Raw genomic sequence first — 461373 nt, forward strand, 5'->3', positions numbered from 1 at the left:
GGATTGCGCATGCACTTGCACAAATGCATACCCATGGGAGGGGGCCTGGGCGGCGGAAGCAGCGATGGCGCCCATGCCCTCAAGCTGTTGGATGCGCTCCTCGGCTTGGGCTGCAGCCCAGACGAGCTGCACGCCCTGGCTACGGGATTGGGCAGCGATTGCCCCTTCTTCCTGCAGCGGGGGGCCTGCTTGGCCACCGGCCGGGGCGAGGTGCTCATGCCCATTCCGCTCGACCTTTCGGGATGGTGGCTCGTGCTGGTGAATCCCGGGATCCATGTACCGACTTCGGAGGTCTATCGGCACACGGCTCCCACAGGCCGCACGCTGGACCTGGTGGCTGCGCTGCAGCAGCACCCGGCTGAGGAGTGGCGGCAGGTGGCACCGAACGTGATGGAGGACCATGTATTCAGAACATGGCCCGCCATCCATGCCCTGCGCGATGCGCTGCTCGATGCCGGCGCGGCACACGCGGCCATGAGCGGTTCAGGTGCTTCCGTATTCGGGCTCTTCCGATCGGAGCCGCCCATCCTCAGCTGGCCTCAAGGCCACGTGCAGTGGGTGCTCAGGCTAGGGAAGGAGGCCGCCTAGCAGCTCGCCCAGCTCAATGTGGTCGTTGGGCTTGGCCACGATTCGGCCCGTCCGATCGACCAGGATGAGCCATGGCGTCGCTTTCACGCCGAAGGCTTTCGCGGCCGGCGAGCCCCAAGCGGCCAGTTCGGTGTAGCAGGGGAAGGGGAGGGCCATCTCCATGATGTTCCGCCGGAACTCGGCCTCATCATCATCCAAGGCGATGCCGACCACGCCGAAGCCTTTCTCCGCGTACCCGTTATGCAATGCACTCAGGCCGGGCATCTCGGCATGGCAGTGGTCGCAGGTGCTCGAATAGAAGAACAGGGCGGTGTAGGCATTCGCCTGCACCAGTTGCGCGAGGCGATCGGTCCTTCCGGTGATGGGGGAGGGCAGGGCCACATCCGGAGCCATGGCACCGATGGAGGCCTTCAATTGCACGGCCACGTCCGCGAGGAGCGCGGCATCGGGCGCCACCAGCGAAAGGGGGCCCATGACGTAATGGTCCACCACATGCTGAAGGACTTCTTCGGGACCGTAGGCGCTGAAGATGGCGATGAGCTGAGTGCGCGTGAACGACCAGCAGGCGGTGTCTGGGCTTGACCAGTGCAAGAGTGAATCGCAGGCAACGCGCAGCATGCCGGGAGAAGCCGGTGTGGTGCTCTGGAGCAGGGCCATGATGGCCTTGGGATAGAGGGAGCTGCGCAGCAACGACGGATCGGACCACCGCATGGCGTTACGGACGGCTGCAGGACCTGCCTGCATCGCGGACATCAGCCGCTGATCGAGCGCGGCGACCTGGGCGAAATAGGACGCGGTATCCTGCGCCATTAGCCGCGCCAGGAATTCCTGCTGCCGCTGCTTGAGGGTGCGCTCTTCCTGTGACAAGCGGTTCAAGCCCGCAGTATCGCGAGGATCCATGCCTGCACGTTGGTCAGTTACGGCCCGCAGGCGCCGCTGCGCCTCCCGGCTCGCCCACTTGTACTCCCAAAGGCGCTGATTCTCGGTGGATCCGCTGACTGTGATGTGCTCCTGCAGCGGCCGCCCGGAGAAGTCGAGCCGGATGCGCGCATCACCGGGGGCGCCAAGGATCAGGTCGACCTGGTCGTTCGCGAAGCCGAGCCTGTAGTAGCCGAGGGGGAATGCGCGCGGTGCGAAGCGGAATGCGCCGGAACCGGAGATCCGCGCGGAATCCAAGGGGAAATGGTCCGTTCCGCGTGTGCCGTAGATCGTGATCCATTCCCCGACGGAAGCCGGGCCGAGCGAACCGAGGATCTCTTGAGCACGAGCGGTACCGCCTGCCGATAGCAGGGCAGCGGTCAACAGGAACCGGAGGCATTTGGGCATGCGAGCGGGTATCGGAGCTGGGCGAAGGTCGTGCCAGGTGGAAAAAAAAGAACCCCGCCCATTGCTGGGCGGGGTTCAGATCGGCGACGACATACTCTCCCGGGCTTGTGGCCCAGTACCATCTGCGCTGGTGAGCTTAACTTCTCTGTTCGGAATGGGAAGAGGTGGACCTCACCGCTAAAGTCACCTGAAATCGTCAATGCGATTTGACAGGTCGTTGGACAAGACCAGAACAGCCGAGGATCGTTCCACGAGCGATCTGCGTGATCGAAAGCTTACGGGTAATTAGTACCACTCGGCTTTGCCATTGCTGACTTTACACCTGTGGCCTATCAACGTGGTAATCTTCCACGACCCTTAGAAGAAGTCTCATCTTGAGGTGGGCTTCGTGCTTAGATGCTTTCAGCGCTTATCCCGTCCGAACATAGCTACCCAGCGGTGCCCCTGGCGGGACAACTGGTACACTAGCGGTTCGTCCACCACGGTCCTCTCGTACTAATGGTAGCTCCCCTCAAACTTCTAACGCCCGCAACAGATAGGGACCGAACTGTCTCACGACGTTCTGAACCCAGTTCACGTGCCACTTTAATCGGCGAACAGCCGAACCCTTGGGACCTTCTCCAGCCCCAGGATGTGACGAACCGACATCGAGGTGCCAAACCATTCCGTCGATATGAGCTCTTGGGAATGATCAGCCTGTTATCCCCGGCGTACCTTTTATCCTATGAGCGATGGCCCTTCCATATGGAACCACCGGATCACTTTGCCCGACTTTCGTCCCTGTTCGACTTGTCGGTCTCACAGTCAAGCTCCCTTTTGCCAATGCACTCAACGCACGGTTACCAAGCGTGCTGAGGGAACCTTTGGAAGCCTCCGATACTCTTTTGGAGGCGACCACCCCAGTCAAACTACCCACCACACACTGTTTCCGTGTTTCGCACGGATTAGACATCAGATGAACGAAGGGTGGTATTTCAACGTCGACTCCACGATGCCTAGCGACACCGCTTCAAAGTCTCCCACCTATCCTACACATCGGGCAGCCGATGTCAATGTGAAGCTATAGTAAAGGTGCACGGGGTCTTTCCGTCCCGTTGCGGGTAAGCGGCATCTTCACCGCTACTACAATTTCACCGAGCTCGTGGCCGAGACAGTGCTCAGATCGTTACACCATTCGTGCAGGTCGGAACTTACCCGACAAGGAATTTCGCTACCTTAGGACCGTTATAGTTACGGCCGCCGTTTACTGGGGCTTCGATTCAAAGCTTCACCTTGCGGCTGACCTCTCCTCTTAACCTTCCAGCACCGGGCAGGTGTCAGGCCCTATACGTCATCTTTCGATTTTGCAGAGCCATGTGTTTTTGTTAAACAGTCGCCTGAGCCATTTCATTGAAACCCACCGAAGCGGGTACCGCTTATCCCGAAGTTACGCGGTCAATTTGCCTAGTTCCTTAGCCACGGATCACTCGAGCGCCTCAGGATATTCTCCTTGACTACCTGTGTCGGTTTGCGGTACGGGCGGCTTGCATCTGAAGCTTAGGGGGTTTTCTCGGAAGTCTGCTTAGGGTCTCTATCCGCTTGCCCGAGGGCTCGCGGTACTGTTGGGCTTCAGCAGGAACGGCGGATTTGCCTACCATCCCTATACCTACACCTTTCAACGCACTATTCCGTCAGTGCGCGGACCTTTCACTCCTTCGTCACCCCATCGCAATGCAAGTCGGTTCCGGAATATTGACCGGATGCCCATCAGCTTCGCCGTTCGGCTACGCCTTAGGTCCCGACTAACCCTGATCCGATTAACGTTGATCAGGAAACCTTAGTCTATCGGCGGGCAGGTTTTTCACCTGCCTTATCGTTACTTATGCCTACATTTTCTTTTCCGGACGCTCCAGCATGCCTTACGACACACCTTCGACGCAGACCGGAATGCTCTCCTACCGCCCCAATGGGGCCCACAGCTTCGGTGACACACTTGATGCCCGATCATTATCCACGCCGGACCGCTCGACTAGTGAGCTGTTACGCACTCTTTAAATGAATGGCTGCTTCCAAGCCAACATCCTAGCTGTCAATGCAGTCCGACCTCGTTAGATCAACTTAGCGTGTACTTGGGGACCTTAGCCGATGGTCTGGGTTATTTCCCTTTCGCGCACGGACCTTAGCACCCGCGCGCTCACTCCCGGATATTGATGTCGTGGCATTCGGAGTTTGTCCGGGTTTGGTAGGCGGTGAAGCCCCCTAGCCCGATCAGTAGCTCTACCTCCACGACAGTACGTCCGAGGCTGCACCTAAATGCATTTCGGAGAGTACGAGCTATCTCCCAGTTTGATAAGCCTTTCACCCCTAACCACAGCTCATCCGAAGACTTTTCAACGTCTACCAGTTCGGACCTCCATCCCGTGTTACCGGGACTTCATCCTGGCCATGGTTAGATCACTCAGGTTTCGCGTCTGCCGCCACTGACTAAGCGCCCTGTTAAGACTTGCTTTCGCTTCGGCTGCGGGGCTGAACCCCTTAACCTTGCCAGTGACGAGCAACTCGTAGGCTCATTATGCAAAAGGCACGCCGTCACCCCGAAGGGCTCCGACCGCTTGTAGGCGTACGGTTTCAGGGACTATTTCACTCCGCTGTTCGCGGTGCTTTTCACCTTTCCTTCGCAGTACTGGTTCGCTATCGGTCTCTCAGTAGTATTTAGCCTTGCCAGATGGTTCTGGCGGATTCAGACAGGATCTCACGTGTCCCGCCTTACTCAGGATACCACTAGGTACAGCATGCATTTCGTGTACGGGACTATCACCCCCTATGGTCCAACTTTCCAGATGGGTTCCACTACACATGCTGAGTCCACGTCGTGGTCCTACAACCCCGGCCGCGCCGAAACGCTTCCGGTTTGGGCTGTCCCCTCTTCGCTCGCCACTACTGGGGGGATCACTACTTGTTTTCTTTTCCTCCAGGTACTTAGATGTTTCAGTTCCCTGGGTTGGCACCCTTCGCAGGGTATCCCGGCTTCACCGGGATGGGTTGCCCCATTCGGAAATCCACGGATCACAGGATATTATGCTCCTCCCCGTGGCTTATCGCAGCCTATCGCGTCCTTCGTCGCCTCTGAGAGCCAAGGCATCCACCGTACGCCCTTAGTAACTTTTCGATCTCTCACGATCGTATTGCTCGGTGGACCGATCTCTCGGTCTGTTTTGGTCTGTCCAACAACATGTCAAAGAACGGTGCCCTTGGGAGGGCTGCCCCGCACAGGCCGTTGGAAGACGGCGAAGGCGGGGCCCAGTGGAGAATATCGGAGTCGAACCGATGACCTCCTGCTTGCAAAGCAGGCGCTCTAGCCAGCTGAGCTAATTCCCCGTTCCCTGTCCCATGGTAGTCCTGAGCAGATTTGAACTGCTGACCTCTACATTATCAGTGTAGCGCTCTAACCAACTGAGCTACAGGACTATGGAGAAGGTAACGGTGTACCGTTCAAAATATCATCCATCTGAGACAGCAGGTATCGAAGGCGCTGTTTCCAACGCCAGCAGAGACCTGTCCAACTTACTCTAAAAAGGAGATGTTCCAGCCGCACCTTCCGGTACGGCTACCTTGTTACGACTTAGCCCCAGTCACCGGTTTTGCCCTAGGCAGCTCCTTGCGGTCACCGACTTCAGGCACCCCCGGCTTCCATGGCTTGACGGGCGGTGTGTACAAGGCCCGGGAACGTATTCACCGCATCATGGCTGATATGCGATTACTAGCGATTCCAGCTTCACGGAGTCGGGTTGCAGACTCCGATCCGAACTGAGACGAGTTTTGAAGATCCGCATCCGGTCGCCCGGTAGCTTCCCTCTGTACTCGCCATTGTAGCACGTGTGTAGCCCAGGACGTAAGGGCCGTGATGACTTGACGTCGTCCCCACCTTCCTCACCGTTTACACGGGCAGTTTCTCTAGAGTCCCCGGCATTACCCGCTGGCAACTAGAGATGGGGGTTGCGCTCGTTATGGGACTTAACCCGACACCTCACGGCACGAGCTGACGACAGCCATGCAGCACCTCGCACGCCGTCCGAAGAAGAGGACGTTTCCGCCCCTGTCGTCGTGCGTTCGAGCCCTGGTAAGGTTCCTCGCGTATCATCGAATTAAACCACATGCTCCACCGCTTGTGCGGGCCCCCGTCAATTCCTTTGAGTTTCAGCCTTGCGGCCGTACTCCCCAGGTGGATCACTTAACGCTTTCGCTAGGTGACTGACCGTATATCGCCAATCACGAGTGATCATCGTTTACGGCGTGGACTACCAGGGTATCTAATCCTGTTCGATCCCCACGCTTTCGTGCCTCAGCGTCAGTATCGCCTTAGTGAGCTGCCTTCGCAATTGGTGTTCTGTGCCATATCTAAGCATTTCACCGCTACACGGCACATTCCGCCCACTTCAAGCGCACTCAAGAACGCCAGTATCAATGGCAAGTCTACAGTTGAGCTGCAGGATTTCACCACTGACTTAACGCTCCGCCTACGCACCCTTTAAACCCAATGAATCCGGATAACGCTTGCACCCTTCGTATTACCGCGGCTGCTGGCACGAAGTTAGCCGGTGCTTATTCCTCCGGTACCGTCAACCCAGGACACGTCCTGGGGTTTCTTCCCGGATAAAAGCAGTTTACAACGCGTAGCGCCTTCTTCCTGCACGCGGCATGGCTGCGTCAGAGTTGCCTCCATTGCGCAATATTCCTCACTGCTGCCTCCCGTAGGAGTCTGGTCCGTGTCTCAGTACCAGTGTGGGGGATAACCCTCTCAGGCCCCCTAACGATCGTCGCCTTGGTGAGCCGTTACCTCACCAACTAGCTAATCGTGCGCATGGTCATCCTTTACCGCCGGAGCTTTCAAAGCAGAACGATGCCGTCCCGCTTGTTATGGGGCATTAATCCTCCTTTCGGAGGGCTATTCCCCAGTAAAGGGCAGATTCCATACGTGTTACGCACCCGTGCGCCGGTCGCCACCCATGTATTGCTACATCGTGCTGCCCCTCGACTTGCATGTGTTAAGCCTGCCGCTAGCGTTCATCCTGAGCCAGGATCAAACTCTCCATTGTAAATGTTCGTTCGATCTGGTTCGTTGACGAGGTCTCTCATGTTAATCTGTCGATCACAAGGACACCTGCTGTTCTCAGAATGGACAATATGTCAAAGAACTCTATGGGTCTGGGCCTTAGCCCTTTACCAGTCTTGTTCCAGCGCCGTGGCGCCTCCCTTTCGTGGACATTTCCGCGATCGGGGCTGCAAATGTAGTGGGGCTTTTCATTCCGGCAAGCATTGTGGAAAAACTTTTTCCACCCTGACCGTCAAACGGTCCACTTGCCCCACCATCACCCGCATCAAAGAACGTCTCTCGGAAAGCGGCTGCAAATGTAAAGGGAACTTCATCAGTTGCAACACCAGGCCTTGAAAATTTCCTCCGCCGCCTCTCAGGGCGAACTCAGTGAGACGGGCAAGACCTTGCCGTTGAACGACTTATACCCCTGCCGGACGAACCACGCCACGAAGCGCCCCATCTCCATGGCGGAAACAGGGGCCTGGTATCCGGGAAAGGCCGCACGCAGCATGCCGGTGTCTACGGCGCCCAGGGCCAATGCGTTGCTCCGTATGCCCCGGTCCTTGAATTCCTCGGCCAGGCATTGCGCCATGCATGCCAGCGCCGCTTTGCTCGCGCTGTAGGCCACGAGCCCCGGGAACTTGGCGCTATCCTGGAACCCGCCCATGCTGCTGATGTGCAGAACGTGCCCGGGTGGGTCACCGGCAAGGCGGTCGGCCAGGGCCTGCGTCAGCAGCAGTGGGACGGCCGCATTGATGTCGAATACCTCCAGAATGCGGGCACGCTGGTGCGCGCCCATTGCCGTGCGGTCGAGCACCCCGGCATTATGGATCAGCCCGGTGAGGCGTCCCGGGCCGATGGCCGACGCAATGCGCTCGATGGCATCCGGGGAGGAGAGGTCAGCGTCTATCGGCCGCAGGCGATCGGATCCATGCCTGTGCACCGCATCGCTGAGCCGATGACCGGCATCGCGGGCGACCGCGATGACCCGGACCGCTTCGTCTTCGAGCAGCGCGTTGACCGTGGCGAGGCCGATGCCGCCGCCGGCACCGGTGATCAGGATGGTCTCATGCTGCATGGCGGTAGATTAGCCGGCGGCCTGCGCGGCCAGCCAAAGAAAGGAATATGCCCTTGGACCCATCGATGAGCGGACTCCACGCGAACGGATTGAACGACTGGCTCTCGGCGGTGGCCATCGCAGCCGGGGGCTGGGTGCTCGGGCAGGTGGTGTACCGGGTTGCGGGACGCGTCCTGGGGCGGATGGCGCGCCGAACGGCCACCGGCCTGGATGATGCGCTCGTGGAGGGGCTGCGCGCTCCGGTGGTGGTGCTCATCACCGTGCTGGGCGTCGTGGCCGCATTCCAGCGCCTCACCTTCTCAGAGCGTGCCGCGCTCTGGATGGACAGGGTCTTCCATGTGGCAGTCGCGCTCTCGGTCACCTGGATCGCCGCGCGCGCACTGGATGCCTTGGTCCGCGAGTTCCTGCTCTCGCGCGAGCGGTCAGGGGACGGCGCTGGCAGCGCGCGGCTGCTGCCATCGGTGCGCACCGCGCTCCGTGTGCTGGTCTGGGGCCTGGGAACGGTGGTGGCCCTGAACAACGCCGGTTATGACGTCGGCGCGCTCCTGGCCGGAATCGGTATCGGCGGCCTGGCCTTGGCGCTGGCGGCGCAGGAGACGGTGGCCAACATCTTCGGCGGCATCACGATCTATGCGGACAAGCCCTTCGAGGTGGGCGACCGCGTGCGGGTGGACGCCTATGACGGGATCGTGGAGCAGGTGGGCATCCGCAGCACCCGCATCCGCTCGCTCGAAGGGCCGATCGTGGTGATCCCGAACAAGAAGTTCACGGAGAGCATCGTGGAGAACGTGACCCAGGAGCCCGCGCGCAGGGTGCGGCACGAACTGGGTCTGGTCTATGAGACCTCGCCCGACCGCATGCAGCGCGCACTGGAAGTGCTGCGTGAGGTGGTCATGGCGAACCAGCAGGTCCTGGAGGAGGAGCATCTGGTCTGCTTCAATGCCTTCAAGGAGTATTCCCTGAACATCCTCTTCATCTATTACGTCCGCAAGGGCGCGGACATCTTCGAGACCCAATCGCGGGTGCACCTGGAGGTGCTGCGCCGGTTCAACGACGAGCGCCTCTCCTTCGCTTATCCAACGGCCGTTGAGCTGGCTGGCGAGTACAAGCCGTAACGGCGGCGGGGAGCCCGTTCGGGCTCGTGGCAACGGCTATCGTCCTTCGCGTTTCCTGCGGCGCCGTGCCTCGCGTTCTGCCTCGCGGGCCTCTTCCTGTTCGATTTTCTCCTTGCGGCGGCGCAGCACTTCCGGGTCGAGCACATCGCCCACATTCCGCATCTGCCGCAGCACCCATTGCTGCCGGCCCTGGACGTAACCGGATGGCGCCCCGCAGCTGAAGCGCCTCGGCGCCGGCAGGGTGGCGGTGATGAGGGCGGCCTGCGCGGGGCTCAGCTTGGCGGCGGAGCGACCGAAGCAGCGTTGAGCCGCCGCTTCCGCGCCGAATGTGCCCTTGCCCGTCTCGGCCACGTTCAGGTACACCTCCAGGATCCGCTCCTTGGTCCAGAGTGCCTCGATCAGCACGGTGAACCATGCCTCGAGCGCCTTGCGCAGCCTGGTGCGGCCGGGCCAGAGGAAGACATTCTTCGCCGTTTGCTGGCTGATCGTGCTGGCTCCCTTCAATCCCCGCCCCCGTTTGCTCTTCCGTTCATCGTCGAAGAGGGCCTGGAGGAACTCGATGAGGGAGAAGCCCGGTTCCTTCATTCCCAGTGCGCGCTTGATCTGCTCGGTGGAGAAGCCGTAGTGCGTCATGAAGCGCTGATCCTCACTGCTGATCACTGCCAGGGGCATGGCCCTGGCCATTTCCTCGAGCGCGCGGTCGGTGCGCTGGATGCCGCCCAGCTCGCGCGCCTGGGCCGCCATCACCCAGGTGACCGGCGGGTTCACCAGCCCCATCAGGCCGACCCAGGAGGCGGTGATGACGACGAACCAGAGGACGGCAGCGGCGAGGAGGGCCATCGCCGAGCGGAAGCGCTTGATCACGGCCCGAGTGGGTTGAGGCGGGGCGAAAGTAGGAGGGCCGGCCCAACGGACCAGCCCTCCAGCAAGGCCGCATCGACGCCTACCCCTCGTGCTTGCGGCCGTAGAACTGGTAGTACGCCATTTGGGAGAGGCCGCCGCACACGGCCACGCCGATGAAGTAGGGCAGGGGATTGTCGTCCTCGGGGCCGAGGAGGGCGGCGGCCGCCACCCAGCCCAGCAGGAGGCCCAGGCCGATGCCCAGCAGGAGCAGGCCGTTCTTCATTGCCCGGCGGCCATCGGGGGCGGGCTTGGCCATGTGCGGATCCATGCCCCGCTCGATCATGGCCATGCGCTCGCGGTTTCGGGTGCTGAACACGAGGTAGACGATGCCGAAGGCCGTGAGGAATGGGATGATGATGCCGAAGAGGGGGATGAGGTCTTCCATGGTCGGTTGCTGGTTTTCGTGGATCGGGATGGAGCGCCCGTTTCCCGGTGCGCACTCATCTGACGCGCCTCCCGGAAGGCCGGTTACGATCCGGTCGCCGAACGCTGGCCTGCCGCCGGTGAGCGGCAGTGGCCGTTCATCCCAAGCCCGCTCCCGGTTCGGTGAAGAGGGAGTGACTTTGTAACCGATGGGGCCATCCGGTTCGTCCCATCGGCGCCGGTGGAGCACGCCAACCTCATCACACGCATCCTGGAAGGCGATTCCCGCGCCTACGGGGAGATCGTGCGCCTGTACCAGCACATGGTGCATTCCGTGTGCATGCGGGTGCTTCGCAATGCGGAGGATGCTGAGGAAGCCACCCAGGATGCCTTCGTGAAGGCCTACCAGAACCTGGACGGATTCGGCGGGTCGGCCAAGTTCAGCACCTGGCTGTTCAGCATCGCCTACCGCACCGCCATCAGTCACGGCCGGCGGCGACGGACGGACGGCGGTTCGCTCGAGGACCTGGCGCATCACCCTCCCGCAGCAGCAAATCCGGCTGATGCGCGCCATATGCTGCGCGAACAGCTGGACCGTGCCTTGGCGCTGCTTCCGGCCGATGATGCCTCGATACTGAGCTTCTACTACCTTGAGGAACTCAGCGTGGAGGAGATCGTAACCATCACCGGGCTGGGGGCGTCGAATGTGAAAGTGCGGTTGCACCGGGCCCGGAAGAAGCTTTCCGAGGCATTGGAAAAGCACCTTGGCCCCGAAGCGCAGACGTTACTTTTGAACGATGCCTGAACTGAGCGACAAGCAACTGAGGAAGCTGTTCCACGCAGCTGGGCACTCCAGCCCTGGAATTGACCTCACGGCACGGATCCTGGCGCGGGCCGCAGTGACGCCCATCGCCCGCCGGGTGAAGGAGCAACCGCTCATCGGGCGGTGGGGTTGGGCCGGCATCGCGGGATTGGTGGCGGCCCTGCTCATCGTGGCGCGATTCGCTACGGCTGGAGGCCAAGCCGCAGAACCCGCTGTGCCATCCGGATTCACGGCTTACCTCCAGCATCTGCAGCTGCCGGCAGGCCAATGGCCGCTGTGGGCCATCGGCTGTTCGGCCTGTGCGCTGCTCCTGGTGCTGTTGGACCGCGCCTTGCAGCGCCGCGCAGCATAGGGTCGGCTCAGAGCAGCGCCTTCGCGGCATTGAGGGCGGCCTCGTAGTCGGGCTCAGCACCCAGCTCGGGCGTCACCTCGCAGTAGCGCACGATACCCTCCTTGTCGATCACGAAGGTGACGCGGCCGAGCACACCGGCCATGGGCCCCTCTGCGATGCGCGTGCCCCAGGCATCCGCATCGCGGTGCCGGAAATCGCTGCCGGTCTCCACGTTGGCGATCCCTTCAGCAGCGCAGAAGCGGTTGAGCGCGAAGGGGAGGTCGGCAGAGACGGAGAGCACCTTGGCGCCGAGGCCGGTGGCCTTCTGGTTGAAGGTGCGCGTCTCGGTGGCGCAGACCCCGGTATCGACGCTCGGGAACATCAGCAGCACAACAACATGGCCCTTGTGGTCGGCGAGGCTGGCTTCGGTGCGGTCGTTCTTCACATAGCGGAGGGCGGGGGCGGAGGCTCCGATGGTCGGCAGTTGGCCGCTGAATCTGGGTTGGGGCATTGGGGAAGATGAGGGTTCGTTGAAATCCGTTCGTTGGTGGGCGGCGGGTCGGGCACCTGCTCAGGCGCCCTTCCGGGTGAGCCATGAAACGCTGACGCCTTGCGCTAAACCCCTGATCGCGGCCTATGGTTCGCGCATGATCCGGGGAATGGCCTCCTCGTAGGTGCGGATGGCATCGGCCACGGCACCGAAAGAGCTGCCATCGACCATGAGCTTGCCCTGGGTCACGTGGCCGAGCAGCATGCTGGGCACACGGCTCTGCGCCATGAGGTCGAGGAAGGCATCCTCGTGCTCCTGCGGCACGGTCACCACGGCGCGGCCCTGCGCCTCGCCGAAGAGGAAGGCATCCTCCCTGACCACGCTGTCGGTGACGATGTCGAAGCCGAGGCTGCGCGGCATGGCCATCTCGGCGAGGGTCACCCACAGGCCGCCGTCGCTCACGTCGTGGGCGGCGTTGATCAGGCCCTTGCGGATGAGCATGAGCAGCATGGTGTGCAGGCGCTTCTCCTCGTCGATGCTGAAGTAGGGCGCCGGCGAGCGCTCGATGCCGTGGATGCGGACGAGGTACTCGCTGCTGGCGATGTCGTCCACCACCTTCCCGAGCAGGAAGATGAGGTCGCCCTTGGCCTTGAAGTCGAGGCTCATGCGCTTGTTGACATCGGGCACGATGCCGACCATGCCGATGGTGGGCGTGGGGAAGACGGGGATGTTGCTCTTCTCCGTCACCGTATGGTTGTAGAAGCTCACATTGCCTCCGGTGACGGGCGTATCGAGCGCGCGGCAGGCATCGCCCATGCCCTTGATGGCCTGCGCGAACTGCCAGTACACCTCGGGGTCGTAGGGATTGCCGAAGTTGAGGCAGTTGGTGACGCCGCAGGGCTCACCGCCGGTGCAGGCGATGTTGCGCGCGGCCTCGCTCACGGCGATCATGGCGCCGGTGCAGGGGTCGGCGTGCACGTAGCGGCCGTTGCAATCAACCGTGACGGCGAGGCCCTTGCCGGTCTCGCGCACCAGCACCAGGCCCGCATCGCTGGGGGCGTTGGTGCTCATGTTGTTGGTGCGCACCATGGTGTCGTACTGCTCGCTCACCCAGCGCTTGCTGGCGATGTTGGGGCTGGCCAGGAGCGCAAAGGCCACCGACTTCAGGTCAGCGGGCTCATCCACGTCCTCGATCCTGAACTTCCTGTTCTCCGCGATGTAGGCCGGCTCCTTCTGCTCGCGGGTGTACACCGGAGCGCCGCCGCCCAGCACCAGGCTCTCGGCGGGCACTTCGGCGATGAGCTCGCCGTGCATGTAGTAGCGCAGGGTGCCGCCCTCGGTCACGGTGCCGATCTCCACGCAGTTCAGGTCCCACTTGTCGAAGATGGCCTTCACCTCGGCCTCCCGGCCCTTCTTCACCACCACCAGCATGCGCTCCTGGCTCTCGCTGAGGAGGATTTCCCACGCGCGCATGCCTTCCTGCCGGGTGGGCACGCGGTCCAGGTGGATGTCCATGCCCGCCTCGCCCTTGGCGCTCATCTCACTGGTGCTGCAGGTGATGCCCGCCGCGCCCATGTCCTGCATGCCGATGATGGCATCGGTCTGCGCCAGTTCGAGCGAGGCTTCGAGCAGCAGCTTCTCCATGAAGGGGTCGCCCACCTGCACGGCCGGCAGGTCGTCCATGCTGGTCTCGGTGATGTCCTTGCTGGCGAAGCTGGCGCCATGGATGCCGTCCTTGCCTGTGCTGCTGCCCACGATGAACACGGGGTTGCCTGCGCCGTGGCTGGTGGCGCTGATCACGCGGTCGGTGCGGACGATGCCCACGCTCATGGCGTTCACCAGCGGGTTGGTGGTGTAGCAGGGGTCGAAGTAGACCTCGCCGCCGAGCACGGGCACGCCGAAGGCATTGCCGTAGTCGCCGATGCCCTTCACCACGCCGCGCATGTGCCAGCGGCTGCGGCTTTCCTTGCTGATGTCGCCGAAGCGCAGGCTGTTGAGCTGCGCGATGGGCCGGGCGCCCATGGTAAAAATGTCGCGGTTGATGCCGCCCACGCCGGTGGCCGCACCTTGGTAGGGCTCGATGGCGCTGGGGTGGTTGTGGCTCTCGATCTTGAAGGCGCAGGCCCAGCCGTCGCCGATGTCCACCAGGCCGGCATTCTCCTGGCCCGCCTCGGCCAGCAGCTTCGGTCCGCTGCGGGGCAGGGTCTTGAGCTGCTTGATGGAATTCTTGTAGGAGCAGTGCTCGCTCCACATGGCACTGTAGATGCTCAGCTCGGTGAAGTTGGGCTGCCGGCCCAGGATCGCGGTGATCTTGTCGTACTCCTCGGGCAGGAGGCCGAGCTTCTTCGCCGTGTCGACGCCGGCGGGCGCGGTGTCGGGATTGTGGGTGGTGGTGGCCATCGGGCGGCGAAGTTATTCGCGCCGCCTTGGCGGCAAGGACCGCCGGTCAGGACTTCGGCAGGGCTTCGAGGCGCTGCAGCACCGCCTCCGCCTCGGCGCGCTTCAGGTCGCTGGCCCGGCGGTCGGTGGTGCTCAGGCGGAACGACTCTTCCAGCAGCTTCCGGTACTCGGCCTGCAAGCGCTCGCGCGCGGTCCTCTTCCTGAATGGATTGAACATGCGACGAGAACACCTGAGCGGGCATCCGGTTCGCTGGCCGCATACCAAGGCAAGTGGCGGTCCGTTACTTTGCCGCCCTTCGATGCGCGCGCTCCTGCTGCTTCTTTGCCTTCTGCCGGCACTGGTCTCCTTCGGCCAGGCCACGGGCACGGTGCAGGGCACGGTGCGCGACGAGACCGGTGCGGCGCTGCCGATGGCCACGGTATCGGTACCGGGCACCACCATGGGCACGGTGTGCAATGACCGCGGTGAGTTCCGCTTGGAGCTCCCGGCGGGCCTGCCGCACCGCGTGATGTGGAGCTATTCGGGCACCACGCCCGTCACGGAGGAGGTGGTGGTGAATACGGGCGAGGTGCGCACCATCAACGTGCGGCTGCGCTTCATCACGCTCGCGCCGGTTGATGTGGAGGGCTCCCGGCGGCTCCGGGAGCTGGGCGTGGAGCGCATCGACCCCAAGCTGGCGCGCATCAATCCCAGCCCGCTGGGCGGTGTGGAGGCCCTGCTGGTGGGCCAGCTGGGCGTGGTGAGCCGCAACGAGCTGAGCAGCGGCTACAGCGTGCGGGGCGGCAATTTCGATGAGAACCTGGTCTATGTGAACGACATCGAGGTGTACCGTCCATTCCTTGTGCGGGCCGGTCAGCAGGAGGGGTTGAGCTTCCCGAACCCCGACATGATCGACCGGATCCAGTTCAGCGCGGGCGGCTTCGAGGCGCGCTATGGCGACAAGATGAGCAGCGTGCTCGATATCCGCTACCGCCGCCCGCGGGAGTTCGCCGGCACGGCCATGGCCAGCATCCTGGGCGGCTCCCTGCACATCGAGAATGCCATGCTCGGCCTTCGGCTGCGGCAGACCACCGGGGTGCGCTACCGCACCAACCGCTTCCTGCTCAGCGGGCTCGACACCAAGGGCGAGTACCGCCCCGTGTACACCGATGTGCAGACCTACTGGACCTACGACCTCACCGACCGCCTGGAGCTCGGCTTCCTCGGCCTGTACTCACGCAACCAGTACAATGTGGTGCCCGACGACCGCGAGACGGAGTTCGGGCCCTTCAACCAGGCGCTGCGGTTCACGGTGTACTTCGATGGGCAGGAGCGCACGCAGTTCGAGACCTGGTTCGGTGCGCTCAACCTGAACTACCAGGTGAACAAGGACCTCCTCCTGAAATTCACGGGCAGCACCTACCGCACCTTCGAGAGCGAGCGCTTCACCATCCAGGGGCAGTATCGGCTCGGCGAGCTGGAGCGTGACCTGGGGAGCGACCAATTCGGCGAAGTGGTGCGCGACCTGGGCATCGGCACCTACCTGGACCATGCCCGCAACGACCTGGATGCCACCGTGCACACCCTGGCGCACAAGGGCTATCTGCAGCTGCCGAAGAGCTACCTGCAATGGGGCGTGGATGCCCGCCTGGAGTCGATCAACGACCGGCTGAACGAGTGGTACCTGCTGGATTCGGCGGATTACAGCGTGCCGCTGAACACGGGCGAGGACCTCTTCCTCAACAACAGCTTGCGCGCCAGCCTGAGCATGGAGAGCCTGCGCGCCAGCGGCTACCTGCAGAACACCTGGCGCTGGGACTCGGGCAGCGACCGCTGGTGGACCCTGGTGGCCGGCGTGCGCGCGCAGCACTGGACCTACAACGGGCAGACGGTGGCCAGTCCGCGCGCGCGGCTCACCTGGCATCCCGGCTGGAAGCGGATCATCCGGCCAGATTCGGTCATCGACCGCGACTACAGCTTCTGGCTGGCCGGCGGGCTCTACTACCAGCCGCCCTTCTACCGCGAAGTGCGCCGGCTCGACGGCACGCTGAATCCCGACATCCGCGCGCAGCGCAGCATCCACGCGCTGCTCGGCATGGACCGTTGGTTCGACATCTGGGACCGTCCCTTCAAGTTCACCGCGGAGGCCTACTACAAGCATATGGACGACCTGATCCCCTATGAGGTCGACAACATCCGCATCCGGTACTACGGCACCAACAACGCCAAGGGCTACGCCACGGGGCTCGACGTGAAGCTTGCCGGCCAGTTCATCGAGGGCATCGACAGCTGGATGAGCATCGGCGTGCTGAGCGCGCGCGAGGACCTGAAGGATGACTTCTTCTACTGGCGCTTCAATGCCGCGGGCGACACCATCTACCCGGGCTACACGCGCGACAACGTGGCGGTGGACAGCGCACGGGTGGAGCCCGGCTTCATCCCTCGCCCCACCGACCAGCGGGTGAACGTGGCCATGTTCTTCCAGGATGAGATGCCGCGCTGGCCCAGCTGGAAGGTGCATGTGAACCTGGTCTTCGGCACCGGCCTGCCTTTCGGCCCGCCCAACAGCAACCGGTACGCCGATACGCTCCGCACGAGCCTCTACCGGCGGGTGGACATCGGCTTCAGCAAGCAGTTCCTGGGTGCCGAGGGCCAGAGCCGGCATGGCTGGCGCAAGCACGTGGACGACCTTTGGCTGAGCGCGGAGGTCTTCAACCTGCTCAACATCAACAACGTCGCCAACCATACCTGGATCACCGACGTCACCGGCCGCCAGTACTCCATCCCGGACTTCCTCACCCCGCGCCGCTTCAACCTGAAGCTGATCGCGTGGTTCTGAGCGGGCCGGAGGCCCATCCCGCCCTGCTTGGCGCGTCGCGGACTCATCCGGCCGACCGGCGCACGAAGAACATGGCCAGCTCGCCCTTGCCCTTGGCGCCGATGCGGCCGCGCGGCGAGAATGCAAGGCCCGGTTCGTCCTTCACCACCTGAAGCGTCGCCTCGCTGATGTTCACCTCGTCCACGGCGCCAGCCGACTCCATCCGGGCGGCAGTGTTCACCGTATCGCCCCATACATCGTACTGGAACTTGCTCTCGCCCACGATGCCCGCCACCACGGGGCCGGTGTGGATTCCGGCCCGCATGCGGAAGGCCGGCAGTCCCTGGGCTCGCCGGTCAGCGGCCCGCTGCTGAAGCCACTCCTGCATCTCCAGCGCTGCACGCAAGGTATCGGCGGCGCTGCCCGGGCGCGGGTGGGGCAGGCCGCCGGCGCACATGTAGGCATCGCCGATGGTCTTGATCTTCTCCAGTCCGTGGCGTGCCACCACGGCATCGAAGGCGCGGAAACAGGTGTCGATCTCCGCCACGAGCTCGTTCGGGCTCAGGCGCTCGCCTAGGGCGGTGAAGTCGTGGAAGTCGGTGAAGAGGATGGACACCCCATCCACTTCACGGGCCTGCGCCCGGCCGTGCAACTTGAGTTCGGCGGCGATGGGGGCCGGCAGGATGTTGAGCAGGAGCCTGTCGCTCCGGTCGCGCTCCTGCTTGATGAGGTTGCGCGAGCGCTGGATGTGCCGCAGCCGGCTCCAGAGGCCGCCGGCGATGAGCAGCACGCCGATGGAGCTGAACAGGAAGACGCGCTTCTGGTCGCGCTCGCGTGCCAGGCGCTGCTGGTAGGCGAAGTCTGCCTGTCGCTGCTCGTCCACGCGGCGGAGGCTGTCGGCGAGCCGCGTGCGCTCGAAATCGTAGGTGAGCTCGATCCGCACGATCTCCTTGGCCCGCTTCTCGCCGGAGATGCTGTCGCGCACAGCGATGTAGCGCTTGTGCATCTGCAGCGCCCGATGGGCGTCCCCCAGCGCCTGGTAGGTCTGGTACAGGCAGCTGTAGCACTGCTCCTTGATCGGCAGGTCGCCTGTTTCGTTGGCGAGGGCGAGTGCCTCGCTGCAGGTGGCGATGGCCGACCGCAGGCGCCCGGCATGCAGGCGGACCAGTCCGAGCGAGCTCATGGCGTAGGCGTGGGCATGGCTGCCCCGGTCGTCGGGCTTGAAGAGGGCGAGGCCCCGCTCCAGGTAATGGAGCGCGCTGTCGGTGCGGCCCATCTTGTCGTGACAGACGCCCAGGTTCGTGAAGCACACGGGAATCCACCAATGGTGCCCCTCGGCCCTGCGGATGCTGAGGTGGCGCCTGTGGTAGACCAGCGCACTGTCGGTGCGGCCCATCTCCTCCAGCACGGATCCTATGTTGCCGTAAAGGGTGGCCACCTCCGACCGGATGCCCTGGCGCTGACGGATCATCAGGCTCTTGAGGTAGTAGTAGTGGGCCCGCGGATAGTTCCTGTCGAAATAGTGGATGGAGCCGATGGCGTTGAGGACCGTGGCGATGCCGGAATCATCGCCCAGCGCCTCGTAGATGGGCAGCGCGGCCTGCAGCTCGGTGAGGGAGCTGTTGTAGTCGCCCTTCATCATCCAGATGGTGCTGCGCTTCACAAGCACATCGGCGATCGCAGCGCTGTCCTGCAGCGCCACGGCGATGGCCATGGCTTCCTCCGCCTGGTTCATTGCATCGGCATAGGCGCCATCGGAGAGGGCGGATTCGCAGCTGTCCACGCAAGCCTGCATCCTTGTGCGATCCTGTGCGGACGTGTCCGCGGACCACACGCAGGCCGCCGCGAGGAGGAGTCGGTGCAAACCGCGCAATGAGACCCCGGCTGCCATGAATGAAAGGTAGGATGCAGCGGCTTGCTGGAAACCATGATGTCAGTTAGCTTTCCATGACCAAACCCTACCCCCATGGCCACCGACCCCAAGAAGTACTCCTCCTCATGGCTCTATGGAACGCTCCTGGTCGGAGCGGCCATGGGTGCAGTGATTTACTATTTCGCATTGCCCAAGGAGCCGTGCCCGCCCTGCCCTGTGCCCGCCGTGAAATGGACCTCTTGCTTCGACCTGGAGAATGTCGAGGCCTTGTTGGGGGCTACGGATGGCTGGGGCGCGCGCTTCTACCTGGCCAAGGCCGAAGGCGGCGGCTACGCGGTGCTGGGCGCCCCGATCAAGGAGGAGGGCAGCCACATCCCTGAAGCGGATGGAACCCTCCGCTTCCGCCTGTACAAGGGCATCTCCGGCGAGCGCACCGACATGCTGCTGCTGGACGAGACGGCTGCGGTGGAGGCGGTGAAGGCGGTCGTCCATTCAGGCAGGCCGACCTGGTCGGTGGAGGTGAAGGGGGATGTCCTGCGCGGGCTGCTGTCCATCAGCGGTGCCAATGGCATCGGCTTCCTGGAGCGGCGGTCGACGGACGGGATCTGGACCTTCGAGCTGGCGCCGGTGAGGTTGGCCGGTGGCGCAGCCGAGGTCACAGGATCGCCGGGTGACATCCTCGTGGGCGCCTCGCCGTGCCCGGTGAACTGCCCCCGGCCGCCGGAGTACTACCTGCACCTGCGTTGAGCACCGGCACCAAGGGGATTGCCCGCAGATGGCGCACATGACCGGATTCCTTTTGCGTCCATTCCGCGGGGCGGATCTCCCCGCCCTGGTGCGGCATGCCAACGACCCCACCGTGGCGGCCCACCTCACGGATGCCTTTCCGCACCCGTACACGGAGGAGCACGGCCGCGCCTTCATCGCGGAAGCTTTGACGAGCCCGCCGCTCCGGCGGTGCATCGAGGTGGAAGGCGAATGCGCGGGCGCCATCGGCCTTCATCCGAAGCCAGACCTCTGGCGTCGCAACCTGGAGCTGGGGTATTGGCTTGCGAAGGAGCACCGTGGCAAGGGCATCATGACGGAGGCCATCCGGCAGATGGTGGAGCTGGGCTTCGCCGGATTCCCGGAGGTGACACGCATCTACGCCACGCCCTTCGGCAGCAACACCGCTTCGCAGAAGGCGCTGGAAAAGGCCGGATTCAAGCTGGAGGCGAAGCTGGAAGGCACCTTGGTGAAGAACGGCAGGGTGGAGGATGAGTGGATCTATGCGGTGAGGCGATGAGCGGCCTGCAGAACTGCGGAGGCGCAGCGGAACCGGGAATGGTCTGGTTCGAGCGCATGAGGCGTTTCCTGACAGCCTTTTGGCCCCTGCTTTCCATCGGTAACGCGTGCGCTACCGCGTGGACCGTCGGCCCTGGCCACACCTACACCATGCCGAGCCAGGTCTCCACGCTCGTTGGCGATGGCGATACGGTGAACATCGAGGCGGGCGTGTACCCGAGCGACGTGGCGCGCTGGCAGGCCGACAACCTCGTGCTGCGCGGCGTGGGTGGCTTCGCGCACCTGGAGAGCAATGGACTCAGCTGGGGCGAAAAGGCCATCTGGGTGATCCAGGGCGACAACACCACCGTGGAGTGGATCGAGTTCAGCGAGTGCCAGGTGCCCGATCACAACGGCGCAGGCATCCGGCTCGAAGGACTGAACCTCACGGTGCGCCATTGCTGGTTCCATCACAACGAGAACGGGATCCTCTGCGGTGAGTACCACCCGAGCACGGTGCGCATCGAATACAGTGAGTTCGGCTACCACGGCTACGGCGATGGCTATTCGCACAACCTCTACATCGGCCATGTGGACTCGCTGATCTTCCGCTACAACTACAGCCACCACGCCGATGTGGGCCACGAGCTGAAGAGCCGTGCCTGGGTGAACGTGATCGAGTACAACCGCTTCAGCAACGAGTCCGATGGCACCGCGAGCCGCGAGATCGACCTGCCGAACGGCGGACAGGCCTACCTGATCGGCAACGTGATCCAGCAAGGCCTGCAGAGCCAGAACAGCAACCTGGTCGGCTTCGGCATGGAGGGCACGAGCAATCCGGGTCCGCACGAGCTGTATGCCGTGAACAACACCCTGGTGAACGAGAAGGCGAACGGCAGCTTCTTCCAGGCGCCGGCTAACGCGTTCTTCAAGGCCTACGGCAACATCCTCGCCGGTGGCGGCAGCTTCATGAGCGCATGGCCAACCAGCATCGATACGCTCGGGAACCTGCAGGCCACGAGCATCGCGTCTGTTGGCTTCGCCGATGCAGCGAACTACGACTATCGCATCACCGCTTCATCACCCGCGCATGCCATCGCTTATCCCGCAGGAGTTGCTACGAGTGGTTATCCGCTCGTGGCGTGGTACGAGTACGTGCATCCGGTGAATGGGACGCTGCGTTGCCAGCATGCCACGCTGGATGCCGGCGCCTTCGAGACCTGCACCACGGACCTGAGCGGGTGGGCGCCCGATGGGGGCCTCCTGCTACCGAACCCGGTGTCGGATCATGCGCGGTACATCAGTGGGCGCCCCATTGACCGCTTGGAGGTGCTTGATGCGCATGGACGGATCCTGCGGGCCTGGCCGATCAACGGGAAGCGCGCGGTGGACCTCGACCTCACCGGATACCCGGCAGGCGTGTACGTGCTGCATTCCCTTGGCGCATCCGGTGCAACGAGCCTGCGCTTCGTGAAGCAGTGATGCGGGCGGGATCCGAGCGTTTTGGGTAGATTGGGGCGGATCCAAACCGACCGGCACCCGCCGAACGACCACCATGAGCCACACCATATGGACCGCCGCAGCACTGCTCCTCGCCGCAGGCCTCGCGGTTGAGCACGCCTCCGCCCAGAGCACCTTCGAGATCACCATCCCGGTGCCGGGCCTCACGAATGTGGCCGGTGGCCATCCCCTGCCCGATGGCGGCTTCGTCTTCGGCGGTGAGCTCAACGACGGGGTGGTGGTGGTGCGCACCGACAGCACCGGCGCTGTGCTGTGGACACGCGCGCTGGCCGAAGCCGCGAATGAGGAGGGCCTCTACGACCGAAGCATCGCTGTGAGCGGCGACCGCATCTTCATGGGCGGCTATGCCATGGGACCGGGCACGTCCTCGCGCGATGGCATCCTGCATGTGCTCGACTTCGATGGCAACGTGATCGGCCAGCGGCTCATCGATGTGGCTGGCGGATCGAACGCGGTGCATGGCCTCACGGCGATCCCCGGCGGAGCGCTCATTGCCGGACGCCGTGATGGCGCGGGCAGCTACGACATGCTGCTGCAACAGGTGGACATGAGCGGCAACGTCACCGGCTCCTGGGGCTATGGCAGCACGGGCTGGGACTGGGCCTACGAGGCCATTCAGCTATCCGGCGGCGGCAGGGCATTGGTGGGCTATGGCGACAATGTGGGAGGCACAGCACCCAGCGCCTACCTGGTGAAGACCGATGCGGCGGGGCTGGAGCTCTGGGCCCGCGGCCTCGACGGCGCCAGCGCGGACGAGGCCTATTGCGTGCTGGAGGATGCCGCCACCGGCGACCTCTACATCGGCGGCAACAGCCTGGGCATGGGTGCGCCGGGCATGCGCGGCTTCATCACCAAGTTCAACAGCAGCGGCGATCACCAATGGACGCGCGTGATCAACAATGCCTTTGACGTAATCGGCATCACGGCCTCGGCCGGCCGGCTCATCGCTTTGGCGCGCGCCCAGAACATCCCGCTGGGCCACGGCAATTACGATGCGCTGCTGATCGCCTTCAACCCGGACGGCCAGATCGTGGAGAACCGCCTGTACGGCAGCACGGCAAGCGAGTACCCGGTATCCCTCTCGCGCACAGCCCAGGATGGCTTGCTCGTCACCTCGTTCAAGGGCACGCCGGGCAATGGGGCAATCCATGCCGTGCTCACCGACGGACTCTTCAATGGGGCATGCACGGGCATCAGCGTGCAGGAGGGATGGGGCTCGTACCAGCCTAATGTGTTCCCGCATAGCTCCACGCAGCAGAGCGGGCAGAGCATGAGCTCATGGGTGACGCCCTTCACCCAGCCCGTGGCCCAGCGCGGCTTCGTTTGCTGCACCTTCCCGGTGGATGCGGCATTCACCATGGTGCCCGCCGGCGACCCGCTCACGTGGACCTTCACCAGCACATCGCCCGTTGCGCTCACGCATGAGTGGAACCTTGATGGGACCACGTACACGTCCCCGAGTATCACGCACACCTTCAGCGCGCCCGGCGTGCAGCTCGTCTGCCTGGCCGTGCAGGGCATCTGCGACGACGCCAGCGACTGCGAGGTGCTGAATGTGAGCAGCACCGGGATCAGCGATGTCGGATCGTCCGCCGCGCTGAGCCTGACCCCCAACCCGACGAGCGGATCGCTGCGGATCTCGCTGGAAGGCGAGGAGCGCATCACGCGCGTGCAGGTCTGCGATGCCGTGGGTCGCGTCGTGATGGACCTCGCCGTGAATGCGAGTCGCGCATTCGAGTTGGATGCGGAAAGGCTTCAGCCCGGACCTCACCTGCTCCGGGTGCAGGGCCCGAACGTTCGGTTGGAGCGTCGTTTCGTGAAGCTGTAGCGTCGTGGGCTGAAAGGTGGGGAGTGTGGCCGACCGCGGCAGCACGCTCACCCTGCTCAACTAGCTTCACCCCGTGCGCTTCACACTCCTCTTCCCCATGCTCCTGGCCGGTGCGCTGCACGCCCAGCAGACCACCGTGCTCTTCATCGGCAACAGCTACACCTACGTGAACGACCTGCCCAACACCCTGCGGCAGCTCGCGCTCTCGCTGGGCGATACCGTCACCGTGGCCTCCTCCGCACCCGGTGGCTACACGCTGTTCCAGCACAGCACCTACGCGCCCACGCTCGATGCCATCGCTTCGCAGGACTGGGACTATGTGGTGATGCAGGAGCAGAGCCAGCTCGGCGCGCTGCCCTTCGATGTCACCACGACCGAGCTCGGTGCGATTGCGCTCATTGAGGCGATCAAGGACAACTATGAGTGCACTTGGCCGGTGTTCTACATGACCTGGGGGCGGCAGAGCGGCGACGCGCAGAACTGCGCCAACTTCCCTTTCATGTGCACCTACGATGGCATGCAGCAGGGCCTGCGCACCAACTACATCGCGCTGGCGGAAGGGAACGACAGCTACACCGCGCCGGTGGGCGCCGCCTGGAAAGTGGTGCGCGACACGCAGCCTTCCATCAACCTCTACGATGCCGATGGCAGTCATCCTTCACCAGCGGGCACCTACCTCGCCGCGTGCGTGTTCTATTGCACGCTCTTCGAGGAGAGCTGCGTCGGGGCCACCTTCAATGGGTCCATCGACGCGGCCACGGCGGCCATCCTGCGCGACATCGCCAGCACGGTGGTGCTGGGCGAGCTGCCCACGTGGAACCTGGATTTCGAAGGAAGCACCAGCGCGCTGCTCGATGGCTTCAGCAGCGGATGGAACTGGATCACCTTGATCCACAACGGCGAGGGCGAGCACCTGTGGGTGTGCAGCGATGGGCAGACCTCCACCGAGGCATCTCCCACCTTCACATTCTCCACTTCCGATACCTACATCATCACGCACACCTACACCGATCCCTGCGGCAACACCGATACCGTGACGCTCACCTTCGATGTGGTCGTCGGGGTGGAAGAGCAGGAGCGGGGCATGCGTTGCCAGGTGCTCTCCGCTTCGCCGGGCATGATGGTGGTGCGCGGGGCCGAAGGCGGGGAGAGGCTCACGCTCTTCGATGCACAGGGGCGCTTGCTCCGGAGCGAGCGCATGGAACAAAGCTCAACGCGGATCGCCTGCGCGCCGGGCCTTCACCTCTGGCGCATCGATGATGGGCTAGGAGGGCAGTGGAGCGGGAAGGTGGTGGTGGAGTAAGGCCCCCGCAGCGGCTCACTGCCATCGTTCCATCGCGGCGCTCGTCCGTTTGTCGAGCTCCGCGAAGAGCGCTTCTTCCAAGCCTTCTGTGGCGCCGCGCTCGAACACGCGCGTGAAGCGGCCGTGCTGCAGCAGGTGGATCCGATCGCACAGGGTGACGAGCGGGCCCAGCACATGCGAGGTGATGAGCACCGTGCGGCCGCGCTCCGCCAAGCGCTTGATGATGGCCTCCAGCACGCGCACCGAGGCGAGGTCCAGGCCGTTCATCGGCTCATCGAGCATCACCACGGGGCGGTCCAGGTGCAGCGCGCCGAGGATGGCGAGCTTGCGCCGCATGCCGGTGGAATAGGTGGTGATGAGCGCATCGAGCGGTACTTCGAGCAATTCGTTCAAGCCCGCCATGCCGCTCCGTTCCTTGCCGCCCGCGAAGAGCTCGAGGTACTCGCGGCCGGTGATGCCCGGGTGGAAATAGCTCTCCGCTTCCTGGAAGGCCGTGTTGCGGTGGTCCATGGGTGCGCCCGCGAAGAGCACATGTGCTTCCGCATTGCGGCCGAAGCCGTGGAGCGCGTTGAGCAGCGTGGTCTTGCCCGCGCCGTTGAGGCCGACGATGCCATGCACGCCGGGCGATAGCTCGCAGCGCGCGATGTCGAGCACCGGCTTGTCGCCGTAGGCGCAGCGGAGGTCAGCGAGGGTGATCATGGAAGTAGGCGGTAAGGTTGGCGCGGGCCTTGGGCACTTCGGTGAGGAGCATGAGCAGCGGCACCACGTTGAGCCCGGGCAGGATGGCGAAGAGCGCGGCGATGGACACGTTGGCGCCATTGGCCGACAGGCGCTCGTTGGGCTGGTAATGGGCGTACTTCAGCACCACGGCATAGGCCACCAGCGTGAGCAGGCCCAGCCCGAAGCCCGCGTGCACCCACCACCAGTCAGGCTGGAAGAGCGTGGCTGCGAAGAGCACCGGCAGTTCCAGCACGAGCATGAGGCGCAATGCACCGAACACCTTCGTGCGCAGCAGCGTGCGGGCATCGGGTGCGGTGGCCAGCAGCATGGCGCGCGGTTCGCACTGTTCCTGCGCACCGGCGGCCATCAGGGCCACGATGCCCAGCAGGAAGAGCGGCAGCACCGGCAACCAGCAGAAGGCCAGCGCCGCCAGCCACAGCAGCAGTCCCCACGGGTGTGTACCCTGCACCAGGCCGCACCACTCGAAGAGCCGCGCCGGTATCCAACGCCGGAGCCAGCTACCACGGACACCGGAGGTGCGCACCACGGGCAGCCAGGGCAAAGCGACCGCCGCCAAGAGCACCAGCGCCGAGACCCACGCCCCGGTCAGGCCGAGCACGACCAGCACCGGAAGCACCAGCACACCGTACTCCACGGCCATCGCAAGACGGGCCTGCGGCACATGACGATGCAGGAAGTGCAGGTCGGGCCGCCGCTGGTGCAGGCCCCAGACCGTGAGCAGTGCGCCACCCGCGATGTAGGCCGCATAGGAGGCATCCCGCAGCACGGCGCGGTGCATCAGGCCCAGCGCGAGGACCACGGCCAGCGCGAGCAACACGATGCCGTAGGGCGGGAAGGCCCGGCGCAGCTGCAGCCAGCGGAGGCGGAGGAGAACGGTGGGAGCAGGTGGCGCCCGCATTGAACGCAAGGTGCATCATCCCCCGGGATCGGAAAGAGTGCGTTTACACGACCGGTCGGGTCAAGGGGCGGGAGGTTGTTCACCACGCAAGGGTGTGCCCTGCACTTGCTCCATGGACAAGGCAATGGACGAGATGGACGCTGCCGATGCCGGGCAGCGTCCATCCCCGTCCATTCGGGTCCAGTAAAAAGCCACCGGCCGCTACCTTAGCACACCCACCGATATGATGGGCTGAAGAACATGCAATTAGCGAACTACGCCTGCGGCCAATGGGTCGCCGGCACCGGCCCACAAGCCGAACTCCTCGACGCCTCCACCGGCGAGCTCGTCGCCACCACCTTCTGGAATATTCAAGGCTCAATGATCAACGCTCAATGTTCAAGTGAGTAGCGCCGTTGAGCATTGAGACTTGAACATTGCCCATTGATCATTGAACATTCGACCTTCGCCCCTATGCAACTACACAACTACGCCTGCGGCCAATGGATAGCCGGCACAGGCAACCTGGCTGAACTTGTTGATGCAAGCACCGGTGAACTGGTGGCCACCACCTCCTCCACCGGCCTCGACTTCGCCGCCATGCTCCACTACGCCCGCACCGTGGGCGGACCCAAATTGCGGAAGATGACCTTCCCCGAGCGCGGACGCATGCTCAAGGCCCTGGCCCTCTACCTGATGGAGCGCAAGGACAAGTATTACACCATCAGCTACAAGACCGGCGCCACCAAGGCCGACAGCTGGGTGGACATTGAGGGCGGCATCGGCAACCTGTTCGCCAACGCCAGCCTGCGCCGTACCCTGGGCAACATGCCGTTCTACGTGGACGGCGAGGCCATCCGCACCAGCAAGCAGGGCACCTTCATCGGCCACCACATCATGGTGCCCAAGGAGGGCGTGGCCGTGCACATCAACGCCTTCAACTTCCCCATCTGGGGCATGCTGGAGAAGTGCGCCGTGAACTGGATGGCCGGCGTGCCCGCCGTGGTGAAGCCCGCCACTGTGACCAGCTACCTCACAGAAGCGATGGTGAAGGACATCATCGCCAGCGGCATCCTGCCCGAGGGCGCGCTGCAGCTGATCGTGGGCAGCGCAGGTGACCTGCTGGACCACGTGATGCACCAGGACGTGGTCACCTTCACCGGCAGCGCCAGCACGGGCCGCATGCTGAAACGCCACGACCGCATCATCGACGAGAGCGTGCCCTTCAACATGGAGGCCGACAGCCTCAACGCCATCGTGCTGGGCCCCGACGCCGTGCCCGGCACCGAGGAGTACGACCTCTTCATCAAGGAGGTGGGCCGCGAGATCACCCTCAAGTGCGGGCAGCGCTGCACCGGCGCGCGCCGCATCCTGGTGCCGCAGAACCTCATCGAGGACGTGCAGATCGCCCTGGGCAAGCGCCTGGCCGGCACCGTGATCGGCGACCCGCGCACCGAGGGCGTGCGCATGGGCGCGCTGGCCGGCACCGCGCAACGCGAGGAGGTGAAGCGCGCGCTGGCCGAACTGCTCAAGGCCTCGCAGGTGGTGTACGGCGACCCCGACAGCGTGAACGTCACCGGGGCCGATGTGGCCAAGGGCGCCTTCATGAGCCCCATCCTGCTGCTCAACCCCGATCCCTGGAAGAACCAGCAGAGCCACAACGTGGAGGCCTTCGGTCCGGTGAGCACGTTGATGCCGTACACCGACCTGGACGATGCCGTGGCCCTCACCAAGCTGGGCAAGGGCTCGCTGGTGGCCACCATCGCCACCTACGACGACAAGCTGGCCCAGCAGTTCGTGTGGGGCGCGGCCAGCCACCACGGCCGCATGCTCATCCTCAACCGCGAGATGGCCAAGGAGAACACCGGCCACGGCAGCCCCCTGGCCACGCTGGTACACGGCGGTCCCGGTCGCGCGGGCGGCGGCGAGGAGATGGGCGGCAAGCGCGGCGTGATGCACTACCTGCAGCGCACCGCCATCCAGGGCAGCCCCACCAGCATCACCGCGCTCACCCAGCAGTACCAGCAGGGCGCGAAGTATCATATCAGCGAGAAGCACCCCTTCCGCCTGCACTTCGAGGAGCTGAACATCGGCGACACGCTGATCACCGAGAAGCACCTGGTGACGCTGCAGAACGTGGAGGACTTCGCCGGGCTCAGCGGCGACAAGTTCTACGCCCACATGGACGCCAACAGCCTCGAGGGCACCCCCTTCACCGGCCGCGTGGCGCACGGCTACTTCATCCTCTCGCGGGCGGCCGGCCTCTTCGTGGACCCGCCCAAGGGCCCCGTGCTCCTCAACTACGGCATCGAGGAGTGCCGCTTCCTGAAGCCGGTGTACCCGGGCTCCACCATCCAGGTGAAGTTCACCTGCCGCGAGAAGCTCGACCAGGAGAAGCGGCCGAAGACCGCCGACTCACCCAAGGGCGCGGATGTGGCGCGGGGGATCGTCAAATGGTTGGTCGATGTGGTGGATGAGACAGGCGAGACCGTGGCGCTGGCGACGATCTTGACGATGGTGAAGAAGCTGGATCAGTCGTAGGTGATTACGAGGGCGTGCCCCCTCGCACCCTTCGACTCCGCTCTGCTGCGCTCAGGGCCCTCGGGGTCGCATGCTCCGCTGTAGCCGGCTTGTCAGGGCCAGCACCCACGGCGCTGCGGTGGCTTCCTCCGGTCGCCTCCTCGCTGCTCGTGGCTGCAAGGCCCCTCCGGCGCCGGGCTGCCGCTGCGCCCGCTCACGCGAAATGCTTCACCACACACAAACCGGTGGTGCTCACACCCTTTTGCCCTGCTACTTCACGACGCTGGACATCACCTGTTCTGGCTCTTACCATTCCGCTACGGAATACTCTCTTGTGGATGGTATCCGCTAGGTCAAATTCCGGCCATGCTGCGTCACGTTCTGGCGTAGTTGAGGGGATATCTTGGCTCCATTTGGCGACTTTGAAGGTCCTCGTGCAGGGTCCGGACCAAATCATATCCCATGACCGGCTTCTGATCGCTCGTTTACTAACATTTCGAGATATTTGACAAGCATCACGTGCTGTTATTCAGCAACGCGCGCAGACATTCAACCCTTCAACCTCACCCTTCATCCTAACACGATCCGGCAGGTCAAGCAAGCTTCGCGGCAATGCAGCAAGACACATACACGACTGAACAGAAGCGCAAGTCCATCAGTGGCCTCTGGTTACTTCTGCTCGCCGTTCTTGCCTACCTGTACTTCTTTAGTCAGCCGGAACGCACAAGGCGGCACCAACGAACGAGACTGCAACAGGATGCGGAAGTCTCAAAACCTTTACAAGACCAACAGACTTCCGACGAATCCAGTGAAGAGGATGAGTTCAACGAACGACCTGAAACCGGCGACCTTGATTTCTAATCGTGCATCCATGCAGCACACCTGGTACCTCACCTTTCTCTGCCTGATCTCCATTTCTACATCGGCGTACGGACAAACGGCACCTCCTGCGGTCATCGGCGAACGCTATACCGTGTCTAACCAGGCACTCAATATGCGCTCGGCACCAAGCACACAAGCCACAGTACTTACAAAGCTCACCGCTGGTGACGAGGTTGTCCTCTTAGGAGTAGAAGGTACCTGGTGGCAGGTGACGTATGCTGATATGCAAGGGTATGTCGCATCCCAATATCTAAAGCGTGATGCACTCGCTGGCTGGGAGAGAACATCCTACACAACTGGTGCTACACCAGCATGTGAGAACGTATCCCCCAAGTTCGACTATGGCATGGACAACTACCTACGTGTGGTGGTCGGCAACAACACCGATGTAGTGGTCAAGCTCATGAAGAAAGGGTACTACGACGAGTGCATACGCATCGTCTATGTGCGTGCCGGTGATACCTACGAGATCCGTAATATTCCCGAAGGACGCTACTACCTGAAGATAGCCTACGGTAAGGACTACCGCCAGAAGATCGAAGGCTCACAGTGCCAGGTGCGGTTCGTACGCTCCCCCCTGTATGAAAAGGGCGATGAGATCCTTGACTTCACCCGCAAGTATGTACAAGGCGGTTACCAAGAGCCTTCCTTCGAGCTCTCGCTCAACGTCATCAATACTTACGGCGGCTCGGACTTCAACTCCAATACCATTAGTGAGGCCGAGTTCAACAGGTGACGCTAGTCGTGCCCATGTCACCCTTCACAACCATGCTTATCATCATCACCTAACGAACCGCTTCAGTGAAGTACGTTAACCCACTAGCCCTTCTGAATGTGGCTCCTCATGAGATCGTAAGCTTGGATTCGGCTACGATCAAGAAGCTCCGTAGAAAGCTATTCTCAGAGATCGAGCTTTCTGATGACGGGGCATTTCACCTGGAAGGCGTTGCGTATACAAGGTCCGAATGCGAGAAGGCACTTGACTCCTTGGAGGATCAATCCAATCTCAAGCACCACGCATACCTTCTTCACAATAAGCCACTACTTGATCTCCTGACCACGGGAGACACTTCCATATTCCAAGCCACCCAGCTAGAAAGTGCTTACCTCGACAGCGGGTTCCAGAACTTCATCAGCCCCTTCTTCGCCCCACGCTATGACAAGGCGCTTCTAGATGCATTCAAGATCGACGCTTCGGACAGGTCTGGTGCAGCTTCGCGGACCATGCTGGACAACGTGCTTAAGCTCGGGGTTCTGATAACTTCCTCTCATGAGTCCATTGCATATCGAGGCTTAACCACGGACCTGCAAGGCAGAGTGGAACAAATAGAGAAGTTAAGCAAAGAGATCAATGAAGAAGAATCGAAATATGATGAAGATAATTCAGACGGTATTACCGAACTCATCCAAGACCTTATCCCAGTCAATGCGCTAAACAAGTTGCCGGCTATATTTCAAAGCACTCGCAACAAGATCGCAGCGCAGGCAAATTATGTCGCCCTCGCTGTTTCGAGCACAATTGACCACCCCAAGGTATCTCATGATATTCTCGATCATGCGCTCAAGCTCAGTATCGATAGTGCAAGCAAACCAACATTTGAGCGCAATAGGGAGATTTGGCGCGAAAGGTACATGCGCGAGGTCGAGGAAGAGAAATACAGTGACATCATTCAAGTATGGGTTAATCACGTCAAGAATATAAATGAAATTACCAATAAGGTCAATAATAAATTTGTCAAGCCGAATGAAATTAAAATTGACCTGCCGCTCGATGAGCTCAACAAGCTCGACTCCTTTGCCGATGAGATAAGAGACACAGTAGCAAGACGAGTGCGCGAATTATCCGTTGCTGTGTGGAATACCTACAAGGACCACACCAAGTCAATTCACCTCATTCAGATCGCTTGCTCTATTCGCACGTCCAAAGAAGTCAGCGAACAACTCCTTGAGGACCAAAAGCAACTTGTCAACCTGAGAGAGCAGTCGGTTGAGGTCGCTGGAACACCCATCAAGTCGGCGCCAATGCTCCACTTGGTCAATGGTTGTGGCACAACTCTCTATGGATCCACCCTCTACATCGTCATCTTCGGCATTCCGATCTTCCCGATCGCTCGTTACAACTATGAGTCGTTCGGTAATCAGTATCGCTTCCGCGGCAAACTGAAACTTCACACCTACCAGGTGGTGTGGAGGTACATCATTTTCGCCCTGCTCGCTTACATCCTCCTTAACGCCCTTGGCAACTCTTAGACCCACCATGATCCCTGAACCTGCACGCGTACCCAAACTGTACATCGATATCCTCGACCAGGTCTTCGAGATCGAGAAAAAACTTGCCTCCATTGAACAGAGCAACTCGATCTCGAGGAACATCAACCGGCTCAAAGAGCTCATGGCCGCCATCAACGATGACGCTGGCCTCAGCTATGAAGTGCCGCTTGGGGAAGCCTTCAATGAAACCCGGAACGATGTTGACGCCAGCATCAGCGGCGACTCCGCAGAGAACCTCGTTATCACCGAGGTGATCAAACTGTAAGCTTCCCCTGTTTTCGGGCCGATCATAACTAGAGGCTCCTGGGGCATAGGTTTAGGATCGGATGGGCGCTGGCGGCCGGTAGCCAAGCGCCTTGTGTGGGCGGTGATGGTTGTAATCGGTCATCCACTCATCGGCCTTCTCGCGCACCTCGTCCAAGGTACGGAACACGTAGGCGCTGAGCAGTTCACGACGGATGCTGCCGTTGAGGCGTTCGATGTAGGCGTTCTGGGTGGGCTTGCCTGGCTGGATGTAGGTCAAGGTAATGCCGTGTTCGCGGCACCAGTGGTCGAGCTTGGCGCTGATGAACTCCGGGCCGTTGTCCACGCGGATCATCTTGGGCAGCGGACGCACTGCTTTGATGCGTTCCAGCACGCGTATCACGCGCAGTGCGGGCAGTGAGGTGTCCACCTCGATCGCGAGCACCTCCCTGTTGTAGTCGTCGATCACATTTAGCAAGCGGTAGGTCCGGCCGTCCCAGAGGCTGTCATGCATGAAGTCGATGCTGTAGACCTGGTCCGGACCAGCAGGACGGAACAGCGCCTGCTTCACCCGTGCAGGCAGCCGTTTCTTGGCCCTGCGACGAATGTTGAGGCCCAGACCGGTGTAGACCCGATACACCCGCTTGAAGTTCCACAGGTGACCCATCAAGCGCATCCGATGATGGCTTTGCCACACCCCGATGGCCGGGTGCTTCTGGGTGAGCTGTTCCAAGACCTGGATAATGGGCGTGTCATCCGCTGGGGTCTTGCAGTACTGCGCGGTGCTGCGCGCCAAGCCCACGCTGCCGCAGGCTTGGCGCTCGGAGATGCTGTGCTCCTGTATCATCGCCTGAACGATCTCGCGCTTCTCGTCAGGCGCCCCACTTCTTTTCCACCACCTGCTTCAAGGCATCATGCACCATGCTCAGCTCGGTGTACATGCGCTTCAGGCGGCTGAGCTCCTCCTGCAGGTCACGCAGCTGCTTGACCTGGTTGGGCTCCATGCCGCCATACTTGGCCTTCCATTGGTAGAACGTGGCGTTGCTGATCCCGTGCTCGCGGCACAGGTCGGCCACCTTCGAGCCAGCCTCGTGACGCTTGAGGATGGCGATGACCTGATGCTCGGTGAACTTGCTCTTTCTCATGGCTACGTGTGGTTGAATGTAGCCCCTGGCCGGCCGAAGCGATCCTTGGCCCCGCGGGGCCAAGGATCACTTCACCTCCAGCAATGAATGGCCGAACTTCGGGGAAGCTTACAAAACCGATCATCCGATACCGCAAAGGCGGGATCGCTCTCATCGCCCGCAAAGGCGTGGTCATCGTTCAATCAGCTAAACCTTGAGCTCACATAGGCCATGGACAACACGATCAATTTCGGCATCGATCTGGGCACCACGAACAGTGCCATCGCCAAGTTCGTCAAAGGCGAGGTGGTCATCTTCAACAACCCCTTGGACTACGGCCGAGCCACGCTGCCGTCTGTAGTTTCCTATCGCAAGGACAAGATCATTGTTGGCACACAAGCCAAGCAGTACTTGGAGCGAGACCCCAAGAACGTCGTGGCCGTGTTCAAGCGAAAGATGGGAACAGCCGAATCCTACAAGATAAAGGCGACAGGTGATTCAGTCACCCCCGTTCAGCTCTCTGCAGAGGTGCTGAAGCAGCTGAAAACCTTCGTCAACACGGGTGATCAACTCAATGCTGTGGTTGTGACAATACCCGCATCTTTTGATACGATACAAAGCAATGCGACCAAAGAGGCTGGTCAACTCGCAGGCTTTGACCAGATCGTGCTGCTGCAGGAACCCATTGCGGCCAGCCTTGCCTATGCCAATATGAAAAAGGCGAAGGACATTGAAGATGGACAATGGCTGGTGTATGATCTGGGTGGTGGAACATTTGACGTTGCTCTCGTCAGGATCAAAGAAGGTGAGATGAGGGTTCTGGATCATGAGGGAGACAACTTCCTCGGAGGTGCTGACTTTGACCAGCTCATCGTCGACAAACTGATCATCCCAAAGCTGAATGCACAATACAAATTCGACGACCTCCGTACCGAACTCACTAGCGCATCCGGACGCCTAAATGGCGTCTATCACAAGCTCTGTCATTTGGCCGAGCAGGCCAAGATCAAGCTCTCAGCTGTCCCTTCTGCCGAGATCGAGATAAACGGATTCCAGGATGCATCGGAGGAGGATGTAGATGTGGAGGTAACCATCACCCGTTCCGAGTTCAATGACCTGATCAGGCCGTATATAGACCAAACGCTTGATATGATCAAGACGATCCTGACGCGCAACTCGCTCCGCCCTCATGATGTACAGTACACACTCATGGTCGGCGGATCTACGTACATACCCTTTGTTCGACAACGCACAGAGGAGGTGTTGCAGATACCGATTAACTGCGAGATCGACCCGACGACGGCGGTTGCCATAGGAGCAGCCTATTATGCGGCCACCAAACCCAAGGAGATCACCAAGCCGACCAGCGCTGCGCGCAGGCCGTCGGCATTGTCCATCAAAGCGTCCTATAACAAGGCATCCAAAGAGAAAGACGAACTGTTCGCGGCTCGTGTCACAGGGAACATAGATGGCCTCTTCTACCGCATCGTTCGACAGGACGGTGGCTTCGACTCGGGCCTGAAGAAGTTGACTGAGCGCGTTAGCGAGGATCTTCCTCTTGTCCAAAACGCGTTCAACTACTTCGTGCTTACTGTATATGACGGCCAAAACAACGCTGTCGAAACCGACATGGAGCTCATCGGCATCAACAGCGGTTTTGCCATCAGCGGACAACCGCTGCCTGAAGACATCTGTCTTGAGGTGGATGATCTCGATCATCCTGGAGCGACACGACTCCTTCCCATATTCGAGCGTAATTCCATACTGCCAGCCCGCAAGCCCGTGACGCTACCCCTGACCCGCAATCTCATTAAGGGAAACGAGCAAGACCAAATCTGGATCAATGTCTATGAAGGGCCGCAAACCTCATTGCCGGCTGCAAACAAACCCTTGGGAGTCATTCTGGTTACCGGCAAAATGATCACCCGAGATGTCTCCAAGGGTTCAGACATCGAGATCACGTTCAATATGTCCGAAAGCAGGGACCTTACCGTGGCGGCCTACCTGACCATGTCTGACCAGGAGTTCAAGAACGTTTTCAATCCCAAAGCCAGAGAAACCAATGTGGACCTCCTTCGGGAGCACATCGGTGATCTCGCGGATCAGCTCGACGATGAGCTGGAGACCGCAACCGAAAAGGAGGAGTACGAGACCGCCAGCCATCTTACCAAGCTTAAAAAGCAACTGTCGCAGCTAGTCGAGGAGGCTGACAAACTCAGCGATGATGATGTTACCGACAAGCGCTATCAGCTGGAGGACCAGAAACGGAAGATCGCTCAAGAGCTAGATGTGGCAACCAAGGACAAGCGCATCAACAAGGTCAAGGAGCTTTACATGAAGGTCAAGGACGAGTGCAAAGAGATGCTTGACCAAGCCGGGACCGATCACGAGCGCAACACGTTCAGGAACATCGTCGCTCAGGAGCCATCCTTCCTCAGCAGTAATAATCCCTTGAGAATCCAGGAAAAGTCAGATGAAATGCAGCACATCACCGGACAGATTCGCTGGAGAACGCCGGACTTCCTGTTGGGCATCTTCAAATGGCTCTGTGAGCAGCAGCATCGCATGAATGACCAAACCCAGGCCAAGAGCCTGATCGACGCCGGTCGCTTCGCGGCTGAGTCCAAGAACTGGGATAGGCTCAAGGAGGTCGACTACGGTCTTTTGGAACTGTTGCCAAGGCAGGCCAAGGAACAAGCAGCGAGCAAGATCGGCTTCGGACTATGAGAACCAACGACTTCCAACCGCTGCTGCTCCGCACTGCCGTGACTGCCCTCGCGTGCGACGGGAACATCGACCAGGCAGAAGTGGACGCCGTTAAGCAGATGGCCGAGAATGAGATCTACTTTCTGGGCTACGAGTACCAGCAACCGTTTGATGTTTTTCTCGAAACCATCAAAGCGCGTGGCAGGGCTGCAGTAGAGGAGTACTTGAGCGAATTGAAACAGGCACCGCTGAACAACCGCCAGAAGCTCCTGCTCGTTGAAGTGCTCATTCGCGTCATTGACGCTGACGACCAATGGGCACAGAATGAGAAAGCGTTCCTGCATATGGCTATTGGCCAAATGCAGATACCGCTCGAGGACCTCATTGCAGGGTTCCCAAAGCATGCTGATGTACTTAGTGACGACCACTCGGCCAGCTTTGACGATTCCTTCCATGATGTCCTCAGCGAAAAGTGACTGCTTGCGCATCTACCCGTTGAGGCTTCCCGTTGTGGGGTTCCTCAGTGAGTACATGCCACCTGTCACCCATCTATCCTGCCCGCGCCAAACCTGCTTTGATCGCCAGTTATCAAAGCCTTACTGCCCCGACCGCCCAATGGCCCTCAAGAAATCCGACCTATACGCTTCCCTCTGGAAAAGCTGCAATGAACTGCGTGGCGGTTCGCTCTTATTTCCAGCGCTACATAAGGACAAAATCCCAACCTATACGGGCAATATAAACTACCTGAGAGCTCCTTCCTTCACTGCTTGAACGTGCTCGTTTCGCGTGCAACGCAAGCGATGTTCCCGTTCTCTGGGTTCCTCACAAAGCGCACCGGCTTTCCCGTTGCCATCATGAGCTTCCTAAGGGTTAAAAACCCGATGATATGGCCCATGTCCTCATCGCTAAGCCGATTGCCATATCTGCGGCTAAGGTGCCCCTTCAGATCATCACTTATGTTAGAGTAAATCGCCGCCTTGATGAAGAGGTCTTTGCACTCTTCGAGTGGCATCTTCTGGTTGATCGAATCATAAACGATCTGAGCACCTTCCATGTGGTCTTCTTTCCCATTAGGGAAAATGCTGCTTGCCATCGACGTGGCAAAATCAAGCAGTTCATTCTTGGGTTTGGTCTTCTTGTGATTCGCGTACACGATGCCAATCACAAGCGCTGCCACTGCGAGGATGATTAACCAGAACATTGACCCTTGGTATTGTTAGCCTGTCAAACATATGTGTTTCCCGCATACGCATGCTTGACCCAGCGATTACGCCAAAGTCTCGAGTGAACGCGGTCCATTGACGATAGTTGATCCGGTGTTCCGCGTGAGGGATTGGACCGGAAAGCCCGGAGCCGGTTCCCGGCTCGGAGGCCGGGACCGGTGAGGACTTGAAGGGGAAAGCCCGACGGCGCGCATTTGGCGCCGGCACGCCCAACCCATCCCGATCTCTGCCAACCCATCTGAAGCTACCGATCTTCGGAGGCCAGCTTGCCCCATGCCCCGCCCGCTCTCCCTCTTCCTCTCCTTCCTCCTCCTCCACGCCACGGGCCTGGCCCAACCCCTCCAGGTCGATAGCCTCACGGCCCCCAACGGCGACCTGCACCTGCGGCTGGGGCTGGATGCGCAGGGCGTGCCCACCTACACGGTCATCTTCCCCGGGTCCTGCCTGCTATCGAAGACGTCCACGATGCGCACCTCTGTAAGCTCCCCCTGATCAGGCGCGCGAATTCCTAAAGATCACCACTTCTGTTGATCTGTGGTGATCATCCTGTTGGAATGTGGGGAAGTCCGCGCGTGAGCCTGCGTAGTGGGCAGGGAGTTGTCCACATTTCAACAGGAACTCGCGCGGGGTCAGGTCCAGGAGTGCATCATGGGGCCGCTCGTTGTTGTAGCTCCAGATGAACTCGATGGTCAGCTGGCGAAGCTGTTCGAGGTTCTCGAACAGGTAGGCGTCCAGCACTTCTTCCCGGTAGGTGCGATTGAATCGCTCGATCAGGCCGTTCTGCATGGGACGCCCCTTCTCGATGAACGTAAGTGCGATGCCGTTGCGTTCCGCCCACAATTCCATCTCCTGGGCGATGAACTCAGGGCCATTGTCCACTCGCAGCCGCTCTGGCTTGCCACGCCACTCGATCAACTTGTCCAGTTCACGCGTCACGTACTGGGCGCGGATAGAGGTGTCGATCGTGATGTTCAGTGCCTCGCGGCCGAAGTCGTCAATGACGTTGAACGTGCGCAGCTTGTTGCCGTTCAGCAGCCGGTCGGCCATGAAGTCCATGCTCCAAGTGATGTTCGGGCCGATCGGCAAACACAGTGGCTCTTTCACCCGGTCCGGAACGCGCTTCTTCGTAGGTCGACGCAGGTTGAGCCCTGCTGTGGTGTACAGCCGGTGTAGGCGCTTGTGGTTCACCACACGGCCGTCCTTGCGTACACGAGTGTACACCTTCCAAAAGCCCCAGGTCGGTTTCTTGGTCACCCAGTGGTTCATGTGTTCGATCACGTCGATATCGTCCTTCGGCTTGGGCTCGTAGCGATACACGCTCTGGCTCAAGCATAGCAGCTTGCAGACCCGCCGAACACTGCGCTTGCACTGCGTTACAAGCCAGTGTGCCATCTCACGCTTCTCGGCGAGCCCTAGGGCTTTTTTCCCAGGATCTCCTTGAGGATGTCACGGTCCAGGATCGTGTCGGCCAGCTTGAGCTTCAGCTTGGTATTCTCCTCGCGCAATGCCCGTAGCTCCTTGAGCTCGCTTGCGCCCATGCCACCATACTTGGCCTTCCACTGGTAGAACGTCGGCTGGCTTACTCTGTGCTCCCGGCAGATGTCCGCCACTTTGCGGCCCTGCTCATGCTCGCGCAGCATCCCTACGATCTGCGCTTCCGTCCATTTACTCTTCTTCATTGCTCCAAAGTTCAGGTGGGTTGTGGGTTTCTACTATCCCACGCACCTGATCTTGGGGGAGCTTACACCTCATCCTGGTGTACACGGTAAACGACCTTGTAGTTCCCAGCTATCACGCGGCGATGCCCCAGCCCTTTGTGCTCCAACCAAGGTTCCAGCTGGCCACCGAAGGGGAATTGTTCCAGCAGCTGCGTTACGGCAAGGATGTCCTCCACGATGCGGTCGGCCACCTCGGGTGATGCTTCCGTGCTGTACCACGCGTGGATCTCGTCCACCTGCCGCAGCGCCCACGCCGACCAAACGACCTTCACTGCGCGCGCTTGGCCTTGAAATGGGCCTCCACCTGTTCCTGCGTGTACACACGCCCCGCATCGAAGTCGGCCTCGGCCCGTTCGGCCCTTGCGCTCAGCACCGAACGCCAGAGCAGTTCATCCTGATCGCCGCGCAGGAAGGCCAGCACGCTGCTCAGCACCTGCGTATCGCGCACCTCATCGACCAGGCGCTTCACTTCGGCACGCAGCACGGGAATGGGCTCGGGTTCTTTCAGCACCAGGCCACTGATGTCGGGTTCGTTGTCCGCATAGGCGTTCTCTCCGAAGATCGCGGCAGCAGCGATCATCGCCTCGTCGTCCTCAGCTGACCTGCCGGATGGACCTGTCCGCAGCAATTCAAGCAGGCGCTTCACCCGGGTCAACACCGTGGCATCGTTGGTAGAGACCAACTGTTGCACCAACTCGAGCTTGAGGGCCTGGATGTCCATGGTGTCCCAAAGATAATCCGGCGACATACCGCGATGCGATCGGCAAGTGATCAACTCGTGTTAGTGAACGCGTTCCATTTACGTTAGTTGATCCGGTGGTCCGCGTGAGCGATTGAAGCGGAAAGCCCACAGGCCTGTAATCAGGCCGAGGACTTCGCGGAAAGCGCGACGGCGAGACCCTGAGCGGAGCAAAGCGGAGTCGAAGGGCGAGCCGGCACGCCCAAACCATCACGATCACCTCCATCCCATCTGAGGCTACCGATATTCGGGGGCGATTACCCCGCACCCCGCCTCCCCATGAGCGAGATCCCCTTCCGGAGCCTGGCCACCGCCCCCACCTCCCTGCGGCTCTCGGAGAACTTCGACATCCGCTCCATCGAACAGGTCCTGGGCGGCACCGACCTGGTGCAGGCCCTGCACCGGCACGACCACTACTTTCTGCTGGTGCTCACCAGCGGGGAGGGCGTGCACGAGTGCGACTTCAGGCCGCATGCGCTTGCGCCCCACACCATCTACGCCATGCGGCCGGGCCAGGTGCACCGGCTGGTGCTGAAGGCGGGCAGCACGGGCCACATCCTGCAGTTCAAGGCCGACTTCCTGGCCACGAGCGAGCCCGGCGCGCGGCTGGTGCTGCGCCGGGCCGGCCATCTGGAGGCCTGCCGCACCGATGCCGAGCGCTACGGTGAACTGCGGATGCTGCTGGACCGCATCGCTCGCGCGTACGCCTCCCAACAGGAGGGCCACCTGCACATCGTGCGCGCCTACCTGGGCGCCTTCCTGGCGGACCTGGTGCTGCAGGCGCCCGTGCCCGCGCCGGTGAGCGGCACCAAGGGCTACACGCAGGAACGGCTGGAGGAGCTGCTGGAGCTGATCGAGGCCAACGTGCACCGGGTGAAGGAGGTGGCCGCCTATGCGGAGCGCATGCACCTCTCCACCTACCAGCTGAACGCCATCGCGAAGGCCGGCACGGGCCGCACCTGCTCCGAACTGATCACGGACCAGCTGATCCTGGAGGCGAAGCGCTACCTGCTGGCCACCACCGACCAGGTGACCCAGGTGGCCGACCGCCTGGGCTACGAGGACCCCTCCTACTTCATCCGCTTCTTCAAGAAGCACACGGGGCACACGCCGGAGGGCTTCCGGCAGAATTCGCGGTAAGTACCGATCGATCACGCGTTCGTCCTATCCCCGTGGCAGGGGGGCGGGGTTGCTTTGCCCTCGCAAACCACGCAACCCATGAAAACGAAAATGAAACTGCTGGCCTCCCTGAAGATCTGGGTGGTCATCTACCCCTCCATCACCGGCTTCCTCGCCCTGTTCGGCGAGCCGCTGGGCGCACTGCCCCTGTACCAGCGCACCTTTCTGCTCACCATCTGCCTGGTGCCGTGGATCGTGTTCGCCGGTGTGCCCCTCGTGGACCGCATCCTCCGCGCCTTCTCCACCAAGCCCACGCAGGCCTGAGGGCCCGACCCTGGCATGCACCGAACGGATGCGCCCCATGAACAGACGGCACTTCCTCGCCCTGGGCGCCACGGCCGCCGGTGGCGCGCTGCTGCCGCTGCGGGTGCTGGCGGATCCAACACCTGAACCCATGAACGAGCACCAACATTTCGACGCGATCATCGTGGGCGGCAGCTACGCCGGCCTCGCCGCGGGCATGGCCCTGGGCCGTGCCCTGCGGCGCGTGCTGATCGTGGACAGCGGCCTGCCCTGCAACCGGCAGACACCCTTCTCCCACAACTTCATCACGCAGGATGGCGTGCCCCCGCACCGGATCGCCGCCACGGCACGGGCCCAGGTGGAACGCTACGCCACGGTGGCGTTCAGGCACGGAACGGTCACCGCGGTGTCCCCCACCGCCGATGGCTTCGATGTGCACCTGGAGGACGGTGCCGCGTACCGTGCGAAGAAGCTCGTCTTCGCCACGGGCGTGCGGGATTTGCTGCCGGCCATCCCCGGCTTTGCGGCGTGCTGGGGCATCTCGGTGCTGCACTGCCCCTACTGCCACGGCTACGAGGTGCGCGATGTGGCCACCGGCGTGCTGGGCAACGGCGAGCGGGGCTTCGAGCTCGCGCGCCTGATCAGCAACTGGACCAAGGACCTCACCCTGTTCACGAACGGACCGTCCACGCTGAGCGAGGCCCAAGCGGCCAAGTTGCGCGCGCACCACATCCGCATCGTGGAGTCCGCCATCGCGGAACTGGAGCATACGCAGGGGCAGCTGCAGCGCATCCACTTCGCGGATGGGTCGGCAGCGGCCGTCCACGCCCTATACGCCATGCCGGCCTTCGAGCAGCACTGCACCCTTCCCCAGCAGCTCGGTTGTGCGCTTACCGATGAAGGCTACCTCCAGGTGGACCCGCAGCAACGCACCACCGTGCCCGGCATCTACGCGGCGGGCGACAGCACCACGCGCCTGCGCACCGTGGCCAACGCGGTGGCCAGCGGCACCACGGCTGGCATGATGCTGAACAAGGACCTCGTCACCGCGGAATTCTGAACCACCCACTCGTCATGAACACGAACATCATCACGAAACGGCACGCCGTCCTCACCGGCCTGTTCTTCATCGCCGCCACGGTCACCGCCATCATCGGGTTGCTGCTGTACAAACCCGTGATCGATGCGGCCGATCCGATCGCCGCCGCCCGATCGTATGCCGGTCGCATCGGCTGGGGCGCGTTCTTCGAAGCGTTGCTCGCCTTGGCGAACTGCGTCACGGCCGTGATGATGCTGCCGGTGCTCAGCAGGGTATCGCCGCGCCTGGGACCTGCCTATGCGATGTTCCGCGCGCTGGAGGTGGTGGCCATCGTGGTGGGTGCCGTGAGCATGCTCGCGCTCGGCTCCATCGCCGGGTCGCTGGAGCCGGATGCATCGGGCGCGCTGGTGGTCGGCCGGGCCCTGGTCGCGGTCCACGACTGGACCTTCGTGTTCGGCCCGCACTTCTTCCTGGGGGTGAACACACTGATCTACAGCGTTCTCTTCTTCCGCTCCGGGCTGGTGCCGCGTCCGTTGGCGGTATGGGGCATCACCGGTGCGGCGCTCATCCTCTTCGTGGGCGCGATCGAACTGCTGGGGGTGATCACCCCGTACTCCACCACCACCATGCTGCTGGCGATGCCCATCGCGGTGTATGAGATGGTGCTGGCGGGACGCTTGATCGGGAAGGGGTTCAACGTGGAGGTTGTGGGGTGAGCATTCATCGACCGGGGGTAACGTGCTGCGAAGTACCATTTCCTGGCAGCCGATCGCGACGCTTCCCCCTTCCCGTCCGTCCCAACCTGCTCCGCTTCCATCCCTGCACAGGCGACCTTAGCACCATCATTCCGCCCATGCCCGTCCCCTGCACCCTCCCGGACCACGACACCCTGCGCGCCGCCTATCCCGCCTTCACAGAGCTGAGTTACCTGGACACCTCGTCCATGGGTCTGATGGCCGCGAGCACGGTAGCCGCTGCGCAGCGAGAGCACGAGCGGTTGATGCGTGAAGGGAGCGTGCGTTTCTTCCATTGGATGTACGGCGGGAACACCGAGGTGGCGCGCACCGTAGCGGCGAGCGTCGGCGGAACCGAACAAGGCACGGCGCTGGTACAGAGCTTCACCGTGGGCCTCGCCCAGCTGGCGCCCCTGCTGAAGCATCGCCCCAAGGTGCTATTGGTGGGCCACGACTACCCCACCCTGCACGCGCCCTTCGCGCTACCGGGTTTCCAGCGCGTGGTGATGCAGCCGGAGGCGGACGGAACGATCTCCCTCGACACCCTGCGCGCCGCCCTGGAGCGTGAGCGACCACAGCTGGTGGCCATCAGCGAGGTGCAGTGGCTGACGGGCTTCCGCATCGAACTCACTGCCGTGGCCGAACTGTGCCGCGCGTTCGGGGCGTGGTCGTTGGTGGACATCACGCAGTCGTGGTGCGCGGTGCCGCTGGATGTGCAGGCCGTCGGCATCGACCTCGTGGGCGCCAGCGGCTACAAATGGCCCCTAGCGGGCTTCGGCAACGGCTTCATGCACCTCTCGGAAGCGGTGCGTGCGGAGCTGCAGGAACGCAACGGCGTGGACCCCATCGCGATGCTCAACGCCGGGCACCGCGACCCCGTGGCCGTGACGCGGCTGCAGGATGCGCTGGCACGCATCACGGCCATCGGTCCCGAGCAGATCGTGGCGCATGTGAGCGCCCTGTGCACCTACGCGCTGGACCGCTTCGATGCGGCGGGCATCACGGTGCTGCACGGCCGCCAGCCGGAACAACGGGCGGGCATCCTGGTGCTGCAGGGCGATGAGGCCCGGGTGAAGCGCCTGGAGGAGCAGCGCGTGAAGGTGGCCTACCGCGGCAAGGGCATCCGGGTGGGCATCCACTTCTACAACAACGTGCAGGATATCGACCGGCTGGTGGAGGTGTGGGGGAAGTAGGCTGCGTACATCACGCCCACGAGCGGAGGGGATGGTGGCGAAGCCGGTCCCGCCCCCTGTTGAACCGTCATTCGCCCTGCGTGTACCTTTCCCTGTGATGCGTTCCCTGCTGCTCCCGTTCCTCCTGGTGGCCTGCACCCAGCCCGCTCCGCCGCCGGATGCGTCCGTCCCCGATCCGGTCAACGCGACGGTGGCGGAACCGCTCGTGCAGCAGGAGAAGTTCAGCGCGCAACCCATGCTGTTCGATAGCGCCGCAGCGGCACCCGCGCAAGCACCGGAACCCACCCCGCGGCCCGCGCCCGACGAAGGCTGCGTGGAGCACATCGATGCAACGTCCGCCGGTGTGCGCGTGGTGCAGTATGGGTCGAAGGCTGCGATGCAGGCGCGCGAAGCAGAGCTGGGAGGCATGCTGGCCAGCGCTTGGATGATGGCTGAACAGGCTGCACCGGTGAGCATCGCCGACGACTTCGAGCGGGGCATCACCACGGAGCACCGCCACATGCCGGATACGCTCGACGTGACCCTGGTGTACTTCGCCCGCTGCAGTTCGAAGAGCCCGCATACGGTGCGGCCTTACCGCGTGTGGCGCACGGCGGAGGGCGGGTACGGTTGGCATGAGCGATGAACGGACGGATGCGCGAACAACATTACCTCCTGCGGACCATCCTTGCGGCGCTGGGTTTGGTCCTGGTCACCACCTGTTGGGCCAAAGGGCGCTTCTGGTCCTACACCCTCACCGGTACCGCCTACGACAAGGCCACCAAGGACGTGCTGCGCAACACCGCCTTGATGATCGGCGACCAGCTGGTGACCACCGACAGCCTGGGGCACTATACGGTGACCATCAGTGGCGTCACCTGCGACAGGGGCAGCAACTGGCAGATCAAGCGGTGCAACGAGGATGCCTATGGCCAACTGGTGGTGCGGCGGGTGCTGAGCGAGGCCAGCGTCACCATCAACAGCCATTGGAAGCGCTACGCGTTCTGCGATGGCGGCATCACGCCCTGCCACGAGCAACGGCGGGAACTGTTCGTGCCGTAAGGGGAGGAGTGTCCATCACTCCTTCGTGAAGCGGAGCACATCCCGTTCACCGTCGGTATCCCAAAGCTGAAGCACGTAGAGACCCGGACGCACATCTGCCAGTTCGAGGGATGTGCGCCATTGGTTTCCCGCCTTCAGCAGCACGCCATTGATGGTCATGATGCTCCACTGCGCAATGCGATGCCCGGGCCATACCACGAACAGGTGATCCTGCGCGGGGGATGGATGGGCGAGCGCACCGCCCGAGCAGTTGCGCTCCTGTATCGACGTGCTGATGTCCTGCCCCAGGCGCAGCGTGGAGCCGCCCACCACGTAAACGGCGTTGTCGCTGCCCAAGGCGAAGCCCTGCGAGTTGCTGCTGCCGGCGGTGATGTACCAGGCGCCGGTGCCATCGCTGTTCACCTTGCAGATGCCCATGGCGAACAGCGTTCCGGCGCAGAGGTAGGCGTGGTTGTCGGCGTCGAGCAGCATCTGGGCGTGCAACAGGAAGTTGTTGGGGCCGTCGGCGTCGTTGTTGAGCCAGATCTGGTCGCCGTCGATCGACGCCTTGAGGAAGGCCGCGCCACCGCTGCCATTCAAGGGGAACCCGCTCACCACCGGCGCGCCATCGCTGCCCGCTTCCACGCGGTAGGCGGTGATGGGATAGGTGTACTCCCACAGCAGCGCGCCGGTGGGCGAGAGCTTCTTGATCACGCTGCCGCCTCCGCTGGCGGGTGTTCCGTGCACGCAGTAGGTGTTGCCAAAGGCATCGCCGGCGGCATCGCCCACGGTGAAGCTGGAGACGCCGGGCAGGCTCCACACCGTGTTGCCATCGCGGTCGATGCGCGCATACCCGTTGATGTTGCCGGTGATGCCCCGCGCGCTGATCACCAGCTGGCTGTCGGGCGTGAACTTGATGTTGATGGGCGCGCCGATGCCGACCGCATCGTACCAGTCCCACACGGTGCCGCCATCGGGGTCCAGCTTCTTCACCTTGGTCACCATCCCATTGGGCCCCATGCCCAGGCCGAGCACGTAGATGTGGTTGGCCTTGTCCACCACGCATTTGCGGGTGGAGGAGCCGTCGAAGTCGGTCTCATACACCACGCGCCATACGAGCCCGCCGTCGGGGTCGAACTTCATCACCAGGCTGTTGGCGTTCACCGGGTTGGAGAAGCCGCTGGTGATGGTGCCGGTGACGATGGCGTTGCCCTGCTGGTCGGTGGCCACCCAGGTGGCGCGGTCGGTGCGCGTGGTGCTGGTCTGATCGTACGCTGCGTTCCATAGCAGTTCGCCCGCGCTGTTCCGTTTGGTGAGGGTGATGTCGCCGCCCAGGTTCGCGTCGTAGTTCACCGTGAAGACGTTGTCCTGCTGGTCTAGCGCGATGGCCAGGCCGTTGAGTGGCTGCACCCAATCGACCGTTACCTGGGCGTGCGCCTTCGCCGGGAAGGCGACCAGGGCAAGGGGGATGAAGAAGCGGGTCATGGGCGCTGCTGGTTCGTGCTCAAAGCTGCCCCAAGGTGAGGCGGGCGGGCATGACCGCGATCAGCAATGCCGCCCACGCAGGCGATGCACCGGACGGGGCGGGAAGGGAGGCCGACGGAGCGGCGGCTGGGCGGCGCGCTCAGTACGAGCCTGGCACATCCTCATCCACGCAGAGGATGATGTCCGCCTGGCCGAGGCTCTCCGCGGGCAGCTTCTTCAGTTGCGGCGCGGTGATGGTGGCGATGGTGACCACCTTGAGGTCGGGCCGCGCGCGCTTCAGGTACCAGCCGATGCCCTCGTGGAAGTCGGAATGGTAGGTGCCATTGAAATGCAGGAAGCGCTTGCCCGGGGCGAGTGCTTGCAGGATGAAGTGGGCCATGGTGGCATCCTTCAGGGCCTGGGCCTTCACGATGTTCGGCGTGGCGTGGTCGCCCATCATGGCCAGCATCTTCACGTAGCCGGGCAGATTGGGGTCGAAGGCGATGGGCAGCGGGGCGATGAAGCGGCGCTGCTCGGCGGGTACGGTGTCGAGGGCCTCGAAGCCGCCCTTGCTCACGGCGCGGGCGTAGCGGCGCGGCACGTTGGCCGCCACGAAGGGCAGCTGGCGCTCCTTGGCCAACTCCACCAGCGGCGCGTAGTCGGTGGGGTGGTTCTTCCACAGGCGGGCCAGCGTGTCGAATGCGGCCTGGTCGATCTCGCCCTTCAGGTAGCGGTCCAAGGTGGCCTGGTCATCGGCCTCGATCATCTCGGCGCCGAGCACGAGCCCTCCGCGCGCTGCCAGGTCGCGTGCCACCTCCAGCTGAAGCCAATGCGCGATGGCGTTGTTGTGCAGCTCGCCGAAGAGCACCACATCGGCAGCGGCCACCGTGCGCAGCAGCTGCTTGTGCGACACCTTGCCGCCCCTGGCGTTGAAGAGGGCGTAGGAGGGCAGCAGCTGGGCGGACGCATGGCCACCAGAAAGCAGCGCGACGATGAGAAGGAGCGAGTAGGGGATCGGGATGCGCATCGTCATGCAGCGAAAGAACGGTTTCTGATCGACTATGAAGCTGACCACGGCGCGGCAACGACGATGAATCATTCGCCCAAGGCCACACGCGCCGCCAGTAGTGCGCTTACCAAGGTGATCGGTGTGAAGATCAAGGTCTCGCGCAGGTCGAGCGCCATGAGGTTTCCGATGGTGTTGAGGGCGAAGAGCGCGCACACCACCCATAGGCCCCACTTGCCCACTGCCGGCATTGAACGACCGATAAGGCCCATTCGGACCAGCACGAGCGCAACGAAGACGAGCAGGATCGTGATGCTGACGAGCGCGCCCACCGTGCGTTCCTCCTCGTTCTGCAAGCGCCCGCCCCAGACCATCTCCGTGGGGATGAAGCCAGCGAGCACCACCAGCTGGAACAGGATGGCAGCGGAGAAGAGCATGAGCAGGATGATGGCGGCGGTGCGGAAGGGGATGAGGCTGCGCATGGCGCGAAGATGCGCTCCGAGCCGGGGAGGGTCCCCGTGCCACCAAGGTGTGCGCCATTGCAGCGGGAAGGCATCCGATCGATGCATGGCCGCGGTCGGCTGGAAGCCCCCTGAAGTTCCGAGCCCGCGCCGGTGCAGGCACCGGGCATCATGCCGCGGTGCCCGGCGCATGATCATCGGGGAGGCAGCAGGCCGTGCTTGATCCAAGGAATACGGACAAGCGGTCGCGCAGATTTTCGTATCTTGCGCCGACTGGCGCCATTCGTGCTCTCGGGGCCTTCGGGTCCGGCCGTTCAGGTCAGCGCGGTTCACATCTTACTCACCCTTAAACCCTGACGTATGAACATCTACGTGGGCAGGTTGAACCATGCCATTACCGAACTCCACCTCGAATTGCTCTTCGGCCATTTCGGCGAGGTCGAGCGCGCCAAGGTGGTCACCGATCCGATCACCGGGGAAACGCGTGGCTTCGGCTTCGTGGAGATGAAGGATGCGCGATCCGCCACCAAGGCCATCGACAAGCTGGATGGCGTGAAGCTGGAAGGGACCACCCTGGTGGTGCGTCCCGCTCATCCTGCGCCGCACGACTGATCCGTGACGCGCATCGCGCTGCGGTCAGTAGCGGAGGAAGGGGTCGCCTCCGGGGCGTTGCGGTATGGTTGAAGGCATACCGGCCTGTGCTTGCAGGAAGGCGAGCAATTCATCGAGCAAGGCGGCGTGCAGCTCGCGCTGTTCCTGCAAGGCCTCGCGGTCCGGCAGCGCGAAGCGCCCGGCTCCTGCCAACCGCAGCAGGTAGGCGCTGGTGAAGCTCTCGTGGCCGAAGGGCTGCTTGGGGTCCAGGTAGCGCAGGTCGCCGCGCACGCCGCGGAACATCGGGAAGGGCGGTTCGCCCTCGGTATCGGCCACCAGCAGGATGGGCATCGGGTAGCGGTGCGTGGTGATGGCCTCCAGCACATGCGGCCATTTGTCGCGCACCTCGGCAGTGTCGGTCTTCCATTCCAGGGTGGTCTCCAGGCTGATGAAGGCATCGGCAAGGCCCGGTTCGTGCAGTGTGCACCAGCCCTCCTGCGCGCCCCAGCTGTGGCCGATGCAGAAGACCTTGCCCCCGTTGGCGATCTGTCGCGCGAAGCGCAGCATGGTGCGGATGCTGCTGCGATCGGGCTCCCACGTGAGCGGTGTGCCGTACATGGCGTTCTCCAAGGGCCAGTGGAAGTTGCAGGAGAGGAAGACGAACCCGTTGGCCGCGAAGTGCTCGGCCATCCCCGCGTTCTCGTCGCTTAAGCCTTGGGCGCCGTGGTGGTAGACGATCACAGGCCTGGACCCATGCATGGGCAATTCGGCCTTGATGGCACGGGTGCCCAGCACGAAGAGGCTGTCCTTCGCCTGCTGTTCGGTGAATGGCGTGTAGTCGATGGGGGCATCGCCATCGAATGGGTAGCGCAGGCAGTACTCGATGAAGGCGCTGTCCATGCGGAACAGCAGTTCGTTGTGCACGCGCTGCAGTGATGCCTCCAGCATCCGCTCGCGAAGCTGGGCGTAGGTCAAGCGCACGCCCACCGGCGGGTTGTCCAGCGGGAACCAGGCCTGCACGAAGAGCGGTGCCGGACCATCATAGCCGAATGCCGTGTACCGCAGGCTGTCGTTGAAGAGCAGCGTGTCCGCGAAGCCGATGGGACGGGGAGGCTGCGCATCGACACTGGTGCTCACGAACAAGAGGGCGATGAGCAGGGAAGGTCGCTTCATCGATACAAGGTAGCCAAGCCCATCCGAAGAGCTCCTGCGGCGGATCAAACCCTCCCATACCGTCTGGAGGAACATGCGCACCTTTGGGCTGCCAGCCGCCCCATGCGTTCCATCGCAACCCTCCTGCTGTTCACCGCCGTGCTGGCCGAAGCGCAGGACCCGGTCTTCGTATACCACACACCCCACGCGCAATACATCTTCCCGGAGGAGGCCGATCCCGCCTATGTGCTGTTCAGCGATGCGCCCGTGCATGAGCAGCCTGCCATGGAAGCGCCCGTGGTGCTGAAGGCCGCGGCCGGTGACCTGGTTCAGGTGCTGGAGGCCACCGAGGACACCCTGGTCCTGAACGGGGTGATGAGCCACTGGTACCGCGTGGCCTTCGGCGATGTGGAAGGCTGGACCTGGGGCGGGAACCTGGCGCAGCGCACCTTCGGCAGCCAGGGCGACCCCACCGTGAAGTTCGTGGCCGGCATCGATCACGTGACGCCATCGGACACGGGGCACTACGACTTCAGCTACCGCCTCGTGGCGGTGAAGGATAGACGTGAACTCGACCGCATCGTAGTACGCAGCTTCGCGTGGGGCTTCGAAGAGGTACTCGACCACGGCCACCGCGGATTGCGCAACGTGGATGATGTGATCACGCTCGCGGTGCCCTGCGTGGGCGGCTGCGGCTGCACCACCGGCGAAGTGGTGGTGTTCTGGAGCGGCGGCCGCTTCCACCACGTGGCCGATCTGATGGGCACGCCCGATGGGGAGTTCAGCGAGAACGTGGGGTTCGTCTACCCGTCGGACATGGAGGGCGAGGCCAACACCATTGTGCGTGTGACCAGCACCTACGAAGAACCGGAAGAAGAGGAAGAGGCGGAGGTGCCCACGAACACCATCACCCGCATCCTGCGCAAGGAGTACTTGCACTGGGACGGCACGGCCTTGGTGCCCAGCGGCCGGGCGATGGAGGAGCGACGGTATGCGATGACGCTGGACTGAACCGGATAGCCGTCCGACGGGCGGCAAGGCGGCGGCACGCCCCCTCCCTTTGGACGGTGCCGAGGCCTCCGGCGCAAACGGTACTTTCACCATGCCCAATGGCCGACATCCGAACGCCCGATCAGCGCTTGCGCGTCTTCATCAGCAGCACCATCGAGGAGCTGCGCGAGGAGCGGCGCGCCGTGCGCGAGGCCGTGGAGTCGCTGCGCCTCATCCCCGTCTTCTTCGAGGCCGGTGCGCGTCCTCATCCGCCGCGCGAGCTATATCGCGCCTACCTCGATCAGAGCGACATCTTCGTGGGGATCTACGCGGGCAGCTACGGCTGGGTGGCACCGGAGATGACGGTGAGCGGCCTGGAGGATGAGTACCTGCTCTCCGGCGGGCGCCCGCAGCTCATTTACATCAAGGACGTCCCCGAGCGTGATGCCAGGCTCACCAGGCTGCTGGACAGCATCAGGGGGAGCGGTGCCGTGAGCTATCAGAAGTTCAGCACGCCCGCCCAGTTGACCGAGCAGCTGCGCAACGACCTCGCCCTGCTGCTCAGCGAGCGCTTCGCGGCGAAGCGCACCGTGGTGACGGGGGTCGCGCTGCCCGCCATGCGCAGCGCCACCATCGGCCGCGATGCCGAGCGCGCGGCGCTGCGGGAGCTGCTCCTGCGGCCCGATGTGGGCATGGTGACCCTCACCGGCACGGGCGGCACCGGCAAGAGCCACCTGGCCCTGCGCGTGGCGCATGACGTACAGCCGCTCATGGCGGACGGGGCACGCTTCGTGGCCCTGGCCCCCGTGGCACGGCCGGAACAGGTGGTGCCGGCGATCGCGGCAGCGCTGGGCCTCGTGGACAGCGGTGCGGACCTGCTGGAGCGCATCCGCACGGAGCTGGCCGGCCGGCAATTGCTGTTGCTCATGGACAACTTCGAGCACGTGCTCGATGCTGCACCCGTGGTGGGCGATCTGCTCGACCATGCTCCGCGGCTCAAGGTGCTGGTCACCAGCCGGGCGCCGCTCCACCTCGTGGGCGAGCAGGTCTTCACGCTGGCCCCGCTGGCCGAACCTCCGGAGCAGGAGCGCGATATCGCGCGCCTGATGGCCTGTCCCTCGGTGGAGCTCTTCATCCACCGCGCGCGGGCCCGTGCCGCGCAGCTCCCGCTCGACACGGCCAACCTGCAGGCCGTTGCCGCGCTCTGTCGCCGCCTGGATGGACTTCCGCTGGCCATCGAGCTCGCCGCCGCGCATACCAAGTACCTCACGCCCGTGGCCTTGGAGCAGCGCATGCACCGCACGCTGGACCTGTTGGAACGCGGCCCACGCGACCTGCCCGAACGGCAGCGCACCATGCGGGCCGCCATCGGGTCCAGCCATGAGCTGCTGGTACCCGGCCATCGGACCTTTTTCCGGCGGCTCGCCGTGCTGAGCGAGCGCTGGACCATTGAGCTGGCCGCCGCCGTGACCGATGCCGCCGCACTGGGGCTCGACGCCATGGATGCCCTCGAGCAGTTGGTGGACATGGGCCTGGTGCGCGTGGCGCCGAGCGGCGCGCACGACGCGGACACCGGTCCCCGATTCCAGCTCCTGCACGTGGTGCGTGAATTCGCCCTGGAGGAACTGGGCGCCCATGGCGAACGCGACCAGGCGATGGAGCGCCTGCGGGCCTGGTGCATGGAGCTCGTGAACGAATCCTACGTTCACGCCAGTACGGACAACGTCATCCCGTGGATGGACCGCGTGGAGGAAAGCTATGCGGACCTGCGCATGGTGATCCGCGCCGCCATGGACCGCGGCGATGTGCCCACCGTTTGGACCCTGGTGGCGCACCTCAACACGTTCTGGCTGCTGCGCGGCTACCGCGGCGAAGCGCTGGATTGGCTGCGGAGCACCGGGCTCGATACCCTGGCGAAGGACCCTGACGCTTTCGCGGAGATGCCCGCCATCCTGCGCGGTGGTGTGCTCTTCGCGGCCGGCACCATGTGCTACTATGCGGAGCATCTGGATGTGGGCGTGGCCTATCTGGAGCGGGCGGTGGATTGCTATGCGGAGCCGGGCATCCCGCCCAACCTCATCTTCTTCGCCTGGCTCTTCCTCGGCATGTCGCGCATCGGCGCCAATGACCCGCTGGCCGGTGAGACCATGGAGCAAGCACTGCGCGTGGCCCGGGTCACCGGCGATGGCTTCCTCGTGGGACTGGGGCTCTGCTTCAACCACGAGATCCGCATGCGCGCCGGGCAGACGGAGCTCGCGGCCGCGGACCTCGAGGAGGCGGAGCGCCTTGCGCGCACCCATCCACGGCGCCTGTTGCACAGCAGTCTGCACCTGGCCAAGGGCAACCTGGCCATGCTGATGGGCAACTACGCCGAAGCAGGCCGGGAGTACGCCCTGTGCCTTGATTCGGCCAACAGCCAGCGCATCGCCGGCACGGTGGGCTGGGCCTTGAACGGCGGCGGCTATTGCGCACTGCTGCAAGGGAGGGTGGAGGAGGCCCGGACCCTGTTCCGGGAAGGCATCGAAGCGGCCCGCTTGGGCGGCTACCGTGCGGCCATGATGGCGCACTGGGCCGGCCTCGCCTGGGCGCTGCTGCTGCAGGGCGATGCCGAGCGGGCTGGCCTGCTCTTCGGTGCGGCGGAGGCGCAGCGCAGCTCGATCCGCTACTCACCCTGGCGCGTGACGCAAAGTCTGTTCGAGCGCGTCCGTGCCGAGTTGGAGAAGGCCATGGCGCCCGATGTGCTGGCGCGCAGCATGGCCGAAGGCGCAGCGCTCAGCATGGATGAAGTGCTCGCCCTGGCGTCCTCCTGACCCGGCCTTGCCGACCGGCAGGTGTTCTGGCATCACGCTTCGGTGCGGGGAAGGGCTGCCCGGGATGACGTATGGAAGCGAGCCCGAAGGAGCAGTTTCGAACCTCGATGAGGATCGCGTGTACGGTGCGACATGCGCTCCGTTCTGCTGCTGCTCGCGCTTGCGCCCATCGCACTGGCCGCCCAGCACTGCGGTTACGACTTCGCCGCCATCATCGTGGTGCATCCTCATCGCTTGAACAGCGCGGCGGACGAGCCCTGCCTGCGTATCACCCTGCTCGACACGAACAACCTGCCGGCCATGATCAACGGTCAGGAATGGAACCGGTTCCGGCCGAATGATGGGCGCAGCACCCTGCCCGACCGCACCTGGCAACCGCACTTCGATCGGTACAAGGGCCATGAGTTCCCGTTCGCCGGCGACAACTACGTCCTGGTGGTCCCGGCCCGGCTGGACTATTCGGGATACGCCATCCTGGTGCAGGATGAACGCAATGGAGGCCTGGGTGGACTGCGACGCAGGGTGGTGCCGATCACCAACAACGATGTATACCCGCTGTGTGGCCGATACGATGAGGAGGTCTATCCACCACTGGAAGGAAGACCGACCTTCGCACCGGTGGACATCATGCTTGATCCGCGATGAGAGCCCTGCTCCTTGTGCATTCATGCATGCTGGGGCTCATCCTCCCGGCACAGCCCGATTTCGACCGCAACTACTGCGGCTTCGCGCCCAATGACAGCATCGACATCACCAGCGATGGGATCCCGGACCTGGTGGTGCAGGGCTTCCGCAGCGGCACGGATGATGAGCCGAGCAGCTCAGGCACCTGCTATCTCCATGTGATGAACCTGCCGGGCACCATCCTGTTGAATGCCCGCGATGCGCAAGGCTACTGGCGTGTCAAGCAGTTCGCTAACGGTGATCACGTAGCGGCCATCGACACCGCCGTGCAGGACGATCTGCGCATTCCGACCATCCGCTACACGGACGGTTCCATCCAAGTGGCCTATTGGGGTTATGGGCACCAGTCGTCAATGATGACCGTATCGCCCAACCTCAGGGCCCAGCATTACGTGTTCCGGACGATGGCGAACGGCAAGACCTGGCACGGATCCTTCAGCATTGAGCCACCCGTGCGGATGGACCAGGTGAAGATGCGCGTTGGCGCATTGGTGCCCGCCGATCAACCCTTCGTGGTGCGGTGACCGCGCCGATGCAACCTTGAAGATCCCCATGACCCGATTGCTCCTCTTCCTTGCCGCGCTGGTGCTCCACCATGTGCTCAACGCACAGTTCAATTGGCAGTGGGCGCGGCAGCTCACCGGGCAGATCCAGCCCAGCATGCACGGGCTCGCGGTGGACGCGGCCGGCAACACCGTGGTCTGCGGCGGCTACTACGGCACGCTCACCATCGGCGCCCTGCCGCCGCTCACCAGCGCCGGGCAGAGCGACCTCTTCGTGGCCAAGTTCTCGGCGGATGGCACGCCGCTCTGGGTGCGCGGCGCGGGCGGCGTCAACTTCGATGAGGCCTGGGATGTGACGGTGGACGCGCAGGGACGCATCTCCATCACCGGCTATTTCGAGAGCCCCAGCATCACCATCGGTGCCACCGCGCTGAGCAGGCTGGGCAACATGGACATCCTCGTGGCGCAATACGATGCGAACGGCACAGCGCTCTGGGCGCAGCGCTATGGCTGGACGGCGAGCACCGGACTGGAATGGGGCCGCGGGATCGTGGCCGATGCCAACAACGACCTGTACGTGGCCGGGCAGTACAAGACCGCGCTCCAGGTGACCGGCCTTCCTGAACTGGATGCCTGCAACAACCGGGAACAAGGCTTCCTGATGAAGCTCGATGCCAATGGGAATGGCATCTGGTCCTTGCGTCCGCAGTGCACCAGCGACCAAAGCCTCGGGCAGACCGTGTGCAACGCCCTGGCCCTGGATCCAGCAGGGAACGTCTTCCTGGGCGGTGATTTCAGGGGCGATACCGTCTTCTTCGCCACGGACACCCTGCCCAACTTTATGCCCAGCGGACAGAGCGACGATGCCTTCGTGGTGAAGTACACCCCGGATGGCGAGGAAGCGTGGGTGAAGGCCTGGGCGGGCTTCAACTACGACGAGATCAAGAGCATCGCCACGGACAGCGAGGGGAACGTGATCGTCGCCACCACCCGTGACGGCGGCTACCTGATCGATGGCATCGACCTGCCGATCGCCGGCACGTTGACCACCTACGACATCACCTTGTGGAAAGTGGACCCGCAAGGGACCGCCATGTGGGGCATCCGCGCCGGGAATGGCATCGGGACCCACGAACTGCTTTCCGCGGATGTCGACGCGAACGACCATGTGTGGGCCGGCGGCTACTTCGGGCGGAACATCTTCATCGATACGTTCGAGGTGCCTGATCTTGGAACGGACCTTCCTTATGGCCTGGTCGTGGCGCACTTCGACCCGGAGGGTACGGTGCTCGACGCATACGTGGACCGTGGTGTCGGCCCTCTTCTGGTGAACCGGCTGCGTTGCGGCGAAGCCGGTGAACTGCACCTGGCGGGCGGATACAACGACTCCATCACGTTCGCGCCCTTGGCGCAGCTGAACGGTGATGGCAGCTTCGTGGTGAAGGGCGATGACCTGACGACCAGCATCACTGCTCCGCCGAGCGATCACGCCTGGTCCGCGGCTCCCGTACCTGCCGATCGGTACATCGTGATCACCGCCTCGAACGGCGGGGCGCTTGGAGAGTTGCGTGTACTGGACGCTTTGGGCCGCGAGGTCCTTCGCGCCAGCACACAGGGAAACACCTTCAGCTTGGACTGTTCCACGTGGCCTGCTGGCAGCTATTTGGTGCACAGCGGAAGGCTGCACGAACGCATACTCGTGTTGCACTGATGCGCATTTCCAGCTGTCGTTCAGTGGACCCGTGCAGGTCGGTAGTGCTGCTGCTGGCCGGCCTTTACCTGGGTCTCCACGCGACTGCCCAAGGCGACCGCATCATCCCCGGCCCTCCGCCTGATGAGTACGTGGACGTGACCGGCGATGGGCGCGCTGATCTGCTGATCACCAGCCGCACCATTCAGATCTCCGATCCCGAGCAACCCGGATACCATGGCTTGCATAAGGTGGGTGTGCGTACGCTGAGCGGCACCGCTGTGCTGATGTGGAGCACACCGAGCAACCAGCGCTGGTTCACCCTGGACAGCGCCGCGCGACTCGATACTGCGGAGCTCGCCGCGCGCATCCGCTTCAAGCAACTGAGTTGGACCGACCAGGATAAGCCCACGGAATTCTGGTTGCTGGAGCGCCCGTTCGGACCGGCGATCACAGCGGATCAGGATGGTTGGTACGGAACCGGCGAGCACCCCGGCGTCCGCACGCTGGTCATTCGCAGCGCGAATGATCTCGGCACGAGCATCGCTGCGTTCAACTTCGAATTGCCCTTCCCGTATGGGCGGATCGTGGTCCGTTCCATCGAGGCGGTGCGTGTGCCGAATGGATATGGCGCGGAGGGTGATCACGTGCCACCGAAGCCCAAGGTCGTTCGTGAATACGAGTTCGGGCATGAAGAGAGCGAGCCGCAGGTGATCGTGCCGCCGGGTGTGCCGCCGGATGAACGCGTGAACCTGAACGGCGACGAGGTGGATGACCTGGTGATCACCGGCCGTCGCGAGCGAATTGATGGAACCAACGAGCAGGGCCGCTTCATCCGGGGCATCTCACCGATGCCCGGCACTCAATTGCTCATGTCCCGTGAGCGCTGGGGCGTGCTGGGCTTCTTCCCGCTGCACGAAGGCGAGGTATTGACTCCGGAGCGACTGGCCAGTGGGCTTGGCGCTGGCGTGCTCGCCTGGGCTGATGGTGCGCAGGTGTTCATCCCGGTCGCGCACCATCCGGTCGGCATGTCCGGTCGACCGCAGGGCTGGTCGTTCGAGGCGGATGCCTTCAACGGTGCGCTCGTATTCCGGACCATGGAATACGGCCGACCGACCATCGGTACGCTCGAGATCGTTACGGACGGGAGCGGAGGGCAGTTCGGAGTGCGGCCACAGACCTGGGTGGAGGAAGGGCAGGTGCTGGAGGTGCGCTAGCTCGCATCTTCGCCCCGCGTCGTTCGCCGATGCGTGAACCATGACCGACCAGGAACTCGCCCGCGCGCTGCGCGCCCTGAGCCGCAACGCGCTCATGCTGCAGACGGAGCTGCGCAATGGCCTCGTGGATGAGGGCCTCATCGCCGACATCGAGGCGTGCATGGAGCAGGGCATCTCGCTGGATGCGCGTTGCGCGGCGCTGGTGGGGCTGGTGGATGCCCTGCGCGAGAGCACCTTGACCCCGCGCGCGGAACTGTTGAGCGACACCATTCGTGCGTGCGAGAAGCTGCGCGATGGGATCGAGCGCGTGCTGGGGCGCTTGTGAGGCAGCAGGGTTCAGTGCTCGCCGCATCCGGCGCAGCCGGTGCACGGGCCGCACGCCACGCTGCCGGCCGACTGACCCGCCTGCGCGGACTTCCGCTTCGGTGCCCACACCCAAGCCAGGTAAAGCGCGGCGCCGAGCACGATGGCGATGGTGAGCGCGGTCTGCATCACGGAGTGGTGAGGAATGCGGTGAGCTGGTAGGTGATGAGGCTGGCAAGGTACGCCAGCCCGAAGAGGTAGCCCCCCATGATCCACATCTGCTTCCACGAGCCGGTCTCGCGCTTCACCACCACGAAGGTGCTGAGGCATTGCGGCGCGAACACCATCCACAGCAGCAGCGAGAGCTTGGTGGCCAGCGGCCATTCGCGCGTGATGCGCTCGCGGAGCTGTTCGTCCACCTCGCCCTCATCGCCGTCCATGGCATAGGCGGTGCCCAGCGCGCTCACCACCACTTCACGAGCGGCCATGCCGGGCACCAGCGCGAAGGAGATCTGCTCGTTGAAGCCGATGGGCTTGAAGACGTAGTGCAGCGCGTGACCCAGTTCGCCGGCCAGGCTGCGACCATTCTCGCGCGGTGAGGGAACGGTGTAGAGCGCCCACATCACGATCGTGAGGGCGAGGATGATGGTGCCCACACGGCGCAGGAAGATCATGGCGCGCTCCCACAGGCCGATGACCAGGCTGCGGCCATCGGGCCATTGGTAGGCCGGAAGCTCCATCATCAGCGGGGAGCGTGCCGCGTGCTTGTCGCTGCGCTTGATCACCCAGGCCACCGTCATGGCGGCCACCACGCCGAGCACGTAGAGGCCCACCATCACCAGGGCGGCGGCCATGGCATCGTCGGGGAAGAGGGCAGCGACGAGGAGCGTGTACACGGGGATGCGCGCCGAGCAGGCCATCAGCGGCGCGATGAGGATGGTGGTGAGCCGGTCGCGCCAATGGCTGATGGTGCGCGTGGCCATGATGCCCGGTATGGCGCAGGCGAAGCTGCTCAGCAGGGGGATGAACGAGCGGCCGGACAGCCCGGCAGCGCTCATGGGCTTGTCCAGCAGGAAGGCCGCGCGCGGCAGGTAGCCCGAGGCCTCCAGCGCCAGGATGAAAAGGAAGAGGATGAGGATCTGCGGCAGGAAGACGATCACGCCGCCCACGCCGCCGATGACGCCTTCCACCAGCAGGCCGCGCAAGGGGCCTTCAGGCATGTTGGCTTCCACCAGGCCCGCGATGGCGCCGAAGCCGTCCTCGATCCAGCCGGAGAGCATGTCGCCGCCGGAGAACACCGCCAGGAAGGTGGCGAAGAGCACCAGCGCCAGCACTGCGAAGCCCCACAACGGATGCATCAGGAAGCGGTCGATGCGGATGCTCGGGTCCTGGTCGATGGCCGGCGCGGTGACGGTGCGGTTGAAGATGCCGAGCACATCGCGCTGCGTGGCCAGCACCTGCTCCACGCCGGGCGGCCTCCAATGTGCGGGCGGCGCATCGCGCATCGGCGCATCCAGCAGGGCGCGCAGCTCATCAGCGCCGTGCGCGTGCACGCTCACCGTCTCCACCACGGGGAGATTCAGCTCGCGCGACAGCAGCGCCTTGTCGATCCGGATGCCGAGCTGTTTGGCGCGGTCCATCTTGTTCAGCACCACCAGCAGTGGCAGCCCGAGCTGCCGGGCCTCGAGCACCAGGCGCAGGTGCAGCCGCAGGTTGGTGGCGTCGGCCACGCACACCAGCAGGTCGGGCAGTGCCTCCTGGCTGTGACCGGTGATCACGTCGCGCGTCACGGCCTCGTCGGTGCTGAGCGCGTTCAGGCTGTAGGCGCCGGGCAGATCGAGCACGTGGATGCGTCGTCCGCTGGCCGTGCGCATCACGCCTTCCTTGCGCTCCACGGTGACGCCGGCGTAGTTGGCCACCTTCTGGCGGCTGCCGGTGAGCAGGTTGAAGAGGGCCGTCTTGCCGCAATTGGGGTTGCCCAGCAGGGCGATGCGCCGGGGCAGGGCGGGAGAGGGGCCGCTCATCTAGCTGTTGGCGATGACTTGGATGAAGGCGGCCTCGCGCCGGCGCAGCGCGAACGTGGTATGCCCCAGGCGGATGGCGAGCGGGTCGCGGCCGGGTTTCGCCTCGCGCACCACCTGCACGCGCTCGCCGGGCACGAAGCCCAGTTCAAGCAGGCGCAGCACCAGGTTGCGGTCGGCGGCATCGGCGGGCACGGTGACGCCGGCCACGGTGGCCCACGCCGCTTCGGACAGCTGGTCCAGGCTCACCGTGCGCTCACGCTTCGCTTCCATAGGGGGCGCGAAGGTCCGAACGGAATGGGTGCGGTGGAATACCGCGATCAGGGTATGTGACGTCCCGAAGGGACGAGACATGGATAGCCCACCAATGACCCAGAATGCCGAAGCGTCCCGTAGGGACGCGATATTGGTGAGCAACGCCAGATATTCCGCATATTCGAATGACCCAACGGAGCATGTTCGGCTCATGGCCAATACCTACACCCAGATCCACATCCAAGCCGTTTTCGCTGTGCAGAACCGGGCCAGCTTGATCTCCCCGACCTGGAAGGATGAGCTGTACCGGTACATCACGGGTATCATCCAGAACCATGGCCACAAGCTCCTACAGATCAATGGCATGCCCGATCACGTGCACATCCTCTTCGGCATGCGGCCTACGCAGTCCCTTTCCGAATTGATGCAACATAGTGAAGCAGGATTCCTCGAGATGGATCAACCAGAAGGGCTTTGTTCGAGGCAGGTTCTCCTGGCAGGAGGGCTATGGCGCATTCTCCTATTCCAAAGGTGATGTTCCACGGGTGGTCGATTACATCAAGAACCAGGAAGAGCACCATCGTCATAAGAGCTTCCAGCAAGAATACCTCGAGGTCCTGAGGGAGTTCGAGGTCCAGCACGATGAGCAGTATGTCTTCAAGCCCATCGAATGACACATGCCGTACCTGACGGCACGGAATCCACGGTGCCACCTTCGATCAACCCATAGCTAGTCCCTACGGGACTGCGCACCTCCCATGCCCCGCATCTTCAACACCATCCGCCAGCGCCTGCTGAAGGAGAACCGCTTCACCCGCTACCTGGTCTATGCCGTGGGCGAGATCGTGCTGGTGGTGATCGGCATCCTGATCGCGTTGCAGATCAACAACAACAACGACCTGCGGAAGGCGCGTGCGCGGGAGATCAGGTACCTGGAGAACATCAAGGCCGACCTCGTCGCGAACCAGGAGAAGGCAAGGGACTTCATCGCCGTGCGCGCCGAGTGCATCAGCGCCACCCAGCGCATCATCGCCAAGATCGACGGCGAGCCCATCTCCGACTGGAAGGCCTTCAACAAGGACTGCATCTCCATCTATGGATGGCAGCGTTATTACCCCATCAACTTCACCTTCAAGGAGCTGATGAACTCCGGCAGCCTCGCCCTCCTCTCGAACGACAGCGTGAAGACGGCCCTGCTGAAGCTGGAGCAGCTCTACGAGAAGGTGAAGGCCGAGGAGGACCACTTCCGCTTCGACTCGGAGGAGGTGATCTACAAGCCGGCGTACGAGCTCATCGACCTCGGGCCAACCCTGGAGCTGTACATGGGCAAGGACGTGGTGATGCGCCTGGAGGACTTCGCGCCCTACTTCGCCGACAAGCGCGTGAAGAACGGATTCCTCATGGCGTTCCTGGAGTTCTCCACCATGAACCGCCAATTGGACCAGGTGCTGAAGCTCAGCGATCAGCGCATCGCCATGATCGACCGGGAACTCAGCTGGGAGAGCTGATGCGCTCCTCAAGCGCGCCCTAGCGCCACAATGAATGGGTGGCCGCCTTCCCCGTCGCGTTGTCCACGATCACAACCAATGGCTCCGCAAGCTTACCCTCCTCGCTGGGCCGCGTGCCCACGAAGGCGAATGAACGCTCGCCCGGAAGGATCTGCGTGAGGTGGAAGCGGTCGATCCCGGTGTCGGCGCTCCACAGGATGCGGCCGGCGGTATCCACGCGCGAGACGATGGCGAGGCCCTTCAGCCCCGGCGCGGATGTGTGGATCATCAAGGCGCCATCGGGGTCCGCCAAACGGAGCGCTTCGCTCTTATCGTCCATGCGCAGGAAGGCGGCGTTCAGGTATTCTTCTTCGCCGACCGGGGCCATGCCCAGGATGCGGTGGTACTTGCCATCAACAGGCGCCTCGAGCGCGCCGCGATGGAAGCGGCGCATGCGTTTCCGGTTCTCCTGCGGGACAACCCGGCGCACGAACTTCCTCGGAGCGAACTCGCCCAGAAGCTCCTCTTCCGCATGCAGGCCGAGCCAATGACCATCGGCGACGATGAAGCCGGCGGAAAGGAAGCGGTCGGGATCCGGAGTGATGCGTGCGCCCGGTTGCGGCACGGATGGGTCGCGCACCTCAGCGGGCTGCAGCAGCGCGTGGCGCCGCAGGTCCACACCGCCGATGGAACCCGCCCTGGCCTTGGAGCCGGGGTTGACGTCGAACCACAGGACCTGTCCATCGCTGCCCAGGATTCGTGCCAGCGCGTACTCGTTGGGCGCAAGGCCCTCAGCGATGAGGATCTTCTTGGGCTCGTTGCCATCAAGGGGAATGAGCAGGATGCTGATGCTCGTGGTGGTATTCCCGCCGCGGCCAGTGATCTCGGGCAGGTGCGGGTCGGTGGCCCGGATGAGCGTGGCGATGTGGCTTTCGGTGCGCACGCATTCGCCCAGCTGAACCCCGCTCGCGGGGGCCACGGAGAGGACCTTCTTCCCGAACAACATGACCGCAGCGAAGATGAGCGCCGAAACGCCCATGAATAGCCCGAACTTGAACCGCAGCGAACGGTACCGCCGATACCATGCAGCAGCAGCTTCCTGATTGTCGGTTGAAGACTTCATGCGTCGAACGTCATCGCTTGATGGTGATCCATCCGCCATCCTCGTCGATATCGGCCCGGCAGCCGCCGGCCTTCTGCCGGATCACCTCATCCGCCACGAAGCGCATGATCCCCGCGCGCTGCGCCACCGCCCAAGGATGGCCATGTTGCCATTCCGATGCGCTGCTGATGTGCACGATCACCACGGCATCGCCGCCGGCGAACTCCCACCAGCCCGTGATGCGGCGGCCTTCCGACTCGTAGGTCACGCTTCCGGACCGACCTTCCACGGTGATGGTGACCTTGCCGCTCATGGCGTGCCGAAGATGGCGATCTTCACCCGGATGTCCTGGAAGATCGCCCTTGCCGTCGCCCTGCTCACGGCCATCATCACCGCCGTCGTCACGGCTCCGGTGGCCGACAAGGTGACCCGGTTGCACGGGGTGAGCGATTTCGAGGGCGGGCGGGGCATGGCCATCGCCTTCATGCTCATCCCGGCGGGCTTCATCGGGGGCTTCCTCCTCGGCCTGCTGGGAACCAAGCTGGTCCATGCCACGGAATGGGCGCACTTCTGGAAGGCGGCAGGGCTGTCTGTGCTGCTGGGCCAGGTGGCGCTCTTCGGCGTGTCGGGCCTCAGCCTGCTGTCGATCCCGAGGCCGCCGCTGATTGACGGGCATGCCTTGGTGCTGGAGGTGGAGGTAATGGTGCCCCTGGCGCGGATCACCGAATCTGCGAAGGCCCCCGATGCCATGCGGGTCAGCCTCTATGCCGGGCCGAAGGACAACCATTACGCCGACATCGACCGCTCGCGCTTCCGGGAGGAGGATGGACGGCTGGTGGTGCCGGCCACGGCGCAGCTCAACAGCCGATCCGCAGCGCGGGTCCTCAGCTTCCACATCGAGGAGCACACCTGGCTGGCCTTCGACCTGCCGCTTCCCCCGGAGCCTGCGGTGACGCCGGATTGGAGCCGGCCCGCCGCCCTGCGGGAGGCCCATGCCGACGGGCGTGAACCCGTTTCGAGCGATGTGCTCCTGCGCTACCGCGTGGTCGCCGCAGGGGACCCGGCGCCGTGAAGGGCTGACGCCCGTCCGCTGCCCGGGTGCCGCGCCGGCCTTAGCTTAACCGCGCCTTGCGCGCCGCATCATGGATGAACTGACCGACGCCTGGACGAGGACCGATGCGCACCTGCTGGTGCGTCTGGCGGTGGCTGCGGGCATCGGATTCCTGATCGGCCTGGAGCGGGAGTTCGCCAAGCGCGTGCGCGAGCGGGCTGATGCGGGGCAGGAGCCCACCGCCCAGGAGAAGCAGTTCGCCGGCCTGCGCACCTTCACCCTCATTGCGCTGCTCGGTTTCCTCGCAGCGCTATCCGCTGACTCCCTGGGGGCGTGGTTCTTCGGCCTGTCCCTCGCAGGGTTCATCGGGCTGCTGGTCACTTCGTACCGTGCCAGCATCCGGCGCGGCGATGTGGGCGCCACCTCCGAGGTGACGGCGCTCATCACCTTCCTGCTCGGCGGCCTGGCCTACGAAGGCGAGCTGCTCTTCATCATCATCGTCGCGGTGCTGGTGCTCCTGCTGCTGTCCTTCAAGCTGCCGCTGCACCGCTTCGTCACGCGGCTCAATGAGCAGGAGGTGCGCGCCATCATCGAGTTCGTGGTCATCACCGTGCTCGTGCTCCCGTTCCTGCCGAATGAGGGCTTTGGCCCGCATGGCACCTGGAATCCGAAGGAGATCTGGACCATGGTGGTGCTGGTCTCCGGGATCAGCCTGGTGGGTTACCTGCTGGCCAAGTTCCTCGGCAGCGGAAGGGGCACGCTGATGGCCGGCGTTGTGGGCGGGCTGGTCTCCAGCACGGCCGTGGCGCTGGGCTTCGCCCGCAGGATGCGCGACGGGCAGGGCACGGCCGCGCACCTGGCGCTGGGCATCCTGGCGGCCGCAGCCATCATGTACCCCCGCATGCTGCTGGAGGTCTTCGCGGCGAATCGCGCCCTGCTGGGCACCGTGGCCTTCCCGCTCGTGGTGATTACCCTGGCCGGGCTGGGGTCGGCAGCGGTCCTCCGCCGGACGCGGTCCGATGAGAGCGATGCACCGCCGATGCTCGCCAATCCCCTGAATTTCCGCATCGCTCTGCAGTTCGCGGTGCTCTATGCGGTGGTACGTTGGCTGGTGGTGTGGGCCAACGTGCGCTTCGGCGATGCAGGCACCTATGTTGCGGGCGCGGTGGCCGGCATCACCGATGTGGATGCAGTGACGCTGGGGATGTCGCGCCTGGCGATGGATCCCGTGTGGGAGCAGCAGGCCGTGGTCACCATCCTGCTGGCGGCGCTGGTGAATACGCTGGTAAAGCACTTCATCGTGCTCGTCGTGGGCGGCAGGGCGCTCTGGCGGGCGGTGACGCCCGGCTTCATCGCCATGGAGCTCGCTGCGCTCGGCGGCATCCTCTGGGCGGCTTGGGGCTGACCGCCCGGCGGTCAGTCCTTGGTGAAACGCAACTGCGCCGTCCCCCCGGGGCCGTTGATGCGGGCCACGTAGAGGCCGGGCGTGAGCGCCTGGATGTCGAGGATGCCCTGGTAGCGGGTGCTCAGGGCGATGCGGCCCGTGGCATCGAGCACCTCCAGCAGCGCACCGACGGGGGCGCCTGCGAAGCTGATGCGTTCCTGCGCGGGATTCGGCACCGCGCGCAGCGCGGCGTCCTCCGCCCGGTCGGTGACCGAGGTGGTCAGGCCCTCGTAGATGGTGTGCACGGCGTTGATGGCCGGGGCTTTCAGCACTTCCACCGTGCCATTGGGCCAGCGGATGCTCACCTCCTCCACCTCGGTATCGCTGCCGAGGCCGAAGTGGGCGCCGATGAAGCTCATGTAGCGGAAGCCGTCGCCGCTGCGGATGTCGCGGATCTGGGTGCCCAGCGCACTGGTGATGGTCACCCGGGCGCCGATCGCATCGCGGTTGCTCACCACGCCCACCGGGATGATGCGGATCCAGTTGTTGGCGTTGCCGTTGTTCCGCTGGTAGCCGTTCCCGGTGCAGACATCCAGGAAGCCGTCGCCATCCATGTCGCCCACCGCGTGGTTGCCCGTGGAGGTGTTGCCCGTGGTGAAGGTGCCATCGCCGTTGTTGAGGTGGAGGCCGCCGCCGCCGAGGATGTCCACGTAGCCGTTGTTGTCGAAGTCGTGCGCCGTCCACTCGATGCTGGAGCCGGCGACGAGGTCCATGCCGCTGCCGGCGGTGCCATTGGTGAAGTTGCCGGCGCCATCGTTGAGCATCAGCTTATGGGCGCCTCCGCCGCTCGATCCAATGAGCACGTCCATGTCGCCATCGTTGTCGAAGTCGCCCCAGGCGCTGCTCCAGCTCTGGTGGCCGTCGGCGAGGCCTTGCGCCGGCGCGATGTTGGCGAATCCGCCGCTGCCGTTGTTGAGCATCATCAGGTCGGTGGGGTCGCATCCGCACTTGGCCACGAAGAGGTCCATGGCGCCGTCGTTGTCGATGTCGGTGAAGATGCTGCCGTAGTTGCCGCAGGTGGTGCCGTAGCCGCCTTGCGTGTGCACCAGCTGGCCGGCGCCGTTGTTGATGAAGGCCACATTCGCATCCACATCGTGGCAGACGAAGGCGTCGAGGTGGCCGTCGAGATTGATGTCGACGAAGTTGGTGCGCTGGCTGAAGATGTATTGCGTCGGGCTGAACTGCGTGTAGGCGGAACCATCGGCGTTGGCGGTCATGAAGGTGGCGCCGCTGCCGCCGCCGTAGAGCAGGTCGCGGTGGCCGTTGCTGTCCCAGTCGCCCACGGCGAAGCTCCACGATGCGGTGTTCGCGGCATTGGTGGTGGGGAAGGTGACGGTGGTATAGGCGGCATCCTCGCCCTGGTAGGCCACCTTGAAGCTGGCATAGCCGGGCATCACCGCGTCGTCACGGCCATCGTTGTTCATGTCCACGGCACCTTGGATGCCGCTGGCGTTGGGGATGATGACATTGGTGAAGGTGATGAGCGCAGGTGGGGGCGGGGGAGGCGGCTGCACCAGCGTGAGGTTGAACGCGAAGGGAGCCGTGGAGTACCGGTTGTCGAAGGCGATGGTGTAGGTGGTGCCCGCAGTCACCGCCCAGGTGGCCATGGCCGTGAGGCTTCCACCGCCATCGTCGTCCCAGGCCACGCAGGTGAGGGCATCGCAGGTGCCGGTGTAGACGCTCACGCGCGTGTCGTTGACCGGATAGCCGGGTATGTTGGTCGTGATCCGCACGCTGGTGTCCATGGTGGCGGTGTACCGGAACCACGCGGCGTTGGCGCCATTGGTGCCGCCGCCGCAATAGGTGTTCGGGTCGCCCTGCACCGGGCCCACGTTGGTGACGCCCAAAATGACGGATGGGGCGGTGGCGCAAGTGCCCTGCTGGGCGGCGGTGGGAAGTGCGGCCAGCAGGGCGCTGGCGGCGAAGAATCGCTTCATGGGATGCCGGCACCGGCATGAGGCCGTGCCGAGGGAGTGACGCCAGCAAGGCCGGAAAGGTTGCCAATGGCCCGACGGAGAGATGAACGGCGCGGATGGCGGAGAAGCACAGGTGTCGGCAACGCCCCTCAGTAGGCTGAGAGCCGTTCCACCGACGCCTTCAACCTTCCCTTCGGCAGGAAACCCTGCTCCAGCGGGATGGCGAAGGGCACCGGGGTATCCCAGCTGGCTACGCGGACGATCGGCGCATCCAGGTGCTCGAAGGCATGCTCGGCGATGATGGCCGCCAGCTCACCGCCGAAGCCGGCGGTCAGCGTGTCCTCGTGCAGCAGCAGCACCTTGCCGGTCTTCTTCACGCTGGCCAGGATGGTCTCCACGTCCAGCGGCACTAGGGTGCGCAGGTCGATGATGTCGATGTCGATGCCGGTCTCCCGCTGCACATCGGTGGCCCAATGCACGCCCATGCCGTAGGTGATGATGCTCATCGCCGACCCTTCGCGCACCACGCGGGCCTTGCCGAAGGGGATGCCGTATGGCTGCTCGGGCACCGGTCCGTTGATGCTGCGGTACATGGCCTTGTGCTCGAAGAACATCACCGGGTTGGGGTCCTCGAAGGCCGTCATCAGCAGGCCCTTGGCATCGTAGGGGTTGCTGGGGAACACCACCTTCAGCCCCGGCGTCTTCACGAACCACATCTCGTTGCTCTGGCTGTGGAAGGGGCCCGCGCCCACGCCCGCGCCGCTGGGCATCCGCACCACCACGTCGGCGTGCTGGCCCCAGCGGTAGTGCATCTTCGCCAGGTTGTTGCAGATCTGGGTGATGCCCTCGCTCACGAAGTCGGCGAACTGCATCTCCATCATGGCCTTCATGCCCTTGATGCTCAAGCCCAGCGAAGCTCCGAGGATGGCGCTCTCGCACAGCGGCGTGTTCCGCACCCGCTCTTTGCCGAACTGCTCCACGAAGCCCTCGGTGATCTTGAAGGCCCCGCCGTATTCGGCGATGTCCTGCCCCATCAGCACCAGCCCCGGGTGGCGCTCCATGCTCTGGCGCAGACCTTCCTGGATGGCGTCGATCATGCGTTTCTCGGGGGCGCCGCTTGCGGCGGGTTCTGCTGGCAGCGCAGCAGGTCGACGCGATGCGTCGACGCTACTGGTGCCACGACCTATGTCCGCATACACGTCCGCATGTTCCCGTTCCGCATCGGGCACGGGTTCCGGCTCCTCGAACGCGTGCTTCAGGTCGGCCTCGATGCCGTCTTTCAGGCGGGCGCGGATCGCATCGCGCTGCGCGATGGTGAGCACGCCCGTCTTCAGCAGCCAGGCCTCATAGTTGGCCACGGGGTCCTTCTTGCCCCACTCCTCGAAGAGCTCCTTGGGCACGTACTTGGTGCCGCTCGCCTCCTCATGGCCGCGCATGCGGAAGGTGATGCACTCCACCAGGATGGGCCTGGGGTTCTCGCGCACGCTGTCGGCCAGGCGGGCCAGCGTTTCCTGCACTTCCAGGATGTTGTTGCCCGCGATCTGCACGCCCTCTATGCCGTAGCCCACGGCCTTGTCCACGAAGCTCTTCATACGGAACTGCTCGCTGCTTGGCGTGCTCAGCCCGTAGCCGTTGTTCTCGATGATGAAGAGCACCGGGAGGTCCCATACAGCGGCCACGTTCACGCTCTCGTGGAAGTCGCCCTCGCTGGTGGCGCCATCGCCGGTGAAGACGATGGTGCAGCGGCTCTCCTTCTTCAGCTTGTGGGCCAGCGCAATGCCGTCGGCGATGCCCATCTGGGGGCCCAGGTGGCTGATCATGCCCACCACCTTGTGCTCCTGGCTGCCGAAGTGGAAGCTGCGCTCGCGGCCCTTGCTGTAGCCGGTGGCCTTGCCCTGCCACTGCGCAAAGAGCTTGCGGAAGGGCATGCCGCGCGTGGTGAATACGCCCAGGTTGCGGTGCATGGGCAGGATGTACTCATCATCGCGCAGGGCCATGGTGGCCCCCACGGCGATGGCCTCCTGGCCGATGCCGCTGAACCACTTGCTGATCTTGCCCTGCCGCAGCAGGCTCAGCATCTTCTCCTCGATGATGCGGGGGAAGACGAGCTTCTCGTAGGTCTCGATGAGGAAGGCGTCGCTGCGGGTGCCGCGCTCGAACCGGAGCTGGCGGTCTTCGATGGTGGTCGGGGCCATGGATGGGGGATGCGGGGGCAAAGGTATCCGGAGGCCGAGAGCTTGAGGGGCCGTGGCCAGTAGCAGGGCGCCGGCCGGGCTGTCCGCTGTGGTGGCCTTCGCCGGTGCCGCGGCTGGCGCGCTGCGGGGGCTTCCTCCGGTCGCCTCCTCGCTGCTGCCACCCGCAGGGCCCGGCGTGCGGCCAGCCGCCGCTGCCATCCCTGGCGCATCGCCGGGCGCCGTTACTTCGTCAGCCCGCCGCCATGCCGTCCAGCACCATCGCCATCGTGGCGCCCTGCTTCAACGAGGGCGAGGTGGCCGTGCGCTTCCTCCAGGAGCTGGAGGGGGTGCTGGCCGCGCTGCCGTACGCCTTCGCCGTGGTGATGGTGGACGATGGCAGCACCGACGGCACCGCCGCACGCCTCGGCGCCTACGCCCCGGCCGCCCCCAACGTGCGGCTGCATGCGCTGGCGCTGCCGTGCAACCTGGGCCATCAGGCGGCCATCCACCAGGGACTGCTGTTCGCGGCCGGGCTCCCGGCCGACCGCTTCATCGTCATGGACAGCGATGGCGAGGACGATCCGGCGGCCCTCGCCGAGCTGCTGTCCCTGCAGGATTGCGCCATCGCCTTCGTGGGACGCGGACGGCGCTCCGAGTCCATCGGCTTCCGCCTGGGCTACCTCGGCTATCGGGCGCTCTTCCGCGTGGTGGTGGGGCGCGGCATCAGCTTCGGCAACTACAGCATCATCGACCGCCGCGCGCTCGACGCCGTGCTGCTGCGCTCCTTCACCCATTATGCGGCCTTCCTCAGCCGGCTCAAGCTGCCGCAGCGCGTCATCGTCCGCGACCGCCGCCCGCGCATCGATGGGCGGTCGCGCATGGGCTGGCGCAGCCTCAGCATGCACGCCTTCGGCTCGCTCGTGGAATACAGCGAGGAGGTGCTGGCCTTCATGCTGCGCGCCTTCGTGGCGCTGGCCGTGGTGCTCCTGCTCAGCGTGCTGGCCATCGTGGGCATCAGGCTGTTCACCGGCCTGGCCATCCCCGGCTGGGCCAGCGTGCTCTCCGCATCGCTGTTCAACGGCATGCTCCTCTGCCTGGGCTTCTTCGCCATCGGCCTGCTGCTGGTGAACGCGGCCCGTCGCCGCGAGCCCCTGGGCCGCATCTACACCGTGCTGTCCCGCCCATGACCTATCCGGGGCTCGAACTGGAGCTCTTCCGCCAGGCGCACCACTGGAAGCGCCGCTTCAGCGGCCTGCTGCGGCCCTGCCTGCACGGGCGCGTGCTCGATGCGGGCTGCGGCATCGGTGCCAACGCGCCGTACCTGGTGCATCAAGGCGTCAGCGCATACACCTTCCTCGATCCCGACCGCGCCCTCCTCGATCGCGTGCCCTCCTTCGCGGAGCATCCCGTCCTGGCCCGGGCCCGGCGCATCCAGGGCACCACCGCCGACCTCGCCGGCGAGCGCTTCGATGCCATTCTCTACCTCGATGTGCTCGAGCACATACCCGATGGCCGCGCCGAGCTCCAGCGCGCCTTCGGGCTGCTTGAGCCTGGCGGCCACCTGCTGGTGCTGGTGCCGGCCTTCCCCTTCCTCTACAGCCCCTTCGATGCCGCCATCGGCCATCACCGCCGCTACACCAAGGCCATGCTGCGCGCGGAGCTGCCGCCTGCCGTGGAGGTGAAGCTGCTGCGCTACCTCGATGCCCCGGGCATGCTGCTCTCGCTCGGCAACCGCCTCCTGATGCGCAGCGCCATGCCCACCGCAGCGCAGGTGCGCTTCTGGGACCGCTGCATCGTGCCGCTGGGGCGCTGGGCGGACCCGCTGGTGGGCCACGCCTTCGGGCGGTCGCTGCTGGGCATCTTCCGCAAGCCTTTGCGCTGAGCCGTGCCTCCATGGCCCGGCACCTACATTCGGCGGCCATGCCCGGTGCGCGCCTCCTCCTCGAGCGCTTGATGCTGGCTGCGCTGCTGGCCCTTGCCCTGGGCCACGGCTGGCTGCGGCTGCAGCTGGTGCCCGACCTGCGTGTCGATCTGGGCGGGGCGGAGCTGAATGCCGTGTATGGCATGCAGAAGCTGCTGCTCGGCCGTCCGCTCTACACCGATCCCGAGCAGCCGCCTTTCGAGGTGGTGCAGTACACGCCGCTGTTCCATGCCCTTGCCGCGGCGACGGCGCGGGCGGTGGGCGCGGAGCCGCAGGATACGGTGCTGCTCTTCCGTGTCGGGCGTGCGGTGGCGCTCGTCCTGAACCTCCTCACCGCCGCACTGGTCCTCAGCCTCTGCATCCGCTTGGGCGCCCGGCCCGCCACGGCCCTCGCGGGGGCCTGCATCGCATTCATGGCCTTCACCGAGCACTACTACGGCCGGCCCGATGCGCTGGCCACCCTGCTGGTGGTGGCCCTGGTGCACGCCCTCGCGCGCCCGCAGCGCACGGCCTCGTGGGGCTGGCCGTGGGCCGCCGGCCTGACGCTCGTCGGGGTCGCCGCGGTGCTCGCCAAGCAGACCGCGGCCGTTGCGCTGCTCATGGTGGCAACCGACCGGCTGCTGGCCGGCGATCGCCGGGGCCTGGCGCGGTTCGCCTTCGCGGCCCTGGTCATCGCACTGCTCGCGGCAGGCCTGCTCCTGGCCTGTTGGCCGGTGCATGCACTATGGCAGAACCTGGTGCAGGCCTCGCGCAACGGCATCGACCCCACGCTGTTCATGGAGCTGTTCGACAAGGGCATCTTCAAGTACCACGCGGGCTGGCTGCTGCTCATCGCGGGCGGCGCCGGGCTCGTGCTCCGGCGGCGCCACGGGCCAGGGGCCACCGTCGTTGCAGCAGGGGCCGTTGCCCTGCTGAGCGGCCTGCTCTTCGGATTGAAGCGGGGCAGCGGCCTCAACTACCTGGTGGAGGCCGAGATCCTGGCGGCAGCGGTGGGGCTGGCCTGGCTGCCGGCCTGCGCAGGACGGTGGGGTGCTGCGCTGCGCACCGGGGTGCTCGCCTATGGCCTGCTCTTCGGCGTGCATCGCACACGGCTGCTGCAGGGGCGGTGGGGCGATGAAGCGCTGCGCGCTGCGCACGCGGCAGACTGGCATGCGGACCATGCCATCCTGGGGGCCATGCAAGCCGAAGGCCTCACCCGGAGCGACCGCGTCTTCATCACCTACCGGGGCCACTTGGAGCTCCTGCTCAACGGGCTGGGCCAGCTGCCGCAGAAGGACATCGTGGAATGGAGCCTGTCGCCGCCGTTCGACCTGGGCGCGCTGCAGGCGCTCTTCCGGGACGGTGGCATCCGGTACGTGGTGGCCGACCGCCGATTGCAATCGCTTCCCTTGCTGGGGCAGGAGCATCCCGTGGTGCACCTGTTCGAGGCGGAGGGCCGGCACGTGCATGCCGTGCCGGCGCACTGAGCGTTGCGCATCTTTGGCGCCGTGCGCATCCGGGGACCGCTCACCGTGCTGCTGACGCGCCTGGCGGCCGTGGCGGTCGTCTACACGCTGCTCCGCTTCGCCTTCGTCCTGCTCAACAAGGGGGAGTTCCCGGCGGTGCCCTTTGGCACCTACATCATGGGCATCCGGTTCGACCTCAGCGCCATCGCGTGGGTCAATCTGCCCTGGGTCCTGCTCAGCATGGCAGCGGTGGGTGAGCGCGGACGCTGGGCGCAGCCGAAGCGCTGGCTCTACCTCATCGGCAATGCGGTGGCGCTCTTCTTCGCCTGCACCGACCTCGAGTACTACCGCTTCACCCTCAAGCGCAGCACGGCCGACCTGTTCGGGATCATGGCCGGCGGCGGTGACACGCTGAGCCTCGCCCCCGTCTTCGTGCGCGACTTCTGGTACGTGGTGCTCATCTACATCGCCTGCATCTGGGCCCTGGCCTGGGCATACGGCAGGGCGGCCCGGCTGGCGTCCGGCGATCCCCAGCCTGTCTGGCGGCGCGTGGCCTGGCGCGCGGCCGCCGTGGCGATCATCGCCGTGGCCTCGCGCGGCGGGCTCCAGCTCATCCCGCTCAATGTGATGAATGCCGCCGACCACGCCGAGCCGGAGCACGTGCCGGTGGTGCTGAACACGCCTTTCACCATGCTGATGAGCCTGGGCAAGCCGGTGCTGCCGGAGAGGATCTTCCTGCCGCAGGAGGAGGCCGACCGGCTCTGGCCCGTGGAGCACGCCTACGCGGAGGGTCCCCTGCACGGCATCGCTGCGCGCGCGCTGGCCGGCGACAGCGGCATGGCGCTGCAGCGGCCCAATGTGGTGGTCATCATCCTCGAGAGCTTCTCCTCGGTCTATAGCGGACGCCTCAACGGCGGTGCGGGCTACATGCCCTTCCTCGATTCGCTGATGGGAGAGGGGCTGTGCTTCGCACGGGCTTACGCGAACGGGCGCCGCAGCGTGGACGGCATCCCGGCCATCCTGGCGTCGATGCCCGAGCTCATGGATGAGGCCTTCGTGCATTCGCCCTACGCGCAGTCGAGGTTCACCTCGCTGGCCGGCGTGCTGAAGGAGGAGGGCTATGCCACGAGCTTCTTCCACGGCGGGCGCAACGGCACCATGGGCTTCGATGCCTTCAGCCGCAGCGCAGGCTTCGACCGTTACATCGGGCTCAACGAATACCCCGGACCGGAATCCGACCATGACGGCACCTGGGGCATCCGCGACAAGCCCTTCCTGCGGCACTTCATCGATCGGCTCGGCCGGGAACCCGAGCCCTTCATGGGGACCGTCTTCACGCTGAGCTCGCACCATCCCTATGAGCTGCCCTCCGGGGATGCGCAGCGCTTCGCCGGCGGTACGCATCCCATCCATCCCGCGCTGCGGTATGCGGACGATGCGCTGCGCGGCTTCTTCCGGGAGGCGGCGCGCCAGCCGTGGTTCAGCCGCACGCTCTTCGTGGTCACGGCGGACCACACCGCGGACATCGAGCGCACCGGTCAGCACTACAGCGCTGCGGTGGATTACTGGGTGCCCCTGGTCTACTACATGCCGGGCGCCTTGGAGCCCGCGGTGGTGGACCATGTGACGCAGCAGATCGATGTGATGCCCACGGTGCTCGACCTGCTCGGCCACACCGGCCGCTTCTTCAGCTTCGGGAGCAGCGCGGTGCGGCGCGAGCGGCAGCCGCTGGCCATCGTGCGCGTGATGGGCGGATACATGGCCATGCACGACGGCGGGGTGCTGCATTTCAAGGGCGATCCGCACCGGATGAAGGGCATGGACCTCCGTGACAGCACCGTCGCCACCATGCATGCCGCGGTGCAGCAGTTCAACCGGCGCATGCGCATGAACCAGCTCACCGTGCCATGAAGGTGATGCTCGTGATCAATCCGATGAGCGGCCGGCACCTCGCGCCGCGCGTGCAGGGGCTTGCGGAGGAGCGCGCCCGTTCGCACGGCGCCGAGCTGGAGGTCCGCACCGTCCAGGGCCCGGGCGATGGCACCCGCTTCGCGCAGGAGGCCGTGAGCCGCGGATTCGACCGGGTGATCAGCGCCGGCGGCGACGGCACGCTCAATGCGGTGGCATGCGGCCTGGTGGGCACCCGGGTGCCCGTGGCGGTGATCGGCCTGGGCAGCGGGAACGGATACGTCCGCTCCCTCGAGTTGCCGCGGGATCCGCAGAGGGCGATGGAGCTGGCCCTGACCGGGGAAGCCCGGCCGGTGGACGTGTGCTACCTGAACGACCGGCTGTTCGTCGGCACCGCCGGCATCGGGTTCGATGCCCGGGTGGCGGCAGCGTTCGAGCGCAGCTCGCGCGGCGCCTGGAACTATGCCCGCATCATCCTGCGCGAGGTCTTCAGCGCCCAGCCCATGCGGGTGGTGGTGAAGGCGAACCACGAGACCATCGAGGAGCAGGTCCTCATGCTCGTCTTCGCCAATTCGCGGGAGTTCGGGAACGGTGCGCTCATCTCGCCCGGCTCGCGGGTGGACGATGGCATGGCCGAGCTCCGCCTCGTGCGCAAGCCGCCATTCCCGGCGCTGCTCAAGGCCTTCTTCCAGCTCTATGCGGGCAGCGTGGACCGGAGCCCATACCTCCGATCCATCCCGGCGCGCGAGGCCATGGTGCATCAAGCGGGCGTGCTGGCGCACCTCGATGGCGAGAGCGTGGAGGTGGGGCATGAGTTGCGCTTCAGGCTCGAGCCCAAGCGCCTCTGGGTGGTCCGCTAGCGGCTGGGGGCGAAGCGCTTGGGAATGCAACCGCCGGTACCGGAAGGGCGCACTCCGGTGCCCGCGCTACAGGGATCCGGGTATCTTTCCCGCTCATCCCTCCCCATGAAACGATTCCTCCTCTCGCTGCTGGCGCTCGGAACCGCTGCAACGGCCCTGCGCGCGCAGTCCTCCTGCATGACGGCACAGTCCATCACGCTGGGCACCTACACCGTGGCCCCGCTCACCGGTGCGCCCCCCACCGCGTATTGCGTGGGCGGTGGCTCGCCCAGCTATGGCGCTTGGTTCAGGTTCACCGCCGCCAATGACACCATGCTGCGCCTGAGCACCTATGTGGAGGGCTACCCCACGGTGGATACCCGCTTCCATGTCTACTCGGGGTCCTGCGTCGCCCTCACCTGCGTGGCGGGCGACGATGACACCGGCCCCGGCTACTCCAGCATCGCCAATTTCGAAGTGGAGGCAGGGGTCACCTACACCATCGCCTTCGATAGCTATTGGACGGCCAACGGATTCACCTTCCAGCTCTCCGAGCTGTTCGTGCCGCCCCCGCCGGAGGGCATGGTCACCTTCACGGCCGTATCCATCCCGGGCTCGGGTGCCATCATGGGCGCCGTGGACATGAATGACGATGGCCGCGACGATGCCGTGGCACCAGGGTACACCAGCTTCACCGTGAGCCACCAGCAGCCGGGAGGCGGCTTCACCCCCACCACCTATCCGACCACCGCTGCGGACAACACGGCGTCGTGGAGCTTCGCCGTGGGCGACTGGGACAGCAACGGCCACCGCGATCTGCTCTACGGCGGCGGAAGCGGCGCCACCTTCATGAAGGCGAATGCGGACGGCACGGCCTACACCGAGATCTCCTTCCCGGAGTACATCTTCAGCCAGCGCACCAACTTCGTCGACATCAATCTCGATGGCCACCTCGACGCCTTCGTATGCCACGATGTGGATGCGAACGTGGCCTTCATCAATGACGGCCTCGGTAACCTCACCTTCACCCAGGGCGGCTACGGCACCACCTGCGGCAACTACGGCAGCATCTTCACCGACATCGACAACGACGGTGCCATGGACCTCTTCGTGGCCAAGTGCGGATGCGACCCCAACGACCTGATGATGCTCAACGATGGGGTGGGGGCGTTCACCAATGTGGCGCCGGCGCAGGGCCTGGCCGACGGTCACCAGAGCTGGAGCAGCGCCTGGGGCGACTTCGACAACGACGGCGACATGGACGTGCTGATCGGCGCCAGCAGCAGCGGATACCACAAGCTGATGCTCAACGATGGCGCGGGAGGCTTCTCCAATGCCACGGCCGCCAGCGGCATGGATACCTGGAGCGGCCAGAGCATCGAATGGACGGCGCACGACTTCAACAACGATGGCTGGGTGGACATCCTCGGCGGTGGGGCGCTGCACTACAACAACGGCAACGGAACCTTCAGCCATGATGCCGACGCTCCGGACAACCACGCCATCGGGGACATGAACAACGACGGATTCCTGGACATCTGCACGGGTTCCGGCTACCATCGCAACGGGGGCAACGCCAACAACTGGATCCGCATCAACCCCGTGGGCAGCCTCAGCAACCGCGACGCCATCGGTGCCCGGGTGACCATCACCAGCGCGCTGGGCACCCAGATTCGCGATATCCGTAGCGGAGACGGTTTCCGCTACATGAGCTTCATCGGTGCTCACTTCGGCCTGGGTTCCGACACGCAGGTGGAGGAAGTGAGCATCCGCTGGCCGAATGGCGACGTGGAGGTGATCAAGGGCCCCGCCATCAATACCGTGCATACCATCGTGCAAGGCACCTTCACCAGCGTGCCGGGCCATGAAGAGCCGTCTTTCAGCATCGCCCCGAACCCGGCCACTGAGCAGGTGACGCTCTCCGGCTACGATCCGATGGCTCCGGTGGAGGTGCTGGATGCCACGGGCAAGCTGGTGTGGAGCGGCCGTGTGGCTGCCGGTCGCCTAAGCGTGTCGGCCCTGCCCCAGGGCGCCTACCTCGTGCGCGTGCTCCAGCCGGATGGCATCCGCCAGGCCCGGTTCGTGAAACAGTGATCATTGGATGGAGCATCACCGCATGAAGGCTCATCGCAGGCATATGCACCGCCGGCCGAGGTCCATGGGGGCGATGGCGGCCGCGATGGCCGGCCTTTCGGTCCAGGCCCAGGTCGTCATCAACGAGGTCGACTACGACCAGCTCGGCACCGATGCCGCGGAGTACATCGAGATCCTCAACGTTGGCACCAGCGCCTTCCCGCTCCAGTACCTGCAGGTGGTGATGGTGAATGGGAATGCCGGTGGTGCGGTGGTCTACCGCACCCTGGAGAGCGCTTCCTGGCCCGCACTGGGCCCCGGAGAGTATTTCGTGATCTGCGCCAGCGCGGCGGTTCCCGAATGCGATGCGGTGGTGAGCCCGGCCACCAACCTCATCCAGAACGGCTCGCCCGACGCCATCGCCCTGGTCACCACCCAGCCCGTCCCCATGGTGATCGATGCCCTGAGCTATGGCGGTTCGGTGCCCGGCTACACGGAAGGGACGGGTACTCCGGTGGAGGACTCCAACCTGGTAGGAGGTATCAGCATCGGCCGTTACCCCGATGGGGCGGATTCCGGGGACAATGCGGCGGACTTCGCCCTCATGTGCAGCACCCCCGGCGCGGTGAACCTGGTTGACCCCGACGCCTGCGACCTCAGCACCGGCCTCCCCGAGCGGGTGGCGGCGTCGGCGGCATTCACGGCCGTGCCGGTGGTCGGTGCATCAGGATTCGTGGTCTTCGCGGAGAACCCGGCCGGCGCCGCCTTGGGCATCGAGGTCTTTGACGCACAAGGTGCCCTGCTCGCGACCTACGGCCCCAGTCGCGCCGTGAAGGCGTCCTGGCATGTGGACATCCCGGGCACCCCAGGGCAGGTGCTGCTGGTGCGGCTCACGGGGGGTGATGCCCGCAAAGCCTTGCGGATCGTGGCCCCGTGAGGCCCGGCAGGGGGTGATCAACACCGCTTGGTTCGTGATCCGGTGCGCCGGCCCGGTGCGGGCGAAGGGTGCCTTCGGACCTTGGCGCCATGACAGCGGCGGTGTTCGAGGCGCGGTACAACAGGATTCTGCGCTCACGGGAGCAGGGCTATGAGGAACTGAGCGATTTCCTCGGCCGCAGGAACGACCTTGGGCCCCTGGTCCGGCTCGGCCTGCTGCGGCGCCGCGAGGTGAATGAGGAATTCCAGCGCTACCACGGGTATGTGCCCACTCCGGCCGCCGAGCCCTTCCTGCTCTACATCCCGGAAAAGGAGCTGATCCTCGTGCGCCCCGGACAGAGCGCAGCGCTCTACACGGCCTTGAAGAAGGACCCTGCGCCCAAGGCGCCATTCAAGCCCACTTACGCGGAGCCGACGAAGGAGCAATTCGATGCTTGGCGTCAGCAGCGCGAACAGGCCGGACGCGATGTCTGGCGCTCGCAGCGCGCCGAGAACCTGCACCAGGCGCTGCTCTCGGGTCACATGGAGATGCGTGCCTTCACCAAGCGCACAGGCATCGGTGAGGGCGCCCTCCTGCGCTTGGAGCTCTGCCGTCCGCGCACCGAGCGCGCCCATGAGCGGGCACTCGCGCTGGAGCCCACCAAGGAAGGCGAGCGCTACCTCACGGTCATCGACCCGTGGGAGCTCCTGCTCGTGCGACCGGGCATGGAACTGCCGCTCTTCGAGCGCTGCGATCCCGAGAAGGCGGAATACTGGTGCAACCTGCCCTGAGCGGGCACCTACTGCTTCTTGAACTTCCCGCTCTGCCAGGCCTGGATGAACTGCGCCCAGGCGATGGGGTTGAACAGGTTGATGTTCGGGGTCCCGCCGCTGTAATACAGCCTGGTCTGGTCCAGCGCCATCTGGTAATGGTAGCTCTGGGCCGCATCGGGGGGGAGGTTCTCCATGCGCTGCACCATTTCGGCGGGCGATAGGTTGCGCATCGTCAGCTGGTACTCATCGGCCGGCAGCCGCAGGTTGAGGAAGGCCTCGGCGAACTGCTCGCGCGAGGGCCAGGGCACCACCACCTGCTCCTTCAGCCAGATGGTGTCCCGGGCCATGACATGGATCATGGAGTACTTGTTCTCCGGCAGCTCAGAGGGGATGACGTACTGCGTGCGCGTGAAGCCCAGCGCGCTGAACAGCACCGTATCGCCCTCCTGGGCCACGAAGCTGAAGTAGCCGTACACATCGCTCATCGTGCCGCGGTAGGTGTTCTTCACCAGGATATTGGTGAAGGGCACCGGGCTGAGGCTGTCGGTGACCACCACCCCGCTGAACTGCACCAGCTTGGGCTTGTCGGGCTGGGCCAAGGCCGCCAGGCCGGGCAGCAGCAGAAGGGCCAGGAGTGCGATGCGCATGTGGGAGTCAAAGGTAGTGCCCGCAACGGGCAGGCTCAGAGCCATAGGCAAGCCTCGTACCGGATAGCTTCGCAGGCCATCCCCCCGCCCCATGCGCTTCCCATTCGCCTTGCTGCTCCTCGCACCCCTCGCCCTTCGGGCGCAGATCACCATCGGCCTTTCGGACATGCCCGATGCCGGTGATACCGTGCGCTATTTCAGCACCGTCGCCGCCGGGCTCGATCCGGTGGCCACCGAGGCGGGTTACATCTGGGACTTCAGCATGCTCACCCCGGACCAGGAGGCCGCGGATACCTGCGTGGCGGTGGCTTCCTCGCCGCTCCTGTACCAGTTCTACTTCAATAATCCCTTCCTCTACCCGGAGCACCAGGCCAGCTATGCCGTTCGGGGGCAGGGCTTCAGCTTCCAGGTGCTCACGGTCACCAACGTCTTCGAGTACTTCAAGAAGGACACCGCCGGATTCCGCAATGTGGGCTTTGGCGCCAACGTGAACGGCGCGCCTTCGAGCGTGCGCCGCACCCCCGTGGATTGGGTGCACCGCTTCCCCATGGCCTATGGCGACATGGATACGAGCTACAGCGAATTCGAGCTCACCATCCCCTCGCTCTTCAGCTTCACCCAGCGCCAGTGGCGCTTCAATGAGGTGGATGGCTGGGGCACGCTCTACCTGCCTGCCGACACCTTCGAGGTGCTGCGGGTGAAGTCGGTGCTGCAGCGCAACGATTCCGGCTATGTGGAGCAGTTCGGGCAGGGCTTCGCATTCGATGAGCCGGAAACGGTGGAGTACAAGTGGATCGCGCAGGGCATGGATGAGCCCGTGCTGGTGATCACCACCGTGGCCGGGCAGCCGACGGCGGCCCGGTTCCATTACTCGCCCGAGGAGGTCGTCACCGGCATTTCGGCGCCGGCCGCCGGGGCCCTGCAGGTCTTCCCGAATCCGGCCGAGGGACAGGTGACGGTGCTCGCCCCGGCGTCCCTTGGAGGGACGGTGGAGCTGCTCGATGCCTTGGGGCGCACTGTGCGCCCGCTGGAGCGCCTCCAGGCCGGTGCGCGGCTCACCTTCGCCACCGATGGCCTGGCCCCGGGCACCTATGCCGTGCGCTTCGTGAGCGGGGACGAGAGAACGAGCGTGCGCCTGCTGCTTCGCTAGGCTGCCGGCGGTAAGGGCGGCGGACCGCTCATCACGGAGGCGGGCGCCGGTGGAGCGGTACCCGCGCGATGGGGTATTTTCGCGGCGCCATACCAATCGGCCAACCAAACCATGAGAAAATTCCTCGGCCTCATCATCGCCCTCGGTGCAGTGGGACTCATCGCGCTCTGGGCCATGTCGTACTACAACGGAACCGTCGCAGCCAACGAAGCGGTTGAGAAGGTATGGGGCGATGTGCTGGTGCGCTATCAGGAGCGGGCTGACAAGACCAAGAACCTCCTGGAGATCGTGAAGGGCGCCGCCGATTTCGAGCAGGAGACCCTCACCCAGGTGATCGAGGCGCGGAGCAAGGCCACGGGCATCAACCTCACGGCCGATCAGCTCACCCCGGAGAACCTGGCCGCGTTCGAGGAGGCACAGGCCCAGTTCAGCGGCGCCCTCTCGCGCCTGCTGGTCACCATCGAGCGGTACCCCGACCTGAAGGCGGTGGCCGCTTTCCGCGATTTCCAAGCGCAGTACGAGGGCATGGAGAACCGCATCAGCGTGGAGCGCCGCAAGTTCAACGACGCCGTGCGGGTGTACAACCTGCGCGTGAAGCGGTTCCCCGGCAACCTGCTCGCGGGCTTCTTCGGATTCGCGGAGAAGGGCTACTTCAAGGCCGCCGAAGGAACCGAGAACGCTCCCGACATCTCCTTCCAGTGAGCGGGCTCACGGCAGAGGACTTCCTGACCGATGCGGAGCGGCAGCAGGTCTCCGCCATCATAGCGGAGGCCGAGCGCCGCACGTCCGGCGAGATCCGCGTGCACCTGGAGGACCACATCGAGGAGGATGTCCTGGACCATGCGGCTTTCATCTTCGAGGAGCTCGGCATGCACCGGACGGCCGACCGCAACGGCGTGCTCATCTACATCTGCGTCGCCGACCGCAAGGTGGCGGTGATCGGAGACAAGGGCATCAACGAGCGCGTGCCGCCCGGCTTCTGGACCGATGTGGTGGGGGTGCTGAAGCTCCATTTCGCGGCATCCCGGAATGCCGAGGGGCTCTGCGAGGCCGTGCGCCTGGTGGGGGAGAAGCTGCGCGCCTTCCATCCGCACAGGACCGGAGACCGCGACGAGCTCAGCAACGAGGTGAGCATCGGCAAGCGATGAGGACCCTGGCGGCCATCGGCTTCGCGCTGCTTGCGTTGGGCGTCCATGCGGCGCGGTTCGATTGCAGCCTTGCGCCTCCCGCTGAGGCCCGGCAGGACCGCCTGGTGTGGTCATACACCGACCTGCTCGCCGCCGAGGAGGAGGCGCGCATCAACAGCCGCCTCACGGCCTTTGCGCGCGAGACGAGCAACAGGATCCTGCTGCTCATCGTGGATACCCTATGCGGTACGGAAGCCAGCGACCTCGCCTTTCAGGTGGGGGAGCGCTGGGGCATCGGGCAGAAGGGCTTCGACAACGGCATCGTCTTCCTCATCAAGCCCACCGGCGCCGCCGGCCAGCGCAAGGTCTTCATCGCCACGGGCTACGGCCTCGAAGGGCCGATACCCGATGCCACGTGCAAGCGGATCGTGGAGAACGAGGTGCTGCCGCGCTTCCGCGACGGGCGCTTCGCCGAAGGGATCGAGGCGGCGCTGGATGTGCTCATGCCATTGGCCAAGGGCGAATTCGATCACAAGAGCTATGGCCGCAAGGGCGTGCCGTGGGCGCCGATGCTGCTCATGGCCTTCATCATGCTGCTCATGTTCCTGGCTTGGCGCGGGCGCGTGAAGCGGTATGCCCGCACCAACCGGCTCGATTTCTGGACGGCCATGTGGCTTCTCAGCCAGATGGACCGCCGCCAGGGCGGCGGGCATCACGGCACCACGGGAGGCTTCAGGGGCTTCCGGGGCGGAGGCGGCGGCTTCGGCGGCTTCGGCGGGGGCAGCTTCGGCGGAGGCGGAGCCGGCGGCAGCTGGTGATCAGTGCCTAGAAGTTCGGCTTCAGCATGTACTTGCTGTAGAACGCATTGATGGCCTCCACGGCATCCTCCGGCTTGTCCACCACGCTGAAGAGGTCGAGGTCCTCCGGGTTGATGTAGCCCTGCTTCTCGCCCATGGTGTGCTTGATCCAGTCCAGCAGGCCCTGCCAGTAGCGCTTGCCGACCAGGATGATGGGGAAGCGGCCGATCTTCTGTGTCTGGATGAGGGTGAGCGCCTCGAAGAGCTCATCGAGCGTGCCGAAGCCGCCGGGCAGCACGATGAAGCCCTGGGAGTACTTGGTGAACATCACCTTGCGCACGAAGAAGTAGTCGAAGTGAAGGCTCTTCTCCTTGTCCACGTAGGGGTTCGAGGATTGCTCGAACGGCAGCTCGATGTTGAGGCCCACGCTGGTGCCGCCCCCGCGCTGGGCCCCCTTGTTGGCGGCCTCCATGATGCCCGGTCCGCCGCCGGTGATGACGCCGTAGCCGTTGCCGGTGAGCTGGAAGGCGATCTCCTCCGCCAGCGTGTACTCCGCAGCATCGGGCTTGGTGCGGGCGCTGCCGAAGATGCTCACGCAGGGCCGGATGCGCTGCATGGCCTCGAAGCCCTCCACGAACTCGCTCATGATCTTGAAGATGGCCCAGCTGTCGTTGGCCTTCACCTCGCTCCAGCCCTTGCGCTTGAAGGCGCGCTTGATGCGGCGCTCGCTCTCCTCCTTGGATTTGTGGTCGTGCTTCATCTCGGGATGCGTCTGCCCAGCGAAGCAAGTCACCGCCCGCGTGTCCGTGCGATGCCCCTCCACGGCATTATCAACCGTTGCGCCGGGACAAATGCGCTAGGCGAGTTCCGCCTTGAGGTAGGGCCAGGTGTGGCCGCGCCCCATCAGCACCACTTCCTCGGGCGTCCCCCGGGCCACCACCGTGCCGCCGCCGGCGCCGCCTTCGGGGCCCATGTCGATCACGTGGTCGGCGACCTTGATGATGTCGAGGTTATGCTCGATGACCAGCACGGTGTTGCCTTGGTCAACCAGGCGCTGCAGCACGGCGATGAGCTGCTTCACGTCGTCGAAATGGAGGCCGGTGGTGGGCTCGTCGAGGATGTAGAAGGTGCTGCCGGTGCCCTTGCGGCTCAGCTCGGTGGCCAGCTTGATGCGCTGCGCCTCCCCGCCGCTGAGCGTGGTGCTGCTCTGCCCCAGTTTCACGTAGCCAAGGCCCACCTCGAGCAGGGTGCGCAGCTTCTGGCTGATCTGGGGGATGTCGGCGAAGAGGGCGGCCGCCTCCTCCACCGGCATGTCCAGCACATCGGCGATGCTCTTGCCCTTGAAGCGCACCTCGAGGGTCTCCCGATCGTAGCGCTTGCCGCGGCAGGTTTCGCAGGGCACCGCTACATCGGGCAGGAAGTTCATCTCGATGGTGCGCAGCCCGGCCCCCTTGCAGGTCTCGCAGCGCCCGCCGGCGGTGTTGAAGCTGAAGCGGCCGGCCTTGTAGCCGCGGATCTTGGCGCTGGGCAATTGGGCGAACAGGTCGCGGATGTGGTCGAAGAGCCCGGTGTAGGTGGCCGGATTGCTACGCGGGGTGCGACCGATGGGGCTCTGGTCCACCTCGATCACCTTGTCGATGTGCTCCAGGCCGCGCACGGAGTCGTAGGGCAGCGGCTGCAGGTCGCTGCGGTAGAAGTGCCTGCTGAGGATGGGGTAGAGGGTATCGCCGATGAGGGTGCTCTTGCCGCTCCCGCTCACCCCGGTGACGCAGATGAAGGTGCCCAGCGGGAAGTCCACGTCCACCGCCTTGAGGTTGTTGCCCGAGGCACCGCGCAGCGAGAGCCGCTTGCCGCTGCCCCGGCGGCGCTCGGCCGGCACCTCGATGCGCAGCTCGTTGCGGAGGTAGCGTGCCGTCACGCTGTCGCCGCGCAGGAGCTCCTTGGGGTGGCCCTCGGCCACGATCCGTCCACCGTGCTCGCCCGCGCCGGGGCCGATGTCGATCAGGTGGTCGGCGCTCAGCATCATCTCCTTGTCATGCTCCACCACCAGCACGCTGTTGCCGCCGTCGCGCAGGTTGCGCAGGCTGCCGATGAGCCGCTGGTCATCGCGCTGGTGAAGCCCGATGCTGGGTTCATCGAGGATGTAGAGTACGCCGGTGAGCTGGCTGCCGATCTGCGTGGCCAGGCGGATGCGCTGGGCCTCACCGCCGCTCAGGGACCGCGCGCTGCGGTCGAGGGTGAGGTACTCCAGGCCCACATCGAGCAGGAAGCCGCTCCGTGCGGTGATCTCCTTCACCACCTCGCGCGCGATCAGTGCCTTGGTCCCGCTCAGCCGGTCAGTCAGGCCCGACATGAAGGCGTGCAGCCCGTTGATGGGCAGCTGGGCGAGCTCGGTGATGCTGCGGCCGTCCAGGCGGAAATGCAGGGCGGTCTTCTTCAGCCGGGCGCCGCCGCATTCAGGACAGCTCACCATGTGGGTGAAGCCGGCCGCCCATTTCTGCGCGGTCTTCGGGCCTTCCTCGGCCTGCTCCAGGATGAAGGGGATGATGCCTTCGAACTGCACGGTGCGGTCGCTCAGGCCGATGCTGCTGCTCACGCGCAGCGGCTCGTCCAGGCCGTTGAGCAGCGCCGCCAGCACCGCGTCCTCCATCTCCTCAACGGGCGTGTCCAGGTCGTGTCCGAAGCTCTCCAGCACGGCCTCCACCTGCTTGAACACCCAGTTGCTCTTGTAGCTGCCGAGCGCGACAATGGCGCCCTTGCGGATGCTCTTGCTGCGGTCGGGCACGATCCTGTCCAGCGCCACCTCCGTCACCTGGCCCAGGCCGCTGCACCGGGGGCAGGCACCGTAGGGGCTGTTGAAGCTGAAGAGGTTGGGCTCAGGCTCCTCGTAGGCGATGCCGCTGGTGGGGCACATGAGGTGGCGGCTCAGGAACCGCGGCGCGTGCTGGCCCTTGGCCTCCACCACCATGAGGCTGCCCTTGCCGTACTTCATCGCGGTCTGGATGGTCTCGGCCAGCCGCTTGCCGCTGCCTTCGCTCACCTTGATGCGGTCCACCACCAGCTCGATGTCGTGCACCTTGTAGCGGTCGAGCCGGGGGCGGCCCGTGAGGTCGAGCACCTCGCCATCGGCGCGGGCCCGCAGGAAGCCCTGGCGCAGCAGCTGCTCGAAGAGCTCGCGGTAGTGGCCCTTGCGGCCGCGCACGAGCGGCGCCAGGATGAGCACCTCCTTGCCGGCGTAGGCCTCGGCCACCAGCTCCACGATCTGCTGGTCGGTGTAGCGTACCATGGGCTCGCCGGTGACGTGCGAGTAGGCATCGGCCACGCGCGCATAGAGCAGGCGCAGCAGGTCGTAGATCTCCGTCACCGTGCCCACGGTGCTGCGCGGGTTGCGGCTGATCGTCTTCTGCTCGATGGCGATCACGGGGCTGAGCCCGGTGATCAGGTCCACGTCGGGCCGCTCGATGCCGCCGAGGAACTGGCGGGCATAGGCATTGAAGGTCTCGATGTAGCGCCGCTGCCCCTCGGCGTGGATCGTATCGAAGGCCAGGGAGCTCTTGCCGCTGCCGCTGAGCCCGGTGATCACCACCAGCTTGTCGCGCGGTATGCGCACATCGATGTCCTTCAGGTTGTGCACCCGGGCACCGAGCACCTCGATGTGGTCGTCGGCCGTGCCTTCCTCGCTGGCGGCGGCCTTCAGGGCTTCAGTCTTCAAGGCTCCGCAGGGGCATCATGGAAGCCCTCGCCCGGCAGCAGCAGGGTGTAGGCCCGGCCCTCCTTGTTGGTGAGGCGGGTGTCGCGCAGCCAGGGGTTGAGCAGCTTCACGGTCTTGTAATCGGTGCCGTGCCGGAGGGCGAAGGCCGCGATGTCCTCGATCGGGCCCTTCACCTCGATGGGCCGGGTGGCATAGGGCGGGTAGAGGTCGCGCTTCCGCAGGTGGAATCCGTAGCGCTGCGGCTCGCGGATGATCTCCTTCATGGCGAGGATCCGGAACACGTAGCGGCTCGTCTCCTCCGGCAGCAGGAGGTCGAAGTAGCTCTCCTTCTTCTGGCGGCCCAGCTGCTTGTCCACGCCGCCGGGGCCGAGGTTGTAGGCCGCCGCGGCGAGTGCCCAGCTGCCGTACTTGGCATAGGCCGCCTTCAGGTACTTGCAGGCGGCCACGGTGCTCTTCTCCACGTTGTAACGCTCGTCCACCTCGCCGTTCACCTCCAGCCCGTAGCCCTGGCCGGTCTCCTTCATGAACTGCCAGTATCCGGCCGCGCCGGCGGGCGAGACCACATTGGTGAAGTTGCTCTCCACCAAGGCCAGGTACTTCATGTCGTCCGGCACGCCCTCGCGCTTCAGTACCTCCTCGATGAGGGGGAACCACCGATTGGCCCGCTTGTGCGCCAGGAGGGTGTTGCTCTGCCAGTAGGTGTTCACCAGGAGCTCGCGGTCGAGCCGCTCGCGCACGTCGATGCGGTCCAGCGGCACCGGTTCGCCGCAGAAGGAGAGCTCATTGGGCAGCGTGAGGGAGAAGACCTTGTAGCCGTCGTTGAAGTGGCGCAGGTGGTCCAGGTCGGACTCGGCGCTGCTGGCGGAAAAGGTGAACAGGTGCAGCGCGGCCGAACCGCCGGCCAGCAGGGCCATCCATAGCGCGGTGCGCCAGCCGAGGCGGAGGAGCTTGCGTTTCATGGGCGCGGCTTGGACCGGTGGGTGATGGAGAAAAGCGTGCCGAAGACGGCCAGGCCGTATGCAACGAAGATACCGGTGTGCAGGTTCGTCCAGACCGTGACGAAACGGCACATCACGAAGGTGAGGAAGACGTTCACCAGGCTGATGCCGATGAAGACAAGGGCCACCTGGCCGTCGCTGAGCCCCAGGTAGCCCAGGTGGTGGGTGGTGTGGTCGCGCCCGCCCACGAAGGGGCTGCGGCCGCGCATCACGCGGTTGATGGAGACGGTGGCCGTGTCGGCGATCGGCAGCAGGAACACGGTGAGGGGCGCGATCATCTGCCGGGCGGGCTCCCAGGCGCCGGTGGGCGATTCGCCGTTCCAGAAGAAGCGGATGCCGACGAAGGCGAGCAGCACGCCCAGGAACTGGCTGCCGGTATCGCCCATGAACATGCGGGAGGGGTGCCAGTTGAAGAAGAGGAAGCCGCTGAGGGCGGCCATCACCCCCACCATGAGCACCATGTACACGGGTTCCATGGCATCGCGCACGATGAGCGCCACCACGGCGGCGGCGAGGATGGCGATGGAGACCACCGTGGTGATGGCGTCCATGTTGTCGAGCATGTTGATGGAGTTCATCATGCCCACCACCCAGAGGAGCGTGAGCGCATGGTTGGCCCAGGGAGCCTCGAAGAGGTCGATGGTGGTGCCGGTGGCGATGAGGATGCCGCCGCAGGCGAGCTGCACCAGGAACTTCAGCAGGGGGCGGGTGTTGTACGCATCGTCGGCCAGGCCCATGAGGAAGCCGAGCGAGGTCGCGGCCAGCAGGCCGAGCAGCTCGGGCTTGAGGGTGGCGCCGGCTTCGCCCGGGAAGATGACCCCGTGCAGCGAGAAGCAGGCCAGGAACAGGATGTAGAAGCCGATGCCGCCGAAGGCCGGCTTGTGGCTGCTGCTCCAGCGCACCAGCATCTGGTCCTTCTCCCGGATGCCCAGCGTGCGCGCGAAGCGCATGAACAGCGAGTTCACGAGCAGGCTGAAGACCAAGGCCGCGAAGAAGAGCCCGGAGTAGATCAGGAAGAGCTGCGTTGCGCCGTACATGGGGTCGATGGGCTCCTATCGCCCCCAGGGGCCGTTGAAGGCGAAGCCCTCGCGGTCCTTGGGGCTCACCAAGGGCGCTTCAATGCCCCAATCGATGCCCAGGTCGGGGTCGTCCCACCGGATGGTGCGCTCCGAGGCGGGGTGGTAGAGCGCGGTGCACTTGTAGGCGAAGACGGTGTCGTCCTCGAGCGCCACGAAGCCGTGCGCGAAGCCCGGCGGCACCCACAGCATGGCCGGCGACCTCCCGTCAAGGGGCACCTTCACGTGCCGGCCGTAGGTGGGGCTGCCGGGGCGGATGTCCACGCACACGTCGATCACGGCGCCGCGCACCACGCGCACCAGCTTGCCCTGGGCATGGGGGGCGATCTGGAAGTGGAGGCCGCGCAGCACGCCTCGGCGCGAGGTGCTCTCGTTGTCCTGCACGAAGGCGCGCGGGCCGATCAGCCGGTCCATGGCCGGCTGGCTCCAGGTCTCCATGAAGGAGCCCCGGTCATCGGCGAAGATGCGGGGCCGCATGAGCAGCAGGCCCTGGATGGGGTAGGTCGTGGTCTCCATCATCCCTTGCTGAATAGGCCGCCGAAGAGTCCGCGCTTGCGCTTGGTGCTGCGTTCCTCGTAATAGCCGCCGCTGTAGCCATAGCCATAGCCGTAGCCGTAGCCATAGCCGTAGTTGTAGCCGTACTTGTTCCGGTCGATGTCCACGCCGTTGAGCACGCAGGTGAGCCGCTTGATGCTGTTCTCGTTGATCAGCCGGTCCACGTTCTGCACGAACTGCTTCTTGCTGTAGTCGCTGCGGAAGATGTAGATGGGGTAGTCGGCCAGCTGGATCATGGGGATGCCATCGGTCACCAGGCCCACCGGCGGGTTGTCGAGCAGCACCACGTCATAGCGCTGCTTGAGCTCGGTGAGCACGTCGGTCATCGCCTGGCTGATGATGAGCTCCGAGGGGTTCGGCGGGATGGGGCCGGCCGTGATGTAGTCCAGCGATGCCAGGTTGCTCTTGCGGATGCAGGAGTCGAGCGTGTCCTTGCCGATGAGGATGGTGCTCATGCCGCGGGCGTTGTCCACATCGAAGCCCAGGTGGATCTTGGGCTTGCGCATGTCGAGGTCGAGGATGATGACGCGCTTTCCGCCGTAGGAGATGATCCCGGCCAGGTTCATCGCCACGAAGGTCTTGCCCTCGCCGGAGATGGTGCTGGTGATGGCCACCACCTTGGGCCCGGGGGTGTTGTCCACGAACTGCATGTTGGTGCGGACCGACCGGAAGGCCTCGGCGATGAGCGACTTGGGGTTCTTGTCGATGAGCAGCTGCGAGATGGGGATCTCCTTCTTGTACTTGGGGATCATGCCCAGGATGCCGATGCTCGCATGCGAGAGCTTGGCGATGTCGTGCAGGCTGGTGATGTTGTCGTGCATGATGTAGCGCACGAGCAGGATGAGCATGCAGATGGCGATGCCGGTGACGAGGTAGGAGATGATGACCACCTCGCGGTTCGGGGTCATGGGCACCTGGGCCAGGGCGGCATCCTGGAGGATGCGGTTCTGCGGGACGAAGCCCGCCTTGCTGATGCGGTACTCGATCTCCTTCTCGAGCAGCAGGGTGTAGTACTTCTGGTTGATGTTGAACACGCGCTCCACGCGGGCGTACTCCAGCTCCTTCTCCGGCAGCTTGCGGAAGCGGGAGTCGAGCTCCTCCAGCTGCCCGGCGAGGTCGTCGCGCTGCTCCTCGGCCGCGCGGCGCAGGCGGTGGATGGTCTCCAGCAGCACCTTCTTCTGGATCTCGATGCGCCCGGCGGTGGCGCGCGAAGCGGGGTGCACCGGGGTGGCCTCCGTGGCGATGATCTCGCGGTCCTGCAGCAGGTCCTGCAGCTGGCGCAGCGGGGTGGAGAGCGTGGGCTCGTACTTGGTGCCGAGCAGCAGGGGGATGAGGTCGTGCGCATCGATCTCCTCCACCGGCCGGTCGGTGGCGGCCTCCAGGGCCCGGAGCACCTCGATGTCGAGCGTGAGCCGCACCAGGTCGTCCTCGTAGCGGTCCGACCGCTCCAGCAGCAGCGGGGTCAGGGTCTGCACATCGGCCACGCGGTTCTCGCCACGGAAGCGCTGCAGGGTGAACTCCGAGTCGCGCAGCTCCCCGTAGGCGGTGTCCTTCTGCGTGCGGATGAACTCGATCACGTTGCGCGCGCTGCTGCTCTGGCGCACGAGGTCGTAATCGATGAAGGTGGTGGCCAGGGCCTGCGAGAGGTCGCGCGCGAGCCAGGGGTTCGGGTCGCTGCAGCTCACCTCGATCGTCTTGGCGTTGTAGTCCAGCACCTTCACCAGCACCTGCGCGGCGTACTTGTCCAGCAGCTTGGGCAGCGAGTTGATCTTCAGGTACAGGTTCACCTTCGCATCGGGATCGTGCAGGATGGGATGGTCGCCCAGCTCGAGCCGGCAGGTGAAATGCGGCAGGCGGATCTCGCCGCTGCGGGGGAAGCTCTCCTTGATCACCACCGACCCGATGGTGTAGCTGAAGCCCACGCGGTCGGGCTTGGAGAGGTCCACGAAGACCGGGAGGTCCACTACGGCGCTGTCGGTCACCGTCAGGTCGCGCAGCTTGAAGAAGCTGTGGATGTAGTACTCCTCGGTGAGGATCTGGCCCCGGTTGAAGTAGCTCACCTGCAGGGGGAGCTGCTCCAGGGCCATGCCCAGGAACAGGCGGCTGCGCATGAACTCCAGGTCCACGGCCAGGTTCTGGTCCTCGGTGAAGGTGGCCATCATCAGCACCTGCTTGGCGGTGTTGCTGCCGCCCACCTGGATGATGGCGCGCGACTGGAAGATGGGGGCCGTGTAGCGCAGGTAGAGCGCCGCCGAGGCGCCGGCGAGCAGGAGCACCAGCACCACCCACACCATGCTGCGCTTCAGGATGTAGAGGAACAGCCCGAGCTCGAACTCATTGCTGAAGTTCGTGATCCGCTGCTTGTAGCTCTCGAAGCTTACGTTGCGGTTGCTGATATCCTCGGAGAGCATCCGCGCGTGCGCTTAGTTGCCGAATCCGCGCACCACGCCGATCACGAGCACGATGCTGGTGAGCAGGGTGATGACCGGGGTGAGGTCCTGCAGGACCTCGCGGGCGATCTCGGGGTTGGGCTGCACGTACACCACATCATCGCCCTGCATCACGATGTCCGCGTACTTCAGGCCATCGATATCGGACATGTCGAACTGGTGCACCGTCCGCGAGCCGTCGGGGTGGTGGCGGAAGAGCTTGACGCGGCGGGCATCCCCCCGCCGGGCCACGCCGCCGGCCAGGGCCAGCACCTCCAGCAGGGTGGTGTTGTTGTTCTCCAGGGTGATCACCCGCGCGTCCCCGCCCTCGCCGGGGAAGACCACCACGCGGCGGTTGGTGACCATCAGCTGCACATAGGGCTTGTTGTAGTACTTGGCGTAGTTCTCCTCCAGGTACATCTCGGCCTCGCGGATGGTGTAGCCCGAGAGCTTCACCCGGCCCAGCAGGGGCAGCTTGGCCAGCCCGTCGCTCTCGATGGTGTAGAGGAAGAGGTTGCGGATGGCCATGTTCGCCTCGCGCGTGCCCCCCTCGCTCACCAGGTCGATCATCTTGAAGCCGTCGTTGGCGAATAGCCTGAACTGCAGCACATCGTTGGGCTGGAGCACCAGGAAGCGGTTATGGATGCCGGTGTCCGGAAAGGCCGCGTAGGCGTGGTCCGTCGGGGTCTTGAACATGATGTCGCGGTTGACCGTGCAGCCGGTGAGCAGAAGGCCCGCCAGGATGACAGCCGCCGCGAGGGAGCGGAGCGTGCGAAGCATAAGTGGCCAAATGTAGCGAACGGCCCCGGCGGGCATCAGGCCAGGAGCGATCGGTAGAGCTGTGCGGTGTCCTGCACCAGCCGGGTGTAATGGTAGCGGTCGCGCACATGCGCCCAGCCGCCGCTGCCCATGCGGCTCCGCAGGGCCTCGTCCATCACCAGGTGGGCCAGGTGGCGCGCCATGCCGGCCGCATCGCCGGATTCGCTCAGCAGCGCCGTCTCGCCCGGCCGTACCACGTTCTCGATGCCGCCCACCCGCGTGCTCACCACGGGGCGGTTGCTGGCCTGTGCCTCGATTAGGCTCACCGGGGTGCCCTCGTTGAGGGAGGTGAGCATGACGATGTCCAGCCCGGCGTTCACGATGTCCACCTCCTTGATCCAGCTGGTGAAGGTGACGGTGGCGCGCCCCACCAGGGGCTTCCCGTTCACGCCATGGCCGAAGCCGTGCCCGTTGAAATAGGGGCCCTGAACCTGGCTCAGGCCCAGTTCATTGGCCCGCTGCTGCAGCCGGTCCCGCTCCTCGCCATCGCCCACGATGAAGGCGCGCAGCTTGCGGCCGGTGGCGGCCGAGGCCTTGGCCACCACGTCCAGGAAGAGGCCGTGGTTCTTGATGGGCACCAGGCGGCCGATGATGCCCACCGCGATCTCGTCGTCGGCCACGCCATACACCTTGCGGAAGAGGGCGCGCTTGCGGGCCTGGTCCTCCTGGAACCGGCTGAGGTCGAAGCCCAAGGGGATGACGGCCACCTTGGATGCCGGGCAGATGCGGTGCTCGTTCACCAGTTCATCCTTCTGCCGCTCGCTGATGGCGATGATGCGCGTGGACCGCCGGGCGAGGTAGCGCTCGATGCCCTTGTAGAAGGCCGTCCGCACCGGCCCGAAGTAGCTGTGGAAGACGTGGCCGTGGAAGGTGTGCACGATGGCCTTCACGCCCAGGTCGGCGGCGGCCATGCGGCCCACGGCGCCGGCCTTGGCCGCATGGGTATGCACGATGTCCGGCTTGAACTCGCGGATCAGCTCCTTGATGCGCCGGTAGGCGCCACGGTCGCGCCACGGGGCCACCTCGCGCTGCAACTCGGGCAGGATCAAGGGCTTAACGCCCATGCGTTCCAGGATATGGTGGCTGCCCTCTTCGGTGGCCTCCTGGCTGCCGCCAACCAGCAGCGTCTCGAACTCATCCGGCAGGTACCGCGTGAGGTAGGCCGCGTTGTGGGTGGGGCCTCCGAGGTTGAAGCGGTTGAGGATGCGAAGGACGCGGGGCATGCGGGCGGGGTGGGCGAATGTAGCCGCCGGGCCGCGCTCGGGGGCCTCAGCGGCCGTGGGTTTTCCACCACGAGAGGAAGACGAGCAGGGCATGCACGGTTGCCTGTGCCTGGCCGGGCCGCGCCGAGCGCAGGCGGCGCCGGATCGGTTCCACCGCCTCCCAGCGGAGACCGGCCGATTCCACCAGGTCGCGCGTCAGCAGCCGGTCCTGCCACGGGGCCAGCGGCCCCAGCAGCAGATCGCGCAGCGGCACCTCGAAGCCCTGCTTCCCCCGCTCGAGGACCGAAGCGGGCAAGAGGCCGCCGAAGGCTTCGCGCAGGATGGCCTTGCCCACGCCCGGGCGCAGCTTCAGCTCCGCCGGCAGGGCGAAGGCGAGCTCCACCACCCGGCGGTCCAGGAAGGGGGTCCGCACCTCCAGCGCATGGGCCATGCTGGTGAGGTCCACCTTGTGCAGCATGTCGTTCGGCAGCACCGTGCGCACATCGGCCAGCAGATAGCCGTTCAGGCCGGGCATTTGCGCCATGCCCTGGGTCATGCCCAGGTCGCGGTCATCGAGTTCCATGGGGTGGGCGGCCCGGGGCACCAAGGCGCCCGCATCGCCATCGCTGTCGAACGAGGCCAGGCTCAGCCAGCGCTGCTCGCGGTGCCCCGAGGCGGCGTTGGCGAAGCGCTCCAGCCTGCGGAAGGCATCGGTGATGGGATTGTTGCGCGAGCGCGGCAGCCTGCGCCAGAGCGGTCCCAGCGCGATCACGGCCTTCTCCAGCGGTCCGGGCTTGGCCAGGTGCAGCTCGGCCTGGTGCTTCCGGTAGCCGCCGAACACCTCGTCGGCGCCATCGCCGCTCAGCGCCACGGTGACCTGCTTGCGCGTTTCGCGGCAGAGGATGAAGGAGGGGAGGGCGCTGCTGTCGGCGAAGGGCTCGTCGATGGCCGCGAGCAGGTCCGTGTAGGCCGCGGCGAGGTCGTCGCGCGTGAGCTTGAAGGTGGTGTGCTCCGATCCGATGCGGCGCGCCACCTCCTCGGCGTAGCGGGTCTCGTCGAAGTAGGGGTCGTCGGCATAGCCGATGCTGAAGGTGCGCAGGCCCCGCTGGTGCCGGGCGGCAAGGGCGCTCACGATGCTGCTGTCGAGCCCGCCGCTGAGGAAGGTGCCGATGGGCACATCGCTGATCAAGCGCATGCGCACGGCGTCCTCGAGCAGCTCCCGCAGCTGCGCCACCGGGTCGGGTGGGAGCGGGGTTCGGCGCGCGGCCTCAGGCAGGTCGTACCAGCGCTCGCGTCGCGTGCCGGCGGCGGTTGCGCGCAGGAGCTCCCCCGGTTCCAGTTTCCGCACGCCCTTCAGGATGCTCCAGGGCGCCGGGATGTAGTGGTAGGTGAAGTACTGCTGCAGGCTGTGCCGGTCCGGTTCGCCGCGGGCGCCCAGCGCCTTCAGGGCGCGCAGCTCACTGGCGAAGCGCAGCAGGCCGTCCTGCTCGCTCCACCACAGGGGCTTCACGCCGAAGCGGTCGCGGGCCAGCAGCAGCTCGTCCTTCTCCGCATCGTGGATCGCCAGCGCGAAGAAGCCGTTGAGCTCGTGCAGGAAGGCTTCGCCCTTCACGGCGAAGAGGCGCAGCACCACTTCGGTGTCGGTGCGGCTGCGGAAGGCGTGGCCGGCCGCCTCGAGCTGCGCGCGCAGCTCCTGGAAGTTGAAGACCTCGCCGTTGAAGGCGATGGTGTAACGGCCGCCATCGTCGGTGAAGGGCTGGTGCCCCGCCGCGCTGGTGTCGATGATGCTCAGGCGGCGATGGCCCAGCACGGCGTTCCCCTTGCGGTAGGTGCCTTCATCATCCGGGCCGCGATGCGCCAGGCAGGCCAGCGCTTCGCCGATGCGGTCATCGACCGGGGGCCGGCCGCTGCCGAGGTGGTATGAACCGGCGATGCCGCACACGAGAGGAAGGATGAAAGCGGAAAGCTGAAATCGGCCGCGTTTCAGCTTTCCGCTTTCGTGTTTCAGCTTTACAGATGAATCACCTCGCCGTAGGCCGCTGCGGCCGCCTCCATGATCGCCTCGCTCATGGTGGGGTGCGGGTGCACAGTCTTGATGATCTCGTGGCCCGTGGTCTCCAGCTTGCGGATGCTCACGCATTCGGCGATCATCTCCGTCACGTTCAGGCCCACCATGTGCGCGCCGAGCAGCTCGCCGTACTTGGCATCGAAGATCAGCTTCACGAAGCCGTCCGTGTTGCCCGCCGCCTTGGCCTTGCCGCTGGCGCTGTAAGGGAACTTGCCCACTTTGATGGCCAGGCCCTTCTCCTTGCACTGCTTCTCCGTGTAGCCCACGCTGGCCACTTCGGGGGAGCAGTAGGTGCAGCCGGGGATGTTGTTGTAGTCCAGCTTCTCCGGGTTATGCCCGGCGATCTTCTCCACGCAGATGATGCCCTCGGCGCTGGCCACGTGCGCCAGGGCCTGGCCGGGCGTGCAATCGCCGATGGCGTAGTAGCCGGGCATGTTGGTGGCGTAGAACTCGTCCACCTTGATCTTGCCCTTGTCGGTGACGATGCCCACCTCCTCCAGGCCGATGCCCTCGATGTTGGCCGCGATGCCCACCGCGCTGAGCACGATGTCGCACTCCACGGCCTTCTCGCCGGCGGCGCTCTTGATCGTCACCTTGCAGCCGTTGCCCTTGGTGTCCACTGCGGTCACCTCGCTGCCGGTCATCACCTCGATGCCCTGCTTCTTGAAGCTCCGTTCCAGCTGCTTGCTCACCTCCTCGTCCTCCACCGGGACGATGTTCGGCATGAACTCCACCAGGGTGACCTTGGTGCCGATGGCGTTGTAGAAGTAGGCGAACTCGCTGCCGATGGCACCGCTGCCCACCACCACCATGCTCTTGGGCTGCTCGGGCAGCACCATGGCCTCGCGGTAGCCGATGATCTTCTTGCCGTCCTGCTTCAAGGCGGGCAGTTCGCGGCTGCGGGCGCCGGTGGCGATGATGATGTGCTTGCCCTCCACGGTGCTCTTCTTCCCGTCCGCGGCGGTGACCTCGATCTTCTTGCCCGGCAGCAGCTTGCCGGTGCCCATGATCACCTCGATCTTGTTCTTCTTCATCAGGAAGCCCACGCCCTTGCTGTTGCTGTCGGCCACCTCGCGGCTGCGCTTCACCATGCCGCCGAAGTCGGCCTTGGGCGCGCCCACGGTGATGCCGTAGTCCTTGGCGTGGTTGATGTACTCGAACACGTTGGCGCTCTTCAGCAGGGCCTTGGTGGGGATGCAGCCCCAGTTGAGGCAGATGCCGCCGAGGGCCTCGCGTTCCACGATGGCGGTCTTCAGGCCCAGTTGGCTGGCGCGGATGGCGGCAACATAGCCTCCGGGGCCGCTGCCGAGGACGATGACGTCGTAGCTCATGGTTCGTGTGGGGATGCCGGCTGGTGCCGGGGCGGCGAAGGTAACGGCAAGCCCGGAACGCGCCCCCTCACACGGCCACGCTGTGCTCGCGGAGAGCGTCGTTCAGCGAGGTCTTGCGGTCGGTGCTCTCCTTGCGCTGGCCGATGATCAGGGCGCAGGGCACGCCATAGTCGCCGGCCGGGAACCGCTTGGGCACGGTGCCCGGGATCACCACGCTGCGCGGCGGCACCACGCCCTTCATCTCCACGGGCGCGGGGCCGGTGACATCGATGATGCGGGTGCTGGCCGTGAGCACCACGTTGGCGCCGAGCACGGCCTCCTGGCACACGCGCACCCCCTCCACCACGATGGCGCGGGAACCGATGAAGCAGCCGTCCTCGACGATCACCGGGGCGGCCTGCACGGGCTCCAGCACCCCGCCGATGCCCACCCCGCCGCTCAGGTGCACATGCCTGCCGATCTGCGCGCAGCTGCCCACGGTGGCCCAGGTGTCCACCATGGTGCCCTCGTCCACGTAGGCACCGATGTTCACGTAGCTGGGCATGAGGATGGTGCCCGGCGCCAGGTAGCTGCCGTGGCGGGCGATGGCGTGCGGCACCACGCGCACCCCGAGCTGGGCGTAGCGCTTCTTCAGCGGGATCTTGTCGTGGAACTCGAAGGGCCCCACCTCCAGGGTGTGCATCTGCTTGATGGGGAAGTACATGATCACGGCCTTCTTCACCCAGTCGTTCACGCGCCAGCCGCCCTGGCCGTCGGGCTCCGCCACGCGCAGCGCTCCGCGGTCCAATTCCTCCACCACGCGCTCGATGGCCATCACCACCTCCTGGTCGCGCAGCATGTCGCGGTTCTCCCAGGCCTTTTCGATCAATTCATGCATCCTGCAAAGATGAAGGTCGATCGGCCGCATCCGGCGCTCCCCACGGCGGCGTGAGCGACCTTCGCGCCATGGGACGCGTCATTGCCATCGACTTCGGGCTGAAGCGCACGGGGCTTGCCGTCACGGATCCGCTGCGCATCATCGCCACGGCGCTGGAAACGGTGGAGAGCCGGGCGCTGCTGCACTACCTCAAGGCCTATTGCGACAAGGAGGCCGTGGACGGCTTCGTGCTGGGCCTGCCCACCGGCCTCGATGGCAGCGATACGGATATCACCCCGAACGTCAGGCTGTTGGAGCAGGAGCTGAAGCGGCGCTTCCCGCAATGCTTCGTGGAGCTGGCGGACGAGCGCTTCACCAGCCGCATGGCGCAGCAGACCCTGCTGGCCAGCGGCAAGGGGCGCATGGCCCGGCGCGAGAAGGGGCAGCTGGACCGCATCAGCGCCACCATCCTCCTGCAGGGCTGGCTGGAGCGGCAGGGCCCGGGCTAGCGACCGATGGCGCCGGCCGCCGGTGGCAGCGCCGTGCCTCTGTCCACTGCCCATCTGTCAGTCGCGTGCGAGCGGCATAGCTGTTGACCCAGTGGCCCACCCCTGTTGAAAACGGCCCGCGCATGCCGCGGCGCAGGGGAGGTAACTTTGAACCTTCCACTGTGACCCGATCGTCGATGAACGACCTCCTCCATAGCAGCCCCGACCTTTTCAGCAGCGAAGCGCTCGAGAACGAGACCGAACTCATCCCGCTCATCACGGCCGAGGACGAGGAGCAGATGAACGCGGAGACCACCCCGCCCGAGCTGCCCATCCTGCCCTTGCGCAACACGGTGCTCTTCCCCGGCGTGGTCATCCCCATCACGGTGGGGCGCGACCGCAGCATCCGGCTCATCCAGGACGTGTATCGCGGCAACCGCACCCTGGGCGTGGTGAGCCAGAAGGACAGCCAGATCGAGGAGCCGAGGCCGGAGGACCTGAACAAGGTGGGCACCATCGCGCAGATCATCCGCATGCTGCGCATGCCCGACGGCAGCACGACCGCCATCATCCAGGGCAAGAAGCGCTTCGAAGTGCTGGAGATGGTGAAGGTCGACCCCTACTACACGGCACGCGTGAAGGAGTTCGAGGAGATCCGGCCGGCCAAGGACGACAAGAGCTTCCAGGCGCTGGTGAGCTCGCTCAAGGACCTCTCCCTCGAGATCATCAAGCAGAGCCCGCACATCCCCACCGAGGCGCAGTTCGCCATCAAGAACATCGACTCGCCCTCCTTCCTGGTGAACTTCATCAGCAGCAACATGCAGGCCGAGGTGGCCGAGAAGCAGAAGATGCTGGAGGTGGCCGACCTGCGCGAGCGCGCCTCCATGCTGCTTGCGCACCTCACCAAGGAGCTGCAGATGCTGCAGATGAAGAACGAGATCCAGAGCAAGGTGCGCACCGAGGTGGACCGCCAGCAGCGCGAGTACTTCCTGCACCAGCAGATGAAGACCATCCAGGACGAGCTGGGCGGCAACCCCATCGAGATGGAGCTGGAGGAGATGCGCGCCAAGGCGGCGCGCAAGAAGTGGGGCAAGAAGGTGGGCGAGACCTTCGAGAAGGAGCTCGCCAAGCTGCAGCGCATGAACCCCGCCGGCGCCGAGTTCAGCGTGCAGTACAACTACGTGCAGCTGCTGCTCGAGCTGCCGTGGAACGAATACAGCAAGGACAACTTCGACCTCAAGCATGCCCAGAAGGTGCTGGACCGCGATCACTTCGGGCTGGAGAAGGTGAAGGAGCGCATCATCGAGCACCTCGCCGTGCTGAAGCTCAAGGGCGATATGAAGGCGCCGATCATCTGCCTCTACGGTCCTCCCGGCGTGGGCAAGACCAGCCTGGGCAAGAGCATCGCCGAGGCGCTCGGCCGCAAGTACGTGCGCATGAGCCTGGGCGGCCTGCACGACGAGGCCGAGATCCGCGGCCATCGCAAGACCTACATCGGGGCCATGCCCGGCCGGCTCATCCAGAGCATGAAGAAGGCCGGCACCAGCAACCCCCTCTTCGTGCTCGACGAGATCGACAAGGTGGGGCGCAGCCACCAGGGCGACCCCGCCAGCGCGCTGCTGGAGGTGCTCGACCCCGAGCAGAACAGCCATTTCTACGACAACTACGTGGAGGTGGAATACGACCTGAGCCGCGTGATGTTCGTGGCCACGGCCAACAGCCTCAGCACCATCCACCCGGCGCTGCGCGACCGCATGGAGATCATCGAGGTGAACGGCTACACCGAGGAGGAGAAGGTGGAGATCGCCGTGCGCCACCTGCTGCCCAAGCAGTTCGCCGAGAACGGCATCAAGCCCAAGCAGCTGAAGATGGCCCCCGGGCTGCTCGAGGCCATCATCGAGCAGTACACCGACGAGAGCGGCGTGCGCACCCTGGAGAAGCGCATCGCCAAGCTCGTGCGCTACCGCGCCAAGCAGATCGCCCTCAAGCAGAAGCACAGCGTCACCATCTCCGCGGATGAGCTGCCACGGATCTACGGACCCAGCCATGCCCGCGACAAGTACCAGGGCAACGATGTGGCGGGCGTGGTCACCGGACTGGCCTGGACCCCCACCGGCGGCGACATCCTCTTCATCGAGACCAGCATCACCAAGGGCGAGGGCAAGCTCACCCTCACCGGCAACCTGGGCGACGTGATGAAGGAGAGCGCCGTCATCGCGCTGGAGTACATCAAGGCCCACAGCGACATCATCGGCCTTGAGCCCGAGGTGTTCAAGCGCTGGAACGTGCACGTGCACGTGCCCGAGGGCGCCACGCCCAAGGATGGCCCCAGCGCGGGCATCGCCATGCTCACCAGCATCGCCAGCGCCTTCACCCAGCAGAAAGTGCGCAAGGCCGTGGCCATGACCGGCGAGATCACCCTGCGCGGCCGCGTGCTGCCCGTGGGCGGCATCAAGGAGAAGATCCTCGCCGCCAAGCGCGCCGGCATCAAGGAGATCATCCTCAGCGCCGACAACCGCAAGGACATCGAGGACATCGACGCGCGCTACACCAAGGGCATGCGCTTCACCTACGTCACCGAGATGATCGAGGTGGTGAAGCACGCCCTCCTGAAAGAGAAGGTGGAGAATGCGCTGAAGGTGGCCTGAGGAGCACGGCGCGCATAGTGGCAGGCGTTCAGCATCAACCCAGAGGGCATCGTGGTGGATAAGCGCATCCGCTTTGAGACGAAGGAGGAGTCGAACGCCCGGCGAGAGCGTGCGTTCATGGCGCTCACACCCCATGAGCGCCTGCAGTGGTTCCTCCGGAGCTTCGATGGGCGGCTGCCGGAGGACGCCGCAGCGTCGGATCGGAAGGGCAACTTCGTGATCAGGAAGAGGAGGGATGCGGTTCAGTGATGAGGTGAATGCGTTCCTTCGGGCATCCATTCCGCCCATGCGCACGCCTTTCATCCTGCTGGTTTCATGCTGTGCGGCCATCGCCTCAGCCCAGCCACGCTTCCCAGCCACCACCCACGCCGACCTGCTGCACTTGCAGAAGCTGGCCGCGGCGGAGCCCGATGCGCGTAAGCTGGCGCAGTCGGTGCAAGGGCGCTACCCGGTCGCCCACATCCACGGCAGAGCCATGGTCGGCTTCCTGGCCAAGGCCGATGAAGGCTTCGATGCAGCGCTCGCGGCCAGCGCGCACGTCCGTATAGGCGCGCGCATCGGCGATGTGGTCTCCGTGCGCGTGGATGCCTACCACCTGGATGAAGCACGCTCCATTCCCGGACTGAGCTACATCGAGCTCGCGGGTGTGGCCGAGCCGCACATGGACAAGGTGCGCTGGACCACCCGGGTGGATAGCGTGCACCGCGGCATCAACCTGCCCTTGGCCTACAGCGGCCGCGACGTGCTCATCGGCATCTGCGACTGGGGCTTCGACTACACGCATCCCGACCTGTACGACACGCTGCTCACGCAGACGCGCATCCGCGCGGCGTGGGACCAGTACAAGCAGAGCGGTCCGGCGCCCGCGGGCTTCCCCTACGGCACGGAGTACATCACTCCGGGCGCGCTGCTCGCCGCCGGTTCCGATACGGCCAACATCTACAGCTACCATTACCACGGCACGCACGTGGCGGGCATCGCGGCAGGTAGCGGCGCAGGCACGGCCTACCGGGGCATCGCCTACGAGTCGGAGCTGCTGCTGGCCACCTGGCTCATCGATGCCGCCTCCGTGATCGATTGCTATGCATGGATGAAGCAGATCGCCGATGCGGACCAGAAGCGCTTGGTGATCAACCAGAGCTGGGGCCTGCATTGGATCGGCACGCTCGACGGCAACTCGCTGCTCAGCCAGGCCATCAACGCCCTGGCCGCGCAGGGCGTGGTGTTCGTGAACTCGGCGGGCAACAACGGCGATGTGCAGTTCCATTTCAAGCGGGCCTTCGCCGGCGACACGCTGCGCTCGCGCATCCAGTTCTACAGCTATAGCGCCAATCCCAACATGTGGGGGCAGAGCATCAGCCTGTGGGGCGAGGCCGGCCAGCCCTTCAGCGCGGGCTTCATGGTCACGAGCAACACCAACCAGGTGCTGGCCGAGACGCCGTGGTACGGCACCGCTGACCAGGAGCCCTACCTCGATTCGCTGCTGGTGGTGGGCACCGACACCGTCTTCTTCAACCTCACCGCCGAGGCCGCCCACCCGCAGAACGGAAGGCCGCACCTGCGCCTGCGCGTGAAGAACCGGAGCGCCTACATCAAGGTGGCCCTCAAGGTCACGGCGGCGGCCGGCACCGTGCACGGGTGGAACGTCACCGAGCTCACCACTGGCGTGGGCAACTGGGGCCAGGCCTTCCAGGCCTCCGCCGCGGGGTGGGCCGCCGGCGACAGCCAGTACGGCATCAGCGAGCCGGCCACCACCGAAGGGCTCATCAGCGTGGCGGCCTTCAGCAGCGAGTATCCCTTGAGCAACGGAACGGTGCAGGGCGGCACCATCGCCGGCTTCTCCTCCTACGGCCCCACCTTGGATGAGCGCATGAAGCCCGATATCGCTGCGCCCGGCATGAGCGTGGCCTCGGCCATCAGTTCGTTCACCGACGCGAGCTACAACGCCAATCAGACCATCACCTTCCAGGGGCAGCCCTACGCCTTCGCGCGCCTGAGCGGCACCAGCATGTCGTCGCCCGTGGTGGCGGGCATCGCGGCGCTGCTGCTCCAGGCCGATCCCACGCTGACTCCGGAGGAGGTGAAGGCGCTCCTGAAGTCCACCGCACGCACCGACCAGCACACGGGAACCTTGCCGCCCGGCGGCAGTCCGCGCTGGGGCATGGGCAAAGTGAACGCCTACCGCGCCCTCACCGAGGCCCTGGGCATCGTGTCCGTGCCCACGCTCGGCGGCTGGGGCATCGGCATCTGGCCCAACCCGTCCGCCGATGAGGTGCAGGTGGCGCTGCCGGCCGCTGCAACGCAGGTGCAGTGCCGCATCACCGATGCCACCGGCCGCACCGTGCTGACCGCCGCTGCGCGCGGCAGCGCACAGCTCGTGATCGACGTGGCGCATCTGGCGCCCGGCTGTTACCTCCTTGCCGTGGAAGCCGACGGCCACCGTTCCAGCGCGCGCTTCGTGAAGCGCTGAGGCGCCATCTTCGCGCATCCCGCCAACGGGACGACGCCCATGCATCCGCGCGAGCTGGCCATCGCCGACTACACCTATGCGCTGCCCGAGGACCGCATCGCGCAGCAGCCGCTCCCCGAGCGCGACGCCAGCCGCCTCCTGGTCTATCGCGATGGCGCCATCGCCGATCACGTCTTCCGCGAACTGCCAGGGCTGCTGCCCGCCGGGTCGCTGCTGGTGCTCAACGACACCCGCGTGGTGAACGCCCGCCTGGTGTTCCATCGCGCTTCCGGTGCGCGCATCGAGGTGCTCTGCCTGGCGCCGGCCGGCGGCGGACCGGTGGAGGAGGCCTTCGCCGAGCGAGGCGCCTGCGCATGGTCCTGCTTCGTGGGCAATGCCAAGCGTTGGAAGGCGGGTGAAGCGCTGGTGCTGAAGGGAGACGGATGCACGCTGACCGCCGAGCGCACGGGCGCCGAGGAGGTGGCTTTCCGCTGGGAACCCGCTGGGCTCACCTTCGCCGAGGTGCTCGACCGGCTCGGCCACGTGCCGCTGCCGCCCTACATGAAGCGGGCAGACGCCCCTGCCGACCGTACGCGCTACAACACGGTCTTCGCCAGGAACCAGGGCTCGGTGGCGGCTCCCACGGCCAGCCTCCACTTCACTTCGGCCATGCTGGCCGAACTGGAGGCGCGCGGCATAGACCGCACGGCGCTCACCCTGCATGTGGGGGCGGGCACCTTCCTGCCGGTGAAGAGCGAGCGCATGGCCGGCCATGCCATGCACAGCGAGCAGGTGCGCATCCCGCGTGCGGCGCTGCAGGCCGTGGCAGGCCGCTTGGGCCGCCATCCGGTGGTGGCGGTGGGCACCACGGCGCTGCGCACCCTGGAGAGCGTGTATTGGCACGGCCTGGCGCGGATGCGGGGCGCGGCCGGCCCCGCGATGGACGTGCCTCAGTGGGCGCCCTATGGCGCGGATGCGCTGCCCGCGCCCGCCGCCGTGCTCCAGGCGGTGATCGACGACCTGGACCGTCGCGGCGAGGACCGTCTCGTGGGCCGCACGCAGCTGCTCATCGCGCCGGGCTATCCTTACCGCTTCGCCGACGCCCTGGTCACCAACTTCCACCAGCCGCAGAGCACCTTGCTGCTGCTCGTGGCCGCTTTCGTCGGTCCCGACTGGCGGCGCATCTACCGGCATGCGCTGGAGGGCGGATACCGCTTCCTCAGCTACGGCGACGGCTCGTTGCTGTGGCGCGCTGCGGCTCAGTAAAGCAGGTTGTTCGGGTTGCCGTAGGGCCTGCGCTGCTCGAACTTCATGTCGCGCAGGATGCTGGCCTTCACGTTGATGCGCACCATGAAGCTCTTGCGCAGACCGATGGGGATGATGTTGAAGTTGAACTCCCAGCAGTGGAGGTCCCAGTAGAGGTTGAGCGAGGTGGGGGTCCATTCGCCGGCCACGATGTCGTAGCCGCTGCTACCGCCGAGCTTCCAGTGCTTGAGCACGGTGATGTCGCCGTTGAAGAGCACGCTCTGGCGCTCCTGCTGGGTGTATGCGCCGCCGGCGTAGGCGCGGCTCACGTCGTAGCTGTAGTTCACGCTCAGGCGCCACGGCATGCGGAAGTCCACCTGGGCGCCCTTGCCGGGGTCGCTGTCCTCCACCACCTGGCGGTCGCCGCTGGCGGGTTCGCTGCCCTGCCCATAGCGGCGGCTCTTCAGGTCGAAGCCCACGGCCACGTTGGTGTAGGTCATCCGGGCCAGGGCGCCGCTCACGCTGCGCTCGCTGCGGTCGATGCGGCGCCCCAGGGTGTCCACCGCGTATGGGTCCCAGGTGCTGGTCACGTTCACGTTGAAGGTGTTGAGCAGGGCCGTGCGCGCGGCGATGGCCACGGGCGACCAGCGCACGGAGTCCTGCAGCATATCGTAGCTGGCGTTGATGCCCACGAAGTCGAGCAGCTTGATCTTGCGGTAGCCCTCCTCGCCGGGGGGCTGGCCGAGCGAATCGGCGCGGAGGCCCTTGCTGCGCACCTTGGCTTCCACGTTCTGGATGAGGCCCAGGCTGAGCGCGCCGCTCTCGCCCGCGGCCGGCTCGCCGTAGATGCCGATCTGGTAGGGCGAGTAGCTGGCCAGGGCGCCGTCTGTGCCGAAGGGCCCTTCGATGCGGGTGCTGTTGTCCGGCCGGTAGCTCAGGCCCACGGTGGGCGTAAGGGTGTGCCGGATGGCCTTCAGCACGCCGCGGCGGAAGGTGTACATGCCGTAGAGCTTGCTGGTGAGCGTGGCGCCCGCGCTCCATTCGCCGGCGCGGCGGAAGCCCGCCACCGTATCGCGCACGGTATAGATGGTGTCGCCGGTATTGATGGCCGTCTGGCGCAGGGTTTCCAGGTACCAGCGGTCGGTGAAGCGGAACTCGGGGTTCAGGCTCACGAAGCGGTTCTTGAGGGCGGTGGTGAGGGCGGCGGTATGGCGCATGCCGTTGCGCGCCTCGCGTGCCAGGGTGGGCAGGTTGGCCAGGTAGAGCCGCTCCTCGGTGGTGCTGAGCCGGTTGTCGAGGTTGGCCGTGTAGGTGAGGGCCAGCTGGTCGTACCAGCGGGATGGTGCGCCCACCGGCCGCAGCAGCTGGATGGGAAGGATGCGCTGCAGGTTGAAGGTGACGGCCGGCAGGGTGATGTCGAAGCTGCGGTTGAGCGTGTTCTGCCGGTGCAGCGCGTTCACCGCCAGGGTGTAGGGCTTGCCGGGCCACAGGTGCGTCCAGCTGATGTTGCTCTGGAAGGTGTTGCTGAGGTAGTCGCCGAAGCTGCTGTTGAAGTTGTTGGTGAAATTGCTGCTGGTGCCCAGGTTCACGCTGGCGCTGAACCGGTCGGTGAGGCTGGCCTGGGGCGCCACGGTGTGCGCCCAGTTGACGAAGAAGTTGCGCTGGCGGCTGAAGTCGGGGAATTCGGGGTCGCCGTTGAGCAGGGTGCTGTGGCTCACCTGCAGGCTGCCGGCGTAGCGGTAGCGCGCCTTGTAGCGGGTGAGGCCGCGCAGGGCCCAGCTGCCACGGCTGTAGATGTCGCCGGTGAGCTGCAGGTCCATGCGGTCGCCCAAGGGCTGGTACCAGCCCCCGTTGAGGAGGAAGTAGCCCAGGTTGTCGTTGTTGCCCCAGGTGGGGATGAGCACCCCGCTGCTGCCGCCCTTCTTGTTGGGGAAGAGGCCGAAGGGCACCGCCAGCGGGGCGGGTATCCTGCGGAACTTCATGTAAGCGGGGCCGGCCACGATCTTGTCGTCCGGGATCACCATCATGCGGCTCACCTGGAAATGGTAGTGGGGCTTGGGCCGGTCGCAAGTGGTGAGCATGCCGCGCAGGCTGTGCACCTCGCCGTTGGGGTGGCGCTTGCTGAGCCCGGCGTGCACCCAGGCCTCCTGCTCCTGGGTGCGCACCTCGCGGATGAGGCCCACCTTGGTGCGCAGGTTCACGCGGATGCTGTCGGCATCGATGGTGTGGCCGTCCTGCGTCAGGCGCGGCTTCCCGGCCGTGGCGCCGGTGCTGTCGGGCGCGCCGTAGGCATGGGCCTCCTCGTCGCTGAAGCTGAAGGCGATGCGGTCCGCGCTGAGCTGCGTGCCCCGGTAGCTCACCGTGGCGGCGCCGAAGAGGTACACCGTTTGCGAGGCCAGGTCGTACCGGATGCTGTCGCGCGCCTCGTAGCGCACCTCGGCATCGAGCTTCTGCCCCCACGCCCGCTGGCCCGGGCACATCAACACGGACGTGATGAAAACTGCGGCGATGCGCGACCAGCCCTCCCAGGACCGGCCTCTAGTTTCGCGCCTCAGGGGCCGGATGCGTAGCGGTGCCGTCATTGCCCGTCTATCCTCGCGGAGCAGCGGGCCGAAAAGTACGCATCGCCCTCCGCGCCCCATGGAACGCCGCCTGCGCCCCATCCTGCTCGCCTTAACGATCCTTGTGGCCTGGTGCGGCGCGCAGGGCCAGGGACGCGATCCGCACCACATCCGCACCATCGTGCTCGATGCGGGCCACGGCGGCAAGGATCCCGGCAACCTGGGCACCGGCCGCTACAGGACCACCGAGAAGCACGTGTCGCTGAACGTGGCGCGTCTCGTGGGCCGCTACCTCAATGAGGCCTTCCCCGATGTGAAGGTGGTGTACACGCGCGAGGACGACCGCTTCATCGAGCTCATGGAGCGCACCCAGATCGCCAACCGCGCCAAGGCCGACATCTTCCTCAGCATCCACTGCAATGCCAACGACAGCAAGGACCCGCACGGCTGCGAGACCTACGTGATGGGCCTGCACAAGACCGAGGCCAACATGCGCGTGGCGCAGAAGGAGAACGCCGCCATCCTGCTGGAGGACGGCCACGAGCTGAAGTACGACGGCTACGACCCCAAGGACCCCGAGAGCCAGATCGCGCTGAGCCTGCGCCAGAACGTGCACCTGGACCAGAGCCTGCTGCTGAGCTCCCTCATCCAGAAGCAATTCAAGGATCGCGTGGGACGGGTGGACCGCGGCGTGAAGCAGGCCGGATTCCTGGTGATCAGCTACACCACCATGCCCGCGGTGCTCATCGAACTGGGTTTCCTCACCAATCCAACGGAAGAGGATTTCCTGCAGGGCGAGCAGGGGCAGGACTACATGGCCAGCGCCATCTACCGGGCCATCAAGGAGTACAAGGGCATCGTGGAGGGCGTGCCGGTGGAAGCGGCGCAGGAGGCCCGGCCCGACAGCACGCGCGTGGCGGTGAAGGAACCCGCACCGCAGCCGGTGGCCGGAGGCGTGCGCTTCAAGGTGCAGGTAGCCACCAGCGCCAAGCGCATCGAGCCCAAGCCGAGGAACTTCAGCGGACTGGAGGGCGTGGAGGAGCACAAGGGGCAGGGCCTGTACAAGTACACCGTGGGCGATGAGCCCACCCTGGCGGCGGCCCGCGAGCTGCAGGCGGCGTGCAAGGCGAAGGGCTTCGACGGCGCCTTCATCGTGGCCTTCCGCGATGGGCAGCGGATCGATCTGCAGGAAGCGGTTACTTTGGCCGGTGGGCGATAACGACAGCCGATGAGGATCAAGCGCGAGTACTCGATTGCCGCACTGGCCGTTGCCGGTATCGCGCTGCTCATCTTCGGCCTCAACTACCTCAAGGGCAGGGACCTGCTCCAGCGGCGCAACGTGTTCCATGTGGTGTACCCCGACATCTCGGGCATCACCTCAGCCAGCCCGGTCTTCTTCAACGGCCTCAAGGTGGGCCAGGTGGTGGGCACCAGCATGGAGCCCGATGGCTCGGGCAACATCCGCATCAGCTTCCAGCTCAACGAGGACCGGCTGAAGCTCACCGAGGACAGCCGGGTGGAGATCTACAGCGCCGACCTGTTCTCCAGGGCGCTCCGCGTGGTGAACGGAACCAGCCCTGTACTGGCGGAGCCCGGCGCCACCCTGCGCGGCACGGCCCAGGCGAGCCTCACCGATGCCGTGAGCGCCCAGATCGACCCGCTGAAGGCCCGCGCCGAGAGCATGCTCGCCAATGTGGACTCGGTGCTCAATGCGCTGCAGCAGCTCATGAACGAGAAGGCCGTCGGCGACATCGACAGCAGCTTCACCAGCGTGCGCATGGCCCTGGCCACACTCAGCCAGACGGCGCGCCGGCTCGACCAGCTGGTGGCGCTGGAGAGCGCCACCCTCAGCGCCACCCTGCGCAACATGGAGCGCGTGAGCGCCACCCTCGCGGAGAACTCCGATGAGCTGGACCGCACCTTCGGCAACCTCGACACCCTCACCGCGGAGCTCGCCCACGGCCGCCTGCGCAAGGTGCTCGACGAGCTGGCAGCCACCAGCACCGAGCTGCGGAAGATCACCACCGGCATCAGCAGCGGCGAGGGCACCATGGGCAAGCTCGTCACCAATGACAGCCTCTACGCCAACCTGAACAACGCCAGCCGCGAGCTGGACCTGCTGCTGGAGGACCTGCGGCTGAACCCCAACCGCTACTTCAGCGTTTTCGGGAAGAAGGACCGCTTGCCCAAGCTGAGCGACAGCGATGTGGAGCGCATCAAGGAGGCGATGAAAAAGGACGGGAAGCCATGATGGGGCAGATCCTGTTCGCCCTTCTCCTCATCGCCGCCATCGCGCTCTTCACGCGCAGCATCCGGCGCGTGGTCCGCAACATCCGGCTAGGGAGGCCGGAGCCCATCAACGGCCGAAGGGCCGAGCGCTGGCGCACCATGGCCTTGGTCGCCCTCGGCCAGAGCAAGATGGTGGCCCGCCCCGTGGCAGGGATCATGCACATCCTCATCTACGCGGGCTTCGTCATCATCAACATCGAGGTGCTCGAGATCATCATCGACGGCCTCTTCGGCACCCACCGCATCGGGGCGGTGCTCGGGCCCTTCTACGATTTCCTCATCGGCAGCTTCGAGGTCCTCGCCGTCGGCGTGCTGCTGGCCTGCGTGGTCTTCATCGCACGCCGCGCCGTGCTCCAGCTCCCGCGCTTCCGCAAGCCTGAGATGAAGGGCTGGCCCTCGAAGGACGCCATGATCATCCTGGTGGTGGAGATCGCCCTGATGAGCGCCTTCCTCACCATGAACGCGGCCGACCTTGCGCTGCAGGAGCTGGGCGATGCGCATTACCCGCCGGCCGGCTCCTACCCGGTGAGCGCGGGCTTGGCGGCGGCGTTCGGGCTCACCGGCCTCCAGCCTGCGTCCCTTGCGCTCATCGAGCGCAGCGCCTGGTGGTTCCACATCATCGGCATCCTCGCCTTCCTCAATTACCTGCCCTACAGCAAGCATTTCCACATCGTGCTGGCCTTCCCCAACGTGTGGTACGGCAAGCTGGAGCCCCGCACGCAGGTGGCCAACATGCCGCGCATCACCGGCGAGGTGCGGAGCATGATCGACCCCTCTGTGCCGCCGCCCGAACCGGCTCCGGCGCGCACGGTGGCGGGCGCGGAGATGCCCGAGCGCTTCGGGGCGAAGGACGTCTTCGACCTCAGCTGGAAGAGCCTGATGGACGCCTACAGCTGCACCGAGTGCGGCCGCTGCACCAGCGAATGCCCCGCCAACCTCACCGGCAAGCTCCTCAGCCCGCGCAAGATCATGATGGACACGCGCGACCGCTTGGAGGAGGTGGGGAAGGCGATCGACGCCAAAGGCAAGTGGGAGGACGACGGCAACAGCCTGCACACGCGCATCAGCGAGGAGGAGCTTTGGGCCTGCACCACCTGCAACGCCTGCACCCAGGCCTGTCCGGTGAACATCGATCCGGTGGGCATCATCCTGGAGATGCGCCGCTACAAGGTGATGGAGGAGAGCAGCACGCGCCCCGCCCTCACCGGCATGTTCAACAACGTGGAGAATAACGGCGCGCCTTGGGCCTTCGGGCCTGATAAGCGATTGGATTGGGCGAACGATGTCAATGGTTGAAGCACCTGTAGCGTCGACCCGCAGGGTCGACCATGCGAATTAGGATGGAACAGATACGCATCCCCACCATGGCCGAGTTCGCCGCCACCGGCGAAGTGCCCGAGGTGCTGTTCTGGGTGGGCTGCGCCGGATCGTTCGATGACCGTGCGCGCAAGATCACCAAGGCCTTCGTGCGCATCCTGAACGCCGCCAAGGTGAAGTTCGCCGTGCTGGGGCAGGAGGAGACGTGCACCGGTGACCCGGCTCGTCGCGCCGGCAACGAATTCCTCTTCCAGATGCAGGCGCTGCAGAACGTAACGGTGCTGAACGGCTATGGCGTGAAGCGCATCGTCACCGCCTGCCCGCACTGCTTCAACACGCTGAAGAACGAATACCCCGCGCTGGGCGGCAGCTACGAGGTGCTGCACCACACGCAGTTCATCAACGCGCTGCTGAAGGAGGGGCGCATCAAGGTGGAGGGCGGCGGCTTCCAGGGCAAGCGCATCACCTTCCACGACCCCTGCTACCTGGGGCGCGGCAACGGCGAGTACGAAGCGCCGCGCGAGGTGCTGCTGAAGCTCGATGCCGCCTTGGTGGAGCTGAAGCGCAGCCGGCAGAACGGCCTCTGCTGCGGCGCGGGCGGCGCCCAGATGTTCAAGGAGGCCGAGCCCGGCACGCGCGAGGTGAACATCGAGCGCAGCGAGGAGGCGCTGGGCGCGAAGCCCGACGTCATCGCCGCCGGCTGCCCTTTCTGCAACACGATGCTCACCGACGGCGTGAAGCACTTCAACAAGGAAGGGGAGGTGAAGGTGAAGGACATCGCCGAGTTGATCGCCGAGGCATCGGATCTGTAGAAGGAAGCGTCTAACCAGCAACCAGGAGCACGATGAGCACCGCAGCGCCTTCCCCCATCCGCACCATCGACACCATGCCCGCCCACGCGCGCCTGTGGGTGTACAAGACCGTGCGCGACCTCAGCGCCGCCGAGCAGAAGCTCATCCGCGAGCGCGGTGCCGCCTTCACCAGCGGCTGGGCCGCGCACGGCGCACCGCTCGATGCCTGCGTGGACGTGCTGCGCAACCGCTTCGTCCTCATCGCCGTGGATGAGGAGCAGGCGCACGCCAGCGGCTGCAGCATCGACAAGAGCGTGGGTTTCGTGAAGCAGCTGGAGCACGACCTCAACCTCATGCTCACCGACCGCATGGTGGTGGTGTATGAGCGGGACGGCGCCATCGCCAGCTGTCGCCTGCAGGACCTGCCCGCGCTGCTGAAGGAGGGCGCCATCACGGCCGATACCCTCGTCTTCGACGACCTCGTGTCAACGGTGGGGGAGCTGAGGGAGCGCTTCCGAGTGCCCTTGCGGGCCAGCTGGATGGAGCGCTTCCTGTAGCGGCTCTTCCCAGTCCATTATTGAAAAGTCGGCACGGCGCCAGCCGGCAGGCGGCCGCCGGGTGGCCATCTTCGGCGGAAAGACCCCATGCGTACCGAGGCCGATCGCTGGTTGGGCGCGCTGTTCCACGGCTGGGTGGAGCTGCTCACGCTGCTCGCCCTGCTCGGGGCAGCCCTGTTCCTCATGGGCTGGGCCTGGAACCGCGGCTTCCGCCCGGCCGACCGCGGCCCCTTGCTGAGCGTGCCGCTGCTCCTCGCCGGCTATGCGCTCGTGCTCCTGCTCCGGCATTTCCGCGATGACTCGGTGGCGGCGGCAATCATCGCCGTGGGTCTCCTGGCCGCCGGTGCGCTCAGCCGCAGCCTGCATCCGCGCGGCCTGTGGCTGCCTGCCATGGCGGTGAGCGCCCTGCTCGGCCTGGGGCTCAACCTCAGCGCCACGGCGCTTACTGCGGTGGCGCTGCTCGCGCTCCTCCTCAGCGCACGCTCGCAGCGATGACCGCGCTCCGCACACCGGCCGGCATCCTGCGCGCCGCACTGGCCGCTGCGGTGGTGCTCTCCTTGGCGGGCTTCGCCATCGCGCTCGGCCCATCGCGCGCCCTGCGCATCGCGGGGGCGGCGGCCGCCAGCGTGGTGGTGGACGGATTCGCCGAGCAGCCCGGCCCGCACCGCATACCGGTGCTCGAGCTCGAGGTGCCTCAAGGCGCGCTGGACAGCCTGGCCGCCGACCTGCCCTGGAGCGGCGGCACCAATGTTCCGGCCCTGCTGCGCAACAACGGCGTGGAGCACCGGGTGCGCTTCCGCTACCGTGGCGCGGTCACCCCTTCGCATTTCCTCGGCGGCAAGAAATCCTTCCGGCTGTCCATGAAGCGCAGCAACCCGTGGGCGCCCTACCGCAAGGTGAACGTGATCAATCCCAAGGCGCACAACCTGGTGAACGACCACCTGGCCGCCTGGGTGGCCGGCACCATGGGGGTGCCCGTGCCGCTCAACGAGCTCGTCTTCACCCGGATCAACGGGCAGGACATCGGCGTGATGGAACTCTACGAGCAGGTCGATGGCGCCTTCGAGTCGAACCGCCATCTGGTGCCCCATGAGGTTCCGGTCTACAAGGGCGATTATCCGCCGATCTCGGGCCGTGCGCTGCCCAAGGGCCGCACCCTGTGGGCCGATGCGGACCACTGGGCCTACGAGAGCGATGCCGATAGCACGACGGCCCGCCGCACGCTCGAGCGACTGGTGGCCGCGCTGCGCAAGGACACGCTTCCGGCCGCCACGCACCGCGACTCCCTCGCCGCGCTCATCGACGTGGAGACCTATCTGCGCTTCGAGGCCGCGCGCCTCGTGCTCAACACGGTGCACATCGACCAGTACCACAACCAATGGCTGGTGCTCAATCCCCGCACGGGCCGCTTCTATCCGGTGCTGTGGGATGCCCTGCTCATGTTCGCGCCGCCCGGCGAGCCGCTCTACCATGTGCACGATGCCCTGTCCTGGTGGATCTGCCGCATCCCGGAATGGCGGCTGCAACGCGATCGCTACGCGCACCAGGCCATGGTCCATCTGTACCGTGAAGGCGCCTTCGACAGGCGGCTCGATGCGGTGATGGCGCGGATCCGCCCCTCGGTGCTCGCCGACCGCAACAAGCATGGCAACGTCACACTGCTGCCGGAGGATGTGCACCGCGTGTCGCTCTTGCACGTGATCGGATCCACGGCGGGGCTGCGGAGCACGGCCCAGGGCTACTGGGAGCGCATGCTGGAGCGCATGGAGCGCAGCGGCGTGCAGTTCCAGCGCACGGATTCCGCCCTGCGCATCAGGAGCTCCGCCGAGGCCCCGTTGCGCCTCACGTGGAGCGGCGCGGCGGAGGGCATCACCCTCGATGGGCAGCCCGCCGCTCCCGAACCCTCCGGCGACGGCTGGAGCCTCACCCTGCACCGCACCCTGGTGCCGGACGGCGGGAAGGACCACCCCTTGGCCGATCGACAGCGCTACCACGTGGCTCCGCTCGACGCCACCGTGGCCTTCCCGCAGGGCATTCCAGCCTCGCTCGTGGTCACCAACGCCATTACCGATGAGCCGGTGGAATAAGCAGCGCCCCATCGGCCTCCTCGCGTGGGTGGTGGCCGCCACGGCCGTGGCCGCGGCTCTGGCATCGGCGCTGCTGCTCATGGATCCGCAGCGCTTGGCCGGGCGCTGGCCGCTGGGGATCGCGCCTGCGGAGGTGGATGCGGCGGGCCGGCTGATCGCCTTGCTGAACACCGATTCCCTGCCGGCCAAGCCGGAACGCTACCTCATCGGCAGCCCCGCCGGTGCCTGCCTGATGGACGACCGCAGCCCCGGCTGGGCCACCCATTGGTTCGATGCGGAGGGCTTCGGCGATTCGGTGCGCATCCGCCGCCTCCGGACCGCCGAGGGCGGATTCGTGGTGAAGTTCAGGCGAGCGGAGCCCTTCCGGGCGCAGCGGCACATCGTGCTGATGCCCGTGGACCAGGAAGCGCTGCGCGCGAAGTACCTCGAGATCCTTGCCGATGAGCTGGGCGTGATCACGCCGGAGGTGAGCTATGTGCGGCTCATCGCCTGCGGGCGCGATCAGGGGATCTACCGCAAGGAGGAGCGCATCGATGATGATTTCCTGGAGAAGCGCGGGCTGGCCGGCGCGAGCCTCTTCGCCCAAGGGCACGAGGCAGCGCGCCCCGATCACCTGTACCCGGCCTTCGAGGACGACTCGCTGGCATCGGCAGCCCTCAACGGCACCCTGGAGCTCGCCTATGCCGATGCGCAGCAGGGGCGCAGCGGTGCGCTGCCCATGATCGTGGATGCACGGACCGCAGCGTCGGTGCTGCTGCTCTCGTGGATCGAGGCGGGCGCCTCGGCCTTCGCCCAGGAGCATCTGTGCGCCTATGACTGGTCGAGGGGGCGCATCGTGCCCCTCTACCGCACCGCGCGCGGCGCCCGTGCCGGGTCGGAATCGCCCGGGGGGGAGGTGATGCTGGATTTCCTGACACTCGCCGCCAGGGACCCCGCGGTACGCGAGGCCTTCCAAGCCGCCGCCCAGCGCCTGGAGGAGGAGCATTGGCGGTTGCGGGACCGGTTCGCCGCCATGGACCGCGCATGGCTGCCCATCCTTGCCGAGGGCGAGCACCTGCCGCTGGCCCAGGCGCGCGCCAAGGCCGTTCAGGAAGCGCTGATCGGCGACCGCCTCAGCGCGCGCCGCGCGCTGGAGGCGCTGGACCGTGAGCTGGTGCGGTACGCGGGGGCGCCGGCCTTCGAGCAGCCGGTGCGGGCCGCCCGGTATTGGCCCTCGGCCGACGATGCCGCCATCCTGCAGCGCATCGCGGAGCGCACCAAGGCCTTCATCCGCGGCGACACGCTGGTCTTCCCGCGCGGGCGATACCGGATCGATGCCGACCTCATCGTCCCCTATGGGCGGCCCGTGGTGCTGGAGCAGGGGGCGCGGCTCGAGATCGGGCCGGGCCGGAGCGTGGTGGTGCAGGGGGCGCTCATCGTACGTGGCACCGCGCGCAATCCGGTCTTCATCCGGGCGGCCGACGAGGCGGCGCCCTACGGCTGCTTCGCCGTGCTCGGCGATGGCCGCACGCGCGTGTCCATCAACGGGCTGCAGATGAGCGGAGGCCGGGAGGCGCGCGTGAATGGCGTGCTGTGCACCGGCATGCTGGCCATCCACGGTGCGGCGCGCACGGAGCTCCTCGGCTGCACCATCGGCGGGTCGCAGGGGGAGGACCTCGTGAACATCAAGGGCGGTGAGGTGCTGCTGCGGGACTGCACCTTCGAGGACGGCCTGGCCGACCTGGTGGACCTTGACCGGTGCACGGGCCGCGTGGAGGGATGCCGCTTCCGCAGCGGGCGCAAGGATGCCAACGGCGACGGGCTCGATGTGAGCGGCGCGCGCATCCTTGTGGGGGATTGCACCTTCGAGCGCATGATGGACAAGGGCATCAGCGTGGGCGAGGCCAGCCAATTGCTGGTGCAGGGGTCCGTCTTCACCGGCAACCGCATGGCGCTGGCCGCGAAGGACCTCAGCATCGCCTACGTGATGGGCAACAGGTTCCAGGAGAACGGCATCGTCTTCGGCGCCTACCGCAAGAAGCCCATCTATGGCGGTGCCCGCATCGTGCGGCTGCCCAACGAGTACCAGGCCAATGGCCGCGATACCGAGCAGGACGAGCACTCGGCGGTGGAGGCGTCAGGGACCCTGGATGCGCAGGCCCGACGCATCTTCGGCATGCCCTGATCAGTCCTTGAAGATGCCCTCGCGGCTCGCGGGTCGTTCGGCGCCCCGGTCCTCGGCGCCTTGCATGCGCAGCTCCTCGGGCGGGGCCTGCGCGATGGGGTAGAGCACCGCATCGGGCCGGTCCAGGAAGACCACCGCGCTGATGCGCCCTTCGGTGAGGCGCACGCGGATGCGGCTGCAGTCCGCGCGGTTCACCGCGAACACCTCCTCCACGCCTTCCTTCTCCTCGCGGGTGAAGTACACCGTGCGGGCATTCCCCTCCACGTCGAGGCGGTGCAGCGCATTCCCGGCGAAGTACCCGGTCATCACGGTGCCGGTCACCTGGTCGTAACGGCTGCTGTCCACGCGGGAGAGGAGGAAGGCGTTGCGCAGCACGTACAGGCGGTGCGCCTGGCCGTCCTTCAGCGCGATGCGGATGGTGTCGCCGGTGATCTGGTCGGTGCCGTTCCAGAGCACGGGCCGGTGGTGCATGCGGATGAGGCTGTCGGCATCGCTGTAGAGCAGGGTGTCGCAGGCGCCCTGCAGGTCTGCCTTGAAGAAGCGCACGCCGCGGCGTGCGGTGATGCGGCGGCCGGCGCCATCGGGGGCGGCGAAGAGCGTGTCGCCGTGCACGAAGAGCGTGTCCTGGCCCATGCGCAGCTGCAGCTCGGCGCGCCCGGTCACCAGGGTGCGGTCGTCGAGCCGGTTGTAGCGCCCCTCTTCGCCGAGCACGCGCAGGTCGCCGCTGCTGTCGGTGATGGCCACATGCCCCCAGGCGAGGCCCTGGCCGCTCCGCCGGTCGTAATGCAGGCTGTCGCCCTCCAGCAGCCGGCCCGCGCTGCGCACGGCGGTGCGGCGGGTGAAGCGGGCGCGCTCATTGCGGGTGTCGTAGGTGCCGCCCAGGGTGCTGATCTCGGTGCCGCCCTGGGTGATGGTGGAGGGGCCGAAGAAGGAGGCGATGCCGCTGCCGGTGGCATAATGCATGGTGTCCGAGGCGATGCGGTGGTCGGGATGCTCCAGGAGCACGTTGCCGCCGAAGATGAAGCGCCGCTGATCGCTGAGGTAGGTGCCCACGGCGCTGGTGAGCACGCTGCCATCGCGGCCGTCCACGATGCGGCCCCCGCCGGTGTAGTGGGCGCGCCTGGCGCGCAGGTCGTAATCGAGCGCCGGTGTGCGCAGCTCCATGGTGCGGTCCCGGAGGAGCACATCGCCCTCGAGCCGCGCGATGCGGTCCTTGCCGGTGTAGCGCATGCGGTCGGCCTCGGCGTGGAGGGTGTCGCCCTGGTCCACGGCCACGCGCCCGAAGGCGTCCACCCGCTGGTCGTCGAAGAGGTGCGCGCTGTCGCAGCGCATCACGGCATCGGCATGCTTGAAGCGCACGTTGCCGCGCAGCCGCTGGGCGCCGTTGGCCAGTCGGTCGAAGCTCCACTCGTCGGCGTTGAGGATCTCCACGCGGCCGCCTCCATCGGCCGGCTGCGCCAGCGCCGCGGTACCGGCCAGTGCGGCGGCGAAGAGCGGAAGGAGGCGGTGCATGGCGCGCCCTGGTCCAAGGCGCGTGCCACCGGCTGCGGCAGGGCCTTCCATCAGTTCATGGATACACCGGGCAGCCGGCGCATCTGGCGGTAGTGCCGGCTCAGGCGGTCGAGCAGGCGGCGGATGTGGCCCTCGGCTTCCAGGGTCTCGGCGCCGATGGCCTTCTGCTGCGCGCGCAGCACCATCACCCCGTAGATGGCCGTGAGGCAGCTTTCCACGGGACCCTGCGGATCGCCGCCGGCGTGCTGCTGCACCGCCCGGATCCCCGGTTCCGCCTTGGCGAAGAGCGCGTCGTATTCCGCATCGTTGAGCACTTCGAGCAGTGCCCGGTGGAGGTATTCCAGCTCGTTCACCACCTCCTCCACCTCGCTCAGGTGGCCCACGCGCTGCAGCCCCTGCTCCTTCATGCGTGCCACGATGCCGGCGTACCAGCCGCGCATGCCCGTGCGCAGCGCCTCATCGCCCTCCAGGGGCGCGATGAGCTGCTCCTCCACGCGCTGCATGTCCAGATCGGCCGCGCGCATCAGGTCCTCCACGTGCCACATGCCGATCACGTAGCCGGCGATGTTCTCCTCGCGCCGTTTGGCCAGCGGGTCCATGCGGTCACTTCTTGGCGGCCTTGGCGGCGCGGTAGCGCGCATTGAGGCCGTTGAGCAGGTCCTGCGTGATGTTCAGCCCTTGGTTGCCCACCCAGATCTGCCCGCCGCTCTGCACGCTCAGGATGTAGTCGTAACCGGCCTCGGCGTTGTACACCTTCAGGTAGTCGTCCAGTTCCTTGGCGATCTCCTTCAGCATGTCGGCCTCCAGGCGCGCCAGCCGCTCCTCGCTCTCGGCCTGCATGCCCTGGAGCTTCTCCATCAGCCCCCGCAGCTCGGCCTCGTCGCGCTCCACCTCGGCCTTGGTGCTGTAGGTGTGGTCCTTCGACATGAGCTGCTGGTAGCGCTCGCGGGCCTTGGCCTGCTCGGCCTGCAGCCCGGCCTCCAGCCGCCGCCCCTCGGCGATGTAGCGCGAGTCCTTCTCCTTGATGAGCTCGTAGCCATCGCGCAGGCTGTCCATGTGGAAATAGGCGATGCGCGCTTCGGGCCGCCCGGCGGTATCGGGCCGCGCGGCCGGCAGGGGGGCCTCCAGCCCGGCTTCTGCGGGGACCTCCGCCGGCACTGCGGCAGGGGCGGGTGAGCGCAGCAGGCCCCAGGCCGCCAGGGCAGTGAGTGCGATGTTCCAGACGATGAGCAGCAGACCGGTGTTCTTCGACATGCGGGTGGGATGAAGGCCGCGCGAAGGTAGCGGCCGTGCCCCACCGGCGTTCAGCCCTGCCGCATCCAGCTCAGCGCCCACACCACGAGCAGGGGCACGGGATACTGCAGGGCGTGCAGCACGGCGATGGAAACGGGCCGCAGGGCGGGAGCGGCCTGCGCGCCGAGGTGGCAGGCCAGCGCGAAGGCCGCCAGCGCTGCGAAGGCACCCAGGATGCGCGTGCGGTAGCGGTGGTCGCCGAAGCGCGTCCGTGCCAGGGCCACGGTGAGCGCGGCCGTGAGGGCCACGAAGGCCGCCGCCAGCAGCCACTTCCAAGCGGTGAGGTCGCCGGCATCCAGCCCCTCGGCCCAGCGCCTGAACCGCGAGTGCGCGTAGTTGCGGTCGCGCCGGTTCACCAGGTAGTCCAGCTGGTAGTTGAGGTTCACGAAGAAGAACTCGCGCGCCGCCCCGGCGGCCACCGCCAGCGCCAGCCACAGGGCGCTGAGGGCATCGCGGCGGTTCATGCGGCGCCGGCCTTGCGCCATCCGCTGTAGCGCTTCACCCACACGTACCAGAGGAGGAAGACGGCGCCGTACACCACCACGTAGAAGGTGTAGTCGTGGTTGAAGTTCAGCCACTCATAGCCGAAGGTGACCACGATGCACAGCGCGGCCACGCGGATGGCATTGAGCAGGTGGATGAGCAGGATGCCCGCGGGGATGAACCAGGCCTTGTGGCGCCAGGGCCCGGGAAAGGCGATGATGAAGATGGTGAACACCGCGAAGAGGGGGATGCCGTTGCACGGGTCGCCGATCCAGAGGTGGGTGCCGCCCTGCACGCCGATGTACCGCTCCAGGTCCACGCGCGGCTCGGGCAGCAGCTCGTAGCCCAGGGCGGTGAGCAGCAGGGAGGCCAGGGCCACCAGGCCGTTGATCACGGTGCGGTCGAGCCATCCCCACGGATGGATGACCTGGTGGAAGAGGAGGAGCCAGCCCAAGTAGAGGCCGATGCCGACGACCAGGAAACGGGTCAGCGGGTCATTCCCGAAGCGGGAGCGGGTGCCGGGCGCGGCAACGCCCATGGGCTCAGCGGCGCTTGGCGCTGGAGCGGCGCATCTGGAGGGCCTTGCCGCCGCCATACAGGAGGCCGGCGGCCACGAGGGCGCTCACGCCGCCATCGATGGGGATGCAGGGCGGAGGCCAGCACGGCGGCGGGCCGCCCACGGGCTGGGCCAGGAGGACGCCAGCGAAGGGCGCCAAGGCCAAGGCCATGGTGAGGAGCGTACGGAGTGCCTTCGACATGATCGGGATGCTGCTTTCTCGGAAGTGGCCAAATGTAGAGAAACGCGGCTGACCCCGCCCGGGTAATTATCCACCGATCGGGGTTGGGCCGCTCGCTGGGGGCCGCCCGCTATATTTGCCGACCCTCGGTGGGCGGCTACCGTCCATTCGCCTGCCGCTCAGCGGCTTCGGTCGAGACTCCCTAGATGGCAGCCCCCAAGTCCCAGCAGCGCAACAGCATCGTCGATGCCAAGGACCTGCGCTACCTGCTGCGGATCGCGTCCAAGAACTGGTACTTCGTGGCGGTGGCCCTGGTGCTCTCCGCCGTGCTGGCCTACCTCTACAGCTACAAGCTGCCCGACGTCTATGGCGCCCGCACCCAGATCCTGCTCCGCGACCGCGAGGTGTACGACTACCAGACGCAGGTGTACAAGAGCATCGGCTATGTCGGCATCTACAGCGACATCGTCAACCAGAAGCGCGTGCTCACCTCCTACGACCTGGTGGACCGCACGCTGGACAAGCTCGACTTCGACGTCTCCTACTTCATCGTAGGGCGGTTCAAGACCACCCAGCACTACGGCACGCTGCCCTTCACGGTGCACATGCAGGTGCTGAACCGCAGGCTCTACGACCGCCCCATCGACCTGCACATCCTCGACATCGACCACTACGAGCTGAGCTACGACAAGGGGGGAGAAGTGGTGCGCAAGCGCTTCCGCTTCGACCGCGACGAGCACGACATCGACTACAACATCCGGGTGGAGCGCTCGCCCTACATGACGGCCAAGAACCTGACGCAGCTGGCGCAGACCGACTACCAGTTCGTGCGGCACGACCGCCAGAAGCTGGTGAACCGCCTGGTGAACTCCATCAAGGTGGAGAACCAGGAGTTCACCACCATCCTGGAGGTGACCACCGAGGATGAGGTGGCCGAGCGCGCCAAGCTCTTCCTCGACTCCCTCTCCGCCGAGTACATCCGCTACTCCCTCAAGAGCGAGTTCGACATCAACGAGAACACCCTCACCTACATCGACCGCCAGCTCAGCGAGGTCACCGTGATCCTGGAGCAGCACGAGCAGGAGCTGCTGGCCTACAAGGAGTCGAAGGACGTGCTCGACCTCTCGCGCGAGGAGAACCTCTACTTCAACGAGCTGGTGCAGTACGACAAGCGCCGCCGCGAGCTGGAGCTGGAGGTGCAGGCGCTCGATGCGCTGGAGAAGTACCTCCTCACGAGCCAGGACGAGAGCCTGCTGCCCCCGGCCAGCTTCATCATCAACGACGCCTTCCTGCGCCAGACGCTCTCGGGCCTCTACGACAAGCAGATGCAGCGCAACATGATGCTCTTCTCGGGCACCGTGTCCAACATGGCGATCACCGAGCTGGACAGCGCGCTGCAGCGCGACCGGGGCAACCTGCTCACCTACCTCAAGAACTCGCGCGAGGCCAAGCTGGGCCAGATGGCCGATGTGGGCGCGCAGGTGAGCGACTTCGAGGCCCTGCTGAAGCGCCTGCCGAAGAACCAGCGGGACATCCTCAACATCGAGCGGCGCCTGAACGTGAACGAGAAGATGTACATGTTCCTGCTCGAGAAGCGGTCGAACACCATCATCGCGCGGGCCGGCATCGTGCCGCAGACCAAGGTGATCGAGGCGGCCCGCTCCCTGGGCGTGGTGCGCCCTGACAAGACCAAGATCTTCTACACCTTCATGCTCGGCGGCGTGGTGGTGGCGCTGCTCATCGCCTTCATCCGGGTGATGTTCTACGACCGCATCGAGAACGCCGACCAGCTGAAGGAGCTCACCGCGCTGCCCGTCTACGGCGAGATCATCGCCAGCGAGAAGGCCGAGCAGAACTACGTGGTGGTGGACAGCGACCCCAAGGCCGCCATCACCGAGAGCTTCCGCACCGTGCGCACCAACCTGGAGTACATCCCGTCGCGCGACGACCGCGGCAAGGTGGTGCTGGTGACCAGCTACCGGCCCAACGAGGGCAAGACCTTCTGCTCGGTGAACCTGAGCGCCATCCTCTCCAAGGCCGGCAAGAAGGTGCTGCTGCTCGAGCTCGACCTGCACAAGCCCAAGGTGGCCACCGGCCTGGGCATGAGCAGCCCCACCGGCCTCAGCAATGTGCTGGTGGGCAAGCTGCCCTGGCGCGACGCCGTGCTGACCACCCAGTTCGAGAACTTCTCCGTGATGCTCAGCGGCCCCACGCCGCCCAACGCCTCGGAGCTGGTGCTGAGCAAGCACCTGGAGGCCCTCTTCGAGGAGGCGCGCAGCGAGTACGACTACATCCTGGTGGACACCCCGCCCGTGGGCCTCATCACCGATGCGCTCCTCATGATGCGCTACACGGACGCCACCCTCTTCGTGCTCAACACGCGCTTCGCGAACAAGGACCACGTGAACAATGCGCTGGAGGTGCTGGGCACCAACCCCAACCGCAACACCGGCTTCATCCTCAACGGCGTGCGGATGAAGAAGAGCAAGTACTACTACAACACCAACTACGGCTACGGCTACCGCTACGCCTACGGCTACGGCAGCGGCTACGGTTACGGCTACGGCTACGGCCGCAAGAGCCGGAAGGACAAGGGCACGCCCACCAAGAACGCCGACACGTGAGGGCGGAGGCAGCGAGCGGCGCGCAGCAGCGGGAGGGCTGGGATGTGGTGGTGAGCCCCGATCGTCCCTGGTGGCGCATCGACGTGCGCGAGCTCTGGCAGTACCGCGACCTCCTCCTGCTCCTGGTGCGGCGCGACCTGCTCGCCGTGTACAAGCAGACCCTGCTGGGGCCCGCCTGGCAGATCCTGCAGCCGCTGCTCACCTCCATCATGTTCGCGGTGGTCTTCGGCATCATGGCGCGCATGAGCCTGCCCGGCATCCCGCCGCTGCTCTTCTACATGAGCGCCGTGGTGCCCTGGGGCTTCTTCAACGGCGTGGTCACCCGCACCTCGCAGACCCTGGTGTGGAACGCGGCCCTCATGACCAAGGTGTACTTCCCGCGGCTGGTGGCGCCGCTGGCCACCACCCTCAGCACGGGCTTCAACTTCCTGGTGCAGGTGGCGGCCTTCCTGCTCTTCGCGGTGTTCTACGCCGCCACGGGCCGCTTCGCCTGGGGCATCGGCGCGGAGGCTGTCCTGCTGCCGGTGCTCGTGCTCCTGCTGGTGGTGCTCGCCTTCGGCATCGGGCTGCTGGTGGCGGCGCTCTCCACGCGCTACCGCGACCTCTCCTTCCTCATCGGCTTCGCGATGCAGCTGCTCATGTACATCAGCCCGGTCATCTTCCCCCTCTCGCGGGTGGAGGAGGGTTCCGCGCTGCGGCTCCTGCTCGAGCTCAATCCCATCACCCCGCTCATCGAGGGCTTCCGGGCCGCCTTCTTCGGCCTGCCCATGGAGTGGGGCAGCCTGGCCTACACCGCCGGGGTGGCCGCCGTGGTGCTGGCCATCGGCCTCATGCTCTTCCAGCGCGTGGAGCGCTCCTTCGCCGACGTCGTCTGAGCCATGGAGCGCCTGGTGATACAAGCGGAGGACGTGCGCAAATGCTACCGGCTGGGCGTGATCGGCCGCGATGCGCTGCTGGATGAGGCCGCCGCGCTCTGGGGCCGCTTCCGCGGGCGCGCCGATGTGCGCAAGCAGCTCGACCTGGCCAGCGGCGAGCAGCGCGTGGGCGACTGGTTCTGGAGCCTGCGCGGCGTCTCCTTCGAGCTGCGGCAGGGCGAGGTGCTCGGCATCCTGGGGCGCAACGGCGCCGGCAAGAGCACGCTGCTCAAGCTCCTCTCGCGCATCTCGCTCCCCACCTCGGGCACCATCCGCATGCGCGGCAAGGTGAGCAGCCTGCTGGAGGTGGGCACCGGCTTCCACCCCGAGCTCACGGGCCGCGAGAACATCTTCCTCAACGGGGCCATCCTGGGCATGCGCAAGGCCGAGATCGAGCGCAAGCTCGACCAGATCATCGCCTTCAGCGGCATCGAGCACCACCTCGATTCGCCCATCAAGCGCTACAGCAGCGGCATGAAGGTGCGCCTCGGCTTCAGCGTGGCCGCCCACCTCGACCCCGAGATCCTCATCGTGGACGAGGTGCTCGCCGTGGGCGATGCCGAGTTCCAGCGCAAGTGCCTGGGCAGCATGCGCGAGGTGGCCGACGGCGGCCGCACCATCCTCTTCGTGAGCCACAACATGGTGAGCGTGCAGAGCCTCTGCTCGCGCGTGCTCTGGCTGGAGAAGGGCATGGTGCGCCAGGAGGGGCCCACCGAGGAGGTGGTGCGCGACTACCTCAACACCTACACCCACCAGCACAGCCACCAGGAGTGGGAGCCGGGCCAGGGGCCGGGCACCGACGAGGTGCGGCTGCTCGCCGTGCGCGCCGTGAGCGGCCATGCCGGCGGCGCCTTCACCACCGATGAGCCCGTGCGCGTGGAGATCGAGCTGGAGAACGACGCCATCCGCGATGCCGACCTCGACATCCGGCTGCAGGTGCGCACCGGCAACGACGCCATCGCCTTCAGCAGCGACCTCTCGGCCAGCGCGCCGGCCACGCTCTGGAACCCGGGCCGCTGCAAGGTCGCCTGCATCATCCCGGCGCACCTGCTCAATTCCAACACCTACCGCTTCCACATCGTCTTCTTCCGCCACGGCAAGGTCCTCTTCAAGGCCGAGGACGTCCTCAGCTTCGATGTGCACGAGGGCGCCCGCGAGGGGAGCACCTTCCGCAAGATGCCGGGCGCGGTGCGGCCCAACCTGCAATGGGTGCGATGATCCGGCAGGCGGCCCTGGCCCTGGCGCGGCCCTTGGAGCGCTGCATGCCCCGCATGCTGCCCCGGCTCGTCATCATCGGGGCGCAGAAGGCCGGCACCACCACGCTCTACGACCTGCTGGCGCAGCACCCGCGCATCATCCAGCCGCGGGTGAAGGAGATATCCTTCTTCAGCAACGACGAGGCCTATGCCCGTGGCATGGACCACTACCGCAGCTTCCTGCCGCCGGCGCCACTCTTCGCCCGGGGCTGCATCACCTTCGATGCGTCGCCCATGTACCTCTACCACCCGCAGGCGGCCGAGCGCATCGCGCGGCACCTGCCGGGCGCCCTGTGCCTGGCCCTGCTGCGCAACCCGGTGGAGCGCGCCTACAGCGCCTGGAACATGTACCACCAGTTCAAGGATGACCCGCGCAATGCGCACCGCTACGACCCGCGCAGCTTCGAGGAGGCGGTAGAGGAGGAACTGACGGGAAGGGTGGTTGATCCGGGGCGGGCTTATTTGGACCGTGGCCGCTATGCACCGCAGCTGGAGCGTTACCGCCGGAGTGTGGGTGATGCGAACCTGCTGGTTATGCCCTTTGACCGATTGCGGACCGATCCGCACGGACTCGTGAACACTGTTCTCCGTAGGCTGGGCTTGCCGGAGTTGCCGCCAGACCATCCGGCCTTCGCCACACGCAGCAACGCACGAGCCTATGCGGCACCGCTCGATGCCCGGCTCAAGGAGCGCCTTCAGTCCTACTTCGCCGATGACCTCGAGCGGACGTTCCGCCTCACCGGCATCACCCTTTCCGGGTCATGACGGCGGAGCGTGAACAGATCGACCGGTCGGAACCGGGCAGCACGCCGGTCAGCCGCATCTTCGTCATTGGCAGTCCGCGGAGCGGCACGTCATGGCTGCACCGAATGATTGCCGAGCACCCCCGAGTCGCCTCCATCGAGGGCGAACTAACCGTATTCAGCCGGTACCTCGCACCGGTGATGAAGGCCTATGAGCGTGAGAAGGGACACATGGAGCGGGGTGAATGGAGCCAGGGGATGCCGCTACTCTACTCAGGGCAGGAGTTCGAGGTCGCTATGGCGGGTTTGGTGGCGCGCATCTACGAGCGTCTCCTCAGCCGCCGCCCAGATGCTACGCACGTGCTCGACAAGCACCCGGACTACTGCCATCACCTTCCGCTTATGGAGCGCTTCATGCCCGAAGCCCGCTACGTGCACATCATCCGTGATGGGCGGGAGGTGGCCGTAAGCATGATCAGCGCCAAGCGGCGTCTGGGCTATGGCGCAGGCGAAGTGGAAGGCGCGGCCCGGGAATGGCAGGCTTCCGTGATGAAGGCCAGGGCCTTCGGCGCGGTCATCGGCACGCGCTACCTTGAGGTGCGCTATGAGGAGCTCGTGAGCGATACGGCTGCCGTGCTCAGCAGAGTGTTCAGCCATTTTGGGCTCTTCATCGGCGCCGAGGAAGTGGAGCGCATCGCGGCGGATTACCACATCTCGCGGAAGCAGGTGAGCCGCGGAGACACATCCTTGAATGCACTCCGGACCGAGCAGGGAGCCATTTGGCGCTCGCGGTTGAGCGTAAAGCAGCGGTTCATACTGGACCGCGTGGCCGGTGACCTGCTCTCCACGCTGGGCTATGCGCAGCCTGGGTGGTGGGCCATGAGTATCATGCAGCGGATTGCTTTGCTGCCCTACCCCTTCCTGCTGAAAGTGAAGCGGTCCATAAGGGCGCTGCTGGCCATTTGGGGTTCACCCGCCATCCGTCGCGGCAGCTGATGCTCCGCTCAGATGGCGTTCAGCCGATCGACAATGCGCCGCGCGCGCTCAGTCAGATGCGGGTCCACGGGCATTGCACTTGCACTGAAGGAGGCCGGCCCCGCATAGGGCTTGTTGAGCCCGAGGCGCTGGCAAAGTTGCGCGTATAGCTCTAAGGGGGCTTCGCAGAAGCGCTCGTAGTGCACATCGATCGCATCGGCGGCAGGCAACGACGACAGCCCGGTCCTGACCGCCCGGTTGGTGAGCCACACCTGGGCAACGGCCTGCTCCCAAGGGGGTAGGTCCTTCACGGTCGCGTATTCCGCGGGCTTGTAGGAGTACCAAGCAGTGTCGGTGCCGAAGTACGACACACGGGCCTTGAGCAGCGAGATTGCATTCTCAGGTACCGGTCGTTGGATGAAAAGGAATACGCTGTCGGGGAAGATCGATCGGAGCAGTGGCAGCTGCCAGTTGAGCTCCATGGCCTTGAGCAGCACGGGCTTCGCGAATACTTGCTCCATGGCGGCCACATCGCTTCGCAGCTGGGCCACTTCCGTAGGTCCCGGCTCGGCGAGGAGCCTGTCCTGCGTTTCGCCGAACCGGAAGAAACGCCGCCAGAAGTAGCCGAAGTCGTGCGGTGCATTCGCGCCGCGTGTCCGGCCGAGCTCCGAGGAGAAGGAATCTGACATTGACCGGTCCGGGAAGACCTCGCCACGGTGGTCGAGGTCATGCAGGATCCTGTGAATGAGGGCGCCGACATAGGGGTCGCTGTAGAACCGAGACATTATGTTGGTGGGGTAGGCCACTAGACCGGTGGCCGCGAGCCATTGCATCAGCAGGGTGGAGCCCCCGCGCGCGCATCCCACCACGAAGAGGACCGGTAGCCGCGGACTGGACGGACGGTCCATCAGGTCTCGGGCCTTGGCAAGGTGCTCGTTGAGCTTACGCAGCAGGGCCTCCAGCTCCGGATCGCGCGCATGCCTGCTGGTCCGTTGGAGCGATTCCCAAGGATTCAGGCCAGACGATTCAGTTGCCATGCTCGTTCCCGGATTTGTTCAGGTGAATACCGCTGGTCGATGGGGAAGGCGATGAGCCGTTCCGTTAGGTCCAGGGCCTCGGGGAACCGCTCGATGCCCGGCCGCTGCGGAATCTCCGGCCAGTAGCGTGCGGCGAAGATCCCGGCTTCGTGTATGCGCCGGAGGTCCACTGGCTGGTCGAGCAGCAAGGGATAGTTCAAGGGGCTTGACAGCCCCGCTAGGTCGAGGCGAAGCCGATTCCGTGGACCGAGGACGACATGCGCCGCCCAGAAATTCTCCAGCCGACGGTCTCGTGCCGAGTTATGATCCAGGCGGAGGAGCAACTCATGCGACAGCCTTGAGGCTTGCTCAATCCGCGTCGAGATGTGCTGCTCGTTCCGCCCGTATGACTCACGTACCGAAGGGCCCGAACCCATGGCCCGGAGAATCAGGTGGTCGCCATGGACATCCTGGTTCGGCGCCAATTCCACACGAACGGGCCGTGGCGTGAAGAGGAAGGCTCCGTCTGGCACGCCCCGGAACTTGCGCGCCGAGTTGAAGCCATAGTGCCCTGCAGGCGGAGCCCCCGAGAAATAAGCGTGCGTGGAATCGATGACGGCCCGCGGACCCAATCGGGAGGCCAGTTGATGCACCGCAAGGGTGCGGATGCCGAAGTAGTCCACCAGGATGGTCAGCTCATCACCTGCAGGTCGCGGTTCGCTTATGGGCAGGAATTGCTCGTCGATGCAGTAGTGCACCAACTCGATGCCGCGTTCCTGCATCGGATGCAGCAGCGTGTCGCAGGCGTAGAACGGAACGTGCACGCGCCTCGGTCGCTCCAGGTCCAGGATGAGGGCGAGGCAGGCTCTGCCGCTGCTGAGGAGCAGCGCCTCGGGATAGGGTAGCGGGCCGGGCTCGCCCCAAGGTTCCAGGCCCATGAACCCGCCGAATCCGGCCACTTGGCCCTGTGGTGCACCGCCTGCTTGCCCGGCATTTTCCATGCCCGGCGAAGGTCGGATTATTTCAAGCCCCGAGCGCTTGGTGCCTTGTACTTTCGCCCGCGCTCCATTGGGGCTTCTTGTCTGAAATGCCAGTCACCATTCCTGTCACCAAGGCCTTCCTGCCGCCCTTCCAGGACGTCGTTGGCATGCTTCAAGGCATCTGGGACTCCGGACAGCTCACCAACAACGGCCCTCTCCTCAAGCAGCTGGAAGCCGAGCTCGTGCCGCATCATGGAACGCCCCATGTCCTGCTGGCTTCGAACGGCACCATCACTCTGCAGCTGGCGCTGCGTGCCTTCGGCATCACGGGCGAGGTGATCACCACGCCCTTCTCCTACGTCGCCTCCACCACGGCCATCCTCTGGGAGCGCTGCACTCCCGTGTTCGTGGATATTGAGCCCGACGGATTCAACATCGATGCGGACCTCATCGAGCGGGCCATCACGCCGCGGACGCAGGCCATCCTGGCCACGCACGTGTATGGCCTGCCCTGCAACGTAGAGGCCATTGCGGACATAGCTGCCCGGCATGGCTTGAAGGTGATTTACGATGCGGCGCACGCATTCGGCACCCGCTACCGCGGCCGACCGCTGCTTTCGCAGGGAGACATCAGTTCATGCAGCTTCCACGCCACAAAGATCTTCCATACCGTGGAGGGCGGCTCACTGGCCTGCGCTGATCCTGCGCTCCACAGGAAGCTTGGCCTCATGCGGGCCTTCGGCCACATCAAGGACGAGCATTTCGAGCCGGGCATCAATGCCAAGAACAGCGAACTGCATGCCGCTGTGGGCCTGCTGGTGCTTCGGCACTTCCCGGCCATCCTGGAGCGCCGCCGTGCCCAGTGGCTCCGTTATGCCGCCGGGCTGCGCGGCATGCGCATCGCTCGGGTCCCGGCGGAGACGGAGTACAACCACTCCTACTTCCCGCTGGTGCTCGACTCCGAGCGTGCGATGCATCAGGTGGTGGAGGCCTTGGCCGCCATCGGCGTGGCGCCCCGCCGCTACTTCTATCCGGCGCTCAGCAATTTGCCCTATGTCACCGCAAGGGGAAGCTGCCCGATTGCCGAGAGCCTGGCGCTGCGCGTCATCTGCCTCCCGCTGTATCACGACCTGGGCGATGCCGACATTGATCGGGTCATCGCGGTCGTCAGGGCCAGTGTATAACCCGGCATGCGGCTGAGCCTGCGTCACTCCTCCTTCAGTTCATACTGTTCCAGCATGTCCTGGATCGCCGACGGGGCGTTGAACATCATTACGTCGATGATGGAGAGCCCCGGGATGAACATGGGATTGCGTTGGTCGTAAGCGGGCAGCCGCTGCTCGTGGAAGAGGAGCCGGACACCGGCGTCATGGAAGCGCACCGGGTCGAAGAATGTGCGGCCTCCAGGAGGATTGATATACTCGGCCGCACCGATTTCCTGGCACGTGTAGAGCGACCATTCCATGGGGTGCTTGGGCGTGGGATGACTCAGCCCCATCTCGGAATACACCTCATGCCGGAAGGGAATGTCGAGGTAGGCGCAGGTGCGTTGGAGCGTATGCGTGAGGAAGGGGACCAGCCTGTCGGATGGGGCGGCGAAGCATTCGCGCAGTACCTCGACCACGGTGGTGTAATGGGGCGCCCGCAGCAGCTTGTAGGCATCGAGCTGACGCAAGAAGAGGTCGAACCTGGCGGCATCGGGAGCGAGCACCATGTCCTTGATCAGGGTGTCGCGCTCATGCGCGGCCACGGTGACGCTCACGAATTTCTCACCGCCACCTGCCTTGAGCACACGGTTGCGGTTCATCCAACCCTTGCGGATGTACTGCACTGGGTCGAAGACGATCCAGCGGTCCGAATGCGCAATCAGGCCGAAGTAGCCCAGATAGGGGAAGAAATAGGGCTGCATGATGCCCACCCGCTTGCCCTCGTACACCTCTCGTCCTGTTGCGTCCATGCCTGCTGCTCTTGCGCCGGGAAATGGCGGCGCCGTGCCCGCCAGTCGGCATCCAGGCCGTGAAGATCGCCAGTTCCGTGCCATTCGGCTTGATGCAATCCCACGAGGGCCAGGCGGTGGCCACTTGTCTACTACATGCTATCCTTGCCAGGTGGTTCGTGGTCAGGTCGGCGATTACCATTGATACTGACCGCCATGCCCAAGGTGAAATGCAAGCGCTGCGCACGGTAGTACTCCACATCGGCTGGCCCAAGACGGGCACGACGACGCTGCAGAAACATGTGTTCGCCAACGTGAAAGGGCACCGCTACCTCGGCAAGACGCCGTTCGTCACCGGGGCGAACAAGCATACGTTCCGCCTCGTGCATGCGCTTGCCTATGCCAGTGCCGAGTGCTTTCACGAGGAGGCGGAAGCCCTTCGCTCCGACTTGGCACGCGTGGAGACCGAGCGCTATGGCAATGTGGATGACCGCACCCCAGCGATCATCTCCGAGGAGGGTGTGCTGAGCAGCTTGTTGAAGCCATCGGACCATCAGCATCATGGCTATTCCACCGCATCGCTCAGCCAGATTGCTGACCGCCTGCTGCAGCTCGAGTCACTTTGGAAGGTCCGCTTCGAACTGCTTGTCTCCGAGCGCGATCCGATGGAGATCCTGCATGCCTACTATGCCCAGATGTACCATGTCTTCAGGACCTTCGGAGGACTGAAGAGCTTCCAAGGGTATATAAGGACGGGAACATCGGGCCGGCCGGGCCATGACCTTGGCTTCAGGTATCTCCAAGGCGCGCATGTGCGCGATACGCTCGTACACCAGTTCGGCGCGGCGCGTGTGCATTGTATTCCCATGAATGAATTATTCACCGATGGGCGGGTGCGGCTGAGCGCATGGTATCCGGCCTTCCCCGATGCAGCCATCGGACAGGTGGAGGGGGAGAACAAACGTTCAATCGCGAAGGATGTTAAATTGACCCACCTGCGTCCCGTTTGGATGCCAAAGGCGCGCTTTCGCCTGATTGATTTCCTGCGAGCGGTTCGTGCCATGCACCGGGAGCGCTACGCCGACCATAGCAAGCTGGAGGTGCAGGTGGTAATGACTGATGGGGACCGGGAGGCTTTGAGCAACTTTTTCCGGAGCGGGGCGTGAGCCAGGCGGGCCATGCCGTGTATCCCGGTTGAAGACGCAGCTTTGCTGACATCGTCATGAGCCGACCTGTGGAGCCAGAGAACCCTGAGGGCGCCCCCGCGCCACTCGTCTCCATCTCGGTCACCGCCCATCGCCACGAGGCCTACCTGGCCCAGTGCCTTGAGAGCATCCTTATGCAGGAGTGTCCCTTCGCTTACGAGGTGCTGCTGAGCGAGGACGACAGCGGTGATGGCACACGGGCCATCGCACAGCGCTATGCCGAGGCCAATCCCGATCGTATCCGGCTTTTCCTTCACCGCCGCGATCAGCTCATCCGCATCGATGGCCGTCCCACAGGGCGGCACAGCCTGCTGCACAACCTCAGTCATGCGCGCGGGCGCTACCTCTGCCACATCGACGGTGACGACTACTGGACTGACCGTGACAGGCTGCGCGTGATGGTGGAGAAAATGGAGGCCGAGCCGGACCTAGGCCTGGCCTTTCACAATGCGTGGAACGAGTGGGACGATGGGCGGCGCCAGGTCTACCTGGCCCCGTCAATTGCCAAGCCGCGTTACAGCCGGTCAGACCTTACAGCCGTCAACTTCATCCCCACAGCCGGCGTCATCTGGCGATGGAACGCGCTCCGCGTACTGCCCGACGCCTTCCAACAGGCGCCCTTCGGGGACTGGGTCATCAATATCCATTTCGCCGGGCTGGGCCCCATCGGCTACGTGGACCGCTTCATGGCCGTGCGCCGTGTGCATGAAGGAGGGGCCATGAGCGCGATGGGCACCGTGCGCACCTGCCGCAGCCTGGCGCTTGCTTACGAGGTCATGCGCACCCAAGTGGGCGAAGGCCTTTCGCCCGTGGCACTGGCCCGGTGGACCAAGCAGGTCACCGACGGCTTCGATCTCGCGCTGAAGGCCGGCGATCGCGACCATGCCCGCTGGTTCCTTGCGCATGCCGCCGCCGTGCCGCAGGGCAACATCCCCCGGCGCACGCGCCTGCGCTGGTGGGCGCTGCTGCACTGGCCCCGGCTGATGCGCGCCTATGCGTCCATCAGGCGGCATTGACCGTCCGCAACCGCATCAATCCTTCGACATCCCTGCCAGGTCTTCAGCTAAGATCCTTGTGAGCTTCGCTGTACCGCTGGCTTGAAGGTGATCGCTGTTCCCGAAGTCGATTTCAATGAAGCGTTGATCTTCAGAGAGGTCGTGGTAGCTCACATTCTGAAACGTCCGTGCTAGCTCACGCCCGGTCTTCCTGGCCAACGCTAGTTGCACGGGGTCCATGACATCAAGATATGCCTTGTGGCAGGGAGGAAAGAAGAAATGCACCTGTATCCCGCGGGCTGCAGCTAGCTGAATAATCCGGTCTAGGTAAGCGTGATTGATACGGTAGTGGCCGGATGGTCCAAACGTGTGCCGCGCCGCTGTTTCCTTTCCATGCGCGACAAAATCCAAGCCCGGCTTCGGCCGCCCTGGTGCTCCGCCGTTAACCCGGCACCTGATGTTGTCGCTGCCATAGAGCAGGTGGTCCATAAGCATACGTAGTGAAACCGACTTCCGCGCGTTCAACACCTCGAAACGGTGCTCAAGGCTAGAGGCCTGTTCAGGCATATCCATGTAGATGGCATAGTTCTTCACGCGCCACGGCTCAGGCCCCTCCTCAATGACTGCGCCTATTGAGTAATAGGACAGCGGTAGGACAATCGTACTCAAAGCGGGCAACTCTGCAAGATAGTGCTCCAGGATAGCCAGGTCGCGGCGATGGTCCTGCGACATGTTTGCCGCATTATAGGCAGGTACGCCGAAGCCCAGGGGATCGACCCCATTGAACGCATGAGAGTTGCCAAGTACAAGGATTCGAATTGAGTCGCCATGGTTCAAGAGGCGCTCGTGCGTGTAGCTGTAGTTGTTGGGAATAGCGCGCAGTCCGCATTCAACCATCACGATGATGCCCAGGATGGGAAGAATGAAGGCCATCGTACGAAGCAGGTAGCGTACCATGGCCTAGAACTGGAAATAAATGAACGTGTGATCCCGCCCGGTGTGAATCAGCACGATGCAGACAAGCACGTAGTAAGCCGCCCACCGCCAGCCGGGTGACATGAATCGCTCCAAGCTGGCTAAGCCGTGCTGTTGGTGGCGTTGCATCCATTCTACGGCCAGCATAACCCAGACGAATGGCATGGGACCACTAGTCGTAATGTCTTTAGCCAGTAGGAGGAACTGACCAGGGTTGGCAATCATACGGGTCGGTATCAAAATGATGAACTCCAAAGCCGTAGTCAGGTCGGGCGCCCTGAAAAAAATCCAGGCGAAGTCGACTAGGAGAAATGTCCCAGCCATGCGGAGTGAATCGGCTGGGGATGGCAACCAGCCACGGAGTGCGGTAGTAGTGACGTGTTCGCGATGGGTGCCGCGCAGGAGCAAGGGCAGAAAGAACAGGGCGTGCAATGCTCCCCATACGACGAAGGTCCAGTTGGCGCCGTGCCAGAAGCCGCTAACCAGGAATATAACCAAGGTGTTGCGTACCCGCTGATTGAGATTCCCGCGGCTCCCGCCCAAGGGGATGTACAGGTAGTCCCTGAACCAGGTGCTCAGCGAAATATGCCAACGGCGCCAGAACTCGGCGATGTCCCTGGAGAAGTAGGGGAACGCGAAGTTGCGCATGAGCGAGATGCCAAAGAGCCGTGCAGTGCCAACTGCAATGTCGGAGTAACCGCTGAAATCCCCGTAGATCTGGAAGGCAAAGAGGATGGCGGCGAATGCCAGGTCACTGCCACCTCTGGCCCAAGGGTCGCTGAAAGCCTGGTCAACAAGCGGTGCGCACTGGTCGGCAATGACCACCTTCTTGAAGAAGCCCCACAGGATCTGCCGGGTTCCGTCAACCGCCTGGCTATAATCGAACCTCCGGGTTCGCTGGAACTGTGGCAGCAGCGCTGTGCCACGCTCGATTGGCCCCGCCACTAGCTGGGGGAAGAACATCAAGTAGGCGCCGAAGGCCACGGGGTCGCGCTCGGCACGGAGCTGCCCGCGGTACACATCAATGGTGTAGCTGAGGCTCTGGAAGGTGTAGAAGCTGATGCCGACCGGTAGCACGATGCCCAGCGTGCGCGCCTCGAAGGGTATGCCCAGTAACGTGAAGCCGTCGGCGAAGGCGGTGATGAAGAAGTCATAGTACTTGAAGAAGCCCAGCGAGCCCAAGTTGCCCACCAGACTCAAAGCGAGCCAGGCCTTGCGGCGCGCAGGGCCGGAGCTGGCGCTGATGCGTAGGGCCGCCACATAGTCGAGCGCGCCGCTGAAGAAGACCACGCTGAGGTAGCGCCAATCCCACCAGCCGTAGAAGAAGAGGCTGGCGGCCAGCAGCAGTGCGTTGCCATGGCGATGGTGGATCCGCTCGGCCAGCCAGAAGAGCCCGAACACTAAGGGCAGGAAGAGTGCGAACTCGACGGAGTTGAAGAGCATGGCGCCGTGGCCGCTCAGCGGAGGCGGGGCGAAGAAAGCGCTTCGCCGTCAGATACCCCGGCCTGACCGCATCCCCTGCGTTGCGCACCTTTGCCGCCATGCCCCTGCGCATCGCCCTGGCCACGGCCACGCCGCACCACCGCTGCGAGACCTTCGTGCGCGCCCACCTGGAGGGGCTGCGCGACCCGGTGCTGGTGCTCACGGACGGATCGCTGCCCGCTGCCGATGGCGAGGGCCGTCCCCTGCTGTCCGCCTCGCGCGCCGCGCGCCTCGCGCACCGGGTGAAGGGCCTGATGGGCCCGCAGGACCACAGCGCCCGCCTCCGCGCCCGCATCGTGCAGCTGCTGCGGGAGCGGCGCGTGGAGGTGGTGCTGGCCGAGTACGGCACCACCGCCGCCGAGCTGCTGCCCTGCTGCCAGGCGGCCGGGGTGCCGCTGGTGGCCTATTTCCTCGGCTTCGACGCGTACACGCACGATGTGCTCCGGCGCTACGGAAACTACCGCGCGCTCTTCGGCGGCGCGGCACGGCTGGTGGCGGTGAGCCGCGCCATCCGGGAGCACCTCATCGCGCTGGGCGCCCCGGCGGAGAAGGTGGTGTACAACTCCTGCGGCGCCGATGTGGACCGCTTCACGCCCGCCGATGCGGGGGCGGCGCCGCCGCACTTCCTCGGCGTGGGCCGCTTCGTGGACAAGAAGGCGCCGCACCTGCTGCTGCTGGCCTTCGCCGAGGCCCATCGCCAGCGGCCCGCCGCCCGCCTGACCCTGGTGGGCGACGGCCCGCTCTGGGAGGCCTGCGACCAGCTGGTGCGCGCCCTGGGCCTGCAGCAGGCCGTGGACCTCTGCGGCCCGCGCACCCCCGCCGAGATCGCGGGGCTGCAGCACCGCTCGCGCGCCTTCGTGCAGCACAGCGTGGTCACCTCCGCCAACGACCGCGAAGGCACCCCCGTGGCCATGCTCGAGGCCATGGCCTGCGCCCTGCCCGTGGTGAGCACCCGCCATGGCGACATCGCCGAGGTGGTGGGCACCGAGCGCGGGCTGCTGGGCGAGGAGCGCGACATCGGCGCCATGGCCGCCCACCTGGTGGCGCTCATCGACGATCCCGTGCGCGCCGCGGCCATGGGGCGCGCAGGCCGCGCCTACGTGATGGCCGAGCACCGCCAACAGGACCGCATCGCCGCGCTGCAGGGCATCCTGCAGCAGGCCGCCCATCCCGTGCGCGCATGAATCCCCCGCGCATCGCCATCGCCTCGCCCAGCGCGAATGCCTGGAGCGAGACCTTCATCGCCGCCCACCTGGAGCGCCTGCACGGCGTGGAGCTGGTGCTGGTGGATGGCGAGCTGCCCACCCGCGTGGCAGGCGGCCCCCTGCTCCGCGGCCGCACCGCACCCGGTCGCCTGGCGGACCGCCTCCTGGCCCTGCTGCGCGGCACCGATCCAGAGGGCCTGGTCCGCCACCGCATCGCCCGGCTGCTGCAGCGGCGCGGGATCGAGGTGCTGCTGGCCGAGTACGGCAATTGCGCCCACGCGCTCATCGGTCCCGCCCGCGCGGCCAAGGTGCCGCTGGTGGCCCACTTCCACGGCTTCGACGCGCACCGCATGGACTACGTGGAGCGCCTGGGCCGCTACCGCGAGCTCTTCGCCAGCGCCGCCGCGCTGGTGGTGGTGAGCCGTGCCATGGAGCGCCAGCTGCTGGCCCTGGGGGCGCCGCCGGAGAAGGTGGTGTACAACTGCTACGGCATCGATGTGGGCCGCTTCGCGGCGGGTGCGCCGGAGCAGGCGCCGCCGCATTTCGTGGCCGTGGGCCGCTTCGTGGAGAAGAAGGCCCCGCAGCGTACCATCGCGGCCTTCGCCAGGGCGCTGGCGCAGGTGCCTGCGGCGCGCCTCACCCTGGTGGGGCAGGGGCCGCTGTGGGAGGACTGCGCGCACCAGGTGCAGGAACTCGGCATCGGGCATGCCGTGGACCTCTGCGGGGTGCGCACGCCGGACGAGATCGCCGCCCTCCTGCGCGGCGCGCGCGCCTTCGTGCAGCACAGCGTGCGCGCGGCCAACGGCGATTCGGAGGGCACCCCCCTGGCGGTGCTGGAGGCCATGGCCACGGGCATCCCCGTGATCGCCACGCGCCACACGGGCATCGCCGATGTGGTGGGGGAGGAGCGCGAAGGGCTGCTCTGCGAGGAGCACGACGTGGAGGGCATGGCCCGCAACCTGGTGCGCGTGGCCCTCGATCCCGCCCTGGCCGGGCGCCTGGGCCGCGCGGGACGCGCGAAGGCCGAGCGCGAGCACCGCGTGGAGGACAGCATCGCCCGGCTGCAGGCCATCCTGGAGCGCGCCGCGCGCCGCTGAGGAGGGGCCGCTGCGCCGCGATCTCCCATCTTGGCGCCATGAAGCTCTCCCTTCCGCTGCGCATCCTCATCGGCCTGGCCGCGGGCATCGCCTGGGCCGTGCTCTCCAGCACCATGGGCTGGAGCCGCTATACGCTGGATTGGATCGCGCCCTTCGGCGACATCTTCATCAATCTGCTCAAGCTCATCGCCATCCCGCTGGTGCTCTTCAGCATCATCGGCGGGGTGAGCGGCCTGGGCGATGTGGCCAAGCTGGGCCGCACCGGCCTGCGCATGCTGGCGCTCTACCTGGCCACCACCGTCATGGCCATCAGCGTGGGCCTGCTGGTGGTGAACCTGATCAAGCCGGGCGAATGGTCGAGCGACGACCAGCGGCTGCGCAACCGCATCGCCTACGAGCTGTGGGTGCAGGAGACCCCCACGGTGAGCAAGCCCAAGGACGGCCTCTGCATCAGCTGCGACCCGAAGAACGCCGCGCTGGTGGCCGAGGTGATGGCCGCCCGCCAGGCCTCCCCGCCCGATCCCGCCCTCATGGGCAAGGTGGAGGAGGCCAAGAGCGTGCAGGGCGGTCCGCTCCAGTTCCTGGTGGACATGGTGCCGAGCAACATCTTCCTGAGCTTCAACAACGCGCTGATGCTGCAGGTGATCTTCTTCGCCCTCTTCTTCGGCGTGGTGCTGCTCACCCTGCCGGCGGCCACCGTGGCGCCGGTGGTGGCCCTGGTGCAGGGGCTCAACGAGGTCTTCATGCGCATGGTGGACCTGGTGATGCGCGCCGCGCCCTGGTTCGTCTTCGCCCTCATGGCCGGGGTGGTCTCGCGCATCGCCGGCGACGACCCCGCCGCCGTGCTGCAGCTCTTCAAATCGCTCGCCGGCTACAGCCTCACGGTGGTCCTCGGCCTGGCCCTGGTGGTCTTCGTGATCTACCCTACGGTGATGACCCTGCTCATGCGCCGCAATGTGTTCGGGCGCTTCCTCAAGGCCATCAGCCCCGCCCAGCTCCTGGCCTTCAGCACCAGCAGCAGCGCGGCCACCCTGCCGGCCACCTTGGAGTGCGTGGAGGAGAACATCGGGGTGAGCAAGAGCACCGCCAGCTTCGTGCTCCCCATCGGCGCCACGGTGAACATGGACGGCACCAGCCTCTACCAGGCCGTGGCGGTGGTCTTCCTGGCGCAGTTCCACCTGGTGGACCTGACGCTGGTGCAGCAGTTGGGCATCATCCTCACGGCCACCCTGGCCAGCATCGGCGCGGCCGCGGTGCCCAGCGCCGGCCTCATCACGCTCTTCATCGTGCTCACCGGCCTGGGCCTCGATCCCGCCTGGATCGCCATCATCCTGCCGGTGGACCGCATCCTGGACATGTGCCGCACGGTGGTGAATGTCACCGGCGACGCGGCCTGCTGCAGCATCATCGCCCACAGCCAGGGCGAGCGCCTCTTCAACAAGCCGGCGTGAGCAAGGCCGCTGAGGCCCGGCAGGGGCGGCGGGCGGCGATGGAACCATCTTTGCAGGCAGGCTGGCCCTGACGCCGGCCCCCTCATACCAACGCCTCCTCCGGCCATGAAGAAGTGGACCAAGCGCATCCTGCTCACCGTGGGCATCCTGGTGGTGCTGCTGCTCGCCGCAGCGGTGCTCATCCCCATCCTGTTCAAGGACAAGATCGAGGCCGCCGTGAAGACGGAGGTGAACAAGAACCTGAACGCCACCGTCAACTGGGGCGAATGGGACATCACCCTCCTGCGGAGCTTCCCCGACCTCACCGTGGAGGTGGCCGATGTCTCCGTGGCCAACCAGGCCCCCTTCGAGGGCATCGAGCTCGCGCGCATCGCCTCCTTCGTGGCCACCGTGGATGTGAAGAGCCTCTTCGGCGACCGCATCGATGTGAAGCGCATCGCGCTGGTGAGGCCCCGCATCCACGTGAAGGTGCTGGAGGACGGCCGCGCCAACTGGGACATCGCCAAGGCCGACAGCGCCGCGGTGGAGGAGGCGCCCGCCGACACGGCCGGAGGCGCGTTCAACCTGGCGCTGGAGTCCTTCACCATCGAGGACGGGCGGCTCATCTACGACGATGCCTCGCTCACCTACTACATGGACCTCGCCGGCCTCGACCTCACCGGCCACGGCGATATGACGCAGGACCTCTACGTGCTCAGCACCAAGCTGCATGCGGACACGGCCAACGTGGACTTCGACGGCATCCGCTACCTGCGCAACGTGAAGGCCGACATCGCCGCCGACATCGACATGGACATGCCGAACATGAAGTTCACCTTCAAGGAGAACGAGGCGGCCATCAACCAGCTCGTGCTCGGGTTCGATGGCTGGCTGGCCATGCCGGCGGACGACATCGACATGGACCTCACCTGGAACGCGAAGAAGACCGACTTCGCCACCCTGCTCTCCCTGGTGCCCGCCGCCTTCGCTTCCGACCTCAGCGGCGTGCAGATGAGCGGCAAGGCCGCCTTCAGCGGCCATGTGAAGGGCACCTACAACGACACCAGCATGCCCGGCTTCGGCGTGGTGGTGGATGTGGACCGGGGCCGCTTCAAGTACCCCGACCTCCCGGCCGCCGTGGAGGACATCTACGTGGACCTGAAGGTGAACAGCCCCGGCGGTGCCGACCTCGATGGCATGGTGGTGGACCTGAAGCGCTTCGCGATGCGGATGGCCGGCAATCCCGTGGAGGCCCGCATGCACCTCACCCATCCCATCAGCGATCCCAAGGTGGATGCGGAGCTGAAGGCCGACCTGGACCTGGCCAGCGTGAAGAAGGTGGTGCCCATGGAGGGCAACGACCTGCAGGGCCGTCTTACCGCCGACGTGCGGATGAAGGGCGCCATGAGCGACGTGGAGGCGCAGCGCTACGAGAAGTTCCACGCCGATGGCGAGCTCGTGCTCGCGGGCATGCGCTACGCCTCCGACTCGCTGCCCTTCGCGGTGGGCATCAAGAGCCTGCACTTCGACTTCAACCCGCGATTCCTGGAGCTCGTGGGCTTCGATGGCAGTGTGGGCTCGAGCAACCTGCAGGCCAAGGGCCGCATGGACAACTACCTGCAGTGGTGGCTCAAGGACAGCACCCTCACCGGCAGCTTCAACCTCACGGCCGACCGCTTCAACGTGAACGAGCTGATGGGGAACGGCGCGGGCGCATCCTCCGGAACCGCCGCACCCACGGACACCGTGCCGATGAGCGTGATCGAGGTGCCGGGCAACATCGACTTCCGCATGGGCCTGGCCGTGCAGGAGGTGATCTACGACGACCTGCACCTCACCAACGTGCGCGGCGGCCTCCACGCCCACGAGGGCCGGCTCGACCTGCGCGATGTCTTCTTCAACCTCTTCGGCGGCAGCGTGGGCCTCGCCGGCAGCTACAAGCCCGAAGGGACCACCGGCGCCCGCTACGACCTTGAGTACGACATCAGGAACCTGGATATCCAGCAGACCGTGCAGTACGTGGACATGGTGAAGAAGGTGGCCCCCATCGCCAAGACCTGCAAGGGCGCCTTCACCACCACGCTCACCATGCAGGGACGGCTGGACCAGCACATGGAGCCGGACCTGAACACGCTCACCGGCGGCGGCACCCTGGTGACGCGCAACGTGCAGATCGACGGCCTGCAGCCCTTGGTGGAGCTGGCCAAGGCGCTGAAGGTGAAGGAGCTCGAGAACACGCGCGTGCAGAACGTGGACTTCAGCTTCGAGTTCCTCGACGGCAAGATGGTGGTGAAGCCCTTCGACGTGAAGATCGACCGCATCCAGGCCAACGTGCGCGGCACCACCGCCTTCGTCGACCAAGCCATCGATTACGACCTGAAGGCCAAGGTGCCTACGGAGCTCTTCGGTGCGGCGGCCAACCAGGCCGTGGCCGGGCTGCTCGGCAAGGCCAACGCGGCCATCGGGTCCAGCTTCCAGGCGCCGAAGGAACTCGACATGACCGCGCGGATCACGGGCACCATGGAGAAGCCCATCGTGAAGCCGGTGTTCGCTGGAGGCGGCAGCAGCCTGAAGGAGACGGTGAAGGAGGAGATGAAGGAGGAGCTGAACACGCAGATCGCCCGCGCCAAGGAGGAGGCCATCGCCCGCGCCAAGGCCGAGCGCGACCGGCTCATCGCCGAGGCCCAGGCCCAGGCCGACAAGCTGAAGGCCGATGCCCGCCGCGAGGCCGCCGCCGCCAAGGCGCAGGCATACAAGGCCGCCGACGACGAGCTGGCCAAGATCACCAACCCGCTCGCCAAGCTGGCCGCCAAGGCCGTGGCCGACAAGGCCAAGCAGGAGGCCGACAAGGTGGAGCAGCGTGCCGTGGCCGAGGCCGACAAGAAGGCGGACGCCGTGGTGGATGTCGCCCGCAAGAAAGGCGATGAGCTGGTGAAGAAGGCGGAGGAAACCGATACGACGGTAAAGTGATGCGGAACAGGCGGGGCGTGAAGGGGGCGGCCGGGCTGATGCTGGCGTGGATGCTGCTGGCAGGGACAGCGGCGGTGGCGCAGGATGACGATCCGTGCGCCCCGCCCACGGACAAGAAGATCCTGAAGCTGCTCGATGAGGCCGCCGGTGCCAAGGACCCCGTGCAGCGCCATGCCAAGCTGAAGAGCACCCTGGAGATCGACCCGGAATGCGTGGAGTGCCAGTTCAGGCTGGGGCTCTCGGCCTACCGCATCGCGCGCGAGGGCGGAAAGGGCTTCGCTGCGGCGATCAAGTACCTGGAGGCCGTGCAGGCGAAATGCCCCGCCTACCACAGCGATGTGCCCTACCTGCTGGGCACCATGCACTACGCCGAGGGGCGCTACGCCGAGGCCGCCAAGGCCGTCGAGGCCTTCCGCCGCTTCCCCACCGAGGATGCCGCCCGCGTGAGCAAGGGCTACGACAAGCAGTACCAGGAGACCGAGGCCCTGATGCCCGAGCTGGCGTTCTATGCCGACTTCTACCGCAACATCGGCGAGCTCAACCCGCGCTCGGTGCCCAACGTGAGCACGCCCACGGACGAGTACCTGCCCATGCTCTCGCCCGACAACGAGATGATCTTCTTCACGCGGAAGCGCCAGGTGAAGGCCAAGGGCGACCTGGTGGGGCGCGATGTGGAGGAGCTCATGGAAGCGCGCCGCAAGGGCGTGGAGGCCGACTTCGATGCGGGCCGCGCGCTGCCCGACCCCTTCAACACCGGCGACGGCTATGGCGGGGTCACCATCAGCCTCAACAACAAGGAGATGTTCGTCACCGTGTGCGGCCCCAAGGACAGCCGGGGCTACAGCAACTGCGACATCCACCGCTCGCACTTCAACAGCCGGTTCAACCTCGACGCCGGCGGCCAGGAGTGGGAGTGGGAGGGCCTCGATGCCCTCAGCGATGCCGTGAACGGTACGGGCAGCTGGGAGAGCCAGCCCAGCCTGAGCGGCGACGGGCGCACGCTCTACTTCGCCACGGCGCGCGAGGGCAGCCGGGGCATCGACATCTTCACCAGCACCCGCGATGCGAAGGGCGTGTGGAGCCCCGCGCGGCCCGTGCCCGGCATCTGCACCGAGGGCGACGAGAAGGCGCCCTTCATGCACGCGGACAGCCGCACGCTCTACTTCGCCGCCAAGCCCAACGCCCAGGGCCAGGGGCACCGCAGCATCGGCGGCTACGACATCTTCTTCAGCAAGCTGAACGAGGATGGCAGCTGGACCACGCCGCGCAACATCGGCCATCCCATCAACACCGACCAGGATGAGCACGGGCTCATCGTGAGCGCCGACGGCCGAACCGCCTATTTCGCCAGCGGCCGCTACAAGGGCGCAGGCGGCCTGGACATCCTCAGCTTCCCGCTGCCCACCGACGTGCGGCCCGATGAGATCCTGATCGTGAAGGGCGAGGTGCGCGACGAGAAGGGGCAGGCCGTGCGCGGCGCCACCGTTGAGGTGAAGTACATGGACACCCGCAGGACGGAGGTCATCAAGGCCGACAGCGTGGATGGCCGCTACGCCACCGTGGTGCGCCTGAAGCCCGGCAGCGACGTGGTGCTCACCGTGAAGAAGGAGGGCCATGTCTTCGATTCGCGCAGCTTCGCCATCGAGGATACCGTGCGCCGTGGCGTGGCCAAGGTGGACATGAGCGTGCAGCGGATCGAGGTGAACCGCAGCTACCGCGTCAATGACATCAAGTTCGCCTCCAACAGCGCGGAGATCGCCAGGAGCAGCGAGTACATCCTCGATGAGCTGATCGCCTTCCTCAAGGAGAACCCCACCATCCGGATCCGCATCGAAGGCCATACCGACAATGTGGGCCAGCTGGCCGACAACATGGCCCTGAGCAACGACCGCGCCTTCACCGTGATGGGCTACCTGCAAGGCAAGGGCGTGGCAGCAAGCCGGCTGAGCTTCAAGGGGCTCGGCCCCACGAAGCCGCTGGCGAGCAACGATACCCCCGAGGGCCGGGCGGCCAACCGTCGCACAGAATTCGTCATCCTATCGCGCTGAGGAACCGGCAAAGGCCTCCGCTACCTTTGCAGCCTCCCTTCCGATGCGCAGTTACATCCTGGCCTCCGCCTTGGGCATGGCGGCATATGGCATGGCCCAGGTCAGCCATGGCGGCGAGCCCGCCGAGTGGTCCATGCCCCAATTGCCGCGCGATGCGGTGCCCGTCATCGACCTGGGGCCGCTCACCGAGCAGGAGACAGGGGTGGAGGTGCCCGGATTCCGGTACGGCCACCAGCGCTTCCGCGAGGCGGATGTGCTGGCGCTGGGGGCTTGGGACGCGCTGCCGCAGGGCGGCATGCTCTGCCGGCTGGCGCTGCGGAGCCCGGGTGCCCTCATGCTCAGCGTGCAGTTCGACCGCTGGCAGCTGAACGAGGGGGATGCCGTCTTCCTATACACCGCCGACCGCGACCGCTTCATCGGCAGCTTCGATGCCAGCAACCGGCAGGCGGGTGGCACCATGGCCACCGCAGTGCTGCCCGGTGACGAGGTGGTGATCGAGTACCGTGCCCGCACCATCCACCGCCGGCCCGCCCAGTTGCGCGTGGCGAGCATCACCCACGGCATCGTGGACCTGTTCGGCTTCAATGAAGGCCAGGATGATGCGCTGCGCGACATCAATCCAGGCTTCCAGAGCTCCCCCTGCCAGATCAACATCAACTGCCCGGAGGCGGCGGGCTGGCAGGATCAGAAGCGCTCCGTGGCCCTCTTCCTTCGGCCCGACGGCGGCGGATGCACGGGCAACCTGATGAACAACACCCAGGTGCCCCGGAAGCCCTACTTCCAGATGGCCCTGCACTGCTATCAGCCCACCACCAGCGACTGGGTCTTCTACTTCAACTACGAGGCCCCGGCGTGCTTGGGAACGGAGGGGCCCTCGGACCAGACCTTGACCGGGGCCACGCTGCGTGCCGGCGATTACTACCGCGACATGATGCTGCTGGAGCTGAGCAGCGACCCGCCCCCTTCATACAACGTGTTCTACGCCGGCTGGGACCGCAGCGGGGCCACCCCGCAGAGCAGCGTGGTGATCCAGCATCCCATGTACGATGTGAAGAAGATCGCCTTCAACAACGACCCGAGCACGAGCTTCACCGACGCCATCGGCGTGCAGTGCTGGCGCGGCAACTGGGACCAGGGACTGGTGCAGGCGGTTTCGAGCGGATCGCCGCTATTCGACCAGAACAAGCGTTTCGTGGGCCACATGTACGACGGTGCCCAGGTGTGCTCCACCGCCACCACCATCCCCACCGACTTCGCCAAGTTCGGGCCCATGTGGGATGGCCCATCCCCTTCGGAACGCATGCGCGATTGGCTCAATCCCGCCAACAACCTCACGGTGATGGATGGTGCCTATGCCACCGCACCCGCCGTTGCGGTTCGGCCGCGCACCTATCTGGAAGGGCCCTTCAACAGCGGAACTGGCCAGATGTCGGCCACGCTGCGGGCCGGCGGGCTGGTGCCCCTGACCGAGCCCTACACGGCTGCGGGCTATCCGCACATGGCCGGCGGCGGACAGGAAAGCACCACCGGTGCGGTCCTGAGCGTCACCGGTGCCAACGCGGTGGTGGATTGGGTGGTGGTGGAGCTGCGTAGCGCGGCCAACCCGGCGGTGGTGGTGGCCACGAGAAGCGCGCTGCTGCAGGCGGATGGCGACATCGTTTCCGCAGCCGATGGCAGCTCCGCGGTCACCCTCACTGCGGCGGCCGGCAACTACCACGTGGCCGTCCGTCACCGGAACCACCTGGGGGTGATGACGGCCTCAGCCGTCGCTCTCGCGGCAGCGCCCCTTGCGCTCGACCTGAGCAACGGCACGGTGCCGCTCTACGGCGGAGCCGCGGCCACCAAGACCATCGCCGGGCGCAATGTGCTGCTCATGGGCGACGTGGACGGCAACAGCGTGCTCCGGTACACGGGCCAGGGCAACGACCGCGACCCCATCCTTCTCCGCGTGGGCGGCGGCACGCCCAATGCCACCGCCAATGGCTACTTCCCGGAGGACGTCAATCTGGACGGCGTGGTGCGCTATACCGGCGAGGGCAACGACCGCGACCCCATCCTGGTGAACATCGGCGGCAGCGTGCCTACCGCCACGCGCGCGGCCCAGCTGCCCTGAATCAGCGCTCGATGAGCTTGCTGCGCATCATGCGCAGGTTCAGCATCTCCACCGCCACGCTGAAGCCCATGGCGAAGTAGATATAGTTCTTGTTGATGTGCTCGCCCATCCCTTCGATGAGCAGCGCCACGCCGATCATCACGAGGAAGGAGAGGGCCAGCACCTTCACCGTGGCGTGCTTCTCCACGAAGGCGCTGATCGCGCCCGCCGCAAGCATCATCACCGCCACGGCGATCACCACGGCCAGCACCATGATGATGATCTCGTTGCTCATGCCCACGGCCGTGATCACCGAGTCGAGCGAGAACACGAGGTCGATGAGGATGATCTGCGCCACCACCGAGAGCAGGCCCTTGTGCCGCTTGGCCGCCTTGCGCTGCTCATCGAGCCCGGTGACCTTGGCGCGGATCTCCACGGTGGCCTTGTAGAGGAGGAAGAGGCCGCCGGCGAGCAGCACCAGGTCGCGGCCGCTGAAGTGCCGGCCCAGGAGGTGCAGGAAGGGCTCGTCGAGGCTCATCACCCAGCTGAGGGATAGCAGCAGCAGGATGCGCGTGATCATGGCCAGCGCGAGCCCCAGCTGGCGCGCCTTGCGCTGGTCGGTGGCGTTGCTGAGGCTGTTGCTGATGATGGAGATGAAGATGATGTTGTCGATGCCCAGGACGATCTCGAGCGCCGTGAGGGTGAGCAGGGCGATGAGCCCATTGAGGGTGAGGAGGACGGAGGGGTCGAGGTGGCTCAGTTCGAGCATGGTACTGGGGATTGATTCGGTTCAGGGGGCGGTGTCCGCGGGAAGGGCGATCACGATGGTCTCGTTGCGGTTGATCGGGTTGAGCCAGTGGACCACGCGGTCCACCAGCCCGGGTTCGCAGCGACGGACTTCCTGCAGCGGGCCGAAGGCGGTTTCGGCCCGCTGCAGGCGGGCGGTCAGGTCCTCCAGTCCGAAGAAGAGCACGGCATTGGGCCGCGTGGGGCCGGTGTGGCGCGCCATTTCAGCCGCGAGGTCGGCGCCGGGGTCCGTCCATGGCACCACCGTGGCGTCCCAGCGCCCCCAGTAATAGAGCGGCGGCAGCGGGGCCTCGCCTTCGGCGCTGTCCTCCATCACGATGCCGCGCACCTGCGGGTACTGGCGCAGCGCATACAGGGCCTCCACCCGGCTGCGCTTGCTGTAGGCCGTGGTGAGCACGGGGAGCAGCAGCAGGTTGAGTGCCCAGAAGAAGGCCATGCCCCCGCGCCACAGCGCAGTCCGCGCCTGCCACCATGCCGACCCGGCGCGCCATTGCTCCCAGGAGACATAGCCCAGCACGAGGAAGAGCGGCACGATGGGCAGCAGGAAGCGCTCCTGCTTGTTCGGGAACCAGGAGTGGATGGCGAGGAAGGCCAGCACGGCCAGCCAGAGGTGCAGCGGCGCCGTGCGGCGGAAGAAGCCGAAGAGCACGGCCAGGCTGAGCGGCGGCAGCAGCATGCCGGCGAGCAGGAGCAGGTAGTTGTACCACGGCTGCACGCCATAGGTGGTGGGATTGGCCAGGTTGTAGGCCACGTACTCCGTGATCTCCGCGAAGGGCCTGCCCCACAGCACCAGGTCGATGCCGCCCTGCAGCACCGCCAGCGGAAGAAGCAGCCCCAGCGCGTACACCACGGCACCGCGCAGGTCGCGCTGCAGCAGGAAGGCCAGCCCCGCGCCGGCCGCGAAGAAGATGACCTGGAAGCGCACGTTGATGGCCAGCCCGATCCACAGGCCGGCGATCAGCGGATCGCGCACGGCGGACCGACCAGCGCCGCGGATCAGCGACCACGCACCGAGCAGGAGGAAGGGGATGCAGGCCACCTCCACCAGGTTTCGCACGGAGAGGAAGGGCATCCAGCAGAAGAGCGCCAGCAGCAGTCCCGTGCGCCAGGCGATGGAGGCATCGCTCAACCGCAGGGCGATGCGGTAGCCTGCGCGCACCGCCACCAGGCTCCACAGCGCATGCAGCAGGCGCACCACCGCCATCTGCGCCTTGGGGTCCACCAGGCCGATGGCCTTGAGGCCGGAGAACAGGAGGTAGTGCAGCCCCACGTAGAAGAAGCTGTGCCCGCTGGGCCGCGCATCGGGCCCCTGGTTCCAAGGCAACCAGGTGCTGTAGCCGGGCGCATCCACCCAGCTGCCCGCCGCCTCGATGATGAGGAAGTGGTCGTCCTGCGCGAAGTAGCCGCCGCTGAAGAAGGCCGCCACGAGACGGGGCGCCAGCGCAATCAGGGTCAGGGCCGCCAAGGGTCGTTCCTGGGCGCGCATGAGCAACCGGTGGAGCACGGCCGCGAAGCTAAGCGGCGGCCCCGCAGCGGTACCTTGCCCGCCGCTCCGCATGCCCGCCGTCAACCGCGCCTTCGCCCCCCTTGCCATCGCCGTGATGGCGGCCTTCCTGCTGCCCGGGCTGGCGCAGGATGGCATGTTCATGGACGGCATGCTCTACGCCGTGGTGGCGCATAACGAGGCGCTCGGCTTCGGCACCTTCTGGGAGCCGCGCTTCAGCCAGCTCGGGGTGGCCGGCCTCAGCGCCTTCCACGAGCACCCGCCGCTCGGGTTCGGCTTGCAGGCGCTCTGGTTCATGGCCTTCGGCTCGGCCTTCTGGGTGGAGCGCCTCTACCAGCTGGGGGCTGCGGTGCTGATGGCCTGGCTGCTCGTGCTGACCTACCGTGCATTGCTGCCCGCGGCACGTGAGGCACGCCGCTACTGGTGGTGGCCGCTGCTGCTCTGGGTGGTGGTGCCGGTGATCCACTGGTCCTACCACAACAACATGCTGGAGACCACCATGGGCCTCTTCACCACGGCCGCTGTGCTGGCAGTCGTCCGCGCGCACGGTGGCCGTTGGTGGGCACGGCACGCCTGGGCCGGCGCGCTGGTCTTCCTCGCCTCCATGACCAAGGGGTTGCCCGGGCTGTTCCCCTTGGCGGCGCCGGTGCTCATGGCGCTGCCCTTGCGCCGCCGCCTGCCGGAAGCGCTGGGCGCTTCGGTGCTGATGACTGCGGTGGTGGCCTTCCTGTACAGCGCGCTGATGCTGCTCCCCGAGGCGCGGGAGAGCCTCATGACCTACGTGGAGAAGCGCCTGCTGCACCGCATCGCGGTGAAGCCCACCGTCGACAGCCGCTTCGCCACGCTCGAGATGCTGTTCACCACCATGCTCGCCCCGCTGGCGCTGGCGCTGGCGGTGCGGTTCGGCGGAAGGAAGGCGGCTGAGCGCGATGCGGCGGAGATGCGCGGTGCCCTTGGGATGGCGCTCATCGGGCTTTCCGGCGTGGCGCCCCTCATGCTCACCCTGGTGCAGAAGTCCTTCTACATGGGTGCGGCGCTGCCGCTGCTCAGCGTGGCGCTGGCGGCGTTCGCCGCACCCTCCCTCGAGCGCCTCATGTCCCGCGCGCTGGAGCGGCCCCGCCTCATCGCCGGGGTGCGCATCGCCGGCTGGTCGCTCACGGCCGGTGCGGTGGTCGCGGCCGCCCTGCTCTTCGGCCGCCCGGCGCGCGATGCCGACATGCTCGCGGACGTGGCGCTGGTCGGCGCCCTGGTGCCGCGCGGGGCGCTCATCGGGGCCGAGGAGCCGCTCTGGGAGGAGTGGAACCTGCAGGGCTACCTCATGCGGCGGCATTCCATCTCCATCGACTGCCGCACGCCCGGCCGCGCCTGGTACCTCGGCCGGGCGGGATCACGCCCGCCGCAGCACGAGCGCTACCAGCCTGTGCCGCTGCCCTTCCGCGGCTATGCGCTGTGGAAACAGGTGCTTCCGCTGGAGGGGGGTGCGGTGGCCGCCCGATGACCCCGACCTTTGCCCCATGCGCGTAGGCATCGTCTGTTACCCCACCTTCGGCGGAAGCGGCGTCGTGGCCACGGAGCTGGGCATGGCCCTCGCCGGCAAGGGCCACATCGTCCACTTCATCACTTACGACCGCCCCGTGCGGCTGCGCGACCATCCGAACGTCCACTACCACGAGGTGCGCGTGAGCGACTATCCCTTGTTCGACTACCAGCCCTACGAGCTGGTGCTGACGAGCAAGCTGGTGGACGTGGCCAAGTACGAGGGCCTCGACCTGCTGCATGTGCATTATGCCATCCCGCACGCCAGCGCCGCGTGGATGGCCCAGCGCATCCTGGCCTCGCAGGGCATCTTCGTGCCCTTCATCACCACGCTCCACGGCACCGACATCACGCTGGTGGGGCGCGACCCCAGCTTCGAGCCGGTGATCACTTTCAGCATGGAGCGGAGCAACGCGGTCACCGCGGTGAGCGAGAGCCTGAAGCGCGATACCTATGAGCATTTCCCCTTGAAGCATGCGCACGAGGGCGGGCCGGGCATCCGGGTCATCCCCAACTTCGTCTGCCTCGATCAGTACCGCCACGCGCCCGACGAGGCCGTCCGCGCACGGTATGCACCGAATGGCGAGAAGCTGCTCGTGCACGTCTCCAACTTCCGGCCGGTGAAGCGCGTGGATGACGTGGTGGCCATGTACAAGCGCCTGCGCAGCGAGCTTCCCGTGCGACTCCTCCTCATCGGCGACGGGCCGGAGCGCCAGCGCATCGAGAACGCCTGCCGCCACGATGGCGGGTGCGACCAGGTGGTCTTCCTCGGCAAGATGACGCGGCCCGAGGAGGTGATGGCGAGCTGCGACCTCTTCGTGCTGCCCAGCGAGAGCGAGAGCTTCGGCCTTGCCGCGCTGGAGGCCATGGCCTGCGGCATCCCCGTGGTGAGCAGCGATACCGGCGGCCTCCCCGAGGTGAACGTGCACGGCGTGAGCGGCATGCTGAACCGCGTGGGCGATACCGACGCCATGGCACGGCATGCGCTGGCCATCCTGGGCGATCCCGGCGCGCACGCGCGCTTCCGCCAGGGAGCGCTGGAGCAGGCGGCGCGGTTCGACCTGCACAAGGTGCTGCCGCAGTACGAGGCGCTGTACGAGGAGGTGGTGAGCGAGGTGCGGGCATGATCGAGCGGATCAGCGACCGGGTGAGCGTGGACCGCAGCGCGGGGCGAACCAGCGTGGTCATCGATGCCCGCGCAACCCCGGCGAAACGTGCGCTGATCACGGCCTGGACCATCGCGTGGGTGGCCTGCGGCGTAGCGGTGCTCGTGGAGCGTGCGCAGCTCGCGCCCGGCGACCCGCTGCGGCAGTACCTGCTCGCCTTCATCGCCTTCTGGGCCTACTTCCTGGTGATGATCGGCAAGGCGCTCCTCTGGCGCTGGAGGGGGCTGGAGCTCTGGCGCGTGAAGGATGGCCGCTTCACCATCAAGGACAGCATCCTCGGCTACGGCCGTGCCCACGACTATTTCGTCGAGAACATCCAGGCGCTCGGCCTCATCAAGGAGGACCGCGCTTCTTGGAAGTGGCAGTGGAACAACAGCCTGTGGGTGGTGGGCGGTGAGCGCTTGGGCTTCGAGCACCTCGGCCGCAAGGTGGTCTTCGGCAAAGGGCTGGGCGATGAGGAGGCCAGGCGCCTCGCGGCGGTGCTCAAGGATGCGCTGAAGGAGGCGCGCAGGCTGAGCGCGCCCAAGGGCTGAACGCTCAGCTGCAGGGCTCGATGCGGAAGGCGTTGCCGCGGATGCGGCGCGTCGCCACGCCGTCGATCACGCTCTCCAGCACCATGGCCTGCGCGGCCGGCGTGGACATCACCTCGTCCATGCGCTGCACAGCCCCGGCCGGCACGCCGAGGGCGATGAGGCGCAGCAGCAGATCGGCCCGGTCGCGCCCGGCGATGGCGGCCCCCAGCGCTCCGGCCAGTGCGGCGCGATGCCGCACGCGACCGGTGTTGGTGCGGAACCGCTCATCCGCGGGCAATGCGGGCAGCGCCAGTTCGCCGCAGAGCGCCGCGAATTGCGCATCGCTGCCCACCGCAAGGATCAGCCGGCCGCCATCGGCGCACCGGAAGATTTCCCCGTAGGGTGCGATGTTCGGATGGAGTGTGCCCAGCGGCCTGGCGATCGCGCCGGCCATCAGGTTGTTGCTGGCCTGGTTGATGAGGCCGGCGAGTGCCGCATCCTCCAGCGAGACTTCCACATAAGCGCCCTTGCCTGTCCGCGCCCGCTGCCAGAGCGCCAGGAGCAGGCCCTCCTTCAGCTGGTGCCCGGCGAGCACGTCGATGAGGGCGATGGGGAGCTTGGCGAGATGCTCCTCGTCGGTGCCGGTCATGCTCACGTACCCGGTCTCCGCCTGCAGCACCACATCGAAGGCGGGCCGGTGGGGCTGGTCGGCGAAGCCCTTGATATGCCCGTGCAGGAGCTGCGGATTCAAGCGCCGCAGCCGCTCGCGTGTGAGCCCGAGCTTCTCGGCATCCGCAGCCAGGTGGTTGGTGATGAGCACGTCCGCCCGGGCCAGCAGTCCATCGAATGCGGCGCGGTCCTCGGTGTCCTTCAGGTCGAGGAAGCGGTGCTCCTTGCCCCAGTTCACGCTGCTGAAGTAGGCGCTCACCGGCGCATCCGACGGTTCCGAGGGCAGCTTCCACTGCCGGGTCACATCGCCGCCGCTCCGCTTGTTCTCCACCTTCACCACCCGTGCACCGAGCTCCGCGAAGAAGAGCCCCACCGAGGGTCCGGCGAGTACGGAGGCGGTCTCTATGACCACGAGGTCCTTCAGCGGCTGGTCCATGCGCTTGCGTTAAGGGCGGTCAAAGATGCCGTGTTCACCGCTGGGCGCGCCTGCGCCCCATCAGCTTGATCCGGCGGCGGCCCGATGGGCGCTGCGCAGATTCCTGCACCCGGCCCGCTGCGCGGCCCTAGGGGCTTTCCCATGCACCGGCCCGCTCGAACTCCGTTCGGTGCGGCCGGTGCATGAAAAAGCCCCACCGCTTCGCGGTGAGGCTTGATCATCAAGTGCCCAGGACTGGACTCGAACCAGCACAGCCTTTCGGCCACTACCCCCTCAAAGTAGCGTGTCTACCAATTTCACCACCTGGGCAGGGGGCGCAAATATAGCCGGATGATCCACCGGCCACAGCGTGGAGCGTGCCGCCGTCCGGCCCGCGCTGCGCTTCGCTCACAAAGAACGAAGCCTCTCGGTGAGAGAGGCTTTCGTGACCCCGCCGGGGCTCGAACCCGGGACCCCAACATTAAAAGTGTTGTGCTCTACCAACTGAGCTACAGGGTCTTCCGACGCTTTCACCCCGAAGGGTCCCTGCGTCAAGGGCCGCAAAAGTAGAGATCCTTCCGAGAGCGGCAAGCGCTGTTCATTTCTCCTTCTTCTCCAGGATGGGGTGCCGCTCGAACGGCAGGCTCCGGTCGAAGAGGTAGCGGAAGGTGGCCAGCGTGCGGTAGTTCACCGCGTCGAGGTTCTCGCACACCTTGATCATGCGCGGATTGAAGTCGCCGATCCAGGTGAGGATGGTGTCGCGGTAGAGGTTCCTGTGCACGATGTTCTTCTCCGCGAAGACGATGAGGGCGCCCTCCAGCCCCTTGCCCTGCCAGGGCTTGGCCACGCCGAAGACGATGCCTGTCATGGTCTTCACCGTGCCGCGCCATTTGTGCCAGAGGAACTTGAGCTTGCCCAGCCAGTTGAGGTCGCCGTTCACATGGCGGAAGATCTCGTTCAGCTCCGGGAGGCTGATGTACATGGCGATCGGCCGGTCCTTGTGCCGGATGAAGATGAGCAGGCGCGGGTCCATCACCGGCTTCATGGCCTTCACGATCTTCAGGGCCGTGGCGGCTTCCATGGGCTTGTGGTTCTCGTGGTCCACCCATGCATCGTTGTACACCGTGCAGAAGTCCGAGGCGATCTGCTCCACCGTGCGCCCTGTGCTGTCGTGGATGCGGATCTCGGGGTCGTTGGCGAGCTGGTTGTACTTGCGGTGGAAGATGGGCTGGGCGGGCACCTTCACCGAGCGCTTGAAGAAGAGCTGATTGAACCAGACCTGGAAGCCGTATGCCTCCAGCAGGCCCCGGTAGTACGGCGGATTGTAGTTGGTGCCGTAGATCGGCGGGTCCGTGAAGTTCTCGATGAGCAGGCCCCAGAACATGTTGCGGTCGCCGAAGTTGATGGGGCCGTCCATGGCCTGCATCCCCCGGGCGTGGAGCCAGTCCCGGGCCGCATCGAAGAGGAGGTTGGCCGCACGCTGGTCGTTGATGCACTCGAAGAAGCCGACGCCCCCCGTGGGCTGCTTCTCGGACCACGCCGTGCGCGGATTGATGAAGGCGGCGATGCGCCCGATGGCCCGTCCTCCATCGTCGTAGAGCACCCAGCGGACGGCCTCGCCCGCCTTCCCGGTCGCAGGGTCGGGCTTGAACAGCTTGTTGCGTGCGGGGTCGAAGACCTTCTCGATGTCCTGCTTCAGGTGCGGGATCCAGTTGGCGTCTCCGGCGTAGATGGACCAGGGGAGGCGCATCCAGTCGCGCAGCACCCGTTTGCTGTTGGCTTCCTCGAGCTTCATGGCGGTAGCGCGAAGGTGCGACGTTCCCGTGGTTCCTTTGCAGCAGCCGCCGGTTCCGGCGCTCCCCGCTCCCCATGCGCGTCTACCTCATCGGCTTCATGTGCAGCGGCAAGAGCACTGTGGGGCGTGCCCTGGCAGCGCTGCTCGGCCTTCCCTTCACGGATCTCGACCGCGTGGCCGAGCAGCGCGTGGGCCCCTTGCTGCCCTTCGTGCAGCGCGAGGGCGAGGAGGCCTTCCGCCGGGTGGAGGCCGAGGTGCTGGCGGAGCTGATCGATTCCGGTGCGGGCGTGATCGCCTGCGGCGGCGGGACCCCTGTGCAGGGCGACAACATGAATCGCCTGTTGGCGGCCGGCGCGGTGGTGTGGATCGATGTGCCGCTCGACGTGCTGATGCCACGGATCGAACGGGCCGGCGGGGACCGCCCGCTGCTCTTCGGGCTGCGGGGGGCGGCCCTGCGGCACCGCGTGGAGGCCCTGCTGCAGGAGCGGCTGCCCGTCTATCGCCGCGCGCATGTCACCGTGGAGGGGAGCGGGTCGCCGGCGGCCGTGGCCGCCCGCATCGCCGCGGCGCTGCGCGGTCAGCTCAGGTAGACGGCGTCCTTGCGGCCCAGTTCCACGCTGATGTGCTCCTGGAGGGTGGTGCTGAGCGTCAGCCCCACGATGTCCGCACGGATGGGGTAGGCCCGGTGCCTGCGGTCGACCAGCACCACCGTGGTGAGGCGCTTCAGCGGAGCCTGCACCAGGTAGCTGGCGGCATGCATCAGCGTGCGCCCGCTCATGAGCACATCGTCCACCAGCACCACCAGGCGGTCGCGGAGCGACATGGGGTCGATGCTGAGCTGCACGGGGCGCTCGAGCGGAAGGTCCTTGTCGAGCTTCAGCTCCACCAGGTCGATGCGCAGGTCGGAGACCTCTTCCAGCAACCGCGCCAGCCGCTTGGCCAGGATGGCGCCGCGCGGCGCAATCCCCACCAGCACCAAGGCCCCCGCTTCGTGGTGCTCTTCGTGCAATTGGTGCGCGATGCGGCGGAGCTTGCGCTGCACCTGCTCGTGCTCCAGGATCACCGTGCGTTCGCTCATCGGGCGGCAAGTTAGCGGCCGGGCCTCAGGGCTGCGCCACGCGCCCTGCGCGCCAGCTGCCATCGGTGCAGCGGGCACGCCACAGCAGGCCGCCGCCTCCACGCAGCACAGTGAGTCCGGCGCGCAGGGAGCGGCGTTCGATGAGCCGCCCGCCCGCATCGAGCAGTTCGAAGAAGGGCACCGGTTCCTGTGCTGCGGCGATCAGGCGGCCTTCGCCATCGAAGCGGATGAGCAGCGGCGCGGTGCTGGTTGCGCTGCCGATACCGCTTGGGAATTCGATCGTGAATGCTGCCGTATCGGCGCGTCCGCAGCCATCGGTCGCCACCAGGGCGCCTTCGAAGGGCCCTGCTCCCGAATAGGTGTGGCAGGGACTCTCCTCGGTGTTCGTTGCGCCATCGCCGAAGTGCCACTCCAGGACTGCGCCGGGCGTGCCGTTGTTCCCGAAGCAGGCCTCGTTGCCGCCCAGCAGCATCCAATCCGGTGCGGCGGAAGGATCGTTCACGCCGATGTTCCACGCAGCCGCTTCGTCCAGCACCGCCTCGCTCGCCCTGGTGCGCACCTCCAAGGCCTGGCCGGGAGCGAGCGTCGCCGGCGCCCAGTCCGCTGCGGTGCACGGCCGGCGGAAGATGGTGCTTGCCAGCGTCGCCGCGGCGATGTACGTGCCGAGGGCATTGGGATGGCTGCCGTCGGTGTAGAGCGCTGATCCGGGGAATTCGGCGCGCCAGCTCGACCACACGGCGCCTACCGGAGCGCACCACGCATCGTTGCCGGTGGCCATCTGCAGGTAGCGTTCGTGCAGGAGCTGTTGCATGCCCTCGTAAGTGCACACCGGCGGCCAGGAGGGGCAGTTCTGCGCATCGCCGTTCTCCCGGCCCCAGGTCATCAGGAAGACCGCCTCGGTGCACGGATTGGCCTGCCGGGCCTGCTGCACCAGTTGGGCGGCGTAGGGAAAGCACTGCGCCTCCACCTGCGCCAGGGGGAAGGCCGGCAGCTGGCTTTGTTCCTGCAGCACCACGTAGTCCCAGTCGCCCTGCGCCAGCAGCTGCTGGGTGTAGGCCAGCTGGGTGTGCTGGCTGAAGGTGTAGCCGCCCGGTGCCGACATGCCCGTTACCACGTCCTCGCCCATGGCCGTGGCCAGTGAATCGAGCATGCCCGGCAGGTCGTTGCTGTAGGTGTAGCTGTTGCCGATGAAGAGCACGCGCACCGGCTGGGCCTTTGCCGACGCGAGGAGCGTGATGAGCGCGGTGAGGAGGAGGGGGCGCATGGCAGGTTCAATGGAGGGCCGGCGCTTTGCGGAGGCCGGTGGGGCGGGCCGTGACGGTGCTGAGGTGGAGCTGATGGCCCACGTACTTGATGATGCGGTCGAGCAGCGCGCTAAAGGGGGGCGAGAGCCGCTTGAAGCGGATGCACGACTTCCCGTGGTCGTAGGGCAGGAGGTCGAGCTTGAAGGGGTCGAGGAGGTCGTAGGGCAGCACGTGCAGCACCATGAAGTGCTTCTTCGAGGCCAGGGCGAAGACGGGACGGCCCTCGATGCGATAGGTGGGCATGCCGTAGGAGAAGTCCTCCTCCGCAGCGGGCCACACGTGCCGGATGTGGCTGCGCAGGGTGCCCAAGGCCTCGCGGCGCTCATCGGTGAGCGACTCGAAGAAGGCCTGGATCTCGGGCGATGCGGTCCGCATGGGCGGTGGAGCCGGAAGCTGAAGGTCGGAAAAAAGGCGATCGGCGGCTCAGCGCAGCGCCGCCACATCGCCCAGTGGGAGTTCGCGGCCGTCGGCCAGCCGCATCCAATCGGCTCCGCCGCGCACGAAGAGGTCGGCGATGATGCCCTCCAGGGCGGTCCCGTCGCGCAGCGCGAGCCGGACCGTGCGGCGCCGTGTAGCCGCCTCCTCGAGCCGGTCGTGCAGGGCGCAATCCACCGGCGCCGCCTTCACGGCGCACAGCCAGAGCTCGCGGCCGGCGCGCGGGGCGATGGAGTTGCGGCAGGGATCCATGCGCACCTCGGGGAACCGCTTGCGGAAGAGCGGCAGGTAGTCGTCGCGGAAGCCGCCGAAGGGCGGCCGGTCGTCGTTGAGCGCATCGTGGAAGAGCACGCCCACGAGCTTGCCGCCGGGCTTCAGCAGCCGGTGCATCTGCTCCACGTAACGGCCGCGCAGCGCCGGGTCGAGCGCGCAGAAGAAGGTCTGTTCCAGGATGAGGTCGTACTGCCCTTCGTGCGCGAAGAAGTCGCCGGTGATCAGGTGCTGCGCCGGGAAGTCGGGGCAGCGCTGCAGCAGGTCCTTGAACGGCGCATCGGTGAGGTCGATGACGAAGACATGCGTGAAGCCGAGCCGGTGCGCGTACTCCGCTTCATAGGCGCGGCCACCGCCGGGGATGAGGATCCGCAGCGCTTTGTCGGTGAGCTGGTCCAGGTATTCCTTGAGCGGGGTGGAGGGCGCCCCCAGGTCCCAGCCGGTCTCCTGCGCATGGTAGCGCTCCTCCCAGAATCCGCGGTCCAGCCGGTCCTTGCTCATCGCTTGATCAGTCGCACCACGTTCTCCACATGGTAGGTGTGCGGGAACATGTCCACCGGCTGCACATGGTCGATCCGGTACCGGTCCTGCAGGATGGCGAGGTCGCGGGCCTGCGTAGCGGGGTTGCAGCTCACGTAGACGATGCGCTGCGGCGCCAGCTCCAGCAGGTGGCGCACCACGGGCTCATCCATGCCGGCGCGCGGCGGGTCGGTCACCACCACATCCGGCCGGCCGTGCTGCGCCACGAAGGCGGCATCCATCGTCTTCTTCATGTCGCCGCTGGTGAAGCTCACGTTGGTGATGCCGTTGAGGCCGGCGTTCAGGCGGGCATCGGCCACGCTCTCGGGCACCAGCTCCACGCCGGCCACATGGCGCGCCCGGGCGGCGAGGAAGAGCGTGATGCTGCCCGCGCCGCAGTACAGGTCGTACACGTTCTCCTCGCCGGTGAGCCCGGCAAGGTCGCGCGTGAGGCGGTACATGGCGATGGTCTGCTCCGGGTTGGTCTGGAAGAAGGTCTTCGGTCCGATGCGGAAGCGCAGGGGCCTGCCGCCGAGCCCGTCGGGCAGTTCCTCCACGATGTGGTCGCGGCCGTGGTGGACGTGTATGGCGAGGTCGTAGATGGTGTCGTTCCGCTTCGTGTTCACCGTCCATAGTACGCTGGTGAGCTGCGGAAAGGCCTGCACCAGGGCATCGAACAGGCGGGTGCGGGCCTCGGCATCCTCATGGCCCAGGGCAAGCAGCACCATGCACTCGCCCGTGGTGGCGGTGCGGATGAGGAGGTTGCGCAGGAAGCCCTCGTGCGCCCGGACGTCGTAGAAGCTGAGGCCCTCGCGCCGCGCATGCTCGCGCACGAGGTTGCGGATGGCGTTGCTCGGGTCGGGCTGCAGGTGGCATTCGCCGATGTCGAGCACGCGGTCGAACCGCTGCGGGATGTGGAAGCCCAGCGCGTTGCGGTCGGTGATGGCGCCTTGGGCGGACAGCTCCTCGCGCGTGAACCAGCGGCTGTTGCTGAAGGTGAACTCGAGCTTGTTGCGGTAGTGGGTGAGCCGGGGCGATGGCAGGATCGGCGTCACCGGCGGCAGCGCCAGCCCGCCGATCCGCTCCAGGTTGTCCACCACCTGCTGCTGCTTGTATTCGAGCTGCTTGGGGTAGCTGAGGTCCTGCCATTTGCAGCCGCCGCAGGTGCCGAAGTGGCGGCAGAAGGCGGGCACGCGGTCGGGCGAGGGGGACGTGATGCGCTGCGCCACCGCCTCGGCGTAATTCTTCTTCTTCACCGTCACCCGCAGGTCCGCCACGTCGCCGGGCACGGCGCCGGTGACGAAGACCACCAGGCCATCCATCCGCGCCAAGGCCTTGCCGTTGGCGCCGGCACCGGTGATGGGCACCTGTTCCCAGATGAGGCTCTCCTTCGGCTTGCTGCGGCGCATGGTGGGTGGGCGGGCGGCAAAGATGGGCGCTGCGGGGCCTCGGGCCCGGCGGCCGCACCCCCGGCCGCGTATTTTCGCGGCCGCATGATCCTCCCCATCCGCGCCTACGGCGACCCTGTGCTGAAGAAAGTGGCGCAGGACATCGAGCCCGGCCACCCCGGCCTCGAGCAGCTCATCGCCGACATGTTCGAGACCATGTATGCGGCCAGCGGCGTGGGCCTTGCCGCCCCGCAGGTGGGCCATAGCATCCGCCTCTTCGTGGTGGATGCCTCGCCCTTCGCCGAGGATGAGGATGGCAAGCCCACCGAGGAGGCGCACCTGAAGGACTTCAAGAAGGTCTTCATCAACCCCTACATCGTGGAGGAGGAGGGGGAGGAGTGGCCCTTCGAGGAAGGCTGCCTCAGCATCCCCGGCATCCGCGAGGAGGTGAAGCGCCAGCCGCGCATCGTGCTGCAGTACCAGGACGAGCGCTTCGTGGAGCACGAGGAGGCCTTCGAGGGCTTCGCCGCGCGCGTGATCCAGCACGAGCACGACCACCTGGACGGGGTGCTCTTCACCGACCACCTGCCGCCGCTCCGCCGCAGGATGCTGCAAGGGCGGCTCCGCGACATCTCGCGCGGCAAGACGGATGTGAAATACACCATGCGCTTCACCCCAGCGAAATGACCATGTCCATCAAGCACATCTTCCTGTTCGCCCTGCCCCTCGCGCTGATCGCCTGCGGCGGCGAGGACAAGCCCGTGGCCGATGAGCCGCGCATGATCGAGGCCCGCACGCGCATCCGTGCCAAGGAGGATTCGCTCTTCGAGAACCGCGCATTCGACCGCCGCACCGCCCAAGGCATGGTGGACGTGTACAAGGCCTACGCCGCCGCCTATCCGGTGGACAGCATGGCGCCTGAGTACCTGTTCCGGGCGGCGGGCACCCTGAAGAGCATGGGCGATGCCGAGCAGGCGATCAAGCTCTACGACCGCATCAGTGAGCAATACCCCGGATGGCGCCGGCGCGTGGACGTGCTGTACATGAAGGCCCTCACGCTCGACGACGACCTCGACCGCGACGGCGAGGCGAAGACCATCTACCAGCAGGTGATGTACGAGTACCCGGAGCATCCCTTCGCGCGCGATGCGAAGGCGATGATCGAGAACCTCGGGCTCTCCGACGAGGAGCTCATCGAGAAGTTCAAGCGGATGAACGAGGCGCAGGAAGCCGCAACGCCCGCCCAGTAGGGCCCTATCCGGCGACCGCCGCGAAGGCGGGCGCGAGCCGAAGCTGCCCCCGTGCGGCGATGCCCACCGGCCGGCCGGTGAAGCGCTGCCCGATGAAAGGGGTGTTGTGCGAGCGGCTGGGCAGGTCGTCCTCCGTGCAGGTCCAATCGGCCTCGGGATCGAAGAGGGTGAGCTCGGCCGCCGCGCCTTCGGCGATGTGCACGGCGGGCAGGCCGAGCACCGCGCGGGGCCCGTTGGCGAACCGCTCGATGATGCGGCGCAGGGAGGTGCTGCCCTTGAGGGCGGTGTTCGCTGTGGCGAAGGCGGTCTCCAGGCCGATGATGCCGAAGGCGGCAGCCCCCAGCTCCACCACCTTGTGCTCGCGGTCCTCCGGCCGGTGGTCGCTCACGATGGCATCGATGGTGCCGTCCTTCACCCCCTGCCGCAGCGCCTCGATGTGGCCGCTGTCGCGCAGCGGGGGCAGCACCTTGTAGCAGCTCTCGAACCCGCGCAGGCAGCCGTCATCGAGCAGCAGGTGGGCGGCCGCCACGGAGGCCGTCAGTTTCAGCTTGCGGGCCTTGGCCGCGCGCACCAGCTCCACGGCGCCCGCAGTGCTCACGGTGGCGGCGTGCAGGTGGCCGCCGGCATACTCGAGCAGGGCGATGTCGCGCGCCAGCTGGATGGCCTCGGCCTCGGCCGGAATGCCGCGCAGTCCGAGGCGGGCGCTCATCGCACCCTCGTGCATCACGCCGGTGCCGAGGTCGGGGTCGTTGGGGAAGACCATCAGCGCGGGCGGCGTGCCGGGCAGCCCGGCCGTGTACTGCAGGGCGAGCGCCATGAGCCGCGCATTGCGGAGGGGGCGCTGATCATCGGTGAAGGCCGCCGCACCCGCCATGCGCATATCATGCAGCTCGGCCAGCTGCTTGCCCTCGCCGCCCTTGGTGAGGGTGCCCAGCGGAAGCAGCCGCACGGCATGCCCTTCCGCCCGGCGCAGGAGATAATCGATGCCGGCGCGGCCGTCGGCCACGGGCTTGGTGGTGGGCAGCACGCAGACGGCAGTGAACCCTCCGGCAGCGGCGGCATCGAGGCCGTTGCTGATGCCTTGCTTCCACTCCTCGCCCGGATCGCGGAAATGCGCGCGCAGGTCCACCCAACCGGGGCTCACGTGCAGGCCGGGCATCCTGATCTCGCGGGCATCGCCCTTGGGGAGGCGGCTGCCGATGCGCGCCACGGCGCCGTCGCGCAGCAGGAGGTCCGCTTCGCTGTCGTGGTGCGGACCGCCCGGGTCCACCACCTTCACGTTGCGCAGGATCAGCTCGGTCATCGGGTCGCTCGCAATAGGAAGGCCTCGGCCACCAGGAAGAGCAGGGCCAGGGCGATGAACCACTTCCAGAGCTTCCGGCCGCTGCCCGCCTCGGCCAAACGTAGCGAAAGATCGCCGCCGCCGGCCTCGATCACGGTGAAGGTGGTGAGCCCGCGCTGTCCCAGCTCGGCGCGCAAGGCTTCGGCCGTCAGGCTGCGCAGGTCGCTCTCCAGCCGCGAATGGTTGAGGGCGAAGGCCGCTACGGTGTCCTGCCCGGCCACCAGCGCGTAATGCCCGGGCGGGAGGTCCTCGTCGTGCAGCACCAGCGCGGTGGAGGCCATGGTCCTGCGCACCTCGGGCATCACCTCCAGGCCCTGCGGCCCCATCAAGCGCGGCGGGCGCTCGGCGCCCAGCTCAAGGCCATCGGCGGGCAGCGTGGCCTCGGCGCCCAGCACGGCGTAGGGCCGCTCCATGGGGCGGGCCAGCTCGGCCATGCGCAGCAGCGAGGTGGCGAAGAGGGCATGCCGCACCAGGTTGCCCGATTCCTCGGCGAGCGGCGCCGCCCAGAGGTACACGCTGCCGCGCCCCGCAGCGGTGCGCGAGAGGAAGGGCAGCCCGTCCTGCGTGCGCAGCAGGACGTCGCTGCCGGCAGCGGGGCGGATTCCCCAGCGCTCGCGCGCGGAGGGAAGGTCCACGTTGCGCGGCATGGTCTGGAAGACCTCGCGGTAGAAGGGCAGTTCCAGGTCGATGCGGTCCACCCGGGCCGACCCGGTGTCGAGGCGGGCGGGGGCGGCGGCGCCCACCGTGCCGAAGAATGCGGCATAGCGAGCGGGGTCGCCGCCCCGGGGCGGGAAGACCGCCACGCTGCCCCCGCTCTCCGCGAAGGCGGCAAGGGCCTGCGCCGTGCCGCTGGGCAGTTCGGGCAGCCCGCTCAGCACCACCAGGTCCTGCTGCTCCAGCTCGGCGAGGTCCAGCTGGCGGAAATCGCGCAGGGCCACGGCATGCGCGCTGTCCTGCGCGAAGACGGCCTGGATGGCGCGATCGCCCGGTGCATCGCCGCCGCTGAGCACGAGCACGCGCAGCCGGTCGATGGTGCGGAAGGCGAACCAGAGCCGGTCGTCGAAGGTCACCGGCTGGTCGGTGATGGCCAGCTCGCCCCAGTGCAGCCCGGCCTGATCGTTGCGGAAGCGGAGCACCGTGTCGACGGAGGCGGATGGCCCGGCGCTGAAGGCCGCCAGGCCGCGCTGCTCGCCGTCGATGACCAGCCGCACCGGCACGTTCACCAGCTCCTGATCGCCGTGGTTGGTGATGCGCACGTGCAGCTCCTCGCGCTGCCCCAGCCGGCGCACCGGCGTGCCGAACCAGGCCGAATCGATGCTGAGGTTCGCGGTGGCGGTGGGGGTGAGGGGGATGATCACCGTGGGCGCCGTGCTGTCGTTGGTCCACGCATCGAGGTCGGCGATGGTGCGCTGCAGGTCCGTGAGCAGGTAGGCGCGCTTCACCGGCGCATCGCTCGTGGCGAGGGCCTCGCGCTGGCGGGCGAGCGCCTTGGAGAGCGGGCGCGTGAAGGGCACCGCATCGGCTTGGGCGGCGGCCTGCAGGGCCTCCTCGCGCGGCAGCAATTGCTGCTGGCGGCCCTCGAAGCGCCCGGTGAGCACCTGGAAGCGATCGGTGGGGGCCTGGCCCATCACCACGTCCTGCGCGCCCTTGCGGGCCTGGTCCAGCAGGCGCCCCCCGGCGTTCTGGCCGTCCATGCTGAAGCTGTCGTCGATGTAGATCGATACCGCGCGTGCCCCGGCCTGCGCCGCGCCATCGGCGCCGGGGATGTATGGCTGCGCGAAGGCGAGCACCAGGCTGGCGAGCGCCAGGCAGCGGGCGGCGAGCACCAGCCAGTGCTGCACCTTGCGGCGGGCGCGCGTCTGCCGCGACACCTCGGCGAGGAGGCGCACGTGGGGGAAGTCGATCCGCTTGAAGCGCCGGAGCTGGAAGAGGTGGATGAGCACCGGCAGGGCCAGGACGCCGAGCGCCCACAGGAAGGCCGGGTGCAGGAAGGACATCGGCGCGAAGGTACAGGCCGCGTGGCGAAGCCTCGGGGCTCAACGGCGCGTGCCGAACTCGATGCGCACGGCATCGTTCTCGCGCAGGCCCAGCAGGCGTGCGGCGCCGCCCCCGCCGCCGCCGCCGCCCTCCACGCCCTTGTTCACGGCGATCTCCAGGTGGCCGCTCGCATTGAAGAAGGCGAGCGAAACCCCGTTGGGCACGTCGCTGTAGGTGGCGTGGATGCGCGTCAGGTCGTCATCCGAATGCCCGAAGTGGATGCGGAAGGGGCGCCCGCCGTGCAGCTCCTCGAAGAGCGACCGCTGCACATTGGTCATCACGTTCCCGTACCGGTCCACATGCACCACGCGGCCCACGATGGCATCGGGGGTCACCGAGGGCTTCAGGTTGTGCAGCTCGCGCAGCGCCTTCAGGGGCCGGCCGATGGTCTCAGGGGTGCCGCCCCGCGCCAAGTGGGCCGCGGCCTTGGTGAACACGCTCCGGGTGGGGAAGGCCGCGTGGTCGTCATCGAGCTTCATGGTGATCTCGAAGGCCGCTTCCGGCATGCCCTCGAACATCAGCGGCAGGATGCCGTTGTCCGCGCCGATGAAGTAATGGCCCTGGTGCCGCGCCACCACGTGCGCCGTGAAGCGGTCCGCCTCCGGATTCACGCCGAGGATGTGGATGCTGCCCGCCGGGAAGGCCGGGAACGCGTTGCGCGCCACATAGGCCGCCATCGCCGTGTGGAAGGGCGTGATCTCGTGGGTGATGTCCACGATGGTGGCCTCCGGGGCCTGCTGCAGCAGCGCGCCCTTCACCACGGCCACATAATGGTCGCGCGTGCCCAGGTCGGTGGTGAGGGTGATGATGGCCATCGGGCGGCTGGTTCCGGTCGGCTACCTTCGGGCGGTCAAAACTAGAGGGAGGGGAGCACCTTCTCCCGAAAGATCTCAACACCCCGCATCCGTCCTTGAGCGAGCAGCTGATCACCATCACCGGCGTCGACCCCGTGGACATCCTCGGGGCCAACGACGCCAACCTGCGGATCATCCGCGGCCTCTTCCCCAAGCTCAACCTCGTGGCGCGCGGCGACACCGTGAAGGTGAGCGGCGCACCGGACGACATCGCCCTCTTCGAGGAGCGCTTCAACGAACTGGTGGCGCACGTGGCGCGCTACAACGAGCTGCCCCGCAAGGTGCTCGACGACATCATGGGCGGCGGCGAGGCCCCGCGCAGCGCCGATCTGGACGATGATGTGCTCGTCTACGGCAACGCCGGCCTCCGCGTGAAGGCCCGCACGCCCAACCAGCAGCGCCTGGTGGAGGCCATCCGCGAGAGCGACATGGTCTTCGCCATCGGCCCGGCCGGCACCGGCAAGACCTACACCGCCGTGGCCCTCGCCGTGAAGGCCCTGAAGGAGCGTCAGGTGAGGCGCATCATCCTCACCCGTCCCGCCGTGGAGGCAGGCGAGAACCTCGGTTTCCTGCCCGGCGACCTGCGCGAGAAGCTCGATCCCTACCTGCAGCCGCTCTACGATGCGCTCAAGGACATGATCCCCGCCTCGCGACTCGCCGACCACCTGGAGGAGGGCGTCATCCAGATCGCCCCGCTGGCCTTCATGCGCGGCCGCACGCTCGACCACGCCTTCGTGATCCTCGACGAGGCCCAGAACGCCACGCTCCCGCAGATCAAGATGTTCCTCACCCGCATGGGGCGCAACGCCAAGTTCGTCATCACCGGCGATGTCACCCAGGTGGACCTGCCCGGCCATCAGCCGAGCGGCCTCATGCCGGCCGTGGAGATGCTCCGGGCCGTGCAGGGCATCACCGTGGTGGAGCTGAACGAGAAGGACGTGATCCGCCACGAGCTCGTGACGCGCGTGCTCGGCGCGTTCAAGGAACTGGAGCAGAAGACCGACAAGAAGGACCGCGCCCAATGACCACCACGACCTCGGGGACGTTGATGCGCTCCGACCTCCGGCATCCCCTCATCACCAACGTCTACCGCGGCAAGGTGCGCGATGTGTACACCCTGTCCGATGGCCGCATCATCCTGGTGGCCAGCGACCGCATCAGCGCCTTCGATGTGGTGCTGCCGCGCGGCATCCCATTCAAGGGCCAGGTGCTCAGCCAGCTCAGCTGGCACATGCTCCAGGCCACCCGCCACGTGGCGCCCAACTGGGCCGAGGCCTCGCCCGACCCCAACGTGGTCATCGGGGCCGCCTGCAGCACGGTGAAGGTGGAGATGGTGGTACGCGGCTACCTCGCCGGCCACGCCTGGCGCACCTACCAGAGCGGCATCCGCACCCTTTGCGGCGCAACCTTGCCCGAAGGGATGAAGGAGAACGACCGCTTCCCCACGCCCATCATCACCCCCAGCACCAAGGCCGATGTGGGGCACGATGAGGACATCACCCCCGCCGAGATCCTGGCGCGCGGCCTCTGCACACCGCAGGAGTGGGACACCATGCAGCGCTACGCCCTGGCGCTCTTCGCCGAGGGCAGCCGCATCGCCGCCGAGCGCGGCCTGCTGCTGGTGGACACCAAGTACGAGTTCGGCCGCACCCCCGATGGGCGCATCCTGCTCATCGACGAGGTGCACACGCCCGACAGCTCCCGTTACTTCTACGCCGACGGCTATGCCGAGCGCCAGGCCCGCGGCGAACGCCAGAAGCAGCTCAGCAAAGAGTTCGTGCGCGAATGGCTCATTGCCGGCGGCTTCATGGGCAAGGAAGGCCAGCAGGTGCCGCCCATGGACGATGCCTTCGTGCACAGCGTCACCGAACGCTACGTGGAGCTCTTCGAACGCATCACCGGCCAGGCTTTCCACCCCGCACCCACCGAGGCCATCAATGCCCGGGTGCAACGGGCAGTGGGGGAGTACTTGGGATAGGACTGGGCGCGTGTTCCCTAGATGCGGTGGTCATTCAATGTTGACCGCTGTTGCGCGGATGTCCTTGCGAGGCTCTGCGAAGCAATCCGCGTAATGGCGGTCAACGTTTTGCGGCTTGGCGTAGTGGCGGATTTTTAGCACAAAAGTTAAATCGAAGAACTGCACTTGAACCTACCACAAAACTGTCATACGAAGCACTGAACCCGCCATTACGCCAAACCGCTGTTAGTGGCTGTTTTTCACTACTCATATTGAAAAGGTTCGTTTCCTTCTGCCATTTTTCGTACATTTTCAAGTACTTGTTTCATGTATCTCTTGTAAAAAACATTAGCAAAAAGCCATTGAAAAGGAATAAGTAAAACGCCTTTTCCGTGAATTGTATAGTCATAGTTAATTTTTATCTTTTTAGGTTCAATTTCAGTTGTTGTCCACTCAAAAGTAAACTTCCAAATATTCAACATCCAAGACTTGAAGTTTCCTACTTCTACCTTCCAGTATTTATTTTCAATTCGCTCAATTACCTCGTCTGTGGAAACTTCTCCGCCTTTAAAAGTTAGTGATTTTGCAGCATATATGTTTTTAATTGAACCAACCTTTCCCCAACTCTCGTCATTCGTTGTCTTTGTCACTGCTGGCATAAGTCCATAGCCAGTGTGAACTTTAGTTACATCGCCCAAAATAGGTGCTTTAAAAGCTCGTTCAAGAGAGCAATTGTAGATTGTTGTTGTGTGAATTTTAAAGTCCATAAGTCATGTTTGTAATTGTTGTGTTTTATCCCTTGGTTATTTTAATCTTCACTTGTCAAGTGTCGTTCGAAAATAGCCACTAACGGACAAGTGTATGGGCCGTGGCTCTGCATGGCCCATACACGTAGTTGTACGCAGGCGTTCTTTGTATTTTGGCTGTTAGGCGATGGGTGGACGATTCATCATTAGCCCGATGAACGTGGACCGAAGCGGTAGCCGCCGCGTGGCAAAAGGTCTGGTCCGCATAATGCAGGGACGAAATTCCCGGTTAGCCCTGCAACACCGGCACTGTTGGCATGTGTCGGAGCGGAAGAGGGTACACCCATCGCCGACAGTCTTTTCGCTTGCGTACAACGTTGGGTAGACGAAGATCTTCGTTTATCGCCGGAAGTATCGGCTGGGTCGGATCTTCGTGCTATTGGTCAATTGTGGAGGGTTTTGCGAAGATTTTGACAGCAATGTCGTCAGGGGGTGTCTAGATTGTCCATGGGGTTCACGATGCCTTGGAGGTAGCGTGTGCTCACGTGCGTATAGATCTCGGTCGTCTTGCTGCTGGCATGGCCCAACAGGGCCTGAATATAGCGCAGGTCTGTGCCTTGCTCCAACAAGTGTGTGGCGAAGCTGTGGCGCAGGGTGTGCATGGTGGCAGGCTTGCGTATACCAGCCCTCTCCAAGGCGGCCTCAAGGACCTTCTGCAAGCTTCGGGCGCTGTATGCTCCGCCTCCCTGGCCCTCAAAGAGCAGTTCGCGGGGCTGGGTGTGCGCCACGTAGCGCTTCAGTAGCTCGGCAGTGCTGCGCCCCAACAGGGTCGTTCGGTCCTTGTTGCCTTTCGCGCCACGTATCCTGATCAACCCGCGATCGTACAGAAGGTCATTCGGTTGAAGTGCCAATACTTCACTTACACGAAGGCCACCGGAGTAGGCCAGGGCAAGCATGGCTTGGTGCTTCAGGTTCGTAGGAGCTTTCAGTACAGCGGCGATCTCGGCCTTGCTCAGCACCAAGGGCAGCTTGGTCTCCTTCCGTGGTCTTTCGATGAACGTCACCCGCCGCGCATCGCCCAACACGTTCATGTAGTAGTACCTGACGGCGTTCACGGCCTGGTTCAGGGTGCTGTTGCTCACCTTGCGCACTGTGGCCAGGTGGTGTTGGAAAGCCTCGATGTCCTCCGTGCGGATGTCGTTCGGATGCTTTTGGGGAAAGTGCTGGAAGAGCTGCCGGGTTGCGCTGAGGTACACCTGAATGCTCCGCGGGCTGTACCGGGCGATCTCCAGCTTGCGGCGCATGGCGGCAAGGGCCGTCTCCTGTATGCCGTTCAGGATGGGCTTCTCGGCGACGACCCGTTGTGGCTTGGGTGATGCTGGAACATGCTTGGTCTGGCGTTCAGGCCCTAAGCGCGCATGTGCCGGTGACGAATGCGGGACAGCAGTGCCTGCGTCCGCTTTCTTCCGCAGGCCGTTCATGTCCACCCAGGCCTTGCCCTTGAACGCGGCGAAGATGGCCTGCAGGTGTTCCGGAGCGTTCGGTGTCCACCAACAGCGATGGGACGCGCTCCATTTGGCACCGGCCTGCCTGGCGGCACTAACGAGTTCAGCATCGTAAGCGAAGTGCAAGGCGATGCAGCGCTGGGCCTTGTGTACCAAGTACTCCAGCTTCACAGCCCGTTCGCGCTCGACGTCTTTTCTGTCCATGGCGGCTGGTACAAGTTAGCGTGCAAATGTGCGCTCGCGGTGTGCCTGCTCGCCTGCGCACCCGCATCCGGGCTGTGCGCAGGGGAGGACGTTTTGGACCGTGGTCCCCAAGCCTCTCCGTGGTCCTACTTCCCCAATGCCCGCAGCACGGCCGCCAGTTCCTCCGGTCGCTGCGTACCGATGAGCAGGCTGCGCCGCTCACCAAGGTCCAGTTCCAGGGCTTGGTCGCCATTGGTGGTGTAGCCTTCCATCCGCCCGCCGAAGGAGCGCCGCAGGCCCCAGCCGCCGAAGTCGATCAAGGGGCGGTAGCGGCGCACGCGGCAGCCCTGCACCTGCGCCCACGGGATGTGCCGGCCCGTTCGCTGCCAGGGTGCAAAGCGCACATGCACACCCGTGGCATCCACCCGGGTGATGAGCTGCGTGCGGAGGAAGAGCAGGGTGAATACACCCACCGACAGCCACACCGCGAGCAGCACACCGTCGGGCATGGAGGTATCACCCACCGGCTCATCCTGGCCCAGCTGCCGCCACACCGCGAAGGCGAAGAGCCCGTTGATGCCCACGAACAGCAGCCGCAGCCACCATTGGTCGAAGCGTTGGGTCTCGTGGAACATGGGTCGTTCCAAGTTAGCATGACTTGTGTCGTTACGGGCTCACCAGGTGGACGCCCACCTGTGCATAGGGCGCACCGCCCAGGCTGTTGAGCATGGCGAAGGGCTGGTCGCCGAAGAGACCGCGGAAGAACTCGTTCCCCCCGGGCAGCGCATCGGCGTTGAAGCTCCAGTCGTGGCGGTAGCCGGCCTGCAGGCTCAGCCACACGAAGCCCTTCAGCTGGCGCTGGTACTCGGCCCGCAGGCGCAGCTCGCCCCGGCGCACCTCGAAGCTGTTGGCGTCGGTGCTGAGCCCCTGGATGCGGTAGCTCTGGCCTTCCAGCTCGTACCCGGTGAGCAGCAGGCTGCGCGGACTGAAGGTGCGGCGGTAGTGCGCCCGCGCGGGGAAGAGGATCTCCGTGCCCCACTTGCGGTTCGCTGCCGTGTAGTTGTACATCACCACGGGGATGTAGTTCATGGCGCCCACGCGGTAGGTTCGGCTGAGGCCCACAGCCCACTGCAGCCGGTCGTGCGGACGCCTTCCCCAGAGTGCGGCAATGCTTCCACGCAGGTACTCCAGGCTCTGCGGGTCGTCCAGGAAATAGTCGCCGCTGAGGTCGGCACTGGCCTGCACGATCACGAAGCCGGTCTCGCTGAGCGGCTTGAAGAGGGTGGTGCCCAGCCCGGTGGTGCGCAGGCCGCGGTCGCCCAAGGTGCGCAGCAGGCCGGCGGAGGCCTCGGTGCTGAAGGAGGGCGACACGTTGTAGCGCACGTCCCAATAGTTGGCCTGCATCTGCCACACGATGCTGTTGCGCGACACCACCGGGATGCTGGCCTGCACGCGGAGGCCTCCGGTGTAAGTGGCGTGCGCCTCCTCTGCCAGTGGGGCATCGGCCCCCTCGGGCCAGGAGCCCAGGGGCGAGCTCTGCATGGTGTAGGCTCCCTGCGCATCCCAGAGCACCGAGATGAAGCGCTGCGGGCTCAGGTCGAGCACCTTGGGATGGGCGTAGCGCCTGGCCTTCTCGTCCGCGAAGCCGAGGTCGTCGTACTGGCTGTAGTCCTCCTCGTCGGTGGCGGGGATGGTGTCAGGCTGCGCCCGAAGGGCGGCCGGGAGCAGCAGGGCGAGGACCAGGAGCGCGCGGGCCACCATGGATCACTTGGCCTGGAGCCGCTTCCAGACGTCGGTACGGCCCAGTGCCTTCACGCCGATGAAGCCGCGGATGTCGAGGGTGTTGGCGTCCTTCAGGGTGATCACGCAGCTGTAGGTGCTGCCGTTCTCCGGATCGTAGATGGTGCCCTCGGACCATTCGTCGTTGCCGCCATAGGTGAAGTCCTTCAATAGGCGGTAGCCACGGAGGGGCACGGTGCGCAAGGCCTCGTCCGGGTTGTTCTTGTCCACCTTGGGTGCATTGGTGGCCGGGTCGTTGGGCTCGCGCAGCCACACGATCTTGCCGTAGTACTTGCCGCCGATCTTCTCGATTTTCACACGGGCCTTGCCGTTGCTGGGCTCCCACACACCGATGAGGCGGTCGCCGGGCTCGGGTGGTGCCTGGGCCAGCACGGCGGAAAGCGGGAGGAGCAGCAGGGCGAGGGAAAGGAGGAGGGTTCTCATGGTGCAACGGTGAGTTCGAGGGTGAAGGTGCCGATCACGTGCCGATCAGCATCCTGGTCGGCGTCGAGGTCCAGGTCGGCGACCACGGTGATGGCCTGTGAGCGGAGCAGGTCGTCCAGCTTGCGCTGGCCGGCCGCCACGGTGAGCTGCACCACGGCGGAGTCGACCGGCAGGGGATTGCGGACGGCCACCTGCTGCATGCCCTGTTCTCCGCCCACCCATTGCACGCTCACGCTGCGGATGCCGCGGAGGCCGGTGGAGTCGGCGCCTTCGAGGCGGGCGCTCACCAGCCGTGCTTCGCGGAGCTGGCCGGTGCTGTAGCCGCGCTCGGCGAGGAAGGCCTCCAGGCCGGTGGCCCAGGTGCCCTGGGCGGTGTTGCTCCCTTCGAACAAGGGCCCGGCGGCCACGAGGGAGACGGGGCCACTCTCCATGGTTAGGCGCTCAGGGGCGCCGCACGATGCGAGCCCGAGCAGCAGGATGGCGGCGGAAGGGAGGAGGCGCATGGGGGAAGCGGGTCTGGTTGAAAGACGCTCCAGAAGGCCGGGAGGTTCGGTCCGCTCAGGCGGCGCCGAGCCGTTCCTCGAGCAGCGCCGCCAGGTCCTTGAGCATGGCGCCCTTGTAAGGGTCGGGCTCGGCGGCAATAGCCTTGCGCACGCGCGCCAGGCCCAGCCGCGCCGCCTTCTCGGGCCACAGCTCCTGGTTCTCGATCACGGTGAGGCACTCGAAGCACTCCTCGGCGCTGCCCTCCACGGCGATGGCGATGAAGCGCTCCAAGTGATCGCGAGCATCGAGCCCGGCGCTCCAAAAGGCCGAGAGCACGGTGCGGCGCACCGTACGGAACCGGTCGTCGTCGAGCGCGGCGATGAGGGTGGGCACCGCATCGGCGGCCTTCACCTGGTGCAGCAGGGCGGTGATGCGCTGCTGCACGGCAGGCGAGGGATGGGCGGCCAGGGCCCCCAGCAGGTGGGGGATGGCCCGCGCATCGCCCTGCTCCCCGATGCGGGTGAGGGCCGTGAGTGCGGCGGCGTCGTCGTCGCTCAGCAGCGCCGCGAACGCGAGGTCAAGGCGCTGCTGCTTGGTGGTCCGTTCCGTCATGCCGCGAAGCTACCGGTTGCGCGCTGCCAGCGCCGACCAGGCATAAAGCGCGGCTACCGCCAGCAGCGGAACGCTCACCACGAGGATCCATTGGACGTGCTCGCGCGCCCACCAGCCGTAGGCCACGCTGAGCGCGAGGAATGCGAGGGCTCCCCGCCAGGGCCGCCGCCACGCGATGGCCACCACCAGGAGGCAGGCCAATGCGGGCAGCAGGTGCATGAAGAGGTCCAGCGGGCGCGGGCCGGAAGCATCGGCATCGAAGGCGAAGAGGGCCAGGAAGGCCGCGAAGAGCACGCCTCCCGCGCGTGCGGCCCACCGGGGCCAGGCATTGTCTGCTGCCGAATCGGTCATGCGCTCGGGTCAGCGCTGCGAGGTGGCGCTGCGGTCGCGCTTCATGGAGAGGAAGCTGCGGCGCCCCGGACTGCGCTTGAACTTGTACGACACCTCGAAGTTGAGGAAGCTGATCGTGTCGAGCAGCCCGGGATTGCCGCGTCGGCTCGTGTAGATGCTCTGCTCCCCATTGGTGCCATAGCCGGTGGGGTCGCTGATGTAGCGGGCCAAGGCCTGCTTGTTGGGGTCGCCGGCATAGGCCGCGTCGATCTCGGCATAAGTGGCATAGCGGTCGCTCACATCATCGATGTGGTCGTCCATGAACATGACGTAGCTGAACTCGAGCCCCACGCTCACCTCCTTGGTGACCATGTAGCGCACGCCGGCCCCGATGGGGATGGCCACGTGCCAGGGGGAGAGGCGGTAGCGGCGGCCGGGCTCGCCGGCACCGATGCCGCCCTCGGTCTGCCAGGCGTACAGGTCGGTCTCGTAGCGGCCGTCGCGTTCCACGGCATTGGCGTTGGGGTTGTCGGCATAGGCGGCATCCCGCACGGTGCCGTCGTCCCAGAAGTGGTAGCGGTTAAGGGTGTCGGCCTCGCCGCGGAAGAGGTCGGCCTTGGGACGTCCGTAATAGACGCCCACCCCGATGTGGAAGTACATGAAGAAGCGTTGCTCGAAGAGCGGCTGGAAGGGCTGGCGGTAGGCATTGAGCACCAGGTGGCCCGAGGCGCCCACCAGGTCGTTGCGGAAGCCGAGGCCTCGCTTGCGGTTCTTGAGTTCGCTGAAGTCCATGCCGGGGATGGGCGCGCGCTCGTCATAGCCCACGCGGAACCAGCTGAGCCGGGCCTCGGTGGTGAGCGAGCGGGTGACGTACCGCTTCTTGTTGTTGAGGAAGTCGCGGAAGGTGACCATTACGCCCGGCCGCGCGCTGTTCCACTGCACCTGGCCGTCATAGTTGCCGAGGTCGCCGTAGTAGTGGGTGACCCCTTGGGCGATGCCCACCTCGAGGTGGCGCTGCGCTGCGGCGGTGAAGGACAGCCCGCACAGCAGCAATGCGGAGAGGAGCGAACGGTTCATGGGCAGCGGACCGGACCGAAAGGTATACCCGGAAGACGCGATCCCGACCGGCGGTTGCTTTCATCCGCGCTCGCCGAAGATGGCGGTGCCGATGCGCACCAGGCTGCTGCCGGAAGCGATGGCCAGGTCGGCATCGCCGCTCATGCCCATGCTCAGCACGGTGAAGCCCTCGGCCAGCTCGCCAAGGCCAGCCCGGGCCTCGCCGTGCAGGGCGGCCAGACCCTCGAATTCGCGGCGCACCTGGGCCCGGTCGTCGGTGTTGGTGGCCATCCCCATCATGCCTCGCGGCCTGACGTTGGGCCAGCGCTGCCGGTCCCACCCGCGGAGCAGCCCGAGCGCCTCGTGCGGGGCGAGCCCATGCTTGGTCTCCTCCTGCGCGATGTGCACCTGGAGAAGGGCATCCACTGTGCGCCCGGCCGCAGCGGCGCGCTTCTGGACCTCGTCGAGCAGGGGGGCGCCGTCCACGCCATGGATGAGGTGGACGAAGCCGATGATATGCTTGACATTGCTGCGCTGCAGGTGCCCGATGAAGTGCCAGCGGATGTCGGCGGGGAGCAGCGGCTGCTTGGCCCTCAGCTCCTGCACGTAGTTCTCGCCGAAGTCACGGTGCCCCAGGTCGTATAGAGCGCGTATCTCCTCTGCCGACCGTGTCTTGCTCACGGCCACCAGGGTGACCTGCGGCGGCAGGGAGGCCTTGGCCTTCGCGTACCGTTCCGCCAGGGTGCTGCTCATGCGGTCATTCGCCTTGGCCGCCGAAGGCATAGCGCACCAGATTGGCGCCCATGCGCAGGGCCTTGGTGCGGGTCTCCTCACTGTCGCCATGCACATCGGCGTCCTCCCACCCATCGCCGAGGTCGCATTCGTGGTCGTAGAAGAGCACGAGCCGGCCCTCCCAGAGCAGGCCGTAGCCCCGGGGCGGCTTGCCGTCGTGCTCGTGGACTTTGGGCAGGCCCTGGGCGAAGTCGAACTTCTGGTGGTAGACCGGATGCGCGAAGGGCAGCTCCATCAGCTCGAGCTCCGGGAAGACGCGCTTGAGCATCGGACGCAGGTAGGGGTCCATGCCGTAGTTGTCGCTCACGTGCAGGAAGCCGCCGCCGATGAGGTAGTTGCGGAGGTTCTCCGCTTCCTGCGGGCTGAAGGCCACGTTGCCATGGCCGGTCATGTGCACGAAGGGGAAATTGAAGAGCTCCGGACTGCCCACCTCCACCGTGGGCACATCGGTGCTGATGCCCATGCCGAGCTGGGCATTGCAGAAGCGCACCAGGTTGGGCACGGCGGAGGGGTTGGCGTACCAGTCGCCGCCGCCGCCGTACTTGAGCACGGCCAGCTGGTAGGTGCCCTGGGCGGTCGCCGCAGCGGAGGCGAGAAGGCCGAGAAGGAGTCCCGGGAGGAGGCGCGGCATGGGAGGCGAAGTTACCGTTGCTGTGAGAGGCTCATCCATGTGCAGGCGGCGAGCGCGGCGGTCTCCGTGCGGAGCCGGGCGGCGCCCAGCGATACGCCTTCGGCCCCTGCGCGGCGCAGGAGCCCGGCTTCGGCCTCGGTGAAGTCGCCCTCCGGGCCGACAGCCAGCAGGGCATCGTCAGCGGTGCGGTAGGCGGCCATCAGCGGGCGCAGCCCCGGCTGGCACCAGCCGAAGTAGCGCTGTGCAGGGGCGTCGGCCAGCAGGGCCTCGAGGTGCATCAACGGGGCGATCTCCGGCAGCCAGGCGCGCTGGCTCTGCTTCATGGCGGCCACGGCCACGCGCAGGAGCCGGTCGTGCCTCAGGGTGCTGCGCTCGGTGCGCTCCGTGCGGAGGGGGATGATGCGGTCCACACCCACCTCCACGGCCTTCTCCACGAACCATTCGAAGCGCTCCATCTGCTTGGTGGGCGCCACGGCGAGATGGATGCGGGCCGCGCGCTCGGGGGGGAGCAGCCGGCGCTCCAGCACCCGCACCGTCACGGAGCGCTTCGCAAGGCCGATGAGCTCGCCCAAGGCCTTGGTGCCGCAGCCGTCGAGCAGGCCCACCTGGTCGCCTGCCCGCAGGCGAAGGACAGCGAGCGCATGATGCCCCTCCTCCGGGGGCAGCTCCACCGCATCGGCGGCCAGGTCGGGGCAATGGAAGAGGTGCATCAGGCGGGGGATAGCCGTTGCATGCCGCGCAGTGCGGCGGCCAGCGTGAGCGCGTACAGGAAGGCGCCCATCACGGGGGAGAAACCAGCTGCTGCGGGCCATCCGGCAGGCGCAAAGGTGCGGCTGAGCACCAGCGGCAGGATGGACTCGACCAAGGGATCCGCCACCGTGGTGGGGAGCGCGTAGCCGGTGGTGAGCCGCGCCGCCGCCGCGCAGGCCAGGCCTGCCAGGGAAAGCGCGATGGCGATGCGGGCCATGCGCTGGTCCGCTGCGATGCCGGGCAGCCCGCGGTAGAGGAGCAGCGCCGGCACGGCGGTGAGGTAGCGCGGCCCGTAGGTCCAGCCGCCCCACCAGGTGCCGTGGGTGAAGAAGGCCAGCATCAGCACCGCCGCGGGCAGGAGGAAGGGGTCGGCGAGCAGCCCGCCCGACCGGATGCGGGCGCGCCGGCCCCAGGCCCATAGCAGCACCGCCACCATGGCCGGGGCGTACACGAGCAGGCCGCGGTACGGGCTGATGGTGAGGCCGAGGAAGGCGCGCGGCTGCCACGTGCCGAAACCGTAGGCCTCGCGCATGATGCCATAGTTGACCGCATGCGCACTGGGGAAGGTGAGGGGCGATCCGGTGACGGCGAGGTTGTGCCCGGCGGTGATGAGCGCTCCCGGCAGCAGCCCCAGGGCGAAGCCCACAAGGCCCTTGCGCCCCAGGGCGACCTGGGCGATCCACACCGCGAGCGGGAAGAGCATGGAGGCGTCGCAGGCCACGGCGAGGCCGGCCCAGAGCCCGGCACGCGTCCGGCGGGCCTCAGTGAGGTCGATGGCGGCGAGCAGGGCGAAGAGGGCTGCGGGCAGGTGGTTGTAGAAGGTGCCGCTGTACACGAAGAGGAAGGAGCCGAGGAAGGGCAGCGCGGCGAGGAGCGCCGGGTGCGGCACCCGGCAGCGCAGCAGCCGTCGGTGCACGAGCAGCACGAGCAGGGCGAAGGGCACGCTGCCGAACAGCAGCCCCCCGAGCACGAGCACGCGGTCATCGACGGGGTCGGCGCAGGGCTCAACCAGGCCCGTCGCGCGGAGCGCCTTCCAGATCAGCGCCACGGCCAGGGTCGGCAACGGCGCCTTGTCGCTGTAGTACCGGCCATCGGTGACGGCCTTGTCGCCGGTGAGGGCGTGGTGCTCGGTGATCTCCAGTGCGCCGGTCTCCACCAGCGCGCGCACGGCAAGGGCGCGGCTCACGGTATTGTCGTTGCGCCCGGTATCGAGCTGCCAGGCCCCGAGGCCGAGCACCAGCAGGAACAGGAGTGCTTGGGCGCGTGCAGCGGATGGCATGGTGGGGGCTGTGCGGTGGTCGCGCGGCCGCGTCACTCCTTGCGCTTGAAGTCGAGCTTGTAGAAGTGGAAGTCGGGGCTGTGCAGGTCCACCTTGAAGCCGGTCACCTTGTGGTCCGCGTCAAAGTTGAAGGTGATGTAGCCGGGTTCCAGGAAGGGGTCGGCATGCTCCCACCTCCAGGTATCATGGTGCCAGTGAACGAGCTTGCCAGCGAGAAGCTCCTTGGCGGGCCGGAAGGATAGCAGGGGACTGCCCAGGTCGTCGACGATGGTGGCCTCGCCGTAGATCTTGTCCGAGTAGGTGCCGGCGATGCTGGCCAGCGGTGCCGTAGGCTTGGTCTTCGGGATGCGGGCGGCCAGGCGATCGGCGCGGCGCTTGGCCTCCTCCTCCTGGTTGGCCTTCACGCGCGGCAGCATCTGCGCTACGGGGTCGGCCTTGCCATCGCCGAGGTAGAGGTCGAGCACCTTGCTGGTGATGGCGAACACGCTGTAGGTCTCGCCGTTGCCAAGGCAGATCACGGCCAGGTCCTTCTCGGGCACCACGGCGTGGTTGAGGATGAAGCCCGGCATGCCGCCGCTGTGCGTGATCACCTTGCTGCCCTTGTTGTACTCCACGAACCAGCCGAGAGCGGCCCCGTCGCGCCGCCCGCCCATGGTCAGGTGCGTGCCGGTGAGGGTGCGGAAGGTGGCGGGCGTGATGAAGGCCTTGTCGCCCACCTTGCCCTCGTCGGCCCACATGGCGTCCCACTTGGCGAGATCGCTCACGGTGCTCAGCACGCCGCAGGCGCCATCGGCCCCCTGCAGGGCCTGGTAGGGCATGCTCCGCTGGGGCTGCTTGGGGTCCTGCCCCTTGCGCACATGGGGCATGGCCACATCCGTCATGGCGGCCAGGTCGGCGGTCTCCACGCGACTGCGCTCCATGCCCAACGGGATGAGGATGCGCTCGGTGATGAAGCGGTCCCAGCTCATGCCGCTCACGCGCTCGATCACGCGCGCGGCGGCGATGTACATGAGATTGCTGTAGCCGAACTCGGTGCGGAAGCCATGGGTGAAGGGCTCGGCGCTGTGGCGGGCGAGGATCTCGTCCTGGGTGTAGCGGGTGCCGTACCAGAGCAGGTCGCCATCGAAGGTGCTCCATCCGGCGCGGTGGCACAGCAGGTCGGCCACGGTCATGTGCTCGGTCACGTAGGCATCGGGCGTGCTGAACTCGGGCAGGTGCTTGCGCACGGGATCGTCGAAGGCGAGCCTGCCCTCGTCCGCCAGCAGGCCGATGGCGCAGGCGGTGAAGGCCTTGCTGATGCTGGCGCAGTAGAACACGCTGTTGGCCGTCACGGGCTCGGGCTTGGCGAGGTCGAGCTTGCCGTAGCCCTTGGCGAACACCAGCTGGCCGTCCTTCACGATGCCCACGGCCAGCCCGGGCTGCTCGAACCGGGCGACGGCATCGGCGATGTAGGCGTCGAGGCCGGCAAGGTCGGGCTGCTGGGCGTGCGCCGTGGCGGCCGCCAGCAGGGCCGCCGAGAACAGGAGCTTCTTCATCATCCGGCAAGTCTAACCATCGCCCGGCGAAGCGGCCCTGCGGGCGCCGCCGCTCCTCCGGGGGCTGCGCCGTTCGTGTAAGCATGCCGGGATGACCGGTTGGCTCCGGTACTTTCGGGCCCTGCGCGCATTGCATCGCTGATGATCGAGCTGAACGGGATCCGCAAGGCCTACCGCACGGGGGCCAATGTGCTTCAGGTGCTCAAGGGCATCGACCTGCGGATCGGCGCCGGCGAGCTGGTGAGCATCATGGGCAGCTCGGGCTCGGGCAAGAGCACGCTGCTCAACATCATCGGCATCCTCGACAGCTACGACAGCGGCGAGTACCTGCTCGATGGCATGCTCATGAAGGGGCAGACGGAGACGGAGAACGCCATGCTCCGGAGCCGCTACATCGGCTATGTGTTCCAGAGCTTCAACCTCATCGGGTTCAAGAACGCGGTGGAGAACGTGGCGCTGCCGCTCTACTACCAGGGGGTGAGCCGCCGCAAGCGCCACGAGCAGGCCCTGGCCATGCTGGACCGTGTGGGGCTGAAGGAGTGGGCGCACCACCTGCCGAACGAGATGAGCGGGGGGCAGAAGCAGCGCGTGGCCATTGCGCGGGCGCTCATCGCCGACCCCAAGGTGGTGCTGGCCGACGAGCCCACGGGCGCCCTGGATACGCGCACGAGCGCCGAGGTCATGCAGCTGCTCACCGAGGTGAACCGCGACCTCGGCAAGACGGTGCTCATCGTGACCCATGAGCGCGATGTGGCGGCGGCCACGCAGCGGGTGATCTACCTGCGCGACGGCGTGATCGAGAACGCCCACCTCGACCCGAAGAGCCTGACCACCGCCATGGACGGGGTGCGGGTGGTGGAAAAACCGGCCGGCGATGTTCGATAGGGAGCGCTGGTCGGAGGTGCTGGAGAGCATCGGCAAGAACAAGCTGAGGGCGCTGCTCACGGGCTTCGCGGTGTTCTGGGGCATCTTCATGCTCATCATCCTGCTGGGCGCCGGCGCCGGGTTGCGCAACGGATTCAGCTACAACTTCCGCAACACGGCCACCAACAGCATCCGCATCATGGGCAACGAGACCAGCAAGCCCTGGCAGGGCCTGCCGCCCAATCGCCGGATCGACCTGGAGGAGGCCGACATCGATGCCCTGCGGCATGCCATCCCCGGCATCCAGCACATCAGCGGCCAGTACCGGGTATGGCGCGGCAACAGCACGCTGCGCTACGGCATGAACACCGGCAGCTACGGCATCCGCGGCATCCAGCCCGAGCACCGGCATCTGCAGCACCAGACCATCCTGAGGGGCCGGTTCATCAACGAGGTGGACGAGGCGCAGGACCGCAAGGTCATCGTGATCGCCGAGGATTGCCGGCAGGAGCTGTTCAAGGGCGAGGACCCGCTGCACCAATGGGTCAGCGTCAACGGCATCCCCTTCGAGGTGGTGGGCCTCTATGCCTTCGAGGCCGGCGGCATGGAGCGGGGCCAGCGCAGCCCCGTGTTCATACCGCTCGGCGCCGCGCAGAAGGTCTTCAACGCGAAAGGGCTGGTGGACGACATCACCTTCAGCTTCGCCGATGCCAGCATCGCGGGGGCCAGGCAGGCGGAGCAACGCGCCGTGCACACCCTGGCCCGCCGGCACAGCTTCGACCCCACCGACGAGCGCGCGCTCTGGGTGAACAACAACGTGGAGAACGTCGGCACCATCGGGCGCATCTTCGATGGCATCACCGCATTCCTCTGGTTCGTGGGCATCGGCTCGCTCATCGCCGGCATCGTGGGCGTGAGCAACATCATGCTCATCATCGTGAAGGAGCGCACCCGCGAGATCGGCATCCGCAAGGCGCTGGGCGCCACGCCGGCGAACGTGGTGGGACAGGTGCTGATGGAGGCCCTGGTCATCACCGGGCTGGCCGGCTGGCTGGGGCTGGTGCTCGGGGTCTTCCTCATGGAGGGCGTGGCCTCCGTGGTGCCGGGCAGCGAGTTCTTCCGCGACCCCACCATCCGCATCAATGTGGCGCTCTGGGCGCTCTTCGCGCTCATGGTGGCCGGCGCCCTGGCAGGTTTCATCCCGGCGCGCCGCGCCGCCGCCATCCGTCCCATCGAAGCCCTTCGCCACGAATAGGCCATGTTCGACACCGACCGCTGGGGCGAGATCTGGAACACGCTGAGCCGCAACAAGCTCCGCAGCTTCCTCACCATGTTCGGCGTGGGCTGGGGCATCTTCATGCTGGTGGTGATGCTGGGCATGGGCAACGGCCTGAAGAACGCCGTGCTGGGCGGCTTCGAGGGCTTCGCCACCAACAGCGCCTTCCTGTGGACCATGCCCACCACCAAGCCGTACGCGGGGTTCCAGAAGGGCCGCCGCTTCAATTTCGACAACGAGGATGCCGGCATCATCCGGCGGAACGTGCCGGGCATCGAGGTCTGCTCGCCGCAGCTGCAGCTGGGCGGCTGGCAGGGCGGCAACAACGTGAGCTATGGCAGCAGGATAGGGGCGTTCAGCATCTACGGCTGCGAGCCCGAGGTGATCCAGGTGGAGGCCATCCGCCTGCCCAGGGGCCGTTTCCTCAACAAGGCCGACCTGCTGCAGGAGCGGAAGGTGGCCGTCATCGGGATGGAGGTCGTGGAGCAGCTGTTCGGGCAGGAGGATCCGATCGGCAAGCACATCAAGGTGAGCGGCGTCTACTTCCAGGTCGTGGGCGTGAGCAAGCGGAAGAGCAGCGCCGAGATGGGCGACAATCCCGACGCCAAGATCTACGTGCCCTTCACCACCTACCAGAAGGCCTTCAACAGCCTCAACGAGGTGCACTGGTTCACCATCGTGGCCAAGCCGGGCGTGGAGGTGGCGGAGGTGGAGCGCCAGGTCCGGCAGCTCATGGCCCGCAAGCACCGCGTGGACCCCACCGACGAGAGCGCCTTCGGCAGCTGGAACATGCAGGAGTTCTACCAGATGATGAACGGCCTCTTCATCGGCATCGGCGGCCTCAGCTGGTTCGTGGGCATCTGCACGCTGCTCGCGGGCGTGATCGGCATCGGCAACATCATGCTGGTGAGCATCCAGGAGCGCACCAAGGAGATCGGCATCCGGCGCAGCATCGGGGCCACGCCCCGCGCCATCACCGGGCAGATCGTGCAGGAGGCGCTCACCCTCACCTTCATCGCCGGCTACCTCGGCCTGCTGGCCGGCGTGGGCGTGCTGGAGGCCGTGCGGAGCGCCGCGGGAGAGGCCGATTTCTTCAAGAACCCGGGGGTCGACCTCTCCGTGGCGCTCGTGGCCTTCGCCGTGCTCATCATCAGCGGGCTGCTCGCCGGCCTCATGCCTGCGCGGCGGGCGCTCGCCATCAAGGCCGTCGACGCATTAAGAGCCGAGTAGGAGGGGCAGCGCCGCCCAGCAACAGAACACCGAACATGAAAACGACCCTCAAGTACATCCTCTTCATCGGACTGGGCGCCCTGTTCATCTGGACGCTCTACTTCCTCTACCGGAAGAGCGCCAGCAAGCCGGACGAGTTCGCGGTGGAGACGCTCAAGCGCACCGATGTGGTGAAGAAGACGGTGGCCAACGGCAAGATCGTGCCTCGCAAGGAGATCCTCATCAAGCCCGTGGTCAGCGGCATCATCCGCGAGCTCTACGTGGAGGCCGGCGAGCAGGTGAGCAAGGACCAGCCCCTGGCGAAGATCCAGATCGTGCCTGACATGCTCAGCCTCAGCAATGCCGAGAACCGCGTGCGAACGGCGGAGATCAACGTGCAGAACGCGCAGATGAACTTCGACCGCAACAAGCCGCTGCTCGACAAGGGGGTGATCAGCGCCGCCGAGATGCAGGGCTTCGATGTGGCGCTCAGGAACGCCCGTCAGGAGCTCGCCGCCTCGCAGGAGGCCCTCCAGGTGGTGCGAGATGGCATCAGCCGCAGCAGCGCCGGGAACACCATCGTGCGCAGCACCATCGACGGCATGGTGCTCGACGTGCCCGTGAAGGAGGGCAACAGCGTGATCGAGCGCAACAACTTCAATGAGGGCACCACCATCGCCGCCATCGCGGACATGGCGGACCTCATCTTCCAGGGCAAGGTGGATGAGAGCGAGGTGGGCAAGGTGGAGCTGGGCATGCCGGTGGTGCTCACCGTGGGCGCCATCGACAACGCGAAGTGGGACGCCGACCTGGAGTACATCGCCCCCAAGGGCGTGGAGGAGAACGGCGCCATCCAGTTCGAGATCCGCGCCGCCGTGAAGCTGAAGGATGGCCAGTCGCTGCGCAGCGGCTACAGCGCCAATGCCGACATCGTGCTGGAGCGCCGCGACAGCGTGTACACCGTGCCCGAGAGCATCGTGGAGTTCAACGCCAAGGGCGACAGCGCCTTCGTGCAGCTCAAGGACGGCGAGAGCTGGAAGAAGACCTACATCCGCACGGGCCTGAGCGACGGCATCAACCTGGAGGTGCTCGAAGGCATCCCGGCCGATGCCAAGCTGCGCGGCGCCAAGGTGGAGGAGAAGAAGAAGGAGGTGAGCATGGACTAGGGCAGCAGGTCGCCCAGGGCGCTGCCCAGCTCGGTGTGCTTGAACGCGAAGCCCAATCGCAAGGCTCGGCCCGGCACCACGCGCCTGCTCTTCAGGATGAGCTCCGTCTCCGTGCCGATGATGCGCGCGCCGATGCGCAGCATCCATTCCGGTGCGGGAAGCGCGATCCAGGGCCTGATGCGCGCGCGCATGGCCTTCAGCAGATCGAAATCCGGGATGGGGTTGGGCGCCGCCAGGTTGAGGATGCCCTCGGCCTTCGGCTCCTCGATGAGCCAATGGAAGAAGCGGGCGACATCGGTCTCGTGCACCCAGCTCACGAACTGCCTGCCGCTGCCATGCCGCCCGCCCAGCCCCCAGCGCACCAGCTGTGCATAGCGCGGGAAGGCGCCGCCTTTGTTGCTGAAGACGATGGCGCAGCGCACCGCCACCTGGCGCACGCCGGGGCGCGCATGCCTGAAGAACTCGTTCTCCCAAGCCTTCACCACCTGCGGGCTGAAGTCATTGCCGAGCTCGCCCGTGTCCTCGTCCATCGGCCGGTTCTCCGCGTGGCGGTAGACGGTGGCGCTGCTGAGGTTGACCCACAGCGGAGGAGGGGACCCGACAGCCAGCATGGCCTCGCCCAGCGCATGCGTCGATTCCAGTCGGCTGTTGAGGATGGCGGCGCGGTTCCCCGGCGTGTATCGGCAATCCACGCTTCGGCCCGCCAGGTTGATGAGCGCATCTGCTCCATCGAGCTCACGCCACCACGTACCGCGTGAGCGCCCATCCCATTCCGCCATCCGCGCTTTGGGGTGCTGCTGGAGTTCCGGCCTGCGGGTGAGCACGACCACCTCATGGCCGAACCGCGCAAAGTGCTCCTGTAGGATCTGCCCGATGGTGCCTGTGCCTCCGGCGAGGATGATTCTGCTCATGGCTTGTCATGCCGGGCTGTCATCCCGGCCATGAGCCGGGACGGCATCGCGTTAGTGCACGGGCTGCGGGATGACTGGAACGGGATTGATGGTGATCCCGTTCTGCCGCGCCTTCCGCCGCCCGCGGAAGAAGAGGAAGAGGTTGATGAAGAGCATCACGCCCAGGTAGATGGCGAAGCCGCCCACCTTGCCGGCCAGCGTCTCCACCACTTCCTGCATGGTGTCGTAGGCGTTCTCGCCCCAATAGCCGTCCACCTCCATGATGCGCAGCGCGAAGCCGATGTTGATAAGGTAGAAGCCTACCTCGAAGAGGCGGTTGGTGGCATCGGCGATGTCGGCCTTGCCCTTGAAGATGTCGAGCATGAAGACCCGGCCATTGCGGAAGAGCGTGCGGGCCACGTACAGCGTGAGGCCGAAGACGATGGGCAGGTAGATCAGGTAGGTGAGGACGAAGGTGTTGGTCATGGCTTGGGGTGTTTGTTGGGGCGCGTCATGTCGCGCGCTTACCGGTTGCTTTGTGTTGCTTGAACCGGCTCCATATCAGGAGCACGGCGATGTTCTGGTAGTGGAGCGCGGCGAGGGCGAGCACGATGATGGCCATGCGCCGCGCCAGGGTGGCGAGCAATTGCTCGATGCCCGTGATGGGCTCCCAGCCGGCCATCACCAGGGCGATGTAGCCCAGGTTCACCGTGTAGCAGCCTGCGAGCAGGATGCTGTTCACGGCATCCACGAATGCGGCGTCGCCATCGAAGAGCCGCAGCATCCAGGGCCGGCCGTGCCGATGGCAGGTCTGCGCCACGCCCACCGCCAGCACCAGCATGGCCGGGAAGAAGAGCGCGTAGGCGAGGAGGTTGAGGCTCATGGCATCAGGCCTTGCGGGCGGTGATCAGGAGGTAGCGGAACAGGTCGCGTTGCGTGCCGAGCAGGATGCCCAGCAGGCAGCTCTTGAGGTGCGCTTGCTCCAAGGCGTTCAAACGCGTGCCTTGGAGGCGGCGCTCCATCCAGCCTTGCACCATCAGGAAGGGCCCGTGCGCGGCGCAAGGCGCCACCTTCCAGCTGAGGTCGCGCACGCGGATGTCCACGAAGCCGTTCGCAGCGAGCGCTCCGATGAAGGCCTCGCGCTGCGGGAAGCAGGGGAGGGCCCAGCCTTCCTCCACGGTGCGCACCATGCGCGCCCGGTTGCCCATCGGTGGCCTGAGGAGGAAGCCATCCACCAGTGCGAGGCGGCCACCGGGCTTGATGATGCGCGCGATCTCCTCAATCGCATCGGCCTTCGATGCGCCTGTTCCATAGCACAGGCTCTCCAAGGCATAGACGCCATCGATGCTGCGGTCGGCCAGGCCGGTTCGCCTGAAGTCAGCATGCCGCATGCTCACCCGGTGATCGATCCCGGCTGCGAGCGCTTCGATGCCGCCCTCAATGGCCTGTTCTTCAACAATGGTGACCGCCTCCACGCGCGCGGCGAATTCTCGTGCCGCCAGGCGCGCGGCCGCGCCATAGCCGCAGCCGAGGTCCGCGAGCCGATCGCCCGGCCGCGTGCGCAGTTCACGGACGACCTGCCGGACCATCTCGTCGAGCATCACCCTGCGGTTGAAGGGGCTCATGGGCCAGCGCCAGTAGCCGAAGTGCAGATGGCCCTGCGGGCTCCAGCGCTTGTACAGGTCCGCGCTCGCATGGAAGTGCGCTTGCACACCGGGGTCGGTGCGTAGCCGTGCGGGTTGCTGCAGCAGGGCTTCCATGGCTCAGTGGTTTGGAGTTTCAGGAACTAATGAAACATTATGCCGAAAAAAAGGGCGGTCATTTGAGCAGGGTGGTGGCGGCCTTCACGAACCACTGCACATCGCGGCGGGTACTGTGCTCCAGCAGGGTGTCGAGGCGCTTGGTGAGGTCGTGCAGGTCGTGGGTCATCTGGCGGAAGCTCTTCGCCTCGGGCGTTCCGCCGGGGATGTCCTCGAGTTCATCGAGCAGGCGGATGAGCGGTTCCAGCTCCCGCTTCTTGCGCTCGCGGGTGATGTGCGTGGCCACCTTCCAGACGTCCTTCTCGGCCTCGAAGTACTCCCGGCGCTCGCCTGGCTTGAGCACCCGGCGCACCAGGCTCCAATCGATCAGCGCCCGCAGGTTCATGTTGGCGTTGCCGCGGCTGATGTTGAGCTGCTCCATCACGTCCTCGGTGCTCAATGGCTCGTGGCTGATGAGCAGCAGCGCATGCACCTGCGCCATGCTCCGGTTGATGCCCCAAGCGCTTCCGAAGGCCCCCCAGGCCTCGATGAACCGGTCCTTCGCTTCCCGGATGCTCATCGCGTTCATGGGGGCGAAGGTATAGCGCCTTTTGTCATACTTTCAAATATTATTGAAATATGATTCAGCTGGTGCAACGGGCGCCGCTGGATAAGGGCTTGCCCCGCTGGATCAGATGACATGGTGCAAGGCCCCGTGAAGCGGCACTTTTCGGGCTGATGAGAAGCCCCCTGCCCGCCGAGCGCACCCTGCGCGCGTCCTGGATCGCCGCGCTCCTGGCCCTTGGGGCGCATGTGGCCGCCCAGGACATCCAGCAGGTGAACCTGAAGAAGCCCGTCACCCTCAGCGGCAACCTCAGCTTCTCCATGGAGAGCTACTCGGTGAACGGCATCCCGCCGCGCCGTCAGCCCTTCACATGGACCTTAAGCGGCGCGCCCACGCTCACCGTGCTGGGCGTGCAGATGCCCTTCCAGCTCCTGCTGGGCAACTTCGAGAACCGCTTCTACCAGCCCTTCAACCAGTACGGGATCAGCCCGCGATACAAATGGATCACGGTGCATGCGGGCTACCGCAACATCAACTTCCAGCCATACACCTTGGCGGGCTTCCGCATGCTGGGCGGCGGTGTGGAGATCAATACCGCCTACAAGAACGAGCCGGGCAGCACGGGCCTGCGATTCGGCTTCATGTACGGAAGGCTGAACCGCAGCACGGCACTGGACAGCGCGCAATTCGCCAACCCGCTCGCCTTCCGGCCCCTGCCGAGCTACACCCGGATGGCCTATGCCGTGAAGCTCGGGTTGGGCAACGACCAGGGCTACTTCGACGTGAGCTACCTGCATGGCTGGGACGTGGAGGAGTCGCTCCGCTCGGGCCTGCGCGACAGCATCGCGCCGCAGCGCAACACCGCCTTCGGCTTCTCCTGGAAGAAAGACCTCTACCGCAAGGACAAGCGCCGCCTGTTCTGGAAGACCGACATGGGGGTGAGCGCCTACACGCTGGACACCCGCCAGCCCGAACAGGTGGTGAACACCGATATGGGCATCGTGCGCGATGCCGCCCGCAATTGGATCGACGCGCGCATCAGCACGCAATACCTGAGCGCGGGGGAGACCAGCCTCAACTACGTGGGCAAGGGCGGCGGCATCGGCCTGGCCTATAAGCGCGTGGACCCCGAGTACCGCAGCATGGGCGCCTATTTCTTCCAGAACGACATCGAGCAGTACACGGTGACGCCCAGCCTGCGGCTCGACAGCGGGCGCGTGAGCATCAACACCAGCTTCGGCATGCAGCGCGACAACCTCGCGCGGCAGCGCCTGGTGACCAGCGAGCGGCTCATCGGCAACGTGAACCTGAACTGGAACCCCACGCGCACCTTCGGCGTGAACGCGGGGTGGAGCAACTTCGGGGTGACGCAGAACCCCACGCGGGTGTCGCCGGACGCCGAGCTCTTCAAGCAGGTGAGCAACAGCTGGACGCTCGTCCCCTACTTCAACAAGGTGGGCGAGAAGATCGTGCGCACCATCCAGTTCGTGGGGGTGTACCAGCGGCTCAACAGTCCGGTGAGCACGATCAACGCACCGGCCGACCAGCACACCCTGGTGGGCGCCTTCGTGTACAGCCGTACCTGGGTGGCACGGGGTATCACCACGACCGGTTCGCTCAATTACAACAACACTGTGCTTCCACAGGGCGATGTAGGCTCCATGGGAGGCGGGCTCGGCCTCGGATTTCCCATGCTGAAGCGCAAACTGCAGGTGGGCGTGAACGGTATGTACAACCGCAACCACTTCAACGGCGAGGAGAACGGGTTCACGGTGAGCGGTGTGGCGGACCTGGGCATCGCCGTGCATAAGAAGGGGCGCCTCTCCCTGCAGGGCATCCTGATGCGCAACGAAGCTGCTGACGAGACCGTGTTCCGGTCCTTCGAGGAGGTCATCACGCGGGTCACTTACGGTCTGAATTTCTGAGCCATGAGCCACGAAATGCAAGGTGCAAGGGTGAAGGCGTGCAAGTGTGCGAGGTTTCGATCGCCCTTGTACCCGCTCACCCTCGCGTTATTCCTACTCCTCCCCGCGCTCCTTCGCGCTCAAGAGGTCATCGTCACGCTCAACATCATCCCGCCCTATTCGGCCTATGTGTACGACTACGCCGATCTCACCGGACAGGCGGTGATCACCCTCACCAATACAACCACGGAGGTGAAGCAGATACGCTTGGAAGGCAGCCTGACCAACACCACGGCCGGTCTGTTTGTCCGTACCGAACCCGGACACCAAGGTCCCTCGCCCATCACTCTGCCGGCGGGTGGCTCGGTGGTGCTGAGCACACAACCGGGTGTGATGGACTTCCTGGCGCCTGAATATGTGACGACCAACGCCGACCAAAGCGTACAGCAGGCCATCGTGCAGACGGGTCAGCTGCCGGAGGGAATGTACACCCTGTGCGTGGAGGCCTATGCCTTCAACGGCACCCAGCTGCTGAGCCAGCCCGGCGGCGGGTGCTTCACGTTCGGGCTCTACTATGCACAGCCGCCCATCATCACCCAGCCGATGCATGGCACCGAGATCAACGCCTACATGACCAACCCGGTCTTCACGTGGACACCTCCGCTGGGCAACCTGGCCGGTGCGATGATCCAGTACGATCTCCTTGTGACGCCTGTATTTGCGGGCCAGAACCCGAACGATGCCATCATCGCAGCGCGCACCTATACGCGCGCTCAGCCTGTACTGCTCAAGGAAGGGCTGATGACCAATGTCTACGTCAGGCAGGTGCAGGACCTTGCCTTTGAACAGGGCAAGCAATACGCCATGCAGGTCACTGCGCGGGATGTGAACGGACAGGTGGCCGTTGCCAACCTCGGGCGCAGCGAGATCAGCGTGTTCACGGTGGGCACGGTGGATACGCCGGTGATCCCCTACGGCGGCACCGCACCATCGGGCACGGGCCCCATCATCGACCCGGGCATCTCGCCGGCCTTCCTCAGCAACACCCTGACCGGCAAGCTGCACTACTTCTGGCCGATGCCGAGCAACCACAGCGCTACCTCGAGCACAGGTTCGGGTGGCACGCTCAATACCGGCGCGATCGGCCAGACGGGGAGTGGAAGCGTGCAGAACGCCTTGCTCAACGAGGGCAACCGGACGGGCTACTCCGGCTTCACACAAAGTCCGTTGGCCGGGGTGACGGTGCAGCTGGTGCAGGCCATCCAGTTCCAGAGCGCACCCAGCACCACGGCGCTCGCGGCGCCGCTCCTTCCCGGGAACATCCTCATGACCCATACCGGGCAGTTCCACATCCTGAACCAACCCACCATGAGCGCCCCCACGCTGGCCACCGCCACCACCGATGCGCAGGGCAACTTCGTCTTCAACGTGCCGCATGTGCAGCAGCTCGACTTCGGTTGGAAGCAGGGCACGGTCACGCTCACCGGCGACTTCACCGGCAACCTGGAGGGCAATTACACCGGCACCTTCCGCCGGGTGCTGATGGTGCGCGTGGGCAACCCGGCCCGCACCTACTACGCACAGCCCGTGCAGTTCAACAGCAGCCTGCCCGCCAACGGCGACCTCGGGACCTTCTATGCGCAGGTGAAGAGCATGGACGTGAAGGTGCTCGTGGCGGACCGCTACGACTTCCAGGTGAAAAAGGCCGGCGTGGAGGTGCTGCTGCTGCGGAAGGTCGGAAGCAAGCCCACGTTGGTGCCGGCGGACGAGGCCTCGCGCGGCAGTGCGGCGCCCGATCCCACGATCACGGTGCAGGGCCAGGACTACGTGATCCTGGCGCGTGATACCGCCGACACGCAGGGTATGGCCGAGTTCCGCGACCTGGTGCGCTTCGACTGCTCGCCGGCGGGCACCAACCTCTACTACACCTGGGTGCGCTACGTGGACGAGTTCAGCACGCAGTACAGCTTCGAGAGCTTCCCGAAACCGGTGCACTACGCCTACCAGAATGATTGGACCAGCGGCTGCTTCGTGCCCACCGCCGATGAGTTCAAGGAGAGCTGCATGCGCTGTGAGCTCGCCAACCGCGATGGCTTCGGTACTTCCTCCCGCGCCCATCCCCGGGCTTACAAGGGGCAGGACCAATGGCTCTTCCACATCCAGCGCGTGGTGGACCGCAATCCGGCCGTCACCGCCACCGTGCGCAACAGCGCGGCCGGCACCCAGGCCGACCTTGCACTGGCCGAGCCCGGGGCCACCTGGAAGCTCTGGCGGATCAACAAGGCGGGCATGGAGCTCCTGCGCAACGGCAACGTGAACTGGGGCGCGATGCTGGAGACCAACCAGCCCGATGGGTTCCAGATGGCCGCGAACGCACTGCTGGCGCAGGGCCGCATGGTGATGCATGCGTCCGGTGTCACCGGCAATGATGGCCGCATCCATCGCAAGGAACTATTGGTGCAGAAAGAAGGCACCGTGCCTGTAGGCTTTTACTACGTGCTCGATGTCCAGAAGCCAGGCTTCAACCGGGTGATCAAGGTGGTGAACCGGCTTGCCCTGACCGGTGGCGGATCGATCAGCTCTGGCTCCATGATGCAGGTAAGCCCGGGCATCCTGGGGCAGATCGGCCAGAACACACAGCCCATGCCTTCCGCTGGAAGTTCGGGAGGTGGAACCAGTGGAACGAACAACGGTGAGCCCAACAGCGGGGATGTCGGTATGCTACGGAAAGGCTACCAGTACTCGGCCGGGGAGATCTTCATCTCGCCCAAGGGCAAGGTGAAGGTGGTGCTGCAGAACGAGGCCGGACAGACCCTTTCAGCCAGCGCGCACTACCGTGACCCGGCCACGGGGCAGGAAGGCGTGATGGTGGCCTCCACCTTGAACTTCGTCACCATGAAGCGGGAGGTGGCGCTGGATGTGCCCACGGGCAATGGCCTTCAAGTGGTCATCATCCCCAATGACCTGGAGCTCTACGACCGCGACACCATCACCGTGAACGTGCCCACCACGGGCATCCTCACCACCACGGCCACGGTGCCGTACAAGCTGCACCGGATCCATTTCATCGTGCGCGAGGAGCCGACCAGCACCCAGGCCACGCTGCCCGGCCAGGACCCCGAGAGCGTGGGCACACCGCTGGCCAACGCCCGTGTGGTGCTCATCAACGCCTCGCCCGTGATGTACCCCGCCATCAAGCACCCGGCGACCAACCCGGGCGGCACGGCGGCCTCGGTACCCGGCCAGCCCTTGGAGCGCACCACCGACAGCCAGGGCCGTGTGGACTTCGCGTTCCGCGCCTCGGGGCAGGACTTCACCTTCCGCGTGTACGCCCCGCAGGGTGGCAACCAGGTGACGCGTGAGCTCCAGGTAACCTCCACCGCCGGCAAGCACTGGCAGGTGAGGAACGTGCAGCTGAAGCGCGGGCGCACCGTGCGCGGAACCGTCACCATTGACAGCGCGGCCGTGGCCAATGCGCGCGTGCGCTACACGCATGGCACCCTGATCGCCGAGGTGCAGACCAACGCGCAGGGCCAGTACGTGATGAGCAACGTGCCACTGGAACAGCTGGAGTTCACCGCTTCGAAGCCCGGCTACCTCGGCATGGAGTACAACGAGGCGACCGGTCAGAGCAATACGCTGGGCACCATTGCCACGACCACGCTCACCAACTACAATGGCCAGGTGGCCGAGACGGTGATCGACTTCCAACTCCGCGTTTACGGCGGGATGGACTTCAGCCAGCTCCTGGGCTTCCCGTTGGAAGTGACGGCCTTCGCCGAAGAGGCCGCTGGTCGTGCGCGCATCAACGGCTGGGTCACGGTGCCCGACAGCGCGAACAGTGTGTTCCGCATGACGCAGGCCAGCGCCAGTGGCAACGACCTGCGCAGTGTCCGCTTCCTCAACACGGTGGTGGAGCCCGATGCGATGAACGCCTATACGGTGAATGGCGAGACCATCAGTCCCACGAAGCCGGTGACCCTGCCCATGCCGCTGGCGGTGAACGAGGTGGCCGTCGGGATGTATCCGCAACAGAGCGATGAGCCCTACGTGTACCACGCCACGTTGCGCGACAGCCAACAGGGCATCGTGTTGGACCGTCCGGCGGGGAGCGATGCGCGCGGCGCAGTGAACGGTGGGGTGGAGGTGTCGCTGGCCTCCTTCCAAGTGAGCAACTTCAGCATGCCCACCGGGCAGGGTCTGGCCTTGCAGGCGCCGGATGGCGGCATGCGGCTGCCGGTCTTCGCCAGCAACGCGCAGAGCTGGTACCCCGCCACGCAGGGCTACAACGTGAGCGCCGCCAACGGCCAGCCGCTGGGTTACACGCTCTTCGGGTTCCAGGCCACGAACATCACGTCCGGCTCCTTCCTGAGCCGCGACTCGCTGGTGTTGGACACGCGCATCCACACGGCCTTGGAGCATATCCCTGCGCCTGACAACGACCTCGACCTCCCGGTGGGCGGCATCGTGTTCCGCAACCGGGAGCTGCAGCCCTTCAACCGTGTGAAGAGCTTCACCATCCCGTTGGGCCAGTTCAGCCTGCAGGGCAGCGAGCTGAGCCTGGGCAATGGTGGCTTCCGCTTCTCCGGAACGCTGATGGCCGGCGGCATGGAACTGGAGGTGACCGACGGCACCTTGGAGCCCACGCGCTTCCTCTTGGGCGAGATGCAGGCGAACAACATGAAGCTGATGGGCACCATCCCGGTGAACGCCACACGCCCGGTGGAGTTCGGCTACGATGCCGTGCGCCCGCAGCCCGCCTGGTACGTGGTGGTCACCAGCCGTGACCACAACGTGGCCGGGGCCACCATCAGCGGCGAGCACCTCGATGGCATCCCGGACGCCCGCGACATCCCGATCACCTCCATCTGGCTCTTCAGCGATGGCGCGCAGGAAGTGGCGTTGCGCAGCGGCATCCCCGAGTATCCGCTCTACGACATCGCCGGCTTCAACCTGCAGAGCATGGTCATCCAGTCGAACCTGCTGCGGCTCTCCGGTGAACTGAACCTCGGCATCCCCGGCCTGCCCACCTTCACCTCGGCCCTGCTCTACGACAAGCTGCCCAATGGCCTCAGCGCCTTCCGCCTGCAGGACTTCAGCATGCCGCCGGTGAACGTGAACGGCGTGCAGCTCGCCTTCAACAAGGGTGCGCAACGGGGCAGCTTCGGCGTGGCCGGCAACCAGAACAGCCTCACGTTCGCGCAGGGCCAGCTCACCATCAAGGGCGTGATCAGCGACCAGGACCCCAACGTGTTCAAGAACCTCGCCTACACGCTGGTGAAGAACAACCAGCAGACGAAGCTCACCGTGGATCGCGATCCGCAGCAGAGCGTGCGACTGGGCGGCGACAACCCCGGCAGCCGCATCCTGATGACCGACGTGGAAGGGGAGATGACCGTGGTGAGCGGCAGCAATGGGCCGGAGTGGAACACCTTCTACATCAAGGGCAACATGCCCGAGGACATGGGCTTCGAGGCGCAGAACGGGCAGCCGCAGCGCATGCGCTTCGAGGTGCGCGGCGACCTGGCGGTGGAGGACCAGCAGATCAAGCTGAAGGACATCGAGACGCCCTTCGGCAACATCAACATGGTGTACGACATGCAGCACCACCGCCTCAGTGGCCAGCTGAACGTGGCGCATGGCGTGAGCAATGGCCCGAGCATGAGCGGCACGGCGGCCATCGTGATCGACAAGGAGGGCTTTTACTTCATGAGCGGGTTGAACGTGACCCTGTCCGACCCGCAGATCACGGGCATGGCGTTCATCCTATTGGGTGATTATGCCCAGCGCACACCGCAGATGGACGCGCTTCTGATGCAGTACAGCCTGCATGTGCAGAAGAAGATGGAGCGCGAGGTGGCAGGCTTCCTGATCCCCGTGGTGCAGCAGATGCTGGCGCAGGACCCGGTGGCGGGCGTGTCCATGGCGCAGGGCCTGTACCCCAGCGGCAACCTGCTGCCGCCCACGTACCTCGGCCTCTTCGGCAGCGGCCGCTTCAACGGCTTCTACTTCAACGCCGGTGCGCAGATCCCGCTGCCGGTGATCCCCAACTTCTCGATCGATTGCGAACCGGTGGCGACCCTGGAGATGGGCTGCGATGGTGGCATCGATGTGCGCTTCGGGGCCAACTTCGGCAGCGGCACCTTTGGCGTGGGCTTCGACACCTATGTGGACCTCTACATGGCGGGTGGTGCTAGTGCAGGCATCATCTGCGCCTACGGCCGCATCGGGCTCTACCTCACCGTGGGATTGGACGGCGTGTTCCAGACCAACGGCAACTACGTCATCACGGGCAACGGCGCCGTGCAGCTGGCCGGCAATGTGACCGTGGGCGGCGGCATGTGCTCGGTGCCCTGCAACGACGTCACCTGTCTGCACTTCAATGTGGGCGGCACCATCGACCTCGGCATGCAGGCCAACATCAGCAACAGCGGCTCCGACTTCCGCTTCACCATGGGCAGCAATGGCACCAACAGCCAGCGCAACGACCCGCCGCCGCAGGAGAATTGATCCATATTGATGCCTGTCAACATGCGCTCCGCATTCATTCTACTGGCCTCCTCGCTGACGCTGTCCTCCCTTGCTCAGCGTCCCAACCCCGAGCTCGTCCAGGTCGGCCCGAAGGGCGTGTTCGTCTTCACCGGTCCATTGCTGGCGCGCGAAGGCGGACCCGTCACCGGCATCCTCATCGAGCGGAGGACCGGGGAACAGGGCGAGTTCAAGCGTGTGGCGGAGCTGAAGCCGGCGTCCTCGGCGAAGGACATCCAGAAGGGCATCGAGAAGGCCGCGGATGTGCTGCCCTATCCGATCGTGGTGGGCGACCACCCCGCCGATAGCATCTGGGCGCGCGTCCAACGGCACGGAACACGCGAACAGCTCGGATCCGCGAGCAACAACGTGGCGGTGCTGCTGGCCGTGCATGCGGTGTGGCACGATGCCGATGTCAAGCCCGGCACGCTCTATCAGTACCGGGTGACCACGCCGGGCAACGGCAACCAGTTCCTGTCCACGCTGGTGAACCCCGCGTCGAAGCACCAGGTTGAACGCCTGATGGCCTTCAACAGCAGCTACTACGAGCACCAACGCGAGCTGAACACCTGGTGGTCCGTCGTGGGCGACCATCGTCCGGCCGTGCTGGAGCTGCACCGCAGTGTGGACGAAGAGCCCTTCGCCGTCGTGAAGCCCAGGGTCCGCATCGATCGGATGGGCAGCGACACCGTGCTCTACCAGTTCGCGGACACCACCGCGCCGCGCCACCGCGTGTTCCGCTACGTGGCCAAGGGCTGGGACCTGTTCGGCAACGCCATGCCCGTAAGCGATACGCTCTATGCCGCCAGCCTGGATGTCACCCAGATGCCCATGCCCTATGACCTTCATGCACAAGGTGACAGCACGGGAAGGCGGGTCCATGTGCGCTGGAAGCTGAACAACGCACCCGTGGTGAAGCAGATCACCCTGCAGCGCAGCACCAACAGCGAAACGGGCTTCGAGACCGTGGCCGAACTGAGCGGCGACCAAGTGGGCTACGTGGACGAGGACATCCGACCGGCCACCTCGTACTTCTACCGCTTCGTGCTGGAGTACAAGGCCACACACGTGCCCATGCGCGGGGTGAGCTTCGCCGCCGTGGCCTACGACAAGCGTCCTCCGCAGCCCGCCCGGGAGCTCGGCGCCGTGGCTACCGAAGAGGGCGTGGTGCTCACCTGGATGCATCCCGAGCGCGATGTGCTGGGCTTCCACCTGTACCGCGCCGAGGACCAGGGACCCTTCATGCTGACCTCACCGCGCATCCCCGCCCATCCCGAAGGCGGCTACACCTACCTGGACGCGACCCGCAGCCTGCGCGGCGATCGCACCTACCACTACGCGTTGCGCACAGTGAGCACCAGTCACCTGGAGAGCATCTTCGGCGATACGGCCAGTGTCATGCCCCTCACCAACCGACCGGTGCCGGTTCCCCCGCGCGACCTCACCGCACGCGTGGACGTGGAGCAGGCCATCGTGAGCTGGGAGGACCTCGGCAGCGCGCCGCTGTTCCACGCCTACGAGGTGGTACGCACCCGCCCCGGCAACCGCGTGGACACCCTAGTGCGCAACACCAATTTCCTCATCGACACCTTGGATGCGGGCGGCAGATCCACCACCTACCGGGTGATCACGCTCAATGCCTTGGGCATGTCCAGTGCGCCCTCACCCAGCGTTGCCGCCCAGGCCCGCGTGGCACCGCCGGCCGCGCCAAACGGTCTCGTGGCGCGCACCACGGGTGGCAAGGTGGAACTGCACTGGCAGGCCCCGCCCAGCGAGCCCATCGCGCGTTACGATGTGTACCGCTACACGCGCGGCAACGAACCGGTGAAGGCAGGCAGCATCACGGCCGGCAAGCCCCTGAAGTTGGAGGACGCGAACGGCACGCCGGGCCAGCTCAACTTCTACTTCGTGCGCAGCGTGGCCGCCAATGGGGCCGAGAGCGGGCCGAGCCGGGAGGTGGGGGTGGGGTTGTAGCCCCACTTGTTCAGGATGGACCCCAATGGACGGGGATGGACGCTGAACTCAGGCAGCGTCCATCCCCGTCCGTTTTCAGTCCATTGCTCAGCCCAACAAAGAAGCGCGGCCCATGCGAGCCGCGCTTTACTCGTTCGGTCTGTGGGCCTTACTCCTTCACGAAGCGCAGCACCGTGGGCATTGCACCTTGGCTGCTGCGTAGGGTGTACACCCCAGGCCTCAGGTCCTGCACGTCCACGGTGAGCCGGTCCGTTGCCACGCGCTCTTCCCGCACCAGCCGCCCATCCGCAGCGTGGATCCGTACTTCACCCAAGGCGACGCCTTGGGTGCTTGCGATCGTGATGAGGTCCTTCGTAGGGTTGGGAGCGAGCTCAAGGGTGCTGGTGCCATTCTCCTGCATGCCGGTGATCCCGTTGGGGAGGTTCAGCACCACACTGGCGGCGGCTCCATACAGGCCAACGGTCATGACCGGGGTCAGGATGTTCCCTTCGTTGAACCAATCATAAGTGTTGTAGCAATCGGTGAACCACTGCCCGTCATTCTCGTAGGTCTCGCAACGGCGGGTGCGGATGAGCACCACATTGGACAGCGTGCCGAGGGAAGTAACGAAGCTGCCGTTGGCCAAGATCCGCCGTTCGTAGTCCACAAGATCGAGGCCGCACTCCGTCAGCGCCGGTGCAACGGTGGTGTTCAGCACACCGGGATAGGTCATTTGCAAAGTGGGGCAGGCATCGAAGATCTCGGTGTTGTCCCCATCGTCATATCCGTATGCAATGAGGTCCAATTGCCCTGCACTGTTGTTGTAGAAGCTCAGGTAGGTGATCTCCCCTTCGATCTCCTCCACGAGGATGCTGGCCTCCGGAACACTGAACGCATACGAACTTGTTGCAACGTCGGAGAAGAACACGTCCAGAAGCCCATCCGACTGAAAGTCGAGTCCGGATAGGTTCCAGGTGAGCCCGCTACCAATGGTGTCCAAGAGGCTCCATGGTACATCCTCAGCGAAGTAGCTGTTCGATTGTAGACTGCCGAAGGGAGGCACGGCGTTGGCCTGGGTGATCGTCTGCGCGCTGCTTGTTCCGCAGAGCAGGAAGGTCACGGTCGAAAGGGTAAGGATGCGCATCGTGTTCTGGTGTTTATCGGTTCAGTGCTTCACGAAACGCAAGGCGCTTTGTCCGATGCGGTTTATGGTGATCACCGTGTAGAGGCCGGATGGCCAGGACTGTACATCGATCTCTGAACGGTCGGTTGCGATAGGCCCGTGTCGGTGGATCACACGTCCGTCCGCAGCATATACGGTCACCTCGCCCAATGCGGCACCATTGCGACTTTGCAGGCTGATCCGGTCCGCAGCAGGATTGGGGAATAGGCTCAGGTTGCTGCGCTCCAATTCCGCCACACTGGTGAAGTCGCCCATGCGACCCCAGCGGTCAAGCCTTGCGGCATAGATCGCGTTGTTCTGGAAGTTGAACCACACGGCCATCACCCCGCCGTCACCATCGGACACCATGCTGAAGTCGGTGCCGTTGCTGGGGCCCAAGGCAGGCGTGCAGAAGCGCGTGGTGTCGCTCCAGAGGTTGGTGCCGGTGCTGGTCACGCGGCCCACGCGGAAGCCGGCGGTGCCACCGAGGAGGTTCGCGCTGGTGAACATGGTCACGATATGGCTGTTGTCCTCCGCAGCGATGGCACGCGGGAAGCCGTTCAGGTTGCCGTTGCACTGCATGGCCAGCACGCCATCGGCCGCCAGCAGCGGGTTCCCATCGGCATCAAAGCGCTGCATGAAGACCTGCCGGCCATTGCCGGCGGAGCTCCGGTTGTCCGCCCAGAACACGGTGGTCTCCGTGTCGCTCTGCACCACGAAGGGGTTCTCCTGCACATCGGCCTGCAGGCATACCGGGATCGGCGCGGTGGTGTTGAACAGTACACCGGCGGTGTCGTAGATGGCCATGCGCAGGTCGTAGCTATTGCCCCAGATGGAATTCACGCGTGACGTGGGCGCCACGGCGGTGGTCCATTCATAGGCCAGTCCACCACTATTGGCGCTTACCAACAGGTTCGTGAACCAGAGCTGATTGCCCAGGCTGTCCACCCGCATGGCGTACAAGGGTGCACCGGCACCGTTGCCCCAGCGTTCCTCCAGGAGCAGCCCCCCCGCAAGGTCGTGGCGCATGGTCCACGGTCCGGTCACGATGGAGTTGTTCAAGCTGGCCACCTCCACGCCTTGCTCGGGCATCACATTGGTGCCATCGTTCAGGATCCGGGCGATATGCACGTAATCCGCGGCACCGATGGGGTTCGTCCCCCAGCCCACAAAGACGCCATTGAGCACAGGCACCACCCGCGGGAAGTAGTTGCCCCCCGAGGTACCGCCGCCAGGCAAGGGTCCCGGATAGGCGAGCAATGTGGGTTCGGCCCATGCTGGAGCGGCCTCCCCATCGTAGGCCATGGCCCGCACCGTATCCGCACCAGTGGAACCAGCCCCGCTGATGTATGCCAGGAAGAGCTTGTTGTCGCTCATGCGGGTCACCCCGATCATGTTGATGCTGCGGCCCGGTACTTCCTGGATCAGACGGCCGTTTGGCTCCCACAACAGGTTGCCCTGTGCATCCAACCGCTGGCCGAACACGGCGTAGCCGTCGCTGGCCAGGCGGTTGTCGCGCCACAGCACGTACCAGCCGCCGGTACCATCGGCCACCAGGCGCATGTCCTTCTGGTCGCTGGCAGCGTTGCAGATCACCAGCGGATCGTTGGGGTCCGTGGGCCACTGAGCGTGGGCGGAAAGGAGAAGGAGGGAGGCGGTGAGGGTGTAAAGTGCGCGCATGTGTTTCATCCCGCCGGAGCGGGAGCGGATGGTTTTCACCACCAAGTTGCATGCGTACCGGGCCCTGTTCCCAAGGCATCCTATCCGGTGGTGGCGCAGGTGATCCAGCGGCGAGGCTACGCCGCCCACATCCGCTTCAGCTCGGGCCAGCGACGTCGGCTCACCTCCAGCTTCTCGCCGTCCTTCAGCTCAGCATGGCCGTCATGGAGGCGGACGATGGTGTCCTTCCGCACAAGGGCGCTTCGGTTGATCCGCAAGAACCCGAACGGCGTGAGCATCTCCTCGAACTCCTTCAGCGTGCGGGCCAGCAGGAAGCGGCGGTCGTGCACCAGGTGCACCCACGTGTAGTTGCGGTCGGCCATGCAGCGCTCCACCTCCGTGGGGGCCACGAAGAAGGTGCGGTCGCCGTGGGGGATGGTGAGCTTGAAGGCCTGGGTCTCCTTTTGGGCGATGTTCTCCAGGAACTGCTCCTGCACCCGGGCGCGGTCCATCTTGGCACCATGCCGCTCCCGGTAGCGCTCCAGTGCGAAGGCCAGCTCATCGGGCTGGGCGGGCTTGGGCAGGTAGTCCAGCGCGCTGAAGCGGATGGCCTGGATGGCGTAGCGCTGGAAGCCGGTGACGAAGATGACCTCGAAGTCCCAGCGCTTCAGCTCGCGCAGCAGGTCGAATCCGCTGCCTCCAGGCATCTCCACGTCCAGGAACACCAGCGATGGCCTCAGCTCGGCGATGAGGCGTTGCGCTTCGCTGATGTTCGATGCCTCGCCCACCACCTCCACCTCGGGGTGCGCGTCGGTGAGCAAGCTGCGGAGGTAGCCCCGCGCCTCGGTCTCATCGTCCACGATCAGCGTGCGGATCACGGTGGAAAGTTCGTGAAATGCAGCTTCCCGTAGCAACTGTAGCGTCGACCCACTGGGTCGACATTACAGTGCGTTCAAGCGATCGGCATCTGCGACGGTCACCCTTCCAATTCAATCACCACCTCCGTCCCGGCCGGGTGGCCCGCTGTGTCCTTCAGGTCGTTAATGGTGAAGCGCCCCTTCTGCTGCAGGCGGTGGGTGAGGAGTTGCAGGCGTTCGTTGGTGAGCTCGGTGCCAAGGGAGCGCTGACCGTCCGCCCGCCCGCCCGCTTGCCGCCCAACGCCATTATCCCGAACCGTGCAGCGCAGACCCTTGTCCGTGGCCGTGAAGCGGATGCTGAGCTGGCGTGGCCCTTCCTTCTCCGCCAGGCCATGCCACAAGGCGTTCTCCACGAAGGGCTGTACCAGCAGCGCGGGCAGTTCGGCCTCTTCGTCAAGCAGCGCACGGTCGGCGTCCACTTCGCACTGAAGTCCCGGCAGGCGTAGCGATTCCAGCTTCACGTATAGCCTGAGGAAGGCCATCTCCTCCTCCACGGTGATGCGGTCGTTCACGGAGTGCTCCAGCACCATGCGCATGAGCTTGCTGAGGCCTTGCAGATAGGCCAGCGCCTCCACGCTGCGGCCCTCCTTCACCATGGCGATGGCGCTGTTCTGGCAGTTGTGGATGAAGTGTGGGTTGAGCTGGCTGCGCAGCACCTTCAGCTCCAGCAGGTCGTTCATGTGCTGCACCTGGTCGCGCTGGGCCTGCAGTTCGGCGTTGAACCGCTCCACATCCCGCGTATGCCTGCCGCGTAGCCGGTAGTTGCGGTAGAGCAGGCCCAGCAGGGAGATCAGCAGCGCTGAGGCGCCGGCCGCTGCCATCCAGCGCACTTTCAGCCGCTCCTCGTTCAGGCGGCGCACCTCGTTCTCGGTCTTCAGGAGCGCGTTCTCCCGCTCGGCTTGTTCTGTCTCGAAGGTGGCGCGCAGGCGCATGAGCTCGCGCTGGGCCTCCGCGCCGTGGAGGCTGTCCTTAAGCGCCATGTGGCGCTGGTAGTGGGCGAGGGCTTCCTCGCTCCGGCCCTGCTTCACGGCCAGCTCGGCCAGGCTCAGGTGCAGGTCCATCACCAGTTCGGTGCTGCGGGTGCGGTTGGCGAGGTCCAAGCAGGCGTCGTAGCTCGCCCGCGCCTCGGCGTATTTGCGCATGCCGCTGTAGGCCATGCCGATGCGCTGAAGGATGTAGGCCTTGTCGGCCGGGCTGTCCAGGGTGTCATAATGGGCCAAGGCACGCTGGTAGTAGGGCAGGGCCCTCTTCGGATCGCCTTCAAGGAATAGGTCGCCGCTGTTCTCCAGCACCATGCCGGCACCATAGTGGTCCTTGGTGCTGCGGAAGAGCTGGTCGGCGCGGGCGTAGAGCGCCTGGGCCTTGGCCGGGTCGCCTTCGCTGCGCCAGGTGTTGCCCATGGCCAGCAGGCAGTTGGCCTGTTTGCTGGAGCGCCCGAGCCGTTCCTCCAGCTCCAAGGAGGCCTCCATGAAGGACCGCGCGCGGTCATACTCCTTCATCTTGCTGTACGTGGTCCCGATGGAGTAGAGCAGGATGGCGTTGCTGGCCGTGTCCTTTGCGGCTTCCGATTCCTTGAGGGCTGCCTGGAACCGCTGAAGCGCCCCCACGCGGTCGCCCTGCTTGTCGGCCAGCCAGCCCATGTTGGAAAGGGTCACAGAGGTGAAGGCGGGGTTCCCGATCCTCCGGAAGCGCGTCAGCGCCTCCTGGAAGTGGGCCTCCGCCTCCTTGAAGCGCCCTTGCTGCGTCTCCAGCCAGCCCAGGTTGTTATGCGCATCGGCGATGGCGCGTGGCTGGCCGATGCGCGAGGCGAGCGCAAGGGCCCGTTCCCCATAGCTGCGGGCGCTGTCCGGCTGGGATTGGATCAGGTTGAAGCAGAGGCGGGCGAGGGCGTCGGCGCGCGCCGTGTCATGAGCGGCCGCGGCGAGTTCGGCGCGGAGAGACGGCACCAAGGAGGCGTCCTGGGCGGTTGCGGCCGAGCAGGCGGCGAACAGGACGGCCGACAGGAGGTGACGCATGGCGCTGGAAGCGAAAAAGGCCATCCGAAGATGGCCTTTCCTGCGGACCGGACGGGACTCGAACCCGCGACCTCCGCCGTGACAGGGCGGCATTCTAACCAGCTGAACTACCGGTCCGTTCAGCTTCGTTTTCCGACGAAGCGGGTGCAAATGTAGGTGCCGGATCCGAACCTGCAAGCGCCTCAATGCAGCTTGGCCCGTTTCGTCAGGAATTCCAGCAGCAGCGGCTCGAATCCGGCGTTGACGTCGGCCTCGACCAGGTCGATCCGGTACTGGCCGCACTTGAGCTTGAGGCGGTGCCAGCGTTCGGCCATGGCCGAGCGGTAGGCTTCCCTGACCTCGGCCGGGTGGGCCTTCACCTGTTCGCCCGTCTCCAGGTCCACGAAGGTGTAGGGACGGTCCTCCAGGTCAAGCTCCAATTCGCGGCGGCGGTCCACGATGTGGAAGAGGATGATGTCGTGCTTGTTGAAGCGCAGGTGCTGGAGCGCATCGAACACCTCCGCCTCACGGTCGGTATCGTCGAGCATGTCGCTCAGGATCACCACCAGGCTGCGGCGATGGGCGCGCTGGGCGATGTCGTGCAGGGCCTCCACGAGGTGCGTCCGCTGTCCGGCGGTGGGCGCCTCCTCCGTCAGGAGCCCTTCCAGCAGCATCATCAGGTGCCTCAGGTGGGCGGAGTTGCTGCGCGCCCGCTCCGTCACCCGCATGCGGTCGCTGAACACGCTGAGTCCCACCGCATCGCGCTGCTTCCGCAGCAGTTGGATGAAGGCCGCGGCGGCGTGCACGGCGAATTCCGCTTTGTTGAACTCCTGTGCGTCGGCCCGTGCCGGGAAGTACATGGAGGAGGACGCATCGAGCACCAGTTCGCAGCGCAGGTTGGTTTCCTCCTCGTAGCGCTTCACGAAGAGCTTGTCCGTTCGGGCGAACAGCTTCCAATCGATGTGGCGCGTGCTCTCGCCGCTGTTGTAGGCGCGGTGCTCGGCGAACTCCACGCTGAAACCGTGGAAGGGGCTCTTGTGCAGGCCGGCCAGGAAGCCCTCCACCACTTGGCGGGCCTTGAATTCGAGGGGGGAGATGGCCTGGAGCCGGGATTGTTCGATGGGCATAGCGGGAGGTCAGGCTGGAGGTGCGGTACCGAAGCGGTCAATCGTTCTCGGGAACATCCCCTGGAAGGTTGAAGAGTCCCCAATCATCGTAGCGCCGGTCGGAATCCTTGAATGCGGCCACCCATTCCACGAACAGGGGCCTGAATTCCTCCACGGCCTCGCGCAGGAGGTCGAAGTAGCGGTCCTCATGATAGCCGGCGATCTCGAGCCCGCGCAGGGCCGCCAGCATCTCACGGCAAGCCCGCCGGATCAGGCAGGCATTCTCCATTTGCAGGTCGTACAGGTTCATTCCATGCGCCCCGGCGATCTTGGCCCCGATGAGGTAGGCGTTGGCCACGATGTCCTTCTTGCTTTCCTCCAGCATATGGTCCTCGAAACCCTGTCGTTCCCGGTTGCCGCCGCTTGCCTTGTCCGGTGCGCTTTCGACGATCGCGGTGGCCAGTTTCCTTATCTCCTCCGCCTTCTTGAAGAGCGGGGAGCTGCGGTAGTTGTCTCCTCTGTCCATTCGGGGCCTTCGATCCAGTACTGCAACGTTATGCACCGGATACGCTTCCGCCATGCACTGGGGGCGCTCGACCCGCGAATAGAACACCCCGCAGGACCTTGCAGTCCTGCGGGGTGCGACTGGGTCAATCGGACGCTCAGGCCAGCTGCCCGTCGAGCTTCTGGGCGAGCTGCGGCTTGGGCACGGCGCCCACGCTGCGGTCCACCACCTCGCCGTTCTTGAAGAACAGGATGGTGGGGATGCTGCGGATGCCGTACTTCATGCTGATGCCGGGGTTGTGGTCCACATTCAGCTTTCCCACCACCGCCTTGCCGTCGTATTCCTTGCCAAGTTCCTCCACGACGGGGCCCACCATGCGGCAAGGGCCGCACCATTCGGCCCAGAAGTCCACCATCACGGGCTTGTCGCTCTTCAGGACGAGTTCCTCAAAGTTGCTGTCGGTCAGTTCGAGTGCCATTGTTCTTGGTTGCGCTCGCGCGCGTTGGTTGCATGGATTCGGTCGCTGCCCTTGCGCATCGCGCTTGGGCCGGGCGCAAAAGTACCCCCGCTCCGCGATTTCCTTGCCAAGGAAACAAACCTGCCGATGTGTCAGTTGAGTTGGTAGGATACCTCGGAGAGCCCGTCGAGCGACCGCACCAGCTGGTCGCTGAGCGCCACGCTCAAGCCCTTGCTAGGCAGGTCAACCGCCATGTTCTCGGCTTTGCTCACCAGTTGGACCACCACCTTGCACTTGCCCGGGTGACCCTTCATCAGCGTTCCAAGGTCGCGGGCAAGCTCATCGGAGGCCCGATCAGCATCGATCCTTAGGGTTAGCCTGCTGAGGTGCTTCTCGCGCACATCGCTGAGCAGCTCCATGCTGGTGATCTTGAACTCCATCTGCCCCTCGTCGCGGCCCCAGGTGCGTGCGCTGGCCCGGCCCCGCACGAAGAGGAGCGTGCCGGCCTGCAGGTAGAGCTTGAAGCGCATGTAATCCTCGCTGAAGAGCATGAAGTCGTGGCTGCCGTGGTGGTCCTCCAGGCTGAAGCTGCCGAAAGGCTTCCCGCTCTTGGCGATCCGGTGCTCGGCCTTGGTGACGATGCCCGCGAAGGTGACGTCGCGGCCCTCCAAGGCCTTGAGGTCCTGGAGCTGCGCCAGGTTGTGGTGGCAGAGGTGCTTGATCTCCAGGCGGTGGTCGTCCAGCGGGTGGCCGCTCAGGTAGAAGCCGATCACCTCCTTCTCGTAGTGCAGCTTCTCCAGCGCGCTCCAGCCGTCGATCTGGGGGATGGGCGGCTCGGGGATGCCGGCGTTGGTGTCGGCCACCATGTCGAACATGCTCACCTGGTTGCTGTCCGCGCCGTCCTGGTGCTGCTGGCCGTAGCGGGAGAGCGTCTCGATCCAGGTGGGCTTGCCTTCGCCCGCGCTGTGGAAGAAGACGGCGCGCTGCACGTTGAGGCCGTCGAAGGCGCCGGCATAAGCCAGGCTCTCCAGCGCCTTGCGGTTGGCGGCGCGCAGGTCTATGCGGCGGACCAGGTCGAACACGGTGGAGTAGGGGCCGTTGGCCTCGCGCTCGCTCACGATGGCGGCCACGGCGTTCTCGCCCACGCCCTTCACCGCGCCGAGACCGAAGCGGATCTCGCCCTTCCTGTTCACCGAGAAGGCCAGGCGGCTCTCGTTCACATCGGGGCCCAGCACCTTGATGCCCATGCGCCGGCACTCCTCCATGAAGAAGGTGACCTTGTCGATGCTGCTCTGGTTGTGCGTGAGCACGCTGGCCATGTACTCGGCCGGGTAGTTGGCCTTGAGCCATGCGGTCTGGTAGGCCACGAAGGCGTAGCACGTGCTGTGCGACTTGTTGAAGGCGTATTGGGCGAAGGCCTCCCAGTCGGTCCAGATCTTCTCGCACACCTTGGCGTCGAAGCCGCGCTCGGCGGTGCCGGACATGAACTTGCCCTTCATCTTGTCCAGCGTGGCGCGGTCCTTCTTGCCCATGGCCTTGCGCAACACGTCCGCATCGCCTTTGCTGAAGCCGCCGAGCTTCTGCGCCAGCAGCATCACCTGCTCCTGGTACACGGTGATGCCGTAGGTCTCGTGCAGGAACTCCTCCATCTCGGGGAGGTCGTACACGATCTTCTCCAGCCCGTGCTTGCGCTTGATGAAATTGGGGATGTATTCCAGCGGGCCGGGCCGGTACAGCGCGTTCATGGCGATGAGGTCGCCGAACTGGTCGGCCTTCAGCTCGCGGAGGTACTTCTGCATGCCGGCGCTCTCGAACTGGAAGGTGCCGTTGGTCTCGGCGCGCTGGTAGAGGGCGTAGGTCTTCGGGTCGTCCAGCGGGATGCCGTCGATGTCGATCCGGATGCCGTGGTTCTGGTCGATCATCCGCAGCGCATCGCGGATGATGGTGAGGGTCTTCAGTCCCAGGAAGTCCATCTTGATCACGCCGGCGTCCTCCACCACCTTGCCGTCGTACTGGGTCACCAGCATGGGCGAGTCCTTGGTGGTGCACACGGGCAGGATCTCCTTCAGGTCCTTGGGGGCGATGATGATGCCGGCCGCATGGATGCCCACGCCGCGCACGCTGCCCTCGAGCTTCTCGGCCTCGCGCAGCACGTCGGCGGTGAGTTCGCCGCCCTCGAGGATTTCGCGCAGCTGCTTCACGTTGGCCAGGTCATCGGCGCCCAGGCCCTCTTTCTCCTTCAGGCTCTTCTCGCCCTCCAAGGGCGCCCGCAGCACGCGGCCCAACTCGATGCCGGGCTTCTCGGGCACCAGCTTGCTGAGTCGGTCGGCCTCGTTGAGCGGCAGGTCGAGCACGCGTGCCACATCGCGGATGCTCAGTTTGGCGGCCATGCTGCCGTAGGTGACGATCTGCGCCACCTGGTCCTTGCCGTACTTGTCAACCACGTAGTCGATTACGCGCTGGCGCCCTTCGTCGTCGAAGTCGGTGTCGATATCGGGCATGCTCTTGCGGTCCGGGTTCAGGAAGCGCTCGAACAGCAGGTCGTACTTGATGGGGTCGATGTTGGTGATGCCGATGCAATAGGCCACCGCGCTGCCCGCCGCGCTCCCACGCCCGGGGCCGATCAGCACGCCCATGTTCCGCCCCGCGTTGATGAAGTCCTGCACGATGAGGAAGTAGCCCGCGAAGCCCATCGTCTTGATGGTGAAGAGCTCGAAGTCGAGGCGCTCCTTGATCTTCGGGTCCAGGCTGTCGATGCCCCCCGTAAGCCCGCGCTCAGGTGAATGGTCAGTGGTGACTGGCGAATGGGAGGGCCCACCATTCGCCAGTGACCATTCGCCATTCACCTTCTCCCCACCCAGCCAACGTTTGATCGCCCCCTCATACGTCAGATGCCGCAAGTACTCATCCTGGTCGGCGAAGCCGGCGGGGATCTGGTAGTTGGGCAGCAGGATGTCCTGCTTCAGCTTCAGGGTCTCCACCTTGTCCACGATCAGCTGCGTGTTGTCCAGCGCCTCGGGCAGGTCGCTGAAGACACGCGCCATCTCATCCTTGGTCTTGAAGAAGAACTCGTCGTTGGCGAAGGCGAAGCGGGTGCCCTTGGGCTTGCTTTCCTCGTCGTCGAAGTCCTTGGCGCTCGGGGTGCTCTGCTTCTCGCCGGTGTTGATGCACAGCAGGATGTCGTGCGCGTTGGCATCGTCGCGCTCCACATAATGGCTGTCGTTGCTGGCGATGATGGGCACCTTGTACTTGGCGGCCCATTTCACCAGCACGGCGTTCACCTGGTCCTGCTCGGGGATGCCGTGGCGCTGCAGCTCGATGTAATAGTCCTCGCCGAAGAGGTCGAGCCACCATTTGAATTCCTGCTCGCCGGCCTCCTCGCCCTTGCGCAGGATGGTGCGCGGCACGCTGGCGGCCAGGCAGCAGGTGGTGGCGACGAGGCCCTTGTGGTACTGCTGCACCAGTTCCTTGTCGATGCGCGGGTACTTGCTGTAGTAGCCCTCGATGAAGCCCAGGGAGCACAGCTTGCTCAGGTTGCGGTAGCCTTCGGCGTTCTTGGCCAGCAGCAGCTGGTGGTAGCGGCGGTCCTTCTCCTCGCGGGTGAAGGTCTTGCGGTGCCGGTCCTCCACCAGGTAGAACTCGCAGCCCACGATGGGCTTCACCTTCAGGCTGCCGTCCTCGTTCTTGTGCTTGCCGGCCTCGGCCACGAACTTGAAGGCGCCGAACATGTTGCCATGGTCGGTGATGGCCACGGCGGGCTGCCCATCGGCGATGGCCTTCTTGTACAGGTTGGGGATGGCGGCGGCGCCGTCGAGGAGGCTGAACTGGGTGTGGACGTGGAGGTGCGAGAACTGCATGGCTGAACGGGCCCGAAAGTACCCGCCGGAAAGGGGTTGGTCGGGCAACAGTTTTCCACAGTTCCCACGATCGCGAGGCGCTGGGCGATGCGCCTGGCGCTCAGTGCTTGAGCCGCCCCAGGACCCGCCGAGGTCGTCGTCGGGTCGTCGGTCCGGTGATGGTTCCTCCTCGCCTCGGGCCATTGCATGAAGCGCAGCGCCTTCACCTGCAGCCGCCCGCTGTCCTTGCCGGAAGGGGTTCCCTCATGTTGATGCAGCAGGCGATAGAAGTCGATTGAATCGCGCAGCGTTGTCGATCCGCTCGCCCATGTTGAGGAAGTCGCGGAGGTCGGGCTTGAGCGTGATCAGGCGTAGCGCTCAGATGCGCGCCTGATAGGTGTACAGCTCGTAGTAGCGGCCCTCCTTCGCGATGAGCTCGGCGTGCGTGCCGCGTTCAGCGATGCGACCCTGCTCGATCACCAGGATCTCCGTGGCCTGCCGGATGGTGCTCAGGCGGTGCGCGATCACGAAGGTGGTGCGGTCCTTCACCAGCTCGTTCAGGCTCTTCTGGATCAGCGCCTCGCTCTCGGTGTCCAGGTTGCTGGTGGCCTCGTCAAGGATGAGGATCTTCGGGTCGGCCAGCATGGCCCGCGCGATGGCCACACGCTGTCGCTGGCCGCCGCTCAGCTTCACGCCGCGCTCACCGATCACCGTATCCAATCCCAGTTCCATGCGGTCGGTGAACTCGTTCACGTAGGCGCCCTTCACGGCCTTCATCAACTGCTCCTTGGTGGCGTCCGGGCGGGGGAAGAGGATGTTCTCGCGGATCGTGCCTTCGAAGAGGAAGTCGTCCTGCAGCACCACGCCCAGGTGCCTGCGGTAGCTGCTCAGGCGCACCTTGCTCAGGTCGTGGCCATCGATGGTGACGGTGCCGGCGGTGGGGGTGAGGTAGGTGGCCACCAAGCCCGCGATGGTGCTCTTGCCGCTGCCGCTCGTGCCCACCAGCGCGATCACGGAGCCCTTTGTGGCGGTGAAGTCGATGCCGTGCAGCACCTCCTTGCCTTCCGCGTAGGCGAAGCGCACATCGTGGAAGGCGATGTCGCCCTTCACCTCGCCCAGCACGATGGGCCGTTCCTCCGCGATGTCCTCGGGCTGCATGTTCATGATCTCCTCGGTGCGGTCCAGTCCGGCGAAGGCCTCGGTGAGCTGGCTGCCGATGTTGCTCATCTGCACGATGGGCGCGATCATGAAGCCCAGCAGCACGGTGAACTGCACGAACTCGCCGCTGGTGAGCTCACCGCCCACCATCTGGTAGGCCCCGATGCCCATGATGCCCGCGCTGGCCAGGCCGAGCAGCAGGGTGCTCATGCTGCTGATGAAGGAGGTGGCGGTGAGGCTGGTCTTCACGTTGTCGAAGAGACGCTGCACGCCCTGTTCGAAGGTGCGGTTCTCCTGCTCCTCGGCACCGAAGCCCTTGATCACGCGCACGCCGTTCAGCGATTCCGTCAACCGGCCGGTCACCTCCGCGTTGATGACGCCGCGGGTTCGGAAGATGGGCCGGATGCGACCGAAGGCCTTCATGGCCACGAAGGCGAAGATGCCCACCGGCACCAAGGTGAAGAAGGTCATCCACGGGCTGATGTAGATGAGCCACACCAGCGAGATCAGCGCGGTGAGCGTGCCGCCGATCAGCTGTACCAGGCCAGTGCCCACCAGGTTGCGCACGCCCTCCACATCGCTCATGATGCGGCTCACAAGCGCGCCGCTCTTCGTGTTGTCGAAGAAGCTCGTGGGCAGTGCGAGGATCTTGCGCTGCACCTGCGTGCGCAGTTGGCTGATGAGGAGCTGTGCCTCTACGCTCAGCAGTTGGGTCAGGGCATAGCTCGTCACGCTCTGCACCACCAGCGCGCCTACTACGGCGCCCAGCAGCACCCACAGCATCTGCAGGTCGCCCTGTCCCACCACATCGTCCAGCAGGTACTTGGTGCTTCCCGGCAGCACCATGCCCGCCACACGGCTCACCACGATCAGCAGCAGGCCCAGGAGCATGTGCTTGCGGCGCGGCCAGATGTACTGCCAGAATGCCGTGCGCCACGTCACCTTGCGCTCCGCCTTGGGCAATGCGCCGGCCTTCGCGCGGATCTTGGCCTTGGGGCCAGTGGTTGTGCGCTCGGCACGGGACGTGGGCAGTTTCGTGGAGGTCGGGAGCATGGGTGGGGCCGCTGTTGCCCAATACCGGGCCGTTCCAGGCTGCGCGACGGATCGTCAGGACAACGCCAGGTTGGCGACCTTCGCGCCCGCCTGTCCGCACCAGCGCAACCGGCCCACGCCATGAAGATGCGCATCAACAAGCTGCTCGACCGGGCCCTGATCCCCGGCAACGGCGGCGAACTGCTGTTCTACCAGCGCGGCGATGAGTACAGCATCGAGGTGGTCGGCATCCGGGGCGAGCTGATGTCCACGGCCATGCACGGCTCGGAGGACGCCCTGGCGGAGCTCGCGTTGAAGCGCCTGAAAGCCCCGCAGGAAGCACACGTGGTGATCGGTGGCTTGGGCATGGGCTTCACGCTGGCGGCCGTGCTGCGCATCGTGGGCCCCAAGGGCAAGGTGATCGTGGCGGAGCTGGTGCCCGAGGTGATCACCTGGAACCAGGGACCGATGGGCGAGCGCTCCGGCAACCCGCTGAAGGACCCGCGCACCATCGTACATCAGGGCGATGTGCTGGAACTGATCCGCGCCGGCAATGGGAGCTACGATGCCATCCTGCTCGACACGGACAATGGACCGGAGGGCTTGACCCAGCCGAGGAACAACCGGCTCTACTCGCATCGCGGTCTCCAGTCCGCTTACAACGTGCTTCGCCCCGGCGGTGTCTTGGCCGTGTGGTCCACCGACCAGCATGATCCCTTCACACGCCGCCTGGAACTGGCCGGTTTCCGGGTGAAGGAGGAGAAGGTCTTCGCGCACCGGAACAAGGGCACGAAGCACCACCTGTGGTTCGCCACGCGGCCGTAAGGGTCAGTGCTTGAACCGCACGAAAAGCCGGCCGAAGTTGTCGCGGTCCTTGTCGATGCGGTGGTAGGTCTTATTCACCTCGGGTAGCTGCAGGAAGCGCAGCACCTTCTTCTTCAACTGCCCGCTGCCCTTGCCCGGGATGATCTCCAGCATGTCGATGCGGCGGTCGATGCAGAAGTCCATCGCCTCGCGCAAGGCCTCGTCTATCTGCGATCCCTTGTTGTAGATGTCGTGGAGGTCGATCTTGTGCTTGCTCATGACCGTGCGAAGTAGCTCTGGTACCACTCCTTCTCCCAATGGTCGCGCTCATCGGTGAGCGTGCGCGTGCCGTCAAGCAGGTCGCGGAGCATGCGCAGGGAGCGGTCGTCACGCTGCGAGATCACCGGGATGCCCGTACGGATCAAGGCCGCAGCCGCCACCCCCGGACCCCGCTGGTACACCTTGTCCGCCGCGAAGCGCGAGCCGAGGTAGGTCACCGTGCTTCCGCAGGCGCCGCTCATGTCCATCAGGATCGCCACGTCCACGCGCTCACGCAGGGCCCGGTCGCGCATCTCGTAGGCGGCCTTCACCATGCCTTCGGTCCAGTCGGTGCCGTCCTCCGCCAGCGAGCGGGCCTTGCCGTCCAGCACATCGAAGCCGTTGCCGCCATGGCTATCGGGTGTCATGCGCGGCGTGCCGAAGGAGAAGTCCTCGGGGCAGAACTTCACCAGCCGCACCTCGGGGCGTAGCAGCCAGGAGCGCAGGGGTGTGTGGTCGCCGTTGGTGCTGCCGTCCACGCCGCAGTGGATACCGCCCAGGCACGCGCTCATCATCACCACCAAGGGCTGCTCGGCCGTGGGGCGCGGGCGTTGGAAAAAGGCGGGGTCGGGAAGGTGTTGCGGTCGGTGCATCGGTCATCCGTTCCAAGCGGAAGGCCCCTCACGCGGTCACTTCGTCGGCAGCGGGCTGCCCACGGGCACGGCGCAATCGTGCCCGGGTTCCCCGTGCGGCGGATTGATGCCCGGAGGGGTGTTGCCCGCCGCGGCCGCAGGTTGAGCGCTCATTTGCGGCATGGTGATCTGCTGCGTGGTCGACATCTGGTCCATCGGCCCCGACGAAGGTGGTGTGCCCGAGAGCGAGGCGCCCACGGGGATCTCGCAGCGGTGACCGGGTTCGCCGTGGGGCGGGTTCGGGTCGGAAACCGTGCCTGCGCTGGCCGCTTGCGCGTCCGACGGTGCTGGTGTAATGGCGGTGGTCGGTGTGGCAGGGGGCGCGGTCGTGGCCGGAGTGGTGGTGTTCACAGCTTCCTCCTGCTGATCGGAGCAGGCGGTGAGCGTGACGAGGAGCGAAAGTCCGAGAAGGTGGATGGGTTTCATGGCGGGGCCTCGCCGGGTTCAGGTGAAGCTGCCGGAGAGCGTTACAAGGTAGGCAACATCCACGCGGGGTATTTGCATCGCTCCGTTTCCATGCAGGCTCTTGTGCTGGGCATTGGCTCCAAGCGAAGGTGCGTGCTTCCTGGGTGCTGACTGGAACTGCGCGTTGCACGACGCCTACAAGCGCAGGTGCATTGAAGGTCGCAGGGAACAGCGCGCGACTGCTTGGCATCAGATCCGTACTTGGTGCATCCTCCCGATCATCTCCACCTGCTTCCCTTCCACCTCCGCCTTCTTCGCAAAGGTCTTCCACTTCTTCACGCCCGCCTTCACCTCGTCAATGATCGCAGCGGCCTTCTTGATGTTCATCGCCTTGGCCACTGCTAGCAGGTCGTCGCGGGTGATGTCCGTGCGCTTGCCGTTCACGCTCATCTGGTGTTGCCGCAGCCACAGGCTTTCCGGGTGGTAGGCATAGGTCATGTCGTAGGCCGGTGCCAGGTGCCAGTCGCCCTGCGGGTCCATCAGGAAGCTGATGTTCTTCGTGTGGTCGTCGCAGTTCACGGCCACCACGTTGAAGCACATCCGGCGGAAGAGCTCCACGGCGGCGGGGTAGGGCAGGCCCAGCACGCGCATCACCTGGAAGGCCTGCTCGTAGCTGTGCACCAGCGGCTGGTTGTAGTCCATGTGCGCGATGCCGCAGAGCGTGGCCATGTGCAGCTTGTGCACCGTGCCTTCCGCATCACGCACACGGTCGAAACGCTGGGTGAGGAAGTGAGCTCTACCATGTTCCTCCATTAGGCGGCAGGGCATCATCTCCACGCCGCAGGCCCGCGCCATCAGGTGGTAGGCGTATTCGATGCGCCCGTAACCCTTGGGGTCACCGAGCTTTTCGTTCGTGACCCCGTCGAACTTGATCAGGCAGTAGGTGAAACCCGGCAGCCCGTCGATCTGGCCGCTCCGCACCTCGCCGGTATCCGCGTTGAAGGCCACGATCGCCTTGGCACGCGCGCCGCCGGCCGAGGTGCCCACCCGCAGGATGTCCAGCAGGGCTTCCGCTCGGTCCTTCTTCTTGTGGTTCGTGCGGAAGGCCGCGCGCTCGTACAGCACGCTGTTCGCCACGCGCACCAGATCCTCCACCTGCAGGGCCTCGCTGCTGGCCTCCCACTCGTTGTGGGCCGGCTCGAACTCCAGCGCGCCCATGCCGCGTCGACCGGTGTAGCACAGGCGTTCCACGGGGTTGGCGCTACCGGGCGTGCGCTGCTGGGTGGCCAGCCACGCGTTCAGGATCTGCTCCCCGAAGCGGTCGGGCAGGCTGTCGGCCAGCAGGCCCGGCAGTCCGCGGAAGGTCTCGTCGCGCACATCGCCGAAGCTGAAGACCTCGTCACCGCCGCGCGCCTTGGCCAGCGGCATCATGATCGGCGCCACGTCCAGCCCGCGGCGCGTAAAGGCCCGGTCGTATTGGAAGGTGGCCCGTTGCTGCTGATCGTCCCACACCACCAGGCCCACCACCTGGCCCCAGAGGAGCACGCGGGCATGCGTTACCATGTGCTCTTCGGTTTGGGCGGCCCCACATCGGGCTTCTTGCGGCTGGCGCGCTTGCGCTGCTTTTTCAGGTACTTCTCCTGTGCCTCCACCAGCATGTAGGGCGTTGGCTGCGGCTCCTGGTGGAAGGCGTCGAGCAGCTCCAGCCGCCCGATGGCGCGCAGCACCTGCACCACCGTGAGCAACGTGGCGGCGCGGCCGGCCTCCAGCTTCACCACGGTGGTGCGGTCCAAGCCGGCGCGGGTGGCCACCTCGGCCTGGCTCAGGTTGCGTTCCAGCCGCATGCGCCGCAGCTCCGCGCCCAGCCGCTCCACCGCCTGGGTGTCGCTCAGGGCCTGCCAGTTGATGTTGCTCGTAGCCATCGTAAAGGTGGGTTCAGTTCTTTAACGCAGCTTTTCCGCCACAAGTATACGCATTCCCTTCGGTTCTGTTGCATCCAAACGATGCCCAAGAGCATCATATGGACAACAAGATGCTAACAGTGATGTCTACGAGCAACACAATGGATCAGATGATCAGAAGATGGAATGCGGGGGCGGGGAATTATCTGATCGTCTGATCCTCTCATTGTCTGATCGGTTTTTGGGCGTGCCCCCGCCTTCGCCGTCAGGTCCGAGGATCTGTTGTTTCCGATGACTTTGGCCTAGCTCGCCGCAGCCCGACCGAAGGAAGGGCGAAGGCGAGGTCGGGTGCTTCGCTATAGCCCGACTTGTCCTGGCCTGCGGTCGCGGGGCTGCGGTGGCTTCCTGCGGTCGCCTCCTCGCTCCACGCGCCCGCAAGGCAACGCCTGCGCGGGGCTGCCGCTGCGCCCCCTCACGCGGAATGATTAAGCATATCCCAGCATGAGCCTAGGTATATGGCACTTATGAACCACAGTAACCCTTGGCTGATTCTACCATGGGAATCCCGAGGAGAATCGACTAAGGGTAGGGCAATGCGCGAATATCATTGAATGCGTTCTGTCGGTTGTAAGTTGATGTATTTGGAATGCTCTGTGTGAAATTGTTGCTAAACTGTACATGGAAGGTCAAGGCTGACAAGACTCCTATCCGACCTGCCTGCTTATGTAAGCTTCCCCTGTTTTCGGGCCGATCATAACTAGAGGCTCCTGGGGCATAGGTTTAGGATCGGATGGGCGCTGGCGGCCGGTAGCCAAGCGCCTTGTGTGGGCGGTGATGGTTGTAATCGGTCATCCACTCATCGGCCTTCTCGCGCACCTCGTCCAAGGTACGGAACACGTAGGCGCTGAGCAGTTCACGACGGATGCTGCCGTTGAGGCGTTCGATGTAGGCGTTCTGGGTGGGCTTGCCTGGCTGGATGTAGGTCAAGGTAATGCCGTGTTCGCGGCACCAGTGGTCGAGCTTGGCGCTGATGAACTCCGGGCCGTTGTCCACGCGGATCATCTTGGGCAGCGGACGCACTGCTTTGATGCGTTCCAGCACGCGTATCACGCGCAGTGCGGGCAGTGAGGTGTCCACCTCGATCGCGAGCACCTCCCTGTTGTAGTCGTCGATCACATTTAGCAAGCGGTAGGTCCGGCCGTCCCAGAGGCTGTCATGCATGAAGTCGATGCTGTAGACCTGGTCCGGACCAGCAGGACGGAACAGCGCCTGCTTCACCCGTGCAGGCAGCCGTTTCTTGGCCCTGCGACGAATGTTGAGGCCCAGACCGGTGTAGACCCGATACACCCGCTTGAAGTTCCACAGGTGACCCATCAAGCGCATCCGATGATGGCTTTGCCACACCCCGATGGCCGGGTGCTTCTGGGTGAGCTGTTCCAAGACCTGGATAATGGGCGTGTCATCCGCTGGGGTCTTGCAGTACTGCGCGGTGCTGCGCGCCAAGCCCACGCTGCCGCAGGCTTGGCGCTCGGAGATGCTGTGCTCCTGTATCATCGCCTGAACGATCTCGCGCTTCTCGTCAGGCGCCCCACTTCTTTTCCACCACCTGCTTCAAGGCATCATGCACCATGCTCAGCTCGGTGTACATGCGCTTCAGGCGGCTGAGCTCCTCCTGCAGGTCACGCAGCTGCTTGACCTGGTTGGGCTCCATGCCGCCATACTTGGCCTTCCATTGGTAGAACGTGGCGTTGCTGATCCCGTGCTCGCGGCACAGGTCGGCCACCTTCGAGCCAGCCTCGTGACGCTTGAGGATGGCGATGACCTGATGCTCGGTGAACTTGCTCTTTCTCATGGCTACGTGTGGTTGAATGTAGCCCCTGGCCGGCCGAAGCGATCCTTGGCCCCGCGGGGCCAAGGATCACTTCACCTCCAGCAATGAATGGCCGAACTTCGGGGAAGCTTACACTGCCTTCTGAAGCTCATTGTGCTTTCCTAGAGATAGCTCCAGCTTGCGACCGCCTGGCAAGGTCACGGGTATACGTTCAATCTCACGCTTCCGAAGCAGTGCCTCGGCTAAACTCGGGCGGTTCTGGTTAAAGGCCGCCAATTTCTTCGGCCAAGCTGGAGTTCCATAAGAGCGAATCAGTTCAGCGAAGTCTGGAGCGAGTGCATAACCGCGGGTAGGGTCATTGGTGGCCCGGCCGGGGTTATCACCACTATTTAGGATGAGTCCAGCGACAACGGCCAGCTTCAAATCCTTCCGACGCACATCGTCATAGGAGCCGGAGGAAATGTTCTCCTCGAAGTGTTTGTTCACGAACGGGATCACGTCACGCGTCTTCAGATGCCGACCTTCCTTGGCGCTCATGGCCTCGCTCCATTTCTTTGTGACACCCGCAACGGCCATCATGCACGCGGCCATGCGTTCGCGTCTTCGCAAAGGTTCACCTTCGACCGGAATGCCAACGGAAGCCAGAATATCCAAGGCCTCGTTCAGTACTTTTCTCACTGCACGGCTCTTCGCGCTCTCCGGCAAATAGTCCTTCATCAGAACAAAGAAAGTTCACGGTTGGGCTTCACCTTGCTCCGCTTGATGGCCTTGGCATCACCGGCCGGAAGAGCGTAGCATGCTTTCACCGCTTGGGCGATATGGTATGCGAGCATCGGTGGCACGGCATTTCCGATCTGGTTGAACTGCTGCGTTTCGTTGCCTTTGAACTCGAAGTGGTCCGGGAAGCTCTGAAGGCGGGCAGCTTCGCGAACAATGACGCGACGACGACGACCGTCGGGCAAACGCACACGGTGCATGTCGCCGGTGGCGCCTGCGAGATTGCGACACGTCAAGGTGCGGGCCGGACGATCGGCGTAGAGGTCGCGCGGGTTGATGCAGTGCGATGCCTTCTCATACTTGGCCACGTAAGCGTCCATTGTGGCATTGAGGAACTTGCTCTCGGGTGGCGTGGTATGCATCAGGTCTCCGATGGCCTCGCCGACAGTGATCTTGTGCTTTTCCTTGGCTGGGAAGGTGAACGATGAGCGATGCCCCACGACGAAGAGCCGCTCACGGTTCTGCGGCACGCCGTGGTTGACGGCGTTGAGCAGCTTGTAGTCCACGAGGTAGCCCAGCTTGGCGAACTCCTCCAAGATCAGCTCGAAGTACCACTTGTTGCTGTAGAGTAGCCCGCGCACGTTCTCGAACATGAACACTTTCGGCTGCAATCGCTTTACCGCATCGATGAAAATGGGAAAGCCGTCACGGGCGTCTTCCATGCCGCGTTGATGACCACCCACGCTGAATGGCTGACAAGGTGGGCCACCAATGATTATATCTGCTTGTGGAAAATCGAACCCCACCTCCAACTTCACTGCATGACATTCACTGCCCAAGTTGTGGCGGTAGCTCATCGCAGCCGGGCCATTCATCTCAAAGCCAATGGTCTTGAAGCCAGCGGCCTCGAAACCCAAGGCCAAGCCGCCGCAGCCTGCGAACAAGTCTAGGACCACCGCCTTTTCAGTGTGGCGTGGTATCAGTGTCGTGTTGATCTCTTCAATGTACCCCATCTCACGTTGCCGATTTCCTTGGCACTTGGCGAGGTGACAAAGTAACACCTTTGGCCATACGTCTAATTTGAAACCAAGTGTTCTGCGTGAGGGACATGAGCGGAAAGCCCGGAGCCGGTAATCCGGCGAGGACTTGGAGCGGTTGGCCCGACCCGGCTGCTCCCGAGCGAAGGCTCTGCGAAGCGAAGGGATGAGCCGGGGCACGCCCAAACAACATCAGCGAAGAAGGACCTTCATCGCTTCCTCAACGCCTCAATGATCCCCTTCGCCGCCACCGGGATCTTCGTCCCCGGCCCGTACACATCGAAACACCCGGCCTGTTTCAGGAAGTCGAAGTCGTTCGGCGGGATCACGCCACCAGCCACCACCAGGATGTCGGGGCGCTTATACACCTCGCGCAAGGTTCCTATCACCTCGGGCACGAGCGTCTTGTGGCCGCCGGCGAGGCTGCTGATGCCCAGCACGTGCACGTCGTTCTCGATGGCCTGCTTCGCCACCTCCTGCGGGGTCTGGAACAGCGGACCGATGTCCACGTCGAAGCCGATGTCGGCGAAGCTGGTGGCGATCACTTTGGCGCCGCGGTCGTGCCCGTCCTGGCCCATCTTGGCCACGAGGATGCGCGGGCGGCGGCCTTCGGCCTTCGCGAATTCATCGGCGAGGCGCATGGCCTCCTTCATCTCGGGGTCCTGCATGCTTTCGGCTGAGTAAACACCGCTGATGCTGCGGATCACCGCGCTGTAGCGGCCGTAGGCTTTTTCGAGAGCGTCGGAGATCTCTCCGAGCGTTGCCCTGTGGCGGGCGGCGATGACGGCTAGCTCTAGAAGGTTGTCTTGGTGAATGGTATTTGGCGACTGGTGACTGGGGCGCTCACCATTCGCCAATGACCATTCGCCATTCGCCTTTGCGGCCTGCGTCAGTGCGCTAAGTGCTTCGGCAACGGCGACCTCGTTCCGTGCCGCCTTCATCGCATTGAGCCGTGCGATCTGCTGCTCCCGCACCTTCGCGTTGTCCACCTCCAGCAGTTCGATGGTGGTCTCTTCCTCCACCGGGAACGCGTTCACGCCGATGATCCTGTCCTTGCCGGTGTCGATGCGGGCCTGGCGTTTCGCGGCGGCTTCCTCGATGCGCATCTTGGGCAGGCCGGTCTCGATGGCCTTGCTCATGCCGCCGAGCTCCTCCACCTCCTTGATGCGCGCCCACGCCTTGTGCACCAGCTCGTGCGTGAGGCATTCCACGTAGTAGCTGCCGCCGAGCGGGTCGATCCACTTCGTGATGCCGCTGTTCTTCTGCAGGTAGAGCTGTGTGTCGCGGGCGATCTTGGCGCTGAAGTCGGTGGGCAGGGCGATGGCCTCGTCCAGCGAGTTGGTGTGCAGGCTTTGCGTGCCGCCGAGCACGGCCGCGAGCGCTTCCACTGTGGTACGCGCCACGTTATTGAACGGGTCCTGCGCAGTGAGGCTCCAGCCGCTGGTCTGGCAGTGCGTGCGCAGCGCGAGGCTCTTGGGGCTGGAGGCGCCGATCTCCTTCAGCAGCTTGGCCCACAGCAGACGGCCCGCGCGCATCTTGGCCACTTCCATGAAGAGGTCCATGCCGATCCCCCAAAAAAAGCTGAGGCGGTTGGCGAATTCGTCCACCTGCATGCCGGCGGCCATGCCCGTGCGCACGTACTCGATGCCATCCGCGAGCGTGTAGGCGAGCTCCAGGTCCGCCGGCGCACCGGCCTCGTGCATGTGGTAGCCGCTGATGCTGATGCTGTTGAACTTGGGCATCTTCTTCGCGCAATAGCTGAAGATGTCGCCTACGATGCGCATGCTGGGCCCCGGCGGGTAGATGTAGGTGTTGCGCACCATGAACTCCTTCAGGATGTCGTTCTGGATGGTGCCCTGCAACTGTTCGGGTGGTACGCCCTGTTCCTCCGCCGCCACGATGAAGAAGGCCATGATGGGCAGCACGGCGCCGTTCATGGTCATGCTCACGCTCATCTTGTCCAGCGGGATGCTGTCGAAGAGGACCTTCATGTCCTCCACGCTGCTGATGGCCACGCCGGCCTTGCCCACGTCGCCCTTCACCCGGGGGTGGTCGCTGTCGTAGCCGCGGTGGGTGGCCAGGTCGAAGGCGACGCTGAGGCCCATCTGCCCGGCGGCGAGGTTGCGGCGGTAGAAGGCGTTGCTCTCCTCGGCCGTGCTGAAGCCCGCGTACTGCCGGATGGTCCAGGGGCGGATGGCGTACATGCTGCCGTAGGGTCCGCGGAGGTAGGGCGGGATGCCGGCGGCGTAGTGCAGGTGCTCCAGCTGCTCGGTGTCGACGGGCGTGTAGAAGGACTTGAGTGGGATCTCTTCTCTGTTCGGAATGCCGGCCACGGGCTGCGGGCCATGGGCTTCGGGCTGGTCGGCGGACTGGCCCGAGGCCCGGAGCCCGAGGCCCGAAGCCATCTGGTGAAGCAATGTTGTCGTTAATGTCTCCACCGTGTAGCTCCCGCCAATGGGATCGGCCACCCGCCCAAGGAAGCTCTCATCGCGCAGCAGGTTGTGGATGTTGCGGACGATGCGGCGCGCCAAGGCATCGCCTTCGGGCAGGGCAGGAGTGGGGATGGTGAGCCCATCGCAGCCGCCGGTGATCGCGGACACGGCCTGCAGCGTGGCGCGGATCAGGTTCGTGTAAGGCGGGGTGTCAGTCCGAGCGGAGTCGAGGACGACCACCGCCTGGATCCATGTCGTGTGCGAGCAGTCGTGCTCCGGCTTGAATTCATCCACCACGGCGGCCCAGGCCTCGCGGAAGGCACGCAGGCGGGCTACTTCCAGGAACAGGTCGTCGCTGAGGTGCAGGCGGAACTGGAGGCGGGCGCAGGCGTCATCGATGGTGTAGCCTTGTTCCAGCAGGCGCTGCAGCAGCATCCGGCCTTGCTCAAGGGCTTCCTGCGTGTTCCGCGAAGCGCCATCGCTCACGCTGAAGAGCCGGATGCGCGGGTGCTTGGCGGTGCGGTCCTTCAGGTCGCGCACGTCGGCATCGTGCGGCAGACCCAGGCAAAGGCTGAGGTCGGTGGGCGCCACCTGTTGTTCAGCGGCGCGCTTCAGCAGCAGCCCCAGCGTGCCGTGCTCGCCATCCACCTGCAGGTCGATGCCCGCGAGCAGTACATCATCCAATACCGGCGTCAGGTCCGTCAGGCGGCCGTACACCTCCACGGCATCCGCGCCGCCCATCAGGGCCTCCAGGAGCTTGTCGTTTGCATCGGCATCGATCGCGTCCACGCCCACGGTGGCGCGCCAGGGGTTGCCGTCCCGCTTCACGCCACGGCGCCGGCTTTCTTCAGCACCAGCTTCCCCGGCCATGTGGAAGGGTGGCACTTGGGCGCCCTCCACCTCCACGAACAGCGTGGACAGTTCCTTGTCCTTGAGTTCCTTCTTGATCACGGCCTCCCATTGCTCGCGCGTGGCGGGGGGGAAGGCGGAGAAGAGTCGTTCAGTGGCCATCGGCGCGAAGATCGCAGTCGGAGTGATGCCGTGATCCGGGCCGATACCCATCTTTGATTCATGTTCCCATCGCGCTACTGGCCGGTTTCAGCGGTGCTGGCCCTGCTTGCCGGGGACGCCGGCGCGCAGGATTCCGCAGCGGTGCGGTTCTCCGGCTATGCCGAGGTGTACTATGCCTATGACTTCGCCCAGCCCGGCAGCGGCGAGCGACCTTCCTTCCTCTACAACCACAAGCGGCACAATGAGGTGAATGCGAACCTGCTGCTGCTGCGCGCGGAGCTGAAGCGGGATGCCTTCCGCGGTGCGGTGGGGCTGATGGGCGGCACCTATGCTCAGTACAACTTGTCCAGCGAGCCGGACATGTTGCGCAACGTGTACGAGGCGCAGGTCGGTGCGCGGCTCTCCGCCAGGGGCGATGTCTGGGTGGATGCGGGCATCTTCCCCTCGCACATCGGCTTCGAGAGCGCGATCGGCATGGATTGCCCGAATCTGACCCGCAGCCTGGTGGCGGAGAACACGCCCTACTACGAGGCCGGGGCCCGATTGAGCGCAAGGCCCTCGAAGCGCTTGGAGGTGGCCGGCCTGCTGCTCAACGGCTGGCAGCGCATCCAACGGGAACCAGGCAATCAGCGGCCCGCTTTCGGCACGCAGGTGCGCTATGATGATGGTGCGGGGCTCGTCCTGAACTGGAGCACCTTCGTGGGCAGCATGGGTCCCGATTCCATCGGGGAGCGCCGTTGGTACAGCAATCTCTACGCGCAACTGGAAGGCGACGCCTCGCTCATCGTGATCGGATTCGATGCCGGTGTGCAGGAGAACCGCGGATGGCGCGCCATCCGTGGTGAGTATGCGTCTTGTATGAGCGCGGTGGGCGCCTTCCGGCAGCGGGTCAAGGGGCGCTGGTGGGTGAATGGCCGTGCCGAGGTGTTCCTCGATGACTACTGGCTCAACCTGCCGCTCGGCATGGATGCGCTGCTTGGTGCCAGCGCCGGGGTGGATTGCCGCATCAGCGAGCAGGCCTGGTGGCGCGCCGAATACCGGTTGCTGCGCGCGCCGGATGGGGGGTTCGTTGATGCGCAAGGCGCGCCGTCGGCCACGAACATGGTGCTCACCACCGCGCTTTGCCTGCGGCTGTGAGCAAGGGAGGCCGACGGTCGTGGTCGCAGCATGACTTTACTCACGATCTCATGAGACCGCCTTCCTGTACATTCGCTGCGTGAAAGCCCTCGGCCACTGGTTCCTGATCGCCTTCATGGCGCTGAATCTCACGTGGGGCCACGATTGGGTGCATCTACCGCAGTTCTGGAGCCACTATCAGGAGCATCAGGCCGCGGAGGGCGATATCGCTCTCCTGGATTTCATCGTGCTCCACTACGCCGACCGGGATCATGCCGAGAGCGACGGTTCGCACAACGAACTGCCATTCCAGCATCATAAGGACCATGGCGGCGTTGACCATGCCTTCTTTGCGCCGATGATGAAGGGCCACACGCTGCACTTGCCAACGACCATGGCGGGTGCGATGGCCCGCGTGGACGAGCCGCTCGAAGGTCATCGTCCTGCTCGGTTGCAGCCCCCAAGGGCTTGATGACGGCGCGGCCTTCGCCCGCCACTCCCTGCTGAAGCGCGGCTGCGGTCCCGCGCTGCGATGCCGGTGCATCCTTTTCCTGTCCGCTCCCATCAACCAATCCCACCGCCATGATCGAACGGATCATCCGGTACTCCATCCAGCACAAGCTGGTCATAGGCCTCGGCACCTTGGTACTGATCGCCTTGGGCATCCGCGCCATCACCCGCCTGCCGGTGGATGCCGTGCCCGACATCACCAACAACCAGGTGCAGGTGATCACCATCGCGCCCACGCTGGCCACCCTGGAGGTGGAGCAGTTCGTGAGCTACCCCATCGAACAGGCGCTGGGCAACCTTCCCGAGGTGCACGAGCTGCGCAGCATCTCGCGCTTCGGGGTGAGCCAGGTGACCATCGTGTTCGATGACCGCTTCGACACCTACCTGGCGCGGCAACTCGTGAACGAGCGACTGCAACTGGTGCGCAACGACCTGCCGCCCGGTGTGGATCAGCCCTACTTGGCGCCGCTGAGCACCGGTCTGGGCGAGGTGTACCAGTACGTGATCCATCCGAAGCCCGGCTACGAAGGGAGGTACGATGCCATGCAGCTGCGCGAGGTGCAGGACTGGATCATCGCCCGGCAGTTGATGGGCACGCCCGGCGTGGCCGAGATCAACAGCTTCGGCGGCTACCTGAAGCAGTTCGAGGTGGCGGTGGATCCCGTGCGCCTGCAGGGCATGGGGCTCGGCATCGGCGATATCCTGCAGGCCTTGGAGCGCAACAACGCGAACACCGGCGGGGCCTACATCGAGCGCGGCAGCAGCGCCTACTACATCCGAGGTGTGGGCATCGCCAAAGGGTTGGATGACATCGGCCGCATCGTGGTGGCCACACCGGAGGAAGGTGCGCCCGTGCGCATCAGCGATGTGGCCACACCACGGCTGGGCCATGCACCGCGCTACGGCGCCATGACCCGCAACGGGGTGGGCGAGGTGGTGGGCGGCATCGTGATGATGCTGAAAGGCCAGAACGCCAACGATGTGGTGGCCGCCGTGAAGGCACGCCTTGCGAGCATCGAGAAGAACCTGCCCGAAGGCCTGATGATCGATCCCTTCCTGGACCGCACCGCGCTGGTGGGCCGGGCCATCGGCACGGTGGAGAAGAACCTGCTGGAAGGTGCGCTCATCGTGATCCTGGTGCTCGTGCTGTTCCTGGGACAGCTGCGCGCGGGGCTCATCGTGGCCTCGGTGATCCCGCTGGCCATGCTCTTCGCATTGATCCTGATGGACCTCACAGGTGTCACCGGCAACCTCATGAGCCTGGGCGCGATCGACTTCGGCCTCATCGTGGACGGTGCCGTGATCATCGTGGAGGCCGTGCTCCACCGCCTGCACCACGGACGTGAGCACGCCGTGCTGAGCAGGAAGGAAATGGACGGTGAGGTCTCCACCGCCGCCAGCCGCATGATGAACGCGGCCACCTTCGGGCAGTTCATCATCCTCATCGTCTACATCCCCATCCTGTCGCTCAGCGGCGTGGAGGGCAAGATGTTCGGTCCCATGGCACAGACGGTGGCCTACGCCATCCTGGGCGCCATCATCCTCAGCCTCACCTATGTGCCGGTGATGAGCGCCCTGTTCATCAAGCGGCGCACCGGCGTGGAGAAGCCCAGTTTCAGTGACCGCATGATGGCCGCCGTGGAAGCGGGCTACAAACCCACATTGGAGCGTGTGCTGAGCCACCGGTGGCCCGTGGTGATCACGGCATTGGTCCTGCTTGCCGCGAGCGTATTCGGTTTCCTGCGCATGGGCGGCGAGTTCATCCCCCAACTGGAGGAGGGCGACTTCGCCTACCACAGCATCCTTCCCCAAGGCAGTTCGCTCAGTGCCAGTGTGGCGAACAACAAGCTGGTTGAAAGGAAGCTGATGCAGTTCCCCGAGGTGAAGATGGTGGTGGGCAAGACCGGCACCGCCGAAGTGCCCACCGACCTCATGAGCCCGGAACAGACCGACATGCTCATCATGCTGAAAGACAAGGACGAGTGGACCACCACGCAGGATTACTGGACGCTTGCCGACAGCATGCTGAAGGCGCTGCAGACCATTCCCGGCGTGCTCTTCGAGATCAACCAGCCCATCCAGATGCGCTTCAACGAATTGATGACCGGGGTGCGGCAGGACATCGCCATCAAGGTCTTCGGCCCGGATCTGGACAGCCTGCTTCAATACGCCGAGCGGATCGCGGCCATCGTACAGCAGGTGCCAGGCGCTGGCCCGCCGCAGGTGGAGCGCGTGGCCGGTCTGCCGCAGATCACGGTGCGCTACGACCGCGATCGCATGGCCATGCTCGGCGCCGACATCGACGAACTGAACGGCACGGTGCGCGCAGCCTTCGCGGGTGAACCAGCCGGCAGCATCTACGAGAACGAGCGCCGCTTCGACCTGGTGGTGCGCGCCGACACCGGTGCGCGCCGTAGCCTGGAGGATGTGGCCCGCCTGTTCGTGCGCGGTTCGTCGGGGCAACTGATGCCGCTGGAGCAGCTGGCGCAGGTGGGCTACGAGGACGCCCCGGCGCAGATCACGCACGAGAACGCCCAGCGCCGCATCTACGTGGGCGTGAACGCACGCGGCCGCGACGTGGAGAGCTTGGTGGCCGATATCGAGCAGCGCGTGAACGCCCAGGTGAAGCTGCCTGCGGGCTACTACATCACCTTCGGTGGGCAGTACCAGAACCTGGTGGAGGCCAAGGCACGCTTGGCCATCGCGGTGCCGCTGGCGCTGCTGCTCATCCTCGGGCTGCTGTACTTCACCTTCCGCTCCCTGCCCGATGCGCTGCTCATCTTCTCCGCCGTGCCGCTGAGCGCCATCGGCGGCGTGGCCGCGCTGTACCTGCGCGATATGCCCTTCAGCATCAGCGCGGGCGTGGGCTTCATCGCGCTCTTCGGCGTGGCGGTGCTCAACGGCATGGTACTCATCAGCACCTTCCAGCAACTGGCCAGGGAAGGCGTGGACGATGTGGTGGAGCGCGTGCGCAAGGGCACGGTGATGCGCCTGCGCCCCGTGCTGATGACCGCCAGCGTGGCTTCGCTGGGCTTCCTGCCCATGGCCCTGAGCGGCAGCGCGGGCGCCGAGGTGCAGCGCCCGCTGGCCACCGTGGTGATCGGCGGGCTGGTGAGCGCCACGCTCCTCACGCTGGTGGTGCTGCCCGTGCTCTACGTGCTCTTCATCAAGGCCCGGCCGTTAAAGGCACCAGCTGCATTGGTGCTCCTGGCCCTGCTGGTCCCGGGCCTGTCGCACGCTCAGCAGTCACCGACCATCCCGCTGGACAGCGCCCTGGCCATGGCCTTCCGCAACAATGGCGTGCTGCGGGCCGCCGAGCTGGCGGTGGAGCAGGCCGAAGTAGCGAAGGGCAGCGCATGGAACATCGACAAGACGGGCTTCTTCGTGGAGAACGAGGATGTGTCGCCCGCCACGCCTGACGGCATCTTCAAGATGGGCCTTGCCCAACGGATCGAGTTCCCCACGGTGTATGCCGCGCGCAACCAGGCCGCCAAGGCACGCATTGGACTGGCCGATGCGGACCTGGCGCTGGCCGCCCGCGACCTGGAGCGCGACGTGCGCCTGGCCTGGAACGCGCTGTCGCAGGCGGTGGAGGAGGCCTCCGTGCTGCGCTCCCTGGACAGCCTGGTGGGTGAGCTGGGCCGCGTAGCCGAGCTGCGCCACGCCACCGGTGAGGTGCCCTTGGTGGAGAAGGCCTCGGCCCTTGCGCGGAGGCAGCAGGTGGCCGTGCAGCGCGAGCGCGCCGAACGCGCTGTGGCCATCGCGCAGCTGGAACTGAAGCGCCTGTTGCGCACCGATGACCCACTGCTGCCCGCATCACCCCACCCGGTGGAAGCATCCCTGCCGGATGCCACCATCACCGCGCACCCCCTGCTCGATCGCGCCGAAGGCGAGGTCCTGCTGGCCCATCAGCTGAAGCGCGTGGAAGGCAATCGGGCGCTGCCCGATATGCAGGGCCGGTGGTTCAATCAGCGCATCTACGGGGTGAGCGACGAGTTCCGCGGCTACAGCCTCACCATCGGGCTGCCCATCGCCTTCTGGGACCAGCGCGGGCGCATCAAGGGCGCCTCGTTGCAGGAGCGCATCGCGCGTGAGCAGGCCGACCAGCAGCGTGCCGACCTCAGCGCCGCCTACGGGTCCGTGCTGACCCGGGCCCAACAGGCGCGCGAGGCCTGGCAGGCCTACGAAGGCCCGTTGGCCGAACAGGCCGCCGTGATCGAACGCGGCGCCGCCACCGCCTACAAGGCCGGCGAGATCGGCTATGTGGAGCTCACCGCCCTCATCACCCAGAGCACCGACCTGCGTCTCGGACGCATCCAGTCCCGCGCCTCCTACGCCGAGGCCCTCATCCAACTCGACCACTTCACCGGGACGCTGTTCCCCTTCACCGCACAGCCATGAAGCGCATCGCATTCATCTTTTCCCTTCTCGCACTGGCCGCATGCTCCACGCCCGCGCCGGAGGCGGCCACTGCCGAACACGCGCACGACCATGCGCATGCCGATGAAGTGGTGCTGGACAGCGCCCAGCAGGCCACCCTCGGCATCACCACCATACGGCCGGAGCGCCGCAGCATGGAGGGCACGGTGAAGCTCACCGGGCGTGTCACCACCTCGCCCGTGAGCAAGGCCCAGCTCACCAGCCCCATCGGCGCCAAGGTGGTGGCCGTGCTGGTGGACGAAGGCGCGCACGTGCGCAAGGGCCAACCCTTGGTGGCCCTCAGCGACATGGCTTTCATCAAGATGCAGGAGGAGTATGTGGCCGTGAGCGCCCAGGCCGAGCGCGCCGATGCCGAACTGCGCCGCCAGCGCACCCTGCTGGCCGGGGAGGCCACCGCGCAGAAGCAGCTGGAGCAGGCGGAGGCGGACTTCAAGGTGATGCAGGCCCGCAGGGAGTCGCTTGGGCACCAGCTCACCACGCTGGGCGTGGACCTGAAGAAGCTGATCGCCTCTGGCTTGGAGGACCGCTTCACCCTGCGCAGCCCCATCGATGGCCGCGTGAACGGCATCCGCATCTTCCTCGATGCTCGCGTGGAGCCCACCACCGTGTTGCTGGAGGTGATCGACCTGCACCACTTCCACGTGCACCTCAACGCCTACGAACGCGACCTGGCGCTGCTGACGGAAGGGGTGCTCTTCGACTTCCAGGTGCTGAACATGCCGGGCAAGCGGTTCAAGGGCGAACTCTTCAGCATCGGTCGCACCTTCGATGCCGATGGCCGCAGCATCCCCGTGCATGCGCACGTGGAGGAGGGCAGCGAGCAGCTCATCGAGGGCATGAGCGTGGTGGCCTTCGTGCCCACGGGCGCCGCCGAGCAGCTGGTGGTGCCCGATGCGGCCCTGCAGCGCAGCGGCGACAAGGGATTTCTCTTCCTGCTGATGGAGAGGGAGCCAGGCCGCACTGTCTTCCAGCGCATCGAGGTGGTGCCCGGCGTGAGCCGCGATGGGTACGCGGCGGTCTCGCCGTTGGAACCCTTGCCGCAGCATGCGGAATTCGCGGCTGACAAGGTGTACTACCTGTGGAGCATGCTGGAGAATGAGGGCGGGCATGAGCATTGATCGGGTGCCCTAGCCATCTTCGCTTCCTTTAATCAGCAAACGCACAGGGGGCATGCCGGATTGGATTGCCGAGCAAGAGGGGGCCATCATCCTCTCCGTGCATGCGCAGCCGGGCGCCAAGCGCACCGAGGTGGCCGGCGTGCACGGCGATGCCTTGAGGATCCGTCTCGCCGCGCCGCCCGTGGATGGCCAGGCCAACGAGGCGCTCATCACCTTCCTGGCCGGGGCCTTCGGGGTGCCCAAGCGGCAGGTGGATTTGCTCAGCGGGCACGCGAGCCGGAGCAAACGGGTGCGGGTGAATGGCGCCACCAAGCGCCCCGATCGACAGTGGTGACGAGCAGGCGCTGAAGCCTTCAGGATGCAGCGGTCCCGGTGGACCGCCTGGAGCGTGCGGCCAGCAACAGCGCGACTCCTGCGGGCATGAGCGCTGAGGCGATGGCCAAGTGCCAGTAGTGGCCGGGCATCATTCCCCAGCCGGCCCAGAACAGGGTGCCCTGCGCGAAGAGCAGCAGTTCGCTGCCGATGATGCCCGCAACCAGCAGGAAGAGACCGGCCCGCACCATCGGCCGGTCCGTCGTCCACCACCCATAGGTGATTGCATAGGCCAGCAGCAGCGTGGTCATTGTACCCAGCGTGTTCATGTGGATGAAGCCCATGACGTAGTGGCGGATGGTGAAGGCCATGACGGCGACGGCAGGCACCGCCACGGCGGCTTGCACCAGCACCTTCATCGCCATGCTCACCAAGGCCACGCCGATCAGGATCCGCGCCCACGGCGGGAAACGCTCGTAAGCCTGTGACCGCAGGCGCTGGAGCATGCGCAGGGTGCGCACCGCCGCCCATGCCTGGAGCGCCACGGCGACCGATACCGTGGCGAAGACCCCGGGGTGCGGCTCGCTCCAGGCGATTGCGAGCGCATAGGTGAGCACGGCCGAGACGACCCACAGCAGGATGGTCAGTGCATCGAGGCGAAGGGAGAAGCCTGTGCGCTCGGCCCAACGAGCGCCGATGGCCATGGCGGCGAACCAGAACCAGCCGTTGAACTGGAAGTGGAGGAAGAACTGCACGGACCAGTAGTAGATCTCCTTGCCCTGCAGGCCCAGCGCGATGATGGGCCCGATTGTTAGGATGCCCAAGGTGGAGAGGCCGAACATGGCCATGGCGATGCGCGCGAGCAGCCGGCTGCCGGCCGCGGGCCACTCCGCCGAAGCGTGCCAGATGTGCCTGAGGAGGGCGAAGGCCAGCACCAAGTGCACTGTGCTGGCGGTGATGGACACCGCGCCATAGCCTTGGAGCGGGAAGCTGATGAGCATGGCCGCCACCGCCGCCTGCAGGCCCGTCAGCAGCCAGCGCACGCCGCGCGAGAGGCCGCCGCGGCCGCCATCGTGCAGGAGCACCACCGCCACGCCGATGAAAAGCCAGCCGAGCAGTGCCGTGTGCGAATGGCCATGCAGCCAGGGCCTGAACCGGATGAACGGCAGTTCCGTGATGTACACCACGCGGAGCAGGGCGCCGATGATGCCTGCCGCGAGCAGGTTGAGAAGAGCGATGCGGAACCAGCGACTCATGCCTTGATGCGTTCGCGAAGATGGTTGATTGCGCGCTGCAACGTAGCTTCGGCAGCCTGACCAAGGTCCTGACGCTCGTCATAAACCAGACAAACGCATCCGTGGATATTTGGCCCCCGAAAGGGCTCCTACTAACAAACACACCATGAAGACGAACCTGATCGCTGGCGGCCTGCTGATGGCTGTCATTTCCCTGCTCTCCGCCTGCGGTGGCGGTGCCGATAATGCCAATGCCGGCCCTCCGGGCGCAGCCGGATCCCCTCCGGGCGCAGCGGCCCCGGGAAAGAGCGAGGCGGGGCTGTTCACCGCTGCGGACATCACCTTGGGTGATATCGACCAGGGCATGGTGGAGAAGGGCCGCTCCACATACGATGTGAAGTGCCAGGCCTGCCACAGCACAGGTCCGAACCGCGTGGTCGGGCCGGGCTGGAAGGGCATCACCGAGCGCCGCCAGCCGGAGTGGATCATGAACATGATCCTGAACATCGATGCGATGCTCGAGAGCGATCCGGAGGCCCAGAAGGCCTTGGAGGAGTGCCTCGTCCGCATGCCCAACCAAGGCCTTTCCAAGGAGGAAGGCCGCGAGGTGCTCGAATTCATGCGCACGCTCTGAGACCTGAACCCGCCCCCATCACCAACATACCATCCATGAAACGTCCACTTTCCATGACAGCGGCCCTGCTCGGCGCAGCCGGGGTCGCCTTCCTGGCCATCAATACCATGCCGGGTTGCAAGCCCAACACCACCAAGACCATGGTCACCGGCGATGCCGCGAGCAAGGTCTATGTGAAGCCCGGAACCCACGACGAGTTCTACAACTTCGTCAGCGGCGGCTTCAGCGGGCAACTGGCCGTGTACGGCCTGCCCAGCGGCCGCCTGTTCCGCGAGATCCCTGTGTTCAGCGTGGATCCCGAGAGCGGCTATGGCTACAGCGAGGAGACCAAGGGCATGCTGATGACCAGCTACGGCTTCATCCCTTGGGATGACAGCCACCACCCCGAGCTCTCGCAGAGCAACGGCGTTCCCGATGGCAAATGGTGCTTCATCAACGGCAACAACACGCCGCGCATCGCCTTGGTGGACCTCGGGACCTTCCGTACGAAGAGCATCATCGAGATCCCGAACAGCGCGGGCAACCACAGCTCACCATTCACCACGGGCAACAGCGAGTACGTGGTGGCCGGCACCCGCTTCAGCGTGCCCATGGGCGACGATGCTTCCCGCGATGTGTCCATCAAGACCTACAAGGAGAACTTCAAGGGCAACGTGAGCTTCATCCACCCCGATCCCGAGTCGGGCAGGATGAGCATCGCCTTCCAGATCGCCACCCCGGGCGTGAACTTCGACCTGAGCCACGCCGGCAAAGGCCCCAGCGAAGGCTGGTTCTTCTTCAGCTGCTACAACACCGAGCAGGCCTACAGCCTGTTGGAGGTGAACGCCAGCCAGCGCGACAAGGACTTCATCATGGCCGTGAACTGGAAGCTGGCCGAGCAACTGGCCAAGGACGGCAAGGGCAAGCGCGTGCCCGGCAAGCACTACAGCAATTGGTGGAACGAGGAAACGCACAGCGCCGAGACGACGGTTTACGAGGACGTCCTGCAACTGGACCCCAAGGACCACCCCGGCCTGCTCTACTTCATGCCCTGCCCCAAGAGCCCGCACGGCTGTGACGTGGACCCCACGGGCAAGTACATCGTGGGCAGCGGCAAGCTGGCCGCGCTCATCCCCGTGTTCAGCTTCGAGAAGATCCAGCAGGCCATCGCCGCCAATGATGTGGAAGGCGACTTCGGCGGCATCCCGGTGCTGAAGTACGAGAGCGTGCTGCATGGCGAGGTGAAGAAGCCCGGTCTCGGGCCCCTGCACACCGAGTTCGACGCGAACGGGAATGCCTACACCAGCTTCTTCGTGAGCAGCGAGATCGTGAAGTGGAACGTGGAGAAACTGGAGGTGGTGGACCGCGTACCCACCTACTACAGCATCGGCCACCTGTGCGTGCCAGGCGGCGACAGCAAGCAGCCCTGGGGCAAGTATGTGATCGCCTACAACAAGATCACCAAGGACCGCTACCTGCCCACCGGCCCGGAGCTGACGCAGAGCGCCCAGCTGTACAGCATCGAGGGCGACAAGATGGAGCTGCTGCTGGACTTCCCCACCACGGGTGAGCCCCACTACGCACAGGCCATCCCAGCCGAGCTGGTGAAGCCGCGCGAGGTGAAGTTCTTCAAGATCGAGGAGAACAAGCACCCCTTCGTGGCCAAGGGCGAGAAGGAGACCCGCGTGGAGCGCCGCGGCAAGGAGGTGCACGTGTGGATGACCACCATCCGCTCGCACTTCGCCCCCGACAACATCGAAGGCGTGAAGCTCGGCGACGAGGTGTACTTCCACGTGACGAACCTGGAGCAGGATTGGGACGTGCCGCATGGCTTCGCCATCAAGGGTGCCGCCAATGCCGAATTGCTGATCATGCCGGGTGAGACCCAGACGCTGAAGTGGATCCCGACGCGCGTGGGCGTGTGGCCGATGTACTGCACGGACTTCTGCTCGGCCCTCCACCAGGAGATGCAGGGCTATGTGCGCGTATCGCCCGCCAACAGCAACGTGCCCCTGGAGGCCTACACGCTGAGCGTGGACGCCGAACTTTGAACCAACCCGGACGTTCCTCCGGTGAACAGCGGCACGGCCCCGGCATCGCGCCGGGGCCGTGCCGCTGAAGGAGGGCGCCCATGGAAGACAACCGCATCATGAGACCCATATCCAGAGTGATGATCGCGCTTTCGGCCCTGGCGCTGCTGGCGCTGCTGTTCGTGCCCATCTGGCGCATAGACCTGGCGGCCCCGCAATACCCCGAGGGGCTGTACATGCAGATCTGGGCCGATCATTTCTCCGGCGATACCGAGAAGATCAACGGCCTCAACCACTACATCGGCATGGCCCACATCAAGGACGAGATGTTCACCGAGTTCAGGATCCTGCCCAAGGTGATCATGGTGCTCGCTGCACTGGGCATCGTTGCCGCGGCCTGGGGCCGGCGCATCCTGCTCGTGGGCGGCCTGGTCACGCTGTCCCTCTTCGGCGCATGGGCGCTCTGGCGGATGTGGGATTGGGGCTACAAGTACGGGCATGAGCTCGACCCCAAGGCCGCGATCAAGGTGGAGGGCATGGCCTATCAGCCCCCGCTCATCGGGCACAAGCAGCTGCTGAACTTCGACGCATGGTCCACCCCTGATATCGGCGGATGGATCCTTTTCGGGGTGATGGCGCTGCTGGCCGGGGTCTATTTCCTGGAGGTGCGCGATCTCCGCAGCAAGCTGAAGGCGCGCGCCAAAGCATCCCCTGCATCATGAGGCTGCGGTCGGGTTCGCTTTCCTTGCTCCTGCTGCTGCTGACCTTTTGGTCATGCGGCCAGCAGCCTCCGCGCATCGATTTCGGGAAGGCCGAATGCGCCCATTGCCGGATGAATGTCGTGGACGATAAGTTCGGTGCGGCCATCATCACGATGAAGGGCCGGCAATACGTCTTCGATGACATCGCGTGCATGGTGCATTTCGTGGCCAAGGGCACAGTGGCCGAGGACCAGGTGGCCGGCTGGTACGTCTGCGACCATGCTCATCCGGGTGCGCTGATCGATGCCACCACGGCGCGCTACCTGCACGGGCCGTCTTTCCGCAGCCCCATGCGGGGTGATGTGGCGGCTTTCGCAACCGATGGCGACCGGGACAGGGCCGCCGCCGGACAGGATGCACACCCCTTGGACTGGGCCGGTGCCCGTGCGCTGCTGGAAGAGTGATGCGGAAGCTGCTGTTGCTCCTGGCGGTACTGGCCCTTTCGGTGCCCTTGAAAGCGCGCACCTGGCTGCATCGCGGAGGCGGCAGCCCCACGCTGAAAAGCCTGCTGGCCGGCGCATCGCCCGGTGACACCATCATCATCGATGGCACCGTGGCGGAAGGCGCCCTGGTCATCGACAAGCGACTGGTATTGCTGGGCCGTGCCGGTGCGGTGATCGATGGCCTGAGCGAGAACGATGCCCTTCTGGTGAAGGCCGACAGCGTGGAAGTGCGCGGGCTCATCTTCCGCAACCCTCGGCGCAGCAACCTCGACGACATGGCCGCGCTCAAGGTGACCAACTGCACGGGCGCCCGCATCATGGACAACCGGTTCGATCATTGCTTCTTCGCCATCTACCTCAGCGGCGCGAAGGGCGCCCTGGTGGAGGGCAACATCGTACTGGGCCGCCCCGGCGAGGAGGAGTCCATGGCCAACGGCATCCACCTGTGGAAGTGCAGCGGGGCCACCATCCGCAACAACCGCGTGGAGCACCACCGTGACGGCATCTACTTCGAGTTCGTCACCGGCTCCACGATCGAGCGCAACACCACGCGCCACAACCTCCGCTATGGGCTGCACTTCATGTTCAGCAATAACGATGCATACACGGACAACCACTTCGAGAGCAACGGCGCCGGGGTGGCGGTGATGTTCAGCAAGGAGATCGTGATGAAGCGCAACCGCTTCCTGGCCAATCGGGGCGCCAGCGCCTACGGGCTGCTGCTGAAGGAGATCAACGACGGGGAGATCGAGGGCAATCTCTTCACCGACAACACCACGGGCATCATGGTGGACGGCTGCAACCGTCTGCAGGTGCGCTCCAACCTCTTCCTCACCAACGGCTGGGCGCTGCGGTTGTTCGCCAATGCGACCGCCTGCCATTTCACCGGGAACTCATTCGCCGGCAACACCTTCGACATGAGCACCAACGGGTCGATCATGCTGAATACGCTCGAGGGCAACTACTGGGACCGCTACACCGGTTACGACCTGGACCGTGATGGGACGGGCGATGTGCCTCACCGGCCGCTGGGCTTCTTCGCCCTGCTCGTGGAGCGGCAGCCCTACGCCATGGTGTTCTCGCGGAGCCTCTTCGTATCGCTCCTTGACCGGGCGGAGCGCCTGCTGCCGTCCCTCACCCCCGAGGCCATGAAGGATGACCGCCCCTTGATGCGGCCGCCCACGCCCCTTCTTTCCGGCGATGCCCGTGCTGGCCGCGGGGCCCCAGTTCCTATCCTTGCCGGTCATGGGTGAAGAGCGCATCACCTGCTCCGGCATCGGCAAGCGCTATGGCCGCCTTTGGGCCCTGCGCAACGTGGACCTCTCCTTCCAGGCCGGCGAGGTGGTCATGCTCATCGGCCCCAACGCCAGCGGCAAGACCACGCTGATCAAATGCCTGCTCGGCCTGGTGCACCCCACCGAGGGGCGGCTCACCGTGGAAGGCACCGTGATCGACGCGCGAGGCCGTTCGCCGCATCCGGCGTACAGGAGCAGCATCGGGTACATGCCGCAGATCTCGCAGTTCCCGCCTTCCCTCACCATTGAGCAGCTGTTCGCGATGATGGCCGATGTTCGCGGATTGGCCCCGGAGCGGCTGGACGACCGGCTCATCGCCGAGTTGGGGCTCGATGCGCAGCTGGACAAGCGGCTTTCCGCCCTGAGCGGCGGAACACGCCAGAAGGTGAGCGCCGTGCTGGCCTTCCGGGCCCGCCCATCCATCCTGGTGATGGATGAGCCGACCGCCGGCCTCGACCCTGTGAGCGCGGCCAGGGTGCTGAAGGAAGCCGGTGCGCTCCGCGATCGCGGAGGCACCGTGCTCATCACTTCGCACCTCATGGAGGAGGTGGAGGCCCTGGCCGACCGGGTGGCCTATCTCGAGGATGGGCGCCTGCGCTTCCTGCTCCCTGTGCAGGCCATCCTGCAACGCACGGGAGCGCAACGGCTGTCGCAGGGCCTGCCTAGGCTGCTGGAAGAAATGAACACCGGGCGGCTCGCCCAAGTGAATCCCTGACCGGCGATGGGCAAGGTCTACAAGTACACATTGATCGACCTGGCGCGGAACCGGTTCGTAATGGGCTATGCACTGCTGCTGCTCGCCCTTTCACAGGGGCTCTTCGTCCTGGAGGACGATCCCATGAAGGCCATGCTGAGCCTGGTGCAGGTGGTGCTCGTGCTCGTTCCGCTCATCGCCCTGATCTTCACGGTGGTCTACCTCTACGACATCCAGGAGTTCACGCAGCTGCTCGCGGTGCAGCCCATCGGCCGCAAGGCCATCCTGGCCGGCCAGCTGATGGCCTTGGCCACGGCATTGCTGCTGGCGCAGGGCTTCGGACTGGGGCTCCCCTTGCTGGTGAATGCGCCCGGGCCGTCGGCCGTGGTCCTTTCGCTGGCGGGCTCGGCGCTTGTGCTCGTCTTCGCCGCGCTGGGAGCGCTCATCGCCCTCAGGCAGCGCGAGAAGGCCCGGGGGGTGGGCCTGGCGCTTGTCCTCTGGCTCGGATTCGTGCTGGTCTACGATGCGGTGCTGATGTGGCTGATGTTCGTCACCAGCGAATACCCCATCGAGCCCTTCGTCGTTCCGCTCGCAGCGCTCAATCCCGTCGATCTGGCGCGCATCATGGTGATGCTGGAGATCGACCTGGCGGCGATGATGGGCTACAGCGGCGCCGTGTACAAGAGCTTCTTCGGCAGCGCCGCAGGCATGGCCATGGCTGCGGCCATCCTGTCCCTATGGGTGGTCCTCCCCGCATGGGGCGGTTTCCGCGTATTCGGGAAGAAGGACCTCTAGGGCATGCCCCATACCTGGCTGCTCATACTGCATCTGCTCGGGGCCTCCATCTGGGTGGGCGGGCACCTGGTGCTGCTGCTCACGGTGCTTCCCGGGGCCTTGAAGGCGAGGGATGCGGAGCGCATCCTGGCCTTCGAGCGGGGTAGGAGCGGATCGGCATCCCGGCGCTGATCGTTCAGGCGGTTACCGGGCTTATGCTTGCGCACCATTACGTGCCTGGAATCATCAATGCCTTCACGTTCAGCGACCGGGTCCAGGCCATCGTGGCCGCGAAGATCCTCCTGCTCTCGGCCACCGCGCTTGTCGGGACCCATGCCCGGCTGCGGGTCATCCCGCGCCTCACTCCGGACCGCCTGCGCGGCCATGCGGTGCATATCTCCCTGGTCACCGCCCTGGCCGTGGCCTTGCTGGTCCACGGCTCCTTGGTCCGGGCCTGAGCGAGCATTTTTCCTCGTAGGCTGATATGAGTCATGAAACGGATAGAAGGGTCCCTTGATATTCGTGGCATCAGACAGTCACCAAACCCGAACCCATGAAACCGAAGACCTACCGAATTCCCTTGCACCTGATGGGGTTGCTCCTGTTCGCCGCGTGCGGAGCTCCCGCCGAGGAGGCCGCTGCGCCTGTTGAGTCCGGAGCCCCAGCTGCGGGCCAGAGCGCTGTCGTAGACGAGACCAGCAAGCCTACTGTTGTCGGGGTGGCGGTTAAGTCACCCGACCATAAGACGCTGGTGGCGGCGGTGCAGCATGTCAAGTACGAGGATGTGCTCTCCAATGCAGGGCCTTTCACCGTGTATGCGCCTACGGATGCTGCCTTCAATGCGCTGCCTGCCGGTACGCTGGATGAGCTGCTGAAGCCCGAGAACAAGGAGAAGCTGCAGGACATCCTGGAGTATCATGTTGCCTTGGGTGTGTTCTCCCCCGAGAGGATGACCAACGGCCGCAAGCTGAACATGGCCAACCTCAAGGACACGAAGTTCTCCGTGGCGGAGGATGGCAGCGTGATGATCAACGACGCCAAGGTGCTGGGCACCGCGGAAGCGGCCAATGGGCTTGTCGTTGTCATCGACAAGGTGCTCCTGCCACCGCAGTGAGCGGATCGCAAACGCCGTTCCCGTGAGTGGTATCCCGGAGCGGTGAAAGTCGGCGAAGGCGCCCCACGGGGCGCCTTCGCTGGTTCGGTGCGGTTCGCCGGGAGACCGTAGTTTTCAACACCCCGGTTCTTGCACCATGCGCATGTGCGCGTGCATGCCGCATCTAACTTGGCAGTGCCGGGCCGGAGCCCCGTCCTGCGCGGCGTATCCGCCATTCCTGACCGGATGGCCGCAACCGCTGGGGCTTCGCGCGCACGTTGAAAACCCTGTTGATGGATGAGATGGTGAATATGACATGAATCATGATCGTGGGTCGGGGCCGCCGGGAGTTTTGCCGGCCTTCAACCTTCCGATCATGCAGACCATCACCGCCCCGCAGCGCCTAGCCATGACAGAGCAGCCGATAGCCCCGTTGAGCAAGGAGGAGGTCCAGGAGCGGGCGCTCGCCTATTTCCAGGGCGATGACCTGGCGGCCAGCACATGGGCCAACAAGTACGCGCTCCGCGACCCGGAGGGCCGGTTCCTGGAGGCCACGCCGGCGGATATGCACCGACGCATGGCCAGGGAGTTCGCGCGCATCGAAGCCGCCTACGGAGCGGTTCCAGCCGCCAAGCGCGGCCTGCTCTCCGCCTATGGGCAGCGGCGCCACCGGCTCGATGAGGACCGCATCTTCCGCCTCTTCGATGGATTCGGCGACGTGGTCCCCCAAGGCAGCGTCATGGCCTCCTTGGGCGACCCCTACCGGCTGGCCTCACTCAGCAACTGCGTCGTAGTCCCATCGCCGCTCGACAGCTACGGGGGGATCTTCCGCAACGACCAGCAGCTGGCGCAGCTCTTCAAGCGGCGCTGCGGCGTCGGGTTCGACCTGAGCACCCTGCGCCCCGAGGGCGCCGTGGTGAGCAACGCGGCCCGCACGAGCACGGGCGCGGTGAGCTTCATGGAGCGCTTCAGCAACACCACCCGGGAAGTGGCGCAGAAGGGCAGGAGAGGGGCGCTCATGCTCACCATGGACATCGCGCATCCGGATGTGGAGCGCTTCATCACCATCAAGCAGGACCTCAGCAAGGTGACCGGCGCGAACATCAGCGTGCGGGTCAGCGATGAGTTCCTCCGGGCGGTCGAGGCCGATGGGGAGTTCGCGCTGCGGTGGCCGATCGATGCAGCTGTGCCGTCGGTCACCCGCACGGTGAAGGCGCGCGACCTGTGGGCCACGCTCATCCAATGCGCGCACCGCACGGCTGAGCCCGGAATCATCCTCTGGGACCGCCAGCACCGGTACTCCACCAGTTCAGTGTATCCGGGGTTCCGCAATGAGAGCACGAATCCGTGCAGCGAGATCGCCATGCAGGGCGGCGACAGCTGCCGGCTCATGGCCATCAACCTCTACAGCTTCGTCAACGACCCCTTCACGGTGCGCGCCTGGTTCGACCACGAGCGCTTCGCCGCAGTCGCCTACGAGGCGCAGCGGCTGATGGATGACCTGGTGGACCTGGAGCTGGAGGCCGTGGACCGCATCCTGGCCAAAGTGGAGAGCGACCCCGAGCCCGATGATGTGAAGCGCGTAGAGCGCGAGACCTGGCAGCTGCTGCGGGAGACAGGGCGCAAGGGGCGTCGGACCGGGCTTGGCTTCACGGGGCTGGCCGATGCATTGGCGGCGCTCAACCTGAAGTACGACAGCGACGCGGCCATCGAGGCCGCGGAGGACATCATGCGTACCAAATGCCGCGCGGAGTTCGACAGCAGCATCGATATGGCCATCGAGCGGGGCGCCTTCGAGGGCTTCGATCCCGCCATCGAGCGCACCTCGGAGTTCGTCGGCATGCTGGAGCGTGAACTGCCGGAGGTGCATGACCGCATGATGCGGCACGGCAGGCGGAACATCAGCCTGAGCACGGTGGCGCCCACGGGCACGCTGAGCCTGCTCACGCGCACCAGCAGCGGGATCGAGCCGGTGTACATGCTGGGCTATACGCGGCGCCGCAAGGTGGTGCCGGGCGATCCCAAGGCCAAGGTGAGCTTCACCGATGCGCTCGGGGACCAGTGGGAGGAGTTCACGGTGCACCACCCTCGGCTGCTGGACTGGATGAAGGCGACCGGAAGGACCGATGGAAAGGAGAGCCCTTACGCCGGAGCCACGGCGAACGACATCGACTGGCACAGGCGCGTGAGGATGCAGGCCGTGGTGCAGAAGTACACCACGCATTCCATCAGCAGCACCATCAACCTGCCTTCAACGGCGACGGTGGAGGAGGTGGGCGGCATCTACCTGGAGGCCTGGCATCAAGGATTGAAGGGCATCACGGTGTACAGGGATGGCAGCCGGAGCGGTGTCCTCGTCTCCACCGATGAGAAGAAGGACGAGGCGCACCAGCCGGTGAAGCGCCCCGAGCGCCTCGAGGCCGATGTGCTGCGCTTCCATAACGAGACCGAGCCGTGGATCGCCGTGGTGGGGCTCCTTGACGGCAAGCCCTACGAGATATTCACGGGCAAGGCGAATGGCGGGTTCGAGCTGCCCAAATGGGTGAGCCGCGGATGGGTGGTGAAACGCCGCGACCCCAAGCGCGACAAGAGCATCTACGACTTGGAGTACGCCGATGCGGACGATTACAGGGTCACGGTGCAGGGCTTGAGCCGGACCTTCAATCCGGAGTTCTGGAACTACGCCATCCTCATCAGCGGCATGCTGCGGCAGGGGATGCCGTTGCCCCAGGTGGTGGACGTGGTGGCCAATCTCCATCTCTATGATGCCACGCTGAACACCTGGAAGAACGGGGTGGTGAGGGCGCTGCAGCGCTACATCCCCGATGGCACGCAGGCAAAGGGGCGGACCTGTCCGGATTGCGGCGACACGGAGGGGCTCTACTACGAGGAGGGCTGCCTGAAGTGCCGGAGCTGCGGGAGCACGAAGTGCGGATAGCCTGATATCGGTCATCATATACGGATGGGAAAGTCCGATATTTGCGGTCATCACCGCCATGTGGAAGCGTCATGTCCTCATCGGTCTGCTCGTCGCCTATGGCGCCGGGTCATGGTTCGCCTACCAGGGCAGCGGGCGGAGCGACATCGCTGGCGCGGAGGTCCGGTCCGGGATGCGGGTGTGGCAGGAGAGCAACTGCGTGGGCTGCCACCAGCTCTACGGGCTCGGTGGATACATGGGCCCGGACCTTACCAATGCGCACGGCGACCAAGGCCCCGAGCGCATACGGACCTTCGTCCGCTACGGCACCGGGCGAATGCCGGCGCATGACCTCGATGACCGTGAGCTGGATGACCTGGTCGCCTTCCTGGCCTGGGTGGACCGGTCGGGCCGCAGCCGCGTCCCGGCTGAGGCGGTGCATTGGACGGGCACCTATATCCTGGAGCCGCGATGACGGGCGTTGTCCGCTGGCATGTCACGCTCGCCCTGGCGATGCTCCTTGTGGCGCTCGTGCTCGGGGTGGTGGCCGCGCTCGCTTACCTGTCGCCTGAGGCGGCTGCTGTGCTGCCGTTCCAGCAATTACGGCCGATGCATGTGTCAGCGGCGCTGTTCTGGATCATCACCGGTGCGTCAGCCGTGGTGATGCGCTTCAAGGACGATGCTTTCGGAGCTGCGCGGTCCACGGCACTGCACACGGCCTTCCTGGTCGTCTGGTCGGTGTCGCTCGTGCTGGTCTTCGGCTCCTACGGCGCCATGCGCTTCGGCGGGCGCGAGTACTGGGAGTTCCCGCCGGTGATCGCTCTCCCGCTCCTGGGGGCCTGGCTGTTGCTGCTCCTGGACTACATGCGGAGCTGGTACCGACGTGATTCCGATCCGCCGCTCTACGTATGGATGTGGACCACGGGAGTGGTGTTCTTCCTAATCACCTTCGTGGAGCAGAATCTCTGGCAGATCCCCTGGTTCAGGGAGAATTACATGCGTGAGCTCATCGTGCAATGGAAGTCCAACGGCGCCATGGTGGGCGCCTGGAACCAGATGATCTACGGCACGGCGCTCTACCTGATGGTGCGCATCAGCGGGGATGAGGGCCTGGCGCGTGGCCCGCGGGCCTTCGCCTTCTGGTTCCTCGGTCTCTCGAACCTCATGTTCAACTGGGGCCATCATCTCTACAACGCGCCCACGGCCTCGTGGATACGACACCTGGCCTATGGGATCAGCATGGCGGAATGGGTCCTGCTCATCGGCATCGTGCGGGGGTTCCGCGCCAAGCTGGCCGAGCGCGGCCGCTTTGGGCACCGGGTCGCCTATCGCTTCCTGTTCGCGGCGGAGGTGTGGGTGTTCCTCAACCTCTTCCTCGCGCTCCTCATGTCGATTCCCGCGATCAACCGCTACACGCACGGCACGCACATCACTGTGGCGCATGCCATGGGAGCGACCATCGGCATCAATACCATGATCCTGCTGGGCGCGCTGGCCCACCTGCTGCATGCCGGCGTCAGAGGGGTTGGGGAGCGATGGATCGACCTCGGACGCCGGTTGGCCATGGGCAGCCTGCTCATCTTCTGGCTGGCGCTGCTCGCGACAGGGGCCATCAAGGGCTGGCGATCCACGGCGTTGGGCATCACCGATCACCAAGCGCTGATGCAGCCGCTGCAGCCGCTGCTCATTGCCTTCGCCGTGGCGGGTGTGGGCGTGATGACCGGCTTGGGTGCCGTGGCCGTGGCCTTGCTCCGCGCGGCCTGGTCGCCACGCCTCCTCCAGAGCGCTCAGCATGAACCCCTCGTGCAGGGGGCGGCCCGCACAGGGGAATCAAGGCCATGACAATGGAAGCCACTGCCGTTCCCGCAAGGGTCGCCGCTGAGCCCGACAGGGCCCTCAGTGCAGAGATCATCAGGCTGAAGCGCGAGCGCAACGCGGTGATCCTTGCGCACTACTACCAGACCCCGGAGATCCAGGAGCTCGCGGATTTCGTCGGCGATAGCCTTTCGCTGGCGCAGGCTGCCGACCGCGCTCGCGCCGAGGTCATCCTGTTCTGCGGCGTCCACTTCATGGCCGAGACGGCCAAGATCCTCAATCCTGGGCGGACGGTCCTGGTCCCTGACCTCGCCGCAGGATGCTCCCTGGCCGATGGCGCCCCTGCAGAGGCCTTCGCGCAGTTCCTTGACAGTCACCCCGATCATCTGGTGGTGAGCTACATCAATTGCAGCGCAGCCGTGAAGGCGATGAGCGACATCATCTGCACCAGCAGCAACGCGGTGCGCGTGGTGAACAGCCTGCCGGCGGACCGCCCTGTCATCTTCGCGCCGGACAAGCACCTGGGCGCCTATGTGCAGCGCATCACCGGCAGGCGCATGCTGCTCTGGGACGGAAGCTGCGAGGTGCACGAGGCCATCAGCGCCGACAAGCTGAGGCTGCTGATGGGAAAGCACCCTGAGGCCAAGCTCATCGCTCACCCGGAGTGCCCGCATGACATCCTCGCCGAGGCGGATCACGTGGGTTCGACCGCCTCGATGCTCGACTTCGTGCGGCGAGACGGGGGGCACGCCTACATCGTGGCCACGGAGGCGGGCATCCTTCATGGCATGCGAAAGACTGTGCCAGGCAAGTTGCTGATACCGGCACCGGTCTTCGCGGAGAACACCTGCGCCTGCAGCGAATGCCCCTACATGAAGCTGAATACGGTGCGGAAGATGCGCGATGCGCTGCTCGGATTGCGTCCGGAGGTGATATTGCCGGAAGCCGTCAGGGTCGGAGCTGAGCGGGCCTTGCGCCGGATGCTCGCGCTGGGATGAGACCGAGGGAGGTGATCGTGGTGGGGGGCGGGATCGCAGGCATGGCTTGCGCGGCCCGACTGGCACTGACGGCCGGGCATGGCGGTATGTCCATCGTGATGCTCACCAAGGCACCGGTCCAGGGTAGCAGCTCCTACGCCGCTCAAGGGGGGGTGGCGGCCGTGATGGACGGGGGGGACAGCTTCGAGCGGCATATCGGGGATACCCTCCGGGTGGGTGAGGGGCGGAATGACCGGAGGATCGTGGAGCTCGTGGTTCGCCAGGCGCCGGCGGTGATCAGGGAATTGCTCGCCCAAGGGGCGCGCTTCGATGCCGATGCCGATGGCCACCTGCTTCTGGCGCGGGAGGGTGGGCACAGCGCTGCCCGCGTGGTGCATCATCTCGACCGCACCGGTGAGGAGATCGTAAGGGTGCTGCGCCGTCAAGTGCGCGATGAGCCTTCAGTCACGTTGATGGAAGGGCAGCGCGTGGTCGACCTCCTGGTGAGGGAGGGCGACGAGAGGCGGTGCATCGGTGTGCGCGCCATCGACCTGGCCACGGGCGACATGCACGACCGGTTCGCTGATGCGGTGGTGCTGGCCACCGGAGGGATCGGACAGGTCTTCATGCACACAACCAATCCGCCGGATGCAACGGGTGATGGCATCGCGATGGCGGTGCGCGCCGGCGTCCCGGTGCGCGACATGGCCTTCGTCCAGTTCCACCCCACTGCGCTGCACACCGGTGCGCAGGGTCAGGTGCCGCTCATCAGCGAAGCGGTGCGGGGTGCGGGCGCACGCCTGCTGCGCCACGATGGCCGGCCGCTGATGGATGGCGTGCATCCATCTGGCGACCTTGCGCCGCGCAATGTGGTGGCCCGCGCGATACAGGAGGAGATGAGGCGATCGGGATTGCCGTATGCACTGCTCGATGCCGGTCCCATCGGCACCGCCCGCTTCATGCGGGAGTTCCCTGCCATCGACCGCGATTGCCGACGGATCGGCCTGGTGCCCGGGCGCGATCCGCTTCCGGTGATGCCGGCAGCGCATTACCTCTGCGGCGGCATCGCCACCGACGACAGCGGGCGTACCGCCCTGAGCGGGCTCTACGCACTGGGGGAATGCGCTGGCACCGGACTGCATGGTGCGGATCGCCTGGCGTCGAATTCGCTGCTCGAAGCGCTCGTGATGCCGCGCCGCGCCGCCGATGCCATCCGTGAAGCACCGCATTGCGAGGGAGGCTCGCTGCCACGGCGCCAATGGCCATCGAAGCTGTCGAGGTCGGCGCCAACGGGCGCACTGCGCGCCATTTCCGCGCTGCGTCATGCCATGTCCATGCATGCCGGCACGTTGCGCGATCCCGAGGGGCTGGCGATGGCCATGCGGATGGTGGCCAGGTGCGAGCGTGCCTTGGGGCCGATGTGGGTGCGCCGACGCTGGTCGCTGGAGCTCATCAATCTGCGGGATTTGGCCGCAGTGGCTCGAGCGGTGCTCGAAGGAGCCCTGGCAGAGCCTGTCAGCGCAGGCACCCATCACCTGGTGGACCGGAAGCCCGTTGAGCTGTGATGGCACGGGGAGAGCCGGCCATTGCGGGGCATGGTGCGGTTACAGTGCCCGCCGGTGCGGGGCGATCCTCATCAGGAATGATCGCAGGAATATGATGCGAATCAGTTCCGGTGATGAAGCTCCCCAGGAACTTCGCGTGATGCGCAGCCCAGAAACCGCGGCCGTGCGCGGCCCCCACACCTTCCACATCCCCGTCATGGGGCTGGGCTATACCATCGACACCCCGTTGAAGGTGGCCCATCTCGGCATCTCATCCGTGGTGTCCATCATCGAGGACGAGCTCATCGAACGGATGCGTGCGCACCACGCGGCCTTGAACGACGAGCCCTGCGAGGCCATCCCCAAACCTTCCCCCGACCACCGCGCGCGGCGCATCACGGCCTACCTCGACCTGTTGCAGCGTCTGGTGGAGCGCAACACGGCGCGGGTGCGGGCCACGCCGCTGGCACCCGGCGCGGAGAGCGGCTTGTACTTCGAGCTTTTGCCACCGGGCTCACCCTTGCAGGAAAGGTACCAGCAGGTAATGGCCATGGCGCCGGGCCCCGAGCGCGAGATGGCAGAGGAGGCCTTGCGGGCGCGCATCACGCCGGGCGCCATCGATGTGAACATCATGGCCAAGATCGATCCCACGAACTACGGTCCGGATGGCGTGCCCCTGCCCGATGCGTTCTGCGATGCCATGGCCGCCTTCCGCGGGTTCGCCAACAGCACGCTCAGCTCCGCCGTGGTGCTCAGCGCGGGCTACAACCCCAGGCTCTACAACTACATCGCGCAGTTCGCCGACTTCCTGCCCGATGCGGAAGGGAAGCTGCGCAAGAAGGTCATCCTCAAGGTGAGCGACCTGCGTTCGGCCCAGGTGCAGGGGCGTTTGCTGGCGAAGAAGGGCGTTTGGGTGTCCGAGTTCCGGATCGAATCGGGCCTCAACTGCGGCGGGCATGCCTTCGCGACGGACGGCCTGCTGATGGGGCCGATCCTGCAGGACTTCGCCGAGCACAGGAGCGCGCTGGCCCGGGAGCTCTACACCACCTGCAACGAGGTGCTGGCGGGGCAGGGCAGGGCGGTGTTCCAGGAACTGCCTGCGCAGCGCATCACCGCACAGGGCGGCATCGGCACGGCGGCGGAGGACCGCTTCCTGCTGGAGCACTACGGTGTGGACGGCACCGGGTGGGGCAGTCCCTTCCTGCTGGTGCCCGAGGCCACCAACGTGGACGAGGCCACCCTGCATCAGCTCACCCACGCACGCCCCGAGGACTTCTTCCTCAGCAACGCCTCGCCGCTGGGCGTGCCCTTCCACAACTTCAGGCCGAGCAGCTCGGAGCAGCAGCGGCTGGCCCGCATCGCCAAGGGACGGCCGGGCAGCCCGTGCTACAAGGAGTTCCTCAGCAGCAACACCGAGTTCACCGAGCGGCCCATCTGCACCGCCTCGCGCCAGTACCAGCACCTGAAGCTGCAGCAGTTGCGCGCCACCCTCACCGATCCCGTTGCGCTGGCCCGCGAAGAGGCGGCCGTCATGGACAAGGACTGCCTGTGCGAAGGGCTGGGGGCCGGTGCGCTGCTGAAGGCCGGGCTTTCGCCCGCGCACAAGCTGGAGGCCGTGGCCATCTGTCCGGGACCCAACACCGCCTACTTCAGCCAGGTGGTGTCCCTGCGCACCATGGTGGACCACATCTATGGGCGCACCGATCTGCTGGCGGAGGTGGAACGGCCCCACATGTTCATCAAGGAACTGGGGCTCTACGTGGATCACTACAAGCGCGAACTGGAGCGCTGCGCCAGTGAGATGAACGCGAAGCAACGCCGCCGCCTCACCACCTTCCGGGACAACCTGTTGGAGGGCATGCGGCACTATGGCGCGTTGGTGCAGAGCGCCTTCGCCGATGCGGCCCAGGATGCGGAACGCTTCCGCGCGGCCTTGGAGCAGCAGGCCGACGAGGTGCGTGCGCTGCTCCTTCCCGATGCCCAGCCCGTGGCCTGACAACGACCGAACACCTGCGAACCCCATGCACAAGACATCCTGGGCCGAGCCCTTCAAGATCAAGATGGTCGAACCGCTGTTCATGACCACGCGTGAGCAGCGCGTGAAGGCCATTGAGGAAGCGGGCTACAACACCTTCCTGCTGCCCTCCGAGCTGGTCTACATCGACCTGCTCACGGACAGCGGCACCAGCGCCATGAGCGACCGCCAATGGGCAGGGCTCATGCTCGGCGATGAGGCCTATGCCGGCAGCCGCAACTACTACCACCTGGAGGAGGCGGTGAAGAAGTTCTACGGCTACAAATACCTCGTGCCCACCCACCAGGGACGCGGCGCCGAGAACATCCTCTCGCAGATCCTGATCAAGCCCGGCGACATCGTGCCCGGCAACATGTACTTCACCACCACCAAGCTCCACCAGGAGCTGGCGGGCGGCACCTTCGTGGACATCATCGTGGACGAGGCGCACGATCCGCGGAGCACCTTCCCCTTCAAGGGCAACGTGGACCTCGCCAAGCTGCAGCGCGTCATCGACGAGCACGGCGCGAAAAAGATCCCCTACGTCTCCATCGCCACCACGGTGAACATGGCCGGCGGGCAACCCATCTCCCTGGCCAACCTGAAGGCCCTGCGGGAGCTGACCGCGAAGCACGGCATCCGCATCATCCACGACATGACGCGCGTGGCCGAGAACGCGTACATGATCAAGCTGCTGGAGCCGGGACAGGCCGATCGCAGCGTGGCGGAGATCGTGCGGGAGATCTGCGCGCTCACCGACGGCGCCACCATGAGCGCCAAGAAGGACGCGCTGGTGAACATCGGCGGCTTCATGGCCACCAATGAGTGGGATGTGTTCGAGGAGGCGCGGAATAGGGTGGTGATCTACGAAGGACTGCACACCTACGGCGGGCTGGCCGGACGGGACATGGAGGCCATGGCCATCGGCATTGCCGAAAGCGTGCAGGACGACCACATCCGCGCGCGGGTGGGGCAGGTGTTCTACCTCGGGCAGAAGCTCATCGACATGGGCATCCCCATCGTACGGCCCGTGGGCACGCACGGCATCTTCCTGGATGCAAAGGCCTTCCTGCCGCACCTGCAGCAGACCGCCTTCCCCGCGCAGGCACTGGCCGCCGAGCTATACATCGACAGTGGGGTGCGCGCCATGGAGCGCGGCATCGTGAGCGCCGGCCGCGACAAGACCACCGGCGATCACTGCTACCCCGAGCTGGAGCTGGTGCGCCTCACCATCCCGCGTCGCGTGTACACGCAGGCCCACATGGACGTGGTGGCCGAGAGCGTGCAACGCGTGTATGAGCGCCGCGACCGCATCACCGGCCTGCGGATGACCTACGAGCCGAAGTACCTGCGCTTCTTCCAAGCGCGGTTCGAGCCGCTGGGGGCGTAGCGGCGGCCTCTCAGTCGCAGTTCTCCATCTCCAGGATGAAATAGCCCTGGCGGCGGATGTCGGCCTCCCATTGGGGGGGCAGTGCACGCACGTGGCAGAAGCGGCACTCCTTCGACGTGAGCGACTGTCCGCCCTGTCCCTTGCTTTCCAGGTACGCCCGTCCGTAGCCGTGGATCACGGCCGTGTCGCGCTGGCTACTGGGTGCGATGATGTCGAAGTGCATCACCCGGCCGTCCTTGCGGGTGACATAGGTGTCCCATACGGCCACTTCGGCCGTTCTCGCGTTGTCGTTCATGTTCGTGCGTTGTTGGGCATGCAGGCCGCTCCACAAAAGAAGGCCGGTCAGGAGGAGGGTCGTGCGCATCGGGATGTTGTCGGTGCGGGTCAAAGGTAAGGAAGCCTAACTATATTTGTCCCCGGGAGGACGTTCCCGCCCGATCACATCAACCCCTAACCCCAACAACATGGAAAAGGCAGTCTTCTACCATGCCGGTTGCCCGGTATGCATCAACGCGGAGGATCGGATCACCGAACTGGTGGACCGCAGCAGGTTCGAGGTGGAGCACGTTCATCTGGGCCAGGACCGCGGCCGCATTGCCGAGGCCGAGGCCGCCGGCGTGAAGAGCGTGCCCGCCCTGGTCATCGGCAGCGATGTGCTGCACATCAACCACGGCGCGAGCATGGCCGAGGTGAAGGGCTGAGGAGGCCCGGTTGAACAGCAGGGGACCCGGCCGTGCGTGCCGGGTCCCTTTGTTCACGATACCTTTCGACCATGGCCCGGAAACACGCCGCTGATGAAGCGCTGGATGCGCACCTGGCCCGGTTGCTGGAGCGCATCGGGGAGGTGGCGCGTGCCCTGCGTTGGCAGCAGGCCACGGGCGCCGGGCTCAGCCCCCTGCAGATCCGCATCCTGGGTTTCGTGTCCGACCACCCCGGTGAGCCCGTGGGCGTGGCGCGTTTGGCGGAAGAGCTGCAGGTGACACGGCCCACGGTGAGCGACAGTGTGGCGCTCCTGGTGGAACGCGGCCTGCTGCTGCGGAAGCCCGATCCGCACGATGGCCGCAGCCATGCGCTGCGGCTCACGGCGGCCGGGAGGCGCTGGCTGCCTGCGGGTGGGCCCTTCACCGAGGCGCTGGCCACCCTGCCCCTGCATGAACGCGAGACCCTGTTGCTGGCCTTGATGCGCCTGCTGGCGTCGCTGCTTGAAAGTGGTGATGTGCAGGTGCAACGCATGTGCTGGACCTGCGCACACTACCGCGGCGATCGCAAGGGCCGGCACCACTGCCAGTTGTTGGGAACGGACCTGGCCGTGGCCGAGCTGCGCACCGATTGCCCGGAGCACGAGGCGGCGGCCTGATCGCCGCGCGCCACGTTCACCCAGCCGGCGTGCCAGGCTTTACCTACGGGCCGGCCGGGCCACCAGCACGATCACGGACGCCGATCGGACCATCCGCCGCCCAGGGCCTTGTACAGGTCCACCAAGGCGAAGCGCTGCCGCTTCTGCACCTCCACCAGTTCCAGGTTCGCGGAAAGGGCGTTCTGTTGGGCCAGCAACACCTCGATGTAGCCGGCCTTCGCATTGCGGTAAAGCTCGCGCGATACGTCCACCGAGGCTTGCAGCACGTCGTTCCGTTGACGACGCAGGTCACCTGCCTCGCGCAATTTGCCCAGGTTGCTCAGCTCGTTCATCACCTCCACATGGCCGGTGATGATGCGTTGCTGGTAGGCGGACACGGCGGCGAGCTGCTGGGCGCTGGCCTCGCGGAAGCGTGCCTTGAGGGCGTTGCGGTTCAGCAGTGGGGTGAACAGGCCCCCCACCAAATGATAGGCAATGGATGAGGGGCTCTCGAACAGCAATGTCGGGTCGAAGGCCTGGTAGCCATAGCCCGCCGTGATGTTGAGGTTGGGCAGGAAGCCGGCACGCGCGGCCTTCAGGTCGAAGCGTGCGGCCATCAACTCCAGTTCGGCGGCGCGGATGTCGGGCCGGTTGCGCAGCAGTTGGGCGGGCAGGCCCACGGCGGGATCGGCGGGCAGCGGGCCGGCCAGGCCGGCGGCGTTGCGCTGCACGGGTTGCGGAAAACGGCCGAGCAGCAGGTTGATGAGGTTCTCGGTGGCCACGATGCGCTGTTCGATCTCCTTCTGCAGCGCCTTGGTGCCCAGGAGCTGTGCCTCGAACTGCTGCACGGCCAGCTCGTTCGCGCGTCCGGCGTCCTTCTGCCGCTCGATCACGTTCAGCGCCTCCTCCTGGCGCACCACCGTTTCGCGGAGGATGGCCAGTTCGTTGTCCAGCGCCACCAGTTCGTAGTAGGCCACCGCCACGTCGGCCACCACGTTGGTCATCACCAGGTGGGCGCCCTCCTGGCTGGCGAGCATGCGCGAAACGGCCGCTTTGCGCTGGTTGCGCAGGCGTCCCCAGATGTCCACCTCCCAGGTGGCCTGCAGGGCGATGTAGAGGTCGGGCAGGTCGATGGGCACGATCTTGCCGGGCACGATCTCGGTGACGATGTTGCCGGCCCCGTCCATGGTGTAGAGGCCGAAGCGGCGCATGGCGGCCGTGGTGTTGAGGCCCACGGTGGGGAGCTGCGCACCGCGCGCGGCACGGGCCCCGGCGCGGGCCATCTCCACGCGCTGCAGCGCCATCTGCAGGTCGAGGTTGCGGGCCAGCGCGGTGTCGATCAGCTGCACCAGCAGCGGGTCGTTGAAGTAGGTGCGCCAGTCGGTGGTGCCGGCGTTGGCCGTGTCAGCGGTGGTGCCGGCAAAGGACGCGGGCTGCGCCTGCTGCGGGGCCTTCAGCGGATCATCCAGGGAGGCACAACCGGTGAAGAGGGCGGCACCGAGGGCCAGGGCGGGAAGGTGGATGCGGGCCATGGTGCTCAAAGCGTTTCGGTGAAGGCGATCTCGTCCTTGCGGCCGGTGCGTTTCAGGCGGTCGGACAGGGTGGCGAACACCACGTAGAGCCCGGGCACCACGATCACGCCGAAGATGGTGCCGAAGAGCATGCCCCCTGCGGCCGCGGAGCCGATGGTGTTGTTGCCGATCTTGCCCGCGCCGCTGGCCATCATCAGGGGGATCAGGCCCGCGATGAAGGCGAAACTGGTCATCAGGATGGGGCGGAGGCGGTCGTTGGCGGCCTCCACGGCGGCATCGAACGCGCTGGCGCCGGCGCGGTGGCGCAGGGTGGCGAACTCGATGATGAGGATGGCGTTCTTGCCCAGGATGCCGATCAGCATCACCATGGCGATCTGCGCGTAGATGTTGTTCTCCAGCCCCATGATGAGCAGGAAGAAGAGCGCGCCGAAGATGCCCACGGGCAGCGACAGCAGCACCGGCAGCGGCAGCAGGAAGCTCTCGTACTGCGCGGCCAGCAGCAGGTACACGAAGAGCAGGCTGATGGCGAAGATGATGATGGCCTGGTTGCCCGCGTTGGCCTGGTCGCGGGAGGAGCCGGCCCAGTCGTAGCCGTAGCCGCGGGGCAGCACCTCCGCCGTCACCTCGCGGATCGCCTGGATCGCATCGCCGCTGCTGTAGCCCGGAGCGGGCTGGCCGTTCACCATGGCCGAGGGGTACATGTTGTAGCGCGTGATCTGCTCGGGACCGTACACCTTCTCGATGCGCAGGAAGGTGCTGTAGGGCACCAGTTCGCCCTTGTCGTTCCTCAGGTAGAGCTTCAGGATGTCATCGGGTTCGGCGCGGTACTCCGGATCGGCCTGCACCATTACGCGGTACATCTGCGCGAAGCGGATGAAGTTGGTGGCGTATTCGCTGCCGATCATCGTCTGCAGGGTGCTCATCGCGTTCTCCACGGTGATGCCCTTCTCGGCGGCCAGGTCCATGTCCAGGTGCAGCAGGTACTGCGGGAAGCTGGCGTTGAACGTGGTGAAGGCGTTGTTGATCTCGGGCCGCTGGTTCAGCGCGCGCACCAGGTCATTGGCCACCTGCTGCAGCGCGTTGAGGTCGTCGCTTCCGGTCTGGTCGAGCAGGCGCAGTTCGAAGCCGCTGGAGTTGCCATAGCCGGGCACGGGCGGCGGGGTGAAGAACTCGATCTCGCCGTCCTTGATGTGCTTGGTGCGTTCGATCAGCTCGGCGATCACCTCCTGGTCGCTTTGTGCGCGGTCCTCCCAGTTCTTCAGGCTGATCAGGTTCATGCCATAGGTGGCGCCGGTGCCTTCGCTGAGCAGGCTGTAGCCGGCCAGGCTGCTCACGTTGTCCACAGCGTCCAGGCTGTCGGCCACCTGCTGGATCTCGTCGGCCACGCGTTCGGTGCGGTCGATGGTGGCGCCGTTCGGTGCGTTGATGTTGGCGTAGATGGTGCCCTGGTCCTCGTTGGGGATGAAACCCGTGGGCACGAGCGAGCCGGTGAGGCCGGCCGCCACGGAGAAGCCGATCAGCAGGCCCCAGGTCACCGTGCGCCGGTTGGCGATGGCCCCCACCAGGGTCTTGTACCGGGCGCCGAGGCCGTCGTACCAGGTGTTGAAGCCGGTGAAGAAGCGGCCCAGACGGCCGGGGCGAGGAGCGTGGTGGTCCACCTTCTTCAGGAAGGAGGCGCACAGCGCCGGTGTGAGGGTGAGCGCCGTGATGCCGCTGAGCACGATGGAGATGGCCATGGTGAGGCTGAACTCGCGGTAGAAGATGCCGGAGGGGCCTTCCATGAAGGATACCGGGATGAACACGGCGGACATCACCAGGGTGATGGCGATGATGGCCCCGCTGATCTCCTTCATCGCGGCTTCCGTGGCCTCCCGCGGACCGAGTCCCGACCGCTCCATCTTGGCGTGCACGGCCTCGATCACCACGATGGCGTTGTCCACCACGATGCCGATGGCCAGCACCAGGGCGAACAGCGTGATCAGGTTCAGCGAGAAGCCGAGCAGGTCCATGAAGAAGAAGGTGCCCACCAGCGACACCGGGATGGCGATGATCGGGATGAGCGTACTGCGCAGGTCCTGCAGGAAGATGTAGACCACGAGCGCCACCAGGATGAAGGCCTCGAGCAGGGTCCAGAGCACGCTGCTGATCGAGGCGTCCAGGAACTGGCTCACGTCGTAGCTGAAGGTGTAGGTCATGCCCGGCGGGAACGACGTGGCCTGGATGCGCGCCATGGTGGCCTTGATGTCGTCGATCACCTCCTTGGCGTTGGTGCCGGGGCGCTGCTTCAGCATGATGGCGGCGGAGGGCCGTCCGTTCTCCTTGCTCAGCACGTTGTAGTCCTGCGAGTCGAACTCCACGTCGGCGATGTCCTTCAGGCGCACGAGCTCGCCCTCGTCGGTGGCGCGCACCACGATGTTGGCATACTCCTCCGGGGTGTTGAACTTGCCCGTGTAGCGCAGTACGTACTGCAGGGTGCGCGCCCGTTTGCCGGAGCTCTCACCGATCTTGCCGGGCGCGGCCTCCACGTTCTGCTGGCGCAGACGGTTCACCACGTCCTGCGCATCGATGTCATAGAAGCGCATGCGGTCGGGCTTCAGCCACACGCGCATGGCATATTCGCGCACGCCGAGGATGTCGGCGAAGCCCACGCCCTCGATCCGCTTGATCTCCTTGAGGACGTTGATATCCGCGAAATTGTAGAGGAACTTCTCGTCGTGCGTGGGGTCGGTGCTCAGCACGTTGATGTAGAGCAGCATGCTGTTCTGCACCTTCTCCACCACCACACCGCTCTTGGTCACCTCCTCGGGCAGTTCGTCCAGGGTGGTGCTCACCCGGTTCTGCACGTTCACGGCGGCGAGGTCGGGGTCGATGCCGGGCTTGAAGATGATCTGGATGATGCTCTCGCCGTCGTTGCCGCTCACGCTGTTCATGTACTGCATGCCCGGCACGCCGTTGATGGCGCGCTCCAGCGTGGTCACCACGGCCTTCACGCTGGTCTCGGCGTTGGCCCCGGTGTAGTTGGTGGTCACGTTCACCTCGGGCGGTGCGATGTCGGGGAACTGCGTGATGGGCAGCTGCTGCAGGCCGATGAGTCCCAGCACCACGATGATGACCGAGACGACGATGGAAAGGACGGGTCGGTGGATGAAGCGGGCGAACATGGCGGCGCGGTCAGTGGTTGCCGATCTTGTTCAACACCTCCTCCCGGCCCACCGGTGCGGGCACGATGCGGTCATCGTGCCGCAGCCGTTGCACGCCCTCGAACACGATGCGTTCATCGGGCTTCAGGCCGCTCTGCACCACGTAGAGGTCGGGCAGGCGGAATGAAGCGGTGATGCTGCGCTGCTCCACGGTGCTGTCCGGCCGCACCACCATCACGTACAGTTTGTCCTGCACCTCGAAGGTGGAGCGCTGCGGCACCATCAGCGCATCCTTCAGCGGACGGCGCACCACGATGTTGGCGTTGGCGCCGTGCTTCAGCATGCCGTCCGGATTGGGGAAGCGCGCACGGATGGCGATGTTGCCGGTCGCGCGGTCGAACTCGCTCTCGGCCACCTCGATGCGGCCCTGGTGTTCATAGGTCTCGCCGCTGGTCAGCAGCAGGGTCACCCGGCGCAGGGTGGTGTCGCGGAACAGGTTGCGCAGCTGCAGGTAATCCAGCTCCGACAAGTGGAAGTAGGCGAACATCTCGCTGTTGTCGGTGATGGTGGTGAGCACATCGGCCTCCTGCACGATGCTGCCGGTCTTGAACGGGATGCGGTTGATCTTGCCGCGGTAAGGGGCCTTGATGAGCGAATAGGACAGGTTCAGCGCGGCGTGGTCGCGTGCGGAGGCGGCCTCCTCCACCCGGGCGCGCAGGGCGTCCACGCGGGCACGGGTCAGGTCCAGTTCGGCCTGTGAGGAGATGTTCTGCTGCACCAGGGCGGCGGTGTTGCGGAGCTCCACCTCGGCGGCGGCGAGCTCGGCCTGCACCACTTTCAGCGCGGCGTTGGCGCGTTGCAGTTCCAGGCCGCGGTCCGCGCTGCTCACGTCGAAGAGCGGTTGTCCGGCGTTCACCAGCTGTCCTTCATCCACGTGGATCCGTTCGATGTAGCCCCCGATGTGGCTGCGCACCTCCACGAACTGCACGCTGTGGACCTCGGCAACGTAGTCCTTCGCGATCGCGGTGTCGCCCACCAGGGGTGCGGTCACGGGGAAGCGGTCCGGTGCGGGCGGCGGTGCTGACGGGGAGCAGCCTGACGTGGCCCGCACCACAGCGAAGAGGATGCCGGGCAGGATGGATGATGGAAGGAAGCGTGAGTTCAAGATGTGGGGAAGGAATGATGTGGAGGAGGGAGCATTGCTGCCGTGGCAGCAACGCTCCCTCCAACTGGTCTGTTCGATGATGCGGTCCTCCGTGGATGTTACTCCCTCAAGGCTTCCACATCGCAGCGGGAGTTGTCAACCTTCTCGAGCGTGATGGTCTGGTCGCCCAGGGGCAGCTTCCACACGATGGTGGCGCCTTGGCGGTAGCCGATCAGTGCAGAGCCGAGGACGGACAACACCGAGAGCTTGTTCTGCTTGAGGTCGGCATCGGCGTGCATCACCAGTTGCAGGCCGTTCTTGCGGCCGGCGGGCATGCCCACGTCCACGATGCTGCATACGCGCACCACATCATGGGGCATGTCCTCTTCCTTGCGCACGTCGGCGGTGTCCAGTTCCTTGTACAGCCGGTCAAGGCTGTTGCGTACCTGGATGTCGGGTGCGGTGTGGCCGATGATCCAGGAGCGCATCAGGTCGCGCTCCTTCTCGGAAACGATCAGGCGGGGGTTCTCCATGGTCAGATGCGTTTGAGTTCGTCGATGATGGCCTTCACGCTCTCCTTGGCATCGCCGAAGAGCACGCGGCAATTGGGTCGTTCGAAGAGGAGGTTGCGTTCGCCGGAATAGCCTTTGGCCATGCCGCGCTTGAACACCACCACCTGCTTGGCCTTGTAGGCGCGGATGATCGGCATTCCGTGGATGCTGGAATCCGGATCGGACTCGGCGGCGGGGTTCACCACGTCGTTGGCGCCGATCACGAGCACCACATCGTAACGGTCCATATGATCGTTGACCTCCTCCATGCCGTGGATGCTGGCGTAGGGCACGTTGGCCTCTGCGAGCAGCACGTTCATGTGGCCGGGCATGCGGCCCGCCACCGGGTGGATGATGTAGTGCACACCCGCGCCCATGCGCTGCAGCAGGCCCTGCATCTCGTAGACGGCCTGCTGGGCCTGGCTTACGGCCATGCCATAGCCGGGCACGATGGCGATGTGCTTGCTGAAGGCGAGCATGGAGGCGGTTTCCACGGCGGTCACCGGCCGCACCTGCTCCTCGCTTTCCGCTGCGCCACCGCGGGCGCTCTTGATGGAGCCGGCCAGCACGCTCCGCAGGGTGCGGTTCATGGCCTTGCTCATCTGTGCGGTGAGAATCAGGCCTGTGGCGCCCACCAGGATGCCGCCGATGAGCATCACCGGGTCCTTGAAGATGAGGCCGGCCAGCAGGGTGGCCACCCCGGTGAGCGCGTTGAGCAGGGCGATGAGCACCGGCATGTCGGCACCGCCGATGGGAAGGGTGAACAGGATGCCGTAGACCAAGGAGGCAACGGCCACCAGCATCAGCAACAGGGCGAGGGACCCGGAGGCATCGGGCAGCACCCAAAGCAGCGCCAGTGCCAGCAGCATGCCCAGCAGCAGCAGGCGCGCACCAAGCCTATGGAGGCGGTTCCCGCGTGGAAGCTTGCGGCCGTCCAGCTTCAGGTAGGCCACCATGCTGCCGGTGAAGGCCAGCCCGCCGAGGGCCACACCGAGCATGAGAACGGTGGAGCCGAAGCGGTTCGCGGGCAGGATGCCCATGGCAAGCACTTGGTTCACACCCAGCAGCACGGCGCTGAGGCCCCCCAGCGCGTTGAAGATGGATACCAGCTGGGGCATCGATGTCATCGGCACGCGGTAGCTCCACACACGGCCAATCACCGTTGCGGCCACAAGCAGCAGCACCAGCAGGACCAGATGTGCGCCCACGGTTTCAGGACGGTAGCAGGCCCATGTAATGGCCGCCAAGGCCAACAACGCACTTGCGGCGGCCAGCAGGTTGCCGGTACGCGCACGCGAAGGCTCGCCCATGAGCTTCAGGCCCTGGACCAGGCCCAGGGTGGCAAGGAGGTATAGGATGCCCACGGTCAGTGCTCGGTATTACGCTTGCTCGTGGCGCGGAACATGTCCAGCATGCGATGGGTGACGAAGAAGCCGCCGGCCATGTTCACCGCACCAAGCAGGATGGCCAGCGATGAGAGCACCACCACCAGGATCTCTCCCGGCCCGGCGGCGAGCAGCTGGGTGATGCCTCCGAAGAGGATGATGCCGCTGATGGCGTTGGAGCCGGACATGAGCGGGGTGTGCAGCACCGCGGGCACGTTGCGGATCACCTCGAAGCCCAGCAGCAGGCTCAAGGCGAGCACGAACACGCCGTCGATGTCGGTGAGTTGGTAGTGAAGCTCGTTCATGGGTTCAGGCGGTTGCGGCCAGGGCCAGGTAGCGTTCGTTCACCACTTCGCCATCCTCCACCACGCGGGTGGCCTTGAGGATCTCGTCGGCCGGGTTGCCCGCGTTCTTCAGCAGGTGCTCGATGAAGGTGGTGTAGTTGTTGGAGAGCAGGAAGGAAGTGGAATGTGCGCAGCCGCATTCGATGGCGGTGGGGCCCATGATGGTCACCTCGTCGGCCATCACGGTGGCATCGGGCTCGGTGAGGGCGCAGTTGCCACCGGTGGCAGCGGCAAGGTCCACCACCACGGCGCCAGGCTTCATGGCGCGCACCATGTCCTCGGTGATCAGCAGGGGCGCCCTTCGGCCGGGGATGCGCGCGGTGGTGATGATTACATCCGCCTGGGCGGCCTCCTCGTGGATCACCTTGCGGATACGCTCCAGGTGCTCGGGGGTCTGCTCCACGGCATAGCCGCCCGCCTTGCGGTCCTCCACGGCACCCTCCACCTCGATGAAGGTGGCGCCAAGGCTCTCCACCTCGGTACGCGACGCGGAACGCACGTCATAGGCACGCACGATGGCGCCCAGACGGCGCGCGGTGGCGATGGCCTGCAGGCCCGACACACCGGCCCCCATGATGAGGAAGCGTGCCGGACGCAAGGTGCCACCCGCGCTGGTGATCATCGGCACGGTGGCCAGGGAGCGCTCGGCGGCGAGCAGCACGGCCTGGTAGCCGCTGATGGAGGCCACTGACGAGAGCACGTCCATGGCCTGCGCCAGGGTGGTACGTGGGATGAGGTCGACGCTGTGGAGCGTGATGCCCGGCCTGCGGTAGTGTTCCACCACGGCACGGTCGTTCAGCACGTTGAGGAAGCCGATGAAGGTCTTCGGCTTGCCGATGTCCTCGCCGCGATAATGGTTGTCGTGGCCGAGGATCACATCACAGTTGCGAAGAATGTCGTCGCGGTGACCCACCAAGGTGGCGCCTGCTTCCTCATAGGCCTCATCGGAGAAGCCCGCCGCCCTGCCGGCGCCGCGCTGCACGGTCACACGGAAATGACCCGCAAGGCGCTTCACGCCTGCAGGGGCGAGCGCCACCAGCCGGCGGCGCTCGCTTTCCTTCAGTACACCCAGGTGCTGCATGCTACGGGAAGATGCCGCGTTCCTTGTAGGTCTTCTCCAATCGTCGCAGGGCCACGATGTAGGCGCTGTCGCGCCAGTTCACCTCGAACTCCTCGGCGGTGGTGACCACCTTGTCGAAGGCGGTGTCGATCTTGTCCTGGATCATCTCCAGCACCTGGTCGATCTTCCAGATCTCGCTGCGCTTGTTCTGGAGCCACTCGTAGTAGCTGCCGATCACGCCGCCGCTGTTGCAGAGGATGTCCGGGATGATGTCCACGCCGTTGGCGCGCAGGATGGCTTCGCCTTCGGTGTCCGTGGGCCCGTTGGCGCCTTCGGCCACCACGTTGGCCTTGATGCTTCCGGCGTTGGCCGCGGTGATCTGGTTGCCCAGGGCAGCGGGCACCACGATGTCGCAGGGCAGTCCGAAGAATTCCTCGGGTGCCATAGTGCCGGCCTTGGCGTAGCCTGAGATGCTGCGGTTGTTGGCCTCCACGTGTCGGTTCAGGTCCTCGGGGTCGATGCCGTTCACGTTGTGGATGGTGGCACTGGCGTCCTGTACGGCGATGAGCACGGCACCTTCCTCAGCCAGGAAGTGCGAGGTCCAATAGCCTACGTTGCCGAAGCCCTGCACGATGTAGCGCATGCCCTTCAGGGGCTTGCCGGTGCGCTTGGACCATGACTTGAGGGTGGCCACCACGCCGAATCCGGTGGCGCGGTCACGGCCTTCCAGTCCGCCGGCGCCCAGGGGCTTGCCGGTCACCACGTGCAGGTTGGCGAAGCGCGTGGCGGGCGACTTGGTGCTGGAGTAGGTGTCCGCGATCCAGGCCATGATCTGCGGGTTGGTGTTCACATCGGGCGCCGGGATGTCCAGGTCGGGCCCGATGTTGTCGCCCAGCGCATAGGTGAAGCGGCGGGTGATGCGCTCCAGCTCGCCCTGCGAGTAGAGCTTGGGATTGATCTCCACGCCGCCCTTGCCGCCGCCATAGGGCAGTCCGGCGAGCGCGGTCTTCCAGGTCATCCAGATGGCCAGGGCGCGGGCGGAGTCGATGTCCACGGTCTGGTGGTAGCGCAGGCCGCCCTTGTAGGGCCCGAGCGCGTTGTTGTGCTGCACGCGGTAGCCGGTGAAGACCTCGATGGAGCCGTCGTCCAGCTTCACGGGGAAGTGGACCACGATCTCGCTGTTGGTCTTGGCCAGGATCTTCCGCACGCCGGGGTCCAGGCCCATGATGTCGGCCGCACGTTCGAACTGGTCCATGACCACCTTGTACATGCCTTGCCGTTGCTCGGCTTTCTTTTCCATCGTCGGAGTATGCATGGTGCCTTGTTGGTTCGGTGTTCTATTGGTAGTGTTCGCAGTGCAGGATGATGCGGTCCGCCGAGCGGAGCGCGCAATGGTCGCGGTGGTCGCAGGTGGCGCAGAGACCGGCCCCGGTTTCGAGGGGCATATTCGGGCGTGTCGGCCGTTGTGCCTGGGCGGTCACCGTTGGCAATTCATGCAGCTCGCAGTGGAATACCGGGCCGGTGGCCTGCCGCTCGTAGGCGCAGGCACCCTTGTGCAGGCAATTCACGCAAAGCGAAAGGGATGGTCGGTGATTGGTCGGTGGCATGGTTGCGGCTTGCGAACCGCCGTTGCCAAGGCCTGTGCCAATCGGACCGGGTGGACCTGCATCCTTGCAGGCCGGGAGGTGTGATCCATTGGATTGCAGCGCCTTACAGATGGTTCAGCGGAGGTGCCGAGCCCGACACGGGGCAACGGGGGGCAATCCGCACCGGGGCGGTTCGCCCCGGCCGGGGCGGATTGCCCCTAGCCTCTTCGCTTCACCCAGGTGGCCTTGCAATCGATGACCGTGATTCCAGAGGACCGGGCACTCCAGCATGCACAGGATGCGCTGGTGCCCCATCCTCGGCCTGGCTCACCCGTGCGCTCGGCGTTGTGGCCTGTGGTACGTGCATCCTCCAGTGGGGCGAGCCGGCCGTCCTTGCCCGCGCACCATCTTTCGGAATCACCAGCCGGTGCCCCATGAGCCCCGGCTTGCATGGCTGGAAGAGGCACTCGCGGTTCACGTTGTGTTCCGCCAATGTGGCCGCCCCGGTGGTGAACCTCTCGTGGATCTGTGCCTGATGCGGCAGGTCATTCGGCCCACTGCCATCGGTCTGCAACGAGCAGGGTGCCCGCAAGCCGGCCTGCCGCTTACGTCTCGGCCAGCAACCCGTGCAACCGGTCGATCCGTTCCAGCTGCTCCTCCGTGGCCACGGCCTGGATGCGGGGGAAGAGCACGCGCTCCTCGAAACGGATGTGCGCTTCCAGCTCATCCTCGATCCGGGAGAGGTCGCGCAACGGGTCGTCCGATGAAAGGAAGAGGCGCGTGAGCCTGCGGTGCTCGCTGATGGCGCGCTTCACCAGGGGGTCGCCCGCGCCCAGTACCGGGAACACGGCCTCCTCCTCGATGGCGAAGTGGGGCAGGAGATGGCGGTGGTAGAACGCCACGCTGCTCTGCATCTGCGCGACGGGGTCGCGCGCTTCGGCCAGGGCACGCCGGATCTGCCAGCAGAAGAGGAGCCCCTCATGGTGCTCCCGGCTCACCGGCCGCAGCAGGGCGTGCCGTTCAAGCGGTGGCATGGCGCAGTTCCTTCTCCAGCGCCTTGGCGCGCGGGAAGAGGATGTTGTTCTCCAGGTGGATGTGGCGGTGCAGGTCCTCCTCGAACTCGCGCAGCATGGCGTAGGCCGTGCCATAGGTCGTGCAGCCGTCGGGCGGGTTGGTGTAGTTGCCGCTCAGTTCGGCGATGCGGCGGAAGCGCTCACCCTCGGCGTCGTGCTCGTGCTCCATCATGGTGATGGGGTTCTCCACGGTGCCGAAATGCGGGGTGGGGGCGGGCAGGTCGTGCAGCCGGGCCTTCTCCAGTTGGTTGATGAAGGGGAAGAGGACCAGCTCCTCCTTCTTCATATGGGCGGCCATGGCCTGGGCGCAGGCGTGGAATTCCTCGCGGATGGCGAAGAGCTCCGGGTGGCGGTCCCCATGCACGGTGCAGAGCTTGTTGAGGAATTGCATCAGGGTGGTGGAGCGGGACTCCACGTAGCGGTGATGCACGCGCTCGATGTGCTCGATCAAGCGGCTCAGGGGCCATTGCTTCACATCGTCCGCCGTGCCGCCATCGCGTTCAATGGCCTGGCGGATCTCGGCCTCCAAGGTGTCCGGTTCAATGGCCTTGGCCCGGCATACCTCGGCAATGGTGCGGCCACCCTTGCAGCAGAAGTCGATGCCATGGGCGTTGAAGACGGCGGCGGTGCGGTAGTCATCGGCCACGATGGAGCCGACGGTCCGGTCGAGGGTGAAGGGGATCGACATGGTGTTCAGGTGCTTTCAGGTGTGACGCAAAGAAAAGGACAATAATGTCCGTAAATGAATGACCTGTGTCATCCTTGCACGGTGGTGACACGGACCAGCCGGGTGCCGAGGATGACCAGTGCGGCCACCTTCACCACCTCGCCGACCACGTAGAGGAGATGCAGGTGCGACGGGCCCGGCAGGTGACCATGGATGGCGAGCAGTGCACGTTCATCGAGCGCCGGCAGCAGCCAGAGGCTTTGGATGAAGAGGATGAGCACGGGCAGCACGATGAGCCCGCGGGGAGGCCAGGCCACCCTGCGCCACAGCAGGTCGGCGAGCACGGCCACGGCCAGCGCCCATTCCACCCGGTTCAAGGCCTGGAACACGAGCCGCCCGATGCCCAGACCGATCGGCAGGGTGACGCCGTAGGCGCGGAACTTCAGCCAGGCCTCCATGAAGCTGATGGCGCACACGAAGCCCACCCACACGAAGGCGCAGATGAGCGCGATGGGGTGGTGCAGCCGGTAGTTCACTGGATGAAGTCCTGCGGACGCGTCCGGTACCGCTCGATGCGCTCCTGGAACATGTCCGCCATGCGGTCGGCGTTGCGGTGGGCCAGTTGTGCCACGGGACCTTCGAAGAGCTCGTCCACCGTGGCATGGAAGAGTTGCAGCCACCGCCCGAAATGCGCCGCACCGATCGGCATGTCCAGGTGGGGCCGCAACGGGGTGCCCGTGTACGATCCCTCGTTGATCAGTACGGTGCCCCAAAAGCGGTGCATCTTCTCCAGGTGCTCGGGCCAGCGGTCGCCGATGATGCCGTTGAAGATGGCCCCGAGCAGGTCGTCGTTGCGGACCTTGCCATAGAAGGTGTCCACCAACAGCACGATGTGATCGTGGTGCCGGATGTCAGCGCGCGGTGCGGGTGTCATGCTGCGGGCGGCACGTGCCAGTATTGGATGAAGTAGAACAGGGCGAAGCCGAGGAAGGTGATGAGCAGGGCCCACACCCAGGCGGGGATGCCCTTGGGCGTTTCCGAGCCGGTGACCAGGAACCGATCGGCGCGCTCGCTGCCATAGGCGTTGATGGTGATGGGCATGCGGCCGTCCACCACGTCGCCATCATCGAGGCCCACCACGGCGATGTCCGGACCATTGCGAACCTCGAAGGGCACATGGCGCACCCCTTCCACGCCGCTGGTGGAGCGCGCCACCACACGCAGGATATGCGGTCCGTCGGGTAGTCGGGTGGTGTCCAGCACGAACTTCACCGGCGGCTCGAACTCGGCGAAAGGCTCCCGGTCATCATCGATGTAGAGGCGGACAAGGCGTTCAGGTTCCATGGGGAATGGATGGGTCGTGGAGGATGATGCGCTTGATGTGCCCGTCATGCCCTTCCCCCGGCCTCAGCAGCATGCGCAGGGCGAGGACCAGGGTGATGGTCACGATGCCCCCAGCGCCCCACACGATGACCAGGTCCCACTGGCTCTGGGGGCCCGTGCCATGGGTGATGCCGCGCAGCGGGGCGGGTTGGTTCTTCTGGCACACATCGCAGGCCCACACGGCCACGCCGGTGGCGGAGAACAGGAATGTGAGGAGCGCGCGCATCAGGGCATCAGGGTGGTGGCCGGTGCCACCGTGGAGCGCACGGCGCGGACGGCATCGGTGGTAGTGGCGGGCGCCTCGTTGCCGAAGGCACTGCGCAGGTAGTTGGCGATGGCCGCGACCTCCGCGTCCGACAATCGCTCGGCCTGCGCGGGCATCACGCCGTACTCCGCCCGCGCATCATAGCCACCGAGGATGATCGAGAGCATCAGGGTGGGATCGGGGTCGTTCACCACCGGGCTGCCGGCCAGGGGAGGGAAGGCACCCGCCAGACCCTTGCCTTCCGCGCCATGGCAGGCGGAGCAGGTCTGCACGAAGAGGTCGGCGCCGTTGGGTAGGTCGCCGGCGCTTGGCTTTGCTTCCGCCTCGCTGCGCGCCCCTGGCGAGGGCAGGAAGACCGGATCAGCACCGCCGGGCAGGGGCGCTTGCTTCAGGGTGAGCAGGTAGGCCACCAGGTCCTGTGCGCGCTGGGAGGCCACCAGCACCTTGTTGCTGTCGCGCAGGCGTTCCTTGGGCACCGGCACCACCACCGCATCCTCCGCGGGCGTGTCGGTCTCCTCGAAGAGCCAGGGGTAGCGCGGCATGATGGAACCCTTCACCACCATGCGCGGATCATAGAGGTGCAGTAAGTGCCATTGCGCACCGGGCTGTCGCCGGCCAGTGTTGGTGAGGTCCGGACCGGTGCGCTCACTGCCCAGCAGGGAGGGCGATTGCCGCCACACGTCCAGGCGCTGCTTGCTGTAGTGGTAGTCGCTGGGGATGCTCGGCCGCTCGCCCCACATGCGGTCCATCTCAATGTTGCGCACCTGTTGCGTGTGGCAGGCGGCGCAGCCTTCGGCCACGTATACTTCCAGCCCACGTCGTTCGCTCGCCGTCATCGGCGGCAGGTCCGGCAGGGGCGCGTTGTTCAGGGCCAGTTCGTTGGCGGGGATCACGGCCACGCCCATGCTCAGCAGCACGAACACCACGAGCGCGACATTGACCAGGTTCTGGTGGTCCTTGTGGAAGTTGAGCATGGCGTCAGGCGATGGTGGGAGTGGGGGTCGCTGAGGTTGCCGTGTTCGCCGCGGGTCGGCGTACCATGGTGATGAAGTTCCAGGCGAAGAGCAGATGCGAGACGAACATCAGGGAACCACCGATGGCGCGCCAGATCCAGTAGGGCCGTGAGCCGATCACCCCATCGATGAAGGGGCGGCCCTCCAGCCATTGCAGCCCTTTGAAGGTGCCGCCGGCCATCATGCTGATCATGTAGGCGAAGAGGCCGATGAAGGCCAGCCAGAAGTGGGCGCCCACCAGCAGCTGCGCCGGTTCGCGCCCCGTGAGCCGCGGCACGATGGCGTACATGCAGGCCCACAGCGCGAAGGTGATGATGCCGTACATGGTCATGTGCGAGTGCGCCACGTTGAAGTCCGTGAAGTGCCAGAGGTGGTTGGTGAAGCGGAAGGCCTGGAAGCTGCCCTGCGTGCTGCCCACGAAGTAGAAGACCACGGCCACCAGGAAGAAGGGCAGCACGTAGCTGCGGCCGATCGCAGACCAGCTGCCGCGCATGGTCATCAGGAAGTTGGTGGTGCCCGCCACCACGGGGATGAACATGCCCGCGCTGAACACGATGGCCACCGTCTGCAGCCACCACGGCAGCGGCGCGAACACGAAGTGGTGCGTGCCGATGAGGGTGTAGAAGAGCATCTGCGTCCAGAAGGCCAGCACGCCGAGGGAGTAGGAGTAGATGGGCCTGTTGAACGCCGAGGGCAGGTAGTAGTAGAGCAGGCCGAGGGTGAAGGTCATGAACCACATGCCCACGCCCTGGTGCATGTAGTAGCCCTGGATCACGGTCTCGCCCAGGCCGTCCTGGTACCAGGGCAGGTAGCCGATGGTCACCAGTACGAGAGTCCAGACGAGCGCGGCCAGCATGTACCAGTTGCTGATGTAGATCTCGCCGATGGTGCGGCGCTTCACCGTGCCATAGAAGTTGCGGAAGGTGAGGAAGAGCCCCCAGGCGAAGGGCAGCACGGCCGGCCAGATGTACTCGCGGTACTCGCCGCCGCCGTTGTTGATGCCGGCCATCAGGAAGAGGTTGCCGGAGAGGATGCCCAGGTTCATCCAACCCAGCGCGCGCCAGCCGCGGCGCAGGCTGGGGATGGCTGCGGCCGAGGTGCGCGCCACCACGAAGTAGCCCAGCCCGATCATGGCCAGCGAGGCCCAACCCCAGAACACGGTGTTGGTGTGCACCGGTCGCAGGCGGCCGAACGACAGCCAGGACTGCTGGTCCATGTCGGGCCACACGAACTTCATGCCCACGTACTGGCCGATCAGGGTGCCGATCACCAGCCAGCTCACCGCACAGCCCAGGTACCACACGATCATCCGGCGCAGGCCGGGCTGCACCTCCAGCACCATTTCCTGGGACTTCTTCTCATCCACCAAGGGGTTGTCGGGTTCGTTGCTGTAGGTGCTCACCAGGCCGCGCTCGCCGAGCCGGGCCATCGCGCCGTCCCCGGCACCCTTGCGGCGAAGTGAACGCAGCAACCGGTCCACCTTCGCGCTCACCACCAGGGCGGCCACCAGAAGTACGATGCCCAGAAGCACCAGGGTGCCCACCACCCCCGGGCTGGAGAGCCAGCCAGCGGTGCCGCTTTGTGCAAGGAGCGGCGTGGGGGCGATCATGGCCATGCCCACCGCCAGCGGGGTGGCCTTGGACCGGAGCGGGAACGTGCGATGATGCATGACGGCAGCTATGGTTCGGGAAGGGAGGCTTGAGGGTTAGAACTGGACAAAAGTATCCATAAAATAGAATAACAGATAAAATGGTCGATAATTAGACTGTGCTCGGATTCCGGCGCTACCGCGGGGAGGCCGGCTCAGCGCTTCAGGATGATCTTCTCAAGGGGTACGCCGTCCACTACGTCGTGCAGGGTGGTGCCCTCCAGCATGCGGCGCAGGTCGGCCCGCACCTTGGCGAACTGGTCGTGCAGCGGGCAGGGCTTGCGGGCGTCGCAGGCGTCGAGGCCCAGGCCGCAGCCCTTGTAGACGGAGTCGCCGTCGATGAGGTCCACGATGCGGCTGATGCGGATCTTCTTCGCCTGTTCGGGGGTGATGAGGAAACCGCCGTTGGGTCCGCGCTGCGAATCGATCAGCCCGCCTTCCACCAGCTTGCGCAGCACCTTGGCGGTGAAGGCCTCGGGCGAGCCGGTGCGCTCGGCCACTTCATGCAGACCCAGCCGCTCGCCGGTGCGACCGCAGGAGGCGATGCACATGGAGGCACGGATGCCGTATTCACAGGCCTTGGAGAACATGGGTCGACCGTTCGGCGCGTGAAAGTACATGGCCGCACAGTCCGCCAAATGTGAGCGGCGTCAGTTCCATGATCATGCCACCGTTGCTATGGCACTGGTGGCAGTTGATTATACATCTCCCATGCAGGGTGATGGTCGTCATGCGAGGTCCCGATGGCAACGGACAGTTTTGTCCACTTCGGCCCGACAATCAGGCCCTGCAACCTCATGAAGCACCGCACCATCATCGAACCCTTCCGCATCAAGAGCGTGGAACCCATCGGCCTCAGCACGGAGGCGGAACGCGTGGAGTATCTCAAGGAGGCCCACTACAATCCGTTCCTGCTCCGGTCGCGTGATGTGATCATCGACCTGATGACCGACAGCGGCACCAGCGCCATGAGCGCGCACCAATGGGCGGGCATGATGGAGGGCGACGAGGCCTACGCCGGTTCGCGCAGCTGGGAGCGCATGCTCGCCGAGGTGCAGGACCTCACCGGCATGGAGCATGTGCTGCCCACCCACCAGGGCCGCGCCGCCGAACGCATCCTCTACGGCCATTTGGGCGGTCCGGGCAAGGTCTTCATCAGCAACACCCACTTCGACACCACCCGCGCCAACATCGAGTTCACCGGTGCCACCGCCATCGACATCCCCATTGCCGAAGGCCGCGACCCTGCTCTCATGCATCCCTTCAAGGGGAACATGGACGTGGCCGAGCTGGACCATCTGCTCAAGGAGCACAAGGGCAACGTGGGCGCCGTCATCCTCACCGTCACCAACAACAGCGGCGGCGGACAACCGGTGAGCCTGGCCAATGCCGAGGGCGTGGCCGCCATCTGCAAACGCCACGGGGTACCCTTCCTGCTCGATTGCTGCCGCATCGCGGAGAATAGCTGGTTCATCAAGGACCGCGAGGAGGGCATGGAGGGCTTGTCCTACCGCCAGATCGCGCAACGGCTGTTCGCCCTGGCCGATGGGGCCATCATGAGCGCCAAGAAGGATGCGCTGGTGAACATGGGCGGCTTCCTCTCCGTGCGTGATGCAGCGCTGGCCGAGGCCTGCATCAACCTGCTCATCATCACCGAGGGCTTCACCACCTACGGCGGCCTCAGCGGGCGTGACATGGAGGCCATCGCCATCGGCCTGCAGGAGGTCTTCGATCCCCACTACCTGGACTACCGCATCAAGAGCACCACCTTCGTGGGCCGCAAGCTGCATGAACTGGGCGTTCCGCTGATGCGTCCCATCGGGGGCCATGCGGTGTACATCGATGCCAAGGCGCTCTATCCGCACATCCCGCCGGACCAGTACCCCGGGCAGGCGCTGGTGTGCGAGCTCTACCGGCTGGGCGGCATCCGCAGCGTGGAGATCGGCTCGGTCATGTTCGGCACCTACCTGCCCGATGGCTCGCTGAAGCCCTCACCCATGGAGCTGGTGCGCCTGGCCATCCCGCGCCGCGTGTACACCCAGAGCCACATGGAGTACGTGGCCGAGACCTTCGAGGAGATCATGCGCACGCGCGAGCAGGTGCGCGGCTACCGCATCATCAAGGAGCCGCGTTTCCTACGGCACTTCACGGCGCATTTCGAGGAGATATAGCGCGCCTTGGTCCCCTTCGGGTCACAGCTCGCCTTTCTCGCCATTCACCCAGCGCTGCATCATCACACGTTCGGCAGGCGACTGCTCGAAGGGAATGGCTCCTGCGATAACGTTGAGCACACGGTCTCAAAGGTTCGCCTGCTTGCCGGCTTCCTCCTTGATGGCCTGCATGGCTTCGAGGTAGTCGCGCTCGTAGCGTTCGGCCTCGGCGATGGAGTACTTGTGGGGGATGTATTTGAGGATGGTGGCGGTGAGCTCGTCCGCCTTTGCGGCACCCAGCTCGGCGAGGAGATGCGCTTTGAAGTAAGCGGCAGTGCAGATGCCGCGGATCGCCTCCAGATCAGCTGCCATCACCTGCCACAGGGTATGCCAATCGCCTTGTTCGGCACTGTCAGCGGCGCCAAGGGGGAGCGAGGCCATGTCCCTGAAGTGTGTGGAGACCAGTTGGAGCTGTTCCTGCATCAACGGCCAGTTCACCTCGGGTGAAGCGCCGTCCATGAGGAGATCCGCAGCATTCTTCAACAGGTCCATGACCTGCTGCTGTGGAAGGCGGAGCAGCTGGAGCTGTGCGTCGAACGCCGCGCGGAAGGCGGCATCCCCATGGAGCGCGGCGAGTTCTTCCGCCTGCTTCAGTTTCCCGGCCATGCGTTCCCGGGCCTGGTCGATCATGGCCCGATCGCTTCGGATGGCATCGGACAGGTGGCGGAATTTGATCGCGGCGCGCAGGGTGGGGTTCGTCGTAGTGGTGGACATGGTCTTGAGGTGTTGTTGTTCGATGATCGATCGTTGTTCAGGGGGCGGCTGCCGACCTGTTCGATGAGGCGATGCGCCAGCCTGCCACGGTGTTCTTCGCTCCTTCCAGCAGGTGGTACATCACCGGAACCAGGTACACGGTGAGCAGCATGCTGCTGGTGAGGCCGCCGATGATGACCCAGGCCAGGCCGTTCTTCCATTCGCTGCCGGTGCCGGTGGCCAGTGCGATGGGCAGCATTCCGAAGACCATGGCGATGGTGGTCATGAGGATGGGGCGCAGGCGGGTGCGGCCGGCCTCCACCAGCGCTTCCACGTAGTGCATGCCCTCGGCCTTCAGCTGGTTGGTACGGTCCACGATGAGGATGGCGTTCTTGGCCACCAGGCCCAGCAGCATGATGAGCCCCAGCAGCGTGAACAGGCTGAGCGAAGACAGGCTGAGATTGAGCGCGAGGAAGGCACCGATGACGGCCACGGGGATGCTGAAGAGCACCACGAAAGGGTAGAGGAAGCTGTCATAGAGGGCCACCATCACTAGGTAGACGAGGATGAAGGAGATGAGCAGTGCGCCGCCCAGTGCGCCGAAGCTGTCGTTCTGCCGCTTCACATCGCTGCCCCAGGTGAGGCGCACCTCTTCGGGCAAGGGATTGTTGCCCAGGTAGGCCACCACATCATCGGCCACGCTGCCCGAACCTCGACCCAGGGCATCGGCGGTGAGGGTCACGGCGCTCATGCGGTCCAGGCGCTCCACCATGGCAGGCGGTTCGTGACGTTCCACGGTGGCGAACTGCGCCAGCCGCACGGGCATACCGGCCGCGTTCACGAAGAGGAGGCGCTCCATGTCCTGCGCATCGCGCCGTTGAATGTCGTCCACGCGAACGCGGATGGGGTACTCAGTGCCATCCTGGAAGAGGCGCGCATCATCGTTGCCGGCGAGGGCATTGCGCAGGGTGGCGCCCACGGCAGCGGTGCCAAGGCCTAGCTGCGCCATGCGGTCGCGGTCCAGGTGTACCTGCAGCTCAGGAGCGCCGCTTTCGATGCTCAGGCGCACGTTGTTGGCGCCGGGTATGCCAGCGAGGGTGTCCTTCAGGATGTGGGCCGTGCGCATCACCAGGTCCCTGTTAGCGCCGCTCAGGGTGATCTCCACCGGGGCGCTGCGCGGCACCAGGCCGATGGTGGCCATCGTGATGTCCACACCAGGGAAGTGCTGAAGCAGATCTTCGCGAAGCATCATCATGGTGGCTTCGGTACTGCGGCCGTCGCGCTGGGCCTTAGGCACCAGGTCGATGGTGAGCTCACTGCGGTATTCGGCACCCACGCCCATGCTGCCGATGCCGGTGCTGGGGCCACCTACGTTGCTGAAGACATTGGCCACCTCGGGCCGTTGCAACATATGCTCCTCCAGCGCGCGGCTGCGCAGGTTGTTCTCCTGCAAAGGCACTTGTTTGTCGTATTCCAAGGTGAGGCGGAAGATGCCTTGGTCGCCGGTGGCGATGAGCTCCTTGGTCATGATGCCTTGCTTGATGATGGCTCCCATGGCCGCGAATAGTAGCAGCACGATGCCAAGGAAGGCGGCCCGGTGCGTCAACACCCAGCGGAGCTGACGGGCATACCATTCGTTCAGTTGGTCCAGGCCATGCTCGAAGCGGAGCAGGGCGCGGGCCCAACTGGTGGTGGGCTTCAGGTCCTCGCGCTGGCCCATGCGCGAGGCCAGCCATGGAGTGAGCGTGAAACTGACGAAGAGGCTCATAAGGGTGGAGACCACCACCACCACGCTGAACTGCTTGAGCAGGTCGGCCACGAAGACCTGCACGAAGATGATGGGGAGAAAGACCACCACATCCACGAGGGTGATGGACAAGGCCGAGAAGCCGATCTCCGCGCGGCCGATGAGTGCGGCCTGGCGCTTATCCAGACCCTTGTCCAGGTAGCGCTGGATGTTCTCCAGGATCACGATGCTGTCATCCACCAGGATGCCGATGATGAGCGACATGGCCAGCAGCGTCATCAGATTGAGTGTGTAGCCGAAGAGGCCCATGGCCACGAATGCGCTCACGAGCGAGGCCGGGATGGCCACCAGTACGATGAGCGAGTTGCGCAGGCTGCGCAGGAACAGGAGCATGACGATGCTGACGAGCACGATGGCCAGGCCCAGGTCGAAGAGCACGGCGTTCACCGCCTCCATGGTGGTGTCGGTGCTGTCCGATGCGATGATGAAGCGCGTGCCGAAGGCGGCTTCCTCGGCTTCGATGCGAGCCAGTTCCGCGCGCACGGCGGCGCTCACGTCCACCGCGTTCGCATCGCCCTGTTTCTTGATGAGCAGGCCGATGCCTTCACGACCGTTGTAGCGGCTCACCGAAGTGGGGTCGGCCACGCCATCCACCACCATGGCCACGTCCTTCACGCGCACCACGGACCCCGGGGCGGGCATGGATATCACCACTTCCTCCACATCCTGCACAGTGTGCAGCTTGCCAGCGAGCTTCACGGTGAGCTGTCCATCCGTGGTGCGCACAGCACCTGCCGGCACTTCCCGCCCGGCGCGAAGAATGGCCTCGCTCACCTGCGGCAGAGCCACCTTGTGCAACAACAGGCGTTCCTGGTCAACCTTTACTTGCACCTCGCGCTGTTCACCGCCCAACAGGGTGATCTCCGCCACGCCCTTCAGTTGCTGGATACGGGGCAGCAGCTGGTCCACCAGGTGCTGGTGGAATTCCGGGGCAGACCTGTCGCTGAGCACACTGAGGCTCATGATGGGCAGGTCGTTCGGGGAGACCTTCGACATCACCGGTGGCTGAAGGCCTTCGGGGAGGTCTTTCCGGATATTGTCGATGCGGCGTTGGGCATCCTGCATGGCCAGGTCCAGGTCGGCGCCGTACTTGAAGTTGACAATGACTATGGAGGCGTTGGCCAGGGATCGGCTGCTGATGAAGTCCACCCGTTCCAAGGCGCTCAGAGCATCCTCCACCGGCCGGGTCACGCTGTTGGCCACTTCCTCGGGCGCGGCCCCCGGGTACATGGTGCGGATGGTGATCACCGGCTGGCTGAAGTCGGGCATCATTTCCACGCCCAGGCCCTTGTAGGCCACGATGCCGCCGAGGAAGAGCACACCAAAGAGGACGATGATGAGCGACGGGCGCTCGATGGCGATGCGGGTAAGGTTCATGGCCTTGCGGGATGCGCGTTGTTCATCGGTAGGTCACACGGGCGCCATCGTGCAGGCTCACGGCACCGCTGGTCACAACGAGGTCGCCTGCCGTAAGCCCCCGCTGCACGATCATCCTTCCATCGCCGGCGGTGGCCACCGCAATGGGCATGCGGCGGGCCACACTGTCGCGCACCACATACACCTCCGGTTCGATGGCGGAGCCCAAAAGAGCACGGGCCGGAATGGTAACCTGATCAACTGTTGTGGAGTTGGGCAGTATCACCGTTGTGGACATCCCGGCCACGATGCGGGTGTCGGCCGACAGTGCGATGCGCACGGGGAAACGGTTCGCCACATCGCCTCGCCGGCCGATGCTGTGTACCGTACCGGTGAATGGTGTGGACCGATCACCCATGGTCACCTGCACGGTCTGTCCATGCTGGAACTGGGCGACATCCTTCTCGTTGACGTGGAGCAGCACCTCCAACTCGCGCGGGTCACTGAGCGTGGCCACGGGCATGGACGGCGCCACCACCGAACCCTCCTGCACCAACAGTTGGGTCACCTCGCCATCGAAGGGCGCGCGGATGGTGGTGCGTTGGAGCTGCTCGGTAACGTTTGCCAGTTGGATGCGCGCACTGTGCAGGGCCTGTTCGGTCTTCTCCAGCTGAACTCCTTGCACCGCATCAGCGGCGGTGAGCACGCGATAGCGCGCTAGGTCCTTTTCAAGCGCCGCCACCTGGACCAGTGCCGCTTCCTGCTGTAGGCGCAGGAATTCACCGTCGAGCTGTGCGAGCAGGTCGCCCTTGCGCACCTGCTGACCCTCGCGGACGGCAACGTGTAGCACGCGACCTGGCACCTCGGCCATTACGCGTCCTTCGCGCACCGGCACAATGGTGCCGCCATATCGCGGCCCTTGCCCACCTCTCCCTGCCAGCACGGCTTCAACAGTTACATGCACGGGGGCGTGCTTGTCGTGCCGGTACACGCGTTCGATCACCGTCCGCTTGTTCAGGGCCAGTTTCACCACGGTGAGCGCCAGCAAGGCGATCAATCCGATCCAGAGCATCCAGCGTTTCATGGGCGTTCGTTCAGCAGCGTGCCGTTGAGGCGCGCCAGTTCCAGTTGGGCCTTGCGCAGTTGCACCAAGGCATCGATGTACAGCTGTTGGCCTTCACGCACGGCCTGGTCGGCCAGCAGCAGGTCGGTGAGCGTTGCCACCCCTTCCGCATGTTGCAGCAGGGTGCTGCGGCGGATGCGGTCAGCCAGTGTGAGCTGCGCTTCCGCATCAGCGAGCGTACGGAAGGCAAGGGCCTCGTCACGCGCGGCGCGTCGTTGTTCCAAGCCTTCACGGTCGGCCACCGCATCGCGCAGCAGACCGGCGCGTTCCAACTCCAGTTCCTTCTGTGCCACCTTGCGGGTGATCACCGTGCCATTGAAGAGAGGCACTTGCAGGGTGGCTCCGAAGTAGCTTACGGGATAGAAGTCGTAGCGACCCTCGCTGCCGATGGGGCCGAAGCCGGTGTTGCCCAGCAAACCATAGCCTTGGAGGGAAGGCAGGCGCGATCGTTTCAACAGGCGGATCTCCGCATGACGGAGCAGCATGGTCTGTTCGGCGAGGCGCAGTCCGGCGGTGGGTCTTGGTGTTGCCGGTGCAGGGTTCGCGGACGGTGAAGCAGGTTCTGTGGCCAACGGCGCATCGGCGGGGAGGCCCGTCATCAGGCGCATGAGGTCGAGCACCTGTTCCTGTTGGGCCCCCACGCGTTCAAGCTGGGTGCGCAATTGGTCGCGTTGCAGTCGTAGCCGATCTACATCGGTGCCCCGCGCCAGCAGTTGCGCGTGGAGCAGTTCCACGTTCCGGAGCATGGCCTCGGTGCTCTGCAGGTTGCTGTCCAGGAACGTGCGGCGTGCCTGGAGCACCTGGGCATTGTAGTACGCATTGCTCACATCCAGCACCACCTCTTCGCGGCCGCGTTCGCGTTGGATGCCAGCCAGGCGTTCCGCCTCGCGCGCCACATGGATGCTCTCCCAGCTACCTACATCCACCAAAGGCAACTGGGCCTGCACGTTCATGGAAATGTTGTCCGGTGTGCCGAACTGGATCTCGCGGTACACGCCTTCGGGACCACCGAAGAAGGAAGAGGGAAGCAGTTGATAGGGCAACTGCGCATAGTGCCGCATATCCGCCAGCGCCCGCACCTTGGGCAACAGGCCGGCGCGTTGCTCGTCCACCCGCGCCCCGGCCATGCGTTGGTCGATCTCCGCAGCGCGCACACGTTGGTCGTTGACCAGCGCCTGGTCGATGCACGCCTGCAGCGACAGCACGGAGGTGGGTTGCTGTGCAGTGGCAACGAGTGACCAGGCTAACATCGCCGCGCCCAGGAAGGGCCGTATGGAGCTGACCAGGCGCATCATTCAAAGTAGTTGCCGTACGCTGCCAAGTGCTCGCCCAAGGCGTTGCGTTGTACGTCGGTGGCCTCAAACTCGCGCAGCTGGTGGTGGATGGGTAGTAAGTAGTTGTGCAACTGGTTGTGCGCTTCGCCGGTCATGGTGCAACGCTCGGAAATGAGCCCGAACTCCTCCTCCAGTGCGGCCTTCAGCGCCTTGGGGTCACCGGTCGATGGATCGTAGGCAGCGAGTATGCCCACCATGTTGGCAATGCCCGCGGTGGTCTCCGGATTGGCTTGCCAGCGCAGGCCGTTGTTGAGGGTAACGGGGGGCAGTGCGTCGTGGTCCGTAGCCGGGGTGCTGTCCGCTGGGCTGGTCGTGTGGTCGGCGTGTGCAGCGGCCTCGTGGGTGTGTTCACCACAGCTGCCATAGAACGCGGCGGTCGCCAGGAGGAGGAGGGGAAGTAAGATGCGGTTCATGCGTGGAAGCGTTCAGCAGGTTGTTCAGTGTGGCACAAGGCCCGGCGCGCCAGGAGGTGGAAGGCCCACGTGAGCAGCGTCCGGAACGTGAGCGCTCCAATGGTGGCCGTGCGGTATGCACCGCCTTCCGTGACATGCAAGGCGAGAATCAAGGCGCCCACGAGCAGCACGCCCACAGCAGCGGCCAGCAGCGGGGCCGACCAGCGTCGCTTCATCAGCAGGCCTGCACCGGCAGGTAGGTACAGAAGGGACGCGAACAGGTTGGCGATCACCACCGCAGGCACATAAGGCGACTCGCGTTCGCGGATACCGAAGAGGTCCAGCAGCACGGAGGCGCTCAGGAAGAGTGTGAGCGCGCCGAACGCGATGACCACTAGGCCGAGGGCGATGCGTGTAAGCTTACTGATTCCCATGGCGGCTCAGCACGTGATGAGGTTCAGGGTGGCAACGATGAGGGACATGCCTTTCCGGCGCACATCGAAGGAGCGGCCGCTCATGCGCCATTGCAGCATGTGCAGGCGGAAGGTGCCCATGAGGATGTGACCGAGCGTTTCGGCCGTGTGGTCCGAGGTGAAGACACCCGATCGTTGCCCGTCCTTGATGGCGTTGAGCAGGTGGCGGCGCTTTACCACCATGATGCGCTCGATGCCGGTATCGATGCCGTGTGAGGCTTCCAGCATCCCCGTGGCGAAAATGGCCATCAGGTATTGCGGGTTCTTCTGGAAGTAGGTGAACTGGCTGTCGAACATGGCCCGGACGCGCTCCACCGGGTCCGCATGCTCGTCGGCCAAATGCCCAAGCCGCTCATCGATGTTCTCAGCAAGGTGGTTCAACATGGTCACCAGGATCTCCTCCTTGCTCTTGAAGTGCCGGTAGAGCGCCGCTTCGGTAAAGTGCATGCGTTCAGCCAGGCGCTTGGTGGTGAGCGCTGCGAAACCATCTTCGGTCACCAGTTGTCCGGCGGCTTCGATGATCTCCAGTTGGCGCGGCTTAATGTCCATGGTGTGGCTTGAGGTGGAAGAAGGCTGTGCCGAGCAGGAAGACCGAAGCGGTCATGGCCAGCGCGCCGATGAGGACGAACACGGGAGGTGCACCCAGATAAACTTCAGCGAGGATGCCGAGGGGCATCAGGAGGCCGATGAGCCCCAGCCAGGACGTGAGCGCGGACCATCGCAGCCGTTCGCCGAAGTGGAGCAGCAGGTAGCCCATCACCACATTGAGGAAGGCGAAGAGGTTGCCATGCACATGGGCCAGGCGTGCCTCGAAGTGCTTGCCCACACTGTAGCTGTCCACCCACGCCTGCTTGTCGGGGGCGAAGTCGCGCAGGTAGATGAGCAGGAAGCCGTAGAGCATGAAGGCCCCCATGGTGAGGAAGCCGATGGCGATGTTCCGTTGTCCGTTCATGATCGTGATCTGTTTGAACGGCACAAAGTAAGTGAACATTAACATACCTGTACGGTGACATTGGCCACCTCGGCGGATCGGCCTGATGCCCACTGCCTGGACTACCGCAACCACAGCACCACTTGGCAGGGCGAGCAGTTGCTTCCATGGGGGTACCGCCATTTCGCTCCGCAGCGGGCCATGCGGTGTACATCGATGCCAAGTCCCTCTATCCGCACATCCCGCCGCAGCAGTATCCCGGCCAGGCGCTCGTGTGCGAGCTCTACCGCCTGGGCGGCATCCGCAGCGTGGAGATCGGCTCTGTCATGTTCGGCACCTATCTCCCCGATGGTTCACTGAAGCCCTCGCCCATGGAACTGGTGCGCCTGGCCATCCCGCGCCGCGTGTACACCCAAAGCCACATGGAATACGTGGCCGAGACCTTCGAGGAGATCATGCGCACCCGCGGGCAGGTGAGGGGCTACCGCATCATCAGGGAGCCGCGTTTCCTCAGGCACTTCACCGCGCATTTCGAGCGCATCGAGCAGGCCTGAGCCCTGAGCTGCCGGTAGCCGCATGCAGCCGTGTTCGATTCCGTCATGGAGGGATTTTCGGGTAACCTCCGAGGCACGCCTAGGACTCATGATATCGGTGCTCACGCTGATGTCCGGTGCCGGAAGGCACGGACGCCGCGCTTTACAGTGGCGGGTGCGGCGAGGCCGTTGGGCTGGAGACCGTGCGGTGGCATCGGATCAATGCATGAGCGCGAGCGGATCCGTGCGGGCTGGGATGCGGATCGGTCGTGATCGGCACCGAGGGGGACTGAGGGGGGCACCGGCGTGAAGGAGAGAGCCCCGGGCGATTGCCCAGGGCTCCAGATCGAGGGGGCGGGCCGGTCATCGGCACCGGCCCAGCGCTTCCCAGGACGCCCCCCTCTTTCCTTCCAGGATCATTGTCGGCCGCTTGCCCGTCATGCCGGCAGGAGCCCCGGGTTGCAGCGTGCGTTGTCCAAGCGGTCAAGTCGGATTACCACTTCACCCTTCGGCAGCTGCCAGGCGATCCGAGCGCCTTGGCGGTAGCCGATGCGTGCGGAGCCCATCACGGAGAGCACCGACAGCTTGTTCCGCCTCAGGTCGGCATGCATCACCAGCTGCAGGCCATGGCGGCGGTCCACAGGGGTATCTGCATTCACCACACTCCGGATCCGCACGACATCGGACGGCATGTTAGGGGAAGATGCCACGTTCCTTGTAGGTCTTCTCCAGTCGTCGCAGGGCCACGATGTAGGCGCTGTCGCGCCAGTTCACTTCGAACTCCTCGGCGGTGGTGACCACCTTGTCGAAGGCGGTGTCGATCTTCTCCTGGATCATCTCCAGCACCTGGTCGATCTTCCAGATCTCGCTGCGCTTGTTCTGGAGCCACTCGTAGTAGCTGCCGATCACGCCGCCGCTGTTGCAGAGGATGTCGGGGATGATGTCCACGCCGTTGGCGCGCAGGATGGCCTCGCCCTCGGTGTCCGTGGGCCCGTTGGCGCCTTCGGCCACCACGTTGGCCTTGATGCTTCCGGCGTTGGCCGCGGTGATCTGGTTGCCGAGCGCGGCGGGCACCACGATGTCGCAGGGCAGGCCGAAGAACTCTCCGGGTGCCATGGTGCCGGCCTTGGCGTAACCGGCGATGCTGCGGTTGTTGGCCTCCACGTGTCGGTTCAGGTCCTCGGGGTCGATGCCGTTCACGTTGTGGATGGTGGCACTGGCGTCCTGTACGGCGATGAGCACGGCACCTTCCTCAGCCAGGAAGTGCGAGGTCCAATAGCCTACGTTGCCGAAGCCCTGCACGATGTAGCGCATGCCCTTCAGGGGCTTGCCGGTGCGCTTGGACCATGACTTGAGGGTGGCCACCACGCCGAATCCGGTGGCGCGGTCACGGCCTTCCAGTCCGCCGGCGCCCAGGGGCTTGCCGGTCACCACGTGCAGGTTGGCGAAGCGCGTGGCGGGCGACTTGGTGCTGGAGTAGGTGTCCGCGATCCAGGCCATGATCTGCGGGTTGGTGTTCACATCGGGCGCCGGGATGTCCAGGTCGGGCCCGATGTTGTCGCCCAGCGCATAGGTGAAGCGGCGGGTGATGCGCTCCAGCTCGCCCTGCGAGTAGAGCTTGGGATTGATCTCCACGCCGCCCTTGCCGCCGCCATAGGGCAGTCCGGCGAGCGCGGTCTTCCAGGTCATCCAGATGGCCAGGGCGCGGGCGGAGTCGATGTCCACGGTCTGGTGGTAGCGCAGGCCGCCCTTGTAGGGCCCGAGCGCGTTGTTGTGCTGCACGCGGTAGCCGGTGAAGACCTCGATGGAGCCGTCGTCCAGCTTCACGGGGAAGTGGACCACGATCTCGCTGTTGGTCTTGGCCAGGATCTTCCGCACGCCGGGGTCCAGGCCCATGATGTCGGCCGCACGTTCGAACTGGTCCATGACCACCTTGTACATGCCTTGCCGTTGCTCGGCTTTCTTTTCCATCGTCGGGGATTGCATTGGTGTGCTTGTGGGTTACTCGAAGTGATCGCATTGCAGCACGAGGCGCTCCCTGCTGCGCAGGCTGCAGTGGGCGCGGTGGTCGCAGGTGGTGCACAGGCCGTAGGGAGCTGATGCGGTCCGCGCAATACGGACATGGCCTGTGACCGTGTTGACGGCCGCGCCCATCGCTTCATGGGCCTCGCAGTGCAGCATGGGCCGAATGGCTTGATGCTCGAACTGGCATCCGCCCCGGTATCGGCAATTCATGCAGAGGGAGACGGCGGTGCGTACCTGGGCCATGGGAATCGCTTCCACAGCAACCACGCCAATGGCTGTGCCATGCACTCCATCGCGCGGTCTCTGAATGGGGAGGGTGCCGCATCAGCTGCTGGCTATGAACGCATTAAGGCGACTATGCAAGGGCGGTCGGCTCGGTTTCCGTCGCTGGCCATGTTGCGCGGCGCCGGTTCAGGACTCCCCGCCCGGGGTGATATGCCCCGGCTCTTTCAGTTTCTCCCGCAGCGTCTTGCGATCGATTCCGAGCACGGCGGCGGCTTTCGTCTTGTTGTTGCCGGTGGCTTCCAGCACGCGTTGGATGTGCCGGCGCTCCATTTCCGCCAGGGTGACAAGCGGTCCCGCATCGGTTCCGCGTGGCGGCTCCATCTTCAGGTGGGGCGGAAGGTCGTCCATCTCCACAGAGCCGCCCTTCAGGATCACAAGGCGGTGCACGAGGTTCTCCAGTTCGCGCACATTGCCGGGCCACGGGTAGGCGATCAGGGCATCCATGATGCGCGCGGGGATGCGCAGCGGCCGCTGGCCCTGCTCCTTGCTGAACCGGGCATTGAAATGGTCCACGAGGAGCGGGATGTCCTCCACGCGCTCGCGGAGGGGCGGTATGTGGATGTTGATCAGGTTGATGCGGTAATACAGGTCCTCTCGGAAGGTGCCTTGCCGGATCATGGCCTGGAGGTCGGTGTTGGCGGCGGAGATCAGGCGCACCTCCACGCGCTGCGGCTTGGTGGAGCCCAGCATGGTGACCTCCTTCTCCTGGATGGCGCGCAGCATTTTGGCCTGCACGGCAGGGGTGGCGTTCCCGATCTCGTCGAGGAAGAGCGTGCCGCCATCGGCCGCCTGGAAGAAGCCAACACGATTGGTGGCGGCCCCGGTGAAGGCACCCTTCACATGACCGAAGAGCTCGCTCTCCAGCAGCTGGTCCGGGATCGCCCCGCAGTTGACGGCGATGAAGGGCGCGGAGGCGAACGTGCTGTTGTAATGGATGGCGCGCGCCACCATCTCCTTGCCCGTGCCGCTCTCGCCGGTCACCAGCACCGTGGCCCTGTTGTTCTTGGTGCGCTCGATGATGCGGTAGACCTCCTGCATGGCCGGGGAGCGGCCGATGATGCCGTGGAACGATGAGCGCCCATCCGGGTCCGCCGCACGGCCCTCCGGTGGGGTAATGCTGCTGAGGACCCGGTTCACCGCCTCCCGCAGCTCTTCCTGCGTAAAGGGCTTCACGAGGTACTCCACCGCACCGAGCTTCATCACCTGCACCGCATCCTCGAGCTTGGGGTAGCCCGTGATCACCAGCACCGGGATGGCGGGGAAGTGCTGCGAGAGGTAGCGTACCAGCTGGATGCCGCTCACCTCGGGCATGTTCAGGTCGGTGATCACCAGGTCCACCGGGCTGTGCTCGAGCACCTCGATGGCATCCACCACGGTATTCGCGGTGAAGGGCGTCAGCCCCAGTGCGTTCATGCTCCTGCGCAGCAGCTCCAGCATGTCACGGGCATCGTCCACCAGCAGGACGGAAGGGGAAGGGGCGCTCATGCGGCTGGCAGTGTGATGGTGAAGCAGGCGCCCTGCCCCGGCGTGCTCTCCGCGGTGATGGTGCCGCCGTGCCCCGTTACGATGCCATGGGCCACGGATAGCCCCAGCCCGGTGCCCTCGCCGGTGGGCTTGGTGGTGAAGAAAGGCTGGAACACCTTTCGCAGGTCCTGCGGCGCTATCCCATGGCCGGTGTCGCACACGCGCAGCCTCACCAGACCATCATGGCCTTCGCTGGTCAGGGTGAGCGTTCCCCCGGAACGCATGGCGGCCACGGCATTCAGCACCAGATTGGTGAGGACCTGCTCGAACTGGACTCGGTCCAGCCGCACGGGAGGCAGCGTGCGGTCCAGCCGCAGCACGAGCTGCACGCGGGCCTCATCCACCTGCCGCTTCAGCAGGCGCAGCACGCCTTCGGCCACCTCATTGAGGTCCTGCGTTCGGAACTGGCTGGGCATCTCGCAGCTGAAGTACATCAGGCGCTTCACCACTTCACGCCCGATGAGGGCCGAGTCGATGATGCGCTGCAGGTCCTCGCGTCGCGTGGCGTCCTTCTCGTTCGCCATGAGGAGCTCGGCATAGCCCAATACATTGCCCAGCGGCGTATTGAGCTCGTGCGCGATGCCAGCAGTGATCTCCCCCAGCACCGAGAGCCGGTCGCTCTGGAGCATGCGTGCCTCGAATAGCCGCTGCCGTTCCCGCTTCTCGTGGCGGTCGACGATGGTGGCGGCCTCGGCGGCGAGCTTCTCCAGCAGCTGCTCCTCCTCCGGTAGGAAGGCGTCCTGGGCATCGGTGGTCATCGCCGGATACCCCACCATAAGGCTGCCGCGCGTATCGCCGTCGATCAGGATCGGCGCTGTCCGGTGCGGTCCGCCCGCAGCGGGCTGGCCGTAGGAGCGGTCATCGAGCACCAGGTCGACCAGGAGTGCATCCGGCCATTGCCATCCCTGCGGGATGGTGCGCACGAACGCCGTCAGCATCGGCTCCAGGCCCATGTCCTGCGCCTGCGCGATCCGTGCCACGGCGTAGAGGCATTGCAGTTCCTTGATCCGCTCGCGCAGCTTCTCCGAGGTATCCCCGGTCTGCGGCTCTGGCTGCGATGCTCGATGCGGCATGCGGGCAAAGGTAGACCGGCCTTTGGGGCGGCGGCTCCGTGGAGGCCATCAGCCCCGCATCGCTTTCTCCAGCTCACGGCCGCGGCGGATGATGATCTCCTTGCCGGAGAGCGCGATGAGGCCCTGCTTCTCGAAATGCCCCAGGGTGCGGATCACCGATTCGTAGGTGGTGTCGGCCATGCTCGCGATATCGCGCCGGGGAAGGGTGAAGGCCAGCTTCCGCGGATCCTTGGTATCGCTGCCGAAGGTGGATCTGCAGAGCAGGATGACCTTCGCTACGCGCTGCGCGACATCCATTGTCATCAGGTCCCTGAGGTGCTGGTCGAGCACGCGCAGCTCTGCTGCGAAGTAGAGCAGGAAGTGGTAGCAGAACAGGTTGTTGGCCTTCAGTGTGCTCAGGAACAGGGGCATCGGGATCACATTCACCCGGGTCGGGCTCAGGGCGATGGCGCTTGCCGTGTAGACCGGGTCATCGCCGATGCCGCGATGTCCCAATGCCTCACCGTCGCCGGCCAGTCGGATGATGCGTTCCAGGCTCTTGCCTTGGCGCGCAACCACCTTCACGCGCCCGCGGTGGATCATGTACATGCGGTCCGCCACCTGCCCGTCCATGAAGACGGGCTGGCCGCGATCCACGTCCAGCTGCGTGTTCTGGGCCCGCAGCAGGCCCTTCCACTCCGGCGAGCAATAGCGCTCGATGAGCTGGCTGAGGTGGACAAGGTGTCCGTTGGGCTCGGCGGGCATGGGGGCTAAGCTAGCGGCCGATCCGTCATCGCGCGGACCGTTGGAGCCGCCTCAGAACGGGCTGCCGAGTTCCGGGTCATTCACGAAGGCCTCGTCCGTCAAGGCATGGAGGAAGGCCACCAGGTCCGCCTTCTGCTGCGGCGTCAGGGCCAGGGTGGTGCCGGTTCCGGGCTTGGTCATGATGGGGTCGAGGCTGGCAGAATGCTGCACGCCGCTGTTGTAGAACTCCACCACTTCCTCGAGCGTGGCGAAGCGGCCATCGTGCATGTAGGGCGCCGTGAGCGCCACGTTGCGCAGCGTGGGGGTCTTGAAGGCGCCCATGTCCATGGGGTTGCCGGTGACGGCGTACCGCCCGGTGTTGAAGCCGGTGAAATCCGCCGATAGCCCGATGTTGTGGAAGGCATTGTCCGTCATGAGCGGGGTGGCATGGCAGTGGAAGCAGTCTCCGACCTCCGTGAGGAAGATCATGGCGCCATGCTGCTCCGCCAGGGTCAGGGTGGCCTCGCCCATGAGGTAGCGGTCGAATTTGCTGCGGGTGGAGGTCATTCGTCGGAACCATTGCGCCAGGGCCATCGCCACATGCTCCCGGTCGATTTCGCAGGTGCCGAAGGCCTCCTGGAACAGCCTGGGATACTCGGAATGCCCATGCAGCACGGAGACGTCCACCTGGAAGAAGTCGTTCACCTCGAAGCGCATGACATCCTCCAGCGATCCGGCCACCTTGCCGTTCCAGAGGAAGTTGGTGCTCCAGGCAAGGTTCACGTGCGGGAGCACATTGGTGGAGGCGGTCGGCACCGTGAACGACCGGCTCTGGTCATGGCAGCTGGCGCATGCGAAGCCTTGGAACGGGCCGTTCCGCGAGAGCAGCGTATCGTAGTAGAGCCGGCGGCCGAGCTCCACCCCCTCCCTGGTGAGCGGATTGCCCGGCGCTGGAACGGGCTGCGGGAAGTAGGAGGGGTAGCTCAGCTCCATCGGCGTGGCGGTGGCTGCGCACAGGTCAGGGTTGTCCGCCGCATCCCTGCGGCAGGAGACGGCCAGTAGTCCCATGGCGAGCAGCAGGATGATGCCGGTTCTCATGCCGGCTGGTGGCTGATGGTGAAGGCGTTCGCGCAGTTGTCCTTCAGCAGGCCCATGAGCATCATGCTGCCCATGGAATAGCTGCCGCTGGGCAGGTCGTACGTGTGCGGGTCACGGAACACCTCATTGAGGTTGAAGCGCAGGGTGAGCGTACCGGCCTGCCCATGAAGTGCGAAGGATTGGGGCATGTCGCAGACAGGAAGGTTCTCGTTCCTGCCGATGTGCATGGCGTAGCCCGTGGGAGTGGTGCCATTGAGGAAGTGTCCCTCGAACTTCATGAAGTGATAGCCGCCCCCCATCATGTCCGGCCATGCCATGTTCACATTGGACATGGTGTTCGGCAGCGCTCCGGTGACGTTGAGCGAAGCCGGCAGCCCCAGCAGCAGCGTGGCGCCGGTGTACTCGCCGGCAGGCAGCGTGCCCAGTTCGAACCGGTTGCTCATGGTGCCATTGATGTAGAAGGGACCGGGGATCACATGGTCAGGGGTGCCGCAGCAATCGGCCCCACGGAGGATGATCTCGCTCACGTAGTACTCGAGCCGGGTCACCGAGAAGGCGTGCCCGGCCTCATTGACATAGCTGATGGTGTCGAAAGCGAGCTGGGCTCCATCCACATGGTGCTCAAGCACCAGTGCCGTGCTCGTGCTCGGCGGCAGGGGGGGGGCGGCCGGTGAGGCGGACTCCTCCTTCCTGCAGGAGGGGAGGACAAGGGCAGCGGCAAGGAGGGCGAGATGCTGGCGCATAGGGGACTGTTTGGTGGTGCAAAGGGAATCCACGGAATCGCCAAAAAGTATGATGTAAATCATTAAAAAGGGACATGCGAATCCTAAATTAGCGCCCGGTCGGGGTCGGATGGTCGGCCGCGAACCGGTAACAAAGCTGCCATGAAAAGATTGCTACGCGCCTCGCTGCCGTTGGTGCTGCTCGTGCTTCGCATGCCGGAGACCCAGGCCCAATGCACCACCACCAATGCCACCTCGTGCCAGTGCCCCCCCGGCCAAGGGACGGCTTGCGACCTGCTCCCGGACATGACCACCTCGTGGTACGCAGCGCTCAACTACCTGAGCGGGCCCAACGAGGAGGCTGGGCGCATCTACGTCACCAGTTCCACGCCGAACATCGGCTATGGTCCTTTGGAGGTGCGCGGGGTGGACCTCAGCGGCAACCGGCGCTTCGTGTGCGGCATCGACACGTTCGTGGTGCAGGATCCCACGGCTTCGCAGCAATTCGCCTGCCCGAATGGCGGCACGGCCAAGCAGCTCACCACGCAGCGCATCTTCCGCAAGGAGGGCGCAGTGATGACCTCCAGTGAGCGGGTGATGCCGCAAGGCATGACCTATCACCCCACGCACGGGCACACGCACTACGACCAGTGGGGCATCTTCAGCCTGCGCATGCAGGAGGCGGGCGTGGCCGATCCGCGCCAATGGCCCATCGTGGGCCAAGGGTACAAGCTCGGCTTCTGCCTCATGGACTATCACAGCTGCAATGTCAGCGCAGCCAATCACCACTGCAAGGACGACAACACGGTGTACAATGCGGGCACCACGCTCTACGGTCCGAGTTTCCCGAACCTGGGGCTGGGCGGTTCCTATGGCTGCAGCATGATCCGGCAGGGCATCTCCTCCGGCTACACGGATATCTACAGCGAGTACCTCGATGGCATGTGGGTCGATATCCCTTCCGGTACCTGCAACGGCGCTTATTGGATCGTGCTGGAGGCCGACCCGCTCGATGTGGTGGAGGAGGCGGACGAGACGAACAACTGGACCGCCGTCCCCTATACGCTCACCCAGCAGCCCGCCTCCTCCGCAGTCGCGAGGATCCTCTGCGATGAGCAGGCCTTCGTGTGCGCCGGCGAGCAGGTAAGGCTTCGCGCCACGCCTGGCACATCCTACCAGTGGTCCACCGGCGCCACGAGCAGCAGCATCATGGCCGGCCCGGGCACCTACACCGTAACCGTGACGAGCTATTGCGGCACCGTCACATCAGCACCCTTCACCGTTGCCGCCTTGCCGCAGCCCACCGCTCCGGCAACGGAGGGTGTCATCATCTGCGAGGGGGAGCAGGCCTTGCTGAGCGCCACCGGTGGCGACCTCCTGTGGTACGACCAGCTCGGCAATCCGGTGGGGAGCGGGCCTGAGTTCATGACTCCGCCCCTTTACGCGGATGCCACGTACATGGTGGCCGATCGCATGGCCACCCAAGGCACCGCCATCTATGGCGGCAAGCCGAACAACAGCGGCAGCGGTGATTTCCATGCTGGCGGTCAGGCCCTGCGTTTCAATGCCCTGGCTTCATTCAGGCTCGCATCGGTGAAGGTCTACGCCAGCACCGATGCCTACCGTACGATCGAGCTGGTGGACGCCATCGGGGTGCTGCGCGCCTCGCGCTCGGTGCATCTGCCGGTCGGCGAATCGCGCGTGGACCTCGATTGGGACATTGTTCCGGGCAACAACTACCTGATCAACGTGAGCGGCACCACGGGCCTGTGGCGCAGCACTGGCGGGGTGAGCTATCCCTATGCGGTGGGCACAGTGGCCAGCATCACAGGTTCCACGGGCGGCGCATCCGTGTATCCCTACTTCTATGACTGGGAGGTGGAGGTAGGTGGCGGGAGCTGCCAGAGCCCGATGACGCCCGTTCAGGTAACGGTAGAGGTCTGCTCCGGGGTGCAGGAAGCGCTGGCGCTGCGTGGATTCGAGGTCTTTCCGAACCCCAACGATGGACGCTTCAGCCTCACGGTGCACCTGCTCGAATCCGCAGCCTTGGAGATCGAGCTGTTCGATATGATGGGCCGTTTGGTCCATGGGGAGCGCTTGCAGGCGCCCGCCGGCCAGGTGGTGCGCGAGCTGGACATGGGGCACCTACGGTCCGGGGTGTACATGCTCAAGCTCCGCATCGCCGGCCGGGTCTTCCTGCGGCGTTTAGCCATCGACTGATTCGCGAGCCATGGCGATCAAGGGCAGGACTCCCTATGCCAGATGGCGTGTCGCCGCGCTCGTGGGGGTGCACCTGCTCTTCATCGCGCACTTCGTCCATTGGAAGCTCAAGGGGCGCACCTTGGCCCCGCTCGAGTTCAACGAGGTGCTCTACACCATCCACCAGGGCATCGTCACAGCAGGTTTCATCCTGATGGCGCTGGTGATGGCGGGGACGCTCCTCTTCGGCCGATTCTTCTGCTCATGGGGCTGCCATATCCTGGCTTTGCAGGACGCTGCCGGCTGGATCCTGGATAAGCTCCGGATCAAGCGCCAGCCCATCCGTTCGCGCACGCTGATTTGGGTGCCGCTGGGGGTGATGTTCTACCTCTTCATCTGGCCGCAGCTCCTCCAGGCCTGGCACGGTGTGGAGCAGCAGGCGGTGCATGTGGTGGAGGCGGGCGGGTCGCGGTGGTCGTCCTTCACCACCGACGATCTCTGGCGCAACCTGCCGCCACCCGGCGTGGCCGTGTTCACCTTCTTCGTCTGCGGCTTCGTCATCGTATACCTGCTCGGAAGCCGGGGCTTCTGCTTCCAGGCCTGTCCCTACGGGGCGCTCTTCGGGCTCGCCGACCAGCTGGCTCCCGGCCGCATCGTGCTTACCAAGGATTGCAGCCAATGCGGGCTTTGCACCAAGGCCTGCTCTTCCGATATCCTGGTTCACCGCGAGCTCGCGCTTCACGGCATGGTCACCAATCCCCGATGCCTCAAGGACCTCGACTGCGTATCGGCCTGCCCTGAGCAAGCCGTGCGCTACGGATTCCGCATGCCGCCGCTCTTCCGGAAGGGGCACCCCATGGGGGCCTACGGCGGGCGCTTCAGCAACACCTTGGGCGAAGATGTCTTCCTGGCGGTGGCATTCATCGCGGCCATGCCCGTGTACCGCGGACTGTACGATGCGGTGCCCTTCCTGCTCGCCGTTGCCCTCTCGCTCTGCACGGCGTGGCTGCTTGTGCTGGGCTGGCGGCTGGTGCGCCGCGGCGCCGTGCAGTTCCGCGGCATCACCTTGAAGATGGACCGCAGGCTGAGGCCGGCAGGGCGCTTCGTTGCAGCCGCGGTGGTGCTGGCGGCCTTCTTCCTCGGACATAGCGCATGGGTCCAGTTCCATACGCTGCAAGGGAAGCGCCTCTTCGTCCGCGCAGGGGGTCGAGCGGCCGGTGAAGCAGAGCTACAGCGGGCCATCGTCCACTATGAGACCGCCTTGCGTATCGGACTGGTGGCGCCCATCGATCGCCGCTTCGAGCTGGCATCGCTGCTTCAGCAGCGCGGTGATGCGCGCCGCTCAGCGGAGCTGCTTGCGGCCATCCTGCGCGAAGACCCTGGCCATGCCGAAGCGCGATTCCGGTTGGGTGAGCTCCTGATGGCCGGTGGAGACCGCGATGCGGCCTTGCGCCTCTGGGCGGAGAACCTGAGCCGCGGCACCGACCATTCCGGCACGCGGAGCCGACCGATGCTGGCGCGCTCGGCCATGGCCCTGGGCGCCGCCCTTGAGGGGATGAACGATTCCGAGGGTGCACGGAGCGCCTTTGCAAGGGGCCTTGAGCGGGTTCCCGGCGACCCGGAGCTGCTCATCGCGTCCGGGGCGCTTGCGCATCGGACCGGACGCATCGATGAAGCCATCCGCTGGTTCGAGGATGCGTTGAGGAACGGTGGTCAGGAGGACATGCTGCGCAACAACCTAGGCGCCCTCTATCTGCAGCAGGGGCGTCACGATCGCGCCCAGCCGCACCTCGAGCGACTCATCGCCCTGCGTCCATCGGACGCGCGGCCCCGCTATATCCTGGGTGTGCTCCACGCCAGGTCCGGCCGAACGCGGAACGCCGAGGAGCAGCTCCTGGCCGCCGCACGGCTCGCCCCTGGTGATGCGCGCATCCAGCAGGCGCTCGCAATGCTGAATCAGCCCGCCAATACCATGCAGCCATGATCCGCACGCTCATCGCATTCGGCGCGCTCATCGCACTGGCTATCGGGCAGCCGGGCGAGCCATGGAAGGCACCACCGGAGGCCGACCGGCTGAAGGACCCGATGGCGGCGAGCCCCAAGGCCGCTGCGCAGGGCGGCAAGGTCTTCCAATCGCTCTGTTGGACCTGTCATGGGGCGGAAGGCCGCGGCGATGGCCCGAATGCGGCCTTGCTCACCGTGAGGCCTGCAGATCTCGGCTCCGCCGCGGTGCAGGAACAGAGCAACGGGGCGTTGTATTGGAAGATCACCCATGGCCGGGGAGAGATGGCTTCCTACGAACAAGTGCTCAGCCGCGAGGACCGCTGGGCCTTGGCGCATTACATCCGGACCCTCGCGCACCCATGACGGCCATGAAGCATCGGTTCTGTGTCGCCGCCTTGGCGGTGAGTGGCGCCTTGATGCTGAGCGCCCAGGAAGGCACCGGCCGCGAGTACATTACCGGCACCTTTGCCGGCACGCAGGTGGTGAACGCGCACAGTGTCGAGGTGGTGCCGCGCAAGCGCTCCTTCGGATTCATGATCCAGCATCGCTTCGGGGCCGTGGGGCCCGATGAGCAGGCGTGGAAGCAGTTCGCCGGGCTTGACCTGCCTGCCAACATCCGCTTCTCCTTCCAGTACTCGCCTTTCAACGACACCCAGTTGGAGATCGGCAGGTCCAAGAACGGCAAGGTGTGGGACCTGGGTGCGAAGGTGCGCGTGCTCAAGCAGACGGTGGAGGGGGAGATGCCCGTTTCATTGACCGTGCTCGGGAATGCATCCCTGATGAGCGAAGACTTCCCGACCGTAGGTGAGCGCGACTTCTTCGGTGACGGCATCACGCCGTTCGCTTACCGATTCGAGCATCGTCTCGCCTACAACGCACAGGTGATCGTAGCCAGGCGCTTCTCGCCCTGGTTCTCCCTGCAGGTGGCCCCGGTGGCCATCTACCGCAACCTCGTACCGGTGGGCGGGTCCAACCTCACCCTTGCGGTATCCGGGGCGGCGCGCATCAAGGTGACCACGAAGGGCTCCATCCTTGTGGAAGCGGCTCCGATCATAGAAGGCCGGCAGGCCATGGAGCACCGCGAACCGGTCGCCATCGCCTACGAAGTGGCCACGCTCGGGCACGTGTTCCAGGTGGTGCTCGCCAGCAGCCAGGAGATCATCGAGCATCGCGTGTACACGACGTCGGCATCGCGCTACGACGAGGGCTACCTGCACCTGGGATTCAATATCGCACGCACGCTCTTCGTGAAGCCCAAGGCACCCAAGCACTGAACGATGGACTGCCGCGCCCTCGCCCTCGCCCTTTCTGTCCTGCTCGTGGCATGCGCCAAGGACGAAGGCCCGCTCCATGTGCCCAGGCACGCAGCGCCGGACGACCCCGTCGACACGGCCTACTTTGGCGCCGAGGTGCTTCCCATCCTTACGGCGCGCTGCTGGACCTGTCATCCGCCCATGGGTGGCATGGATCTCTCAGCCAGCGAGGCCTATGCCAATCTGGTGGGTGTGGAGAGCAGCAATCATGCGCCAGCGCTGCGCGTCGTGCCGGGTGATCCCGAGGCCAGCGTACTCTGGAACAAGATCAACTTCACCGAGGTTTACGGCTTGGGCATGCCCCCGGATGGCACCGTGCTCAGCCCTGCGGAGGTCGCCACGATCACGGATTGGATCGAGCAGGGAGCGCTCGACAACTGAGGCGAGGGTGGGCTGGCTGGCAGCCATCGATTGCCGGTGCTGTTGCGCAGTATCCGACTGCATCTGCCAAGGGGGGCAACAAGTGAATGTGGCGGGGAGGGCTAACCCGCATGCTTTAGGCTTGGCGATGATCATAGCATCGCTGGCGCTGCCGTCGGGCGGGTTCACGTCTCCCAAGCCCAAGCCGGGATGCGCCGGAAGTGCTCGCTCTCGGCCTCTTATCGGCGCAGTTGTGATGCATCCGCTCTATGAGCGATCCTGCGTCCCGTGACCCGGTTCGCGAAGGGGAGCGCTTCTGCCGGATCACGCCATGCGTCAGCCTTGCACCAGCTGTGCGAGCCCCTTGGCGTCAAGGATGCGGAGCTCTCGCCCAACGGACTTGACCAATTGCCGTTTCTGGAGCGCGGAGAGCGCCCGGATGGTGCTCTCGTAGGTGGTTCCGGCATAGTCCGCAAGGTCCTGTCGGCTCGGCGTATAGGCCAGGAGGCTGCGGTCATGCCTGTCATACCCGAAGCAGCGAAGGGTGGCGAGGATGGCTTTCGCCACGCGCTGCAGGGCGCTCAGGTGGAGCATGGCCTTGGTCTGCTCCTCGCTTCGGCGGAGCTCTTCGGCGAAGAAGAGCATGAAATGGTAGCTGAAATCGGGGTTGGCCCTCGCGGCGCTGAGGAAGGCCTGCATGGGGATGCGATCCACGGTGGTCGGCACCAGTGCCGTTCCGGTGACGGTATAGGTGAAGTCGCCTCCCATGCCCCGGTGGCCCACCACCTGGCCATCGCGCGCGAATCGCAGGATGCGCGAGGAGCCCGGCGCGAAGGCGCTATGCACCTTCACCTTGCCCTTCCGGACGATGTACAGGTCATCGGCCTGCTGATGCTCTTTGAAGATCAGGGCCCCGGCGCCCACGGAAACCGTGTTGCACTGCTGCCGCAGGAGCTCCTGCCATTCAGGGCTGCAATGCTTGCGGATGAGTGCAGCCAGCGTATCCGGCAGAGGAATCGGTTTCATGCCGGCGAATGTACCGGCGTCATCTTCACCTCGGAGCCGCACATCCCGGCCTCCGGTCCACGATGCTCCAGGGGGTGCGGCGCGGGATGGCCGGGGCTCACTGCTTGATCACCCTGGCTCGGCTGCGGTGCTTGGCGCCCACCAGTTCCATCCAGAGCATGCCTGCGGGCATCGCTGACAGGTCGACCATCCCCTCCATGGCCCATGATCCTGGCTGCGTCAGCAGAACCCGGCCCGTGGCATCGCGCACGATGATGCGCTCCACCGGATGATCGGCCCGGTAGTGCACTGCGCCCAAGGTGGGCATAGGAGCCACCATGGCTCTGGGCAGATGGTCCGCATCGAGGCCCATGGAAGGGTCGACGACGATGAACTGCAGCATCATCATGTTGTCCTCGTGAAGCAGGTTGTGGCAGTGGTACATGAACGGCCAGCCCTCGGTCGCCTCACCGAACCGCATGATGAGCTTCACGTCCTCGAAGCGGTCTACGAGCACCACATCCTTCGGTCCGCGATCCCATGGGGCTGGCGGCTGTCCGTTGCGCTCCAGGATGAAGAAGGAGACGCCGTGGATGTGCATGGGGTGGGCCATGTTCGAATTGTTCACGATGTGCCACACCTCGGTGCTCCCGAGCTGCATGGTGTCATTGACCACATCGAGGTCGAACATCAACCCGTTGATCATGAACATGCCCATGCCCACCATGCCCATGCCGGTGAGCGTCTTGGTGCGTGTGCGGATGCTTGTCGCCTCATCCGGGACCGGATGCGCCACGAGGGTGGCGGGTACGACGGTGACCGGATCAGGGGTTGGTGCGGTGACGCGGATGCGCAGAACCGGGAAGGCCACGCCGTTGAGGATGCTGCTCTCCCAAACCATGTTCCCCGATCCGGGAACGGTGCTGGGGAGCTCGTTCCCGTAGCTCATCAGCAACAGACTGTCGCCTTCCAGCCCGGTGAGGTCGAGGAGCACCTCCGCGCGTTCGCCGTTGCTCAGCCAGAGCCGGTCCGTGACCTCCGGTGCTGGCAGCAGCCCGCCATCCCCGGCGATGACCTGGAAGGGCCGGCCATCATCGAACCCCAGCGCATAGATGCGCGCGTTGGAGCCATTCAGGAGACGCAGCCTTACCACTTGCGCCGGGCATTCGAGATAGGCATTCGGGGTGCCGTTCACCAGCACCGAATCGCCGAAGGGATAGAAGGCGAAGTCGCCATTGGCGAGGAACTTCCGGTCCTGGATCACTACGGGGAAGTCATCCACGCCATAAGCGCGGGGCAGCGCCAGCTGCGCCTCTTCCTCGTCGCGTACGATGATGAAGCCGGCCACGCCGAAGTTGGCCTGCTCGGCCGTGAGCTCATGCGGGTGGGGGTGGTACCAGTAGGTGGCCGCCGGATTCTTCACGGGGAACTCGGCCATCCAGCTCTCGCCAGGCGCGATGATCCGCTGAGGCCCGCCATCCATCTCCCCCGGCACATGCATGCCATGCCAATGCATGCTGGTGACCTGTGCGAGCTGGTTGTGTATTGCGATGCGCGCCGTGTCGCCCTGCTGCAGGATCAGGGTTGGGCCGAGGTACTCCGCGCTGGCCCCGTAGGTGGAGGTGGTGATTCCCGGGTAGAACTGGTGCGCATGCTCATCCACCACGAGATGGAACGTGTCGAGCATGAGCACTGGCGGAACAGCCATGGGTTGCATGCCTTGGCCAAGGACCAGGGCAGGGAAGAGGAGGCAGGCGATGGCGAGCTGGCGCATGGGAAGGCGATGATCCCGCGAAGCAAACCCGGGCGCGCACAGGGCGGACTGACGGGCGTCAGCGCAGGCGAAGCGGCTTCCGGGGGTCGAAGCCCTCCGTCAGGTCCTGGATGCTCGTCCCTTCGAGCATCCGCTGAAGGTCCTCGCGCACGGCGATGAAGCGGTCGTGCAGCGGGCATGGGTTCCGGTTCGAGCACTCCTTCAACCCCAGTGCACAGCCTTTGTACACCGAATCGTCGTCGATCGCCTTCACGATGTCGCTGAGCTTCACCTTGCGCGCGAGCGCCGGGCCGAGCTCATATCCTCCGCCAGGGCCCTTCAGGGAATGGAGCAGGCGGGCACGCGCCAGCTTCTGCAGGATCTTGGCTGCGAAGGCAGGCGGGGTGCCCGTGCCCTTGGCCACATCCTGCACCGTCAAGCGGCCCCCGTCCGCGCTGCCGGCGGCGATGAGCACCATGGCGCGGAAGGCATATTCGCAGGCTTTGCTGAACACGGCGGCGAAAGTAGAGGGCGGCGGCCATGCCCGGCTGCCGTTCGTCACAGCTCCCTTGATGCGCATCAGCCATGGCTTCCGGCAGAGGCTTTACATTCACGCCCCATTACCCCAGTCATGCGCATCACCAAGAACTCCGTCGTCTCCTTTCATTACACCCTCAACGACAGCGAAGGCAAGCTGCTGGATACCAGCGCTGGCCGTGACGCATTCGCGTACCTGCATGGCGGCGGCATGATCGTGCCCGGCTTGGAGGAGCAGCTGGAGGGCAAGGCGAAGGGTGACTCCATGCGGGTGGAAGTGGAGCCGGCCAAAGGCTATGGCGAGGTGGACCCCCAGTTGGTCCAGCGTGTGCCGCTCGATCGTTTCGGCGGCCAGCCCGTGGAGGAGGGCATGCAGTTCCAGACCCCGGACAACCGTGTATGGAGCGTGCTGGAGGTCAAGGATGACCAGGTGGTGCTCAATGGCAATCACCCGCTGGCCGGCGTCACGCTGCATTTCAGCGTGGAGGTCACCGATGTGCGCGAGGCCACGGCGGATGAGATCAGCCATGGCCATGTGCACGGGCCGGGCGGTCATCAACACTGAGGCCGATGCGGGCCGAGCTGCTCCTAGGCTGGGCATGCTGCACGGCGGGGGGCTCCGCTGCCCAAGTGCCGTTCGCGCATAACGACAGCATCTTTCTCCTGCGGACCTTCCGCGAAGGCTACCACGCCGTATTCATCGCGCAGCCGCAGGACTCCGTCTGGGCGCATAGGACCGCTGGCCCTGTGGGTGACGTGACCCGCCATGCATACGTCCGATCGCAGGTGCGCATGCTCGATGAGCTGGGTATCCGGCCGTTAGCTGGTGCGGCGGGCAGCGGGCGATGGACCGATTGGGTCCCGGTGCAGCGCCTGAATGGCGCCTACTGCCTCTACGCGCCCAGTGATTGGAGCAATCACCGGCGGGCCCAGGTGCACGGAACATGGTTGGTTACCAGCGAGATGGATGGTCCGATGGTGCATGCCATCACGGGGGCGTCCGTCCCAGCGGATACAGCGCGCATCCTCGCGCACTACCGGTGCGTCTCGCTGGTGAGCCATGCCATGGACCCCGGTGATCCCGTGCGGGACCTGCTCATCCACCGCCTGGAGGATGGCGCCGGCGTGTGCCTCTGGGAGTTCCGTGACAGCACCGGCGACAGCACCTACGCGTTGATGGCACCGATGCATGCGGCTCGGGCCTTGCCGGTGGTGGTGAACCACTCGCCCTCGCGCAAGGCGCCGGAATTCCCGTTCGAGGAGCCGGGTCCGCATCTGCTCCGGCGCTGAGCCGGATCGGCCGCCTGCGTTTCTTCGTGGCGCGGCATGCTCTTCAATTCGTTCGCATTCGGGGTCTTCCTGCCCGCGGCATTCGCCCTCTACTGGTGGGTGTTCCGCGGCATCCGCGCGCAGAATGCCTTCATCCTGGCGGCGAGCTGGCTGTTCTATGCATGGTGGGATTGGCGCTTCCTGGGGCTGCTCATCGTGAGCACCGCGGCCGACTACGGCATCGGGTTGCGGATCGGGGCCACCGATGACAACCGGCGCCGGAGGTGGTGGTTATGGGCCAGCATCGCCATCAACATCGGGCTGCTCGGCTGCTTCAAGTACCTCGGGTTCTTCGTGAATAGCGCAGCGGAGCTGCTCCGCGCGCTCGGGTTCGAGCCGCACCTGCCCGTCCTCCGCATCGTGCTGCCCGTGGGCATCAGTTTCTACACGTTCCAGACCCTGAGCTATACCATCGATATCCACCGCAGGCAACTGGCTCCTACGCGCGACTTCATCGCCTTCGCGGGATTCGTCTCCTTCTTCCCGCAGTTGGTGGCCGGGCCCATCGAGCGGGCGCGCGACCTCCTGCCCCAGTTCCATCGGCCACGGGCCTTCGACCGGGCGGATGCCGCGGATGGCCTTCGGCAGATGCTCTGGGGCTTCTTCAAGAAGATCGCCGTGGCCGATCAGCTCGGTGCCATGGCCGATGTGGTCTTCACCCTCGATCCGCGCACGGCCAGCGGGGTCACCCTCTTCTTCGGCGCGCTGGCCTTCTCCTTCCAGATCTACGCCGATTTCAGCGGCTACAGCGACATCGCCATCGGGTGCGCAAGGCTCTTCGGCTTCCGGCTCAGCCGCAACTTCGCCTATCCCTATTTCAGCAGGAGCATCGGCGAGTTCTGGCGGCGGTGGCACATCAGCCTGAGCAGCTGGCTGCGCGACTATGTGTACCTGCCGCTCGGCGGATGGCGCGGGAAGGCGGGCCGGTTGCGCAACATCCTCATCACATTCGGCACCAGCGGCCTCTGGCATGGCGCCGCGTGGACCTTCGTCGGCTGGGGGCTGCTGCACGGGCTCTATTACCTGCCGGAGGTGCTCGCCGGCCGGCGTGAGCGACCCTCCGAGGCGCCCACCTGGAGGGATCTTCCCCGCATGGTGCCGGTCTTCGGCCTGGTGATGGCCGCCTGGGTCCTGTTCCGGGCGCAATCCATCGAGCTTGCCGGCTCGCACCTCTACCGCATTTTCGCCAATGCGCGGCTCAGGCCTTACGATATCGTCCCATGGATCACCGCAGGCGTGTGGTGGCTGGTGGCGCTCATGCTGGCGGCGGAGTGGCGCTCGCGGCGTGATGCGCATGCGCTGGAGCGGATGCCCCGCACCATGGCGGTGCGCTGGCTGATCTACGTCGTCCTCATCCTGGTGATACTGCTCCGCATGGAGCTCTATGCTGAACATGCCTTCATCTACTTCCGCTTCTGAGGCGCTGCGGTTCGCCATCCGGGCATCGGCCTGCGCGGGCCTGATCGCTCTGCTCGCAGCAGCCGCCATGCAGTGGGGGCCGCCTGCGGCCCCCTCGAATTACATGCGCGCCACCGTGCTGAAGAACAACCGGCTGCTGCGCGCCGGCTCCCCCAAGGTGATCCTCATCGGCGGCAGCAACCTCGCCTTCGGTGTGGATAGTGATCGGCTCGGTGAGGCGCTCTGCCGACCGGTGGTCAACATGGGACTTACCGCCGTGCTTGGCTTCCGTTTCATTGTCGAGGAGGCCGATCAGGCCATCGGTGAGGGCGACCTCGTCATCGTGGCCGTGGAGCAGAGCTCCTACGAATGCGCCGATCCCGACCTCGATGCGCTCGCCACGGTGCTCGACTACCGCCGGGAGTCCTTCGCGCTGATTCCTCCCGCACGGCGGCCGCGCCTCTGGCTGAGCCTAGGCGTGCTGCACCTGCAGTCGCTTGCCGAGCACGCCTGGCACTGGGTCGCAATGGGCGGCCCCCCGCACTACGCTGACCGCCGCTGGCTGCCCAATGGCGATCTGGTGACCGATTACCTCACCGCCATCATGCCGGCCGATGCTCCGGCACCGCAGGAGTATGCATCGCTCGAGATCGATCCGCAGTTCTGGGTCATCGCCGCCGATCTGGAGCGCCGGGCTGCACGAAAGGGCGCTGCGGTGGTGTACTCCTTCGCGCCTTTGGCGGAACGCGCTTACCATCCCGATGACATGGAGCGCCTCACCCGGGAGCTGGCGGTGCACGGCCACCGCGTGGTGGGCCGCGCCGCCGACCACGTCTATGCCGATTCCTTGTTCTTCGACAGCTGGCACCACCTGCGCGCCCCGGGTCGGCGATTGCGAACGGAGCGCCTGATAGAGGAGGTCTGCACCGCCCGGCCGGGCGAATGCTGCGACCTTAGCCGGCCACGGGAGTGAGGCGAGCGGGGGCGATGGGCCGTGTGATCACTCCTTCTCCGGCACGAGCACGAAGATGTCCTCGTTGTCGCGCTTCATCAGGTAGCGCTCGCGGGCGAACTTCTCCAGAAGCTCATCGTCGTTGGCGATCTCGGCCAGCTGCTCCTTGGTGCGCGCGATCTCCTGGGCGTACCATTCGCTCTGCTCCGCCATCCGGCCCAGTTCGCGGTGGTTCTTCCAGGTGGTCCACAGGTCGTTGTCCGAGAACACCGATATCCAGGCCGCCAGCACCAGCACGGCCAAGCCGTACCGATTGCGCAGGCGCTTGGGGATGCGGTTGAGCAGGCGGTTCACGGTGCGAAGGAAGGCCCTCCTTCACGGGTAACGCCGCAGGGGGGCGGCCCCGTATTCCACGATCGATCGTGAAGGGCCCTGAGCGACAGCCGGTTGTTCATAGCGCAACGGCGTTGGCGCAACCGGAGGCCCGGCATTGGGTTTCCTTCGCTGGCCCACGGCCGGCTCCGCATGTCCCCCTCGCTCGTCCTCAGCGTCATCCTGGCCTACTTCGGGCTGCTGTACCTCATCTCGGTGGTCACCTCGCGCGGCGCGGGGAACAGCGCGTTCTTCCTCGGAGAGCGGCGGTCGCCCTGGTACGTGGTGGCCTTCGGTATGATCGGGGCGTCCCTCAGCGGGGTCACCTTCATCAGCGTGCCGGGCATGGTGGGGCAGAACCAGTTCAGCTATCTCCAGATGGTGCTGGGCTACCTGCCCGGCTATGCAGTGATCGCCTTCGTGCTGATGCCGTTGTACTATCGCCTCGGGCTCACCAGCATCTACGGCTACCTGGGGCAGCGGTTCGGACGGAGCAGCTACCTCACCGGTGCATGGTTCTTCCTGCTCAGCCGCAGCGTGGGCTCGGCCGCCCGCCTTTACCTGGTGGCCGAGGTGCTGCAGTACCTGCTGTTCGACGCCTGGGGCGTGCCATTCCTGGCCACGGTGGTCATCACCATCGCGCTCATCTGGCTCTACACGCATCGCGGCGGCATGCGTACCATCATCTGGACGGACACGCTGCAGACCGCATTCATGCTGCTGGCGGTGGGCCTTACCGTGGTGCTGCTGGGCGAGCGCATGGGCTGGGGCATCGGGGAGACCATCGCCCAGGTCAAGGCCAGCCCGCTCAGCCGTGTGTTCTTCTTCGATGACCCGAAACCCGGCACCTACTTCTGGAAGCAGTTCCTCGGCGGCATGTTCATCGCCATCGCCATGACCGGGCTCGACCAGGACATGATGCAGAAGAACCTCAGCTGTCGGAGCATCGGCGAGGCGCAAAAGAACATGGTGAGCTTCAGCCTGGTGCTCGTCGGCGTCAACCTCGTGTTCCTCGCGCTCGGCGCACTGCTGTTCCTCTACGTGGAGCGCACCGGTATCGCGCTGCCACCGAAGGCCGACCAGCTCTACCCCATGCTCGCCGTGCAGGGAGGGCTGCCCATCCTGGTGGGCCTGCTCTTCCTCCTCGGCCTCATCGCTGCGGCCTATTCCAGCGCGGACAGCGCCCTAACGGCGCTCACCACCAGCGTCTGCGTGGATGTGCTGGGCATCGACCGCAGGCCCGAGGGCGAGCGGGAGCCGCTGCGCAAGCGCGTGCACGTGCTCATGAGCGTCCTCATGGTGGTGCTCATCCTCCTCTTCAAGGCGCTCAACGATGATAGCATCATCAAGACCGTGTTCAAGGTCGCTGGCTACACCTATGGGCCGTTGCTGGGGCTCTTCGCTTATGGCATGCTCATCAGCGGGGCTGTTCGCGACCGCTGGGTGCCGCTGGTGGCCCTGCTCTCGCCGGTGATCACCTACCTGATCGACCGGTACTCAACGGTCCTGTTCGCTGGCTACTCCTTCGGGTTCGAGCTGCTGCTGCTGAACGGAGCGCTCACCTTCGCCGGGCTGCTGCTGCTGCGCGTGTCCGGCGCCGCTGCAGCGCCTTCCCGCAGCTGAGGCCGGCGGCCCTTTCGCGCCCGCCACCCAACCGCAGCGCCGCGATGCCCGTGTATGGGATTGGCAGCGGATGTCCCGCTGCGGTAAAACCCCGATCATCATGCGGATCTCACGGAAAGTGTTGCTCGTGCTCGGCGCCTTCCTCCTGGTGGTGTCGTGCAGGAAAGAGGAGGAAACCGCCGGCGTTCCGGCAGCAGTGCCTGCAGCGAGCGCCAACCCGCTGCACGCCTATTTCAACAAGCGCGTGGCGGCGGCGCGCCAGAACTTCAATGTGAATGCCTCCGTTGGCGGTACCATCACGGGCAACGACGGTTGCCGGGTCACCTTCGCGCCGCAGGCCTTCCGCACGGCAGCGGGTGCGATGGTCAACGGCACGGTGCAGGTCGAGCTGGTGGAGGTGCTCGACTACCGCACCATGATCCGGCTCAACAAGCAGACGGTGGGCAGGATGGGGAACGAGCGCCGCATGCTGGGCAGCGGCGGAGAGCTGCGCGTGATCGCCCGGCAGTACGGCGTGGAGGTCGATATCGCGCGCAATGCGGCCACGGTGAGCGTGCCCACCGGTCAGCCCGATTCCCGGATGCAGGTCTTCTACGGTGACGAGGCGGCCGATGGCTCCGTGGAGTGGGAGTTCACGGAGGATACGCTCGTCGTTCCCGATACGGCCGATTGGGATTCCGCTTGGGGCGACTGGTTCTACTACACCTTCCAGGCCGATTCGCTCGGATGGCTCAACTGCGACTACTTCCCGCAAGCGTCATTGAGCGCGGTCTCCATCGCCGCGCCGGCAGGCTTCACGCAGGCGAACACCCTGTTCTGGGTGGCCATCCCCGCGATGAACGGGGTGATGAGCTGCTGGTACACCGGCACGGTGTTCCAGTCCGCCATGGCGCCGATCGGCATGCCCGCCGTGATGATCGGCCTGCACCAGGATGCGGATGGGAACCACCAGAGCAGCTTCACCGACATCACCATCGCTCCGGGTGCCACGGTGACACCGGTGTTCACGCCCACCACGCTCTCCCAGTTCGAGAGCGACATCAACGGAATCTGAGCGCGTCCTCCTGCGCATCGGGCCCTCCGGACGGACCGGGGGGCTCGACCGTTGGGGGCGGTCAATCCTGCCGTTGCCAGTTCCTTTCGATCACCTCCAGGAGCTCGGCGTGGATGGCGCTGTTGCTGGCCACGATCTCCTCATCGAACACGGGGTCCTTGCTGGGGCGGAACCCGCTTACGCGTCCGCCCGCCTCGCGCACCAGCAGCACACCGGCGGCCACGTCCCAGCTGTTCAGCCCGTACTCGTAGAAGGCCTCGAAGCGGCCGCAGGCCACATAGGCCAGGTCTGCGGCGGCGCTGCCGAGCCTGCGGATGCCGCGCGTGCGGTGCATCAGCTCGCGGAGCAGGTCCAGGTATTCGCTCTCGTAGCCGAAGTCGTCGTAGGGGAAGCCGGTGGCGAGCAGGCTGTCCTGCAGGGTGGTGCGCTCGCTCACGCGGATGGGCAGCCCGTTGAGGTAGGCCCCGCCGCCGCGCCAGGCCGTGAAGCGCTCGTCGCGCGTCACCTCATGCACCACGCCCAATAAGGGCTCGGTGCCGTCGAGCAGGGCGATGCTGATGCAGTAGCACGGCACCCCGTGCACGAAGTTGGTGGTGCCATCGAGCGGGTCGATGACCCAGTTGAGGCGCTCCCGCTGCTCCCCGCTGCCCTCCTCGGCGATGAAGCCTGCCTCGGGCAGCAGTTTCTCCAGGCCCTCCACCAGCCGGTCCTCGCTCACATGGTCAACATGCGTGACCAGGTTGTTCGCGCTCTTGGCGCTGACGCGGGCATCGGTGAGCTTGCCCGCCTCGCTGCGGATGAAGGAGGCGACATCCACGCTGATCGCGGTGACCTGTTCGGTGAGCTTGCGGAGGTCCATAGGGGATGGGTTGAATGCGTTCATGCGGCGGTGCCACGGGGCTTCCTGCGGATCCAGAGCAATCCGCCGAGTCCGGCCAGCATCAGCAGCGTGGCGATGATCTCCGCCTGCGTGATGGTCCCGAGCACGTGCACGTTCACACGGATCTTCTCGATGAAGAAGCGCTCGAGGCCGTTCAGGAAGAGGAAGAGGAAGAAGATGCTACCGGCCGGCTTCAGGCGCTTGCGCAGGGCCCAGAGCCCGGCGAAGAAGAGCAGGCAGACGATGGTCTCATAGAGCGGGGTGGGGAAGACGGTCTCCGGCAGCACGGTGCAGTACCCCTCGAAGCAGGGCCTGCCGTCGGTGAGGGGGATGCCTACGCCGTTCACGTTGTTCGGATAGTCGTACTGCCACAGCCATTTGGGGCCCGGGCCGAGGAAGTTGGTGTTCACGATGCCCCAGTCGCCATCGCCGCTCACCTGGCAGCCGATGCGCCCAACCGCATAGGCCAGCATCACCCCCGGCGCTGCCGCATCGGCGCCGTGCCAGATGGGTATGCCGTTCCTCTTGAAGTAGCGCATCACCATGGCGCCCGCCACGATGAGGCCGCCGTACATGGTGAGCCCGGTGATGACATCGCCGCCCGAGGGAGCCGTGATGAATGCGATGAATTCGCCCGGGTTCTCGAGCCAGTGGAACAGCTTGGCGCCGATCAGGCCCCAGATGGCTGCCGTGATGGTGATGTTGCCGGCGTGCTCGTGCGGCAGCACCTTCACCTGCTCGGTGCGAGGCTCCTCCAGCCGTGCCTTCTGCCGCTCGCGCCAGCGCAGCCAAACGAGCAGCGCGGCCACGGCGAGCCCGGCGATCACGTCTCCCTGCGCACTGAGCAGGAAGGCCGGCGGATCCGCCAGCGCTTCGTCGCTGCGGGTGATCAGGAAGAACCCCTTCCAGCCCAGCACGAAGCCCAGGATCCCCTGGCCGATGAGCTCGCCCGCTGTCGCCGGCTGGCCGATGGTCTGGGTGCGCACCGTGGCCCGCATCAGCCCCAGGCCCTCCATGCGCCGCAGCTCCCGGCCCAGCGTCCAGCTCGCCAGTATGAAAGCGAGGGCCACGAAGAATCCGAAGCTGTTGAGCATCCGGAGGATGCCGATGTCCAGCCCGAGCAGGTCGTGGACGGCGTGGTAGAGGGTCGGGTACATGGGTTCAGTCTGCTGGTGCCAGTCGGGGGTGGGCGGATGATTCGGCCCTCGATGCATCGAAGACGCCCTCCATGTGCCCTTCGCCATTGATGCGGATCAGATGCACCGGCACGACGCGATTGATGAGCGCGGCGTCGAAGAGTAGGTCCACGCGCAGGTAGTTGTCGGTATAGCCCAGCATGCGCCCTTCGACCTCCTCCGCCTCCAGGAGGACGGGCCGCGTGGTGCCCAAGTGGCGCTCGTAGTGCGCACGCTGGAGCTTGGCGCTCAGGATGCGCAGCTGCTTGGTCCGTTCCCGGCGTGCTTCCATGGGAACGATGTCCTCCATGCGCACGGCTGTGGTGTTGGCGCGCTCGCTGTAGGTGAAGACGTGCAGGTAGTCGACTGGGATGGAGCGGAGGAAGGCGTGCGTCCGCCGGAATTCCTCCTCGGTCTCGCCCGGTGTCCCGGTGATGACATCCGCCCCGATGCAGGCCTGCGGCATCAATGCCATGATGCGTGCGACCCGGTCGGCGTAGAGGGCCGTATCGTAGCGCCGCCGCATGCGCTCGAGGATGGCATCGCTGCCGCTCTGGAGGGGCATGTGGAAGTGCGGCACGAAGCGACGGCTGCGCGATACGGCATCGATGATCCCATCGTGGCAGAGGTTGGGCTCGATGCTGCTGATCCGGTAGCGGGCGATGCCATCCACCGCGTCGAGCGCGGCGATCAGGCCCAGCAGGTCCTCTCCATGCCCCCGTCCGAAATCCCCCGTATTCACGCCGGTGAGCACGATCTCCTTCACGCCAGAGGCGGCGATCCGCTCGGCGATGGCCACTGTTTCGGCGATGGTGCCGCTCCGGCTGCGCCCGCGGGCCAGCGGTATGGTGCAGAAGGAGCAGAAGTAGTCGCAGCCGTCCTGCACCTTCAGGAAGGTCCGCGTTCGGTCACTCGCGTTGTAGGCCGGAACGAAACGCCTCGCTTCCTTGATGGCGCCGAAGATGGCCTGTCCCCGGGCCTGCTTGCCGCCCGTGGACTCGATATGGGCGGCCAGGTCGAACTTCTCGTTCGCGCCCAGCACGAGGTCCACGCCAGGGATGTCCGCGATCTCCCCGGGCTTCAGCTGCGCATAGCAGCCCACCACGGCCACGAAGGCCTCGGGATTGATCCGCTGGAAGCGGCGCACCCATTGCCGGCACTCCTTGTCGGCGTTCTCCGTCACGCTGCAGGTATTCAGCACGAAGACGTCCGGACGCTCCTCCGGCCGCACCCGCGCATAGCCGGCTTCCTCCAGCGACCGGGCCAGCGTGCTGGTCTCGCTGAAATTGAGCTTGCAGCCCAAGGTGTGGAAGGCGACGGTGCGTGGTGCGCTCATGGGCCCGGGCGCTCATGCGGACATGCGAGGCATGGCGGAGCGGCGGCGAAGGTACCGGAGCGGAGCCATGCCGCCCACGGGTGCGGTCCGGCGTCCGCGGGGCGCGCCAGCGGCATGCACGGCGCGCCGATCCGGGGCCTATCGGGCAACCAATCGGAACGGCTCCGTCATAGGGTTGCTTACCCGGAACCCATGGACCGACTCAGGAAGCTCGACCGCACCGGCCTCATCCGTGCCAGCATGCTCATCTTCTCGCTGCTGGCGCTGGTGTCCTTTGCGCTGGCCCGGGTGGCAGAGTGAGCCCGGACCGCGTCGTTTCGCAGCAGCCGCTTATTTTCGAAGCATGCCGGCCGTCGAGAAGGTATGCCTGGAGTGCGGCGAGAAGATCGTCGGCCGCACCGACAAGCGGTTCTGCAGCGATGCCTGCAGGAACCTCTATCACTATCATGCGAACAACGCTCCGATCAATTATGTGCGCAACGTGGTGAATGCGCTGAAGCGCAACCGCCGGATCCTGTCGGAGCTGAACAACGGCCCTGAGGGCAAGACCAAGGTGCATCGGGACAAGCTGATCGAGAAGGGCTACAGCTTCATGTACCACACCAACACGCACCGCACAAAGGCCGGCAATACGTACGTCTTCTGCTTCGAGCACGGCTTCCTGGAGCTCGGCGAGAACTGGTTCATGCTCGTGAGGCGCGACGAGTACCTCGAGCGTTCCGGCGACCAGCGGCGCGATGATGCCGCCGCCGGCTAGGTGAGGGCTTGCGTCGCCGATCCCGTGCGGCTCACGTCGATGGCCGCCCGGTCGGTACAGGCCCAGATGCGGTCCGTGCCCCCGGGGGCGATGATGTGCAGTCCGGTGCCCGTCCCGAAGGCCGGCAGCAGCGCCTGCTCGCGCCCGAACCAGAAGCACGGCAGGCGCAACCGCTGGCGGCCGGTGCCTTGCAGCGCGATGCCCGGATGAAGGTGTCCGCTGATGCAATAGCCCGAGGAGATCCGCGCCGGTTGGTGGCGCAGTACGAAGGGGCCTTCCTCCACGCTTTCATCGCAAACCTCCACGCCCGCTTCGGCGTAGCGCCGGTCCGCGAGGATGTCATGGTTCCCGGGAACGAGATGGATCGGGACCGATCGCTGCCTCGACCATCGTGCGAACCGCTCCCAAGCCGCGTTCGCGCTGCTGTGGAAGAGGTCGCCGATCACCACGATGCGCTTCGGCCGCAGCGCATCGATTACCGCATCAAGCCGTTGCAGCGTGCGCGCATCATCGCCCTCCGGCAGCGGCAGCCCCCCTTTGCGCAGATGGGCCGCCATTCCGAGGTGCAGGTCGCTTAGCATCAGCCAGCCCATGCGTGGCCAATGCAGCGCCCGCAGCGGGTGCATCACCAGACGTTCGCCGGCCACCTGTACTTCGGCGGTGAGCATGACGCGAATCTAGATGCTCCCACCGAGCCGCAGGGCGGGGGATAGGCCGTATGCGATGGGCCGCCCTTTCGATGTGCAGTCCATCGCAGGCGGAGTTGACCTGTGCTGCTGGCCGCTGGTCGCGCCCGGTTCCGGATGCAGTTCGGTGCGTCGCGCCCGCACGGTGGAATCCGCGCCTGAAGCATCTATTTTGCACGCATGCTCGGGGCCCTCCTCGGATTCACCGGATGCGCCCTGGCCATCGCCTTCAGCGGCACCCGCCTGGCCCGCCTCGGCGACCGCCTCGCCGAGATCACCGGCCTGGGCCGCGCTTGGCTTGGCCTCGTGCTCATGGCCACCGTCACTTCCCTGCCCGAGCTCTTCGTGGGCATCAGCTCCGCAGGCATCCACGGCAACGCCGACCTGGCCGTGGGCGATGTGCTCGGCAGCTGCGTCTTCAACCTGCTCATCCTGTCGGTGCTCGATGCTTTCCACCGCGGCCCCGGCCTTCTCCGCAAGGTTGAGCCCAAGCAGGTACTTAGCGCTGCGCTGGGAATCGTGCTGTTGGCACTTGTGGGCTTCGGGCTCTTCCTGCCCGACCAGTACGTGGTGATGGGCTGGGTGGGCGCCCTCAGCATCGTCTTCGTCGGTGTATACCTCTTGGCCATGCGGATGGTGTACCAGCACTTGGGAAAGGATCCCGCCGAGGATGGTCAACAAGCGCCTGACCGCTCCGGCCTTCGCCGCGTGGTGCAATGGTACATTGTGCATGCCGCCGTGGTCATCGCAGCCGCGCTCTTCCTGCCTGGCTTCGCAGAGACGATCACCGAGGAGACCGGGCTCAAGGCCTCCTTCGTGGGCACGCTGCTGCTGGCCACCTCTACGTCCCTGCCCGAGTTCGCCGTGAGCATCGCAGCCTTGCGCATCGGTGCAGTGGATATGGCTGTATCCAACCTGCTCGGCAGCAACCTGTTCAATATCGTCATTCTCGCCATCGATGACCTGGTGTACAGCGGCGGCTTCCTGCTGAAGGATGCCTCGGAAGCGCACCTGCTGTCGGTGCTCAGCACCATCATCATGAGCGCCATTGTCATCGTGGGGCTCACCTTCCGCACCGCGCCCAAGCGCTTCCTGCTCGCGTGGGACACCTTCCTGATCCTCGTGGTGTATGTCGTGAACCTCATCCTGCTGTACCGCATCGCCTGAGCCATGAAGTGGCACCTGCTGCATATCGGTGAACTGCGACAGGCCTTGGGCGCGGGCGAGCCGGGCTTGAGCGAGGCCCAGGCTGCTGATCGCCTGCTGGAGCATGGCCCTAACGAGCTGGAGGGCAAGCGCAAGCGCACGGTGCTCGGCCTGTTCCTCGCCCAGTTCAAGGACCTGATGATCCTGGTGCTGCTCACGGCCGCGGTCGTCGCAGGTGCGGTGGGCGACATCACCGATACCATCATCATCCTGGCCATCGTGCTGGTGAACGCGGTGATCGGTGTGGTGCAGGAGTTCCGCGCGGAGAAGGCGCTGGAGGCCCTGCGGCGCATGGCGGCCCCGCAGGTCACGGTTCGTCGCGGCGGGCAGATGCGCACAGTGCCCGCGCGTGAATTGGTCCCCGGCGATGTGGTGCTGCTCGAGGCCGGACAAGTGGTGCCCGCCGACCTGCGCTTCACCGCGTGCCACGGCCTGCGCATGCAGGAGGCCGCGCTCACCGGTGAGTCGCTCGATACCGTGAAGCAGCCAGGCGAACTGGAAGGGGAGGACCTCCCGCTCGGCGATCGCAGCAACATGGGCTTCAAGGGCACCGTGGTGGCCAAGGGCCGCGGCGAGGGGATCGTCGTGGCCACTGGCATGCGCACCGAGATGGGCCGCATCGCCAAGCTGCTCGATCAAGGCACCACCGCGACGCCGCTGCAGAAGCGCATGGCCGCCTTCGGCAAGGTGGTGGCCGTGGCCGTGCTCGCCATCTGCGCGGTGCTCTTCACCGTGGGCTGGCTGCGTGGTGGCGATCCCGTGACGCTGCTGCTCACCTCGATCTCGCTGGCCGTGGCCGCCATCCCCGAGGCCCTGCCCGCGCTGATGTCCGCGTCGCTGGCCCTCTCCGCCGCCCGCATGGTGAAGCAGCAGGCGCTTGTGCGCCGCCTTGCCGCGGTGGAGACGCTCGGCTCCGTCACCGTGATCTGCACGGACAAGACCGGCACGCTCACCCGCAACCGCATGCGTGTGGAGGAGCTCGTGGTGCTGGACGAGGCGCAGCGGCCGCGCCTGCTCCAGGCCATGACGCTGAGCAACGACGTGATGGCCGGGCCCTATGGTCCGGTGGGTGAGGGCACGGAGCTCGCGCTCTTCGAGCATGCCGAGGCCAGTGGTGTGCTCAAGGCTGAAGTCGAACGTCAGCTGCCGCGCGTGGCCGAAGTGCCCTTCGATGCCGTGCGCAAGTGCATGAGCACCATCCACCGCCTGCCCGATGGCCGCCACCTGCTCTTCATCAAGGGCGCGCTGGAGGCCTTGTGGGAACGGGTGCCCTCACCTGATCCCCGGTGGCGCGCCGAGGCGGATCGCCTCGCCGCCGAGGGGCTCCGTGTGATGGCCCTGGGCTGGCGCGAACTGCTGCCGGGGCCCTTGCCCGAAGACCCGCACCCGCTGGAACGAGAGATCACGTTGCTCGGTCTCGCGGGCATCCAGGACCCGCCGCGCGACGAGGTGCCGCAGGCCATCGCCGCGTGTCAGGCCGCCGGCATCCGCATCGTGATGATCACCGGCGACCACCCCGTCACCGCGCGCACCATCGCCCGGCGGATCGGCCTGCTGAGCCCGGTGGAAGCGGATGACCCGCGCAGCGTGATCACCGGCGCCGAGCTTGCACGGCTTGATGCGAAGGCCTTGCGCGAACGGGTGGACCACCTGCGTGTCATCGCGCGTGTTTCGCCGGAGCAGAAGCTCGACATCGTGGCCGCCTTGCAGGAGCACGGGCACTTCGTGGCCATGACCGGCGATGGCGTGAACGACGCGCCGGCCCTGAAGCGCGCAGACATCGGCGTGGCCATGGGCATCACCGGCACCGACGTGTCGCGCGAGGCGGCCGACATGGTGCTGCTCGACGACAACTTCGCCACGCTGGCCCATGCCGTGCGCGAAGGGCGCCGGGTCTTCGACAACATCCGGAAGTTCATCCAGTACATCCTCACGGCCAATGCCGGTGAGATCTGGGCGATCGCGCTCGCGCCGATGATCGGACTGCCCATTCCGCTGCTGCCGGTGCACATCCTGTGGATCAACCTCGTGACAGACGGATTGCCCGGCCTCTTCCTATCGCTGGAGCCGGCCGAGCGCGATCTCATGAAGCGGAGTCCGCGTCACCCGAAGGAGAGCATCTTCTCCAACGGCCTGGGCACGCACATCCTATGGGTGGGCCTGCTGATGGGCGGGGTCACGCTTGGCGCGCAGGCCTGGGCCATCCGCACCGGACATGAACATTGGCAGACCATCGCCTTCAATGTGCTTTGCCTGAGCCAGATGGGCCATGTGTGGGCCATCCGCTCGCAACGCTCGTTCTTCCGCACCAACTTCTTCTCCAACCCCGCGCTGCTCGGGGCTGTGGCGCTCACCTTCGGCCTTCAGGCACTGGTCACCTTCGTGCCGCTGTACCAAGGCATCTTCCACACCCAGGCGCTCACATGGGAGGAGTTTTTCGTGGTCACCGCGCTCTCGTCGGTGGTCTTCATTGGGGTGGAGGTGGAGAAGCTGTTCGTCAGGCGGCACTAGCGCGTGACCACCACACGCCGGGCGCTCACCGGGGCGCCATCCCGATCCACGCGCAGCACGTAGGCGCCCGTGGGCAGGTCGAAGGCCAGATCAACGCGATCGGAGGAGGAACGTTCGGCAGACACCACCCGCCCCATGGCATCCAGCAGCAACAGGTCCTCGCCGCCTTGGAGGCCTCTGTAAGCTTCCCCGAAGTTCGGCCATTCATTGCTGGAGGTGAAGTGATCCTTGGCCCCGCGGGGCCAAGGATCGCTTCGGCCGGCCAGGGGCTACATTCAACCACACGTAGCCATGAGAAAGAGCAAGTTCACCGAGCATCAGGTCATCGCCATCCTCAAGCGTCACGAGGCTGGCTCGAAGGTGGCCGACCTGTGCCGCGAGCACGGGATCAGCAACGCCACGTTCTACCAATGGAAGGCCAAGTATGGCGGCATGGAGCCCAACCAGGTCAAGCAGCTGCGTGACCTGCAGGAGGAGCTCAGCCGCCTGAAGCGCATGTACACCGAGCTGAGCATGGTGCATGATGCCTTGAAGCAGGTGGTGGAAAAGAAGTGGGGCGCCTGACGAGAAGCGCGAGATCGTTCAGGCGATGATACAGGAGCACAGCATCTCCGAGCGCCAAGCCTGCGGCAGCGTGGGCTTGGCGCGCAGCACCGCGCAGTACTGCAAGACCCCAGCGGATGACACGCCCATTATCCAGGTCTTGGAACAGCTCACCCAGAAGCACCCGGCCATCGGGGTGTGGCAAAGCCATCATCGGATGCGCTTGATGGGTCACCTGTGGAACTTCAAGCGGGTGTATCGGGTCTACACCGGTCTGGGCCTCAACATTCGTCGCAGGGCCAAGAAACGGCTGCCTGCACGGGTGAAGCAGGCGCTGTTCCGTCCTGCTGGTCCGGACCAGGTCTACAGCATCGACTTCATGCATGACAGCCTCTGGGACGGCCGGACCTACCGCTTGCTAAATGTGATCGACGACTACAACAGGGAGGTGCTCGCGATCGAGGTGGACACCTCACTGCCCGCACTGCGCGTGATACGCGTGCTGGAACGCATCAAAGCAGTGCGTCCGCTGCCCAAGATGATCCGCGTGGACAACGGCCCGGAGTTCATCAGCGCCAAGCTCGACCACTGGTGCCGCGAACACGGCATTACCTTGACCTACATCCAGCCAGGCAAGCCCACCCAGAACGCCTACATCGAACGCCTCAACGGCAGCATCCGTCGTGAACTGCTCAGCGCCTACGTGTTCCGTACCTTGGACGAGGTGCGCGAGAAGGCCGATGAGTGGATGACCGATTACAACCATCACCGCCCACACAAGGCGCTTGGCTACCGGCCGCCAGCGCCCATCCGATCCTAAACCTATGCCCCAGGAGCCTCTAGTTATGATCGGCCCGAAAACAGGGGAAGCTTACAGTAGCTTTGGCTGGTACCCCGTAGATTTCAAAAATCTTGTCAGACATCAAGCAGTTGCTTTTTGGTGCTCCACGAAACCACCTTCTGAGAAACCTTTCTTCTCTCGTATCCGCTTTCGGCGGCAGCCTTGATGTCTGCTTCAATAAGACTTGAGTCACGGGGAAGTACATCCTCGACTGAATCTGGCTTAAGACCCAGTAACTCAAGTATGTGCTCACCAATTGCTTTTCCAAGGAATGGTGGGACCGCGTTTCCAACCATTCGATTGCCATGCCACTTCACAGGGTGGAAGAGGAACCAATCGGGGAATGTCTGGATCCGCGCACATTCACGCGTGGTCAACACACGGTTTTGATACGGATGCAGCGGTCTTGGCGCGGACCAAGAGCCACGATCTTTTGTTGTGCCTGCCCGGATGGTTGTTGAAATATCACTTGGGTCGAGTCGGCGAATCCCACAAACGGGATCAGCTTGTCCGAAACCTAACTTGCTAAGGCGTGCTGTTAGGTCAGGTCCGTGTTGGGTCCGACGCAAGTTCGTGCATATCCGGTGATCCCATTGTGGTTGTATGCTTGTGAAGGAGTTCAGTTCACGAGTGCCGCGCATCCATTCTTGGAACAATGATTCTGGTGCGCGGTCGTATGCTACTCGGTCGCCACTAATCAGCTCTTCAAAAAGGTCAACCTCAGGAATATCTGAAATCGCCTCCCATGAGGTAGGTGTCCGATGCAAGAACAGGTTTGCCCCTTCGGTTGGTCGATAGTGTGTGGGAGATGGAAGTGTCGGAGTTATTCCTAATCCCTTCTCTATGCCGAGAATGAACACACGCTGTCTCATCTGCGGCACTCCAAAATGCCATGCCTTCAACGTTTCAGGACCGATGACTTGATAGCGCTTTTCAAGTTGTTTCAGTGCTCGGCCAAGCATTGGTGAGTCAGAGGTCTTCAGTCCCGGGACATTCTCCATTAGGAAGACCGGGGGCATGAAGTCCAAGACCACACGAGCAAACTCAGCGACAAGATGATTCAGCGGATCGTCTTGCCGCCTCTTACCGGCAAGAGAGAATCCTTGGCAAGGCGGACCGCCCGCTACCAGAAGCACATCCTGCTTACGCAAGCCAAGCGACTGAAGACGCTGAGGATTGAAGTTGTATACATCTCCAGCCGTTTCACCAAAGAGTACGTTGGTGCTTGGGAAGTTGTACTGAGCATATCGACCGGCGGTCTCTTCAATCTCAACGTCAACGCCAACTTGAATGCCAGCCATCTTTAGCCCTAAGCTGAGGCCACCAACACCACTAAAGAGGTCGATTGCGAATGGCTTGGAGTTGCTGTTACTCCGTCTTGTCTTCGACTGATTCATGTACGCTGTTCCTGAGATTCTGGGCTTTGGTCGACCGTTGGTTGACGGGAAGATTGGCACCCCAATGAGCCCAAGGTAACCATCAGCAGCGAGTGTATTTCTTCGGGCCGGGTTCTGTTGTAATTCATTCGAGCGAGGGCCTGTGTTGGGCGTATTTTTCGCCGCTGACCCCTAACTGATCATTGCCGCATTGCGTAAATTTCTGGACTTGGGTGGAGGTGCCTATTGCGTATATCGTTCCTATTCGGGTGATAGTGCGCAATGACAACTTCACAGGTCCAGGTCATCTAGCGGGCTGCGGATCCTGCCAAGGGCTTTGGTGCTTACGTGGGTGTAGATCTCCGTGGTCTTGCTGGAACTGTGTCCCAACAGGGCCTGAATATAGCGCAGGTCGGTGCCCTTCTCCAAGAGGTGGGTCGCGAAGCTGTGGCGCAGGGTATGAACGGTGGCCGGTTTGGTGATGCCGGCCTTCTCCCGGGCGCGATGAAAGATGACCTGCACGCTGCGAGGGGAGTACGGGCCGCCATCGGGGCCTTCGAACAGGTATCGCTTCGGCTTGTAGGTGGTCAGGTATTCCTCCAAGGAGGACAAGGCCTTACGGCTGAGCAGCGTGATCCGGTCCTTGCTACCCTTGCCACTGCGCACGATCAGTTGGCCGCGCTCCACGGCCAGGTCCTGTCGCTCCAGACCGATAAGCTCACTGAGCCGCAGCCCACCGGAGTAGATGAGCATGAGGATGCTCCGGTGCTTCAGATTCTCCACATTGCGCAATAGGGCGGCCACCTCCTCCTCGCTCAGGACCATGGGCAGTTTCTTCTCATGGCGTGGCCGCTCCATGAACGTCACCCGCCGCGCATCGCCCACCACGTTCATATAGTAGTAGCGGATGGCGTTCACCGCCTGGTTCAGGGTGCTGTTGCTCACCTTGCGCACGGTGGCCAGGTGGTGCTGGAAGGCCTCGATGTCCTCCGTGCGGATGTCGTTCGGGTGCTTCCGCGGGAAGTGCTGGAACAACTGCTTGGTGGCGCTGAGATACACCTGGATGCTGCGCGGGCTGTACCGGGCCACCTCCAGTTTCCGGCGCATGTCGGCCAGGGCCTGCGCTTGTAGGGACGTCAGCGCCGGTGCGTCCGCCTTGGGCTCGCGTGGCGCCTTCGGGGACGGATCAACGGGCTTCGAGGCGCTGTTCCGCATTCCCTTGGTGCGCTCGCGGCTTGGTGCAGGCGCATCCGCTTGCTTCCGCAGGCCGTTCATGTCCACCCAGGCCAGCCCTTTGAAGGCATCGAAGATGACCTTGAGGTGCTCGGGGCTGTTGGGCATCCACCAGCAGCGGTGCGTACTGCTCCACTTGGCGCCGGCCTTGCGGGCCGCAGCGATCAACCCTGCATCGTAGGGGAAGTGCAGCGCGATGCACCGCTGGTCCTTGTGCACCAGGTGCGCCAGGGTCACCGATCCCGGGCTGTCGGCGGCTTTCTTGTCCATGGGGCACGGTCAAGATAAGGAGCCGGTCGTACGATCGAGGCGCACCTCCCGGCCGACCGCTAACCCTGCTGAACGGATGGGTGTGCCGGGTCCCGTTCATGAGATTCCTAAAGTGTAACTTTAAATAGCTCATAAATGATCGCGGGCTCACATGCGCTCCAGCCACTGCCCCAGCTCCATCGCTTTCACGCCATGGGCAAGGCTTTCCGGCGTTCGGCGGTCGCCCTTCCGGTGCAGGATGAAGCAGCGTGCGGGACGGGCCAGCTTGCGCTTTTCCTCGAAGGCCTTGGTGAGCTGTGCCAATGCGGAGGCCATGCCGGGCACCGGTGTGCGCGAGGCCTTGCACTCGATCATGTCCACCCCGCCGTTGGGCGTGGGCACCAGGAAGTCCACCTCCAGCCCCTGCTGGTCGCGGAAGTGGTAGAGTTCGCGCCGGCCCCCGCTGTTCACCTGCCGCTTGATGAGCTCGGCGGCCACGAAGCCCTCCCAAATCGCGCCCAGGAAGGGCGAGCGCTCCAGCTCGGCCGCCGTGGTGATGCCCAGCAGGTGGCAGGCCAGCCCGCTGTCGGCGTAGTACACCTTGGGCGACTTGATGAGGCGCTTGCCCAGGTTCTCGTAGAAGGGCGGCACGATGAGCAGCTGCTGGGTGGTCTCCAGCACGCCCAGCCACTGGTTGATGGTGGGCACGCTCACGCCCAACGGAGCGGCGAGCTCGGTGCGGTTGAGCACCTGCCCGTGCCGGGTGGCCAGCAGGGCCATGAAGCGCCGGAAGGTGGCCAGGTCGCGCACGTTGGTCACGGCGCGCACGTCGCGCTCCAGGTAGGTCTGCACGTAGCTGCTGAACCACAGCCCCGCGCCCTTGGGCCGCGCCACGGCCTCGGGGTAGCCGCCGTGCAGCAGGCCCACGCGTGGCGATTCCGTGATGGACAGAGGGTACAGCTGCAGCACGGCCGCACGCCCCGCCATCGATTCTGTGACACCACCCATCAGCGCGGCCTCCTGCGAGCCAGTGAGGAACCACTGCCCCGTGCGCCGTGGGTTCCGGTCGATGCGCGAGCGCACGTAGGAGAAGAGCTCGGGCACGTTCTGCACCTCGTCGAGGATCGCGGGCAGCTTCATCTCATCGAGGAAGCCCTGCGGGTCGGCGCGCATGCGGGCGATCACGTCGGGGTCCTCCAGCAGGGTGTACGAGGCCTTGGGGAAGAGCTTCCGCAGCAGCACGGTCTTGCCCGCGCGGCGCGGCCCCGTGAGCACCACGGCGGGAAAGGAGCGGGAGGCCTTCAGCAGGACCTTCCCAAGGTCGCGGTCGGTGTAGCGCATGTTTGAGAATCCTAAAGTACAACTTTAGAAATCTCAAAACAAGCAATGAGGCTCCGAGGAGCGTTCACACCTTCTCCAACCGCTCCGTCATCTTGCGTATCCGGTCCTCCAGCTGCTCGCTGGTGAGCTTTTCGCGCAGGCGGTCCACCAGGATGGGGAAGGCGAAGGGCGTGAAGCGGCCGGGATCCTTCAGCACGATGCGCTGGCGCTGGATGCGTTCCAGGGCTTCGCGCATGCGCGGCAGCTCCATCTGCACGTCGAAGGCTTCGTCATAGGCTTGCCGCAGCAGCAGGTGGTCGGGCTCGTGCTCGCGGAACACGTCGAAGAAGAGGCCGCTGTTGGCGCGCATGTGCCGCTCCTTCAGCGGACGACCGGGCATGCCCTTGAACACCAACCCCGCAATGCTGGCGATGTCGCGGAACTTCCGCCGGGCCATCTCGGTGGCGTTCAGGCTGCGCTGCAGGTCGCTCAGCAGGTCCTGCGGACTGAACAGGTCGTTGTCCAGCGCCTCCTCGATGGGGATGGGCTGGTCGCTGAGCAGCTCGAAGCCGTAGTCGTTCATGGCGATGCTGAAGGTGATGGGCTTCAGCAAACTCATGCGGAAGGCGAGGAGCGAGCCCATGGCCTCGTGCACCAGCCGCCCCTCGAAGGGGTAGATCACCACGTGGTGCCCTTCGCGGCTCTCGAAGCGTTCGATGAGCAGCTCATCCTCGGTGGGTACGATGCTCGTTTCGCGCTGGCGATCCAGGATGGGCTGCACGGCGGCCATCTCCGTGTTGCATCCTGGATCGGTGAGCTGCGCGCGCAGCACCTTGGCCATGTAGCTGCTCAGGGGCATGCGACCGCCCTGCCAGCTGGGGATCTTGCCCTTCTGCTCGCGGCTTTTGCGCACCTGCGCCACCAGTCCTTGCACACGCACGAACTCCAGGCTGCGTCCCGCGAACCAGAACACATCGCCGGGCTTCAGCTGGTTGATGAACCATTCCTCCACCGTGCCGATGCGGCCACCGCCGATCAGCTTCACCGCGTAGCTCTCGCTGCCCACGATGGTGCCGATGCTGAGCTTGTGGCGCAGCGCGATGCGGCGGTCGTGCACGCGGATCATCCCGTCGGCATCCACCACGGCCTTGCGGAACTCCTCGTAGGCCGTGAGGCTCTTGCCGCCCGTGGTGATGAAGGTGAGCAGCCAGTCCCATTCCTCCGGGGTGATGTCCTGGAAGCACCACGTGGAGCGCACTTCCTCGTAGAGCATGGCAGGGGCGAAGCCGTCGCTCACGGCCAGCGTCACCAGGTATTGCGCAAGCACATCGAAGCAACGGAACAGTGGCTGTCGCGCCTCGATGCTGCCTTCCTCGGCGGCTTGGCGCAGGGCGGAGGCCTCCACCAGCTCCAGTGCGTGGGTGGGCAGGAACCAGATGCGGCTCACGGCATCTGGACGGTGGCCGCTGCGCCCTGCGCGTTGCACGAAGCGCGCCACGCCCTTCGGACCGCCCACCTGCACCACGGTCTCCACCGGACGGAAATCCACGCCCAGGTCGAGGCTGCTGGTGCACACCACGGCCTTCAGACGGCCTTCGTCCAGCGCCTTCTCCACCCACTCGCGCACGTCGCGGTCCAGGCTGCCGTGGTGCAGGGCGATGGTGCCCGCCAGCTCCGGCGCGATGTCCAGCAGGTGGAGGTACCAGATCTCGCTCTGTGCGCGGGTATTGGTGAAGATCAGCGTGCTGGTGCTCTGCTCGATGATCGGCAGCAGGCGGTGCGCCAGCTTCAGGCCCAGGTGCCCGGCCCATGGGTAACGCTCCACCTCCTCGGGGATGATGCTGCGGACCTCGATTGGTTTGCGGATGGTGGATCGGACGAGGACGGGGATGGGTCGATCCGCACCGGTAGGTCGACCCGGTGGGGCGACACTACGGGTGCGATCTACGATGTCGGTGCCATGCAGCACCGCCATCGCCTCCTCCAGGTTCCCGATCGTGGCGCTGATGCCCCAGATGCCCAGCTGCGGCCGCAGGGCCTTCAGCCGGCTCAGGGCCAGCTCCACCTGCACGCCGCGCTTGCTGCCCAGCAGCTCGTGCCACTCGTCGGCGATGAACCAGTCCAGGTGCTTGAAGAGGTTCGCATAGCCCTTGGTGGCCAGCAGCACGTGCAGGCTTTCGGGCGTGGTAACGAGCAGCTGGGGCAGGGCTTTCTTCTGCGCCGCGCGCTCCTTGGTGCTGGTGTCGCCCGTGCGCACGCCCACTTTCCAGTCCAGGCCCACGCCGTCGCACATCCGCTGGGCGCTCTCCGCGATCTCGCCGGCCAGCGCGCGCAGGGGCGTGATCCAGATGGCCTTCAGGCCTTGCGCCTTGGAAGGTTGCAGCAACGCGTGGTTCACCACACCGCCCCACACGGCGTAGGTCTTACCCGTACCGGTGGGCGCGTTCAGCAGGCCGCTGCGGCCCTCGGCCATGTGCGACCACACTTCGCGCTGGAAGGGCTGCGCGGTCCAGCCTTGGGAGGCGAACCATTGGTCCAATGCGGGGTGTGCGCTCATGATGGGTATTTGGGCGCGCCCCTCGTTCCTCGGGTCGGGCTGTCCGCTGCAAGTCCGCACTCGTTCACCCCGGCCCCTGAGCCGGGGCTCCTCGTTTGCGGGCTTTCCGCTACCATCCCTCGCGCGGGCACGGTGCCTGACCCATGCTCACGGCCAGCAGGGATCATACGCCCTGTCCGGTCGACCCAGTGGGTCGACGCTACGGGTGCTGCGATGATGATCCGTGATGTCATCTGATCATTCCTTTCAGGTCATCCAGCGTGTTCGCCTCCTCCGCCTTCTTATCCCGGCGCCAACGGGCGATCCGTGGAAAGCGCACGGCCACGCCGCTCTTATGGCGCGTGCTGGGGCTGATGCCCTCGAAGGCGACCTCGAACACCAGCTCAGGCTTCACCTGCCGCACCGGACCGAAGCGCTCCAGCGTGTTCTTCTTCACGAAGGCGTCCACCTCCAGCATCTCCGCATCGGTGAGGCCGCTGTAGGCCTTGGCGAAGGTGACCAGCTCACCGTTGTGCCAGAGCCCGAAGGTGTGGTCGGTGTACAGATCGGCGCGGCGGCCGTGGCCCTGCATGCTGAAGGTGAGCACGGCGTCGACGCTCAGCGGGTCCACCTTCCATTTCCACCAATCGCCGCGGCGGCGACCTACTTCGTAGGTGCTACTGAGCCGCTTCAGCATCAGGCCCTCGATGCTGGCGGTGCGCGCATGCTCGCGGTGCGCCACGATCTCCTCCCACGAAGCGAAGGGCAGCGTGGCCGAGAGGGTAAGCATCGGCTGGCCCGCATTGGACACGATGTCCTCCAACAGCGCGCGCCGTTCGCTCAGCGGCCGTTGGCGGATGTCCTCGCCCAAGTGCTCCATCAGGTCGTAGGCCATGAAGATCACGGGCACATCGGCCAGCAGCTTCTTCCCCACGCTCTTTCGCCCAATGCGCTTTTGCAGTTCGGCGAAGGGGAGGGGCGCACCATCCTTCCAGGCCAGGATCTCCCCGTCCAGCACAGTGCCATGAGGCAAGCCCTTTCGCAGCGCCTCGAGCTCGGGGTACTTGTCGGTGACCAGTTCCTCCCCGCGGCTCCACACGTAGTGCTGCCCGCCGCGCACGATGAGCTGCCCACGGATGCCGTCCCACTTGTGCTCGGCCTGCCAGTCGCGCGGGTCGCCAAGGGGCATCAGGTCCTCGAGTCCGGCACCCGCGGCCGTTCCCTCGGGACCCTCGATGCCGTAGGCCAGGTAGAAGGGGTAGGGGCGACTGTGGTCGTCACCTTCGTTCGCGCCGAGCACCAAGTCGTGGAAAGTGGTGGTATGCGGACTCCAGTCGCCCATGAGCCGATGCGCCAGCACATCCTCGCCCACGCCGGTGGCTTTGCTCAGGCCCTTCACCATCACCTTCTGGCTCACCCCGATCCGGAAGCCTCCGGTGATGATCTTGTTGAAGACGAAGAGCTCCATGCCCTCAAGTCCAGCCCACGCGGCCTTCACGCGCGCGGCCTTCTCCTGCTCGGACAAGTCCTTCAGTTCTTCCACGTACCGCACCCATTCCGCCAGGGGCTTCACCATGCGCTCTTCCAGCTTCGCGATGTGCGTTACGGTCTCCGCGAAGTCGCCCACCACGTGGTAGCTGGCCTCGAAGAGCCAGTCCGGGATGCCGCTGACCTCCGCGGCCCATTGGCGCAGTTGCGTGCTCGTCACCGGGCGTTTCGGGCGCCGCCCGCTCAGCAACGCGATCACCCAGAGCTTATCGGCATCGTCCGCTTCGCGGAAATACGTAGCCAGGGCCTCCACCTTGGTGTTGGTGCTGGTTGTTGAATCCAGCGCATCGAACAATTCAGCTTCCCTGTTCATGGCGCGGGCGTTTCGGGTCTACCCGGTGGGTCGACACTACGTGTGCCGTCCTGTACGTCGGCACCCGCTTCTCCTGCGAACTCTGTCGACTCTGCGGTCGCATAATATCCAACGCTCCGCAGGTACTGGCTGAACAGATCCGTGTACCCGTGGGTAGCGATTACGCGCTCGGCGCCGCTCTCCTTCACGGCCAGTAAAAGCGCGTCCCAGTCGGCATGGTCACTTAGCACGAAGCCCTTGTCGATGTTGCCGCGGCGCCGCCAACCGCGCAATTGCATCCAGCCGCTCGCCATTGCGCTGCGGTACGGCTTCATGCGGCTCATCCACGGCGTATCCAAGGCAGAACCCGGTGTGATCACCAGCGCGTTGCGGAAGCGCTCTTTCGGGGTGTCCTTGGTGATATGCTCCCACGGCGGCAGTTCAAGCCCGCAGTCCTGAAGCACGGTGTTCATGTTGGCCACGGCCCCGTGCACCAGGATCGGGCCGATGCTCCGGTCCACGCCGGTCATCACGCGCTGTGCCTTGCCCAGGCTGTAGGCGCTGATCACCGAACAGACACCGTTCGCCGCATTGCTGCGCCACCAGCCATTGATCTCAGCGAACACCTCTGAAGGCTCCTTCCACCGATAGATGGGCAATCCGAAGGTGCATTCGGTGATGAGCGTGTGGCAGCGCACCGGCTCGAAGGGGTCGCTGATCCCGTCGGTGTGGCGCTTGTGATCGCCGGTGGCCACCCATACCTCACCCTTGTATTCCACCCGCACCTGCATGCTGCCGGGGATGTGACCGGCCGGGTGCAGCGAGAACCTCACCCCCTTGATGGTGACGCTTTGGTCGTGCACCAGGGTGTCGATGTGCAGGTCCTCGCCCAGCCGCGAATGCATGAGCGCCTTGGTGATGGGGGAGGACAGGTAGTGCTTGCTGCCGCGCCGGGCATGGTCGCTGTGTGCGTGGGTGATGATGGCACGGTCTACCGGCCGCCAGGGGTCGATGTACACGTCCGCCACCGGACAGTGAATCCCTCGGTCCGTGAATGACAGCAAAGTCGTCAGTGGCACGCGCTCAAGCTAGCGCAGTTGCCGTGGAACACCGCAAGCGAACCGGTGTTCGATGCAGGGATGATGCCGGAACTAGCTGGCGGCCCAGATCATGAGCACAATCATGCCCAGGACCATCAGGGCCACCAGGACCGGACCGCCGATCTCGTTCTGCTCGGCCTCCTCGGGGAAGTGGCCTTCGAAGTGGTTGTCGCTCATGGAGGGGGTCCTATGTGAACCGGACCGGCGCCAAATATAGAAGCGCTCGCGAAGGCGTTCTGCGGCGATCGGCTCCGGACCGCTCAGTTGAGGCTGAATGTGGGCTGTCGCAGGACCATTCGGGCGATGACAGAGCTCTCGTTCCGGCGCATGCGGCTGATCAGCGCATGCACCTGCTCGTCCAACTCGCGGTCGCTCAGCTTCGCCAGGTCTTTGTAAACCGGGAGGCTGCTCCGGCTCTTGAGGATCAACGCTATCTTATAGGAGCGTGACATGGTTCCGATGATAAGACGGTTGCCGAGCGGCTGGGGATGCCTGTCTGATGCCGGCGGTTGTGCCGCATTCGAGGAAAGGCGGCATTCAAGGGCTGAGCGGCGTGTCCAAGGCCGTGAACGCGCCGATGCCTTCGGGGATAGCGCTCACCCTGCAGCTGGACCACCGGATGCCTGGGCGATACCCCTCCCCGCGGCGCCATGAGGTCCGCCAAGCCCATGCATGCCCCGCTTGGCCGGTCGGGGTGTGTGGGTTGGCCGAAGGCGGCCATGCCAGAAGGGGGGGAGGCCTCATGCGCAAGCCCTTGACGCTGCTGCGCATCGTCGGGCTTTTCCATCCCCTTACGCGCTCAAGCTCCGCTCGGTCACGCATGAAAAAGCCCCAGCGACTTCGTCGCCAGGGCTTGGTCTGGTCGGGGTGAGTGGATTCGAACCACCGGCCTCTACGTCCCGAACGTAGCGCTCTAACCGGGCTGAGCTACACCCCGTAGCTGCAAGGGGCGGCAAATATAGACGGACGCGCCGATCAGGCCTCGAAGGTGTAGCCGATGCCCTTCACCGTGCGGATCCGGTCGTCGCCGATCTTCTCGCGCAGCTTCCGGATGTGCACATCGATGGTGCGGTCGCCGACGAAGAGCTCATTGCCCCAGATCTGCCCATAGATCTCATCCCGCTTGAAGACCTTGCCCGGCTTGCTCATGAGCAGCACGAGCAGTTCGAATTCCTTCTTGGGCAGATGCATCTCCTGGCCACCGACCTGCACGGTCACCTTCTCCAGGTCCACTCGAACGCCGTTGGCCTCCAGCACCTGCTCCTCTGGCCGGTCGGCACCTGTACGCTTCAGCAGAGCCTTCACCTTGCTCACGAACACCTTGGGGCGCACCGGCTTGGTGATGAAGTCATCCGCACCGGCCTCGAAGCCCGCGATCTGCGAATAGTCCTCCCCCCGGGCCGTGAGGAAGGTGATCACGGTGTTCTTGAACTCGGGCTGCTGCCGGAGCTGGTTGCACACTTCCACGCCATCCATGCCCGGCATCATGATGTCCAGCACGATCAGGTCGGGGCGCTCCGCCTTGGCCACCTTCAGGGCCTCGCGGCCATTGCTGGCCGAGGACACGGCGTACCCTTCGCGCTCCAGATTGTACTTGAGCAGCTCGATGATATCGGGCTCATCGTCCACCAGGAGGACCTTCTGTGTCGTCGTTGAGGCCATGGTTCCAAGCATCACGGGGACAAAGGTCCCTCCCCGCTGCCCTCGCGGGCGTTAACCCGTCTTCAAATGTAGGTTAAGGTCGCAGCACGATCAGGCTGCGTGGGATGACTGTCGCCATGCTAATTTCGCCCCGCGCTGAAAGGCGCCTCTTTGCGGGAGTAGCTCAGTTGGTAGAGCATCAGCTTCCCAAGCTGAGGGTCGCGGGTTCGAATCCCGTTTCCCGCTCAATGGCCTCGCCCCTCCGGACGAGGCCATCCTGTTTTCGGCCCCCCTTGAACACCGCGCCGTTGATCCGGGGGCTCCCCGACGGGGTCTGCGCGTGTGGATCGGGTGCTAGGTTCGGCCCGCCATGGCCAAGCGTACCCGGGAGCAGGATGTCGTGCGCGTGTGCGAGCTCTTCGCCGGTGTAGGCGGATTCCGGCTCGGCCTGGAGCGGGCATCGGGCGCCCATGGCCGCTACAGGGTGGTGTTCAGCAATCAGCACGAGCCGGGCAGGCGCCGGCAATGGGCATCGGAGGTCTACACAGCACGGTTCGGCGGCGACCATCATTCGAGTGCCGATATCGCCAAGGTGCCCACCGCCGATATACCCGACCATGACCTGCTGGTGGGCGGGTTCCCCTGCCAGGACTACTCGGTGGCCAGTACGCTGCGCAATGCCAAGGGGCTCGTGGGGAAGAAAGGCGTGCTGTGGTGGCAGATCCATCGCATCCTCAAGGAGAAGGAGCGCAAGCCGGCGCATCTGCTTCTGGAGAATGTGGACCGGCTGCTGGGATCGCCGGCGAACCAGCGCGGACGTGACTTCGCGGTGATGCTGCGCTCGCTTGATGAACTCGGCTATGCCGTGGAATGGCGCGTGGTGAATGCCGCCGATTACGGCATGCCGCAGCGGCGCAAACGGGTCTTCATCGTGGGCCACCTCCGCGGGACGCAGAGCCACCAGGCGCTTCGGGCCGCCACGCCGGGGGGCTGGATGACCGAGAGCGGCCCCTTGGCGAAGGCCTTTCCGTGTGAACCGGCGGGTGAGGGCGTCTCCGCCTTTCCGATCTCCGGTACGCTGGAGGAGCTCTCACGCGGCTTCGGTGGCAAGGGAGCGCGCTCGCCGTTCAAGGGCTGTGGCATCATGGCGGACGGCTGGGTGTTCACCGCCGCGGTGGAGCCCATCGCCGAGGAGCCGGCCACGCTGGGCGCAGTGCTCCAGCCGGAGGAGGAGGTTCCCGCCGCCTTCCGCATACCGACCAGGGAACTGGCGCAGTGGCGCTATCTGAAAGGGGCCAAGCGTGAGCAGCGCGCCACGGCAGGCGGCCATCGGTATGCCTATGCGGAAGGCGCCATGGCATTCCCGGACCCTCTGGACAAGCCTTCGCGGACCATCATCACCGGCGAGGGAGGACGTTCGCCATCGCGGTTCAAGCACGTGGTGAAGGTGAAGGGGCGCTACCGGCGCCTCACCCCCGTGGAGTTGGAACGGCTCAATATGTTCCCGGATGGCCACACGGCGGGGGTGAGCGATGCGTGGCGCGCGTTCTTCATGGGCAATGCGCTGGTGGTGGGCGTCGTGGAGCGCATCGGGAAGGCGCTATTGGCGTTCCGGTAGCGGCAGAACCGGCCGGGGGCTCCGCGTGTTCAGGAGAGGAACCCGCTGCGGTGCCAACTTCGCAGCCCAGCATGAAGCCTCTCCTCGCAGCCCTGCTCTCTCCCTGCTTGATGTCCTGTGCGCCTTCCGCCATGGACCCCACCTTTGCCGACATGGAACCCTTCCCCGCTCAATCCACCGATACCATCACCCTCGGAGCAGGCTGTTTCTGGTGCGTAGAGGCTGTCTTCGCTGAGCTGAAAGGAGTGCTCTCGGTGACATCGGGCTATATGGGCGGCACCGTGAAGAACCCGAGCTACAAGGAGGTCTGCACCGGCCGCACCGGGCATGCCGAGGTCGCACGGATCGTTTTCGACCCTTCCGTGGTGAGCCTCGACGAGATCCTGGAGGTATTCTGGCAGACGCATGATCCCACCACGCTCAACAGGCAGGGAGCCGATGTGGGCACGCAGTACCGCTCGGCCATCTTCTGGCATAGCGAGGCCCAGCGGGACCTTGCGGAGTCGTACAAGCGGAAGCTCGACGCGAGCGGCGCCTTCCCCGCGCCGATCGTCACCGAGGTCACGAAGGCATCAGTGTTCTACGAGGCGGAGGATTACCACCAGGATTACTATGCCCAGAACTCCGGCCAAGGGTACTGCCAGATGGTGATCCGGCCCAAGCTGGAGAAGTTCCGCAAGGTGTTCGCCGAAAAGCTGAAGCGCTGATCCGTGACCCCGGTCACCCCCCGTGCGGGGCTGCACGGCTAGCTTTGCATCATGGCTGAACGGAGCAAGGCATACAGCATCTTCAGGTACAAATGCCCGCATTGCCACGAAGGGGATTTCTATGTGGATGCGAATCCGTACCACCTCTCCACGGTAGGGGATGTGCTGGAGAAATGCCCGGCATGCGACCGGAAATACACGCCTGAGCCGGGGTTCTATTATGGCGGCATGTATGTGGCGTACGCACTGGCGGTTGCCTTGGGCACCTCCGTCTATGTGGCGACCATTGTCCTGTGGCCGGGTGCGCCGGTTGCCGTAAGGGCGGCGCTGGTCGTAGGAGGGCTGGTAGCGCTGGCTCCTTGGCTCTATGCGATCAGCAAGACGCTCTGGGCGAACCTCTTCATGCACTACAAGGGCACCGCACCCACGGAGAAGGAGCTTCGGCAGGCCGCGCAGCGTGCCAACGCGACCCAAGGCTCCGCTACTGCGGCGTCTCGATGATCTCACCGCCCGCTCCGGGGTCGATGTAGTCGTTGATCAGGAAGACCACTTGGTCAGGCACTTTGTCGGAGTGCGCCCCGACGTCGCTGTACTCGCTCACCTCGCCCACCAGGTCCATGATGCGGTCGGAGGGCAGGCGCTCGCTGAGGGGAGGCCCCATTTCGGTCTGGCGGTTCTGCCATTCCACCATTACCAGATACCGCGGGTACTTCATCCCATCGCGCATGCGCTTGAAGAAGTCGCGCTTGTCGTGGATGCCCACGAAGCGATGGACGATGAGGGCCATGTCGGCCTCCGCGTTGCGGATGCCGGGGTCACCCACAGGCACCACCCGCACCTGCAGGCGGTCGTCACCCAGGCTGCGGCGCTTCTTCTCCGCCTCGATCCGTTCTGCTTGGCCGGCATCGTTGACGACGGCGATGACGTTGGCACCGGCCTCGATGAGCTTGAAGGTGAAGTAGCCGTCGTCCGCGAAGAGGTCGGCCACGGTCATGTGGGCGATGTTGCCCATCAGGCCCAGGATCACCTCCGGCTTCTGCCAGCGGTCGCGTTCTGAAGCCGCAGAGGCGGTTGCGGCGCCGCCCCCGGTCCCGGCTCCGGGGTCCGCCTGTGCGGGTTGTTCGGGTCCAGGACCGCCGCAGGAAAGCAGGATCAGGGCGGGCAGGGCGTTGAGAAGGTGGCGCATGCGCATCGGCTTGGGCCGCCAAAATACCATGGTGCGCGGCTTGGGGCCGCAACCCCTTGCTGCGGCTACCTTCGCCGCGCAACCCGTTCCCAGGCCATGCCCGGTATCGACTCGGAGCTCCAAAGCCGCTTCTCCAGCGAACAGCAGAAGGCGATGCTCAACGTGCTCTTCACGGCCAACTGGCTGAGGGCCATGCAGGTGGCGGTGTTCAAGCCCTTCGGACTAAGTCCGCAGCAGTACAATATCCTCCGGATACTGCGGGGGGCGATGGCATCCTCTTCCTCGGCTGACTCCGACGGCGGGCGCATGAAGATGCAGGCCGTGAAGGAGCGCATGATCGATCGGGCGCCCAATGCCACGCGGCTCACCGACAAGCTCATCGCCAAGGGGCTGGTCATCCGGGAACGGTGCGATGTGGACCGCCGCGTCGTGTACGTGCGGATCAGCCCTAAGGGGCTTGAACTCCTCAAGCGACTGGACGAGGTGAACCGCACGAAGCTGGATCCCGTCCTCGAAGGGCTCGGCACCGAGGATGCGCACCGGATCAACCGGATCCTCGACGGCTGGCGCGGCTGAGCCCGCCCCTCAACGCTTGCGCTCGGCCTGAAGCGTGCGCTCCCACAGGAGTTCGCCTGCCTGGTCGAACACCCGCATGGTGAGCTGCCGTTCCTTCCGCGGGCCGGTAAAGGTGAGCGTGGCGAAGTTCCGCCGCTCCACCAGCGTGCCCTCCACGCGGTTCGCATTGGGCGTCTTGGCGGTATAGGTGCCGGAGGTGAGCGGCGATACGGTGAGGTCGTGCACCACCCGCCCATCGGCGAGGGACAAGGCGCTCAGCTCGGTGAAGTGCCGGTCGCCCGTGAGGAACACGACCCCGGTGATTCCCTCTTCCTCGATCCGGCGCAGCAACTCGCCGCGTTCTCCGGTGATGGTGGCGTAGTTCTCGTATTCAGCGGCAGTGCTCAGCACCTGGCTGCCCACGGCAACGAGCTTGAAGGGCGCATCGCTGTACTTGAGGGCGCGGATGAGCCAGTCGAGCTGGGCGGCGCCGAGCAGGGCGGGCGCACCGGTCTTGGCATCGGCCGGCACGCGATACGTGCGGTCGTCGAGCAGGAAGAAATCAGCATCCCCGTGGCTGAAGGCCGTGATGGCCCCTGTAACGCCTGGTACGCCGCAGGTGGGGTTGGGCCAGAAGAGGTCGAACAGCTCCAGCGCCAGGGGGGCGTTCACCCAGCTGCCATCGCCGTCGTTGGGCCCGAAGTCATGGTCATCCCAGATGGCGTAGTGGTGCGTTGAGCGCAGCAGCCGCTGCAGTTCGGGCAGCGACCGGGTGTGGGTGTAGCGGTGCAGGTAGCCCGTGCGCGACCCCCAGTCCGGCTCGCGCAGGTAGATGTTGTCGCCGAGCCACAGCATCAGGTCAGGCTGCTTGCTGGCGATGGCGTTGAAGATGCCGTAGCCGTCCCCATAGGCCCGGCCGGGGCGGTCGTACGCGGGCTCGTTGACGTAGGCGCAACTGCCCAGCGCCACGGAGAAGGAGGGCGGGTCCGTGCGATGCTTCCAGAGGGACTGCGTGCGGAAGGTGAGGGGCTGGCCCACATCCACGGGCCGGCCGTTCACCACGGGCCGGTACCCATAGGTGGTGCCGGGCACCACCTGATCCATGACGAAGTCCATGGCGTGCGCCAGGCGGGCCTCCGAATCCTGGACGGGTGTGCGGAGGATGCTGTCGGGCCGGTCGATGGCCCAGTACTCCAGCCGCGCCGAGCACGGGCCGAGGCATTGCATCCAGATGGTGGCCTCCAGGAAGTCGCTGTGGCCGGGCATGGGGCCATTGACCAGTGGCTGGCACACCGCCAGTGAAGGCATCAGCAGAAGGGTAAGGTGCAGTCGGCGCATGGGATGGGAGAGGCGGGCAAGTTACCCCCGCCCCATCCGATCGGCGCGCGCCTCAGCCTTTGCGGAACCAGCGGAGGATGCCGGGCCGCTTCGGCTCTTCCGCCTTCTTCGGAGCGGTGCGCTTGTCGTCCTCATCGAATAGCTCGCGCGTGAGCTTGGCATAATCGGGCTTGGCAGCGTTCTGCTGGTGCTGAGGCTGTCCCTGGTCGGGCCGGGGGCGCTCCTCACGGCGCGGCCGGTCCTGCTGCGGGCGTGCCGCGCGCTGCGGCTTCTCCGCGCGCTGCTGGGGGCGGGCGCCGTGCTGCTCACGCGGTTTCCCCTCGGCGGCTGGCCGGTTCCGTTGCGCCGGGCGCTGCTCCCGTTGCGGGCTGCGCTCCTGCGGGCGGCCATCGCGCTGGGTCCGCTGCTGGCTATTGCGCGGTTGCTGGCCCTGCCGCTGCTGCTGGCCGCGCCTTTGGCCGCGCGGGTGTCGCGGCTCCCTCACCTCGGGCTCGGCCTTCTTGGGTCCGCCGGTCATCACATACGGGTGGTCGGAAACCACGGGAATCTCCCGGCGGATGAGCTTCTGGATGTCACGCAGGTACTCCTTCTCCTCATGGTCGCAGAAGGAGAGCGCCTTGCCGCTGGCGCCAGCACGACCCGTGCGGCCGATGCGGTGCACGTAGGTCTCGGGGATGTTCGGGATGTCGAAGTTGATCACGTGCGTGAGGCCGTCGATGTCGATGCCGCGTGCGGCGATGTCGGTGGCGACCAGCGCGCGGATCTTGCCTTCCTTGAAGTTCTTCAGCGCGTTCTGGCGGGCCGTCTGGCTCTTGTTGCCGTGGATCGCCTCGGCTCCGATGCCGGCCTGGGTGAGCACCTTGGCCACCTTGTTGGCGCCGTGCTTGGTGCGGGTGAAGATGAGGGCCTCGCGGATGGCATCGCCCTGCAGCAGGTGCAGCAGCAGCTTATTCTTGTCCGTGCGATCCACGAAGAACATGTGCTGGTCGATGGTATCTGCCGTGCTGCTCACCGGCGCCACTTCCACCTTCACCGGCTCGGTGAGGATGCTGTTGGCCAGCTTGGCGATCTCGGGCGGCATGGTGGCGCTGAAGAAGAGCGTCTGGCGCTTCTGGGGCAGCTTGGCGATCACCTTCTTCACGTCGTGGATGAAGCCCATGTCGAGCATGCGGTCGGCCTCGTCCAGCACAAAGACGTCTAGGTCGTTCAGATGCACGTAGCCCTGGCCCATGAGATCGAGCAGGCGGCCCGGGGTGGCAATCACGGTGTCCACGCCGCGTTGCAGCGCGTCGGTCTGCGGCTTCTGGCCCACACCGCCGAAGATCACGGTGTGCCGCTGTTTCAGGTGGCGACCGTAGGCAGCGAAGCTCTCGCCGATCTGGATGGCCAGCTCGCGGGTGGGGGTGAGGATGAGCACCTTGATGGGGCGCTTGCCGCCCTGTGCGCCGATGCCGCGCTCATGCAGTTCCTGCAGGATGGGGATGGCGAAGGCGGCTGTTTTACCGGTGCCGGTCTGTGCGCAACCCAGCAGGTCGCGTCCCTTGATCAGGTGCGGGATCGCCTGCGACTGGATGGGGGTGGGATGTGTGTAGCCTTCTTCCTGAAGCGCTTTGAGGATGGGCTCGATCAGCCCGAGGTCGTTGAACGTGGTACGTTCCATGGTATGCGTGCACCGTGCACCGGTGCGGTGTGTGTGGATGCACCCAAGCCATTGACCTTGGAGCACACCCGTTCAGGTGTTGTTCTGGAGCCCCTCAACTGGTCCGGCGTGCAATGATCCGCTGGGGATGGCGCCTGGACAGGACAACCGCGCTGGATGCGCGGGAGAAGCTGGGCGCTCGGGGCAAGTTCCGGTCCTTCCGGAACGGCGGCAAAGCTAGGGCGGACCCGGCCACGCTCGGCTTTTTTCTTTCAATCCCCTGAGGAAGAGGCGATTGATCCATCTGCAGGGCCTTCGTTCAGCTGGATTCGGCTGCGCCGTGACGGGATTGACCGCTGCATTCCGTGTTTCCGTCGAGGTACCACGCGCAATGGTCGGATGCGATTCCGCCTTCATCGAAACCTATCGGCTTCCCCTCCCGTTCCAAGGCCGCCCCAAACGCTACGGGCATTGATCATGGAACGCACGCTTACCTACCCGAAAGGCTCGATTCAGGCTCCGGAAACCCATTGCCGGCCCACGCATCGGCGGCTGCGGCCGCTCCTAGTGGGCCTGGCCTTCCTGCTGGCTGCAGCCGGAGCACAGGCGCAGGACGTCGTGGATAGGTTCAACCGGGCCAATAGCAACACCGTTGGCGGAGGGTGGACCGAGACGGAGACCGGCGCGGCCGGGGCTTCCATCAACGGCAACCGGCTGAGGCTGCAGCGAACGGGTTCGGGCAACAACCGCCAGTACGTAACGCAGACCACGCCGGGCAGCTACAGCACCACGCTCAACCAGAACAACTGCACCCTCACCTGGGCCTTCAGCTTCCGGCAGAGTGAAAGCGAGGGTGAACTGAGCGGCTTCGATCCCGGGGAGGACGGCATGGCCGTGGTGCTCGCGGGGTCCAATGCCAACCTCACCTTGGGCCAGGGCTATGCCGTGGTGCTCGGTGAAGGCGATGATTCGGACGCCCTTCGCCTGGTGCGCTACAACGGCGGCCTGGATCTCGATAACAACCTCGCCACCATCATCCAGGCCGGCAACTTCGATAACGACTACCTTGATGTGCGCGTGACCTATGTGCCGTCGACCAACACGTGGAGCCTCTTCTACCGCGACAACGGCAATACGCAGTTCGGTGACCCGCTCACAGCCGCCACCTCGGCCGGTTCCGCGGTAGACGCCACCTACACCGGCACAAGCCTGCCCGTGATCGGCTGCCTCTGGAACCATGACGGCGATTTCGGGGAGAGCGCCGTTTTTGACGATTTCCACGTGCCGGGCGGCTCCCCTACGGTGCCATCGATTACACCGCCCAGTGCGAGCATCTGCAATGGAGGTAACGTGGACCTGACGGCTTCGGCCTCGAGCACCAGCACCGCGCGCGTCACCTTTACCAGCACGGGGGGGCCAAGCACCGTGGGAGCGAGTGGCGCCAACGACGGCAGTGTCTACCCCTGGGCCGTGAGCGTGAGCGGCTTGCCGGCCAGCGGCGTAACCGTGGAAAGCGTGACCCTGAACGGTGTGACGCATACCTACCCTGACGACCTGGACATCCTGCTGCAATCCGCCACGGGCACGAACGTGATCCTAATGAGCGATGTCGGCGGAGGAACGAATATCACCGGGGTGAACGTGGTGCTCATGGACGGCGAGCCGGCGCTGCCCGATGCGTCGTCCATCGCTTCCGGTGTATACGCGCCGACCAATATCGGCACCCCTGACACGTGGCCGAGCGCACCGGGCCCTGGCTCGTTCAACCAGTCCAACCCTACACTCTCGCTGTTCACCGGCAATTTCAATGGCACGTGGAACCTGCTGATCCGCGATGATGCCAACGGCGACGGCGGCTCCGTGGGCAGCTGGAGCATCACCTTCACCTACACGCCGCAAGCCACGTTCACGTGGAGCCCGGCCACCGGACTCAGCGGGACCAGCGGAGCCACAGTCACGGCTTCTCCCACCAGCACGCAGACCTACACGGTGACCGCGGCTCACGCGGCCAACGGCTGCACGAGCTCGAACACGGTGGAGGTGACGGTGACGCAACAGCCCACCGTGGCCAATGCCGGCGCCGACATGGATGCTTGCCTGCACGAAAGCACTGCGACGATGGCCGCCAACACGCCCACATCCGGTTCCGGCGCATGGACGCAGGTGAGCGGTCCGGTGTCCGCCAGCTTCGCCGATGCGGCGTCCCCTTCCACGGCCATCAGCGGGCTCACCGCCCCCGGGGCCTACGTGTTCCGTTGGACCATCACCAACGCACCGTGTACGGAGAGCTTCGATGAGGTGACGGTGAACGTGGCGATCTGCACCTACTACAGCCGTTCATCGGGCGCTGTCACGGATGCGATCTGGAGCCTCACCCCCAGCGGTGCGGCAGGTCCGGCCACCTTCTCTTCCATCACGGGCATGGTGGTGCAGGCCGGCCACACGGTGAATGCCGCGGCCGATGCCGATGTGCATGACCTCACCGTGGCGAACGGCGGCACACTCATCCTCAACGGCGGCGCCACGCTCACCGTGAACGGTGCAGCGGCGACCTTCAACGGAACGCTCACTGCGCAGGACAACAGCGAGCTGGCATTCGCCGGCAGCGGCGCCAAGACACTCACGCTGGCATCCTCCACGAGCTTCTGGGACCTGACGGTGGATGCGCCCGATGGACTGGACGTGAATGGCACCGTGGAGATGCGCGGCACCCTGCTGCTGGAGGATGGCGCCTTCGATTGCACGGGCAATCCGGTGATCATGCGCAGCACCGCCTCTTACACCGGTCGCCTGGGGCCCGTGGGCGGCACAGCGAGCTATACCGGACACATGCGCATGGAGCGGTACATCCCCGCAGGGGCCACGAACTGGCGCCTGCTCGGCAGCCCCATCCAGAGCCGCCGTGTGAACCACTGGATCGACGATTTCTACACCGCCGGCTTCCCCGGTTCGCACTTCCCCGGCTTCACGCAGAACGGCAACCCCTGGCCCAGCATCCGCTGGTACGATGAGACCAACACGGGTGCCAGCGTCAACAACGGAATGACCGGCGTGAGCAGCAACACGCAGCTCCTCACTCCCGGGCAGGGCTTCGCAGCCTGGTGCGGCGACAACCTGATCAGCACAGCGGCCTTCACCATCGACCTCGAGAATCAGTCGCCGGTGATCGCGAGCACGCCCATCACGCTGCCGATGACCTACACCAATACGGGCAACCCGGCCGTGGATGGCTGGAACCTGGTGGCCAACCCGTTGCCCAGCCCCATCGCCTTCGACCAGATCGCCCGCGGCGCCGATGTCGCTGACTACGTCACCTTCTTCAACCCGGCAGCGGGCAACATGGCCACGTGGGACATCGACCTGAACGCCGGCACCAACGGCGGCACCAACACCATCCAGAGCATGCAGGGCTTCTACCTCAAGGCCGAGGGCCCCGCCGTAACCACCACGGTGGAGGAGGCCGACAAGGTGGCCGATAACGCCGGCGGCTTCTTCGGCGGCAGCGAGGAGACCCCCGCCTTGGTCCGCTTGCGCATCACCAGCGGCATCAACAGCTTCAGCGACGAAACGCTGCTGCTCTTCACGCAAGGCACGCATGAAATGGATGCGCAGGATGTGCCCAAGTACGTCTTCGGTCACCCGCAGGCCCCCCAGGTGGCCACATTGACCTCCACCGGCACCCCGCTCGCCATCAACGCCTTCGGCCCCTTCAGCAGCGCTGTCGAGGTTCCCGTGGCGGTGCAGGCCGGGGCGGCGGGCACATACACCATCACCGTTACCGGGGTGGAGACCGTGGGCCTGAGCTGCCTGCGCCTGCACGATCTGGTCACCGGAACCACCATCCCCCTCGCCGAGGGCAGCACCTACACGCTCGAGCTACCGGCCGGTGAGGCCATGTCCACCCCGCGCCTGCTGCTCATGGCCACGGCTCCGCTGGAGGTGGCTGCCACCGATGCGGCCTGCCATGGCCAGTCCTCCGGCTCGGCCCAGGTAGTGATCGCCGATGGCGCCGCCGATGTGATCTGGTACAATGACCAGGGCCAGCCCATCGCCACGCAGACCGCCGTCACCGGTACCGTGGCCTTGGAGGGCCTGGCCATGGGCGACTATGAGCTCACCGTGAATGGTTACCAAGGCTGCAGCGAACTCCGTACGGCCTTCCGCATCGAGCAGCCCGAAGCCCTTGCGGTGCAGACCGAAGGCATCGCGGCCAGCTGCCCCGGCGCTAGCGACGGCTTCGCCGAGGCCTTCGCCATGGGCGGCACGGCACCCTATGCCTACCTGTGGAGCAATGGCAGCACGGACGCTTCCATGCCGGCCGGCCCTGGCCTCTACACCGTGCAAGTGACCGATGCGGCGGGCTGCTCTACGCCTGTGGAACAGGTGGTGGTGGGCGCAGGCGAGGCCCCGGTGGCCATTGCGATGGCCGATGCCGAGGTGGTGCCCGTGGGCGCTCCGGTGGCCTTCGTCAGCGCCGGCACCGATGCCACCAGCCATGCCTGGGATTTCGGTGACGGCAGCACCAGCACCGAGGAAGCCCCCGTGCACAGCTTCGCCGCCCCCGGCACCTATGCTGTAACCCTCACCGTGAGCAACGGCACCTGCTCCAGCACGGCGGTCGTCACCGTCACCGTGGAGCTCAGTACAGGCATCAGCGGCCCCGATTCGGCCGCCGACCGCCTCAGCGCCTGGTTCGACGGTGACCGCATCGTGGTGGAGCACGGGTTCACCGACGCTTACCCGCTGCAACTGGAGGTGATCAACGAGGCTGGCCAGACCTGGATGCAGCACCGCGTGGCCGGACCCGCCGGTCGCATGACCCTGCCCGGCAACGACCTGGCCAGCGGTGTGTGGTTCATCCGCGTCAGCAGCGACGAGGTGCGCCGGACCATCCCGCTGGTGATCGTGCGCTGACCCCGATCCGAAACTGAGCGGCGGCCCCCATCCGATTCCGGATGGGGGCCGCCGCCTTTTCATGGCCTCCCTGGGATAGTGCCCCAGTTATCAACAGGGCGATGTGCGCAGTGTGGTCGAACGGTTACCTTGGCGCGCCTGAAATGAATCCCCCCGCCGGCTGCCCTGCCGGTACCAAAACCCGTGATATGAGGAAGCCCATTACGCTCAGGAAGACACTAGCGGTATTGACCGGCATACTGTTCGTTTCGTCAGCGTCTCAGGCACAGATTGTAGCATGGGAATGCAATGGCTTGAATGGAAACGAGGCCACGGTGAATGCCACCACGCTGAATGCGAACCTGAACACCTCCACGCTGTCGCGCGGGTCTGGCATCAATGGAAGCTCGCTGGCGGATGCATTCAGTGCAACCGCGTGGGATAATGCCACCCTCGCGGGTGCGATTACCAACTCTGAGTACCTGCAGTTCACCATCGGTGCCCAAGCGGGCTATCAGGTCTCCTTGTCCACGCTTGACGCGAACTTCCGCCGTTCCAGTACGGGTCCCAATGCATTCCAATGGCAATACAGCCTGGATGGCTTCAGCACGGCGGGAACGAACATCGGAGCCGCTATCAGCTATACCACGAACCCCACCAACGGCAATGCCCAGGCCCAGATCGATCTGACAGGCATCAGTGCCTTGCAGAACGTCGCCTCCGGGACCACCATAACGATTCGGCTTTACGGCTGGGGCGCATCTGCAGGGACCGGCACCTTCGCTATAGGACGGCTCACGGGCAATGACCTCGCTATTGGTGGAACCGTGACGCCCGCAGCCACGAACACATCCGTCTTCTTCGGCGGTTCCAACCTTACGGTGAACGAGGGTGATGGCACCGCCAACCTCACGGTGAGCATTGCCGATTTCAGCACCACCAATGCCACTAGCGTGGATGTGGTGCTAAGCTCCGGCAATGCCGCACGGGTGAACGGCTTCAGCAGCCAGACCGTGAACTGGGCCGCGAACGATGGATCCAGCAAGACCGTGACCCTGACTTTGACGGATGACCTGCTCTGCAACGGCACCGATGCGCTCACGTTCGGCCTGGCCAACCTCAGCGGAGGTCAAGGGGTCCCTTTCGTGGGTACTCCGAGCAGCCGCACGGTAACTGTGAACGATAATGAGTCGCTCGTGGATCCCGTGGCCACCGCAGCCACGTCCATCACCACCAGCGGCTTCGATGCGAATTGGGACGACATCGGGGCAACCACCTACTTCCTGGACATCAGCCGCTACAGCGATTTCCTGGACCCCACACCGGTGACCGTGGCCGCTTGGGACTTCCCCAATAACCCGGACAACAACGTGGCCGATGGCGGCATCGGCGCCAACAGCGCAGCCACCCTCACCACCGTGGGGGGCACGGGCAGTATCACGTACGTGCCCATTGCCTCCAGTGCCACCAGCGCCGCCACCGGCTCCGGCTGGAACTCGGGCAGCGGCGCCAAGTATTGGGTGGCCGAGATCAGCACCGCGGGCCATTTCAACCTGACGCTCTCCAGCGCGCAGCGCTCCTCGAACACCGGGCCGCGCGACTGGCAGGTGGAGTACCGCATCGGCACTGGCGGTGCCTGGACGCTGGTACCTGGCTCGAGCGTGACCGTGCAGAACAACTGGACCAGCGGTGTGCTCACCAACGTGGCCTTGCCGGGCGCGTGCAGCGATCAGCCGCAACTGTTCCTGCGCTGGATCATGACGAGCAACACGGACACGCAGGGCAATACGGTGGCGGCGGGCGGCACCAGCGCGATCGACAACATCGCCATCGCCGGGCGGCCGGAGAGCTACGTGGCCGGTTATGAGGGCTTCAACGCGGGAAGCGCGACATCCGAGAGCGTCACGGGTCTCAGCCCAGTGACGACATACCACTACCGCATCCGCGCGACCGGTGGATGCGCCTCAGCCAACCTGAGCAACCAGATCAGCGTAACCACCTCCGCTGTCCCGGTCTACTACAGCCGCTCCACCGGCAGCGTGAACGATCCCATCTGGAGCGATACCCCCACCGGCGCCGCAGGCCCGGCGGTGTGGACCAACGCCAGCGAGATGGTGGTGCAGAGCGGAGATGCGGTGACCGTGGATGCCAATACCACCATCAAGTCGCTCACCGTGCAGAGCGGCGCCACCCTGAACATCGATGCCAACCGCTTCCTGAAGGCCACCACGGGCGCGAACGCCATCCAAGGCACGCTGAACGCGGCGGACAACAGCGAGTTCCAGGTCACCGAGGGCTCCAGCGCCACCTTGGCGCTCGGCGGCACGGCCAGCTTCTGGGATTTCCGTGCGGGCATGACCGGCGGCGTAACGGTCACCGGCACCATGGAGATCCGCGGCACGCTGCAGATCGACGATGGCGACTTCGATTGCACCGGCGCAACCGTGACGCTGCGCAGCACCGCCACCTCCACCGGCCGCCTGGGCGAGATGAGCGCAGGCGCCAGCTACACCGGCAACCTCAATATCGAGCGGTACATCCCCGCTGGGGCCACGAATTGGCGCCTGCTGGGCAGCCCCATCCAGAACCGCCGGGTGAACCACTTCATCGATGACTTCTACACCGCCGGCTTCCCCGGGTCGCACTTCCCCGGCTTCACGGTGAACGGGAACCCCTGGCCCAGCATCCGGTGGTACGACGAGACCGATACCGGAGCAGGCCAGAACGATGGACTTCAGGGCGTGAGCAGCAACACGCAGCTGCTGACCCCCGGCCAGGGCTTCGCGGCCTGGTGCGGCGACAACCTGCAGACCACCGCGGCCTTCGTGATCGACCTGGGCAACAACGCGCCCGTGGTGGCCACCACGCCGGTGAGCCTGCCGGTGAGTTGGACCGACACCGGATCGCCTGCCGTGGATGGCTGGAACCTGGTGGCCAATCCGCTGCCCAGCCCCATCGCCTTCGACCAGATCGCGCGGGGCGCCGATGTGGCGGACTACGTAACCTACTACGACCCCGCCTCGGGCAACACAGCCGTTTGGGACATCGACCTAGCGCAGGGCACGAATGGTGGCACGAACACCATCCAGAGCATGCAGGGCTTCTTCCTGAAGGCCAATGGACCAGCGGTGGCCACCACGGTGAGCGAGAGTGCCAAGGTGGCTTCGAACGATGGCGGCTTTTTCGGCGGCAGCGGTGGCAGCGCCGCTCCGGGCCTGCGACTGCGCATCAGCAGCGGCATGAATGCCTACTTCGACGAGGCCTTGGTGGTTTTCCACCAGGGCAGCCCGGGATTGGATGCCGACGATGCGGAGAAGTTCGTTTTCGCCGACCCCACGGCCCCGCAGATCGCCACGCTGACTGCGGATGACCGCGCACTGGCCATCAATGCCCATGGTGGCATGGAGGCGGGCTTCAGCATCCCCGTGAGCGTGGATGCCGGCGTGTCGGGCACCTATGTCATTTCGCTGCAGCAACTGAGCGACCTGGGGCTGACCTGCATCACCTTGGAGGACCTGGCGACCGGCACGGTGACGCCCCTACCGCACGGCGCACAGTATGCCTTCGAGATGGAGGCCACCGATCCGAACACACAGGCTCGCTTCATCCTGCATGCCACGGCACCGCTGCCCCTCTACGTGGAGGATGCCCTCTGCGGAGCCGATCCCAACGGCCAGGCCACCGTGGTTGTGAACGGCGGGCCCGTGGATGTCACTTGGACGGATGACCTCGGCAATGCCCTGCTGACGCAGACGGGCGTGGAGGGCGTGGCGGCCTTCACCGGCCTCGATGCCGGCGGCTACCGGGTGCGCGTGACGGGCGGCGCCTGCGGGGAGCTGGAGCAGACCTTCGCCATCAATGCACCCTTCGTGCTGGAGGGCATCGGCGACGCCTATCCCGCCTCATGCAGTGATGCGGCCGATGGCAGTGTGGACCTGATGATCCTTGGCGGGGTGGCGCCCTACGATGTGCTGTGGTCCGACGGCTCCGCCGATCCGCTCCTCATCGCAGCGCCCGGCAGCTACACGGTGACGGTTACCGATGCCAATGCCTGCTCCTGGACCGCTGCGTATATCATCGCCAGCGCCGGTCCCGACCCGGCATTCACCATGGAGAGCGCCACGGTCACGGTCGGAACGCCGGTGCAGTTCACGAGCACGCTGGCCGAGGGCAGCCACTACTGGTCGTTCGGCGACGGCGCTAGCAGCGATGAGGCATCGCCGGTGCATGCCTGGAGCCTGCCCGGGACCTACACGGTGACGCATGCCGTGGAGAATGGCGGCTGCCTGGAGTCAACCAGCACCGAGGTGACCGTGGAACTGAGCACCGGAGTGGCGGGCCGCACCACGGCGGAGGCGCGCGCCTGGCATGATGGCGCCCATGTGGTGGTGGTGCATGCCTTCGCCGGAGGCGAGGCCGTTCGCATCGAATTGATCGATGCCACCGGCCGCGTGGCTTTGCAGCGCAGCGTGGCTGCACAGACCGGTCGCGTGCTGATGGATGCTGCCGCTCTTGCGCCTGGCGTGTGGTTCGTGCGTCTGCAGCAAGGCAGCGAACAGGCCACCTTGCGCGTACCGGTGGTGCGCTGATCGCTGGCGAATGCCATGGCGAGGCCCCTCCCGCAAGGAGGGGCCTCGTCGTTGAAGGCCCCGGCTTACATTCGACCCGCCTCCCCCCATGGAACACCTGCTGGAGACCGCCATCCGCCTTGCGGCCAAGGTGCACAAGGGCCAGACCGATCGGTTCGGCAAGCCGTACATCCTGCATGTGATGCGCGTGATGATGCGCGGGCACGACTTCGATGAGCAGGTGCTGGGTGCGCTGCATGACGTGCTGGAGCGCTCTGACCTGACATTGGCCGACATCGAGCGCAAGGGCTTCTCGCCGCGCGTGCTCAAGGCGCTGCAGCACATCACGCGCGTGCCGGACGAGACCTACGAGCAGTACATCGACCGCGTGGTGGAGGACAACCTCGCCATTCGCGTGAAGCTCCACGACCTGGCCGACAAGATGGACCTGCTGCACGTGGAGCAGCTCGACCCCAGCGACCTGAAGCGGTACAACAAGCAGCTGGCGGCCTATCACCGGATGAAGAAGCTGGTGGAGCAGGCCAAGGCGCGCATGAGCTTGCCCGTGGAGGGCCGGCGTGCCGGTTAGGGCGCCCGGCAGCGTGCCAAGGGTGTCCGTCGAACGATCCCGCCCCGGGCGGAGGCACTCGCTAATTTGGGCGGTGACGCCCCATCCATCGCACATGAAACGACTCCTCCTCCAGCTGCTCCTGCTCGTCCCCCTGCTCCTCGGTGCCCAGGACCGCGTGCGCCATGTGGCCGCCCGTGTGGAGGAGGATCGCGCCGCCGGCTTGCGGTTCACGCCCGTGCGCCTGCTGGAGGCGGTACCCGCATCGCCGGCCACCGATGACCGCTGGCGCAGCGCCCTGCGCGCTGCAACCGTGCTGCGCTATGATGCCGAGGCTGCGGCCAGGCTGATGGCCCGGCCCGAGGAGCGCATCGCGATGGAACTGCCCGGGCCGGCTGGCATGGAGGTGCTCGAGCTGTTCCGCGTGGACATCCTGGCGCCGGGTTTCTCGGTGCGCGAATCGGCCACGCATGGCCAGGCCGATGTGCCCACGGGCCTCCATTACCGCGGTGCGGTGCGCGGCGTCCCCGGAACGCTGGCGGCCATCAGCATCTATGGCAATGAGCTGATGGGCGTGATCGGCGATCCCGGCGACGACCGCGTGTTGGGCCGCTTCGCGGATGGGAAGGACGCGCTGCACGTGCTCTATCGCGAAAGCGATCTGCGCGGCACCTCCGGCCACGTGTGCGCGGCGGCGCCGCCAGATCGCGGGTACACGCGCGATGAGCTGCGCAGCCCCGGCACTGCCAAGTCAACGCGGTGCGTGAGCATCTACTGGGAGACGGCCTACGATCTCTACCAGAACAAGGGCAGCGTGGCCAATGTCACCGCCTACGCCACCGGCCTCTTCAACCAGATGGCCACGCTCTACGACAACGATGGCGTGGATGTGCTGCTCAGCGAGCTCTATGTGTGGAACACGGCGAGCCCCTACGATGCCGCCTCCAGCAGCGGCCGCCTGAATCAGTTCGGCACGGTGCGGACGAGCTTCAATGGCAACCTGGCCCACCTGATCGACCTGGGCGGCTATGGCGGCGTCGCCTGGCTGAACACCCTTTGCAGCAGCACCAACCTGCGGATGGCCTACAGCGGCATCAACACCAGCTACCAGAATGTGCCCACCTACAGCTGGAGCGTGGAGGTGGTGACGCACGAGACGGGCCACAACCTCGGCAGCCGGCACACCCATGCCTGCGCCTGGAACGGCGACAATACGGCTATCGACGGCTGCGGCCCGGCCGCCGGCTATTCGGAAGGGAGCTGCCCGCAGGGGCCCCTGCCGGCCAGCAGCGTGGGCGGAACCATCATGAGCTACTGCCACCTCACCAGCAGCACCATCAAGTTCGCTAATGGCTTCGGCCCGCAGCCTGCGGCGCTCATCCTCAACCGGGTGAACAGCGCCACCTGCCTGGCTGTGTGCGGCACCACCTGCAATCCGCCCACCGTGAGCGTCACCGGCATCACCCCGACCGCGGCGACGCTGAGCTGGGCCAATGTGGGCGCAACGAGCTACACCCTGCGCTGGAGGGCCGTCGGCGCCGGAACGTGGACCACGGTCACCGGCCTCACCGGCACCACCTATGGACTCAGCGGCCTCACGCCCGGCACCGCCTATGAATTCCAGGTGATGAGCGTGTGCAACGCTTCCTCCTCCGCGTACAGCCCGCTGCAGGCCTTCTCCACGCCGGTGCCCTGCCCCGATGCGCTGGAGCCGAACAACAGCACCGGGGCGGCCGCCGTGGTGACGCTGCCGGCCTCCGTCAACGCGCTGGTGGCCAGCACGAGCGATGCGGACTACTACCGGTTCACGCTGGCGGCGACATCGACCATCAGCATCTCGCTCTCCGGCCTGGCGGGCGACTACGATGTGCGCCTGCTCAGCAGCGGCGGCGCGCAGCTGGCCATCTCGCAGAACGGCGGCACTGCCAACGAGAGCATCAGCTATGCCAACGCGGCGGCAGGCACCTACTACGTGCACGTGTTCGGCTACGGTGGTGCCTTCAGCGAAGTGCAGTGCTACCTCCTGTACATCGGGGCGATTCAGGCCTGCCAGATGCCGCAGGGACTGGGCTCAAGCGCCATCACTTGGAACAGCGCCCAGATCGCATGGGCGACGGTGCAGGGCGCCAGCGGCTACGACCTGCGCTGGAAGCCTTCGAGCAGCGGCACCTGGACCACCGTGGCCGGCCTGCTGACGAACAGCCATCCGCTCGCCGGCCTGAGCCCGCTCACGTCCTACGATGTCCAGGTGCGCACGCTCTGCGCGCCGGGCGGCAGCCAAGGGAGCGCTTCGGAATGGACCGCCACGCATGTTTTCATCACGCTGCAGGCGCCGTGCGAAGCGGTGCCGCGGTCCGTTGTGGCTGCCCGCGCCTTCCTCGAGGGGCCGTACCGGACCGCCACGGGCCTGATGACCGACAGCCTGCGCAAGCTGAGCCTGATCCCGCTTACGGAGCCGTACACCGCCATGGGCCATGCCGTCGCCGGTCCCACGGCCATGAGCGCCGGACTCCTGGCCACGACAGGGGCGAACGCGATCGTCGACTGGGTGCTCGTGGAGCTCCGGGCCAACGCTTCGCCCTACGGCGTGGTGGAGGCACGGGCGGGCCTGCTGCAGCGCGATGGCGACATCACCGCCCCCGATGGCGTTTCGCCGCTCGGCTTCTGCGCCGATGCCGGCAGCTACCGCGTGGCCATCCGCCACCGCAACCACCTGGGCGCGATGACGGCGGCCGGCGTGGCGCTGAACGGCACAGCCGCAACGGTCGACCTGACGCTTGCCTCCACTGCTGCCTGGGGGACCGGCGCCCGCAAGGCCATGGGCAGCGTGATGGCCCTCTGGGCGGGCAATGCGGATCCCGATGCCACGCTTCGGTACACGGGCGAGGACAACGACCGCGACCCGATCCTGAGCGCCATCGGCGGCAGCCTGCCCACGAATACGGTGACGGCCTATCACGCCGCCGATGTGAACATGGATGGCACGGTGAAGTATACCGGCGAGGGCAACGACCGTGACCCCATTCTCACCAATGTGGGCGGTAGCGTGCCCACCAGCACCCTGGTCGAGCAGCTGCCCTAGCGCGCCACAACCGCCCGTCAACGAACCGGCGGACCGCCGCATGCGCCACGCCGTGCGCCGCAGCCGCTGCTACCTTGCGCGCCCTTCGTCGCACCCATGAAGCACCTCACGCCCATCGCCGCCGCTGGCATCGCACTGCTGGCCTCCTGTACGCCGACCGCCGAACCCGAACGCACCGATATGCTCGCGAACAACCCGCTCCTGCAGCGCAGCACGCTGCCTTTCCAGGCTCCGCACTTCGACCGCATCCGCGATGAGCACTTCCGACCGGCCATCGAGGAGGGGATGAAGCGCCACTTGGCCGAGATCGAGGCCATCGCCAACGACCCGGCCGCACCCACCTTCGAGAACACCATCGTGGCCCTGGAGAAGGCGGGCCAGGACCTGAACCGCGCCACTGCGGTGTTCTACAACCTGACAGGCAGCGCCACCAACGATACCCTGCAGGCGGTGAAGGCTGAGCTGGCGCCGAAGCTGGCCGCCCACAGCGATGCCATCACCCTCAACGAGAAGCTCTTCGTCCGCATCAAGGCCCTCTACGATCAGCCGGCCACCGGTGTGGAGGCACAGGACGCCCGCCTGCTGGAGCGCTACTACATCCGGTTCGTCCGCAGCGGTGCACTCCTCGATGCACGCGGCAAGGAGCAGCTGCGCAAGCTCAATGAGGAGGAGGCCAACCTCGTCGCCAGATTCGAGGATAACATCCTGAAGGAGCGGGCCGTCCTGGCCATGGTGGTGAAGGATGGGGGCGAATTGGAAGGCATGAGCCCAGAGGGCATCGAAGCCGCCGCTGCCGCCGCCAAGGCCAAGGGCCACGAGGGTCAATGGCTCATCGACCTGCGCAACACCACCACCCAGCCTGCGCTGGCCGAGCTGCGGAGCCGCGATCTGCGCAGGGCCATCATGAAGCGCTCCATCAGCCGCAACAGCCGGGGCGAGGCCTACGACAACAAGGCCATCATCGCGCGGCTGGCCCAGCTTCGGGCCCAGAAAGCAAAGCTCCTGGGCTTCGCCACCTGGGCGCACTACGTGATGGACGACCAGATGGCCAAGAACCCTGACCAGGCCATGAAGCTGCTGGGTAGCATGGCGCCGGCCGCCGCCGCCAACGCCCGCAAGGAGGCCGCCAAGCTTCAATCCTTGGTGGATAAGCAGGGCGGGGGATTCCAGGTGGAGGCCTTCGACTGGGATTTCTATGCCGAGCAGGTGCGCAAGGCTGAGTTCGACCTGGACGAAGCGGCCGTGAAGCCCTACCTCGAATTCGAGAGCGTGCTGCAGAACGGCGTCTTCTTCGCCGCCAACCGGCTCTTCGGTCTGCGTTTCGAGGAGCGCAAGGACCTGCCCGTGTACCACCCCGACGTGCGCGTCTTCAACATCATCGATACCACCGGCGAGACCATCGGCCTCTTCTATGGCGACTATTTCGCCCGCGACAACAAGAACGGCGGCGCATGGATGAGCAGCTTCGTGGACCAGAGCACCCTGCTGGGCCAACAGCCTGTGATCACGCAGAACTGCAACTACGTGAAGCCTGCGGCCGGCCAGCCCTGCCTGCTGAGCTGGGATGATGTGACCACGCTCTTCCATGAGTTCGGCCATGCGCTGCACGGCATGCTGAGCGCGCAGAAGTACCCGAAGTTCAGCGGCACTGCCACCGCCACCGACTTCGTGGAGTTCCCGAGCCAGGTGAATGAGAACTGGGCGATGGTGCCCGAGGTGCTCCGCAGCTTCGCCAAGCACTGGAAGACGGGCGAGGTGATGCCCGATGCCCTGGCGGACAAGCTGCGCAAGGCCAAGACCTTCAACCAGGGCTATGCCACCACCGAGTACCTGGCCGCCGCGCTGCTCGACCTGGAGTGGCACAGCCTGCCCGCCGATGCGCCACTGGTAGAGGACGTGCTCGCCTTCGAGCAGGCGGCCCTGAAGAAGTACGGGCTCGATCTGCCGCAGGTGCCGCCGCGCTACCGCAGCTGCTACTTCAGCCATGCCTGGACGGGGTATGCGGCCAACTACTACGCCTACATCTGGAGCGAGGTGATGGATGCCGATGCCTACGCTTGGTTCACCGAGAACGGAGGCATGACCCGCGCCAACGGCGACCGGTTCCGCCGCACCGTGCTCAGCCAGGGCGGCAGCAAGCCTGAAGCAGAGCTCTACCGCGACCTCACCGGCCGCGACCCCAGCGTGGAGCCGCTCCTCGTGAAGCGCGGGTTGAAGTGATCAGGCTGCCTTCCGTGGGCCGAGCGAAAGCCGACGGCAATGGTCCATGCGGTCCGGGATTCCTTTCCTGCATGTCCAGAGGGGCAGAGTAAACGCCTCAGCGGCAGGTGGAAGCCGAGGGTCCCCGGGGGGGCAGGTTGCTGCTTTGCAGGCTTTACCGGCAGGGAGGACCCGGCCCCGCCGTGTTGATAATCCCGATCGATCGTGGATAACGGGGGGCGTCTTCCGCGGCATCCCGCGCCCCTAGCGGCCCTAACTTCGTCCCATTGCATGGAACCCGCGCCAATGCTGAGGTTCCGCCCTTTGAGATGAGCGAGACGAACTACGGGGAGGAGCATATCCGGTCGCTGGACTGGAAGGAGCACATCCGCCTGCGGCCGGGCATGTACATCGGCAAGCTCGGCGATGGCAGCAGCTACGATGACGGCATCTACATCCTGCTGAAGGAGGTGCTGGACAACTGCATCGACGAGTACGTGATGGGCCATGGCAAGAAGGTGGACATCGCCATCGAGGGCGGCCGGGTGACCGTGCGGGACTACGGGCGGGGCGTGCCGCTGGGCAAGGTGATCGACGTGGTGAGCAAGATCAACACCGGCGCCAAGTACGACAGCAAGGCCTTCAAGAAGAGCGTGGGCCTGAACGGGGTAGGCACCAAGGCCGTGAACGCCCTCAGCACCTACTTCCGCATCGAGAGCATCCGCGACGGCGAGATGAAGCGCGCGGAGTTCGATCGTGGCGTGCTGCGCAAGGACGAGAAGCTGGTGAAGAGCGACGAGCCCAACGGCACGCGGGTGGTCTTCGAGCCCGACCCTGAGATGTTCCGCCACTACCAGTTCCGCGAGCAGCACATCGAGCGCTTGCTCTGGAACTACTGCTACCTGAACACGGGCCTTGCCATCACCTGCAACGGCACCCGCTACCAGAGCAAGAACGGCCTGCTCGACCTGCTCACCGAGAAGATGGACGGCGAGCCGCTCTATCCCATCATCCACCTCAAGGGCGACGATATCGAGGTGGCCCTGACCCATGCCAACCACTACGGCGAGGAGTACTACAGCTTCGTCAACGGCCAGCACACCACGCAGGGCGGCACCCACCAGGGCGCCTTCCGCGAGGCGGTGGCCAAGACCATCAAGGACTTCTTCAAGAAGGAGTGGGAGGCCGGCGACGTGCGCACGGGCATCGTGGCGGCGGTGAGCGTGAAGGTGATCGAGCCGGTGTTCGAGAGCCAGACCAAGACCAAGCTCGGCAGCCTGGAGATTGAGCCCGGCGGCCAGAGCATGCGCAGCTTCGTGGGCGACTTCATCGGCCGCGAGCTGGACAACTACCTGCACAAGCACCCCGAGGTGGCCGAAGTGCTCCAGGGCCGCATCCTCCAGAACGAGCGCGAGCGCAAGGAGCTCAGCGGCATCCGCAAGCTGGCTCGCGAGCGCGCCAAGAAGGCCAGCCTGCACAACCGCAAGCTGCGCGACTGCCGCGTCCACCTCACCGACGCCAAGAAGGACGACCCGCGGAAGCAGCTCACCACGCTCTTCATCACCGAGGGCGATAGCGCCAGCGGCAGCATCACCAAGAGCCGCGATGTGGAGACGCAGGCCGTCTTCAGCCTCAAGGGCAAGCCCCTCAACTGCTACGGCCTCACCAAGAAGGTGGTGTACGAGAACGAGGAGTTCAACCTCATCCAGGCCGCGCTCGACATCGAGGACGGCATGGACGGGCTGCGCTACAACCGCATCGTCATCGCCACCGATGCCGACGTGGACGGCATGCACATCCGCCTGCTGCTGATGACTTTCTTCCTGCAGTTCTTCCCCGACCTGGTGAAGAACGACCACCTCTACATCCTGCAGACGCCGCTCTTCCGCGTGCGGAACAAGAAGGAGACCGTGTATTGCTACAGCGATGAGGAGCGCCAGCGCGCCATCCTAAGGCTTGGCAAGGGCGCAGAGATCACCCGGTTCAAGGGCCTGGGCGAGATCAGCCCCGACGAGTTCAAGCACTTCATCGGCGAGGACATGCGCCTGGAGCCGGTGATGATCACCAGGGACGCCAGCGTGCATGAGCTGCTGGAGTTCTACATGGGCAAGAACACCCCCAGCCGCCAGGATTTCATCATCGGCAACCTGAAGGTGGAGAAGGACCTGGTGGAGCAGCAGGGAATCGACCCCGTGAAGGTGATCGCACGCAAACTGGAGGAAGTGGAGGAGGAGGCATGAGGAGGGGGGCGCGCATAGCCGGTGCCTTCATGCGGGCAAGCGCTCATGTCCTCACGCGCGCAGCGGATGCAAGGGCTGTTCGCCGGGTCTTCTCCGCCGCAATCGTGCTCGCCTGGGTACATGGCCCAATGGGCGCAACGGTAGCCGCCCAGTCCACCGGCACCCTGCGCATCCTGTGCGAGCCCGCAGGCAGCTGCGAGTACCTGCTCGACGGCCGGCACCGGAAGAAGGACCGCGAACTGAGCCTGATGGAGGGGCCGCACCGCTTCGTCTTCTGGGCACCCGAACGGCGCGTGCTCGACACCACGCTGATGGTGATGCCGAATGCGCTGCGCGAGGCCCGCATCCAGCTGCGCTATTCCGAGGAGTTCATCGCCTACAACCGCAAGCTGCGGCGCTTCCAGCGCGATGACCGATGGCTCCGCTACGGCACGCCGGTGCTCGCGGCCGGGGCCGGCGCATGGTTCGGCGTTAGCCTCTGGCGCACGGTGGATGCCCAACGGGCCGTGGACGACCTGGCCGAGGCCTACCGCACCAGCGCCAGCCCTGCCGGCATCGCAGAGCTCAAGCGAACGGACATCCCCGAGGCCAACCGCGAGCTGCGGCAGGCCCGCACCATGGCCTTTGTCAGCGGCGGCGCGCTGGCGCTCTCCGGCGCGGCCCTCTGGTACGTGCGAAGCGTGCGCTCCAAGCGCCAGCCTCCCGTCTTCGAGGACAAGGAACGGGCCCGGTTCGAGGGCCTCGCTTGGATGCCCGCCCATGAGGGCCATGGCGCTTGGATGGCCTCGCTCACCCTGCCCCTGCGATGAGGAGCCTGCTCGCCCTTCTGCTGCCCGCGCTGCTGCTCCTGGCCTGCGGCAAGGGTGAACTGGATCCCGGCACCCTGAAGGACAACCCCTTCGACCCGGACTACGCCGGACCGCCGGTCTTCCTGCTCGACACCACTTACGCCCGCTCCGTGAGCACCCCCTCCGGGCCGGTGCAGCAGCAGGTGATCGCCTTCCGCGTGCGCAGCGAGCTCTTCCTGAGCCCTGTGCGGTTTTCGGTGCGCGTGGAGGACACGGCCTACGGGCTCACCGAGGTGATCGATCCCGATCCCGTCGGGAGCAGCCATTTCAACTACGTGCGGCTGGGCTGGCAAGTGGGCGTGCCCGTATGCCTGCGCCTCAGCCTCTTCAATGACCAGAGCGCCGCGCGCGCCGAGGAGATCTGCGCCACACTGCAATGAGCGACGAGACCAACGAGACCCCGATGCCCGAAGGCCAGGGCGATGCGCATGGCCATGTGCCGGCCGGAGGCCATGCCGGCGGCTTCAGCATCAGCGGCATGTACAAGGACTGGTTCCTGGACTATGCCAGCTACGTGATCCTGGAGCGCGCGGTGCCTGCGCTGTACGACGGCCTGAAGCCCGTGCAGCGCCGCATCCTGCACGCTATGGACGATCTGGATGACGGCCGCTACAACAAGGTGGCCAACATCATCGGGCACACCATGCAGTACCACCCGCACGGCGATGCCAGCATCGGCGATGCGCTGGTGCAGCTGGGCCAGAAGGACCTGCTCATCGACTGCCAGGGCAACTGGGGCAACACGCTCACCGGCGATAGCGCCGCGGCGCCCCGCTACATCGAGGCACGGCTCAGCAAGTTCGCCAAGGAGGTGGTATTCAACCCGAAGACCACCGAATGGCAGCTGAGCTACGATGGCCGCAACCGCGAGCCGGTCTTCCTGCCGGTGAAGTTCCCGCTGCTGCTGGCGCAGGGCGCCGAGGGCATCGCCGTGGGCCTCAGCTGCAAGGTGCTGCCCCACAACTTCAACGAACTCATCGACGCCAGCATCGCCGTGCTCCGCAAGCGCTCCTTCGAGCTGGTGCCCGACTTCCCCACGGGCGGCCTGGCCGACGTGAGCAACTACAACGAGGGCGAGCGCGGGGGGCGCGTGCGCTGCCGGGCCCGTATCCGCAAGGAGGACAGCAAGACGCTCGTGATCTCCGAGATTCCCTTCGGAACCACTACCACATCGCTCATCGAGAGCATCATCAAGGCCAACGACAAGGGCAAGATCAAGGTGCGGCACATCGAGGACAACACCGCCGAGCATGCCGAGATCGTCATCCACCTCGCCGCGGGGGTGAGCCCCGACACCACCATCGATGCGCTCTTCGCCTTCACCGACTGCGAGGTGAGCATTGCGCCCAATGCGGTGGTGATCGAGAACGACAAGCCCCGCTTCGTGGGCGTGAAGGAGCTGCTCCGCATCAGCACCGAGAACACCCTGCGCCTGCTGGAGCTGGAGCTGCGGATCCGGAAGGGCGAGCTGGAGGAGCAGTGGCACTTCGCCTCGCTCGAGCGGATCTTCATCGAGAGGAAGGTCTACCGGAGGATCGAGGAGGCCGAGACCTGGGAGCAGGTACTCAGCTTCATCGACAAGGGCCTGAAGCCCCACATCCAGGAGCTGAAGCGGCCCGTGACGCAGGACGACATCATCCGCCTCACCGAGATCAAGATCAAGCGCATCTCGAAGTTCGACAGCTTCAAGGCCGATGAGCACATCCGGCAGCTGGCCGAGCAGATCGACGAGGTGCAGGGGAAGCTGGACCACCTGGTGGACCATGCCGTGGACTGGTTCAAGGAGCTGAAGAAGAAGTACGGCGCCGGCCGCGAGCGCCGGACCGAGCTGCGCACCTTCGACACCATCGTGGCAGCCAAGGTGGCCGTGGCCAACAGGAAGCTCTACGTGGACCGCAAGGAAGGCTTCATGGGCTGGAGCCTGAAGGATGCCGAACTGGTGGGCGAATGCTCCGAGATCGACGACATCATCGTGTTCCGCATCAACGGCGGCATGGTGGTGACCAAGGTGGCCGATAAGAAGTTCGTGGGCAAGGGCATCCTGCACATCGGCGTCTTCAAGAAGAACGATGAGCGCACCATCTACCACATGATCTACCAGGATGGCATGAAGGGGCCGTACTACATGAAGCGCTTCGCCGTCACCGGCGTCACGCGCGACAAGGAGTACGACCTCACCGGCGGTGCACCGGGTAGCACGGTGGAGTACTTCACCGCCAACCCCGATGGCGCCAGCGAGGTGGTGAGCGTGGTGCTGCGCCCGCGCCCCAACCTGCGCAAGACGAAGTTCGACATCGACTTCGCGCAGATGGGCGTGAAAGGGCGCGGCAGCAAGGGCAACCTGCTCACGCGCTACGCCGTGCAGAAGATCACGCAGAAGGAGCGCGGCGGCAGCACGCTGGGCGCCATCCCCATCTGGTTCGATGAGACGGTGCGCCGCCTCAACGACACCGGCCATGGCCGCTACCTGGGCCGTTTCGCGGGCGAGGACCGCATCCTCTGCATCACCAAGGGCGGCAGCTACCAGCTCTTCCCCTTCGCGCTCAGCACGCACTTCCCCGACGACGCCCTCACGGTGGTGAAGTGGAACCCCAAGGACGTGCTCACGGCCGTCTATTGGGAGGGGGAGAAGCAGCAGTACCATGTGAAGCGCTTCCTCATCGAGCCGGCGCGCGATGCCGTATCCTTCATCACTGAGCACCCGGAGAGCCGATTGGCGCTGCACAGCCTGCTGCCCGAGCCCGCCCTCCACGTGGCATACGACAAGCGCAGCACCAGCCGGCCCGACGAGGATGTGGAGCTGTCCGGCTTCATCGGCGTGAAGGGCGTGAAGGCGCTGGGCAATCGCCTCACCCCGCACAAGGTGAAGGAGCTCACCCTCACCACGCCCGTGTTCATCCCCATGACACCCGAGCTGGAGGAGACCCAGGGCATGCTCATCTCCGATGAGGAGATCGGCAACCTGGAGGCGCCCGAAGAGGAGGGGCTGGAGGAGAGCCCTGTGAAGCAGTTCAAGCGCCAGCAGGCTGCCGAGGAGCAGGAGCGCTCACCGGACGACCCCATGGCCGGCTACAAGCCCGGCAAGCAGATCACGCTGGGGCTCGATTGAGCGCCCTCACTCGCGCAGCAGCCAGACAGTGGGCCCCGCGCCATCGGGGCCGTTGAGCTGGGCCAGGTAGAGCCCCGGCGCCCAAGGGCCGAGGTCGATTTCGGCATACCGGCTGCCCTTGGGAATGCGATCGCTGCGGAGGGTGCGGCCTGCGGCATCGTGCAGGGTGAGCTGCCAGCCGGCAGCGGCAGGGGCCGGCCAGCTGAGGCGCACGCCTGCGGCGGTGGGGTTGGGCCAAGCCTGCAGTTCCGCTGCTGAAAGGCCATCCAGGCCGGTGGTTCCGTCGATGTCGAAGCCGAAGTCCTGCCAGGTGGTGCTGGTGGTGGAACCCGTGGGCGATAGCGGGTCGGGCGAGACCAGCTTGCGGCCGCTGTTGGTGGTGCCGTAGGTGCCGAAGGCGCTCTGCGCGCTCGTCTCGAATTGGATGTCGACGATCAGCGTGCGGCTCGGGTTGTAGGTGAAGGGCGTTTGCAGCGAGAACCAGAACCATTCGCCTGTGGTGCCTGGCGCAATGGTGAAGGCGGAAGCGCTGTACACCGTATCGAGGTCGGTGAAGTAGGTGTTGCCATTGGGGAAGCCGGTCTGGTCCGTGAGCCCCAGCCGCACCATGAAATTGCCAAGGGTGTTGCCTGAAGCGATGCTCGTGGTACCGTAGCGGAAGTAGAGGTGGGTGATGGGCCCGCCCGTGGCGCCGGTGAGGTCGCCCGGCAGGTAGAGCATCTGCGTGTGGCGCGCATAGGCGGTGCTGCCGAACAGGAAAGTGCTGTTGCTGGTGCCGCAGCATTTCTGCGCCTGCTGTGCGTGGGTGGCGACCGTGCCCGCCAGGAGCAGGGCGACGGCGAGGAGCGTGGCTTGGGCCATGGCCTTTCGTTTCGTCGAATGTAGGCAGCGAACGGCTGTGCACCCCGCTCAGCGGAGGCCTTCCCAGGCCTTCCGCTCCGCTTGCAGCAGGGCGGCGTAATCGGCGGCGGTGAGGGGGCTGGCCGGGCCGGGGTCCATTTCCAGCCGTCCGGCAGGGATTTCATCCTGCACCAGGGGCGCGCTCAGCACCCGGTCCTGCACCACCAGGGCCACCCGCTGCCCGATGGCGTTGAAGGTGCCGGCCCGCAGCCGCGTTGCACCCACGGCATCCATGCCCAGGTGCAGCACCGGCCGGCCAGTCATGGATTCGCCCACGGCGATGCGCGCGAAATGCTCCACGGTGACGATGGCGCTGGGGTCGATGTGGAGCCGTTCGCCCTCCACGGTGCGCGCCACGCCGAAACCGCTGTCCACCACGAAGTAGAGCCCGCTGGCCAGCGCGCCCTCGGCCACCGGTCGGCTGCGGTTGGGAACCACCGTGCGTTCGGCCTCGGCCAGCAGCGCTGGGTCGATGGGCGGCGGAGCTCCTGTGCAGCACAGCAGCGCCAGTGCAGCCAGGAGGGGGAGGAGGCGGCTGGTCATCGGCGAGGGGCAGCAACGGTTCGTCGGTGCATGTGCGGAAACGCTGCCTTCATGCAAGCTACCGAGCGGACGGATCGACACGTCGGGAATGCCTGGTCGGCGTCCGTTGGAATGCGGTGCCGTAACCATCGAGGCTGGGCTGATGCGCGGGGGGGCCAGCGACGCTGGTTCGGCGGCAGGGGCTCGGCACATCGCTCCTTGGGGTTGGTCAGGGACGCTGGCGGTTCTGTGGGTAGCAGAAAGCAGTGGCAGCCCTTATTGACTGGGAGAGCTCGCCGGCCGGGTCCCCCGCCGGCCGCGAGGAGCCATGCTACTCGTTGGTCATCCTCACGCACTTCTCCACCACATCCTCCACGCTCGGCTTGCTGAAGTAGTCGCCATCGCTGCCGTAGGCGGGGCGGTGGGCCTTGGCAGTGAGGGTGCTTGGCGTGGCATCGAGCCAGCGGTAGCCGTCTTGCTCTTCCAGGATCTGCTGCAGCAGGTAGGCGCTGGCGCCGCCCGGCACGTCCTCGTCCACTACCAGCAGGCGGTTGGTCTTCTTCAGGCTCTCCACGGTGCGGTGCGCGCGGTCGAAGGGGAGGAGGGTGCGCGCATCGATGAGCTCCACGCTGATGCCCATGCCCTCGAGCGTTTCGCAGGCCTTCGCGCAGATGTTGAAGGTGGAGCCATAGCTCACGAGGGTGAGGTCATTGCCCTCGCGCACCACCTCCACCTGGCCGATGGGCACGGTGAAAGCGCCGAGGTTGCTGGGTAGGCGCTCCTTGCTGCGGTAGCCGTTGAGGCATTCGATCACCAGCGCGGGGTCATCGCTTAGCAGCAAGGTGTTGTACATGCCCGAGGCCTGCTGCATGTTGCGCGGCACGCACACCACCACGCCGCGCACGCTGTTGATGATCATGCCCATGGGGCTGCCGCTGTGCCATACGCCTTCCAAACGGTGGCCGCGCGTGCGCACGATCAACGGGCATTTCTGGCCGCCCTTGGTGCGCCAGAGCACGGTAGCCAGGTCGTCGCTCATGCCCTGCAGGCAGTAAAGCAGGTAATCGAGGTATTGGATCTCGGCCACAGGGCGCAGGCCGCGCAGCGCCATGCCGATGCCCTGGCCCAGGATGGTGGCCTCGCGGATGCCGGTATCGCTCACGCGCAGCTCGCCGAACTGCACCTGCATCCCTTCCATGCCCTGGTTCACGTCGCCGATCTTGCCGGTGTCTTCGCCGAAGGTGAGCAGCAGCGGCTCCCGTTCGAAGAGCGCCTTGAAATTGTCGCGGATGATGATGCGGCCATCGACCATCTCGTCGGTGGCGTACTCCACGGGTATCTCGCGCACGTTGAGGCAGCTCCTGGCGCTCTGGCTGTAGAGGTGCGAGCCGTAGCGCTCGGCATTGAGGGTCCGGGCGCTGTCGACCCAGGCCTTCAGCGCGGATGCCTGTCCGCCGGCAGCCAGCAGCGCGCGCCGCGCCGCGCTCAGCACTTCCTTGCGCCCCGGCGCCATTTCCGCTTTCAGCTCCGCCGCGATCGCCGCGCACCCTTCGGCCCCCGAGCCCTCGATCAAGCCGACGACCTCGTCGCGCTCCGCCTTGATCTCGCCCTGGAACGCGGCCCAAGCAGCCTTCTGGCCGGCGCGCGCATCGGCCTTGGCCTTGGCCTCCAGGGCATCCAGTTCCTCGGCGGTGGCAATCACCTCCCCACCGGGACGGGCGCTGAGGATCCACTCGCGGAACTTCACGTTGCAGTCGTAAACCTTGTACCACTCCAGCAGCTCTGCGCTCTTGTAGCGCTCGTGGCTGCCGCTGGTGCTGTGGCCCTGGGGCTGCGTCACCTCTTCCACGTGGATGAGCACCGGCACATGCTCATCGCGGCACAGGGCGATCGCCTTCTCGTAGGTGCGGTTCAGGGATACGTAGTCCCAGCCCTTGGTCCTGAAGATCTCGATGCCATTGGTGCCCGGCTCGCGCTGGAAGCCCTGCAGCAGGGCGCTGATGCTGCCCTTGGTGGTCTGGTAGGCCTTGCTCACGCTGATGCCCCAGCCATCGTCCCAAACGCTCATGGCCAGCGGCACCTGCAGCACGCCGGCTGCGTTCATGGTCTCCCAGAAGTGGCCCTCGCTGGTGCTGGCATCGCCGATGGTGCCGAAGGCCACCTCGTTGCCCATGTGGGTGAGGTGGGTGTGCCCGTGCAGTGCTGGGCTGTGGCGGAACACCTTGCTAGCCTGCGCGAGGCCGAGCAGGCGCGGCATCTGGCCGGCGGTGGGGGAAATGTCGGGCGATGAGTTGGGCTGGGCCATCAGGTCCTTCCATTCGCCGTTGGCATCGAGGCTGCGCGTGGCGAAGTGGCCATTCATGCTGCGGCCGGCGCTGCTGGGGTCTGCGTCCGCATCGGCATGGGCATAGAGCTGGGCGAACCATTGCTGCACGGTGAGCTGGCCGATGGCGAACATGAAGGTCATGTCACGGTAGTAGCCGCTGCGCCAATCGCCGTCGCGGAACTGCTTGGCCATGGCCACCTGCGCCAGCTCCTTGCCATCGCCGAAGATGCCGAACTTGGCCTTGCCGCCCAGTACTTCCTTGCGGCCGATGAGGCTGGCCTCGCGGCTGATGACGCACAGTTCGTAGTCGCGCAGCACCTCGGCGCGGAGCTCGTCCAGGGAGAGGGTCTCTTCAGCTGTTTTCGTACGGGCCATGGTGATTCGTAGGGTACCGCGCGAAGGTAGGGCCAGGGGCCGGAAGGGCCGAACGCGCGGGCGCCGCACGGGAGCGGGCACGGCGCCACCGGTGCAGCGCTCATCGGTGGTCGAACGGTTGACCGCCGTCAATCGCAAGGCTGATGCCGGTTAGCCCGCACCGTGTCACGCCCCGGTACCCTTGCACCGATACCCGATACCACGCGCACATGCACCGCTCTTTCACGCTGTTCCTGCTCATGTGGGCCACCGTCGGCATGGCCCAGAACCCGCTTGCCGGAAGCCGATGGGGCGCCTACATGACCGGCCCGGGAGGCGGCTACGTCATGGTGGATTTCGACTTCCACGCGGATACCGTGTTCATGATTTCCGCTATCTCCAACGTCAGCCTGTCCTTCGCGCGTTACCAAGTGGATGACGACCTCGTCACGTTCAGCGCGATCCCCAATTTCCCTTGCGTGAACGACGCGGACACGTTCAGCTTCACGATCGTAGCGGACTCGCTTGACTTCGTGCCGCACAGCGTCAGCTGCCAGTCGAATAGCGCAACCTGGTCGCCATACCTCTTTATCCGCGTCACCGGTGTGGGTATGGACGAGGGTGCATGGGCGATGCCGCTGACCGTGTGGCCCAATCCGGCCGGTGATGTCCTCCATGTCCGTTGCCCTGAAGGCCTGGCTCCGGGAACGGTGATCACCATCATCAGCAGCATGGGGGGCGAGGTGGCCCGGCACACCGTTCAGCAGGATGTCATTGCTCTTCCGTTGAGCCACCTGGCACCGGGGCTCTACCATGTCAGGGCTGCTGGTGCGGCAGGCCATTATCGGCAGCAGGTGATGGTGGCGCGGTGAGCGCACCCGTAGCGGTCCGGTGAGGCGGGCATCCGCAACGGGTGCAGTGCTGGTCGGGAAGGTGCTTCGGTTACCGTGTGATGGCCGGCTCGAAAGGGGGAGGGGCTTGCGGTTGCGCGAACCGGAGGAGGCGCTCCACGTTGTCTATGCCCAGCGATTCCCGGATGCGCCGGTTCCAGGCCAGCAGGTGGATGGAATCCTGAAGGCCATAGCGGAGCAGCCGCTCCTGCTCCTGGCGCATGCGCCGCGTATGCTCGGCGTGTATTTCCCGGGCACGGGCGAGCGTCATGCCGGGCACCTGCAGCCTGAGTTCCATGGCGCGCCGCTCCGCTTCGGCCAGATCGAAGAAGAGGTTGGTCAGCACGGCCGAGGCTGGGGACCAGGGCGTTGAATGCCACGATTCCCTCCCGGAGAAGACCGCGAATGACCGGTGCCTGAGGGCTCCTCCTGCGGTGTCGAGGTCCAGGTAGAGATGCGTGCGGAGGTGCACTGCGGGCTTGCGGCCTGATCCTGGCACCACCACGCGCGGCGACCCGGAGATGTGCAGGCTGTCTATCCGTGCGCCGTCCGACCATATGCGGTAGGGCGGCCTCAAATCGTACTGCTGCTGCCCGATCCCGGCGAACCAGTTGTTGCGGGCCACCTCGTGCTGCTGGATGAAGGCCTCGTCGCTTTCCAGACGTTCAGCAGGGACCGGCAGTTCCTGGCGCTGCCAAAAGGCCGTGTCCACGGGCAGCCAGGCCATGCTGGGATACTCCTCAAGGCCCGTCCTCCAAGGGAAGAGGACAGGCACGAAGCCTTCCCCGGTCTCGAAGGCATGGAGCACGGCGCGTGTGGTGAAACGGTCGGAGATTCCTGGACCGGTGTAGCGCATGGAATAGTCCAGCTCGATGAGTTGGGGCATGGCGGGCGTATCCAGGCTCCAGGTCTGGCGGTACCGGAGGCTCACCGAATCGATGCGGCCGTCCTTGAAGAGGGGCACGAACGGATGCCGCCTGCAGTTTCGGCAGTGAAGCTCAAGCGCATGAACGGCATCGCCCACCGGGTCGAGCCAGAGGTCGAGCCGGAGACCGTTGCCATCGATGGGTTCGGCGCGCAGGTGGTCGCCGTCGTCGGGTCCTGCGCTCGCGGCCACCATGCGCACGGTGTAATGCTGGCGCAGCTGGCGGCCGCTGGTGAAGCTGAGCGGTGAGACGGGCAAGCGGCCGTTTCCGCCGAATGGGTCGAGCAGGAGCAGCGCGCCGGCGGTGTTGAAGTTGATGAAGTGGCGGTCCTCCTTGGGCGCGATGCCGATGCGCCCCTGCTTGATGGCCAGCGAGCGGAGACCGCCGCCACGGTATTGGGCGGTGTAGCAGGCCTGAAGCCGCTCCACGGGCTCGCCGTCGCTGTGGGTCTGCAGGTTGTAGTAGGCCTTGGCCTTGGCCTCAGGCGCGCGCCTTAGCCGGCCAGCCGCCCTTGCCACCCGCTTGTAGAGGTCGGCTTCCGGCCTCACCTCCAGCGCGGCCAGTTCCACGGGGCTGCGGGTGAGCGCGATGCTGGCGCCATGGAGCGCGGCGCTGAACGGCAGCCGAACGGTGCGGTAGCCCACGTAGGAGATGCGCAGGCTGTCACGGCCGGTGCGGAGGGCCAGCGCGAAGGCGCCGTCGGCATTGGTGATGGTGCCGCTGCCCGTGCCGATGATGGCCACGGTGGCGTGCATGAGGGGGGCGCCCGTAGAGGCGTCCACCACGCGGGCGGCGATGCGCTCCTGGGCGCCGGCCAGCAGGGGCCAGGCGGCAATCGGCAGCAGCAGCAGGCGCAGCATGCGCTGAAGGTAGGGCCGTGCTTCGGGCGCCCGCCTCATCTTCGTGGCCGTGCCCGCTGCCCCTTCCCGCCTCAAGGTCGTTCTCGCCTTCACAGCCATCTACCTCATCTGGGGCAGCACCTATTACGGCATCAAGGAGGCGCTCACGGGCTTCCCGCCCTTCATGCTCGGCGGCCTGCGCTTCGCGCTGGCCAGCGCCATCATGTTCGGCATGGCCAGGGTCCAAGGCCTGGCGGTGATCCCTGAGAGCGGCCTGTGGAAGGCGCTGGTGGTGGGCTTCCTGCTGCTCTTCGTCGGCAACGGCGCGGTGGTGTGGGCGCAGCAGACGGTGCCCAGCAGCGTTGCGGCCATCGCCATCGCCGTGGCGCCGCTCTCGTTCACGCTCATCGACAGGCCGCAGTGGGGCGTCAACTTCCGCAGCCCGGCCACGCTCGTGGGCATCGCGGCCGGCATCGCGGGCGTGTGGCTGCTCTTCCGCGAGCGGCTCGGCGCGCAGGTCACGGAGGCGGGCTTCGAGGCCGAGGCCACGGCCATCGCGGTGCTGGCGCTGGGCATCCTCGCGTGGCCGGCCGGCTCGGTGTGGAGCAAGTACAACCCGGTGCGGCTCTCGAACACGGCCAACAGCGCGTGGCAGATGCTCACCGGCGCAGCATGCTTCCTGGCCGTGAGCGCGGCGCGCGGCGAATGGGAGGGCTTCTCCTTCGCCGCGGTGCCCCTGAACGCGTGGATAGCCGAGGCCTACCTGGTGGTGTTCGGCAGCATCATCGGCTTCAGTGCCTACGTGTGGCTGCTGAGCGTAAGGCCAGCCACGCAGGTGAGCACCTATGCCTACGTGAACCCGGTTGTGGCGGTGCTGCTCGGCGTGTCGCTCGGCGACGAGCGGCTCGGGGCGAGCGAGATCATCGGCCTCGGCGTGATCCTCGCCGGCGTGCTGCTGATCAACTGGGCGCGCCGGCGGGGCCAGCGCTGAGCGTTCAGCGGCTGGCCATCTGCTCGAGCTTGGCCTTGTTTCGGATGGCGATGTCGCGCCCGTGCGTCTCGATGAGGCCGTCCTCCTTGAGCTCGGTGAGGCAGCGGATGAGCGATTCCGTGGCGGTGCCCACCACGGTGGCGAGGTCCTCGCGGCTGATGCGCAGGCCCAGGCCCTGGTCCTGGCGGTCGGCGTAGCGCGCCTGGATGCGGAGCAGCGCCTGGGCCACGCGCTGGCGCACGCTCGCATAGGCGAGCTGCAGCAGGTGCTGCTCCTTCTCCTTCACGTCGCGCGCCAGCATCTTGATGAAGCGGATGCTCACGTCGCGGTTGCGGAAGAGCAGGGCCAGCAGGTCCTCGCGCGGCACCAGCGCAACCTCGCAGGGCTCCAGGGTCTCGGCAGCCTCGAGGGCATGCCCGCCCTCGAGCAGGCCCATGTAGCCCACGAAGTCGCCCGGGCCATGGAGACCGGTGACGAACTCCTTCCCGTCATTGTTGATCTTGAAGGTGCGCACCTTGCCGGAGATGAGGTAGGGGATGTAGCGGAGCTCGTCGCCCTCGTGGAAGAGCATCTCCTTCACGGGGAGCTTGCGGGTCTTGCGGTCGCGGCTCAGGTCCTGCAGCGCCTCCATGCCGCGGGCCTGCTCCATGAAGGAGTTGAGGCCCGCCAGGCCATTGTCGAATCCCTTGCGGAAGAGCTCGCTGCGCTTCAGCCGCCCTTCGATGGCGTTGAGCAGCTCGCTCTCCTCGAAGGGCTTGGTGAGGTAATCGTCCGCGCCCAGCTCCATGCCCTTGCGCACGTCGCCGCGCTCGGCCTTCGCGCTGAGGAAGATGAAGGGGAGCTCGGCGGTGGCCGGGTCCTTGCCCAGCAGGTGCAGCACGCTGTAGCCGTCGAGCTCAGGCATCATGATGTCGCAGAGCACCAGATCGGGCTTCTCCTTGCGGGCCAGCTCCACGCCGCGTCGGCCGTTCTCGGCCTTCACCACGCGGTAGTTGGCCAGTTCGAGGATCTCGGCCGTGTTGTCGCGCATATCGGGATCGTCTTCGATCAGGAGGATGGTTCTCATGGGAGTGAGGGTGCGTCGGGGTTCTTGACAGGTGCGTTGGCGATGCGCTGGGGCAGCTCGGCGGAGAAGATCGTCTCGCCCGGCCGGCTGGTGAAGGCGATGGTGCCGCCCATCAGGTCGAGGTAGCGCTTAACGATGTTGAGGCCCAGGCCCGTGCCTTGGATGGTCATCACGTTGCTGCCGCGGAAGAAGCGGTCGAAGAGGTGCTGCTGATCCTCGGCCGGGATGCCCATGCCGTGGTCGGTGACGGTGAGGCGGAGCCGGCCTTCCCCGATGGCGGAATGCAGCCGGATGGCGGTGTGCTCGGGACTGTACTTCACGGCATTGCTCACCAGGTTGGTGATGATGTGCCCGAGCATCTGCGGGTCGGTGAGCACCATGCGGTCGTCGCCGGCATGGTCGTAGTCGATGGATTGGCCGGTCTTGGCCAGGCCGCGCAGCTCCTCGATCTGCTCGATGCACTGGTGCACGATGTCGATCTCGGCGGGCTGCACCTGCACGATGCCCTGCTCGATGCGCTCGAGGGAGAGGAACTCGTTGAGCATGGCGGTGAGCTCGCGCACCTTGCCGCGGATGCGCTTCACGTGCTTGCCCACGCGCTCGTCCTCGCCCGCGTAGCGCCCGATGAGGTCCACGCTGCCCATGATGGTGCTGAGCGGCGTGCGGAACTCGTGGCTGGCCATGGCCACGAAGCGGCTCTTGAGCGCGTGCAGCTCGCGCTCCTTGTCCAGCGCGCGGCGCAGCCCGCCCTCGGCTTCGCGCAGCTCGGCGGTGCGCTGCTCCACGCGGTCCTCCAGCTCCTGGTTGGCGCGCACCAGCTGGTCCTCGGCCATGCGTCGCAGGGTGATGTCGGTGACCAGGGCCATCACGTAGCGCTTGCCGCCGACGTCGAAGTGGTTCAGGCTCACCTCCACGGGGAACACGCTGCCATCCTGCCGGCGGCCCTTGAGCTCCAGGCCGCGGCCCATGGCGCGCTGCACGGGCTTCCTGTTGTAGGCCTCGCGGTGCGCATGGTGGCGGGTCCGCATGGCCTCGGGCAGCAGGTCCTCGATGGAGGCGCCGATCAGGCCCTCGGGCCCGTAGCCGAACATGCGGCCCAGGCTGGGGTTCTGCATGATGATGCGGCCTGAGGCATCCACCACCACCAGCCCTTCAGCTGCGGTCATGAACAGCAGCTCGCAGACGCGGTTGGCGTCTGAGTCGGCGAAGAGGCCGTCGGCGCTGCGCAGCATGCCGGCAAGATAGGTGGGGTGACCGCCCGGTGCACTCATCGCGGCGGACCGGCGGGTCCGACGCTCACGATGCCCGTGCGCTCGTCGTAGACGCGCCACTTGCTCATGGGCCGCGCATACAGGTTGAGCGTTACGGCGCGGCCCGGGCCGGGATTGATGAAGCGATGGATGGAGTTGCCGTTGGTCAGCGAATCGTCCGCGCCGGGCCGCAGGTGCTTCTCCTGCAGCAGGCGCAGGCCGCCCTCGCTGATGGGTGCGTAGCGCTCCTCCACCACCTCGCCCATCACCGGATGGATCCAGGCGGTCTGGCTGTCGTAGTCGTGGATGCTGGTGCGCTGGCCCGGCTCGTAGCAGATCACCAGCAGCTCGAAGTACTCGTTGCGGTGGATGCAGGTGCGCGTATAATGCCTGCTGTTCCAGCGGAAGTAGGGCTCCAGGTCGCGCGTGGGCACCTCGTAGCGCTCCAGGATGGCACCATAGGCCGAAGGGTCGCGCTGGCGCAGGAGCTCCCGCACCAGTTCATTGATCGATTCGATGGGCTTCGGTGACATGACCGCCACGCGCGGATGACGCGGCTCGGCGAAACTATTGGGGCGGTCAGCGGCCGTGCCTGACGTATGTCAGTCGTCAGCGGGTGTCATTAGCTTGCGGCCATGTTCAAGACCGAGGAACTCGCCCGTGCCGTGGAGCGGGAGGGCGTGCGCCGCAAGCTGGCAGCGGGGGAGGTGCTCATGACGGTGGGCGAGCCCATCACGCATATCCCCATCGTGCTCTCCGGCAGCCTGCGGATACTGGCGCAGAACGCCAGCGGCCAGGAGCGCTTCCTCTACCACATCATGCCGGGGGAGTCGTGCGCCATGAGCCTCACCTGCTGCATCGGCCACCAGCCGAGCCCCGTGGTGGCGGTGGTGGAGGAGGATGCCGAGCTGCTGATGATCCCCGCACGGTTCATGGAGGAGTGGATGGCCTACCCGGAATGGCGCCGCTTCGTTAGCGATACGCAGAACCAGCGGTTCAATGAGCTCCTGGAGACGATCGAGGTGGTGGCCTTCTCGCGGCTCGATGAGCAACTGTGGAAGTACCTGGTGAAACGCGTGCAGGCCACGGGCGAGCACGTGATCCGGGCCACGCACCAGGAGGTGGCGCAGGAACTGAACTCCCCCCGCGAGGTGATCACCCGCCTGCTGCATCAATTGGCGGCCAAGGGCCGCGTGAAGCTCTCCCGTGGCGCCATCACGGTGGTGAGCACGGCGGCCTGACCCGGCCGGTTCAGTGGCATTCCGCCGCTGCCGCACCCACGGGCGGTGCTGCAGGGCTGAGGTAAGGGATGCCCAGGTCGAGGCCGCGGAGCACGAGCAGCAGCGCCACTGCGCCCACCAGCACAGGCGCGGCGCGGCGCAGCCCCAGGCGGAAGCCCGGCCCCACCAGCCCGCTTCCCATGCGCAGCCCCACGAGCAGCGGCCAGGTGCCCAGGCCGAAGAGGAGCATGTAGGCAGCAGCTTCCCACCAGCTGCCCATCGCGGTGGCGCCGATGGCCGCGGCGTAGACGAGGCCGCAGGGGAGCAGGCCGTTCAGGAGGCCCGTGATCAGGAGCGCTTCCGGTGCGGTGCGGCGCAGGTTGCGCGCCAGCGCCGATTTCAGGCGGCCCACCGCAAGGGTGGCGCGCCCGGTGGGGTACCAGCGCTCCAGCGCACCCGGCAAAGCCACCGAGAGGAGCAGCACGCCACCCGCGGCGATGGATGCGGCCTGTTGAAGCCCTGCCAAGCGCAAGCCGTGGCCGAACGCACCGGCTGCCACGCCGATGAGCGCGTAGGTGGCGAGCCGGCCGGCATTGAGCAGCAGCGTGCTGGCTAGCCGTGCGCGCCAGCCGTTCCCAGGGCTCGGCACGGCCAGCGCGATGGGTCCGCACATGCCCACGCAGTGCGCACTGCCGGCCAGGCCGAGCAGCAGGGCCGTGCCCACCAGCGGATTCATTGGGCCACCAGCTTGTCCGAGCTGTGGTACCGCACGCCGTCGGCCTGCCAATCCAGCGAGGCATCGTAGCGGCCCGGCAGCAGGTCGAGGGCCTCGGAGGTGAAGTGACCGGTGGAGTCGGCCCGCACCTCCAGGCTCCGGTCGCCGCGGGCATCGTTGGGCCGCATCAGCTGCAGGCTGCCGGTGATGCCCTTGGCGGCGAGTTCCTGCGGGAACCGGACCTGGATCCGGTCATCTGCGATGGTGAAGGCCACCGGTGCCGAGAGTGCGCTGCTGCGGGCCTGCGCATCGATCCGGTCCTGGTACTTGAGTTCCTGCGCGTAATAATCGTCGGTCACCAGCGATTCCACATGGCTCGAGGCCTTCCAGAGGAACCAGGCCATCAGCGCCACGAAGGCGGCTAGGCTCAGGGCGAGGGCTTTTCCCCAGTTCATGTGCCGGGCGGTTTGATCGGTCCTACAAAGGAAGTGGTCACCTCCTCGATCAGGCGGTCGCCGCTGAATACACCGACGGTCACCCGGGTCTTCATGCCGTCCAGCTGGTCCTTGGGAAGGATGATGAACACCTCGCCGCTGGCCAGCTCTCCGGGCTCAAGGACGATGGGCTTGCCGATGAGCATCACCTCCCCGGTGCGGTCCATCACCTCGAAGCGGATGGGCAGCTCGTTGGGGGTCTTGTTCACCGTCTTCAGCGCGTAGAGGTTGCTTATGCGTCCGTCGGGCCGCTCCTGGAAGAGCAGGCCTGGCGTGCGCAGCAGGGTGGTCTCCGTATCGCTGCGCCCCGCGATCATGGCGCCCAGCACCACGACCAGTGCGAGGAGCACGCCGGTATAGGCCTTCAGCCGCAGGTTGTAGGTGAAGGGTTTCTTGTGGGCGATCTCGTCCTCGCTCGCATAGCGCACCAGGCCGCGCGGCAGGCCCACGCTGTCCATGATGTGATCGCAGGCGTCGATGCAGGCCGTGCAGTTGATGCACTCCAGCTGGGTGCCGTTCCGGATGTCGATGCCTGTGGGGCACACGTGCACGCAGGCCTTGCAGTCGATGCAGTCGCCCTTGCCCACGACGGCGCGGTCTTCCCCTTTGCGCCAGCTGCCGCGCTGCTCGCCGCGCACGTGGTCGTAGGCGATCACGATGCTCTTGCGGTCGAGCAGCACGCCCTGCAGGCGGCCGTAGGGGCACACTGTGGTGCAGGCTTGCTCGCGGAAGAAGGCGAAGTTGCCGTAGAACGCACCGGAGAAGCCGAGCATGGCCGCGAGTCCGCCGAGGTGCTGCGTGGGCGGGTCGGTGATGATGCGCACGAGCTCCGCGCTCCCCACGATGTACGCGAGGAAGGTATTGCCGATGACGAAGCTGATGCCGAAGAACAGCGCATGCTTCACCGTCTTCCGCCAGGCCTTGTCGAAGCTCCAAGGCGCCTTGTTCAGGGTCTGCTGGTGCTTCCAATCGCCCTCGATCCAGTATTCGATGCGGCGGAACACGTGCTCCATGAAGACCGTCTGCGGGCAGATCCATCCGCAGAAGATGCGCCCGAAGGCCACCGTGAACAGCGCCACGAAGACGATGGTGGCGATGAAGCCGATCACGAAGATCAGGAAGTCCTGCGGCCAGAAGACCTGGCCGAGGAGCACGAACTTCCGATCCAGGATATTGATCATGAGCAGCGGCTCGCCGCCGATGCGGATCCAAGGACCGGCGAAGAGCAGCGCGAGCAGAGCGTAGGCCAGCCATTGGCGGCGGCTGGTGAACCGCCCGCTCGGCTTCTTCGGGTACACCCAGATGCGCTTGCCGCGCTTGTCCACGGTGCTGATGGCATCGCGGAAGCTTTCATCGCCGGCTTTCCGGCCTGCGGCATCGCGCCGGATATGGGCGGGTTGCTGGCTCATCTCAAAGGCCCGCCACGCGCACGGTATCCGCCGGGGCGGCTGCCGTGCTGTCAGCGGGCGCGGCGCCCTCTTCCTTCCAGAGATCGCCCTGCGGTGCCTTCTGGGTGGCCGGTCCGGTGCCCTTCAGGCTGAGGATATAGCTGGCGAGCGCCTGGATCTCCGTGGGCTTCAGCTGGCTCTTCCAGCTGATCATGCCTTTCTCGGGCACGCCGTATTTGATGGTCCTGAAGATCTCCTTCACCCCGCCGCCGTGTATCCAGTAGGCATCGGTGAGGTTGGGGCCCACGGAGGTCTCCGACCCTGCGGCATCGGCGCCATGGCAGGCCGCGCAGTACTGGGTGAACGAGGCCTTGGCTCCCGCCAGCGCGGTGGCATCCGCTGTCACGGTCACTGTATTCTCGTCTACGGCGGCAGCGGTGGTGGCCATGTAGGCCGCGATGTCGGCCTTGGCCTGGTCCATCGCCTCCGTGTACTCCTCGTGCTGGAGGGGCCATGACTTCACCACATGCATGTTCACCAGGTAGAGCACGCTCCAGGCGATGGTGCCGTAGAAGAGCCACACCCACCAAGGGGGCAGCACATTGTCGAGCTCGCGGATGCCGTCGTAGTCGTGGTGCAGGAGCAGGTCCTGCTCCTTCTCGGCACTGGGCCGTCGCGTGAGGGCATTCATCACGCGCTGCATCACGGTGGGACCCTGGGGCACGGGCGCCGCCTCGCCGCGTGCTTCCTCGAACACGCCGGTGATGGCGCGCATGGTGCCGCGCAGCAGGTTGATCTGCACCATCAGCACGATGAAGAGGAAGAGGTTCACCACCAGCAGGAGGTAGAAGAGCTCCTGGTGGCTCATGGTGGTGACCGGAGCCGTGTAGGCTTGTGCCTGGGCGCTGCCGGAGAGCAGCAGGAACAGCGGCAACAGCACCGCCGGGCCGCGGCGCTCCGTGAGCTTCCGCATCCATCCTGCGCTGCCCATCATGGACCGCAGGATGCCGCTCATGGCCAGGATGAGGACCACCTGCACCACGGCCAGGCCCAGCATCACGTAGTTCACGGTACCGCTCGCGCGGATCAGGGGCTCGCTCGCCGCGGCCGGGGCGGCATCCTGGGCGATGGCGCTGAGGGTGGTCAGTGAGAGCGCGGCCAGGGCCAGCAAACGGCCCGTTGGAATTCGGTCAGTGCGCATGGCGGGTGGTGGCATTGGTGTCGTCTTCGGCGAGCGGGAGCGCGGAGAAGCGGTCGGCTTCGCGGCGTCCCATGGCCCAGGTGCGGACCAGCACGACGATGAACATGATGAAGAAGATGAGGAAGGCGGCCACGGGGAACAGGTCGATCCCGTCGATGGTGGCCATGTGGTGCTTGATGAACTTGAGCATGGCGCTTCGGATCAGCGGGTGGCGGCCGTTTCCTTCACCTTGATGTCAGTCCCCAGGCGCTGCAGGTAGGCGATGAGGGCGATGATCTCCTTGTCGGCCTGCGCCTCGATGCCGTCCTTCTTCAGCCCGGCCACGATGACGGCGCTCTGCTCGCTCAGGTGGGCGTTGGCCCGCTCGGCGAAGCCCGGGCCGTAGGGCTCCTCGTCATAGGGTACGCCCATGGTCCGCATCGCCTCGATCTTGGCCCGCGTGGTGGTTGTGTCCAGCGCGTGCTCGTAGAGGTGGTGGTAGGGCGGCATCAGGGAGCCGGGGCTCATGCTGGTGGGGTCGTACATGTGGTAGTAGTGCCAGCTGTGCGGGTATTTGCCGCCTTGGCGGAGCAGATCGGGCCCGGTGCGCTTGCTGCCCCATTGGAAGGGGTGGTCGTAGATGAACTCACCGGCCTTGGCGTACTCGCCATAGCGCTCGGTCTCTGAGCGGAACGGACGGATCATCTGGCTGTGGCAGGTGTAGCAGCCCTCGCGCACGTAGATGTCGCGCCCGTGCAGCTCCAGGGGCGTATAGGGCTTCACGCTGGCGATGGTGGGGATGTTGCTCTTCACCAGGAAGGTGGGCACCATCTCGAAGATGCCGCCGATGGCCACCAGCACGAGGCTCAGGACCAGCATCTGGAAGGGGCGGCGCTCGATCCAGCGGTGCCAGTGGCCGCCCGCCTCCTCTGGGGCGTTCTTCTCCAAGGCGGGCGCCTCGGCGTCCTCGTTGGCGATGAGCCGGCCGGCCTTCACGGTCTTCACCACGTTGTAGACCATGATGAAGGCGCCGGTCAGGTAAAGCAGGCCGCCCAAGGCCCGCAGCCAGTAGGCGTACTTGATCTGCAGCAGGGTGTCGAGGAAATTCTTGTACACCAGGAAGCCGTCGGGGGTGAACTGCTTCCACATCAGGCTCTGGAAGAAGCCGGCGAAGTAGAGGGGGATGGCGTAGAAGACGATGCCGAGCGTGCCGATCCAGAAGTGGGCGTTGGCCAGCTTCACCGAGTACAGCTTGGTGCCGTACATGCGGGGCACCAGCCAGTACACGAGCGCGAACGTGAGGAAGCCGTTCCAGCCGATGCCGCCGATGTGCACGTGCGCGATGATCCAATCCGTGAAGTGCGCGATGCCATTCAGGAACTTGGTGCTCAGGAGCGGACCTTCCAGCGTGCTCATGCCATAGGCGGTGATGGCCACCACCATGAACTTGAGCACGGGGTCCTCCCGCACGCGGTCCCAGGCGCCCCGCAGCGTGAGCAGTCCGTTGAGCATGCCGCCCCAGCTCGGCGCGATGAGCATGATGCTGAACACGGTGCCCAGGCTCTGCGCCCAGTCGGGCAGCGCGCTGTAGATCAGGTGGTGCGGGCCGGCCCAGATGTAGAGGAAGATGAGCGCCCAGAAGTGGATGATCGAGAGCTTGTAGCTGTAAACCGGCCGGTTGGCGGCCTTGGGCAGGAAGTAGTACATGAGGCCCAGGAAGGGCGTGGTGAGGAAGAAGGCCACCGCGTTGTGCCCGTACCACCACTGCACCAGCGCATCCTGCACGCCGGCGTACCAGCTGTAGCTCTTGGTGAGCGAGATGGGCAGTTCGATGCTGTTGACGATGTGCAGCATGGCCACGGTCACCCAGGTGGCGATGTAGAACCAGATGGCCACGTAGAGGTGACGCTCACGGCGCTTCACGATCGTGCCGAACATGTTCACCCCGAAGACCACCCAGATCAGCGTGATGAGGATGTCGATGGGCCACTCCAGCTCGGCGTATTCCTTGCCGGTGGTCATGCCCAGCGGCAGGGTCACCGCGGCGAGCACGATGATGAGCTGCCATCCCCAGAAGTGGATGGCGCTGAGCGCATCGCTGAACATGCGCGCCTTCAGCAGGCGCTGCAGGCTGTAGTAGGCACCGGCGAAGATGGCGTTGCCCACGAAGGCGAAGATGACCGCGTTGGTGTGGAGGGGGCGCAGGCGTCCGAACTTGGTCCACTCCAGTTCACCCAGCCAGGTGAAGGGGCGTACGATCCAATAGTACCAGGCATCCGGCGGCGTGTTCTGCGCCACCATCTGCGTGGCGATGATGAGCCCCACGAGCATCCCCACGATGCCCCAGAGGATGGTGACGAAGAGGAAGTTCTTGACGATGCGGTTGTCGTACTGGAAGCGCTCGGTCATCGGTCGGTGGTTTCGTTGGTGGAGGGAGCCTCGGCGGCGCGCGGTGCCGGGGCATGGTCGTTCAGCATGCGCACGGCCGGTGAGCGGTCATCATCGAACTGGCCGCTCCGCACCGCACGGACGAAGAGGCCAAGGAAAACCAGGGCCACTACCGTGCTCGCAGCGATAAGGAGGAAGATGACGCTCATCAGGGAATCGTAATCTCGGGGCGAAAGTGACTGTCACCCGTTCGTCACGGCATGAGGTTGGTCATAGCGGAGCATGACTTGCGTCAGTCCGGCGCGTTGCGAGCATCACTGCCACCGTCACGAAGCCCACTACGCTGACCGAGCTCAGGGGCATGAGGATGGCGGCGATCAAGGGCGTCATGAGGCCGGCCACGGCGAAGGAGACCCCTGTGACGTTGTAGCATAAGGAGATGAAGAGGCTGGCGATCACGATGCGGCGCGCCTTCCGTGTGAGGGCCAGGAAGCCGGGTAGCCGGTGCAGGGCGCCGGCGTCCATGATGGCATCGCTGGCCGGTGTCAGGGCCGCACTGGTCTCCGTCACCGTGATGCCGACATCGCTCTGGGCCAGCGCCCCCGCATCGTTGAGGCCATCGCCCACCATCAGCACCCGATGGCCTCCCGCCTGCTCGGCCTGCACGGCTGCGCTCTTGTCCGCCGGGGAGCACCGCGTGCGCACCGGGGCGCCCGCGAAGGTCTCCGACAGCCCGCTGTCCAGCTGCGCATCGCCCGTCACCAGGCCCACGCGCATGCTGCGACGCAGTTCGGCCACGGCCTCGGCCATGCCGCCGCGCGCGCGCTTCCGGATGGTGAAGTGGCCCCGGTGGATGCCGCCCAGGGCAATATGCACGTGGGCTTCGCCATTGGTGCGCTGCGCCTCCTCGCCGCCGCAGAAGCCTGACGCCCCGATGCGTGCCGGCATGCCATCGACCACCCCCGCGATACCCTGGCCGGCGGTCTCGGCCGCGTCGGTCACCGTGGCGGCGGTGGCGCCCGCTTCACCCCGGGCAAGCTCTTCGGCCACCACCGCGCTCAGCGGGTGGGTGCTGTTGCGGGCCAGGGCGCGCAACAGGCTGCGTTCCTTCCGTGAGAGCCGGTCGCCGTGCCAATGCACCTCGTGCGCCTCGCGCGCGGTGAGCGTGCCGGTCTTGTCGAAGAGCACCGTGTCGATGCCCGAGAGCCGCTCCACCACCTCCGCATCGCGGAGGAACAGCCCGCGCTTGCCCAGCAGCCGCACGGTGTGGCCGTAGGCGAATGGCATGCTCAGCGCCAAGGCACATGGACAGGCTACGATGAGGACAGCAGTGACGACGGGCCAGATCTGGGCCGGGTCCTTGCCCCACCAGAAGAGCCCCGCACCCAGCGCGATGAACAGTACGGCGATGGTGAAGCGCCGGGCCACCTGGTCGATTAGGCGCGGCATGGCCGGCCGCTCGCCGCCGGCCGCTTGTTCGGCCCACAGGCGCTTCAGCCGCGAATCCGCGAAGCCGCGCAGCACCTCCAATTCGATGAGCGCCCCGCGCTGGCGCCCGCCGGCCTTGATGGTGTCGCCGGCCTGCTTGCGCACCGGCAGGGGCTCGCCCGTGATGAAGCTGTTGTCGATGTGGGCTTCGGCGCTGAGCAGCACCGCATCCACGGGCACCAGCTCCTGGTCGCGCACCACGATGCGGTCGCCGGGGCGCAGATCGCTCACGCGCACGGGCTCCTCCGCATCACCCTGCTTCCGCAGCACGATCAGCGGCAGGAAGTCCTCCAGCGCCCGGTCGAATCGGAGGGCACGGTACGTATGGGCCTGGTACCACTTGCCGATGAGCAGGAAGAAGAGCAGGCCGGCCAGGGAATCGAAGTAGCCCGGGCCCGTGCCGCCGATCACATCGGCTAGGCTGCGGAGCCAAAGCGCTGCGATGCCGAGCGCGATGGGCTGGTCGATGTTCACCTGCCTGCTGCGGATGCCGGCCCAGGCGGACCGGAAGTAATCGGTGCTCAGGAAGAAGACGACCGGCACCGAGAACAGCGCGGAAAGCCACTGGAAGCCCGTGCGCAGGCCCGCTTCGCCATCGGCTCCCAGGTATTCCGGGAAGCTGAACAGCATGGTGTTCCCGAAGATGAAGCCGGCCACGCCCAAGCGGACGTAGAGCATGCGCGGCACCTGGGCGCCGGCATCGCGCTTTCCGCCGGCGGTGATCTGCGGGCCGTACCCGATCCGCCGCAGCAGCTTCACCAGCGCCGGAAGGGGCAGCCGGGTCTCACGGAAAGTGATGGAGAGCTCCTTGTCGGTGAAGGAAACCCGCGATCGGATCACCGCAGACTCGATGCGGTGCAGGTTCTCCAGCAACCAGATGCAGGAGCTGCAGTGCATCTGCGGGATGTGGAAGCGGACGCGCGTGATGCCGTCCTCGCTGAATTCCACAACGCGTTCGCGCACCTCCGGCAGGTCGAAGAGCTCGAGCCGCTGCTCATCGGCGCTCGCGCGCTGCTTCACGCCGGGTTGCTGTGAAAGGTCGTAGTAATCGCACAGCCCGCTCTCCTGCAGCAGGTCGTACACCACCTCGCAGCCATGGCAGCAGAAATCCTTCCCATCGTGCACCCGGTGCTCCTCGGCGCAGGCATCGCCGCAGTGGTAGCAGGTGACCTTCGTCAGCGTTTCGCGTTCCACGCTGCAAAGAGCGGGCATCCGAAGGCCTTAGGCCCTGACGGATGTCAGGCTCGCGTGCGCGGTGCGGGACGTCTATCCTGCCGGGTCGCCGTGGCAGGCTTGGGACGTGCGTCGTTGCCGTTGCAAGAGGCGGTAGGATGACCAGGAAGCCCCTTGCGACCGGACTGCATGCGCATGCAGCCTGCTCCCGAATGCCTGGACGGGCTGTGAGGCGGGGCGGCGCGCATCATCGCTCGTTTCGCGCATGCCGTCCGCCGCACGCTCACATCGGGTTGCGGAAAGCCAGCACCGCGAAGGCCACCAGCAGGGTGTAGAGGCCGATCACGAGTGCATTGGGCGGGGTTCGACGGATGAAGGACATCATGGCAAGAGGGCTTTACACTCGGAAGACGGCGGCGTGATGGGGCAGGTTGCTCCCGTGCGCAGGGCATTTGGCTTTGTTGTGAAACCGTGCAGCCATCGGTCGATGCCGCATCGGCAACGGCATGCGCGCGTCAAGGCCGTTCATGCCCCGCACCGCAGGGTAAGGGCCGGCTGATAGCTTTGCCTTCCATAACACCAGCAGCGCATGGCACGCACCGGAATCACCCTCCTGTTCATCGGAGCCTCGGCCCTTTTGGGCACCGCTTGCGTCTCCAAGAAGAAGTACCTCGCCATCAAGGGCAGCAACGAGACGCTCCACAACAAGCTTGATGAGTGCAACCGCGCGCTCGACGGCTGCCGCGGCCAAGCGGCGGTACTGGAGGCGAGATTGGCCGAAGTGGAGAACAAGAACCAGCACCTGAAGGACCAGGTGGCCCAGCTCAATGGCACCAACGCGGCGCTGCTGAACAGCGTCAACCAGATGGCCACCCTCTCGCAGAAAGAAGCCGCCAACCTGGAGCGCTCGCTCGAGCAGATCCGCGAGCAGGACCTGCGGATCCGCACCCTGCAGGAGGCGCTCACCAAGAAGGACTCCGTGACGCTGGCGCTGGTGGTGAGCCTCAAGAGTTCGCTCGGCAACCTCAACGACACGGACGTGGTGGTGAACGTGGAGAAGAGCGTGGTCTTCATCTCCCTCAGCGACAAGATGCTCTTCCGCAGCGGAAGCACGGAGCTCTCCCCCCGCGCCCGCGAGGTGCTCGCCAAGGTGGCCACGGTGCTCAACGACAAGCCGGAGATGGAGGTGCTCGTGGAGGGCCATACGGACAACGTGCCCATCAGCCGTGATTGCTTCCGTGACAACTGGGACCTCAGCGCTTCACGCGCGGTCACCATCACCCGCGTGCTCCAGCGCGACTACAATGTGGATCCGGCCCGTATCACCGCGGCAGGTCGCAGCGAGTATGTCCCGCTCGCTGCCAACGATACCGCTGAAGGCCGGTCGGCCAACCGCCGCATCCGCATCGTCATCCTGCCGAAGCTCGATCAGTTCTATGGCATGATCGAGGATGGCTTGAAGAAGGCGAGCCTGGAGTAGGGGCGGATTGCGCAACGCATCGAAGGGCTCCGCACAGGGGCCCTTCGTGCTTCGCCGGGGCGCGCGCACCTTTGCAACCATGCCGGCATTCGTCACCGTAGCCGAGTTCTCCTGGGCCACCGACCTGGCGGTGGCCAAGAGCCGGCTTGAGGATGAGGGGTTCGACTGCCGCCTGCAGGACGAGCACACCGTTCAGGTGCACAACCTCTATGCGCAGGCGGTGGGCGGCATCAAGCTGCAGGTGCCGCCGCACCAGGCGGAGGCGGCCCGGGCGCGACTGCTGGAGTGGGGCTTCATCAGGCCCGGGGCACCGGAGGGCGACGCCTTCTGGCAGGCCTTCGACCGCCGCACGCGCGTATGGCCGGTCATCGGGCGCATCGAGCTGCCGATGGCCCGGCTGCTGGCGCTCGTGGCCCTTGTGCTGACGCTGCTGCTGGGCGCGATCGCTTGGGCCACGCGCGCGTCCGTTGCAGAGCGCTTGGTATCGGCCGGCTGGTGCATCGATGAGGTGATGCACGAGGGGTTGGCGCTGCAGCCGGCCTCTACCAATGCATGGCTGCAATGGGGGTCGTGCCGCGAGGCCCTGCGGTTCGAGCCCAACGGCACCGTGCTGCTGCCCGGCTTCGACGGGCCGCAGCTGGAGGCTGAATGGCACATCGAGGGCGGCCGGCTATGGCTCGTGGCGGACAGCCTGAATCCGGTGTATGTCGAGCCCTTCTCGGTGGAGGTGGACGGGCGGCAGCTCTTCCTGGTGTCCCGGGGTGCGCGGATCCGTTGCTCGCGGATGGGAATCACAGGGTGAGCGCTCTGCATGGGCCGAGGTGCCCCCGTTGCGGATCGCCGGAGGCGAGCCGCAACGGTCATTCACGACGGGCCTTGGCATTTGGCATCGTGCTCCTCGGATTCCCGCTCCTTTCGCCGAGACGCCGGCGGCACTGCTTTCCTTGCGGCCGCGATTTCATCGACCGACAGGGAAGCGCGGCCGCCAAGCCCGACTGATCGCCGGCCGGTTACCTTGCACCGGCCATGCCCATGCTGCGCCTGCTCGGCCTGCTCTGGTGCGCCGCCGGGGTGGCGGCAGCAGCCCAGCCCATCCGCCGCGGGCCTTACCTGCAGGCGCCTTCGCACAATGCCGTCACCATCCTGTGGCGCACCGCCATGGCCGGCACCACGCGCCTCTGGCTGGGGCCGCATCCCGACTCACTGACGCTTCATACCGGCCAGGGCAGCATCGTGAGCAACGAGCACCGCGTGCGCTTGACCGGTTTGCAACCCGCCACCACCTACTACTATGCGGTCGGCAACCATCAGGGCATGCTTGCCGGTGGTGATGCCGCCCATCGGTTCCGCACCTTCCCGCCCGCGGGCAGCACGGATACGGTTCGCGTGTGGGCGCTGGGGGATTTCGGCAAGGGCAACCCGCAGCAAGTGGCCGTAAAGCAGGCATTCGAGGCCCATCCGGACGCACGCCGCACCGATGCCTGGATATGGCTCGGCGACAACGTCTACAACGAAGGATTGCTGAGCGAGTACGATGAGAAGGTCTTCGCGCTGGAAGGCTTCAGCGACATCTTCTCCTGGCTGCCTTTCTTCCCTGCCCCCGGCAACCATGACTACGTGGAGGTCTGGCGACGCAGCGCGCTGCTGGGCATTCCCTATTCCAACATCCCGCTCGATGACCACGAGGGGCCCTACTACGACCTCTTCGAGATGCCGGGGCAGGGGGAGTGCGGCGGCTTCCCTTCAGGCCATGAGCTCTTCTATTCATTCGACCTCGGCGATGCCCATTTCATCTCGCTCAACTCCGAGGTCTACGACCTCCTGGGGACCTCCGACGGCATAGATGCCATGGTGGAATGGCTGCAGCAGGACCTTGCCGCCAATTCTCGGCGGTTCACCATCGCCTACCTCCATCAGCCGCCTTATTCAAAGGGCTCGCATGATTCGGACAATTGGGCGGAGCGCGTGATGATCGCCATGCGCGAGCGCGTGATCCCGGTGCTGGAGGCTTTCGACGTGGACCTCGTGCTCGGCGGCCACAGCCATGTGTACGAGCGCAGCCACCTCATCCATGGCCACTATGGGCCATCGTCCACCTTCGACCCGGGCGCCATGCTGCGCGATGGATCAGGAGGGCATCCCCTGTCACCATACGTGAAGGATACCCTGGCCGGAACACCCGATGGCACCGTTTACGTGGTGTGCGGAAACGGCGGTGCCAGCGAAGGCGGATCGCCGCTCGATCATCCCGTTATGGCTGCTGCCGATGGCGGCTCCGGGGTCTGCGGATCCTTCCTCATCGAGTTGGTCGGCGACCGGCTCACCGGGACCTACCTCAAGGGCGATGGCTCCGTGGGCGACCGGTTCGCGCTGCGCAAAGGTCAGCCTGCGGTGGCCATGGGCGAAGCGGGCCCGAAGGGGGTGGTGGGCGCTTATCCGAATCCCGCCAAGGATGTCCTGCACGTCACTTATACAGGTGCGGGACCACCGGTGCAGTACCGACTACTGGATGAGACGGGACGCACGGTGCGGAGCGGCAGGGTCACGGCTCCGCGCATCACCATTGACATCCTCGACCTGGCCCCCGGCGCCTATGAACTGATGGTGGAGGAATCCACCCATCGCGAAGTGCGGCGGATCGTGGTGGAGCGATGAGGCGGGGGAGGAGTTCGTTCCGCTGAACGAGGCCATGTCCATTGCGCCGTCCCACTTCGATGCCGTCCGTGCGAGTTCACGGCTCCGCCTCGATCAGATGGAATCGGTAGGTCCATTGATGCCGGGGAGCCTTGGGTGCCAGGCGGTTCATGGGCCCGATCGGCTCCACCAGCCAAGGCACCGGCGCCCGCCACCGCCAGAGCCACTCCCCGCCGAAATGATAGACATCGTGGTCTTCGGTGCGCGACCAGAGCGCGAGCAAGCGGTTCTCGAAGAGGATCCGTTCCGCAGCTTCAAGGTCGAGACCGGCCTTGTGCAGGGTGAGCCTTGCGTAATGCCCGCGCCTCACCACCGTGCTCGCATCCACCACTGTGAAGGAGGACCGGAGTTGGTGAAGGGTGGTGTCCCATTCCGCCTGCACGGTGCGCAGGTCGAGTTCATCGGTGATGGATTCGGTTGACGTGAATATCGTCATCATGATGATCGTAAAGTAGTCATTCTCGCCGAAGGCCGATTCGGTGCTGTTTCGTGGTTTCACCATCGGGCTGTGGAAAGCCAGGCAGCGCTTCGGCCACCTTCCGCCATGCGTTGGCGGATCGCACTCCGGGGGGCGGCTTCGAAGGACCATGATCATGCCGAGGGACCGATGAGGCTTAGGGTCCGGTGCAGGATCCGGCGGCATGCCCTGGAAGCCTTCAGGCCCTGCATCGGCAAATCGGATCCGAGTGCGCAGGCATGATACCGTAGAATGGGCCTTGGGACATGGGAAGGCCAGGGCAGCGGACCTTGGACTTGCTCCTTGTGCCTACCTTCACTTCGTGCGCACAGCCGATCGATCGGGACTTCGTTTCGCCTTTGCCGTCGCTTTGGCCTTCGCCATGGCATGCGTACAGGCCCAGCACGCTGATTGTTCCGTCTTCGGTGCGGTCATGGATGCCGTCACGCGCGAACCCTTGCGCGGGAGCACCGTGGAGGCGCTCGACCTGAAGTGGGGCCGCCGGTTGGAGGCTGCCGCCGGAGACAGCGGCCGCTATGCGCTGGATCTCGGTCGCAACGGGGAATGGGAGGTCACCTACGCGGCGCCGGGCTATGCATCCAAGCGCCTGCGGATACTGCTGGTCGGCATCCCGCCGGAGGACTGGGCCGGTGGCTTCGGGATGCATGTGGACATGACGATGCTGCCCGAAGCGGCGGGCGTCGATTACGCGCTCTTCGATGAGCCCTTCGGCATCGCGCGCTACAACGCCGATTCCGCGCGCCTCGAATGGGATATGGCGCATACCGAGCGGATGCGCGAACGGCAGCGGCAGCGGCTGGAAGCGATAATGCCTACCGCTCGATGACCCTGAATTCGACGCGGCGGTTGATGGCGCGGTTGGCTTCGCCATCGTTGGGAGCCAGCGGCCGGCTCTCGCCGTAGCCCTTCCAGCTCAGCCGCTCCTTCTCCACCTTCTTCTTGAGCAGGTAGTCGACCACGGCCTTGGCGCGGGCATCGCTCAGCTTCAGGTTGTAGTCGTCGCTGCCCTGGTCGTCCGTGTGCCCTTCGATCTCTACGCGCAGGAAGGGGAAGTCGGTCATCAGGTCCACCAGCTTGTCCAGCTCCTTCTCGTAGCCGGGCAGGAGCTCGGCCCTGTCGAAGGCGAACTGCACGTTGTCAAGTCGCACGCGCGTGCCCACGGCCGGCTCCACTTGGTGGATGTCGACCTGCGTGCTGCTGACGTGGTCGGGCACCACGGGGCGCGGCGGGGGCGGCACGCTGGGCTTGGGCTTCGGGGTAAGCGCGGTGCCTGGCGGGGCAACACGCACGCTCACGTCATCGATGAAGTAGTAGCCGCCGCGCTCACCATTGGGCTGTCGCTCGTGCAGCGTGGCCTCGTCGCCGTAGAAGTTGCCGATGAGCACGAAGCGCTCGGCACCCGTGGCCTCGAATACGCCGCGCACCTTATGCCAGCCGCCCTTCACCAGCTTCTCCTCGTTCACCTGCGGGGTCATGTACAGCGGAAGGCAGTCCCTCGTGCTCACCGGGGCATCGGCCAGGAGGATGCCGATGTTGTTGCTGGCCTCGTTGCTCTTCACGGCGCGCAGGGCCCAGCACTCGGCGATGTAGCGCACGCCGGCCTGCAGCGGCTCCTTCAGCTCGGCCTGCACGTACTCGTGCCAATAGGTAGGCGTGTTGCCCTTGCCGTAGATCTTCACGCCCACCATGCCGGTGCCGGCATGCGGCCCCTGCTTCCCTTCGCTGTGCTTGCGCGGATGGGCCCAGCACTCGGGGTCGAGGGTGGTGCTGAAATGGTCGGGCGTGGTCTGCGTGGGGGAGCTCCAGCCCACCACGTTGGCGGCGAACTTCGACGGGTCGGTGGTCCACACGCAGCTGGTGCGCACCACTTCTTCGAATCCGGGATTGGGCACCAGGTTGGGCATGGTGTCATGCGCCACCGTGCGCTCGAAGAGGTTCTGGGCATGCAACGGAGCGGCGGCGAGTGCCAGCGCCGCCAAAGAGCTGGAACGGAGCATGCTTCAAAGCTATCCTGGGCAGAGGGGGAGAGGGGCATCGGCCTTCCCGGTTAATGAACGGTGCTGTGTGGACGGGGCATCCAGTGGGCGGCTGTCACGTCTCTGGAGTGTCCGGTCATCATCTCCTACCTTCATTCCATGCCTGTACAACGCCTGCGATTCGCCGCACTGCTCGTTACCATCAGTGCGGTCGCCCCGGCGTCTGCGCTGACCGTGGTCCTCCTCAACCTGGCGCATGAGACCTGCGGGGGAGGCAACGGGTCGATCGAGGTTTACGCCATCGGGGGCACACCTCCCTATGCCTACGAATGGAGCAATGGCGCCACTACTGCGGTGGCCACCGGCCTCAGTTCTGGCACATACACCGTCACGGTCACGGATGCGTCCATGGAGCAGGCCACGGGGAATTGGACCATCGGCAATGCGACTGCACTAAGCATACAGAGTGCGGCGCAGGACGGCCACGGCAATTGCCCAGGGCAGTGCTGGGGCCAGGTGCGCATCATCGAAGCCGGCATCAACGGCACCCCGCCCTACACCTATGAGCCGATCGGCGGCTTCTACGGCGGCATCGACGCTTACGGCCATCCGTTCTTCTACTTCCCCAACGCCTGCTCCGGCGGTTCAGAGGTGCAGATCCAGGTGACCGATGCCAACGGCTGCATGGGTGTGGGCACAGCAATCGTGGTCGAGCCCCAGGTCGGTGAGGGGCCCATGGTCGTGCAATCCGTCCAGCCTGTCTGCGCGGGAAGTGCGGTCGGCACGGCAACCATCACCAATATCTACAATGGCATCAGCTGGTGGACAGCGCCGAATCTGATCCTGCACAACGCACAGGGCGAGGTGGTGCAGATCGACTACTACGCCGGGAATACCTCCGTTTTCGGAGGTCTGCTGCCCGGGCATTACTACGTATCGCGCGACTGGAACCCCGATGTCCAGTATACGGCCTACCTCTGCAACAATCTGGATACGGTGGGCTTCGACATCGTCGACCTCGGCCCGGACTGCGGCGCGGTGCAGGGCCGCTTGTTCCTGGACCACGACCAGGACTGCGCCATCGACACCGGCGAGCCGGGAGTGCCCTACCGCGTGCTGGAGATCCTGCCCGGCCCCCTTTATACGATCACCGACGCCCAAGGCCTTTACCAGAGGGCCCTGCCCAATGGCAACTACACCTTGGGGGTGAGCGGGACCGATCTCTATCCCCTATGCCCAGCGGTGCAGCCCGCGCCGTTCGCCATCAGCTTCGGCAATGCAACCCTGGATCTGGCGGATAGCAGCTTGATCGGCCTGGACCTGGAGGTGATGGCCTTCAGCGGACCGGCGCGGCCGGGCTTCACCCATACGGTGTGGGGAACCGTGCGCAACCTAGGCGGCCAGCAGAGCGGTGCGATCACGCTCACGGTGCAATTCGATGCCCAGATGAGCTTCAGCGGTGCTTGGCCGGCTCCGACTTCGGTGGCCGGCAGTCTCGTCACGTGGGATCTGCCCTTGCTCGGCGCCTTCGCGGAGCATGCATTCAGCCTCCAGCTGCAGGTGCCACCCGATGTGGGGCTGCTCGGCTTGCCCTTCTCCCATCAGGTGGAGGCCGTGCAGGCGCTGACCGAGGCGGAATCGTCGAACAACACTGCCTCCGTGGCGGGCGTATTCCAAGGGGCCTACGATCCCAATGACAAGACCGCATTCACCAGCAGCGGCTGGAGCGGGTCCCTCTTCTACCTCGGGGTGGACGAATGGGTCGACTACCGCATCCGCTTCCAGAACACCGGAACGGACACCGCCTTCACGGTGGTGGTGACGGATACCATCCCGGCAGCGCTCGACCTGACCACCTTCCACCAGGGAGTGGCATCGCACCCGTTCTCTGTCTCGATGAAGCCCGGGCGCGTGCTGGAATGGCGCTTCGCGGACATCCTATTGCCCGATAGCGGCACCAATGAGGCGGCCAGCCACGGGCTGGTCACGTTCCGCATCCGGCCGACCCTCCCGCTCGCGCCGGGCACCGAATGGGTGAATCGGGCCGATATCCTCTTCGACTTCAACCCACCGATCCGCACCAACGATGCCGTGCTCCTCGCAGAGTCGAGCACGGCCGTAGGCGATGCGGGAGGGGAGGTGCTGCATGCCTTTCCCAACCCGACGGATGAGGTCCTGTTCCTGGCCCGCCCCGTGGACTGCCAAGGAGGCACCGTCCGCATCCTCGGAGCCGATGGGCGATGGGTGGCGGAGCAGCCTTTCCGCGAGGCCATCGGGGTGGCGGACCTGGTGCCGGGCGCTTACACCGTGGTACTGCTCGGCCAGGATGGGGGCATCCATCGGGCCCGTTTCGTGAAGCGGTAGCCGCCCGGTCACCCTCTCGGACATTCCGATCTTAGCGCCGCGGGCAACGCGGAATGTGGCGGCCGCGTCATCCGCCTCCATGTTCGCCAAGCGCATCAAGCGGACCATCCTGGAGGTCCTCCGCGGTGGGGAGGACCTCGACTTCACCGCCATGGGCGTGAAGCGGGCCATTGCGCTGCTCAGCGTACCCATGGTGCTGGAGATGGCCGGCGAAGCGCTCTTCGCCCTGGTCGATGTGTTCTTCGTGAGCCGCGTGAGCATGGATGCCGTGGCCACCGTGGGCCTTACCGAGAGCGTGATGACCATCATCTACTCGCTCGCCTGGGGCATGGGCATGGGCATTACCGCGGTGGTGGCGCGCCGCACCGGCGAGAAGGATGCGGGGGGGGCATCGCGCGCAGCGTTGCAGGGCGTGATCCTCGCCACCGCCATTGGATTGGCCATCGCCGTGCCGGGCATGCTGTTCGCTTCCAACATCCTACGCCTCATGGGCGCCGATGCAGCGGTGGTCCGCACGGGGAGCGGCTATACCGCGATCCTGTTCGGCAGCAACGTGGTCATCCTGCTGCTCTTCAGCATCAACGCGATCTTCCGCGGAGCCGGCAACGCGCTCATGGCCCTGTGGTCGCTCTGGCTGGCCAACATCGTCAATTGCATCCTCGACCCGCTGCTGATCTTCGGCATCGGGCCTTTGCCCGAGATGGGGCTCACGGGCGCCGCGGTGGCGACTTCCATCGGGCGCGGCTGCGGGGTGCTGCTCCAGCTCTGGTACCTCTTCAGGCCGGCCGGCCGCGTGTCGCTGCGGGGCGTGCCGCTACGGGTCAACCTGGGCGTAATGGCGAACATCATCAAGGTTTCCTTCTGGGGCACCGTGCAGTTTCTCATCCCCAGCGGCAGCTGGATGTTCCTTGTCCGCATCGTATCGAGCTTCGGCAGCCCGGCCGTGGCGGGTTACACCATCGCGGTGCGGATGATCATCTTCAGCCTGCTGCCCGCGTGGGGCATGGCCAACGCCGCCAGCACGCTTGTGGGGCAGAACCTGGGTGCGCGCCAGCCCGAACGGGCAGCGCGCAGCGCCTGGCTCTGCGGCCATTACAATATGGCCTTCATGGTGTCGGTGGCGGTGTTCTTCTGGATCGCAGCGCCCTGGCTGATCGCATTCTTCACCACGGATGCCGCTGTTGCATCGTTCGGCATCGATGCGCTGCGGATCATCTGCCTGGGCTACTTCTTCTATGGCTACGGCATGGTGCTGGCCCAGGCCTTCAATGGTGCGGGCGATACGCTGACGCCCACCTGGATGAACGTGATCTGCTTCTGGGTGCTGGAGATCCCGCTGGCCTGGTTCCTCGCGCGGTACCTGGGTTGGGGGCCGAATGGCGTATTCGCCTCCGTGGCCATCAGCGAAAGCGCATTGGCCCTTCTGAGCGGCTACCTGTTCAGGATGGGCCGCTGGAAGCTGGTGAAGGTGTGATCCGTCCGTGCTTCGCCGACGCATGGAGCTGCATCCCAGCAGGCATCGGCTGCCTTTGCGTCGGGTGCCACGGGTGCACGGCCTGCTGCGGTCACCGGGCCTCGAATCCCTTCGGCCGACCGGCCTTGTACCACTTCAGGAGCGTGTCGATCATGTGCTCCATCTTGCGGTCATCGGCCCAAGTGGCCCGGAACACGAGGCGGCCGTCCTTGTCGATGAGGTAGGCTCCGTTGGGCGCCCGGCCATAGGCGTTGAATACGGCGTCATCGAGCCCATCGATGAGTACGGGGATCGTGCCCAGCTGCGCGAACTCCTTGGCATAGGCCGCCTTCTCTGTCTCGCTCTTGGGCTGCGGATAGAGGCGGAAGCGCTTGCGGTCGGCCGGGTGCAGCTCCGGGCCATAGATCACGAAGAGGTCCACATCGGGTTCCTTCGCATATTTCTTCGCGAGCTTGCTCCAGCGCTCGATCTGCATGCGCGCGGGCGGATTGCTGATGCTGCCGAACATGAAGGCCCGTATACGGCCATCGCGGCCGCGCAGGTGGTAGCGCGCATCCTCCTGCGCCACGGGCAGCGTGAAGTCGTGCGTGCGCGGATCCATTCCGTGTCCCTCGCTGTAGGCCCGCAGCTCGCGGATGGTCTGGCGCATCACCTTGTCCCAGTTCATCCGCCAGATGCTCACCTGCTTGCGCATGGCCTTGATCTCGGCCTTGGTGTATGCGTTGAGGTAGTAGTCGAGGTCATCATGGAACACCAGGGCGCTATCGGTGGCGTACCATGACGGGTCCCAATTGTTGAGTTGGGCGTTCGCTGACACCGGCAGCAGGAGGAGGAGAAGGAGCAGGGCGCGCATGGGCTCGGCCAAAAGTAGGGGCACCGCTGTGATGGAGGTCACTGGAAAGGGGCTTGGCATGCGCGAACTTTGCGCCATGAAGCGATGGATGTGGTATGCGGTGTTCCTCACCGTGGGCGCAGGGGCCGGTTGGGCGTATTGGAACTGGTACGGCTGCATCGATGGCTGCGCGATCACCGGCCGGTGGTGGACGAGTTCGGCTTACGGCGCCATCATGGGCTACCTGCTCGTGGGCATGGTGCTGCCCCAGCGCCGCGCTTCGCAGGGACCCGGCGACGCCAAGCCTTGACCCTGCCCTGGGCCACGGGTGGTGTGGCCGCACCGGTCGAGCGGCAGCTGGCAGGCCTGCTTCTCAGGCTGGTTTGGTCGGATTCCGGGAACCCGGCTTGCTTGGCCCCGAATGGCCTTGCCCAGTAATGGGCAGATTGATGCCAGTCATCGCGCAAAGGCGGTTCGGTCGGGTACCTTCAGTGCGTGAAGTATTGACACCTGATCGATGTCCGGTTCATCAGCTTCACCTTCTTACCGAGGAATGGGGAGGACCCGCGGGAGTGAAGCCGGTCACCGATCCAAACCGATCGAGGCCATGAAAACGCAGAAGTTGTTATCGATAGCCGCAGCGTTGGCGTTCCATTTCCCTGCGGCCGTTGCATCTGTTCCAGGCAACTTGCATCTGGACGGCTTGGTCATCGTGCGGGGCGACCGCAACGCACCCGCACGCGTGGTTATCACGAGCATGAGCTCGACGAGCATCGTGATGGAAGGGATATCCGGGCGGTTCGAACTCGAGCTTGCGCTCGAGGGCACATACGTCATCAGCTTCGAGCGGGTGGATATGGTGACCAAGCTGGTCTGCTTCGACACCCATGTGCCCGCCGGCCAAGCTGATCGAGCCTTTGAATTCCCTTTCCAGGTCACCTTGTTCCATTCGGGCTGGAACGGCGTCACCGCATATGCGGGTCCCGTCGGGCATGTCCACTACGATGAGGGCAAGGCGGATTTCGTGCATCGCACGGATTATAAGGCCGTACCGGGTTCCAAGGAAGAGCGTGCGTGGGCCGAGCTCGTCGCGAAGCAGGGCAGCGATGCGCCCCGCCCAACCTCATTGACGCCGATGGCAGCGGCCGAGCTGAAGTGGGAGCGACACGGGAAGCGTGGAGGCCTATGGGTGGGGAAGGCCATTGATGAGGATGGCAGGCTCCTGGCCCAGGGGCAGTTCATCGATCCGGGACTCACCGAGATGCACGGCGATTTCGTGCACTACTACACCAATGGCCGGGTGGAGAGCAGAGGCCGGTTCGAGCACGGCCGCAAGACGGGTGTCTGGGAGCGGTTCGATGCGGGCGGGAAACCGCTGGCGGAGCGGATCTACGATCACGGTGCATGGGACCGGACCACGGGAACGCAAGCCGGAACGGCGGAGTCCTCCGATGACGGTGATTCCATGATGCGCAGCGCCGGGCATGCAGCGATGGCATCCCCTTCGAACATTGAGATGCCGACGGCTCCCATGCCCCGCATTGCGTCTCAGCCCACGAACGGTGCCGCGCCGTCGGTGCGCCGTGCGGCGGAGACCGAGGAAGGATCCGGTTCACGAGCCGCCGATGCGATGGGGGGCATCGTGCCAACCGGCCGCCTGGTCAGAGGCGGCCGCATCACCGGGGTTGAGTCCCCCATGCCGTCGACGGAAGGACGGGGTCGATGGGAAGAGCTCCACATCGATCGCTTGCGCGTGATCACCGTGGTGCGGCTGGTCGAGCCGAGCGGGCACGTCAGTGAGTACCGCCGTGTCGCGGACCGCCATGGCTCGGTGGTCTACTTCAAGGATGGTCTCAATATCCCGGAAGGCGCCTATCATGCCGCCACAGGGCGGTGAAGGCGCATCAGCCAAGAAAGGCCACCTCCACCCATTCCTCGGGAGAGAGACGGAGCTCGCGCAACCTCAATTCCACGGTCCAGGAGGTGACGGGGGCATCTTCCCTCAGTTCCACGGGCCTGTAGGGCCACCGTGTGATGTTGAGGAAGACCGGCTCGGGCCAGCTGTCATTGTAAAGCAGCGCGAAGCGAAGGGCTTGATGGTCGACCACCAGCTTCCGGCCGTCCGGCCCGTTCGCGATGGTGGTGACCACCAAGGCGGTGCGGTAGAGGCGCTGCTGCCAGTCGGTGCCGGGGGTACGGAAGAGCGCCTGGCGGAATTCGAGGCGCGGCATGCTGGCGCCCGCGAATCGGGCCACGGGCTGCGCGGCAGTGAGGCGGACGTGTTGAAGCGCCATCTCCTCAGAACTGCCAGCGCAGCTGCACCTTCAGATCGCTGCGCACGTTGCCGCTGACCTCTTGAAGCCCGCTGCTCACGGAGCGTTGGTCCTGGTAGATCCAGGCGCCGTAGCGCACCCAGAGGTCCACGCCCCGAAGCGGATTCAGGCGGGCCATGGCGTACCAGCGGATGCCGCGGCCGTAATAGGCCGGTATGCTGAAGACACCGATGAGCTCGTTCTCGTAGGCGTAGATGCGCGCGTCATAGCTCTCCGTCTCGAACAGCGCGAACCGGGCGCTCATCTCCACGGGGCTCCTCAGGGGGCGATGAACGATGTCCTGATAGAGCAGGAAGCCATGCTGCAGGGGGAGCTTCCCGCGCTGGAAATCCACGGTCTCCACGCGGGTGCGGAGGCTCACGGCGTCGCTCACCTTATAGGCGGCATTCACCCGGTAGTTCGTCTGCTCCATGCGCACCAGGGGGTCGATGCCGCCGACGTCCTCGCCCGTGTTGCGGGCGCGGTCCTGGCGCCGCACGCGCGCGTACACCTCCACCTTCTTGCTCGGCCGCCAGTTCACCTGCGTCATCCAATCGTACCCGCTGCTCGGCGCGTCGGTGAGGAAGCGGAGCCAAGGGAAGCGGAACTGGTCGAAATAGGCGTTCATCTGCCATTGCCGGTTGGGGCGCACCTCGATGCCGGCATAGAGCCCGCGCTCATTCCAAGGGTTGGTGCCTTCGGCGAAGGCCACGCTGTAGAGTCCATGATAGTCGCGCCCGTAGTCGCGGAGCAGCAGGCTCAGGCTCACCCGGCGGTCCACGGCCATCAGCAGGCCGGTGTTCATCGCGGTTCCGCCGTTGGCGCTTCGCGCGGCCTCGCCGAACCAGGTGAGGTTGCGCCACAGCACGTTCCAATCGAGCCCCATGGTGGTGTTGCTCCTGCCCTGGAACTCGAATTGATTGTAGGGGCGGGTGTTGCGCGTCAGCGTGGCATCGAAGTCGACGCGGGCCGCGGTGGCGCCGATGCTCCATCCGGGGCGCTTCAGCCGCAGGTGGCCGCCGATGATGCGCTCCCCGATCGCGTCCTTCTTGGCGATCTCGTTCTGCGTGCGATGGAAGCCATCCTCCTGGAAACTGCTGAACACCACCTCGTCGATGCGGGTGTCCAGCGTATCCTGGCCTGACGGCAGGGAGGTGACATTGCCGTCGATGCGCTTCGAGGAGAAGAAACCGGTGAGCTCGAGCCCCTTCAGCACCTCCACGGTGGCCGCCCCGCCGCGCATGAAGAGGTTCTCGTTCACGCTGGGATATGGCGCCAGGCCTACGGCATTGCGCTTCACGTTGAGCGAGAAGCTGCTCTTGGCGGCGAAGGCCAGGCCGTTCCAGAAGGTGAGCCCCTGCCCGAACTGCGCGCTGTAGTCGCCGATGGCCACGGCCTTCACCCGGCCCAGGTCGCGCACGAAGAGGTGCGCGCTCTGGAAGTCGAACCCGTTGGCCTGCGATCCCCGGAAGAGCTCTTCGCCCTCATCCTTCTCCACGGTGAAGCCGAGGCTGATGTTCTGCCGGTAGCGGAAGCGGTAGCGCCCATAGACGCGGTAGGGGCTGCCGAGGTAGACCCTGCTGTTGGCGCGGAGCGAGTCGCGCACGCCGGGGGCCTCGAAGTCCGGCAAGGCGCCGCCGTCGGGGTCGGTGTAGCCGAGGCCGAAGGGGTTGGCGCGGTCCATGAAGCCGCGGCGCGACTCCAGGTTCATCGTGCTGCGGAGGGTGACCTCGTGCCCGCCCTGCTTCAGGATCTCCTTCAGCGAGGCGCGGGCGCCGGCCTGCCGCTCGCGCACGGTGATGAAGGGCCGCACGAGGCTGATGGTGTTCACGTCCCAGCCATCGATGGCCTGCAGCTCGTATAGGCTAAGCAGCGGCCCGTTGCGCCGGATGTGCTGGAACAGGGCGCTCACCTGCACATCGTTCAGGAGCATGAGCGAGGTGAGCTCCTCGGCATCGGTGCGGTTGAGGTTGATCGGGTCGTTGTACCGGTCGAGCAGCACCTGGAACAGGTTGGTGAGGTCCACGTCGTTGTCCCCGCCGAGCTGCTCCACGGCCGCTTCGATGCGCTGCTCGATCACATCGCGCGGAACACCGTCCACCTGGCCGGCGGCGAGCTGCGCCAGCGCCATGGCGAACGCCGTATGGGCCAGGCGCCTCACTTGAACCGGTAGTTCAGGTTCACCATCGGGGTGGGCCCGAGCTGTGCCCGCGCCACGAAGGACATGTCGATCTCCAGCTGCTTGAGCCGGAGGCCGAAGCCGAAGTGGCCGTTCACCGGCCCCGTGCTGACGCCCGTGCGCAGGAAGAACGCCTTGGTTGGAGCGTATTCCAAGCCGAAGCGGAAGCGCTCGGGCCGGTCGATGTCCTTCTCCGCCTCAGCGGTGAGGGTGAGGCGCTTGTTGGGCATCCAGCCGAAGCCGGCGCGCAGGATGGTGGGCACCCGCTCATCGAGCGGGACCATGCTCTCGGTGCGCGCTCCGAGCCCGGTGCGCGTGGGATTGTACAGGTGCGCCCCGATCCACAGCTCCTCCGTCAGCCTGGCCTGCATGCCCAGTTCGGCGGTGAAGGCGCCTGTGCTGCCGTAGTTGCCGCCCAGCCGTACATCCAGGTAGTTGAGCTGGACCGCGGCGCGGAACCCGTCGCCGAAGCGCATCGCATAGGCGAGGCTCGCGCGGTTCTCGGTGTAGAGGTCGTACCCGAAGCGGTCGGCGGCGATGCCGAATGCGCCCCGGCCCACGGGCAGCGCAGCTGCGATGCCCTGATTGCTCAGTTCCTCGCTCAGGAAGTGGGGCTGGTAGAAGATGCCCGCCGTGGCGGCCTCCATGCCGGCCAACCCGGATGGATTGAGGCGCACGCTCCAGAGGTCGGCGAGCGTGAGGCCGCTGCCGCCCATGCCGGCGAAGCGCGCGCCGACGGGAAGGGGGTCGCCGCCCGCAAAGGCAGCGAGCCCGGCGTGTACGAGGAGAAAGGCGGTGATCGAACGGCGCATCGCGCCGAATGTAGGGTGCGGCGGGCAAGCTCCTGCCGGGCCGCCCTCGCCGCGTTGCCTACCTTCGCCGCGCCCGCTGCGCGGCTCATCCAGCGCCGGAAGCGGATCCATGGCACGCGTGAAGCTCCACGACAAGGAATTCGAGCCGTTCATCAGCGAGGCGGAGCTTGGCGCCGCCATCGGCCGGCTCGCCGGCGAGCTGCAGGGCAAGTACGACGGCAAGCGCCCGCTGTTCGTGGGCATCCTCAACGGCTCGTTCTTCTTCGCCGCTGAGTTGCTCAAGCGCCTGCCCATCGAGTGCGAGATCACCTTCGTGAAGGTGGCGAGCTACCACGGCACCAGCAGCAGCGGCCGCGTCACGGACCTCATCGGATTCAATGAGCATGTGGAGGGCCGCCATGTGGTGGTGCTGGAGGACATCGTGGACACCGGGAACACCATCGTGCATATCATGCAGAAGCTGCGCGAGCGGCACCCCGCCAGCGTCAGCGTGGCCACACTGCTCCTGAAGCCGGACGCGTACACCAAGGACATACCCATCGAGCACGTTGCGCTCCGCATCCCGAACGATTTCGTGGTGGGCAGCGGCCTCGACCACGATGGGCTGGGCCGCAACCTGCCCGGTATCTACAAGATCGTGCAATCCTGAGCCATGCGGGCTCCCAATCCATCATCATGAGCAAGCTGAACATCGTCCTTTTCGGCCCTCCGGGGGCGGGAAAGGGCACGCAGAGCGAATTCCTCATCCAGCGTTACGGCCTTGTCCACCTGAGCACCGGTGACCTGCTGCGGGCCGAGATCAAGGCGGAGAGCGAGCTCGGCCTCCAGGCCAAGGAGCTGATGGACCGGGGCGAGCTCGTAGCCGATGCCATCGTCATCGGCATGATCCGGAACAAGATGGAGGCCAACCTCGGGGCCAAGGGCTTCATCTTCGACGGGTTCCCGCGGACCAAAGCCCAGGCGGAGGCCCTCGATGCGATGCTCTCGGCCAAGAACGAGCCCATCACCGCCATGCTGGCGCTGCACGTACCGGAGGAGGAGCTGGTGAAACGCCTGCTCGGGCGCGGCGCCACCAGCGGCCGCGCCGATGACAAGGATGAAGCGGTGATCCGCAACCGCATCCGCGAGTACGAAAGCAAGACAGCGCCGCTGAAGGACTACTACACCGCGCAGGGCAAGTTCAAGGCCATCGAGGGCGTCGGTACCATTGCGGAGATCACGGATCGGCTGATCGCCGCAGTGGGATGAACCTATGAACGCGAGGCCGGGCGCATCCTGCACCCGGCCTCGCCCCGCCTGCGCACACGACCATGAACTTCATCGACCACATCCGCATCGAATGCCGCTCAGGGAAGGGCGGCGCTGGCAGCGCGCACCTCCGGCGCGAGAAGTACATGCCCAAGGGCGGCCCCGATGGCGGTGATGGCGGCAGGGGGGGCGATGTGATCCTGCGTGGGAACAAGCAGCTCTGGACGCTGCTGCACCTGCGCTACACCAAGCACGTGATCGCCGGCGATGGCGAGGTGGGCAGCAGCAACCAATGCAGCGGGAAGAGCGGAAAGGATGTGGTCGTGGAGGTGCCGCTGGGCACCGTGGCCAAGGACGATGGAACGGATGAGGTCCTGTTCGACATCACCGAGCACGGCCAGGAGGTGGTGCTGCTGAAAGGCGGCCGCGGCGGACTGGGCAACCAGCACTTCCACAGCAGCACCTTCCAGACGCCGCGCTTCGCGCAGCCCGGTGAGCCTGGCCAGCAGCGGTGGTTCAAGCTGGAGCTGAAGGTGCTGGCCGATGTAGGCCTCGTGGGCTTCCCCAACGCGGGCAAGAGCACCCTGCTCAGCGTGGTCACCGCCGCCAAGCCCAAGATCGCCGACTATGCCTTCACGACGCTCACGCCCAACCTGGGCATCGTGCCCTACCGCGACCACCGGAGCTTCGTGATGGCCGACATCCCGGGCATCATCGAGGGGGCGCACGAGGGCAAGGGCCTAGGCCTGCGCTTCCTGCGGCACATCGAGCGCAACAGCGTGCTGCTCTTCATGATCCCCGCCGACAGCGCCGATATACGGCACGACTACCAGGTGCTGGTCAACGAGCTGAAGGAATACTCGCCCGAGCTGCTCGACAAGGACCGTTTGCTCGCCATCACCAAGTGCGATATGCTCGACGAGGTGATGATGGCCCAGCTGCGCAAGGAACTGCCCAAGGGCGTTGATGCCGTGCTCATCAGCAGCGTGGCGCGCATCGGCCTGGATGAACTGAAGGACAAGCTGTGGAAGCTCCTGCACAGGCCCGTGGAGCAGCGCCCGCAATTCCCCGAGTGGAGGGCATGAGCCTCTGGGAGCGCCTCGATGCGATCGACCGCGAGGCCTTCCTGGCGATCAACGGCCCGCATGCGCATGCGCTTGACGTGGTCATGGAGGCCGCCAGCGAGATGGTGCTCTGGTTCCCGCTCTATGGCTTCTTCCTCTGGCTCATCATCAAGCGCCACGGCGATAAGGCGCTGCTCTGGTCGCTGCCGCTCATCGCCCTCATGATCCTGTGCAGCGACAAAGGCTCGGTGATGCTCTTCAAGGAGACCGTGCAGCGGCTGCGGCCCTGCCATGAGCCATCGCTCTCCGGCCTGGTGCATCTGGTGTACAAGGACTGCGGCGGCCGATTCGGCTTCGTGTCCTCGCACGCCAGCAACCACTTCGCCATCGCGCTGTTCATGATCGGCGTGCTGGGCGCCAAGCCGCGCTGGGTCCTCGGCGCCCTGCTCGGCTGGGCCATGCTCATCGCGTACAGCCGGGTCTACCTGGGCGTGCATTATCCCGGCGATGTGCTGGTGGGCGGTCTCTACGGGGCGATGATCGGTTCATTCGCGGCGCTCATCTTTCGGCGCTTCATCGCGAAGCCACGACCTTCGGTAGCATGAACACCTGGATCGCGATCTTCCTCGGCGGCGGCATCGGCAGCGTGGCGCGCTTCGGCATCACGCGCGCCGTGCTGGCGGTCGGCATCAAGGGCGCGTTCCCTTGGGCCACGCTCCTCGCCAACGTGCTGGCTACAGGCCTCCTGGCCTGGCTGGTGCTGCGCATGCCCCATCAGTTCGATGGCCGCGATGCCCTCAAGGCCTTCCTCGCCGTGGGCTTCTGCGGCGGCTTCAGCACCTTCAGCACATTCAGCTATGAGAACTTCCTGCTGCTGCGCGAAGGGCAGACGGCGATGGCGGCGGTCAACATCATCGTCAGCGTGGCGGCATGCCTGGCCGTGTTCCATTTCGTCGCTCGCAATGCCTAATTCACCGCATCCCATGCACAGGTCATTGTCGGGCCGCCCCGGAGGGTCGGCACGAAGGCTGCCCATGGCGGCGATCATCGCGATCGCTACGTGCCTGGCGCAGGATGGGCTGCACGCCCAGGCTCCCGCCTACCAGCAGCCGCCCAAGCTGGTGGTGGGCATCGTGGTGGACCAGATGCGCACCGACTATATCTACCGCTACTGGGACAACTTCGGGGAAGGAGGGTTCAGGCGCTTGGCGACGGGCGGTGCCTTCCTGCGCGATGCCCACTTCGACTACATCCCCACGGAGACGGGGCCCGGGCATGCCAGCGTGTACACCGGCACCGTTCCGGGGCGCCATGGCATCGTGGCCAATGACCGCTTCGTACGCAGCACAGGCACCACGGACTATTGCGCATCCGCCGCCGATACCGTCCGCGGCGTTGGGATGGATGACGCCATTGGCCGTCGTTCACCGCGCAATCTCTTCGCCACCACCATTGCGGATGAGATCGAGCGCCGCTTCGATGGCAGGAGCCGTACCATCGGCATCGCCTTCAAGGACCGGGGCGCCATCCTGCCCATCGGCCGCACCGGCGATGCAGCCTACTGGTTCGCTGGAGGCACTGACGGCGCCTTCGGAACGAGCACGTGGTACATGCGCGAGCTGCCTGATTGGGTACAGCGCTTCAATGGGGAGCGGTTGGCGAGCGCCTACCTGGGGCGCACGTGGGACCTGCTGCTGCCGCGCGATCGCTACCATGCGCCGCTGCCCGACGACAACCCCTACGAGATACCGCTCAGCGGCGCAGCTTCGCCCACGCTGCCGCTCGATCTGCAGGCGCTCCACAAGGCCAGCGGCTCCACCGGCATCCTGGCCTACACGCCGTGGGGCAACACCCTTACCACCGACTTCGCCCTGGCCGCCATCGAAGGCGAGCAGCTCGGTGCCGATGCGGTGACCGACCTGCTGGCCTTGAGCTACAGCAGCCCCGACATCCTTGGCCACCGGATGGGGCCGCGCGCCCTTGAGGTGGAGGACATGTACCTGCGCCTCGACCAGGATATCGCCCGTCTTCTTGACGAGCTCGACCGCCGCGTCGGCAAGGGCGCATACACCGTGTTCCTCACGGCCGACCATGCCGGCGTGGACGTGCCGGCCTACCTCCAGTCACTCAAGGGCAGTGCGGGTTACCCCGATGTGGCGGCCTTGGAGCGCGACCTCAATGCGGAACTCGTGCGGCGCTTCGGCCCCGGGAAATGGGTGCGCCGCATGATCAATGAGCAGGTGTTCCTGAATGATTCGCTCATCAGCGCACGGAAGCTCGATGCCGAGCGCGTGCAGCGTGCAGCGGCCGATCACCTGCTCCGCGATCCGCTGATCGCCGAGGCCCTCACGGCCGCCGATCTGGCGCGCTTCAGCTACCCCGACGGCATCCGGCGCCTCCTTCAGCGGGGCTTCATGCCGCAGCGAAGCGGCGATGTGCTCTATGCCTATCGGCCAGGCTTCTTCGAGCCCTATGGGTCCGCGCCATCGAAGGGCACCACCCATGGCAGCGGCTGGAATTACGATACGCATGCGCCCATCATCCTTTATGGACAGGGCATCCGGCCGGGCAACGTGCTGCGGCGCACCTCCATCACGGACATCGTGCCCACCATCAGCATGATCGTCGGGATGACCCTGCCCGATGCATGCAGCGGAACCGTCATACCCGAGGCGCTGATCCGCTAGTCCAGGGAGCCGTTCGAGGCAGCTTGGTCCACCAGCCATGGCGCCGGCAGGGCGGCTAGCTCCTTTAGCATCTGGAACCAGCCGTAGTAGTTGGCCCACCAGCTCCAGCGACGGCACCACCGGTCATCCAGTGCGATCACACCCGCGCCGGGCCGATGCCCCCTGGCGATGCGGTGCATCCTCCAGGTTCGACGGGCATGCACGGCCAGCGTGGCCACATCGTAGGCGCCGATGCCGGCCGAGTCGGCGAATGCGGTGAGGTCGCGTGCGCAGCTGTAGGTGCGGCTGCGCTCGACGTGCCAGGTGGGCACGGCCGTGATGCGCGCGCCGGGGATGCCGGATTCCACCAGGCGCTCCCGGCCTTGATGGGCGAAGCTCGGCGTGCCCGGTGATTCAGTGCCGTCGGCATGTCGGATGCGCGTCTCATGCCGCAGCATATGCACGTTCACGCCATTCAAGCGGAGCCCGGAGATGAAGGCCACGGGCGCCTCCTGCGGCTCCGAGGTGTCCATGCCCGCGATGAGCAGCAGCAGCGTGTCGTTCCTGAGCTCGATCCGGTGGCGGCTGCTGCCGACGCCGATGGCCGCCGCGGTCTGCTGCCGGTCCGTGTGCATCCGTACCCATGCGCGCGGTAGGCCCGCCAGGCTCATCTCCACGGTGCCGCTAACCGGTGCAGCGAAGCGAACGGCTGCGGTGTCTCCCTGACGCAGGTAGTACGCGAAGGGGCGTGCCGTGCCCGTGGTGAGGATGCGGTCGTAGCCGCCGCGCTGGAAGGTGAGGGCGGCCTCCTCGATGCCCTGGTGGTGCATCCAGCCTTCCACCACCAGCACATTGCCGCCGCTCGGCCGTGTAATGGCGAACCACGGGTGCGCGAAGAGCAGCACGGCCCACCAGGCCAGCAACGCGGCGATGAGCAGCCGGAGGAAGCGGCGCTTGGAACGTCCGGCACTCATGCGTCGCCGTCCTCCAGCGCCTCCTTCAGCGCAAGCAATTCTGAGCGCGCCTTGCGATCGCCGGCCACGATGCACTGCAGCGCACCGGCATCACAGGCAGCGATGGCCTCGTTCCGACGGTCCTGTTCGGCCAGCAGCACAGCCAGTTGGTAATAGCTCGGGACATGGTCCGGGCGTTCCAGGAGCAGCGCCTCTAGGTCACTGGTGGCCTGCAGGATATCCCCGTTGCGCTTCAGCTCGAGCGCGATGGCGTACCGCAGGAAGGGGTCGCCGGGCTCCTCGGCCAGCAGGGCGCGCAATTGCTGAAGCCGCTCGGCGCTCATGGCTCGAAGGGCTGCACGGCCCGGTTATCCTTGAAATCGGCGGCGGATCCATTGCGGACGATCGGCCCTTGGTCCATTTCGGCGATGCGGTCCGCCATGTGGTGGGCGTCCCCGCGGTCGTGGGTGACGATGTTGGCTGCGGTGCTGTGTGCGCGCAGGATGCGGAGCACCTCATCGCGCACCTGCTGCCGGGTGTGCGCATCGAGGTCGCTGATGGGCTCGTCCATCAGGAGGACCTGGGGGCGTACCGCCTGCGAGCGGGCGATGGCCACGCGCTGTTGCTGTCCGCCACTGAGCTGGTGCGGATAGCGGTCCTCCAGGCCGTCGAGCCCCACGTTGCGCAGCTCTTCCAGACCTTGGAATACCATGCCCACCGGCCTGCACTCAGGCACCACATGGCGCCGATCATCGTTCAGCACGGTCCCGAAAAGGACGATGCTCCCACCGCTGGGCCGCCCCAGGCCGGCCACCTGCCGGAGCAGGGTCGTCTTGCCGCAACCGCTGGGGCCTATCACCACGAGCACTTCGTTCACGGCCAGATCCATCGTGACCCCGCTCAGCACGGCGCGACCACCGTGCGCGAATGGGAGGTTGCGGAGCTGGAGCAGCGGATTAGCCATGTGGTCCGGTCGCGAAGCTAGGATGGGCGGCAGCCGTGCCTATGGCCTCCGGCCGGTCAAGCGATCCAATGCAAGCCCTAGCAGCAATCCGCACAGCACGATGAGGAGCGCCGGGAGGGAGGCTTCGCGCAGCTGCTCGATGCGGGCCAACTTGTAGGCGCGCGTGCTCAACGTATGGAAGCGAAGGGCCGCAGGATCAGCGTGAGCAAGAGCTCCTGAATGAAATCGATGGCCACCAGCATGGTGGCCGCGATCAGCGCCGGGCGGAAGAGCGGAAGGTTGATGCGGCGGAAGATGCGCAGGGGAGAGGCGCCCAGCAGCTGGGCGGATTCGTCAAGGGCCTTGGGCTGGTGCTCCAGACCCGCCCGCAAGGGCTGGTTGCCCACGGCCAGGAATCGCGCAGCCAGCGCATGGATGAGCAGCCCCAGGCTGCCGATGAGCGGGAAGGGCAGGCAGTCGCTCCGATCGATCGCCCCGACCGCGGCCATGGCGCCCACGGCGATGACGGCACCCGGTATGGCGTAGCCCAGGTTGGCAAGCCGGATGGCCCAAAGGCCGCTCTGCCCGTGGCGTTCCCTGAACGTGAAGGCCACAGCGGCGGCCAAGGTGACGGCGGCGGCCAAAGCAGCCACGAGCAATGTATTGCTGAAGGCGGGCCCCATCTCCTGCCAGTCAGTGAGCGAACTGGCCTGCGCCACATCCACGAGGATCTTGGCTAGCGGGAGGCCTGCGCCCAACGCCAGGACCATCGCGCACCAACCGACGGCGATTGCGGCCCTGTGCCCCGTTGGCAGGATGGGCGTTGTTGGCACCTGATCCGTGCTCCGCCCCGCCCAGCGACGCGACCGCCGATCGACCCACAGCAGCGCGTCCACTAGAAGTATGAGCACCGAGCCGAGCCGGAGGGCGCTGTCGAGGTCGTAGAGCCCGCCCCAGCTCCGGAAGACCGCCGTGGTAAGCGTGCGCTCGCCGAAATACCGGACCGCACCATAGTCATTGAGGGTCTCGATGGCCACGAGCAGCGCTCCGGCAGCGATGGCGGGCCAGGCCAGCAGCAGGGCTACCCGGGTGAATCGGCGCAGCGGTCCGGCACCGAGGCTCCGCGCTGCATCGAGCTGGGCGGTCATGCCCAAGGTGAATGCGGCGCGCGCAGGCAGGTAGATGTATTGGGAGAGGACAGCGGCCAGCACCAGGCAGAGGCCCGGCAGGTGGAGGAGATCGGGATTCATCCCCAGGCTCGCGTCCAGCCAAGCGGAAAGGCTGTTCGTCGGGCCGAGCAGCATAGGTGAATGCGCTGATGCAGGTGGGCAGCGCCAGCGGGAGGAGAAGCACCCAATGGAAGAGGCGTTGGCCGGGGGAGTCGTGCACGCTACCAGCCATGCAGACGGCACGGCAAGCAGCAGGGCGGGAATCAAGGTGCCTGCCAGCAGCAGCAGGGTGCCCTTGGCATGCTGCGGCAACAGCACCGTGGCGGCATGCTGCCACTCCGGCGCGTCGGTGTGCGGCGGTGAGGTGACCATTACCCCGATGGGAAGCGCCAGAACAAGCGCCACCCCGGTGATGGCGCTGACCAGTGCACTGTTATGATGGGCACCGCGGCGGTCCTTCACCAGGATTACCTCCAGCCCGCAGCGTCGAAGACCTTGATCGCGTCGGGATTCAGGCGCGCCAAAGCCTCCGGATTCAGCGAATCCGGGGTGAAGGAGCCGAAGGCCTCCAGTTCGGGAGCGAGCCGCACGCCGGGCTTCACCGGGTATTCCTTGTTGCCCTCGGCGAAGAGATGCTGGGCCTCATCACCGCTGAGGTACTCCAGCAGTGCCAAGGCCTCCGGTTTGTGCGGGGCATGCCTGGCCACTCCTGCTCCGCTAACGTTCACATGCGTGCCGTGCGTGCCGATGGTCGGGAAGGCCACGGCGATGGCGGCCTTCGCCTTCTGTTTCTCCGGCTCACCGCTTGCCATGAGCTTGCCCACGTAATAGCTGTTCACGATGGCCACGGTGCCTAGGCCTTCGCCCAGCGCCAGCAGCTTGTCGGTGTCATTGCCCTTGGGCGCACGCGCCATGTTGGCCACGATGCCATCGGCCCACGCCTTGGCGGCCAGCAGGCTCTGGTTGTAGACGTTCTCCGACGTGCGCACCAGGATTTCCCCCTTCCACTCGGGCTTGGCTAGATCGGCCCAGGTGATGATGGCTCCGGGCCTGACCTTCTTCCTGTCGTAGGCCACCATCCGCGCGCGCATCGTGAGACCGTGCCAATGGCCATCGGGATCGCGCAGAGGAGCGGGGATGTTGGCGTTTAGGATGGCGCTTTGCGCGGCTTGCAGCAGACCGCGCTGCTTGGCTACGCCCAAGCGACCGGCATAGGCGGTGATGAAGACATCGCAGGGGCTCTTAGGCCCCTCCTGTTCGAGCCGGGCCAGCAGCTCATCGTCACCGGCCTGGATTACGTTCACAGTGATGCCCGCAGTCTCCGTGAAGCGGCTGAAGAGCGTCTTGTCGGTGTCGTAGTGCCGATGGGTATAGCCATTCACCCGGCGTGGCGCCGCGCCCGGCGATTCCGGCGCCGGTTCCAGGGAGCCGCAGGCGAGTGATGCACGGGGAACAGGCCAAGGGATTTGCGCATGCGCATCGAATCGTGCGGCGATGGTACCGGCTGCATGCCGGCATGTGATTGCCCGGGTGGCGGTTTTCGGCAGTGGCGGCGGGAACCATGAGCCTGCGGCGACGTAGAACGCGCGATGCTCCATCGGTTGCACCCCTTCACCGCGCTCGGTGCCCTGCTGCTGCCCCTTGCTGCGATCCCGGCGTGGCTGGGTCAACCGGTTGCGGCGGCTGGTCTGTTGGTGCTGGCGCACGGCTTCGTACTGCTCGAGTTCAAGAAGTACACGAGCGAGCATCAATTCGCCATGATCCTGGCCACGGCGCTGGCCCTCGGCATCCTCCTGGACCTGCGGCACTCCGAGTGGCCGCTGCTGACGATGTCACTGCTGCTGGCATCCATGGCTGCCGTGGCCCGGCAGGCCTTCATGCAACGCTTCACCTATGTCAATCTGCTCTGGCTTGATACCGGAATGGCCTTGGCCGCGCTTGCGCTCTGGCTGGCCGTTCTCCAAGACCGGCCGTTCGCCTGGGACCTTTGGCTGGCCCCCATCCTGCCCATCGGCTTCGCCTTGGGCCTCACGGTGAGCTATGTGCAGGACGCGCACCGGATGCGCCAGCGGACGCGCTTCGGGTACCGCGTCCAGCCCGGCATGCCCGCCATCGACTTCGAATTGCCCGACCAAACCGGCGAAACCGTCCGCCTATCGGACTTCCGGGGCCGGCACCCGGTGCTGCTCATCTTCGTGCGCGGCGACTGGTGCCCGGGTTGCCACATGATGCTGCGGACCTACGAGCGCAGCCGGCAGCGGTTCCTGGATAAGGGCGTGCACGTGGTGGCTGTGGGCCCCGATGACCTGGAGGTGAACCGTGACATGGTGCAGCGCATCGGCGTCAGCTACCGCATGCTCAGCGACGACGAACAGGCTGTGAGCGCGAGGTACGGTGTGGTGTACAGCAACCCGGTCATTGAACTGGGGGTGGACTACGCGGAAGGCATTCCCCTCCCGGCTTCATTCCTGATCGATCGAGAAGGCATCGTGCGCTATGTATCGCGCCCCGATCGGGTGGGGGAATTCCTCGACCCGGAGCTCATCTTCGGAGTGCTCGAGCAGCTTACCCCGAGCACCAGCCCTGCATGGACCTGAGCGTGGGATTGGCGCTTGGGGCCCTGCCCATGGCCATGCTGGGCGCGGCGGTGGCCTTGGCGCACGCCTACAACCGGCTGCGCGAGCGGCACGAGGGCGCGGAGCGTGACCGTGAGAGCTACCTGCAGGTGCTGGAGGGCAGCAACGATGCGCTGTTCGTGATCGACTTCGTGAATGGGCGCATCCATCAGGCCAACGCCCGGGCGGCCCAGCTGCTCGGCCACCCCGTGGAGCGCCTCACCCGCCTCACCATCTTCGACCTGCACCCGCAGGAACTCATCCGCCGCAGCGCGGAGCGCATCGCAGAGGCATGGGAGAACAAGGGGTCGGTGTATGCGGACATCCCCTTGGTGGCGGCTGATGGCGAACGCATCCACGTGGAATGCAGCACGCGGGTCACCTCCCACAATGGCAAACCGGCCATCATCCTCTTCGCACGCGACATCCGTGGGCGGCGGGCCTTGGAGGCCCGTGTGGCGGAGCAGCAGGCCATGGTGACCCGCCAGAACGAGGAACTGCTCGCGAGCATCCGCTATGCCCGCCGCATCCAGCGGGCGGTGCTGCCCGAGGCGGACGGGCTTCAGGCCCTTTGCCCCGAGAGCTTCATCCTCTTCCGGCCACGCGACCTGGTGAGCGGCGACCTTTTCTGGTTCGCCGAGGTTGATGGGCGCAAGGTGGTGGCCGCTGCGGATTGCACGGGCCATGGTGTGCCCGGGGCCCTGCTCAGCCTAATCGGCGCAGCCCTGTTCCAGGAGATTGTGCGCGACCGCCGCACGGTGGAGCCCGCGGCCATCCTCGATGCCCTTCGCGAAGGATTCATGCAGGTGCTCAACCGCAATGAAGGGGCCAGCCATCGCGATGGCATGAACGTGAGCGTGGCGGCGCTGGATGCCGGCCATGCCACCCTGCGCTTCGCCGGCGCCTATCATCCCCTGTACCTGCTGCGTGACGGTGCCATCACCGAGCTGAAGGGCGACCGCATGCCGATCGGCATCCATGAGGGGGAGGTAGCGCCCTTCACGCAGCAGGAGGTGGCCTTGCTGCCCGGGGATCGCATCTACCTGTTCTCCGATGGCATCACCGATCAGTTCGGCGGTGCCGCCGGGAAGAAGCTGCGCGGCGCGGGATTCAGGCAATGGCTCCTGGATACGGCGAGCCTGTCCATGGAGGAGCAGCATCAGGCCCTCAGCGACCGCTTCCGCATCTGGAAGGGCGAAGAGGAGCAGGTGGATGATGTGCTGCTGATCGGAATCCAGGCCTGATCAGCGCCCCAGGTCGTCATCCGCGCCCGATTCGAGGATGAACTCCGATAGCGCCAACCGGTCCAGCCGCCGCTTCAGCAACGACGTGTCGATCAGGGTCTCCTTGCGCACGGTGTAGAGCAGCAGGCGCTCGTCCCCGAAGAACTGCCGCGTGAGGCCAGGCTCGATGGGGTTGAGATAGGCGCCCCACCGGCCTCCCACGAAGAGCACGCCGGCAGCGCCCTGGGATTCATGCGCCTCACGCCTCCAGCTCCTGCGGTCATAGCCCGCGCCATAGGTCGGAGGGAAGTCCGGGTCGAGCGCCTCGCAGGCGTAGCAGATCAGGTGGGCCTCGAAGTGCCAGGCATGATCGTCACGGATGCCCGGCCAACGGATGGGCACCACGAGCCGCGCATCCGATGTTTGAGCGGCGCGCTTCACCCGCGCGCAGAGGTCGCGCACCTCAGTGATCGGTTCCTCGCGCACCCACGCGCAGCCCTGATGCTCCAGCTCCTGATGAACGGTCGCTTCCAAGCCGATGAGCCGCACGGTGCCGACGGCGAGCAGCAGCCCGGGAAGGCCGATCATCGCCCAGCGCGGCGGCTTGATGCGGCGGAGCAGCAGTGCAGCGGCCCCAGCCAGGATCAGGGGCAGGCCGAGCATCATCCGCGACTGCGGGAAGAACACGCTGGCGCAGCCCTCGTGCACCTTGGGCAGGCCAAGGGCGAGAAGAAGGACGATCAATGACATGAGTACGGCCGCACCGGGCTTCCGATCGCCTCTGACGATCAGGGCCGCGCCAATAGCGGCTGGCAAGGCGAAGGCCAACCAGCCCAGGCCATCGAATGGGTGCATGTGCATCACATGCGCGTTGATCCCGGTGATGCCCTCGCGCAGCAGGTCAACGGAGAAGGTCATGTCGCTGGGCAGCAGCGGATGCACCACGGTGCCGGGCCGGGCCGCGTACCATGCTTGCGCGGCCCGGTGCGTCGCATAGCCGATCGCCAGGCTCGACGCGCCAGCCACCCATAGCGAGAGATCACGGGCCTTGGACAGCACCAGCCAAAGCGCGATGGCGGCCACCACGGGCAGCGCATTGGGGTTGCACAGGAGCGCCAGCATGAGCGTGAAACCGATGAGGAAGTGCCGCAGCCATGCATTCCGTGCGTGGAGCATCCACGGGATGAGGGCCAGCAGGGCCAGCCCGTGCACCCAGCCCCGCGGCATGGCGGTAATGAGGCCCCAGTGCACCGGCAGCAGCAGGGGCATGGCTGCGAGTATCACCGCCGCTGTCACGGCGTTCTGCCGCCGGGCCCACCACGCCCATGACCAGAACGGGAGCAGGGTCAGCAGCGAGGTGACGATGGGCAGCGCGATCCAAGGCGCTGCTCCCAAGCGCACGAACGGCGCGGCCAGCAGCGCTTCGAGCATGGGATTGTAGTTCTGGCCGTATAGGTAGGGCTCCCTGAAGATGCCCTGTCCGTAGTCCCTGGCCACCTGCTGGATGAGCGCGTCATCGATACCGATGTGGGTGAAGGCGAAGCGGTGAAGCAGCCAGATTCGCTGCAAGACAGCCAGGCTGATGATGATCCAGAGCACCAGCCTGCCGCCTGAGCGCATGTCCTTGACACTCATTGCGCTGGGAGGGGGCCGAGGTCCCGGCCTAGGCGATCCAGGATTTCGCTGAGCGGCATCCCATTGCCGCGCAGGAGCAGCGCCCGTCTTCCCCGGATCGTTGCGGGAAATGCACCCGGAAGCGACCGCATGCCTTCATCCCAGATCGAATCGTCGCAGCCCAGGAGCAGGATGGTTGGGAATACGGCGTTCCGCGAAGCGGACCGCAAGTGGTATCGGCGATCATGCCCGACGAACAGGGTGTTAGGCACATGGGGATTGAGCAGCGGTGCGGCATAGGAAAGCACGGCGGAGCGCTTCTCCGGATCGTTGGAGAAGGCAACGACCAGGTCGATGCCTTCGCTGGCCGATATTTCGGCGATGGCATCCGCATCTGCCTGAAGCGCGGCAATGGTTGCCGTGGCAATGGGCAATTCCAAAGGTTCTCCGAACTGTTGCGCGATCACGGCCTCGAGGTTGAGCGCCTTCCACCCCACGAGGAGAGGGGCGATGATGAGCAGCGCCCTCGAGATGGTAACGGCACTGGGCGGCCCCCAAGGCACCTGCGCGGCAGCCCAACCCATGATCAAGGGCATGGCCAGGAACATCCGGGAAAGGGGGTAGACTACGTGGTCATGGCCGTCCATGGTCTTGGGGAAGGCGAAGGACAGCGCAACCACTGAAGTGCTGGCAGCCAGGGCGATGGAGACACCCGGTCTGCGCAGCCGAAGGAATAAGGGAACCGCTGCGACCAGCAACCAGATCACCGCCTCCCCATTCGGCCACCATAGCGGACAGAGCCAGGCGAAGTGCCTGTCGAGTTGGCCAAGCGCTTCGGGGATGAACTCAGCCGGGTGGAATGTCAGTCGCCAGTCGTCGATCCGGTGCACCACGCGTTCCGGATGGGCGGCATAGAAATGGTAGCCCGCCCAGGCAGCCAGCAATGCCGGGAGTGCGCCACCGAGGATGCAGAACACACCTTTGAGCCCCCCGCGGTTCGTCCAGATGTGCCAAACAATGAACGTGGCTGCAAGGGGCAGGGCATTCGGATTGACGGCGACGGCGGCAGCGGCGAGGAATCCGAGAAGTCCGTCGCGCATCTCGGCCCGACGGATGCTAAGCACCCACGGGAGCAGCGCCAGTAGCGCCAAGCCATTGACGAAGCCGCGGGTCATGGTGGTCATGAGCCCCCATTCTATGGGCAGCAGTGCCGGACAGGCCGCGAGCAGTGCGCCGGCGGTCCATCGTCCGCGATGCGCCTCCCAAGCCGCCCAGGAGAGGAAGGGGGCGAGCGCCAGGATGGACGTGGCCACGGGCATTGCGGCCTGTATGGGAGCGCCGAGCCAGAGCAACGGAACGGCGACGAGCGATTCGAGTGCGGGGTTGTAGTTCTGGCCATACAGGAAAGGCTCTCGGAAAATGCCGTTTGCCATGTCCGATGCGGCGGTCCAGAAGACCACATCGTCCGCGCCCGTGTACCGCAGGCCGAACCCGATCAGCACCATCAACCGGTCAATCAGGGTGGCACCCACTGCCGCTGCGAACGCCCCCTTGCTCCAGGCGTCTGTTTCGGAGCGGAGCGCTTTCATTGCACAGGGCGAGGTACGATCAACGATGTCATGCCGAAGGTCTCATCGGGCCCCATCCAATTCCACCCGCCATCCCGCCGCAGCCAGGTCAACTGGCGCTTGGCGTAATTGCGCGTGTGCTGCTTGATCAGCGCGATGGCCGATTCGAGGGTGAGCGTGCCGTCGAAATACTGGAAGAGCTCACGGTATCCCACGGTCTGCAGCGCATTGAGTGCGCGATGCGGCAGGAGGGAGCGCGCCTCCTCCACCAGGCCCTCGGCCATCATACGATCCACCCGGGCATCGATTCGGCGATAGAGTTCCTCTCGGGGCACGTCCATGGCGATGCGGACCAGGCGCATGTCGGTGCGGTCTCCGGCGCCGGAGCGCTGCGCACTGAAGGGCTTTCCGGTGAGCAGGCACACCTCCAGCGCACGGATCACGCGGTGCGGGTTGCTGCGGTCGATGCGTGCGGCGGTGACCGGGTCGAGGCGCTCGAGCTCTTTCAGCAGGTCGGGCATTCCGCCGGAATCGGTGCGCCGTATCAGGCGCTCCCGGAGCCGCGTATCGCTCAGGGGCAATGGGTCAAGCCCCTTCACCAGCGCATCGATGTACAGCCCGCTGCCGCCCACGAGCACGGCCACGCCATGCCTCTCTAGCAATTCCTGCAGCACCGGTTCCGCCTCGCGCGCGAACCTGCCGGCGCTCCACGTATCCTCCAGCTCCAGATGCCCGAGGAAATGGTGCTTCACCCCGCCGAGCTCCGGCTCCAAGGGGCGCGCCGTACCGATGCGCATGGCCCGGTAGAACTGCCGGGAGTCCGCGCTGATCACCTCCGTGCCGAAGTGCCGGGCCAGCGCAATGCCGGCATCCGTCTTCCCCGAGGCCGTGGGACCGCCAACGATGAGGAGTGTGCGCATGGTCTCGCAGGGCGATTGCCGGTAGCCCGGCGTCCGTCGCTCCGCGGCCTCGAGGTGGGCGATGAGCGCGGGCGCGGGTTCAAGTAACGCAACGCCTACCGGAAATCCTCGCTCGATTCATCGAAGGCCTCGCCGCCCTCCTCGCCGCCTTCGTCTCCGAAGGGGTCATCCTCTTCGCCTTCCTCGTACCCGTGCTCCTCATCGTCCAGCGCATAGGGGTCCTCATCCAGGATGCCGGCGGTGAGCTCATCCTCCTTGCTGTGCTCATCCGGCGCATCATTCATGCTCAGCACCACCCGCGGGTAGGTCACCCCGGGCTCGGGGTCGCCCGCGCCGATGAGCTCCACCATGAAGAGCCACATATGGAGGAAGTCGTAGGCATAGATGAAGCGCTGATTCGCGCTCCGGATGTGGTCGCTGATCAGCACCTCGTGCATGAGCGCCGGCACAGAGCCTTCTTCGGCGAATCCCATGTCGGCAAGGGGAACCTCTGCGCCCTTGTCCCAATTCTCGTCGCTCACATAGAAGGCCGCCATCTCCTGGCCGATGAATCCGAAGGCGTCCTTGATCGCGGTGTGGAGATCGAGGAAGGTCTGCTCGCTCCCGATCTCGATGTCGCGGAAGGCCTCGCTGGGGTGGTCGATCAGTACGCGGAAACGGTAGATTCTCACTGGGGTGCTTGAAGGTTGCAGGTTGTGCCGGAGGCAGGTTGAGGGTTGGGCACGGTTCCTCCGGACCTGACGGCGAATCTACACGGAGAGGGCAACCTTCAAGCCCCAACCCCATCAACCGGCTTCACCCCCAGCTTCCTTCCGGTCTCCAGCATCAGCGCCCACGCCTGCTCGCGGTCATTCTGGATCACGCCGTCCAGGATCGCGTCCTTGATCACGGTCTTGATGTCGCCGATGAGCTTGCACGGCGGGATGTTGAAGGCGCGCATGATGTCCTCGCCGGTGATGGGCGGCTGGAAGTTGCGCACGCGGTCCTTCGCCTCCACGTCCTTCAGCTTCTGCATCACCAGTTCGTAGTTCCGCAGGTAGCGGTCCTTCTTCTTCTCGTTCTTGCTGGTGATGTCGGCACGGCAGAGGATCATGAGCGCGTCGATGTCGTCGCCGGCATCGAAGAGCAGGCGGCGGATGGCGCTGTCGGTGACCTCCTCCTTGGTGAGCGCGATCGGCCGCAGGTGCAGGGCCACGAGCTTCTGCACGAACTTCATCTGCTCGTCAAGCGGCAGCTTCAGGCGGCGGAAGATCCTGGGAACCATGCGCGCGCCCTTGTCCTCGTGGCCGTGGAAGGTCCAGCCGACCCCCGGCACGAAGCGCTTCGTCGAGGGCTTGGCGATGTCGTGCAGCACGGCCGCCCATCGCAGCCAAAGGTCATTGCTCTGCTGGGCCACGTTGTCGAGCACCTGCAGCGTATGGTAGAAGTTGTCCTTGTGGCCGATGCCGAACCGCTCCTCCGCCCCGGCCAGATCCAGGAACTCGGGGAAGAACTCGGCCATCAGCCCGCTCTCACGGAGCAGGACGAAGCCTACGCTGGGCTTGGCCGCGAGGATGATCTTGTTCAGCTCCGCATGGATCCGCTCGGCGCTGATGATCTCCAATCGCTTTGCGTTTCGTTGGATGGCCTCGAAGGTGACCGGATCGATCGTGAAGCCGAGTTGCGTGGCGAACCGCACGGCGCGCAGCATGCGCAGGGGGTCGTCGCTGAAGGTGATGTCCGGGTCGAGCGGGGTCCGGAGCAGGCCTTGGTCCAGGTGCAGGATGCCGCCGAAGGGGTCCACCAGCGCGCCCGTGCTCCCCGCATTCAGCGAGATGGCCAGGGCGTTGATCGTGAAGTCGCGGCGCTCCTGATCATCCTTGATGGTGCCCGGCTCCACCTCGGGCTTGCGGCTGTTGCGGTTGTAGCTCTCCTTGCGCGCCCCCACGAACTCCACCTGCAGCTCACCGAGCATGAACATGGCTGTGCCGTAATTCCTGAAGACATGCACGGCTCCCGCGTCCAGCCGCTTCGCCACGGCTTCCGCGAAGGCGATGCCATCGCCCTCCACCACGAAGTCGATGTCCTTGCACGGCCGCCCGATCAAGCGGTCCCGCACGTAGCCGCCGATGGCGAAAGCCGGTATTCCCTGCTGCGCGGCTTCAGCGGCCACCGCGGCGAATAGCGGCTCGTCGGCAACGCCATCGAGGCGCGCAGGATCAACGGTGTATCGGTGCCCGGTCGGCATTGGGCCGCGAAAGTAGCGGGCCGATGCCTGGGTCAGGGCGAGTTCACAAGCACTTGAACTGATCGAAGGGCTCCAGGCAGTCGTTGCAATTCCACAGCGCCTTGCAGGCCGTGCTGCCGAAGGCGGAGAGCATCACGGTGTTCGTGGAGCCGCATTGCGGACAGGCCACCACGGGTTGTTCGCCCTTCAGCGCGCGGATGTCGGCGGTCTTCTCGGGCGGCGCGATGCCGTATTCCTTCAGCTTGCGCTTGCCGGTCTCGGTGATCCAGTCCGTGGTCCAGGCAGGGGAGAGGCTCGTCCTCACCTCCACGGAAGGCACGCCCGCCTCCAGCAGTTCCTTCTTGATGTCGGCCGCCATCACATCCATGGCCGGGCAGCCGGTGTAGGTGGGCGTGATGGTGACGATGGCCTTCCCGTCGGGCTCCACCTCCACCTGCCGCACCACGCCCAGCTCCAGCACGTTGATGGCCGGGATCTCCGGGTCCTTCACGTAGTCGAGGAGCTCGAGGATGCGGTCCTTGGTGATCATGGGTCTTCGTAGTTCACCGCAAAGACGCAAAGGCCGCCAAGGCTATCCAGAGGAAGGCAACGTGCTTCCTTCGCGCTCTTGGCGTCTTGGCGGTGCGCATTCCTACCACTCCGCCCCCGGGTACGCGCGCTGCAGGTATTGCATCTCGGCCAGGATGTAGCCGAGGTGTTCGCTGTGCTTGCCTTGGCGGCCGCCCGTGGCCATGAAGCCGTCGGCGGGGCGCTTCAGCGTGGCCACACCCAGCACCTTATCCACGGTGGCATCGAAGGCGGCCTTGATCTTCGCGAGATCGGGCGCGATGCCGGCCTTCAGCAGTTGCTGGTGGATCTCATCCATCACGAAGAGGTCGCCGGTGTAGGTCCACAGGTTGTCGAGCGCCTCCTGGGCGCGGCGGTGGCTCTCCTCAGTGCCGTCGCCGAAGCGGATCAGCCAGTCGCTGCTGTGCTTCACGTGGTACTGGGCCTCCTTCACGGCCTTGGCGGCAATGGCGGCCAACTGGGCATCGGCGCTCTTGGTGAGGGCCTCGGCCAGCGGCAGGTGGTAGGCATCGAACAGGAAGCTCCGCACGATGGTGTGCGCGTAGTCGCCGTTGGGCTGCTCCACGAGCTTGGTGTTCACGAATTGCCGCTCGTTCCGCAGGTAGGCGAGGTCGTCTTCGTCGCGACCCTTGCCCTCCACCTGGCCGGCGTAGGTGTACAGGTTGCGCGCCTCGCCGATGTGGTCCAGCGCCCGGTTGGTGAGGGCGATGTCCTCCTCCAGGATGGGCCCGTGCCCGCACCACTCGCTCAGGCGGTGACTGAGGATGAGGAGGTCGTCCGCGAGGCGGAGCGTATACGTGAACAGTGCCTGGCTCATGGTGAATGGGACTTGGCGAATGGCGAATGGGGAATGCGCATAAGCACCATTCACCATCTCCCATTCGCCATTCACTAAATGTATTTCGCCCCCTCGGGCATGGTGTAGAAGGTGGGGTGCCGGTAGGTCTTGTCGTCGGCGGGGTCGAACAGCATCGCTGCATCATCGGGCTGGCTGCTGCTGATGGCGCCGGCGGGCACCACCCAGATGCTCTGGCCTTCCTGGCGGCGGGTGTACACGTCGCGGGCGTTCTCGATGGCCATCTGTGCGTCGGCGGCGTGCAGGCTGCCCACATGCTTGTGCTCCAGGCCGCGCTTGCTCTGGATGAAGATCTCCCAGAGGGGCCAGTTGTTCGGGTTGTCGGTCATGGGGTCCGGTGGTATCAAATGGTAGGTCGACCCGGTGGGTCGACGCTACAGGTACTTCGATCAGGCGGCTTGCTTCTTCTTGGCCTTCTTGGCGGCATGGGCCAGCGCGGCCTCGCGCACCCAGGCGCCGTTGTCATGGGCCTTGTTGCGGGCGGCCAGGCGTTCCTTGTTGCAGGGACCGTTGCCGGCCACCACGTTGTTGAATTCCGTCCAGTCGATCTCGCCGAAGTCGTAATGCTGGGTGGCCTCGTTCCACTTCAGCTTCGGGTCGGGGATAGTGAGGCCGATCACTTCGGCCTGCTGCACGGTGCGGTCGATGAAGGTCTGGCGCAGCTCATCGTTGCTCTGGCGCTTGATCTTCCACTTCATGCTCTCGGCGCTGTGCGGGCTGTTGGCGTCCGTGGGGCCGAACATCATCAGGCTGGGCCACCACCACCGGTTCAGGGCGTCCTGCGCCATCTCCTTCTGCTCGGGCGTGCCCTTGGCCAGCACGGCCATGATCTCGTAGCCCTGGCGCTGGTGGAAGCTCTCCTCCTTGCAGATGCGCACCATGGCCCGGGCGTAGGGACCGTAGCTGGTGCGGCACAGCATCACCTGGTTCATGATGGCCGCGCCGTCCACCAGCCAGCCGATGGCGCCGATGTCGGCCCAGGTGAGGGTGGGGTAGTTGAAGATGCTGCTGTACTTGGCCTTGCCGCTCAGCAGGTCGTCGATGGTCTGCTCGCGGGAGACGCCCAGGGTCTCGCAGGCGCTGTACAGGTAGAGACCATGGCCAGCCTCGTCCTGCACCTTGGCGAGCAGGATGGCCTTGCGGCGCAGGTTGGGGGCCCGGGTAATCCAGTTGCCCTCCGGCAGCATGCCCACCACCTCGCTGTGCGCGTGCTGGCTGATCTGGCGGATGAGGGTCTTTCGGTATTTCTCGGGCATCCAGTCCTTCGGCTCGATCTTCTGTTCGGCGTCGATCTTGGCTTGGAACAGCTCTTCCAGGTTCTTAACGTCCGTCATGGCTGCATACTTGGCGGCCAAGATAGGACCCTGGCCTTGGTAGGTATTGAGTTGCGTCAGTTTCCGAACAGAGGCCCGACCGCCCTTGTTCGGAACGCGTACGGCACTGCGGCAGGCGTCTATTTTTGCCGCCCTTCCGCCAGCGCGGGTCATCATCACAGCCACGAAGCAGCAGCCCTCCCATGTCCCGATTCCACACCCTTGAGGTGTCCGCCGTGCATCATGAGACGCCCGAGAGCATCGTCATCGATTTCGCTGTTCCAGAGGCATCCCGTTCGGACTTCGCGTTCCAGCATGGCCAGTACCTCACGCTCCGCCTGACGGTGGATGGCGAGGAGCTCCGGCGCTCCTACAGCATCTGCAGCTGTCCGTTGGATGCGGGCGGGCTGAGCATCGCTGTGAAGAAGGTGCCCCATGGCCGCGCCAGCACGCAGCTCGTGGACAAGCTGAAGCCGGGCATGCGAATCGAGGCGATGCCCCCGATGGGGGGCTTCACCACGCCGCTCGACCCCTCGAAGGCGCGCCACTTCGTCCTGTTCGCTGCGGGCAGCGGGATCACGCCGATCATGAGCATCCTGGAGACCGTGCTGAGGACCGAGCCGCGGAGCCGGGTGACGCTTTTCTACGGCAACCGCTCGGAGGACGCCATCATCTTCAAGCGCAAGCTGGGTGAGATGGCCGCGGCGCACCCCGACCGTCTCCATGTCCATCACATCATCAGCCAGGGCCGTGGTGCAGATGCGCTTCACCAGGGCCGCATCACCGGTGAGCGCGCATCCGCCCTGATGGATGCTTTTGCCTCCGATGAGCTGGGCAAGGAGTACTTCGTCTGCGGGCCTGAGCAGATGATCGCTGCCGTGCGCGAGGTGCTGGAAGGGAGGGGCGTCGACCGCAGGAGCATCCATTTCGAGCTGTTCACCACGCCGGTGGCGGCACCTGTCGAGAAAAAGGCGGCTGCTGCGGGTGAGGCCTCGTTCACCGGCGTGGCCGATGTCAAGGTGATCCTCGATGGCCGGGAGCATGAGCTGAAGGTGCCCGCCCGGGGCGATGCCGTGCTGGATGCCGCGCTCGATGCGGGGCTCGATGTGCCGTTCGCCTGCAAGGGCGCGGTCTGCTGCACCTGCAAGGCACGGGTGCTCGAGGGCCGGGTGGAGATGGAGATGAATTACGCGCTGACGGACGACGAGGTGGCCGATGGCTACGTGCTCACCTGTCAGACCCACCCACGCTCGCAGCGCGTGGTGATCGACTACGACCAGCACTAGCGGACGTGCCGCCGGAACGGAACAAGGCGGGCCTGCAGGCCCGCCTTCCTGTTCCTCCTGCCTTGCTCGGTTGGTTCCGTGAGGCGGAGGAGGGCTTCCGGTTCAGAACGTGGCGCTGGCGATGCCCGCCAGGCGGGTCTGGATGTGGCTGAGGTAGTGCTCGCTGTGGTAGAATCCGCCCATTTCCGCATCGTAGCGGATGATGGCACTGGGAAAGTCCGTGTAGAAGGGGTCCACGCCCTGTGCGTTGGGGCGCTGGAGGTTCACGAAGCACTCGTAGTCGGGGTAGCTCACAAGGTCCTTGGGCAGGGTGGTGTCGATGTAGAGCATCTTCTCCTGGAAGCCGGGCTTGATGATGCGCACCGTATAGAACTGGTCGATGTCCAGCTCCAGCTCGAATCGGCCGCGCTTGTCGACCCCCAGCTTGCCCATCTCCTCGTTGTCGCGGTAGAGGATCATGTCGAAGCCATCCTTTACCTGCACGCCTTCCACCATCACGTGACCGTGCACGGGAACATACCAGCCTTCGGCCTGGTCGCGGCGGTCAACGAGCTTGCCCTTGGTCGGCGTGCTCTGGGCGATGGCCGAGCCGGTGAGCAGCAAGGCGGCTAGCAGCGTGAGGGCGGAAGGGGAATGGCGTGCGGTGCGCATGGCTCGCTTGGTTTTGCGCCTGATACGCTGCCGATCATTGCGGGGTTACGCTCAGGCCACCTGCCCGAACGGCATCGCAGCCGGCCTGGCGCCGGCCGTGGGGATGCGGATGTGGATGGTGGTGCCCTGGCCCACCGCGCTCTCCGCCCAGGCCTCGCCGCCATGCTTGGCCACGATGCGGTGCACGATGGCGAGGCCCACGCCGGTACCCTCGAACTGATCGGCCTTGTGCAGTCGCTTGAAGGCGCCGAAGGCCTGGTCCTTGTGCTTGGCATCGAAGCCCACGCCGTTGTCCCTCACCCAGAGGTGGTCGTGGTCGCCTTCACGGGCATGGCCCACGGTGATCGCTGGCCCGTCCACGGTACGCGTGAATTTGAGGGCGTTGGAGAGCAGGTTGTGCAGGACGACCTTCAGCATGGGCGCATCGGCGTGCACCAGTGCTTCAGGGCCGATATCGACCCGGATCTGCCCCAGCCGCTCCGGCGGCGCGATCTCGGATGCCGCTTCGCGCACGATGTCGGCAACCGCCACCTCGCGCCGCTCGATCTCGCGGGTATTGGTCTGGGAGAACCGGAGCAGGTCGTCCACGAGCTGGATCATCTGGCGCGCGCCGCGCTCGATGCGCTCGGCGTAGGGCAGGCATTCGGCCAGGGCCTCATCCTGCTCGGCCGTCGTGCGCAGCAACTCGCTCAGCGCGGCGATGTTCTTCAGGGGCGAGCGCAGGTCGTGCGCCACGGAGTAGGAGAACGAGCCCAGGTCCTCCAGGGCCTCCAGGAGCTGTGCAGTCCGCACGGCCACCCGCTTGTCCAGGTCGGCATTGAGCTTCTGCAGGCGCTTCTCCTCCTGCCGGCGGTCGGTCACATCCTTGATGATCGCCTGGAAGACGTTCCGGTGGCCGCGCTGGGCGCCCAGGTAGGTGGCCGTCATCAGGCAGTCGATCACCGCGCCTTGGGGCGTGCGCAAGGTGAGGTCCACATTCACGAAGTCCTTGCCGGAGCGGTGGCAGCGAAGCCGTTGCACGAGCGCAGGGGCGTCCTGAAGATATCCCGTGAAGCGGTTCCTCAGCAGTTCCTCCCGGTCCGTTCCCAGCAGCCGGGCGCAGGCGGCATTCGCCTCGAGCACCTGGCCGCGCTGGTCCACGATCACGATCGGGTCGGCGGTGGTCTCGAACACCTGGGCGTAGCGGTCCAGCAGCACCTCCTTTTCCTGCCTGAGCTGGTGTATCTCGTAGGCCTGGCGGATCCGCAGCTTCAGGTCGTTCTCGTCCCAGGGCTTGGTGGCGTATGCGTAGATGCCCCCTTCGTTCACGGCCCGCACCACGGCCTCCAGGTCGGAATAGCCGGTGAGCAGCATGCGCATGGCCTCCGGGTGCCGCGCCCGGGCGATGGCGAGGAATTCGCTGCCGCTCATGCCTGGCATGCGCTGATCGGAGATGATCACGTGCACCGTCTCCCGGGCCAGCAGGTCGAGCGCCTCCTGGCCCGACCCGGCGAGCAGGACGTCCATGTCCCTGCGGAATGCGGCTTTGAAGGACTTCAGGTTGTTCTCCTCGTCATCGACGAAGAGCACGCGGATGCGATCGTTGGCCATGGATCAGGCGCGTTGCTGGGCCGGGCGGCTCTGGCGCACCGGCAGGGTGATGGTGAATTCGGTGCCCACGCCGGGCTGGCTGACCACATCGATGGTGCCCCCGTGGTCGCAGATGATGCCGTATACGATGGCGAGCCCCAGCCCTGTCCCTTCGCCCACGGGCTTGGTGGTGAAGAAGGGGTCGAAGATCCGGGCCTTCACCTCTTCGGTCATTCCAACTCCGGTGTCCGTGATGCGCACCAGTACGCGGTCCTCGTGCGTCATCGTGCGGGCCTCCACCACCCGTTCACGCCCATCCGCGCGGGCCATCGTCGCCTGCGCCGCATTGGAGAGGATGTTCATGAAGACCTGGTTCACCTTGCCAGGGAAGCACTCCACCTTGGGGATCTCCCCCAGATCGAGCCTGAGCTCAATCCGGTCGCGGTATTGGGGGGCCAGCACCGTCAGGGTGCTGCGCAATCCCTCGTTCAGGTCGGCGGGCTTCAGGTCGTCCTCGTCCAGGCGGGAGAAGTTCCGCAGCCCGCGTACGATCTCGGCGGTTCGACGTGCGCCCTCGGCCATGGAGCCGATGATGTCATCCAGCTCATCGATGGTCTCGCCGATGCCCAGGGCCTCCTCCTCGGCCTTCACCCGTTCCAGCTCCGCGGCGGCGCGATGCGGGTCCACGGTGCGGTAGGCCCGGATCACGTTCACCACATCCGCGATGTTCCGGCGCAGCGGCGCGATGTTGCTCGTGATGAAGTTCACGGGGTTGTTGATCTCGTGGGCGATGCCCGCGGTGAGCTGACCCAGGGAGGCCATCTTCTCGCTGCTCACCAGCTGCACCTGTGTCCGCTTGAGGTGCTCATTGCTCTCCTCCAAGGCGGCCGTGCGCTGCTTCACCTTCTCCTCCAGCACCATGTTCTGCTCGCGGATGAGCCGCTCGTTCTCCTGGGCCATGGCCAGCGATTCGGCCTGCGAGCGCTCCTTGTCGCGCCGCAGGATGTTGATGCGGTCGGCTAGACCGAAGGAGAGGAGGACGCCTTCAAGTACGGACCCCACAGGCATTGAATAGCCGGTCAGTTGGTTGTATGGCAGGAAGTTCAGGTCGCGCAGGATGTAGGCGATGACACCGAGCAGGAAGAAGGACCAGGCGAACAGGAAGAACCCGGCATGGCGGGACCGCTTCCGGATACCCGATACCGCGATAATGATGAGGAAAAGCGGATAGGTGCCCGAAAGCACTTGTGCCACGTGGTAGGCGGCCAGGTCGGCATTGCCAATGGTCAGCCCGATGCATCCCGCAATCGCCGCGAGGAACGCCTTCATCACTACATCCTGCCTTGGCAGGAGTTCGACCGTGCCGATGAATTTGCGGACGAAGAGCCCGGCGAAGAACATCGAGCAGAGCGTGAAGAGTACGGAGGCCTTCGTGGCGAACCAGGTGAACCCGGGCCAGATAAGCTCCTGTCCGGCGCCCTGGAGGGTGAGCTGTGCGAAGCAAAGGCAGATGATGTAGAGTACATAGTACAAGTAGCTCCTGTCGCGGATGGATACGAACAGGAACAGATTGTAGAGGGCCATGACCATCATGATCCCGAAATAGCCGCCGATGATCAGGTTCTTCTTGTTCTTCGCAAGCAGGTGATCCACGCGGGTCGTGGCGATGAGCGGAAGCTGCATCTGCTTTGTGCTCTCCACTTCGAGCAGGAGGTCGGCCTGCCTGCCCGGCGGAAGATTCACGACGAAAGCCATGTCGTTTCCGATGGCCTCGGTCTCCGCCAAGGGGACGGCCTGCCCCAACTTGGCAATGATGCGCGGCCCGCTTGCGGTTAGCTCGTAGGCTGTCAACCGGTCGATTTCCGGGTAGGGAACGGAGATAACGAGCTCCTCGGCCCTCGATTCATTAATGATGCTGAACTTGACCCACCGCGCATGCGGCTGCAGGCCGAGATTGGGTACTGCGGCAAGCGATTCAGCATATCCATTGAAGGCGGCGGCCTCTGAGGCATCCTTGAATTTCAGGTGCGATGGCAGAATGGCCAGGTACTCGCCCAATGGCCGGGTGGAGACCTTGCCGTTGAAGACATAGGCATCCTGTGCTGCCATCCCGTAAATGGGCAACAGGAACAGGAGAAGCGCAGACCGCAAGCAGGGGGCCCTGAACATGGCCCCTTCTACGGGCCCTCTAGGGGACAGGTTCGTGCCCCGTCACGCCCGGATCTGCTGGTAGTGCCGGAGGATATCTGCATAAATCCCCTGATGCGCACCATTGTCCGGCAGCCGCAGCCGCCAGCGCACGCCAAAGGGGACACCGGCCGGGGCCTCAATGCTATCCTGGTCCGGTCTGCAGCGCAGGCTGATGATCCGGGCACGGTAGCGTTCGGGTGCCGTTTCCAGGAGGATCGCATCGGGAATGGCCATGGCGAACGACTTGATGCGCGGGATGGGGTAGCTGATGGCGCCGCCATCACCGAAATCCTCCATGATCTGGAACCCCACCTTCAAGGCATGGCGGAGCGTGTAGTGTGCTACAAAGCAGAACAGCACGTCCAAGCCTGCTTGGTTGGCCACCGAGACGGCCGCCATGCTCAGCACCAAGGGCAGGCCCTTCCCTGCGAACCGATGCGCGTTCCACAAGCCGCATACCTCCGCGCCTGAATCGCCCTGGTACTTCTGCAGGAGCACGGTGAACTGTTGAGCATGGGTGCCCATAGAGGATTCCATGGGTAGGGGAGTGCTGGGCCCGCCTTTCTGGACACGGATGCCGCCCACATAGCCGAGTTCGTCGTGCTCGGCGAGAATCACGATGCAATCCTCCGATTGCATCCAGTCTTCATTCGGTTTGACCACCTCGGAGACCCCGAATTCCTCTAGGATCGCGCGGTGCTCTTCGGCATACCTGGCACAGAGGTCCGGCCGGTCTTTTGCCTTGAATGCGGTGATGGTGATCGTATTGTTCTCCATGGTCAAGCACTGATCAGCGACTCCTTGGTTTCGAACAACTCCTCCAGGGGTTTCCGAAGGCTTCTGCGCGTTGGGCTTCCCGCGCGGCCGAGGCGCACCATGAAGATCGGTTCGCCCCAATTCAGTCCAGCGATGTCGATGAGTTCACTGAGGATGGCCTCCGCCTCCCGGTGCTCATGCCCAGACAGTATGCCCTGCTCATCCCACCGGCCATGGATTCCCATGAAGATGGGAGCACCGACCGGATGTGCCAGAATGCCCTCGACGGTGGCTTGGAGCCAGAAGCGCTCGAGCGCCCTGCCAGCCTCGAATGCACTGCCGATTCCGAGGTCTTCAGCGCTAAGAACAGCCAATGCAGCGGATGCCCGAACGCCCTTCGCAGTGAGCTTCTCAATGGCCCTTCCTGTACCCCAGGATCGGAGGAGCTTCATGGCCCCAGGATCGGATGCGACCCGCAAGCCAACCCGGTCAGATAGGGAGAGTTCAAGCGTGTCGATGTCGATGCCATCCGCCGTGCGCTCCGCTTCCTCCTGGGTCCAGCGCATCTCTTTCACGAACATGTCATGGTGGCAGGTGGTATTCAGCGCGCGGATGCGCTCTGCCCTGCCGCATAGGGCGGCGATGCGGTCAATGGTCTTCCGGTCGCGGATGATGCGAAGTGAAACGCGGCTGTGGTTCTGCAGCACGGAGGCCAGCGCTTCGGCCTCGCTATCGGTCAGTTCTTGAGCTTGGGAGTCCTTCCGATTGGTGCAGCGCAACGGGATGGCCTGAGCCAGTCGCCGTTCACGCTTGTCCACCGTCTCTGCGGGAGATCGTTCCCGTAGCTCCACCGTGGCCACAAGGTCATCCGGACGCGACTCGTGGCGCAGGATGTCCAAATGCAGCCCGGACTGGGTTGCCGACAGCGCGATGTTCTCGATGCAGGCGCCCAAGGCGAGGTAGGCGTACCGCCAACCGGGGTCCAGTGCACTTTGGGCGCGCTGGCGGTCCAGGAATACCAGCAGCCTGCCTCCGGTGTGCACGAATCGCCACGGTTGGCAGTTACCGCCCGATGGGGCAAGGCTCCCCGCGAGCGACAGCTGGCGCGCCTCCTCGATCGTCATCGGGACCCTGGCCGCATCGGCGCTTCCTGGGACGATCGTATGATTCCCACCAGCGGATGAAGCATGGGGAGGCATCAAATCCTGGAGGTGGCTGGCCTTGTCCTTGGCATGGTCGGCTTCGGCCAATCCCGTGGGTTTCACAGCCGCATCCGGGTCAAGCCACCACCGGCCGCTCGGAACTTCCTCGCCCAAGAGGATGCGGCGGCTCATCTGCGCGCCTGTGCCTCCGCCGTAGGCGACTGCGCTCGCCAGCTGTGGCCAGCTGGTTACGGTGCTTTCAATCTCCAGCATGCTGGCCTTCATCCGCGGGCTCAGGTTCTCCAAGCCGATCAGGGGGATAACGAAAGGCAGCTTCTCTTCGGCCGTGGTCGCCCGCATCGCCAGCGTCACGTCTAGATGCTCCATGGTTCCATGCAGGAGCGGCCGTTCGGGCTCCAGGTCGAACCGCTCGATGTCAAGCAGCCCTCGATCGCTGGTGTCCATTACCACGGGGATGCCCAATGCCCGGGCCTTTTGGCGCGCGAGGATCTTGATTCCCACGCTGTCGCACTCCTCCACCAGGAGATCGAGCTTGCCACCGCCGGTCAGGAAGGCGTCGAGGTTGTCCGCCGTGATTCCCTCCGTGAATAGGACCACCCTCAGGTAGGGGTCGAGCTCGGCAATTTCCCGGGCGGTGTTGACGGCCTTGGGACTGCCCAGTTCGTGAACGCCTGCGCGGATCCTGTTCAGGTTGCTCAGGTCGAGCGTATCGAAGTCAGCCAGCCGGATCTCCCCGAAGCTCCGTTCCATGGCCATGGTGAGGCTCACGCTCTGGCCCACGCTCAATCCGATCACGCCCACCCGCTTGGTGGCCAGCACCTCCTGCTCCTCGCGGGTGATCTTGTTCCGGTTGCGGTCGGTGCGGACGCGCACGAATTCCTCCTCATCCAGCAGGTGCACCAGGCGGTTCGACCAAGGGTAGTAGACCCATGCGCCATAGTCCGCCGCTGAAACACCCCCCAGATGAGCCTTGGCGGCTGCGTCGAGATCGGCCGCGGTGAGCCGTGCGGCCGGGTGCATCACGCGGACCAGTTCGCGCACCTGCTCCTGGAGCCGGTCGTGCACGACCGGCCGCGACCGCTCCAGCAAGGCCTCCAGGGCCTGCCGGTCATCGGCCAGGGCAGGCCGCAGGATCACAGGGCGGTAAGCGTCCGCCTCAGCCGCTGAAGCGCGCTGCAGCGCTTCGTGCCAGGTGCTCATGGTCAGTCAAAGGGTTGTCCAAGGTGTCCGAGTGGGGGCGAATCTAGTCAACGACAGGTTATTAACAAGTTTTCAACAGTCTTGGGGTAACATCCTCCGCACATTGGCCGTAGCAGGCGTGCTCAATCACGCCCTCATGAATGCCGTGGCCCGTATTCCCGACCCGCAGGAACTCCCGGTTGTCCTCTTCGTCGATGACGATGCCGGCAATCGCCAGGCTTTCCAAGCGGCTTTCCGGCACCGCATGCGCGTGCTGCTTGCCGCCGACCTGCAGGAGGTATGGGCCCATCTTTCAGCCAACCGCGTGCACGTGGTCATTGCAGACCAGCGCATGCCCGGCATGAATGGCAGCGAGCTCCTCACGCTGGTGAAGGAGCGCTTCCCCCAGGTGCGCCGCATGCTGGTTACCGCCTATGCGGATCTGGAGGCCATCATCGATGCGGTGAACAACGGGGGGGTGACCAAGTACTTCGCCAAGCCATGGGTGCAGGATCAGCTGGTGCGCGCCGTGGATGATGCCTACCAGGAGATCCGTGCCGAGGAGGAGCAGGCCGCCTATACGAACCGCTTGGTGGAGGCCAACAAGCAATTGGAGTTCGCGCTCCGGCAGCGGCTGCTCTCCTGATCGCAAGGCTCCCCAGAAGTCAGCGATCCTATCTTCGGCCGCTGATGGAGCCGCTCACGCTACTCGGACCCAAGGCCCTCGGGCTGACGATCCAGCGGCTCTGCCACCAGCTCATCGAGGACCATGGCGACCTGCAGGGCGTGGCGCTCATCGGCCTGCAGCCGCGCGGGGTGCTGCTCGCGCGCCGGCTGCGCAGGGAGCTCAAGGCCATCCTCGGCGTCGAGCGGCTGGCCTACGGCGAGCTGGACATCACCTTCCACCGCGATGACTTCAGGCACCGCTCCAGCCCGCCGATGCCCAGCGCCACGGCAATCGATTTCGACCTGGAGGGCCGCACCGTGGTGCTGGTCGACGATGTGCTGTACACAGGAAGGAGCATCCGCGCCGGGCTTGATGCGCTGCTGGCCTTCGGCCGTCCGGCCAGCGTGCACCTGCTGGTGCTCATCGATCGCCGCTTCAGCCGCGAGCTGCCCATCCAGCCCGACTACGCAGGCAAATGGGTGGACAGCATCGGTGAGCAGCGAGTGACCGTCGAGTGGAGGGAGTCGGATGGCCAGGACCGCGTGCTCCTCCACACCGCCGGCGACCGCCGCGATACCGGCATGGTCGCCAAGGGCTCAACCGCCGACCAATGAGACAGCGCTCCTTCGATTCCGCAACACCGCCCAGCGAGCAGCTGAGCGTGGAGCACCTGCTCGGGATCAAGGAGCTGACGCCGGAGGACATCGAGCTCATCTTCCGCACGGCCGACGGGTTCAAGGAGGTGCTCGGCAGGCCGATCAAGAAGGTGCCCTCCCTTCGCGACCTCACCATCGCCAACCTCTTCTTCGAAAGCAGCACCCGCACCCGCGTGAGCTTCGAGCTGGCCGAGAAGCGGCTCAGCGCCGATGTGGTCAACTTCAGCTCCAGCGGGAGCAGCGTGAGCAAGGGCGAGACCCTCATCGACACGGTGAACAACATCCTGGCGATGAAGGTGGACATGGTGGTGATGCGTCACCCGGACCCTGGCGCAGCCCTGTTCCTGAGCAGGCATGTGCGTGCGCGCATCGTCAACGCTGGCGATGGCACGCATGAGCATCCGACGCAGGGCCTGCTCGATGCCTACAGCATCCGCGAGCGGCTCGGCCGCGTGAAGGGCGCGCGCATCGCCATCGTCGGGGACATCCTGCACTCGCGCGTGGCCCTCAGCAACATCTTCTGCCTGCAGAAGCTCGGAGCGGAGGTGATGCTCTGCGGCCCACGGACCCTCATGCCCAAGGGCATCGCGGCGCTCGGCGTGAAGGTGGAGGCCGACCTCGACACGGCCCTGCGTTGGTGCGACGCGGTGAACATGCTCCGCATCCAGCTCGAGCGCCAGGGCGGCGACGGACTGGCCAACTTCCCGAGCCTCAGGGAGTACGCCATGCTCTATGGCCTTGACCTTGCACGGTACAAGCGCATCGGGAAGGAGGTGGTGGTCATGCACCCGGGCCCCATCAACCGGGGCGTCGAGCTGACCAGCGAGGTGGCGGATCATGCCAACAGCATCATCCTCGACCAGGTGGAGAACGGCGTTGCCATACGCATGGCCGTGCTCTACCTGCTGGCCGCGCGAATCCCACGGGCCGGTGTTTGAAACTGGCGGGCAGAGCCCGGGCTTCCAAGGTCGGAGACCCTGATTATCTTTGACCGGAAGCCATACCCATGAATTTCACCATCGAGGACAAAGGGCGGTACACGCTCGTCACCAGCAATGCCGACAAGCTCGATACCAGTTGCGCGCCCGAATTGAAGAGCGAGCTCGTTTACCTCAACAAGACGGGCGTGCGCAATGTGATCATCGACCTGGCGGCCACCCGCTATTGCGATTCCTCCGGATTGAGCGCCCTGCTCGTCGCCAATCGCCTGTGCAAGAGCGTGGGCGGAAGCTTGGTGGTCTGCGGATTGCAGGAGCCGGTGATGAAGCTCGTCCAGATCTCCCAGTTGGAGAGCGTGCTCTCCATCACACCCACAGCGGCCGAGGCGGTCGACCTCCTGTACATGGAGGAGATCGAGAAGGACGTGAAGAAGGACCAATAACCCAACGCCGCATGATCCGCAACGCTCTACTCTTCCTTGCGCTCGCCGCCAGTGCATCAGTGCTGGCGCAGCCCTGCACCCCCAACCCGCTGTATGCCGACAGCGTTTTCGGCGTATGGCCGGATACCCTTGAGAATTTTGCGCCGGCCACCTTGGGCCAGCCCTATAGCCAGGACCTCAACCTGATCGTTCCCCTGAACGCCCAGGACATCGATCCCACATTCCCGGCCGTGCAGATCGATTCGGTGGTGTTCGTGGGCGTCACCGGCCTGCCGGATGGACTGTCGGTCGCTTGTGCCTCCCAGACCCCGGCGCCCTGCACCTACCTGCCATCGGTGCTCGGCTGCGGCCTCATCTCCGGCACGCCGACCGTGGCTGATACATTCCCGCTCACCTTGGATGTGACGGGCTATTTCACCCTCTTCGGATCGGCGGTGCCTTACCCGCTCAGCTTTACCGGCTATCGCATCATCGTCACGGAGGATTTCTCAGGGACCGAGGAGCTGGCGGCACTGGGCCTGGCGGGCGTACGCAACGTCCCCAATCCGGTGCAGGGCCGCACGCACATCGAGTTCCAGCTGAATCGCTCCAGCGAGGTGCGCGTGCGCGTCTTCAACCTGCTCGGCGATGAGCTCTGGAGTTTCAGGTCCTTGGCTAAGGCTGGCCTGAACCGTGTACCCTTCGAAGCCGGCGCCATGCCCGAAGGCGTGTACCTCTACAAGGTGGAAACGGGGCGCGAGGCATTCACGGGACGAATGATGGTGAGCCGGTGAGCCGATCCCTTCAGTGAATATCCGGAAGGCCCCGCGAGGGGCCTTCCGCCTTCCATGGGCCATCGACGGTTCGAATTGATCACGCTTGGCACCGGTGCTGCACTGCCGGCGCGCGGCAGGCATCCGTCGGCTCAGCTGCTCATCGTGCATGAAGAGCCCTACCTCATCGATTGCGGCGAGGGCACCCAGGAGCGCCTGCGGTCCATCGGCGCCAATTTCATGCGCATCGGCCATGTCTTCATCAGCCACCTGCACGGCGATCATTACCTGGGCCTCATGGGGCTCATCAGCTCCATGCACCTGATGGGGCGAACCGCGCGATTGCACGTGCACGGCCCAGCGGAGCTCCGCGGCATCATCGATGTCCAGCTGCGGGCATCGCAGACCTACCTGCGCTACCCCTTGGAGTTCCATGCCATTGAACCCCTTTCGGGCGCCGTGGCCTGGCAAGATGCCCGCGTGAAGGTGTCGCTGCTGGCTTTGCGGCATCGGATTCCCTGCACGGGCTTCGTCTTCGAGGAGACGCCCGCGCTCCGCTCCCTGCGGCCGGAAGCCCTCCGGTCTGTTCCGACCTTCATGCGTGCGCGCGTGAAGGCCGGCGAGGACCTGCAGCTGCCGGATGGCACCGTGCTGCCGAATTCAGCGCTGACCCATGCCCCGCCGCCGCCGAGGCGCTATGCCTATTGCTCCGATACCGCCTTCGCCCCGGAGCTCTTGCCCTTCATCCACGGCGTTGACCTGCTCTACCACGAGGCCACGTTCACCAGCCAGATGGCCAGGCGCGCGCGGGAGACCATGCACTCCACGGCCGCAGAGGCTGCGCGCATGGCCCTCGATGCCGGAGCCGGGCGCCTGCTGCTCGGCCATTTCAGCTCGCGCTACAAGAGCGCCGCTGAGCTCCTGGCCGAGGCCCTGCCCATATTCCCCAACACCGAGCTGAGCGAGGAGGGGCGGGGCTATCCGGTGATCGAACGATCGGCCGTGTAGAACATGTGCGCGGTCGAGGGGCTTGTGCCCCTATTTTCGCGGTCTATCTGGAATCGGTCTAAATAATGGCGTCCATCAAGCTCCTCTTGGCCGATCATGGCGAGTTGGCCCTGCTGGCCCTGCGCGCGGTCTTCGAAGCCGTGCCCGGTGTGGAGGTCGCGGGCAGCGCGCGGGACGGTATCTCACTTCAGGCGCTGCTGGTCCGGCATCGCCCGGACGTGGTGCTGATCGACCATACCTCGGACGGCTTCGCGGCCCGGGATATCCGGGAGGGCCTCAAGCGCGCGCCCCGCGCACGGTTCGTGGCCATCTCGCACGCGCCCTCCTCCTTGGCGATCATGAATGCCGTGAGGGCCGGGGCCACCAGCTACGTGAAGAAGGACTGCGACCTCAAGGAGATCATCGACGCCGTCTCCACTGCGGCGAAGGGGCAGCGGTTCTTCTGCGGCAAGGTGCTGGAGACCCTGCGCCGCGCAGGCCATGATGCGGCCCGCTTCGCCGAGGAGCCGCTCTCGTGCGCTCCGGTCATCCTCAGCGACCGGGAATGCGAGATCATCGGGCTCATTGCAGAGGGCAACTCCTATACACGCATCGCCGAACGCCTTCACCTCAGTGCGCATACGATCACCACGCACCGCAGGAACATCATGCAGAAGCTGGGCGTGAACAGCACGGCTGCCATCGTGCTCTATGCGGTGCGCAACGGGTTGGCCAGCCCGAACCACTTCCTCTTCAACGCCGGTCGCTAGCCGGCAAGGCCGATCTTCGCTCCATGGCACGGCTGATCGCGGAGATCGGGGGCAGTTCCTCGCGCTGGGCTGTCCTCCTGGATGGCCGGGACCCGTTGGTGCTCCCAAGGCCGGGCGATGCCATGCCGGGATTCAATCCGCTGAGCGGTGATGCCGAGGCCTTCGCGCAAGGTATCGTCGCCCGGTTCCAGGCTGCGGCGCCCGGGGCGCTCTCAGCAGCGGTGGTGGAAGCCTATGGTGCCGGCTGCGGCAGCGCTGAGCGGGCGGCGGTCATGGAAAGCGCGCTCCGGCAGATCTGGCCATCCGCGGCGATCACCGTGCGCACCGACCTGGAGGGGGCCGCGCGGGGGCTCATGGGCGCAGCGCAAGGCCTGGTCGTCATCCTGGGCACCGGCGCCAATGTGGGCTGGTACGACGGTGCCGCGGTGCATCAGATGGTGCCCTCGCTGGGGTACATCCTCGGTGATGAGGGCAGCGGTGCAGACATTGGCCGCACGCTCCTCCAGGATGCCTTCTACAGGCGCATGCCGGAAGAGGTGCGGGTGGCGCTCTTCGGCCACGGCGGTCCCGACCTGGGGACGGTGCTCCATGAGGTGTACCGCTCCCCCTTCCCGTCAAAGGCCTTGGCGGCCCATGCCGGCCGGCTTTCGGGGATGACTGAGGTGCCCTACGTCCGAGAGCTCATCACGGCCCGCTTCCAAGCGTTCATCGAGGCCTTCAAGCCATTCCATCCGCTGGAGCAGCGCGAGCGCGTGCATGCCACCGGTTCCGTGGCGTGGGGGTTCCGCGACATCCTCGCCAACTGCCTGCTCGATCACGGCATGGAACTCGTGGCTGTGGAGCGCGACCCGCTCAATGGGCTGGTCCGCTGGCATCGGCAATCGCCGGGGCAGCACCGGCAAGGGCCTCGGTGAGCCTTTGGAAGGCCCGGCGGTTCACCGGGCTGCCCACGGTGCGCAGCACGCGCTCGCGCTCCACACGCGTCAGGTGCCAGCTCAGGGAGATGCGCTCTTCGGCACCGTGCCACAGCTGCACATCGATCACCTCCAGCGGTGCACCGCCCTCCGGATCGTGCAGGCGGAGCATGAGGTCATAGTCCTGGTCCTGCATCCTCACGAAGTTGTCGTACACGCTGCCGATGGGGTCGAGCACGCGCCCCAGCAGGGATGAGCTGCTTGGGTGGACCTCCAGTTCCTTCTGCGTGTCACGTAGCTGCAGCACCACCACGCCGCTGGTGTGCTCGGCGATCCAGTCGCGGAAGGCATGCAGGAACGCCAAAGTGGTCCGGTACCCGTAGTTATCGCGGGCACCGGCATCCATCACCCGCATGGCCGGTGCGCTGGGCAGTGTCGTCACGGGCGTGATGTACGGGAAGCTCGCGCTCATCCGGAGCATGCTCGTGAGGCGCAGGCTGTCCGGATCGTGGTCGGCGAACAGGCGGCGGAATTCGATGGATTCAGCCTGGCTGTTCACGACCAGGTCCGCATCGGGCCGGATTGAGGTGAGGTGTGCCGCCGGCAGTGCAGAGATCACCAGCCGCCGGCCATCATTGATGCTGACCGGCGCAGCCACGAGCAACGGCACCCGGGCCTCGCGCTCGGGCTGAGCCATCCGCCCGAGCCGGATGTCGAGCAGCCCCCGCGTGTTGGCGCTGAGCCGGCGCTCGAAGGCCGTGGCGCGGTCGAGCGTATAGCGGCGGTGCCCATCCTGAATCGTGCGGTAGCGGATGAACATATCGTTGGTTGCGAAGCTGAACGCCACCGGATTCAGCATGTCTGTGGACACTTCGCGCACCAAGGCCGGATCGAAGCGCTGATCGGTGCCATTGGCGCGGTCAGCGAAGTACAGCTGGCGGTAGTAGGCGGCGCCGATTAGCCCGCCCGAAGATCCCGTGATGAGCGCAGCGCGCTCCATGAGGTCGCCTCCGAGCATGCTGTCAGCGGCCTGCAGGCATCGGAAGCTCCAGAGCATGCTGCGCAGGCCCCCGCCGCTCGTATTGACGATAACCAGCTTCGGTTTGCCGCTGGCATCGGCATGGCGGCGGTTGTTCGCCAGCCACTGGTCCAGTGTGGCGCGCATCGCCTGCGCATCGGCCTGGGCGGCCAGCGTGTCGTTGGCCATGCGCGTGATGCCGGCCTGGTCGTAGGCGGTCGGCGGGGCATCATAGTCGAGCCCGTAGGCGTGCGTGTCGTAGAGGAAGCGATCCGTGCGATGGCTGAGCAGGTGCAGGGTGAGAATGGCGAGCAGTATCAGGGTGCCTGTCCATCCCTGCAGCCAGCTGAAGAGAGCGCTGATGAGCATGAGGGCCATGGTGAGCAGAAGGAAGGCGATGGCGCCGGCGGGCAGGGCGAAGAAGGGCACATCGCTGAAAGCGCCCAACAGGATGAAGGTGAGCACCACCACCACCTCGAAGATGGACCCGTTGATGTGGTTCTGCCACAGCACGTCCCGCAGCAGGTCCTGGTCGTAGTGCGCGCTGCTGCGTGCCAGCATGACCCGCAGCCGGGGGGTGAGGTAGGTCTCCACCCGCCACTTCTCGCTGCGCTGCTGCCGCTTCAACCAGCGCATGGCCCGGCGGCGCTCGCTGGGCCTCTGCGGCGGGGCATCATGGTGGGGACCGAGGATGTCCATCAAGGGCTCTTCGGGCCGATACTCCTCCGGCGCCTTGCCGAGCAGCTTCACGATGTCGGTGTTGGTGCGGGTGAAGTAGACCAGCGCAATCCCCAGGAAGAGCCCCATGCCCGAGAGCAGGCCTAGGAGATGGAGGGCCACGCGCGGGGCCGGCAGCAGTTCCTGTGTGAACTGGAACCGCGCGGCGCAGATGAGGTAGGTGAGGGTGAAGACCGCCGGGATGACGGCGTTATTGACGTTGAACTTCAGGAAAGGGCGCGCGATGGTGGCGATGAAAGGGAACCGATAGCCATGCATCGCGTAGCTGTATAGGTTGAAGGCGGTGATGAACCCGCCCAGCGCGAAGCCCGTGATCACGTGGGAAAGGAGGTCGACTCGCCCGAAGTACTCGGGGAACAGGAAGAGGTAGGGGATGCCGTACTTCACGCCCAGGCTCTCGGTCACATAGGCGAAGAGCAGCACCCAGGCCAGCAACAGCAAGTGGTTCTTCTTCAGGTGCAGCAGCAGCAGCTGGAACGGGAAGAAGTAGACCAAGCGGCGCCACCACTGGCGGAAGGTGAGGCGGGCGTTCATGGCGGCGGCGTTCACACCAATGATACGGCCTCATGCCGTCCACTGTTGTGACGTTCGGCAGGCTGCTGTGCCCGGCAGGGGAGCGGGACGGTCTTCCCTCGCACCGATCCGGCTGGAGCGGCTGGGGAAGAGGCGCTCAGACCTTCGCCAGGGTCATGGTCATCACTTCGGCCTCCAGCGCTTCGGCCTGGGCCTTCAGCGCTTCGGCCCGCGCGAGGACGTCTGCCTTGAAGGCCTCGTCGTCAAGCCCGGCGCAGTTGATGCGCACATTGAGGTAGCCGCCGATGGCTCCGGTGCGTGCACAGAGGGCCCCGACACCGGCGTCGCTCACGCTGGCAGGCAGGCCATGCTCGGCCATGGCCTTCATCAGGGCCATGCTCTCCACGCATACCTCGATGGTGCGGAGCGGGGTGTTGATGGCTCCTTTGGTCGCCTCGGTGATGGCCGCCTTGCGGGCGGCTCTCTCCGCATCGGTGCCCTTGGGCATGCCGAAGCAGGCGATGATGCGGTCGTAGGCCCGGGTATCCTCGTCCACCAAGCGGAGCAGTTCCGTGCGGAGCCGCTCGCCCCGCTGCGCCCATTGGCTGAACTCCTCCCAACGGTGGTCCCAGCCCCGCTTGTGGGCGCTGAGGTTGGCCACCATGGTGCCGAGCGATACCCCCAGCGCACCCACGTATGCGGCTACGGAGCCGCCCCCAGGGGCGGGGCTCTCGGCGGCGGTCTCTTCGCTGAAGCGCTTCAGGTCCATGCGCACCAAGCGCTCGCTCCCCGCATCCTCGAGCATGTATTCGATCACCTTCTTCTGCGGGTCGAAGGGGGCGAGGTCGTCAAGCCCTAGGCTCTTCACCGCGATCCTCATCTTCTCGCGCTCGGGGATGCCAAGGCTGCGCTCCTGACGCCTCAGGTAGAAGTCCGCGGCATCCAGCAGCGCCTGTTTCGGGATCAGGCCCACCAGTTCGCTGCCCGTGACACGGATGCCGCGCTCGGCTGCGCTCTTGCAGGCCTCATCGAAAGCCACATGGACCGGCGTCACCGTGATGTCCGTGAGGTTCAGCGATAGCTGCGCGATGCCGTACTCGTCGATGTACCAGCCTATGCCCTTGACGGCCTTGAGCTTGCCAGGGATCTTCTTCGGCTCGCCGTTCTCGTCCAGGATGGGCTTGCCGGTGAGCGGATCGCCCTCGCGCAGCACGCGCCCTGCTTCGCGGATATCGAAGGCGATGGCGTTGGCCCGGCGGGTGCTCGTGGTATTCAGGTTCACGTTGTAGGCCACGAGGAAATTCCGCGCCCCGATGGCGATGGCGCCGCTGCGGGCCACGCTTTCGTTGAACTCCACCGGGCCGAAGTCCGGCCTCCAGGCGGCATCCTTCAGCTTCTTCGGCAGGCCCTCGTACTCGCCGCTGCGGTTGTTGGCCAGGTTGCGGCGCTTCTCCTCGCTGGCCGCGAACTCGTAGAGGTAGACCGGGATGCCCAGTTCACTGCCCACGCGCTGCCCGAGCTGCTTGGCGAAGGCCGCGCACTCGGCCATGCTCACCCCGCTGATGGGCACCAGCGGGCAGACATCGGTGGCTCCGAAGCGCGGATGCTCGCCCTTGTGCAGCCGCATGTCGATCAGCTCCTGCGCCTTCTTCACGAGCCGGAAGGCCGCTTCGCACACCTGCTCGGGCTCCCCCACGAAGGTGATCACCGTGCGGTTGGTGGCCTTGCCGGGGTCCACATCGAGCAGCCGCACGCCCTCCACGGTCTCCACAACGGCTGCGATGGCGTCGATCTTGGCACGGTCGCGGCCCTCGCTGATGTTCGGCACGCATTCGATGAGACGTCGTTGCATGATGGTCTGATGGTTTGGCCGCTGGTGCGGCGCAGTGGCGGCAAAGCTAGGCGCGGCAGCGGAGCCGAGCGGGGATGGCGGCTACGGCCAGATCACCGTGAGGCCGTTGTTCACCATGTGCAGGAGCACGGGCACCCAGATGGATCCGCTCCGCGATCGCGCGTAGCCGAGCACCACGCCCATGGGCAGGATGAGCAGCATGATGGGCAGGCTGTACTGCAGATGCATGAGGGCGAAGACGCCTGCGGTCACGGCTACGCTCACATGCTCGTCGGCGATATGGCGGAGGGTGCCATAGAGGAGCCCGCGGAGGAGGAGCTCCTCGAAGAGGGGGCCCAGCACCACCACCCCCGCGATGAGGAGCGGCCAGTTCGTGGTGCTGCCCACCACGCGCTGCATGAAGTCGGTCTGGAAGGCCGGGGTGAACTGGGCCAGCGCCTCCACGCCGAGCATCAGCGCGGCGAAGAGCCCGAACCAGCGCAGGAACGCTGCGGCTCGCGGCAGCCCTAGGCCCAGGAATGCACGGACCCGACCCCGCTTCCAGAGGCCGCAGGTGATGAGGATGAACGCCGCGCAGATGCCGCCGCTCCAAGCTGACTCCGCACCGACCAGGTCGCCGTTGAAGGCGAGCTCGGTGATGCGCTGCTGGAAGACCGGGTCCTGCAGCCATCCCATGCTGAACGGCTCCGAGGCGAACTCGGGGCTGCGCCTTGCCACGCCGGTCACGAGGGCCACCGATTGGACGATGAAGAAGGCGATCAGGGCCATGGCGAACAGCGAAACACCCATGGAGAATTCCAGCGCCGGCGGACGCCCGGGCTCGGTCGGATGGAATTCAACGGAGTGCTGCTCCGGAGCGGACTGGTTCTCCATCGATGATGACGGTGTCGATATGGTCGGCCCCGAATGCATAGGGCAGGTAGGCCAGTGAGGGGACTTCGCGCGTGATGATGAGGCTGGCGCGCTTGCCGATGGTGAGCCCGCCCAATTCGTGCTCCAGCCTCATGGCTGCGGCCGCGTTGAGCGTGAGCGCAGCAACCGCCTCCTCCGGCAGCATGCGCAGGTGGATGCACGCCAGCGAGAGCACCAGGTTGAGGTTCCCGCTCGGCGTGCTCCCTGGATTGTGGTCGGAAGCCAGGGCGATGGGCAGGCCGCGGTCGATGAGCGCACGCGCGGGGGCGTATGGGATGCGCAGGAAGAAGGAACAGCTGGGGAGCAGGGTGGGCATGGGCACCGCAGCGGCAGGCAAAGCGGCCAAAGCGTCGATATCGCCGGGCTCCATCACCTCCAAATGGTCCACGCTCAGGGCGCTGTGCGCGATTGCTGCCTGGATGCCGCCGATGCTGGTGAACTGGTTCACATGCACCTTGCCGGGAAGCCCATGCCGCACGCCGGCTTCCAGCAGGCGATCCATCTCCGTTGGGGTGAAGTAGTCGGTCTCGCAGAATGCATCCACATGATCCGCCAGCCCTTCCGCCGCCACCTGAGGTATCAACTCACTGCAGATGAGGTCGATGTATCCGGCACGGTCATCCTTGAATTCCGGTGGCAGAGCATGCGCCGCGAGCAGGGTGGTGCGCACTTGGAGGGGCAGTGCTTCCTTCAGCCGGCGCGCCACCCGCAGCATCTTGAGCTCACTTTCCACGGTGAGCCCGTAGCCGCTCTTGATCTCCACGGCCACGGTGCCGGTGCGCATCATCTCTTCCAGCCGGGTCCTGGCCCGGGCGAAGAGGTCCTCCTCGTCCATGGCCCGCAGCTTGCGCGCGCTGTTGAGGATGCCGCCCCCCCGCGCGGCGATCTCCTGGTAGGTGAGCCCTTTGATCTTGTGGACGAATTCCTCTTCCCGCGGCGCGGCGAAGATGACATGCGTGTGCGGGTCGCACCAGCCGGGCAGCACGAAGCGCCCGCCGGCATCGATCACCATGAGGTCGCGCCAGTCCGTCACGCCCTGGAAATCATCCATTGTCCCCAGCCCCGTGATGCGGCCGTCCTCGGCCAGCAGCCAGCCCTCATCGATCCGGGGCAGCCGCGCCATGTCGGCACCGGCCATCCGCCGAGCTCCGCTCGGATAGGTGCCCAGCAGGGCCTTTGCGTTCTTGATGAGCAGCCGCCGCACGGGGCAAAGAAAGGCAGGTGGGGGGCATCCTGGGCCGACGTCCGCCTGGACCTGTCCTCATCGGGCCCGCTACTTTCGTCGCATGGCAGGCAATTCCATCGGGCAGGTCCTTCGGCTGACCACTTTCGGCGAGAGCCATGGCGCGGCCATCGGCGGTGTCCTTGACGGCTATCCGGCGGATGCGGCACCGGACCTGGACGCGGTTCAAGAGGAGCTGGACCGGCGACGGCCCGGAGGCAATCGGCTGGGCACGTCCCGCATGGAGGCCGACCGGGTGGAATGGCTCAGCGGGCTGTTCGAAGGGCGCACAATGGGCACGCCCATCGCCTTCCTCATCCGCAACGCCGATCAGCGCAGCGGCGACTACGATGCCCTGCGAGAGGTGTACCGTCCGGGGCATGCCGACCGTGCGTGGGAGCTCAAGTTCGGGGTGCGCGACCACCGCGGCGGCGGCCGCAGCAGCGCGCGCGTAACGGCCGCCTGCGTGGCTGCGGGCGCGCTGGCCCGGCAGCTGATCGGCCGGGAGGGCGTCACCGTGGAGGCCTTTGTCAGCGCCGTCGGGAATCTGGCGCTGGAGGCCACCCCGGCCGATCTATCCCAGCGGTGGAGGAATGAAGCGCGTTGTCCTGATGGCGCGCTGGCCGACCGCATGGCCGAGCTGATCGAGGCGGTGCGCGCGGCGGGCGACAGCGTCGGGGGCGTGGTCACCTGCATCATCCGGGGGCTTCCCGCCGGCCTCGGCGAGCCGGTGTTCGACCGGCTCGATGCCGACCTGGCCAAGGCCATGATCGGGATCAACGCGGTCAAGGGCTTCCAGATGGGCAAAGGCTTCGCGGCAGCCGCGCTGCGCGGTTCGCAGCACAACCGGGAGCCGCAAGGGGGGGTGCTGGGCGGCATCAGCGATGGCGGCCTGCTGCGATTCGATGTGGCCTTCAAGCCACCGGCCACCATCGCCCAAGCCCAGCAGACGGTGAACCGGGCGGGCGACACGGTGGTGCTGGAGGCCAAGGGGCGCCATGATCCCTGCGTGGTGCCCCGGGCTGTGCCCATCGTGGAGGCCATGGCCTGCCTGGTGCTCGGCGATCACCTGCTGCGGCAACGGCTCTCGCGGGTCTGACCGGCGTGGCCGCGGTCCGGTAACTTGCCCGCGCTACCCGGCATGCCGCGCGTCACGGTTCTCACCACGCTCTACAACAAGGGTCCCTTCGTGGAAGAGGCCGTGCGCAGTGCGCTGGCCAGCACCTTCACGGACCTTGAGGTCCTTGTGGTGGACGATGGAAGCACCGATGATGGCCCCGGACGCGTGGCCGCCATCACCGACTCCCGTGTGCGCCTGTTACGCAGCGTGGCCAATGCCGGAAGGCCTGCTGCGGCCAACCGTGGCTTCGCGGAGGCCCGGGGCGAGTTCATCGCGGTGCTCGATGCCGATGACCTGATGCATCCCCAGCGGATCGCGAAGCAGGTCGCATTCCTGGATGCCCACACGGAAGTGGGTGCCGTCGGTACCGCGCTCAGCGTGTTCGGTGAGAAGTCGGAACAGTGGTCCTGGCCGGAGCATGACGAGGAAGCGCGCGGCCGTATGCTCTTCAGCGATCCCGTGTGCTACGGCACCTCCATGATCCGCCGGAGCTTGCTGCTGGACAATGGCCTGCGCTGCAACGAGGCCTGGCTGAGGCCCGGCATGGACTATCTGTTCCTGCTCTCCTTGGCGCAGCACACGCGCTTCGCCAACATCATGGAGCCGCTCACCTTCTATCGCGTGGGCGCTCAGAACATGCGCCATGGCCGTGATCCCGTGGAGGACCGGGCGCGCATCTATGCCGAGCAGTTCCGGGTCTTCGGGATACCCGCCACCGAAGAGGAGGTCCGATTGCAGTTGATGCTGCACCGCCTCTTCAGGCGGCCCCCGAATGCAGCGGATGTGCGCGCCTTGCGTGCCTGGATAAGCCGGCTGAAGGCGATGAACCGCTCATCCGGCACGTTCCCGGTGCCTGTATTCGAGGCGGAACTCGATCGCCGGTGGCAGGACATCTTTCATCCGGTGGCCGACTCCAGCGCGGCAGCGGCTTGGGCTCATCTGCGGCTCAGTCACGGCTGGTCAGCGGCGCGGCTGCGCTATCTAGCCGCCGCGGTGATCGCCCGTTGGCGGGGAGCGGGGCGCGTATCAGGCACCAGTGAGCCGATAAGGATCCATGCTCCGGCGGTGGGCACGGCGGTGCACGCGGACCGGACGAGGCCGGACCCGGCCATCCGGTACCCGCGCATCACGCTCGTCACCCCGAGCTTCGAGCAGGCCCAGTACCTTGAGGAGTGCCTTTCTTCCGTGAAGGAGCAGGCTTATCCTGACCTTGAGCACATCGTGGTGGACGGCGGCAGCAGCGATGGCTCGGCGGGCATCATCGCACGCCATGCCGATGACCTGGCATGGTGGTGCAGTGAGCGCGATGATGGGCAGAGCGATGCCATCACCAAAGGGGCGGCCAAGGGCAGCGGCGCAGTGTTCGGCTGGCTAAACAGCGATGACCTGCTGCTTCCCGGGGCGCTGCTGCGCGTAGGGGAGGCCTTCGCCCGCGATCCGTCCATGGCCGTGCTCTGCGGGGCCCGCATCCTTCGGAAGCCCGATGGCGATGTGGTGATCGCGCCGGAAGATGCTGAGCATCCGGAGACCTTCTTCACCGCTCCTCATGTCAACCAGCAGAGCACCTTCTACCGCATGGACGTGGTGCGCGAGATAGGATTCGTTGAGCGCAGGCTGGACTACGTGATGGACTACGAGCTTTGGCTCCAGGTGGTCTTCAGGCATGGGCCATCAGCGGTGCGCACTATCCCGGCGCCCCTATCCGTCTTCCGGCAGCATCCTGCCAGCAAGACGTCCCTTGTCCACCATCGCTTCCTCGATGAGATCGCCAGCGTCCTGCACGGGCTGTGCGCGTCCACCGGTCAGCGCGACCTTATGGCCGTGCTGGAACACGGGCATGTGATCACACCCGGCCTGCGCAGCATTCCCCTGCGCGATCCGGCGGCCGAGCGGGCCCGGGTCCGGGCCATGGTGGTCACCTTCCTCCTCAAGTGGCATTCCCGCATCTGGACGGCGCGTGACTTCGGCATGATGCGGCTGTTCCGACGCACGATCGAGCTGGCGCCCCACGATGTGAACGAGGAGCAGCGTGCAGCCCTGGAGCGCCTGGATGCGCAGTTGCGTGTGCCGGGCTGGTGGGCATTCCGGGTGCGACGGAAACTGAATCATCTCTTGCGATGAGGGTCAGCGTCGTCGTCCCGGTATACAACAAGGCTCCCTGGATCCGGGAGAGCTTCGCCAGCATCTTCGCCCAGTCCTTTCGCGAAATCGAGGTGATCGCCGTGGACGATCGCAGCACCGACGAGAGCCTGGAGGTCCTCCGGAGCCTTGGCGATCCGCGGCTTCGGGTGGTGCAGCTCGAGCGGAACCTGGGCCCCGCTGGCGCAGCGCAGCGTGCCATGGATCTCGCCACGGGCGAGTACGTGGTGCGGATGGACGCCGATGACATCATGTTCCCGGATCGCATCGCACAGCAAGTGGCGTTCATGGATGCGCATCCGGAATTGGGAGCAAGCGGCGGGCATCAGCTCGTGCTCGGGACGTCGGACCAGGTGATGCGCGCATCGCTGACCGATGCCGAATGCCGTGCAGGCCTGCTCTTCCAGATACCGATCTTCCAGCCCACCAGCATCTACCGGCGCAGCGTGCTGCTCACCCATGGCATCCGATTCCAGGATGAATGGCCCCGGTACGGCGAGGATTGGTGGATGCAGGCGCGCCTGTTGCAGGTGACGCAGATCGCCAACATCGACAGCCCGTTGATCCAGTATCGCGTGGGACCCCAGAACATCCGTGCGAGCAGCGACCGCACGGCCATGCTGAGCAGGCTGCACAGCGGGCTGTTCTCCTACATCGAATGGCCCATCGGTGAGGAGGGCCTGCGCGCCCACCTGCATGCGCTGAAATGGTTCCCCGAGCCTCTGGCCCCTGGCGATATCAGGGCAGTGGCCGTGCATCTCCATTGGCTCCGCGGCATGAATGCATCAACGGGCCGCTTCCCGGCAGAGGCATTCGAGGCCTGGGTGCTCAGGATCTGGCGTGAATTCGGCTATCGGCTGCCGCCCTTCGGCGTGCGCGCGATGCTGGCCTATTGCGGGGTCGACCCGAAGCCGACCTTCCCCCAGCTCAGGTACATGCTCACCTCATGGCTCACCGGCAGGGCATGAGTGCCGCAGGGAGAATGCAGCGCGTGGCGGTCATCGTGCCCTGCTTCAACGTGCGCCCTCATGTGGAGCGGGCGATGCGCTCGGCCCTGGAGCAAAGGGGCGTGGAGGTGGAGGTGATCGCCGTGGATGACGGGAGCAGCGATGGCACCCACGAGGCGCTCGTCGCTGTGGCGCGCACGCTCCCCTCCGCGATCCGTGTGCTGCGGCAGGCCAACCGCGGGGCCAGCGCGGCGCGCAACGCGGGATTGCGGGCCACCGATGCCCCATGGATCCAGTTCCTCGATGCCGATGATGCGCTGCGCCCCGGCAAGCTCGCTGAGCAATGCGCGTTGGCCGGGGCTTGCGGCGGGGCAATCGTGGCCGGCGCGTACAGCAACCATTTCGAGGATGGCCGCCCGGATGAGACGGTAGCGCCGCTGATGGGCGATCCGTGGGAGGCCCTGATCCGAACGCGCCTGGGAACGACCAGCGCTAATCTCTTTGAGCGTCGCGCCGTGCTGGATGCCGGTGGCTGGGAGGAGGGGCTGGGAAGCAGCCAGGACTATGAGCTCATGTTCCGCATGATGAAACGTGGAGCGACCGTTGCGTTCGACCCGGAGGTGAGGTGCGATGTGCTGAAGCGGAGCCAAGGATCCATCAGCCGTACCGGGGAGCGGGAGAACTGGTTGCGTTACCTGGAGCTCCGTAGGGCCATGCGCGATCATGTCAAAGGCCTTGGGCCACGTCATGCTGAGGCCGTGGCCATGGCCGATCAATACTTGTTCATGGCGGTGCGCGTACTTTCGAGGCATGATCGCCAGGCGGCCTTCGCTGCATTCGACCGGCTGCTGCCGGCTGGCTTCGTTCCCAGCGTCAGCCCGGCCACCACGGCGGCATACGTCAAGGCTTATCGGTGGCTGGGGTTCCGAATGGCGGAGCGCTTGGCCGGGCTCATCGGCAGAATGACACGCGCATGATCCGCAATCGGGAGGACCTGCACCGCTACCTCGAGGCCGACCGCATCGGGCTCCGGCGCATCGGCCCGAAACCGCTGCTGTATGACGAGGTCTGGACCTTCCAGCGGCTGCTGCGGCGGACGGAGTTCTACCATAACACGGCGGGCGGCCCTTGGCACCGCTTGTTGCGCAAGTACTGGTCCTGGCGGCTGCACCGGCAAGCGGTGCGCTGCGGTTTCGAGATCCCGCTCAACACCTTCGGCCCCGGCCTCTCCATCGCTCATCGGGGCACCATCGTGGTGCATCCCGATGCCCGGATCGGAGCCAATTGCCGCATCCATGTGGACGTGGTCATCGGCACCCGGCCCGGTCCTCCGCCGGAGCCGGCGCCGCGCATCGGCGACAACTGCTACATCGGTCCCGGGGCCAAGGTCTACGGCGATTTGCTGCTGGGGCCCCACCTCGTGGTGGGCGCCAACTCCGTAGTGAACGCCTCATTCCCCGATGGGCATTGCACCATCGCTGGCGCTCCGGCGCGGCGCATCAGTGATACACCGAGCGATGCCTACATCATCGCCACACGCTCCAAGCCGGCATGAAGCGGATAATCGTGGTGGTGGGCACCCGCCCGAATTTCATGAAGGTGACGCGCCTCAAGCAGGTGGCGCAGCGGTCCGGCGGGATCGACTTCGAGCTGGTCCACACGGGGCAGCATGCCGATGGCCGCATGAGCACCGTCTTCTTCGAGCAGTTCGGGCTCACCCCGGATCGGCTCCTGAGCGTGCCGGAAGGCAGCCCTGCGGCCCGCCTTGGTCATCTGATGCTGGCGCTGGAGCCCGTGATGCGCGAGCGGCGCCCCGATGCCGTGATGGTGGTGGGCGATGTGGACAGCACGTTGGCCGGCGCCCTTGCAGCGAACAAGCTGGGGCTGCCGATCGTGCACCTGGAGAGCGGCCTGCGGAGCGGCGACATGGGCATGCCCGAGGAGGTGAACCGGATCCTCACCGACCGCATCAGCTGGCTCTGCCTGATCACCGAGCCCAGCGGGCACACCAACCTGCTCAGGGAGGGCACCGCCGAGGACCGCATCGTGATGGTGGGAAACACCATGATCGACACGCTTGTGGCCTTCGATGCGGAGATCGCGCGCTCGCCGGTGATGCATGAGCTCGGCCTCAGCGAGGGTGGGCATGCGCTGATCACCATGCACCGGCCTGACAATGTGGACCATGAGGAGCCGCTCAACCGGCTGGTCGGCCTCATCGCGCTGGTGGCTGCATGGCGGCAAGTGGTGTTCCCCGTCCATCCTCGCACGGCCAGGAACCTTGAGCGCTTCGGCCTGCTTGGAAGGTTGCGGGCCATGCCAGGCGTGGTGCTGTGCGAGCCGCTCGACTATTTCAGGTTCCAGCGTCTCATCGCCACAAGCGCCTTCGTCATCACCGATAGCGGCGGCATCCAGGAGGAAACGACCTTCAGGCGCATCCCCTGCCTCACCCTGCGTCCGAGCACCGAGCGCCCCGTCACGATCACAGAAGGGACCAACGAGCTCATCACCTTCGACCTCGACGCGCTTGCCGGTGCCCTCGAACGGATCGAGGGCGGCACCTTCAAGAAGGGGCGCATCCCATCGCTCTGGGACGGTCATGCGACCGAGCGTGTGGTGGAGGCCATCAAGCACGCGCTGTGATCCTCTACGTCACTTACAACGATCAGCCCAGCGGCGTCTATTGGAGCCAGGTGACCGATGTGGTCGATCACCTGAATGCGCTTGGCGGACAGCCGGTGCGCTTGGTGGCATTGGTTTCCTTGCGCGGCTACCTCCGCTCCCGGCGGCTCATCCGCGAACGCAGCCCTTCGGCCATCGTCCTGCCCATGGTTCCGCGGCAGCACAATTGGCGCGTGAACTGGATCTGGCTCTGGGTCGTCTGTCGGCTGCTCAGGCCATCCGGGGCAATCTGCAGGGGCATCTTTGCCACGGCGCTCGCCCTGCGGCTGCGAGACCGCGGCCTGCTGGCCCAGGTCTGCTTCGATGCGCGCGCCGCCTATGGCGCGGAATGGCAGGAGTACCGGGTGGTGGACGACGATCGCCTCATCGCCGAATGCGTTCAGCTGGAGCGCGATGTGGTGGGCCAGGCCGACCTGCGAATGGCCGTGAGCGAGGCGCTGGTGGAGCATTGGCGCAAGACCCTCGGGTACGATGCTACCCGGCATCTGGTGATTCCCTGCACGCTGGGTCGCAGCGTGGAGGCCTTGCCCAAGCGGCAGCAGAATGGCTTGCGGAAGGAGCTGGGATGGAGCCCGGATGATGTGGTGGTGGTCTATTCGGGCACGGCCGTGGGCTGGCAATCGCTCGAGCTCGCCGAGCAAGTGGTCTCCCCGTGGCTGGCGGCCGATGCGCGGCACCGTATGCTCTTCCTCAGCACGGGCCATCCGGTGATCGAGCGCATGAAGGCCCGGTTCCCCCAGCAAGTGGACCACCGCTGGGTGCCTCACCGCCGCGTGCGTGCCATGCTCCAGGACTGCGATATCGGCCTGCTGCTGCGAGAGGATCGCATCACGAACCGGGTGGCTTCGCCCACCAAGTTCGCGGAGTACCTCAGCGCAGGCCTTGCGGTCGCCATATCCGATCACGTGGGCGACTTCAGTGACCTGGTGCAGCGGGAGCGGCTCGGGCAGGTGCTGCGCGCTGGCGACGGCCTTGCCCTTGGCAAGCCCCCTGATGCCGATGCGGAGCGGCTCATGGCCTTCGCGCGGGAGCGATTCACCAAGGAGGCCTTCGACACGGCCTACCGGATGGTGAAGGCATGCATGGCGGCCGAGCCCGAGCTGCCCGCTTCCTCGCCCTTCGCCACCCATGAGCCGGGCCCTGCGGTTTCCATCATCGTCCCCAGCTTCAACAAAAGGGGGTTCATCGGCGATATGGTCCGCAGCGTGCAGGCACAGACCGATGGCCGATGGGAGCTGATCATCGTGGACGATGCGAGCTCCGATGGCAGCGTGCAGCTGTTGCAAGGCATGGCGGCGGTCGATCCGCGCATCGTGGTCATTCCCCTGGAGACCAATCACGGCGCCAACCACTGCCGCAACCTGGGCATCGGCCGTGCACGGGGAAGGTGCATCATCTTCCTCGATGCCGATGACCTGCTCGCTCCCCATTGCGTGGCCCGGCGCATGGCGGTCATGGAAGGGAGCGGTTTCCATTTCTCGGTGTCGACCATGGAGGTCTTCAGGGATCGTCCTGGTGATGCGGGGCACCGTTGGGTGCCGCTCACGCGCGACCCTATCGGCGACTTCTTCAGCCACAAGCTCCCCTGGCAGACGATGCAGCCCATCTGGGATCGCTCCTTCCTGCAGGTCCTCGGCGGCTTCGATCCGGCATTCTCCCGGCACCAGGACGTGGAGCTCCATACCCGGGCGCTCCTGGCGCCCGGGGTCCGGTTCCGGCTGCGGCTCACTGAGCCGGATTGCTACTACCGGATCGCCGAGGAGCGCAAGGTGATCGACCCCCAGCGGCTCCTGCGGAGCTTCGCGGAGTCGGCTGTGCTGTACCGCCGCAAGTTCACGCAGGACGCTGAGCGGCTCGGCCGAACCGACCTCCTGCTGGGGATCATCCACCGCACCTACCTGCAGATGCTGCTCTATGCGAAGCTGCGCCGGATAGACGGCGCTGTCCTCGCCGCTCTCGAGGATGTGCTATTGGGACCCGGCGGCCGCTCCATCCCTCCGGGCAAGCGCTGGCTCTTCGCGGTCACGCGGTGGTACAACCTGCTCCCGATGCGCATCCCCGGGGTCAACCTCGTGATCTCCAAGCTCATCACGGGAGTCCGGCGATGACCAGGCCCATCCGGAGCGGCGCTCCGCCTACTTTAGCGCCATGGCTGAAAGGGTCCTGATCACAGGGGGCGCGGGCTTCATCGGCTCTGCGCTGGCGGGTAGATTGGCCCACTCGGGCCGCGAAGTGTGGGTGATGGACAACCTCAGCTTCGGCCGCCGCGAGCTCGCCCCGGTGTCCGACGAGCGGTTCTTGGAAGTGGACATCCGCGATCGCGGTGCCGTGAGCCGGGCGCTCCAGCGATGCAGTCCGGATTGGGTCCTGCACCTGGCCGCCATCCATTTCATCCCTTACTGCAATGCGCACCCCATTGAGGCTGCGGATGTGAATGTGACCGGTACGATCAACGTGCTGGATGCCTGCGCGGCGGGCGGTAAGGTCAAGCAGGCCTTCGTGGCCAGCACCGCGGCGGTCTATCCCATCGCAGATGGGCCGCTGGGGGAGGAGCATCCCACCGGTCCCCTCGACATCTACGGCATCACCAAGCTGGCCGCCGAGCGGATCGCCGGCGAGTTCGCACTGCGCACCGGCATACCGACGATCATCGGCCGTTTCTTCAATGCATTCGGGCCGAACGAGACCAACCCGCACTTGATTCCCGAGATCCAGCGGCAGGTGCTCGCAGGTTCGCGCACGCTTCACTTGGGCAACCTCGACCCCAAGCGCGATTTCATCCACACGGAGGACATGGCGCGTGCCATGGAGGCGCTGCTCACCGCAGGAGTGAGGGGCTGCGATGTGTTCAACATCGGCCGCGGCATCGAATACAGCGTTCGGGACATCGTTGCGGCATTCGAGCGGCAACTCGGTGAGCCCCTCTCCATCGAGGTGGATGCCAAGCGGGTGCGCAAAGTGGAGCGGATGCACCTGCTGGCCGATGTATCCAAGCTCAAGCGCATCACCGGTTGGGAGCCCCGCTGGGGCATCGATGAAGGGGTGGCCACGCTGCTCCGGGAGACGCCTGCCGAATGGAAGATGGCGATTCCTTGACCAGCGGGAGGGGCACCGATCGCGTGCTGCGCGTCGTACTGTGCACCGATGGCGTGTTCCCGCATGCCTTGGGCGGCATGCAGCGCCATTCGCGGCTGCTGGCCGAGCACCTGGCCCGGACACCGGGCATCGAGATCACCGTGCTCCATCCGCACGATGTGCAGGTCTTCGCGCCTGCGTCAGGCATCCATGAGGCTCACGTGGCCCCGCTCGATCCCGGCCGGAATTACCTGCTGGAGCTGTGGCGGTACAGCGGGCGAATGGCAGCCGCGGTCGAGGCGCTGAACCCCGATGCGGTCCTTTCCCAAGGGTTCAGCGTCTGGAAGGGCAGCCAGGCTTTCTCCGGTCGCTTGTTGGTGATGCCGCACGGGTTGGAGATGTTCCAGGGCTTGACCATGAGGGATCGGGTCATCGGATGGCCATTCCGCATCGCGCTGCGCAGCGTGGTGCGCAAGGCGGCGGTGGTGGTTTCGCTCGGCGGCCGCCTTACGCCCATCCTGGAACGCCTCACCCGCGGAAGCCGCGCCCGGGTCGCAGTGGTCCCCAACGCGGTCGAGGCCCCGGCCATCCCACCGCCGTTCCCAGTGGATCGCCGGCCGTTGAACCTGCTGTTCGTGGGGCGTTTCGCGTTCAACAAGGGAATCGATGTGCTCCTTCAGGTGGCACGCAGGCTGGTCGATGAGGGGCGAGGGGATGAGGTGCGGTTCGTGCTGGCCGGCGACGGCCCGGAGAAGGCGCGGATGGAGCGTGATGGGCTGCCATCCAACGTGATGCTCGCCGGGAAAGTGGATGATGCGCGGCTCGAGCAACTCTATGCCGAATGCCATGCGCTGGTGCTCCCCACGCGCTTCGAGGGCATGCCGACGGTGGTGCTGGAGGCCATGGCGCGCGCGCGACCCGTCATCGTCAGCGATGTGGGCGCCAGCGCGGAGCTGGTCGACTCCACCAACGGATGGCTCCTTCCGGCCGGGGATTCGCATGCGCTCCACCAAGCCATCCTCGGCATGCTCGCACTGCCGTTGGACTCCCTGAAGGCCAGGGGTGCGGCCGGCAGGTCACGGGTGACGGAACGGTTCACTTGGGAGAGGGTGGTGAACGCGTTCAGCGAGCTGCTGGCGGCGCCGTCGGTGAGCGACCCATCCCATCCATGAGCAGCCGTGTGAATCGCTTGGCTCCCTTGGCGTTCAAGTGGTCGCTGTTCGCGAACAGGCTGTCACCTCGGAAGAGGTCCAGGGAGCCGATGATCGCGATGCCCTGCTCGGCATACCGGCGGCCGAGCGAATCGAATCGCATCAGGTATTCCGGAGGGATCCCTGCCAGATAGGATTCATGCACGGGGACCCTTGCGAGGTAGAGCGCGATACCGTCCTGCTCGCATCGGTTCACGATGGAGTCCAGGTAGGCGATGGCCTGCCCCGAAATGGGGGCGACTGCCCCGTCCGCTTCAAGGAAATGCCGCTCCAGGGCCTCCTGCGAGTCATTGCGGAACCGGGCACGCAGCCCGCTGAATTCGCCCAAATAATGGATATGCGTCTCCTTGGGCGCGGTGCAGAGCTGCATGAATACCGTGCGCAGGTAAGTCTTCTTGTGCAAGGGGAGCCGCATGGCTTCGCTGGCCGATAGCAACGGATAGGTGCGCATCATCAGCCGTTCGGTGGACCAACCGTGGTCCTTGAACCGGCGCGGGTCCTTCTCGCTGATATTGTGCGGTGCGAATCCGATGATGACCGTGTCGATGGGATTCGTTTCGAGCAGTTTGCGGAGCTTGAACCAGCTCAGCATATAGGGCTCAGCGGGCAGGGCGGCATTGCGCGCACCGATGAGCACCGCTGTGTCCACCGCGCAGCCGATGTGGGAGTCGCCTAAAGCGAGCGTGGCGTGCCTCAGCATCGGGCGCTCGTGCCGCATCTCCCGCAGGTTCCAGGTCGCCATCACCGCGGCCCAAATGCCTGCGATGCCCGCGAACCAGGCCAGCAGGGTGAGGAATCCGCGCATATCAGAACTGGAAATAGATGAATTCCTGCTCCTTCCCTCCGAAGGCGATGATCCCCGCCAACAGCCCATAGTAGACGGCCCACCGGACGCTGCGCGAGGGTACCCGGTTGAGCAGCTCCAACGGGTGCCTGAGCGTGCGTGAAGCCCATTCTGCGGCGACGAGGAACAGGATGATCGCGAAGACATCGAATGGCCTTACGGTGGGCACCGTGAATAGCGTAGGGCTCAGGATGCCTCCGATGTGGGTCAGCGCGGCATCCATGGTCTCGGCCCGGAAGAAGATCCAGGCAAGCACGGTGAGCAGGAAGGTCGTGGCCATCCCCCAGGCCTCCCTCAGGCTGGGCAGCAGTGCGCCCTGCGCCACGGTGTCAAGGTTCCTCCTGTTCCGGTCGGCCACGAGAAGTGGGATGAAGAAGGCCGCGTTCAGGGCGCCCCAGCAGATGAAGGTCCAATTGGCACCATGCCAGAATCCGCTGAGGACGAAGATGATCATCGTGTTGCGGATGCGGTTCAAAGCAGATCCTCGGCTGCCCCCCAAGGGGATGTAAACGTAGTCGCGGAACCACGTGCTGAGGCTGATGTGCCATCGGCGCCAGAATTCGGCGATGTCGCGCGAGAAATAGGGGACGGCGAAGTTCCGCATCAGCTCGAATCCGAACAGCCGGGCGCAGCCGATGGCGATGTCGCTGTAGCCGCTGAAATCGCAGTAGATCTGGAAGGTGAACAGCAATGCGCCGACCAGGAGCGTGCTGCCCGTGTGCTCGCCGGGGGCATCGAAGATGACGTCGGCGAAGGATGCGCAATTGTCAGCTACCACCACTTTCTTGAAGAGCCCCCAGAGCATCTGCCGCAGGCCATCGACCGCGAGCGCACGGTCGAAGGACTTCGCCACCTTGAACTGGGGCAGCAGGCTTATGGCGCGCTCGATGGGCCCGGCGACCAGCTGCGGGAAGAAACTGACATACGAGAGGAAGGCGACCGGATCACGCTCCGGACGCATCTGCCTGCGGTACACGTCGATCGTGTAGCTCATCGTCTGGAAGGTGTAGAAGCTGATTCCCACGGGCAGCACCACGTCAAGGTGGGGAAGCGCGAGGGGCTTGCCCAGCAGGCTGAACGCCTCTTCCACATTGGCGGCGAAGAAGTTGTAGTACTTGAATGCCCCGAGCATGCCCAGGTTCGCCCCTATGCTCAGCCAGAGGAGGGCCTTCCTTCTGCCGGCCCGCGCCTCACCGTCCAGAGCCAGAGCAACCATGTAGTCGATGCCGGAACTCAACGCGATCAAGCCGAGGAAGCGAGGGTCCCACCAGCCGTAGAAGACGTAGCTCGCCGCAAGGAGGAAGAGGTTCCGCGCTCCGACCGACTTGAATGCGAACCAGTACCCCGCGAACACGATGGGGAGGAATACCGCGAAATCGATGGAATTGAAGAGCATCGGTCACATCAGCCTCCTATGGCCGAACGGAGGGCTGCATCAACGCGTGTAGCAGCAGCGGTAGGATTGATGCTCATTGGACACGTACCAGGCCGTGGCATTCGAGCAGTTCGGCCCGACCAGCCTCACGGAGTTGTCCTCGTTGGCGGTGTCATCGGTGTACTCCCAGTTGTTCACCATGTTCGCCAGCCCCAAGGAACTCCGCAGCTGGCAGGCGTTGAACCACTCTCCCCAGGTGCAGAGCCGTTTGCCCTCTTGCGTGCATGCGGCTGCCGCATCGAAGAAGCTGATGGGGGACCGCTCATCCAGGTCGATGCAGAATTGCGAGGTGGCTGCGACCATGCCATCAGGGCATTCCTTCCGACGATGGCTCACCCCGTTCATCACGTGGTATTCGGTTCCATCGAAGACCAGGGAGAGGAGCGTGCCCCCTGCGATCGAGGCGCCATCGATGGGTTCTCCGGCCCGCCAAACGACCGGGTAGGGGCCGGTGCCATTGAGTTCAAGTGTCACTCCACCTGCAGGGAGGGCATCCGGCACGGTCACCACGACATTCATCCCGGGCGTCGGCGCTCCATCCAAGGCGGGGAGCGCAAGCGACCAGGCTGAGCCACTCGGTGCAATGATGGACCGATGCGTACCGCTTTGATCCTGTGCGGCGCTCAGGATCGCTCCCGGGACGGATACGGGCGGCACGCCGAGCACTTGGCGATCCGAGGCGGCCTGGCCGTCGAACTGCAGCGGTTTGTCGATGCCGATCTGCGGCAGGCACGGCAATGCGAGCAGGAGGCAGATGCCGGTGATCGGTAAGCGTGGCATGTCAACGGAGGTGATAGCAGCACCGTGCGCGGCCGGGTTGGCTTACCAAGGTGGTGCGCTGGCTCATGCACGTGGTCCGGCCGGCCTGGTCTGCGCCATGGGTATGGTTGCTCGTATCATCGATCCATTCCCAGCTGCTGAACATGCCCGAGAGCTGGTTGCCCAAGAGCATGCAGGCGCTGGCGTATTCGCCCCATGTGCACAAGCGGCCTCCGCGTGAGGCGCATTGGCCGATGGCCCATAGCCAGGTGCCTTGGGCGGACCCGGGCGATGATTCAATGCAATAGCTGGGGTTGACCTGGACGAAGCCGCTAGGGCAGGAGCGCTCAGCAGCGGATAGCAGGGTGAATCGGCCCTCTGCCTGGATCACCTCGGCCACTGTGCCGGCTTCGAGCTGCCCGAGCGCAACGGGCAATCCATCGGGGCGTACCAGCGGCAAGGGGGGCAGGCCGTCCACGGCTATGTGCAGCTGGCCCGCCAAGGGGCCGGGCACGCGGAACCTGACCAGCATCCCTTCTGCATAGGAAGTTGCTGGAGGCGAGAGCTGCAAGGCAATCACCGTGTCCTGAATGGTGGGCTCGCCCCACGCCCAAGCGGCGCGCACCGATCCGCCAACGGTAATCGCAGCGGTACCAGAGGCCGGTTCGGCCAGGTTCACCACCGCGCGCTCCTGTTCCGGCCCGGTGAGCACCAGTGGCACATCAAGGCGTACCTGTGCGCTCACGGTCTGAGCTGCGGTCACAAGGCTGAAGGCCAATGGCAGGGTCCGCTTCATCATCGGTGCGTGCAGCAGCGGAATCTCCCGCGTCCGTTCGAGATGCTCGCTTGGCCGCCATGTCCGCAATTGATGCCCACGGGGCTTCCAGCGGTCCCGTCTCCTCCGTTGCCCACCAGCTTGGCCCCGTTCGCGTTGTTGGCAGCGCTATCTACCCACTCGTAGTCCAGGACGGTTCCGATGAACCCCGGATTCGATTGGCACGTGTGAACCCATTCAGCGAATGTGCAGAGCCGTGCATCCTTGGAGCGGCAATGCTGCAAGGCGGCGAGGAAGGTGGTGTCGGCTTGGGCGCTGTCCTCGATGCAGAACTCCCTGGCCCCGATGGAGTAACCTTGTCGGCAGGGGAGGTAGGTGGATGACAGCACCCGGAAGGCCTGACCATCGTAGGCCATTCGCACCGGGACGCCAGGAACAAGATCCGCACTGTCCAGCGGCAGCCCCCCATGCTTCAAGAGCAATCGAGGTCCAAGACCATTGAGGCTCACGGTGGCAGCCGCGCTGTTCGATTCCGTGAGCACCATCGTCACCAGCATGCCGGCGGTATATGCCGATGGGGCGGGGGACAGGTCGCCCTCCAGCACAGCGCTCCCATTCACTTCCACGAAGGAGGTTGCCTGATTCCTCGCTGCATCCACGCTCACCGCGGCATCAGCGGATACAGGATAGGCCAACCCCTCCACTTGACGCTGCTCGGGTGCGGAGCCGGTCAGCACCAAGCGTGCGGCGGATTCAAGCTGAGCCTGTCCAGTAAATGGCAGGGCGATCAGCAGTATGGCGCCGAGCGGTTTCATTCCCGGATCGCTTTCAGCATCGCCTGGCCTTGATTCACACGGATGATGTAAGCCCCTGGGGGTAGACCAGGCAACTGCACCAACACTGACCGGCTCTGTTCAGGGCGGATATCCCGGAGCACCCGGCCTTGGCCATCCAGGACCTCGATTCGGTCGATCGGTCCACTGCGTAGGGCCTCTATCCGGAGTTGATCCTCAAAGGGAGACGGCCAGCACAGGAAGGCCTTCTTATCCATGTCGAGGATGGCAGCCCCCGTGGCGCCAACCAGGTCGAACGCTGTGAAGTGGGTCTCAGGAGCGGGTCCTGTGGCAAGAAGCGTTTGGCTTGGGATGTCGTTCGATGTGGCCAGCGGCAGCCATGGGCCATCGGGACTCGGCGCTGCGAAGACCGCAAGCGCGGAAGGCAGTATTCCGGAGAGCTCGGTCACATCGTACCGCAGCGCGATCTCGACCCCTTCCGCTGTGGGAACGGGAGTGGTCACGCGATACCACCTGGCGATCCCCACGGATCCGTTGGAACTGGTGCGGGGCAGGTGCCCCCGTTCCACGGTCAGCCCGCCCTGTGCGTAGGCCGAACTAATAGTGAGACCCAACCCGCCAGGCTGCTCCCCGGCCAATGGTCCAGGTTCAGCACGCAGCGCCCGCTCAAAGCCGGAGCCAGTGATCGGATACCCCTGCGCTTCAGCGAGGATTCCCTCTCCACCTAGATCAATAAGGCCGTGATTCGTGACTCCTGCGCCCGGGCTCAGGTTCAGGTTCACGGGACCGAGGAACGATACTGTTGTTCCCGCCTCCACCGTCAGATGGCCTCCCAATAGAGCAGCATCCTGACCGACCGACGCGGCCGAGTGAATCCCAACCATGAGTGCGAGGGCCACGCGCATGCACCGCAAACATAGATGAATCGCTTGCGGGTCCGTCTGCCGAAGGCTTAACCCATCAGGCCCCGCCACGTTGCCTAGTTTTGGCCTCACACCAGCCAAGCATGGACATCATTGGGTTCGTCGCCGACAACATGGGGCATTTCGCGCCCTTCGATATCGCGCTCCTGGTCTTCCAGGTGCTGCTGGCCGCCCTCCTTGGCTACCTGCTGGCCCGTTTCGGGGCCAGGGCAGACGGGGATGCCGCCCGTGAACTCGTGCTTTGGGCCGCATCGGCCGCCTTGGCGGCCGGCCTGGTGCGCACCCAGCTCCCCTTGGCGGTCATGCTGCTGGCCTTCGTGATGCTGGTGAAGGGGAGCGATGCAGGCGGGCGCGACCGCATCGTCCGGTTCATGGCCCTGGTGCTGGGCCTCGGCTGCGGCAGTGGCGCCGGACTGGTTACCGCAGCTGTGGCCGTGCCCTTCATCATCGTGGTGCGCATGGCATTCCCTGGCCAGCGGCCCTGAGGCATGGGCGTATTCGGCCCGGATAGTCGTGCTTGGCTCGTGCTCGGTTGCGCCGTTGCGATGAGCGCGGTGCTGGCCGCCTCCTTGGATCGGCCATCCGGACCGGCTCGACCCACGGCCAGTGGCCGCGCACCGGTCATCCTCCCCGATAATGCCCGCATCCAGGAAGGCGCACAGGTCACGGTTGAGGCACAGGGCGCGGCCCGTCTCTGGCTGACGCTCGGGAATGACCCTATGGAAGCGAGGCCCGGTCAGGACCGCATCTCCTTTCCCGCTCATCCCCAACGCGTACAGGTGGCCCGCATGCTCGCCACACCGACGGCCATGCAATGGCGGCACCCCAGGCCGGGTCTGCCTTCCGCCTTGGTGGTCCGGGCAGCGCAGTCCGATGAGGCCGGCGCTCCCGGTCCCTTCACCATGCAGACTTACCTGTTCGCAGGTCACGGTGAGCTGCCGGTGGTTTCCATCAGCTGCCTCCCACAGGACCTTATCGGTGAGGAGCAAGGCCTTCTCGTTCCCGGCAACGGCATCCTGCGCCTGCCGCAGGGGCAGCTTGATTCCTATGCGCTGGATCCGCGTTGGTGGAAGTATCCGGGCAACTACCATGGCCGTGGCGATGCTTGGGAACGGTCCGGCCGCTTGCAGGTCATCGATCCCAGCGGCACCGAGCGTTTCCAGGCCGACATCCGCTTGCGCATCAATGGGCAGATGACCCGGGGATTCCCGCAGCACGCGCTCAGGCTCCTCTTCAATGAGCCGCTGCGGGCAGGCGTCTTCGGTGCGGGGGATGCCGGCCGCGAGGCCTTGGTCCTGAGGGCTGCAGGGAACGACCAGGTGAAGGCCATGCTGCGCGATGCCTTCCAGCACCGGCTCTGCGAGGGGCTCCCGTTCACCACCAGTGCGGTGCTGACCTGCGTGGCGTACATCAACGGGGCCTATCAGGGCGTGCACCACCTGCGCGAGCGGATCGATGAGGTGGAACTGGCGCGCCGCCACGGTGTCCCGCCCAAGCGCATCACCATTCTCGAGGACAGGAGTGAACTCTACCGGGGGGACAGCGCGGACATCAGGCGCTTCAATCGCCTGATGGGCCGCACCGAGCGCTGGGATGGGCTTGATCCCGCATGGCTGGATACGCTGGAGGCCCAGTTGGATGTAAGCGGCTTCCTCACCTACATGGCCTCGCAGATGATCCTCGGGAACATGGATTGGCCGAAGCAGAATGTGAAGTACTGGCGGTACACAGGGCCGCCGCGGCCGGAGGCGCCGCTCGACGGCCGATGGCGCTTCATCATGGGCGATTCGGACCTGGGGTTCGGAGCCAACGCGGGACCGGATGCCGACCTCTTCGCCACCGTGCGCGATGCCGGGGTCCCCGTCTCTCGCCTCTTCCTGGCCATGATGCGGTCCCCGGAGCTCAGGAAGCGCTTCGTTGACGCTGGCTTGGGCCTGTTGGATGGCCCTCTGTCTCCCGAGCGCTGCATGGCGGTCCTTGATGGCATGGCGGCACAGATGGCGCCCGAGATGGACCGCCACACCGCGCGTTGGCGGAAGCCGGCCGATCGGGCGCAATGGGAGCGAGAGGTGCAGCTGATGCGCGATTATGCCCAACGAAGGGCCGTCCACGCGCGCCGGCAGCTCAATGCATACATCGAGCGCCGATAGACCGATGGAGCCATGCTGACCTTCCTGCGCGGACATTGGCAGCTGATCCTGGTGATGCTCATCTGGCTCGCCACGGGATTCTACCTCCAGCAGGCGGTTTTCGCGCTGCTCCCGCTCTCCGTCTTCTTCTTCAAGTCCCGCGATCTGTGGCCGGAGGTGCTCTTCGGCATGCTCATCGTGCTCGTCCTCTCCGACATGCAGAAGGACATGTTCCTGAAGATGATGGTGTTCAAGGATGCGAAGAACTTCTACATCCTCGCTGTTGCGGGCATTTTCCTGGTGGAGACGCGCCGCTTCGCGCCGCTCTCCTCGGTGTTCAATGTCTTCATCCCGTTCTTCGTCTACAGCATCTTCCCGTTGGTGTTCAGCAACAGCATTTTCGTTGGCCTCCAGAAGACGATCTCGTATGCCCTCATGTTCATGGTGGTTCCCAATTACGTGCTCTACTGCTACCGCCGTGCGGGGTGGTCGTTCTTCCGGAACCTGGTCCTGTTCATGACGGTCATCCTGCTCTTCGGCTTCGTGCTGCAATGGATGGATCCGCGGTACTCCCACGTGAATGGCCGCTTCAGGGGGCTCTTCGGCAATCCGAACGGAATGGCCATCTACTGCTACCTGCTCTTCATGCTCTCGGCCGTAGTCAACTCGATAAACCCGAGGCTCTTCAATTGGCGCGAGAAGGCCCTCATCTTCGGGGTCATCGTCTACTTCCTCATCAGCTCAGGCTCACGGGCCTCGCTCGCCTCCACGCTCATCTTCCTGATTTTCCATCGCTTCTTCTCCTATTCGGTCTTCCTCGGCCTGGTGGGCCTGGTGGGGCTCATCCTCGCGGTGGAGATGATCAGCTCCAACTTCGAGGCGATCATCATCGCCCTCGGCCTCCAGGAGTATTTCCGGCTCGAGACGCTGGACGAGGGCAGCGGCCGCTATTTCGCATGGGAGTTCGCCTGGCAGCATGTGCAGCGCTATTTCGTATTCGGCGGCGGATTCGCCAACGATGAGACCATCATGCGGCGCTACCGCGAGTACCTCGAGAGCCAGGGCCACCAAGGCGGGGTTCACAACACCTATCTGAGCATGTGGCTCAATGTGGGCATCGTTGGCCTGCTCATCTACCTGCGCAGCCTCTTCCTGATCTTCTTCAAGGCCAGCAAGCTCGTTCCGATGAGCCTGGCCATCATGTTCTCCGTGCTGTTCAGCATCATGTACGAATCATGGCTCGTAGGCTCGCTGAACCCTTACACCATCGTCCTCCTCATGATCATGACCGTGGTCACGGAGCCCGAGATCGTGCAAGGGCTGCCGGCTTTGGATGAGGATGGAGAGGTGGAGGCCGAAGGGGTGCCGGCACCGGCCTGAGCGAACGGGCTACATTGGTCGCCGGAATGGAAGACCGCAAGAGGAGGGGCGTCCCGCAGGGGCGTGGCAGACGAAGGCGCTGGCTCTACATCGCAGGCCTGCTCCTGGTCCTTGCGGGTGCGGGCGCTTGGCTGGGCGACCGCCTGCTGAAGGAGCGGGATCATCCGGGGCTGCGTGTATTCGTGCGCCAATGGATGCGGAACTACCCCGCCAGCTTCGCGGTGGAGCCCGTCCGCCTTTCGATTACCGTGGACGACCACGACATGCAGGAGCTCCAGCGCGTGGTGGATGAGGCCCGCGAGCGGGGCGTCATCCTGCCCGAGGGCAACAGCTATGTGCCGGCCACGATCGGCAGCGATGGGGAGTCCTTCAAGGCCAAGTTGCGCATCAAGGGCAAGCTCACCGACCATGTACAGGGCAGCAAATGGAGCTTCCGCGTGGTGGCCAGGAAGGATGGCGGCTTCATGGGCATGAAGCGCTTCTCGCTGCAACACCCCGGCACGCGCAACTACCTCTGCGACTGGCTCTACCATCGCCTGATGGCCGCCGAGGGTGTGGCGGCGCTGCGCTACGGCTTCATCCGCGTGGAGTTCAATGGGGAGGACCTGGGGATCTACGCCTTCGAGGAGCACTTCGGCCCCGAACTGCTGCAGCGGAATGGAAGGGCGGAGGGCCCCATCTTCCGGTTCGACCCCGCCCTGTTCTGGGAGCACCGCCTCAATCAGATGAACGGGCTGAGCTACGATGAGCCGTTCGCGGCCTATCAGGCGGGCGCCGTGGATGCGTTCGGGAGCAGCGATATCGCCAAGGACAAACAGGCCAGGGAGCGATTCGAGGAAGCCGTGGGGCTGATGGACGCCTTCCGCCGTGGCCGGCTCACCGCATCGCAGGTCTTTGACGTGGACCGGTTGGCCAGGCACCACGCCGTCCTCGACCTCGTCGGTGGCCACCACAGCATGGACTGGAGCGATGTGAAGTTCTACTACGACCCCATCCTGCGCCGCGTGGAGCCCATCGCCTACGAAAGCTTCAGTGCGCACCCCATCCGCACGCTGGCCGGGAGCAATAAATGGGTGGGTGCCACGGAGTCGTCCATGGACCTCCATACCCAGTGGTTCAATGATGAGGGCCTCTTCCGCGCCTACGTGCGGCATCTGGAGCGGGTGTCGCGCACCAGCTGGTTGGACAGCGCCTTCGCGGCCCTGAAGCCGGCGCTCGATAGCGCCAGCGCCACGCTGTACCGCGAATTCCCCTACAAGGAGCTCGACCGCCAGGTGTACTACCGGAATCAACGGATCATCCGCAAGCTGCTCGATCCCCCCAAGCCCTTCCATGCCTACCTGGACGACAGCGGTCCGGATACCGTCCGCATCACCGTCGTTCCCATCGAGGGGCTGCCCATGGAGGTGCATGCGCTGCTGCTGCCCGACGGGAAGGCCATTCCGCCGGTCCAGGCTGCCGTGGTCCCGGTGCGGAAGCCCGGCAAGGTGGGGGCGCCCATGGTCATTCGCTTCCCCAATCCGGGCAAGGTGGAGCGCGAGGGCCTCAGGATCACGTGCTCCGTGCTCGGCTCCTCGGTGCAGCGCCACGTGGATGTGTTCGCCCATGGCCTTATGCCCGCAGAGGAAGCGGTGCGCCTAGCGCTCGATCCGATCGATGTGCGCAGCCTGCCTTGGCTGGAGATCGATGAGGAGTCCCGGTCGATCCTCATCAGGCCGGGTGCTGCGGTGGTGAGCCGCGATGTGGAGATACCGCCGGGGTACACCTTGCACGCGCGAGCCCCGCTCACCCTGACGATCCAGAAGGGGGTGCGCTTCACCTCCCGCTCCCCGGTCCGGTGGGAGGGTGATGCCGAGGCGCGCATCGAGTTGGTCAACGATGGCGCAGTGCAGCTGGTTGGCGCAGCCGGACGCTCACTGCTGAGAGAGGTCGACATCCAAGGGGCCGGCCAGTTGGTGGTGCAGGAAACGATGGTGAAGCTGGATGCATGCGCGCTGCGCAGCACGACGGAAGGCCCGGTTCTGACCGCTGTCCGGTCGCGATTGGAACTGGAAGCCGTGGAGATTGAAGGCGGCAGGGACGGCCTAATGGCGGTGGCCAGCGAGGTGAAGGCGAGCGGATCGGCGGTGCTTGCCCCTGCGGATGACGGCGTGGTGCTGCGAGGAGGCCGTCTGGAGTGGTCCGGAGGAGCCTTGGAGGGTGGCCAAGGCGCGGCGCTCAAGATGGGCGTTCATGCCATTGCCGCCTTCGAGGGCGCAGCGCTGCGAGGCGGCGCCAATGGCGCGGAGGTGCGGGAAGGCGCTCAACTATCCCTCAAGGGAGGGGAGGTGAAGGCCAAGGCCATCGTGCTGCTGGTCAAGGACCGGCAGCGCATCGCAGGCCCATCGCGCGTGAGGATCGAGGCGGTGCGGATCGATGCTGGACAGCGGATGGACCCTGGCTCGGGGAATGAAGTGGCGGTGGATGGTGCTGTGCTGCCGCAGGCCGGGGAGCAGCAACCCACAGAACCGGCCGGGGCCGAGCAGGAATGACTCATCTCGCGGCAACGGCATTCGGTGTCCTGGTCGCATTCGGGGCCTGGGCCCAGCGTTCATCGTTCAACGGGCAGGTGGTGGTGCCGGCCGACTCCACCGGCCATTACCGCCTCCTCATCGGTGGGCACTTCCACGGGGAGAGCACCAATCGAAGCGGCTATCCGGCAAGCACCTTGCTCGCCAGTCTGGACACGATCAACGGCCTCGGTGCGCACCTCTTCCTGAGTACCGGCGACCTTTTCATGGATGGCGGGAAGGACCGGCCCCGCTATGCCCGAGCGCTCTTCTCCAAGCTGCGCATCCCGCTGTTCAATGCCCCAGGCAATCATGACCTGAACGGCGCGGTGGGCGACGAAGCCGTGGAGCTCGGACGGATCGGGATCGGGCGCGACCTCATCTTCATCCTCAATACGGAAGCCAACGATGGCTCACTCAGCCCGGAGGCGGTGCGCCACATGGCGGCGGTGCTCGAGGGGGAGGATCCCGAACGGCCTCAGCGCCTCTTCATCATCTCCCACCGGCCCATCTGGGCGGAGGACGACGAGCAGTACCGCGACCTGTTCAAGGACAATACGCGCTCGCTCACAGGCAACAATTTCAGGAAGGAGGTGTATCCCGTCCTGCAACGCATGGCGCAGCAGGCTGAAGTGTACTGGATCAGCGGCAGCCTGGGGGGCGATGCACCGAGCAGCATCTTCTTCCAGCGGCACGCGCCCAACATCACGTTCATCCAGTGCGCCATCCGCGATCTGCCCCGCGATGCGCTGCTGATCGCCGATGTCCTCCCCGATACGGTGAGGTGGAGCGCGCTCTCGCTCACCGGCCAGCAGCTGCTGGCTCCTGAGGCCTATGACGCGGCGTGGTGGCGCGCCCAGCGCGGCAAAGGCGCGCCATTCAATTGGCGGCTGATGCCCTACCTCATCCGCAAGACCCTGCTCAGCCCGGCGTTCTGGTGGGGCGCGGCGGCGGCGCTGCTGCTCGGATTCCTCGTTCGCAGGATGCTCGCCCGCTGGTAGCGGTTACCTTCACGGCCTCCGATCCGCATGGCACGCATCCTCGTCACCGGCGGCGCCGGCTTCATCGCCAGCGACCTGGCCATCAAGCTCGCCTCCGACCCCAAGAACGAAGTCACGGTGGTGGACAACCTCCTCACCGGCGACCGCCGCAAGCTCCCCGCCGAGCTGCCGCACAACCTGCATTTCATCAAGTGCGACGTGAACCGTTACGAGGACATCAGCGCCGTGTTCTTCGCCAACCGGTTCGAGCACGTCTTCCACTACGCTGCCGTGGTGGGCGTGAAGCGGACCATCGAGAACCCGGTGATGGTGCTGCAGGACATCGACGGCCTGCGCAACATCCTCGACCTATCGAAGAATACCGGCGTGAAGCGGGTGATCTACAGCAGCAGCAGCGAGGTTTACGGCGAGCCGGTGGAGATTCCGCAGAACGAGCGCACCACGCCGCTCAACAGCAAGCTGCCCTATGCCATCGTGAAGAACATCGGCGAGGCCTTCCTGCGGAGCTACCACAAGGAATACGGGCTGGATTACACCGTGTTCCGCTTCTTCAACACCTATGGCCCCAAGCAGAGCCGTGACTTCGTGGTGAGCAAGTTCATCCGGATGGCGCTGGCCGGCGATGACATCACCATCTACGGCGATGGCCAGCAGACCCGCACCTTCTGCTACATCGATGACAACATCGACGCCTGCCTGGCCGCCTACACCCGCAACGAGGTGCTCAACGATGTGGTGAACATCGGCAGCGACGCGGAGATCACCATCAAGGCCCTGGCGCGGCTGATCGTGGAGCTCACCGGGAGCCCGTCGCGGATCATCCACCTCCCGCCTTTGGAGGAAGGCGATATGACGCGCCGCATGCCCGACATCACGCGCATGCGCAAGCTCCTGGGCCGCGATCTCCTGCCGCTCCGCACAGGCTTGGAGCGCATCTTGGCGCTAACCCCGGTGGCCCGCTAGCGTGGGCCCCGCCGAGCAGCCATGTGCGGCATAGCTGGCATACACGGGCTCGAAGGCCTCGCCGATGCGGAGTCCGTGATGCGCCGCATGTGCGGCGCCATGGCCCATCGCGGGCCGGACGCCGAGGGCGTGGCACGGCTGGGCAACAATGTGCTGGGCCATCGGCGGCTCAGCATCATCGACCTCTCCGCCGCCAGCAACCAGCCCTTCACCAGCGCCGATGGCCGCTACACCATCGCCTTCAACGGCGAGATCTACAACTACCGCGAGCTCAAGCGCGAGCTGGACGGCCATCCGTGGCGCACCGGCTCCGATACGGAGGTGCTGCTCGTCGCTTTCGCGCGTTGGGGAGAGGGCTGCCTGAACCGCCTGCACGGGATGTTCGCCTTCGCCGTGCACGACCGCATGACGGATGAGCTCTTCCTGGCGCGCGACCGGATGGGAATCAAGCCCCTCTATTGGTACCGGGATGACCAGCGCGTGCTCTTCGCCAGCGAGGTGCGCGCATTGCTGGCATCCGGCCTCGTTCCGCGCCGCCTCGATTCCGATGCGCTCGTGGATCACCTGCGCTACCAGACCGTTCGCGCTCCGGAAACGCTCATCCAGGGCGTTCGCATGCTGGAAGCCGGACATTGGATGCGGATCGGCGACCAGGAGGTGACCACCGTTCGCTGGTACGACCTGGTCCGGGCCGTGCACCGCGATGCTGAGGCCATGCCGCTGCCCGAGGTGCATCGGACGATCCGGGCGCGCCTTGCCGGCGCGGTGGAGAAGCGGCTGGTGAGCGACGTGCCGTTCGGGGCCTTCCTTTCCGGCGGCATCGACAGTAGCGCCATCGTCGGGCTCATGGCCCAGGCAAGCACTGCCCCGGTGCACACGTTCTCCGTGGTCTTCGACGAGTCCGAGTTCTCCGAGGAGCGCTACGCGCGGATGGTGGCCGATCGCTTCCGCACGCGCCACACGGCCATCCGCCTGAAGCCGGAGGACATGCTGCGCATGCTGCCCGATGCCTTGGCCGCAATGGATCACCCCAGTGCCGATGGCCCCAATACCTACGTGGTGTCGAAGGTCACCAAAGGGGCGGGGGTCACCATGGCGCTCAGCGGGCTGGGTGGCGATGAGGTGTTCGCGGGCTACCCCGTCTTTCCCCGTACCATCGAGCTCTGGAACAAGCGCTGGATCACGCAGTTCCCGAAGCCCTTACGCGTGGCGGCGGCGGCTCTGATGGCCACGGCACGGCCATCAATCGCCTCGGATAAGCTCGGCGAGCTCCTGCGGCGGGATGCTTTCACGGTGGATGAGACCTTCCCCGTCTCGCGACTGGTCTTCACCGACCGTGACCTCCGAGGACTCCTGGCCCGGCAGGCATTGCCCCCCAGCCGCGTGGCCGCCACCCTGCACCGGCTCATCCGCACCGATGCCGGGCATGACCTGCCGCTCCTCAGCCAGGTGTCTTTGGGCGAACTGGGCACCTACCTGCAGGATGTCCTGCTGCGCGATACGGACCAGATGAGCATGGCGCATGCCCTGGAGGTGCGTGTGCCCTTCCTTGACCATGACCTTGTGGAATTCGTGCTCGGCGTGAGCGACCGCCTCAAGTATCCGGTCACGCCCAAGAAGCTCCTGGTTGATGCCTTGGGCGACCTGCTCCCCAGCGAGATCGTCCACCGCCCCAAGATGGGCTTCACCCTGCCCTGGGAGCTCTGGATGCGGAACGAGCTGAGGCCCTTCTGCGAAGAACGCCTGCACCGGCTCGACCGTCGGCCGCAATTCCGGCCGGGCGCCATCGTATCGCTCTGGGACCGCTTCCTTGCAGGGGACAAGCGCGTCAACTGGGCCCGGGTCTGGTCACAGGTGGTGCTGGAGGATTGGATGTCGAGGAACGGGGTGGAATAGGAATCGCCTCGCACCGCCGGATTCCAACGCAGGCGGCCGGAATGAAAGAGCGGGGGCATAGCCCCCGCTCTTTCATGCAAGCGATGCGATCAGAACTTGGCGCGTGACTTACGGCCGACCCGTTTCGTGCCCCGGATCCAGCTGTAGCGCTGACGGTAGAAGTTCGATTGCCCACGGAGCACGTAGCTATACGTGAAGGTCATCGTCAGGTAGCTGTCGTTGTGGGTGGGATCGCCCCTGATGGCCCCAGGCGCATAGTTGTTCGGATGGGGGAGCGTGGGGTCCAGCGCGTAGGCAAACGAAGTCTGGTTCGCCAGATTGATGGCGTCCTGATTGGGGAGCAGCGCCGGATCAGCGTAGGTCGTGCTCACATCGTCCAGATAGTCGGTGAAGGTCGTCCTCCAGCCCATATCCCAGCCGAAGCGATGGCGGCGGCGTTTGGTGAAGTGGAACCCGATTCCCGCAGGAATGCTCACCCCGAACCGCGAGTAATCCACCAGTTCCGTGGTCAGGGGCTGCAGCGCATAGAAGTCGCCTTCCCGGTTGATCTGCCCTTTGGGATTGTGGTAGTAGAGCGCTGCGCCGACATAGCCGAAGAGGCGGAAGTCCGTGCGATATCGTCCGCGTCCGCCAAGGTCATTGTCCTGGTAGATGGTGAACTCGGGGCGGATGTACCACTCCAAGAGGTCGTTGCGGAAGTTGAGGTTCCGGCCGCGTCGGGGACGATAGCTCTCCGTCAATGCATCGGCGCCTTGCAGCCGCAGATACAGGAGGCCGGTATTCACTGAAATCAAGCGATTGATCTTCCTGCGGGCGAAGCCGCCGACGGCCCAACGGGTCTGGCTCAGCTTCATGTCCCAGATGAAGTCCCGGCGGGGCTGATCCTTGCCGCCCATCTCGCCGAGATAGTTGGCCCCGCCCAGATGGAAGCCGACATCCCAAGCGTATTGGGCATCAGCCGTTACCGCCACGCCCGCAAGAAGGGTGGCAATGGCAAACGGTCGAATCATGGTGAGGCGCATGCGCGTGATGAGGAGGCGTTCGGTTGACGGGCAAACATAACAAAGTTCCCCCGCCTTGGTACGGACCCGGCTGAGCCCGGTTATCAACGATCCCTGTCGCAGAATGCCAGCCCCGAAGCCGATAGCTTTGGCCCCTCGATATCCGGCATGAGAACCGCGGCCACCGAGTTGTTCGGAATCCAGTACCCCATTGTGCAGGCTGGCATGATTTGGTGCTCCGGCTGGCGTTTGGCCTCCGCTGTGAGCAATGCCGGTGGATTGGGCATCATCGGGGCCGGCAGCATGTATCCGGAGGTGCTCCGCGATCATGTGCGGAAGTGCAGGGCCGCCACGGACAGGCCGTTCGCCGTGAACCTGCCGATGCTCTATCCGGACATCGAGCAGCATATGGCCACCATCGCTGAAGAAAAGGTGCCCATCGTGTTCACCTCGGCGGGAAACCCCGCCGCATGGACCGGCTGGTTGAAGGAGCGTGGCGTGAAGGTGGTGCATGTGGTGAGCAGCGTAAGGTTCGCCAGAAAGGCAGAGACCGCTGGGGTTGACGCCGTGGTGGCGGAAGGCTTCGAGGCCGGAGGACATAATGGACGCGAGGAGACGACGACGCTCGTGCTCGTGCCCATGGTCAGGGATGCCGTCCGCATCCCGGTCATCGCAGCAGGCGGCATTTCCGATGGCCGGAGCATGCTGGCCGCAATGGCCTTGGGGGCCGATGCCGTGCAGGTAGGGAGCCGCTTCGTGTGTTCCGACGAGAGTTCCGCCCACCCTGCATTCAAGCAGCGCATCACCGATGCTGGCGAAGGGGATACGCTTCTGACGTTGAAGGAGTTGACCCCTGTACGGTTGCTGCGGAACGGATTCTTCGATCAGGTGCAGCAAGCATACTCCAAAGGCGCGAGCGTGGAGGAGCTGCGGAGCCTGCTGGGCCGGGGGAGGGCGAAGCGGGGCATGTTCGAAGGCGACTTGGTGGAAGGAGAGCTGGAAATTGGGCAGGTCAGCGGGCGCATCTCCAATGTGATGCCTGCCGCACGGATCGTGCAAGAGTTCATGCAGGAATACGAATCGGCCCGGCAGGGCCTCCCCAAGGCCTGAGTGCTTGCGCATGCGCCATCGGCAACATCCACCCTCCGGTAAGCGTCTATGCATGGCAATGGCTTCGTTCCTGCGCCCTTTGGCTTGGGGTTGGCTTTCAGCGGCATCGGTGCTGGTGGGCATGGCCCAGCCGCTCGACCCGCCCGCACTGCGCTGCGCCTCGGTGAACGTAGCCGGTAATGTCACCCTGACCTGGACGCCGCCCGTCGATCCGAATGGGGACTTCCAGGCGTACGAGATTTGGTCGGCCAACAACCCGCTGGGCCCGTTTTCTGTCATTTCGACCGTGGCTGTGTATGGGCAAACCACCTTCTTCCATGCGGGTGCAGGCGCCAACGCCGGCCCCCAGTTCTACTTCATGACGACCCTCTCCGGCGGGCCGCCTCCAGAGACCTCCCTGGCCAGCGACACGGTGGCCACCTTGTTCCTTCAGGTGTTCCAGAGCACGCCCTTGGGCAATGCGAATCTTTCCTGGAATGCTCCTGCCATATCCAGTTCATCATCAAATGTTTATTCCATTTGGCTTGAATATCCAGTAGGAGTTTGGAGCCAGGTGGCCTCTGTTCCCGTAACCACCTTCTCGTATCAATGGCCGGTATCCATCTGCGAGGATTCACTCACCTTCAGGGTAGGGCTGTCCGACCTCTCCGGCTGCGTCTCCTTCAGCAACCGCGACGGGGAGGTGTTCCAGGATGTGACCCCTCCATCGGTACCTGTCATTGTGGCCGCTTCTGTGGATAGCATCACCGGACTCTCAACGGTGAGTTGGACGGCGAGCCCCGAGCCGGATACGGATGGTTACATCATCGTGTACAACGGACCGGGAGGCGGTGTCATCATCGACACGGTCTTTGGCCAGTTCAACACCTCCTATGCCTGGCCGGATAGCTGGCCTTTCGGATCGTCGGAGTCCTTCACCATCGCGGCCTTCGATACCTGCGAGACCGGTACGCCCCCCAGCCCCAATACCAGCGCCACCGGTCCGCCGCATGCCACGATGCTGGCCGAAACCACCTACGACCGGTGCGGAGCCCGCATGCGCATCACCTGGTCGCCCTATGTCGGCTGGAGCCCCCAATCGCACCAGATCCTGGCGCAATACGATGGCGGGGCATGGGTCCTGTTGGCGAATCTGCCTGCTGCGGCGAACAGCTACGAGCACGACGTTCAGCCCGGGCATCAGTACTGCTACATCGTCAAGGCCATTCAGGCGCCGGGGCAGGCTTTCTCGCTCAGCAACGAGGCATGCCGGTTCACGGACTACCCGCCGTTGCCCGGCGGGAATTACCTCCGGACGGTAACGGTCACGAGCCCGTCGACCATTCTCATCGTCGATAGCGTGGATGTCACCGCGCAGGTCAGCGCTTATCGCCTTGAGCGGTCGGTGAACGGAGGGGCCTTCGAGATGCAAGCCACCTTCCCGGGTAGCGCAGGCCCGGTAATTACCTACGTTGACGAGGATGTTGCGCCTTCCCAGAATGGATACCGCTACCGGATGCTGGTTCAGGATAGCTGCGGGCGCCCCTCGGTGACGAGCAATCTGGGGGGCAACATCCTGCTGCGGGCCGTTCCGGGGCTCGA

General features: G+C 65.5%; 393 protein-coding genes, 7 tRNA genes, 3 rRNA genes and 5 pseudogenes (2 of these 408 cut by a window edge). 191 read left to right on the top strand and 217 right to left on the bottom strand.

Features of this window, described 5'->3' with window-relative positions:
* Nucleotides 1-588, top strand: partial view of a 4-(cytidine 5'-diphospho)-2-C-methyl-D-erythritol kinase gene (ispE, locus tag QY325_01170; GenBank protein WKZ66551.1) — the 3' portion only. The gene continues 252 nt to the left of window position 1, outside the view; the window shows 588 of its 840 coding nt (coding positions 253-840); the start codon falls outside the window, past its left edge; its stop codon occupies nt 586-588.
* On the opposite strand, the gene QY325_01175 is transcribed toward ispE, so the two are convergent.
* From QY325_01175 to QY325_01205, 7 genes are all read right to left on the bottom strand, one after another.
* The gene (locus QY325_01175) at nt 568-1914 is read right to left on the bottom strand and encodes a TlpA disulfide reductase family protein (GenBank protein ID WKZ66552.1); all 1347 of its coding nucleotides are present in this window, start codon (nt 1912-1914) and stop codon (nt 568-570) included. The two genes, ispE and QY325_01175, sit on opposite strands and share 21 nt — an antisense overlap.
* Nucleotides 1915-1992: 78 nt before the next feature.
* A 5S ribosomal RNA gene (gene rrf / locus QY325_01180) occupies nt 1993-2105 on the bottom strand.
* Between the two features lie 73 nt (nt 2106-2178).
* Nucleotides 2179-5064, bottom strand: a 23S ribosomal RNA gene (locus QY325_01185).
* Between the two features lie 133 nt (nt 5065-5197).
* A tRNA-Ala gene (locus QY325_01190) sits at nt 5198-5271 on the bottom strand.
* 13 nt (nt 5272-5284) lie between these two features.
* A tRNA-Ile gene (locus QY325_01195) sits at nt 5285-5361 on the bottom strand.
* Between the two features lie 105 nt (nt 5362-5466).
* Nucleotides 5467-6989, bottom strand: a 16S ribosomal RNA gene (locus QY325_01200).
* The 16S, 23S and 5S rRNA genes sit together here with 2 tRNA genes alongside, the layout of an rRNA operon.
* 372 nt (nt 6990-7361) lie before the next feature.
* A complete protein-coding gene (locus tag QY325_01205; GenBank protein ID WKZ66553.1) occupies nt 7362-8066 on the bottom strand; it encodes an SDR family oxidoreductase in 705 nt (234 codons plus the stop codon).
* Nucleotides 8067-8131: 65 nt separating this feature from the next.
* On the opposite strand from QY325_01205, the gene QY325_01210 reads away from it, so the two are divergent.
* Nucleotides 8132-9181, top strand: coding sequence for a mechanosensitive ion channel family protein (locus QY325_01210; GenBank protein ID WKZ66554.1), 1050 nt, complete (start codon nt 8132-8134; stop codon nt 9179-9181).
* A 36-nt stretch (nt 9182-9217) separates the two neighbouring features.
* Here QY325_01210 and QY325_01215 read toward each other — a convergent pair whose 3' ends face one another.
* Together QY325_01215 and QY325_01220 are read right to left on the bottom strand one after the other, a co-directional pair.
* Entirely contained in the window at nt 9218-10045 is an 828-nt protein-coding gene (locus QY325_01215; protein WKZ66555.1) for a transglycosylase domain-containing protein, read from the bottom strand.
* A gap of 79 nt (nt 10046-10124) precedes the next feature.
* Nucleotides 10125-10469 (bottom strand): hypothetical protein, encoded by a 345-nt coding sequence (locus tag QY325_01220; protein ID WKZ66556.1) that lies wholly within the window; start codon nt 10467-10469, stop codon nt 10125-10127.
* A 219-nt stretch (nt 10470-10688) separates the two neighbouring features.
* On the opposite strand from QY325_01220, the gene QY325_01225 reads away from it, so the two are divergent.
* Complete coding sequence (locus tag QY325_01225; protein WKZ66557.1) at nt 10689-11252, top strand: sigma-70 family RNA polymerase sigma factor; 564 nt, start codon at nt 10689-10691, stop codon at nt 11250-11252.
* A complete protein-coding gene (locus QY325_01230; protein WKZ66558.1) occupies nt 11245-11622 on the top strand; it encodes a hypothetical protein in 378 nt (125 codons plus the stop codon). Before QY325_01225 ends, QY325_01230 begins: the two co-directional genes overlap by 8 nt.
* 7 nt (nt 11623-11629) lie before the next feature.
* Here QY325_01230 and tpx read toward each other — a convergent pair whose 3' ends face one another.
* The 3 genes from tpx to QY325_01245 all read right to left on the bottom strand — a co-directional run bounded on the left by tpx (nt 11630) and on the right by QY325_01245 (nt 14708).
* Nucleotides 11630-12112, bottom strand: a complete 483-nt coding sequence (gene tpx, locus QY325_01235; protein WKZ66559.1) for a thiol peroxidase — start codon at nt 12110-12112, stop codon at nt 11630-11632.
* Nucleotides 12113-12235: 123 nt separating this feature from the next.
* A complete protein-coding gene (purL, locus tag QY325_01240; protein WKZ66560.1) occupies nt 12236-14491 on the bottom strand; it encodes a phosphoribosylformylglycinamidine synthase subunit PurL in 2256 nt (751 codons plus the stop codon).
* A 46-nt stretch (nt 14492-14537) separates the two neighbouring features.
* Nucleotides 14538-14708 (bottom strand): Lacal_2735 family protein, encoded by a 171-nt coding sequence (locus QY325_01245; GenBank protein WKZ66561.1) that lies wholly within the window; start codon nt 14706-14708, stop codon nt 14538-14540.
* An 82-nt stretch (nt 14709-14790) separates the two neighbouring features.
* Between QY325_01245 and QY325_01250 the strand changes: the two genes are divergently transcribed.
* Nucleotides 14791-17310 (top strand): TonB-dependent receptor, encoded by a 2520-nt coding sequence (locus QY325_01250; GenBank protein ID WKZ66562.1) that lies wholly within the window; start codon nt 14791-14793, stop codon nt 17308-17310.
* Nucleotides 17311-17353: 43 nt separating this feature from the next.
* Here the strand turns inward: QY325_01250 and QY325_01255 are convergent, their stop codons facing one another.
* Complete coding sequence (locus QY325_01255) at nt 17354-19180, bottom strand: adenylate/guanylate cyclase domain-containing protein (protein ID WKZ66563.1); 1827 nt, start codon at nt 19178-19180, stop codon at nt 17354-17356.
* Between the two features lie 75 nt (nt 19181-19255).
* Between QY325_01255 and QY325_01260 the strand changes: the two genes are divergently transcribed.
* From QY325_01260 to QY325_01280, 5 genes are all read left to right on the top strand, one after another.
* Complete coding sequence (locus tag QY325_01260) at nt 19256-19909, top strand: hypothetical protein (protein ID WKZ66564.1); 654 nt, start codon at nt 19256-19258, stop codon at nt 19907-19909.
* Between the two features lie 37 nt (nt 19910-19946).
* Entirely contained in the window at nt 19947-20447 is a 501-nt protein-coding gene (locus QY325_01265) for a GNAT family N-acetyltransferase (GenBank protein ID WKZ66565.1), read from the top strand.
* Nucleotides 20444-21907 (top strand): T9SS type A sorting domain-containing protein, encoded by a 1464-nt coding sequence (locus QY325_01270; protein ID WKZ66566.1) that lies wholly within the window; start codon nt 20444-20446, stop codon nt 21905-21907. The genes QY325_01265 and QY325_01270 overlap by 4 nt, the downstream gene beginning before the upstream one ends.
* A 73-nt stretch (nt 21908-21980) precedes the next feature.
* The gene (locus tag QY325_01275; protein ID WKZ66567.1) at nt 21981-23774 is read left to right on the top strand and encodes a hypothetical protein; all 1794 of its coding nucleotides are present in this window, start codon (nt 21981-21983) and stop codon (nt 23772-23774) included.
* Nucleotides 23775-23847: 73 nt separating this feature from the next.
* On the top strand, nt 23848-25077 hold the full coding sequence (locus QY325_01280) for an SGNH/GDSL hydrolase family protein (protein ID WKZ66568.1): 1230 nt from the start codon (nt 23848-23850) through the stop codon (nt 25075-25077).
* 15 nt (nt 25078-25092) lie between these two features.
* Here QY325_01280 and QY325_01285 read toward each other — a convergent pair whose 3' ends face one another.
* Nucleotides 25093-25776 (bottom strand): ATP-binding cassette domain-containing protein, encoded by a 684-nt coding sequence (locus QY325_01285; protein ID WKZ66569.1) that lies wholly within the window; start codon nt 25774-25776, stop codon nt 25093-25095.
* Nucleotides 25760-26716, bottom strand: coding sequence for a hypothetical protein (locus QY325_01290; GenBank protein WKZ66570.1), 957 nt, complete (start codon nt 26714-26716; stop codon nt 25760-25762). Before QY325_01290 ends, QY325_01285 begins: the two co-directional genes overlap by 17 nt.
* A 453-nt stretch (nt 26717-27169) precedes the next feature.
* Between QY325_01290 and paaZ the strand changes: the two genes are divergently transcribed.
* The 4 genes from paaZ (at nt 27170) to QY325_01310 (ending at nt 32633) form a co-directional block, all read left to right on the top strand.
* On the top strand, nt 27170-29236 hold the full coding sequence (paaZ, locus tag QY325_01295; protein WKZ66571.1) for a phenylacetic acid degradation bifunctional protein PaaZ: 2067 nt from the start codon (nt 27170-27172) through the stop codon (nt 29234-29236).
* Between the two features lie 1207 nt (nt 29237-30443).
* Entirely contained in the window at nt 30444-30833 is a 390-nt protein-coding gene (locus QY325_01300; protein WKZ66572.1) for a hypothetical protein, read from the top strand.
* A gap of 65 nt (nt 30834-30898) precedes the next feature.
* On the top strand, nt 30899-32347 hold the full coding sequence (locus tag QY325_01305) for a hypothetical protein (GenBank protein ID WKZ66573.1): 1449 nt from the start codon (nt 30899-30901) through the stop codon (nt 32345-32347).
* A gap of 7 nt (nt 32348-32354) precedes the next feature.
* Complete coding sequence (locus tag QY325_01310) at nt 32355-32633, top strand: hypothetical protein (GenBank protein ID WKZ66574.1); 279 nt, start codon at nt 32355-32357, stop codon at nt 32631-32633.
* Nucleotides 32634-32684: 51 nt separating this feature from the next.
* On the opposite strand, the gene QY325_01315 is transcribed toward QY325_01310, so the two are convergent.
* Nucleotides 32685-33756, bottom strand: a protein-coding gene (locus tag QY325_01315) for an IS3 family transposase (GenBank protein ID WKZ66575.1) whose coding sequence is annotated in 2 segments (ribosomal slippage) — nt 32685-33492 and nt 33491-33756 — 1074 coding nt in all. Because the reading frame shifts where the segments join, the coding sequence is not laid out codon by codon here.
* Between the two features lie 210 nt (nt 33757-33966).
* Between QY325_01315 and QY325_01320 the strand changes: the two genes are divergently transcribed.
* Together QY325_01320 and QY325_01325 are read left to right on the top strand one after the other, a co-directional pair.
* On the top strand, nt 33967-36462 hold the full coding sequence (locus QY325_01320) for an Hsp70 family protein (GenBank protein WKZ66576.1): 2496 nt from the start codon (nt 33967-33969) through the stop codon (nt 36460-36462).
* A complete protein-coding gene (locus QY325_01325) occupies nt 36459-36917 on the top strand; it encodes a TerB family tellurite resistance protein (GenBank protein WKZ66577.1) in 459 nt (152 codons plus the stop codon). The genes QY325_01320 and QY325_01325 overlap by 4 nt, the downstream gene beginning before the upstream one ends.
* 284 nt (nt 36918-37201) lie before the next feature.
* On the opposite strand, the gene QY325_01330 is transcribed toward QY325_01325, so the two are convergent.
* The gene (locus QY325_01330; GenBank protein ID WKZ66578.1) at nt 37202-37642 is read right to left on the bottom strand and encodes a hypothetical protein; all 441 of its coding nucleotides are present in this window, start codon (nt 37640-37642) and stop codon (nt 37202-37204) included.
* 295 nt (nt 37643-37937) lie between these two features.
* On the opposite strand from QY325_01330, the gene QY325_01335 reads away from it, so the two are divergent.
* Nucleotides 37938-38156, top strand: coding sequence for a hypothetical protein (locus QY325_01335; protein ID WKZ66579.1), 219 nt, complete (start codon nt 37938-37940; stop codon nt 38154-38156).
* A 114-nt stretch (nt 38157-38270) separates the two neighbouring features.
* Here QY325_01335 and QY325_01340 read toward each other — a convergent pair.
* From QY325_01340 to QY325_01350, 3 genes and pseudogenes are all read right to left on the bottom strand, one after another.
* Nucleotides 38271-39343: pseudogene (locus QY325_01340) on the bottom strand (IS3 family transposase).
* Nucleotides 39344-39405: 62 nt separating this feature from the next.
* Entirely contained in the window at nt 39406-39654 is a 249-nt protein-coding gene (locus QY325_01345; protein WKZ66580.1) for a type II toxin-antitoxin system RelE/ParE family toxin, read from the bottom strand.
* Complete coding sequence (locus QY325_01350) at nt 39651-40103, bottom strand: hypothetical protein (GenBank protein WKZ66581.1); 453 nt, start codon at nt 40101-40103, stop codon at nt 39651-39653. The genes QY325_01345 and QY325_01350 overlap by 4 nt, the downstream gene beginning before the upstream one ends.
* A 297-nt stretch (nt 40104-40400) precedes the next feature.
* On the opposite strand from QY325_01350, the gene QY325_01355 reads away from it, so the two are divergent.
* The 7 genes from QY325_01355 to QY325_01385 all read left to right on the top strand — a co-directional run bounded on the left by QY325_01355 (nt 40401) and on the right by QY325_01385 (nt 45550).
* Nucleotides 40401-41261: a helix-turn-helix transcriptional regulator gene (locus tag QY325_01355; GenBank protein WKZ66582.1), complete on the top strand. Its 861-nt coding sequence runs from the start codon at nt 40401-40403 to the stop codon at nt 41259-41261.
* A gap of 78 nt (nt 41262-41339) precedes the next feature.
* On the top strand, nt 41340-41564 hold the full coding sequence (locus QY325_01360) for a hypothetical protein (GenBank protein ID WKZ66583.1): 225 nt from the start codon (nt 41340-41342) through the stop codon (nt 41562-41564).
* A 37-nt stretch (nt 41565-41601) separates the two neighbouring features.
* Entirely contained in the window at nt 41602-42603 is a 1002-nt protein-coding gene (locus QY325_01365; protein ID WKZ66584.1) for an NAD(P)/FAD-dependent oxidoreductase, read from the top strand.
* A 14-nt stretch (nt 42604-42617) separates the two neighbouring features.
* Nucleotides 42618-43298: a DUF4386 domain-containing protein gene (locus tag QY325_01370; protein ID WKZ66585.1), complete on the top strand. Its 681-nt coding sequence runs from the start codon at nt 42618-42620 to the stop codon at nt 43296-43298.
* Between the two features lie 137 nt (nt 43299-43435).
* Nucleotides 43436-44509, top strand: coding sequence for an aminotransferase class V-fold PLP-dependent enzyme (locus tag QY325_01375; GenBank protein ID WKZ66586.1), 1074 nt, complete (start codon nt 43436-43438; stop codon nt 44507-44509).
* 97 nt (nt 44510-44606) lie between these two features.
* The gene (locus QY325_01380) at nt 44607-45134 is read left to right on the top strand and encodes a hypothetical protein (protein ID WKZ66587.1); all 528 of its coding nucleotides are present in this window, start codon (nt 44607-44609) and stop codon (nt 45132-45134) included.
* 8 nt (nt 45135-45142) lie between these two features.
* Complete coding sequence (locus tag QY325_01385; GenBank protein ID WKZ66588.1) at nt 45143-45550, top strand: hypothetical protein; 408 nt, start codon at nt 45143-45145, stop codon at nt 45548-45550.
* Between the two features lie 15 nt (nt 45551-45565).
* Here QY325_01385 and QY325_01390 read toward each other — a convergent pair whose 3' ends face one another.
* The 3 genes from QY325_01390 to QY325_01400 all read right to left on the bottom strand — a co-directional run bounded on the left by QY325_01390 (nt 45566) and on the right by QY325_01400 (nt 48481).
* The gene (locus tag QY325_01390) at nt 45566-47014 is read right to left on the bottom strand and encodes a hypothetical protein (protein WKZ66589.1); all 1449 of its coding nucleotides are present in this window, start codon (nt 47012-47014) and stop codon (nt 45566-45568) included.
* A gap of 139 nt (nt 47015-47153) precedes the next feature.
* A complete protein-coding gene (locus QY325_01395; protein WKZ66590.1) occupies nt 47154-48026 on the bottom strand; it encodes a ChaN family lipoprotein in 873 nt (290 codons plus the stop codon).
* Nucleotides 48027-48088: 62 nt separating this feature from the next.
* Nucleotides 48089-48481, bottom strand: a complete 393-nt coding sequence (locus tag QY325_01400) for a hypothetical protein (GenBank protein WKZ66591.1) — start codon at nt 48479-48481, stop codon at nt 48089-48091.
* Nucleotides 48482-48820: 339 nt separating this feature from the next.
* Here QY325_01400 and QY325_01405 point away from each other — a divergent pair, with 339 nt between their 5' ends.
* Complete coding sequence (locus QY325_01405) at nt 48821-49072, top strand: RNA-binding protein (protein ID WKZ66592.1); 252 nt, start codon at nt 48821-48823, stop codon at nt 49070-49072.
* A gap of 24 nt (nt 49073-49096) precedes the next feature.
* On the opposite strand, the gene QY325_01410 is transcribed toward QY325_01405, so the two are convergent.
* On the bottom strand, nt 49097-50224 hold the full coding sequence (locus QY325_01410; protein ID WKZ66593.1) for an alpha/beta fold hydrolase: 1128 nt from the start codon (nt 50222-50224) through the stop codon (nt 49097-49099).
* A 102-nt stretch (nt 50225-50326) separates the two neighbouring features.
* On the opposite strand from QY325_01410, the gene QY325_01415 reads away from it, so the two are divergent.
* From QY325_01415 to QY325_01445, 7 genes are all read left to right on the top strand, one after another.
* Nucleotides 50327-51214, top strand: a complete 888-nt coding sequence (locus QY325_01415; protein ID WKZ66594.1) for an SH3 domain-containing protein — start codon at nt 50327-50329, stop codon at nt 51212-51214.
* Between the two features lie 98 nt (nt 51215-51312).
* Entirely contained in the window at nt 51313-54003 is a 2691-nt protein-coding gene (locus tag QY325_01420) for a DUF4062 domain-containing protein (protein WKZ66595.1), read from the top strand.
* A gap of 132 nt (nt 54004-54135) precedes the next feature.
* Complete coding sequence (locus QY325_01425; protein ID WKZ66596.1) at nt 54136-54648, top strand: hypothetical protein; 513 nt, start codon at nt 54136-54138, stop codon at nt 54646-54648.
* The gene (locus QY325_01430) at nt 54645-55211 is read left to right on the top strand and encodes a hypothetical protein (protein WKZ66597.1); all 567 of its coding nucleotides are present in this window, start codon (nt 54645-54647) and stop codon (nt 55209-55211) included. The genes QY325_01425 and QY325_01430 overlap by 4 nt, the downstream gene beginning before the upstream one ends.
* Nucleotides 55212-55239: 28 nt before the next feature.
* Nucleotides 55240-56901 carry a hypothetical protein gene (locus QY325_01435; GenBank protein WKZ66598.1) on the top strand — a complete coding sequence of 554 codons (1662 nt, stop codon included), beginning with the start codon at nt 55240-55242 and terminating at the stop codon, nt 56899-56901.
* Nucleotides 56901-58097 (top strand): hypothetical protein, encoded by a 1197-nt coding sequence (locus tag QY325_01440; GenBank protein WKZ66599.1) that lies wholly within the window; start codon nt 56901-56903, stop codon nt 58095-58097. Before QY325_01435 ends, QY325_01440 begins: the two co-directional genes overlap by 1 nt.
* Before the next feature lie 40 nt (nt 58098-58137).
* Nucleotides 58138-58422, top strand: a complete 285-nt coding sequence (locus QY325_01445) for a hypothetical protein (protein WKZ66600.1) — start codon at nt 58138-58140, stop codon at nt 58420-58422.
* Between the two features lie 11 nt (nt 58423-58433).
* On the opposite strand, the gene QY325_01450 is transcribed toward QY325_01445, so the two are convergent.
* The 3 genes from QY325_01450 to QY325_01460 are packed head-to-tail and all read right to left on the bottom strand — an operon-like array spanning nt 58434 to nt 60694.
* On the bottom strand, nt 58434-58589 hold the full coding sequence (locus QY325_01450) for a hypothetical protein (GenBank protein WKZ66601.1): 156 nt from the start codon (nt 58587-58589) through the stop codon (nt 58434-58436).
* A complete protein-coding gene (locus tag QY325_01455; protein WKZ66602.1) occupies nt 58589-60424 on the bottom strand; it encodes a ferrous iron transporter B in 1836 nt (611 codons plus the stop codon). The genes QY325_01450 and QY325_01455 overlap by 1 nt, the downstream gene beginning before the upstream one ends.
* Nucleotides 60425-60694 carry a FeoA family protein gene (locus QY325_01460; GenBank protein WKZ66603.1) on the bottom strand — a complete coding sequence of 90 codons (270 nt, stop codon included), beginning with the start codon at nt 60692-60694 and terminating at the stop codon, nt 60425-60427.
* 193 nt (nt 60695-60887) lie between these two features.
* Here QY325_01460 and tnpA point away from each other — a divergent pair.
* Together tnpA and QY325_01470 are read left to right on the top strand one after the other, a co-directional pair.
* Nucleotides 60888-61350: pseudogene (gene tnpA, locus QY325_01465) on the top strand (IS200/IS605 family transposase).
* An 84-nt stretch (nt 61351-61434) separates the two neighbouring features.
* Nucleotides 61435-62184 (top strand): DUF6090 family protein, encoded by a 750-nt coding sequence (locus QY325_01470; protein ID WKZ66604.1) that lies wholly within the window; start codon nt 61435-61437, stop codon nt 62182-62184.
* A 19-nt stretch (nt 62185-62203) separates the two neighbouring features.
* On the opposite strand, the gene QY325_01475 is transcribed toward QY325_01470, so the two are convergent.
* Nucleotides 62204-63286 carry a hypothetical protein gene (locus QY325_01475; protein ID WKZ66605.1) on the bottom strand — a complete coding sequence of 361 codons (1083 nt, stop codon included), beginning with the start codon at nt 63284-63286 and terminating at the stop codon, nt 62204-62206.
* 10 nt (nt 63287-63296) lie between these two features.
* Nucleotides 63297-63578 (bottom strand): hypothetical protein, encoded by a 282-nt coding sequence (locus QY325_01480; protein ID WKZ66606.1) that lies wholly within the window; start codon nt 63576-63578, stop codon nt 63297-63299.
* A gap of 30 nt (nt 63579-63608) precedes the next feature.
* On the opposite strand from QY325_01480, the gene QY325_01485 reads away from it, so the two are divergent.
* Both QY325_01485 and QY325_01490 read left to right on the top strand, forming a co-directional pair.
* Nucleotides 63609-64337, top strand: a complete 729-nt coding sequence (locus tag QY325_01485; protein ID WKZ66607.1) for a hypothetical protein — start codon at nt 63609-63611, stop codon at nt 64335-64337.
* A 70-nt stretch (nt 64338-64407) separates the two neighbouring features.
* Nucleotides 64408-65721 (top strand): MgtC/SapB family protein, encoded by a 1314-nt coding sequence (locus QY325_01490; GenBank protein ID WKZ66608.1) that lies wholly within the window; start codon nt 64408-64410, stop codon nt 65719-65721.
* Nucleotides 65722-65732: 11 nt separating this feature from the next.
* Here QY325_01490 and QY325_01495 read toward each other — a convergent pair whose 3' ends face one another.
* The gene (locus QY325_01495; protein ID WKZ66609.1) at nt 65733-67697 is read right to left on the bottom strand and encodes a CRTAC1 family protein; all 1965 of its coding nucleotides are present in this window, start codon (nt 67695-67697) and stop codon (nt 65733-65735) included.
* A gap of 128 nt (nt 67698-67825) precedes the next feature.
* A complete protein-coding gene (locus QY325_01500) occupies nt 67826-69871 on the bottom strand; it encodes a dehydrogenase E1 component subunit alpha/beta (protein WKZ66610.1) in 2046 nt (681 codons plus the stop codon).
* Between the two features lie 242 nt (nt 69872-70113).
* Here QY325_01500 and QY325_01505 point away from each other — a divergent pair, with 242 nt between their 5' ends.
* The 8 genes from QY325_01505 to QY325_01540 all read left to right on the top strand — a co-directional run bounded on the left by QY325_01505 (nt 70114) and on the right by QY325_01540 (nt 79743).
* Complete coding sequence (locus tag QY325_01505) at nt 70114-71037, top strand: glycosyltransferase (GenBank protein ID WKZ66611.1); 924 nt, start codon at nt 70114-70116, stop codon at nt 71035-71037.
* On the top strand, nt 71034-71732 hold the full coding sequence (locus QY325_01510; protein ID WKZ66612.1) for a class I SAM-dependent methyltransferase: 699 nt from the start codon (nt 71034-71036) through the stop codon (nt 71730-71732). Before QY325_01505 ends, QY325_01510 begins: the two co-directional genes overlap by 4 nt.
* 38 nt (nt 71733-71770) lie before the next feature.
* On the top strand, nt 71771-73237 hold the full coding sequence (locus QY325_01515; GenBank protein WKZ66613.1) for a hypothetical protein: 1467 nt from the start codon (nt 71771-71773) through the stop codon (nt 73235-73237).
* 21 nt (nt 73238-73258) lie between these two features.
* Entirely contained in the window at nt 73259-75127 is a 1869-nt protein-coding gene (locus tag QY325_01520) for an LTA synthase family protein (protein WKZ66614.1), read from the top strand.
* Complete coding sequence (locus QY325_01525) at nt 75124-75984, top strand: diacylglycerol kinase family lipid kinase (protein WKZ66615.1); 861 nt, start codon at nt 75124-75126, stop codon at nt 75982-75984. The genes QY325_01520 and QY325_01525 overlap by 4 nt, the downstream gene beginning before the upstream one ends.
* A 105-nt stretch (nt 75985-76089) precedes the next feature.
* The gene (locus tag QY325_01530) at nt 76090-78057 is read left to right on the top strand and encodes an FG-GAP-like repeat-containing protein (GenBank protein WKZ66616.1); all 1968 of its coding nucleotides are present in this window, start codon (nt 76090-76092) and stop codon (nt 78055-78057) included.
* 73 nt (nt 78058-78130) lie between these two features.
* Nucleotides 78131-78973 (top strand): lamin tail domain-containing protein, encoded by an 843-nt coding sequence (locus QY325_01535; GenBank protein WKZ66617.1) that lies wholly within the window; start codon nt 78131-78133, stop codon nt 78971-78973.
* An 89-nt stretch (nt 78974-79062) separates the two neighbouring features.
* A complete protein-coding gene (locus QY325_01540) occupies nt 79063-79743 on the top strand; it encodes a hypothetical protein (GenBank protein WKZ66618.1) in 681 nt (226 codons plus the stop codon).
* An 8-nt stretch (nt 79744-79751) separates the two neighbouring features.
* Here QY325_01540 and QY325_01545 read toward each other — a convergent pair whose 3' ends face one another.
* On the bottom strand, nt 79752-80372 hold the full coding sequence (locus QY325_01545) for a carboxypeptidase-like regulatory domain-containing protein (protein ID WKZ66619.1): 621 nt from the start codon (nt 80370-80372) through the stop codon (nt 79752-79754).
* 91 nt (nt 80373-80463) lie between these two features.
* Between QY325_01545 and QY325_01550 the strand changes: the two genes are divergently transcribed.
* The 4 genes from QY325_01550 (at nt 80464) to QY325_01565 (ending at nt 83467) form a co-directional block, all read left to right on the top strand.
* Complete coding sequence (locus tag QY325_01550; GenBank protein WKZ66620.1) at nt 80464-81522, top strand: T9SS type A sorting domain-containing protein; 1059 nt, start codon at nt 80464-80466, stop codon at nt 81520-81522.
* Nucleotides 81523-81633: 111 nt separating this feature from the next.
* On the top strand, nt 81634-82224 hold the full coding sequence (locus QY325_01555; GenBank protein ID WKZ66621.1) for a LemA family protein: 591 nt from the start codon (nt 81634-81636) through the stop codon (nt 82222-82224).
* Entirely contained in the window at nt 82221-82670 is a 450-nt protein-coding gene (locus QY325_01560; GenBank protein WKZ66622.1) for a TPM domain-containing protein, read from the top strand. The genes QY325_01555 and QY325_01560 overlap by 4 nt, the downstream gene beginning before the upstream one ends.
* A complete protein-coding gene (locus tag QY325_01565) occupies nt 82667-83467 on the top strand; it encodes a TPM domain-containing protein (protein WKZ66623.1) in 801 nt (266 codons plus the stop codon). Before QY325_01560 ends, QY325_01565 begins: the two co-directional genes overlap by 4 nt.
* Before the next feature lie 7 nt (nt 83468-83474).
* Here the strand turns inward: QY325_01565 and QY325_01570 are convergent, their stop codons facing one another.
* The 11 genes from QY325_01570 to QY325_01620 all read right to left on the bottom strand — a co-directional run bounded on the left by QY325_01570 (nt 83475) and on the right by QY325_01620 (nt 98513).
* Nucleotides 83475-84206, bottom strand: a complete 732-nt coding sequence (locus QY325_01570) for a TIGR00730 family Rossman fold protein (GenBank protein ID WKZ66624.1) — start codon at nt 84204-84206, stop codon at nt 83475-83477.
* A 96-nt stretch (nt 84207-84302) separates the two neighbouring features.
* Nucleotides 84303-87158, bottom strand: a complete 2856-nt coding sequence (uvrA, locus tag QY325_01575) for an excinuclease ABC subunit UvrA (GenBank protein ID WKZ66625.1) — start codon at nt 87156-87158, stop codon at nt 84303-84305.
* Complete coding sequence (locus tag QY325_01580) at nt 87155-88117, bottom strand: lytic transglycosylase domain-containing protein (GenBank protein ID WKZ66626.1); 963 nt, start codon at nt 88115-88117, stop codon at nt 87155-87157. The genes uvrA and QY325_01580 overlap by 4 nt, the downstream gene beginning before the upstream one ends.
* On the bottom strand, nt 88114-89193 hold the full coding sequence (locus tag QY325_01585; GenBank protein WKZ66627.1) for an MraY family glycosyltransferase: 1080 nt from the start codon (nt 89191-89193) through the stop codon (nt 88114-88116). The genes QY325_01580 and QY325_01585 overlap by 4 nt, the downstream gene beginning before the upstream one ends.
* A 15-nt stretch (nt 89194-89208) precedes the next feature.
* Entirely contained in the window at nt 89209-89751 is a 543-nt protein-coding gene (gene rfbC / locus QY325_01590) for a dTDP-4-dehydrorhamnose 3,5-epimerase (protein WKZ66628.1), read from the bottom strand.
* Nucleotides 89748-92198, bottom strand: coding sequence for a polysaccharide biosynthesis tyrosine autokinase (locus tag QY325_01595; protein WKZ66629.1), 2451 nt, complete (start codon nt 92196-92198; stop codon nt 89748-89750). The genes rfbC and QY325_01595 overlap by 4 nt, the downstream gene beginning before the upstream one ends.
* A gap of 12 nt (nt 92199-92210) precedes the next feature.
* A complete protein-coding gene (locus QY325_01600; GenBank protein WKZ66630.1) occupies nt 92211-92996 on the bottom strand; it encodes a polysaccharide biosynthesis/export family protein in 786 nt (261 codons plus the stop codon).
* A gap of 35 nt (nt 92997-93031) precedes the next feature.
* Complete coding sequence (locus QY325_01605) at nt 93032-94258, bottom strand: glycosyltransferase (protein ID WKZ66631.1); 1227 nt, start codon at nt 94256-94258, stop codon at nt 93032-93034.
* Between the two features lie 46 nt (nt 94259-94304).
* A complete protein-coding gene (gene asnB, locus QY325_01610) occupies nt 94305-96179 on the bottom strand; it encodes an asparagine synthase (glutamine-hydrolyzing) (protein WKZ66632.1) in 1875 nt (624 codons plus the stop codon).
* Between the two features lie 68 nt (nt 96180-96247).
* Nucleotides 96248-97636, bottom strand: a complete 1389-nt coding sequence (gene lpdA / locus QY325_01615; GenBank protein WKZ66633.1) for a dihydrolipoyl dehydrogenase — start codon at nt 97634-97636, stop codon at nt 96248-96250.
* Nucleotides 97637-97703: 67 nt separating this feature from the next.
* Nucleotides 97704-98513 (bottom strand): 2,3,4,5-tetrahydropyridine-2,6-dicarboxylate N-succinyltransferase, encoded by an 810-nt coding sequence (locus tag QY325_01620; GenBank protein ID WKZ66634.1) that lies wholly within the window; start codon nt 98511-98513, stop codon nt 97704-97706.
* 68 nt (nt 98514-98581) lie between these two features.
* Here QY325_01620 and ruvX point away from each other — a divergent pair, with 68 nt between their 5' ends.
* The 5 genes from ruvX (at nt 98582) to QY325_01645 (ending at nt 105343) form a co-directional block, all read left to right on the top strand.
* Nucleotides 98582-99001: a Holliday junction resolvase RuvX gene (gene ruvX, locus QY325_01625; GenBank protein WKZ66635.1), complete on the top strand. Its 420-nt coding sequence runs from the start codon at nt 98582-98584 to the stop codon at nt 98999-99001.
* A gap of 176 nt (nt 99002-99177) precedes the next feature.
* A complete protein-coding gene (gene lon / locus QY325_01630; protein WKZ66636.1) occupies nt 99178-101628 on the top strand; it encodes an endopeptidase La in 2451 nt (816 codons plus the stop codon).
* Nucleotides 101629-101682: 54 nt separating this feature from the next.
* Nucleotides 101683-101877 carry a hypothetical protein gene (locus QY325_01635; protein ID WKZ66637.1) on the top strand — a complete coding sequence of 65 codons (195 nt, stop codon included), beginning with the start codon at nt 101683-101685 and terminating at the stop codon, nt 101875-101877.
* Between the two features lie 37 nt (nt 101878-101914).
* Nucleotides 101915-104098, top strand: coding sequence for a S8 family peptidase (locus QY325_01640; GenBank protein WKZ66638.1), 2184 nt, complete (start codon nt 101915-101917; stop codon nt 104096-104098).
* 39 nt (nt 104099-104137) lie between these two features.
* The gene (locus tag QY325_01645; protein WKZ66639.1) at nt 104138-105343 is read left to right on the top strand and encodes an S-adenosylmethionine:tRNA ribosyltransferase-isomerase; all 1206 of its coding nucleotides are present in this window, start codon (nt 104138-104140) and stop codon (nt 105341-105343) included.
* Here the strand turns inward: QY325_01645 and QY325_01650 are convergent.
* Entirely contained in the window at nt 105337-107802 is a 2466-nt protein-coding gene (locus QY325_01650) for a putative LPS assembly protein LptD (protein WKZ67944.1), read from the bottom strand. The genes QY325_01645 and QY325_01650 overlap by 7 nt on opposite strands.
* A 160-nt stretch (nt 107803-107962) precedes the next feature.
* Between QY325_01650 and QY325_01655 the strand changes: the two genes are divergently transcribed.
* From QY325_01655 to QY325_01690, 8 genes are all read left to right on the top strand, one after another.
* Nucleotides 107963-109102 (top strand): N-acetylmuramoyl-L-alanine amidase, encoded by a 1140-nt coding sequence (locus tag QY325_01655; protein ID WKZ66640.1) that lies wholly within the window; start codon nt 107963-107965, stop codon nt 109100-109102.
* Between the two features lie 9 nt (nt 109103-109111).
* Complete coding sequence (locus QY325_01660) at nt 109112-110134, top strand: MlaD family protein (protein ID WKZ66641.1); 1023 nt, start codon at nt 109112-109114, stop codon at nt 110132-110134.
* A complete protein-coding gene (locus QY325_01665; GenBank protein WKZ66642.1) occupies nt 110131-111468 on the top strand; it encodes a (Fe-S)-binding protein in 1338 nt (445 codons plus the stop codon). The genes QY325_01660 and QY325_01665 overlap by 4 nt, the downstream gene beginning before the upstream one ends.
* A 44-nt stretch (nt 111469-111512) precedes the next feature.
* Nucleotides 111513-112301 carry a (Fe-S)-binding protein gene (locus tag QY325_01670; protein ID WKZ66643.1) on the top strand — a complete coding sequence of 263 codons (789 nt, stop codon included), beginning with the start codon at nt 111513-111515 and terminating at the stop codon, nt 112299-112301.
* A 32-nt stretch (nt 112302-112333) separates the two neighbouring features.
* Entirely contained in the window at nt 112334-112837 is a 504-nt protein-coding gene (locus tag QY325_01675; GenBank protein WKZ66644.1) for an ABC transporter ATPase, read from the top strand.
* 87 nt (nt 112838-112924) lie between these two features.
* On the top strand, nt 112925-113332 hold the full coding sequence (locus QY325_01680; GenBank protein WKZ66645.1) for a hypothetical protein: 408 nt from the start codon (nt 112925-112927) through the stop codon (nt 113330-113332).
* Nucleotides 113329-114924 (top strand): CotH kinase family protein, encoded by a 1596-nt coding sequence (locus tag QY325_01685; protein ID WKZ66646.1) that lies wholly within the window; start codon nt 113329-113331, stop codon nt 114922-114924. The genes QY325_01680 and QY325_01685 overlap by 4 nt, the downstream gene beginning before the upstream one ends.
* Nucleotides 114908-117088, top strand: coding sequence for a hypothetical protein (locus QY325_01690; GenBank protein ID WKZ66647.1), 2181 nt, complete (start codon nt 114908-114910; stop codon nt 117086-117088). Before QY325_01685 ends, QY325_01690 begins: the two co-directional genes overlap by 17 nt.
* Here QY325_01690 and QY325_01695 read toward each other — a convergent pair whose 3' ends face one another.
* The 6 genes from QY325_01695 to QY325_01720 are packed head-to-tail and all read right to left on the bottom strand — an operon-like array spanning nt 117089 to nt 121134.
* Nucleotides 117089-118600: an OstA-like protein gene (locus QY325_01695; protein WKZ66648.1), complete on the bottom strand. Its 1512-nt coding sequence runs from the start codon at nt 118598-118600 to the stop codon at nt 117089-117091. It abuts the gene before it with no gap.
* 50 nt (nt 118601-118650) lie between these two features.
* Nucleotides 118651-119199: a DUF4924 family protein gene (locus QY325_01700; protein ID WKZ66649.1), complete on the bottom strand. Its 549-nt coding sequence runs from the start codon at nt 119197-119199 to the stop codon at nt 118651-118653.
* A 4-nt stretch (nt 119200-119203) separates the two neighbouring features.
* Entirely contained in the window at nt 119204-119854 is a 651-nt protein-coding gene (locus QY325_01705) for an OmpH family outer membrane protein (protein ID WKZ66650.1), read from the bottom strand.
* Between the two features lie 50 nt (nt 119855-119904).
* Nucleotides 119905-120357: a hypothetical protein gene (locus tag QY325_01710; GenBank protein WKZ66651.1), complete on the bottom strand. Its 453-nt coding sequence runs from the start codon at nt 120355-120357 to the stop codon at nt 119905-119907.
* Nucleotides 120354-120914 carry an archaeosortase/exosortase family protein gene (locus tag QY325_01715; protein ID WKZ66652.1) on the bottom strand — a complete coding sequence of 187 codons (561 nt, stop codon included), beginning with the start codon at nt 120912-120914 and terminating at the stop codon, nt 120354-120356. Before QY325_01715 ends, QY325_01710 begins: the two co-directional genes overlap by 4 nt.
* 4 nt (nt 120915-120918) lie before the next feature.
* Nucleotides 120919-121134 carry a hypothetical protein gene (locus QY325_01720; protein WKZ66653.1) on the bottom strand — a complete coding sequence of 72 codons (216 nt, stop codon included), beginning with the start codon at nt 121132-121134 and terminating at the stop codon, nt 120919-120921.
* A gap of 185 nt (nt 121135-121319) precedes the next feature.
* On the opposite strand from QY325_01720, the gene QY325_01725 reads away from it, so the two are divergent.
* From QY325_01725 to QY325_01745, 5 genes are read left to right on the top strand one after another with little or no spacing between them, the layout of a single operon-like run.
* Nucleotides 121320-123737, top strand: coding sequence for a polysaccharide biosynthesis tyrosine autokinase (locus QY325_01725; protein WKZ66654.1), 2418 nt, complete (start codon nt 121320-121322; stop codon nt 123735-123737).
* A complete protein-coding gene (locus tag QY325_01730) occupies nt 123734-124612 on the top strand; it encodes an ABC transporter permease (GenBank protein WKZ66655.1) in 879 nt (292 codons plus the stop codon). The genes QY325_01725 and QY325_01730 overlap by 4 nt, the downstream gene beginning before the upstream one ends.
* Nucleotides 124613-124615: 3 nt before the next feature.
* Nucleotides 124616-125869 carry an ABC transporter ATP-binding protein gene (locus QY325_01735; GenBank protein ID WKZ66656.1) on the top strand — a complete coding sequence of 418 codons (1254 nt, stop codon included), beginning with the start codon at nt 124616-124618 and terminating at the stop codon, nt 125867-125869.
* Complete coding sequence (locus QY325_01740) at nt 125866-126672, top strand: sulfotransferase (GenBank protein ID WKZ66657.1); 807 nt, start codon at nt 125866-125868, stop codon at nt 126670-126672. The genes QY325_01735 and QY325_01740 overlap by 4 nt, the downstream gene beginning before the upstream one ends.
* Nucleotides 126669-127646: a sulfotransferase gene (locus QY325_01745; GenBank protein WKZ66658.1), complete on the top strand. Its 978-nt coding sequence runs from the start codon at nt 126669-126671 to the stop codon at nt 127644-127646. Before QY325_01740 ends, QY325_01745 begins: the two co-directional genes overlap by 4 nt.
* Nucleotides 127647-127654: 8 nt before the next feature.
* On the opposite strand, the gene QY325_01750 is transcribed toward QY325_01745, so the two are convergent.
* Nucleotides 127655-128662, bottom strand: coding sequence for a sulfotransferase (locus QY325_01750; GenBank protein WKZ66659.1), 1008 nt, complete (start codon nt 128660-128662; stop codon nt 127655-127657).
* A complete protein-coding gene (locus QY325_01755; GenBank protein ID WKZ66660.1) occupies nt 128638-129642 on the bottom strand; it encodes a hypothetical protein in 1005 nt (334 codons plus the stop codon). The genes QY325_01750 and QY325_01755 overlap by 25 nt, the downstream gene beginning before the upstream one ends.
* An 86-nt stretch (nt 129643-129728) precedes the next feature.
* On the opposite strand from QY325_01755, the gene QY325_01760 reads away from it, so the two are divergent.
* Nucleotides 129729-130805 carry a DegT/DnrJ/EryC1/StrS family aminotransferase gene (locus tag QY325_01760; GenBank protein ID WKZ66661.1) on the top strand — a complete coding sequence of 359 codons (1077 nt, stop codon included), beginning with the start codon at nt 129729-129731 and terminating at the stop codon, nt 130803-130805.
* A 23-nt stretch (nt 130806-130828) separates the two neighbouring features.
* On the opposite strand, the gene QY325_01765 is transcribed toward QY325_01760, so the two are convergent.
* On the bottom strand, nt 130829-131578 hold the full coding sequence (locus tag QY325_01765; protein ID WKZ66662.1) for a WbqC family protein: 750 nt from the start codon (nt 131576-131578) through the stop codon (nt 130829-130831).
* Nucleotides 131579-131589: 11 nt separating this feature from the next.
* On the opposite strand from QY325_01765, the gene QY325_01770 reads away from it, so the two are divergent.
* Both QY325_01770 and QY325_01775 read left to right on the top strand, forming a co-directional pair.
* Nucleotides 131590-132723 carry a hypothetical protein gene (locus QY325_01770; GenBank protein WKZ66663.1) on the top strand — a complete coding sequence of 378 codons (1134 nt, stop codon included), beginning with the start codon at nt 131590-131592 and terminating at the stop codon, nt 132721-132723.
* A gap of 56 nt (nt 132724-132779) precedes the next feature.
* On the top strand, nt 132780-133778 hold the full coding sequence (locus tag QY325_01775; protein WKZ66664.1) for a glycosyltransferase family 2 protein: 999 nt from the start codon (nt 132780-132782) through the stop codon (nt 133776-133778).
* A gap of 15 nt (nt 133779-133793) precedes the next feature.
* On the opposite strand, the gene QY325_01780 is transcribed toward QY325_01775, so the two are convergent.
* Together QY325_01780 and QY325_01785 are read right to left on the bottom strand one after the other, a co-directional pair.
* Nucleotides 133794-134714 (bottom strand): hypothetical protein, encoded by a 921-nt coding sequence (locus tag QY325_01780; protein ID WKZ66665.1) that lies wholly within the window; start codon nt 134712-134714, stop codon nt 133794-133796.
* A gap of 3 nt (nt 134715-134717) precedes the next feature.
* A complete protein-coding gene (locus QY325_01785) occupies nt 134718-136175 on the bottom strand; it encodes an MBOAT family O-acyltransferase (protein WKZ66666.1) in 1458 nt (485 codons plus the stop codon).
* 98 nt (nt 136176-136273) lie between these two features.
* Here QY325_01785 and QY325_01790 point away from each other — a divergent pair, with 98 nt between their 5' ends.
* The 6 genes from QY325_01790 (at nt 136274) to QY325_01815 (ending at nt 147077) form a co-directional block, all read left to right on the top strand.
* Nucleotides 136274-137398, top strand: a complete 1125-nt coding sequence (locus tag QY325_01790) for a glycosyltransferase (protein ID WKZ66667.1) — start codon at nt 136274-136276, stop codon at nt 137396-137398.
* Nucleotides 137395-138516, top strand: a complete 1122-nt coding sequence (locus tag QY325_01795) for a glycosyltransferase (GenBank protein ID WKZ66668.1) — start codon at nt 137395-137397, stop codon at nt 138514-138516. The genes QY325_01790 and QY325_01795 overlap by 4 nt, the downstream gene beginning before the upstream one ends.
* Nucleotides 138517-138554: 38 nt before the next feature.
* Nucleotides 138555-139967, top strand: coding sequence for a dicarboxylate/amino acid:cation symporter (locus tag QY325_01800; protein ID WKZ66669.1), 1413 nt, complete (start codon nt 138555-138557; stop codon nt 139965-139967).
* Between the two features lie 105 nt (nt 139968-140072).
* Nucleotides 140073-142916, top strand: a complete 2844-nt coding sequence (locus tag QY325_01805) for an AsmA-like C-terminal region-containing protein (GenBank protein WKZ66670.1) — start codon at nt 140073-140075, stop codon at nt 142914-142916.
* Nucleotides 142916-144964: an OmpA family protein gene (locus tag QY325_01810; GenBank protein WKZ66671.1), complete on the top strand. Its 2049-nt coding sequence runs from the start codon at nt 142916-142918 to the stop codon at nt 144962-144964. The genes QY325_01805 and QY325_01810 overlap by 1 nt, the downstream gene beginning before the upstream one ends.
* Before the next feature lie 43 nt (nt 144965-145007).
* On the top strand, nt 145008-147077 hold the full coding sequence (locus QY325_01815; protein WKZ66672.1) for a hypothetical protein: 2070 nt from the start codon (nt 145008-145010) through the stop codon (nt 147075-147077).
* Nucleotide 147078: 1 nt separating this feature from the next.
* Here QY325_01815 and QY325_01820 read toward each other — a convergent pair whose 3' ends face one another.
* Both QY325_01820 and QY325_01825 read right to left on the bottom strand, forming a co-directional pair.
* Nucleotides 147079-147825, bottom strand: coding sequence for a TerC family protein (locus QY325_01820; protein WKZ66673.1), 747 nt, complete (start codon nt 147823-147825; stop codon nt 147079-147081).
* Between the two features lie 21 nt (nt 147826-147846).
* Nucleotides 147847-149367 (bottom strand): glycosyltransferase family 39 protein, encoded by a 1521-nt coding sequence (locus tag QY325_01825; protein WKZ66674.1) that lies wholly within the window; start codon nt 149365-149367, stop codon nt 147847-147849.
* Nucleotides 149368-149419: 52 nt separating this feature from the next.
* Between QY325_01825 and QY325_01830 the strand changes: the two genes are divergently transcribed.
* The 3 genes from QY325_01830 to QY325_01840 are packed head-to-tail and all read left to right on the top strand — an operon-like array spanning nt 149420 to nt 152602.
* Nucleotides 149420-150865 carry a glycosyltransferase family 39 protein gene (locus tag QY325_01830; protein WKZ66675.1) on the top strand — a complete coding sequence of 482 codons (1446 nt, stop codon included), beginning with the start codon at nt 149420-149422 and terminating at the stop codon, nt 150863-150865.
* A 16-nt stretch (nt 150866-150881) separates the two neighbouring features.
* A complete protein-coding gene (gene bshA, locus QY325_01835) occupies nt 150882-152030 on the top strand; it encodes an N-acetyl-alpha-D-glucosaminyl L-malate synthase BshA (GenBank protein WKZ66676.1) in 1149 nt (382 codons plus the stop codon).
* A complete protein-coding gene (locus tag QY325_01840) occupies nt 152027-152602 on the top strand; it encodes a hypothetical protein (protein ID WKZ66677.1) in 576 nt (191 codons plus the stop codon). Before bshA ends, QY325_01840 begins: the two co-directional genes overlap by 4 nt.
* A 4-nt stretch (nt 152603-152606) precedes the next feature.
* On the opposite strand, the gene QY325_01845 is transcribed toward QY325_01840, so the two are convergent.
* The 4 genes from QY325_01845 to QY325_01860 form a co-directional block, all read right to left on the bottom strand.
* A complete protein-coding gene (locus QY325_01845; protein WKZ66678.1) occupies nt 152607-153686 on the bottom strand; it encodes a CaiB/BaiF CoA-transferase family protein in 1080 nt (359 codons plus the stop codon).
* 225 nt (nt 153687-153911) lie between these two features.
* A tRNA-Leu gene (locus QY325_01850) sits at nt 153912-153995 on the bottom strand.
* A 116-nt stretch (nt 153996-154111) separates the two neighbouring features.
* A tRNA-Lys gene (locus QY325_01855) sits at nt 154112-154184 on the bottom strand.
* A gap of 79 nt (nt 154185-154263) precedes the next feature.
* Complete coding sequence (locus QY325_01860; GenBank protein ID WKZ66679.1) at nt 154264-155460, bottom strand: hypothetical protein; 1197 nt, start codon at nt 155458-155460, stop codon at nt 154264-154266.
* 74 nt (nt 155461-155534) lie between these two features.
* On the opposite strand from QY325_01860, the gene QY325_01865 reads away from it, so the two are divergent.
* The gene (locus QY325_01865; protein ID WKZ66680.1) at nt 155535-156050 is read left to right on the top strand and encodes a shikimate kinase; all 516 of its coding nucleotides are present in this window, start codon (nt 155535-155537) and stop codon (nt 156048-156050) included.
* Here the strand turns inward: QY325_01865 and QY325_01870 are convergent.
* The 5 genes from QY325_01870 to rlmD are packed head-to-tail and all read right to left on the bottom strand — an operon-like array spanning nt 156038 to nt 160475.
* Nucleotides 156038-156538: a phosphoribosyltransferase family protein gene (locus QY325_01870; GenBank protein ID WKZ66681.1), complete on the bottom strand. Its 501-nt coding sequence runs from the start codon at nt 156536-156538 to the stop codon at nt 156038-156040. The genes QY325_01865 and QY325_01870 overlap by 13 nt on opposite strands.
* Nucleotides 156539-156563: 25 nt before the next feature.
* Entirely contained in the window at nt 156564-157802 is a 1239-nt protein-coding gene (locus tag QY325_01875) for a PKD domain-containing protein (GenBank protein WKZ66682.1), read from the bottom strand.
* A gap of 7 nt (nt 157803-157809) precedes the next feature.
* A complete protein-coding gene (locus tag QY325_01880) occupies nt 157810-158217 on the bottom strand; it encodes a DUF1801 domain-containing protein (protein ID WKZ66683.1) in 408 nt (135 codons plus the stop codon).
* 48 nt (nt 158218-158265) lie between these two features.
* Nucleotides 158266-159048 carry a methyltransferase domain-containing protein gene (locus QY325_01885; GenBank protein ID WKZ66684.1) on the bottom strand — a complete coding sequence of 261 codons (783 nt, stop codon included), beginning with the start codon at nt 159046-159048 and terminating at the stop codon, nt 158266-158268.
* Nucleotides 159045-160475 (bottom strand): 23S rRNA (uracil(1939)-C(5))-methyltransferase RlmD, encoded by a 1431-nt coding sequence (rlmD, locus tag QY325_01890; protein WKZ66685.1) that lies wholly within the window; start codon nt 160473-160475, stop codon nt 159045-159047. The genes QY325_01885 and rlmD overlap by 4 nt, the downstream gene beginning before the upstream one ends.
* A gap of 84 nt (nt 160476-160559) precedes the next feature.
* Between rlmD and def the strand changes: the two genes are divergently transcribed.
* Together def and QY325_01900 are read left to right on the top strand one after the other, a co-directional pair.
* Nucleotides 160560-161141 carry a peptide deformylase gene (gene def / locus QY325_01895; GenBank protein WKZ66686.1) on the top strand — a complete coding sequence of 194 codons (582 nt, stop codon included), beginning with the start codon at nt 160560-160562 and terminating at the stop codon, nt 161139-161141.
* A 2-nt stretch (nt 161142-161143) separates the two neighbouring features.
* Nucleotides 161144-161704, top strand: a complete 561-nt coding sequence (locus tag QY325_01900; protein WKZ66687.1) for a tetratricopeptide repeat protein — start codon at nt 161144-161146, stop codon at nt 161702-161704.
* A 4-nt stretch (nt 161705-161708) separates the two neighbouring features.
* On the opposite strand, the gene QY325_01905 is transcribed toward QY325_01900, so the two are convergent.
* The 3 genes from QY325_01905 to QY325_01915 are packed head-to-tail and all read right to left on the bottom strand — an operon-like array spanning nt 161709 to nt 165898.
* Complete coding sequence (locus tag QY325_01905) at nt 161709-163007, bottom strand: dihydroorotase (protein WKZ66688.1); 1299 nt, start codon at nt 163005-163007, stop codon at nt 161709-161711.
* Nucleotides 163004-165043 carry a BatA domain-containing protein gene (locus QY325_01910; GenBank protein WKZ66689.1) on the bottom strand — a complete coding sequence of 680 codons (2040 nt, stop codon included), beginning with the start codon at nt 165041-165043 and terminating at the stop codon, nt 163004-163006. Before QY325_01910 ends, QY325_01905 begins: the two co-directional genes overlap by 4 nt.
* Nucleotides 165044-165082: 39 nt before the next feature.
* A complete protein-coding gene (locus tag QY325_01915) occupies nt 165083-165898 on the bottom strand; it encodes an SAM-dependent chlorinase/fluorinase (GenBank protein WKZ66690.1) in 816 nt (271 codons plus the stop codon).
* A 95-nt stretch (nt 165899-165993) separates the two neighbouring features.
* Here QY325_01915 and QY325_01920 point away from each other — a divergent pair, with 95 nt between their 5' ends.
* Together QY325_01920 and QY325_01925 are read left to right on the top strand one after the other, a co-directional pair.
* Nucleotides 165994-166962: a PhoH family protein gene (locus QY325_01920; protein ID WKZ66691.1), complete on the top strand. Its 969-nt coding sequence runs from the start codon at nt 165994-165996 to the stop codon at nt 166960-166962.
* Nucleotides 166963-166985: 23 nt separating this feature from the next.
* On the top strand, nt 166986-167915 hold the full coding sequence (locus tag QY325_01925; protein WKZ66692.1) for a phosphoribosylaminoimidazolesuccinocarboxamide synthase: 930 nt from the start codon (nt 166986-166988) through the stop codon (nt 167913-167915).
* A 242-nt stretch (nt 167916-168157) separates the two neighbouring features.
* Here the strand turns inward: QY325_01925 and QY325_01930 are convergent, their stop codons facing one another.
* From QY325_01930 to QY325_01995, 14 genes are all read right to left on the bottom strand, one after another.
* Nucleotides 168158-168661, bottom strand: coding sequence for a hypothetical protein (locus tag QY325_01930; GenBank protein ID WKZ66693.1), 504 nt, complete (start codon nt 168659-168661; stop codon nt 168158-168160).
* 464 nt (nt 168662-169125) lie between these two features.
* Nucleotides 169126-170349, bottom strand: coding sequence for a site-specific integrase (locus QY325_01935; protein ID WKZ66694.1), 1224 nt, complete (start codon nt 170347-170349; stop codon nt 169126-169128).
* A 125-nt stretch (nt 170350-170474) separates the two neighbouring features.
* Nucleotides 170475-170963 carry a DUF6141 family protein gene (locus QY325_01940; protein WKZ66695.1) on the bottom strand — a complete coding sequence of 163 codons (489 nt, stop codon included), beginning with the start codon at nt 170961-170963 and terminating at the stop codon, nt 170475-170477.
* A 31-nt stretch (nt 170964-170994) separates the two neighbouring features.
* Complete coding sequence (locus QY325_01945; GenBank protein ID WKZ66696.1) at nt 170995-172089, bottom strand: hypothetical protein; 1095 nt, start codon at nt 172087-172089, stop codon at nt 170995-170997.
* A gap of 3 nt (nt 172090-172092) precedes the next feature.
* Complete coding sequence (locus QY325_01950) at nt 172093-172551, bottom strand: DUF2147 domain-containing protein (protein WKZ66697.1); 459 nt, start codon at nt 172549-172551, stop codon at nt 172093-172095.
* A complete protein-coding gene (locus tag QY325_01955) occupies nt 172548-173054 on the bottom strand; it encodes a hypothetical protein (GenBank protein ID WKZ66698.1) in 507 nt (168 codons plus the stop codon). The genes QY325_01950 and QY325_01955 overlap by 4 nt, the downstream gene beginning before the upstream one ends.
* A gap of 55 nt (nt 173055-173109) precedes the next feature.
* A complete protein-coding gene (locus QY325_01960) occupies nt 173110-173646 on the bottom strand; it encodes a HEAT repeat domain-containing protein (protein WKZ66699.1) in 537 nt (178 codons plus the stop codon).
* A 9-nt stretch (nt 173647-173655) separates the two neighbouring features.
* Nucleotides 173656-173997: a hypothetical protein gene (locus QY325_01965; protein ID WKZ66700.1), complete on the bottom strand. Its 342-nt coding sequence runs from the start codon at nt 173995-173997 to the stop codon at nt 173656-173658.
* Nucleotides 173998-174006: 9 nt separating this feature from the next.
* On the bottom strand, nt 174007-175053 hold the full coding sequence (locus QY325_01970) for a hypothetical protein (protein WKZ66701.1): 1047 nt from the start codon (nt 175051-175053) through the stop codon (nt 174007-174009).
* Between the two features lie 60 nt (nt 175054-175113).
* Nucleotides 175114-175785, bottom strand: coding sequence for a YggS family pyridoxal phosphate-dependent enzyme (locus tag QY325_01975; GenBank protein ID WKZ66702.1), 672 nt, complete (start codon nt 175783-175785; stop codon nt 175114-175116).
* Nucleotides 175786-175789: 4 nt separating this feature from the next.
* Nucleotides 175790-176455, bottom strand: a complete 666-nt coding sequence (locus tag QY325_01980; GenBank protein WKZ66703.1) for a DUF4159 domain-containing protein — start codon at nt 176453-176455, stop codon at nt 175790-175792.
* A gap of 11 nt (nt 176456-176466) precedes the next feature.
* Nucleotides 176467-177165, bottom strand: coding sequence for an RsmE family RNA methyltransferase (locus QY325_01985; protein WKZ66704.1), 699 nt, complete (start codon nt 177163-177165; stop codon nt 176467-176469).
* Nucleotides 177165-178484, bottom strand: a complete 1320-nt coding sequence (locus QY325_01990) for a hypothetical protein (GenBank protein ID WKZ66705.1) — start codon at nt 178482-178484, stop codon at nt 177165-177167. Before QY325_01990 ends, QY325_01985 begins: the two co-directional genes overlap by 1 nt.
* 32 nt (nt 178485-178516) lie before the next feature.
* Nucleotides 178517-180022, bottom strand: a complete 1506-nt coding sequence (locus QY325_01995; protein WKZ66706.1) for a serine hydrolase — start codon at nt 180020-180022, stop codon at nt 178517-178519.
* 138 nt (nt 180023-180160) lie between these two features.
* On the opposite strand from QY325_01995, the gene QY325_02000 reads away from it, so the two are divergent.
* Genes QY325_02000 through QY325_02015 form a run of 4 tightly spaced genes read left to right on the top strand, consistent with a single transcriptional unit; the run spans nt 180161 to nt 184534 of the window.
* Nucleotides 180161-180904, top strand: a complete 744-nt coding sequence (locus tag QY325_02000) for an ABC transporter ATP-binding protein (GenBank protein WKZ66707.1) — start codon at nt 180161-180163, stop codon at nt 180902-180904.
* Nucleotides 180894-182138 (top strand): ABC transporter permease, encoded by a 1245-nt coding sequence (locus tag QY325_02005; GenBank protein ID WKZ66708.1) that lies wholly within the window; start codon nt 180894-180896, stop codon nt 182136-182138. Before QY325_02000 ends, QY325_02005 begins: the two co-directional genes overlap by 11 nt.
* Nucleotides 182139-182141: 3 nt before the next feature.
* A complete protein-coding gene (locus tag QY325_02010; GenBank protein WKZ66709.1) occupies nt 182142-183389 on the top strand; it encodes an ABC transporter permease in 1248 nt (415 codons plus the stop codon).
* Nucleotides 183390-183424: 35 nt separating this feature from the next.
* Entirely contained in the window at nt 183425-184534 is a 1110-nt protein-coding gene (locus QY325_02015; protein ID WKZ66710.1) for an efflux RND transporter periplasmic adaptor subunit, read from the top strand.
* On the opposite strand, the gene QY325_02020 is transcribed toward QY325_02015, so the two are convergent.
* Genes QY325_02020 through QY325_02040 form a run of 5 tightly spaced genes read right to left on the bottom strand, consistent with a single transcriptional unit; the run spans nt 184531 to nt 187752 of the window.
* Nucleotides 184531-185445, bottom strand: coding sequence for a TIGR01777 family oxidoreductase (locus QY325_02020; GenBank protein ID WKZ66711.1), 915 nt, complete (start codon nt 185443-185445; stop codon nt 184531-184533). The genes QY325_02015 and QY325_02020 overlap by 4 nt on opposite strands.
* Nucleotides 185446-185496: 51 nt before the next feature.
* Nucleotides 185497-185910: a hypothetical protein gene (locus QY325_02025; protein ID WKZ66712.1), complete on the bottom strand. Its 414-nt coding sequence runs from the start codon at nt 185908-185910 to the stop codon at nt 185497-185499.
* A 25-nt stretch (nt 185911-185935) separates the two neighbouring features.
* Nucleotides 185936-186307, bottom strand: coding sequence for a hypothetical protein (locus QY325_02030; protein ID WKZ66713.1), 372 nt, complete (start codon nt 186305-186307; stop codon nt 185936-185938).
* Between the two features lie 4 nt (nt 186308-186311).
* Nucleotides 186312-187184 carry a methyltransferase domain-containing protein gene (locus QY325_02035; protein WKZ66714.1) on the bottom strand — a complete coding sequence of 291 codons (873 nt, stop codon included), beginning with the start codon at nt 187182-187184 and terminating at the stop codon, nt 186312-186314.
* A 58-nt stretch (nt 187185-187242) separates the two neighbouring features.
* Complete coding sequence (locus QY325_02040; protein ID WKZ66715.1) at nt 187243-187752, bottom strand: transcriptional regulator; 510 nt, start codon at nt 187750-187752, stop codon at nt 187243-187245.
* A gap of 149 nt (nt 187753-187901) precedes the next feature.
* Between QY325_02040 and QY325_02045 the strand changes: the two genes are divergently transcribed.
* The 3 genes from QY325_02045 to QY325_02055 all read left to right on the top strand — a co-directional run bounded on the left by QY325_02045 (nt 187902) and on the right by QY325_02055 (nt 198134).
* A complete protein-coding gene (locus QY325_02045; protein WKZ66716.1) occupies nt 187902-189653 on the top strand; it encodes a hypothetical protein in 1752 nt (583 codons plus the stop codon).
* A 66-nt stretch (nt 189654-189719) separates the two neighbouring features.
* Entirely contained in the window at nt 189720-196142 is a 6423-nt protein-coding gene (locus QY325_02050; GenBank protein WKZ66717.1) for a carboxypeptidase-like regulatory domain-containing protein, read from the top strand.
* A 21-nt stretch (nt 196143-196163) separates the two neighbouring features.
* Nucleotides 196164-198134 carry a hypothetical protein gene (locus QY325_02055; protein WKZ66718.1) on the top strand — a complete coding sequence of 657 codons (1971 nt, stop codon included), beginning with the start codon at nt 196164-196166 and terminating at the stop codon, nt 198132-198134.
* A 148-nt stretch (nt 198135-198282) separates the two neighbouring features.
* Here QY325_02055 and QY325_02060 read toward each other — a convergent pair whose 3' ends face one another.
* The 10 genes from QY325_02060 to QY325_02105 form a co-directional block, all read right to left on the bottom strand.
* The gene (locus QY325_02060; GenBank protein ID WKZ66719.1) at nt 198283-199257 is read right to left on the bottom strand and encodes a T9SS type A sorting domain-containing protein; all 975 of its coding nucleotides are present in this window, start codon (nt 199255-199257) and stop codon (nt 198283-198285) included.
* A 21-nt stretch (nt 199258-199278) separates the two neighbouring features.
* Nucleotides 199279-200955: a T9SS type A sorting domain-containing protein gene (locus QY325_02065; protein ID WKZ66720.1), complete on the bottom strand. Its 1677-nt coding sequence runs from the start codon at nt 200953-200955 to the stop codon at nt 199279-199281.
* A 116-nt stretch (nt 200956-201071) separates the two neighbouring features.
* A complete protein-coding gene (locus QY325_02070) occupies nt 201072-201812 on the bottom strand; it encodes a LytTR family DNA-binding domain-containing protein (protein WKZ66721.1) in 741 nt (246 codons plus the stop codon).
* Between the two features lie 98 nt (nt 201813-201910).
* Nucleotides 201911-203866, bottom strand: coding sequence for a tetratricopeptide repeat protein (locus QY325_02075; protein ID WKZ66722.1), 1956 nt, complete (start codon nt 203864-203866; stop codon nt 201911-201913).
* 43 nt (nt 203867-203909) lie between these two features.
* Nucleotides 203910-203983: transfer RNA gene (locus tag QY325_02080), tRNA-Asp, on the bottom strand.
* 65 nt (nt 203984-204048) lie between these two features.
* Nucleotides 204049-204972, bottom strand: coding sequence for a DUF58 domain-containing protein (locus tag QY325_02085; protein ID WKZ66723.1), 924 nt, complete (start codon nt 204970-204972; stop codon nt 204049-204051).
* A 37-nt stretch (nt 204973-205009) separates the two neighbouring features.
* Nucleotides 205010-205477, bottom strand: a complete 468-nt coding sequence (locus tag QY325_02090; protein ID WKZ66724.1) for a hypothetical protein — start codon at nt 205475-205477, stop codon at nt 205010-205012.
* A gap of 136 nt (nt 205478-205613) precedes the next feature.
* Nucleotides 205614-205934, bottom strand: a complete 321-nt coding sequence (trxA, locus tag QY325_02095; GenBank protein WKZ66725.1) for a thioredoxin — start codon at nt 205932-205934, stop codon at nt 205614-205616.
* A 131-nt stretch (nt 205935-206065) separates the two neighbouring features.
* On the bottom strand, nt 206066-209770 hold the full coding sequence (gene dnaE, locus QY325_02100) for a DNA polymerase III subunit alpha (GenBank protein ID WKZ66726.1): 3705 nt from the start codon (nt 209768-209770) through the stop codon (nt 206066-206068).
* A gap of 357 nt (nt 209771-210127) precedes the next feature.
* The gene (locus QY325_02105; GenBank protein ID WKZ66727.1) at nt 210128-211960 is read right to left on the bottom strand and encodes an ABC transporter ATP-binding protein; all 1833 of its coding nucleotides are present in this window, start codon (nt 211958-211960) and stop codon (nt 210128-210130) included.
* 120 nt (nt 211961-212080) lie between these two features.
* Here QY325_02105 and QY325_02110 point away from each other — a divergent pair, with 120 nt between their 5' ends.
* Nucleotides 212081-212764: an MnmC family methyltransferase gene (locus QY325_02110; GenBank protein ID WKZ66728.1), complete on the top strand. Its 684-nt coding sequence runs from the start codon at nt 212081-212083 to the stop codon at nt 212762-212764.
* Between the two features lie 3 nt (nt 212765-212767).
* Here QY325_02110 and QY325_02115 read toward each other — a convergent pair whose 3' ends face one another.
* The 10 genes and pseudogenes from QY325_02115 to QY325_02160 all read right to left on the bottom strand — a co-directional run bounded on the left by QY325_02115 (nt 212768) and on the right by QY325_02160 (nt 222757).
* Nucleotides 212768-213022 (bottom strand): Smr/MutS family protein, encoded by a 255-nt coding sequence (locus QY325_02115; protein ID WKZ66729.1) that lies wholly within the window; start codon nt 213020-213022, stop codon nt 212768-212770.
* Nucleotides 213019-213654 carry a DUF523 domain-containing protein gene (locus QY325_02120; protein ID WKZ66730.1) on the bottom strand — a complete coding sequence of 212 codons (636 nt, stop codon included), beginning with the start codon at nt 213652-213654 and terminating at the stop codon, nt 213019-213021. The genes QY325_02115 and QY325_02120 overlap by 4 nt, the downstream gene beginning before the upstream one ends.
* Before the next feature lie 36 nt (nt 213655-213690).
* On the bottom strand, nt 213691-214119 hold the full coding sequence (locus QY325_02125; protein WKZ66731.1) for a hypothetical protein: 429 nt from the start codon (nt 214117-214119) through the stop codon (nt 213691-213693).
* Between the two features lie 228 nt (nt 214120-214347).
* A complete protein-coding gene (locus QY325_02130; GenBank protein WKZ66732.1) occupies nt 214348-215661 on the bottom strand; it encodes a type II toxin-antitoxin system HipA family toxin in 1314 nt (437 codons plus the stop codon).
* Entirely contained in the window at nt 215655-216020 is a 366-nt protein-coding gene (locus QY325_02135) for a helix-turn-helix transcriptional regulator (protein WKZ66733.1), read from the bottom strand. The genes QY325_02130 and QY325_02135 overlap by 7 nt, the downstream gene beginning before the upstream one ends.
* 759 nt (nt 216021-216779) lie before the next feature.
* Nucleotides 216780-217851 (bottom strand): IS3 family transposase gene (locus QY325_02140; GenBank protein ID WKZ66734.1). Its coding sequence is split into 2 segments (ribosomal slippage): nt 216780-217587 and nt 217586-217851, totalling 1074 coding nucleotides; the frame shifts between segments, so codons are not numbered across the junction.
* Nucleotides 217852-217959: 108 nt separating this feature from the next.
* Complete coding sequence (locus tag QY325_02145) at nt 217960-218547, bottom strand: hypothetical protein (protein ID WKZ66735.1); 588 nt, start codon at nt 218545-218547, stop codon at nt 217960-217962.
* Complete coding sequence (locus tag QY325_02150; protein WKZ66736.1) at nt 218547-219560, bottom strand: DNA cytosine methyltransferase; 1014 nt, start codon at nt 219558-219560, stop codon at nt 218547-218549. Before QY325_02150 ends, QY325_02145 begins: the two co-directional genes overlap by 1 nt.
* Before the next feature lie 233 nt (nt 219561-219793).
* Nucleotides 219794-221908, bottom strand: coding sequence for a methylmalonyl-CoA mutase (gene scpA, locus QY325_02155; protein ID WKZ67945.1), 2115 nt, complete (start codon nt 221906-221908; stop codon nt 219794-219796).
* 90 nt (nt 221909-221998) lie between these two features.
* Nucleotides 221999-222757 (bottom strand): annotated as a pseudogene (locus QY325_02160) (methylmalonyl-CoA mutase family protein).
* Between the two features lie 330 nt (nt 222758-223087).
* Between QY325_02160 and QY325_02165 the strand changes: the two are divergent.
* From QY325_02165 to QY325_02185, 5 genes are all read left to right on the top strand, one after another.
* Nucleotides 223088-224164 (top strand): outer membrane beta-barrel protein, encoded by a 1077-nt coding sequence (locus QY325_02165; protein WKZ66737.1) that lies wholly within the window; start codon nt 223088-223090, stop codon nt 224162-224164.
* Nucleotides 224165-224243: 79 nt separating this feature from the next.
* Entirely contained in the window at nt 224244-224615 is a 372-nt protein-coding gene (locus QY325_02170) for a hypothetical protein (GenBank protein ID WKZ66738.1), read from the top strand.
* Nucleotides 224616-224725: 110 nt separating this feature from the next.
* Entirely contained in the window at nt 224726-229054 is a 4329-nt protein-coding gene (locus QY325_02175) for a CusA/CzcA family heavy metal efflux RND transporter (protein ID WKZ66739.1), read from the top strand.
* Nucleotides 229051-230211 carry an efflux RND transporter periplasmic adaptor subunit gene (locus QY325_02180; protein ID WKZ66740.1) on the top strand — a complete coding sequence of 387 codons (1161 nt, stop codon included), beginning with the start codon at nt 229051-229053 and terminating at the stop codon, nt 230209-230211. Before QY325_02175 ends, QY325_02180 begins: the two co-directional genes overlap by 4 nt.
* A gap of 52 nt (nt 230212-230263) precedes the next feature.
* Nucleotides 230264-230545 (top strand): DUF167 domain-containing protein, encoded by a 282-nt coding sequence (locus QY325_02185; protein ID WKZ66741.1) that lies wholly within the window; start codon nt 230264-230266, stop codon nt 230543-230545.
* A gap of 19 nt (nt 230546-230564) precedes the next feature.
* Here the strand turns inward: QY325_02185 and QY325_02190 are convergent, their stop codons facing one another.
* On the bottom strand, nt 230565-231779 hold the full coding sequence (locus QY325_02190; GenBank protein WKZ66742.1) for a hypothetical protein: 1215 nt from the start codon (nt 231777-231779) through the stop codon (nt 230565-230567).
* A gap of 145 nt (nt 231780-231924) precedes the next feature.
* Between QY325_02190 and QY325_02195 the strand changes: the two genes are divergently transcribed.
* The 17 genes from QY325_02195 (at nt 231925) to QY325_02275 (ending at nt 250118) form a co-directional block, all read left to right on the top strand.
* Nucleotides 231925-232392 (top strand): cytochrome c, encoded by a 468-nt coding sequence (locus QY325_02195; protein ID WKZ66743.1) that lies wholly within the window; start codon nt 231925-231927, stop codon nt 232390-232392.
* A 107-nt stretch (nt 232393-232499) separates the two neighbouring features.
* Entirely contained in the window at nt 232500-234422 is a 1923-nt protein-coding gene (nosZ, locus tag QY325_02200) for a Sec-dependent nitrous-oxide reductase (protein ID WKZ67946.1), read from the top strand.
* Nucleotides 234423-234541: 119 nt separating this feature from the next.
* On the top strand, nt 234542-235123 hold the full coding sequence (locus QY325_02205; protein ID WKZ66744.1) for a hypothetical protein: 582 nt from the start codon (nt 234542-234544) through the stop codon (nt 235121-235123).
* Nucleotides 235120-235566, top strand: a complete 447-nt coding sequence (locus QY325_02210) for a nitrous oxide reductase accessory protein NosL (protein ID WKZ66745.1) — start codon at nt 235120-235122, stop codon at nt 235564-235566. The genes QY325_02205 and QY325_02210 overlap by 4 nt, the downstream gene beginning before the upstream one ends.
* Nucleotides 235566-236858, top strand: coding sequence for a nitrous oxide reductase family maturation protein NosD (locus QY325_02215; protein WKZ66746.1), 1293 nt, complete (start codon nt 235566-235568; stop codon nt 236856-236858). Before QY325_02210 ends, QY325_02215 begins: the two co-directional genes overlap by 1 nt.
* Nucleotides 236851-237615 carry an ABC transporter ATP-binding protein gene (locus QY325_02220; protein ID WKZ66747.1) on the top strand — a complete coding sequence of 255 codons (765 nt, stop codon included), beginning with the start codon at nt 236851-236853 and terminating at the stop codon, nt 237613-237615. The genes QY325_02215 and QY325_02220 overlap by 8 nt, the downstream gene beginning before the upstream one ends.
* 6 nt (nt 237616-237621) lie before the next feature.
* The gene (locus QY325_02225; protein ID WKZ66748.1) at nt 237622-238389 is read left to right on the top strand and encodes an ABC transporter permease; all 768 of its coding nucleotides are present in this window, start codon (nt 237622-237624) and stop codon (nt 238387-238389) included.
* Nucleotides 238390-238392: 3 nt separating this feature from the next.
* Nucleotides 238393-238560, top strand: a complete 168-nt coding sequence (locus QY325_02230) for a hypothetical protein (protein ID WKZ66749.1) — start codon at nt 238393-238395, stop codon at nt 238558-238560.
* Nucleotides 238561-238583: 23 nt separating this feature from the next.
* A complete protein-coding gene (locus tag QY325_02235; protein WKZ66750.1) occupies nt 238584-238826 on the top strand; it encodes a hypothetical protein in 243 nt (80 codons plus the stop codon).
* 95 nt (nt 238827-238921) lie between these two features.
* On the top strand, nt 238922-239482 hold the full coding sequence (locus tag QY325_02240; GenBank protein ID WKZ66751.1) for a fasciclin domain-containing protein: 561 nt from the start codon (nt 238922-238924) through the stop codon (nt 239480-239482).
* Nucleotides 239483-239837: 355 nt separating this feature from the next.
* A complete protein-coding gene (locus QY325_02245; protein ID WKZ66752.1) occupies nt 239838-242399 on the top strand; it encodes an adenosylcobalamin-dependent ribonucleoside-diphosphate reductase in 2562 nt (853 codons plus the stop codon).
* Between the two features lie 58 nt (nt 242400-242457).
* Nucleotides 242458-242853, top strand: a complete 396-nt coding sequence (locus tag QY325_02250; GenBank protein ID WKZ66753.1) for a cytochrome c — start codon at nt 242458-242460, stop codon at nt 242851-242853.
* Complete coding sequence (locus tag QY325_02255) at nt 242850-244220, top strand: cbb3-type cytochrome c oxidase subunit I (protein WKZ66754.1); 1371 nt, start codon at nt 242850-242852, stop codon at nt 244218-244220. Before QY325_02250 ends, QY325_02255 begins: the two co-directional genes overlap by 4 nt.
* A 2-nt stretch (nt 244221-244222) precedes the next feature.
* Nucleotides 244223-245191 carry a quinolinate synthase NadA gene (gene nadA / locus QY325_02260; protein WKZ66755.1) on the top strand — a complete coding sequence of 323 codons (969 nt, stop codon included), beginning with the start codon at nt 244223-244225 and terminating at the stop codon, nt 245189-245191.
* Nucleotides 245188-246735, top strand: a complete 1548-nt coding sequence (gene nadB, locus QY325_02265; GenBank protein WKZ66756.1) for an L-aspartate oxidase — start codon at nt 245188-245190, stop codon at nt 246733-246735. Before nadA ends, nadB begins: the two co-directional genes overlap by 4 nt.
* A 139-nt stretch (nt 246736-246874) precedes the next feature.
* A complete protein-coding gene (locus QY325_02270; protein WKZ66757.1) occupies nt 246875-248710 on the top strand; it encodes a hypothetical protein in 1836 nt (611 codons plus the stop codon).
* A 25-nt stretch (nt 248711-248735) separates the two neighbouring features.
* Nucleotides 248736-250118, top strand: a complete 1383-nt coding sequence (locus QY325_02275) for a tyrosine phenol-lyase (protein WKZ66758.1) — start codon at nt 248736-248738, stop codon at nt 250116-250118.
* Between the two features lie 10 nt (nt 250119-250128).
* On the opposite strand, the gene QY325_02280 is transcribed toward QY325_02275, so the two are convergent.
* Nucleotides 250129-250482, bottom strand: a complete 354-nt coding sequence (locus QY325_02280) for a DUF2024 family protein (GenBank protein ID WKZ66759.1) — start codon at nt 250480-250482, stop codon at nt 250129-250131.
* A 100-nt stretch (nt 250483-250582) separates the two neighbouring features.
* On the opposite strand from QY325_02280, the gene QY325_02285 reads away from it, so the two are divergent.
* Nucleotides 250583-250819, top strand: coding sequence for a thioredoxin family protein (locus QY325_02285; protein WKZ66760.1), 237 nt, complete (start codon nt 250583-250585; stop codon nt 250817-250819).
* A 71-nt stretch (nt 250820-250890) separates the two neighbouring features.
* Nucleotides 250891-251475 (top strand): helix-turn-helix domain-containing protein, encoded by a 585-nt coding sequence (locus QY325_02290; protein WKZ66761.1) that lies wholly within the window; start codon nt 250891-250893, stop codon nt 251473-251475.
* A gap of 71 nt (nt 251476-251546) precedes the next feature.
* On the opposite strand, the gene QY325_02295 is transcribed toward QY325_02290, so the two are convergent.
* The 18 genes from QY325_02295 to QY325_02380 form a co-directional block, all read right to left on the bottom strand.
* Nucleotides 251547-252986 carry a TolC family protein gene (locus QY325_02295; GenBank protein ID WKZ66762.1) on the bottom strand — a complete coding sequence of 480 codons (1440 nt, stop codon included), beginning with the start codon at nt 252984-252986 and terminating at the stop codon, nt 251547-251549.
* A 5-nt stretch (nt 252987-252991) separates the two neighbouring features.
* A complete protein-coding gene (locus QY325_02300) occupies nt 252992-256147 on the bottom strand; it encodes an efflux RND transporter permease subunit (GenBank protein WKZ66763.1) in 3156 nt (1051 codons plus the stop codon).
* Nucleotides 256148-256157: 10 nt separating this feature from the next.
* Entirely contained in the window at nt 256158-257291 is a 1134-nt protein-coding gene (locus tag QY325_02305) for an efflux RND transporter periplasmic adaptor subunit (GenBank protein ID WKZ66764.1), read from the bottom strand.
* Nucleotides 257292-257389: 98 nt separating this feature from the next.
* Entirely contained in the window at nt 257390-257803 is a 414-nt protein-coding gene (locus QY325_02310; protein WKZ66765.1) for a GreA/GreB family elongation factor, read from the bottom strand.
* Between the two features lie 2 nt (nt 257804-257805).
* The gene (locus QY325_02315) at nt 257806-259185 is read right to left on the bottom strand and encodes an NAD(P)(+) transhydrogenase (Re/Si-specific) subunit beta (protein ID WKZ66766.1); all 1380 of its coding nucleotides are present in this window, start codon (nt 259183-259185) and stop codon (nt 257806-257808) included.
* A 2-nt stretch (nt 259186-259187) separates the two neighbouring features.
* Nucleotides 259188-259511: an NAD(P) transhydrogenase subunit alpha gene (locus QY325_02320; protein WKZ66767.1), complete on the bottom strand. Its 324-nt coding sequence runs from the start codon at nt 259509-259511 to the stop codon at nt 259188-259190.
* Between the two features lie 4 nt (nt 259512-259515).
* Complete coding sequence (locus QY325_02325) at nt 259516-260631, bottom strand: NAD(P) transhydrogenase subunit alpha (protein WKZ66768.1); 1116 nt, start codon at nt 260629-260631, stop codon at nt 259516-259518.
* Nucleotide 260632: 1 nt separating this feature from the next.
* On the bottom strand, nt 260633-261910 hold the full coding sequence (locus tag QY325_02330) for a Glu/Leu/Phe/Val dehydrogenase (GenBank protein ID WKZ66769.1): 1278 nt from the start codon (nt 261908-261910) through the stop codon (nt 260633-260635).
* Between the two features lie 37 nt (nt 261911-261947).
* Complete coding sequence (locus QY325_02335; protein WKZ66770.1) at nt 261948-262178, bottom strand: hypothetical protein; 231 nt, start codon at nt 262176-262178, stop codon at nt 261948-261950.
* 623 nt (nt 262179-262801) lie between these two features.
* A complete protein-coding gene (locus QY325_02340; GenBank protein ID WKZ66771.1) occupies nt 262802-263230 on the bottom strand; it encodes a hemerythrin domain-containing protein in 429 nt (142 codons plus the stop codon).
* Entirely contained in the window at nt 263217-263957 is a 741-nt protein-coding gene (gene ric, locus QY325_02345) for an iron-sulfur cluster repair di-iron protein (GenBank protein ID WKZ66772.1), read from the bottom strand. Before ric ends, QY325_02340 begins: the two co-directional genes overlap by 14 nt.
* A gap of 68 nt (nt 263958-264025) precedes the next feature.
* Nucleotides 264026-264472 carry a hypothetical protein gene (locus QY325_02350; protein WKZ66773.1) on the bottom strand — a complete coding sequence of 149 codons (447 nt, stop codon included), beginning with the start codon at nt 264470-264472 and terminating at the stop codon, nt 264026-264028.
* Entirely contained in the window at nt 264469-264870 is a 402-nt protein-coding gene (locus QY325_02355; GenBank protein ID WKZ66774.1) for a group III truncated hemoglobin, read from the bottom strand. Before QY325_02355 ends, QY325_02350 begins: the two co-directional genes overlap by 4 nt.
* On the bottom strand, nt 264867-265280 hold the full coding sequence (locus tag QY325_02360) for a cytochrome C (protein WKZ66775.1): 414 nt from the start codon (nt 265278-265280) through the stop codon (nt 264867-264869). Before QY325_02360 ends, QY325_02355 begins: the two co-directional genes overlap by 4 nt.
* The gene (locus tag QY325_02365) at nt 265270-265545 is read right to left on the bottom strand and encodes a hypothetical protein (GenBank protein WKZ66776.1); all 276 of its coding nucleotides are present in this window, start codon (nt 265543-265545) and stop codon (nt 265270-265272) included. Before QY325_02365 ends, QY325_02360 begins: the two co-directional genes overlap by 11 nt.
* Complete coding sequence (locus QY325_02370) at nt 265545-266558, bottom strand: cbb3-type cytochrome c oxidase subunit II (protein ID WKZ66777.1); 1014 nt, start codon at nt 266556-266558, stop codon at nt 265545-265547. The genes QY325_02365 and QY325_02370 overlap by 1 nt, the downstream gene beginning before the upstream one ends.
* 4 nt (nt 266559-266562) lie before the next feature.
* On the bottom strand, nt 266563-268266 hold the full coding sequence (locus QY325_02375) for a cbb3-type cytochrome c oxidase subunit I (protein WKZ66778.1): 1704 nt from the start codon (nt 268264-268266) through the stop codon (nt 266563-266565).
* A 134-nt stretch (nt 268267-268400) separates the two neighbouring features.
* The gene (locus QY325_02380; GenBank protein ID WKZ66779.1) at nt 268401-268835 is read right to left on the bottom strand and encodes an Rrf2 family transcriptional regulator; all 435 of its coding nucleotides are present in this window, start codon (nt 268833-268835) and stop codon (nt 268401-268403) included.
* Between the two features lie 207 nt (nt 268836-269042).
* Here QY325_02380 and QY325_02385 point away from each other — a divergent pair, with 207 nt between their 5' ends.
* Nucleotides 269043-270416, top strand: a complete 1374-nt coding sequence (locus QY325_02385; GenBank protein ID WKZ66780.1) for a tryptophanase — start codon at nt 269043-269045, stop codon at nt 270414-270416.
* Between the two features lie 126 nt (nt 270417-270542).
* Here the strand turns inward: QY325_02385 and QY325_02390 are convergent, their stop codons facing one another.
* Genes QY325_02390 through QY325_02425 form a run of 8 tightly spaced genes read right to left on the bottom strand, consistent with a single transcriptional unit; the run spans nt 270543 to nt 278585 of the window.
* Nucleotides 270543-271169, bottom strand: a complete 627-nt coding sequence (locus QY325_02390; protein WKZ66781.1) for a hypothetical protein — start codon at nt 271167-271169, stop codon at nt 270543-270545.
* A gap of 37 nt (nt 271170-271206) precedes the next feature.
* Nucleotides 271207-274332: an efflux RND transporter permease subunit gene (locus QY325_02395; protein WKZ66782.1), complete on the bottom strand. Its 3126-nt coding sequence runs from the start codon at nt 274330-274332 to the stop codon at nt 271207-271209.
* A 22-nt stretch (nt 274333-274354) separates the two neighbouring features.
* The gene (locus QY325_02400) at nt 274355-275395 is read right to left on the bottom strand and encodes an efflux RND transporter periplasmic adaptor subunit (protein ID WKZ66783.1); all 1041 of its coding nucleotides are present in this window, start codon (nt 275393-275395) and stop codon (nt 274355-274357) included.
* Nucleotides 275392-276729, bottom strand: a complete 1338-nt coding sequence (locus tag QY325_02405; protein ID WKZ66784.1) for a TolC family protein — start codon at nt 276727-276729, stop codon at nt 275392-275394. Before QY325_02405 ends, QY325_02400 begins: the two co-directional genes overlap by 4 nt.
* Nucleotides 276726-277181: a hypothetical protein gene (locus QY325_02410; protein WKZ66785.1), complete on the bottom strand. Its 456-nt coding sequence runs from the start codon at nt 277179-277181 to the stop codon at nt 276726-276728. The genes QY325_02405 and QY325_02410 overlap by 4 nt, the downstream gene beginning before the upstream one ends.
* Nucleotides 277178-277594, bottom strand: coding sequence for a hypothetical protein (locus tag QY325_02415; protein ID WKZ66786.1), 417 nt, complete (start codon nt 277592-277594; stop codon nt 277178-277180). The genes QY325_02410 and QY325_02415 overlap by 4 nt, the downstream gene beginning before the upstream one ends.
* Nucleotides 277595-277600: 6 nt before the next feature.
* Complete coding sequence (locus QY325_02420) at nt 277601-278182, bottom strand: TetR/AcrR family transcriptional regulator (GenBank protein WKZ66787.1); 582 nt, start codon at nt 278180-278182, stop codon at nt 277601-277603.
* The gene (locus QY325_02425; GenBank protein ID WKZ66788.1) at nt 278172-278585 is read right to left on the bottom strand and encodes a hypothetical protein; all 414 of its coding nucleotides are present in this window, start codon (nt 278583-278585) and stop codon (nt 278172-278174) included. The genes QY325_02420 and QY325_02425 overlap by 11 nt, the downstream gene beginning before the upstream one ends.
* A 146-nt stretch (nt 278586-278731) precedes the next feature.
* On the opposite strand from QY325_02425, the gene QY325_02430 reads away from it, so the two are divergent.
* Nucleotides 278732-279118, top strand: a complete 387-nt coding sequence (locus QY325_02430; GenBank protein ID WKZ66789.1) for a beta-eliminating lyase-related protein — start codon at nt 278732-278734, stop codon at nt 279116-279118.
* A 416-nt stretch (nt 279119-279534) separates the two neighbouring features.
* On the opposite strand, the gene QY325_02435 is transcribed toward QY325_02430, so the two are convergent.
* The 8 genes from QY325_02435 to QY325_02470 all read right to left on the bottom strand — a co-directional run bounded on the left by QY325_02435 (nt 279535) and on the right by QY325_02470 (nt 286568).
* Entirely contained in the window at nt 279535-279789 is a 255-nt protein-coding gene (locus tag QY325_02435) for a hypothetical protein (GenBank protein WKZ66790.1), read from the bottom strand.
* 1 nt (nt 279790) lies between these two features.
* Complete coding sequence (locus QY325_02440) at nt 279791-281068, bottom strand: Glu/Leu/Phe/Val dehydrogenase (GenBank protein ID WKZ66791.1); 1278 nt, start codon at nt 281066-281068, stop codon at nt 279791-279793.
* 30 nt (nt 281069-281098) lie between these two features.
* A complete protein-coding gene (locus QY325_02445; protein WKZ66792.1) occupies nt 281099-281365 on the bottom strand; it encodes a hypothetical protein in 267 nt (88 codons plus the stop codon).
* Nucleotides 281366-281533: 168 nt separating this feature from the next.
* Complete coding sequence (locus tag QY325_02450; protein ID WKZ66793.1) at nt 281534-282892, bottom strand: sigma-54 dependent transcriptional regulator; 1359 nt, start codon at nt 282890-282892, stop codon at nt 281534-281536.
* Entirely contained in the window at nt 282889-284004 is a 1116-nt protein-coding gene (locus QY325_02455) for an ATP-binding protein (GenBank protein ID WKZ66794.1), read from the bottom strand. Before QY325_02455 ends, QY325_02450 begins: the two co-directional genes overlap by 4 nt.
* A 48-nt stretch (nt 284005-284052) precedes the next feature.
* Nucleotides 284053-284748 (bottom strand): Crp/Fnr family transcriptional regulator, encoded by a 696-nt coding sequence (locus tag QY325_02460; GenBank protein ID WKZ66795.1) that lies wholly within the window; start codon nt 284746-284748, stop codon nt 284053-284055.
* Nucleotides 284749-284799: 51 nt separating this feature from the next.
* Entirely contained in the window at nt 284800-285825 is a 1026-nt protein-coding gene (locus QY325_02465) for a cytochrome c peroxidase (protein WKZ66796.1), read from the bottom strand.
* On the bottom strand, nt 285822-286568 hold the full coding sequence (locus QY325_02470; GenBank protein WKZ66797.1) for a hypothetical protein: 747 nt from the start codon (nt 286566-286568) through the stop codon (nt 285822-285824). The genes QY325_02465 and QY325_02470 overlap by 4 nt, the downstream gene beginning before the upstream one ends.
* A 141-nt stretch (nt 286569-286709) precedes the next feature.
* On the opposite strand from QY325_02470, the gene QY325_02475 reads away from it, so the two are divergent.
* From QY325_02475 to QY325_02495, 5 genes are read left to right on the top strand one after another with little or no spacing between them, the layout of a single operon-like run.
* Nucleotides 286710-288767 (top strand): T9SS type A sorting domain-containing protein, encoded by a 2058-nt coding sequence (locus QY325_02475; GenBank protein WKZ66798.1) that lies wholly within the window; start codon nt 286710-286712, stop codon nt 288765-288767.
* A 10-nt stretch (nt 288768-288777) separates the two neighbouring features.
* Nucleotides 288778-290730: a tetratricopeptide repeat protein gene (locus QY325_02480; GenBank protein ID WKZ66799.1), complete on the top strand. Its 1953-nt coding sequence runs from the start codon at nt 288778-288780 to the stop codon at nt 290728-290730.
* On the top strand, nt 290727-291113 hold the full coding sequence (locus QY325_02485; protein ID WKZ66800.1) for a cytochrome c: 387 nt from the start codon (nt 290727-290729) through the stop codon (nt 291111-291113). Before QY325_02480 ends, QY325_02485 begins: the two co-directional genes overlap by 4 nt.
* 5 nt (nt 291114-291118) lie before the next feature.
* Nucleotides 291119-292024 (top strand): DUF5777 family beta-barrel protein, encoded by a 906-nt coding sequence (locus QY325_02490; protein ID WKZ66801.1) that lies wholly within the window; start codon nt 291119-291121, stop codon nt 292022-292024.
* Nucleotides 292025-292027: 3 nt separating this feature from the next.
* Complete coding sequence (locus QY325_02495; protein ID WKZ66802.1) at nt 292028-292444, top strand: c-type cytochrome domain-containing protein; 417 nt, start codon at nt 292028-292030, stop codon at nt 292442-292444.
* A gap of 315 nt (nt 292445-292759) precedes the next feature.
* On the opposite strand, the gene QY325_02500 is transcribed toward QY325_02495, so the two are convergent.
* The 3 genes from QY325_02500 to QY325_02510 all read right to left on the bottom strand — a co-directional run bounded on the left by QY325_02500 (nt 292760) and on the right by QY325_02510 (nt 295761).
* Entirely contained in the window at nt 292760-293449 is a 690-nt protein-coding gene (locus QY325_02500) for a Crp/Fnr family transcriptional regulator (GenBank protein WKZ66803.1), read from the bottom strand.
* 97 nt (nt 293450-293546) lie between these two features.
* On the bottom strand, nt 293547-295202 hold the full coding sequence (locus QY325_02505; GenBank protein WKZ66804.1) for a multicopper oxidase domain-containing protein: 1656 nt from the start codon (nt 295200-295202) through the stop codon (nt 293547-293549).
* A 58-nt stretch (nt 295203-295260) separates the two neighbouring features.
* Nucleotides 295261-295761, bottom strand: a complete 501-nt coding sequence (locus QY325_02510) for an Rrf2 family transcriptional regulator (protein ID WKZ66805.1) — start codon at nt 295759-295761, stop codon at nt 295261-295263.
* Between the two features lie 51 nt (nt 295762-295812).
* On the opposite strand from QY325_02510, the gene QY325_02515 reads away from it, so the two are divergent.
* From QY325_02515 to QY325_02530, 4 genes are read left to right on the top strand one after another with little or no spacing between them, the layout of a single operon-like run.
* The gene (locus QY325_02515) at nt 295813-296283 is read left to right on the top strand and encodes a peptidylprolyl isomerase (GenBank protein WKZ66806.1); all 471 of its coding nucleotides are present in this window, start codon (nt 295813-295815) and stop codon (nt 296281-296283) included.
* A 5-nt stretch (nt 296284-296288) separates the two neighbouring features.
* Complete coding sequence (locus tag QY325_02520) at nt 296289-297008, top strand: hypothetical protein (protein WKZ66807.1); 720 nt, start codon at nt 296289-296291, stop codon at nt 297006-297008.
* 36 nt (nt 297009-297044) lie between these two features.
* A complete protein-coding gene (locus QY325_02525; GenBank protein ID WKZ66808.1) occupies nt 297045-298466 on the top strand; it encodes an MBOAT family O-acyltransferase in 1422 nt (473 codons plus the stop codon).
* Nucleotides 298441-299418 (top strand): hypothetical protein, encoded by a 978-nt coding sequence (locus tag QY325_02530; GenBank protein WKZ66809.1) that lies wholly within the window; start codon nt 298441-298443, stop codon nt 299416-299418. Before QY325_02525 ends, QY325_02530 begins: the two co-directional genes overlap by 26 nt.
* 27 nt (nt 299419-299445) lie before the next feature.
* Here the strand turns inward: QY325_02530 and QY325_02535 are convergent, their stop codons facing one another.
* Complete coding sequence (locus QY325_02535) at nt 299446-299751, bottom strand: septum formation initiator family protein (GenBank protein WKZ66810.1); 306 nt, start codon at nt 299749-299751, stop codon at nt 299446-299448.
* A 171-nt stretch (nt 299752-299922) separates the two neighbouring features.
* On the opposite strand from QY325_02535, the gene QY325_02540 reads away from it, so the two are divergent.
* Nucleotides 299923-301392, top strand: a complete 1470-nt coding sequence (locus QY325_02540) for a sodium:solute symporter (GenBank protein WKZ66811.1) — start codon at nt 299923-299925, stop codon at nt 301390-301392.
* A gap of 100 nt (nt 301393-301492) precedes the next feature.
* Nucleotides 301493-302446, top strand: a complete 954-nt coding sequence (locus tag QY325_02545) for a hypothetical protein (protein WKZ66812.1) — start codon at nt 301493-301495, stop codon at nt 302444-302446.
* A 61-nt stretch (nt 302447-302507) separates the two neighbouring features.
* Here the strand turns inward: QY325_02545 and QY325_02550 are convergent, their stop codons facing one another.
* From QY325_02550 to mtaB, 3 genes are read right to left on the bottom strand one after another with little or no spacing between them, the layout of a single operon-like run.
* Nucleotides 302508-303305, bottom strand: a complete 798-nt coding sequence (locus QY325_02550) for an inositol monophosphatase family protein (protein ID WKZ66813.1) — start codon at nt 303303-303305, stop codon at nt 302508-302510.
* 20 nt (nt 303306-303325) lie between these two features.
* Complete coding sequence (locus QY325_02555) at nt 303326-304483, bottom strand: prolipoprotein diacylglyceryl transferase (protein ID WKZ66814.1); 1158 nt, start codon at nt 304481-304483, stop codon at nt 303326-303328.
* A 4-nt stretch (nt 304484-304487) separates the two neighbouring features.
* Nucleotides 304488-305837 carry a tRNA (N(6)-L-threonylcarbamoyladenosine(37)-C(2))-methylthiotransferase MtaB gene (gene mtaB / locus QY325_02560; GenBank protein ID WKZ66815.1) on the bottom strand — a complete coding sequence of 450 codons (1350 nt, stop codon included), beginning with the start codon at nt 305835-305837 and terminating at the stop codon, nt 304488-304490.
* A 343-nt stretch (nt 305838-306180) separates the two neighbouring features.
* Between mtaB and QY325_02565 the strand changes: the two genes are divergently transcribed.
* Complete coding sequence (locus tag QY325_02565; GenBank protein ID WKZ66816.1) at nt 306181-306594, top strand: hypothetical protein; 414 nt, start codon at nt 306181-306183, stop codon at nt 306592-306594.
* Here the strand turns inward: QY325_02565 and pdeM are convergent.
* Nucleotides 306591-307262 (bottom strand): ligase-associated DNA damage response endonuclease PdeM, encoded by a 672-nt coding sequence (gene pdeM / locus QY325_02570; protein ID WKZ66817.1) that lies wholly within the window; start codon nt 307260-307262, stop codon nt 306591-306593. The two genes, QY325_02565 and pdeM, sit on opposite strands and share 4 nt — an antisense overlap.
* A 198-nt stretch (nt 307263-307460) precedes the next feature.
* Between pdeM and QY325_02575 the strand changes: the two genes are divergently transcribed.
* Together QY325_02575 and QY325_02580 are read left to right on the top strand one after the other, a co-directional pair.
* Nucleotides 307461-308447, top strand: a complete 987-nt coding sequence (locus tag QY325_02575; protein ID WKZ66818.1) for a hypothetical protein — start codon at nt 307461-307463, stop codon at nt 308445-308447.
* A gap of 3 nt (nt 308448-308450) precedes the next feature.
* Complete coding sequence (locus QY325_02580; GenBank protein ID WKZ66819.1) at nt 308451-310997, top strand: cation-translocating P-type ATPase; 2547 nt, start codon at nt 308451-308453, stop codon at nt 310995-310997.
* Here the strand turns inward: QY325_02580 and QY325_02585 are convergent.
* Nucleotides 310994-311122, bottom strand: coding sequence for a hypothetical protein (locus tag QY325_02585; protein WKZ66820.1), 129 nt, complete (start codon nt 311120-311122; stop codon nt 310994-310996). The two genes, QY325_02580 and QY325_02585, sit on opposite strands and share 4 nt — an antisense overlap.
* A gap of 166 nt (nt 311123-311288) precedes the next feature.
* Between QY325_02585 and QY325_02590 the strand changes: the two genes are divergently transcribed.
* A protein-coding gene (locus QY325_02590; protein ID WKZ66821.1) for an IS3 family transposase occupies nt 311289-312360 on the top strand; the annotation gives its coding sequence in 2 pieces (ribosomal slippage) (nt 311289-311554 and nt 311553-312360; 1074 coding nt in all).
* Between the two features lie 95 nt (nt 312361-312455).
* On the opposite strand, the gene QY325_02595 is transcribed toward QY325_02590, so the two are convergent.
* The 10 genes from QY325_02595 to QY325_02640 all read right to left on the bottom strand — a co-directional run bounded on the left by QY325_02595 (nt 312456) and on the right by QY325_02640 (nt 323697).
* Nucleotides 312456-313778, bottom strand: a complete 1323-nt coding sequence (locus QY325_02595; protein ID WKZ66822.1) for a DNA cytosine methyltransferase — start codon at nt 313776-313778, stop codon at nt 312456-312458.
* A gap of 270 nt (nt 313779-314048) precedes the next feature.
* Nucleotides 314049-315260, bottom strand: a complete 1212-nt coding sequence (locus QY325_02600; protein WKZ66823.1) for a site-specific integrase — start codon at nt 315258-315260, stop codon at nt 314049-314051.
* A 147-nt stretch (nt 315261-315407) separates the two neighbouring features.
* On the bottom strand, nt 315408-316580 hold the full coding sequence (locus QY325_02605) for an ATP-binding protein (protein ID WKZ66824.1): 1173 nt from the start codon (nt 316578-316580) through the stop codon (nt 315408-315410).
* A gap of 64 nt (nt 316581-316644) precedes the next feature.
* On the bottom strand, nt 316645-319116 hold the full coding sequence (locus QY325_02610) for a ligase-associated DNA damage response DEXH box helicase (protein ID WKZ66825.1): 2472 nt from the start codon (nt 319114-319116) through the stop codon (nt 316645-316647).
* A gap of 229 nt (nt 319117-319345) precedes the next feature.
* Nucleotides 319346-320956, bottom strand: a complete 1611-nt coding sequence (locus QY325_02615; protein ID WKZ66826.1) for an ATP-dependent DNA ligase — start codon at nt 320954-320956, stop codon at nt 319346-319348.
* Nucleotides 320953-322014, bottom strand: a complete 1062-nt coding sequence (locus QY325_02620) for a ligase-associated DNA damage response exonuclease (GenBank protein WKZ66827.1) — start codon at nt 322012-322014, stop codon at nt 320953-320955. Before QY325_02620 ends, QY325_02615 begins: the two co-directional genes overlap by 4 nt.
* A gap of 72 nt (nt 322015-322086) precedes the next feature.
* Complete coding sequence (locus tag QY325_02625; GenBank protein ID WKZ66828.1) at nt 322087-322212, bottom strand: hypothetical protein; 126 nt, start codon at nt 322210-322212, stop codon at nt 322087-322089.
* Nucleotides 322213-322295: 83 nt separating this feature from the next.
* The gene (locus QY325_02630) at nt 322296-322487 is read right to left on the bottom strand and encodes a hypothetical protein (GenBank protein ID WKZ66829.1); all 192 of its coding nucleotides are present in this window, start codon (nt 322485-322487) and stop codon (nt 322296-322298) included.
* A 407-nt stretch (nt 322488-322894) separates the two neighbouring features.
* A tRNA-Pro gene (locus QY325_02635) sits at nt 322895-322972 on the bottom strand.
* 38 nt (nt 322973-323010) lie between these two features.
* Nucleotides 323011-323697, bottom strand: coding sequence for a response regulator transcription factor (locus tag QY325_02640; protein WKZ66830.1), 687 nt, complete (start codon nt 323695-323697; stop codon nt 323011-323013).
* Between the two features lie 152 nt (nt 323698-323849).
* Between QY325_02640 and QY325_02645 the strand changes: the two genes are divergently transcribed.
* The 4 genes from QY325_02645 to QY325_02660 all read left to right on the top strand — a co-directional run bounded on the left by QY325_02645 (nt 323850) and on the right by QY325_02660 (nt 326502).
* Nucleotides 323850-323922, top strand: a tRNA-Gly gene (locus QY325_02645).
* A 124-nt stretch (nt 323923-324046) separates the two neighbouring features.
* Nucleotides 324047-325294 carry a DNA (cytosine-5-)-methyltransferase gene (gene dcm / locus QY325_02650; protein WKZ66831.1) on the top strand — a complete coding sequence of 416 codons (1248 nt, stop codon included), beginning with the start codon at nt 324047-324049 and terminating at the stop codon, nt 325292-325294.
* Nucleotides 325295-325365: 71 nt separating this feature from the next.
* The gene (gene msrA, locus QY325_02655) at nt 325366-326001 is read left to right on the top strand and encodes a peptide-methionine (S)-S-oxide reductase MsrA (GenBank protein WKZ66832.1); all 636 of its coding nucleotides are present in this window, start codon (nt 325366-325368) and stop codon (nt 325999-326001) included.
* A 51-nt stretch (nt 326002-326052) separates the two neighbouring features.
* Nucleotides 326053-326502, top strand: coding sequence for a DUF983 domain-containing protein (locus QY325_02660; protein WKZ66833.1), 450 nt, complete (start codon nt 326053-326055; stop codon nt 326500-326502).
* Here the strand turns inward: QY325_02660 and QY325_02665 are convergent.
* Nucleotides 326483-327187, bottom strand: coding sequence for a hypothetical protein (locus QY325_02665; protein WKZ66834.1), 705 nt, complete (start codon nt 327185-327187; stop codon nt 326483-326485). The two genes, QY325_02660 and QY325_02665, sit on opposite strands and share 20 nt — an antisense overlap.
* A gap of 96 nt (nt 327188-327283) precedes the next feature.
* On the opposite strand from QY325_02665, the gene QY325_02670 reads away from it, so the two are divergent.
* Entirely contained in the window at nt 327284-327763 is a 480-nt protein-coding gene (locus QY325_02670; GenBank protein ID WKZ66835.1) for a MarR family transcriptional regulator, read from the top strand.
* A 9-nt stretch (nt 327764-327772) separates the two neighbouring features.
* Here the strand turns inward: QY325_02670 and QY325_02675 are convergent, their stop codons facing one another.
* Nucleotides 327773-329080 (bottom strand): alkaline phosphatase D family protein, encoded by a 1308-nt coding sequence (locus QY325_02675; GenBank protein ID WKZ66836.1) that lies wholly within the window; start codon nt 329078-329080, stop codon nt 327773-327775.
* 520 nt (nt 329081-329600) lie between these two features.
* Nucleotides 329601-330740, bottom strand: a pseudogene (locus QY325_02680) (DEAD/DEAH box helicase).
* Between the two features lie 456 nt (nt 330741-331196).
* Here QY325_02680 and QY325_02685 point away from each other — a divergent pair.
* The 9 genes from QY325_02685 to QY325_02725 all read left to right on the top strand — a co-directional run bounded on the left by QY325_02685 (nt 331197) and on the right by QY325_02725 (nt 352226).
* Nucleotides 331197-335633: a PKD domain-containing protein gene (locus QY325_02685; GenBank protein WKZ66837.1), complete on the top strand. Its 4437-nt coding sequence runs from the start codon at nt 331197-331199 to the stop codon at nt 335631-335633.
* Between the two features lie 293 nt (nt 335634-335926).
* Nucleotides 335927-340201 carry a PKD domain-containing protein gene (locus QY325_02690; protein WKZ66838.1) on the top strand — a complete coding sequence of 1425 codons (4275 nt, stop codon included), beginning with the start codon at nt 335927-335929 and terminating at the stop codon, nt 340199-340201.
* An 88-nt stretch (nt 340202-340289) separates the two neighbouring features.
* Nucleotides 340290-340769, top strand: coding sequence for a phosphohydrolase (locus QY325_02695; GenBank protein WKZ66839.1), 480 nt, complete (start codon nt 340290-340292; stop codon nt 340767-340769).
* Between the two features lie 94 nt (nt 340770-340863).
* Nucleotides 340864-343830 (top strand): M12 family metallo-peptidase, encoded by a 2967-nt coding sequence (locus tag QY325_02700; GenBank protein ID WKZ66840.1) that lies wholly within the window; start codon nt 340864-340866, stop codon nt 343828-343830.
* 96 nt (nt 343831-343926) lie between these two features.
* On the top strand, nt 343927-346050 hold the full coding sequence (locus QY325_02705; GenBank protein ID WKZ66841.1) for a M3 family metallopeptidase: 2124 nt from the start codon (nt 343927-343929) through the stop codon (nt 346048-346050).
* 308 nt (nt 346051-346358) lie between these two features.
* Complete coding sequence (locus QY325_02710) at nt 346359-348269, top strand: DNA topoisomerase IV subunit B (GenBank protein WKZ66842.1); 1911 nt, start codon at nt 346359-346361, stop codon at nt 348267-348269.
* Nucleotides 348270-348397: 128 nt separating this feature from the next.
* A complete protein-coding gene (locus QY325_02715) occupies nt 348398-349078 on the top strand; it encodes a hypothetical protein (protein WKZ66843.1) in 681 nt (226 codons plus the stop codon).
* The gene (locus tag QY325_02720) at nt 349075-349497 is read left to right on the top strand and encodes a hypothetical protein (protein ID WKZ66844.1); all 423 of its coding nucleotides are present in this window, start codon (nt 349075-349077) and stop codon (nt 349495-349497) included. Before QY325_02715 ends, QY325_02720 begins: the two co-directional genes overlap by 4 nt.
* The gene (locus QY325_02725) at nt 349494-352226 is read left to right on the top strand and encodes a DNA gyrase/topoisomerase IV subunit A (GenBank protein ID WKZ66845.1); all 2733 of its coding nucleotides are present in this window, start codon (nt 349494-349496) and stop codon (nt 352224-352226) included. The genes QY325_02720 and QY325_02725 overlap by 4 nt, the downstream gene beginning before the upstream one ends.
* 6 nt (nt 352227-352232) lie before the next feature.
* On the opposite strand, the gene QY325_02730 is transcribed toward QY325_02725, so the two are convergent.
* From QY325_02730 to QY325_02740, 3 genes are all read right to left on the bottom strand, one after another.
* Nucleotides 352233-353087: a hypothetical protein gene (locus QY325_02730; GenBank protein WKZ66846.1), complete on the bottom strand. Its 855-nt coding sequence runs from the start codon at nt 353085-353087 to the stop codon at nt 352233-352235.
* A gap of 48 nt (nt 353088-353135) precedes the next feature.
* Nucleotides 353136-353669 (bottom strand): hypothetical protein, encoded by a 534-nt coding sequence (locus tag QY325_02735; protein ID WKZ66847.1) that lies wholly within the window; start codon nt 353667-353669, stop codon nt 353136-353138.
* A 310-nt stretch (nt 353670-353979) separates the two neighbouring features.
* Complete coding sequence (locus tag QY325_02740) at nt 353980-356349, bottom strand: transketolase C-terminal domain-containing protein (protein ID WKZ66848.1); 2370 nt, start codon at nt 356347-356349, stop codon at nt 353980-353982.
* 209 nt (nt 356350-356558) lie between these two features.
* Here QY325_02740 and QY325_02745 point away from each other — a divergent pair, with 209 nt between their 5' ends.
* Entirely contained in the window at nt 356559-357200 is a 642-nt protein-coding gene (locus QY325_02745; protein ID WKZ66849.1) for a hypothetical protein, read from the top strand.
* 70 nt (nt 357201-357270) lie between these two features.
* Here the strand turns inward: QY325_02745 and QY325_02750 are convergent, their stop codons facing one another.
* On the bottom strand, nt 357271-359004 hold the full coding sequence (locus QY325_02750; GenBank protein ID WKZ66850.1) for a carboxypeptidase-like regulatory domain-containing protein: 1734 nt from the start codon (nt 359002-359004) through the stop codon (nt 357271-357273).
* Nucleotides 359005-359053: 49 nt separating this feature from the next.
* Between QY325_02750 and QY325_02755 the strand changes: the two genes are divergently transcribed.
* Nucleotides 359054-359974: an EamA family transporter gene (locus tag QY325_02755; GenBank protein ID WKZ66851.1), complete on the top strand. Its 921-nt coding sequence runs from the start codon at nt 359054-359056 to the stop codon at nt 359972-359974.
* A gap of 4 nt (nt 359975-359978) precedes the next feature.
* Here QY325_02755 and QY325_02760 read toward each other — a convergent pair whose 3' ends face one another.
* Genes QY325_02760 through QY325_02770 form a run of 3 tightly spaced genes read right to left on the bottom strand, consistent with a single transcriptional unit; the run spans nt 359979 to nt 362823 of the window.
* Nucleotides 359979-361040 carry a response regulator gene (locus QY325_02760; protein ID WKZ66852.1) on the bottom strand — a complete coding sequence of 354 codons (1062 nt, stop codon included), beginning with the start codon at nt 361038-361040 and terminating at the stop codon, nt 359979-359981.
* A complete protein-coding gene (locus QY325_02765; protein WKZ66853.1) occupies nt 361037-362272 on the bottom strand; it encodes a PAS domain-containing sensor histidine kinase in 1236 nt (411 codons plus the stop codon). The genes QY325_02760 and QY325_02765 overlap by 4 nt, the downstream gene beginning before the upstream one ends.
* Before the next feature lie 35 nt (nt 362273-362307).
* Nucleotides 362308-362823 carry a cysteine dioxygenase family protein gene (locus tag QY325_02770; protein ID WKZ66854.1) on the bottom strand — a complete coding sequence of 172 codons (516 nt, stop codon included), beginning with the start codon at nt 362821-362823 and terminating at the stop codon, nt 362308-362310.
* Nucleotides 362824-362925: 102 nt separating this feature from the next.
* On the opposite strand from QY325_02770, the gene QY325_02775 reads away from it, so the two are divergent.
* Nucleotides 362926-363531, top strand: coding sequence for a Crp/Fnr family transcriptional regulator (locus tag QY325_02775; GenBank protein ID WKZ66855.1), 606 nt, complete (start codon nt 362926-362928; stop codon nt 363529-363531).
* 10 nt (nt 363532-363541) lie between these two features.
* Here QY325_02775 and QY325_02780 read toward each other — a convergent pair whose 3' ends face one another.
* The 8 genes from QY325_02780 to QY325_02815 all read right to left on the bottom strand — a co-directional run bounded on the left by QY325_02780 (nt 363542) and on the right by QY325_02815 (nt 372357).
* Nucleotides 363542-364246 carry a sulfite exporter TauE/SafE family protein gene (locus tag QY325_02780; protein ID WKZ66856.1) on the bottom strand — a complete coding sequence of 235 codons (705 nt, stop codon included), beginning with the start codon at nt 364244-364246 and terminating at the stop codon, nt 363542-363544.
* Nucleotides 364243-364680, bottom strand: coding sequence for a FixH family protein (locus tag QY325_02785; protein WKZ66857.1), 438 nt, complete (start codon nt 364678-364680; stop codon nt 364243-364245). Before QY325_02785 ends, QY325_02780 begins: the two co-directional genes overlap by 4 nt.
* Entirely contained in the window at nt 364677-366128 is a 1452-nt protein-coding gene (ccoG, locus tag QY325_02790; GenBank protein ID WKZ66858.1) for a cytochrome c oxidase accessory protein CcoG, read from the bottom strand. Before ccoG ends, QY325_02785 begins: the two co-directional genes overlap by 4 nt.
* Before the next feature lies 1 nt (nt 366129).
* Nucleotides 366130-367308 (bottom strand): cbb3-type cytochrome c oxidase N-terminal domain-containing protein, encoded by a 1179-nt coding sequence (locus QY325_02795; protein ID WKZ66859.1) that lies wholly within the window; start codon nt 367306-367308, stop codon nt 366130-366132.
* On the bottom strand, nt 367298-367498 hold the full coding sequence (locus QY325_02800) for a CcoQ/FixQ family Cbb3-type cytochrome c oxidase assembly chaperone (protein ID WKZ66860.1): 201 nt from the start codon (nt 367496-367498) through the stop codon (nt 367298-367300). Before QY325_02800 ends, QY325_02795 begins: the two co-directional genes overlap by 11 nt.
* Nucleotides 367499-367509: 11 nt before the next feature.
* Nucleotides 367510-369696: a cytochrome-c oxidase, cbb3-type subunit I gene (gene ccoN, locus QY325_02805; GenBank protein ID WKZ66861.1), complete on the bottom strand. Its 2187-nt coding sequence runs from the start codon at nt 369694-369696 to the stop codon at nt 367510-367512.
* Nucleotides 369693-369884, bottom strand: a complete 192-nt coding sequence (ccoS, locus tag QY325_02810; GenBank protein ID WKZ66862.1) for a cbb3-type cytochrome oxidase assembly protein CcoS — start codon at nt 369882-369884, stop codon at nt 369693-369695. Before ccoS ends, ccoN begins: the two co-directional genes overlap by 4 nt.
* Nucleotides 369885-369945: 61 nt before the next feature.
* On the bottom strand, nt 369946-372357 hold the full coding sequence (locus QY325_02815) for a heavy metal translocating P-type ATPase (GenBank protein ID WKZ66863.1): 2412 nt from the start codon (nt 372355-372357) through the stop codon (nt 369946-369948).
* Between the two features lie 568 nt (nt 372358-372925).
* Between QY325_02815 and QY325_02820 the strand changes: the two genes are divergently transcribed.
* The 3 genes from QY325_02820 to QY325_02830 all read left to right on the top strand — a co-directional run bounded on the left by QY325_02820 (nt 372926) and on the right by QY325_02830 (nt 376471).
* Complete coding sequence (locus tag QY325_02820; GenBank protein ID WKZ66864.1) at nt 372926-373816, top strand: flagellar motor protein MotB; 891 nt, start codon at nt 372926-372928, stop codon at nt 373814-373816.
* Nucleotides 373817-373895: 79 nt separating this feature from the next.
* Nucleotides 373896-374618 (top strand): hypothetical protein, encoded by a 723-nt coding sequence (locus QY325_02825; protein ID WKZ66865.1) that lies wholly within the window; start codon nt 373896-373898, stop codon nt 374616-374618.
* A gap of 224 nt (nt 374619-374842) precedes the next feature.
* Nucleotides 374843-376471 (top strand): metallophosphoesterase, encoded by a 1629-nt coding sequence (locus QY325_02830; protein ID WKZ66866.1) that lies wholly within the window; start codon nt 374843-374845, stop codon nt 376469-376471.
* 76 nt (nt 376472-376547) lie between these two features.
* Here the strand turns inward: QY325_02830 and QY325_02835 are convergent, their stop codons facing one another.
* Entirely contained in the window at nt 376548-377012 is a 465-nt protein-coding gene (locus QY325_02835) for a hypothetical protein (GenBank protein WKZ66867.1), read from the bottom strand.
* Nucleotides 377013-377400: 388 nt separating this feature from the next.
* Between QY325_02835 and QY325_02840 the strand changes: the two genes are divergently transcribed.
* Nucleotides 377401-377814 (top strand): carboxypeptidase-like regulatory domain-containing protein, encoded by a 414-nt coding sequence (locus tag QY325_02840; GenBank protein WKZ66868.1) that lies wholly within the window; start codon nt 377401-377403, stop codon nt 377812-377814.
* On the opposite strand, the gene QY325_02845 is transcribed toward QY325_02840, so the two are convergent.
* On the bottom strand, nt 377801-378985 hold the full coding sequence (locus QY325_02845; protein ID WKZ66869.1) for an OmpA family protein: 1185 nt from the start codon (nt 378983-378985) through the stop codon (nt 377801-377803). The genes QY325_02840 and QY325_02845 overlap by 14 nt on opposite strands.
* Nucleotides 378986-379123: 138 nt before the next feature.
* On the opposite strand from QY325_02845, the gene QY325_02850 reads away from it, so the two are divergent.
* Nucleotides 379124-381328 (top strand): SprB repeat-containing protein, encoded by a 2205-nt coding sequence (locus QY325_02850; protein WKZ66870.1) that lies wholly within the window; start codon nt 379124-379126, stop codon nt 381326-381328.
* A 79-nt stretch (nt 381329-381407) separates the two neighbouring features.
* Nucleotides 381408-382802, top strand: a complete 1395-nt coding sequence (locus QY325_02855) for an MATE family efflux transporter (protein WKZ66871.1) — start codon at nt 381408-381410, stop codon at nt 382800-382802.
* A gap of 91 nt (nt 382803-382893) precedes the next feature.
* Here the strand turns inward: QY325_02855 and QY325_02860 are convergent, their stop codons facing one another.
* Nucleotides 382894-383655, bottom strand: a complete 762-nt coding sequence (locus tag QY325_02860) for a hypothetical protein (GenBank protein WKZ66872.1) — start codon at nt 383653-383655, stop codon at nt 382894-382896.
* 76 nt (nt 383656-383731) lie between these two features.
* Between QY325_02860 and QY325_02865 the strand changes: the two genes are divergently transcribed.
* Nucleotides 383732-383944, top strand: a complete 213-nt coding sequence (locus tag QY325_02865; GenBank protein WKZ66873.1) for a hypothetical protein — start codon at nt 383732-383734, stop codon at nt 383942-383944.
* Between the two features lie 207 nt (nt 383945-384151).
* A complete protein-coding gene (locus tag QY325_02870; GenBank protein ID WKZ66874.1) occupies nt 384152-385531 on the top strand; it encodes a hypothetical protein in 1380 nt (459 codons plus the stop codon).
* Between the two features lie 7 nt (nt 385532-385538).
* On the opposite strand, the gene QY325_02875 is transcribed toward QY325_02870, so the two are convergent.
* Genes QY325_02875 through QY325_02885 form a run of 3 tightly spaced genes read right to left on the bottom strand, consistent with a single transcriptional unit; the run spans nt 385539 to nt 388937 of the window.
* Complete coding sequence (locus tag QY325_02875; protein WKZ66875.1) at nt 385539-385928, bottom strand: hypothetical protein; 390 nt, start codon at nt 385926-385928, stop codon at nt 385539-385541.
* Nucleotides 385929-385932: 4 nt separating this feature from the next.
* Nucleotides 385933-388107 (bottom strand): hypothetical protein, encoded by a 2175-nt coding sequence (locus tag QY325_02880; GenBank protein ID WKZ66876.1) that lies wholly within the window; start codon nt 388105-388107, stop codon nt 385933-385935.
* Complete coding sequence (locus tag QY325_02885) at nt 388104-388937, bottom strand: hypothetical protein (protein ID WKZ66877.1); 834 nt, start codon at nt 388935-388937, stop codon at nt 388104-388106. Before QY325_02885 ends, QY325_02880 begins: the two co-directional genes overlap by 4 nt.
* A 109-nt stretch (nt 388938-389046) precedes the next feature.
* On the opposite strand from QY325_02885, the pseudogene QY325_02890 reads away from it, so the two are divergent.
* The 5 genes and pseudogenes from QY325_02890 to QY325_02910 all read left to right on the top strand — a co-directional run bounded on the left by QY325_02890 (nt 389047) and on the right by QY325_02910 (nt 393936).
* A pseudogene (locus QY325_02890) lies at nt 389047-390185 on the top strand (adenylate kinase).
* 62 nt (nt 390186-390247) lie between these two features.
* Nucleotides 390248-391270, top strand: coding sequence for a GTPase ObgE (gene obgE / locus QY325_02895; GenBank protein ID WKZ66878.1), 1023 nt, complete (start codon nt 390248-390250; stop codon nt 391268-391270).
* Nucleotides 391267-391854 carry a phosphatase PAP2 family protein gene (locus QY325_02900; protein WKZ66879.1) on the top strand — a complete coding sequence of 196 codons (588 nt, stop codon included), beginning with the start codon at nt 391267-391269 and terminating at the stop codon, nt 391852-391854. Before obgE ends, QY325_02900 begins: the two co-directional genes overlap by 4 nt.
* Complete coding sequence (locus tag QY325_02905; GenBank protein ID WKZ66880.1) at nt 391851-392219, top strand: CrcB family protein; 369 nt, start codon at nt 391851-391853, stop codon at nt 392217-392219. Before QY325_02900 ends, QY325_02905 begins: the two co-directional genes overlap by 4 nt.
* A 64-nt stretch (nt 392220-392283) precedes the next feature.
* Nucleotides 392284-393936, top strand: coding sequence for an alkaline phosphatase family protein (locus QY325_02910; GenBank protein WKZ66881.1), 1653 nt, complete (start codon nt 392284-392286; stop codon nt 393934-393936).
* Here QY325_02910 and QY325_02915 read toward each other — a convergent pair.
* The 5 genes from QY325_02915 to QY325_02935 all read right to left on the bottom strand — a co-directional run bounded on the left by QY325_02915 (nt 393933) and on the right by QY325_02935 (nt 398362).
* Nucleotides 393933-394889 carry a hypothetical protein gene (locus QY325_02915; protein ID WKZ66882.1) on the bottom strand — a complete coding sequence of 319 codons (957 nt, stop codon included), beginning with the start codon at nt 394887-394889 and terminating at the stop codon, nt 393933-393935. The genes QY325_02910 and QY325_02915 overlap by 4 nt on opposite strands.
* Complete coding sequence (locus QY325_02920) at nt 394886-395212, bottom strand: hypothetical protein (GenBank protein WKZ66883.1); 327 nt, start codon at nt 395210-395212, stop codon at nt 394886-394888. Before QY325_02920 ends, QY325_02915 begins: the two co-directional genes overlap by 4 nt.
* A complete protein-coding gene (locus tag QY325_02925) occupies nt 395209-395832 on the bottom strand; it encodes an ABC transporter ATP-binding protein (GenBank protein ID WKZ66884.1) in 624 nt (207 codons plus the stop codon). Before QY325_02925 ends, QY325_02920 begins: the two co-directional genes overlap by 4 nt.
* Before the next feature lie 167 nt (nt 395833-395999).
* Nucleotides 396000-397442: a hypothetical protein gene (locus tag QY325_02930; protein ID WKZ66885.1), complete on the bottom strand. Its 1443-nt coding sequence runs from the start codon at nt 397440-397442 to the stop codon at nt 396000-396002.
* Nucleotides 397443-397447: 5 nt separating this feature from the next.
* Complete coding sequence (locus tag QY325_02935; protein WKZ66886.1) at nt 397448-398362, bottom strand: extracellular solute-binding protein; 915 nt, start codon at nt 398360-398362, stop codon at nt 397448-397450.
* Nucleotides 398363-398569: 207 nt separating this feature from the next.
* Between QY325_02935 and QY325_02940 the strand changes: the two genes are divergently transcribed.
* Nucleotides 398570-399577 carry a peroxiredoxin family protein gene (locus QY325_02940; protein WKZ66887.1) on the top strand — a complete coding sequence of 336 codons (1008 nt, stop codon included), beginning with the start codon at nt 398570-398572 and terminating at the stop codon, nt 399575-399577.
* The gene (locus QY325_02945) at nt 399568-400839 is read left to right on the top strand and encodes a SpoIIE family protein phosphatase (protein ID WKZ66888.1); all 1272 of its coding nucleotides are present in this window, start codon (nt 399568-399570) and stop codon (nt 400837-400839) included. Before QY325_02940 ends, QY325_02945 begins: the two co-directional genes overlap by 10 nt.
* Here QY325_02945 and QY325_02950 read toward each other — a convergent pair whose 3' ends face one another.
* The 9 genes from QY325_02950 to paaA form a co-directional block, all read right to left on the bottom strand.
* Entirely contained in the window at nt 400840-402438 is a 1599-nt protein-coding gene (locus QY325_02950) for a hypothetical protein (protein ID WKZ66889.1), read from the bottom strand.
* 11 nt (nt 402439-402449) lie between these two features.
* Nucleotides 402450-404021, bottom strand: a complete 1572-nt coding sequence (locus QY325_02955) for a hypothetical protein (GenBank protein ID WKZ66890.1) — start codon at nt 404019-404021, stop codon at nt 402450-402452.
* On the bottom strand, nt 404018-404920 hold the full coding sequence (gene miaA / locus QY325_02960; GenBank protein ID WKZ66891.1) for a tRNA (adenosine(37)-N6)-dimethylallyltransferase MiaA: 903 nt from the start codon (nt 404918-404920) through the stop codon (nt 404018-404020). Before miaA ends, QY325_02955 begins: the two co-directional genes overlap by 4 nt.
* 95 nt (nt 404921-405015) lie before the next feature.
* Nucleotides 405016-405591 carry a hypothetical protein gene (locus tag QY325_02965; protein WKZ66892.1) on the bottom strand — a complete coding sequence of 192 codons (576 nt, stop codon included), beginning with the start codon at nt 405589-405591 and terminating at the stop codon, nt 405016-405018.
* Between the two features lie 98 nt (nt 405592-405689).
* The gene (locus tag QY325_02970; protein WKZ66893.1) at nt 405690-407147 is read right to left on the bottom strand and encodes an HD domain-containing protein; all 1458 of its coding nucleotides are present in this window, start codon (nt 407145-407147) and stop codon (nt 405690-405692) included.
* A gap of 43 nt (nt 407148-407190) precedes the next feature.
* Complete coding sequence (paaD, locus tag QY325_02975; protein WKZ66894.1) at nt 407191-407676, bottom strand: 1,2-phenylacetyl-CoA epoxidase subunit PaaD; 486 nt, start codon at nt 407674-407676, stop codon at nt 407191-407193.
* Between the two features lie 102 nt (nt 407677-407778).
* Nucleotides 407779-408531, bottom strand: a complete 753-nt coding sequence (paaC, locus tag QY325_02980; protein ID WKZ66895.1) for a 1,2-phenylacetyl-CoA epoxidase subunit PaaC — start codon at nt 408529-408531, stop codon at nt 407779-407781.
* Nucleotides 408532-408605: 74 nt separating this feature from the next.
* Nucleotides 408606-408899, bottom strand: a complete 294-nt coding sequence (gene paaB / locus QY325_02985) for a 1,2-phenylacetyl-CoA epoxidase subunit PaaB (GenBank protein WKZ66896.1) — start codon at nt 408897-408899, stop codon at nt 408606-408608.
* Nucleotides 408900-408959: 60 nt separating this feature from the next.
* On the bottom strand, nt 408960-409904 hold the full coding sequence (gene paaA / locus QY325_02990) for a 1,2-phenylacetyl-CoA epoxidase subunit A (protein WKZ66897.1): 945 nt from the start codon (nt 409902-409904) through the stop codon (nt 408960-408962).
* Nucleotides 409905-410086: 182 nt separating this feature from the next.
* Between paaA and QY325_02995 the strand changes: the two genes are divergently transcribed.
* Nucleotides 410087-411169: a 2Fe-2S iron-sulfur cluster-binding protein gene (locus tag QY325_02995; protein WKZ66898.1), complete on the top strand. Its 1083-nt coding sequence runs from the start codon at nt 410087-410089 to the stop codon at nt 411167-411169.
* Between the two features lie 102 nt (nt 411170-411271).
* Here the strand turns inward: QY325_02995 and QY325_03000 are convergent, their stop codons facing one another.
* The 5 genes from QY325_03000 to QY325_03020 all read right to left on the bottom strand — a co-directional run bounded on the left by QY325_03000 (nt 411272) and on the right by QY325_03020 (nt 418698).
* Entirely contained in the window at nt 411272-411820 is a 549-nt protein-coding gene (locus QY325_03000; protein ID WKZ66899.1) for a hypothetical protein, read from the bottom strand.
* Nucleotides 411821-411871: 51 nt separating this feature from the next.
* Nucleotides 411872-413410 (bottom strand): ATP-binding protein, encoded by a 1539-nt coding sequence (locus QY325_03005; protein WKZ66900.1) that lies wholly within the window; start codon nt 413408-413410, stop codon nt 411872-411874.
* A 3-nt stretch (nt 413411-413413) separates the two neighbouring features.
* A complete protein-coding gene (locus QY325_03010) occupies nt 413414-415498 on the bottom strand; it encodes a 7TM diverse intracellular signaling domain-containing protein (GenBank protein WKZ66901.1) in 2085 nt (694 codons plus the stop codon).
* 102 nt (nt 415499-415600) lie between these two features.
* Entirely contained in the window at nt 415601-416356 is a 756-nt protein-coding gene (locus QY325_03015) for a hypothetical protein (protein WKZ66902.1), read from the bottom strand.
* A 2-nt stretch (nt 416357-416358) separates the two neighbouring features.
* Nucleotides 416359-418698, bottom strand: a complete 2340-nt coding sequence (locus QY325_03020; GenBank protein ID WKZ66903.1) for an Rv1355c family protein — start codon at nt 418696-418698, stop codon at nt 416359-416361.
* A gap of 103 nt (nt 418699-418801) precedes the next feature.
* Between QY325_03020 and QY325_03025 the strand changes: the two genes are divergently transcribed.
* From QY325_03025 to QY325_03060, 8 genes are all read left to right on the top strand, one after another.
* Nucleotides 418802-419323 carry a response regulator gene (locus QY325_03025; GenBank protein ID WKZ66904.1) on the top strand — a complete coding sequence of 174 codons (522 nt, stop codon included), beginning with the start codon at nt 418802-418804 and terminating at the stop codon, nt 419321-419323.
* Between the two features lie 44 nt (nt 419324-419367).
* Nucleotides 419368-419958, top strand: coding sequence for a bifunctional pyr operon transcriptional regulator/uracil phosphoribosyltransferase PyrR (pyrR, locus tag QY325_03030; GenBank protein WKZ66905.1), 591 nt, complete (start codon nt 419368-419370; stop codon nt 419956-419958).
* Complete coding sequence (locus QY325_03035; protein ID WKZ66906.1) at nt 419955-420938, top strand: aspartate carbamoyltransferase catalytic subunit; 984 nt, start codon at nt 419955-419957, stop codon at nt 420936-420938. The genes pyrR and QY325_03035 overlap by 4 nt, the downstream gene beginning before the upstream one ends.
* Nucleotides 420939-421006: 68 nt before the next feature.
* Complete coding sequence (locus QY325_03040; protein ID WKZ66907.1) at nt 421007-421381, top strand: STAS domain-containing protein; 375 nt, start codon at nt 421007-421009, stop codon at nt 421379-421381.
* 11 nt (nt 421382-421392) lie between these two features.
* A complete protein-coding gene (locus tag QY325_03045; protein WKZ66908.1) occupies nt 421393-422154 on the top strand; it encodes a T9SS type A sorting domain-containing protein in 762 nt (253 codons plus the stop codon).
* Between the two features lie 54 nt (nt 422155-422208).
* Complete coding sequence (locus tag QY325_03050; GenBank protein WKZ66909.1) at nt 422209-423141, top strand: ribonuclease Z; 933 nt, start codon at nt 422209-422211, stop codon at nt 423139-423141.
* A gap of 65 nt (nt 423142-423206) precedes the next feature.
* Complete coding sequence (locus QY325_03055; protein WKZ66910.1) at nt 423207-423890, top strand: response regulator transcription factor; 684 nt, start codon at nt 423207-423209, stop codon at nt 423888-423890.
* A gap of 23 nt (nt 423891-423913) precedes the next feature.
* Nucleotides 423914-424804, top strand: coding sequence for a hypothetical protein (locus tag QY325_03060; protein WKZ66911.1), 891 nt, complete (start codon nt 423914-423916; stop codon nt 424802-424804).
* On the opposite strand, the gene QY325_03065 is transcribed toward QY325_03060, so the two are convergent.
* The 4 genes from QY325_03065 to hutI form a co-directional block, all read right to left on the bottom strand.
* A complete protein-coding gene (locus tag QY325_03065) occupies nt 424743-427094 on the bottom strand; it encodes a patatin-like phospholipase family protein (protein ID WKZ66912.1) in 2352 nt (783 codons plus the stop codon). The two genes, QY325_03060 and QY325_03065, sit on opposite strands and share 62 nt — an antisense overlap.
* Before the next feature lie 136 nt (nt 427095-427230).
* Nucleotides 427231-428925 carry a glutamate formimidoyltransferase gene (ftcD, locus tag QY325_03070; GenBank protein WKZ66913.1) on the bottom strand — a complete coding sequence of 565 codons (1695 nt, stop codon included), beginning with the start codon at nt 428923-428925 and terminating at the stop codon, nt 427231-427233.
* A gap of 81 nt (nt 428926-429006) precedes the next feature.
* Nucleotides 429007-429798 carry a CPBP family intramembrane metalloprotease gene (locus tag QY325_03075; protein ID WKZ66914.1) on the bottom strand — a complete coding sequence of 264 codons (792 nt, stop codon included), beginning with the start codon at nt 429796-429798 and terminating at the stop codon, nt 429007-429009.
* The gene (gene hutI / locus QY325_03080; GenBank protein WKZ67947.1) at nt 429761-431032 is read right to left on the bottom strand and encodes an imidazolonepropionase; all 1272 of its coding nucleotides are present in this window, start codon (nt 431030-431032) and stop codon (nt 429761-429763) included. Before hutI ends, QY325_03075 begins: the two co-directional genes overlap by 38 nt.
* Before the next feature lie 91 nt (nt 431033-431123).
* On the opposite strand from hutI, the gene aroC reads away from it, so the two are divergent.
* From aroC to QY325_03125, 9 genes are read left to right on the top strand one after another with little or no spacing between them, the layout of a single operon-like run.
* On the top strand, nt 431124-432158 hold the full coding sequence (gene aroC / locus QY325_03085) for a chorismate synthase (GenBank protein WKZ66915.1): 1035 nt from the start codon (nt 431124-431126) through the stop codon (nt 432156-432158).
* 42 nt (nt 432159-432200) lie between these two features.
* The gene (locus QY325_03090) at nt 432201-434300 is read left to right on the top strand and encodes a glycosyltransferase (GenBank protein ID WKZ66916.1); all 2100 of its coding nucleotides are present in this window, start codon (nt 432201-432203) and stop codon (nt 434298-434300) included.
* A complete protein-coding gene (locus QY325_03095; protein ID WKZ66917.1) occupies nt 434297-435286 on the top strand; it encodes a glycosyltransferase family 2 protein in 990 nt (329 codons plus the stop codon). Before QY325_03090 ends, QY325_03095 begins: the two co-directional genes overlap by 4 nt.
* Nucleotides 435265-436242, top strand: a complete 978-nt coding sequence (locus QY325_03100) for a glycosyltransferase family A protein (protein WKZ66918.1) — start codon at nt 435265-435267, stop codon at nt 436240-436242. The genes QY325_03095 and QY325_03100 overlap by 22 nt, the downstream gene beginning before the upstream one ends.
* Nucleotides 436239-436820: a serine acetyltransferase gene (locus tag QY325_03105; GenBank protein WKZ66919.1), complete on the top strand. Its 582-nt coding sequence runs from the start codon at nt 436239-436241 to the stop codon at nt 436818-436820. Before QY325_03100 ends, QY325_03105 begins: the two co-directional genes overlap by 4 nt.
* A complete protein-coding gene (gene wecB / locus QY325_03110; GenBank protein WKZ66920.1) occupies nt 436817-437908 on the top strand; it encodes a UDP-N-acetylglucosamine 2-epimerase (non-hydrolyzing) in 1092 nt (363 codons plus the stop codon). Before QY325_03105 ends, wecB begins: the two co-directional genes overlap by 4 nt.
* Nucleotides 437905-440055, top strand: coding sequence for a glycosyltransferase (locus QY325_03115; GenBank protein ID WKZ66921.1), 2151 nt, complete (start codon nt 437905-437907; stop codon nt 440053-440055). The genes wecB and QY325_03115 overlap by 4 nt, the downstream gene beginning before the upstream one ends.
* Nucleotides 440056-440095: 40 nt before the next feature.
* On the top strand, nt 440096-441043 hold the full coding sequence (locus tag QY325_03120; GenBank protein ID WKZ66922.1) for a GDP-mannose 4,6-dehydratase: 948 nt from the start codon (nt 440096-440098) through the stop codon (nt 441041-441043).
* Nucleotides 441040-442194, top strand: coding sequence for a glycosyltransferase family 4 protein (locus QY325_03125; GenBank protein ID WKZ66923.1), 1155 nt, complete (start codon nt 441040-441042; stop codon nt 442192-442194). The genes QY325_03120 and QY325_03125 overlap by 4 nt, the downstream gene beginning before the upstream one ends.
* Here QY325_03125 and QY325_03130 read toward each other — a convergent pair.
* Genes QY325_03130 through QY325_03155 form a run of 6 tightly spaced genes read right to left on the bottom strand, consistent with a single transcriptional unit; the run spans nt 442145 to nt 447745 of the window.
* Nucleotides 442145-443038, bottom strand: a complete 894-nt coding sequence (locus QY325_03130; protein WKZ66924.1) for a hypothetical protein — start codon at nt 443036-443038, stop codon at nt 442145-442147. The genes QY325_03125 and QY325_03130 overlap by 50 nt on opposite strands.
* Before the next feature lies 1 nt (nt 443039).
* Nucleotides 443040-444473 carry an MBOAT family O-acyltransferase gene (locus tag QY325_03135; GenBank protein WKZ66925.1) on the bottom strand — a complete coding sequence of 478 codons (1434 nt, stop codon included), beginning with the start codon at nt 444471-444473 and terminating at the stop codon, nt 443040-443042.
* Between the two features lie 39 nt (nt 444474-444512).
* On the bottom strand, nt 444513-445292 hold the full coding sequence (locus QY325_03140) for a hypothetical protein (protein WKZ66926.1): 780 nt from the start codon (nt 445290-445292) through the stop codon (nt 444513-444515).
* A gap of 1 nt (nt 445293) precedes the next feature.
* Entirely contained in the window at nt 445294-446070 is a 777-nt protein-coding gene (locus QY325_03145) for a hypothetical protein (protein WKZ66927.1), read from the bottom strand.
* On the bottom strand, nt 446067-446861 hold the full coding sequence (locus QY325_03150) for a hypothetical protein (protein WKZ66928.1): 795 nt from the start codon (nt 446859-446861) through the stop codon (nt 446067-446069). The genes QY325_03145 and QY325_03150 overlap by 4 nt, the downstream gene beginning before the upstream one ends.
* Nucleotides 446858-447745, bottom strand: a complete 888-nt coding sequence (locus QY325_03155) for a T9SS type A sorting domain-containing protein (protein WKZ66929.1) — start codon at nt 447743-447745, stop codon at nt 446858-446860. The genes QY325_03150 and QY325_03155 overlap by 4 nt, the downstream gene beginning before the upstream one ends.
* Before the next feature lie 101 nt (nt 447746-447846).
* On the opposite strand from QY325_03155, the gene QY325_03160 reads away from it, so the two are divergent.
* From QY325_03160 to asnB (QY325_03190), 7 genes are read left to right on the top strand one after another with little or no spacing between them, the layout of a single operon-like run.
* A complete protein-coding gene (locus QY325_03160) occupies nt 447847-448248 on the top strand; it encodes a hypothetical protein (GenBank protein ID WKZ66930.1) in 402 nt (133 codons plus the stop codon).
* A gap of 60 nt (nt 448249-448308) precedes the next feature.
* On the top strand, nt 448309-449913 hold the full coding sequence (locus tag QY325_03165) for a CotH kinase family protein (GenBank protein ID WKZ66931.1): 1605 nt from the start codon (nt 448309-448311) through the stop codon (nt 449911-449913).
* A 12-nt stretch (nt 449914-449925) separates the two neighbouring features.
* Nucleotides 449926-451272 carry an O-antigen ligase family protein gene (locus tag QY325_03170; protein ID WKZ66932.1) on the top strand — a complete coding sequence of 449 codons (1347 nt, stop codon included), beginning with the start codon at nt 449926-449928 and terminating at the stop codon, nt 451270-451272.
* Between the two features lie 26 nt (nt 451273-451298).
* Entirely contained in the window at nt 451299-453803 is a 2505-nt protein-coding gene (locus tag QY325_03175; GenBank protein ID WKZ66933.1) for a CotH kinase family protein, read from the top strand.
* Nucleotides 453800-454822 carry a metallophosphoesterase gene (locus QY325_03180; protein ID WKZ66934.1) on the top strand — a complete coding sequence of 341 codons (1023 nt, stop codon included), beginning with the start codon at nt 453800-453802 and terminating at the stop codon, nt 454820-454822. Before QY325_03175 ends, QY325_03180 begins: the two co-directional genes overlap by 4 nt.
* A gap of 27 nt (nt 454823-454849) precedes the next feature.
* Entirely contained in the window at nt 454850-455785 is a 936-nt protein-coding gene (locus QY325_03185) for an NAD-dependent epimerase/dehydratase family protein (protein WKZ66935.1), read from the top strand.
* Between the two features lie 21 nt (nt 455786-455806).
* Nucleotides 455807-457681 (top strand): asparagine synthase (glutamine-hydrolyzing), encoded by a 1875-nt coding sequence (asnB, locus tag QY325_03190; protein WKZ66936.1) that lies wholly within the window; start codon nt 455807-455809, stop codon nt 457679-457681.
* A gap of 89 nt (nt 457682-457770) precedes the next feature.
* Here the strand turns inward: asnB (QY325_03190) and QY325_03195 are convergent, their stop codons facing one another.
* A complete protein-coding gene (locus QY325_03195) occupies nt 457771-458691 on the bottom strand; it encodes a hypothetical protein (GenBank protein WKZ66937.1) in 921 nt (306 codons plus the stop codon).
* A gap of 159 nt (nt 458692-458850) precedes the next feature.
* Between QY325_03195 and QY325_03200 the strand changes: the two genes are divergently transcribed.
* Nucleotides 458851-459792, top strand: coding sequence for a nitronate monooxygenase (locus QY325_03200; protein ID WKZ66938.1), 942 nt, complete (start codon nt 458851-458853; stop codon nt 459790-459792).
* A 52-nt stretch (nt 459793-459844) separates the two neighbouring features.
* Nucleotides 459845-461373, top strand: the 5' portion of a protein-coding gene (locus tag QY325_03205) for a gliding motility-associated C-terminal domain-containing protein (GenBank protein WKZ66939.1). It continues 544 nt past the right edge of the window; only the first 1529 of its 2073 coding nucleotides appear in the window; it begins with the start codon at nt 459845-459847; its stop codon lies beyond the right edge, outside the window.

Source organism: Flavobacteriales bacterium (genome assembly GCA_030584065.1).
Classification (GTDB): domain Bacteria; phylum Bacteroidota; class Bacteroidia; order Flavobacteriales_F; family PHOS-HE28; genus PHOS-HE28.

Bases quoted from the DNA above. Each gene is read 5' to 3' on its own strand.
- QY325_03180 (WKZ66934.1), top strand. From the start codon at position 453,800: ATGACTCATCTCGCGGCAACGGCATTCGGTGTCCTGGTCGCATTCGGG.
- QY325_02540 (WKZ66811.1), top strand. From the start codon at position 299,923: ATGTCCCCCTCGCTCGTCCTCAGCGTCATCCTGGCCTACTTCGGGCTG.
- QY325_01840 (WKZ66677.1), top strand. From the start codon at position 152,027: ATGATCGAGCGGATCAGCGACCGGGTGAGCGTGGACCGCAGCGCGGGG.
- QY325_01310 (WKZ66574.1), top strand. From the start codon at position 32,355: ATGATCCCTGAACCTGCACGCGTACCCAAACTGTACATCGATATCCTC.
- paaC (WKZ66895.1), bottom strand. From the start codon at position 408,531: ATGAGCCAGGCACTGTTCACGTATACGCTCCGCCTCGCGGACGACCTC.
- QY325_02280 (WKZ66759.1), bottom strand. From the start codon at position 250,482: ATGCGCACGACCCTCCTCCTGACCGGCCTTCTTTTGTGGAGCGGCCTG.
- QY325_02760 (WKZ66852.1), bottom strand. From the start codon at position 361,040: ATGAGAACCATCCTCCTGATCGAAGACGATCCCGATATGCGCGACAAC.
- QY325_03050 (WKZ66909.1), top strand. From the start codon at position 422,209: ATGGGCCATCGACGGTTCGAATTGATCACGCTTGGCACCGGTGCTGCA.
- QY325_01275 (WKZ66567.1), top strand. From the start codon at position 21,981: ATGAGCCACACCATATGGACCGCCGCAGCACTGCTCCTCGCCGCAGGC.
- QY325_02715 (WKZ66843.1), top strand. From the start codon at position 348,398: ATGGGCGCAACGGTAGCCGCCCAGTCCACCGGCACCCTGCGCATCCTG.
- QY325_02370 (WKZ66777.1), bottom strand. From the start codon at position 266,558: ATGCTCAACTTCCACAAGGACCACCAGAACCTGGTCAATGTCGCGCTC.
- QY325_02085 (WKZ66723.1), bottom strand. From the start codon at position 204,972: ATGCCCATCGAACAATCCCGGCTCCAGGCCATCTCCCCCCTCGAATTC.
- QY325_01210 (WKZ66554.1), top strand. From the start codon at position 8,132: ATGAGCGGACTCCACGCGAACGGATTGAACGACTGGCTCTCGGCGGTG.
- QY325_02510 (WKZ66805.1), bottom strand. From the start codon at position 295,761: ATGCGCATCAAGGGAGCTGTGACGAACGGCAGCCGGGCATGGCCGCCG.
- def (WKZ66686.1), top strand. From the start codon at position 160,560: ATGATCCTCCCCATCCGCGCCTACGGCGACCCTGTGCTGAAGAAAGTG.
- QY325_01580 (WKZ66626.1), bottom strand. From the start codon at position 88,117: ATGAAACGCAAGCTCCTCCGCCTCGGCTGGCGCACCGCGCTATGGATG.
- QY325_02360 (WKZ66775.1), bottom strand. From the start codon at position 265,280: ATGGAACCTGAACGCCTTGTCCGCCTCTACATCGATGATGACCGGGAG.
- QY325_02245 (WKZ66752.1), top strand. From the start codon at position 239,838: ATGCAGACCATCACCGCCCCGCAGCGCCTAGCCATGACAGAGCAGCCG.
- QY325_01955 (WKZ66698.1), bottom strand. From the start codon at position 173,054: ATGCGCCTCCTCCCTTCCGCCGCCATCCTGCTGCTCGGGCTCGCATCG.
- QY325_01545 (WKZ66619.1), bottom strand. From the start codon at position 80,372: ATGCGCATCGCACTCCTGGCCCTTCTGCTGCTGCCCGGCCTGGCGGCC.
- QY325_03035 (WKZ66906.1), top strand. From the start codon at position 419,955: ATGAGACAGCGCTCCTTCGATTCCGCAACACCGCCCAGCGAGCAGCTG.
- QY325_02745 (WKZ66849.1), top strand. From the start codon at position 356,559: ATGCACCGCTCTTTCACGCTGTTCCTGCTCATGTGGGCCACCGTCGGC.
- QY325_02735 (WKZ66847.1), bottom strand. From the start codon at position 353,669: ATGACCAGCCGCCTCCTCCCCCTCCTGGCTGCACTGGCGCTGCTGTGC.
- QY325_03000 (WKZ66899.1), bottom strand. From the start codon at position 411,820: ATGCGCACCGCACGCCATTCCCCTTCCGCCCTCACGCTGCTAGCCGCC.
- QY325_02375 (WKZ66778.1), bottom strand. From the start codon at position 268,266: ATGCATCATCGCACGTTCCCGCTCCGGTCCAAGGCCACCCCGCTGGCG.
- QY325_02740 (WKZ66848.1), bottom strand. From the start codon at position 356,349: ATGGCCCGTACGAAAACAGCTGAAGAGACCCTCTCCCTGGACGAGCTC.
- QY325_01495 (WKZ66609.1), bottom strand. From the start codon at position 67,697: ATGAAGCGATTCTTCGCCGCCAGCGCCCTGCTGGCCGCACTTCCCACC.
- QY325_02440 (WKZ66791.1), bottom strand. From the start codon at position 281,068: ATGGAAAAGAAAGCCGAGCAACGGCAAGGCATGTACAAGGTGGTCATG.
- QY325_01715 (WKZ66652.1), bottom strand. From the start codon at position 120,914: ATGGGCGTTGCCGCGCCCGGCACCCGCTCCCGCTTCGGGAATGACCCG.
- QY325_01585 (WKZ66627.1), bottom strand. From the start codon at position 89,193: ATGTACGGCGCAACGCAGCTCTTCCTGATCTACTCCGGGCTCTTCTTC.
- ftcD (WKZ66913.1), bottom strand. From the start codon at position 428,925: ATGCAACGACGTCTCATCGAATGCGTGCCGAACATCAGCGAGGGCCGC.
- QY325_02195 (WKZ66743.1), top strand. From the start codon at position 231,925: ATGAAGACGAACCTGATCGCTGGCGGCCTGCTGATGGCTGTCATTTCC.
- rfbC (WKZ66628.1), bottom strand. From the start codon at position 89,751: ATGATGGAGACCACGACCTACCCCATCCAGGGCCTGCTGCTCATGCGG.
- QY325_02255 (WKZ66754.1), top strand. From the start codon at position 242,850: ATGACGGGCGTTGTCCGCTGGCATGTCACGCTCGCCCTGGCGATGCTC.
- QY325_01515 (WKZ66613.1), top strand. From the start codon at position 71,771: ATGCCCGGTGCGCGCCTCCTCCTCGAGCGCTTGATGCTGGCTGCGCTG.
- pdeM (WKZ66817.1), bottom strand. From the start codon at position 307,262: ATGCTCACCGCCGAAGTACAGGTGGCCGGCGAACGTCTGGTGATGCAC.
- QY325_01375 (WKZ66586.1), top strand. From the start codon at position 43,436: ATGCCCGTCCCCTGCACCCTCCCGGACCACGACACCCTGCGCGCCGCC.
- QY325_01885 (WKZ66684.1), bottom strand. From the start codon at position 159,048: ATGAGCAAGGACCGGCTGGACCGCGGATTCTGGGAGGAGCGCTACCAT.
- QY325_02545 (WKZ66812.1), top strand. From the start codon at position 301,493: ATGCGGATCTCACGGAAAGTGTTGCTCGTGCTCGGCGCCTTCCTCCTG.
- QY325_01985 (WKZ66704.1), bottom strand. From the start codon at position 177,165: ATGCACCTCTTCCATTGCCCCGACCTGGCCGCCGATGCGGTGGAGCTG.
- QY325_02905 (WKZ66880.1), top strand. From the start codon at position 391,851: ATGAACACCTGGATCGCGATCTTCCTCGGCGGCGGCATCGGCAGCGTG.
- QY325_03065 (WKZ66912.1), bottom strand. From the start codon at position 427,094: ATGAACGCCCGCCTCACCTTCCGCCAGTGGTGGCGCCGCTTGGTCTAC.
- QY325_01645 (WKZ66639.1), top strand. From the start codon at position 104,138: ATGCATCCGCGCGAGCTGGCCATCGCCGACTACACCTATGCGCTGCCC.
- QY325_01925 (WKZ66692.1), top strand. From the start codon at position 166,986: ATGCGCTCCGACCTCCGGCATCCCCTCATCACCAACGTCTACCGCGGC.
- QY325_03165 (WKZ66931.1), top strand. From the start codon at position 448,309: ATGAGCGCGGTGCTGGCCGCCTCCTTGGATCGGCCATCCGGACCGGCT.
- QY325_02355 (WKZ66774.1), bottom strand. From the start codon at position 264,870: ATGACACCCGCACCGCGCGCTGACATCCGGCACCACGATCACATCGTG.
- QY325_02185 (WKZ66741.1), top strand. From the start codon at position 230,264: ATGCCGGATTGGATTGCCGAGCAAGAGGGGGCCATCATCCTCTCCGTG.
- QY325_02675 (WKZ66836.1), bottom strand. From the start codon at position 329,080: ATGCGCCGACTGCACCTTACCCTTCTGCTGATGCCTTCACTGGCGGTG.
- QY325_01680 (WKZ66645.1), top strand. From the start codon at position 112,925: ATGCGTACCGAGGCCGATCGCTGGTTGGGCGCGCTGTTCCACGGCTGG.
- QY325_02775 (WKZ66855.1), top strand. From the start codon at position 362,926: ATGTTCAAGACCGAGGAACTCGCCCGTGCCGTGGAGCGGGAGGGCGTG.
- QY325_02995 (WKZ66898.1), top strand. From the start codon at position 410,087: ATGTCCCGATTCCACACCCTTGAGGTGTCCGCCGTGCATCATGAGACG.
- asnB (WKZ66936.1), top strand. From the start codon at position 455,807: ATGTGCGGCATAGCTGGCATACACGGGCTCGAAGGCCTCGCCGATGCG.
- QY325_03090 (WKZ66916.1), top strand. From the start codon at position 432,201: ATGCCGCGCGTCACGGTTCTCACCACGCTCTACAACAAGGGTCCCTTC.
- QY325_02860 (WKZ66872.1), bottom strand. From the start codon at position 383,655: ATGCGCGCCCTGCTCCTTCTCCTCCTCCTGCTGCCGGTGTCAGCGAAC.
- QY325_02130 (WKZ66732.1), bottom strand. From the start codon at position 215,661: ATGGTAACGCATGCCCGCGTGCTCCTCTGGGGCCAGGTGGTGGGCCTG.
- QY325_01405 (WKZ66592.1), top strand. From the start codon at position 48,821: ATGAACATCTACGTGGGCAGGTTGAACCATGCCATTACCGAACTCCAC.
- QY325_02685 (WKZ66837.1), top strand. From the start codon at position 331,197: ATGGAACGCACGCTTACCTACCCGAAAGGCTCGATTCAGGCTCCGGAA.
- QY325_02010 (WKZ66709.1), top strand. From the start codon at position 182,142: ATGTTCGACACCGACCGCTGGGGCGAGATCTGGAACACGCTGAGCCGC.
- QY325_02840 (WKZ66868.1), top strand. From the start codon at position 377,401: ATGGATGCCGTCACGCGCGAACCCTTGCGCGGGAGCACCGTGGAGGCG.
- QY325_01950 (WKZ66697.1), bottom strand. From the start codon at position 172,551: ATGAGAACCCTCCTCCTTTCCCTCGCCCTGCTGCTCCTCCCGCTTTCC.
- QY325_01530 (WKZ66616.1), top strand. From the start codon at position 76,090: ATGAAACGATTCCTCCTCTCGCTGCTGGCGCTCGGAACCGCTGCAACG.
- nadA (WKZ66755.1), top strand. From the start codon at position 244,223: ATGGAAGCCACTGCCGTTCCCGCAAGGGTCGCCGCTGAGCCCGACAGG.
- QY325_03140 (WKZ66926.1), bottom strand. From the start codon at position 445,292: ATGCCACGCTTACCGATCACCGGCATCTGCCTCCTGCTCGCATTGCCG.
- QY325_03120 (WKZ66922.1), top strand. From the start codon at position 440,096: ATGGCTGAAAGGGTCCTGATCACAGGGGGCGCGGGCTTCATCGGCTCT.
- QY325_02780 (WKZ66856.1), bottom strand. From the start codon at position 364,246: ATGAATCCGCTGGTGGGCACGGCCCTGCTGCTCGGCCTGGCCGGCAGT.
- QY325_02625 (WKZ66828.1), bottom strand. From the start codon at position 322,212: ATGAGCGACAACCACTTCGAAGGCCACTTCCCCGAGGAGGCCGAGCAG.
- QY325_02605 (WKZ66824.1), bottom strand. From the start codon at position 316,580: ATGCGCTACACCGACCGCGACCTTGGGAAGGTCCTGCTGAAGGCCTCC.
- QY325_01865 (WKZ66680.1), top strand. From the start codon at position 155,535: ATGCGCGTCTACCTCATCGGCTTCATGTGCAGCGGCAAGAGCACTGTG.
- pyrR (WKZ66905.1), top strand. From the start codon at position 419,368: ATGGAGCCGCTCACGCTACTCGGACCCAAGGCCCTCGGGCTGACGATC.
- QY325_02835 (WKZ66867.1), bottom strand. From the start codon at position 377,012: ATGGTGAAACCACGAAACAGCACCGAATCGGCCTTCGGCGAGAATGAC.
- QY325_02915 (WKZ66882.1), bottom strand. From the start codon at position 394,889: ATGAGTGCCGGACGTTCCAAGCGCCGCTTCCTCCGGCTGCTCATCGCC.
- QY325_02525 (WKZ66808.1), top strand. From the start codon at position 297,045: ATGCTCTTCAATTCGTTCGCATTCGGGGTCTTCCTGCCCGCGGCATTC.
- lpdA (WKZ66633.1), bottom strand. From the start codon at position 97,636: ATGAGCTACGACGTCATCGTCCTCGGCAGCGGCCCCGGAGGCTATGTT.
- QY325_02390 (WKZ66781.1), bottom strand. From the start codon at position 271,169: ATGTCCACCACTACGACGAACCCCACCCTGCGCGCCGCGATCAAATTC.
- QY325_02875 (WKZ66875.1), bottom strand. From the start codon at position 385,928: ATGGCGCTTCAACACGTCCGCCTCACTGCCGCGCAGCCCGTGGCCCGA.
- QY325_01970 (WKZ66701.1), bottom strand. From the start codon at position 175,053: ATGAACCGTTCGCTCCTCTCCGCATTGCTGCTGTGCGGGCTGTCCTTC.
- tpx (WKZ66559.1), bottom strand. From the start codon at position 12,112: ATGCCCCAACCCAGATTCAGCGGCCAACTGCCGACCATCGGAGCCTCC.
- QY325_03200 (WKZ66938.1), top strand. From the start codon at position 458,851: ATGAGAACCGCGGCCACCGAGTTGTTCGGAATCCAGTACCCCATTGTG.
- QY325_01740 (WKZ66657.1), top strand. From the start codon at position 125,866: ATGATCCGGCAGGCGGCCCTGGCCCTGGCGCGGCCCTTGGAGCGCTGC.
- QY325_01450 (WKZ66601.1), bottom strand. From the start codon at position 58,589: ATGCAGACCGCGCTCACCATCGCCATCGTGCTCGGCGCCGCGCTTTAC.
- QY325_02700 (WKZ66840.1), top strand. From the start codon at position 340,864: ATGAAACGACTCCTCCTCCAGCTGCTCCTGCTCGTCCCCCTGCTCCTC.
- QY325_02945 (WKZ66888.1), top strand. From the start codon at position 399,568: ATGGACCTGAGCGTGGGATTGGCGCTTGGGGCCCTGCCCATGGCCATG.
- lon (WKZ66636.1), top strand. From the start codon at position 99,178: ATGAACGACCTCCTCCATAGCAGCCCCGACCTTTTCAGCAGCGAAGCG.
- QY325_01570 (WKZ66624.1), bottom strand. From the start codon at position 84,206: ATGAAGCACGACCACAAATCCAAGGAGGAGAGCGAGCGCCGCATCAAG.
- QY325_01845 (WKZ66678.1), bottom strand. From the start codon at position 153,686: ATGGACCAGCCGCTGAAGGACCTCGTGGTCATAGAGACCGCCTCCGTA.
- QY325_02825 (WKZ66865.1), top strand. From the start codon at position 373,896: ATGCCGGCATTCGTCACCGTAGCCGAGTTCTCCTGGGCCACCGACCTG.
- QY325_02550 (WKZ66813.1), bottom strand. From the start codon at position 303,305: ATGGACCTCCGCAAGCTCACCGAACAGGTCACCGCGATCAGCGTGGAT.
- QY325_03160 (WKZ66930.1), top strand. From the start codon at position 447,847: ATGGACATCATTGGGTTCGTCGCCGACAACATGGGGCATTTCGCGCCC.
- QY325_01445 (WKZ66600.1), top strand. From the start codon at position 58,138: ATGACCGACCAGGAACTCGCCCGCGCGCTGCGCGCCCTGAGCCGCAAC.
- QY325_02230 (WKZ66749.1), top strand. From the start codon at position 238,393: ATGCCCCATACCTGGCTGCTCATACTGCATCTGCTCGGGGCCTCCATC.
- QY325_02420 (WKZ66787.1), bottom strand. From the start codon at position 278,182: ATGGACATTAAGCCGCGCCAACTGGAGATCATCGAAGCCGCCGGACAA.
- QY325_01995 (WKZ66706.1), bottom strand. From the start codon at position 180,022: ATGATGAAGAAGCTCCTGTTCTCGGCGGCCCTGCTGGCGGCCGCCACG.
- QY325_01265 (WKZ66565.1), top strand. From the start codon at position 19,947: ATGACCGGATTCCTTTTGCGTCCATTCCGCGGGGCGGATCTCCCCGCC.
- QY325_01600 (WKZ66630.1), bottom strand. From the start codon at position 92,996: ATGCTTCGCACGCTCCGCTCCCTCGCGGCGGCTGTCATCCTGGCGGGC.
- QY325_01430 (WKZ66597.1), top strand. From the start codon at position 54,645: ATGAGAGCCCTGCTCCTTGTGCATTCATGCATGCTGGGGCTCATCCTC.
- QY325_01620 (WKZ66634.1), bottom strand. From the start codon at position 98,513: ATGCATGAATTGATCGAAAAGGCCTGGGAGAACCGCGACATGCTGCGC.
- QY325_03015 (WKZ66902.1), bottom strand. From the start codon at position 416,356: ATGGAGAACAATACGATCACCATCACCGCATTCAAGGCAAAAGACCGG.
- QY325_02475 (WKZ66798.1), top strand. From the start codon at position 286,710: ATGAAAAGATTGCTACGCGCCTCGCTGCCGTTGGTGCTGCTCGTGCTT.
- QY325_03020 (WKZ66903.1), bottom strand. From the start codon at position 418,698: ATGAGCACCTGGCACGAAGCGCTGCAGCGCGCTTCAGCGGCTGAGGCG.
- QY325_02005 (WKZ66708.1), top strand. From the start codon at position 180,894: ATGTTCGATAGGGAGCGCTGGTCGGAGGTGCTGGAGAGCATCGGCAAG.
- QY325_01330 (WKZ66578.1), bottom strand. From the start codon at position 37,642: ATGTTCTGGTTAATCATCCTCGCAGTGGCAGCGCTTGTGATTGGCATC.
- QY325_01820 (WKZ66673.1), bottom strand. From the start codon at position 147,825: ATGCTCGAACTGAGCCACCTCGACCCCTCCGTCCTCCTCACCCTCAAT.
- QY325_02500 (WKZ66803.1), bottom strand. From the start codon at position 293,449: ATGAAACCGATTCCTCTGCCGGATACGCTGGCTGCACTCATCCGCAAG.
- msrA (WKZ66832.1), top strand. From the start codon at position 325,366: ATGAAGCCTCTCCTCGCAGCCCTGCTCTCTCCCTGCTTGATGTCCTGT.
- QY325_02430 (WKZ66789.1), top strand. From the start codon at position 278,732: ATGGGGGTACCGCCATTTCGCTCCGCAGCGGGCCATGCGGTGTACATC.
- mtaB (WKZ66815.1), bottom strand. From the start codon at position 305,837: ATGAGCGCACCACGCACCGTCGCCTTCCACACCTTGGGCTGCAAGCTC.
- QY325_03075 (WKZ66914.1), bottom strand. From the start codon at position 429,798: ATGGAGAACCAGTCCGCTCCGGAGCAGCACTCCGTTGAATTCCATCCG.
- paaA (WKZ66897.1), bottom strand. From the start codon at position 409,904: ATGACGGACGTTAAGAACCTGGAAGAGCTGTTCCAAGCCAAGATCGAC.
- QY325_02665 (WKZ66834.1), bottom strand. From the start codon at position 327,187: ATGCGCCACCTTCTCAACGCCCTGCCCGCCCTGATCCTGCTTTCCTGC.
- QY325_02515 (WKZ66806.1), top strand. From the start codon at position 295,813: ATGCGCATCACCAAGAACTCCGTCGTCTCCTTTCATTACACCCTCAAC.
- QY325_01790 (WKZ66667.1), top strand. From the start codon at position 136,274: ATGCCCCTGCGCATCGCCCTGGCCACGGCCACGCCGCACCACCGCTGC.
- QY325_01665 (WKZ66642.1), top strand. From the start codon at position 110,131: ATGATGGGGCAGATCCTGTTCGCCCTTCTCCTCATCGCCGCCATCGCG.
- QY325_02830 (WKZ66866.1), top strand. From the start codon at position 374,843: ATGCCCATGCTGCGCCTGCTCGGCCTGCTCTGGTGCGCCGCCGGGGTG.
- QY325_01990 (WKZ66705.1), bottom strand. From the start codon at position 178,484: ATGCCATCCGCTGCACGCGCCCAAGCACTCCTGTTCCTGCTGGTGCTC.
- QY325_02270 (WKZ66757.1), top strand. From the start codon at position 246,875: ATGCGCAGCCCAGAAACCGCGGCCGTGCGCGGCCCCCACACCTTCCAC.
- QY325_03010 (WKZ66901.1), bottom strand. From the start codon at position 415,498: ATGGCAGCACAGGATGCCTATGTCTTCAACGGCAAGGTCTCCACCCGG.
- ccoN (WKZ66861.1), bottom strand. From the start codon at position 369,696: ATGACCGAGCGCTTCCAGTACGACAACCGCATCGTCAAGAACTTCCTC.
- QY325_03135 (WKZ66925.1), bottom strand. From the start codon at position 444,473: ATGCTCTTCAATTCCATCGATTTCGCGGTATTCCTCCCCATCGTGTTC.
- QY325_02410 (WKZ66785.1), bottom strand. From the start codon at position 277,181: ATGAACCGCATCTTACTTCCCCTCCTCCTCCTGGCGACCGCCGCGTTC.
- QY325_02380 (WKZ66779.1), bottom strand. From the start codon at position 268,835: ATGTTCTCCAAGGCCTGTGAATACGGCATCCGTGCCTCCATGTGCATC.
- QY325_02565 (WKZ66816.1), top strand. From the start codon at position 306,181: ATGCCGGCCGTCGAGAAGGTATGCCTGGAGTGCGGCGAGAAGATCGTC.
- QY325_02670 (WKZ66835.1), top strand. From the start codon at position 327,284: ATGCCCGGTATCGACTCGGAGCTCCAAAGCCGCTTCTCCAGCGAACAG.
- QY325_01320 (WKZ66576.1), top strand. From the start codon at position 33,967: ATGGACAACACGATCAATTTCGGCATCGATCTGGGCACCACGAACAGT.
- QY325_01260 (WKZ66564.1), top strand. From the start codon at position 19,256: ATGGCCACCGACCCCAAGAAGTACTCCTCCTCATGGCTCTATGGAACG.
- QY325_01270 (WKZ66566.1), top strand. From the start codon at position 20,444: ATGAGCGGCCTGCAGAACTGCGGAGGCGCAGCGGAACCGGGAATGGTC.
- QY325_03045 (WKZ66908.1), top strand. From the start codon at position 421,393: ATGATCCGCAACGCTCTACTCTTCCTTGCGCTCGCCGCCAGTGCATCA.
- QY325_01290 (WKZ66570.1), bottom strand. From the start codon at position 26,716: ATGCGGGCGCCACCTGCTCCCACCGTTCTCCTCCGCCTCCGCTGGCTG.
- QY325_02450 (WKZ66793.1), bottom strand. From the start codon at position 282,892: ATGAGCGCCCCTTCCCCTTCCGTCCTGCTGGTGGACGATGCCCGTGAC.
- QY325_02210 (WKZ66745.1), top strand. From the start codon at position 235,120: ATGAGGCTGCGGTCGGGTTCGCTTTCCTTGCTCCTGCTGCTGCTGACC.
- QY325_01460 (WKZ66603.1), bottom strand. From the start codon at position 60,694: ATGGAAGCGAAGCGTGAGCGCACGGTGAGCCTGGACCAGCTGTCCGAA.
- QY325_01475 (WKZ66605.1), bottom strand. From the start codon at position 63,286: ATGAAGTCTTCAACCGACAATCAGGAAGCTGCTGCTGCATGGTATCGG.
- bshA (WKZ66676.1), top strand. From the start codon at position 150,882: ATGCGCGTAGGCATCGTCTGTTACCCCACCTTCGGCGGAAGCGGCGTC.
- QY325_01500 (WKZ66610.1), bottom strand. From the start codon at position 69,871: ATGGCCCCGACCACCATCGAAGACCGCCAGCTCCGGTTCGAGCGCGGC.
- QY325_02055 (WKZ66718.1), top strand. From the start codon at position 196,164: ATGCGCTCCGCATTCATTCTACTGGCCTCCTCGCTGACGCTGTCCTCC.
- QY325_01815 (WKZ66672.1), top strand. From the start codon at position 145,008: ATGCGCAGTTACATCCTGGCCTCCGCCTTGGGCATGGCGGCATATGGC.
- paaB (WKZ66896.1), bottom strand. From the start codon at position 408,899: ATGACCGACAACCCGAACAACTGGCCCCTCTGGGAGATCTTCATCCAG.
- QY325_02495 (WKZ66802.1), top strand. From the start codon at position 292,028: ATGGACTGCCGCGCCCTCGCCCTCGCCCTTTCTGTCCTGCTCGTGGCA.
- QY325_02175 (WKZ66739.1), top strand. From the start codon at position 224,726: ATGATCGAACGGATCATCCGGTACTCCATCCAGCACAAGCTGGTCATA.
- QY325_02925 (WKZ66884.1), bottom strand. From the start codon at position 395,832: ATGGCTAATCCGCTGCTCCAGCTCCGCAACCTCCCATTCGCGCACGGT.
- QY325_02555 (WKZ66814.1), bottom strand. From the start codon at position 304,483: ATGTACCCGACCCTCTACCACGCCGTCCACGACCTGCTCGGGCTGGAC.
- QY325_01440 (WKZ66599.1), top strand. From the start codon at position 56,901: ATGCGCATTTCCAGCTGTCGTTCAGTGGACCCGTGCAGGTCGGTAGTG.
- QY325_02940 (WKZ66887.1), top strand. From the start codon at position 398,570: ATGCTCCATCGGTTGCACCCCTTCACCGCGCTCGGTGCCCTGCTGCTG.
- QY325_01390 (WKZ66589.1), bottom strand. From the start codon at position 47,014: ATGACCCGCTTCTTCATCCCCCTTGCCCTGGTCGCCTTCCCGGCGAAG.
- paaZ (WKZ66571.1), top strand. From the start codon at position 27,170: ATGCAACTACACAACTACGCCTGCGGCCAATGGATAGCCGGCACAGGC.
- QY325_02950 (WKZ66889.1), bottom strand. From the start codon at position 402,438: ATGCGCTCAGGCGGCAGGCTGGTGCTCTGGATCATCATCAGCCTGGCT.
- QY325_02295 (WKZ66762.1), bottom strand. From the start codon at position 252,986: ATGGCCCGCATCCACCTTCCCGCCCTGGCCCTCGGTGCCGCCCTCTTC.
- QY325_01525 (WKZ66615.1), top strand. From the start codon at position 75,124: ATGAAGGTGATGCTCGTGATCAATCCGATGAGCGGCCGGCACCTCGCG.
- QY325_02435 (WKZ66790.1), bottom strand. From the start codon at position 279,789: ATGCCGTCCGATGTCGTGCGGATCCGGAGTGTGGTGAATGCAGATACC.
- QY325_02015 (WKZ66710.1), top strand. From the start codon at position 183,425: ATGAAAACGACCCTCAAGTACATCCTCTTCATCGGACTGGGCGCCCTG.
- QY325_02785 (WKZ66857.1), bottom strand. From the start codon at position 364,680: ATGAACTGGGGAAAAGCCCTCGCCCTGAGCCTAGCCGCCTTCGTGGCG.
- QY325_01670 (WKZ66643.1), top strand. From the start codon at position 111,513: ATGGAACAGATACGCATCCCCACCATGGCCGAGTTCGCCGCCACCGGC.
- QY325_02485 (WKZ66800.1), top strand. From the start codon at position 290,727: ATGATCCGCACGCTCATCGCATTCGGCGCGCTCATCGCACTGGCTATC.
- miaA (WKZ66891.1), bottom strand. From the start codon at position 404,920: ATGCGCACACTCCTCATCGTTGGCGGTCCCACGGCCTCGGGGAAGACG.
- QY325_01595 (WKZ66629.1), bottom strand. From the start codon at position 92,198: ATGCTCTCCGAGGATATCAGCAACCGCAACGTAAGCTTCGAGAGCTAC.
- QY325_01230 (WKZ66558.1), top strand. From the start codon at position 11,245: ATGCCTGAACTGAGCGACAAGCAACTGAGGAAGCTGTTCCACGCAGCT.
- QY325_01960 (WKZ66699.1), bottom strand. From the start codon at position 173,646: ATGACGGAACGGACCACCAAGCAGCAGCGCCTTGACCTCGCGTTCGCG.
- QY325_02845 (WKZ66869.1), bottom strand. From the start codon at position 378,985: ATGCTCCGTTCCAGCTCTTTGGCGGCGCTGGCACTCGCCGCCGCTCCG.
- QY325_02300 (WKZ66763.1), bottom strand. From the start codon at position 256,147: ATGTTCGCCCGCTTCATCCACCGACCCGTCCTTTCCATCGTCGTCTCG.
- QY325_03095 (WKZ66917.1), top strand. From the start codon at position 434,297: ATGAGGGTCAGCGTCGTCGTCCCGGTATACAACAAGGCTCCCTGGATC.
- QY325_03145 (WKZ66927.1), bottom strand. From the start codon at position 446,070: ATGATGAAGCGGACCCTGCCATTGGCCTTCAGCCTTGTGACCGCAGCT.
- QY325_02395 (WKZ66782.1), bottom strand. From the start codon at position 274,332: ATGAACCTTACCCGCATCGCCATCGAGCGCCCGTCGCTCATCATCGTC.
- QY325_02215 (WKZ66746.1), top strand. From the start codon at position 235,566: ATGCGGAAGCTGCTGTTGCTCCTGGCGGTACTGGCCCTTTCGGTGCCC.
- dcm (WKZ66831.1), top strand. From the start codon at position 324,047: ATGGCCAAGCGTACCCGGGAGCAGGATGTCGTGCGCGTGTGCGAGCTC.
- QY325_02970 (WKZ66893.1), bottom strand. From the start codon at position 407,147: ATGCCGACCGGGCACCGATACACCGTTGATCCTGCGCGCCTCGATGGC.
- QY325_01370 (WKZ66585.1), top strand. From the start codon at position 42,618: ATGAACACGAACATCATCACGAAACGGCACGCCGTCCTCACCGGCCTG.
- QY325_02885 (WKZ66877.1), bottom strand. From the start codon at position 388,937: ATGCGCCGTTCGATCACCGCCTTTCTCCTCGTACACGCCGGGCTCGCT.
- QY325_02205 (WKZ66744.1), top strand. From the start codon at position 234,542: ATGATCGCGCTTTCGGCCCTGGCGCTGCTGGCGCTGCTGTTCGTGCCC.
- QY325_01640 (WKZ66638.1), top strand. From the start codon at position 101,915: ATGCGCACGCCTTTCATCCTGCTGGTTTCATGCTGTGCGGCCATCGCC.
- QY325_02400 (WKZ66783.1), bottom strand. From the start codon at position 275,395: ATGAAACGCTGGATGCTCTGGATCGGATTGATCGCCTTGCTGGCGCTC.
- QY325_01255 (WKZ66563.1), bottom strand. From the start codon at position 19,180: ATGGCAGCCGGGGTCTCATTGCGCGGTTTGCACCGACTCCTCCTCGCG.
- QY325_03040 (WKZ66907.1), top strand. From the start codon at position 421,007: ATGAATTTCACCATCGAGGACAAAGGGCGGTACACGCTCGTCACCAGC.
- QY325_02385 (WKZ66780.1), top strand. From the start codon at position 269,043: ATGAAGCACCGCACCATCATCGAACCCTTCCGCATCAAGAGCGTGGAA.
- paaD (WKZ66894.1), bottom strand. From the start codon at position 407,676: ATGATCACCAAGGACCGCATCCTCGAGCTCCTCGACTACGTGAAGGAC.
- purL (WKZ66560.1), bottom strand. From the start codon at position 14,491: ATGGCCACCACCACCCACAATCCCGACACCGCGCCCGCCGGCGTCGAC.
- QY325_01910 (WKZ66689.1), bottom strand. From the start codon at position 165,043: ATGTCCTTCCTGCACCCGGCCTTCCTGTGGGCGCTCGGCGTCCTGGCC.
- QY325_01380 (WKZ66587.1), top strand. From the start codon at position 44,607: ATGCGTTCCCTGCTGCTCCCGTTCCTCCTGGTGGCCTGCACCCAGCCC.
- nosZ (WKZ67946.1), top strand. From the start codon at position 232,500: ATGCCGGGTTGCAAGCCCAACACCACCAAGACCATGGTCACCGGCGAT.
- QY325_02460 (WKZ66795.1), bottom strand. From the start codon at position 284,748: ATGCCCGCCGAGCCCAACGGACACCTTGTCCACCTCAGCCAGCTCATC.
- QY325_02125 (WKZ66731.1), bottom strand. From the start codon at position 214,119: ATGAAACCCATCCACCTTCTCGGACTTTCGCTCCTCGTCACGCTCACC.
- QY325_01355 (WKZ66582.1), top strand. From the start codon at position 40,401: ATGAGCGAGATCCCCTTCCGGAGCCTGGCCACCGCCCCCACCTCCCTG.
- QY325_01785 (WKZ66666.1), bottom strand. From the start codon at position 136,175: ATGCTCTTCAACTCCGTCGAGTTCGCACTCTTCCTGCCCTTAGTGTTC.
- QY325_01335 (WKZ66579.1), top strand. From the start codon at position 37,938: ATGCCCCGCCCGCTCTCCCTCTTCCTCTCCTTCCTCCTCCTCCACGCC.
- QY325_01660 (WKZ66641.1), top strand. From the start codon at position 109,112: ATGAGGATCAAGCGCGAGTACTCGATTGCCGCACTGGCCGTTGCCGGT.
- QY325_02720 (WKZ66844.1), top strand. From the start codon at position 349,075: ATGAGGAGCCTGCTCGCCCTTCTGCTGCCCGCGCTGCTGCTCCTGGCC.
- QY325_02820 (WKZ66864.1), top strand. From the start codon at position 372,926: ATGGCACGCACCGGAATCACCCTCCTGTTCATCGGAGCCTCGGCCCTT.
- QY325_02165 (WKZ66737.1), top strand. From the start codon at position 223,088: ATGTTCCCATCGCGCTACTGGCCGGTTTCAGCGGTGCTGGCCCTGCTT.
- QY325_01565 (WKZ66623.1), top strand. From the start codon at position 82,667: ATGAGGACCCTGGCGGCCATCGGCTTCGCGCTGCTTGCGTTGGGCGTC.
- QY325_01780 (WKZ66665.1), bottom strand. From the start codon at position 134,714: ATGGTACGCTACCTGCTTCGTACGATGGCCTTCATTCTTCCCATCCTG.
- QY325_02705 (WKZ66841.1), top strand. From the start codon at position 343,927: ATGAAGCACCTCACGCCCATCGCCGCCGCTGGCATCGCACTGCTGGCC.
- QY325_02640 (WKZ66830.1), bottom strand. From the start codon at position 323,697: ATGGCCTCAACGACGACACAGAAGGTCCTCCTGGTGGACGATGAGCCC.
- QY325_02275 (WKZ66758.1), top strand. From the start codon at position 248,736: ATGCACAAGACATCCTGGGCCGAGCCCTTCAAGATCAAGATGGTCGAA.
- QY325_02250 (WKZ66753.1), top strand. From the start codon at position 242,458: ATGTGGAAGCGTCATGTCCTCATCGGTCTGCTCGTCGCCTATGGCGCC.
- QY325_01535 (WKZ66617.1), top strand. From the start codon at position 78,131: ATGGCGGCCGCGATGGCCGGCCTTTCGGTCCAGGCCCAGGTCGTCATC.
- QY325_02870 (WKZ66874.1), top strand. From the start codon at position 384,152: ATGTCCGGTTCATCAGCTTCACCTTCTTACCGAGGAATGGGGAGGACC.
- QY325_01245 (WKZ66561.1), bottom strand. From the start codon at position 14,708: ATGTTCAATCCATTCAGGAAGAGGACCGCGCGCGAGCGCTTGCAGGCC.
- QY325_02575 (WKZ66818.1), top strand. From the start codon at position 307,461: ATGCTCGGGGCCCTCCTCGGATTCACCGGATGCGCCCTGGCCATCGCC.
- QY325_02850 (WKZ66870.1), top strand. From the start codon at position 379,124: ATGCCTGTACAACGCCTGCGATTCGCCGCACTGCTCGTTACCATCAGT.
- QY325_02115 (WKZ66729.1), bottom strand. From the start codon at position 213,022: ATGAGCAAGCACAAGATCGACCTCCACGACATCTACAACAAGGGATCG.
- QY325_01965 (WKZ66700.1), bottom strand. From the start codon at position 173,997: ATGACCGATTCGGCAGCAGACAATGCCTGGCCCCGGTGGGCCGCACGC.
- QY325_01975 (WKZ66702.1), bottom strand. From the start codon at position 175,785: ATGAGCAGCACCCTGGCGGAACGGTACGCGAAGGCCAAGGCCTCCCTG.
- QY325_02610 (WKZ66825.1), bottom strand. From the start codon at position 319,116: ATGAGCGCACACCCCGCATTGGACCAATGGTTCGCCTCCCAAGGCTGG.
- QY325_02020 (WKZ66711.1), bottom strand. From the start codon at position 185,445: ATGAGCAGAATCATCCTCGCCGGAGGCACAGGCACCATCGGGCAGATC.
- QY325_01510 (WKZ66612.1), top strand. From the start codon at position 71,034: ATGACCTATCCGGGGCTCGAACTGGAGCTCTTCCGCCAGGCGCACCAC.
- QY325_01830 (WKZ66675.1), top strand. From the start codon at position 149,420: ATGCCCGCCGTCAACCGCGCCTTCGCCCCCCTTGCCATCGCCGTGATG.
- QY325_01505 (WKZ66611.1), top strand. From the start codon at position 70,114: ATGCCGTCCAGCACCATCGCCATCGTGGCGCCCTGCTTCAACGAGGGC.
- QY325_02105 (WKZ66727.1), bottom strand. From the start codon at position 211,960: ATGCTCCCGACCTCCACGAAACTGCCCACGTCCCGTGCCGAGCGCACA.
- QY325_02470 (WKZ66797.1), bottom strand. From the start codon at position 286,568: ATGCGCCAGCATCTCGCCCTCCTTGCCGCTGCCCTTGTCCTCCCCTCC.
- QY325_03055 (WKZ66910.1), top strand. From the start codon at position 423,207: ATGGCGTCCATCAAGCTCCTCTTGGCCGATCATGGCGAGTTGGCCCTG.
- QY325_01690 (WKZ66647.1), top strand. From the start codon at position 114,908: ATGAGCCGGTGGAATAAGCAGCGCCCCATCGGCCTCCTCGCGTGGGTG.
- QY325_02120 (WKZ66730.1), bottom strand. From the start codon at position 213,654: ATGCACCGACCGCAACACCTTCCCGACCCCGCCTTTTTCCAACGCCCG.
- QY325_01325 (WKZ66577.1), top strand. From the start codon at position 36,459: ATGAGAACCAACGACTTCCAACCGCTGCTGCTCCGCACTGCCGTGACT.
- QY325_01900 (WKZ66687.1), top strand. From the start codon at position 161,144: ATGTCCATCAAGCACATCTTCCTGTTCGCCCTGCCCCTCGCGCTGATC.
- QY325_02855 (WKZ66871.1), top strand. From the start codon at position 381,408: ATGTTCGCCAAGCGCATCAAGCGGACCATCCTGGAGGTCCTCCGCGGT.
- QY325_02405 (WKZ66784.1), bottom strand. From the start codon at position 276,729: ATGATGCGCCTGGTCAGCTCCATACGGCCCTTCCTGGGCGCGGCGATG.
- QY325_02900 (WKZ66879.1), top strand. From the start codon at position 391,267: ATGAGCCTCTGGGAGCGCCTCGATGCGATCGACCGCGAGGCCTTCCTG.
- QY325_02445 (WKZ66792.1), bottom strand. From the start codon at position 281,365: ATGGCCCAGGTACGCACCGCCGTCTCCCTCTGCATGAATTGCCGATAC.
- ccoS (WKZ66862.1), bottom strand. From the start codon at position 369,884: ATGAGCGTCATCTTCCTCCTTATCGCTGCGAGCACGGTAGTGGCCCTG.
- QY325_01400 (WKZ66591.1), bottom strand. From the start codon at position 48,481: ATGCGCAGCCTCATCCCCTTCCGCACCGCCGCCATCATCCTGCTCATG.
- QY325_03060 (WKZ66911.1), top strand. From the start codon at position 423,914: ATGGCACGGCTGATCGCGGAGATCGGGGGCAGTTCCTCGCGCTGGGCT.
- QY325_01795 (WKZ66668.1), top strand. From the start codon at position 137,395: ATGAATCCCCCGCGCATCGCCATCGCCTCGCCCAGCGCGAATGCCTGG.
- ric (WKZ66772.1), bottom strand. From the start codon at position 263,957: ATGTCGATCCCCTTCACCCTCGACCGGACCGTCGGCTCCATCGTGGCC.
- QY325_02730 (WKZ66846.1), bottom strand. From the start codon at position 353,087: ATGGCCCAAGCCACGCTCCTCGCCGTCGCCCTGCTCCTGGCGGGCACG.
- QY325_01675 (WKZ66644.1), top strand. From the start codon at position 112,334: ATGAGCACCGCAGCGCCTTCCCCCATCCGCACCATCGACACCATGCCC.
- QY325_01395 (WKZ66590.1), bottom strand. From the start codon at position 48,026: ATGACGATGCGCATCCCGATCCCCTACTCGCTCCTTCTCATCGTCGCG.
- QY325_02710 (WKZ66842.1), top strand. From the start codon at position 346,359: ATGAGCGAGACGAACTACGGGGAGGAGCATATCCGGTCGCTGGACTGG.
- QY325_01650 (WKZ67944.1), bottom strand. From the start codon at position 107,802: ATGTGCCCGGGCCAGCGGGCGTGGGGGCAGAAGCTCGATGCCGAGGTG.
- QY325_02765 (WKZ66853.1), bottom strand. From the start codon at position 362,272: ATGCTGCGCAGCGCCGACGGCCTCTTCGCCGACTCAGACGCCAACCGC.
- QY325_01945 (WKZ66696.1), bottom strand. From the start codon at position 172,089: ATGGTGGCCCGCGCGCTCCTGGTCCTCGCCCTGCTGCTCCCGGCCGCC.
- QY325_02520 (WKZ66807.1), top strand. From the start codon at position 296,289: ATGCGGGCCGAGCTGCTCCTAGGCTGGGCATGCTGCACGGCGGGGGGC.
- QY325_03170 (WKZ66932.1), top strand. From the start codon at position 449,926: ATGCTGACCTTCCTGCGCGGACATTGGCAGCTGATCCTGGTGATGCTC.
- QY325_01555 (WKZ66621.1), top strand. From the start codon at position 81,634: ATGAGAAAATTCCTCGGCCTCATCATCGCCCTCGGTGCAGTGGGACTC.
- QY325_02040 (WKZ66715.1), bottom strand. From the start codon at position 187,752: ATGAACGCGATGAGCATCCGGGAAGCGAAGGACCGGTTCATCGAGGCC.
- QY325_01550 (WKZ66620.1), top strand. From the start codon at position 80,464: ATGCGCTTCCCATTCGCCTTGCTGCTCCTCGCACCCCTCGCCCTTCGG.
- QY325_02465 (WKZ66796.1), bottom strand. From the start codon at position 285,825: ATGAGAACCGGCATCATCCTGCTGCTCGCCATGGGACTACTGGCCGTC.
- QY325_02660 (WKZ66833.1), top strand. From the start codon at position 326,053: ATGGCTGAACGGAGCAAGGCATACAGCATCTTCAGGTACAAATGCCCG.
- QY325_01350 (WKZ66581.1), bottom strand. From the start codon at position 40,103: ATGGACATCCAGGCCCTCAAGCTCGAGTTGGTGCAACAGTTGGTCTCT.
- QY325_01800 (WKZ66669.1), top strand. From the start codon at position 138,555: ATGAAGCTCTCCCTTCCGCTGCGCATCCTCATCGGCCTGGCCGCGGGC.
- QY325_02145 (WKZ66735.1), bottom strand. From the start codon at position 218,547: ATGAAGGACTATTTGCCGGAGAGCGCGAAGAGCCGTGCAGTGAGAAAA.
- QY325_01410 (WKZ66593.1), bottom strand. From the start codon at position 50,224: ATGAAGCGACCTTCCCTGCTCATCGCCCTCTTGTTCGTGAGCACCAGT.
- QY325_02310 (WKZ66765.1), bottom strand. From the start codon at position 257,803: ATGGAGAACCCCCGCCTGATCGTTTCCGAGAAGGAGCGCGACCTGATG.
- QY325_02530 (WKZ66809.1), top strand. From the start codon at position 298,441: ATGCCTTCATCTACTTCCGCTTCTGAGGCGCTGCGGTTCGCCATCCGG.
- QY325_02340 (WKZ66771.1), bottom strand. From the start codon at position 263,230: ATGCCACCGCTTGAACGGCACGCCCTGCTGCGGCCGGTGAGCCGGGAG.
- QY325_01755 (WKZ66660.1), bottom strand. From the start codon at position 129,642: ATGGAAAATGCCGGGCAAGCAGGCGGTGCACCACAGGGCCAAGTGGCC.
- QY325_02110 (WKZ66728.1), top strand. From the start codon at position 212,081: ATGAAGATGCGCATCAACAAGCTGCTCGACCGGGCCCTGATCCCCGGC.
- QY325_01435 (WKZ66598.1), top strand. From the start codon at position 55,240: ATGACCCGATTGCTCCTCTTCCTTGCCGCGCTGGTGCTCCACCATGTG.
- QY325_01760 (WKZ66661.1), top strand. From the start codon at position 129,729: ATGCCAGTCACCATTCCTGTCACCAAGGCCTTCCTGCCGCCCTTCCAG.
- QY325_02415 (WKZ66786.1), bottom strand. From the start codon at position 277,594: ATGGGAATCAGTAAGCTTACACGCATCGCCCTCGGCCTAGTGGTCATC.
- QY325_01905 (WKZ66688.1), bottom strand. From the start codon at position 163,007: ATGACCGAGCTGATCCTGCGCAACGTGAAGGTGGTGGACCCGGGCGGT.
- QY325_01175 (WKZ66552.1), bottom strand. From the start codon at position 1,914: ATGCCCAAATGCCTCCGGTTCCTGTTGACCGCTGCCCTGCTATCGGCA.
- nadB (WKZ66756.1), top strand. From the start codon at position 245,188: ATGAGACCGAGGGAGGTGATCGTGGTGGGGGGCGGGATCGCAGGCATG.
- QY325_02045 (WKZ66716.1), top strand. From the start codon at position 187,902: ATGAGAAGCCCCCTGCCCGCCGAGCGCACCCTGCGCGCGTCCTGGATC.
- QY325_02595 (WKZ66822.1), bottom strand. From the start codon at position 313,778: ATGAATCAGTCGAAGACAAGACGGAGTAACAGCAACTCCAAGCCATTC.
- trxA (WKZ66725.1), bottom strand. From the start codon at position 205,934: ATGGCACTCGAACTGACCGACAGCAACTTTGAGGAACTCGTCCTGAAG.
- QY325_01725 (WKZ66654.1), top strand. From the start codon at position 121,320: ATGGCAGCCCCCAAGTCCCAGCAGCGCAACAGCATCGTCGATGCCAAG.
- QY325_01745 (WKZ66658.1), top strand. From the start codon at position 126,669: ATGACGGCGGAGCGTGAACAGATCGACCGGTCGGAACCGGGCAGCACG.
- QY325_01695 (WKZ66648.1), bottom strand. From the start codon at position 118,600: ATGCACCGCCTCCTTCCGCTCTTCGCCGCCGCACTGGCCGGTACCGCG.
- QY325_01455 (WKZ66602.1), bottom strand. From the start codon at position 60,424: ATGAGCGGCCCCTCTCCCGCCCTGCCCCGGCGCATCGCCCTGCTGGGC.
- wecB (WKZ66920.1), top strand. From the start codon at position 436,817: ATGAAGCGGATAATCGTGGTGGTGGGCACCCGCCCGAATTTCATGAAG.
- QY325_02580 (WKZ66819.1), top strand. From the start codon at position 308,451: ATGAAGTGGCACCTGCTGCATATCGGTGAACTGCGACAGGCCTTGGGC.
- QY325_02490 (WKZ66801.1), top strand. From the start codon at position 291,119: ATGAAGCATCGGTTCTGTGTCGCCGCCTTGGCGGTGAGTGGCGCCTTG.
- aroC (WKZ66915.1), top strand. From the start codon at position 431,124: ATGGCAGGCAATTCCATCGGGCAGGTCCTTCGGCTGACCACTTTCGGC.
- QY325_01605 (WKZ66631.1), bottom strand. From the start codon at position 94,258: ATGCCCCGCGTCCTTCGCATCCTCAACCGCTTCAACCTCGGAGGCCCC.
- QY325_02065 (WKZ66720.1), bottom strand. From the start codon at position 200,955: ATGCGCGCACTTTACACCCTCACCGCCTCCCTCCTTCTCCTTTCCGCC.
- QY325_02955 (WKZ66890.1), bottom strand. From the start codon at position 404,021: ATGAAAGCGCTCCGCTCCGAAACAGACGCCTGGAGCAAGGGGGCGTTC.
- QY325_01415 (WKZ66594.1), top strand. From the start codon at position 50,327: ATGCGTTCCATCGCAACCCTCCTGCTGTTCACCGCCGTGCTGGCCGAA.
- QY325_02025 (WKZ66712.1), bottom strand. From the start codon at position 185,910: ATGACCAACACCTTCGTCCTCACCTACCTGATCTACCTGCCCATCGTC.
- QY325_02225 (WKZ66748.1), top strand. From the start codon at position 237,622: ATGGGCAAGGTCTACAAGTACACATTGATCGACCTGGCGCGGAACCGG.
- QY325_02505 (WKZ66804.1), bottom strand. From the start codon at position 295,202: ATGCGCCAGCTCGCCATCGCCTGCCTCCTCTTCCCTGCCCTGGTCCTT.
- QY325_02630 (WKZ66829.1), bottom strand. From the start codon at position 322,487: ATGTCACGCTCCTATAAGATAGCGTTGATCCTCAAGAGCCGGAGCAGC.
- QY325_01485 (WKZ66607.1), top strand. From the start codon at position 63,609: ATGTCCTGGAAGATCGCCCTTGCCGTCGCCCTGCTCACGGCCATCATC.
- QY325_02600 (WKZ66823.1), bottom strand. From the start codon at position 315,260: ATGGACAAGAAAGCCGCCGACAGCCCGGGATCGGTGACCCTGGCGCAC.
- obgE (WKZ66878.1), top strand. From the start codon at position 390,248: ATGAACTTCATCGACCACATCCGCATCGAATGCCGCTCAGGGAAGGGC.
- QY325_02615 (WKZ66826.1), bottom strand. From the start codon at position 320,956: ATGAACAGGGAAGCTGAATTGTTCGATGCGCTGGATTCAACAACCAGC.
- QY325_01250 (WKZ66562.1), top strand. From the start codon at position 14,791: ATGCGCGCGCTCCTGCTGCTTCTTTGCCTTCTGCCGGCACTGGTCTCC.
- QY325_02285 (WKZ66760.1), top strand. From the start codon at position 250,583: ATGGAAAAGGCAGTCTTCTACCATGCCGGTTGCCCGGTATGCATCAAC.
- QY325_01220 (WKZ66556.1), bottom strand. From the start codon at position 10,469: ATGGAAGACCTCATCCCCCTCTTCGGCATCATCATCCCATTCCTCACG.
- QY325_03195 (WKZ66937.1), bottom strand. From the start codon at position 458,691: ATGATTCGACCGTTTGCCATTGCCACCCTTCTTGCGGGCGTGGCGGTA.
- QY325_01710 (WKZ66651.1), bottom strand. From the start codon at position 120,357: ATGAACCGCCGCGATGCCCTCAGCGCCCTGTGGCTGGCGCTGGCGGTG.
- QY325_02060 (WKZ66719.1), bottom strand. From the start codon at position 199,257: ATGCGCATCCTTACCCTTTCGACCGTGACCTTCCTGCTCTGCGGAACA.
- QY325_02235 (WKZ66750.1), top strand. From the start codon at position 238,584: ATGCTTGCGCACCATTACGTGCCTGGAATCATCAATGCCTTCACGTTC.
- QY325_01860 (WKZ66679.1), bottom strand. From the start codon at position 155,460: ATGAAGCTCGAGGAAGCCAACAGCAAACGGGTGCTGCGCGACTGGATG.
- QY325_01915 (WKZ66690.1), bottom strand. From the start codon at position 165,898: ATGGCCATCATCACCCTCACCACCGACCTGGGCACGCGCGACCATTAT.
- QY325_01875 (WKZ66682.1), bottom strand. From the start codon at position 157,802: ATGCGCCCCCTCCTCCTCACCGCGCTCATCACGCTCCTCGCGTCGGCA.
- QY325_01735 (WKZ66656.1), top strand. From the start codon at position 124,616: ATGGAGCGCCTGGTGATACAAGCGGAGGACGTGCGCAAATGCTACCGG.
- QY325_02075 (WKZ66722.1), bottom strand. From the start codon at position 203,866: ATGCGTCACCTCCTGTCGGCCGTCCTGTTCGCCGCCTGCTCGGCCGCA.
- QY325_02290 (WKZ66761.1), top strand. From the start codon at position 250,891: ATGGCCCGGAAACACGCCGCTGATGAAGCGCTGGATGCGCACCTGGCC.
- QY325_01655 (WKZ66640.1), top strand. From the start codon at position 107,963: ATGGAACGCCGCCTGCGCCCCATCCTGCTCGCCTTAACGATCCTTGTG.
- ruvX (WKZ66635.1), top strand. From the start codon at position 98,582: ATGGGACGCGTCATTGCCATCGACTTCGGGCTGAAGCGCACGGGGCTT.
- QY325_01930 (WKZ66693.1), bottom strand. From the start codon at position 168,661: ATGGACTTTAAAATTCACACAACAACAATCTACAATTGCTCTCTTGAA.
- QY325_01470 (WKZ66604.1), top strand. From the start codon at position 61,435: ATGCCCCGCATCTTCAACACCATCCGCCAGCGCCTGCTGAAGGAGAAC.
- QY325_01940 (WKZ66695.1), bottom strand. From the start codon at position 170,963: ATGTTCCACGAGACCCAACGCTTCGACCAATGGTGGCTGCGGCTGCTG.
- QY325_01805 (WKZ66670.1), top strand. From the start codon at position 140,073: ATGAAGAAGTGGACCAAGCGCATCCTGCTCACCGTGGGCATCCTGGTG.
- QY325_01880 (WKZ66683.1), bottom strand. From the start codon at position 158,217: ATGCGGACCGCATCGCCCGAGATCCAGGCCTTCTTCGAGTCGCTCACC.
- QY325_02800 (WKZ66860.1), bottom strand. From the start codon at position 367,498: ATGCTCAAGTTCATCAAGCACCACATGGCCACCATCGACGGGATCGAC.
- QY325_02135 (WKZ66733.1), bottom strand. From the start codon at position 216,020: ATGGCTACGAGCAACATCAACTGGCAGGCCCTGAGCGACACCCAGGCG.
- QY325_02770 (WKZ66854.1), bottom strand. From the start codon at position 362,823: ATGTCACCGAAGCCCATCGAATCGATCAATGAACTGGTGCGGGAGCTC.
- QY325_02425 (WKZ66788.1), bottom strand. From the start codon at position 278,585: ATGAACGGACAACGGAACATCGCCATCGGCTTCCTCACCATGGGGGCC.
- QY325_02910 (WKZ66881.1), top strand. From the start codon at position 392,284: ATGGCGGCGATCATCGCGATCGCTACGTGCCTGGCGCAGGATGGGCTG.
- QY325_03130 (WKZ66924.1), bottom strand. From the start codon at position 443,038: ATGCGCGGATTCCTCACCCTGCTGGCCTGGTTCGCGGGCATCGCAGGC.
- QY325_02190 (WKZ66742.1), bottom strand. From the start codon at position 231,779: ATGAGTCGCTGGTTCCGCATCGCTCTTCTCAACCTGCTCGCGGCAGGC.
- QY325_01205 (WKZ66553.1), bottom strand. From the start codon at position 8,066: ATGCAGCATGAGACCATCCTGATCACCGGTGCCGGCGGCGGCATCGGC.
- QY325_01360 (WKZ66583.1), top strand. From the start codon at position 41,340: ATGAAAACGAAAATGAAACTGCTGGCCTCCCTGAAGATCTGGGTGGTC.
- QY325_01810 (WKZ66671.1), top strand. From the start codon at position 142,916: ATGCGGAACAGGCGGGGCGTGAAGGGGGCGGCCGGGCTGATGCTGGCG.
- QY325_02030 (WKZ66713.1), bottom strand. From the start codon at position 186,307: ATGAGCCTCAACCTCCTCGCCTACGCGCTCTTCTTCCCGGCCATGCTG.
- QY325_02920 (WKZ66883.1), bottom strand. From the start codon at position 395,212: ATGAGCGCCGAGCGGCTTCAGCAATTGCGCGCCCTGCTGGCCGAGGAG.
- QY325_02180 (WKZ66740.1), top strand. From the start codon at position 229,051: ATGAAGCGCATCGCATTCATCTTTTCCCTTCTCGCACTGGCCGCATGC.
- QY325_01720 (WKZ66653.1), bottom strand. From the start codon at position 121,134: ATGTCGAAGGCACTCCGTACGCTCCTCACCATGGCCTTGGCCTTGGCG.
- QY325_01870 (WKZ66681.1), bottom strand. From the start codon at position 156,538: ATGAGCGAACGCACGGTGATCCTGGAGCACGAGCAGGTGCAGCGCAAG.
- QY325_01685 (WKZ66646.1), top strand. From the start codon at position 113,329: ATGACCGCGCTCCGCACACCGGCCGGCATCCTGCGCGCCGCACTGGCC.
- QY325_01765 (WKZ66662.1), bottom strand. From the start codon at position 131,578: ATGGACGCAACAGGACGAGAGGTGTACGAGGGCAAGCGGGTGGGCATC.
- QY325_03150 (WKZ66928.1), bottom strand. From the start codon at position 446,861: ATGAAACCGCTCGGCGCCATACTGCTGATCGCCCTGCCATTTACTGGA.
- QY325_02865 (WKZ66873.1), top strand. From the start codon at position 383,732: ATGAAGCGATGGATGTGGTATGCGGTGTTCCTCACCGTGGGCGCAGGG.
- QY325_01480 (WKZ66606.1), bottom strand. From the start codon at position 63,578: ATGAGCGGCAAGGTCACCATCACCGTGGAAGGTCGGTCCGGAAGCGTG.
- QY325_02150 (WKZ66736.1), bottom strand. From the start codon at position 219,560: ATGGGGTACATTGAAGAGATCAACACGACACTGATACCACGCCACACT.
- QY325_01300 (WKZ66572.1), top strand. From the start codon at position 30,444: ATGGACAACTACCTACGTGTGGTGGTCGGCAACAACACCGATGTAGTG.
- QY325_01490 (WKZ66608.1), top strand. From the start codon at position 64,408: ATGGATGAACTGACCGACGCCTGGACGAGGACCGATGCGCACCTGCTG.
- QY325_03005 (WKZ66900.1), bottom strand. From the start codon at position 413,410: ATGGCCAACGATCGCATCCGCGTGCTCTTCGTCGATGACGAGGAGAAC.
- QY325_02220 (WKZ66747.1), top strand. From the start codon at position 236,851: ATGGGTGAAGAGCGCATCACCTGCTCCGGCATCGGCAAGCGCTATGGC.
- QY325_03155 (WKZ66929.1), bottom strand. From the start codon at position 447,745: ATGCGCGTGGCCCTCGCACTCATGGTTGGGATTCACTCGGCCGCGTCG.
- QY325_03175 (WKZ66933.1), top strand. From the start codon at position 451,299: ATGGAAGACCGCAAGAGGAGGGGCGTCCCGCAGGGGCGTGGCAGACGA.
- dnaE (WKZ66726.1), bottom strand. From the start codon at position 209,770: ATGCAGTTCTCGCACCTCCACGTCCACACCCAGTTCAGCCTCCTCGAC.
- QY325_02480 (WKZ66799.1), top strand. From the start codon at position 288,778: ATGGCGATCAAGGGCAGGACTCCCTATGCCAGATGGCGTGTCGCCGCG.
- QY325_01425 (WKZ66596.1), top strand. From the start codon at position 54,136: ATGCGCTCCGTTCTGCTGCTGCTCGCGCTTGCGCCCATCGCACTGGCC.
- QY325_03185 (WKZ66935.1), top strand. From the start codon at position 454,850: ATGGCACGCATCCTCGTCACCGGCGGCGCCGGCTTCATCGCCAGCGAC.
- QY325_02090 (WKZ66724.1), bottom strand. From the start codon at position 205,477: ATGGACAGAGGAGACAACTACCGCAGCTCCCCGCTCTTCAAGAAGGCG.
- QY325_02455 (WKZ66794.1), bottom strand. From the start codon at position 284,004: ATGCCGCATCGAGCATCGCAGCCAGAGCCGCAGACCGGGGATACCTCG.
- QY325_02325 (WKZ66768.1), bottom strand. From the start codon at position 260,631: ATGCAGCACCTGGGTGTACTGAAGGAAAGCGAGCGCCGCCGGCTGGTG.
- QY325_01935 (WKZ66694.1), bottom strand. From the start codon at position 170,349: ATGGACAGAAAAGACGTCGAGCGCGAACGGGCTGTGAAGCTGGAGTAC.
- QY325_02035 (WKZ66714.1), bottom strand. From the start codon at position 187,184: ATGGAAGCCCTGCTGCAGCAACCCGCACGGCTACGCACCGACCCCGGT.
- QY325_02365 (WKZ66776.1), bottom strand. From the start codon at position 265,545: ATGCGCGCGCTCCTCACATTCCTGTTCTCCGCCACCGGCGTGGCCGTG.
- QY325_01420 (WKZ66595.1), top strand. From the start codon at position 51,313: ATGGCCGACATCCGAACGCCCGATCAGCGCTTGCGCGTCTTCATCAGC.
- QY325_01285 (WKZ66569.1), bottom strand. From the start codon at position 25,776: ATGATCACCCTCGCTGACCTCCGCTGCGCCTACGGCGACAAGCCGGTG.
- QY325_03100 (WKZ66918.1), top strand. From the start codon at position 435,265: ATGGCTCACCGGCAGGGCATGAGTGCCGCAGGGAGAATGCAGCGCGTG.
- rlmD (WKZ66685.1), bottom strand. From the start codon at position 160,475: ATGCGCCGCAGCAAGCCGAAGGAGAGCCTCATCTGGGAACAGGTGCCC.
- QY325_02795 (WKZ66859.1), bottom strand. From the start codon at position 367,308: ATGCGCACTGACCGAATTCCAACGGGCCGTTTGCTGGCCCTGGCCGCG.
- QY325_01385 (WKZ66588.1), top strand. From the start codon at position 45,143: ATGCGCGAACAACATTACCTCCTGCGGACCATCCTTGCGGCGCTGGGT.
- QY325_02320 (WKZ66767.1), bottom strand. From the start codon at position 259,511: ATGAACGAGCTTCACTACCAACTCACCGACATCGACGGCGTGTTCGTG.
- QY325_01980 (WKZ66703.1), bottom strand. From the start codon at position 176,455: ATGCCGCGCCTCCTCCCGGGACTCCTTCTCGGCCTTCTCGCCTCCGCT.
- QY325_02000 (WKZ66707.1), top strand. From the start codon at position 180,161: ATGATCGAGCTGAACGGGATCCGCAAGGCCTACCGCACGGGGGCCAAT.
- QY325_01365 (WKZ66584.1), top strand. From the start codon at position 41,602: ATGAACAGACGGCACTTCCTCGCCCTGGGCGCCACGGCCGCCGGTGGC.
- QY325_01540 (WKZ66618.1), top strand. From the start codon at position 79,063: ATGACAGCGGCGGTGTTCGAGGCGCGGTACAACAGGATTCTGCGCTCA.
- QY325_02695 (WKZ66839.1), top strand. From the start codon at position 340,290: ATGGAACACCTGCTGGAGACCGCCATCCGCCTTGCGGCCAAGGTGCAC.
- ccoG (WKZ66858.1), bottom strand. From the start codon at position 366,128: ATGAGCCAGCAACCCGCCCATATCCGGCGCGATGCCGCAGGCCGGAAA.
- QY325_02725 (WKZ66845.1), top strand. From the start codon at position 349,494: ATGAGCGACGAGACCAACGAGACCCCGATGCCCGAAGGCCAGGGCGAT.
- QY325_01700 (WKZ66649.1), bottom strand. From the start codon at position 119,199: ATGGACCCGCTGGCCAAACGGCGCGAGGAGAACATCGCCGGCTACGTG.
- QY325_02330 (WKZ66769.1), bottom strand. From the start codon at position 261,910: ATGGAAAAGAAAGCCGAGCAACGGCAAGGCATGTACAAGGTGGTCATG.
- QY325_02750 (WKZ66850.1), bottom strand. From the start codon at position 359,004: ATGCTGCGCCTGCTGCTGCTGCCGATTGCCGCCTGGCCCCTGCTGGCC.
- QY325_02240 (WKZ66751.1), top strand. From the start codon at position 238,922: ATGAAACCGAAGACCTACCGAATTCCCTTGCACCTGATGGGGTTGCTC.
- QY325_03105 (WKZ66919.1), top strand. From the start codon at position 436,239: ATGATCCGCAATCGGGAGGACCTGCACCGCTACCTCGAGGCCGACCGC.
- QY325_01775 (WKZ66664.1), top strand. From the start codon at position 132,780: ATGAGCCGACCTGTGGAGCCAGAGAACCCTGAGGGCGCCCCCGCGCCA.
- QY325_01750 (WKZ66659.1), bottom strand. From the start codon at position 128,662: ATGGCAACTGAATCGTCTGGCCTGAATCCTTGGGAATCGCTCCAACGG.
- QY325_01705 (WKZ66650.1), bottom strand. From the start codon at position 119,854: ATGTCGAAGAACACCGGTCTGCTGCTCATCGTCTGGAACATCGCACTC.